447 protein-coding genes, 3 tRNA genes and 1 pseudogene (2 of these 451 cut by a window edge) are annotated in these 449,707 nt (G+C 67.5%); 210 read left to right on the top strand and 241 right to left on the bottom strand.

The window, feature by feature from the left end; translation table 11 throughout:
* Positions 1–280: the end of a hypothetical protein gene (locus WG902_RS14165; RefSeq protein ID WP_340060742.1), read on the top strand. 599 nt of this gene lie to the left of the window's left edge; the window shows 280 of its 879 coding nt (coding positions 600–879); its start codon lies beyond the left edge, outside the window; its stop codon occupies positions 278–280.
* A 31-nt stretch (positions 281–311) separates the two neighbouring features.
* Here the strand turns inward: WG902_RS14165 and WG902_RS14160 are convergent, their stop codons facing one another.
* Positions 312–1,157, bottom strand: a complete 846-nt coding sequence (locus WG902_RS14160; protein WP_340060740.1) for an NYN domain-containing protein — start codon at positions 1,155–1,157, stop codon at positions 312–314.
* Positions 1,158–1,170: 13 nt separating this feature from the next.
* The gene (locus tag WG902_RS14155; RefSeq protein WP_445263694.1) at positions 1,171–2,034 is read right to left on the bottom strand and encodes a restriction endonuclease; all 864 of its coding nucleotides are present in this window, start codon (positions 2,032–2,034) and stop codon (positions 1,171–1,173) included.
* Between the two features lie 186 nt (positions 2,035–2,220).
* Here WG902_RS14155 and WG902_RS14150 point away from each other — a divergent pair, with 186 nt between their 5' ends.
* Positions 2,221–2,556 (top strand): MTH1187 family thiamine-binding protein, encoded by a 336-nt coding sequence (locus WG902_RS14150; protein ID WP_340060737.1) that lies wholly within the window; start codon positions 2,221–2,223, stop codon positions 2,554–2,556.
* 11 nt (positions 2,557–2,567) lie between these two features.
* Entirely contained in the window at positions 2,568–3,143 is a 576-nt protein-coding gene (locus WG902_RS14145; RefSeq protein WP_340060735.1) for a hypothetical protein, read from the top strand.
* 27 nt (positions 3,144–3,170) lie between these two features.
* Here WG902_RS14145 and WG902_RS14140 read toward each other — a convergent pair whose 3' ends face one another.
* On the bottom strand, positions 3,171–4,322 hold the full coding sequence (locus WG902_RS14140) for an aminotransferase class V-fold PLP-dependent enzyme (RefSeq protein ID WP_340060734.1): 1,152 nt from the start codon (positions 4,320–4,322) through the stop codon (positions 3,171–3,173).
* A gap of 115 nt (positions 4,323–4,437) precedes the next feature.
* On the opposite strand from WG902_RS14140, the gene WG902_RS14135 reads away from it, so the two are divergent.
* Positions 4,438–4,584: a hypothetical protein gene (locus tag WG902_RS14135; protein ID WP_332824083.1), complete on the top strand. Its 147-nt coding sequence runs from the start codon at positions 4,438–4,440 to the stop codon at positions 4,582–4,584.
* A 30-nt stretch (positions 4,585–4,614) separates the two neighbouring features.
* On the opposite strand, the gene WG902_RS14130 is transcribed toward WG902_RS14135, so the two are convergent.
* Both WG902_RS14130 and WG902_RS14125 read right to left on the bottom strand, forming a co-directional pair.
* Positions 4,615–4,998: a hypothetical protein gene (locus WG902_RS14130; RefSeq protein ID WP_340060732.1), complete on the bottom strand. Its 384-nt coding sequence runs from the start codon at positions 4,996–4,998 to the stop codon at positions 4,615–4,617.
* A gap of 136 nt (positions 4,999–5,134) precedes the next feature.
* A complete protein-coding gene (locus WG902_RS14125) occupies positions 5,135–7,564 on the bottom strand; it encodes a PAS domain-containing protein (RefSeq protein ID WP_340060730.1) in 2,430 nt (809 codons plus the stop codon).
* A 115-nt stretch (positions 7,565–7,679) separates the two neighbouring features.
* Here WG902_RS14125 and WG902_RS14120 point away from each other — a divergent pair, with 115 nt between their 5' ends.
* The 9 genes from WG902_RS14120 to WG902_RS14080 all read left to right on the top strand — a co-directional run bounded on the left by WG902_RS14120 (position 7,680) and on the right by WG902_RS14080 (position 15,254).
* Entirely contained in the window at positions 7,680–7,898 is a 219-nt protein-coding gene (locus WG902_RS14120; RefSeq protein ID WP_340060729.1) for a hypothetical protein, read from the top strand.
* Positions 7,899–7,906: 8 nt separating this feature from the next.
* Positions 7,907–8,578, top strand: a complete 672-nt coding sequence (locus tag WG902_RS14115) for a hypothetical protein (protein WP_340060727.1) — start codon at positions 7,907–7,909, stop codon at positions 8,576–8,578.
* A 58-nt stretch (positions 8,579–8,636) separates the two neighbouring features.
* On the top strand, positions 8,637–9,014 hold the full coding sequence (locus tag WG902_RS14110; RefSeq protein ID WP_340060726.1) for a hypothetical protein: 378 nt from the start codon (positions 8,637–8,639) through the stop codon (positions 9,012–9,014).
* 5 nt (positions 9,015–9,019) lie between these two features.
* On the top strand, positions 9,020–9,925 hold the full coding sequence (locus WG902_RS14105) for an EamA/RhaT family transporter (RefSeq protein WP_340060902.1): 906 nt from the start codon (positions 9,020–9,022) through the stop codon (positions 9,923–9,925).
* 54 nt (positions 9,926–9,979) lie between these two features.
* Positions 9,980–11,371: an ATP-dependent RNA helicase DbpA gene (gene dbpA, locus WG902_RS14100; protein WP_340060724.1), complete on the top strand. Its 1,392-nt coding sequence runs from the start codon at positions 9,980–9,982 to the stop codon at positions 11,369–11,371.
* A gap of 147 nt (positions 11,372–11,518) precedes the next feature.
* The gene (locus WG902_RS14095; RefSeq protein ID WP_340060723.1) at positions 11,519–11,833 is read left to right on the top strand and encodes a hypothetical protein; all 315 of its coding nucleotides are present in this window, start codon (positions 11,519–11,521) and stop codon (positions 11,831–11,833) included.
* Between the two features lie 31 nt (positions 11,834–11,864).
* The gene (locus WG902_RS14090) at positions 11,865–13,136 is read left to right on the top strand and encodes a putative DNA modification/repair radical SAM protein (protein ID WP_340060722.1); all 1,272 of its coding nucleotides are present in this window, start codon (positions 11,865–11,867) and stop codon (positions 13,134–13,136) included.
* Entirely contained in the window at positions 13,136–14,551 is a 1,416-nt protein-coding gene (locus tag WG902_RS14085; protein ID WP_340060721.1) for a UdgX family uracil-DNA binding protein, read from the top strand. Before WG902_RS14090 ends, WG902_RS14085 begins: the two co-directional genes overlap by 1 nt.
* A 118-nt stretch (positions 14,552–14,669) precedes the next feature.
* Positions 14,670–15,254, top strand: a complete 585-nt coding sequence (locus tag WG902_RS14080) for an RcnB family protein (protein WP_340060720.1) — start codon at positions 14,670–14,672, stop codon at positions 15,252–15,254.
* Here the strand turns inward: WG902_RS14080 and WG902_RS14075 are convergent.
* A complete protein-coding gene (locus WG902_RS14075) occupies positions 15,251–16,171 on the bottom strand; it encodes an SDR family NAD(P)-dependent oxidoreductase (RefSeq protein WP_340060719.1) in 921 nt (306 codons plus the stop codon). The genes WG902_RS14080 and WG902_RS14075 overlap by 4 nt on opposite strands.
* 155 nt (positions 16,172–16,326) lie before the next feature.
* On the opposite strand from WG902_RS14075, the gene WG902_RS14070 reads away from it, so the two are divergent.
* Positions 16,327–16,977: a hypothetical protein gene (locus tag WG902_RS14070; protein WP_340060718.1), complete on the top strand. Its 651-nt coding sequence runs from the start codon at positions 16,327–16,329 to the stop codon at positions 16,975–16,977.
* Positions 16,940–20,125, top strand: a complete 3,186-nt coding sequence (locus WG902_RS14065; protein ID WP_340060717.1) for a response regulator — start codon at positions 16,940–16,942, stop codon at positions 20,123–20,125. Before WG902_RS14070 ends, WG902_RS14065 begins: the two co-directional genes overlap by 38 nt.
* Positions 20,126–20,138: 13 nt before the next feature.
* Here WG902_RS14065 and infA read toward each other — a convergent pair whose 3' ends face one another.
* The 5 genes from infA to WG902_RS14040 all read right to left on the bottom strand — a co-directional run bounded on the left by infA (position 20,139) and on the right by WG902_RS14040 (position 24,133).
* Positions 20,139–20,405, bottom strand: a complete 267-nt coding sequence (infA, locus tag WG902_RS14060) for a translation initiation factor IF-1 (protein WP_340060716.1) — start codon at positions 20,403–20,405, stop codon at positions 20,139–20,141.
* Between the two features lie 119 nt (positions 20,406–20,524).
* Entirely contained in the window at positions 20,525–20,986 is a 462-nt protein-coding gene (locus WG902_RS14055) for a hypothetical protein (RefSeq protein WP_340060715.1), read from the bottom strand.
* A gap of 21 nt (positions 20,987–21,007) precedes the next feature.
* Complete coding sequence (gene gshA / locus WG902_RS14050) at positions 21,008–22,561, bottom strand: glutamate--cysteine ligase (RefSeq protein WP_340060713.1); 1,554 nt, start codon at positions 22,559–22,561, stop codon at positions 21,008–21,010.
* A 223-nt stretch (positions 22,562–22,784) separates the two neighbouring features.
* Positions 22,785–23,384, bottom strand: a complete 600-nt coding sequence (locus WG902_RS14045) for a YidB family protein (RefSeq protein WP_340060712.1) — start codon at positions 23,382–23,384, stop codon at positions 22,785–22,787.
* 83 nt (positions 23,385–23,467) lie between these two features.
* Positions 23,468–24,133: an alpha/beta hydrolase gene (locus tag WG902_RS14040; protein WP_340060711.1), complete on the bottom strand. Its 666-nt coding sequence runs from the start codon at positions 24,131–24,133 to the stop codon at positions 23,468–23,470.
* 126 nt (positions 24,134–24,259) lie between these two features.
* On the opposite strand from WG902_RS14040, the gene WG902_RS14035 reads away from it, so the two are divergent.
* A complete protein-coding gene (locus WG902_RS14035; RefSeq protein ID WP_340060710.1) occupies positions 24,260–24,649 on the top strand; it encodes an HPF/RaiA family ribosome-associated protein in 390 nt (129 codons plus the stop codon).
* 1 nt (position 24,650) lies between these two features.
* Here WG902_RS14035 and WG902_RS14030 read toward each other — a convergent pair whose 3' ends face one another.
* Complete coding sequence (locus tag WG902_RS14030; protein WP_340060709.1) at positions 24,651–25,550, bottom strand: aminotransferase class IV; 900 nt, start codon at positions 25,548–25,550, stop codon at positions 24,651–24,653.
* Positions 25,551–25,739: 189 nt separating this feature from the next.
* Here WG902_RS14030 and WG902_RS14025 point away from each other — a divergent pair, with 189 nt between their 5' ends.
* Together WG902_RS14025 and WG902_RS14020 are read left to right on the top strand one after the other, a co-directional pair.
* Complete coding sequence (locus tag WG902_RS14025) at positions 25,740–26,099, top strand: PA2779 family protein (RefSeq protein ID WP_340060708.1); 360 nt, start codon at positions 25,740–25,742, stop codon at positions 26,097–26,099.
* Positions 26,100–26,104: 5 nt separating this feature from the next.
* Positions 26,105–27,082, top strand: coding sequence for a PA2778 family cysteine peptidase (locus WG902_RS14020; protein ID WP_340060707.1), 978 nt, complete (start codon positions 26,105–26,107; stop codon positions 27,080–27,082).
* A 40-nt stretch (positions 27,083–27,122) separates the two neighbouring features.
* Here the strand turns inward: WG902_RS14020 and WG902_RS14015 are convergent, their stop codons facing one another.
* Complete coding sequence (locus tag WG902_RS14015) at positions 27,123–28,172, bottom strand: serine hydrolase domain-containing protein (protein ID WP_340060706.1); 1,050 nt, start codon at positions 28,170–28,172, stop codon at positions 27,123–27,125.
* A 28-nt stretch (positions 28,173–28,200) separates the two neighbouring features.
* Between WG902_RS14015 and WG902_RS14010 the strand changes: the two genes are divergently transcribed.
* From WG902_RS14010 to WG902_RS14000, 3 genes are all read left to right on the top strand, one after another.
* Positions 28,201–29,070: an NUDIX hydrolase gene (locus tag WG902_RS14010; RefSeq protein ID WP_340060705.1), complete on the top strand. Its 870-nt coding sequence runs from the start codon at positions 28,201–28,203 to the stop codon at positions 29,068–29,070.
* 369 nt (positions 29,071–29,439) lie between these two features.
* A complete protein-coding gene (locus tag WG902_RS14005; protein ID WP_340060704.1) occupies positions 29,440–29,580 on the top strand; it encodes a hypothetical protein in 141 nt (46 codons plus the stop codon).
* Positions 29,568–30,098, top strand: a complete 531-nt coding sequence (locus tag WG902_RS14000) for a DUF4864 domain-containing protein (RefSeq protein WP_340060703.1) — start codon at positions 29,568–29,570, stop codon at positions 30,096–30,098. The genes WG902_RS14005 and WG902_RS14000 overlap by 13 nt, the downstream gene beginning before the upstream one ends.
* A 57-nt stretch (positions 30,099–30,155) precedes the next feature.
* On the opposite strand, the gene WG902_RS13995 is transcribed toward WG902_RS14000, so the two are convergent.
* From WG902_RS13995 to WG902_RS13970, 6 genes are all read right to left on the bottom strand, one after another.
* Entirely contained in the window at positions 30,156–30,530 is a 375-nt protein-coding gene (locus tag WG902_RS13995; RefSeq protein ID WP_340060702.1) for a hypothetical protein, read from the bottom strand.
* 149 nt (positions 30,531–30,679) lie between these two features.
* Complete coding sequence (locus WG902_RS13990) at positions 30,680–31,321, bottom strand: L,D-transpeptidase (protein ID WP_340060701.1); 642 nt, start codon at positions 31,319–31,321, stop codon at positions 30,680–30,682.
* 98 nt (positions 31,322–31,419) lie between these two features.
* On the bottom strand, positions 31,420–32,301 hold the full coding sequence (locus tag WG902_RS13985; RefSeq protein ID WP_340060700.1) for a hypothetical protein: 882 nt from the start codon (positions 32,299–32,301) through the stop codon (positions 31,420–31,422).
* A 16-nt stretch (positions 32,302–32,317) separates the two neighbouring features.
* A complete protein-coding gene (locus WG902_RS13980) occupies positions 32,318–32,482 on the bottom strand; it encodes a hypothetical protein (protein ID WP_340060699.1) in 165 nt (54 codons plus the stop codon).
* Positions 32,483–32,602: 120 nt separating this feature from the next.
* Positions 32,603–33,517 (bottom strand): DUF808 domain-containing protein, encoded by a 915-nt coding sequence (locus WG902_RS13975; protein WP_340060698.1) that lies wholly within the window; start codon positions 33,515–33,517, stop codon positions 32,603–32,605.
* A gap of 104 nt (positions 33,518–33,621) precedes the next feature.
* Entirely contained in the window at positions 33,622–33,807 is a 186-nt protein-coding gene (locus WG902_RS13970; RefSeq protein ID WP_340060697.1) for a hypothetical protein, read from the bottom strand.
* 114 nt (positions 33,808–33,921) lie between these two features.
* Here WG902_RS13970 and WG902_RS13965 point away from each other — a divergent pair, with 114 nt between their 5' ends.
* The 3 genes from WG902_RS13965 to WG902_RS13955 are packed head-to-tail and all read left to right on the top strand — an operon-like array spanning position 33,922 to position 36,469.
* A complete protein-coding gene (locus WG902_RS13965; RefSeq protein WP_340060696.1) occupies positions 33,922–34,704 on the top strand; it encodes a c-type cytochrome in 783 nt (260 codons plus the stop codon).
* Positions 34,701–35,978, top strand: coding sequence for a c-type cytochrome (locus WG902_RS13960; protein WP_340060695.1), 1,278 nt, complete (start codon positions 34,701–34,703; stop codon positions 35,976–35,978). The genes WG902_RS13965 and WG902_RS13960 overlap by 4 nt, the downstream gene beginning before the upstream one ends.
* Positions 35,979–35,992: 14 nt before the next feature.
* The gene (locus tag WG902_RS13955; protein WP_340060694.1) at positions 35,993–36,469 is read left to right on the top strand and encodes a protein-tyrosine phosphatase family protein; all 477 of its coding nucleotides are present in this window, start codon (positions 35,993–35,995) and stop codon (positions 36,467–36,469) included.
* A 53-nt stretch (positions 36,470–36,522) separates the two neighbouring features.
* Here the strand turns inward: WG902_RS13955 and atpE are convergent, their stop codons facing one another.
* The 6 genes from atpE to WG902_RS13925 all read right to left on the bottom strand — a co-directional run bounded on the left by atpE (position 36,523) and on the right by WG902_RS13925 (position 41,399).
* Entirely contained in the window at positions 36,523–36,762 is a 240-nt protein-coding gene (atpE, locus tag WG902_RS13950) for a F0F1 ATP synthase subunit C (RefSeq protein WP_340060693.1), read from the bottom strand.
* Positions 36,763–36,832: 70 nt separating this feature from the next.
* Entirely contained in the window at positions 36,833–37,294 is a 462-nt protein-coding gene (gene folK / locus WG902_RS13945) for a 2-amino-4-hydroxy-6-hydroxymethyldihydropteridine diphosphokinase (RefSeq protein WP_340060692.1), read from the bottom strand.
* A gap of 17 nt (positions 37,295–37,311) precedes the next feature.
* Entirely contained in the window at positions 37,312–38,940 is a 1,629-nt protein-coding gene (gene pcnB / locus WG902_RS13940; protein ID WP_340060691.1) for a polynucleotide adenylyltransferase PcnB, read from the bottom strand.
* A gap of 18 nt (positions 38,941–38,958) precedes the next feature.
* Positions 38,959–39,645, bottom strand: a complete 687-nt coding sequence (locus tag WG902_RS13935; protein WP_340060690.1) for an HAD family hydrolase — start codon at positions 39,643–39,645, stop codon at positions 38,959–38,961.
* Positions 39,642–40,316, bottom strand: a complete 675-nt coding sequence (hda, locus tag WG902_RS13930) for a DnaA regulatory inactivator Hda (protein ID WP_340060689.1) — start codon at positions 40,314–40,316, stop codon at positions 39,642–39,644. The genes WG902_RS13935 and hda overlap by 4 nt, the downstream gene beginning before the upstream one ends.
* 12 nt (positions 40,317–40,328) lie before the next feature.
* Complete coding sequence (locus WG902_RS13925; RefSeq protein ID WP_340060688.1) at positions 40,329–41,399, bottom strand: AI-2E family transporter; 1,071 nt, start codon at positions 41,397–41,399, stop codon at positions 40,329–40,331.
* Positions 41,400–41,493: 94 nt separating this feature from the next.
* Here WG902_RS13925 and purM point away from each other — a divergent pair, with 94 nt between their 5' ends.
* The 3 genes from purM to WG902_RS13910 all read left to right on the top strand — a co-directional run bounded on the left by purM (position 41,494) and on the right by WG902_RS13910 (position 44,587).
* The gene (purM, locus tag WG902_RS13920; RefSeq protein ID WP_340060687.1) at positions 41,494–42,531 is read left to right on the top strand and encodes a phosphoribosylformylglycinamidine cyclo-ligase; all 1,038 of its coding nucleotides are present in this window, start codon (positions 41,494–41,496) and stop codon (positions 42,529–42,531) included.
* Between the two features lie 8 nt (positions 42,532–42,539).
* The gene (locus WG902_RS13915; RefSeq protein WP_340060685.1) at positions 42,540–43,727 is read left to right on the top strand and encodes an MFS transporter; all 1,188 of its coding nucleotides are present in this window, start codon (positions 42,540–42,542) and stop codon (positions 43,725–43,727) included.
* Positions 43,728–43,846: 119 nt separating this feature from the next.
* Positions 43,847–44,587 (top strand): ParA family protein, encoded by a 741-nt coding sequence (locus tag WG902_RS13910; RefSeq protein ID WP_340060684.1) that lies wholly within the window; start codon positions 43,847–43,849, stop codon positions 44,585–44,587.
* Positions 44,588–44,595: 8 nt separating this feature from the next.
* Here the strand turns inward: WG902_RS13910 and WG902_RS13905 are convergent, their stop codons facing one another.
* Positions 44,596–45,447 carry a SirB1 family protein gene (locus WG902_RS13905; protein ID WP_340060683.1) on the bottom strand — a complete coding sequence of 284 codons (852 nt, stop codon included), beginning with the start codon at positions 45,445–45,447 and terminating at the stop codon, positions 44,596–44,598.
* Between the two features lie 66 nt (positions 45,448–45,513).
* Complete coding sequence (murJ, locus tag WG902_RS13900) at positions 45,514–47,079, bottom strand: murein biosynthesis integral membrane protein MurJ (RefSeq protein WP_340060682.1); 1,566 nt, start codon at positions 47,077–47,079, stop codon at positions 45,514–45,516.
* 104 nt (positions 47,080–47,183) lie between these two features.
* Here murJ and rpsT point away from each other — a divergent pair, with 104 nt between their 5' ends.
* On the top strand, positions 47,184–47,492 hold the full coding sequence (gene rpsT / locus WG902_RS13895; RefSeq protein WP_340060681.1) for a 30S ribosomal protein S20: 309 nt from the start codon (positions 47,184–47,186) through the stop codon (positions 47,490–47,492).
* A 7-nt stretch (positions 47,493–47,499) separates the two neighbouring features.
* Here rpsT and WG902_RS13890 read toward each other — a convergent pair whose 3' ends face one another.
* Positions 47,500–47,643, bottom strand: coding sequence for a hypothetical protein (locus tag WG902_RS13890; RefSeq protein ID WP_340060680.1), 144 nt, complete (start codon positions 47,641–47,643; stop codon positions 47,500–47,502).
* Between the two features lie 105 nt (positions 47,644–47,748).
* On the opposite strand from WG902_RS13890, the gene WG902_RS13885 reads away from it, so the two are divergent.
* The 3 genes from WG902_RS13885 to WG902_RS13875 are packed head-to-tail and all read left to right on the top strand — an operon-like array spanning position 47,749 to position 51,039.
* Positions 47,749–48,663 carry a DUF6502 family protein gene (locus WG902_RS13885; RefSeq protein WP_340060679.1) on the top strand — a complete coding sequence of 305 codons (915 nt, stop codon included), beginning with the start codon at positions 47,749–47,751 and terminating at the stop codon, positions 48,661–48,663.
* A complete protein-coding gene (locus tag WG902_RS13880) occupies positions 48,663–49,880 on the top strand; it encodes a DUF5666 domain-containing protein (RefSeq protein ID WP_340060678.1) in 1,218 nt (405 codons plus the stop codon). Before WG902_RS13885 ends, WG902_RS13880 begins: the two co-directional genes overlap by 1 nt.
* Positions 49,881–49,932: 52 nt before the next feature.
* Positions 49,933–51,039 (top strand): calcium-binding protein, encoded by a 1,107-nt coding sequence (locus WG902_RS13875; protein ID WP_340060677.1) that lies wholly within the window; start codon positions 49,933–49,935, stop codon positions 51,037–51,039.
* Between the two features lie 45 nt (positions 51,040–51,084).
* On the opposite strand, the gene WG902_RS13870 is transcribed toward WG902_RS13875, so the two are convergent.
* Positions 51,085–51,387: a DUF3579 domain-containing protein gene (locus tag WG902_RS13870; protein WP_340060676.1), complete on the bottom strand. Its 303-nt coding sequence runs from the start codon at positions 51,385–51,387 to the stop codon at positions 51,085–51,087.
* 226 nt (positions 51,388–51,613) lie between these two features.
* Between WG902_RS13870 and WG902_RS13865 the strand changes: the two genes are divergently transcribed.
* A complete protein-coding gene (locus WG902_RS13865) occupies positions 51,614–52,807 on the top strand; it encodes an aspartate aminotransferase family protein (protein ID WP_340060675.1) in 1,194 nt (397 codons plus the stop codon).
* Positions 52,804–53,733 carry an ornithine carbamoyltransferase gene (argF, locus tag WG902_RS13860; RefSeq protein WP_340060674.1) on the top strand — a complete coding sequence of 310 codons (930 nt, stop codon included), beginning with the start codon at positions 52,804–52,806 and terminating at the stop codon, positions 53,731–53,733. Before WG902_RS13865 ends, argF begins: the two co-directional genes overlap by 4 nt.
* Positions 53,734–53,832: 99 nt before the next feature.
* On the opposite strand, the gene WG902_RS13855 is transcribed toward argF, so the two are convergent.
* Positions 53,833–54,207 (bottom strand): hypothetical protein, encoded by a 375-nt coding sequence (locus WG902_RS13855; protein WP_340060673.1) that lies wholly within the window; start codon positions 54,205–54,207, stop codon positions 53,833–53,835.
* A 202-nt stretch (positions 54,208–54,409) separates the two neighbouring features.
* Between WG902_RS13855 and kynB the strand changes: the two genes are divergently transcribed.
* Genes kynB through kynA form a run of 3 tightly spaced genes read left to right on the top strand, consistent with a single transcriptional unit; the run spans position 54,410 to position 57,148 of the window.
* Positions 54,410–55,039, top strand: coding sequence for an arylformamidase (gene kynB / locus WG902_RS13850; protein WP_340060672.1), 630 nt, complete (start codon positions 54,410–54,412; stop codon positions 55,037–55,039).
* Entirely contained in the window at positions 55,036–56,298 is a 1,263-nt protein-coding gene (gene kynU, locus WG902_RS13845) for a kynureninase (protein ID WP_340060671.1), read from the top strand. The genes kynB and kynU overlap by 4 nt, the downstream gene beginning before the upstream one ends.
* A 1-nt stretch (position 56,299) precedes the next feature.
* Positions 56,300–57,148, top strand: coding sequence for a tryptophan 2,3-dioxygenase (kynA, locus tag WG902_RS13840; RefSeq protein WP_340060670.1), 849 nt, complete (start codon positions 56,300–56,302; stop codon positions 57,146–57,148).
* A 178-nt stretch (positions 57,149–57,326) separates the two neighbouring features.
* Here kynA and WG902_RS13835 read toward each other — a convergent pair whose 3' ends face one another.
* The 5 genes from WG902_RS13835 to WG902_RS13815 all read right to left on the bottom strand — a co-directional run bounded on the left by WG902_RS13835 (position 57,327) and on the right by WG902_RS13815 (position 64,177).
* Entirely contained in the window at positions 57,327–58,505 is a 1,179-nt protein-coding gene (locus WG902_RS13835; RefSeq protein ID WP_340060669.1) for an FAD-dependent oxidoreductase, read from the bottom strand.
* Entirely contained in the window at positions 58,502–61,384 is a 2,883-nt protein-coding gene (locus WG902_RS13830) for an aconitate hydratase (RefSeq protein ID WP_340060668.1), read from the bottom strand. Before WG902_RS13830 ends, WG902_RS13835 begins: the two co-directional genes overlap by 4 nt.
* Before the next feature lie 85 nt (positions 61,385–61,469).
* On the bottom strand, positions 61,470–62,654 hold the full coding sequence (locus WG902_RS13825; protein WP_340060667.1) for a phosphoglycerate dehydrogenase: 1,185 nt from the start codon (positions 62,652–62,654) through the stop codon (positions 61,470–61,472).
* Positions 62,647–63,729: a 3-phosphoserine/phosphohydroxythreonine transaminase gene (gene serC / locus WG902_RS13820; protein ID WP_340060666.1), complete on the bottom strand. Its 1,083-nt coding sequence runs from the start codon at positions 63,727–63,729 to the stop codon at positions 62,647–62,649. Before serC ends, WG902_RS13825 begins: the two co-directional genes overlap by 8 nt.
* Before the next feature lie 46 nt (positions 63,730–63,775).
* On the bottom strand, positions 63,776–64,177 hold the full coding sequence (locus WG902_RS13815; protein WP_340060665.1) for a hypothetical protein: 402 nt from the start codon (positions 64,175–64,177) through the stop codon (positions 63,776–63,778).
* Positions 64,178–64,289: 112 nt separating this feature from the next.
* Here WG902_RS13815 and WG902_RS13810 point away from each other — a divergent pair, with 112 nt between their 5' ends.
* A complete protein-coding gene (locus WG902_RS13810) occupies positions 64,290–65,123 on the top strand; it encodes a helix-turn-helix domain-containing protein (RefSeq protein WP_340060664.1) in 834 nt (277 codons plus the stop codon).
* Here the strand turns inward: WG902_RS13810 and sbmA are convergent.
* Positions 65,113–66,129: a peptide antibiotic transporter SbmA gene (sbmA, locus tag WG902_RS13805; protein WP_340060663.1), complete on the bottom strand. Its 1,017-nt coding sequence runs from the start codon at positions 66,127–66,129 to the stop codon at positions 65,113–65,115. The genes WG902_RS13810 and sbmA overlap by 11 nt on opposite strands.
* A 238-nt stretch (positions 66,130–66,367) precedes the next feature.
* On the opposite strand from sbmA, the gene WG902_RS13800 reads away from it, so the two are divergent.
* Positions 66,368–66,718 carry a hypothetical protein gene (locus WG902_RS13800; RefSeq protein ID WP_340060662.1) on the top strand — a complete coding sequence of 117 codons (351 nt, stop codon included), beginning with the start codon at positions 66,368–66,370 and terminating at the stop codon, positions 66,716–66,718.
* A gap of 46 nt (positions 66,719–66,764) precedes the next feature.
* Here WG902_RS13800 and WG902_RS13795 read toward each other — a convergent pair whose 3' ends face one another.
* The 4 genes from WG902_RS13795 to WG902_RS13780 are packed head-to-tail and all read right to left on the bottom strand — an operon-like array spanning position 66,765 to position 71,952.
* Positions 66,765–69,356: a bifunctional aconitate hydratase 2/2-methylisocitrate dehydratase gene (locus tag WG902_RS13795; protein WP_340060661.1), complete on the bottom strand. Its 2,592-nt coding sequence runs from the start codon at positions 69,354–69,356 to the stop codon at positions 66,765–66,767.
* Positions 69,357–69,386: 30 nt separating this feature from the next.
* Positions 69,387–69,956, bottom strand: coding sequence for a hypothetical protein (locus tag WG902_RS13790; RefSeq protein WP_340060660.1), 570 nt, complete (start codon positions 69,954–69,956; stop codon positions 69,387–69,389).
* Complete coding sequence (locus WG902_RS13785; RefSeq protein ID WP_340060659.1) at positions 69,953–70,966, bottom strand: HpcH/HpaI aldolase/citrate lyase family protein; 1,014 nt, start codon at positions 70,964–70,966, stop codon at positions 69,953–69,955. The genes WG902_RS13790 and WG902_RS13785 overlap by 4 nt, the downstream gene beginning before the upstream one ends.
* Positions 70,966–71,952: a malate dehydrogenase gene (locus tag WG902_RS13780; protein WP_340060658.1), complete on the bottom strand. Its 987-nt coding sequence runs from the start codon at positions 71,950–71,952 to the stop codon at positions 70,966–70,968. Before WG902_RS13780 ends, WG902_RS13785 begins: the two co-directional genes overlap by 1 nt.
* A gap of 180 nt (positions 71,953–72,132) precedes the next feature.
* On the opposite strand from WG902_RS13780, the gene WG902_RS13775 reads away from it, so the two are divergent.
* From WG902_RS13775 to gltA, 7 genes are all read left to right on the top strand, one after another.
* Positions 72,133–72,912, top strand: coding sequence for a GntR family transcriptional regulator (locus WG902_RS13775; protein ID WP_340060657.1), 780 nt, complete (start codon positions 72,133–72,135; stop codon positions 72,910–72,912).
* A gap of 111 nt (positions 72,913–73,023) precedes the next feature.
* The gene (gene sdhC, locus WG902_RS13770; RefSeq protein WP_340060656.1) at positions 73,024–73,449 is read left to right on the top strand and encodes a succinate dehydrogenase, cytochrome b556 subunit; all 426 of its coding nucleotides are present in this window, start codon (positions 73,024–73,026) and stop codon (positions 73,447–73,449) included.
* Between the two features lie 53 nt (positions 73,450–73,502).
* Entirely contained in the window at positions 73,503–73,868 is a 366-nt protein-coding gene (gene sdhD / locus WG902_RS13765) for a succinate dehydrogenase, hydrophobic membrane anchor protein (RefSeq protein ID WP_340060655.1), read from the top strand.
* Between the two features lie 5 nt (positions 73,869–73,873).
* Positions 73,874–75,685, top strand: a complete 1,812-nt coding sequence (gene sdhA, locus WG902_RS13760) for a succinate dehydrogenase flavoprotein subunit (RefSeq protein ID WP_340060654.1) — start codon at positions 73,874–73,876, stop codon at positions 75,683–75,685.
* 54 nt (positions 75,686–75,739) lie between these two features.
* Positions 75,740–76,447 carry a succinate dehydrogenase iron-sulfur subunit gene (locus WG902_RS13755; RefSeq protein ID WP_340060653.1) on the top strand — a complete coding sequence of 236 codons (708 nt, stop codon included), beginning with the start codon at positions 75,740–75,742 and terminating at the stop codon, positions 76,445–76,447.
* Between the two features lie 5 nt (positions 76,448–76,452).
* Positions 76,453–76,746 carry an FAD assembly factor SdhE gene (locus WG902_RS13750; RefSeq protein ID WP_340060652.1) on the top strand — a complete coding sequence of 98 codons (294 nt, stop codon included), beginning with the start codon at positions 76,453–76,455 and terminating at the stop codon, positions 76,744–76,746.
* A 19-nt stretch (positions 76,747–76,765) separates the two neighbouring features.
* On the top strand, positions 76,766–78,076 hold the full coding sequence (gltA, locus tag WG902_RS13745; RefSeq protein WP_340060651.1) for a citrate synthase: 1,311 nt from the start codon (positions 76,766–76,768) through the stop codon (positions 78,074–78,076).
* A 91-nt stretch (positions 78,077–78,167) separates the two neighbouring features.
* Here gltA and WG902_RS13740 read toward each other — a convergent pair whose 3' ends face one another.
* Genes WG902_RS13740 through WG902_RS13710 form a run of 7 tightly spaced genes read right to left on the bottom strand, consistent with a single transcriptional unit; the run spans position 78,168 to position 83,847 of the window.
* On the bottom strand, positions 78,168–78,977 hold the full coding sequence (locus WG902_RS13740; RefSeq protein WP_340060650.1) for a c-type cytochrome: 810 nt from the start codon (positions 78,975–78,977) through the stop codon (positions 78,168–78,170).
* Positions 78,974–80,593, bottom strand: coding sequence for a cbb3-type cytochrome c oxidase subunit I (locus WG902_RS13735; protein WP_340060649.1), 1,620 nt, complete (start codon positions 80,591–80,593; stop codon positions 78,974–78,976). The genes WG902_RS13740 and WG902_RS13735 overlap by 4 nt, the downstream gene beginning before the upstream one ends.
* A complete protein-coding gene (locus tag WG902_RS13730; protein WP_340060648.1) occupies positions 80,580–81,143 on the bottom strand; it encodes a cytochrome C oxidase subunit II in 564 nt (187 codons plus the stop codon). Before WG902_RS13730 ends, WG902_RS13735 begins: the two co-directional genes overlap by 14 nt.
* Positions 81,140–81,301: a hypothetical protein gene (locus WG902_RS13725; RefSeq protein ID WP_340060647.1), complete on the bottom strand. Its 162-nt coding sequence runs from the start codon at positions 81,299–81,301 to the stop codon at positions 81,140–81,142. Before WG902_RS13725 ends, WG902_RS13730 begins: the two co-directional genes overlap by 4 nt.
* 2 nt (positions 81,302–81,303) lie before the next feature.
* The gene (locus WG902_RS13720; protein WP_340060646.1) at positions 81,304–82,590 is read right to left on the bottom strand and encodes a c-type cytochrome; all 1,287 of its coding nucleotides are present in this window, start codon (positions 82,588–82,590) and stop codon (positions 81,304–81,306) included.
* On the bottom strand, positions 82,587–83,327 hold the full coding sequence (locus WG902_RS13715; RefSeq protein ID WP_445263688.1) for a c-type cytochrome: 741 nt from the start codon (positions 83,325–83,327) through the stop codon (positions 82,587–82,589). The genes WG902_RS13720 and WG902_RS13715 overlap by 4 nt, the downstream gene beginning before the upstream one ends.
* 49 nt (positions 83,328–83,376) lie before the next feature.
* On the bottom strand, positions 83,377–83,847 hold the full coding sequence (locus WG902_RS13710) for a BON domain-containing protein (RefSeq protein ID WP_340060645.1): 471 nt from the start codon (positions 83,845–83,847) through the stop codon (positions 83,377–83,379).
* 97 nt (positions 83,848–83,944) lie between these two features.
* Here WG902_RS13710 and WG902_RS13705 point away from each other — a divergent pair, with 97 nt between their 5' ends.
* From WG902_RS13705 to accD, 12 genes are all read left to right on the top strand, one after another.
* Positions 83,945–85,030 carry a Kelch repeat-containing protein gene (locus WG902_RS13705; protein WP_340060644.1) on the top strand — a complete coding sequence of 362 codons (1,086 nt, stop codon included), beginning with the start codon at positions 83,945–83,947 and terminating at the stop codon, positions 85,028–85,030.
* A 102-nt stretch (positions 85,031–85,132) separates the two neighbouring features.
* Positions 85,133–86,077: a LysR family transcriptional regulator gene (locus WG902_RS13700; RefSeq protein ID WP_340060643.1), complete on the top strand. Its 945-nt coding sequence runs from the start codon at positions 85,133–85,135 to the stop codon at positions 86,075–86,077.
* A gap of 26 nt (positions 86,078–86,103) precedes the next feature.
* Positions 86,104–87,525 (top strand): 3-isopropylmalate dehydratase large subunit, encoded by a 1,422-nt coding sequence (leuC, locus tag WG902_RS13695; protein WP_340060642.1) that lies wholly within the window; start codon positions 86,104–86,106, stop codon positions 87,523–87,525.
* Between the two features lie 17 nt (positions 87,526–87,542).
* Positions 87,543–88,187: a 3-isopropylmalate dehydratase small subunit gene (leuD, locus tag WG902_RS13690; RefSeq protein ID WP_340060641.1), complete on the top strand. Its 645-nt coding sequence runs from the start codon at positions 87,543–87,545 to the stop codon at positions 88,185–88,187.
* Positions 88,188–88,339: 152 nt separating this feature from the next.
* Positions 88,340–89,428 carry a 3-isopropylmalate dehydrogenase gene (gene leuB / locus WG902_RS13685; RefSeq protein ID WP_340060640.1) on the top strand — a complete coding sequence of 363 codons (1,089 nt, stop codon included), beginning with the start codon at positions 88,340–88,342 and terminating at the stop codon, positions 89,426–89,428.
* Between the two features lie 75 nt (positions 89,429–89,503).
* Positions 89,504–90,652 (top strand): aspartate-semialdehyde dehydrogenase, encoded by a 1,149-nt coding sequence (asd, locus tag WG902_RS13680; protein ID WP_340060639.1) that lies wholly within the window; start codon positions 89,504–89,506, stop codon positions 90,650–90,652.
* A gap of 258 nt (positions 90,653–90,910) precedes the next feature.
* A complete protein-coding gene (locus WG902_RS13675; RefSeq protein ID WP_340060638.1) occupies positions 90,911–93,907 on the top strand; it encodes a FimV/HubP family polar landmark protein in 2,997 nt (998 codons plus the stop codon).
* Between the two features lie 97 nt (positions 93,908–94,004).
* Positions 94,005–94,787, top strand: coding sequence for a tRNA pseudouridine(38-40) synthase TruA (gene truA / locus WG902_RS13670; RefSeq protein WP_340060637.1), 783 nt, complete (start codon positions 94,005–94,007; stop codon positions 94,785–94,787).
* Positions 94,784–95,497 (top strand): phosphoribosylanthranilate isomerase, encoded by a 714-nt coding sequence (locus WG902_RS13665; protein WP_340060636.1) that lies wholly within the window; start codon positions 94,784–94,786, stop codon positions 95,495–95,497. The genes truA and WG902_RS13665 overlap by 4 nt, the downstream gene beginning before the upstream one ends.
* On the top strand, positions 95,475–96,722 hold the full coding sequence (gene trpB / locus WG902_RS13660) for a tryptophan synthase subunit beta (protein ID WP_340060635.1): 1,248 nt from the start codon (positions 95,475–95,477) through the stop codon (positions 96,720–96,722). Before WG902_RS13665 ends, trpB begins: the two co-directional genes overlap by 23 nt.
* On the top strand, positions 96,719–97,534 hold the full coding sequence (trpA, locus tag WG902_RS13655; RefSeq protein ID WP_340060634.1) for a tryptophan synthase subunit alpha: 816 nt from the start codon (positions 96,719–96,721) through the stop codon (positions 97,532–97,534). Before trpB ends, trpA begins: the two co-directional genes overlap by 4 nt.
* A gap of 16 nt (positions 97,535–97,550) precedes the next feature.
* Entirely contained in the window at positions 97,551–98,423 is an 873-nt protein-coding gene (accD, locus tag WG902_RS13650; protein ID WP_340060633.1) for an acetyl-CoA carboxylase, carboxyltransferase subunit beta, read from the top strand.
* 142 nt (positions 98,424–98,565) lie between these two features.
* On the opposite strand, the gene WG902_RS13645 is transcribed toward accD, so the two are convergent.
* The gene (locus tag WG902_RS13645) at positions 98,566–99,114 is read right to left on the bottom strand and encodes a YggT family protein (RefSeq protein ID WP_340060632.1); all 549 of its coding nucleotides are present in this window, start codon (positions 99,112–99,114) and stop codon (positions 98,566–98,568) included.
* A 20-nt stretch (positions 99,115–99,134) separates the two neighbouring features.
* On the opposite strand from WG902_RS13645, the gene WG902_RS13640 reads away from it, so the two are divergent.
* The 3 genes from WG902_RS13640 (at position 99,135) to WG902_RS13630 (ending at position 102,660) form a co-directional block, all read left to right on the top strand.
* The gene (locus WG902_RS13640) at positions 99,135–99,794 is read left to right on the top strand and encodes an LON peptidase substrate-binding domain-containing protein (RefSeq protein WP_340060631.1); all 660 of its coding nucleotides are present in this window, start codon (positions 99,135–99,137) and stop codon (positions 99,792–99,794) included.
* Between the two features lie 83 nt (positions 99,795–99,877).
* Positions 99,878–101,401: a lysine--tRNA ligase gene (gene lysS / locus WG902_RS13635; protein WP_340060630.1), complete on the top strand. Its 1,524-nt coding sequence runs from the start codon at positions 99,878–99,880 to the stop codon at positions 101,399–101,401.
* Positions 101,401–102,660 (top strand): Hsp70 family protein, encoded by a 1,260-nt coding sequence (locus WG902_RS13630; RefSeq protein WP_340060629.1) that lies wholly within the window; start codon positions 101,401–101,403, stop codon positions 102,658–102,660. Before lysS ends, WG902_RS13630 begins: the two co-directional genes overlap by 1 nt.
* 105 nt (positions 102,661–102,765) lie before the next feature.
* On the opposite strand, the gene nagZ is transcribed toward WG902_RS13630, so the two are convergent.
* From nagZ to WG902_RS13520, 22 genes are all read right to left on the bottom strand, one after another.
* Entirely contained in the window at positions 102,766–103,854 is a 1,089-nt protein-coding gene (gene nagZ / locus WG902_RS13625; RefSeq protein ID WP_340060628.1) for a beta-N-acetylhexosaminidase, read from the bottom strand.
* Positions 103,851–104,255 (bottom strand): holo-ACP synthase, encoded by a 405-nt coding sequence (gene acpS, locus WG902_RS13620; RefSeq protein ID WP_340060627.1) that lies wholly within the window; start codon positions 104,253–104,255, stop codon positions 103,851–103,853. Before acpS ends, nagZ begins: the two co-directional genes overlap by 4 nt.
* Positions 104,252–105,001, bottom strand: coding sequence for a pyridoxine 5'-phosphate synthase (locus WG902_RS13615; protein ID WP_340060626.1), 750 nt, complete (start codon positions 104,999–105,001; stop codon positions 104,252–104,254). The genes acpS and WG902_RS13615 overlap by 4 nt, the downstream gene beginning before the upstream one ends.
* Positions 104,998–105,747, bottom strand: a complete 750-nt coding sequence (gene recO, locus WG902_RS13610; RefSeq protein ID WP_340060625.1) for a DNA repair protein RecO — start codon at positions 105,745–105,747, stop codon at positions 104,998–105,000. The genes WG902_RS13615 and recO overlap by 4 nt, the downstream gene beginning before the upstream one ends.
* A 14-nt stretch (positions 105,748–105,761) precedes the next feature.
* Positions 105,762–106,712, bottom strand: coding sequence for a GTPase Era (era, locus tag WG902_RS13605; protein ID WP_340060624.1), 951 nt, complete (start codon positions 106,710–106,712; stop codon positions 105,762–105,764).
* Positions 106,709–107,392 (bottom strand): ribonuclease III, encoded by a 684-nt coding sequence (gene rnc / locus WG902_RS13600; protein WP_340060623.1) that lies wholly within the window; start codon positions 107,390–107,392, stop codon positions 106,709–106,711. Before rnc ends, era begins: the two co-directional genes overlap by 4 nt.
* 4 nt (positions 107,393–107,396) lie before the next feature.
* Positions 107,397–107,753, bottom strand: a complete 357-nt coding sequence (locus tag WG902_RS13595; RefSeq protein WP_340060622.1) for a DUF4845 domain-containing protein — start codon at positions 107,751–107,753, stop codon at positions 107,397–107,399.
* 20 nt (positions 107,754–107,773) lie between these two features.
* Positions 107,774–108,739, bottom strand: coding sequence for a signal peptidase I (lepB, locus tag WG902_RS13590; protein ID WP_340060900.1), 966 nt, complete (start codon positions 108,737–108,739; stop codon positions 107,774–107,776).
* 7 nt (positions 108,740–108,746) lie between these two features.
* Complete coding sequence (gene lepA, locus WG902_RS13585) at positions 108,747–110,558, bottom strand: translation elongation factor 4 (protein ID WP_340060621.1); 1,812 nt, start codon at positions 110,556–110,558, stop codon at positions 108,747–108,749.
* A 514-nt stretch (positions 110,559–111,072) separates the two neighbouring features.
* Positions 111,073–112,596 (bottom strand): DegQ family serine endoprotease, encoded by a 1,524-nt coding sequence (locus WG902_RS13580; protein ID WP_340060620.1) that lies wholly within the window; start codon positions 112,594–112,596, stop codon positions 111,073–111,075.
* Between the two features lie 131 nt (positions 112,597–112,727).
* Positions 112,728–113,756 carry a MucB/RseB C-terminal domain-containing protein gene (locus tag WG902_RS13575; protein ID WP_340060619.1) on the bottom strand — a complete coding sequence of 343 codons (1,029 nt, stop codon included), beginning with the start codon at positions 113,754–113,756 and terminating at the stop codon, positions 112,728–112,730.
* A 9-nt stretch (positions 113,757–113,765) separates the two neighbouring features.
* On the bottom strand, positions 113,766–114,335 hold the full coding sequence (locus tag WG902_RS13570; protein WP_340060618.1) for an RseA family anti-sigma factor: 570 nt from the start codon (positions 114,333–114,335) through the stop codon (positions 113,766–113,768).
* Positions 114,336–114,364: 29 nt separating this feature from the next.
* Positions 114,365–115,000 (bottom strand): RNA polymerase sigma factor RpoE, encoded by a 636-nt coding sequence (rpoE, locus tag WG902_RS13565; RefSeq protein WP_340060617.1) that lies wholly within the window; start codon positions 114,998–115,000, stop codon positions 114,365–114,367.
* A gap of 2 nt (positions 115,001–115,002) precedes the next feature.
* On the bottom strand, positions 115,003–115,428 hold the full coding sequence (locus WG902_RS13560; protein WP_340060616.1) for a hypothetical protein: 426 nt from the start codon (positions 115,426–115,428) through the stop codon (positions 115,003–115,005).
* Between the two features lie 24 nt (positions 115,429–115,452).
* On the bottom strand, positions 115,453–116,694 hold the full coding sequence (gene fabF / locus WG902_RS13555) for a beta-ketoacyl-ACP synthase II (RefSeq protein WP_340060615.1): 1,242 nt from the start codon (positions 116,692–116,694) through the stop codon (positions 115,453–115,455).
* A gap of 6 nt (positions 116,695–116,700) precedes the next feature.
* Complete coding sequence (gene acpP / locus WG902_RS13550) at positions 116,701–116,940, bottom strand: acyl carrier protein (protein WP_332827374.1); 240 nt, start codon at positions 116,938–116,940, stop codon at positions 116,701–116,703.
* Positions 116,941–117,116: 176 nt separating this feature from the next.
* Positions 117,117–117,866 (bottom strand): 3-oxoacyl-ACP reductase FabG, encoded by a 750-nt coding sequence (fabG, locus tag WG902_RS13545; protein ID WP_340060614.1) that lies wholly within the window; start codon positions 117,864–117,866, stop codon positions 117,117–117,119.
* Positions 117,863–118,813 (bottom strand): ACP S-malonyltransferase, encoded by a 951-nt coding sequence (gene fabD, locus WG902_RS13540; RefSeq protein ID WP_340060613.1) that lies wholly within the window; start codon positions 118,811–118,813, stop codon positions 117,863–117,865. The genes fabG and fabD overlap by 4 nt, the downstream gene beginning before the upstream one ends.
* A 41-nt stretch (positions 118,814–118,854) precedes the next feature.
* The gene (locus WG902_RS13535; protein ID WP_340060612.1) at positions 118,855–119,832 is read right to left on the bottom strand and encodes a beta-ketoacyl-ACP synthase III; all 978 of its coding nucleotides are present in this window, start codon (positions 119,830–119,832) and stop codon (positions 118,855–118,857) included.
* A gap of 2 nt (positions 119,833–119,834) precedes the next feature.
* Positions 119,835–120,887 (bottom strand): phosphate acyltransferase PlsX, encoded by a 1,053-nt coding sequence (gene plsX, locus WG902_RS13530; RefSeq protein ID WP_340060611.1) that lies wholly within the window; start codon positions 120,885–120,887, stop codon positions 119,835–119,837.
* Positions 120,888–120,992: 105 nt separating this feature from the next.
* Positions 120,993–121,175: a 50S ribosomal protein L32 gene (gene rpmF, locus WG902_RS13525; protein ID WP_332827369.1), complete on the bottom strand. Its 183-nt coding sequence runs from the start codon at positions 121,173–121,175 to the stop codon at positions 120,993–120,995.
* A gap of 156 nt (positions 121,176–121,331) precedes the next feature.
* On the bottom strand, positions 121,332–121,874 hold the full coding sequence (locus WG902_RS13520; RefSeq protein ID WP_340060610.1) for a YceD family protein: 543 nt from the start codon (positions 121,872–121,874) through the stop codon (positions 121,332–121,334).
* A gap of 25 nt (positions 121,875–121,899) precedes the next feature.
* Between WG902_RS13520 and WG902_RS13515 the strand changes: the two genes are divergently transcribed.
* Both WG902_RS13515 and WG902_RS13510 read left to right on the top strand, forming a co-directional pair.
* A complete protein-coding gene (locus WG902_RS13515; RefSeq protein WP_340060609.1) occupies positions 121,900–122,508 on the top strand; it encodes a Maf family nucleotide pyrophosphatase in 609 nt (202 codons plus the stop codon).
* A complete protein-coding gene (locus WG902_RS13510; protein ID WP_340060608.1) occupies positions 122,505–123,263 on the top strand; it encodes an SAM-dependent methyltransferase in 759 nt (252 codons plus the stop codon). Before WG902_RS13515 ends, WG902_RS13510 begins: the two co-directional genes overlap by 4 nt.
* Positions 123,264–123,408: 145 nt before the next feature.
* Here WG902_RS13510 and WG902_RS13505 read toward each other — a convergent pair whose 3' ends face one another.
* From WG902_RS13505 to WG902_RS13490, 4 genes are read right to left on the bottom strand one after another with little or no spacing between them, the layout of a single operon-like run.
* Positions 123,409–124,380: a S49 family peptidase gene (locus WG902_RS13505; RefSeq protein ID WP_340060607.1), complete on the bottom strand. Its 972-nt coding sequence runs from the start codon at positions 124,378–124,380 to the stop codon at positions 123,409–123,411.
* Position 124,381: 1 nt separating this feature from the next.
* Entirely contained in the window at positions 124,382–124,753 is a 372-nt protein-coding gene (locus tag WG902_RS13500) for a Rieske (2Fe-2S) protein (RefSeq protein WP_340060606.1), read from the bottom strand.
* A gap of 1 nt (position 124,754) precedes the next feature.
* Positions 124,755–125,423: an HAD family hydrolase gene (locus WG902_RS13495; protein ID WP_340060605.1), complete on the bottom strand. Its 669-nt coding sequence runs from the start codon at positions 125,421–125,423 to the stop codon at positions 124,755–124,757.
* Entirely contained in the window at positions 125,395–126,384 is a 990-nt protein-coding gene (locus WG902_RS13490; RefSeq protein ID WP_340060604.1) for an RluA family pseudouridine synthase, read from the bottom strand. Before WG902_RS13490 ends, WG902_RS13495 begins: the two co-directional genes overlap by 29 nt.
* Before the next feature lie 502 nt (positions 126,385–126,886).
* Here WG902_RS13490 and WG902_RS13485 point away from each other — a divergent pair.
* Positions 126,887–130,216 (top strand): Rne/Rng family ribonuclease, encoded by a 3,330-nt coding sequence (locus WG902_RS13485; protein WP_340060603.1) that lies wholly within the window; start codon positions 126,887–126,889, stop codon positions 130,214–130,216.
* A 152-nt stretch (positions 130,217–130,368) separates the two neighbouring features.
* On the opposite strand, the gene WG902_RS13480 is transcribed toward WG902_RS13485, so the two are convergent.
* Genes WG902_RS13480 through hemC form a run of 4 tightly spaced genes read right to left on the bottom strand, consistent with a single transcriptional unit; the run spans position 130,369 to position 134,352 of the window.
* On the bottom strand, positions 130,369–131,622 hold the full coding sequence (locus tag WG902_RS13480) for a heme biosynthesis protein HemY (protein ID WP_340060602.1): 1,254 nt from the start codon (positions 131,620–131,622) through the stop codon (positions 130,369–130,371).
* A gap of 2 nt (positions 131,623–131,624) precedes the next feature.
* Positions 131,625–132,689 carry a uroporphyrinogen-III C-methyltransferase gene (locus WG902_RS13475; protein WP_340060601.1) on the bottom strand — a complete coding sequence of 355 codons (1,065 nt, stop codon included), beginning with the start codon at positions 132,687–132,689 and terminating at the stop codon, positions 131,625–131,627.
* Positions 132,686–133,441 carry a uroporphyrinogen-III synthase gene (locus tag WG902_RS13470; protein ID WP_340060600.1) on the bottom strand — a complete coding sequence of 252 codons (756 nt, stop codon included), beginning with the start codon at positions 133,439–133,441 and terminating at the stop codon, positions 132,686–132,688. Before WG902_RS13470 ends, WG902_RS13475 begins: the two co-directional genes overlap by 4 nt.
* A gap of 8 nt (positions 133,442–133,449) precedes the next feature.
* Positions 133,450–134,352, bottom strand: a complete 903-nt coding sequence (gene hemC, locus WG902_RS13465; RefSeq protein WP_340060599.1) for a hydroxymethylbilane synthase — start codon at positions 134,350–134,352, stop codon at positions 133,450–133,452.
* A 73-nt stretch (positions 134,353–134,425) separates the two neighbouring features.
* On the opposite strand from hemC, the gene ppc reads away from it, so the two are divergent.
* On the top strand, positions 134,426–137,230 hold the full coding sequence (gene ppc, locus WG902_RS13460; RefSeq protein ID WP_340060598.1) for a phosphoenolpyruvate carboxylase: 2,805 nt from the start codon (positions 134,426–134,428) through the stop codon (positions 137,228–137,230).
* Between the two features lie 195 nt (positions 137,231–137,425).
* Positions 137,426–137,629, top strand: a complete 204-nt coding sequence (locus WG902_RS13455; RefSeq protein WP_340060597.1) for a hypothetical protein — start codon at positions 137,426–137,428, stop codon at positions 137,627–137,629.
* A 28-nt stretch (positions 137,630–137,657) separates the two neighbouring features.
* On the opposite strand, the gene WG902_RS13450 is transcribed toward WG902_RS13455, so the two are convergent.
* The 4 genes from WG902_RS13450 to WG902_RS13435 are packed head-to-tail and all read right to left on the bottom strand — an operon-like array spanning position 137,658 to position 140,940.
* Complete coding sequence (locus WG902_RS13450; protein ID WP_340060596.1) at positions 137,658–137,906, bottom strand: DUF3297 family protein; 249 nt, start codon at positions 137,904–137,906, stop codon at positions 137,658–137,660.
* An 11-nt stretch (positions 137,907–137,917) separates the two neighbouring features.
* Positions 137,918–139,096: an AI-2E family transporter gene (locus tag WG902_RS13445; RefSeq protein ID WP_340060595.1), complete on the bottom strand. Its 1,179-nt coding sequence runs from the start codon at positions 139,094–139,096 to the stop codon at positions 137,918–137,920.
* A 43-nt stretch (positions 139,097–139,139) separates the two neighbouring features.
* Positions 139,140–139,877: a LytR/AlgR family response regulator transcription factor gene (locus tag WG902_RS13440; protein WP_340060594.1), complete on the bottom strand. Its 738-nt coding sequence runs from the start codon at positions 139,875–139,877 to the stop codon at positions 139,140–139,142.
* A 19-nt stretch (positions 139,878–139,896) separates the two neighbouring features.
* Positions 139,897–140,940 carry a sensor histidine kinase gene (locus tag WG902_RS13435; RefSeq protein ID WP_340060593.1) on the bottom strand — a complete coding sequence of 348 codons (1,044 nt, stop codon included), beginning with the start codon at positions 140,938–140,940 and terminating at the stop codon, positions 139,897–139,899.
* A gap of 103 nt (positions 140,941–141,043) precedes the next feature.
* On the opposite strand from WG902_RS13435, the gene argH reads away from it, so the two are divergent.
* The 4 genes from argH (at position 141,044) to WG902_RS13415 (ending at position 145,371) form a co-directional block, all read left to right on the top strand.
* A complete protein-coding gene (argH, locus tag WG902_RS13430; protein WP_340060592.1) occupies positions 141,044–142,438 on the top strand; it encodes an argininosuccinate lyase in 1,395 nt (464 codons plus the stop codon).
* A gap of 25 nt (positions 142,439–142,463) precedes the next feature.
* Entirely contained in the window at positions 142,464–143,612 is a 1,149-nt protein-coding gene (locus WG902_RS13425; protein WP_340060591.1) for an alpha-hydroxy acid oxidase, read from the top strand.
* Between the two features lie 197 nt (positions 143,613–143,809).
* Complete coding sequence (locus WG902_RS13420) at positions 143,810–145,015, top strand: Y-family DNA polymerase (RefSeq protein ID WP_340060590.1); 1,206 nt, start codon at positions 143,810–143,812, stop codon at positions 145,013–145,015.
* A gap of 92 nt (positions 145,016–145,107) precedes the next feature.
* On the top strand, positions 145,108–145,371 hold the full coding sequence (locus WG902_RS13415) for a hypothetical protein (RefSeq protein ID WP_340060589.1): 264 nt from the start codon (positions 145,108–145,110) through the stop codon (positions 145,369–145,371).
* 1 nt (position 145,372) lies between these two features.
* On the opposite strand, the gene queF is transcribed toward WG902_RS13415, so the two are convergent.
* From queF to WG902_RS13400, 3 genes are read right to left on the bottom strand one after another with little or no spacing between them, the layout of a single operon-like run.
* The gene (queF, locus tag WG902_RS13410; protein ID WP_340060588.1) at positions 145,373–146,218 is read right to left on the bottom strand and encodes an NADPH-dependent 7-cyano-7-deazaguanine reductase QueF; all 846 of its coding nucleotides are present in this window, start codon (positions 146,216–146,218) and stop codon (positions 145,373–145,375) included.
* A 4-nt stretch (positions 146,219–146,222) separates the two neighbouring features.
* The gene (locus tag WG902_RS13405; RefSeq protein WP_340060587.1) at positions 146,223–147,086 is read right to left on the bottom strand and encodes a 2OG-Fe(II) oxygenase; all 864 of its coding nucleotides are present in this window, start codon (positions 147,084–147,086) and stop codon (positions 146,223–146,225) included.
* A 60-nt stretch (positions 147,087–147,146) separates the two neighbouring features.
* Positions 147,147–147,422 carry a hypothetical protein gene (locus tag WG902_RS13400; protein ID WP_340060586.1) on the bottom strand — a complete coding sequence of 92 codons (276 nt, stop codon included), beginning with the start codon at positions 147,420–147,422 and terminating at the stop codon, positions 147,147–147,149.
* A 78-nt stretch (positions 147,423–147,500) separates the two neighbouring features.
* Between WG902_RS13400 and hemA the strand changes: the two genes are divergently transcribed.
* The 5 genes from hemA to WG902_RS13375 all read left to right on the top strand — a co-directional run bounded on the left by hemA (position 147,501) and on the right by WG902_RS13375 (position 152,343).
* Positions 147,501–148,772, top strand: coding sequence for a glutamyl-tRNA reductase (gene hemA, locus WG902_RS13395; protein WP_340060585.1), 1,272 nt, complete (start codon positions 147,501–147,503; stop codon positions 148,770–148,772).
* 136 nt (positions 148,773–148,908) lie between these two features.
* Positions 148,909–150,006 carry a peptide chain release factor 1 gene (gene prfA, locus WG902_RS13390; RefSeq protein WP_340060584.1) on the top strand — a complete coding sequence of 366 codons (1,098 nt, stop codon included), beginning with the start codon at positions 148,909–148,911 and terminating at the stop codon, positions 150,004–150,006.
* Positions 150,003–150,827: a peptide chain release factor N(5)-glutamine methyltransferase gene (gene prmC / locus WG902_RS13385; protein ID WP_340060583.1), complete on the top strand. Its 825-nt coding sequence runs from the start codon at positions 150,003–150,005 to the stop codon at positions 150,825–150,827. Before prfA ends, prmC begins: the two co-directional genes overlap by 4 nt.
* A gap of 45 nt (positions 150,828–150,872) precedes the next feature.
* Positions 150,873–151,199 carry a Grx4 family monothiol glutaredoxin gene (gene grxD, locus WG902_RS13380; RefSeq protein ID WP_340060582.1) on the top strand — a complete coding sequence of 109 codons (327 nt, stop codon included), beginning with the start codon at positions 150,873–150,875 and terminating at the stop codon, positions 151,197–151,199.
* A gap of 145 nt (positions 151,200–151,344) precedes the next feature.
* The gene (locus WG902_RS13375; RefSeq protein WP_340060581.1) at positions 151,345–152,343 is read left to right on the top strand and encodes an AAA family ATPase; all 999 of its coding nucleotides are present in this window, start codon (positions 151,345–151,347) and stop codon (positions 152,341–152,343) included.
* A gap of 90 nt (positions 152,344–152,433) precedes the next feature.
* Here the strand turns inward: WG902_RS13375 and WG902_RS13370 are convergent, their stop codons facing one another.
* Together WG902_RS13370 and WG902_RS13365 are read right to left on the bottom strand one after the other, a co-directional pair.
* Entirely contained in the window at positions 152,434–153,108 is a 675-nt protein-coding gene (locus WG902_RS13370) for a lytic transglycosylase domain-containing protein (protein ID WP_340060580.1), read from the bottom strand.
* The gene (locus WG902_RS13365) at positions 153,108–154,853 is read right to left on the bottom strand and encodes a proline--tRNA ligase (RefSeq protein ID WP_340060579.1); all 1,746 of its coding nucleotides are present in this window, start codon (positions 154,851–154,853) and stop codon (positions 153,108–153,110) included. Before WG902_RS13365 ends, WG902_RS13370 begins: the two co-directional genes overlap by 1 nt.
* Positions 154,854–154,945: 92 nt before the next feature.
* On the opposite strand from WG902_RS13365, the gene WG902_RS13360 reads away from it, so the two are divergent.
* Complete coding sequence (locus WG902_RS13360; RefSeq protein WP_340060578.1) at positions 154,946–155,590, top strand: RNA pyrophosphohydrolase; 645 nt, start codon at positions 154,946–154,948, stop codon at positions 155,588–155,590.
* The gene (locus tag WG902_RS13355; RefSeq protein WP_340060577.1) at positions 155,580–156,086 is read left to right on the top strand and encodes a CNP1-like family protein; all 507 of its coding nucleotides are present in this window, start codon (positions 155,580–155,582) and stop codon (positions 156,084–156,086) included. The genes WG902_RS13360 and WG902_RS13355 overlap by 11 nt, the downstream gene beginning before the upstream one ends.
* Here the strand turns inward: WG902_RS13355 and proB are convergent.
* The 4 genes from proB to rplU form a co-directional block, all read right to left on the bottom strand.
* On the bottom strand, positions 156,083–157,210 hold the full coding sequence (gene proB / locus WG902_RS13350) for a glutamate 5-kinase (RefSeq protein ID WP_340060899.1): 1,128 nt from the start codon (positions 157,208–157,210) through the stop codon (positions 156,083–156,085). The two genes, WG902_RS13355 and proB, sit on opposite strands and share 4 nt — an antisense overlap.
* 5 nt (positions 157,211–157,215) lie before the next feature.
* Complete coding sequence (cgtA, locus tag WG902_RS13345) at positions 157,216–158,292, bottom strand: Obg family GTPase CgtA (protein ID WP_340060576.1); 1,077 nt, start codon at positions 158,290–158,292, stop codon at positions 157,216–157,218.
* Positions 158,293–158,599: 307 nt separating this feature from the next.
* Positions 158,600–158,860 (bottom strand): 50S ribosomal protein L27, encoded by a 261-nt coding sequence (rpmA, locus tag WG902_RS13340; protein WP_340060575.1) that lies wholly within the window; start codon positions 158,858–158,860, stop codon positions 158,600–158,602.
* A 12-nt stretch (positions 158,861–158,872) separates the two neighbouring features.
* A complete protein-coding gene (gene rplU / locus WG902_RS13335; protein WP_340060574.1) occupies positions 158,873–159,184 on the bottom strand; it encodes a 50S ribosomal protein L21 in 312 nt (103 codons plus the stop codon).
* Between the two features lie 171 nt (positions 159,185–159,355).
* Between rplU and WG902_RS13330 the strand changes: the two genes are divergently transcribed.
* The 8 genes from WG902_RS13330 (at position 159,356) to WG902_RS13295 (ending at position 166,117) form a co-directional block, all read left to right on the top strand.
* The gene (locus WG902_RS13330) at positions 159,356–160,339 is read left to right on the top strand and encodes a polyprenyl synthetase family protein (protein WP_340060573.1); all 984 of its coding nucleotides are present in this window, start codon (positions 159,356–159,358) and stop codon (positions 160,337–160,339) included.
* A gap of 45 nt (positions 160,340–160,384) precedes the next feature.
* Positions 160,385–160,461 (top strand) — tRNA-Pro (locus tag WG902_RS13325).
* Between the two features lie 224 nt (positions 160,462–160,685).
* A complete protein-coding gene (gene pilB / locus WG902_RS13320) occupies positions 160,686–162,416 on the top strand; it encodes a type IV-A pilus assembly ATPase PilB (RefSeq protein ID WP_340060572.1) in 1,731 nt (576 codons plus the stop codon).
* A 28-nt stretch (positions 162,417–162,444) separates the two neighbouring features.
* Positions 162,445–163,659 (top strand): type II secretion system F family protein, encoded by a 1,215-nt coding sequence (locus tag WG902_RS13315; RefSeq protein WP_340060571.1) that lies wholly within the window; start codon positions 162,445–162,447, stop codon positions 163,657–163,659.
* Positions 163,659–164,522 (top strand): prepilin peptidase, encoded by an 864-nt coding sequence (locus WG902_RS13310; RefSeq protein WP_340060570.1) that lies wholly within the window; start codon positions 163,659–163,661, stop codon positions 164,520–164,522. Before WG902_RS13315 ends, WG902_RS13310 begins: the two co-directional genes overlap by 1 nt.
* Positions 164,523–164,530: 8 nt before the next feature.
* Positions 164,531–165,139, top strand: coding sequence for a dephospho-CoA kinase (gene coaE / locus WG902_RS13305; RefSeq protein ID WP_445263687.1), 609 nt, complete (start codon positions 164,531–164,533; stop codon positions 165,137–165,139).
* A gap of 10 nt (positions 165,140–165,149) precedes the next feature.
* Positions 165,150–165,902 (top strand): cell division protein ZapD, encoded by a 753-nt coding sequence (gene zapD, locus WG902_RS13300; protein WP_340060568.1) that lies wholly within the window; start codon positions 165,150–165,152, stop codon positions 165,900–165,902.
* An 8-nt stretch (positions 165,903–165,910) separates the two neighbouring features.
* Positions 165,911–166,117 (top strand): DNA gyrase inhibitor YacG, encoded by a 207-nt coding sequence (locus WG902_RS13295; protein ID WP_340060567.1) that lies wholly within the window; start codon positions 165,911–165,913, stop codon positions 166,115–166,117.
* Positions 166,118–166,242: 125 nt separating this feature from the next.
* Here the strand turns inward: WG902_RS13295 and WG902_RS13290 are convergent, their stop codons facing one another.
* From WG902_RS13290 to WG902_RS13275, 4 genes are read right to left on the bottom strand one after another with little or no spacing between them, the layout of a single operon-like run.
* Positions 166,243–166,698, bottom strand: coding sequence for an NUDIX domain-containing protein (locus WG902_RS13290; protein WP_340060898.1), 456 nt, complete (start codon positions 166,696–166,698; stop codon positions 166,243–166,245).
* A gap of 5 nt (positions 166,699–166,703) precedes the next feature.
* A complete protein-coding gene (locus WG902_RS13285; protein ID WP_340060566.1) occupies positions 166,704–167,576 on the bottom strand; it encodes an ATP-binding protein in 873 nt (290 codons plus the stop codon).
* On the bottom strand, positions 167,573–168,799 hold the full coding sequence (gene argJ / locus WG902_RS13280; RefSeq protein ID WP_340060565.1) for a bifunctional glutamate N-acetyltransferase/amino-acid acetyltransferase ArgJ: 1,227 nt from the start codon (positions 168,797–168,799) through the stop codon (positions 167,573–167,575). The genes WG902_RS13285 and argJ overlap by 4 nt, the downstream gene beginning before the upstream one ends.
* Before the next feature lie 37 nt (positions 168,800–168,836).
* Positions 168,837–169,271, bottom strand: a complete 435-nt coding sequence (locus tag WG902_RS13275; protein ID WP_340060564.1) for a rhodanese-like domain-containing protein — start codon at positions 169,269–169,271, stop codon at positions 168,837–168,839.
* Positions 169,272–169,460: 189 nt separating this feature from the next.
* Between WG902_RS13275 and WG902_RS13270 the strand changes: the two genes are divergently transcribed.
* The 4 genes from WG902_RS13270 (at position 169,461) to icmF (ending at position 176,695) form a co-directional block, all read left to right on the top strand.
* Positions 169,461–170,582 carry a TRAP transporter substrate-binding protein gene (locus WG902_RS13270; RefSeq protein ID WP_340060563.1) on the top strand — a complete coding sequence of 374 codons (1,122 nt, stop codon included), beginning with the start codon at positions 169,461–169,463 and terminating at the stop codon, positions 170,580–170,582.
* Between the two features lie 86 nt (positions 170,583–170,668).
* Positions 170,669–171,322, top strand: coding sequence for a TRAP transporter small permease subunit (locus WG902_RS13265; RefSeq protein ID WP_340060562.1), 654 nt, complete (start codon positions 170,669–170,671; stop codon positions 171,320–171,322).
* Positions 171,323–173,293 (top strand): TRAP transporter large permease, encoded by a 1,971-nt coding sequence (locus tag WG902_RS13260; RefSeq protein ID WP_340060561.1) that lies wholly within the window; start codon positions 171,323–171,325, stop codon positions 173,291–173,293. It abuts the gene before it with no gap.
* A 108-nt stretch (positions 173,294–173,401) separates the two neighbouring features.
* Positions 173,402–176,695, top strand: a complete 3,294-nt coding sequence (gene icmF / locus WG902_RS13255; RefSeq protein WP_340060560.1) for a fused isobutyryl-CoA mutase/GTPase IcmF — start codon at positions 173,402–173,404, stop codon at positions 176,693–176,695.
* Positions 176,696–176,836: 141 nt separating this feature from the next.
* Here the strand turns inward: icmF and WG902_RS13250 are convergent, their stop codons facing one another.
* A complete protein-coding gene (locus WG902_RS13250) occupies positions 176,837–177,937 on the bottom strand; it encodes a 3-deoxy-7-phosphoheptulonate synthase (protein ID WP_340060559.1) in 1,101 nt (366 codons plus the stop codon).
* Positions 177,938–177,972: 35 nt separating this feature from the next.
* Between WG902_RS13250 and WG902_RS13245 the strand changes: the two genes are divergently transcribed.
* Positions 177,973–178,764, top strand: a complete 792-nt coding sequence (locus WG902_RS13245) for an alpha/beta fold hydrolase (protein ID WP_340060558.1) — start codon at positions 177,973–177,975, stop codon at positions 178,762–178,764.
* On the opposite strand, the gene WG902_RS13240 is transcribed toward WG902_RS13245, so the two are convergent.
* On the bottom strand, positions 178,727–179,110 hold the full coding sequence (locus tag WG902_RS13240) for a DUF192 domain-containing protein (RefSeq protein ID WP_340060557.1): 384 nt from the start codon (positions 179,108–179,110) through the stop codon (positions 178,727–178,729). The two genes, WG902_RS13245 and WG902_RS13240, sit on opposite strands and share 38 nt — an antisense overlap.
* 167 nt (positions 179,111–179,277) lie before the next feature.
* Between WG902_RS13240 and WG902_RS13235 the strand changes: the two genes are divergently transcribed.
* Both WG902_RS13235 and WG902_RS13230 read left to right on the top strand, forming a co-directional pair.
* A complete protein-coding gene (locus WG902_RS13235) occupies positions 179,278–180,438 on the top strand; it encodes an MFS transporter (protein WP_340060897.1) in 1,161 nt (386 codons plus the stop codon).
* 22 nt (positions 180,439–180,460) lie between these two features.
* A complete protein-coding gene (locus WG902_RS13230) occupies positions 180,461–181,246 on the top strand; it encodes an SDR family oxidoreductase (protein WP_340060556.1) in 786 nt (261 codons plus the stop codon).
* A gap of 28 nt (positions 181,247–181,274) precedes the next feature.
* Here the strand turns inward: WG902_RS13230 and WG902_RS13225 are convergent, their stop codons facing one another.
* From WG902_RS13225 to WG902_RS13215, 3 genes are all read right to left on the bottom strand, one after another.
* Positions 181,275–182,999 carry a methyl-accepting chemotaxis protein gene (locus WG902_RS13225; protein WP_340060555.1) on the bottom strand — a complete coding sequence of 575 codons (1,725 nt, stop codon included), beginning with the start codon at positions 182,997–182,999 and terminating at the stop codon, positions 181,275–181,277.
* An 88-nt stretch (positions 183,000–183,087) separates the two neighbouring features.
* The gene (locus WG902_RS13220) at positions 183,088–183,558 is read right to left on the bottom strand and encodes a cache domain-containing protein (protein WP_340060554.1); all 471 of its coding nucleotides are present in this window, start codon (positions 183,556–183,558) and stop codon (positions 183,088–183,090) included.
* Between the two features lie 217 nt (positions 183,559–183,775).
* Complete coding sequence (locus WG902_RS13215; protein ID WP_340060553.1) at positions 183,776–184,240, bottom strand: hypothetical protein; 465 nt, start codon at positions 184,238–184,240, stop codon at positions 183,776–183,778.
* A 235-nt stretch (positions 184,241–184,475) separates the two neighbouring features.
* Between WG902_RS13215 and WG902_RS13210 the strand changes: the two genes are divergently transcribed.
* A complete protein-coding gene (locus tag WG902_RS13210; RefSeq protein ID WP_340060552.1) occupies positions 184,476–184,730 on the top strand; it encodes a DUF6139 family protein in 255 nt (84 codons plus the stop codon).
* A 21-nt stretch (positions 184,731–184,751) separates the two neighbouring features.
* Here the strand turns inward: WG902_RS13210 and WG902_RS13205 are convergent, their stop codons facing one another.
* Genes WG902_RS13205 through WG902_RS13195 form a run of 3 tightly spaced genes read right to left on the bottom strand, consistent with a single transcriptional unit; the run spans position 184,752 to position 190,524 of the window.
* Positions 184,752–186,134: an efflux transporter outer membrane subunit gene (locus tag WG902_RS13205; RefSeq protein ID WP_340060551.1), complete on the bottom strand. Its 1,383-nt coding sequence runs from the start codon at positions 186,132–186,134 to the stop codon at positions 184,752–184,754.
* Positions 186,135–186,142: 8 nt separating this feature from the next.
* The gene (locus WG902_RS13200; protein WP_340060550.1) at positions 186,143–189,313 is read right to left on the bottom strand and encodes an efflux RND transporter permease subunit; all 3,171 of its coding nucleotides are present in this window, start codon (positions 189,311–189,313) and stop codon (positions 186,143–186,145) included.
* An 11-nt stretch (positions 189,314–189,324) separates the two neighbouring features.
* Positions 189,325–190,524 carry an efflux RND transporter periplasmic adaptor subunit gene (locus tag WG902_RS13195; RefSeq protein WP_340060549.1) on the bottom strand — a complete coding sequence of 400 codons (1,200 nt, stop codon included), beginning with the start codon at positions 190,522–190,524 and terminating at the stop codon, positions 189,325–189,327.
* A gap of 102 nt (positions 190,525–190,626) precedes the next feature.
* Between WG902_RS13195 and WG902_RS13190 the strand changes: the two genes are divergently transcribed.
* Complete coding sequence (locus tag WG902_RS13190) at positions 190,627–191,244, top strand: TetR family transcriptional regulator (RefSeq protein ID WP_340060548.1); 618 nt, start codon at positions 190,627–190,629, stop codon at positions 191,242–191,244.
* Positions 191,245–191,263: 19 nt separating this feature from the next.
* Here WG902_RS13190 and WG902_RS13185 read toward each other — a convergent pair whose 3' ends face one another.
* The gene (locus tag WG902_RS13185) at positions 191,264–191,758 is read right to left on the bottom strand and encodes a hypothetical protein (RefSeq protein ID WP_340060547.1); all 495 of its coding nucleotides are present in this window, start codon (positions 191,756–191,758) and stop codon (positions 191,264–191,266) included.
* A gap of 132 nt (positions 191,759–191,890) precedes the next feature.
* Here WG902_RS13185 and WG902_RS13180 point away from each other — a divergent pair, with 132 nt between their 5' ends.
* Entirely contained in the window at positions 191,891–192,070 is a 180-nt protein-coding gene (locus WG902_RS13180) for a hypothetical protein (protein WP_340060546.1), read from the top strand.
* Between the two features lie 99 nt (positions 192,071–192,169).
* Positions 192,170–192,685 carry a cupin domain-containing protein gene (locus WG902_RS13175; protein ID WP_340060545.1) on the top strand — a complete coding sequence of 172 codons (516 nt, stop codon included), beginning with the start codon at positions 192,170–192,172 and terminating at the stop codon, positions 192,683–192,685.
* 16 nt (positions 192,686–192,701) lie between these two features.
* On the opposite strand, the gene WG902_RS13170 is transcribed toward WG902_RS13175, so the two are convergent.
* The 13 genes from WG902_RS13170 to WG902_RS13110 form a co-directional block, all read right to left on the bottom strand.
* Positions 192,702–193,331: a GDSL-type esterase/lipase family protein gene (locus WG902_RS13170; RefSeq protein ID WP_340060896.1), complete on the bottom strand. Its 630-nt coding sequence runs from the start codon at positions 193,329–193,331 to the stop codon at positions 192,702–192,704.
* The gene (locus tag WG902_RS13165; protein ID WP_340060544.1) at positions 193,331–194,299 is read right to left on the bottom strand and encodes a Bug family tripartite tricarboxylate transporter substrate binding protein; all 969 of its coding nucleotides are present in this window, start codon (positions 194,297–194,299) and stop codon (positions 193,331–193,333) included. The genes WG902_RS13170 and WG902_RS13165 overlap by 1 nt, the downstream gene beginning before the upstream one ends.
* A 50-nt stretch (positions 194,300–194,349) precedes the next feature.
* Positions 194,350–194,973 (bottom strand): papain-like cysteine protease family protein, encoded by a 624-nt coding sequence (locus WG902_RS13160; protein ID WP_340060543.1) that lies wholly within the window; start codon positions 194,971–194,973, stop codon positions 194,350–194,352.
* 119 nt (positions 194,974–195,092) lie between these two features.
* Entirely contained in the window at positions 195,093–195,365 is a 273-nt protein-coding gene (locus tag WG902_RS13155; RefSeq protein WP_340060542.1) for a YkvA family protein, read from the bottom strand.
* A gap of 410 nt (positions 195,366–195,775) precedes the next feature.
* Positions 195,776–196,093: an AtuA-related protein gene (locus WG902_RS13150; protein ID WP_340060541.1), complete on the bottom strand. Its 318-nt coding sequence runs from the start codon at positions 196,091–196,093 to the stop codon at positions 195,776–195,778.
* Between the two features lie 11 nt (positions 196,094–196,104).
* Complete coding sequence (locus WG902_RS13145) at positions 196,105–197,445, bottom strand: acyclic terpene utilization AtuA family protein (protein WP_340060540.1); 1,341 nt, start codon at positions 197,443–197,445, stop codon at positions 196,105–196,107.
* A 16-nt stretch (positions 197,446–197,461) separates the two neighbouring features.
* Positions 197,462–198,439, bottom strand: a complete 978-nt coding sequence (locus tag WG902_RS13140) for a Bug family tripartite tricarboxylate transporter substrate binding protein (RefSeq protein ID WP_340060539.1) — start codon at positions 198,437–198,439, stop codon at positions 197,462–197,464.
* Between the two features lie 47 nt (positions 198,440–198,486).
* Positions 198,487–199,938 (bottom strand): amidase, encoded by a 1,452-nt coding sequence (locus WG902_RS13135; protein ID WP_340060538.1) that lies wholly within the window; start codon positions 199,936–199,938, stop codon positions 198,487–198,489.
* Positions 199,935–201,500: an acyl-CoA synthetase gene (locus tag WG902_RS13130; RefSeq protein WP_340060537.1), complete on the bottom strand. Its 1,566-nt coding sequence runs from the start codon at positions 201,498–201,500 to the stop codon at positions 199,935–199,937. Before WG902_RS13130 ends, WG902_RS13135 begins: the two co-directional genes overlap by 4 nt.
* 84 nt (positions 201,501–201,584) lie before the next feature.
* Entirely contained in the window at positions 201,585–202,013 is a 429-nt protein-coding gene (locus tag WG902_RS13125) for a universal stress protein (RefSeq protein WP_340060536.1), read from the bottom strand.
* A 10-nt stretch (positions 202,014–202,023) separates the two neighbouring features.
* Positions 202,024–202,722: a TerC family protein gene (locus tag WG902_RS13120; protein WP_340060535.1), complete on the bottom strand. Its 699-nt coding sequence runs from the start codon at positions 202,720–202,722 to the stop codon at positions 202,024–202,026.
* Between the two features lie 114 nt (positions 202,723–202,836).
* On the bottom strand, positions 202,837–204,252 hold the full coding sequence (locus WG902_RS13115) for a sensor histidine kinase N-terminal domain-containing protein (RefSeq protein ID WP_340060534.1): 1,416 nt from the start codon (positions 204,250–204,252) through the stop codon (positions 202,837–202,839).
* Positions 204,239–204,913, bottom strand: a complete 675-nt coding sequence (locus tag WG902_RS13110; protein ID WP_340060533.1) for a response regulator transcription factor — start codon at positions 204,911–204,913, stop codon at positions 204,239–204,241. The genes WG902_RS13115 and WG902_RS13110 overlap by 14 nt, the downstream gene beginning before the upstream one ends.
* A gap of 89 nt (positions 204,914–205,002) precedes the next feature.
* Here WG902_RS13110 and hppD point away from each other — a divergent pair, with 89 nt between their 5' ends.
* From hppD to WG902_RS13090, 4 genes are all read left to right on the top strand, one after another.
* Positions 205,003–206,085, top strand: coding sequence for a 4-hydroxyphenylpyruvate dioxygenase (gene hppD / locus WG902_RS13105; RefSeq protein WP_340060532.1), 1,083 nt, complete (start codon positions 205,003–205,005; stop codon positions 206,083–206,085).
* A 137-nt stretch (positions 206,086–206,222) separates the two neighbouring features.
* Entirely contained in the window at positions 206,223–206,531 is a 309-nt protein-coding gene (locus WG902_RS13100) for a hypothetical protein (protein WP_340060531.1), read from the top strand.
* Between the two features lie 99 nt (positions 206,532–206,630).
* Complete coding sequence (locus WG902_RS13095) at positions 206,631–207,305, top strand: response regulator transcription factor (protein ID WP_340060530.1); 675 nt, start codon at positions 206,631–206,633, stop codon at positions 207,303–207,305.
* Between the two features lie 100 nt (positions 207,306–207,405).
* A complete protein-coding gene (locus WG902_RS13090) occupies positions 207,406–207,711 on the top strand; it encodes a hypothetical protein (RefSeq protein WP_340060529.1) in 306 nt (101 codons plus the stop codon).
* A 124-nt stretch (positions 207,712–207,835) separates the two neighbouring features.
* On the opposite strand, the gene WG902_RS13085 is transcribed toward WG902_RS13090, so the two are convergent.
* Together WG902_RS13085 and WG902_RS13080 are read right to left on the bottom strand one after the other, a co-directional pair.
* The gene (locus WG902_RS13085) at positions 207,836–208,585 is read right to left on the bottom strand and encodes a SapC family protein (RefSeq protein ID WP_340060528.1); all 750 of its coding nucleotides are present in this window, start codon (positions 208,583–208,585) and stop codon (positions 207,836–207,838) included.
* Positions 208,586–208,608: 23 nt separating this feature from the next.
* Complete coding sequence (locus WG902_RS13080; RefSeq protein WP_340060527.1) at positions 208,609–209,916, bottom strand: hemolysin family protein; 1,308 nt, start codon at positions 209,914–209,916, stop codon at positions 208,609–208,611.
* A 53-nt stretch (positions 209,917–209,969) separates the two neighbouring features.
* Between WG902_RS13080 and WG902_RS13075 the strand changes: the two genes are divergently transcribed.
* Entirely contained in the window at positions 209,970–210,800 is an 831-nt protein-coding gene (locus WG902_RS13075) for a symmetrical bis(5'-nucleosyl)-tetraphosphatase (RefSeq protein WP_340060526.1), read from the top strand.
* A 126-nt stretch (positions 210,801–210,926) separates the two neighbouring features.
* Here the strand turns inward: WG902_RS13075 and WG902_RS13070 are convergent, their stop codons facing one another.
* On the bottom strand, positions 210,927–212,354 hold the full coding sequence (locus WG902_RS13070) for a DEAD/DEAH box helicase (protein ID WP_340060525.1): 1,428 nt from the start codon (positions 212,352–212,354) through the stop codon (positions 210,927–210,929).
* A gap of 187 nt (positions 212,355–212,541) precedes the next feature.
* The gene (gene ypfJ, locus WG902_RS13065) at positions 212,542–213,426 is read right to left on the bottom strand and encodes a KPN_02809 family neutral zinc metallopeptidase (protein WP_340060524.1); all 885 of its coding nucleotides are present in this window, start codon (positions 213,424–213,426) and stop codon (positions 212,542–212,544) included.
* A gap of 28 nt (positions 213,427–213,454) precedes the next feature.
* Here ypfJ and pcp point away from each other — a divergent pair, with 28 nt between their 5' ends.
* On the top strand, positions 213,455–214,123 hold the full coding sequence (pcp, locus tag WG902_RS13060; RefSeq protein WP_340060523.1) for a pyroglutamyl-peptidase I: 669 nt from the start codon (positions 213,455–213,457) through the stop codon (positions 214,121–214,123).
* 33 nt (positions 214,124–214,156) lie between these two features.
* Here the strand turns inward: pcp and WG902_RS13055 are convergent, their stop codons facing one another.
* Both WG902_RS13055 and WG902_RS13050 read right to left on the bottom strand, forming a co-directional pair.
* Positions 214,157–216,448: a beta strand repeat-containing protein gene (locus tag WG902_RS13055; RefSeq protein WP_340060522.1), complete on the bottom strand. Its 2,292-nt coding sequence runs from the start codon at positions 216,446–216,448 to the stop codon at positions 214,157–214,159.
* A 139-nt stretch (positions 216,449–216,587) separates the two neighbouring features.
* Entirely contained in the window at positions 216,588–217,259 is a 672-nt protein-coding gene (locus WG902_RS13050; RefSeq protein WP_340060521.1) for a glutathione S-transferase family protein, read from the bottom strand.
* Positions 217,260–217,353: 94 nt separating this feature from the next.
* Here WG902_RS13050 and WG902_RS13045 point away from each other — a divergent pair, with 94 nt between their 5' ends.
* The 6 genes from WG902_RS13045 (at position 217,354) to WG902_RS13020 (ending at position 222,410) form a co-directional block, all read left to right on the top strand.
* On the top strand, positions 217,354–218,205 hold the full coding sequence (locus WG902_RS13045; RefSeq protein WP_340060520.1) for a 3',5'-nucleoside bisphosphate phosphatase: 852 nt from the start codon (positions 217,354–217,356) through the stop codon (positions 218,203–218,205).
* Positions 218,175–219,101, top strand: coding sequence for a DMT family transporter (locus tag WG902_RS13040; RefSeq protein WP_445263686.1), 927 nt, complete (start codon positions 218,175–218,177; stop codon positions 219,099–219,101). The genes WG902_RS13045 and WG902_RS13040 overlap by 31 nt, the downstream gene beginning before the upstream one ends.
* Before the next feature lie 4 nt (positions 219,102–219,105).
* A complete protein-coding gene (locus tag WG902_RS13035; protein WP_340060518.1) occupies positions 219,106–219,741 on the top strand; it encodes an L-threonylcarbamoyladenylate synthase in 636 nt (211 codons plus the stop codon).
* Positions 219,742–219,775: 34 nt separating this feature from the next.
* Positions 219,776–220,447, top strand: coding sequence for a site-2 protease family protein (locus WG902_RS13030; RefSeq protein WP_340060517.1), 672 nt, complete (start codon positions 219,776–219,778; stop codon positions 220,445–220,447).
* Between the two features lie 3 nt (positions 220,448–220,450).
* On the top strand, positions 220,451–221,737 hold the full coding sequence (locus tag WG902_RS13025; protein WP_340060516.1) for a tryptophan--tRNA ligase: 1,287 nt from the start codon (positions 220,451–220,453) through the stop codon (positions 221,735–221,737).
* 79 nt (positions 221,738–221,816) lie between these two features.
* Complete coding sequence (locus tag WG902_RS13020) at positions 221,817–222,410, top strand: response regulator transcription factor (RefSeq protein ID WP_340060895.1); 594 nt, start codon at positions 221,817–221,819, stop codon at positions 222,408–222,410.
* Here WG902_RS13020 and WG902_RS13015 read toward each other — a convergent pair.
* Positions 222,400–223,836, bottom strand: coding sequence for a sensor histidine kinase (locus WG902_RS13015; protein WP_340060515.1), 1,437 nt, complete (start codon positions 223,834–223,836; stop codon positions 222,400–222,402). The genes WG902_RS13020 and WG902_RS13015 overlap by 11 nt on opposite strands.
* A gap of 209 nt (positions 223,837–224,045) precedes the next feature.
* Between WG902_RS13015 and WG902_RS13010 the strand changes: the two genes are divergently transcribed.
* The 6 genes from WG902_RS13010 (at position 224,046) to WG902_RS12985 (ending at position 228,277) form a co-directional block, all read left to right on the top strand.
* Positions 224,046–224,264, top strand: coding sequence for a KGG domain-containing protein (locus WG902_RS13010; protein ID WP_340060514.1), 219 nt, complete (start codon positions 224,046–224,048; stop codon positions 224,262–224,264).
* An 83-nt stretch (positions 224,265–224,347) separates the two neighbouring features.
* Positions 224,348–224,689, top strand: a complete 342-nt coding sequence (locus WG902_RS13005; RefSeq protein ID WP_340060513.1) for a hypothetical protein — start codon at positions 224,348–224,350, stop codon at positions 224,687–224,689.
* A gap of 133 nt (positions 224,690–224,822) precedes the next feature.
* Entirely contained in the window at positions 224,823–225,800 is a 978-nt protein-coding gene (ku, locus tag WG902_RS13000; protein WP_340060512.1) for a non-homologous end joining protein Ku, read from the top strand.
* 37 nt (positions 225,801–225,837) lie between these two features.
* Positions 225,838–226,299: a BON domain-containing protein gene (locus tag WG902_RS12995; RefSeq protein WP_340060511.1), complete on the top strand. Its 462-nt coding sequence runs from the start codon at positions 225,838–225,840 to the stop codon at positions 226,297–226,299.
* Between the two features lie 80 nt (positions 226,300–226,379).
* The gene (locus tag WG902_RS12990) at positions 226,380–226,697 is read left to right on the top strand and encodes a hypothetical protein (protein ID WP_340060510.1); all 318 of its coding nucleotides are present in this window, start codon (positions 226,380–226,382) and stop codon (positions 226,695–226,697) included.
* Positions 226,698–226,825: 128 nt separating this feature from the next.
* Complete coding sequence (locus WG902_RS12985; protein WP_340060509.1) at positions 226,826–228,277, top strand: hypothetical protein; 1,452 nt, start codon at positions 226,826–226,828, stop codon at positions 228,275–228,277.
* A gap of 338 nt (positions 228,278–228,615) precedes the next feature.
* Here WG902_RS12985 and WG902_RS12980 read toward each other — a convergent pair whose 3' ends face one another.
* Positions 228,616–230,532 carry an FAD-binding monooxygenase gene (locus WG902_RS12980; RefSeq protein ID WP_340060508.1) on the bottom strand — a complete coding sequence of 639 codons (1,917 nt, stop codon included), beginning with the start codon at positions 230,530–230,532 and terminating at the stop codon, positions 228,616–228,618.
* Between the two features lie 160 nt (positions 230,533–230,692).
* On the opposite strand from WG902_RS12980, the gene WG902_RS12975 reads away from it, so the two are divergent.
* Positions 230,693–231,196, top strand: a complete 504-nt coding sequence (locus WG902_RS12975) for a hypothetical protein (protein ID WP_340060507.1) — start codon at positions 230,693–230,695, stop codon at positions 231,194–231,196.
* A 20-nt stretch (positions 231,197–231,216) separates the two neighbouring features.
* On the opposite strand, the gene WG902_RS12970 is transcribed toward WG902_RS12975, so the two are convergent.
* The gene (locus WG902_RS12970) at positions 231,217–233,139 is read right to left on the bottom strand and encodes a hybrid sensor histidine kinase/response regulator (protein ID WP_340060506.1); all 1,923 of its coding nucleotides are present in this window, start codon (positions 233,137–233,139) and stop codon (positions 231,217–231,219) included.
* A gap of 361 nt (positions 233,140–233,500) precedes the next feature.
* Between WG902_RS12970 and WG902_RS12965 the strand changes: the two genes are divergently transcribed.
* The 3 genes from WG902_RS12965 (at position 233,501) to WG902_RS12955 (ending at position 235,690) form a co-directional block, all read left to right on the top strand.
* Positions 233,501–234,736, top strand: a complete 1,236-nt coding sequence (locus tag WG902_RS12965) for a hypothetical protein (protein ID WP_340060505.1) — start codon at positions 233,501–233,503, stop codon at positions 234,734–234,736.
* A gap of 133 nt (positions 234,737–234,869) precedes the next feature.
* The gene (locus WG902_RS12960) at positions 234,870–235,295 is read left to right on the top strand and encodes a hypothetical protein (protein WP_340060504.1); all 426 of its coding nucleotides are present in this window, start codon (positions 234,870–234,872) and stop codon (positions 235,293–235,295) included.
* Entirely contained in the window at positions 235,292–235,690 is a 399-nt protein-coding gene (locus WG902_RS12955) for a septal ring lytic transglycosylase RlpA family protein (protein ID WP_445263693.1), read from the top strand. Before WG902_RS12960 ends, WG902_RS12955 begins: the two co-directional genes overlap by 4 nt.
* A 7-nt stretch (positions 235,691–235,697) precedes the next feature.
* Here the strand turns inward: WG902_RS12955 and WG902_RS12950 are convergent, their stop codons facing one another.
* From WG902_RS12950 to WG902_RS12930, 5 genes are read right to left on the bottom strand one after another with little or no spacing between them, the layout of a single operon-like run.
* The gene (locus tag WG902_RS12950; protein ID WP_340060503.1) at positions 235,698–236,480 is read right to left on the bottom strand and encodes a class II aldolase/adducin family protein; all 783 of its coding nucleotides are present in this window, start codon (positions 236,478–236,480) and stop codon (positions 235,698–235,700) included.
* A complete protein-coding gene (gene ltaE / locus WG902_RS12945) occupies positions 236,480–237,490 on the bottom strand; it encodes a low-specificity L-threonine aldolase (protein ID WP_340060501.1) in 1,011 nt (336 codons plus the stop codon). Before ltaE ends, WG902_RS12950 begins: the two co-directional genes overlap by 1 nt.
* 6 nt (positions 237,491–237,496) lie before the next feature.
* Entirely contained in the window at positions 237,497–238,471 is a 975-nt protein-coding gene (locus tag WG902_RS12940) for a Bug family tripartite tricarboxylate transporter substrate binding protein (RefSeq protein WP_340060500.1), read from the bottom strand.
* 52 nt (positions 238,472–238,523) lie between these two features.
* Positions 238,524–239,501 (bottom strand): D-2-hydroxyacid dehydrogenase, encoded by a 978-nt coding sequence (locus tag WG902_RS12935; RefSeq protein ID WP_340060499.1) that lies wholly within the window; start codon positions 239,499–239,501, stop codon positions 238,524–238,526.
* Positions 239,502–239,519: 18 nt separating this feature from the next.
* Positions 239,520–239,870, bottom strand: a complete 351-nt coding sequence (locus tag WG902_RS12930) for a RidA family protein (RefSeq protein ID WP_340060498.1) — start codon at positions 239,868–239,870, stop codon at positions 239,520–239,522.
* A 173-nt stretch (positions 239,871–240,043) separates the two neighbouring features.
* Here WG902_RS12930 and WG902_RS12925 point away from each other — a divergent pair, with 173 nt between their 5' ends.
* The 11 genes from WG902_RS12925 to WG902_RS12875 all read left to right on the top strand — a co-directional run bounded on the left by WG902_RS12925 (position 240,044) and on the right by WG902_RS12875 (position 252,032).
* On the top strand, positions 240,044–241,021 hold the full coding sequence (locus WG902_RS12925; protein WP_340060497.1) for a TauD/TfdA dioxygenase family protein: 978 nt from the start codon (positions 240,044–240,046) through the stop codon (positions 241,019–241,021).
* A 98-nt stretch (positions 241,022–241,119) separates the two neighbouring features.
* Entirely contained in the window at positions 241,120–242,106 is a 987-nt protein-coding gene (locus tag WG902_RS12920) for a tripartite tricarboxylate transporter substrate binding protein (protein ID WP_340060496.1), read from the top strand.
* A 4-nt stretch (positions 242,107–242,110) separates the two neighbouring features.
* Positions 242,111–243,097: an amidohydrolase family protein gene (locus WG902_RS12915; RefSeq protein ID WP_340060495.1), complete on the top strand. Its 987-nt coding sequence runs from the start codon at positions 242,111–242,113 to the stop codon at positions 243,095–243,097.
* 41 nt (positions 243,098–243,138) lie between these two features.
* On the top strand, positions 243,139–244,077 hold the full coding sequence (gene pcaQ, locus WG902_RS12910; protein ID WP_340060494.1) for a pca operon transcription factor PcaQ: 939 nt from the start codon (positions 243,139–243,141) through the stop codon (positions 244,075–244,077).
* A 38-nt stretch (positions 244,078–244,115) separates the two neighbouring features.
* On the top strand, positions 244,116–245,744 hold the full coding sequence (locus WG902_RS12905; protein WP_340060493.1) for an FAD-dependent monooxygenase: 1,629 nt from the start codon (positions 244,116–244,118) through the stop codon (positions 245,742–245,744).
* A gap of 30 nt (positions 245,745–245,774) precedes the next feature.
* The gene (locus WG902_RS12900; RefSeq protein WP_340060492.1) at positions 245,775–246,782 is read left to right on the top strand and encodes a Bug family tripartite tricarboxylate transporter substrate binding protein; all 1,008 of its coding nucleotides are present in this window, start codon (positions 245,775–245,777) and stop codon (positions 246,780–246,782) included.
* Positions 246,779–247,630, top strand: coding sequence for an alpha/beta hydrolase (locus WG902_RS12895; protein WP_340060491.1), 852 nt, complete (start codon positions 246,779–246,781; stop codon positions 247,628–247,630). Before WG902_RS12900 ends, WG902_RS12895 begins: the two co-directional genes overlap by 4 nt.
* A 19-nt stretch (positions 247,631–247,649) precedes the next feature.
* Positions 247,650–248,636, top strand: a complete 987-nt coding sequence (locus tag WG902_RS12890; protein ID WP_340060490.1) for an NADPH:quinone reductase — start codon at positions 247,650–247,652, stop codon at positions 248,634–248,636.
* A 66-nt stretch (positions 248,637–248,702) separates the two neighbouring features.
* Positions 248,703–250,646, top strand: coding sequence for an ATP-binding protein (locus tag WG902_RS12885; protein WP_340060489.1), 1,944 nt, complete (start codon positions 248,703–248,705; stop codon positions 250,644–250,646).
* A gap of 83 nt (positions 250,647–250,729) precedes the next feature.
* Entirely contained in the window at positions 250,730–251,377 is a 648-nt protein-coding gene (locus WG902_RS12880) for a CoA transferase subunit A (RefSeq protein ID WP_340060488.1), read from the top strand.
* A 4-nt stretch (positions 251,378–251,381) separates the two neighbouring features.
* Entirely contained in the window at positions 251,382–252,032 is a 651-nt protein-coding gene (locus WG902_RS12875; protein ID WP_340060487.1) for a 3-oxoacid CoA-transferase subunit B, read from the top strand.
* Positions 252,033–252,049: 17 nt separating this feature from the next.
* On the opposite strand, the gene WG902_RS12870 is transcribed toward WG902_RS12875, so the two are convergent.
* From WG902_RS12870 to WG902_RS12855, 4 genes are all read right to left on the bottom strand, one after another.
* The gene (locus WG902_RS12870) at positions 252,050–253,639 is read right to left on the bottom strand and encodes an aspartate:alanine exchanger family transporter (protein ID WP_340060486.1); all 1,590 of its coding nucleotides are present in this window, start codon (positions 253,637–253,639) and stop codon (positions 252,050–252,052) included.
* 24 nt (positions 253,640–253,663) lie between these two features.
* Positions 253,664–254,521, bottom strand: coding sequence for a pyruvate formate-lyase-activating protein (gene pflA / locus WG902_RS12865; protein WP_340060485.1), 858 nt, complete (start codon positions 254,519–254,521; stop codon positions 253,664–253,666).
* A gap of 8 nt (positions 254,522–254,529) precedes the next feature.
* Entirely contained in the window at positions 254,530–256,782 is a 2,253-nt protein-coding gene (gene pflB / locus WG902_RS12860) for a formate C-acetyltransferase (protein ID WP_340060484.1), read from the bottom strand.
* Between the two features lie 135 nt (positions 256,783–256,917).
* Positions 256,918–257,538 carry a GNAT family N-acetyltransferase gene (locus tag WG902_RS12855; RefSeq protein WP_340060483.1) on the bottom strand — a complete coding sequence of 207 codons (621 nt, stop codon included), beginning with the start codon at positions 257,536–257,538 and terminating at the stop codon, positions 256,918–256,920.
* A gap of 101 nt (positions 257,539–257,639) precedes the next feature.
* On the opposite strand from WG902_RS12855, the gene WG902_RS12850 reads away from it, so the two are divergent.
* Positions 257,640–259,226 carry an aspartate:alanine exchanger family transporter gene (locus WG902_RS12850; RefSeq protein ID WP_340060482.1) on the top strand — a complete coding sequence of 529 codons (1,587 nt, stop codon included), beginning with the start codon at positions 257,640–257,642 and terminating at the stop codon, positions 259,224–259,226.
* A gap of 4 nt (positions 259,227–259,230) precedes the next feature.
* On the opposite strand, the gene WG902_RS12845 is transcribed toward WG902_RS12850, so the two are convergent.
* The gene (locus WG902_RS12845; protein WP_340060481.1) at positions 259,231–260,817 is read right to left on the bottom strand and encodes an aspartate:alanine exchanger family transporter; all 1,587 of its coding nucleotides are present in this window, start codon (positions 260,815–260,817) and stop codon (positions 259,231–259,233) included.
* 238 nt (positions 260,818–261,055) lie between these two features.
* Between WG902_RS12845 and WG902_RS12840 the strand changes: the two genes are divergently transcribed.
* A complete protein-coding gene (locus tag WG902_RS12840; protein WP_340060480.1) occupies positions 261,056–261,715 on the top strand; it encodes an RraA family protein in 660 nt (219 codons plus the stop codon).
* Positions 261,716–261,777: 62 nt separating this feature from the next.
* On the opposite strand, the gene WG902_RS12835 is transcribed toward WG902_RS12840, so the two are convergent.
* The 3 genes from WG902_RS12835 to WG902_RS12825 are packed head-to-tail and all read right to left on the bottom strand — an operon-like array spanning position 261,778 to position 266,287.
* On the bottom strand, positions 261,778–262,710 hold the full coding sequence (locus WG902_RS12835) for a dimethyl sulfoxide reductase anchor subunit family protein (RefSeq protein ID WP_340060479.1): 933 nt from the start codon (positions 262,708–262,710) through the stop codon (positions 261,778–261,780).
* On the bottom strand, positions 262,707–263,381 hold the full coding sequence (locus tag WG902_RS12830; protein ID WP_340060478.1) for a 4Fe-4S dicluster domain-containing protein: 675 nt from the start codon (positions 263,379–263,381) through the stop codon (positions 262,707–262,709). The genes WG902_RS12835 and WG902_RS12830 overlap by 4 nt, the downstream gene beginning before the upstream one ends.
* Positions 263,378–266,287: a molybdopterin oxidoreductase family protein gene (locus WG902_RS12825; protein ID WP_340060477.1), complete on the bottom strand. Its 2,910-nt coding sequence runs from the start codon at positions 266,285–266,287 to the stop codon at positions 263,378–263,380. The genes WG902_RS12830 and WG902_RS12825 overlap by 4 nt, the downstream gene beginning before the upstream one ends.
* 52 nt (positions 266,288–266,339) lie before the next feature.
* Here WG902_RS12825 and WG902_RS12820 point away from each other — a divergent pair, with 52 nt between their 5' ends.
* The 3 genes from WG902_RS12820 to WG902_RS12810 are packed head-to-tail and all read left to right on the top strand — an operon-like array spanning position 266,340 to position 269,167.
* On the top strand, positions 266,340–267,236 hold the full coding sequence (locus WG902_RS12820) for a LysR family transcriptional regulator (protein WP_340060476.1): 897 nt from the start codon (positions 266,340–266,342) through the stop codon (positions 267,234–267,236).
* Between the two features lie 42 nt (positions 267,237–267,278).
* On the top strand, positions 267,279–268,448 hold the full coding sequence (locus WG902_RS12815; RefSeq protein WP_340060475.1) for a CaiB/BaiF CoA transferase family protein: 1,170 nt from the start codon (positions 267,279–267,281) through the stop codon (positions 268,446–268,448).
* Positions 268,445–269,167: an enoyl-CoA hydratase/isomerase family protein gene (locus WG902_RS12810; RefSeq protein ID WP_340060474.1), complete on the top strand. Its 723-nt coding sequence runs from the start codon at positions 268,445–268,447 to the stop codon at positions 269,165–269,167. The genes WG902_RS12815 and WG902_RS12810 overlap by 4 nt, the downstream gene beginning before the upstream one ends.
* A gap of 17 nt (positions 269,168–269,184) precedes the next feature.
* On the opposite strand, the gene WG902_RS12805 is transcribed toward WG902_RS12810, so the two are convergent.
* The 6 genes from WG902_RS12805 to WG902_RS12780 form a co-directional block, all read right to left on the bottom strand.
* Entirely contained in the window at positions 269,185–269,949 is a 765-nt protein-coding gene (locus tag WG902_RS12805; RefSeq protein ID WP_340060473.1) for an MBL fold metallo-hydrolase, read from the bottom strand.
* Complete coding sequence (locus WG902_RS12800; protein ID WP_340060472.1) at positions 269,946–270,932, bottom strand: Bug family tripartite tricarboxylate transporter substrate binding protein; 987 nt, start codon at positions 270,930–270,932, stop codon at positions 269,946–269,948. Before WG902_RS12800 ends, WG902_RS12805 begins: the two co-directional genes overlap by 4 nt.
* Positions 270,933–271,057: 125 nt before the next feature.
* Entirely contained in the window at positions 271,058–273,358 is a 2,301-nt protein-coding gene (locus tag WG902_RS12795; protein ID WP_340060471.1) for a molybdopterin-dependent oxidoreductase, read from the bottom strand.
* The gene (locus WG902_RS12790) at positions 273,355–274,353 is read right to left on the bottom strand and encodes a Bug family tripartite tricarboxylate transporter substrate binding protein (RefSeq protein ID WP_340060470.1); all 999 of its coding nucleotides are present in this window, start codon (positions 274,351–274,353) and stop codon (positions 273,355–273,357) included. Before WG902_RS12790 ends, WG902_RS12795 begins: the two co-directional genes overlap by 4 nt.
* A gap of 44 nt (positions 274,354–274,397) precedes the next feature.
* Positions 274,398–275,411 carry a M14 family metallopeptidase gene (locus WG902_RS12785; RefSeq protein ID WP_340060469.1) on the bottom strand — a complete coding sequence of 338 codons (1,014 nt, stop codon included), beginning with the start codon at positions 275,409–275,411 and terminating at the stop codon, positions 274,398–274,400.
* 78 nt (positions 275,412–275,489) lie between these two features.
* The gene (locus WG902_RS12780; protein ID WP_340060468.1) at positions 275,490–276,365 is read right to left on the bottom strand and encodes a LysR substrate-binding domain-containing protein; all 876 of its coding nucleotides are present in this window, start codon (positions 276,363–276,365) and stop codon (positions 275,490–275,492) included.
* Between the two features lie 105 nt (positions 276,366–276,470).
* On the opposite strand from WG902_RS12780, the gene WG902_RS12775 reads away from it, so the two are divergent.
* From WG902_RS12775 to WG902_RS12760, 4 genes are all read left to right on the top strand, one after another.
* Entirely contained in the window at positions 276,471–277,055 is a 585-nt protein-coding gene (locus tag WG902_RS12775) for a cysteine dioxygenase family protein (RefSeq protein WP_340060467.1), read from the top strand.
* A gap of 8 nt (positions 277,056–277,063) precedes the next feature.
* The gene (locus WG902_RS12770) at positions 277,064–278,671 is read left to right on the top strand and encodes a rhodanese-like domain-containing protein (protein WP_340060466.1); all 1,608 of its coding nucleotides are present in this window, start codon (positions 277,064–277,066) and stop codon (positions 278,669–278,671) included.
* Entirely contained in the window at positions 278,661–279,854 is a 1,194-nt protein-coding gene (gene metC, locus WG902_RS12765; protein WP_340060465.1) for a cystathionine beta-lyase, read from the top strand. Before WG902_RS12770 ends, metC begins: the two co-directional genes overlap by 11 nt.
* Positions 279,855–279,915: 61 nt before the next feature.
* Positions 279,916–280,902 (top strand): Bug family tripartite tricarboxylate transporter substrate binding protein, encoded by a 987-nt coding sequence (locus WG902_RS12760; protein WP_445263685.1) that lies wholly within the window; start codon positions 279,916–279,918, stop codon positions 280,900–280,902.
* Positions 280,903–280,933: 31 nt separating this feature from the next.
* On the opposite strand, the gene WG902_RS12755 is transcribed toward WG902_RS12760, so the two are convergent.
* The 9 genes from WG902_RS12755 to WG902_RS12715 form a co-directional block, all read right to left on the bottom strand.
* The gene (locus WG902_RS12755) at positions 280,934–281,356 is read right to left on the bottom strand and encodes a DUF1810 domain-containing protein (RefSeq protein WP_340060464.1); all 423 of its coding nucleotides are present in this window, start codon (positions 281,354–281,356) and stop codon (positions 280,934–280,936) included.
* Positions 281,357–281,545: 189 nt separating this feature from the next.
* The gene (locus WG902_RS12750) at positions 281,546–282,241 is read right to left on the bottom strand and encodes an ABC transporter ATP-binding protein (RefSeq protein ID WP_340060463.1); all 696 of its coding nucleotides are present in this window, start codon (positions 282,239–282,241) and stop codon (positions 281,546–281,548) included.
* Positions 282,213–283,019 carry an ABC transporter ATP-binding protein gene (locus WG902_RS12745; RefSeq protein WP_340060462.1) on the bottom strand — a complete coding sequence of 269 codons (807 nt, stop codon included), beginning with the start codon at positions 283,017–283,019 and terminating at the stop codon, positions 282,213–282,215. Before WG902_RS12745 ends, WG902_RS12750 begins: the two co-directional genes overlap by 29 nt.
* A complete protein-coding gene (locus WG902_RS12740; RefSeq protein ID WP_340060461.1) occupies positions 283,016–283,876 on the bottom strand; it encodes a branched-chain amino acid ABC transporter permease in 861 nt (286 codons plus the stop codon). Before WG902_RS12740 ends, WG902_RS12745 begins: the two co-directional genes overlap by 4 nt.
* A gap of 13 nt (positions 283,877–283,889) precedes the next feature.
* Positions 283,890–284,777, bottom strand: a complete 888-nt coding sequence (locus WG902_RS12735; protein ID WP_340060460.1) for a branched-chain amino acid ABC transporter permease — start codon at positions 284,775–284,777, stop codon at positions 283,890–283,892.
* A 4-nt stretch (positions 284,778–284,781) separates the two neighbouring features.
* Positions 284,782–285,930: an ABC transporter substrate-binding protein gene (locus WG902_RS12730; RefSeq protein ID WP_340060459.1), complete on the bottom strand. Its 1,149-nt coding sequence runs from the start codon at positions 285,928–285,930 to the stop codon at positions 284,782–284,784.
* 55 nt (positions 285,931–285,985) lie between these two features.
* The gene (locus WG902_RS12725) at positions 285,986–286,882 is read right to left on the bottom strand and encodes an isocitrate lyase/PEP mutase family protein (protein WP_340060458.1); all 897 of its coding nucleotides are present in this window, start codon (positions 286,880–286,882) and stop codon (positions 285,986–285,988) included.
* Positions 286,883–286,908: 26 nt separating this feature from the next.
* Positions 286,909–287,445, bottom strand: a complete 537-nt coding sequence (locus tag WG902_RS12720) for a 3-isopropylmalate dehydratase (RefSeq protein WP_340060457.1) — start codon at positions 287,443–287,445, stop codon at positions 286,909–286,911.
* Positions 287,442–288,737: a 3-isopropylmalate dehydratase large subunit gene (locus tag WG902_RS12715; RefSeq protein WP_340060456.1), complete on the bottom strand. Its 1,296-nt coding sequence runs from the start codon at positions 288,735–288,737 to the stop codon at positions 287,442–287,444. The genes WG902_RS12720 and WG902_RS12715 overlap by 4 nt, the downstream gene beginning before the upstream one ends.
* A 172-nt stretch (positions 288,738–288,909) precedes the next feature.
* Here WG902_RS12715 and WG902_RS12710 point away from each other — a divergent pair, with 172 nt between their 5' ends.
* On the top strand, positions 288,910–289,704 hold the full coding sequence (locus WG902_RS12710) for an IclR family transcriptional regulator (RefSeq protein ID WP_340060455.1): 795 nt from the start codon (positions 288,910–288,912) through the stop codon (positions 289,702–289,704).
* Positions 289,705–290,192: 488 nt separating this feature from the next.
* On the opposite strand, the gene WG902_RS12705 is transcribed toward WG902_RS12710, so the two are convergent.
* Positions 290,193–290,417: a DUF6494 family protein gene (locus tag WG902_RS12705; RefSeq protein WP_340060454.1), complete on the bottom strand. Its 225-nt coding sequence runs from the start codon at positions 290,415–290,417 to the stop codon at positions 290,193–290,195.
* 272 nt (positions 290,418–290,689) lie between these two features.
* On the opposite strand from WG902_RS12705, the gene WG902_RS12700 reads away from it, so the two are divergent.
* Genes WG902_RS12700 through WG902_RS12690 form a run of 3 tightly spaced genes read left to right on the top strand, consistent with a single transcriptional unit; the run spans position 290,690 to position 293,342 of the window.
* A complete protein-coding gene (locus WG902_RS12700) occupies positions 290,690–291,436 on the top strand; it encodes an SDR family oxidoreductase (RefSeq protein WP_340060453.1) in 747 nt (248 codons plus the stop codon).
* Between the two features lie 7 nt (positions 291,437–291,443).
* The gene (locus WG902_RS12695; RefSeq protein ID WP_340060452.1) at positions 291,444–292,451 is read left to right on the top strand and encodes a bestrophin family protein; all 1,008 of its coding nucleotides are present in this window, start codon (positions 291,444–291,446) and stop codon (positions 292,449–292,451) included.
* A gap of 6 nt (positions 292,452–292,457) precedes the next feature.
* The gene (locus WG902_RS12690) at positions 292,458–293,342 is read left to right on the top strand and encodes an RNA polymerase sigma-70 factor (RefSeq protein ID WP_340060451.1); all 885 of its coding nucleotides are present in this window, start codon (positions 292,458–292,460) and stop codon (positions 293,340–293,342) included.
* Between the two features lie 185 nt (positions 293,343–293,527).
* Here the strand turns inward: WG902_RS12690 and WG902_RS12685 are convergent.
* Both WG902_RS12685 and serS read right to left on the bottom strand, forming a co-directional pair.
* Positions 293,528–293,617: transfer RNA gene (locus WG902_RS12685), tRNA-Ser, on the bottom strand.
* 87 nt (positions 293,618–293,704) lie between these two features.
* The gene (gene serS / locus WG902_RS12680; protein WP_340060450.1) at positions 293,705–295,015 is read right to left on the bottom strand and encodes a serine--tRNA ligase; all 1,311 of its coding nucleotides are present in this window, start codon (positions 295,013–295,015) and stop codon (positions 293,705–293,707) included.
* Between the two features lie 56 nt (positions 295,016–295,071).
* Here serS and WG902_RS12675 point away from each other — a divergent pair, with 56 nt between their 5' ends.
* Positions 295,072–295,485 carry a VOC family protein gene (locus WG902_RS12675; protein WP_340060449.1) on the top strand — a complete coding sequence of 138 codons (414 nt, stop codon included), beginning with the start codon at positions 295,072–295,074 and terminating at the stop codon, positions 295,483–295,485.
* Here WG902_RS12675 and WG902_RS12670 read toward each other — a convergent pair whose 3' ends face one another.
* From WG902_RS12670 to WG902_RS12660, 3 genes are all read right to left on the bottom strand, one after another.
* Positions 295,486–296,427 (bottom strand): threonine/serine dehydratase, encoded by a 942-nt coding sequence (locus WG902_RS12670; RefSeq protein WP_340060448.1) that lies wholly within the window; start codon positions 296,425–296,427, stop codon positions 295,486–295,488.
* An 88-nt stretch (positions 296,428–296,515) separates the two neighbouring features.
* Positions 296,516–297,448 carry a 4-hydroxy-3-methylbut-2-enyl diphosphate reductase gene (ispH, locus tag WG902_RS12665; RefSeq protein WP_340060447.1) on the bottom strand — a complete coding sequence of 311 codons (933 nt, stop codon included), beginning with the start codon at positions 297,446–297,448 and terminating at the stop codon, positions 296,516–296,518.
* Entirely contained in the window at positions 297,448–297,924 is a 477-nt protein-coding gene (locus WG902_RS12660; protein ID WP_340060446.1) for an FKBP-type peptidyl-prolyl cis-trans isomerase, read from the bottom strand. The genes ispH and WG902_RS12660 overlap by 1 nt, the downstream gene beginning before the upstream one ends.
* A gap of 56 nt (positions 297,925–297,980) precedes the next feature.
* Between WG902_RS12660 and radC the strand changes: the two genes are divergently transcribed.
* Both radC and WG902_RS12650 read left to right on the top strand, forming a co-directional pair.
* Positions 297,981–298,658, top strand: a complete 678-nt coding sequence (gene radC / locus WG902_RS12655; protein ID WP_340060445.1) for a RadC family protein — start codon at positions 297,981–297,983, stop codon at positions 298,656–298,658.
* The gene (locus WG902_RS12650) at positions 298,655–299,290 is read left to right on the top strand and encodes a Smr/MutS family protein (protein ID WP_340060444.1); all 636 of its coding nucleotides are present in this window, start codon (positions 298,655–298,657) and stop codon (positions 299,288–299,290) included. The genes radC and WG902_RS12650 overlap by 4 nt, the downstream gene beginning before the upstream one ends.
* 95 nt (positions 299,291–299,385) lie before the next feature.
* Here the strand turns inward: WG902_RS12650 and WG902_RS12645 are convergent, their stop codons facing one another.
* The 14 genes from WG902_RS12645 to WG902_RS12580 form a co-directional block, all read right to left on the bottom strand.
* Entirely contained in the window at positions 299,386–299,790 is a 405-nt protein-coding gene (locus WG902_RS12645; protein ID WP_340060443.1) for a group II truncated hemoglobin, read from the bottom strand.
* 289 nt (positions 299,791–300,079) lie between these two features.
* Positions 300,080–302,605 carry an ABC transporter permease gene (locus WG902_RS12640; protein WP_340060442.1) on the bottom strand — a complete coding sequence of 842 codons (2,526 nt, stop codon included), beginning with the start codon at positions 302,603–302,605 and terminating at the stop codon, positions 300,080–300,082.
* A 1-nt stretch (position 302,606) separates the two neighbouring features.
* On the bottom strand, positions 302,607–304,046 hold the full coding sequence (locus WG902_RS12635; RefSeq protein ID WP_340060441.1) for a C13 family peptidase: 1,440 nt from the start codon (positions 304,044–304,046) through the stop codon (positions 302,607–302,609).
* Positions 304,047–304,077: 31 nt separating this feature from the next.
* On the bottom strand, positions 304,078–304,938 hold the full coding sequence (locus WG902_RS12630; RefSeq protein WP_340060440.1) for a formate dehydrogenase accessory sulfurtransferase FdhD: 861 nt from the start codon (positions 304,936–304,938) through the stop codon (positions 304,078–304,080).
* 71 nt (positions 304,939–305,009) lie between these two features.
* Complete coding sequence (locus WG902_RS12625; RefSeq protein WP_340060439.1) at positions 305,010–305,603, bottom strand: hypothetical protein; 594 nt, start codon at positions 305,601–305,603, stop codon at positions 305,010–305,012.
* Positions 305,604–305,616: 13 nt separating this feature from the next.
* The gene (locus tag WG902_RS12620; protein ID WP_340060438.1) at positions 305,617–306,858 is read right to left on the bottom strand and encodes a formate dehydrogenase subunit gamma; all 1,242 of its coding nucleotides are present in this window, start codon (positions 306,856–306,858) and stop codon (positions 305,617–305,619) included.
* Positions 306,842–307,075: a hypothetical protein gene (locus tag WG902_RS12615; RefSeq protein WP_340060437.1), complete on the bottom strand. Its 234-nt coding sequence runs from the start codon at positions 307,073–307,075 to the stop codon at positions 306,842–306,844. Before WG902_RS12615 ends, WG902_RS12620 begins: the two co-directional genes overlap by 17 nt.
* A complete protein-coding gene (gene fdh3B / locus WG902_RS12610; protein ID WP_340060436.1) occupies positions 307,072–307,689 on the bottom strand; it encodes a formate dehydrogenase FDH3 subunit beta in 618 nt (205 codons plus the stop codon). The genes WG902_RS12615 and fdh3B overlap by 4 nt, the downstream gene beginning before the upstream one ends.
* Before the next feature lie 21 nt (positions 307,690–307,710).
* Positions 307,711–310,680 carry a formate dehydrogenase subunit alpha gene (locus WG902_RS12605; protein ID WP_340060435.1) on the bottom strand — a complete coding sequence of 990 codons (2,970 nt, stop codon included), beginning with the start codon at positions 310,678–310,680 and terminating at the stop codon, positions 307,711–307,713.
* Positions 310,681–310,695: 15 nt separating this feature from the next.
* Positions 310,696–310,905, bottom strand: a complete 210-nt coding sequence (locus WG902_RS12600) for a twin-arginine translocation signal domain-containing protein (RefSeq protein WP_340060434.1) — start codon at positions 310,903–310,905, stop codon at positions 310,696–310,698.
* A gap of 185 nt (positions 310,906–311,090) precedes the next feature.
* Complete coding sequence (locus WG902_RS12595; protein WP_340060433.1) at positions 311,091–311,708, bottom strand: TorD/DmsD family molecular chaperone; 618 nt, start codon at positions 311,706–311,708, stop codon at positions 311,091–311,093.
* Between the two features lie 56 nt (positions 311,709–311,764).
* Positions 311,765–313,852, bottom strand: coding sequence for a 4Fe-4S binding protein (locus WG902_RS12590; protein WP_340060432.1), 2,088 nt, complete (start codon positions 313,850–313,852; stop codon positions 311,765–311,767).
* Positions 313,779–314,438, bottom strand: coding sequence for a DUF3306 domain-containing protein (locus WG902_RS12585; protein WP_340060430.1), 660 nt, complete (start codon positions 314,436–314,438; stop codon positions 313,779–313,781). The genes WG902_RS12590 and WG902_RS12585 overlap by 74 nt, the downstream gene beginning before the upstream one ends.
* On the bottom strand, positions 314,431–314,985 hold the full coding sequence (locus WG902_RS12580) for a DUF3305 domain-containing protein (protein WP_340060429.1): 555 nt from the start codon (positions 314,983–314,985) through the stop codon (positions 314,431–314,433). The genes WG902_RS12585 and WG902_RS12580 overlap by 8 nt, the downstream gene beginning before the upstream one ends.
* Positions 314,986–315,071: 86 nt before the next feature.
* Between WG902_RS12580 and WG902_RS12575 the strand changes: the two genes are divergently transcribed.
* Positions 315,072–315,473: a hypothetical protein gene (locus WG902_RS12575; RefSeq protein WP_340060428.1), complete on the top strand. Its 402-nt coding sequence runs from the start codon at positions 315,072–315,074 to the stop codon at positions 315,471–315,473.
* A gap of 20 nt (positions 315,474–315,493) precedes the next feature.
* Here the strand turns inward: WG902_RS12575 and apbC are convergent, their stop codons facing one another.
* Positions 315,494–316,582, bottom strand: coding sequence for an iron-sulfur cluster carrier protein ApbC (gene apbC, locus WG902_RS12570; protein ID WP_340060427.1), 1,089 nt, complete (start codon positions 316,580–316,582; stop codon positions 315,494–315,496).
* 77 nt (positions 316,583–316,659) lie between these two features.
* On the opposite strand from apbC, the gene metG reads away from it, so the two are divergent.
* The 10 genes from metG to WG902_RS12520 all read left to right on the top strand — a co-directional run bounded on the left by metG (position 316,660) and on the right by WG902_RS12520 (position 327,552).
* The gene (gene metG / locus WG902_RS12565; RefSeq protein WP_340060426.1) at positions 316,660–318,741 is read left to right on the top strand and encodes a methionine--tRNA ligase; all 2,082 of its coding nucleotides are present in this window, start codon (positions 316,660–316,662) and stop codon (positions 318,739–318,741) included.
* Positions 318,742–318,788: 47 nt separating this feature from the next.
* Positions 318,789–318,989: a hypothetical protein gene (locus WG902_RS12560; RefSeq protein WP_340060425.1), complete on the top strand. Its 201-nt coding sequence runs from the start codon at positions 318,789–318,791 to the stop codon at positions 318,987–318,989.
* 25 nt (positions 318,990–319,014) lie between these two features.
* On the top strand, positions 319,015–320,640 hold the full coding sequence (locus WG902_RS12555) for a SulP family inorganic anion transporter (protein ID WP_340060424.1): 1,626 nt from the start codon (positions 319,015–319,017) through the stop codon (positions 320,638–320,640).
* A 51-nt stretch (positions 320,641–320,691) separates the two neighbouring features.
* A complete protein-coding gene (locus WG902_RS12550) occupies positions 320,692–320,922 on the top strand; it encodes a DUF3460 family protein (RefSeq protein ID WP_340060423.1) in 231 nt (76 codons plus the stop codon).
* Between the two features lie 13 nt (positions 320,923–320,935).
* The gene (locus tag WG902_RS12545) at positions 320,936–321,790 is read left to right on the top strand and encodes a segregation and condensation protein A (protein ID WP_340060422.1); all 855 of its coding nucleotides are present in this window, start codon (positions 320,936–320,938) and stop codon (positions 321,788–321,790) included.
* Between the two features lie 22 nt (positions 321,791–321,812).
* The gene (gene nadB, locus WG902_RS12540; RefSeq protein ID WP_340060421.1) at positions 321,813–323,393 is read left to right on the top strand and encodes an L-aspartate oxidase; all 1,581 of its coding nucleotides are present in this window, start codon (positions 321,813–321,815) and stop codon (positions 323,391–323,393) included.
* Positions 323,394–323,543: 150 nt separating this feature from the next.
* Positions 323,544–324,668 (top strand): hypothetical protein, encoded by a 1,125-nt coding sequence (locus WG902_RS12535; protein ID WP_340060420.1) that lies wholly within the window; start codon positions 323,544–323,546, stop codon positions 324,666–324,668.
* A 10-nt stretch (positions 324,669–324,678) separates the two neighbouring features.
* On the top strand, positions 324,679–325,101 hold the full coding sequence (locus WG902_RS12530) for a hypothetical protein (RefSeq protein WP_340060419.1): 423 nt from the start codon (positions 324,679–324,681) through the stop codon (positions 325,099–325,101).
* Positions 325,098–326,705 carry a methyl-accepting chemotaxis protein gene (locus WG902_RS12525; RefSeq protein WP_340060418.1) on the top strand — a complete coding sequence of 536 codons (1,608 nt, stop codon included), beginning with the start codon at positions 325,098–325,100 and terminating at the stop codon, positions 326,703–326,705. Before WG902_RS12530 ends, WG902_RS12525 begins: the two co-directional genes overlap by 4 nt.
* A gap of 157 nt (positions 326,706–326,862) precedes the next feature.
* The gene (locus WG902_RS12520; protein ID WP_340060417.1) at positions 326,863–327,552 is read left to right on the top strand and encodes a hypothetical protein; all 690 of its coding nucleotides are present in this window, start codon (positions 326,863–326,865) and stop codon (positions 327,550–327,552) included.
* A 37-nt stretch (positions 327,553–327,589) separates the two neighbouring features.
* Here WG902_RS12520 and nadA read toward each other — a convergent pair whose 3' ends face one another.
* On the bottom strand, positions 327,590–328,708 hold the full coding sequence (gene nadA / locus WG902_RS12515) for a quinolinate synthase NadA (RefSeq protein ID WP_340060416.1): 1,119 nt from the start codon (positions 328,706–328,708) through the stop codon (positions 327,590–327,592).
* Positions 328,708–329,568 carry a carboxylating nicotinate-nucleotide diphosphorylase gene (nadC, locus tag WG902_RS12510; protein ID WP_340060415.1) on the bottom strand — a complete coding sequence of 287 codons (861 nt, stop codon included), beginning with the start codon at positions 329,566–329,568 and terminating at the stop codon, positions 328,708–328,710. The genes nadA and nadC overlap by 1 nt, the downstream gene beginning before the upstream one ends.
* An 84-nt stretch (positions 329,569–329,652) precedes the next feature.
* On the opposite strand from nadC, the gene WG902_RS12505 reads away from it, so the two are divergent.
* Both WG902_RS12505 and WG902_RS12500 read left to right on the top strand, forming a co-directional pair.
* The gene (locus WG902_RS12505; RefSeq protein ID WP_340060414.1) at positions 329,653–330,051 is read left to right on the top strand and encodes a PaaI family thioesterase; all 399 of its coding nucleotides are present in this window, start codon (positions 329,653–329,655) and stop codon (positions 330,049–330,051) included.
* A 71-nt stretch (positions 330,052–330,122) separates the two neighbouring features.
* Positions 330,123–330,440, top strand: coding sequence for a thioredoxin family protein (locus WG902_RS12500; RefSeq protein ID WP_340060413.1), 318 nt, complete (start codon positions 330,123–330,125; stop codon positions 330,438–330,440).
* A gap of 104 nt (positions 330,441–330,544) precedes the next feature.
* Here the strand turns inward: WG902_RS12500 and WG902_RS12495 are convergent, their stop codons facing one another.
* From WG902_RS12495 to WG902_RS12475, 5 genes are all read right to left on the bottom strand, one after another.
* Positions 330,545–331,198, bottom strand: a complete 654-nt coding sequence (locus WG902_RS12495; RefSeq protein WP_340060412.1) for a hypothetical protein — start codon at positions 331,196–331,198, stop codon at positions 330,545–330,547.
* 79 nt (positions 331,199–331,277) lie between these two features.
* Complete coding sequence (locus tag WG902_RS12490; protein WP_340060411.1) at positions 331,278–332,282, bottom strand: NAD(P)H-dependent glycerol-3-phosphate dehydrogenase; 1,005 nt, start codon at positions 332,280–332,282, stop codon at positions 331,278–331,280.
* Positions 332,283–332,303: 21 nt separating this feature from the next.
* Complete coding sequence (secB, locus tag WG902_RS12485) at positions 332,304–332,765, bottom strand: protein-export chaperone SecB (RefSeq protein WP_340060410.1); 462 nt, start codon at positions 332,763–332,765, stop codon at positions 332,304–332,306.
* 79 nt (positions 332,766–332,844) lie between these two features.
* Positions 332,845–333,108, bottom strand: coding sequence for a glutaredoxin 3 (gene grxC, locus WG902_RS12480; RefSeq protein WP_340060409.1), 264 nt, complete (start codon positions 333,106–333,108; stop codon positions 332,845–332,847).
* Positions 333,109–333,128: 20 nt separating this feature from the next.
* Positions 333,129–333,539, bottom strand: a complete 411-nt coding sequence (locus WG902_RS12475) for a rhodanese-like domain-containing protein (RefSeq protein ID WP_340060893.1) — start codon at positions 333,537–333,539, stop codon at positions 333,129–333,131.
* 94 nt (positions 333,540–333,633) lie between these two features.
* Here WG902_RS12475 and gpmA point away from each other — a divergent pair, with 94 nt between their 5' ends.
* The 3 genes from gpmA to WG902_RS12460 all read left to right on the top strand — a co-directional run bounded on the left by gpmA (position 333,634) and on the right by WG902_RS12460 (position 336,912).
* Positions 333,634–334,377: a 2,3-diphosphoglycerate-dependent phosphoglycerate mutase gene (gpmA, locus tag WG902_RS12470; protein ID WP_340060408.1), complete on the top strand. Its 744-nt coding sequence runs from the start codon at positions 333,634–333,636 to the stop codon at positions 334,375–334,377.
* Between the two features lie 143 nt (positions 334,378–334,520).
* On the top strand, positions 334,521–335,960 hold the full coding sequence (locus WG902_RS12465; protein WP_340060407.1) for a S41 family peptidase: 1,440 nt from the start codon (positions 334,521–334,523) through the stop codon (positions 335,958–335,960).
* A gap of 196 nt (positions 335,961–336,156) precedes the next feature.
* Entirely contained in the window at positions 336,157–336,912 is a 756-nt protein-coding gene (locus tag WG902_RS12460; RefSeq protein ID WP_340060406.1) for a HesA/MoeB/ThiF family protein, read from the top strand.
* A 3-nt stretch (positions 336,913–336,915) separates the two neighbouring features.
* Here WG902_RS12460 and WG902_RS12455 read toward each other — a convergent pair whose 3' ends face one another.
* Positions 336,916–337,083 (bottom strand): hypothetical protein, encoded by a 168-nt coding sequence (locus WG902_RS12455; RefSeq protein WP_340060405.1) that lies wholly within the window; start codon positions 337,081–337,083, stop codon positions 336,916–336,918.
* 204 nt (positions 337,084–337,287) lie between these two features.
* Between WG902_RS12455 and WG902_RS12450 the strand changes: the two genes are divergently transcribed.
* Positions 337,288–337,668 carry a response regulator gene (locus WG902_RS12450; RefSeq protein WP_340060404.1) on the top strand — a complete coding sequence of 127 codons (381 nt, stop codon included), beginning with the start codon at positions 337,288–337,290 and terminating at the stop codon, positions 337,666–337,668.
* Between the two features lie 42 nt (positions 337,669–337,710).
* Here WG902_RS12450 and WG902_RS12445 read toward each other — a convergent pair whose 3' ends face one another.
* Positions 337,711–338,343 carry a response regulator transcription factor gene (locus WG902_RS12445; protein ID WP_332826241.1) on the bottom strand — a complete coding sequence of 211 codons (633 nt, stop codon included), beginning with the start codon at positions 338,341–338,343 and terminating at the stop codon, positions 337,711–337,713.
* 182 nt (positions 338,344–338,525) lie between these two features.
* Here WG902_RS12445 and WG902_RS12440 point away from each other — a divergent pair, with 182 nt between their 5' ends.
* The 6 genes from WG902_RS12440 (at position 338,526) to WG902_RS12415 (ending at position 342,815) form a co-directional block, all read left to right on the top strand.
* The gene (locus WG902_RS12440; RefSeq protein ID WP_340060403.1) at positions 338,526–339,815 is read left to right on the top strand and encodes a CHASE3 domain-containing protein; all 1,290 of its coding nucleotides are present in this window, start codon (positions 338,526–338,528) and stop codon (positions 339,813–339,815) included.
* A 188-nt stretch (positions 339,816–340,003) separates the two neighbouring features.
* Complete coding sequence (locus WG902_RS12435; RefSeq protein WP_340060402.1) at positions 340,004–340,309, top strand: hypothetical protein; 306 nt, start codon at positions 340,004–340,006, stop codon at positions 340,307–340,309.
* Between the two features lie 13 nt (positions 340,310–340,322).
* On the top strand, positions 340,323–340,697 hold the full coding sequence (locus tag WG902_RS12430; protein WP_340060401.1) for a hypothetical protein: 375 nt from the start codon (positions 340,323–340,325) through the stop codon (positions 340,695–340,697).
* Between the two features lie 16 nt (positions 340,698–340,713).
* Complete coding sequence (locus WG902_RS12425; protein ID WP_340060400.1) at positions 340,714–341,172, top strand: hypothetical protein; 459 nt, start codon at positions 340,714–340,716, stop codon at positions 341,170–341,172.
* Positions 341,173–341,263: 91 nt separating this feature from the next.
* The gene (locus WG902_RS12420; protein ID WP_340060399.1) at positions 341,264–341,578 is read left to right on the top strand and encodes a BON domain-containing protein; all 315 of its coding nucleotides are present in this window, start codon (positions 341,264–341,266) and stop codon (positions 341,576–341,578) included.
* Positions 341,579–341,675: 97 nt separating this feature from the next.
* The gene (locus WG902_RS12415; RefSeq protein ID WP_340060398.1) at positions 341,676–342,815 is read left to right on the top strand and encodes a zinc-binding metallopeptidase family protein; all 1,140 of its coding nucleotides are present in this window, start codon (positions 341,676–341,678) and stop codon (positions 342,813–342,815) included.
* Positions 342,816–342,849: 34 nt separating this feature from the next.
* On the opposite strand, the gene WG902_RS12410 is transcribed toward WG902_RS12415, so the two are convergent.
* Together WG902_RS12410 and WG902_RS12405 are read right to left on the bottom strand one after the other, a co-directional pair.
* Entirely contained in the window at positions 342,850–343,296 is a 447-nt protein-coding gene (locus WG902_RS12410; protein WP_340060397.1) for a BON domain-containing protein, read from the bottom strand.
* Positions 343,297–343,442: 146 nt separating this feature from the next.
* A complete protein-coding gene (locus WG902_RS12405) occupies positions 343,443–345,932 on the bottom strand; it encodes a ligase-associated DNA damage response DEXH box helicase (RefSeq protein ID WP_340060396.1) in 2,490 nt (829 codons plus the stop codon).
* Positions 345,933–345,992: 60 nt separating this feature from the next.
* Here WG902_RS12405 and WG902_RS12400 point away from each other — a divergent pair, with 60 nt between their 5' ends.
* On the top strand, positions 345,993–347,327 hold the full coding sequence (locus WG902_RS12400; RefSeq protein ID WP_340060395.1) for a sulfatase family protein: 1,335 nt from the start codon (positions 345,993–345,995) through the stop codon (positions 347,325–347,327).
* A gap of 9 nt (positions 347,328–347,336) precedes the next feature.
* Positions 347,337–348,989 carry a SulP family inorganic anion transporter gene (locus WG902_RS12395; RefSeq protein WP_340060394.1) on the top strand — a complete coding sequence of 551 codons (1,653 nt, stop codon included), beginning with the start codon at positions 347,337–347,339 and terminating at the stop codon, positions 348,987–348,989.
* Positions 348,990–348,995: 6 nt separating this feature from the next.
* Here the strand turns inward: WG902_RS12395 and WG902_RS12390 are convergent, their stop codons facing one another.
* Complete coding sequence (locus tag WG902_RS12390; RefSeq protein ID WP_340060393.1) at positions 348,996–350,096, bottom strand: flavodoxin family protein; 1,101 nt, start codon at positions 350,094–350,096, stop codon at positions 348,996–348,998.
* A gap of 85 nt (positions 350,097–350,181) precedes the next feature.
* Between WG902_RS12390 and WG902_RS12385 the strand changes: the two genes are divergently transcribed.
* The gene (locus WG902_RS12385) at positions 350,182–351,699 is read left to right on the top strand and encodes a class I adenylate-forming enzyme family protein (protein WP_340060392.1); all 1,518 of its coding nucleotides are present in this window, start codon (positions 350,182–350,184) and stop codon (positions 351,697–351,699) included.
* On the opposite strand, the gene WG902_RS12380 is transcribed toward WG902_RS12385, so the two are convergent.
* The 22 genes and pseudogenes from WG902_RS12380 to WG902_RS12275 form a co-directional block, all read right to left on the bottom strand.
* Positions 351,689–352,498 (bottom strand): DUF429 domain-containing protein, encoded by an 810-nt coding sequence (locus tag WG902_RS12380; protein ID WP_340060391.1) that lies wholly within the window; start codon positions 352,496–352,498, stop codon positions 351,689–351,691. The two genes, WG902_RS12385 and WG902_RS12380, sit on opposite strands and share 11 nt — an antisense overlap.
* Positions 352,499–352,502: 4 nt before the next feature.
* On the bottom strand, positions 352,503–353,384 hold the full coding sequence (locus WG902_RS12375) for a DMT family transporter (protein WP_340060390.1): 882 nt from the start codon (positions 353,382–353,384) through the stop codon (positions 352,503–352,505).
* A 13-nt stretch (positions 353,385–353,397) separates the two neighbouring features.
* On the bottom strand, positions 353,398–353,820 hold the full coding sequence (locus WG902_RS12370; RefSeq protein WP_340060389.1) for a BLUF domain-containing protein: 423 nt from the start codon (positions 353,818–353,820) through the stop codon (positions 353,398–353,400).
* Position 353,821: 1 nt separating this feature from the next.
* Positions 353,822–354,553 (bottom strand): GTP cyclohydrolase I, encoded by a 732-nt coding sequence (gene folE / locus WG902_RS12365; RefSeq protein WP_445263684.1) that lies wholly within the window; start codon positions 354,551–354,553, stop codon positions 353,822–353,824.
* Between the two features lie 171 nt (positions 354,554–354,724).
* The gene (locus tag WG902_RS12360) at positions 354,725–356,449 is read right to left on the bottom strand and encodes an ATP-dependent DNA ligase (RefSeq protein ID WP_340060388.1); all 1,725 of its coding nucleotides are present in this window, start codon (positions 356,447–356,449) and stop codon (positions 354,725–354,727) included.
* On the bottom strand, positions 356,446–357,471 hold the full coding sequence (locus WG902_RS12355) for a ligase-associated DNA damage response exonuclease (RefSeq protein ID WP_340060387.1): 1,026 nt from the start codon (positions 357,469–357,471) through the stop codon (positions 356,446–356,448). The genes WG902_RS12360 and WG902_RS12355 overlap by 4 nt, the downstream gene beginning before the upstream one ends.
* Complete coding sequence (clsB, locus tag WG902_RS12350) at positions 357,468–358,688, bottom strand: cardiolipin synthase ClsB (protein WP_340060386.1); 1,221 nt, start codon at positions 358,686–358,688, stop codon at positions 357,468–357,470. The genes WG902_RS12355 and clsB overlap by 4 nt, the downstream gene beginning before the upstream one ends.
* A 7-nt stretch (positions 358,689–358,695) precedes the next feature.
* Positions 358,696–359,424: an endonuclease/exonuclease/phosphatase family protein gene (locus WG902_RS12345; protein ID WP_340060385.1), complete on the bottom strand. Its 729-nt coding sequence runs from the start codon at positions 359,422–359,424 to the stop codon at positions 358,696–358,698.
* Positions 359,425–359,874 (bottom strand): dihydroneopterin triphosphate diphosphatase, encoded by a 450-nt coding sequence (nudB, locus tag WG902_RS12340; protein ID WP_340060384.1) that lies wholly within the window; start codon positions 359,872–359,874, stop codon positions 359,425–359,427. It lies immediately after the preceding gene.
* A 248-nt stretch (positions 359,875–360,122) separates the two neighbouring features.
* Positions 360,123–361,922, bottom strand: a complete 1,800-nt coding sequence (aspS, locus tag WG902_RS12335) for an aspartate--tRNA ligase (protein WP_340060383.1) — start codon at positions 361,920–361,922, stop codon at positions 360,123–360,125.
* A 30-nt stretch (positions 361,923–361,952) separates the two neighbouring features.
* Complete coding sequence (locus tag WG902_RS12330; RefSeq protein ID WP_340060382.1) at positions 361,953–362,588, bottom strand: DUF502 domain-containing protein; 636 nt, start codon at positions 362,586–362,588, stop codon at positions 361,953–361,955.
* 4 nt (positions 362,589–362,592) lie between these two features.
* Positions 362,593–362,958: an FmdB family zinc ribbon protein gene (locus WG902_RS12325; RefSeq protein ID WP_340060381.1), complete on the bottom strand. Its 366-nt coding sequence runs from the start codon at positions 362,956–362,958 to the stop codon at positions 362,593–362,595.
* A gap of 270 nt (positions 362,959–363,228) precedes the next feature.
* The gene (locus WG902_RS12320; protein WP_340060380.1) at positions 363,229–364,689 is read right to left on the bottom strand and encodes a sodium:solute symporter family protein; all 1,461 of its coding nucleotides are present in this window, start codon (positions 364,687–364,689) and stop codon (positions 363,229–363,231) included.
* Positions 364,690–364,745: 56 nt separating this feature from the next.
* On the bottom strand, positions 364,746–366,320 hold the full coding sequence (gene ubiB / locus WG902_RS12315; protein WP_340060379.1) for a ubiquinone biosynthesis regulatory protein kinase UbiB: 1,575 nt from the start codon (positions 366,318–366,320) through the stop codon (positions 364,746–364,748).
* Complete coding sequence (locus WG902_RS12310; protein ID WP_445263683.1) at positions 366,317–366,892, bottom strand: ubiquinone biosynthesis accessory factor UbiJ; 576 nt, start codon at positions 366,890–366,892, stop codon at positions 366,317–366,319. The genes ubiB and WG902_RS12310 overlap by 4 nt, the downstream gene beginning before the upstream one ends.
* A 26-nt stretch (positions 366,893–366,918) precedes the next feature.
* Positions 366,919–367,548: pseudogene (locus WG902_RS12305) on the bottom strand (Tim44 domain-containing protein); the annotation flags it as partial.
* Between the two features lie 57 nt (positions 367,549–367,605).
* Positions 367,606–368,337, bottom strand: coding sequence for a bifunctional demethylmenaquinone methyltransferase/2-methoxy-6-polyprenyl-1,4-benzoquinol methylase UbiE (gene ubiE / locus WG902_RS12300; RefSeq protein WP_340060377.1), 732 nt, complete (start codon positions 368,335–368,337; stop codon positions 367,606–367,608).
* A gap of 10 nt (positions 368,338–368,347) precedes the next feature.
* The gene (locus WG902_RS12295; RefSeq protein ID WP_340060376.1) at positions 368,348–368,773 is read right to left on the bottom strand and encodes a DUF971 domain-containing protein; all 426 of its coding nucleotides are present in this window, start codon (positions 368,771–368,773) and stop codon (positions 368,348–368,350) included.
* 35 nt (positions 368,774–368,808) lie between these two features.
* Positions 368,809–370,464, bottom strand: coding sequence for a ShlB/FhaC/HecB family hemolysin secretion/activation protein (locus WG902_RS12290; protein ID WP_340060375.1), 1,656 nt, complete (start codon positions 370,462–370,464; stop codon positions 368,809–368,811).
* 178 nt (positions 370,465–370,642) lie between these two features.
* On the bottom strand, positions 370,643–372,010 hold the full coding sequence (locus WG902_RS12285; RefSeq protein WP_340060374.1) for a FecR family protein: 1,368 nt from the start codon (positions 372,008–372,010) through the stop codon (positions 370,643–370,645).
* Positions 372,011–372,142: 132 nt separating this feature from the next.
* Positions 372,143–372,574: an HIT family protein gene (locus tag WG902_RS12280; RefSeq protein WP_340060373.1), complete on the bottom strand. Its 432-nt coding sequence runs from the start codon at positions 372,572–372,574 to the stop codon at positions 372,143–372,145.
* A complete protein-coding gene (locus tag WG902_RS12275) occupies positions 372,571–376,464 on the bottom strand; it encodes an FAD/FMN-binding oxidoreductase (protein ID WP_340060371.1) in 3,894 nt (1,297 codons plus the stop codon). Before WG902_RS12275 ends, WG902_RS12280 begins: the two co-directional genes overlap by 4 nt.
* Before the next feature lie 191 nt (positions 376,465–376,655).
* Here WG902_RS12275 and ugpB point away from each other — a divergent pair, with 191 nt between their 5' ends.
* From ugpB to ugpQ, 5 genes are all read left to right on the top strand, one after another.
* Positions 376,656–377,966, top strand: a complete 1,311-nt coding sequence (gene ugpB, locus WG902_RS12270) for a sn-glycerol-3-phosphate ABC transporter substrate-binding protein UgpB (RefSeq protein ID WP_340060370.1) — start codon at positions 376,656–376,658, stop codon at positions 377,964–377,966.
* A gap of 165 nt (positions 377,967–378,131) precedes the next feature.
* The gene (gene ugpA / locus WG902_RS12265; RefSeq protein WP_340060369.1) at positions 378,132–379,013 is read left to right on the top strand and encodes a sn-glycerol-3-phosphate ABC transporter permease UgpA; all 882 of its coding nucleotides are present in this window, start codon (positions 378,132–378,134) and stop codon (positions 379,011–379,013) included.
* Between the two features lie 42 nt (positions 379,014–379,055).
* Positions 379,056–379,910, top strand: a complete 855-nt coding sequence (gene ugpE, locus WG902_RS12260; protein WP_340060368.1) for a sn-glycerol-3-phosphate ABC transporter permease UgpE — start codon at positions 379,056–379,058, stop codon at positions 379,908–379,910.
* 6 nt (positions 379,911–379,916) lie between these two features.
* On the top strand, positions 379,917–380,927 hold the full coding sequence (locus WG902_RS12255; RefSeq protein ID WP_340060367.1) for a sn-glycerol-3-phosphate import ATP-binding protein UgpC: 1,011 nt from the start codon (positions 379,917–379,919) through the stop codon (positions 380,925–380,927).
* Positions 380,924–381,658, top strand: a complete 735-nt coding sequence (gene ugpQ / locus WG902_RS12250) for a glycerophosphodiester phosphodiesterase (protein WP_340060366.1) — start codon at positions 380,924–380,926, stop codon at positions 381,656–381,658. The genes WG902_RS12255 and ugpQ overlap by 4 nt, the downstream gene beginning before the upstream one ends.
* A 256-nt stretch (positions 381,659–381,914) precedes the next feature.
* On the opposite strand, the gene WG902_RS12245 is transcribed toward ugpQ, so the two are convergent.
* The 4 genes from WG902_RS12245 to WG902_RS12230 form a co-directional block, all read right to left on the bottom strand.
* Positions 381,915–382,661: a hypothetical protein gene (locus tag WG902_RS12245; RefSeq protein WP_340060365.1), complete on the bottom strand. Its 747-nt coding sequence runs from the start codon at positions 382,659–382,661 to the stop codon at positions 381,915–381,917.
* A gap of 13 nt (positions 382,662–382,674) precedes the next feature.
* Positions 382,675–383,265: a DUF3501 family protein gene (locus WG902_RS12240; protein ID WP_340060364.1), complete on the bottom strand. Its 591-nt coding sequence runs from the start codon at positions 383,263–383,265 to the stop codon at positions 382,675–382,677.
* A gap of 39 nt (positions 383,266–383,304) precedes the next feature.
* Complete coding sequence (locus tag WG902_RS12235; protein WP_340060363.1) at positions 383,305–384,651, bottom strand: heterodisulfide reductase-related iron-sulfur binding cluster; 1,347 nt, start codon at positions 384,649–384,651, stop codon at positions 383,305–383,307.
* Between the two features lie 69 nt (positions 384,652–384,720).
* Complete coding sequence (locus tag WG902_RS12230) at positions 384,721–385,143, bottom strand: rubrerythrin family protein (protein ID WP_340060362.1); 423 nt, start codon at positions 385,141–385,143, stop codon at positions 384,721–384,723.
* A gap of 231 nt (positions 385,144–385,374) precedes the next feature.
* On the opposite strand from WG902_RS12230, the gene WG902_RS12225 reads away from it, so the two are divergent.
* The 4 genes from WG902_RS12225 (at position 385,375) to WG902_RS12210 (ending at position 391,020) form a co-directional block, all read left to right on the top strand.
* A complete protein-coding gene (locus tag WG902_RS12225) occupies positions 385,375–385,992 on the top strand; it encodes a VOC family protein (protein ID WP_340060361.1) in 618 nt (205 codons plus the stop codon).
* 52 nt (positions 385,993–386,044) lie between these two features.
* Entirely contained in the window at positions 386,045–387,766 is a 1,722-nt protein-coding gene (locus WG902_RS12220) for an FAD-dependent oxidoreductase (RefSeq protein WP_340060360.1), read from the top strand.
* Complete coding sequence (locus WG902_RS12215) at positions 387,763–387,951, top strand: DUF2783 domain-containing protein (protein ID WP_340060359.1); 189 nt, start codon at positions 387,763–387,765, stop codon at positions 387,949–387,951. The genes WG902_RS12220 and WG902_RS12215 overlap by 4 nt, the downstream gene beginning before the upstream one ends.
* A gap of 252 nt (positions 387,952–388,203) precedes the next feature.
* Positions 388,204–391,020, top strand: coding sequence for a valine--tRNA ligase (locus tag WG902_RS12210; protein ID WP_340060358.1), 2,817 nt, complete (start codon positions 388,204–388,206; stop codon positions 391,018–391,020).
* Between the two features lie 243 nt (positions 391,021–391,263).
* Here the strand turns inward: WG902_RS12210 and WG902_RS12205 are convergent, their stop codons facing one another.
* A complete protein-coding gene (locus WG902_RS12205; protein WP_340060357.1) occupies positions 391,264–392,253 on the bottom strand; it encodes an NAD(P)-dependent oxidoreductase in 990 nt (329 codons plus the stop codon).
* Between the two features lie 103 nt (positions 392,254–392,356).
* Between WG902_RS12205 and galU the strand changes: the two genes are divergently transcribed.
* The gene (gene galU / locus WG902_RS12200) at positions 392,357–393,247 is read left to right on the top strand and encodes a UTP--glucose-1-phosphate uridylyltransferase GalU (RefSeq protein ID WP_340060356.1); all 891 of its coding nucleotides are present in this window, start codon (positions 392,357–392,359) and stop codon (positions 393,245–393,247) included.
* A 102-nt stretch (positions 393,248–393,349) separates the two neighbouring features.
* On the opposite strand, the gene WG902_RS12195 is transcribed toward galU, so the two are convergent.
* Entirely contained in the window at positions 393,350–394,180 is an 831-nt protein-coding gene (locus WG902_RS12195) for a D-hexose-6-phosphate mutarotase (protein WP_340060355.1), read from the bottom strand.
* A gap of 11 nt (positions 394,181–394,191) precedes the next feature.
* Positions 394,192–394,419 (bottom strand): sulfurtransferase TusA family protein, encoded by a 228-nt coding sequence (locus WG902_RS12190; RefSeq protein ID WP_340060354.1) that lies wholly within the window; start codon positions 394,417–394,419, stop codon positions 394,192–394,194.
* A gap of 139 nt (positions 394,420–394,558) precedes the next feature.
* On the opposite strand from WG902_RS12190, the gene gmd reads away from it, so the two are divergent.
* Complete coding sequence (gene gmd / locus WG902_RS12185; RefSeq protein WP_340060353.1) at positions 394,559–395,683, top strand: GDP-mannose 4,6-dehydratase; 1,125 nt, start codon at positions 394,559–394,561, stop codon at positions 395,681–395,683.
* Positions 395,683–396,642 carry a GDP-L-fucose synthase gene (gene fcl, locus WG902_RS12180; protein ID WP_340060352.1) on the top strand — a complete coding sequence of 320 codons (960 nt, stop codon included), beginning with the start codon at positions 395,683–395,685 and terminating at the stop codon, positions 396,640–396,642. Before gmd ends, fcl begins: the two co-directional genes overlap by 1 nt.
* Before the next feature lie 110 nt (positions 396,643–396,752).
* Here the strand turns inward: fcl and WG902_RS12175 are convergent, their stop codons facing one another.
* Both WG902_RS12175 and cysM read right to left on the bottom strand, forming a co-directional pair.
* Positions 396,753–397,280, bottom strand: a complete 528-nt coding sequence (locus WG902_RS12175) for an NUDIX hydrolase (RefSeq protein WP_340060351.1) — start codon at positions 397,278–397,280, stop codon at positions 396,753–396,755.
* Complete coding sequence (cysM, locus tag WG902_RS12170) at positions 397,277–398,179, bottom strand: cysteine synthase CysM (RefSeq protein ID WP_340060350.1); 903 nt, start codon at positions 398,177–398,179, stop codon at positions 397,277–397,279. The genes WG902_RS12175 and cysM overlap by 4 nt, the downstream gene beginning before the upstream one ends.
* 39 nt (positions 398,180–398,218) lie before the next feature.
* Here cysM and WG902_RS12165 point away from each other — a divergent pair.
* The 3 genes from WG902_RS12165 to WG902_RS12155 all read left to right on the top strand — a co-directional run bounded on the left by WG902_RS12165 (position 398,219) and on the right by WG902_RS12155 (position 399,715).
* Positions 398,219–398,305 (top strand) — tRNA-Leu (locus tag WG902_RS12165).
* Positions 398,265–399,323, top strand: coding sequence for an acyltransferase family protein (locus WG902_RS12160; RefSeq protein ID WP_340060349.1), 1,059 nt, complete (start codon positions 398,265–398,267; stop codon positions 399,321–399,323). Before WG902_RS12165 ends, WG902_RS12160 begins: the two co-directional genes overlap by 41 nt.
* 8 nt (positions 399,324–399,331) lie before the next feature.
* On the top strand, positions 399,332–399,715 hold the full coding sequence (locus WG902_RS12155; protein ID WP_340060348.1) for a VanZ family protein: 384 nt from the start codon (positions 399,332–399,334) through the stop codon (positions 399,713–399,715).
* 84 nt (positions 399,716–399,799) lie between these two features.
* Here WG902_RS12155 and WG902_RS12150 read toward each other — a convergent pair whose 3' ends face one another.
* Complete coding sequence (locus tag WG902_RS12150; protein WP_340060347.1) at positions 399,800–400,387, bottom strand: hypothetical protein; 588 nt, start codon at positions 400,385–400,387, stop codon at positions 399,800–399,802.
* Positions 400,388–400,542: 155 nt separating this feature from the next.
* Here WG902_RS12150 and WG902_RS12145 point away from each other — a divergent pair, with 155 nt between their 5' ends.
* The 4 genes from WG902_RS12145 (at position 400,543) to WG902_RS12130 (ending at position 406,706) form a co-directional block, all read left to right on the top strand.
* Positions 400,543–402,732 carry a YjbH domain-containing protein gene (locus WG902_RS12145; protein ID WP_340060346.1) on the top strand — a complete coding sequence of 730 codons (2,190 nt, stop codon included), beginning with the start codon at positions 400,543–400,545 and terminating at the stop codon, positions 402,730–402,732.
* A 128-nt stretch (positions 402,733–402,860) separates the two neighbouring features.
* A complete protein-coding gene (locus tag WG902_RS12140; RefSeq protein WP_340060345.1) occupies positions 402,861–404,024 on the top strand; it encodes a polysaccharide biosynthesis/export family protein in 1,164 nt (387 codons plus the stop codon).
* Positions 404,025–404,026: 2 nt separating this feature from the next.
* Positions 404,027–404,449, top strand: a complete 423-nt coding sequence (locus WG902_RS12135; protein ID WP_340060344.1) for a low molecular weight protein-tyrosine-phosphatase — start codon at positions 404,027–404,029, stop codon at positions 404,447–404,449.
* A 10-nt stretch (positions 404,450–404,459) separates the two neighbouring features.
* Positions 404,460–406,706, top strand: coding sequence for a polysaccharide biosynthesis tyrosine autokinase (locus tag WG902_RS12130; RefSeq protein ID WP_340060343.1), 2,247 nt, complete (start codon positions 404,460–404,462; stop codon positions 406,704–406,706).
* Between the two features lie 39 nt (positions 406,707–406,745).
* Here the strand turns inward: WG902_RS12130 and WG902_RS12125 are convergent, their stop codons facing one another.
* On the bottom strand, positions 406,746–407,444 hold the full coding sequence (locus WG902_RS12125; protein WP_340060342.1) for a sugar transferase: 699 nt from the start codon (positions 407,442–407,444) through the stop codon (positions 406,746–406,748).
* A 205-nt stretch (positions 407,445–407,649) separates the two neighbouring features.
* Positions 407,650–407,970 carry an H-NS histone family protein gene (locus WG902_RS12120; RefSeq protein WP_340060341.1) on the bottom strand — a complete coding sequence of 107 codons (321 nt, stop codon included), beginning with the start codon at positions 407,968–407,970 and terminating at the stop codon, positions 407,650–407,652.
* A 142-nt stretch (positions 407,971–408,112) separates the two neighbouring features.
* Here WG902_RS12120 and WG902_RS12115 point away from each other — a divergent pair, with 142 nt between their 5' ends.
* From WG902_RS12115 to WG902_RS12105, 3 genes are all read left to right on the top strand, one after another.
* The gene (locus tag WG902_RS12115; RefSeq protein ID WP_340060340.1) at positions 408,113–409,129 is read left to right on the top strand and encodes a S1C family serine protease; all 1,017 of its coding nucleotides are present in this window, start codon (positions 408,113–408,115) and stop codon (positions 409,127–409,129) included.
* A gap of 332 nt (positions 409,130–409,461) precedes the next feature.
* On the top strand, positions 409,462–411,555 hold the full coding sequence (locus tag WG902_RS12110) for a hypothetical protein (RefSeq protein WP_340060339.1): 2,094 nt from the start codon (positions 409,462–409,464) through the stop codon (positions 411,553–411,555).
* 266 nt (positions 411,556–411,821) lie between these two features.
* Entirely contained in the window at positions 411,822–412,625 is an 804-nt protein-coding gene (locus tag WG902_RS12105; RefSeq protein WP_340060338.1) for an FkbM family methyltransferase, read from the top strand.
* Positions 412,626–412,946: 321 nt separating this feature from the next.
* On the opposite strand, the gene WG902_RS12100 is transcribed toward WG902_RS12105, so the two are convergent.
* Together WG902_RS12100 and WG902_RS12095 are read right to left on the bottom strand one after the other, a co-directional pair.
* Entirely contained in the window at positions 412,947–413,753 is an 807-nt protein-coding gene (locus WG902_RS12100; protein WP_340060337.1) for a GH12 family glycosyl hydrolase domain-containing protein, read from the bottom strand.
* Positions 413,754–413,926: 173 nt separating this feature from the next.
* A complete protein-coding gene (locus WG902_RS12095) occupies positions 413,927–414,850 on the bottom strand; it encodes an SDR family oxidoreductase (protein WP_340060336.1) in 924 nt (307 codons plus the stop codon).
* Positions 414,851–414,894: 44 nt separating this feature from the next.
* Here WG902_RS12095 and WG902_RS12090 point away from each other — a divergent pair, with 44 nt between their 5' ends.
* Positions 414,895–415,944 carry a CDP-6-deoxy-delta-3,4-glucoseen reductase gene (locus WG902_RS12090; protein ID WP_340060335.1) on the top strand — a complete coding sequence of 350 codons (1,050 nt, stop codon included), beginning with the start codon at positions 414,895–414,897 and terminating at the stop codon, positions 415,942–415,944.
* A gap of 7 nt (positions 415,945–415,951) precedes the next feature.
* Here the strand turns inward: WG902_RS12090 and WG902_RS12085 are convergent, their stop codons facing one another.
* Positions 415,952–416,149, bottom strand: coding sequence for a hypothetical protein (locus tag WG902_RS12085; RefSeq protein WP_340060334.1), 198 nt, complete (start codon positions 416,147–416,149; stop codon positions 415,952–415,954).
* A 188-nt stretch (positions 416,150–416,337) separates the two neighbouring features.
* On the opposite strand from WG902_RS12085, the gene WG902_RS12080 reads away from it, so the two are divergent.
* Entirely contained in the window at positions 416,338–417,315 is a 978-nt protein-coding gene (locus WG902_RS12080; RefSeq protein WP_340060333.1) for a Bug family tripartite tricarboxylate transporter substrate binding protein, read from the top strand.
* A gap of 104 nt (positions 417,316–417,419) precedes the next feature.
* A complete protein-coding gene (locus tag WG902_RS12075) occupies positions 417,420–417,974 on the top strand; it encodes a hypothetical protein (RefSeq protein ID WP_340060332.1) in 555 nt (184 codons plus the stop codon).
* An 81-nt stretch (positions 417,975–418,055) separates the two neighbouring features.
* Here the strand turns inward: WG902_RS12075 and WG902_RS12070 are convergent, their stop codons facing one another.
* The 9 genes from WG902_RS12070 to WG902_RS12030 form a co-directional block, all read right to left on the bottom strand.
* Positions 418,056–418,826, bottom strand: a complete 771-nt coding sequence (locus tag WG902_RS12070) for a WecB/TagA/CpsF family glycosyltransferase (protein ID WP_340060331.1) — start codon at positions 418,824–418,826, stop codon at positions 418,056–418,058.
* The gene (locus tag WG902_RS12065) at positions 418,810–419,949 is read right to left on the bottom strand and encodes a glycosyltransferase family 4 protein (RefSeq protein WP_340060330.1); all 1,140 of its coding nucleotides are present in this window, start codon (positions 419,947–419,949) and stop codon (positions 418,810–418,812) included. Before WG902_RS12065 ends, WG902_RS12070 begins: the two co-directional genes overlap by 17 nt.
* A gap of 113 nt (positions 419,950–420,062) precedes the next feature.
* Positions 420,063–421,268: a hypothetical protein gene (locus WG902_RS12060; RefSeq protein WP_340060329.1), complete on the bottom strand. Its 1,206-nt coding sequence runs from the start codon at positions 421,266–421,268 to the stop codon at positions 420,063–420,065.
* A 22-nt stretch (positions 421,269–421,290) separates the two neighbouring features.
* Complete coding sequence (locus tag WG902_RS12055) at positions 421,291–422,715, bottom strand: lipopolysaccharide biosynthesis protein (protein ID WP_340060328.1); 1,425 nt, start codon at positions 422,713–422,715, stop codon at positions 421,291–421,293.
* Positions 422,715–423,677, bottom strand: coding sequence for a glycosyltransferase family 4 protein (locus WG902_RS12050; RefSeq protein ID WP_340060327.1), 963 nt, complete (start codon positions 423,675–423,677; stop codon positions 422,715–422,717). Before WG902_RS12050 ends, WG902_RS12055 begins: the two co-directional genes overlap by 1 nt.
* 214 nt (positions 423,678–423,891) lie before the next feature.
* Positions 423,892–424,608 (bottom strand): ABC transporter ATP-binding protein, encoded by a 717-nt coding sequence (locus WG902_RS12045; RefSeq protein WP_340060326.1) that lies wholly within the window; start codon positions 424,606–424,608, stop codon positions 423,892–423,894.
* Positions 424,605–425,423 (bottom strand): ABC transporter ATP-binding protein, encoded by an 819-nt coding sequence (locus WG902_RS12040; RefSeq protein ID WP_340060325.1) that lies wholly within the window; start codon positions 425,421–425,423, stop codon positions 424,605–424,607. The genes WG902_RS12045 and WG902_RS12040 overlap by 4 nt, the downstream gene beginning before the upstream one ends.
* A 13-nt stretch (positions 425,424–425,436) precedes the next feature.
* A complete protein-coding gene (locus WG902_RS12035; protein WP_340060324.1) occupies positions 425,437–426,561 on the bottom strand; it encodes an ABC transporter permease subunit in 1,125 nt (374 codons plus the stop codon).
* A 12-nt stretch (positions 426,562–426,573) separates the two neighbouring features.
* On the bottom strand, positions 426,574–427,503 hold the full coding sequence (locus WG902_RS12030; protein WP_340060323.1) for a branched-chain amino acid ABC transporter permease: 930 nt from the start codon (positions 427,501–427,503) through the stop codon (positions 426,574–426,576).
* Between the two features lie 292 nt (positions 427,504–427,795).
* Between WG902_RS12030 and WG902_RS12025 the strand changes: the two genes are divergently transcribed.
* The 3 genes from WG902_RS12025 (at position 427,796) to WG902_RS12015 (ending at position 430,135) form a co-directional block, all read left to right on the top strand.
* On the top strand, positions 427,796–429,094 hold the full coding sequence (locus WG902_RS12025; RefSeq protein WP_340060322.1) for a replication-associated recombination protein A: 1,299 nt from the start codon (positions 427,796–427,798) through the stop codon (positions 429,092–429,094).
* Positions 429,095–429,232: 138 nt separating this feature from the next.
* A complete protein-coding gene (locus WG902_RS12020) occupies positions 429,233–429,598 on the top strand; it encodes a DUF4148 domain-containing protein (protein WP_340060321.1) in 366 nt (121 codons plus the stop codon).
* A 165-nt stretch (positions 429,599–429,763) separates the two neighbouring features.
* On the top strand, positions 429,764–430,135 hold the full coding sequence (locus WG902_RS12015) for a hypothetical protein (RefSeq protein ID WP_340060320.1): 372 nt from the start codon (positions 429,764–429,766) through the stop codon (positions 430,133–430,135).
* A 132-nt stretch (positions 430,136–430,267) separates the two neighbouring features.
* On the opposite strand, the gene lolA is transcribed toward WG902_RS12015, so the two are convergent.
* Together lolA and WG902_RS12005 are read right to left on the bottom strand one after the other, a co-directional pair.
* Positions 430,268–430,903, bottom strand: a complete 636-nt coding sequence (gene lolA, locus WG902_RS12010; protein ID WP_340060319.1) for an outer membrane lipoprotein chaperone LolA — start codon at positions 430,901–430,903, stop codon at positions 430,268–430,270.
* A gap of 57 nt (positions 430,904–430,960) precedes the next feature.
* Positions 430,961–433,297 carry a DNA translocase FtsK gene (locus WG902_RS12005; protein WP_340060318.1) on the bottom strand — a complete coding sequence of 779 codons (2,337 nt, stop codon included), beginning with the start codon at positions 433,295–433,297 and terminating at the stop codon, positions 430,961–430,963.
* Positions 433,298–433,646: 349 nt separating this feature from the next.
* On the opposite strand from WG902_RS12005, the gene WG902_RS12000 reads away from it, so the two are divergent.
* Positions 433,647–433,973, top strand: coding sequence for a GIY-YIG nuclease family protein (locus WG902_RS12000; RefSeq protein ID WP_340060317.1), 327 nt, complete (start codon positions 433,647–433,649; stop codon positions 433,971–433,973).
* 7 nt (positions 433,974–433,980) lie between these two features.
* Here the strand turns inward: WG902_RS12000 and WG902_RS11995 are convergent, their stop codons facing one another.
* Positions 433,981–434,655, bottom strand: a complete 675-nt coding sequence (locus tag WG902_RS11995; RefSeq protein WP_332827146.1) for a Crp/Fnr family transcriptional regulator — start codon at positions 434,653–434,655, stop codon at positions 433,981–433,983.
* Positions 434,656–434,809: 154 nt separating this feature from the next.
* On the opposite strand from WG902_RS11995, the gene trxB reads away from it, so the two are divergent.
* The 5 genes from trxB (at position 434,810) to WG902_RS11970 (ending at position 438,304) form a co-directional block, all read left to right on the top strand.
* The gene (trxB, locus tag WG902_RS11990; protein ID WP_445263682.1) at positions 434,810–435,760 is read left to right on the top strand and encodes a thioredoxin-disulfide reductase; all 951 of its coding nucleotides are present in this window, start codon (positions 434,810–434,812) and stop codon (positions 435,758–435,760) included.
* 252 nt (positions 435,761–436,012) lie between these two features.
* Positions 436,013–436,246, top strand: coding sequence for a 50S ribosomal protein L28 (gene rpmB, locus WG902_RS11985; protein WP_340060316.1), 234 nt, complete (start codon positions 436,013–436,015; stop codon positions 436,244–436,246).
* A 12-nt stretch (positions 436,247–436,258) separates the two neighbouring features.
* Positions 436,259–436,429 (top strand): 50S ribosomal protein L33, encoded by a 171-nt coding sequence (gene rpmG, locus WG902_RS11980; protein ID WP_340060315.1) that lies wholly within the window; start codon positions 436,259–436,261, stop codon positions 436,427–436,429.
* Positions 436,430–436,620: 191 nt separating this feature from the next.
* Complete coding sequence (locus WG902_RS11975) at positions 436,621–437,073, top strand: DUF3597 domain-containing protein (RefSeq protein ID WP_340060314.1); 453 nt, start codon at positions 436,621–436,623, stop codon at positions 437,071–437,073.
* A gap of 97 nt (positions 437,074–437,170) precedes the next feature.
* Positions 437,171–438,304 carry a nucleotidyltransferase domain-containing protein gene (locus tag WG902_RS11970; RefSeq protein ID WP_340060313.1) on the top strand — a complete coding sequence of 378 codons (1,134 nt, stop codon included), beginning with the start codon at positions 437,171–437,173 and terminating at the stop codon, positions 438,302–438,304.
* A gap of 54 nt (positions 438,305–438,358) precedes the next feature.
* Here the strand turns inward: WG902_RS11970 and WG902_RS11965 are convergent, their stop codons facing one another.
* The 3 genes from WG902_RS11965 to purN form a co-directional block, all read right to left on the bottom strand.
* Positions 438,359–439,573 (bottom strand): DesA family fatty acid desaturase, encoded by a 1,215-nt coding sequence (locus tag WG902_RS11965; protein WP_340060312.1) that lies wholly within the window; start codon positions 439,571–439,573, stop codon positions 438,359–438,361.
* Positions 439,574–439,694: 121 nt separating this feature from the next.
* Positions 439,695–440,960: an RsmB/NOP family class I SAM-dependent RNA methyltransferase gene (locus WG902_RS11960; protein ID WP_340060311.1), complete on the bottom strand. Its 1,266-nt coding sequence runs from the start codon at positions 440,958–440,960 to the stop codon at positions 439,695–439,697.
* Between the two features lie 5 nt (positions 440,961–440,965).
* On the bottom strand, positions 440,966–441,547 hold the full coding sequence (gene purN / locus WG902_RS11955; protein WP_340060310.1) for a phosphoribosylglycinamide formyltransferase: 582 nt from the start codon (positions 441,545–441,547) through the stop codon (positions 440,966–440,968).
* Between the two features lie 90 nt (positions 441,548–441,637).
* On the opposite strand from purN, the gene WG902_RS11950 reads away from it, so the two are divergent.
* The 4 genes from WG902_RS11950 to WG902_RS11935 all read left to right on the top strand — a co-directional run bounded on the left by WG902_RS11950 (position 441,638) and on the right by WG902_RS11935 (position 446,229).
* Positions 441,638–442,321, top strand: coding sequence for a YceH family protein (locus tag WG902_RS11950; protein ID WP_340060309.1), 684 nt, complete (start codon positions 441,638–441,640; stop codon positions 442,319–442,321).
* A gap of 233 nt (positions 442,322–442,554) precedes the next feature.
* Positions 442,555–443,733: an acyl-CoA dehydrogenase family protein gene (locus WG902_RS11945; RefSeq protein WP_340060308.1), complete on the top strand. Its 1,179-nt coding sequence runs from the start codon at positions 442,555–442,557 to the stop codon at positions 443,731–443,733.
* A gap of 10 nt (positions 443,734–443,743) precedes the next feature.
* On the top strand, positions 443,744–444,859 hold the full coding sequence (locus WG902_RS11940; protein WP_340060307.1) for an acyl-CoA dehydrogenase family protein: 1,116 nt from the start codon (positions 443,744–443,746) through the stop codon (positions 444,857–444,859).
* A complete protein-coding gene (locus WG902_RS11935; protein ID WP_340060306.1) occupies positions 444,856–446,229 on the top strand; it encodes an alpha/beta fold hydrolase in 1,374 nt (457 codons plus the stop codon). The genes WG902_RS11940 and WG902_RS11935 overlap by 4 nt, the downstream gene beginning before the upstream one ends.
* Positions 446,230–446,247: 18 nt before the next feature.
* Here the strand turns inward: WG902_RS11935 and copM are convergent, their stop codons facing one another.
* Both copM and WG902_RS11925 read right to left on the bottom strand, forming a co-directional pair.
* Positions 446,248–447,657 (bottom strand): CopM family metallochaperone, encoded by a 1,410-nt coding sequence (copM, locus tag WG902_RS11930; protein WP_340060305.1) that lies wholly within the window; start codon positions 447,655–447,657, stop codon positions 446,248–446,250.
* A 7-nt stretch (positions 447,658–447,664) separates the two neighbouring features.
* Positions 447,665–448,225, bottom strand: coding sequence for an HNH endonuclease (locus tag WG902_RS11925; protein ID WP_340060304.1), 561 nt, complete (start codon positions 448,223–448,225; stop codon positions 447,665–447,667).
* A 165-nt stretch (positions 448,226–448,390) separates the two neighbouring features.
* On the opposite strand from WG902_RS11925, the gene WG902_RS11920 reads away from it, so the two are divergent.
* Both WG902_RS11920 and ileS read left to right on the top strand, forming a co-directional pair.
* Positions 448,391–449,401: a bifunctional riboflavin kinase/FAD synthetase gene (locus tag WG902_RS11920; protein ID WP_340060303.1), complete on the top strand. Its 1,011-nt coding sequence runs from the start codon at positions 448,391–448,393 to the stop codon at positions 449,399–449,401.
* A gap of 98 nt (positions 449,402–449,499) precedes the next feature.
* On the top strand, positions 449,500–449,707 hold the 5' end (the start) of the coding sequence (ileS, locus tag WG902_RS11915) for an isoleucine--tRNA ligase (protein ID WP_340060302.1). 2,678 nt of this gene lie beyond the right edge of the window; 208 of the gene's 2,886 nt are visible here — the first part of the coding sequence; it begins with the start codon at positions 449,500–449,502; its stop codon lies beyond the right edge, outside the window.

Here is a 449,707-nt window from a genome sequence, read left to right as displayed (position 1 = left end):
GTCCAGGGCCTACATCAAGAACGGCATCCCTTCGTCGCTCTGGCAAGACGTGACACGGCGCATCTTCATCGACGTGGAGGCTGCGGTCACGGGATGGACGAAGGTGGACGGGCGCGACAACCTGTTCGTCGTGCCCACCAGCGCCGTCGACCTGGAGCTCGCCGATCCGCAGAGCACCGGCAGCAGCGGTGACTGGCAGAACGAGATCCACCCCAACACGGGCGGGTGGAACAAGCTGGCGAAGGTTTGGATGGAGGAGATACGGAAGGTAGTGCCTTGACCGGGATGTGTTGGTGGCACTCGCGATCAGTTCACGCCCGACGGACGTGGAACGCTTCGGGCGACTGCCCCGCTGAATTGGGGTCAGCTGAATCGGGGTCAAATTCCAATTTCGGGCCGGACTCCGACTTCGCGAGTGCATTGGAATTTCCGTTCGGCCGCCGTCGCACAAACAAATGCATATGTGCGCTTCCCTCGCTGACCGGTACTTCCTTCACTTCCAGATACGTCTGCTTCCGCATCAGTTCACCCATCTTCGTGCACTCGTAGTTCCGCGGATCAAAGGCAGGATGGTTTCGGGTCAATTGACCGCCGAGCGCCGAAAGCAGTGCCCAGCCATCCTCTCTCGCAGTGGCTTCGAGTGCCGTTAGCAACATGGGCTTCAGCTTCGGCAACACGGACGGTTCGGGTGGTCTTTGTTCCTCCGGCTGATTCCGAAGGATCTCTGTGTAGACGAACTTATCGCAGGCAGCTACGAACGGCGCAGGCGTCTTCTTCTCACCGAATCCGTACACGACCAGGCCGGACTCACGAATCCGAGTTGCCAGCCTGGTGAAGTCGCTGTCGGAGGACACCAGGCAGAAACCATCGACTGCCTTGGAATGCAGAACGTCCATCGCATCGATGATCAGCGCCGAGTCGGTGGCATTCTTGCCCGTCGTATAGCGGAACTGCTGCACCGGTTGAACGGCCATTCGATGCAGCACCTCCTTCCAACCTTGCAGATTCTGCGTCGTCCAATCACCGTACGCTCGCTTGATCGTGGCGGAGCCGTACCGCGACACCTCGGCCAACAATTCTTCGATGACGCTCGCCTGCGCGTTGTCCGCGTCGATGAGCACTGCCAGCCGGCCTTGGCCTTTCTCAGGGGAAACCATCGGATCCGTCCTCCTAGCGTGTTCCCCGGCAACGGGGAAACGTCGAACAACCCCAGAACTGCGATCCGGCCCTGGGGCCGTTCTTCGCCACCCGCCGAACCATGGAAGCACTGCACACTGGACAGGCAGTGGAGTGTTCAGTGGGCTGGCTGCCTACGGGTGCTTCGGGCTGCCCAGGTCCTTGAGTGGCAGTCCTGCCGGCCGTGGATGTCTTGGCCTGTTTCAAGAAGCCGTACAGATTCTTGCCGTCCATCAATTTCACGTTGCGCCCCTGCGCAAACTCAATCGCGTCCTTCGTGAAACTGCCGGATGTGACCACGAATCCACCGGCTGCGCCCCTTGCCGCCATGACTCCGTATAGCTCCCGGACGATCCCGACATCGACTTTGAAAGCTTTCCACTGCTTGCATTGCACGATGTAGGTCTCATCGCCTTTTCGAACGGTCAGGTCCACACCGCCGTCCGGGCCGCTGCCACCGTTGTCAACCACCGCATAGCCTTGCATACGAAACCCTTCGCCGACGAGCATCTCGAACTCACGCCAGCTCATTCCATTCAGCACGTCGGCCGACGGGGAGCGAGTTACCGAGCTGACGAGGCCTGTTCGTGTTCTTCGGCCCCACCACGAAATGAATGCCGCCACGGCGCATAGCGTCGGCACCAGGTACTGAAGCACGCCGCTAAGCGTGGGCACGACTATGCTCGTGAGGCTGCCGACTACTGCGCGGCGAGCCAGGCCCGCCGTGTCCGGCTGCACCATGGCAAGACGGTGGAACAGCAGCCATGTGGCGGCGCCCGCGCCAAGCGCGACCCACCACGGCAACTTCGCCATCACGGTTACGAAATCCTCGCCCGGACCTGTTCTTCTCCGACCCATCTTTTTGCCCTCGCTGGTGAATGGTGAAGCCAGCAAGCAGAAAGCGGAAGCCCTGGATTCCCGCCTTCGCGGGAATGACGGGGGAGAGTGATCGTTTCGTGGGATGTGCCCCACACCCTTCCTTGCTCACGTAGGCGGCGCCACCCCCGCGAACGACACGAAACCCGGGCTGAGGCAAGATGCAGCTTGTCGTCCACCCCCACGGAGCACAAGATGGTCTTGCTGGAATTCGCGATGGCGCCCTCGGGCGAAGGCGAAAGCGTCAGCCGGCAGGTGGCCCGCATCCTGGACATCGTCGACCGCAGCGGCGTGACCTACCAGCTCACGGCGATGGGCACCATCCTCGAAGGCGACTGGGACCAGGTGATGGGCGTGGTCGGCGAATGCTTTCGCGCGCTGCAGGTGGACTGCAAGCGCATCAGCCTGAACCTGAAGATGGACTACCGCGCCGGCACCGAGTCGCGCCTGCGCAGCAAGGTGGATGCCGTCGAAGGGCACGTGGGTCGCAAGCTGCGCACCTGACACCACCGTCGTTGGCCCTCTTCACCGCAACCCCTGCCCGCCGCCGCGCGGCGATGATCGCCCTGCTCTCGCTGGCGAGCGCCGGCGCGGTGATCCGCGTGCTTGCGCCCAATCCCTCGACGCTGCGTGACATCGGCACGCTGCTGCTGGTGTTGTGGCTGCCGGCGGTGGGGAACCTCGTGGCGTGGTTCGCCCGCCGGATACCACGGAAGGTTCCGCCCGCGACTCAGTTCGCGCCGGGCGCTGCGTTCGCGCCGCAGTGGAAGGTGAGGTTGGAGGACCAGGCGTTGCCGATGCCGGAGGCAGCCAGCGTTCTCATCGTGGTCGGCCGCAATGGCTTCGTCGGACGTATGGGCCCGATGGGCGACGGGCAAGACACCATGCTGGAGTTGCTGCACCCACAGAGCGCACTGCCGCACCTCGGAACCGGCACGCAGTTCCACGTGCTGGTCCGGGAGGTGGCGGTTGCCAAAGGCAGGGTGCTGGAAGCCCTGGGTCCCCGCCTTCGCGGGGATGACGGGGGAGAGAGTGGGGATGAGGGGGGAGAGGGTGCCGGGAGCCCTGGGTCCCCGCCTTCGCGGGGATGACGAAGGAGGGAGCGGGGACGACGTCGGTTAAGCCGCCTTCTTCTGAGCCACCACGCCGATCCGATCCAGGGCATCCGCCAGGGACTTCACCGTGCTGTCCACGTGGTGCCACTTGTCCAGGCCGAACAGGCCCAGGCGGAAGGTCTTGAAGTCGGGGCCTTCGTCGCACTGCAGCGGCACGCCTGCCGCGGTCTGCAGGCCTTCGGCCAGGAATTTCTTGGAGGACTGGATGTCGGGGTCGGTGGTGTAGCTCACCACGACGCCGGGCGCCTTGTAGCCCTCGGCCGCCACGCTGGCGAAACCGCGGCTTTCGAACAGGGCGCGCACCTTGCGGCCCAGGTCTTCCTGCTCCGCCTTCACCTTGGCAAAGCCATACGCCTGCGTTTCCTTCATGGTGGCGCGCAGGCGCGTCAGGGCGTCGGTGGGCATGGTGGAGTGGTACATGTGGGCACCGCCCTCGTACGTCTCCATGATCTGCAGCCACTTCTTCAGGTCCATGCTGAAGCTGGTGCTGGTGGTGCCGTCGATGGCCTTGCGCGCACGCTCGCTCAGGCAGACCATCGCGCAGCAAGGCGAGCTGCTCCACCCCTTTTGCGGCGCGGAGATCAGCACGTCGACGCCGCATGCCTTCATGTCGACCCACATCGCGCCGGACGCGATGCAATCCAGCACGAACAGGCCGCCGTGCTCGTGCACCGCATCGGCCACGGCGCGCATGTAGTCGTCCGGCAGGATGATGCCGGCGGCCGTTTCCACGTGCGGGGCGAACACCACCGCCGGCTTCTTTTCGCGAATGGTCGCGGTCACTTCGGCGATGGGCGCGGGCGCATAGGGCGCGGTGGGACCGCTGCCCTGCTTGCGGGCCTTCAGCACCGTGGAAGACGCGGGGATGTTCCCCATGTCGAAGATCTGCGTCCAGCGGTAGCTGAACCAGCCATTGCGCAGCACCAGCACGTCCTTGCCGGTGGCGAACTGCCGCGCGACCGATTCCATGCCGAAGGTTCCGCTGCCGGGCACCAGCGCCGTGGCATGCGCCTTGTAGACGTCCTTGAGGATGGAGGAGATGTCCTTCATCACGCCCTGGAAGCTGCGCGACATGTGGTTCAGGGCGCGGTCCGTGTACACCACGGAGAATTCGAGGAGGCCGTCGGGGTCGACGTTGGGCAGCAATCCGGGCATGGCTTCTTGTCTCGCAAAGTCCAAAAAGGGCAGCTTAGCACCCGGGGCTGACGCCCGTTGGCGGCGGGCGGAGGCCGCTGCTAAAGTGCGGCTATTCCAATGAGAGGAGCTTTCCATGCCCAAAGGCGAACAACGCAACAACAAGATGGCCAAGAAGCCGAAGAAGGACACCTCGCTTCCCAAGGAAGGCACGTCCGACCGGCCCATGCCGCCGATGACCACCGTGCTGCCCAAGGGCAAGCTGAAGAACAAGGCGCCCTGAGCGCGCGCCGCGTACCCGGGCGGCGGCCCGTCAGCAGCCGACTTCCCGATACCGCTTCTGGTTGCGCACCAGCGGCATCTCGTCCTCGATCGTGACCGCGTCGCCCCGCGCCTTCAGCTGGGCCCGCTGGTCGCGCATCGTCTTGTCGAGGGCCTGGCACTCCCGCTTCTCATCGGCCGACAGCGGGGCCCGGCGCGCCAGGGTGGCGCGGTCCTGCGGCGGCGGCACCGACTTGTCGGTCACGCGGCGGGCGGCCGGGCTCATGTCGCGGCCTCCACCTCCAGGGCACGGCACCTGCGAATAGGTCACCCCGGAGCTGGTCATGCACTTGAAAGGCGAGGCGCTCGCGGACCCATGGGCCAGCCCCATCAGCGCCACGCCGGCAACCAGGCTTAGCGGCATCCATCGCACCATGCATCCTCCTGTGACAACACGGCGATGCTAGGAGCATCGCCCGCGTGCGCACCACTACAAGACGTTTCGGCGATGCGCGCAGCCCACACGCCGACCGCTCATGCACCCGGGCCGGCCGCTCGTCACCGCTCGGGCTTCAGGCCGGGGGCAGCGTGAAATAGAAGGTCGCGCCTTCGCCGGGCGCCGAGTGCGCCCACACCCGCCCACCCTGGCGCGTGATGGCGCGCGCCACCGTGGCCAGGCCGATGCCCGTACCCGGGAATTCGTCTTCGCCGTGCAGGCGCTGGAAGGTGCCGAACAACCGGTCCACGTAGGCCATGTCGAAGCCGACGCCCGTGTCGCGCACGAAATACTCGCCGCGTTCGGCCGACGAACCGACGACGATGGACGCCTCGGCCTTGCCGGAAGTGAACTTCCATGCATTGCCGATCAGGTTTTCCAGCACGGAGCGCACCAACCGCGCGTCCGCCTGCACGGCCAGGCCCGGTTGCACCTGCCACTGCACGCGCCGGTGCGGCTGCTCGGACTGCAGGCGGAACAGGATCTCCGCGGCCAGCTCGCTCAGGTTCACGGGAGCGCGGATCAGCTCCACCTCGGAGACGTGCGCCAGCGCCAGCAGCCCCTCGATCAACTGCGTCATCGTGTCGGCATTGGCCAGGATGCGGTCCAGGTAGTGCTGCGCGCGGTTGTCGGCCGCAGCGGGCAATTCCTGCTGCAGCAGCCTTGCATAGGCGCCCACGCGTTGCAGCGGCGACTGCAGGTCGTGCGACACCGAATACGAAAAGGCCTCCAGCTGCTTGTTGGCCAGCAGCAGCGCGGCCTCGTTGGCGCTGAGCTGCGCGGTGCGCTCGGCGATGCGTTCTTCCAGGCTTGCGTTGAGCCTGCGGATCTCTTCCATCATCAGCATGCGCAGGGTGATGTCCTGTTGCGCGCCCTGGATCGCCACCACGCGGCCGGTCGCGTCGCGAATCGGCTCGCCCACCGAACGCACCCACACCCGTCGGCCGGCGGCGGAGATCATCCCCAGCTCCACGTCGAAGGACTCGCCCTGCTCGATGCAACGGGTCAGCGCCTCCGTGGCGGCCGGCAGCGACTGCGGATCCAGCATGGCAAACACTTCCTGCAGCGTCGGCTGGACGTCAGGCGCGAGGTCCAGCACGGCGCACACTTCCTCGGACATCGCCATGCGCTGGGTCTGCAGGTCCGCGCGCCAGCTGCCCATGCGCGTGAGGCGGGTGGCGATGCCCAGTTGCTCGGCCTGCCGGCGCAGGGTGTCCTGCGCTTCCTTCAGCCTGTCGATGTCCGTGGCGGTGCCGAACCACGACGGCGGTGCGCCCTCCCCGATGGGCACGGGCAGCACCCGCAGCAGTTGCCAGCGATACGTTCCGCTGCCGGAGCGCAGCCGCAGTTCCAGCTGCAGTTCCTTGCCTTCCTTCAGCCTCGCGGCCAGCTGCTCCACCAGCATCGGCAGGTCGTCCGGATGCACCGCGTTGCGCCAGCCGGCGCCCATGGCCTGCTCTCTCGGATAGCCCGTGACCTCCGTCCACCGCTGGTTGACGAATTCCATCCCGCCCTCCTGGTCGGCGATGAAGACGATCTGCGGCATGGCCTGCGCAAGCTGCCAGAAACTCTGCCGGGTCTCGTGGCTGCGCCGAGAGTGGCGGCGCAATTGCAACGTCAGGGCGACTGCAGCGATCACGGCGGCAGTCCACAGCAGGGCCGCCAGCGCCGCGAACTTGCGCCATGGCGCCAGCAGCTCATCGAAGCCCGTGCCCACCGCAACCAGCAGGTCGGGAAAACCGGGCAAGCTGCGGTACGCCACGACGCGCCGCACGCCGTCGATCGTGCTCTCGCGGATGAAGGTGCCTTCCGGCGCCCGCGGCAGGTACTCGCGGAACAGAGCAAGTTGCGAGAAGTCCTGCCCCATCACCCGCTCGTCCCCGGGGCTGCGCACCATCAGCCGGCCATCGCGCCGGTACAGCACCACGGCGCCGGTGGCGCCCAGGTCGATGCCGCGCCACGACTGCTCGAAGTAGCGCGGGTCGATCGCGGCCACCATCACCTCGCGCACCTTGCCGCCCTCGCGCACCGCCCGCGCCAGCAGCATCTGCCATTGACCGGTCTCGTCGCGCTGCACCGTGCCGACATGCAGGTCGGGCGCCGGAACCGCGCTCCAGGCCTCGGCGGGCGGCATGCCGGCAACGATGCGGCCGACATGCTGCGGCCGCGATGCCATCGCCACGCGACCTTGTGCGTCCGTCACCCACAGGTCCCGGATGAAGGGCGCATCGCGCGATTCGGCCTGCAGGATGGTGGCTGCGGCAGCGGTATCCGGCGCTCCGGCGCGCCGCAGTGCGTCGAGCCGGGCCGCGGCCAGCCGCAGGGCCTGGTCTGCCGACTGCAGGGTGCGCGCGGTCTGTTCGGCGATCACCAGCGACAGTGAATCGGTCAGCTCCTCGCCGCTGCGCAAAGTGGTTTCGCGCATGTGCAGCAGGGCGTACGCCAGCAGCGCGCCCGAAAGCAGCGCGGCCCCCAGCACCGCCAACACGTCCCTCGATCTCCCCATGGACCTATTGTCCACAGGAACGCGTGTCCGGCACGGACACGCGCCATCCGCTGACAACCCTGCCCCGAGCGGCCCCGCCAAACTGATGCGTGCTCATGTCAGAGGAGATCGACCCATGTCCCAGCAAGCCATGATCCGCGGCGAAGTGTGTTTCCGCGTCGGCGACGGCGTGCTCCAGCCCATCCCGGACGGGCCGGTGTCGATCGACCTCGCCGACGACAGCGTCACCCTGGGATGGGAGGACGAGCCCGGCAACGCCATGTCCGCTGCCCTCACGCGCGATGAATTCGATCGCTACGTGGAGGAAGGCAAGATCCGTCTCGCCAGCCAGTAGCACCCGTCGTGTCGCGTCTCGCCGCTGAAACGATCCTGCTCGCGCTGGCCTGGGGGGCAGTGCTCCTGGTGCGCCCCTGGCGCTTGTTGCGCCCGTACGAAGGCAAGGTGCCGCTGGTCACCCCGCTGCTCGCCAGCCTGGTGATCGTGCCCTGGCTCTGGTCATGGCCCGGACTGACCGCGTTGTCGTTGCCCTTGCAGTGGTCGGCCGCGCCGCTGGCGGTGCTGATGCTCGGCTGGCCGCTTGCCATCCCGGTGGTGACGTTGGCGGGCCTGAGCACCATGGTGAGCACGGGTGCGTCGATGGGCGAGGCCATGTCGCTCACCGTCTGGTCCGGCGTGTTGCCGGCCACGATCGTGCTGGTGCTGGGCTACGGCGTGCGCAAGGCGTTCGGCCTCCATCCGGTGGCCTACATGGTGGGCCGTGCATTCTTCGTGCCGATGCTGGCCCTGGCTTCCTGCGGCCTCGCGGCAGCCCTGATGAGCAACGGCCTAGCCGGTCCCACGGGCGACCTGCAGCGCGTGGCCATCGCATTGCTCGCCATGGGCGAGGCGTCGTGGACCTGTGCCATCGTCAGCCTGCTCGTGGCCTACCGTCCGCAATGGTTGGCCACCTGGTCCGACGAGGCCTACCTCGGCAAGGCCGTCCGCGCCAAGCAAGCCATAAGACCCCGCCGCTGAGCCACGTTTCCGGCTGGGTTTGCGTTCCCCGGGCGAAGCCCGTGTTAACTTTCGCGCCATGTCGTATCGGACCTCTTCCGCAGCCTTGGCTGCGCTCCTTTTTGCGGCGGGCCTCCCGCTCGCCGCGCAAGCCAGCAGTGGCCTGCCGATGAAAGTCGGCGGCCTGTGGTGCGGCGTCGGCCTGCTGCACGAATTCCGGCTCGAGCTGGCGCAGCAGTTCAACCTGCTCGAAGCGCGGCTGGTGCGCAAGAACCGCGTGCGCCAGATCACCGGACGGATCGAAGGCAACACCGTGCTGACCGACCCGCAGCGCAACCACACGCTGGAACTGCAGGCGCTGGGCAACGAGTTGCGGGTGACCGCCGGCACCGGGCCATTGGCCATCCTGAAGGGCCAGGCCTTCACGCGCGCCATCGCGGACAGCTGCACGCGTTGAGCCACCTGCCCTGGCTCTGGGTCCCCATCGTCATCTGGGCGGCCCTGGCCCAGACCGCGCGCAATGCGGCGCAGCGGTCCCTGGTGGCGCAGGCTGGCACGCTCGGCGCCACCCTCTCGCGTTTTCTCTACGGCATCCCTTTTGCCGCCGCGTGGGTGGTGCTGCTGCACGTGATGCCGGGCACCGCCTCTCCGCTGCCCCGGTTCCAGCCCACGTACTTCGGCTGGCTGGTGCTCGGCGCGCTGGGGCAGCTGGGCGCAACCGCTTTCATGCTCGCGGCCATGAAGGAACGCAATTTCGTCGTCGGCGTGGCGTATTCCAAGACCGACGCGTTGCAGGTTGCGCTGCTCGGCGCGGTGTTCCTGCGCGAACTGCCCGGCCCGTTGACCCTGCTGGCGATCGCGTTGGCCACCGCCGGCGTCGTGCTGCTCTCCCTGCCGCAAAAGACACCCGTGGACGGCAGCGCCTGGACCGGGCGGGCCGCATGGTTCGGGCTGGCTTCCGGCGCCGGGTTCGCGCTTTCGGCGGTCGGTTATCGCGGGGCGGCCTTGCAGATTCCCGACACCTCTCCCTGGCTCGCGGGTGCGTGGGGCGTGCTGCTGGCGCAAAGCATCCAGACGCTGCTGCTCGGAGGGTGGCTCGCCTGGCGCGCGCGCCCTGCGCTCAGGGCGACAGTGACGGCCTGGCGCATCTCGGTCATCGCCGGCGGAACGGGCGCACTCGCCTCCATCGGCTGGTTCACCGCGTTCGCGCTCACGACCGCCGCCAACGTGCGAACGCTGGGCATGGTGGAAGTGGTGTTCAGCTACCTGGTGTCGCGTCGCCTGATGCGCGAGAAGCTCGTGCGCATGGAGCAGGCCGGGCTGGCGCTGGTGCTCGTCGGTCTGCTGGTGCTGGGGATGCAGCTTTAGGAGTTTCGCCGGCAGCCCTTGCCGGCACCGGGCACCAGGCGAGGAGAATGGGGGATGACCGACACCGACCGCAGCTTCGCCAGCCTTCGCCTTTCCGCGCCCATGCTCCAGAACCTCCAGCGGCTGGAGTACGTCGAGATGACCCCCGTGCAGGCCGCGAGCCTGCCCCTTGCATTGTCCGGCCGCGACGTGATCGCGCAGGCCAAGACCGGCAGCGGCAAGACCGCCGCCTTCGCGCTGGCGCTGCTCGCGAAGCTCGACGCCCGGCGCTTCGACGTGCAGGCCCTGGTGCTCTGCCCGACCCGTGAGCTCGCCGACCAGGTGACGATGGAGATCCGGCGGCTGGCGCGCGCCGAGGAAAACGTCAAGGTGCTGACGCTCTCGGGCGGGGTTCCGTTGCGCGGCCAGCTGGCGTCGCTCGAGAACGGCGCGCACGTGGTCGTCGGCACGCCCGGGCGGGTGCTGGACCACCTGGGTCGCGGCACGCTGGTGCTGGACAAGCTGAACACGCTGGTGCTCGACGAGGCGGACCGCATGCTGGACATGGGCTTCCTGGACGACATGGTGCAAGTGGCGAGCCGGTGCCCCAAGGATCGGCAGACCCTGCTGTTCTCCGCGACCTACCCGGAAGGCATCGCCAAGCTTGCCGCCCAGTTCATGCGCGACCCGCAGACGGTGAAGGTGGAGGCGCAGCATGCCAGCACGGTGATCGAGCAGCGCTGGTTCCAGGTGACGGAAAGCGAGCGGCTGCCCACGGTGCTGCGGCTGCTGGACCACTTCCGCCCGCCCAGCAGCATCGCCTTCTGCAACACCCGCGCGCGCTGCACGGCGCTGGCTGCGCTGCTGCAGGCGCAAGGCATCAGCGCGCTGGCGCTGCACGGGGACCTGGAGCAGCGCGATCGCGACCAGGTGCTGGTGCGGTTCGCCAACCGCAGCTGTTCCGTGCTGGTGGCCACCGATGTCGCCGCGCGCGGGCTGGACATCGCCGCGCTGGCGGCGGTGATCAGCGTCGACATTCCGCCGGACGCCGAGGTGCACGTGCACCGCATCGGCCGCACCGGTCGCGCGGGCGAGCCGGGGCTGGCCCTGAACCTGGCGAGCCTGGACGAGATGGGCGCGGTCGGCCGCATCGAAGTCGTGCAGGCCGCCGCGACGCAGTGGTCCCCGCTGGACACGCTGAAGCCGTCCGGTCAGGGGCCGCTGGTGCCGCCGATGTCCACCGTGCATATCCAGGGCGGCCGCAAGGAAAAGATCCGGGCCGGCGACGTTCTGGGTGCGCTCACCGCGGACCTGGGATACAGCCGCGAGCAGGTCGGCAAGATCGACGTCAACGAATTCGCCACCTACGTCGCCATCGAGCGTTCGGTGGCCGCGCAGGCGGCGGAGCGCCTGAACGGCGGCCGCATCAAGGGCAAGACGGTGAAGGCGCGCCTGCTGCTGGACTGACGGCGCGCGCACGGGAACGGTGCACACGACACGGGTTGGATACGTGATTTGCTTCCTGCGACGGCGGGTCGCCTACACGCAATCAGCATGGACACGCACGGCCCTTGGGGCTACAAGGGTTGCACCATCGCCTGCATGAGGTCGGACATGACTTTCGGCACCCTGCTGTACCGCTACTTCTTCTTCGGCTGGCTGTTCAAGGACGTGAACCAGGGCAACGTGTTCGAGCGTTCCGCCGCGCTGCGCCACAACCGCGACATGGCGCGCTGGCTGCCCACGTACATGCGCCGCTGGCTGTGGAGCGGCCTGTTCTTCTACGGGCTGGGCAGCATCGCGGAATGGGCGCTGCACGCGCCGGGTTTCTCGGTGCTGTTCTACGTGCCCAGCGCCTTGAGCGTGCCGGTCAATGCCGTCATCGGCGCGGCGTGGCTGGGCTTGAAAGTGTTACCCGCGCAGTTCTGAGTTCTTCCAGGTTTCACTGTATGCTTATACAGTGGACCTGAACGCCAAGCTCGCCATCCTCGCCGACGCCGCCAAGTACGACGCCTCCTGCGCGTCGAGTGGCGGCGTCCGGCGTGACTCGGTCAAAGGCCGCGGCCTGGGCTCCAACGAAGGAGCCGGCATCTGCCACAGCTACGCGCCGGACGGCCGCTGCATCTCCCTGCTGAAGATCCTGCTGACCAACTACTGCCAGTACGACTGCCTGTACTGCGTCAATCGCGTCAGCAGCAACGTGCCGCGCGCGCGTTTTGCCATCGACGAGGTCGTGCAGCTGACGCTGGACTTCTACCGGCGCAACTGCATCGAGGGGCTGTTCCTCTCCAGCGGCATCATCCGCAGCCCCGACTACACGATGGAGCAGGTGGTGGAGGTGGCGCGGCGCCTGCGCGAGGAGCACGACTTTCGCGGCTACATCCACCTGAAGACGATCCCCGACGCCGCGCCCGAATTGCTGGAACGCGCCGGCCGCTATGCGGATCGCCTGTCCATCAACATCGAGCTGCCCACCGAAGGCAGCCTGCTGACGCTGGCGCCGGAAAAGGACGTGTCCGCCATCAAGCGCTCGATGGCGCGCCTGCGGGTGCACATCGACGACGCCAAGGCGGAAGCACGCGATCACCAGCGTGTGGAAGTGATTTCGCTGCCCCGGTCCACGCCCGCCCGGGCCAGGCCGAAGACCTTTGCCGCGGCCGGCCAGAGCACGCAGATGATCGTCGGCGCGGACACCACCGACGACGCCACCATCCTGGCCACCAGCGCGCAGCTGTATGGCGCCTATCGCCTCAAGCGCGTGTACTACTCCGCGTTCAGCCCGATCCCGGACGCCTCGTCTTCCCTTCCCTTGCAGGCGCCCCCGCTGGTGCGCGAGCACCGCCTGTACCAGGCCGACTGGCTGATGCGGTTCTACGGCTTTGCCGCCGACGAGATCGCGTCGCCGCGCAGTGGCGGCATGCTGCAGCTGGAGGTGGATCCCAAGCTGGCGTGGGCCCTCGCGCATCCGGAGCAGTTTCCGGTCGACCTGGACCGCGCGCCGCGCGAACTGCTCCTGCGTGTGCCCGGACTCGGGGTCAAGGCCGTCGACCGCCTGCTGCTGTCGCGGCGCGTTCGCCGCCTGCGCACCGAAGACCTCAAGCGGCTGCGCGTGCCGGTGCAGAAGGTGCTGCCCTTCGTGGTGGTGGCCGGCCATCGGCCGTCACAGGTCCCGGATGCGCAGAAGATGCTGGCCACGGCCAGGCCCGTTGCGTTGCAGGCTGCGCTGTTCTGATGCTGGTGCGCCTGGCCAACGAGACGGACCTCGCCGGTTTCCGGCAGGAGGCGCGCAAGCTGCTGGCTCGCCGCGTGCCGCCGGACGAGGTGCACTGGTCCGCCGGCCCGTACCACGACGACCTGTTCGGCGGCACGCAAGCGCCTGCCGGGGAGCCGCCACCGGATGGCGGCATCAACGTTCCACCCGCGTTCCTGGAGTTGTGCCACACCGTGGTGCTGCACAGCGCGCCGCAGCGCTTTGCCCTGCTGTATCGCCTGCTCTGGCGCCTGGCCCACGAACCCTCGCTGCGGCACGACCCGCTGGATGCGGACATGCTGCAGGCACGGGAGATGGCCAAGTCGGTCCAGCGCGACATCCACAAGATGCACGCCTTCGTGCGCTTCCGGCAGGTGCAGGACGGCCAGGATCCGCTGGACCCCCTGCATGTGGCTTGGTTCGAGCCGGACCACTACATCGTCGAAGCGAATGCGCCGTGGTTCCGCCGCCGCTTCGCCAACATGCGCTGGGCCATTCTGACGCCGCAGCGCTGCGTCGAATGGGACCGCAAGGAACTGCATTTGCGCGCCGGCGCCCAGCGCAGCGAGGCGCCGCCGCCCGACGCGGGCGAGCAGCTCTGGCTGACTTACTACGAGAACATCTTCAATCCGGCGCGGCTGAAGCTGAAGATGATGCAAAAGGAGATGCCGCGCAAGTACTGGCGCAACCTGCCGGAGGCTCAGCTGATCTCGCCCCTCGCCGCGCAGGCGCAGGAACGCAGCGGCGTGATGATCGAGCAGCCGCCCACGGCCACCCTGCGGCGCATCCCGCGTTTTCCCGATCGGCCGCCTGCCATCGGCCATCCCGATGCGCTGGCCGCGCTGAATGCGCGCACGCAGCAATGCCGCGAATGCCCCATCGGCGCCTGCGCCACGCAAGCCGTGTGCGGGGAAGGCCCCCTGAAGCCGGCGCTGATGTTCGTGGGCGAGCAGCCTGGCGACCAGGAAGACCTGCGCGGCCGCCCGTTCGTGGGGCCTGCCGGCCAGCTGTTCGAGCGCGCCTTGTCGCAGGCGGGCGTTGCGCGTGACACCGCGTACGTGACGAACGCGGTGCGCCACTTCAAGTTCGAACTGCGCGGCAAGCGCCGCATCCACAAGACGCCCTCGCAGGAGGAGGCGCTGGCCTGCCGCCGCTGGCTCGATGACGAAATCGGCATCGTGCAGCCGCGCGCGCTGGTGGCGCTGGGCGCCACGGCGGCCCGTTCGCTCCTGGGCCGCGCGGTGGCCGTGCTGTCGGAGCGCGGCCAATGGTTCGACCGGGCCGACGGCGTGCGCGTGCTGGTCACGGTGCATCCGTCCTCGGTGTTGCGCATGGACCCAGCGCAGCAACCCCAGGCCTTCGCCGCCTTCGTGGGCGACCTGCGCAAGCTCCTGTAGGCCCGCAGGCCGCCGGCGCACAACTCTTCACGCAGCTTTGCACGAACTCGGCGCCGGCTTCGTGGCGCAGACATGTGCGCGCCGCAAGATGCTCCCATCGACCCAAGGAGCCCTACCCATGAAAACATCGACCATTCTGTGCACCGCCATCGCCGCGACGATGGGGTTCAGCACCCTGGCTTCGGCACAGGTCCACCGCAACGACCGCAATGAAGCGCGCCAGGAACGGCGCGAGGACGCGCGCGAACGTGTCGAGGACCGCCGCGAACGCGTCGAGGACCGTCGCGAAGTGCGCGAGGACCGCCGCGAACGCGTCGAAGACCGCGCGGAGCGCCGCGAAGATGTTCGCGACGGCCAGCGCCGCTGGGCCAACCCGCCCGCGCACAACGCGCCGAACCGCAACAACTACGGCTACAACAACCGTGTCTATCACCACGGGTACAACAACTACAGCAACCACGGGTACGCCAACGGCTACAACCGCGGCTATGCGCCGAGCTATTACGCCAACACGGCACCGCGCTTCTACCGCGGCGGCTACCTGCCGCATAACTATCGCCACTCCTCGTACTACGTCTCCAACTGGAATACGTACCCGGCCCTGTATGCGCCGCCGTATGGCTACCAGTGGGTGCACGTGGGCAACGAGTTCCTGCTGGTCGCCGTGACCACCGGCCTGATCGCCAACTTGCTGACGTTCTAGGCGATGCCCTGCCCGCGGCCCGCACGGGCGAGCCGCATCTCGTTGGCTCCCTGCCCGGCGCCGCTTTCCGGGACCGTCTCGCCAGAGCGGTCCCGCACCGCGTCCAGGCGGGCCTGCAAGGTTTCGGGCACCTGCGGCCCGCTTCCCAGGTGCAGGCCCTGTGTCAAGGTGACGTGGGCGGCTGCGAACGTCCCCGCGCCGGCGCACAGCGTCGTGCGCGTGGGCGCGTCGACGCCGGCCAGCACCAGCATCGCCGGCACCACGGCCTCCGGCCCGAAGGCCTCCAGCATGTCGGGCGGGAACAGCGCTTCGGTCATGCGGGTGGCGGCGGTGGGCGCGAGGCAGTTCACCCGGATGTCGTGCTTCATGCCTTCGATGGCCAGCGTCTGCATCAGCCCCACCAGCGCCATCTTGGCCGCCCCGTAATTGGCCTGCCCGAAATTGCCGTACAGGCCCGAGGACGACGTGGTCAACACGACCCGTCCATATTTCTGCTGCGTCATCACGGGCCACAAGGCCTTGCAGCAATGCACGGCGCCCATGAGATGGACGTCCAGCACCAGCCGGAAGTCGGCCAGGTCCATCTTCGCGAAGCTCTTGTCGCGCAGGATGCCTGCATTGCTCACCAGCACGTCGACGCGGCCCCACGTATCCACCGCCTGCTGCACCATCGCCTGGACCGCGGGAAAGTCGGTGACCGAAGCGCCGTTGGCAGCGGCTTCGCCCCCGGCGGCGCGGATCTCGTCGACGACGCGCTGCGCCGCCGTCGCCGATCCGCCCGAACCGTCGACGCCGGCCCCCAGGTCGTTCACCAGCACCCTGGCGCCGCGGGCCGCCAGCGCCAGCGCGTGCTGCCGCCCCAGGCCGCCGCCGGCGCCGGTGACGATGGCCACGCGGCCATGGAAATCCAGGGACATGCACTCTCTCCCAAAGCTGTTTTCGGACGACCGGCGACTGTAGCGCAACACTTTCCTGCCGGCTTTCGGGCTTTTTTGACCAAATCCGACTCCCCAAGGTCGAGCAAGGCCAGAATTCGACCAGCAAGCAAAGCCGCCGCGGCGGGGAGAACGACATGGGGATGCTGGATCTGCTGCTCGGGAAGAAAAGCGCTGGCGCGAAGGCGGCCAAGCGCCCGGTTCCGGCTGCCAGCACCCAGTTCGCCCCTTCGCAGTCGACGCAGGCCACCAGCTCGCCGCACCAGGTGCGCAAGGACGTGCTCAAGCTCGTGCTGCGCGAGCTGCTGATGCGCAACGGCATCCCGAATGCCTGGCTCAGCGCTGACCTGCTGCGCACCACCAACTCCAAGCGCGAGCAAGGCATCCATGTGCGCTTCCTCATGCGCCACTTCGAGCCGCGCCTGTTGCAGCACGCCCCGGCGCTGGAGCAGGAGTTCGTCCAGCGGCTGATGCTGCTGGACCCGCTGGCCGCCGACTGGCTGATGGGTTTCTCCTGGCAGTTCACCCTCGACGACATCAGCAAGTGCCCGCCGCTGCCGAATGCCGGCGCCTGGACGGCGCCCCCGCAGGAGCCGGCCGCAGAGCCGGTTGCAGCCGCGCCGGAAGAACATTCGGGCGACGTGATCGCCGGGCCGGTGTTCATTCCCAAGCCTGTCGACGAAGTGCGTTCCGACCTCGAGCGGCTGCTGTCCTTGCGCGACGAGGACATGAAGCGCCACAGCAAGGCCGGTGACAACTTCGCACCCACCCGGCCTGCCAAGCTCTGAGCCTGCGCAGCGCTGCCTGCGGGCGGCCTGGCGTGCCTGTGCGCGCGCCCTGCTCGTTGTTGCCTGCTTCCTGCCAGTCACCGCGCTCGCACAGGCGAACGCCGCCGTGGCCGGCGTGCTCGACCTGTCCCGCCTGGGCGCAACTTCCAGCGTGCATTCGCTGCGCGGGGACTGGCTGTTCGACTGGCAGGCCTTCACCAATCCGGCTTTCGACAAGGTCCCGCTCACCGAGGTGGCGCCCGTGCCTTCGGAGTGGAACGACGTCACGGCCGGCCGCAAGGCGCCCGGTCCCGACGGCCACGGCAGCTACACCCTGGTGGTGAAGTGCCCGGCGGGCGAGCAGCTTGCCCTGTCGGTCCCCGCGCAGCGCACCGCCATGCGCCTGTTCGTCAACGGCCGGCTGGTGGCCGCGCAGGGCGTCCCCGGCGCTACTCCTGGATCCGCCCGCCCGGCGATCGGCCGCCGCGCCGTGCTGACCGAACCTTTCCCCTGTCCGCTGCGCATCACCGTCCATATCTCCAACTACTCGCATCGCTCCGGGGGCTTCATCCGCACCCCCGTGGCGGGGCCGATCGACGAGCTTGCACCGCGGCACCAGCAGCGCCTGGCGCTCGACACCATCCTGCTGGGCGCCTACCTGGTGCTCAGCATCTCCGGTTTCATCTTCTTCCTGGCGCGGCGCAAGGAGCGGTTGCCGATGTACTTCGGCCTGCTGGCCACCGCCCTCACCGTGTACACCGACATGAACGGGGACCGCCTGCTGCTGCAGCTGGGCGGGCCCGAGACCGACTGGGAAACCTACCTGCGCATCGAGTACTTCTCGTGGTTCGCCTCGATGGCGCTGTTCGTGACGGTGGTCGACCAGCTGTTCCCCCGCACCTTGCGGCCAGGGGTCGTGCGCATGTTCACCGCGGCCTGCGCGCTGGCGGTGGTGGTGGTTGCCTTCACGCCCGGCCGCATCTACAGCCACCTGGTCTGGTATGGCCAGGCCCTGGGCGTCGCGATCGGCGTCTACATCACCGTGGCGATCTCGCGCGCCGCGCGGCAAGGCCGCAAGGACGCGGGCGTGATCCTCGTGGGCATGGCCTTCCTCGCGCTGGCCCTGGCCCTCAACGCGCTGGAGTCCTTCGATGCCGGCCGCACGCAGAGCAGCATCACCGCCTTCAGCCTGCTGGCCTTCATGTTGTCCCCCGCGATGGTGCTGCTGCGGCGGCTGGCGCGCGCGCTCAACACCGAGGAGCAGCGCAGCGCCGAACAGCGCGAGAAGGTGGACCTGCTGGTGCGCGCCACGCAGGCCGGCATCCTGGACTGGGACTACACGCGCAACCTCGCCCGCTATTCGGCGCGGCTGCTCGAGATCATGGGTCATCCCCCGGACACCGATACGGCGAACTGGGGACCGATCTTCGAGCACATCCATCCGGCCGACCGCGACATGGTGCGCGACGCGTACATGAACCAGCTGCGCGACCGCTCGGTGCGCGCCGGCGAGATGCGGCACGAGCCCCTGGAGTACCGGCTGCTGCGGCGCGACGGCGACGCGGTGTGGGTGCATGCGGAGGCGATCAGCCTGCGCGACCGCGACGGCCGGGTGCTGCGCTACATCTGCTCCTACCTCGACATCACCGACCACCGCGCGCTGGCCGACGGCCTGCAGCGCCAGAACGCGGCGCTGGCCGAGAACGCGCGGCTGCGCGAGGACGTGGAGCGCATGTCGCGGCACGACCTGAAGACGCCGCTGAACAGCATCATCGGCGTGGCGCGCCTGCTGCGCGAGGACGCGGCGGTCCAGCCGGAGCACGGCGAGCTGCTGGCCATCGCCGAGCGCGCGGGCTACCGCATGCTGGAGATGGTCAACCTGTCGCTCGACCTCGCGCGCATGGAGATGGGCACCTACGCGTTCCGGCCGCAGGCGGTGAACCTGGTGGACGTGATCCGGCGCGTGCTGCTCGACCTGCGGGGCCAGGCCGATGCCGGCCGGGTGCAGGTGCGGATGGAGCCCGAGTTCGCGCAGCCGGTGTACGCGCGGGCCGAGGAACTGCTTTGCTATTCGCTGCTTGGCAACGTGGTGAAGAACGCCATCGAGGCCACGCCGGCAGGGGGCGTGGTGCGCGTCACCCTCGATCCTGGCGAGCGCGTGCGGGTGCGCGTGCGCAACCCGTCAACGGTGGACCCGCAGGTCGCGCCCCGCTTCTTCGACAAGTACGTCACCGCGGGCAAGAGCGGCGGCACCGGCCTGGGCACGTACTCCGCGCGACTGATGGCGCGCGTGCAGGAAGGCGAGCTCGAGATGGAGACCGGCGAGGCGATGACCGTGATCACGCTCACCCTGCGCGCGCTGGGCAACGAACAGCTGCCGCTGCCCGCGCCAGCCGATGCGTCCACCGCGCCCGCGCCGATGTGGGCCGCACTGGCGCCGCGGCGGGTGCTGGTCGTGGACGACGACGAATACAACCGCGTGCTGCTGCTGCGCTACCTGCCGTCGCCGCCGTTCACCATCGAGACCGCCGAGCACGGCCAGGCCGCCGTGGACGCAGTGGCCCGCCAGTGGCCCGACATCATCGTGATGGACATGGAGATGCCGGGCATGAACGGGCTGGAAGCGGTGGCCCGGATCCGGCAGCGCGAGGAAGCGGAAGGCCGCAGGCCGTGCGTGATCATCATGATGTCGTCGAACGACGATTCCTTTTCGATCCGGCGCGGACTGGCTGCCGGCAGCAACCGCTTCCTGACCAAGCCGTTCACGCGCGAGACGCTGGTGGCCACGTTCCAGGAGCTGGATGCGGGCGGCGGGCTGCTGCCGATGCAGGTGCCACTGGACCTGCAGGACCCCGCCGCTGCGCCGGCGGAACCCGCGGCCGGCGTGAGCGTGCGGGTGGACCCGCACCTGCTGCGCGAGATCCCGGCCTTCCTGGAGTCACGGCGGCGGATGGTGGAGGTGATGAGGAATGCGCTGGCCCAGGGCGACCGGCAGGAACTGCGCGCGGTTTCGCATCGGGCAGCGGGCGGGCTGGCCTTGTTCGGGTTCCATTGGGCGGCCTGGCAAAGTCGCCGGATCTCGGCACGGGCCGCGGAGGGCGACGCGCCCTCGCTGTCGGAGGAGATCGATCGGCTGCGGCAGCACCTCCATGGCGTGGAGGTGTCGTGAGACGCCTCGAGCGTCAGCGCCGGCGGTGTTGCGGGGGCGGCATCCCCGCCGGGTTGCGGTTGGGCAGGTGGCGGAACATGATGCGGCCCTTGGTCAGGTCGTAGGGCGACAGCTCCAGGCTCACCAGGTCGCCGGCGATGATGCGGATGTGGTTCTTGCGCATCTTCCCGCCGGTATAGGCCACCAGTTCATGGCCATTCTCCAGGACCACGCGGTAGCGCGAGTCCGGCAGGATCTCGGCCACCCGGCCGTTCATCTCGATCAGTTCTTCCTTGGGCAAAAAGACGCTCCTTGCTGGGAACAGCCGGTGGCGCCTCGCGAGCAGCATCGCACCCCTCGCGGAGGGCAGCACCGGCAGTCAGATGAGCTGGATTGTAAGCGTTTGGCGTCGCGCCGGCATCAGCGGACGGTGACCTGGATGGTGATGGCGTCCACCACCATCCGCGAGCCGGCGGCGATCAGCAGGATGTCGCCGCCATAGGCGATGTACTGGTGGCCCGGGGGCAGCCTGGGCAGCAAGGCGAGGACGTCCTGCGGCACCGGGGCCGGGGCCGCGTCGCGCGGCATGGGCTCGCCGATCTGCCACTTCTTCGCCTGGCCGGGCGGCAAGCAGCCGTTGTTCTTCCTGGCCAGGCCCGGCGGGCATTGCTTGCCCTTGGCGTAGTACTCGCGCACGCCTTTGCGGGCCTGCTCGTTGAAGTACGCGCCGGGCTTGAGCGGCTGGGTGGCCAGCTGCGAGCCCTTGCCCACCTCGGGGTTCCGGGCTCGCGGGTCGACGCCGTCCTTTTCCTTGCGCTCCGGCGGCGCGGCGACCGCGGCGGTGCCGATGCACGCAGCCAGCAGCAGGGTCGCAAAGCGCATGGGGGTATTCCTTTGCCGCGGTCAGACGGTGGCGAGGGCCGGCGCGATCGCCGCCTTGCCCTTGCCCAGGCGCTCGGGCGAAATGTACTGCTGCCGGTATTGCTCGAAGGGCATGGTGTCGGCCGCCTCGACGGTCGCCTGGTCTTCGAGCGACTGGCGGGCCAGCCCCTCCAGCCGGGCATGCAACCCGCCGGCGTACGGCAGCTTGAGCAGCTTGTCCTTGGCTTGCTGCGACTGCGACAGCGTGAACGCGGCAAAGCTGTTCCAGTGGTCGCGCGCCATGGCGGCCAGCACGCGGGCCGACGGCAGCATGTCCGGATTCTGCAGCAGCGCCTCGGCGGAGCGCAGCGCGTCGCCGTAGTCGCTGGTTCCGTGCACCGAGTCGAGCATGGCGGCGATCGGGCCGCATTGCTCGACGATTTCGCCGCCCCATTGGGTCAGCTTCACTTCGCCGCCATCGCGCTCGAGCTTCAGGCCCGGCTCGCGCCCGTAGGCGGCGGTGCGGTGCTGGTTGCGGCCCAGCGCGGCGATCTCCTGCGGCGTGTCCTCCGGGCTGCCGGACAGCAGGCAATGCAGCAGGAACACGTCCAGGAACCGGATCGTCTGGGCCTTGATGCCGATCGGCACGAACGGGTCGAGGTCCATCAGGCGCACCTCGACGTACTCCACGCCCCGCTCGCGCAGCGCATGCAGCGGACGCTCGCCGGGGCGGATCACGCGCTTGGGCCGGATGGTTCCGTAGAACTCGTTCTCGATCTGCAGCAGGCTGGTGGCCAGCTGGTTGTATTCGCCGCCCGGATTGACGATGCCGATTGCCTCGTAAGCCGGGTACGGCTTGGTCAGCGCTTCGTGCAACGACGCGGCGTAGCCCTCGAGGCCGTTGTAGCTGACGGCCAGGCTGGACTGCGCGGCACTCTGGTAACCCAGGCGGCCCATGCGCAAGGACGTGCCGTGCGGCATGTACACCGTGCCCGGCGTCAGCGTCTGCAGCTCGTGCTGGCGGGCATTGACGAAGCTCGAACACGCGGCCGGCGATGCGCCGAACAGGTACAGCAGCAGGAAAGCATGGCGGCGGAAATTGCGGATCAGCCCGAAGTAGTCCGCATCGCTCACGCCCGGCAGCGACCAGTTGTAGTGGATGCCGGAGATGGTCTGCATGCGCCGGCCGTACCGGTGGGCCAGGCCCATGCGGTACACGCTCTTGGCGCGCCCCACGTTCGAGCCGCCGTAGCGGCCGATCGGGATGGTTTCGTCGGGCGGCAGCACGCAAGGCATGCTGCCGACCCACATCAATTCGTCGCCGAGCGCGCGGTACGTGAACTGGTGGACCTGGGTCAGCTCCTCCAGGCACTGCTCGACGCTGCCGTGCACGCCCGTGATCAGCTCCAGCTGTGACTCGCTGTAGTCGGTCGTGATGTTCGGGTGCGTCAGCGCCGAGCCGAGGGCGCCCGGGTGCGGTGTCAGCGCCAGCGCGCCGGCACGGGAGGCCCGCAGGCTCTCCTTTTCGATGCCGCGCCGGATGCCTTGCAGCCGCGAGGGCGCCAGCGTGCTCAAGGCCTGTTGCAGGATGCTCATGGAATCGGTCGTCTCGCCCTGGTTGCTTTTCGCGTGCGAAGTTAACACCTTTGGGCAAAACCTGCTGGCGGCGGGGGCGACAGCCTGGACGCCCGAATACGGCGCCGGACCAGAAGGCGCAGAAGTACCGCAGAAGATGCAGAAGGTACCTGCAAAGTGTTTTCTGCGTCTTCTGCGTGCGCAGCTTCTGCGACTTCTGCGTCCGGATGTCCGGATGTCCGGATTAGCGTTGGTTCGACGAAACCTCGCGGAACTGCACGTCCTCGATTTCCTTTTCCAGCGTCCGCGCGCCTTCGTCCAGCACGTCGTCGGCCTCGCGCGGCAACCGCCCTTCAGGCGACAGCTTGTCGACCATCTCCGGCATGATTTCGGCGAAGGCCTGGGCCACCTCATGTTCCGGCACGCCCAGGCGCTGCGCCATCGCGCTCAGTTCCTCGCGGCCGACGACCTCCTCGACCGCCTTCTCGTCGACCCCATCGTTGTCGCCAGTGGCAAGCCACGACTTGGCCTGGCGGTCGAAGCCCTTCTGCTTGAACTTGTCAAGCACCGCGCCGACGCCGCCATTGCGCTGGACCCAGCGCATCGCCAGCGGCAGCAGCATCATCAACACTGCCGCCTGACTGCCGCCGCCGCTGCGGGGCCCCGGCACGCCCATGGGGCTGCGTCCACCGCGCATCAGGCCGCCGAGCACGCTGCCCAGCGCGATGCCGCCAAGGCCGCCGCCGAGGCCGCCCATTCCGCCCATGGCGCCGCCGCGGCGCCGCATCATGGCCTGGCCGAAGAGGCCGCCGAGCACCTGGCCCAGCAATGGATTCCTGTTCATCGAAAGCTCCTGAATTTTTCGGATGCTTCCAGCCTAGCGGGCCTGCGCGCCTCGTGTGTAGGCGCACAGGCTGTGCACAACCGTCAGGACGCGGACAGCACGCGCAACAGCCAGTCGTTCAGTTCGGCGATTTCCAGCGGTGTCACCGCGTGGCCCATGACGTACTCGTGCCACTCCACCGGGTAGCCCAGCGCCCGCAGCGCGTCCCGGGAGGCCTCGCCACGCTCCAATGCAACGACCTCGTCGTGGGTGCCGTGGGCCAGGAAGATCGGCGTCGACTGGTTGGCGGGGCTGCGTTCGGCCGCCGTCTTGTCGGCCAGCGGCAGGTAGCCGGAGAGCCCGGCGATGCCGGCCAGTCGTTCGCCATGGCGCACCCCGGCCAGCAGCGACATGGCGCAGCCTTGCGAGAAACCGGCCAGCACGATGCGGTCCGACGGAACGCCGCGCTCGTTCTCGCGCTTGAGCAGCGCCTGCACCATCGCCATCGAGCGGCGCAGGCCCGCCTCGTCCTGCGGCGCAGCGGCGTCGAAGCCGATGATGTCGTACCAGGCGCGCATGCGGTGGCCACCATTGATGGTCACCGGCAACACGGGTGCGTGGGGGAAGATGAAGCGCACCGGCCCGACCGCGTCGAGGTCGAGCTCCTGCGCCACCGGCACGAAATCGTTGCCGTCGGCGCCCAGGCCGTGGAGGATGATGAGGGTGGCGACGGGGTTGTCGCCGGTTTCGGCTTCGATGATGTCCAGCATGCTTGCTCCTTGGCCGAAGCATAAACGCGCTGCGCCAGCCGTGTCCCACAAGCCAATGCACCGCGTGCCCCTTGCCGGCCAGCGCGGCCGTCCGCAGCATGAAGACTGACCGAAAGGAAACCGAAGATGATGAAAGTGCAAGTGAACACCAGCAACGGCGTCGAGAACAAGGACGCCCTGGAAAGCTGGGCCACCGATTACGTCAACGAACACCTCGGGCGCTTCGAGCAGGACATCACGAGCATCGAAGTGCAGATGACGGACGAGAACCATTCCGGCAAGGGCGGCGGCAACGACAAGCGCTGCATGATGGAAGCGCGCGTGAACGGCCGGGCGCCGATCGCCGTGACCAGCTTTGCCGCCGACCAGAACGTGGCTTTTCGCGGCGCGGCCGACAAGCTCATCCATGCGCTGGAGCACGCGTTCGGCAAGAAGGACCGCAGGGAGCACCGCGAACGCGACACCATCCGCCGCGACCCGGAGGTGCTGGACGAGGTGGTGCCGCCGCAGTCCTGATTCAGTAGGCGACCGGCGTGCTGTACCGCGGGTCGCGGTGCCACGCCCAGTACGTTTCCTGCAAGCGCTGGGTGACGGCGCCAGCCCGGCCGCTGCCCACGGCGCGTCCATCGACCTTCGTCACCGCGAGAACGCCGCCACCCGACGTGCTGAGGAAGGCTTCGTCGGCCGTCCGCAGTTCGTCCGCGGGCAATGCGCGCAGGTCCACCGGGATCCCCAGCGCTCCCGCCATCTCGATCACGGTGCGCCGGGTGATGCCTTCCAGCACGCCTTCGCGCGGGGTGACCAGGCGGCCCCGCCGCACTGCAAAGACGTTGAAGCCCGGGCCTTCGACGACGTTGCCATGCGCATCCGTCAGCAGCACCGAGTCGCCGCCGGCATCGAGCGCCCCGAGCAGGCCCATCGTCAGGTCGTTCCAGTGATAGTTCTTCGCGGTCGGGTCCACGCTGGACGGCGGAATCCGCTGCACGTCGCTGACGATCACGTTCAGTCCGCGCGCCCGCTGCTCTTCGTTGGCGATCCACACGTAAGGCACCGCGAAGGCGAAGAACTGGTTGACCGCCTGGCGCGGGTCGCGTGATCCCCATGGGGGCTGGCCGCGCGTGCACAGCATCTCCACATAGGCGTTGCGCAAGCCGGCCAGCCGCACGCACTGCGCCAGGATGTCCGTGATCTCCCCTGGCGTGCGCCCCGGGTCGAGCCGGAAGCGCGCGCAACTGCGCGCGAAGCGTTCGAGGTGCGCGTCGAGCCGGAAGAACGCCCCGTCCCAGACCGTCACGACGTCATAGGTCGCGTCCGAGCGCAGGAAGCCCCAGTCCGTCAGCGGCACGCTGGCGTTGGCGATGGGCACGAAAGCGCCGCGCTGCCACGCGGCACCGGCGGAAAAATCGGTCGGGTTCATGGGCGCATTCTGTGCGTACACGTGCCGCCGCCTGCGCTTTTCGCGCAGTGGGCGCTGGCGGAAACACTTGTACCAACGTGTTTCCCCTTGGTGAAGCGCCACACCTCGCCTTCAGCCCCCATGCGTAAATGGACGCTCCGGTCGAGGCGTTCCGTCCGACGCGGGCCCATGCAACAAGGAGCGTATTCCATGAACCTCGGCTTGAAGAAAACGACCTGCCGCGCGCTGGTCATCTCGGTTCTCGCGTTGTCGTTCCAGTCGGCCAACGCCGGAATGATCGGTGCCGAGCAGGCGGCCGGCGGCACGATGAGCGCCGAGCGCGCCATGGTGCTCGGGACGCTCGACCGCGCTGAAGTGGTTGCGCAGATGCAGCTTGCCGGCGTCGACCCGATTGCCGCTCGCGAACGCGTGAAGACGATGTCGGAAGCGGAAGTGCAGACCCTGGCGCAGGACATCCAGGCCGCTCCCGCCGGCGCCTCCAGTGGCTGGGCCATCGTTGCCGTCATCCTGATCGCGGCGCTGATCTGGTACTACGTGATCCGCAAGTAGGCCGCATGCAGGCGCGACCACCGAACGTCCCGCGCCTGGCACGGTGGCTCACCTTGTGGGCCACCGTGCTCCTTTGCGTTTCCGGCTGCTCGACGCTGATCCCGCAAACCACCGCTCTGCGCACCGGATGGCCGGCGACCGTCTCCCGGCAGGTGGAGCTGGCACAGGTTCCCTTCTTTCCCCAGGATGAATACCAGTGCGGCCCCGCCGCGCTGGCCATGGCCATGAACAACAGCGGGGCACGCGTGACGCCCGCGGCGCTGGTCCCCGAAGTCTGGTTGCCCGCCCGCAAAGGCAGCCTGCAGCTGGAAATGCTGGCGACACCACGGCGCCACGGGCTGGTGAGCTACCGGCTCGAACCGAAGTACGCCGACATGCTGCGGGAGATCGCCGCCGGCAATCCAGTGCTCGTGCTGCAGGACGTCGGCATGCTGTGGCCCCGATGGCACTACGCCGTGGTCAACGGCTTCGACTACGAAACGGGCACGCTGTTCCTGCGTTCCGGACTTCAGAAGCGGCAGGAAATGCCTTTCAGCTTCTTCGAGCGCACGTGGGAGCCCGGCGGCCACTGGTCGATGGTCGTCACCCCCCCGGACCGCATTCCCGTCACGGCCACCGAACCGCGGTGGCTCGAAGCCCTGCTCGGACTCGCGCGCGGCGGCAACATGGATGCGACGGTCAGCGCTTACCGCGCGGCGCTCGCGCGCTGGCCGGACAGCCTGCCTGCCGCGGTGGGACTCGCGAACCACCTGCACGCCCAGGGCTCGCTCGCAGACGCCGCGGGCGTGTTGCGAACGGCGCTGCAGAAGAATCCGCAATCGGCGATCCTGAAGAACAACCTGGCGCAGACCTTGTCCGACCAGGGCAAGCACCGCGAAGCGCTGGCGTTGATCGACGGCGCGGCGGATTCCCAGAGCCCCTTCGCCTCCGAGATCCGCGCGACGCGGCAGTTGATCGAAGAGCGGTTGCGCACGGGGGGATGAACCCCATCACCGGGGTTCGGCTTCGCGCGCACCCACCGGCCTACGCCAGCGCGCGCGTGACGCGGCTCACGAAGCCCGGCGAGCGCGCCGGGTCCAGCCAGCGCACCACCACCACGGCGTGCTGCGCCGGGTTCATCCACACATAGTGGCCGCCCGCGCCCACCATGAACCAGCTGTCGTGCGGCGCGTCGGCGAACATGGCGCCGCCCCGGTTCAGCCAGACCAGCCAGCCGTAGAACGGCGCGATCGCGCACGGCTGCTGCATCCGCGTGATCCAGTCGCGGGGCACGATCTGGCGGCCGCCATGGGCGCCGCCATCCAGCAGCAACTGGCCGACGCGCGCCTGGTCGCGTGCGCTGATGCTGACGCCGGCGCCCCAGTGCGTGCCGCCGGGCACCGACTGCATGCGCTGGCCCCCGATGTCGACCCACGCATCGTCATAGCCGACCCAGCGGAAGTTGTCACCGCCGCCCAGCGGGGCCAGCACCTCTTCACGAAACACCTCCGGCAGCGGCCGGCCGAACAGGTGCAGCAGCGCCAGCGACAGCTGGTTGATGCGCACGTCGTTGTATTCCCAATACGTCCCCGGCGGCTGCAGCACGCGCGCTTCCCCCTTGCGCCCCTGCGGCGGCTTGGGATCGTGCGAGACGCGGCGGTTGTGCTCCACCTGGTCGGGCATGCCCAGGCAGGTGCCGTGCCATTCACTGGTCTGCTCCAGCATGTGCGCCCATGTCACCTGGCGGTTGTGTGCATCGTCGAAGCCGATGCCCGGCAACGTCTCGTGGATGCGATCCTGCGGCTGCAACAGGCCGCGCGCCTGCGCGATGCCGGCCAGCAAGGCCAGGAACGTCTTGGCCACGCTGTAGGTCAGGTCCGCCCGATCCGGCTCGCCCCAGGCCGCGACTTCTTCGCCACGCACGCGGATGACGCCGGACACGCCGCCGCGGGGATGCACCGGGCCGCGCAAACGGTTGAACGGCGGCGGGTCCTCGTGGTGGACGCCCCAGCGTGCGGGGTCGGCCTGCGGGTCGCGCGGCCAGCCGACCTCGTGGGCCTGGGCATAGGCAATGGCTTCGGTGAAATCAGTCATGCCGGCAGCATAAGGTACGCTGTCCGCCATGGAGCTGAACACCGTCTTCAACGAGGGTCCGGCCGCCCCTTCCGCCACGGTCGTCCTGTTACGGGATGCGCCGGACGACGTGGAGGTTTTCCTGTTGCGGCGGCACGGGCAGTCCGAGGTGCTCGGCGGCGCCTACGTCTTTCCCGGCGGCAAGGTCGATGCCGAAGACGTGGAGTGGGCGGACCGCCTGGATGCGACGCCGCGGGACCTGCATGCGCGACTGGGCGAACCGGACCTGGCACCCGAGGCTGCGGCGGGGCTGTTCGTCACCGCGATCCGCGAGCTGTTCGAGGAAACCGGCGTCCTGCTCGCCGACGTGACGCCGCAGCAGGCCAGCGCGGCCTGGGCCGCGCTGCGCACCGGCCCCGGCTTCGACGAATTGCTCGCGCCGACCGGCGTGCGGCTATCGGCCGGCACGCTGCACCCGTGGTCGCGCTGGATCACGCCCACCCTCAGCAGCGTGACGCGCAAGCGCTTCGACACCCGCTTCTTCGTCGCCACCGTGCCGGCCGGCCAGGTGCCCGGGCACGACACGCATGAGGCCACTGCGAGCGTCTGGCTGTCACCGCGCGAAGCGCTGCGCCGCTACTGGGACGGCCAGATCGAACTGGCGCCGCCACAGATCATGAGCCTGGCGCACCTGGCGCGCCACCGCAGCGCCGCCGGCGTGCTGCAGGCGGCGCGCTCCGGTGCGCCGCCCTGCATTCGTCCCGAGCCGCGTGACGTCGAGGGCGTCCGCGTGCTGTGCTACCCCGGGGACCCCGGGCATTCGCAGCAACGACAGGTGCTGCCCGGACCCACGCGCCTGACCTGGCGCAACCAGCGCTTCGAGCCGGACGCCGGCCTGCCCATCCTGCTGGGCGACTGATCCGCGCGGCATGGCCGCCCTTCAAGGGTCCCACAGGCCGCGCTGACGCGTGCCTACAGCCGCTCGCGGGCGGCGCCTGCGCGGCCGCAACGGCGCGCGCATTCCAATCACACAAAGCCGGCCGGACTCCGCGCTACAACGACAGGTATCGGACTCTTCGCTTCCGCACGCGATCAGCGAGAACATTGCCCAGCGGGCCGGCCGGCTTCCATCGCGGAGCACCTCGCGGCCGCGCCTCCGGCGCACCGGCATCAGCGAGATGGAGGCTCCCACGCGCCGCTGCGCCGTTCACCTACAGGTCGCATCCCCACGGCGGACCTACCCTGAAGGCAGGTCACGACACCACAACAAAACGCCAGGGAGAATCCGATGAGTCCGCTGATGATGCGCTTCTTCACATTGGTGGGCATCGCCCTTGCGGCGGCCAGCATGCAGATGCGGGTACGTGCCGAGACCGTCACCGCCCCGGACCACCAGCAGGTGCGCTCCATCGACCAGTGCTCCACCTGAGGATGCCCGTGCCGTACCAACCTTCCCCCCAGGATTTCAGCCTGCCCGCTCGCTCGCGCCAGCGCGCGCGCAGTAAGGCAGCGGTGGCGTGGTCCCTGCTGTTCACCGCGGTGCTGCTTGGCGGCGTGTTCGCTTCGGACCTGCCCCAGGCGGCAGCGCCCAGAAGCGTGACGCCGCAGGTCGTGCAGCGCGTGGTGGAGCAGCAGCTCAATGCGCTGGCCAGCGAGGACGCCGCCAGCGCCTTTGCACTCGCCGATCCCGGCATGCGCACGCAGTTCGGCAACGCGGAAACCTTCCTCGCCACCGTCCGCGAGAAGTACCCGATGCTGGTGCGGCCGGCCAGCGTGCTGTTCCTGAAGGCCGAGACCGACGGCACGATCGCGATGCAGAAGGTGCGCGTCACCGATGTCAATGGCGCAGCGTGGTCGCTGACCTACCTGCTCAACCGCCAGCAGGACGACCAGTGGCGCATCAGCGGCTGCGTCGTCACCTCGGAAGGCAAGCGCATCCTGGCCTGATCCACACCCAATGAAAAAGCGCGGCACATGCCGCGCTTTTTCATGGGCGACGCAGATTTAGTTGCGGTCGGCCTTGGCGGTACGGGTGGAGCGCGAGGAGCTGTTGCTCGCCATGCTGCCCGATCCCGTGGAGCTCGAGCTCGCGGAGTCCGACGAACCGCTGCTGCTCGGCGTGCTGGAAGCGCTGGAGCCCGAGCTCATCGTGCCGGAAGAGCCGGCGGTGGACGCCGAGCCGCTGCCGCTGGTCGAGCCTTGCGCAGCTGCGCCGGAACCGGCGCCCGGCGTGCCGGTCGAGCCCATCGGCGTGTTCTGCGTGCTGCGCTGGCCGGCGCCCGTGGCGGGGTCGCTGGCGGGCTTCGGCGGCGTGCCCTGGGCAAAGGCGAGGCTGAAGGTGGCGGCCGTGACGGCTGCGATGACGATCTTGAACGACATGTTTGACTCCTTGGTCTGCTTGGATTTGGATCTTCCCCGGCGAGAGCGCCGGGTACCCCAGAGTAGGCTTGCCCCCATGAGGCGTCGTCGGTCCCCGGCGCAGCAATTTGTCGGACGAAAGCTTGCAGATCGCCCGCGAAATGGAGTCTTCAGTTGGACTCGAGATCGTTGAACACCGCGCGAAGCGGGCGGGATTCCGGCAGCACATAGACGATGCTGCGCGAGCGTCCGAGCACCGGCTCGACCACCTTCAGGTAGAAGGCTTCCGGCACCACCACGCAACCCCAGGACACGCGCCGGTCCTGCACGACGTCGTTGCCAAGCCGATCCGCACGGGCCTTGAAAGAGAAGCCCGGGCGCAGGCGATGGATCGCGAACGCGCTTTCGTAGTCCACCCACACCACGTGTTCACCGGATGTGTTGACACCGGGAGAAGCCTCGAAGCGCCCGGCCGGCGTGGTGCGTTCCTGCGGTGGCACGTGGCCTGTCTGCGCGCGCAGGCCCACGCCGGGGACCGTGTGGTCGCCCGGCGCGCTGCCCAGGAGCACCGCGGATTGGCCGGCCAGCCGGCCGGCGGCATCGAAGACGTAGATCCGGGCGGCGCGCTTGTCGACCACGGCGAACGGGCTGCCGCCGGCGTCGCGGCTGCCGCGCACCCATTCGAGCACGCTGCCGGCATCGCGGCTGACCGCCATCTTCCAGGTATCGGGTGCCGCGAGCGCCAACGGCGTCGCGGCCATCCATGCGGTACACACGGCTGCGCTGCGCAGCCACCGGCGGAAGTCCAGCATCCGAGTCCCCCGTGTTGCCGAGCCATGGTTGGCTCAACAAGGGAAGATGCTAGCAAGCGCGACAGTGCGCGGGATGATTTGTAAAGGTAACAGCCGCGCTACGAGGCCTGCATTGCGACCTTCTGCACGCCGTTGGATCTGGCGGGGCCCTTCACGGCCTGCAGTGCGAGGCCCTTTTTCCAGGCCGCCACCTGCGCCGGGTCCCGCACGTCGAAAGAGCCGAAGACCTGTTGCGGCGTCTTGACATCGGGCAGCACGTACACCACGGCGCCGTACTTCTGCACGGCGGGACTCAGCACTTCCTCGTAGAAGGTCACCGGCAGGTTGATGCAGCCGAACGAGATGCGGTTGTCCTCGACCACCCGCGACGCCAGGCGCTCCAGCCGCCTTTCCGCCGCCACGTTCGGCCTGATCCGGTGCATCGAGACGGCGGCGTCGTAGTCGACCCAGACGATGTCTTCATTGTTGGTGTTGCGCCCGGGTTCGGCGATGAAGCGCCCGGCAGGCGTCGTTTTTTCTTCCGGCCGGACCTGGTTCAGGGGCTTGTCACCGATGCCGGGAAAGGAGTCGTCGCCGCGGGCGGCACCCAGCAGCGCCGGCGCGCTTTCCTTGAGCTTGCCATCCGGGGCGAACACGTAGACCCGCGCATCCTTCTTGTCGACGATGACGAAAGCGTGACGGCCGTGGTTGCTGGTGAAAACGGCCCAGTTCGCCACGTGGCGTGCCGCAGCGGACGGTCGTTCGCCGGCGAAGTTGGCCATGCGCAGGGAAGGTTCGACGGGCGCCTCGACGCGGGCGCGCGGCGCGGCAGGCGCTTGCGTGACGGCAGGCGGCGGTTGCGGCGGCGCCTTGGCCGCCTGGTACATGCGCAGGGGCGGAACGATGAGCACGAGCAGCACGGCTCCGATCAGCAACCCCTTCTTCAGGGAATCGGTGAATTCGGAACCAGTGCGCTCCTCGCCGGCTCGAGGCTCTTTCATGCCGCTGCGCCGCCTCTCACTCGGCGGAGGACGCCCGCGAGAGCTGCTGCCACTGCTCGATCTGCAGCGACGGGTCGGCGCATTCGCAGCCGAGCGCGTAGTCGAAATCGTCGGACGTGCTGCTGGACAGGTCCATCATCACCGGCGTGGCGGCGGACTGCGCGGGCTGCATATCGGTCATGTGGATCTCCCTCGTGTGAAGATTCATTCTTGGCTGCGGCCGCGCTGGCCGTTATCCGACGATCGCCCAATGCCACGTAGGCGAACGCCTACGCATGAGCTTGGTGAGCGGCCGCCCGGACTATGCCGGCAACGCCGATTTGCCGCGCACCTTGCGAACGGCAGCGTACGCGGCCACGAGCACCGACCCTGCCACGATGCCGACCACTGCGTCGATCAGCATTCCCGCCGGCACGCGCCAGGCCCCGGCGCGCTCGGTCAGGTCGGCCGCCAGGTGGTGCAGGGGCGGCAGCCCGTGCTCCAGGATGCTGCCGCCGACCAGGAACATCGCCGCGGTGCCGGCCACGGACAGGAATTTCATCAGCCAGGGCGCCGTCCACAGGATGCCCCTGCCGACCGCGCGCGCCGCGGCCCCGGCCTTCCGACTGAGGTACAGGCCCAGGTCATCGAGCTTGACGATGCCTGCCACCAGGCCATAGACACCCACGGTCATGATCAGCGCGATGCCGACGAGGACGGCCAGGCGGGTGACGAAGTCCTGCCCGGTCAGCGTGCCCAGCGAGATGACGATGATCTCGGCGGAGAGGATGAAGTCGGTGCGGATGGCGCCCTTGATCTTCTCCTTCTCGAAGGCGACCATGTCCACCTTGTTGAGTGCGGCCTCGCGCAGTTCCCGGCGGTGCGCATCGTCCTCCTCGCGCGAATGCAGCAGCCGGTGCGCCAGCTTCTCCGCCGCCTCGAAGCACAGGAACGCGCCCCCGACCATCAGCAACGGCGTGACGGCCCAGGGCGCCACGGCACTGATGGCCAGGGCGGCCGGCACCAGGATGGCCTTGTTGACCAGGGAGCCTTGCGCCACTTTCCAGACCACGGGCAGCTCGCGGTCCGCGACCACGCCGCTCACCTGCTGGGCATTCAGCGCGAGGTCGTCGCCCAGCACGCCTGCCGTCTTCTTGGCGGCGACCTTGGTGAGGACGGAGACGTCGTCGAGCAGCGACGCGATGTCGTCAAGCAGTGCGAGAAGGCTGGTGGCCATGGAGGGTTCGTTGTCGTTGTCGGCCCATTATCACGAGCCGATCGCCAAAAAGGGGCCGGCCTGGCGCGTGCCGGTGCACGACCAGGAGCGCTGCCCTCGTCGACTCAGTAATTGCCGGTGCGGTACGGGCTGCGGGGCACGTACTTGTGCTCGCCGTCCGGGATCGGCTCGGCCTTGGGATCCGGGCGGTGCTGGACCGCGTTGGTCCCGTCCTCGCCGGGCGGGCGCCGCCGGCTGCGCGCGGCGTCCGCCTCCGGCTTGGGCTTGCTGGAACGTCGGTACAGGTTCATGCATGCACATTAGGTTTGGCCCCGCGGCGCGCATGTAGGACGCCGACCCTGCGCGTGTCCGCCGCATGCCGACTCGATGGGTCGGCGCCGGCAACGATGGCATAGTCGCAGGCGATGCTCCGCCTGATCCTCGTCTTCCTTGCCTGCTGGAGCGCCGTCAGCGCGCCTGCCGCGCCGCCGTCCTTCCAGGACTCCATGGCGCAGCGCACGCTCGCCTGCACCAGCTGCCACGGCAAGGAAGGGCGCGCCGGCCCCGACGGCTATTACCCGCGCATCGCCGGCAAGCCTGCCGGTTATCTCTACAACCAGCTGCTCCATTTCCGCGAAGGCCGCCGGCATTACGGATTGATGGCGGGGCTGGTGGAAACGCTGTCCGACGAGTACCTGTACGAAATCGCGCTGCACTTCTCGAAACTGGACGTGCCGTACCCCCCTCCCCAGCCCGCCACGGCGGCCCCGGAGGTGCTGCAGCGCGGCCGCGCACTGGCATTGCAGGGCGATGCGGAGCGCCGCCTGCCCGCGTGCGCCAGTTGCCATGGACAGTCCCTCACCGGCGTCCAGCCGACGACGCCCGGCCTGCTCGGGCTGTCGCGCGATTACCTGAACGCCCAGCTCGGCGCCTGGCGCACCGGCCAGCGACGCGCCGTCCTGCCCGATTGCATGGCGGAAATCGCACGCCGGCTCGCCCCCGAGGACCTGTCCGCGGTGACTGCGTGGCTGGCCTCCGAAGCGCCGCCGCGCGACAGCCGGCCGACAGCGGCCGTGGTGCCCGCCGCCGCGCAGCCCACGCCGGCACGCCGCAAGGGCCGCAAGCCGGCGCCGGTGGCGCAAGCACCCGAGCCCCCGCCCATGCGCTGCGGATCGGCGCAGCTTCCGGTTGCCGGGACGTCGCGATGAAGCGCGCGCTGCTGGTCCTCGCGGGCCTGGTGGGGGGCCTCTTCCTGCTGGTGTGGATGTCCGCTTTCTGGGGTGGCCAGAGCATCAACGAAACCGCGCCCACGATGCCGCCGTCCAGTGACCAGGTCGCGCGCGGCGCGTACCTTGCGCGCGCAGGCAATTGCATGTTGTGCCATACCGAGCGCGGCGCGGCCACCTATGCCGGCGGCCGTCCGCTGGCGACGCCGTTCGGCACCGTGTACTCGAGCAACCTGACGCCCGACGCGGAAACGGGGATCGGGCGCTGGTCCGCAGCGCACTTTCGCCGCGCGCTGCATGAAGGCCGTTCGCGCGACGGCCGCCTGTTGTACCCCGCGTTCCCCTACACGCACACCACGCGGGTGAGCGGCGCCGATGCCGACGCCCTGTTCGACTTCCTGCGCAGCCTGCCGCCGGTGCACCGGCCGAACCTGCAGCATCGCCTGCGCTGGCCGTACAGCACGCAGGCGGCGCTGGCGGTCTGGCGCGCCATCTACTTCCGCGCCGGGACCTTCGTCGAGGATCCGGCGCGCGGGCGCGAATGGAATCGCGGCGCCTACCTCGTGCAGGGGCTGGGCCATTGCGGCGCCTGCCACACGTCGCGCGATGCGCTGGGCGGCCTGCGCGACGCCATGGACCTGTCGGGCGGGCTGATCCCGATGCAGAACTGGTATGCGCCGTCGCTGACGGCCGCCGGCGAGGCGGGCGTGGCCGAGTGGTCGCTCGAGGACATCCAGACGCTGCTGCAGACCGGCAACTCCCCGCGCGGGACGGTGCAGGGCCCGATGGCCGGCGTCGTGCTGCACAGCACCCAGTTCCTCGAACCCGGCGACCTCCGTGCGATGGCCGTCTACCTCAAGAGCCTGCCGCCGACACCGGCGGACACCAATCCGCTCGAAGTGCCGAAAGCCGCCGGCGCGGTGCTTGCAAGAGGCGGGAAGCTCTATGAGCAGCACTGCGCTGCCTGCCACGGCGACAAGGGCGAAGGGGTGCGCGGCGCCTACCCGGCCCTGGCGGGCAACCGGGCGGTGACGATGCCTGTGACAGCCAACCTGGTCCAGGTCGTGCTGCACGGCGGCTTCGCGCCGGCCACGCGCGGCAACCCGCGTCCCTATGGCATGCCGCCCTTCGCGACGACGCTGTCCGACGCCGACGTGGCCTCCGTCCTGAGCTACTTGCGTGCGTCGTGGGGCAACGCGGCGGCGCCGGTCAGCGAACTGGCGGTTTCGCAGCAGCGGTCCAGCCAGCGCGAGTGAGGATGCAACCGGTCATGTCGCTGCGACGCGTGCGCCTTCCCGCCGACCTGCCGGGCCAGCTCTGGTTGGGCCCGATGCCCGGACGTTTCAACAGCTGGGCCGACTTCGAGGCGGAGGCACAGCGCGCCGGCCTGGCGCTGGTGGTGTGCCTGACGCCGCGCGCCGAACTGGCCGAGCTATCGCCCGACTACCACGCGGCGGTCGTCGCCGGGCGCCTCGGCTTTCGCTGGCTGCACCTGCCGATGCGCAATTTCGGCGTGCCGGAAGACCCCGCCGGATTCCGGCGCGAGGTCCACGAGATGGCAGGCGCCATCCGGCGCGGCGACGCCGTGCTGCTGCACTGCGCAGCCGGGATCGGGCGCACCGGGACCACCGCGGCGTGCGTGCTCAAGGCGCTGGGACTGGGCGCGCAAGAGTCGCTGCAGCGCGTCCGCGAGGCGGGGTCGAACCCGCAGAATGCGGAGCAGTCGGGGCTGGTGGACTGGTTCTAGCGGAGCCTGGGGTCGCCTTGTCACCGGGGTTCGCCTTCGGGCTCACCGCCGGCCTACGCGAAGGGGTTGGCGAAGACGAACATCATCGCCACGCCCACCCCGATCAGGAAGTTGGCGTCGATCAGGCCGGCGACCAGGAACATCTTGACCTGCAGCGGCTCCATCATCTCCGGCTGGCGCACGGCGCCTTCGAGAAAACGCCCGGCCATGGCGCCGATGCCCAGGCAGGCGCCGATCGCCCCCAACCCGATGATGAGACCGCACGCCAGTGCGATGAGACCTGTGTCTGTCATGGTGACCTCCGTTTGTGGAACCTGTCCGCATGGTGCAGGCGCGACGTCATCCTGGCGATGACGTGGGAGGTCATGGGGTGATGCGCTGGCCGGCCACCGCGGCCAGGTCCGCGTCGCTGACCAGCGCCGGCGCCAGCTCGCGCAGCGGCAGCAGCACGAAGGCGCGCTCGCGCAGGCGCGGATGCGGCACGGTCAGCCGCGCGCTGTCGATGCGGGCGCTGCCATAAAGCAGCAAGTCGAGGTCGAGCGTGCGCGGCGCATGGTGGTACGGCCGCTCGCGGCCGGCCGCCTGTTCGATGGCCTGCAGGTGCCGCAGCAGTCCGGGCGCGTCGAGGGCGGTCTCCAGTTGGGCCACCGCATTGAAGTAGTCCGGCCCGCTGGCGTCGACCGGAGCGCTTCGATAGATGCGTGACGACTGCACCACCCGGGTGGAGGGCAATTGCCCCAAGGCAGCGATTGCATCCTGCAAGGCCTGCGGCGCGTCGCCGAGATTGGCGCCCAGGCCGACAAAAGCCACGACCGCTTCGCGCATCCGGGACCCCGGGGCTGTCAGTCGCCGTCGCCGCCCGACGCCGTGGCCTGCGCGTCGCCGCCGCCCTGGCCGGAGGGCTTGCGGCGGCGCCGCCGACGCTTGCGTGGCGGTTCGCCGCTCGCGCTGCTCTCGCCTTCTCCGTCGGCGTGCGCGACTTCGTCGACGGGCCCGGCCGCGCTTGCCGGCTTTTTCGCCGCGACCGGCGCGGGCGCCGTGTCACGCGGCGCGTCGCGCGGGCCCCCGTCCTCGTCACCGGACTTCGGCACGCGCTTGACCTTGCGTTGTTGCTTGTGCTGCTCGTCGCGCAGCGCCGCCACCAGGTCCTCGCGCACGGTGTCGCTGGCCTGGCTGAAGTCCTGCCACCAGTCGGCCAGCACGTCGTCCACCTCGCCGATGTCGGCGCGCAGCCGCATGAAGTCGAAGGCGGCGCGAAAGCGCGGCTGCTCGGCCAGGCTGAACGGCGTGTTGCCGGTGCGCTTCTCGAAGCGCGGCTGCATCATCCAGATCTCGCGCATGTCCGCGCCCAGCTTGCCGCGGCCGGAGATGTCGCCGATGCGCGATTCGAAGACCTCGTCGATCGCTTCCTGCAACGCGGGGAAGGGATGCTGCCTGCGGTTCAGCCGGCTCTGCCAGCCGTCGCGCACTTCCGCCCACAGCACGCACGCGAGCAGGAAGCTGGGGGCGACCGGCTTGTTCTCGCCGACACGGCGATCGGTGTCCTGCAGCGCGGCGCGCACGAAAGGCTGGTCGGCGCGCTCGACGATCAGGTCCAGCAGCGGATAGATGCCGCGCGCCAGCCCCTGGGCCTTGAGCTGCTCGATGGTGGCGATCGAATGCCCCGTCTGCAGCAGCTTGAGCATCTCGTCGAACAGGCGGCTTTGCGGCACTTCCTGCAGCAGCGGCAGGCTCGGCACGATGGGCGCCTTCGTCTTGGGCTCGATCTTGAAGCCGAGGCCCGCCAGCTTGGCGGCGAAACGCACCGCGCGGATGATGCGCACCGGGTCTTCGCGATAGCGCGCGGCCGGGTCGCCGATCATCCGCAGGAGTTTCTTCTTGGCGTCGGCGATGCCGCCGTGGTAGTCCACCACGACGCGCCGCTCGGGGTCGTAATACATCGCGTTGATGGTGAAGTCGCGGCGCGCCGCGTCTTCTTCCTGCGGACCCCAGACGTTGTCGCGCAGCACCCGGCCCGACGAGTCGACCGCGTGCTTCATGCCCGCGAGCTCGCTCTTGCTGGTGCGCTCGTTGCCGCTCACCGCTTCGGCGTCAGCGCTCTCCAGGTACGCGCGGAACGTGGAGACCTCGATCACCTCGTGCTCGCGCCCGCGGCCGAACACCACGTGCACGATGCGAAAGCGCCGGCCGATGATGAAGGCGCGGCGGAACAGCGCCTTCACCTGCTCGGGCGTCGCGGTCGTGGCCACGTCGAAGTCCTTGGGACGCAGGCCGAGGAGCAGGTCGCGCACCGCGCCGCCGACGATGAACGCCTCGTGCCCGCCCTCCTTGAGGGTGCGAACGACGCTCAGTGCGCGTTCGTCCACCAGGGTGGGATCGATGCCGTGGACTTCAGGCCCGACTTCCTGGCGCTTGCCGAATTTGGGCTTGCGGCCGCTGCCGAGCAGCCTGTCGATGAATTTCTTGATCATGGGGAAAAAGCAGGGCTCTCAGGCCCTCTCGAAGAGGTCGAGTATGCGCCAGCCCCGCTCCTGGGCCAGGCTGCGCAGTTTCGGGTCCGGGTTGGTCGCGACCGGGTGGTCCACGCGCTCTAGGAGCGGCAGGTCGTTCATGGAATCGGAATAGAAGGTGGTTTCGACGCCGTCCCAGTCGAGGCCGCGGCGCCGCAGCCACTGTTCGACGCGGACCACCTTGCCGCCCCGCATGGAGGGCACGCCGGCGATTTCGCCGGTGATCCAGCCGGCCGCATCCCGCTCCAGTTCGACGGCGATCAGCTCGGCCACGCCGAACGCGGCTGCGATCGGCCGCGTGACGAGCTCGTTGGTCGCCGTGACGATGGCCACGGCGTCGCCCGCCCGCTGGTGCTGGCGCACCAGCTCCAGCGCCTGCGGCCGCAGCGCCGGGGTGATCCACTCGCGCATGAAGCGCTCATGCGCCTGCACATAGGCCTGGTGGCCGCGCAGCCGCACCGCCTCCACGGCGAAGCGCACATAGTCGTGCACGTCCAGCGTGCCGGCGATGTAGTGGGCATAGAACGTGTCGTTGCGGCGCTTGAAGTCGACCGGATCGGTCCAGCCGATCTGCTGCGTGAACTCGCCCCACGAATGGTCCGAGTCGATCGGCAAAAGCGTGTGGTCGAGGTCGAAAAGCGTGACCCGCGTTCGCTGTGCAGTCAATCGTTCTCCAGCATGGACTTGATGAGGGGAATGGTGATGGCACGCTGCGCCTGCAGCGCGTACGCGTCCAGGTGATCGAGCAGTTGCATGAGGCTGCCGAGGTCGCGCGAGAAGCGGTGCAGGATGAAATCCATCACCTCGTCGCTCAGGAACACGCCGCGCGCATCCGCCTCCTGGCGCAGCACGGCGCGCCGCTCGGTCTCGCTGAGCACATGCAGTTCGAAGACGTGGCCCCAGCCCAGGCGCGTGCGCAAGTCCTCGCGCAGCTTGAGGTCCGCGGGGGGGAACAGGCCGGCGGCCAGCACGCCGCGCTGCAGCGCCTGCGCCTGCACGAACCAGGAGAACGCGGCGTGCTGCTGCACGGCCGAATACTGGTGCACGTCGTCCATGACGACGACCGCCCAGTTTTCGTCGAAGGCCGGCGGCTCCGCCAGCGACGGGTCGAGCCAACCGACCAGCGCACCGAGCTCGCGCAGCGCGGCCTGCACCGCCTGCAACAGGTGCGTCTTGCCGCTGCCGGCCGGCCCCCACAGGTAGGTGGGCACCGGGGAGCGCGTCGGGCTGCCTGCCCACAGCTGCAGGTGCTTCCACGCGGCCTCGCTGGGCCCGGCCATGAAGCTGGCAAGGCTCGGTCCCCGGGCCAGGCCGATGTCGAGCGTGAGCTGCTTCATTCGCTCCACGCCTTATCCCTGGTACAGGCGGCTGGACAGGTAGCCGGCCCGGATGCGCCGGATCGCCACCAGCAGCAGCGCACTGGCAGGCAGTGCGATCAGGACGCCGACGAATCCGAACAGCTGGCCGAAGGCGAGCAGCGCGAAGATCACGGCGAGCGGGTGCAGGCCGATGCGCTCACCCACCAGCCGCGGGGTGAGGTAGAAGCCCTCGAACACCTGCCCCAGCCCGTAGACCGAGCCCACCATCACCAGCGCCTTGATCGATGCGAATTCCAGCACGCCGGCGACGATGGCCAGGACCAGGCCGATGCCGAAACCCACGTAGGGAACGAACATGGCCAGGCCAGTGAACACACCGATCGGCACCGCCAGGTCCAGCCCGAACAGCGCCAGCCCCGTGCTGTAGAAGACGGCCATCGTGGCCATCACCAGCAACTGGCCGCGCAGGTACTGCCCCAGCACGAGGTCGGCCTCGTGGGTGAACGAATCGACGCCCGGGCGCACGCGCGGCGGCACGAGCTCCAGCGCGCGGGCGACCACCTGCTTCCAGTCCAGCAACAGGTAGAACAAGGCCACCGGGATCAGCACCGTGTAGCCCACCACGGTGAACAGCACGCTGCCGCCGAGCTTGAGGGACGACCATAGGGATCCGAAGCTGTCGCCCCAGTTGGCGTTCAGGTACCCGACCAGCAGTTCGCGCAGGCTGGCCAGGTCCAGCGCGATGCGGATGCCGAACTGCGCCAGCCACGGGGACAGCGTGATGTGCAGCCTGTCCAGCAGCAACGGCAGCTGCTCGCGGATCAGCGGGATCTCCTTGAGCAGCACCGGGATGATCAGCAGGACCAGGCAGAACATCGCCAGCAGGAACAGCAATTGGACGATGACCACCGCCAGCACGCGGGGCATGCGGCCGCCCCAGAGGGCGTCGAGCCGGTCGACCAGGGGCGTGAGCGCATAGGCCAGCACCGCCGCCACGATGAAGGGCGTGAGCACGGGCCCCAGCGCGCGCATGGCGAACAGGGCCAGCACGGCGATCGCCAGCCAGGCCGCGGCCTGCTTCTGCGTGGGGGTGAATTGCATCCGGGGGAGTGGACCGGCTCCGCGACGGGCCGGCAAGTAAAATCGAAGACAAATTCTATCGGCCGGCGCTCGCGCCCCGGTCCAGCCCACCTCCATGAACCCTTCCCCCCTCTCGTACAAGGATGCCGGCGTCGACATCGACGCCGGCGACGCACTGGTCGAACGGATCAAGCCGCTGGCGAAAAGGACCATGCGCGAGGGTGTGCTGGCGGGCATCGGCGGCTTCGGCGCCCTGTTCGAGGTGCCCAAGCGCTACAAGGAGCCGGTGCTGGTGAGCGGCACCGACGGCGTCGGCACCAAGCTGAAGCTCGCGTTCGAGTGGGGCATGCATGACACCGTGGGCATCGACCTGGTGGCCATGAGCGTGAACGACGTGCTGGTGCAAGGCGCCGAGCCACTGTTCTTCCTGGACTACTTCGCCTGCGGCAAGCTCGAGGTGGACACCGCGGCAGCGGTCATCGGCGGCATCGCCCGCGGCTGCGAGCTGGCCGGCTGCGCCCTGATCGGCGGCGAGACGGCGGAGATGCCGGGCATGTATCCGTCCGGGGAGTACGACCTGGCCGGCTTCGCCGTCGGCGCCGTCGAAAAGTCGAAGATCCTGGCGGGGCAGGACGTGCGGGACGGCGACGTCGTGCTGGGGCTGGCCTCCAGCGGCGTCCATTCCAACGGCTTTTCCCTGGTGCGCAAGTGCATCGAGCGAGCCGGTGCGGCGCGATTGCCCGCGACGCTGGACGGCAAGCCGTTCCGCCAGGCCGTGATGGAGCCCACGCGCATCTACGTCAAGCCGGTGCTGGCGGCGCTGGCGGCGCACCCGGGCATCAAGGCCCTGGCCCACATCACCGGCGGTGGCCTGCTGGAGAACATCCCCCGCGTGCTGCCCGACGGACTGGCTGCGCACCTGAAGGCCAACAGCTGGCCGCGCACCGAGTTGTTCGCCTGGCTGCAGGCCACCGCGGCCATCGACGACCACGAGATGAACCGCACCTTCAACAATGGCATCGGCATGGTGGTCGTGGTCGCCCCGGCCGACGCCGCCGCCGTGGCGGCGACGCTGCATCGCCAGGGCGAGCAGGTGCACGAGATCGGCCGCATCGGCCCGCGCGGCGCGGGTGCGCCCGTGACGGTCGGCTGACACTGCGCATGCAAGGCCCCGCGCCGGGCCGGCTGCCCGCGGGCATCTGGGCGCTGGGCTTCGTCAGCCTGCTCATGGATGTCTCCTCGGAGATGATCCACAGCCTGCTGCCCATCTTCCTGGTGACCGGCCTGGGCGCCAGCATGCTGGTGGTCGGGCTGCTCGAGGGGGTGGCCGAGGCGACGGCGTTGATCGTGAAAGTGTTCTCCGGCGCCTGGAGCGACTGGCTCGGGCGCCGCAAGCCGCTGGCGGTGCTGGGCTACGGCCTCGGGGCCGCTTCCAAGCCTCTCTTCGCATTGGCCGACTCCGCCGGCCTGGTGCTCGGCGCGCGGCTGATCGACCGCGTCGGCAAGGGCATCCGCGGCGCGCCGCGTGACGCGCTGGTCGCGGACATCGCGCATCCGTCCCAGCGCGGCGCCGCCTACGGCTTGCGGCAGTCGCTGGACACGGTCGGTGCTTTCCTCGGACCGGTCATCGCCATCGGCCTGATGCTGCTGTGGGCCAATGATTTCCGCGCCGTCTTCTGGCTGGCGGCGATCCCCGCCGTGCTCTCGGTGCTGCTGCTCGTCGTGGGCGTGCGCGAGCCGGCCCGGCCGGCCGGCGCCGTGCGCACCAACCCGATCCGGCGCGACAGCCTGCGGCAGCTGTCGCGTGCCTATTGGTGGGTGGTGGCCATCGGCGCGCTGTTCACGCTGGCGCGCTTCAGCGAAGCCTTCCTGGTGCTGCGGGCGCAGCAAGGCGGCCTGGCCATCGCGTGGGCGCCGCTGGTGCTGATCGCCATGAACGTCGTGTACTCCGGGCTGGCCTATCCGTTTGGCAAGCTGGCGGATCGGGTGTCCCATCGCACGCTGCTGGCCGTGGGACTCGCGGTGCTGATGGCCGCGGACCTGGCGCTGGCCGCTGCGGACAGCGGCCCGCTGCTGTGGGCCGGCATCGGCCTGTGGGGCGTGCACATGGCGCTCACCCAGGGCCTGCTGGCCACGATGGTCGCCGCAGCCGCGCCGCAGGCCTTGCGCGGCACCGCATTCGGCGTGTTCAACCTGGCCAGCGGGATCGCGATGCTGGTGGCCAGCGGCCTGGCCGGCCTGCTGTGGGACCGCCTCGGCGGCGCCAGCCCCTTCATGGCCGGGGCGGCGATCAGCGCCTTGGCACTTGGGGCGCTCGCATGGAAGGCGCCGACGGCGGACGGCGGCTAGCGGGCGACAGGCGGCGGCGGACGTTGCGCAGCTACAAAAGCCGGAGCAAGCGGCGTTGCGCCAGGCTGGACTTGCCGCATTTCCTGGCGGAAACTGCCGCTTCATCCCGAGGAGCAGTCATGCCGGTCGTCGCGGTCGTCAACCGCAAGGGAGGGAGCGGAAAGAGCACCTTCGCCGCCCACGTGGCCGCCTGGTGCGCCCGTGAACGCCTGGCCGTGATGCTGGGCGACATCGACCGCCAGCAATCCAGCCGCGGCTGGCTGCGCCGGCGCGATGCGGCGCTGCCGGCCATCGCCCCCTGGACCATCGACCAGAAGAACGTGCTGCGGGTGCCCACCGGCATCACGCACGTCGTGCTGGACACACCCGGCGGCCTGCACGGCTTCGAACTCGCGCGCATCGTGATGTTCGCCGACGCCATCGTCCTGCCGGTGTGCCCCTCGATGTTCGACCGTGAATCGGCGGCCGCCTGCATTGCCGAACTGATGACGCTGCCGCGCATCGCCAAGGGCCAGTGCCGCCTGGCGACGGTGGGCATGCGGGTGGACGGCCGCACCAATGCCGCCGACATGCTGCGCGCCTGGTCCGCCGAGCAGAAGGTGGAGATGGTGGGCATGCTGCGCGAGACGCAGCTGTACGTGCGCAGCCTGGAACGCGGCCTGACCATGTTCGACCTGCCGGACGACAAGGCCGCGGTGGACCTGGCCCAATGGGTGCCCATCCTGGACTGGCTGCGGCCGGTGCTCAAGCCGCTGCCCGCGGCGGAGGCGCGCACGCGCGAAAGCGTGCTGGCGTCCGTCCATCGGGGTTCGGTGCTCCGGGGTGCGCGGCCGTTGAATCCGCTGGTGCGGGCGGCCTAACCCCGCCGCTACTGCTTGGCGCGGCGCAGGTCGGCCACGCGGTCGGCGATGGCGTCGATGTCCAGCGCGTCCTGCGCGTGCACCAGGTAGGTTTCCAGGTCTTCGACGGCACGCTGCGAATGGCCTTGTTCGGCATGGGCCAGCCCGCGATCCCGGAATTCCGCCCAAGCGTCGGGCAGCAGGATCAGCAGCCGGTTCTGCACGGCGATCACGCGTTGCCAGTCTTCCTGCGCGCGATGGATCTCCTTGAGGTTGCGCAGCATGCGCGCGACGATGTCGCGCGGCGGCGCCGCCTGCAGGTACAGGCCCAGGGGCACCTCGAATTCATCCACCAGTCCGCTGCGCCGCTTGTACGGCTCCAGCCGCTCGGAGAGTTCCTCGCGGGACAGCGACTGGCCGGTGAAAGGATCGATCACCACCTGGCCTTTCGGCAGGTTGACCTTGACCATGAAGTGGCCCGGGAAGCACACGCCGCGGGCATGCAGCCCGATGCCCTGCGCCAGCTCGATCCACAGGACCGCCAGCGAGATCTGGATGCCGCGCCGGGTGCGCAGCACCACGTTGAGGTAGCTGTTGTCGGGGTCGCAGTAGTCGTTGACGTTGCCGCCGAAGCTGAGGTCGCGGAAGAAGAACTGGTTCAGCGTGCGCAGCCGCTGCAGCGCCGCGGCGTCCACCGGGATGCGGCGCTTCAGGCGCGCCAGCAGCTGGTCGACGTCGCCCAGGACCACTTGCAGGTCCAGGTCGGGGTATTCGTCCTGCGCCAGGCTGGCCGCCGCCTCGAGCAGCGGGAACTGTTCGTCGCTTTGCACCAGCATCCGGAAATACTCCAGCGGCGTGGGAGCAGTGAATTGCAGCGACATGTGCTCGTTGTAATGGACGGGCCAGGAGGCGTCAAGCCACCGTGGCTGGTTCGCGTCGCTCGCGGATCATCGCGTGACAAACTGACGCAGCTTCAAGCCCGTCAGCGCGAGCGAGAGGAAGTAGATCGCAGCGCACGCGGCCAGCATCCCGGCCATCGCGCCGGCCCGCAGCCACGCCTGCGTGCGCCATTGCATCCACGGGAACGCCTGGTTCGACCACAGCAGGAAAGCACCGAGCACGATGGTCGCGACGATGACCTGGAGCAGGAACACGCCCCACCCGGGACGCGGGCGATACCGCCCGCGCCGCAGCAGGATCGCCAGCAGCACGCCCGCGTTCACCAGGGCCCCGATGCCGATGGACAGCGCCAGCCCCGCATGCCGCAGGTAGGGCACGAGCGCGATGTTGCACAGCTGGGTGACCGCCAGCGCCGCCAGCGCGATCTTCATCGGGGTCTTCATGTCATGGCTGGCGTAGAAGCCGGGCGCCAGCACCTTGATCGCGACGATCCCGAGCAGCCCCGTGCCGTAGCCGGCCAGCGCGATGGCGACCTGCCGCACGTCCGCGTCGGTGAACGCACCATAGTGGAACAGCGTGGCCACCAGCGGCACCCCGAACAGCAGCAGGGCGACGGAACTCGGCACGGCCAGCAGGACGACCAGCCGCAGGCCCCAGTCCAGCATCCCGGAATAGCGCTCCTCGTCCTGGCTCGCCCGCGCGGCGGCCAGCTGCGGCATGAGCACCACGCCCAACGCCACACCCAGCAAGGCCGTGGGAAACTCCATCAGCCGGTCTGCATTGTTGAGCCAGCTGACGCTGCCGGCCGCGAGATAGGACGCGATCTGGGTGTTGATCAGCAGCGAGATCTGCGCCCCGCTCACCCCCAGCAGCGCCGGCAGCATCAGGCCGAGGATCTTGCGGGTGGCCGGGTCGCTCCAGGACTCCCGCAGGCCCGACCAGGCCAGCCCGAAACGCGGCCACATCCCGATGCGGCGCAGCGCGGGCACCTGGATGGCCAGTTGCAGAACGCCGCCCAGCATCACCCCGATGCACTGCGAGTAGATCGGTTCGATCCCGTGCCGCTGGAACCAGGGCGCCACCAGCACGATGGATGCGATCAGCATCACGTTCAGCAGCACGGGCGATGCCGCGGGAACCGCGAATTTTTTCCAGGTGTTCAGGATCCCGCCCGCGAGCGCGACCAGCGACATGAAGCCGATGTAGGGGAACATGTAGCGCGTCATGACCACCGCCGCGTCGTAGGCTGCGGGATCCTTGCGCAGCCCGCTGGCCAGGGCCCAGACCAGCAAGGGCGCCCCGACCACGCCGACGATGCACAGCAGGACCAGCGTCCACAGCAGCACGGTGGCAACGTGGTCCACCAGCCGCCGGGCGCCTTCGTCGCCCCCTTCGGTGCGGGTGGCCGCGAGCACGGGCACGAAGGCCTGGCTGAACGCGCCTTCCCCGAAGATCCGGCGGAACATGTTGGGGATGCGGAACGCCACGTAGAACGCGTCGGTCAGGGCGCTGACACCGAAGAAGGCGGCGAACAGGACGTCGCGGGCGAGGCCGGTGATGCGCGACGCGAGGGTCAGGGCCGAAACGGTCGAGGCGGCTTTGAACAGGCTCAAGCGGGCGAGTGTAGCCGGGGGTCCCCCACGCGTGGCGGGGGCATGCCCGCGGGCTATAATGGTGGGCTTTGCTGGCATCATCCTCAGACACCTAAGGAACACACATGGCCTCTGCCAAACCCAAGAAGAAGAACCCGCGCCTGGCGTCGGGACGCAAGCGCGTCCGCCAGGACATGAAGCTGAACGCAGCCAACACGTCGCTGCGTTCCAAGTACCGCACCGCGGTGAAGAACGTCGAGAAGGCCGTCGCCGCCGGCGACAAGGCCAAGGCGACCGAACTCTTCGCCAAGGCCCAGTCGATCGTGGACACGGTTGCCGACAAGGGCATCTTCCACAAGAACAAGGCGTCTCGCGACAAGAGCCGCCTCTCCGCCAAGGTCAAGGGCCTCCAGCCCGCCGCCGCGGCCGCCTGATCACCCATCAGGTCAGCCCGTGAAGCGAAAGCTTCGCGCCGTTTGAACCGGGTGCGCTGCCAGCAAAGCAAAGTGAAGAACCGCCTCCGGGCGGTTTTTTCATTTCCGTGCAGGCGTGAAGCCAGGAGCCCTCTTCGGAGGGCTTTTTCATGCCCGGAAGGTAACTCGGTTGTTACACATAAAATGTGAAACTTGCACATTTCCCATTGACTGTGCAATCCGCACATTTACACTTCGATCAACTTACGGCTCATCCATGACCCAACGCGACGCTCCATTCCCACCTGACACGGCAGTCACCGCCGCGTCGGCCGGGCACTCGCCGGGCGAACAACGGGCCTTGCTGCGGGCCTGCCGCGCCGTGCTGGCGCCGCTGGCCCGGCTGGCGGTCGGCCACGGTCTCACGTTCTCGGCCGTCACCGAAGTGCTGAAGCAGGGTTTTGTGCAAGCCGCGCGGGCCGCCCATCCCGGCGCCGCCGCGCACCGCGCCGTCAGCCGCATCAGCACCACGACGGGACTGAACCGCCGCGAAGTCACGCGGCTGATGCAGCGCGCCGACGGCGACGTGCCGGTGGCGCCCTCGCCCGCGACGCAGGCATTCACCCGCTGGCTGACCGACCCTGCCTTTCGCGGCGCCGACGGCGCGCCGATGGCGCTGCGCGTGCAGGGCCCCGCACCCAGCTTCGAAAGCCTGGCGAACTCGATCACCCGCGACGTGCACCCCCGCACGCTGCTGGAAGAGCTCTCGCGCCTGGGCCTGGCGCGTGCGGACACCGAAGGGAGCGTGCGCCTGCTGCACAACGCGTTCGTTCCGCGCGCGGACCGCGAGCGCATGCTGGCCTTCCTGGGCGCCAACGTCGGCGACCACCTGGCAGCCGCCGTGAGCAACGTGCTCGATGACGGTCGCCGTCACTTCGAGCAGGCGCTCTTCGCGGACGAACTCTCGGCCGAGTCGATGGCGCAAGCCAAGGTCCTGATCACGGAGCAATGGCAGGGGCTGCTGCATACGCTGGCCCCGGCGTTGCAGGCCCTGATCGACGCCGACAAGGCGGCCGGCCGCCCCGCCGACCAGCGCCTGCGCATCGGCCTGTTTGCATTCACCGAAGCCATGCACCCGGCCGAGGCCATGGCCCCCCCATCCCCGACCCAATCCCCATCGAAGGAGTCCTGATGTCCAAACTCTCCGCATCTTCCGCCGCCCCGCTCCTGCAGCGCAGGCGTCTGCTGGTCACCTTGCTGGCCGGCGCCGGCGTCATCGTCCTGCCTGCGTGCGGCGGCGGCGGCGGCGGGGTCGCCGGCGTCGATACCGGCGGCACGGGCTCCTTTTCCGCGGGCCGCATCAGCGGCTTCGGCACCGGCTCGGTCATCGTCAACGGCGTCCGCTACCAGGACGGTGCGGCGCGGATCACCAACGCGGACGACGCAACCGCGCTGCAGCCGCGGGACCTGAAGCTGGGAATGGTGGTGCGCATCCGTGCCGGCGCCACGAGCGCAGGCGGCGCCGGCAACCCGCCGACGGCCACGGCCACCGAGATCACGGTCGAGACCCAGGTGAAGGGGCCGGTCGCATCGAAGACCGCACCCGACACGCTGGTGGTGCTGGGGCAGACGGTGAAGGTGGATGCGGCCACGGTGTTCGCCGGCACGACCTTCGCGGCCATCGCGGTCGGCGACCTGCTGGAGGTGTCCGGCTTTGCCAACGCGGCCGGCGTGATCACCGCATCGCGCATCGAAAGCGAGGACGCCACAAGCGAGTTCCGTGTGCGCGGCGCCATCAGCAATCTGGACACCGCGGCCAAGACCTTCACCGTCGGGACCGCCAGCTTCGACTACTCCGGCGCGGGTGTGCGGCTGCCCTCCACCGCGCTGGCGAATGGGTTGTTCGTGCGCGTGCGGACGCGGCCCGCCCAAAACGCCGACGGCGCATGGATCGTGACCCGGATCGACTTGCGCGAGAACGAGGTGGAAGACAGCGACGAAGCCAAGGTCGAGGGCATTCTCGTGCAGAACGGCTCCGTCCTCTCGGTCAACGGAATCCGGATCGATACCTCGCGGCTTCCGGCGGGCACTGCGCTCCCGGTCGGCCTGCAGGTGGAGGTGGAAGGCGAGATCGTGGACGGCGTGCTGTTCGCCAACGCGATCGAAGTCGAGGACGAGGACGAGGAAGCCGAGGTCGACGTGCGCGGCGAAGTGTCCGCCCTGGACACCGGCGCCCGGACCTTCGTCGTGCGCGACGTGACCTTCCACTACACGCCGGGCGCCACCGAGGAAAAGGACGGCACGTTCGCGGCCGACCTGCGCAACGGCGCGACGGTGCGCGTGCGGGGCACGCTGCCCGCCGGCGGCGCCGGCAACGTCGAAGCGTCGGAAGTGGATTTCAGGATCTGACGATGCCGCAGGGCATCCATTTGCGTAGCCAACCATTCACAAGGAGAACACCATGACGACATTGACCATCACCCATGCGGATTGGGAATTGCTGGAAGACGTGGAGGCGGACGCGGTCAGCGTCCTCGAAGTCACCGACGGCCTGATCCGGGCGGCGGTGGACCTGGGAGACGGCCGTTTCTCCAACTTCTTCATCACGGGCGCATGGACCGGGGTTTCCGGCCTGGACCTCACCGGCCTGGAGGGCATGGTGACCGGCATCTCCATGGACATCGATGGCGTCATGCAGTTCGACGCCACGGGACTTGCTGTCGACGTGGAGGAAGTGGGCGAAGACATGCTCGACGACGTGGATGACGTGATCGAGCTCGCGCTGGGCGATCAAGTCGACGTGATCGGCTCCGACGACGATGACGACATCGCCTGCACCGACGGCGACGACACCGCCGACGGCGAAGATGGCGACGACGACATCCACGGCGAAGGCGGCGACGATCACCTGTCCGGTGGCCGCGGCCGCGACCACCTGTACGGCGGCGACGGCATGGACAGCCTCGAGGGCGGCTCGCACCACGACACGCTCAGCGGCGGCATGGGCGACGACAGCATGGACGGCGGCGGCGGCGACGACAACGTCACGTGCGGCAGCGGCTCCGATTCCGTGAGCGGCGGCGACGGCATGGACAGCGTCAGGGGTGGCAACGGGCACGACGAGCTGCACGGCGGCCGCGGCAACGACGATCTTGGCGGCCACAACGGTGAAGACCGGCTGGCGGGCGGCTCGGGCGCCGACCTGCTGGAAGGCGGCCGCGGCCACGACGTGCTGGCCGGGGGCCAGGGCGCGGACGACTTCCGCTTCGACGGCCTGTCCGACGTGGACAGCGACCGGATCCGCGACTTCTCGACCGTCGAGGACACGATCTCGCTGGAGACCTCGGTGTTCACCGCGTTCGGCGGTGCGACGGGTGCGGTCGGCGCGGACAACTTCGTCGCCAATGCACGCGGCATGGCCCGGGACGCCGACGACTTCCTGGTGTACGAAACGGACACCGGCAAGCTGTTCTACGATGCCGACGGCAGCGGCGACGGCACGGCGGTGGAGATCGCGGTGCTGGGCACGGACCTGGGCCTCGCGAGCGCGCACTTCCTGCTGGTCTGAGCCGCCACCAACTCCCCTGCCTTCGTCGGACACGAAGGCAGGGAGTCACTTCTCGAACCGGCCTTCGCTCACCTTCAACGCGTTGTCCTTGGCGAAGTTCATGACGAAGTCCCAGGCCATCGGTTCGTGGTTGCGCAGTTCGCGGTTGACGATGACGCACTTGACCTCGTCGATCACGGTCGGGATGCACCACGGGGAATAGCTCAGGTGGCTGCCCGGCTGGGCGCCGCCGGGGCGGAACGAGCTCATCACGCCCGCCAGGCGCTCCGCCCAGTCGCTGGGACGGAAGGTGCGTCCGTCCCGGGTGACGCCCTGGATGATCACTTCGGCGGGATTGCTGGGAACCATGGGTGCGGGTCTGGGCGCTGCGCAAGCGGTATTGCTGCAGCGCACAAAGTATTCTATCTTCTATAAGACTGGAGCCGGGTTCGACGGGGGAAGGCGGCCTGCGCGCTGCATCGCAGTGATGCGGAATTCTCAACCAGGGCAGGCAAGGCGTGTGCCTACAATCGCGCTCCAACGGCTCACGATTCGTTGAGCCGCTCTCATTTCTGGAAGCAAGAGGAAGCGCGCAATGGCACAGATCGAGGCGTCGTCGCCCCACACCATGAACACCTACGGCCGGCTGCCCCTGGCGCTGGAGCGAGGCGAAGGCGTGTATGTGTGGGACGTGAACGGCAAGCGCTACCTCGACGCCCTGGCCGGCATCGCGGTCAACACGCTGGGCCACAACCACCCCAAGCTGGTGCCCGCGCTGCAGGACCAGATCTCGAAGATCATCCACAGCTCCAACTACTACCACGTGCCCAACCAGGAGAAGCTGGCGGCCAAGCTGGTGCAGTTGTCGGGCATGACGAACGTGTTCTTCGGCTCGACCGGCCTGGAAGCCAACGAGGGCGCGCTGAAGCTGGCGCGCAAGTTCGGGCACGACCGCGGCATCGAGCGGCCGGAGATCGTGGTGTACGACAAGGCTTTCCACGGCCGCAGCATCGCGACCCTGTCCGCCACCGGCAACGAAAAGGTGCAGAAGGGTTTCGGGCCCCTGGTGGAAGGCTTCATCCGCGTGCCGCTCAACGACATCGACGCGCTGCGCAAGGCCACCGACGGCAATCGCAACGTGGTCGCCGTGTTCTTCGAGACGATCCAGGGCGAAGGCGGCATCAACCAGATGCGCATCGACTACCTGCAGAAAGTGCGCGAGATGTGCGACCAGCGCAACTGGCTGCTGATGATCGACGAGGTGCAGTGCGGCATGGGCCGCACCGGCAAGTGGTTCGCGCACCAGTGGGCCGGCATCGTGCCGGACGTGATGCCGCTGGCCAAGGGCCTGGGCTCCGGCGTGCCGATCGGCGCGGTCGTGGCCGGCCCGCGCGCCGCCGACATCTTCCAGCCTGGCAACCACGGCACCACCTTCGGCGGCAATCCGCTGGCCATGCGTGCCGGCGTGGAGACGCTGCGCATCATGGAAGAGGACGGCCTGCTGGAAAACGCGTCCCGTGTCGGCGCGCACCTGAAGGGCGCATTGGCGCGTGAGCTCGGCGGACTCAAGGGCGTGGTGGAGATCCGCGGCCAGGGCCTGATGCTCGGCGTGGAACTGGCGCGCCCCTGCGGCGTGCTGACGCAGCGCGCCGCCGACGCCGGCCTGTTGATCAGCGTGACGGCCGACACCGTGGTCCGGCTGTTGCCCGCGCTGATCATGACCGAGTCGCAGGCCGACGAAGTCGTCGCCATCCTGGCGCCCCTGGTCAAATCCTTCCTGGCGGAATGAGTGCCATGGGGTTGCGCCACTTCCTCCAGTTCAGCGATTTCAGCACCGACGAGCACGAGTGGATCTTCCAGCGGGCGGCGGAGATCAAGCGCAAGTTCAAGAATTACGAGAAGTACCACCCGCTGGCCGACCGCACGCTGGCGATGATCTTCGAGAAGGCGTCCACGCGCACGCGCGTCAGCTTCGAGGCGGGCATGTACCAGCTGGGCGGATCCGTGGTGCACCTCACCACCGGCGACAGCCAGCTCGGTCGCGCTGAGCCGATCGAGGACAGCGCCAAGGTGATCAGCCGGATGGTGGACCTGGTGATGATCCGCACCTACGGGCAGGACAAGATCGAACGGTTTGCCGCGCACTCGCGCGTGCCGGTGATCAACGGTCTCACCAACGAGTTCCATCCCTGCCAGATCCTCGCGGACATCTTCACGTACATCGAGCACCGCGGGTCGATCCGGGGGCGCGTGGTGGCCTGGGTGGGCGACGGCAACAACATGGCCAACACCTGGCTGCAGGCGGCCGAGCTGCTGGGCTTCACCGTGCACGTGAGCACGCCCACCGGCTACGAGGTGGACCAGGCCATCGCCGGCATCCGCAGCAGCGAAAGCTACAAGGTCTTCAAGAACCCGATGGAAGCGTGCCGGGGCGCGGACCTGGTGACGACCGACGTGTGGACCAGCATGGGCTTCGAAGCGGAGAACGACGAGCGCCGCAAGGCCTTCGCGGACTGGTGCGTGGACACCGACATGATGCGCATGGCCAAGCCGGACGCGCTGTTCATGCACTGCCTGCCGGCGCACCGCGGCGAGGAGGTGGAGGCGGACGTCATCGACGGGCCGCAGTCCGTGGTGTGGGACGAGGCCGAGAACCGCATGCACGTGCAGAAGTCGCTGATGGAGTTCCTGCTGCTGGGGAAGGTGGCGGGGTAGACGCCAACCGCGCAGCCGGGGTCGCTTTGCGAACCCGGCCTACGGTGCCGGCGGGATCCCGTAGGGCGGGTTGCGCGCAGCGCACCCCGCCGTTCCCCCTCAATTCACCGGCGCTGCCGCCGTGAACCGCCCGCCGCCCGCCGGCGCGGCAACCTTGCCGATCTTGATGAGGCGCTGCTCCACCGCGAAGGCGGTGCGGCCCAGTTCCTGCGCGACCTGCTTGACGGGGATGCCGGCGTCGAAAGCGGTCTCCAGCGCCGAGTCGTCCGCCGCCGACCACGGCTTGCCGGCATTCGGCACGCGGCGCGAACCTGCCGCAGGCGGCTCGCCTTCGAGCGCGCGGGCCACGGTGTGGAGCGCACGGATGACCGGGGGCGCGTTGTACGGGCTGTCGTCCGGCATCGCTTCACCGGTGACGGGATGGATGCCCTGCGCCAGCGTGTCGATGATCTGGCGAGCGATCTGCAGTTCCATGAAAGCCTCCTGAAGGAAGTGGTGGGTTGGCTGTATTTCCATACAGCTCTCCCCGCAACGTGCCCGCCGTTGCTTGCGTTGACGCCCGTCGATCCGGGATTCCCGACGCCCCTCCGATCGGGGGACGGAGGCGGGCCGGATGGCTTGACAGCCGACGTACCGCGGCTCGACCCGCGGGCGCTTTAGGCGGCACACTCGCCCCATGACACGCCTCTGGGACATCTCTCCACCGGTGGATGCGGGCGCGCCGGTCTTTCCCGGTGACACCCCCTACCGCCAGCAATGGGCGGCCTCCATCGGCCCCGGTTGCCCGGTCAACGTCAGCACCATCACGCTGTCGCCCCACGTGGGGGCGCACGCCGACGCGCCGCTGCACTACGACCCGCAAGGCGCATCGATCGGTGCGATCGCGCTCGAGCCCTATCTCGGGCGCTGCCGCGTGATCCACGCCATCGACTGCGGGCCGCTGGTGCTGTGGGAGCACGTGGCGCATGCCCTGCAGGACCTGCCTGCACGCGTGCTGTTGCGCACCTACGCGCGCGCCCCCGTCGACCGGTGGGATCCGCACCTCGCGGCTTTCGCGCCGCAGGTGATCGAGCGGTTCGCGGACGCGGGCGTGCGGCTGGTGGGCATCGACACCGCGAGCATCGACCCGGCGGACAGCAAGACGCTCGACAGCCACCAGGTGATCCGCCGGCGCGGCCTGCGCGTGCTGGAGAACCTGGTGCTCGACGACGTCGCCGAAGGCGACTACGAACTGATCGCGCTGCCGCTGAAGCTGATGGCCGCAGATGCTTCGCCGGTGCGCGCTGTGCTGAGGGAACTGGCATGACCACCTTGCAGGATTGCATCGCGCTGGACGTACAAGACCCGTTGCGCCACCTGCGCGACCTCTTTTCGCTGCCCGAAGGCGTGATCTACCTGGATGGCAATTCGCTCGGCCCGCTGCCGAAAGCGGCGCCGGAGCGCATCGCCCGCGCCGTGCGGCAGGAATGGGGCGAAGGGCTGATCCGCTCCTGGAACACGGCCGGCTGGTTCGAACTGCCGCAGCGCCTGGGCAACCGGATCGCAACGCTGGTCGGTGCGCTCCCGGGCGAGGTGGTCGCGACGGACAGCACCTCCATCAACCTGTTCAAGGTGCTGAGCGCGGCGCTCTCCATCGCGCACGCCGACAAGCTTTCCCGCCGCACCCTCGTCAGCGAGCGCAGCAACTTCCCCACCGACCTGTACATTGCCGAGGCCCTGTGCAAGGAACGCGGGATGACGCTGCGCCTGGTGGAGCCTGACGGGATCGCGCGCGCGCTCGACACCGACACGGCGGTGCTGATGCTCACGCACGTGAACTACCGCACGGGCGCCATGCACGACCTGCGCGCCGTCACCGCGGCGGCGCACGCGGTGGGCGCGCTGGTGGTGTGGGACCTCGCGCACAGCGCCGGCGCCGTGGAGGTGGACCTGCATGGCGCCGACGCCGACTTCGCCGTCGGCTGCGGCTACAAGTACCTCAATGGCGGCCCCGGGGCGCCGGCCTTCGTGTGGGCGCACCCGCGCCATGCGGACCGCTTCTGGCAGCCGCTGGCCGGCTGGTGGGGCCATGCGGCGCCGTTCGCCTTCACGCCGGACTATCGCCCGGCGGCGGGCATCACCCGCTACATGTGCGGCACGCAGCCGATCCTGAGCATGACGGCGCTGGAATGCGGACTCGACACGCTGCTGGCGGCCGAGCCCCTCGGTGGCATGACAGCGCTGCGGCGCAAGTCGCTCGCGCTCACCGATCTGTTCATCGCCCTGGTGGAAGAGCGCTGTGGCGGCCGGGGACTGGGCCTCGCGACGCCGCGCGAGCACGCCCGCCGCGGATCGCAGGTCTGCCTCACGCGGGACGAGGGCGCTCACGCGATCGTGCAGGCGCTGATAGCGCGGGGCGTCATCGGCGACTTCCGTGCCGGCCGGCCCGATATCCTGCGCTTCGGCTTCACGCCGCTGTACCTGCGCTTCGCCGACGTGTGGAACGCTGCGGAGCACTTGCGCGAGGTGCTGGACAGCGGGGAGTGGCGCCGCGACGAATTCAACCGACAGCAAGCGGTGACCTGACATGACCCAGCCCCCGAGACCCGAAGACATCGTGCATGCGGAACGTGCGCAGCTCGATTTCAGCCGCGACATGAGCTACGGCGACTACCTGCAGCTCGACGCCATCCTGGAGGCCCAGAAGCCGCTTTCGCCCGACCACAACGAGATGCTGTTCATCGTGCAGCACCAGACCAGCGAGCTGTGGATGAAGCTCATGCTGCACGAACTGAACGCGGCCATCGCGGCCGTCGCGCAGGATCGGCTGCCCTCGGCGTTCAAGATGCTGGCGCGCGTGTCCCGCATCATGGAGCAGCTGGTGCACGCCTGGGACGTGCTGGCCACGATGACGCCGCCCGAGTACAGCGCGATTCGCCCTTACCTGTCCAACTCCAGCGGCTTCCAGAGCTGGCAGTACCGCTGCATCGAATTCCGCCTGGGCAACAAGAATCCGGCGATGCTCAAGCCGCACGAACACCACGAGGCGCGCCTGGCCGTGGTGCGCGCCGCGCACGATGCGCCGTCCCTGTACGACGAAGCGTTGCGCTTGCTGGCTCGCCGTGGACTGCCGGTTCCGGCGTCGCATGTGGAGAGGGACTGGACCAAGCCGTACGAGGCGAGCAAGCAGGTGGAGCAGGCGTGGCTGGTCGTGTACCGCGCGCCGGACACGCACTGGGACCTGTACCAGCTCGGCGAGGAGCTCACCGACCTGGAGGACGCGTTCCGCCTCTGGCGCTTCCGCCATGTGACCACCGTGGAGCGCGTGATCGGCTTCAAGCGCGGCACCGGCGGGACCGGAGGCGTGAGCTACCTGCGCAAGATGCTCGACGTGGTGCTGTTCCCGGAGATCTGGCAGTTGCGAACCGAGTTGTGAAATCGGGTGGCGGGGTCGCTTCGCGAACCCGCCCTACGAAATGGGATCATGTACGGCCGGTCACGTACGGCGGGTCACGTACGGCGGGTCATGTATGGCGGGTCATGTCCGGCGGGTCACGTACGGCGGGTCATTCCGGCGGGTCATGTAGGGCGGGTTCGCGGCAGCGACCCCGCCATCACTTGTACAACCAAGGCTGATCCAGCAGCCTCTGCCCCAACACCCGCATCGCCGCATTCCGCGCCATCCGCAACGGCCCGCTCGCATGGAAGATCGTTCCATTGCGGATCGACCGCTCCTGCACGCGGGCGACGCGCTGCCAGCGGTTCAGCGCATAGCGGCGAAAGGCCGTCGGCACGTCGACGATGCGATCGTCGGCGATGGCCAGCACGCGCTGCATCTCCCGCGCATCTTCGATCGCCATGCCGGCGCCCTGCGCCAGGTAGGGACGCATCGGATGCGCCGCATCGCCCAGCAATGCCACGCGGCCGCGCGCCATCTCGTCGGCCGACCCGACCGGCGGCCGCGCATGCAGCACCCAGAGGCTCCATTGCGGGACGGACGCGACGCGCTCGCGCACCGCGGCGCACACCGGTCCCAGCGCTGCATCCAGCTGCGCCCGCGACGCAGCCAGGTCCCAGTCGCGCGGGTCGCCCGGCTGCGTTCCCTCGACCACGCACACGGCGTTGAGCCAATCGCCGCCGCGCACCGGATACGTCACCAGGTGCATGCGCGGCGCCAGCCACACCGTCACCTCATCGCTGCGCAGCGCCTGCGGCAAGTCCTGTTGCCGCACGAGGCCGCGGTAGGCGAGCTGGCCCGTGCGCTGCGTGGGCGCATCGCCCGCCACCTCCACGCGCAAACTGCTCCACACACCATCCGCTGCGACGAGCGCCTCGGCTTCGACCAAGCGCGCTTCGCCCGTGCGTGCTGTGACGACCTTGCCCTGCTCCTCGACGCCACCCAGCCGGCTGCCCGAGTGCAGCCGCACGCCGCTGGACTGCGCCGCGCGCAGCAGGGCGGCCTGCAGGTCCGCCCGGTGCACGGTGAGATAGGGGGCGCCATAGCGCTGGCGCATCGCGCCGCCAAGTTCCAGCACGCCGAGATCCGCGCCATCCACCCCGTCGCGCGCGCGCAAGCGGGACGGCGCGACGACCAGCTGCTCCAGCTCGCCTTGCAGCAGATCCCATTCGTGCAGGATGCGCGTGGCGTTGGGGCCGAGCTGGATGCCGGCGCCGACTTCCGAAAAGGCCGCGGCCTGCTCGAACACGCGAGCCTCCCAGCCCGCGCGCCGCGCGGCCACGGCCGCGGCCAGGCCGCCGATGCCGCCGCCCGCGACCAGCAGTTCCCTCGTCACGCCGCCAGCAGTTGCCGCAGGACGTAAGGCAGGATGCCGCCGTGCCGGTAGTAGTCCACCTCGATCGGTGTGTCGATGCGCAGCGTGAGCTTCACTTCCTGCCGCGTGCCGTCGGCGCGCCGGATGACCATCTCCGCCTGGCTCTGGGGCCGCAGCTGCGCGTCCGGGATGATGTCGATGAACTCCTCGCCCGTGAGCCCCAGCGCCTGCCAGCTCATGTCGCCCTGGAACTGCAGGGGCAGCACGCCCATCCCCACCAGGTTGCTGCGATGGATGCGCTCGAAGCTGCGCGCCACCACCGCCTTGATCCCCAGCAGCTGCGTGCCCTTGGCCGCCCAGTCGCGCGACGAGCCCGTGCCGTACTCTTCGCCGGCGAAGATCACCGTGGCGCGGCCCTGCGCCATGTACTTCATCGCGGCGTCATAGATGAACATCTTCTCCGCGCTGCCCTGCGCATCGCGGTACAGCGTGAGCCCGCCCTCCTCGCGCGAGCCGTCCGGCCCCATCGGCAACATCAGGTTGCGGATGCGCACGTTGGCGAAGGTGCCGCGCATCATCACTTCGTGGTTGCCGCGCCGTGAGCCATAGCTGTTGAAGTCGGTCTTGGCGACGCCATGCTCCTTCAGCCAGCGGCCAGCCGGCGAGGTGTCCTTGATCGAGCCGGCCGGCGAGATGTGGTCCGTGGTGATCGAGTCACCGAACAGGCCGATGATCCGCGCCTCCCGGATGGCTTCGGAACCGGCGTTCGCCGCAGACGCGGCCGGCAGGGCCGACGGCCCTTCCAGCGTGAAGCCGTCGAAGAACGGCGGCTCGGCGATGTAGGTGCTGGTGGGCCAGCTGTAGGTGTCGCCGGCATCGCCCGCGATGGCCTGCCACAGCTCGCCGGGCGCTTCGTTGACCTTGCCGTAGCTGTCGCGATAACCTTTCGGATTCATCGCATGCTTCATCAGCTTGTGGATCTCGTCGCTGGAAGGCCAGATGTCGCCGAGCCACACGTCCTTGCCGTCGGCGCCCTTTCCCACCGGCTCCGTCATCAGGTCCTTCAGCACCGTGCCCGCGATGGCGTACGCCACCACCAGCGGCGGGCTGGCCAGGAAGTTGGCCTTGATGTTCGGGTGGATGCGGGCCTCGAAGTTGCGGTTGCCCGAAAGCACCGCGGCGCACACGAGGTCGCTCTTGCCGATCGCCTCGTTGATTTCCGGTGTGAGGTCGCCCGAGTTGCCGATGCAGGTCATGCAGCCGTAGCCGGCCAGGGAAAATCCGAGCTGCTCCAGGTAGGGCAACACCTTGGCGTCGCGCAAATATTCCGTGACCATGCGCGAGCCCGGCGACAGCGAGGTCTTGATGTGCGGCTGGACCTTCAGCCCGCGCTCCACCGCCTTCTTGGCCAGCAGGCCGGCGGCGAGCATCACCCCGGGATTGGAGGTGTTGGTGCAACTGGTGATCGCCGCGATCAGCACGTCGCCGTTGCCGATCGTGATGTCGCCGCCCTCCACCGGCGGCACGGACATCGCCTTCGCGGCGCGCAACGTCGGCTTGTTCGCCTCCATCTCCTGCACGTTGCGCGGCGCGGCCAGCGGGGTGGGTGGATTGGCGGGGATCGGCGCCACCTTCTGCAGCTCGCTCTCCACCTGGTGCCGCGTCAGCAGCACTTCGGCCTGCTGGTTGAAGCCGTTCTCGGCAATGGGTTTGGAGAACAGGGACCGGAACGTGCCGGCCACCTTGCCGAGCTCGATGCGGTCCTGCGGGCGCTTCGGGCCCGACAGGCTGGGCGTCACGTCGCCCAGGTCCAGCGTCACCACCGCGGAGTAGTCCACCTCCCCGGGCATGGGCACGCCGAACATTTCCTGCGCCCGGAAGTACCCCTCGAGGAACTTGACCTGGTCCTTGGTGCGGCCGGTGCCCTCGAAGTAGTCGATGGTGCGCTCGTCCACCGGGAAGAAGCCCATCGTGGCGCCGTATTCGGGCGCCATGTTGCCGATGGTGGCGCGGTCCGGCACGGCCAGGCTGCGCGTGCCCTCGCCGAAGAACTCGACGAACTTGCCCACCACCTTGTGCTTGCGCAGCAGCTCGGTGACGCTGAGCACCAGGTCGGTGGCGGTGCAGCCTTCGCGCAGCTTGCCGGTCATCTCGAACCCCACCACGTCCGGCGTGAGGAAGTAGACCGGTTGCCCGAGCATCGCCGCCTCGCCCTCGATGCCGCCGACGCCCCAGCCCACCACGCCCACGCCGTTGATCATGGTCGTGTGGCTGTCGGTGCCGACCAGCGAGTCGAAGTAGCAGACCCCATCGGAGCGCTGGTGGATCCCGCGCGCCAGGTATTCCAGGTTCACCTGGTGGACGATGCCGAAGCCGGGCGGGACGACCTTGAACGTGTCGAAGGCCTGCATGCCCCACTTCATGAACTGGTAGCGCTCCTGGTTGCGGCGGAATTCCAGCTTCATGTTCAGGTCGATGGCGTCGGGCTTGCCGTAGTGGTCGACCATGATCGAGTGGTCCACCACCAGGTCGACCGGCACCAGCGGCTCGATGCGGCCGACGTCCTTGCCCAGGCGCTGAGCGGCGCTGCGCATGGCCGCCAGGTCTGCCAGCAGCGGCACCCCGGTGAAGTCCTGCAGCACCACGCGTGCCACCACGAACGGGATCTCGGTGGTGCGCGAAGCGGTGGGCGACCAGTTCGCCACCTGCTCCACGTGTTCAGCGGTGATCTTGCGGCCGTCGCAGTTGCGCAGCACGGACTCCAGCACCACGCGCATGCTCAGGGGCAGGCGCTTGACGTTGGGGTAGCGCTTGGCGAGCTCCGGCAGGGAATAGAACTGCCCGGTGCGGCCGAGGCCGGCCTTGAAGGACTGGAGGGTGTGGGCGAAGGCGTTGGGCATTGCGCGTTCTCTCGTTGTTGCTTTGCGTCATTTTGCAGCGAGACGCGCCACCCGTGCGGCTCTGCCGCACCTCTTCGCCCACCGCTCAGCCGATGGGCAGGTAACGCACCGCCAGCACCCCTTCGATGCGGCGCAAGGTGGCCAATACGTCCTCGCCGACCGCGCTGTCCACGTCCACCAGCGTATAGGCCATGTCGCCCCGTGACTTGTTGACCATGTTGTGGATGTTCAGGCCCGCGTGCGCCATGGCGGTGGACATCTGGCCCAGCATGTTGGGCACGTTGGCATTGGCAATGGCGACGCGCCAGTCCGTGCCGCGGCTCATGTGGACATTGGGGAAGTTGACGGCATTGCGGACGTTCCCGTGCTCGAGGAAGTCGCGCAGCTGGTCCGCCACCATCGCGGCGCAGTTGTCCTCGGCTTCCCGGGTCGATGCGCCGAGGTGCGGCAAGGCGATCACTTGCGGGTGGCGCAGCAGGCCGGCATGCGGGAAATCACAGACGTAACGGCCGAGCTGGCCGGCCCCGAGCGCTGCCACCACCGCGGTGTCATCCACCACGCCATCGCGCGAGAAATTCAGCAGCACGGCCTCCGGCCCCATCAGCTGCACATTCTCCGCATGCACCAGGTGCCGCGTCGCCGGGACGAGGGGCACGTGCAGGCTGACCAGCCGGGCGTGCTTCAGGACGTCGTCCACGCTGGCGGCGCGCTGCACCTGCGACGGCAGGCTCCAGGCGGCGTCGACCGTGATCTCGGGGTCGTAGCCCATCACGTGCATGCCCAGCTTGATGGCCGCGTCGGCCACCAGCGCGCCGACCTTGCCGAGGCCGATGACCCCCAGGGTCTGTCCGGACAGCTCGAAACCGGCGAAGGCCTTCTTGCCCTCTTCGATGGCCTGCTCCAGGCCCGGCGCCGCGGGGTCGAGCCCTTGCACGAAGCGCTGCGCATCCGGCAGGTGGCGCGCGGCCATCAGCATGCCGGCCAGCACCAGCTCTTTCACCGCGTTCGCGTTGCCGCCCGGCGCGTTGAAGACCGGGATGCCGCGCGCGCTCAGCGCCTGGACCGGGATGTTGTTGGTGCCGGCGCCGGCGCGACCGATCGCGCGCACCGAAGCGGGAATGTCCATGCCATGCATGTCGGCGGAGCGCACCAGCACCGCGTCGGGCGCGGCGATGTCCTTGCCCGTGCGATAGCGGCCCGCAGGCAGCCGCTCGAGGCCAGCCTTCGAGATCTGGTTGAGGATCCGGATCCCGAACACGGCGTCAGCCATGGCTGCGCTCGAATTCCTTCATGTACTGCACGAGCGCCTGCACGCCTTCGATGGGCATGGCGTTGTAGATCGAGGCGCGCATGCCGCCGACCGAACGGTGGCCCTTGAGCTGCACCATGCCGCGCGCCTGCGCGCCCTTGAGGAATTCGGCGTCCAGCGCCTCGTCCTTCAGCCAGAAGGGCACGTTCATGATGGAACGGTCCTCCCTGGCGATGGGGTTGCGGAAGAAGCTGCTGCCGTCGAGGAAGTCGTACAGCAACTTCGCCTTGGCCATGTTGTGCTGCGCCATCGCTTCCATGCCGCCGAGCGCCTTGACGTGCTTGAGGACCAGGCCCGCGATGTAGATCGCGTACGTGGGCGGCGTGTTGTACATGGAGTCGGACTCGGCCTGCGTCTGGTAGTTGAAGGCGGAAGGCGTGATGGGCAGCGCATGGCCCATCAAGTCCTTGCGCACCACCACGATGGTCAGGCCGGACGGGCCGATGTTCTTCTGCGCGCCGGCATAGATCAGGCCGTATTTCGCCACGTCGATGGGGCGCGACAGGATGTCGGACGACATGTCCGCCACCAGCGGCACCTTGCCCGTGTCCGGCGTCCAGTGGAACTGCACGCCGCCGATGGTCTCGTTCGAACAGATGTGGACGTACGAGGCGCCGGCATCGAGCTTCCATTCGGACTGCTTCGGGATGGCGGAGAACTTCGAAGCATCGGCCGTCACCGCGATATTGACGGTGCCGTACGTCTTCGCTTCCTTGGCGGACTTCTTCGACCAGTCCCCCGTGATGACATAGTCCGCGCGGCCCGTGGCACCCATCAGGTTCATCGGGACGATGGCGTTCTCGCCGATCGCTCCGCCTTGCATGAACAGCACCTGGTAGCCCGAGGGGATGCGCATCAGCTCCTGCAGCAGCTCCTCGGTCTCGGCGTGGATGGACATGAACTCCTTGCCACGATGGCTCATCTCCATCACCGACATGCCGCTGCCGCGCCAGTCGAGCATTTCGTCCGCCGCCTGGCGCAGCACCGCCTCCGGCAGCGTGGCGGGACCGGGGCTGAAATTGAAAACACGGGTCATCGGCGCAGCATACAAGAAGCCCGACGACCCGCTGGCCCGGGGTCTCCTAGGCCCAGGCGGCGGCAGGGGCGCGACGCAGGCCCATCCACTCCAGCTCGGCCACCACTCCGACGAACAGCGCCTGCACGACGAGGAAGGCCTGACCCAGCATGGTCAGCGTGCTGCCGGTGAGCAGCAGTTCCACGCACCCCAGCACCCAGGCCGCATTGGCGGCGACCAGCACGTACACGGCGGCACGGGGGATCGGCCGGGCGTGCGCCGACCATGCCGCCAACGCTGCGAAGGCGAAAAGGGCGACCCCAGAGGCGGATAGCAATGCGGCGGGCACGCCGAGCCAGCCGGCAAGGAGCGAGGCGGCGCCGACTTGCAGCAAACCACTGCCCGCCGCGGACACGGCGTCGATCCACAGCACGGTGGGCAGGAAACGGGGCGAAGACACGAGTTTCATGAGAGCTCCTTGGGAGGGAAGTGGGAAGCCGCACTGTCTGCGCGGCAACGCGGCAGGTCCATGACCCCGCAGGTCATGGAAACCCGGCCCGGCCGCGACTACCATCCCGGCCATGGACCTCGCCCCCGCCCCCGCTTCCGCGTCGCAAGCCCGCAGCTTCGGCGAGCACCTGCGGCACTGGCGGCAGCACCGGCGCATGAGCCAGCTGGACCTGGCGGGCGAAGCCGAGATTTCGACGCGACACCTGAGCTTCGTGGAAACGGGCCGCTCCCTTCCCAGCCGCGAGATGGTGCTGCGACTCGCCGAACGCCTGGACATCCCGTTGCGCGAGCGCAATGCGCTGCTGGTCGCGGCCGGATTTGCACCGATGTACCGCGAGCGGCCACTGGACGACGCCGCGCTGGCGCCGGCACGCGAAGCGGTGCAACTGATCCTGAAAAGCCACGAGCCCTACCCCGCCCTGGCGGTGGACCGCCACTGGAACCTGCTGGCGCACAACGCCATGGTGCCGCACCTGATGGACCGCGCCGACCCCGCGCTGCTGCAGGGCCCGATCAACGTGCTTCGGCTGAGCCTGCATCCGAACGGATTGGCGCCGCACATCGTGAACCTCGGCCAGTGGCGGCACCACCTGTTCGAGCGCCTGCGCCAGCAGATCCAGGCCACGGGCGACCGCCAGTTGCAGGCGCTGGAGGAAGAACTGCGGTCCTATCCCACGCCCGCGGATGCGGACGCGCACCGGCTCGACGGCGAGGTGCTGGGCATCGCGATGCCGCTGCGCTTTCGCACCCGCGAGGGCGCGGTGCTGAACTTCATCAGCACGACCACCATCTTCGGCACGCCGGTGGACGTGACGCTGCAGGAGCTGGCGCTGGAGACGTTCTTCCCGGCGGATGCGTTCACGGGGAACGCCCTGCGCTCCCTCGCGTCGTCGCTCACGGATTGAGGGGCACCAGGCCGTCGTCCGGTGGCGCCGCGTCCGGCGCGTGGATCCGCGCCTCGAAGGCGCGCAGCCGCTTGTAGACCGAGATCAATTCGATGATCGTGCTCCAGCTCAATACGAGGTACTGGAACGATTCGGTCACCTTGTCGAACGCCCGCGCGATCTGCTGGAATACGCCGAGGGTGAAGACGCCGGCGATGACGGTCGGGCCCATGGCCACCAGCGGCACCAGCACGCTCGCCTGCAGGTAGGACCACTTCACGACGTCGAAGTACAGGTAGTGAAAATACAGCCTGAAGTAGTTGCGCCGCACCTGTTCGAACAGTGAGCCGGCCACCGGCGGCGAAGCCCGTGAGGGGTCGTCCTCGCCGTACACCAGCTCCTTGCGGTACGCAGCCTCCACGCGCTGGTTCTGGAACTCCAGCCCCGGCAGCAGGATGCCGGTGACGGCCAGCAGCACCGTGCCGAACAAGGCCCAGCCGATGGAGATCCACACCAGCGAATGCGGAATGGCCCCGATGATCGGCACGCTAGTGATCTTGTCCGACAGCCCCCAGAGGATCGGCAGGAACGCCGCCAGCGTCATCAGGCTGCGCATCAGCTCGACGCCCAGGCCTTCCACGATGCGGGCGAACCGCATCGTGTCCTCCTGCACGCGCTGCGCGGCGCCTTCCACCACGCGCAGCTTCTGCCAGTGCGCCATGTAGTAGGTGTTCATCGCCTGCCGCCAGCGGAACACGTAGTGGCGCGTGAAGAAGTCGATGAACACCGCCACCGTGATGTAGATCATCGCGATGGAGAAGAAGGTCATGATCTGCTGCCAGTACTGCGGCGCCGTGATGCTGCCGGGCGCGGACAGCGCCTTTTGCACCAGGTCGTAGAAGCTGCCGAACCACTCGTTGATCTGCACGTCCAGCTGCACGCGATACCAGGTCGCCAGCAGGATCAGGGCGGTGCCGAACACCGACCATGGCAGCCATCGGCGGGAGAGAAAAAAGGAACGGAACATGCGCGCGGGCTCCTGGCTAAGCGGTGCGCGGATGCTAGCGGCTTTCCCGCGAACCGTGCGCAAGCTCAGGCGAGAACTCGCGCGGCGCACACCGGGCTCAGCCGAACTCGGGCACGTCGTCCCGGTGCGCACGCCGCGTGGCGGCCTTCTCGCACATCGCCCCCGTGCACACGCCGACGATGCACGCGCGCCGCTGCTTCGAACATGGTCCTGCAGTTCATTTCAAAGGAGACACATCATGAACAAGTGCGGCATGGCGAAGATGCGCGTGGCCCTGGTTGCGGTGGCCATGATGAGCGCGTTGGGCGTGGCTTCGGCCAAGGGCGGCGGTGGCGGCGGGGGCGGCGCGGGCTGCGGTGACGGCGGCAGCGCCGGTGGCGGTGGCGGCACGAGTGCCGGCACGAGTGCGGGCAGCGGAGACAGCGCAAGCGCCGGCAGCAGCGGCATCGCCGACGGAACCTGGCTCAGGCGCACCCGGCGCACGCCGACGTTCGCGGCCACGCCGGCGCCCGCGACACAGGGCACCGTGGCCATCGGCACCCAGGCGGCCCCCGACGGGACCAGCGACGCGACCCGCCTGCCCCAATGAAAAAACGGCCCTCGCGGGCCGTTTTCACGTTGCGCCGATCAGGCGCTCAGACCGTCACGGACTGCGCCGTTTCCGCGTACTCGGCGATCTGGTCGAAGTTCATGTAGCGGTAGACCTTGTCGCCCTGCTGGTTGATCACGCCCATGTCGGCGTGGTACTCGGACACCGTCGGCAGCCGGCCCAGCTTGGACGCGATGGCCGCCAGCTCCGCCGAGGCGAGGAACACGTTGGTGTTCTTGCCCAGGCGGTTGGGGAAGTTGCGGGTGGAAGTGGACACCACGGTGGCGCCCTCCTTCACCTGCGCCTGGTTGCCCATGCACAGGCTGCAGCCGGGTGACTCGGTGCGGGCGCCGGCGCCGCCGAAGTTGGCGTAGTGGCCTTCCAGGGTCAGCTGCTCGGCGTCCATCTTGGTCGGCGGCGCGACCCACAGCTTCACCGGGATGTCGCGCTTGCCTTCCAGCAGCGCGGACGCCGCGCGGAAGTGGCCGATGTTGGTCATGCACGAGCCGATGAAGGCCTCGTCGATCTTCGTGTTCTGCACTTCCGACAGCGGCTTCACATCGTCGGGATCGTTCGGGCAGCACAGCAGCGGCTCGGTGATCGTGTTCATGTCGATCTCGATGACTTCGGCGTATTCCGCGTCGCGGTCCGCCTCCAGCAGGCTGGGCTTCGCCAGCCAGGCCTCCACCGCGCGGATGCGGCGCTCCAGCGAACGCTTGTCCGCGTAGCCCTGCGCGATCATGTTCTTCATCAGCACGACGTTGGACTGCAGGTACTCGCGGATCGGCGCTTCGTTGAGCTTGACGGTGCAACCGGCCGCGGAGCGCTCGGCCGACGCGTCGGACAGTTCGAACGCCTGCTCCACTTTCAGGTTCGGCAAGCCCTCGATCTCGAGGACGCGGCCCGAGAACGCGTTGACCTTGCCTTGCTTGGCGACGGTCAGCAGGCCCTGCTTCATCGCGAAGTAGGGAATGGCGTGCACCAGGTCGCGCAGGGTGATGCCAGGCTGCATCTCGCCCTTGAAGCGCACCAGCACCGACTCGGGCATGTCCAGCGGCATCACGCCGGTGGCCGCCGCGAAGGCGACCAGGCCGGACCCGGCCGGAAAGCTGATGCCGATGGGGAAGCGGGTGTGGCTGTCGCCTCCCGTACCCACCGTGTCGGGCAACAGCAGGCGGTTCAGCCAGCTGTGGATCACGCCGTCCCCCGGGCGCAGCGAGACGCCGCCGCGGTTGCTGATGAAGGCCGGCAGTTCGCGGTGGGTCTTGACGTCCACCGGCTTCGGGTACGCCGAGGTATGGCAGAACGACTGCATCACCATGTCGGCGGAGAAGCCCAGGCAGGCCAGGTCCTTCAATTCGTCGCGGGTCATCGGGCCGGTGGTGTCCTGGCTGCCGACGGTGGTCATGCGCGGTTCGCAGTAGGTGCCGGGACGCACGCCCTTGCCTTCCGGCAGGCCGACGGCGCGGCCGACCATCTTCTGCGCCAGCGTGAAGCCCTTGCCGGAATCGACCGGCGGCTTCGGCAGGCGGAATACGGTGGAGGCGGGCAGGCCGAGGAACTCGCGCGCCTTGGCGGTCAGCGAGCGGCCGATGATCAGGTTGATGCGGCCGCCGGCGCGCACTTCGTCCAGCAGCACGTCGTTCTTCAGCGTGAAACGCTCGAAGACCTTGCCGTCCTTCTCGATCGTGCCTTCGTACGGGTAGATGTCGATGACGTCGCCCATCTGCAGCCTGGACACGTCCACCTCGATCGGCAGCGCGCCGGAGTCCTCCTGCGTGTTCAGGAAGATCGGGGCGATCTTGCCGCCCAGGGTGACGCCGCCGAAGCGCTTGTTCGGCACGAAGGGAATGTCCTGGCCCGTCGCCCAGATGACGCTGTTGGTGGCGGACTTGCGCGACGACCCGGTGCCCACCACGTCGCCGACATAGGCGATCTGGTGGCCCTTGGCCTTGAGTTCCTCGATGAACTTCATCGGGCCGCGCTTGCCCTCTTCTTCCGGCGTGAACGCGGCGCCGGGGCGGCTGTTCTTGAGCATCGCCAGCGTGTGCAGCGGGATGTCCGGCCGCGACCAGGCGTCGGGCGCCGGGGACAGGTCGTCGGTATTGGTTTCACCGGGCACCTTGAACACGGTGACGGTGACCTTCTGCGCCAGTTCGGGACGGCTGGTGAACCACTCGGCGTCGGCCCAGCTGCGGACCACGTCTTTCGCGTAGGCGTTGCCGGCCCGGGCCTTCTCCGCCACGTCGTGGAAGAAGTCGAACATCAGCAGCGTCTTCTTCAAGCCTTCGGCCGCCACGCCGGCGACCTGGGGATCGTCCAGCAGGTCGATCAGCGGCTTGACGTTGTAGCCGCCGACCATGGTGCCGAGCAACTCGGTCGCCTTGGCCTTGCTGATGGCGGGAACGGAGAGGTCCCCATGCGCGACGGCGGCGAGAAAACTCGCCTTCACCTTGGCCGCGTCGTCCACGCCCGGCGGCACCCGGTGCGTCAGCAGGTCCAGCAGGAAGCCTTCTTCCTTGGCCGGGGCCGACTTGATCAGCTCGATCACGTCGGCGGTCTGCTTGGCGGACAGCGGGAGCGGGGGGATGCCGAGCGCAGCGCGTTCGGCAACGTGTTCAACGTAGGCTTGCAACATGGGGGGTCTCTCTCCGTTCAGTCAAAGGCGCTATCGCGCCGGCGGGGTTGTGGCAACGGCGGGGGTGGCTTCGAGGATGTTGACCGCCGGGCGGCTCTTCATGTCCTCGGCGAACTTCGCCTGCTCGGGGCTCATGCACTCGTCGGCAAGGCGCTTGCCTTCCTTCTGGTTCATCAGCATCGACTTGTTGGCGATCTGCAGGAACAGGGCGCCCCGCTGCGGATCTTCCAGGCGGATGGCGCCGGTGCGGCTTTCCACCGGATGCATGACGAAGCGGTTGATGCCGTGCGTGACCAGGAAATACCCCTCGCGCATGCGCGGCTTGATGACCACCTTGGCACCGAGCTCGCACTTGATCTCGCCCGTATAAACAGTCTTGGCGATGGCCAGTTCCGCGGGCGTCAACTTGTCGGACGGGTCGTTCTCCTCCAGCGGCGTCGACACCTCGATGTCGCGCTTGGACTGGGGCTTGGCCGCCACCTTGGCGGGCGCGGCCTTCGCGGCCGGCTTGGCCGCGGGCTTGGCGGCAGGTGCCGTGGTCTGGGCCTGGGCGGCGACGGACAGCGAGGCGATGGCAATCGAGACGAGCAGCAACTTCATGACGTTCTCCTTTGGACTTTCATGGACGCGGGAGCGGCGAACCAATCCCGCGCTGTATCGGGCAGCTGCCTCCCGGTCCCGTGTGCCCTCTCCAGCACTTGCCAGTAATAGCGGTAGCTCGCCCTGTCCTCGAGTTTGCCGTCGAAGCTGATCGGCGCCCAGTTCGCCGCTTCCGCGCCACGAAGAATCTGTGACGCCTTGTGAATTTCGTCAGCGCTGGGAGCGAACACTTCCACGATGGACCTGATCTGGTCAGGGTGGATGCTCCACATGCGGGTGTAACCGAATTCGTTGGCTGCACGCGACGCCGCGGCCCGAAAAGCGGCCTGGTCGCGGAATTCGGTGACCACGCCGTGCGATGGGACCTTGCCATGGGCATGGCAAGCCGACGATATTTCAAGCTTGGCACGCACCACCAGCGGGTGCGTGAACTGGCCTTGCACCCCCATGCCGTCGGAGGGGATGGCGCCGCCATGGGCCGAGACGAAGTCCATCAGCCCGAAGCTCAGGGACTGCATGCGCGGATGGCCCGCGATGTCGAAAGCCCGGTGCACCGCAGCCGGCGATTCGATCAGCCCCTGCAAAGCGAGACCCTTCGCACCGGCGGCGTCGAGCGCGCGGCTGGCCCGCTCGACGTCTTCCACCCGTTCCACTTTCGGCAGCATGACATGCACCAGCCGATGCCCCGCCTTGCCGACGATGGCCTCGATGTCGCTCTCGAACGCAGGGTGGTCCACCGGGTGCACGCGCACCGCGACCCGCGCGCCGGGCATGGCACCGAGCGCCAGCTCGGTCACCAGCGCCGCGTGCTCCTTTTCGCCACCGACCGGCGCCCCGTCCTCGCAATCGAGCGTGACGTCGAACACGCACGCGCCGAACTCCTGCGTCATCTCCTCCTGGAGCTGCAGGCTCTTGCGCATGCGCGCCTCGACGCCGCTGTAGTGGTCGCACACCGGCAGCGTGCCGGTGCGCGCCTGCGCGCCAAGGAGGACGTCTCGCGGATGGGCCATCAGAGCAGGTGCGCCACGCCTTGCTGCTCGTCCTGCAGTTCCTTCAGCGTCGCGTTGATGCGTTCCTGCGAGAACTTGTCGATCTCCAGGCCTTCCACGACCTTGTACTCGCCGTTCTGCGTGGTCACCGGGAACCCGAACATCGTGTCCTTGGGGATGCCGTACTGGCCGTCAGACGGGACACCCATGGTGACCCACTTGCCGTTGCTGCCCAGCGCCCAGTCGCGCATGTGGTCGATGGCGGCGTTCGCAGCCGACGCGGCGGACGACAGGCCGCGCGCCTCGATGATGGCGGCGCCACGCTTGCCCACGGTCGGCAGGAAGGTGTGGGCGTTCCACTCCTGGTCGTTGATCAGGTCCTTGACCGACTTGCCGTTGACCGTGGCGAAGCGGTAATCGGCGTACATCGTGGGCGAGTGGTTGCCCCACACGGTCAGCTTCTCGATGTCGGCCACCTTGGTGCCGGTCTTCGCGGCAACCTGCGACAGCGCGCGGTTGTGGTCCAGGCGGAGCATGGCGGTGAAGTTCTTGCGCGGCAGGCTCGGCGCGCTCTTCATCGCGATGTACGCGTTGGTGTTGGCCGGGTTGCCGACCACCAGCACCTTGACGTTGCGCGAGGCCACCTTGTCCAGGGCCTGGCCCTGGCCGATGAAGATCTTGCCGTTGATGGACAGCAGCTCCGAGCGCTCCATGCCCGCCTTGCGCGGCATGGAGCCGACCAGCAGCGCGTAGTCCGTGTCCTTGAACGCGGTCATCGGGTCGCCATGCGCCTCCATGCCGGCCAGCAGCGGGAAAGCGCAGTCTTCCAGCTCCATCATCACGCCCTTGAGCGCCTTCTGCGGCCCTTCCGCCGGCACTTCCAGCAGCTGCAGGATCACGGGCTGGTCCTTGCCCAGCATCTCTCCGGAGGCGATGCGGAACAGCAGGGCGTAACCGATCTGGCCGGCGGCGCCGGTGACGGCGACGCGGACGGGCTTCTTGCTCATGGGAATCTCCGAAGGAAGGTAGGGGCGTACGGGAGCCGGGAGGGACACGGGCGCGAGGGCCGGCCCCTGCGGGACAGCCCGGTATTTTACGCGGACAAAACCCTGAGGGTCAACGTGTCTTATGTCTTATATAAGATAGGATGGAGCTCCATCCAGGGCGCTTGCCGCGCCTTTCGCGCCATGGCCGCCACCACCACCTCCTCCGCCGACCCGCCGACTGCCGAAGCGGCGCTTCCGGCCACTCCCGCGTTCAGCCCGCTGTACCAGCAGATCAAGGGCCTGATCCTGCAAAGCCTGGAAACCGGCGAATGGAAGCCGGGCGAGGCCATCCCGAGCGAGATGGACCTGGCCGCGCGCTTCCGGGTGAGCCAGGGCACCGTGCGCAAGGCCATCGACGAACTCGCCGCCGAAAACCTGGTGGTGCGCCGCCAGGGCAAGGGCACCTTCGTGGCCACCCACAGCGAGCAGCAGGTGCGCTATCGCTTCCTCAAGCTGGTGCCGGACAGCGGGGAGCGCGAGGGGCCCGCCCAGCGCTCGATCCTGGAATGCCGGCGGCAGCGCGCCAGCGCCGAAGTGGCGCGCTCCCTCGCCCTGCGCACCGGCGACGCGGTGGTCCAGGTGCGCCGCGTGCTTTCCTTTGCGGGCGTGCCGACCATCCTGGAAGACCTCTGGCTGCCGGGCACCACCTTCAAGGGCCTCACCGCCGACCAGCTGGCCGCGCACCAGGGGCCGACCTACGCCTTGTTCGAGCTCGAATTCGGCGTGCGCATGGTGCGCGCCGAGGAAAAGATCCGCGCCGTCGCGGCCGATGCGCAGCAGGCCGTGCTGCTGGCTTGCGAGCCCGCGGCGCCGCTGCTGTCGGTGGAGCGACTCTCCTTTACGTACAACGATGTGCCGATGGAATTGCGGCGCGGCCTCTATCGCACGGACACCCATCACTACCGCAACGACCTGAGCTGAAACGGCGCGGCCCCCGTGCGAATATTGCAACCTTCGTGTCAGGCTGTTGCGTTGCAATAGAATTTAGGGTTGCCCCCTATACGCACGCCAGCCTCCCTGAAAGAAACCCCCATGCCAGAGCTCGCCAAGAAGCGGCCGGAATTCCGCAACATCCACGCCTTCAAGGACCTGCCGACCTATCGGCTGCCCGCCGCGGGCTGGGTGTCCATCCTGCACCGCGTCAGCGGCGTCCTGATGTTCGTGCTGCTGCCGCTGATCATCTGGATGTTCGACACCTCGGTGTCCTCGGAAATCTCGTTCGCCCGCTTTCGCAACGCCTTCGAGAACGGCCCGGGCGGCGTGCTGCTCAAGCTGATCGCCCTGTCGCTGATCTGGGCTTACCTGCACCACTTCATCGCCGGCGTGCGGCACGTCTGGATGGATGTCAGCCACAAGGCGGTGAGCAAGGCCTTCGGCTTCAGCTCGGCGAGGTTCACGCTGATCGCCAGCCTGGTGCTGACCGTGGTCCTCGGCGCCAAGCTGTTCGGCCTTTATTAATCCTGCGGGACAGATCTTCAGCCCTGTTCCCAACTGACGAGGACAACAAGCAAATGGCAGTCAACTACGGTTCGCAGCGCACGGTCGTCGGCGCGCACTACGGCACCCGCGACTGGCTGGCGCAGCGCGTCACCGCCGTCCTGATGGCGCTGTTCACCCTGGCGGTGCTGGCGCAGGTGCTGTTCTCCAGCGGCCCCATCGGGTACGACAAGTGGGCCGGCATCTACCACCCGCAGTGGATGAAGGCCCTGACCTTCGCCACCATCGTCGCCCTGATCTATCACGTGTGGGTCGGCATGCGCGACGTGCTGATGGATTACGTCAAGCCCGTGGGCATCCGCCTCGTGCTGCAGATCCTGGTCATCGTGTGGCTGGTGGGCTGCGCGGGCTGGGCGATCCAGGTCCTCTGGCGAGTTTGAAGAACATGGCTTCCTACACCAACAACAACATCACCACCCGCAAGTTCGACGTCGTCATCGTCGGCGCCGGCGGCTCCGGCATGCGCGCGTCGCTGCAGCTTTCCCTGGCGGGGCTGAACGTCGCCGTTCTCTCCAAGGTGTTCCCCACCCGCTCCCACACGGTGGCGGCGCAAGGCGGCATCGGCGCCTCGCTGGGCAACATGTCGGAAGACAACTGGCACTACCACTTCTACGACACGGTCAAGGGCTCCGACTGGCTGGGCGACCAGGACGCCATCGAGTTCATGTGCCGCGAAGCGCCCAAGGTCGTGTACGAGCTCGAGCACTTCGGCATGCCCTTCGACCGCAACCCGGACGGCACGATCTACCAGCGCCCGTTCGGCGGCCACACCGCCAACTACGGCGAAAAGCCGGTGCAGCGCGCCTGCGCCGCGGCCGACCGCACCGGCCACGCCATGCTGCACACGCTGTACCAGCAGAACGTGAAGGCGCGCACCAGCTTCTTCGTCGAGTGGATGGCGCTGGACCTGATCCGCGACGCCGAGGGCGACGTGGTCGGCGTGACGGCGCTCGAAATGGAAACCGGCGACCTGCACGTGCTGCACGCCAAGACCGTGCTGCTGGCCACCGGCGGCGCGGGCCGCATCTACCAGGCCTCCACCAACGCCTTCATCAACACCGGTGACGGTCTCGGCATGGCGGCACGCGCCGGCATCCCGCTGGAGGACATGGAGTTCTGGCAATTCCACCCGACCGGCGTGGCCGGCGCGGGCGTGCTGCTCACCGAAGGCTGCCGGGGCGAAGGCGCGATCCTGTTGAACAGCAACGGCGAGCGCTTCATGGAGCGCTACGCGCCCACGCTGAAGGACCTGGCCCCGCGCGACTTCGTGTCCCGCTCCATGGACCAGGAGATCAAGGAAGGGCGCGGCTGCGGTCCCAACAAGGACTATGTGCTGCTCAAGCTCGACCACCTCGGCGCGGAAACCATCCACAAGCGCCTGCCCTCGGTGTACGAGATCGGCGTGAACTTCGCCAACGTGGACATCACGCGGGAGCCGATCCCGGTCGTGCCCACCATCCACTACCAGATGGGCGGCATCCCGACCAACATCCACGGCCAGGTGGTGCTGCAGAAGAACGGCGACGACAACAGCCCGCTCAATGGCCTGTACGCCGTGGGCGAATGCTCCTGCGTCAGCGTGCACGGCGCCAACCGCCTGGGCACCAACTCGCTGCTGGACCTGCTGGTGTTCGGCAAGGCCGCGGGCAACCACATCGTCGACTTCGCCAGCCGTTCCAAGTCGCACAAGCCGCTGCCGGCGGATGCGGCGGACCGCTCGCTGGAGCGCCTGAACCGGCTGGACAACACCCGGTCCGGCGAATACGCGCAGGACGTGGCCAACGACATCCGTGCCTCGATGCAGAAGCACGCCGGCGTGTTCCGCACCCAGGCGTCCATGGACGAAGGCGTGCGCAAGATCGCGGCGCTGCGCGAGCGCGTCGGCGGCATCGAGCTGCGCGACAAGTCGCGGGTGTTCAACACCGCCCGCATCGAGGCGCTGGAGGTCGAGAACCTGATCGAGGCCGCGCAGGCCACCATCGTCTCGGCCGCCGCCCGCAAGGAATGCCGCGGCGCGCACACGGTGAGCGACTACGAGCGCCCCGCCGACGACCCGGTGGCGCCGGTCGGCCGCGACGACACCAACTGGATGAAGCACTCCCTCTGGCACAGCGAGGGCAACCGCCTCGCGTACAAGCCGGTGAAGCTCAAGCCGCTGTCTGTCGACTCCGTGCCGCCGAAAATCCGGACGTTTTGATTACGTAGTTCTGCGCACGCCATTCCCGCCTAGATTCAGGATACGGATACTTTCATGCACAAGCGCACTTTCCACATCTACCGCTACGACCCCGACAAGGACGCCAAGCCGTACATGCAGACGGTCGAGATCGAGCTGGACGGCAGCGAGCGGATGTTGCTCGACGCCCTGATGAAGCTCAAGGCCCAGGACCCCACCATCACCTTCCGCAAGTCCTGCCGCGAAGGCGTGTGCGGCTCGGACGCGATGAACATCAACGGCAAGAACGGCCTGGCCTGCCTGACCAACCTGCTGCAGCTGGGTGACAAGCCGATCGTGCTGAAGCCGCTGCCCGGCCTGCCCGTCATCCGCGACCTGGTCGTGGACATGACGCAGTTCTTCAAGCAGTACCACTCGATCAAGCCGTACCTGGTCAACGACCAGATCCCGCCGGAAAAGGAGCGCCTGCAGTCGCCCGAAGAGCGCGACGAGCTCAATGGCCTGTACGAGTGCATCCTGTGCGCGAGCTGCTCGACCAGCTGCCCCAGCTTCTGGTGGAACCCGGACAAGTTCGTCGGCCCCGCCGGCCTGCTGCAGGCATACCGCTTCATCGCCGACAGCCGCGACGAGGCCACCAACGAGCGGCTGGACAACCTGGAAGATCCGTACCGCCTGTTCCGCTGCCACACGATCATGAACTGCGTGGACGTGTGCCCGAAGGGACTGAACCCGACCATGGCGATCGGCAAGATCAAGGAATTGCTGGTCCGCCGCGCGGTCTGAAAACAATGTCGGAACCACTGCTCGACGAACGCGGATTGAGCAAGCTGCGCTGGCGCTGCCGGCGCGGCCTGCTCGAGAACGACCTTCTCATCGAGCGGTTCTTCGACAGGTACGCGGCCGGACTGGCGGTTCGCCAGGCCGAGGCGCTGGGGGAGTTGATGGACTTGGCCGACAATGACCTGCTGGACTTGCTGCTGCGCCGCAAGGATCCGGACGGCGCGTTGGCCGGGCCCGACGTGAAGGAAGTACTGGAGATGCTGCGCATGCCGCCGGCAGCATCACCGGGACGTGGGCATTGAAATTCGTACAGGAACAATCATGAAACTCGCTGACAACAAGGCCACGCTGTCCTTCAGCAACGGCAGTCCCAGCGTCGAGATGCCGGTCTACCACGGCACCATCGGCCCGGACGTGATCGACATCCGCAAGCTGTATGCCCAGACCGGCATGTTCACGTACGACCCGGGCTTCATGTCGACGGCGTCGTGCCAGTCCACGATCACCTACATCGACGGCGACAAGGGCGAGCTGCTGTACCGCGGCTACCCCATCGAGCAGCTGGCGACGCAGTGCGACTACCTCGAGACGTGCTACCTGCTGCTGTACGGCGAGCTGCCCAACCCGACGCAGAAGACGGACTTCGTCTCGCGCGTGACCAACCACACGATGGTCAACGAGCAGATGCAGTTCTTCCTGCGCGGATTCCGGCGCGACGCCCATCCGATGGCGGTGATGACCGGCCTGGTCGGCGCGCTGTCGGCTTTCTATCACGACAGCACGGACATCACCAATCCCGAGCACCGCGAGATCTCCGCGATCCGCCTGATCGCCAAGATGCCCACGCTGGTGGCCATGGCGTACAAGTACACCATCGGCCAGCCGTACATCTACCCGAAGAACTCGCTGTCGTACACCGAGAACCTCATGCACATGATGTTCGCGACGCCGTGCGAGGACTACAAGCCCAACGACGTGCTGGTGCGCGCGATGGACCGCATCTTCATCCTGCATGCCGACCACGAGCAGAATGCCTCCACCTCCACCGTGCGGCTGTGCGGCTCGTCGGGCACCAACCCGTTCGCCGCCATCGCGGCCGGCGTGGCTTGCCTGTGGGGCCCGGCGCACGGCGGCGCCAACGAAGCGGCGCTCAACATGCTGGGCGACATCCAGAAGATGGGCGGCGTGGCCAAGATCGGCGAGTTCGTGGCCAAGGTCAAGGACAAGAACTCCAACGTCAAGCTGATGGGCTTCGGCCACCGCGTGTACAAGAATTACGACCCGCGCGCCAAGCTGATGCGCGAGACCTGCCACGAAGTGCTGGCCGAACTCGGCCTGCAGAACGACCCGCTGTTCAAGCTGGCGATGGCCCTGGAAAAGGTGGCGCTGGAAGACGAGTACTTCGTCTCGCGCAAGCTGTACCCGAACGTGGACTTCTATTCGGGCATCGTGCAGCGCGCCATCGGCATCCCGGTGAGCCTGTTCACCGCGATCTTCGCGCTGGCCCGCACGGTCGGCTGGATCGCGCAGCTCAACGAAATGATCGGCGACCCGGAGTACAAGATCGGCCGCCCCCGCCAGCTGTACACCGGCTCGGTGCGCCGGGACGTGAAGTCGCTCGAGCAGCGTTGAACGCATGAGCGCGTGAAGAAAGTCATCCGGGGTCGAGCCCCGCGATGACAAGTCCTTCGAGAGCCCGCACCCGCGGGCTTTTTCACGTCTGCTACCTTGCGGGCTCAGCCGCCGGACGCACGCCCTCGATCGTCCGGCTCGCGTAGTACCGCGCCGTCGCCTCGATCTCTTCGGGCTTCATCTGCCGCGCGATGTTGCGCATGACGCCGTGGCCGTCGTTGCGCCTTTCACCGGCGGCGAACGCCTTGAGTTGCCCGGCAAGATAAGCGTGCGGCATGCCTTCCAGCCAGGGGCTGCCGGGCTTCTGGTCGATGCCGCCATGGCAGGACGCGCAAGGCGCCACGTTGCGCATCGGGTCGCCCACGTTGACCAGCGCGGGCACCGGGGTGGCCGCCAGGGCCGGCGAAGGCCGCGGCAACTGCGCGTAGAAGGCCGCCAGGTCCCGGATGTCCTGATCTTCCAGGCCCTGCGCCAGGGCCTGCATCAGCGTATGCCGCCGCTGGCCGTTCTTGTAGTCGACCAGCTGCTTGTACGTCACTTCCGAATACTGGCCGGCGAGGTTCGGCACGTCCGACGCGCTGACGCCGCGCGCGCCGTGGCACATGGTGCAGCGCTGCGCCAGCGTGCCGCCCTTGCCGACGTCGCCACCGGCGGAGCCGGTGAGCGCCGGCACCATGGCCACGCGGCTCGCTCCCGCGTCCGTGCTTGCGAGCGGCGCGGACCAGCTCGCCGGCACGCCGGCGGCCCGGCAGATCGCGTCCCAGAGGCCGCCCTGCGCAAAGTCGGGCTTCACCATCGGCAGCCAGAGGAAGCCGACCAAGACGGAAAGCACCAGCAATACGGCCAGCGCGGCCAGCGCCAGCCGCACGGGCCCCGTCAGCAGCTTCGGCGGCACGGTCATCGCGCGCCCCCGACCGGGATCACCGGCACCGAGGTTCCCGGCATCAGCGCCAGCTGCACGATGGGAAATCCGTAGTTCACCACCGTCAGGCCGACCATCAGGGCGATCCACAGCGCGAAGCTGTTGAGGGCCGCGGGCACGGGGCCGTCGTGCACCGGCGTGCTGAAAGTGTAGACAGTCGGCTCCGGGGCGCCGCGGCGCGCGGTGGCCAGGATCCAGATGAACAGCAGGCCGGAGACCACCAGCAGCAGGCCCCCGATCGACGAGATGGTCACCGTGAGCGCCTGCGGCTGCAGCGCCGGATGCGTGTAGTCGAAGTACGCCATGCGGCGCGGCGCGCCGAGCAGCCCGGCGAAGTGCCAGGGGATCGTGGTGACCATCATGCCGACGAACCAGAGCCACAGCTGCCAACGCATCAGGCGCTCGTTCAGCGGCGCGCAGCGCAGCAGGTGCGGCCACAGGTCATAGGCGATCACGAAGTACATGATCACGATCGCGCCGGCGAAGATCAGGTGGAAATGGCCCGTGACCCACTGGGTGTTGTGGATGGTTTCGTTGAGCTGGTAGCTCATGTTGATGATGCCGCCCGCGCCGCCGAACCCCAGCATGATGAAGCTGAAGGTCACCGCCAGCATGTAGGGGTTGGACCAGGGCAGGGCCTTCACCCAGCCGAAGGCGCCGCGGCCTCCCCGCAGGCGCCCCGCGATCTCCGCCGAGGCGCAGATGGTGAACACCGTCAGCAGCGTCGGCACGGACACCATGGCCGTGAACACCGCGTGCACGAACTTGAACCCGGCCCCCACCTGCGGATCCGCGAAGAGGTGATGGATGCCGATCGGCATCGAGAACACCAGGAACAGCACGAAGGCCACGCGTCCCATCGTGTCGCTGTACAGGCGGCCGCCGATGGCGCGCGGGATGATCGTGTAGAACGCGATGTAGGCCGGCATCAGCCAGAAGTAGACGATGGCGTGCAGCGTCCAGGAAAACAGCACGCGCGACAGGCCGGCGTCGATGGTGTCGCGCCAGCCGAAGGCGGCCGGCAGGATCAGCAGCAGGATCTCGGACGCCGCGCCGACCGAGGTCCAGGCCCACAGGTAGGCGCCCGCCGCATTGCCGAACATCGCCAGCGGAATCTTTTCGCCGGGGTGGTCCTTCTTCCAGCGGTGCACGTTCCAGGACGTGAGGCCCACCCACACCCAGGAGCCCACCACCACCAGCACGATGCCCAGGTAGTAGAAGACGTTGGCGAGCATCGGAGGGTAGAAGGTGTACAGCACCGATGCCTTGCCCAGCGCCACGGGGGTCGCCGCCATCACCGTGCCCGCCACCACCATCCAGAAGCTCGCCCAGGCCCAGCGCAGGCCCAGGAGCGGCCGTTTCAGGGCGAGCTCCGTCAGCGCATAGCCGAAACCCATGGCTACCAGCGTGGGCAGCACGTAGCCCATGACGGTGCCGTGCGCCGTGACGGACCGGTAGTACAGCTCCGGGTTGCCCACCCAGGGATGCATCGGGCTGCGCACCACCATCTGCCATTCGCCCAGCACCAGGGCGACCGCGAAGGCGATGAAGGCCACCCAGAAGTGGGCCAGGACGAGTCGTCTAGCGAGGAACACAGCTCATCGCCTTTCCTGGCTTCACTTTCTGCAGGAACTCCACCGCATCGATGACCTGCACCCGGGCCCACATGCCTTCGTGGCCGGTGCCGCAGTACTCGTGGCAAGGCATCAGCTGTTCCCCGGCTTTCGGGAAGCGGGTGGTGAAGGTGGAGACGAAGCCCGGGATCAGCATCACGTTGGCGTTCGTCCTGCCCACGACGAAGCCATGGACCGCATCGCTGGCCGTGCCGCGGAAGGTGACCGGGGTGCCGGCCGGTACCACGATGCACTGCGGCGTGAACGAGTACTGCTGCGCGACCAGCCGCACGACCACCTTGCCGTCCTCCTCGACCCGGGTGCCCAGGTTGTCCTCCACGAACTCGCCGGCCATGTGCAGGGTGCGGGGATCGATCGGTTCCACGCGGGACGGCGGCATCGCGGCCCAGTGCACGCCCGTGAAGACCATCATCGCGACCAGCACGAAGATGATGGCCGCCACGACCCAGGCCCAGCGGCGTTCCGCCCGCTCGGCAACGTCGCCGCCTGCGGCAGGCGCGACGGCGCTCATTCCATCACCCCCCGTGGCAGGTAGGCCAGGAAGTAGAACAGCACGTACACGAGCAGCACGATGAAGGTGGCTACGCCGGCCACGGCCCACGTGCCCGAGGGGCCTTGCCGCACGATCTCGTCCACCGCCTTGTCCTCCTCTCCGTGTTCGTCGTGCATGGCTACTCCTGCGTCACGGAACGAAGCGCGTTGGCTTGCGCCGGCGTCACGGGGGTGCCGCCGTTGCCCCAGGCCACGCGCACGTAGGTGGCGACTGCGGCGATCTCTTCGTCATTGAGCAGGTGGGCGAATGGCGGCATGCCGTAAGGCCGCGGATTCCTGTGCGTTGCCGGCGCGTAGCCGCCATTGAGGATCATGCGCACCGCGTTCACCGGGGAGGCCATTTCGATCGACTGGTTGTTGGCCAGCGGCGGGAAAGCCGGCGGATAGCCCTTGCCCTCGTCGCCGTGGCACATCGCGCACTGTTTGGCATAGATGCGCCGGCCCGATTCCATGGTCCCCGGCGCCACCATCTGCGCCTGCGGCGTCGGCAGCGGCTCGTTCTTGGGCGGCAGCGACTTCAGGTACACCGCCATCGCCCGGGCGTCCTCGTCGTTGATGTACTGCAGGCTGTGGAAAGTGACTTCCGCCATCGGCCCGTAGACGGTGGCGCGCTTGGAGGCGCCGGCCTGCAGCAGGTCGGTGATGTCCTTGATGTCCCATTCGCCCAGGCCCGCCTCGCGGTTGGAAGTCAGCGATGGCGCGTACCAGTTCTGGTTGGGGATCATCCCGCCGCTGAAGGCCTGCTGGTCCCGCGACCCGCCCAGCGCGGAGACTGCCGTGTGGCACATGGAACAGTGGCCCAGGCCCTGCACCAGGTAGGCGCCCCGGTTCCACTCCTTGCTTTGCTTCGTGTCGGCCTCGTACACGCCTTGCTTGAAGTACAGCGTGCGCCAGCCGACCAGCAGCTCGCGCTGGTTGAAGGGGAAGCGCAGCTCGTGCGGCCGGTTCGGCTGCTTCACCGGCGGCACCGACATCAGGTAGGCGTAGATGGCGTCCGAGTCCTCGCGCGTCACCTTGGTGTAGTTGGCGTAAGGCATCGCCGGGTACAGGACCTCGCCCTTCTTGGAGCGGCCCGTGTGCATCATCCGGTAGAAGTCGTCGGCGGTCCAGGTGCCGATGCCGGTCTCGTCGTCGGGCGTGACGTTGGGAGCGTAGATGCTGCCGAAGGGCGTGGCCATCTGCCGCAGCCCGGCGAACTCGCGGCCGCCCGGCGCGGTGTGGCAGGCCACGCAATCGCCGACGCGCGCCAGGTACTCGCCGCGCGAGATGACGTCGTTGCGCGGGGCGGCGCTGGGAGCGGCCACCTGCAGCTTGTTCCAGGGCTGGTAGTCCCACAGCAGCGCCGCGCCGCCGGCCACGACGCCCAGAGCGCCAAGCCCCAACAGGATCCGGGTGCCGCGCCTCATCGCTGGCTCCCGCAGGCAAGCGGCATCCGCACGGTGTCTCGCGCATCCGGCGCCGGGTCGCGCGGCGCCGCTTGCGCGGCCAGCCAGGCCGCCACGGCCGCGATTTCCGGATCGTTCAACCGCGTCGCGATGCGGTGCATGCAGTCGGGTGCGGCGGCCTTGCGCTCGCCGGCGCGCCAACGCGTGAGCTGGGCGGAGATGTAGTTGGGACGCAGGCCGACCAGCCCCGGGATGCCCGGCACCATGCCGGTGAGGCGCGTGCCATGGCAGCCGACACAAGCCGGGATTTGCCGCGAAGCGTCGCCGTTCTGGACCAGCGTGCGGCCGCGCTCCAGCGCTTCGGCCGGCAGGCTGGCGGGTGTCGGCGGGGCGAACGGCGGCCGCAGGCCGGAGAAGTACTCCGCGATCTCCTTGAGGTAGTCGTCGGTCATGTACGCGATGAGGTAGTTCATCGGCGCATAGCGGCGGCTGCCGTCGTGGAAGGCGCGCAACTGGTTGTGCAGGTAGCCCGCGGGCTTGCCGGCGATGCGCGGGAAGTAGTCGTTGTTGGTGCCCTGCCCCTGCTGGCCATGGCAGGTGACGCAGCCCTGGACGCGCGCTTCCATCGAGTCGAGGCTGCGAAAGGCGGGAATGGTGGCGGCATCCTCGCCCGCCGCGCCGGCGGCGGCGGCAGCGACCATGAACGACAGGCCGAGCAGGAACCGGACCGGCTCTTGCGTTCTGGAGGTCTTGGTCATCACACCCATGAGTTCCTGCGCGGATGATGACCTATCCCGGTTGGCGACGCTAGTACTTCGGCTTTTCCCGGGTCCCGACCATCAGGTGGTTCACCACCCCCATCACGTCGTCGACCAGCCGGACCGATTGCTCCATCTGCTCGGCCTGCTCCCTGGTCTTCACGCAGCCCATCAACGTGACCAGCCTGCGCTCGCCCAGGATCCAGACCGAGGTGTCGTCGAAGCGGCCGTCCATGCGGATGTACTGCTGGACGCGGGGAATGATCTCCTTGTCGTAGAGATAGGAGTTCGGCAGCCGGCAGCGCCCGGACCGGTAGCAGCTGTTGCCGTGCTGGGCGCGCACGTGCGCCTCTTTGCGCACCTCTTCCTCGGTGAAGCCGGGCGGCCGCGGGACCGGGCATCCGGGCAGGGACGAGGTCACCTGGAGGAACGGATCGTCGAAGGCATTGCGCCGCTCCTGCGCGCCCGCGGTCGCGGCAAACCAGCAGACGGCGAGCAGCAGGGCTGCATGGCGTGGCATCGAAATCCTTTCGGGCACGGCCGCGTTGTACCGCATGCGGTGCGGGTGACACCAGCCACGGGCGCGTCTATGCTGCACGGCCGAAGCAGGAGCCCGCATGCAACTGTCCCGCCGCACCCTCGTCCTCGCCGGTCCCGCCGCCTTGGTGGCCTGTGCCCAACCGGCGCGGCGAGCGTCGCATGCCGATCACGGCCCGATGTACGAGCGACTCGCGGCGCCCGGCCGCATCGACCGGCCGCAGCAGGCCGCGCAGCAGAACGTCTTCGACAGCCCGGCGCCCAAGGCCACCCGGCCCGGCCGCTGGGTGGCGCGCGCGCCGCTGCCGCTGCCGCGCAGCGAGATGGCGTGGGCGGTCGCGATGCAGGGGCGCATGCACCTGGTCGGCGGCTACGGCGAGCAGCGCGTCGACCGCCCCTACCACCAGGTGTACGACCCGAAGGCCGACGCCTGGAGCGAAGCCGCGTCCCTGCCGCTCGGCGCCAACCACGTCGGCGTCGCCGTCCTGGGCGACCGGCTCTATGCGATCGGCGGATTCGTCGAGCAAAATCGCAAGCCGCACGCGGAATGCTTCGCCTGGACGGCGGCGGACAATCGCTGGTCCCGCGTGGCGCCGCTGCCGCAGCCCTGCGGCTCGGTGGCTTGCGTGGCCATCGGCGGACGCCTGCACGGCATCGGCGGCGCCGTCGGCGACACCTTCGACGCCAAGCGGTCGCTCGACTGGCACCTGCTGTACGACCCGGGGGCGGACCGCTGGACCCGGGCGGCGCCGCTGCCTACCGCCCGCGACCACGTCGGTGCCGTGGTGGCCAACGGACTGGTCCACGTCATCGGCGGACGCGTCGACAGCTTCCACACCAACAGCAACCTGCACCACACCTGGGACCCCAGCGCGGACAAGTGGACCGCGCGCAACCCGCTGCCGACCGCTCGCTCCGGCCATGGCGCGGTGCTGGTGGGTACCCGAATCTTCGTGATGGGCGGCGAGGGCACCAACCGGGTGTTCGGCCAGAACGAGGCCTACGACATCGCTGGGGACCGCTGGGAACAGTTCGCCCCCATGGCGACGCCCCGGCACGGGCTCGGTGCTGCTGCCCTGGGAGATGCGATCCACGTTGCCGGCGGCGGCCCGGTCATGGGCGGCGGCATCCAGAGCGCCGTGCACGAAGCCTTCCTGCCCGGCTGATTCGCCCACTCCGGAAAGGCGGTCATCGCGTATCGCGATGGCTGGCGCCGCGTTTCTTTGGGAAAATGCCCGTACGCCATCGCCGCCGGCGATGACTGGACCATGCGCCCCACCGAACGCTCCTTTGCCCGCCGGATCGACCTGACCTCGCTGCAGCTGTTTGTCGCTGTGTGCGAGCTGGGGTCCATCGGGCGCGCGGCCGAGCGTGAATTCATCGCCGCGTCGGCCGTCAGCAAGCGGCTGTCCGACCTGGAAGCCACGCTCGAGACGCCGCTGCTGTATCGCCACACCCGCGGCGTGAAGCTCACCCCGGCCGGGGAGAGCCTGCTGCACCACGCGCGCAGCGTCCTGTTCAGCCTGGAGAAGATGCAGGCCGAACTGTCCGAATACGCCGACGGCGTGCGCGGCCACGTCCGCATCCACGCCAACATCTCCGCCATCGTGCAGTTCCTGCCGGAAGATCTCGGGGCGTTCAGCAGCGAACACCCGCAGGTGAAGATCGACCTGGAGGAGCACCTCAGCACCGAGGTGCTGCGTGCCGTGCACGAAGGCGCGGCGGACCTGGGCATCTGCAACATCTCCGCGGCGACCGGCCACGAACTGCAGACGCTGCCGTACCGGCAGGACGAGCTGGTCCTGATCGTGCCCCGGGGTCACGCGCTGTCGCGCCGCAAGGCGATCGCGTTCGAGGACACGCTCGACTGCGACCACGTCGGCCTGCATTCCAACAGCTCGATCCACCTGGCGATGCGCGAGGCCGCAGCGGCGGTGGGCCGTCCGATCCGCCTGCGCATCCACGTCACCGGCCTCGACGCCATGTGCCGCATGATCCACAACGGCCTCGGCGTCGGCGTCATGCCCCACCGCGCGTTCACGCTGATGCACGGCGTGGGCGACCTGGAATGCGTGGGCCTCACGGATGCCTGGACGCGACGCGACATCCGCCTGGTCGCGCGCGACTTCTCCACCCTGCCCCTCACCGCGCGCCTGCTCGTCGACCATCTCCGCGAGCGCGCGGAGACGGGAGCCGCCGCGCTCGCCGCATAGAATTTTTCGAGACCAAAGGAAGCCCCATGGGACGCACCCTGTACGACAAGATCTGGGACGAACACGTCGTCCACACCGAGGAGGACGGCACCTCCATCCTCTACATCGACCGCCACCTGGTGCACGAGGTGACGAGCCCGCAGGCCTACGAAGGGCTGCGCGTCGCCAACCGCAAGGTCTGGCGCATCAGCTCCGTGGTGGCCACCGCGGACCACAACACGCCCACGACCGGCTGGGAGCTGGGCTACGACGGCATCACGGACCCCATCTCCAAGGAGCAGGTCACCACGCTGGACAAGAACATCGCGGAGTTCGGCTCGGCGGCGTACTTCCCGTTCCTGTCCAAGCGCCAGGGCATCGTGCACGTGATCGGCCCGGAGTCGGGCGCGACGCTGCCCGGCATGACGGTGGTCTGCGGCGATTCGCACACCTCGACGCACGGGGCGTTCGGCGCGCTGGCGCACGGCATCGGCACCTCCGAGGTCGAGCACGTGCTGGCCACGCAGACCCTGCTGGCGAAGAAGGCCAGGAACCTGCTGGTGCAGGTGGACGGCAAGCTGGCCCGGGGCGTGACCGCCAAGGACGTCGTGCTGGCCATCATCGGAAAGATCGGCACCGCCGGCGGCACCGGCTACACGATCGAATTCGCGGGAAGCACGATCCGGGCGCTGAGCATGGAAGGCCGCATGACGGTGTGCAACATGGCGATCGAAGCCGGCGCCCGTGCCGGCCTGGTGGCCGTCGACGAGAAGACCATCGAGTACGTCCGCGGCCGGCTGCTGGCGCCGACCGGCGTGGAGTGGGACATGGCCGTCGCGTACTGGCGCACGCTGCAGTCCGACCCGGACGCGAAGTTCGACGCCGTCGTCAAGCTCGACGCCGCGCAGATCCTGCCGCAGGTCACCTGGGGCACCTCTCCCGAGATGGTGACCGGCATCGACGGCCGCACGCCGGATCCCGAGAAGGAGAAGGACCCGAACAAGCGCGACGCCATCGAGCGCGCGCTGAAGTACATGGGCCTGCAGCCGGGCAAGCCGATGAACGACGTGTTCGTGGACAAGGTGTTCATCGGCTCCTGCACCAACAGCCGCATCGAGGACATGCGCGAAGCCGCCGCGCTGGTGAAGAAGCTGGGCATGAAGGTCGCGTCCAGCATCAAGGTGGCGATGGTGGTGCCGGGCTCCGGCGTGGTGAAGGAACAGGCCGAGCGCGAAGGGCTGGACAAGATCTTCCGGGCCGCCGGTTTCGAATGGCGCGAGCCGGGCTGCTCCATGTGCCTGGCGATGAACGCGGACCGGCTGGAGCCGGGCGAGCGCTGCGCCTCCACCAGCAACCGCAACTTCGAAGGCCGGCAAGGCGCGGGCGGCCGCACGCACCTCGTGAGCCCCGCCATGGCCGCGGCCGCGGCGGTGCACGGTCATTTCGTCGACGTGCGCCAGTTCGCCTGAACACCGAAAGACACGACATGGACAAGTTCACCATCCACAAGGGCATCGTCGCCCCCATCGACCGCGAGAACGTCGACACCGACGCGATCATTCCCAAGCAGTTCCTCAAGTCGATCCGCAAGACGGGCTTCGGCCCGAACCTGTTCGACGAGTGGCGCTACCTCGATCCGGGCGAGCCGGGCGAGGACATCACCAAACGCAAGCCGAATCCGGATTTCATCCTGAACCAGCCGCGCTACAAGAATGCGTCGGTGCTGCTGGCGCGCAAGAATTTCGGCTGCGGTTCGTCACGTGAGCACGCGCCGTGGGCCATCCAGCAGTACGGCTTCCGTGCGCTGATCGCGCCGAGCTTCGCCGACATCTTCTTCAACAACTGCTTCAAGAACGGCCTGCTGCCGATCGTGCTGCCGGAGGCCACCGTGGCGAAGCTTTTCGACGAGGTGTTCGCGTTCCCCGGCTACGAACTGACCGTGGACCTGGACCGCCAGGTCGTGGTGAAGCCGCAGGGCGAGGAGATTCCGTTCGAAGTGCAGGGCTTCCGCAAGTTCTGCCTGATGAATGGTTTCGACGACATCGGCCTGACCCTGCGCCAGTCCGACAAGATCCGTGCCTTCGAAGCGCAGCGTCTCGCAACCAAGCCTTGGTTGGCGCGCACCCTCTAAACCCAACTGCCGGACGCAGAAAACGCAGAAGTTACGCAGAAGTCGCAGAACGACTTCCAAGAAAAATCTTCTTGCATCCCTTTTGCGACTTCTGCGTAACTTCTGCGCCTTCTGCGTCCGGATGCTGGCTTTTCCCATGAGAGAGAACACCAATGAAAATAGCCATCCTCCCCGGTGACGGCATCGGCACCGAGATCGTCGCCGAGGCCGTCAAGGTCCTGAACGTCCTCGACCTGAAGTTCGAGATGGAGACCGCCGACGTCGGCGGCGTCGCCTACGACAGGCATGGGCACCCGTTGCCCGAGGCGACGCTCAAGCTCGCCAAGGAAGCCGACGCCGTGCTGTTCGGCGCGGTGGGCGACTGGAAGTACGACAAGCTCGAACGCCAGTTCCGCCCCGAGCAGGCCATCCTCGGCCTGCGCAAGAACCTCGGCCTGTTCGCCAATTTCCGCCCGGCGATCTGCTACGAACAGCTCACCCACGCGTCGAGCCTGAAGCCCGAGCTGGTGTCGGGCCTCGACATCCTGATCATCCGCGAGCTCACCGGCGACATCTACTTCGGCCAGCCCCGCGGCCGCAGGACGTCCCCCGACGGCAACTTCCCCGGCGCCGAGGAAGCCTTCGACACCATGCGCTACACGCGCCCGGAAATCGAACGCATCGCGCACGTCGCTTTCCAGGCGGCCCGCAAGCGTGGCAAGAAGGTGACGAGCGTCGACAAGGCCAACGTGCTGGAAACCTTCCAGTTCTGGAAGGACGTGGTCACCGAGGTAGGCCAGCAATATCCCGACGTGAAGCTGGACCACATGTACGTGGACAACGCCGCCATGCAACTGGTCAAGCAGCCCAAGAGCTTCGACGTGATGGTCACCGGCAACATGTTCGGCGACATCCTGTCCGATGCGGCCGCCATGCTGACCGGATCCATCGGCATGCTCCCCTCCGCCAGCCTGAACGCCAGCAACCAGGGCCTGTATGAGCCGTCCCACGGCAGCGCCCCCGACATCGCCGGCAAGGGGATTGCGAATCCTTTGGCTACAATATTGTCAGCCGCCATGATGCTCCGCTTCTCCCTCAACCAGCCCCAAGCCGCCGACCGCATCGAGTCCGCGGTGAAGGACGTGCTGTCCCAGGGCCTGCGGACGGCGGACATTTTCTCTGATGGCACCCGCAAGGTCGGCACCCGCGAAATGGGCGATGCGGTCGTGGCTGCCATCACCAAGAAGACCCCCAAGGGCTAGCAAGCTCCGGTTCGTCGCGCCCTCCCCAGGCCGAACGAGCCGGGGGACACAGGATTCAACTGAAAGGGCGCCGCGATGAAACTCACGAACGGACAACAACCGCTGGTCGGCCTCGTCGGCTGGCGCGGCATGGTCGGGTCGGTCCTCATGGACCGCATGCAGGCCGAAGGCGACTTCGGCCTGATCGAGCCGGTCTTCTTCTCCACTTCCAACGCCGGCGGCAAGGCGCCCGCGCAGGCGAAGAACGAGAAGACGCTGAAGGACGCGTTCGACATCGACGCACTGAGAAAGTGCGACATCGTCATCACCGCCCAGGGCGGCGACTACACCACCGAGGTCTTCCCCAAGCTGCGCGCGGCCGGCTGGAGCGGCCACTGGATCGATGCGGCGTCGACGCTGCGCATGAAGGATGACGCGATCATCATCCTGGACCCGGTGAACCTGCCGGTGATCCGCAACGCCCTGGGAAAGGGCGGCCGCAACTGGATCGGCGGCAACTGCACCGTCAGCTGCATGCTGATGGGCGTGGGCGCGCTGTACAAGGCGGGGCTGGTCGAGTGGATGACCAGCATGACCTACCAGGCTGCCTCCGGCGGCGGCGCGCAGCACATGCGCGAGCTGCTCACGCAGTTCGGCGCATTGAATGCGGAAGTACGCAATCTGCTCGATGACCCCAAGTCCGCCATCCTCGAGATCGACCGCAAGGTGCTGGCCCGCCAGCAGTCCATGACCGGCGAAGAGACCACCAATTTCGGCGTGCCGCTGGGTGGTTCGCTGATCCCGTGGATCGACAAGGACCTGGGGGGCGGGGTGTCGCGTGAAGAATGGAAGGCCGGCGCCGAGACCAACAAGATCCTGGGCCAGGGGCCGGGCTTCGGCAGCGACGCCGTCCCCGTCGATGGCTTTTGCGTGCGAGTGGGAGCGATGCGCTGCCACAGCCAGGCCCTGACCTTCAAGTTGAAGAAGGACGTGCCCGTGGCGGACATCGAAGCGCTGATCGCCGCCGACAGCCCCTGGGCCAAGGTCGTGCCGAACACCCGCGAGGCGACGCTGCAGGGGCTGACTCCCGTGGCCGTCACCGGGACGATGGACATCCCCGTCGGCCGCATCCGCAAGCTGGCGATGGGTCCGGAGTACGTGGGCGCGTTCACCATCGGCGACCAGCTGTTGTGGGGGGCCGCGGAGCCGCTGCGCCGCATGCTGCGCATCCTGATCGAAGCCTGACAAAACGGGGGCCTTGCGCGCCCCTTCTCGCATCCCGCAGCCGTGAGCTGCGGGATCGCGCACGTTGTGACGCGACAACAAGAGCACCCGAGACAAGGTGTGAGTTTGCGTCGCGCCGACGTTAAGAGGTGTCTCAGCTTGTCAGCCTATGTCGTTGCTGTTATGGTCCTTTTTCGATTTAGCCTCCAGGCGATGGGCCGCATGAAGAGAACAAGACTGCCTTCGAAACGAGCAGTAGGGACGACGAAATCGGAAGGCTTGCCGAAGCTGCGTCTGTCCACGCTGGCTCTTGCGGCGGCTGTCACTTTCGGGTTCGCCAGTCCCGACGCGCTCGCCCTTGCACTCGGTCGCGTGACGGTGCAATCGGCGCTCGGCGAACCGCTGCGCGCCGAGATCGACGTTCCCCAGATCACTCCCGAGGAAGTGTCGTCGCTGCGCGCCAACATCGCGGAACCTTCGGTGTTCCGGGACAAGGGTCTCGAATTCAGCCAGGGGCTCAGCGGCGTGACGATCACGTTGCAGCGGCGCCCCAACGGCAGCTACTACCTGCAGATGGCCAGCGACCGGCCCGTGAACGACCCGTTCGTGGACGTGATCCTGGACGCCGTCTGGCAGTCGGGCCGCGTCCAGCGCGACTTCACCATGCTGTTCGACCCGCCGGTCGCGGCACGGCAGCCGGCGCCGTCCGCGCCGATCGCCGCGCAAGTCACGCCCCCGGCACCGTCGCAACGCACCACCCCCACACCAGCACCAGCACCCGCGGCCGCCGCTCCCGCCAGCCGCCCGGCCACCGCTGCGTCCTCCGAGGGCACCGCCACCGCCCGTGCGCCTGCTGCTGCCGCACCGGCGCCGGCGCGCGCACCATCTCCGTCCCCCGCACCGGCCGGGGACGCGAGTGGCAAGCGAGTCACCGTGCAGAGCGGGGATACCGCCGGCAAGCTCGCGGCCGCCGCCAAGCCGGCCAGCGTGTCGCTGGACCAGATGCTGGTGGCGATGCTGCGCGGCAGCCCCGATGCCTTCGTCGACGGCAACGTCAACCGGTTGAAGACCGGGGCGGTGGTCGACATTCCTTCAGGCGACCAGGCCAGCAGCGTGCCGCCCGAAGAAGCGCGCCAGACCATCGTGGCCCAGAGCCGCGACTTCAACGAATACCGCCGTCGACTGGCCGAAGGCCTGCCCCCCGCGACGGTCGCGAGCGCCAGCCGCCAGGCCTCCGGCACGGTGCAGGCCCGGGTGGAAGACAAGAAGCCCGCCACGGCCAGCCCGGACAAGCTGACGCTGTCCAAGGGCGCGGTGCAGGGCAAGCCGTCCACCGCGGACCAGATCGCACGCGAACGCGCGAACAAGGACTCGTCGACCCGCGTGGCGGAGTTGAACAAGAACATCGCGGACCTGAACAAGCTGACCGGCACTCCCCCTGGCGCCGGCTCGGGCAGCGGCACCGGCAGCGGCACTGGCACGCGCCCCGCGCCTGGCCTCGCGGCGCCCCCAGGCGTGTCGGCACCCGCCGCGACGGCGCCCGCGGGCACCTCGGCCCGCGCCGCGTCGGCGGCCGTGCCGGCTGCTACGACGGCGGCTCCGGCTGCCAGGCCCGCATCGGCCGTACCGGCCACGACGCCGGCTCCGGCTGCGACCCGGCCCGTCCCGGCCGCGACGCCGGCTCCGGCTGCGGCAACTCCCGCACCTGCTCCGACGCCCGCACCTGCAACTGCGCGCGCACCCACTGCCAGTCCGGCCCCGGCACCCGCACCCGCTGCTGCTGCGCCCACTCCCGCGCCTGCTCCGGTGGTCGCGGCAACGCCGGCTCCCACACCTGCACCGGCACCCGCCGCCGCGGCCCCTGCACCGGCCCCCACGCCCGCCACCGGCACGAGCACCACGCCGGCCGCAGCACCGCAAGGCGCTGCTTCCGCTGCGATTGCCGCCACGCCGGGCGCCACAGCCGCCCAGGCCGGCGCGAGCGCGCCGATCGCCGCTGCCACGCCGGCCCGCACGCCGACGCCTGCCTCCGCCGCGCCGCCGCCGGAGCCGAGCCTGCTGGACGACGTGCTCGCCAATCCGCTGATCCCTGCGCTGGCCGTCGGCCTGCTCGCGGTGCTGCTCGGATTCGGCTTCTACAAGATGCGCCAGAAGCGCAAGACGGCTTCCGTCGACAGCTCGTTCCTCGAAAGCCGCCTGCAGCCGGACTCCTTCTTCGGCGCCAGCGGCGGCCAGCGCATCGACACGGCCGAGACGAACAATCCGACCGGCTCCTCCATGGTCTATTCGCCCAGCCAGCTGGATGCCGCGGGCGACGTGGATCCGGTGGCCGAGGCGGACGTGTACCTGGCTTATGGCCGCGACCTGCAGGCCGAGGAAATCCTCAAGGAAGCCCTGCGCATCAACCCGCAGCGCGTGGCCATCCACGGCAAGCTGCTGGAGATCTATGCCAAGCGGCGCGACGCCAAGGCGTTCGAGGTGGTGGCGGCCGAGGCCTACAACCTGACGCAGGGCAGCGGCCCGGAGTGGGACCATATCTGCGAGCTGGGCCGCGAACTGGACGCCTCCAACCCGATGTACCGCCCTGGCGGGCAACCGGGCGCCGGCGCCGTTGCCGCGGCGGCGGTGGCCAGCCCCACCAGCTTCAACGCGACCCGTCCCATCCCGGCGCAGGCGGCTCCCGCGGCGGCCGACATCGACCTGGACCTCGACTTCTCGCTCGGTGACGAGCCCGAGCCCGCCGCACCGGTCCGTACGCCCGTCGCTGCTGCGCCGGCACGCGCGGCGCCGGCGCCGGCGAAGGCGGAGTTGCCGACGATGCACGAGAAGACGCAACCCGTGCGCCTGGAAACGCCGGACCTGACGCTCGACGAGAACAGCCTCAACTTCGACCTGCCCTCGCCGGCCCAGGCCGCGCCGGTCGCCGCTCCTGCCGCCGCCAAGGGCGAGATGCTCGAATTCGACCTCGGCGGCCTGTCCCTGGACCTGCCGCCGAGCGCGCCTGCTCCCGCTCCCGCCCCGGCTCCCGCGCCCAGTCCCGCCCCCGTTGCGGCGGCGCCCGCCATGCGCATGGACCCGCTGCCGGCAGTCGGTGGTGCGGAGACCGGCCTGGCCGACGGCGGTGACAGCCCGCTGGCCACCAAGCTGTCGCTGGCCGAGGAATTCAATGCCATCGGCGATACCGACGGCGCGCGCAGCCTGGCCGAGGAAGTGCTGGCCGAAGCGTCGGGCGACCTGAAGTCGCGCGCCCAGCGCCTGCTGGCAGAGATCGGCTGAGGCTCCCCGTAGGCTGGGGTGACGACAGGAACCCCGGCCGGCAGAGCGCCGGGGTTCGTTTCACTCACCACCCGCCTGCGAATCCCGGGCCATCGTCGTGAGACTTGCCCTCGGTGTCAGCTACAACGGACAAGCCTATGACGGCTGGCAGAGCCAGCCATCGGGCCGCACCGTGCAAGACCATCTGCAGGCCGCGCTGGCGCGCTTTGCAGCGCAGCCCGTCACCACCGTCTGCGCCGGCCGCACCGATGCGGGAGTGCATGGACTGATGCAGGTGGTGCACCTGGACACCCCGGTGCAGCGCGAAGACTTCTCCTGGGTGCGCGGCACCAACACCTTCCTGCCGCCCGACATCGCCGTGCAATGGGCGATGCCCGTGCCGGACGCCTTTCACGCCCGCAACAGCGCGAAGGCCCGCCGCTACGCCTACGTGCTGCTGGAGTCGCCGGTGCGGCCCAGCGTCGATGCAGGCCGGGTCGGCTGGGTGTTCCGTCCGCTCGACGAGGCGGCGATGCGCGAAGCGGCGTCGTACCTGGTCGGCGAACACGACTTCACCTCCTTTCGCGCCTCCTCGTGCCAGTCGCCCACGCCGGTGAAGACGCTGGAGCCGGTGCGCATCAGCCGCCGTGGCGGCTACTGGCGCTTCGAGTTCCAGGCCAACGCCTTCCTGCACCACATGATCCGCAACCTCATGGGGTGCCTGGTCGCCGTCGGCCAGGGGTCGCATCCGCCGCAATGGATGCACGAGGTGCTGCAGGCCCGCAGCCGTGACGCGGCCGCCCCGACCTTTTCGCCGGACGGCCTGTATTTCCTGGGCCCGCTGTACGAGCCGCACTGGGGCTTGCCGAGCCAGGTGCCTGCGTATGATTGGCTGCCATGAGCGCAGCGCAGCCCCTGCCCCATCGCACGCGGATCAAGATCTGCGGGCTGACACGCGAGCAGGACGTCCAGGCAGCCGTCGAGGCCGGTGCAGACGCGGTCGGCTTCGTGCTGTACGCGAAGAGCCCGCGCTCCGTCAGCGCCGAACGCGCTGCGCAACTGGCCCGCACGCTGCCCCCGTTCGTCACCCCGGTGCTCCTGTTCGTGAACGAACCGCCGGCGTCGGTGCGCGCAGCCAGCGCGCTGGTGCCCACGGCGATGCTGCAATTCCATGGGGACGAGACGCCCGCGCAGTGCCAGCAGGCCGCGGCGGGGCGGCCTTACCTGCGGGCGGCCCGGATCCCGCTGGACGACGCCACCCCGTTCGACTTGCTAAAATTCGCCTCCGAGCATTCCCACGCGGCGGCCCTGCTCCTCGACGCCCACGTCGAGGGCTACGGCGGCGCCGGCCAGGCATTCCATTGGTCACGTCTTCCACCAAGCGTCAGCTGTCACGCCGTTTTGTCTGGTGGGCTCACTCCTGCAAGCGTGGGCGATGGCATCGTGCAAGTGCGGCCGCGTTTCCGGACGCTGGCCGTTGATGTGAGTTCCGGCGTCGAGAGTGCCAAGGGCATCAAGGACGCCGGGAAGATCAATCAGTTCGTCGCGGCCGTGCGCGCCGCGGACCAACTTCTTGCAAGGTCCCCGAATGTCTTCCTATCAGCAACCTGACGCCACCGGCCACTTCGGCATCTACGGCGGCAGCTTCGTCAGCGAGACGCTGACCCATGCGATCAGCGAACTGCGCGACGCCTACGCGCGTTACCAGAACGACCCGGAATTCCTGCGCGAATTCCACTACGAGCTCAAGCACTTCGTCGGGCGGCCCTCGCCGGTCTACCACGCCGAGCGCATGAGCCGTGAGCAGGGCGGCGCGCAGATCTACCTGAAGCGCGAAGACCTCAACCACACCGGCGCGCACAAGATCAACAACGTGATCGGCCAGGCCATGCTGGCGCGGCGCATGGGCAAGCCGCGCGTGATCGCCGAGACGGGAGCCGGCCAGCACGGCGTGGCCACGGCCACGATCTGCGCGCGCTACGGCCTGGAATGCGTGGTGTACATGGGCGTCAACGACGTCAAGCGCCAGAGCCCCAACGTGTACCGCATGAACCTGCTGGGCGCCCGCGTGGTGCCGGTGGAGTCCGGCAGCAAGACGCTGAAGGATGCGCTGAACGAGGCGATGCGCGACTGGGTCACCAACGTCGAGAACACCTTCTACATCATCGGCACGGTGGCGGGCCCGCACCCCTACCCGATGATGGTGCGCGACTTCCAGAGCGTGATCGGCAAGGAGTGCATCGAGCAGATGCCGCAGCTGGCCGGCCGGCAGCCGGACGTGGTGGTGGCCTGTGTCGGCGGCGGCAGCAACGCCATGGGCATCTTCCACCCCTACATCGGCTTCGAGCAGACGCGGCTGGTCGGCGTGGAGGCCGCAGGCGAAGGGCTGGAGAGCGGCAAGCATTCCGCATCGCTGCAGCGCGGCAGCCCCGGCGTGCTGCACGGCAACCGCACCTACATCCTGCAGGATCCCAACGGGCAGATCATCGAGACGCACAGCGTGAGCGCCGGACTCGACTACCCGGGCGTCGGCCCCGAACACGCCTGGCTGAAGGACAGCGGCCGCGCCGAATACGTCGGCATCACCGACGCCGAAGCGCTGGAAGCCTTCCACTACCTGTGCCGCACCGAAGGCATCATCCCGGCGCTGGAATCGAGCCATGCGATCGCCTACGCGATGAAACTGGCCAAGACGATGAAGAAGGACCAGCACATCCTGGTCAACCTGTCCGGACGTGGCGACAAGGACATCGGCACCGTCGCCGACCTCGCCGGCGTCGACTTCTACGACCGGCCTTCGATGCGCGGCTTCACCCTCAAGGGGAGCAAGCCATGAGCCGGATCGCGACAACCTTCGCGCGACTGGCCAAGGACAAGCGCAAGGCGCTCATCCCGTACATCACCGCCGGATTCCCGTTTGCCGACATCACGCCGCAGCTGATGCATGCGATGGTGCAAGCGGGTTCGGACGTGATCGAACTGGGCGTGCCCTTCTCGGACCCCATGGCCGACGGGCCGGTCATCCAGAAGGCCGGCGAGAAGGCGCTCGCTGCCGGCGTGGGTCTGGCGCAGGTGCTGCAGATGGTGCGCAGCTTTCGCGACCAGGATGCCGCCACGCCGGTGGTGCTGATGGGTTATGCCAACCCGGTCGAGCGCTACGAGCTCACGAACGGCAAGACCAGCTTTGCGCGCGATGCGGCCGCCGCCGGCGTTGACGGCGTGCTGATCGTCGATTACCCCCCGGAAGAGTGCGAAGCCTTTGCCGCGCAACTCAGGGCCAACGGCCTGGACCTGATCTTCCTGCTGGCACCCACCAGCACGGACCAGCGCATCCAGCAGGTCGCCCGCATCGCCACCGGTTACGTGTACTACGTCTCGCTCAAAGGCGTCACCGGCGCCGGCCACCTGGACACCGCGGCGGTGGAAGAAGCGCTGCCGAGGATCCGCAAGCACGTGAAGATCCCCGTGGGCGTGGGCTTCGGCATCCGCGACGCGGTGACGGCCAAGGCGGTCGGCCGCGTGGCCGATGCCGTCGTGATCGGCACCAAGGTGATCCAGGTCGTGGAGGACCAGCCGCGTGACAACGTGTTACCGGCACTGTCGACCTTCCTGCGCGGCATCCGGGCCGCGCTAGACTCGCGGGAATAAAGAAGAGGTGCCAGAGATGAGCTGGTTGGAAAAACTGCTGCCCCCGAAGATCCAGCCGACGGACCCGGCCGAGCGCCGCAGCGTGCCGGAAGGCCTGTGGATCAAGTGCCCGAGCTGCGAGACGGTGCTGTACAAGACCGACCTGGAGCAGAACCAGAACGTCTGCCCGACGTGCAGCCACCACCACCGCATCGGCGCACGGGCCCGGCTGAACGCCTTCCTCGATCCGGAAGGCCGCTACGAGATCGGCCAGGAAGTGCTGCCGGTCGACCCGCTGAAGTTCCAGGACAGCCGCAAGTACCCGCAGCGGCTGAAGGAAGCGCTGGAGAACACCGGCGAGACCGACGCGCTGATCGTCATGGGCGGCGCGGTCCACAGCATCAGCCTGGTGGCGGCGTGCTTCGAATTCGACTTCATGGGCGGTTCCATGGGCAGCGTGGTCGGCGAGCGCTTCGTGCGCGGCGTCGAGACGGCCATCGAGCAGAAAGTGCCGTTCCTCTGTTTCACCGCCACCGGCGGCGCGCGCATGCAGGAGGGCTTGCTGTCGCTGATGCAGATGGCCAAGACCAATGCCTCGCTGACGCGGCTGGCGAAGAAGGGCCTGCCCTACATCAGCGTGCTGACCGATCCAACCATGGGCGGCGTGAGCGCGGGCTTCGCGTTCATGGGCGACCTGGTGATCGCCGAGCCGAAAGCGCTGATCGGCTTCGCCGGCCCGCGCGTGATCGAGTCGACTGTGCGGGTGACCTTGCCGGAAGGCTTCCAGCGCGCCGAATTCCTGCAGACCAAGGGCGCCGTCGACCTGATCTGCGACCGCCGCGAACTGCGCAAGACAGTTGCGAACGTGCTGGCGATGCTGCAGCGGCAGCCGGCGGATGCGGTGGAGTAGTACCGGATACGGGTACCGGACGCAGAAGGCGCAGAAGTTACGCAGAAGTCGCGGAAGGACATCCAAAAAAATTGGACTTGGTTTCTTTTGCGTCTTCTGCGTAGTTTCTGCGTCTTCTGCGTCCGGCTGTCCGCTCCCGCATTCAGCGAATCAGCGAATCCTGCACATTCGCCACGATGATCGCCGCCACCTGCAGCAGCACCAGCAACGCCAGCGGCGACAGGTCGAAGCCGCCTACCAGCGGGATCATCCGCCGAAAGGGCCGCAGCATCGGCGCGGTCAGCTTGTCGATCACGTCGACGATCGGTGAGTCAGCCCTTACCCACGACAGGATCGCATAGACGATCACCAGCCCGATCGCCCCGGAAATCACCAGTCGCACCAGCCCGAACAGCGCCAGCATCGGCACCAGCCCGGCGCCGCTGGTGCGGCCCAGGAGCAGCCACAGGATGCCGTACTGCGCCAGCTGGAACAGGTAGGCGGCGATCAGGCTCGCGAAGTCCCACCGCTTGTAGCCCGGCAACAGCTTGCGCAAGGGCAGCACGATCCAGTTGGTGAGCGCGAAGATGAACTGGCCGACCGGGTTGCCGAAAGGGATGCGCTGCACCTGCATGTAAAGCCGCAGCAGGCAGGCACCGCCCAGCAGGCCCGCGGCCACGTCCAGCAGGAAGGATGTGATCTGGAGGAACATGGAGTGGGTGGAGTCGTGGGATGATAGCGGCAGCCATCGGACCCACCGTGCCCGCCGCCCTTACCCTGCAGTCCCTGCCCCTGTTTCCGCTGACGGCGGTGCTGTTCCCGGACGGCTTGCTCTCGCTGCGCGTGTTCGAGGTGCGCTACCTCGACATGATCTCCAAGTGCCGCAAGACCGGCGCTCCCTTCGGCGTCGTTTCGCTCACGCAAGGCAACGAGGTGCGGCAGCCGGGCGGCACGGAGGCCTTCTCGCAGGTCGGCACGCTGGCCACCATCCACGATTTCGAAAGCCCCCAGCCCGGCCTGATGCTGGTGCGGGCCACGGGCACGCAACGTTTCCGCATCACCGCCAGCGACCAGCTCAAGCACGGCCTGTGGGTGGCCGACGTGGTGCGGGTGCCGGCCGACATGGTCGTGCCCGTGCCGGACGACCTGCGGCCGACCGCGGATGCGTTGCAGCGCCTGATCCAGTCACTCCAGTTGCAAGCCGACCAGCCGGGGCCCATGCCGCTGATGCCGCCGTGGAAGCTGGACGACTGCGGCTGGGTGGCCAACCGCTGGTGCGAACTGCTGCCGCTGCCGGTGGCGCTGAAGCAGCGCCTGATGGAACTGGACAACCCGCTGGTGCGGCTCGAACTGGTCAGCGACGTCCTGACGCGCACCGGCATCACCATCTGACTTCCGGCTCCCCGGAGCGCTTCCAGGCAAAAAATTAGAATGGAGGGTTTCGCCTTCCCGCCAGGGCTGCCCGCCCCCCATCCATGTCCGAACAGACCACCCCGCCCATCGACGAGAACCAGCTGATCGCGGAGCGCCGCGACAAGCTCAAGGCCCTGCGGGAAGCCCACCGCCAGGGGGCCGGCCCCGCCTTCCCCAACGACTTCAAGCCCGCGCACAACGCGCTGGGGCTGCACGGCGCGCATGGCGACAAGACCGCGGAGCAGCTGGAAGCCGAGGGCGGCACCGCGCGCATCGCCGGCCGGATGATGCTCAAGCGCGTGATGGGCAAGGCCAGCTTCGCGACGCTGCAGGACCAGACCGGCCGCATCCAGATCTACGTCACGCGCGACGCGGTCGGCGAGGAGGCGTATGCCGCCTTCAAGCACTGGGACCTGGGCGACATCGTCGGCGCGGAGGGAAAGCTGTTCAAGACGCGCACCGGCGAGCTGTCCCTGCACACCACCAGCATCCGCATGCTGACCAAGAGCCTGCGCCCGATGCCGGACAAGTTCCACGGCGTCGCCGACCAGGAGGTGAAGTACCGCCAGCGCTACATCGACCTGATGATGGACGAAGAAGCCCGCAAGCGCTTCGTCGCGCGCAGCAAGGCGATGTCGGGCATCCGCGACTTCATGGTGCAACACGGCTTCCTGGAAGTGGAGACGCCGATGCTCCACCCCATCCCCGGCGGCGCCAACGCCAAGCCCTTCACGACGCACCACAACGCGCTGGACCAGGAGATGTTCCTGCGCATCGCGCCCGAGCTGTACCTCAAGCGCCTGCTGGTCGGCGGCTTCGAGCGCGTCTTCGAGATCAACCGGAACTTCCGCAACGAAGGCATCTCGGTGCGGCACAACCCCGAGTTCACGATGATGGAGTTCTACGCGGCGTACTGGAACTACCGCGACCTGATGGACTTCACCGAGGCACTCCTGCGCGACGCCGCGCAGAAGGCCACCGGCAAGCTGCAGCTCACCTATGCGGGCAAGGAGGTCGACCTCGCCAAGCCCTTCGAGCGCCTCACGATCCCGGAAGCGATCGTTCGCCACAGCGATGCGGCCGACAACGTCGGCAACCGCGACTGGCTGGTCGGCCAGCTGAGGAAGCTGGGCAAGACCGAAGAAAAGGAACGCCTCTCCACCCGCTCGGTGGCGTCGCTGCAGGTCATGTACTTCGAGGAGAAGGTGGAAGACAAGCTGTGGCACCCCACCTTCATCATGGAACACCCGACCGAAATCTCGCCGCTGGCGCGCGCCAACGACGAGCGCCCGGAAGTCACGGAACGCTTCGAGCTGTACATCACCGGCCGCGAAATGGCCAACGGCTTCTCCGAACTGAACGACGCCGAAGACCAGGCTGCGCGCTTCCAGGCGCAGGTGAGCGCCAAGGACGCGGGTGACGACGAAGCCATGTTCTACGACCACGACTTCGTGCGCGCGCTCGAATACGGCATGCCGCCGGCCGGCGGCTGCGGCATCGGCATCGACCGCGTGATGATGCTGTTGACGGACAGCCCCAGCATCCGCGACATCATCCTGTTCCCGGCGCTGCGGCGCGAGGGTTGATGCGGCCGGAGGCGCCGGCCCTCGGCATCGACTTCGGCACTTCGAACTCGGCGGTCTCGTTCACGGGCCCGGACGGGGTATCCCGGCTGGTTCCGCTCGAAGGGGCGGCCACGACGATCCCGACCGCCGTGTTCTTCAACGCGGAGGACCACCGCGCCTCGTTCGGGCGGGAGGCCATCGCGCACTATCTGGCCCGCACCGAGGGCCGGCTGATGCGCTCGCTCAAGAGCCTGCTGGGAAGCAGCCTGCTGGAGGAGGAAACGGCCGTCGGCGGCACGATGCTGAGCTTCCAGGCGATCATCGCGCGCTTCCTGTCGGAGCTGCGCGCGCGCGCCGGCCGGCACCTGGGCACGGAGCCACGCCGCGCCGTCATCGGCCGCCCGGTGCACTTCGTGGACGGCGATCCCGGGCGCGACCGCCGCGCGCAGGCCGCGCTGGCGCAAGCCGCGCACAGCGCCGGCTTCGAGCACGTGTCGTTCGAGCTGGAGCCGATCGCGGCCGCCCTCGACTACGAGCGCCGGATCACGCGCGAGTCCCTGGTGCTGGTCGTCGACATCGGCGGCGGCACTTCGGACTTCACCCTGGTGCGCCTCGGGCCGGACCGCATGCGGCAGGCCGACCGCTCCGGCGACATCCTTGCCACGGCGGGCATCCACATCGGCGGCACCGACTACGACCAGAAGCTGAACCTGCGGCAGGTGATGCCCCTGCTCGGCTTCCGCCACATCGGGCCGACGGGCCGCGAGGTGCCGAGTCCGCCCTTCCTGGACCTTTCCAGCTGGCACCTGATCCACTGGATGACCACGCCGAAGATGGTGCGCCATGTGCGCACGCTGCGCAGCGACTACACCGACACCCGTTTGCACGATCGATTGATGACGGTGCTGGAGCAGCACCTGGGACACCTGGTCGCCAGCGAGGTGGAGCAGGCGAAGATCCGGAGTTCGGTGTCGGGCGGGACCGCGACGATCGACCTGTCGGCCGTCGAAGCCGGCCTGCATGCGGACATGGGACCGCAGGAGATGGCGCAGGACCTGGCGCTCCTGCTGGAGCAGGTGGTGGATTGCGCCGCATCCTGCATCCATCGCGCCGGGTTGGCGTCACAGGCGATGGATGCGATCTACCTCACCGGCGGATCGTCCGCGCTGCGGCCGTTCCAGCAGTTGCTGCGCAAGCGCTTTCCCGGCACGGAGATCGTCGAGGGAGACCTGTTCGGCGGCGTGGCGACGGGCTTGTCGTATTCGGCGGGTCGCGCGTAGAAGTCGGGGTGCGCTGCGCGCAACCCGACCTACGGGATGCTACGAGGCCCCACGGGATGCGCGTCACTCGCGTAGGCCGGGTTGCCGCAGGCACCCCGGCATCGGTCACGGAAGCAGCTGCAACGCCCGCATGTACCGCGGCTCCGTCATGAGGTGATCCCACGACGGCGCCGGGCCGCAAGGCAGCAAGGCCAGGCGGCGCTGCTCGCTGGCCTCGTTCGCCTGCCATTCACGCCGGTCCCGCGCCTGGGCGAGCCCCTCCAGCAATTCGTCGATCGCGCGGCCTCCTTCGCTGTTCACCGACTCGTTGCACAGCAGCACCATGTCGCAGCCGGCCTGCAGGGCGACCACTGCGGCCTGCGTGTACGTCACTTCGCGGCCGTCGATCCTGCGCGCGCCGGCCATGCTCAGGTCGTCGCTGAAGATCGCGCCCTGGAACTGCAGCTTTTCGCGCAGGACGTCATTCAGCCACTTCGGCGAGAAGCCGGCGGGTAGCTTGTCCACCTTCGGGTAGATCACGTGCGCGGGCATCACGCTGGCCAGCGCCGTCCCCAGCCATTCGTATGGCACCGCGTCGTCCTCCAGGATGGTCTTCAGCGCACGGTCGTCGACGGGGATCTCCAGGTGCGAGTCCGCCTTCACGTAACCGTGCCCCGGGAAATGCTTGCCGCAGTTCGCCACGCCGGCCTGCAGCAGGCCCTGCATGAGCGCGCGCGCCAGCAGGGTGACGATGCGCGGGTCGCGATGGAACGAGCGGTCGCCAATCACCGAGCTGGCGCCGAAGTCCAGGTCCAGCACCGGCGTGAAACTCAGGTCCACGCCGCAGGCGCGCAGCTCCGCCCCGAGCACGTAGCCCGCAGCGGTGGCTGCCGCCATGGCGCGCATCGCCCCGCTGCCTTCCCGGCCCCTGGCATCCTTCATCCACATCTCGCCGAAGCGCCGCATCGGCGGCAGGTGGGTGAAGCCGTCGGTGCGGAAACGCTGCACCCGCCCACCCTCGTGGTCCACGGAGATGAGCAGGTCGTCGCGCACCTGCTTGACCTCCGCGCACAGGGCCGCCACCTGCTCGCGGCTTTCCCAGTTGCGGCCGAACAGGATCATGCCGCCCACCAGCGGATCGGAGAGGCGGCGGCGGTCGTCCGCCGTGAGGCGGGTGCCGGCGACGTCGATGATCACCGGGGCATGGTCACTCATGGTGGGCTTTCCTTTTGTTCGATCACGACGAAGCTCGCCGCGTAGTCCGATTCGTCGGTGACCGTCACCTGCGCGGCCAGGCCGCGGCTCTCGCACCAGGCCTTCAGCGCGCCATGCAGCACGATGGTGGGCTTGCCGCTGGGCAGGTTGGCGATCTCGCAGCTGCGCCAGGTCATCGGCATGCGCATGCCCATGCCGACGGCCTTGCTGAAGGCCTCCTTGGCCGAGAAGCGCGTGGCCAGGTAGCGCACGCCGCGCTCGGGCCAGCGCGCGCTTCGCGCCTTCCAGACGTCGAACTCCGCGTCGCTGAGCACCTTGTGGGCAAAGCGGTCCCCGTGCCGCTCGATCGACTCGCGGATGCGGCGCACGTCGCAGATGTCGGTGCCGATGCCGTAGATCACGGGACCGCCAGGGCTTCCAGGTACGCGCGAACGGTCGCCGCGTACCCCATCTCCAGCGCATCGGCCACCAGGGCGTGGCCGATCGACACTTCGCTGACGCCGGGAACCCGCTGCACGAACGCAGCGAGGTTGTCACGGTTCAGGTCGTGTCCTGCATTCACGCCGAGCCCCGCATCCAGCGCGGCCTGGCCGGCGGCCGCAAAGCGGCGCAACTGCTCCTCCTGGCGCGCCGTGCCCCAGGCGGCGGCATACGGCTCGGTGTACAGCTCGATGCGGTCCGCCCCCAGCGCCCTGGCCAGCGGCATGGCCGACGGATCGGCATCCATGAACAGGCTGACGCGCACACCGAGCGACCTGGCTTGCGCGATCAGCGGCTTGACGCGTTCGCCGTCGGTGCGCAGGTCCCACCCGTGGTCGCTGGTGAACTGGCCTTCGCTGTCCGGCACGAAGGTGCACTGCTGCGGGCGCAGCTCGCGCACGAACTCCATCAGGTTGTGGAACGGGTTGCCCTCGATGTTGAACTCCGCCCGCGGCCAGTCGCGCTGGAGCAGCGCATGCAGCTCGCGCACGTCCTGCGGCCGGATGTGGCGCTCGTCGGGGCGCGGGTGCACCGTGATGCCGTGGGCGCCCGCCTGCAGGCACAGCGTGGCCGCGCGCGTGACGCTGGGGATGCCGAGGTGGCGCGTGTTGCGCAACAAGGCAACCTTGTTCACGTTCACCGACAGCAGCGTGCGGGGAGATTTCATAGGGCCTGGAGGTCGATCATCAGCTGGCGCGTGCGCAAGGTCGTCACGCCGCAATGGTAGTGCAGCAGCGCGCGCAGCTGCGTCTTCAGTTCGCCCAGGGTCGCCACCGTCCGCAAGGTGGCGTGGAAGGGCGCCGGGTCGTCCAGCGCCGCCTGGACCGCGAGCCACTGGGTGCCCGTCAGGCTGCCCCGGCCCTCCGGATCGTGCGCTTCCACCAGTCCGCCTTCGGGTCGCAGGCTGTAGCGCTGGTCGCTGCCCAGCGGCGCCAGCGTGCCGGTCTGCAGGTCCAGCGAGGGCAGGAAGCCGACTTCGCGCAGCAGCAGCAGCTCGAACGCCCGCAAGGCGGGCTGGAGCGTGTGCGGATCGTCCATGGCCAGCACGCGCACCGCGGACGCATAGACGTCGAACAGGCCCGGATGCGGATCGTCGCGCGCCAGCAGCCGCATCATCAGTTCGTTCAGGTAGTAGCCGGCCAGCAGGGCGTCGCCGGTGGGCATGACCTGGCCCCCCACCCATTCGGCCGACTTCAGCGTGCGGATCTCGGCGTCGCCGCCGAAGGCCACCTGCAGCGGCTGCAGCGGCAGCAGGACGGGGCGGAAGTTGGAGCTGGGCTTCTTGGCGCCCTTGGCGACGACGGCGATGCGCCCGAAGTGGCGCGTCAACAGCTCCAGGATCAGGCTGGACTCGCTCCAGTCGTAGCGGTGCAGGACGAACGCCGGTTCGTCGGCGATGCGCTTGGCAGGCACGGCCGCCTCAGGCGCTATTCATAGCCGAAGCTGCGCACGCGCGCTTCGTCGTCGGCCCAGCCCGAGCGCACCTTCACGAACATCTGCAGGAACACCTTGGCGTCGAACAGCCGCTCCAGCTCCGTGCGGGCCTCGGTGCCGATGCGCTTGAGCTTCTCGCCGCCCTCCCCGATCACCATCGCCTTGTGGCTGTCGCGTTCGACGATGATCGTGGCGGCGATGCGCACCATGCGCTTGAACTTCGGGCTGGGTTCCTCCTTGAACTCCTCGATCACGACCGTGGACGTGTAGGGCAGCTCGTCGCCGGTGAGGCGGAACAGCTTCTCGCGCACCATTTCGCCGGCCATGAAGCGCTCGCTCCTGTCGGTCAGTTCATCCTCGGCGTAGAACCAGGGCTGCTGCGGCAGGTACTTCTCGCACACCGGGAGCACGCGTTCGATGTCCTTGGCGTTCTTCGCGGAGATCGGCATGAACTCGGCGAACGGGTGGCGCTCCTGCATGTCGCGCAGCCAGGGTGCGAGGTCCCCGCGCCGATGCAGCACGTCCAGCTTGTTGGCCACCAGGATCGCGGGGATGTCCGGCTTCAGCAGCGACAGCACCTTCGCGTCGCCCAGCGTGAAGTTGCCCGCCTCCACCACGAACAGCACCACGTCGACATCGCTGATCGCGCCGGTCACCGCCCGGTTCAGCGAGCGGTTCAGCGCGGAGCCGTGGCGCGTCTGGAAGCCGGGCGTGTCGACGAACACGAACTGCGTGGCGCCTTGCGTGCGCACGCCGGTGATGCGGTGGCGCGTGGTCTGCGCCTTGCTGGAGGTGATGCTGATCTTCTGGCCGACCAGCGCGTTCAGCAGCGTGGACTTGCCGACGTTGGGTTTGCCCACGATGGCGACGAGTCCGCAACGTTGCGCCGGGCTTCCTCCTTCCCCCTCTGGGGGAAGGCCGGGATGGGGGCTGGGCGAATTCATTTCAATTTCGATTTGAGCATGATCAGCATAGCCGCTGCAGCGGCCTGCTCGCCGGCCCGGCGCGACGCACCGATGCCACGCTCGACGATGCCGAGCTCAGCCACTTCGCACTCCACGTCGAAGGTCTGCTTGTGGGCTGCGCCCACGGTGCCGACCACCCGGTACAGGGGCACGCTCATCCTGCGCCCCTGCAGCAGCTCCTGCAGCTCCGTCTTGGGGTCCTTGGCGGCGGCGGACATGTGCGGGGTGATCTCGACCTGGGAGAACAGCCGGTGCACCAGCGCCTCCGCCGCGATGTAGCCCGCGTCCAGGTGGACGGCCCCGATGACCGCCTCCAGCGCGTCGGCCAGGATCGAGGGCCGCTTGTGGCCGCCGGAGCGCGCCTCGCCCTCGCCCAGCTGGACGAGCCCCGACAGGCCGAGCTCCACGGCCACCTTGTGCAACGTGTCCTGCTTGACGAGGTTGGCGCGCACGCGCGACAGGTCGCCCTCCGGCAGGTCGGCCAGGCGCTGGTAGAGCAGCGCGGCGACCGCCAGGTTGAGCACGGCGTCGCCGAGGAATTCCAGCCGCTCGTTGTGCTCGGCGGACGAACTGCGGTGCGTCAGCGCCCGGGCCAGCAGCTTGGGGTCCTGGAAGCGGTGCTGCAGCCTCGACTGCAGCGCCGCGAGCGCATCGGTCACGACACTAGCGGCCGGGATTCGAGGTCCCGGCGTACTTGAGGAGCAGCCAGGCCGGGCCGAACAGGTGAAATTCCCTCTGGTAATTGAACGCCACCACGACTTGCTCGCCGTTCTTGGTGACTTCCAGGTCCTTGCCGCGAATCGAGGTGATGTCGTCCACCTGGGCGTAGCGGTCGAAGGACGCCCGCACGGCGGCCACGGTGGCCTCGCTCTTGGCCTTGTTGATCGCCTTGAGGGCCGCCTGGTACTCCAGGAAGGACGGCAAGGTCTGCATCACCACCGCGCCGGCGCCGCCGAGCACCGCCAGGATGAAAACCAGCGTGAGAAAAGAAATGCCGCGCTGCCGCGATTTGCCTGCCATTGAAACCCCTCCGTCCAAGCCTATTCGAATGACCCGATGCGCTTCAGGTTGCCGAAATTCATCCAGATCAGGAACGCCTTGCCGACGATGTTCCGATCCGGAACGAAGCCCCAGTAGCGCGAATCGAGCGAATTGTCACGGTTGTCGCCCATCATGAAATAGTGCCCCTCCGGCACCTTGCAGACGACCCCCTCCACACTGTAGCGGCAATTCTGCCGAAACGGAAAGTCCTCGACCCCGGGAACAAAGGCCGGGCGCTCGTCGTCGTTCAGGATACGGTGCGCTCCGTCGCCGAATCTTTCCTCGAAGTGCTTGAAGTAGCGCATCGCGTCGGCTTCGAAGAAGTCCTGCAGCTGCTTGACTTCCACCGGCTTGCCGTTGATGGTGAGGCGCTTGTTCAGGTAGGCCACCTCGTCGCCGGGAACGCCGACCACCCGCTTGATGTAGTCGAGGCTGGGTTTGGGCGGGTAGCGAAAAACCATCACATCGCCGCGCTGGGGCCGCGTGCCCTCGGTCAGGCGCGTGTTCAGCACCGGCACCCGCAGGCCGTACGTGAACTTGTTCACGAGGATGAGGTCGCCGACCAGCAGCGTCGGGATCATCGAGCCGGAAGGAATCTTGAACGGCTCGAACAGGAAGGAACGCAGGACGAAGACCGCCACGATCACCGGGAACAGTCCCGCGGTCCAGTCCAGCCACCACGGCTGCGCCAGCATCCGGTGCTTGGCTTCCTCCAACTCCGCGTCGACCGGGGCGATTCCCTGGGCCGACAGCCGCTGGTTGCGGCGCGCGGCGTGGGCCTCCAGCGCAGCGGCGGCGCGGCGGCGGCGCGGCAGGTACCAGAGGCGCTCGGCCACCCAGTACACGCCGGTCACGATGGTGGCCAGGAACAGCAGCAGGGCGAAGTTGCCCTCGACGTATTCGAAGTACCAGGCGCCGGCGTAGCCGACGAAGGCCGCGAGGACCGCGGCCGTGAGGAAAGGCATCATCGTTCTAGTCTTCTACCTGGAGGATGGCGAGGAACGCTTCCTGGGGCACCTCGACGGAGCCGATCTGCTTCATGCGTTTCTTGCCAGCTTTTTGTTTTTCGAGCAGCTTCTTCTTGCGGGTGATGTCGCCGCCGTAGCATTTTGCCAGCACGTTCTTGCGCAGCGCCTTGACCGTCTCCCGGGCGATCACATTGGCCCCGATCGCCGCCTGGATGGCCACGTCGAACATCTGCCGGCTGATGATTTCGCGCATCTTGGAGACGACGGCGCGGCCGCGGTACAGCGACTGGCTCCGGTGCACGATGATCGACAGCGCGTCCACCTTTTCGCCGTTCAGCAGGATGTCGACCTTGACGACGTCCGAGGCGCGGTACTCCTTGAACGTGTAGTCCATGGAGGCGTAGCCGCGGCTGACCGACTTCAGCTTGTCGAAGAAGTCCAGCACGATCTCGCCGAGCGGGAGGTCGTAGGTGAGCATCACCTGGCGCCCGTGGTAGGCCATGTTGATCTGCACCCCCCGCTTCTGGTTGGCCAGCGTCATCACCGCGCCGACGTATTCCTGCGGCATGTACAGGTGGACGGTGACGATGGGTTCGCGGATTTCCTGGATGCGGCCGACATCGGGCATCTTGGCCGGGTTCTCGACCATGAGCACTTCGCCGTCGCCCCTGAGGACCTGGTACACCACGCTGGGCGCGGTGGTGATCAGGTCCTGGTCGAACTCGCGCTCCAGCCGCTCCTGCACGATCTCCATGTGCAGCAGCCCGAGGAAGCCGCAGCGGAAGCCGAAGCCGAGCGCCTGGCTCACTTCCGGTTCGTAGTGCAGCGAAGAGTCGTTGAGCTTGAGCTTCTCGAGGCTGTCGCGCAGCGAGTCGTACTGGTTGGCTTCCACCGGGTACAGGCCGGCGAACACCTGCGGCTGCACCTCCTTGAAGCCCGGCAACGCCTCGGTGGCGGTGAAGGAAGCGCCGCCGGTGCCCGGCTTGATCAGGGTGACGGTGTCGCCCACCTTGGCGGCCTGCAGTTCCTTGATGCCGGCGATGATGAAACCCACTTCCCCGGCCTCGAGCGCCTCGCGCGGCGAGGTGGACGGCGTGAACACGCCGAGGCTGTTCGCCTCGTAGGTGGCTTCGGTCGCCATCAGCTTGATGCGGTCACCCCGGGTCACGCGGCCGTCGACGACGCGCACCAGCATCACGACCCCGACGTAGGTGTCGAACCAGCTGTCGACGATCATGGCCCGCAGGGGCGCGTCGACCTTGCCGCGCGGCGGCGGAATGCGCGCGACGATCGCCTCCAGGATGTCGTCGATGCCCATGCCGGTCTTGGCCGAGCACGGGATCGCATCGGTCGCGTCGATGCCGATCACGTCCTCGATCTCCAGCTTCGCGTTCTCCGGGTCGGCCTGCGGCAGGTCCATCTTGTTCAGCACCGGCACCACCTCGACGCCGAGGTCGAGGGCGGTGTAGCAGTTCGCGACGGTCTGCGCCTCGACGCCCTGGCTCGCGTCCACCACCAGCAGCGCGCCTTCGCATGCCGAAAGCGAGCGGCTCACTTCATAGGAGAAGTCGACGTGGCCCGGCGTGTCGATCAGATTGAGGTTGTAGACCTGTCCGTCGCGGGCCTTGTACGAGAGCGCCGCGGTCTGCGCCTTGATGGTTATCCCACGCTCCCTTTCGAGATCCATCGAGTCCAGTACTTGCTCTTCCATCTCGCGATCGGAGAGTCCGCCGCAGCGCTGAATCAGGCGGTCAGCGAGTGTCGATTTGCCGTGGTCGATGTGCGCGATGATCGAAAAGTTTCTGATGTGATTCATCAACGGGGACAGATAAGTGATTGATTCAAAAGCCGCGCACAAAGAAAAAAGGGCGCGCCCTGAAGGTGACGCGCCCTGAACCAACAATCTATGGCAACTGCGATAGTTGGAGCTTCATTGTAGGCAAAACGCGCCGGGCGTACAGCCTCGGGGTCTCGCCCACTCAGCCGTTGCGGGTCTGCAACTCGCATGTTATCCACAGGTTTTCAACATTTCTGAACGAGGTTCGGGGGGACAACATGTGGGCCGCCTGTGGATCGGCGGTGCACGTCCAGTTGAGCATCCCGCATGGTGGTTCTGGAACCGGTCCATATGCCGGGAAGGCACGCTCGGGGACCCGAATTCTAACCAATCCCGTCCATAGACCGCTCAATAAGTTAGCGGGTACAAACTAAAAAGACCGTTGGGGTCGGAAAGTAAACCTCTCATCCCCCCTGTCTTTTTTTGACGATGCCGAAAAAAAGGCCCCAGGCCCGCGCGGGGCTTGGGGCCTTTTGCCGGGGGCTGCCAGTTCTCAGCGCGTGGGCCGGATCAGCAGGTAGCTCGCGAGCTCGCCTCGGCGCACGAGCACCGGAATGGGCTTTGCCTTGTCGGCCTTGGCCACCACCGCATCGAACTCCTTGACGGATGCGATCTCGGTATTGGCGATCGCAACGATCACGTCACCCTCGCGGATACCGGCGCGCTGCGCTGCTTCGGTCACCGCCTCGACGCGCACACCACCCTTGGCAAGCTTGGCCTCCTTGCGCTGCGCCGCCGTGAGTTCAGCGACCACCAGGCCAAGCGATTGCGCTGCGGGCGACGACGACTTGGGCCGGTCGTCGGGCGCCTGCGGCGGCTTTGGCGTGGCCTTGGCGACCTCCTGCTCGAACTCGGCGACCGTGACCGCCAGCTCCTTGGCGCTGCCGCGACGGAACACCGTCAGGGCCGCGCGGGTGCCCGGCTTCATGTTGCCCACCATGCGCGGCAGGTCGGAAGCACGTTCAATCGGCTGGCCGTTGAAGCGCGTGATGATGTCGCCGGCCTCGACGCCCGCCTTGTCCGCAGGCGAGCCGCTCTCGACGCTGCGCACCAGCGCGCCTTGCGGCCGGCCCAGGCCGATCGATTCCGCGACGTCGCGCGTCACCTGGTCGATCTGCACGCCGATGCGGCCACGCTGCACGCGGCCGCTCACGCGCAGCTGGTCGGCCACGCGGATGGCCTCGTCGATCGGGATGGCGAACGAGATTCCCATGAAACCGCCCGAGCGCGAATAGATCTGGCTGTTGATGCCGATCACCTCGCCGCGCATGTTGATCAGCGGGCCGCCCGAGTTGCCGGGGTTGATCGCCACGTCGGTCTGGATGAAGGGCAGGTAGTCGCCGGTGTCGCGCCCCTTGGCGCTGATGATCCCGGCGGTGACGGTGTTCTCCAGGCCGAACGGCGAACCGATCGCCATCACCCATTCGCCGACCTTGAGCTTGGCGACGTCACCGACGCGCACGAAGGGCAGGCCTGTGGCCTCGATCTTGATGACAGCCACGTCGGAGCGCTTGTCGGGCGTGCCGATGACCTTGGCCTTGAACTCGCGCTTGTCCGGCAGGGTCACGATCACTTCGTCCGCGCCATCGACCACGTGCGCGTTGGTCATGACGAAACCGTCGGCCGTGAGGATGAAGCCGGAACCGACGCCGCGCGGCGTTTCTTCTTCGCCGCCGCCGCGCGGGTTGGGCCGCGGCTGGCGCGGCGTGTTCGGCGCGTTGGGCATCGGCACGCCGAAGAAGCGCCGGAAGAATTCCTGCATCTCCTCATCCTGGCTGCTGCCGCCCTCGCGGCCGCCGCCGGCGCTGCCAGCGACGCGCGAGCGCTCGAGGGTGCGGATGTTGACGACCGCCGGACCCACCTGGTCCACCAGGTCGGTGAAATCGGGCAGCGACCGCGGTTGCGGCGCCGATTGCGCATGCGCCGGGGGAACCGGCGTGAACGCCGCGGCGCCGGCAATGGCCAGGGCCACCACCAGTCCACGGCTGCACACGTTCTTGCTAGCCAGGGGAAACATACGGATCTCTCCAGAAGGGTCGACCAAACTCAATAGCTGAGAATACGTCCAAGCGCAAAGGTTCTGCGTCAGCGGGCGACGCATGGCCCTTTACATGCGGGGGCCAAGGCCCGGCTGTCCAGATGGGGGCGTTACCGGCGCCGCTCAAGGCTGATCGCAAAAGCCTTCAGGGTCGGCGACGGGACTTCTCCCACCGCCGTGACCCACCAGTCCTGCCCGACGCGACGCGTCAGGGTGTTGGTGGCGCCGCTGGAAAACACGCCCTCCTGGGTATGCCGCTTCGCGTCGTAGGCCTCGACGAACAAGGACACCGACGCCAGCCCATCAGAGAACGTCCACTGCAGTGCACCTTCGCTGGGCCGCTTGTACGAGGTCATCGGCTTGAAGCCCGGCACGGCTGCCTTGAGGGCCCAGCCCTCGGCGGCGGCGGTGGTCTTGACCTCGTCGGTCTTCTCGACGCGCCAGCCCTCGGGCACGGCCATCATCTGGGCCAGCCGCTCCATGCGCACCGGCGCGTCGAGCTGCAATTCGGAAAAGGCCGCCTGCTCCAGCACCTTGCCGCCGTCTTCCACCGTCTGCATCTTCACCACGAGGCCGCTCTTCTTCTCGGACCAGATGCGGTAGCCGAAGCGCAGGGGGTCCCTGGGCGTCAACTGCACGATGTCCGCCTCGAAACCGGCGACGCGGTCGCCGCCGATGCGCTGCGCCGTGTAGTACTCGGCGATGGCCGACTCCTCCGGCCGCATCAGCTCGGGGAACGGCCCCAGCGACTCGCGCCGCTCGCTGCGCACGGTGCGCGTTTCCGGCAGGAAGGTGAGCACTTCGTCGTCCCGGCGGAAGGTGGACCGCGGCGTGCCCGACAGCGACTCGACCCGTTCCACCTGTCGCTGGCCGTCGCAGGCATGCCAGATGCGCGCGCTGGACATCGAGCCGTTGCTCGACGACACCACGAACGTGCCGATGTAATTGCGCTGGCGCGAGGCGTCGTGCATGCGCGCCAGCCACTCGTTCACGCCGAGCTCGCCCTTCACGCCGGCCCGGGCATCCGCCCGGCCGCCTGCCGCTGCAGCCGCGGCGAAGCTCATGGCGGCGACCGCCGACAAGGCGAGGACACCGTTGGCAAGTCGCCTTCCGGCGACGGCTGGGATCGGCCGCGTCATGCTGGGCCCTCAGCGGGCCGGCCCTTCGAAAGTGGCGTTGCGCAGGAAACCGGAGGACGTCTGCAGCGCGGTGGCGCCGCCATGCTGGCGGTGGGCCGCCAGCAGGCGGTCAAGCTGCGGGTCCCGGATCATGGAGGCGGGCTGCACCGCGGCGGCCGTCACACCTGCGGCCGGGGCCGCGGCGAGCTGCGGCTGCGCGCTGGACGGCATGCCGGTGCCCGCCATGTTCCAGCCGATGGCGGCGACCGCCGCGACCGAAGCCACGCCAGCGGCGATCTTCCAGCGCCAGTCGTTGGCCGCGGCACGCTCGCTGCCCCGCACCACGATTTCAGGAAACACGGTGGCGGCCGCCCTCGGCGCGGGCTCGGCCTGCAGGCGGCCGCGCAGCTGGGCGAGGAAGGCCTCCGGCGCTGCGCCCACCGGCGCCCGGCCGGTGCGCAGCACCTCGCCGACCAGGTGATAGGCACACCAGGCCTCGCGCGAGGGCGCGTCCGCTGCCGCGGCCTGCACGGCGCGGACCAGCGCGTCACCGCGCAACTGGCCGTCGGCGAGCGCCGAAATCATTTCCCGGTTGTCCATCTGTTCCATCTCTTATTGATCCCGCGCCTTTACCAGCGCTTGCCCGACTGGTTCTCCAGCATGGGCTTCACTTTCGCCGAAATCGCCTCGCGCGCCCGGAAGATGCGCGAGCGCACCGTGCCGATCGGGCAATTCATCACTTCCGCGATCTCCTCGTAGCTCAGGCCCTCGATCTCGCGCAGCGTCACCGCCTGCCGCAATTCCTCGGGGAGCGCCTCCATGGCCGAGTTGACCGTGGCGGCGATTTCCTTGGCCGCGAGCACCGTTTCCGGCGTTTCCGCGGTGGTTAGTTCGTTCTCCATGCCGGAAGTTTCTTCCTCATCATCGTTTCCGCGCAGCGCGCTTTCGGAAACGACGGGATCGCGCTTGAGGTCGACCAGGGCTTTTTTCGCGGTATTCACCGCAATCCGGTACAGCCACGTATAGAACTGCGCCTCGCCGCGGAACTGGGCGAGGGCGCGGTAGGCGCGGATGAAGGTTTCCTGGGCGATGTCCTCGATCAGGTCGGTGTCGCGCACCATCCGGCCGATCAGGCGCTCGATGCGCCGCTGGTACTTCAGTACCAGCAGTTCGAAGGCCTTCTGGTCGCCCGCCACCGTCCGCTCCACCAGCATCAGGTCGGTGTCGCCGGGCGATGGGGGTGCGGCAGGAGGCGTCTTGGTCATTGTTAGGCCGCGGAAGCGCGCGAATATACCGCACGCCGCAGCGCGTCCCAGTGGGACGGGGCCGACGTTCGCTCGAGCCAGAGCCAGCGCACCGCGCTGGCTTCGGAGCGCCATCGCAACAGCAGCCGGGACTGCAGGTCCAGGGCGATTTCAGGCGCGCCCGAGCCCATGGCCGCGCCTTCTTCCCACTGCCAGCCGACGCCGTCCCAGTGCAGCACCCCGCGCGCCGATCGCGCCCAGGCAGTGCCGGCCAGCAGTCCGGCAACCGCCAGCGCGACCCAGGCAGCCGCCTGCCGCCAGCCGAAGCCATCGGATTGCAGGGTGAACGCGATCGCCGCGGCCAGGCCGGCCGCGCCGGGCAGCCCCAGCAGCACGCCGGCGAACGCGCTGCGCCCCACCGGATAACTCACCGATGGAGCGGCATGCATGGGGTGGGAGGCAGGCGAAAGCGCTCAGATGCGCTTGAAGACCAGCGAGCCGTTGGTGCCGCCGAAGCCGAAGTTGTTCTTCAGCGCCACCTCGATCTTCATGTCCCGCGCCTCGTTGGCGCAGTAATCCAGGTCGCACTCCGGGTCCTGGTTGAAGATGTTGATCGTCGGCGGGCTCTTCTGGTGGTGCAACGCCAGCACCGTGAACACCGACTCGATCCCGCCGGCGCCGCCGAGCAGGTGGCCCGTCATCGACTTGGTGGAGTTCACCACCGCCTTCTTGGCGTGATCGCCCAGCGTGTTCTTGATGGCGTTGGTCTCATTCACGTCGCCCAGGGGCGTGGAGGTGCCGTGGGCGTTGAGGTACTGCACCTGGTCGGGGTTGACCCCCGCATTCTTGAGCGCCGCGACCATCGAGCGGCGCGGGCCGTCCACGTTCGGCGCGGTCATGTGGTACGCGTCCGCGCTCATGCCGAAGCCGGCAAGCTCGGCGTAGATCCTCGCTCCGCGCTTCTTCGCGTGCTCGTACTCCTCCAGCACCATCACGCCGCCGCCCTCGCCCAGCACGAAGCCGTCGCGGTCCTTGTCCCAGGGACGGGAGGCCGTCTTCGGGTCGTCGTTGCGGGTGGACAGGGCCCGGGCCGCGGCGAAACCGCCGATGCCGAGCGGAGATACGCAGGATTCGGCGCCGCCGGCCACCATGACGTCGGCGTCACCGCTTTCGATCATCCGCGCCGACACGCCGATCGCGTGCAGGCCGGTGGTGCAGGCCGTGACGATCGCGATGTTCGGGCCCTGGAAGCCGTAGCGGATGGACACATGGCCGGAGATCATGTTGATGATCGACGCCGGCACGAAGAACGGGGAAATCCGGCGCGGACCGCGATTGACCATCTCGGTGTGGGTGACCTCGATCATCGGCAGCCCGCCGATGCCCGAGCCGATGTTCACGCCGATGCGCGTCGCCAGTTCCGGGTCGAGGGCGTCACCCGTGGGCAGGCCGGCATCCGCCACCGCCTGGCTGGCCGCGGCCAGCCCGAGGTGGATGAAGCGGTCCATGTGCCGGGCTTCCTTCTCCGGCATGTAGTCGGTGACGTTGAAGCCCTTGACCTCGCCCGCGAACTTCACGGACAGGCTGCCCGTGTCGAACGACTGCACCATGTCGATGCCGCTTCGGCCCGCCAGCAGGTTGGCCCAGGATTCGGCGACGGTATTGCCCACCGGGCACACGCAGCCCAGTCCCGTCACGACGACGCGCCGACGCATCTGGGCTCAGGCCTTCTGGTGGGCGCTGGCGTAGTCGACGGCGTTCTGCACCGTCGTGATCTTCTCGGCGTCTTCGTCCGGGATCTCGATGCCGAACTCATCCTCGAGGGCCATGACCAGTTCCACCGTGTCCAGCGAGTCCGCGCCGAGGTCCGCCACGAAGGCTTTTTCATTGGTGACCTGGGACTCTTCCACGCCGAGTTGCTCGGCGATGATTTTTTTGACACGTGCTTCGATATCGCTCATGGTTCCCTCTGGGGGTTGTGTTTGAATCGCCGATTTTAGCCGGGCCGCCGATCACTCTGAATTCGCTTCGCGAATTCAGAGTGGCCTGGTCAGTGGGAAGGGGCCCGGCAAAGCCGGATCCCCTTCCCAGGGGAGACCGGGCATCGCGATGCGCTGCCCGGTCCGTGGAATCAGGACTATGTCATGTACATGCCGCCATTGACGTGGATTTCCTGGCCCGTCACGTAGCCGGCCTGGGGGGAGGAAAGCCACGCCACCGCATGCGCGATGTCGGCGGGTTTGCCCAGGTGGCCCAGCGGGATCTGGCCCAGCAGTGCCTTCTGCTGGTCTTCCGGCAGGGCCGCCGTCATGTCCGTCTCGATGAAGCCGGGCGCCACGCAGTTCACCGTGATGCCGCGGCTGCCAAGCTCGCGCGCCAGCGCGCGGGTCATGCCGGCCACCCCGGCTTTCGCCGCGGCGTAGTTCGCCTGCCCGGGGTTGCCCGAAGCGCCCACCACGCTGGTGATGCTGACGATGCGGCCGTAGCGCTGCTTCATCATCGTGCGCATCACGGCGCGGCTCATCCGGAAGACGGCCTTCAGGTTGGTGTCCAGCACCGCGTCCCACTCGTCGTCCTTCATGCGCATCGACAGGTTGTCGCGCGTGATGCCGGCGTTGTTCACCAGCACGTGCAGCGCGCCGTGCTCCTTGGTGATGGCGGCAATCAAGCCTTCGGCGGCCGCGGCGTCGTTCACATCGAGCTTCTCGCCCTTGCAGCCGGCATGCTGCGCCAGGCCGGCGCTGATCTTCGCGGCGCCGTCGTCGGTGGTGGCCGTGCCGATCACCTTCATGCCACGGGCGGCGAGTTCATGGGCGATCGCTGCGCCGATGCCGCGCGAGGCGCCGGTGACGAGGGCGACCTGGCCCTGCAGCGTGGTGGTGGTCATGCGAGCAGTCCCTTGGCTTCGGCCAGGCTGGCCGGATCGTGGATGCTGGCGGAAACCAGCGTCGGGTCGATGCGCTTGACCAGGCCGGCCAGCACCTTGCCGGGGCCGCATTCGACGATGGTGGTGATGCCCCGCGACTGGATCGCGCGCACGCATTCGACCCAGCGGACCGGACCGAACGCCTGTTCGTAGAGGGCGCCGCGGATGCGATCCGGGTCGGTCTCGACCTTCACTTCGATGTTGTTCACCACCGGGATGCGCGGCGCGACGAGCGTGGTCGCCGCCAGCCGCTCCTTCAGACGCTCCGCCGCCGGCTTCATCAGGCTGGAATGGAAAGGCGCCGACACCGGCAGCGGCAGCGCGCGCTTGGCGCCCATGGACTTGAGCAGTTCGCAGGCCTTGTCGACGGCCGCCTTGCTGCCGGCGATGACGGTCTGCGCCGGATCGTTGAAGTTGGCGGCCTCCACCGTCTCGCCGCTGTTCGGGCCGAAGCTGCGCAGGGCCTCCGCGCACCCCTCGATCACCCGCTGCGCGTCCATGCCGAGGATGGCGGCCATCGCCCCGGTGCCCACGGGCACCGCCTCCTGCATGGCTTGCGCCCGGAACCGCACCAGCGGCGCGGCGTCCGCCAGCGTAAGCGCGCCGGCGGCGACCAGCGCCGTGTATTCGCCCAGCGAGTGGCCGGCCACCACGGCAGGCTGTGCGCCGCTCTCGGCCAGCCACGCACGGTAGGCGGCGAGGCCGGCCACCAGCATCACGGGCTGCGTGTTCGAGGTCAGCGCCAGCGCTTCCTTCGGCCCTTCCCGGATCAGCCGGCCGACGTCCTCGCCGAGGGCCTCCGATGCTTCCTGCAGCGTCTTGCGAACTTCCGGATGGTCGCCCCAGGCGTCGAGCATGCCGACGGACTGCGAGCCCTGCCCGGGAAAGACGAAAGCGAACGATTTCATGTCTCCACCTGCTTTGTCGTTGTACGAGCCGCTGTCCCGGCTCAGAAGTCCAGCAGCACCGCACCCCAGGTGAAGCCGCCACCCACGCCCTCGAGCATGAGCGTGTCGCCCTTCTTGACCTGGCCCTTGCGCACCGCGGCGTCCAGCGCCAGCGGGATCGACGCGGCGGACGTGTTGCCGTGCTGGTCCACCGTCACCACCAGCTTGTCCATCGGCAGCTTCAGCTTCTTCGCCGTGCCCTGCATGATGCGGATGTTGGCCTGGTGCGGAATCAGCCAGTCGATGTCGGCTTCGGTGCGGCCCGCCTTCTGGAGGGTGGCGCGCGCGGATTCCTCCAGCACGCCCACGGCGAGCTTGAACACCGCCTGCCCGTCCATCTTCAGCAGCGGGTCGCCGAGCACCTTGCCGCCGGACACGTTGCCGGGCACGCACAGGATGCCCACGTACTTGCCGTCGGCATGCAGGTCGGTGGCCAGGATGCCGGGCGTATCCGACGCTTCGAGCACCACCGCGCCGGCGCCGTCGCCAAAGAGGACGCAGGTCGTGCGGTCCTTGAAGTCGAGGATGCGGGAGAACACCTCGGCGCCGATCACGAGCGCCTTGCTGGCGCTGCCGGTGCGGATCATCGCGTCGGCGACGGTCAGCGCATAGACGAAGCCGCTGCACACCGCCTGCACGTCGAACGCCGGGCAGCCGGCGATGCCCAGCTTGTGCTGCAGGATCGCGGCGGACGAGGGAAACACCATGTCCGGCGTCGATGTGGCGACGATGATCAGGTCGATGTCGGAGGGCTGGCGTCCCGCGGCTTCCAGCGCGCTGCGCGCCGCGTGCAAGCCCAGGTCGCTGCTGGTCACGTCGGCTTCGGCGAAGTGGCGCGCGCGGATGCCGGTGCGCTCGACGATCCACTGGTCGGAGGTTTCGACACCGTCGGCTGCGAGTTGCGCCGCCAGCTCCGCATTGGTCACGCGCTTCGGCGGCAGGTAACTGCCCGTGCCCGTGATCCGGGAATACTTGGTCATTCTCAGGTGGTGGCCGTTTCCACGGGCGCGGCGTCGGCATCCGACCCGACCAGCAGCGGTCGGGCGTGCGCTATCCGGGCCTGGACGCGGTCGAGCAGGTTGTTGCGGGCCGCATCATAAGCCCGGTTGAGCGCCTGCTCGAACGAGAATTCGTCGGCGGAGCCGTGGCTCTTGAACACCAGGCCGCGCAGGCCCAGCAGGGCCGCGCCGTTGTAGCGGCGGTGGTCCACGCGCTTCTTCAGCGCGGTCAGGACCGGATACGCGGCCAGTGCGGCCAGCTTGGTCAGCGGGCTGCGGGTGAATTCCTCCTTGAGGAATCCGCTGATCAGCGAGGCGACGCCCTCCCCGGTCTTGAGCATGACATTGCCGACGAAGCCGTCGCAGACCACGATGTCGGTGGTGCCCTTAAAGATGTCGTTGCCCTCAACGTTGCCGAAGAAGTTGATGTCGCCGGCGGCGCCCGCGGATCGCAGCAGTTCGCCCGCCTTCTTGATGACTTCGCTGCCCTTGATCACTTCTTCGCCGATGTTCAGCAGGCCCACGGTCGGCATGTTGTTGCCGGTCAGCGCCGCGACCAGCGCCGAACCCATCACGGCGAACTGCAGCAGGTGCTGCTCCGTGCAGTCCACGTTGGCGCCGAGGTCCAGCACGGTGGTGGCCTGGCCCTTGGCGTTGGGGAGCTGGGTGGCGATGGCGGGCCGGTCGATGCCGTCCACCGTCTTGAGCAGGTAGCGCGCCAGCGCCATCAGCGCGCCGGTGTTGCCGGCGGACACGGCGGCTTGCGCGTTGCCGTCCTTCACCTGCTGGATGGCCACGCGCATCGAAGAGTCCTTCTTCCGGCGCAAGGCCACCTCGATGGCGTCGTCCATCGTCACCACCTCGGTGGCGGGCACGATGCGCGCGCGGGGATGCTCCAGGGATGCGAGCGCGGCCGGGGCGCCGACGAGCAGCAACTGCGCCTCGGGATGCGCGTGCAGGAAATGGCGGCACGCCGTGAGCGTGACGCGCGGCCCATGGTCGCCGCCCATGCAATCGACAGCCAGGATGGTCGTCATGGCATCAACTGTAGGGGCAAACCGGCGGATTGCGAGCGCAGAAGAGACAAGGGCCCGGCTGCACCGCGCGGCGCAGCCGGGCCCCGGGATCCCGTGACTGCAGGATCAGGCGTCGTTCTTGGTCTTCACGACCTTGCGGCCGCGATAGAACCCGGTCGGGCTGATGTGGTGGCGCAGGTGCGTCTCGCCCGTGGTGGGCTCCACCGCGATGCCCGGCGTGACCAGGGCATTGTGCGAACGGTGCATGCCGCGCTTGGAAGGCGACTTCTTGTTTTGCTGGACAGCCATGACGGGCTCCTGGAATCTGGGCGCCGCGCGCAGCGATGCACGCGCTCGGCAGGTTGATGGGTTGGACGGGTCGCGAAGGTCGGCGCACGCCCCATGGCCATGCCGCTGCCCTTTTGGCGCGAAGCCCGCGATTATAGACCAACTCGGCTGCCCCGCCTACTTGCCGGCCTTGATGCGCCCCAGGACGGCGAACGGGTTCTCGCGCTGGCCGCCGGCGGTGTCGAAATCGTCATCCACCGCGGACATCTTCACGGGTTGGGGGCACACCTCGTGCATCGGGGCGACCGGCACCTCCATCAGGAGTTCGTCCTCCACCAGTTCGAGCAGGTCGAAGCTGTGGCTCAGCGCCAGCAAGTCCTCCTCGGCCGCGTCGTCCTCGGCCGCGGCCGTGGCCTCGTCCGGCACGAACCGGAAGGAGCGGCGCACCGCCAGCGGCATCTCCACCGGGGCCAGGCAACGCTGGCAGACCAGCGGCAGGTTGGCGGCGACATCGAGGTGCAGCCAGACCTGCGGATGCACGTGCCGCGGGTTGAGCAGCTCGCCGCGAGCCTGCCAGGTGACCGGGCGGTCCGGCGCGCCACCCTGGGTCTCGGCGGAAAGCCGGTGGTAGCGGCGCAGCCCGTCTTCGCCCGTGAGCTCGGCTCCTTCCTCGGCGAAGCGGCGCACGTCGAGACGGTGCGGGTCGTAGTCCTTGGCCATCCGGCCAGTGTAAGAGAATCACCGGATGCCGCCGTCCACTGAAGCCCCCGCCGCGCGCCCGCTGGTGCTGGGTTCCACCTCCCTCTACCGCCGCGAGCTGCTGGCACGGCTGAGGCTGGCGTTCAGCGTCGTGCCGCCGGACGTGGACGAAACGCCCCGGGCCGGGGAAACGCCTGCGCTCCTGGCGCGGCGACTGGCCGCCGCCAAGGCCGAAGCCGTGGCGCGCCTGCATCCGGGTGCGGTGGTGATCGGCTCGGACCAGGTGGCGGACCTGGATGGTGAGCCGCTGGGCAAGCCGGGCAACCATGCCAACGCCCTGGCGCAGTTGCGCAAGATGAGCGGCCGCACCGTGATCTTCCAGACAGCGGTGACGGTGATGTGCGCGGACAGCGGCTTCACGCAGCACGACCTGGCGCCGGTGCGCGTGCGCTTTCGCGAACTGGCGTTGCCCGAGATCGAGGCTTACCTCCAGGCCGAGCAGCCTTATGACTGCGCGGGCAGCGCCAAGAGCGAGGGTCTGGGCATCGCGTTGCTGGACGCCATCGACAGCGACGACCCGACCGCGCTGGTCGGACTGCCCTTGATCCGCACCTGCCGGATGCTGCGCGCGGCCGGCATCCGCGTGCCGGGATGAAGGGCCGGCTCTACCTCGTCCCGACGCCGCTGGATTTCGGCTGCGCTGCGGTGGCGCCGCTGGCGGACGTGCTGCCGGCCGGCACCATCGCCGTCGCCGCGGGCCTCACGCACTGGATCTGCGAGAACGCCAAGTCGGCGCGCGCCTTCCTCAAGCGGGTCGGCGAGGTGCAGGCACTGGCCGCCACCGTGCAGTTGCAGCAGATCCAGGAACTGCCACGCGCCGTGCACAAGAAGGGTGACCACGCGCCTGCGTCGTTCGACGCGCGGGGCCTGCTGCAGCCGGCGCTCGATGGCCATGACATCGGCCTGGTGAGCGAAGCCGGCATGCCGGCGATCGCCGATCCTGGCTCGTCGGTGGTGCGGGCCGCGCATGACCTGGGAATCGAAGTGGTGCCGCTCGTGGGCCCGGTGTCGCTGCTGCTGGCGCTGGCGGCCAGCGGCCTGAACGGCCAGAACTTCGCTTTCGTGGGCTACCTGCCGCAGGAAGGCGCCGCGCGCCAGCAGCGCTTGCGCGAGCTGGAAGCGCTGGCCCTGCGCACGGGACAGTCGCAGCTGTTCATCGAGACGCCGTATCGCAACGTGGCGCTGTGGCAGGCGATGCTGCAGTCGCTCAAGCCCACGACACGCATTGCGATGGCTTCAGCATTGACGCTGCCGACCGCGCGATGCCGCAGTGGACTCGTTGCGGAGTGGAAGAGGCTTGCGGAACCGGTGACGAACGACGTGCCCAGCGTGTTTGCCCTTGGCGCATAGTCGGACTCGCTGCGGATTTCAACGCAGAAGACGCAAAAGAAAGACAAAAGACGCAGAAAAAACCAATTGGGTTTCTTTTGCGTCTTTGGCTGTTCTTCTGCGTCTTCTGCGTTAATTTCGCAGCGCGACGGGCTCTCTTCGGAGACTACCGAAGGGGCTGCATCGTCCGCAACGCCTTCACCGCGCCCTCGCCGATCGATGCACCAAAACGCTTGGCCAGCTTCTCGGCGACGTTCTCGTGGCGGGTGTAGTCCACCAGTTCCTCCGCCTTGATCACTTCGCGGGCGACGTAATCGAGGTTGCCGAGCTGGTCCGCCAGGCCCAGTTCGATGGCTTGCTGGCCGGTCCAGAACAGGCCGCTGAACAGCTCGGGCACTTCCTTCAGGCGCTTGCCGCGGCCGGTGCGCACCACGTCGATGAACTGCTTGTGCACGTGGTTCAGCATCTCCTGCGCATGTTCGCGCTGGCGCTCGGTCTGCGGGCTGAACGGGTCGAGGAAGCCCTTGTTCTCGCCGGCCGTCATGAGCCGGCGCTCGATGCCCAGCTTCTCCATCAGGCCGGTGAAGCCGAAGCCTTCCATCAGCACGCCGATGCTGCCCACCATGCTGGCCTTGTCGACGAAGATGCGATCGGCCGAGACGGCGATGTAATACGCGGCCGAAGCACAAGACTCCTCGACCACGGCGTACAGGGGCTTCTTGTATTTCGCCTTCAGGCGGCGCAATTCGTCGTTGATGATGCCGGCCTGCACCGGGCTGCCGCCCGGCGAGTTGATCAACAGAACGACGCCCTGCGCGCCGGCATCTTCGAAGGCCGCCTTGGCGGCGGCGACCACGAATTCGGCGCTGGCCTCGTTGCCCGAACCGATCTCCCCGTCGATCTCGATCACGGCGGTGTGCGGCGTCAGCTTGTCGGCGCCCGTGCTGCCGCGCGACGACAGCGTCCAGAACAGGAAGATGAAGAACGCCAGCCAGGCCAGCCGCACGAACGTGCGCCAGCGGCGCTGCGCCCTCTGCTCCTTCAAGGTCGCGAACAGCAGGCGCTCCATGGTGCCGCGCTCCCATCCGGTTGCGGGCGCGGGGGCCGGGCTTTCCGGCGGGGTGGTGGGATCGTTCATGTCAGAAGGAAACCGGTTGCAGGTTGTAGTCAGTATGCCAGTGCACGACGCCATCCCTCTCCGTGAGGGCAATGCGCACCAGCGCGCCCCGGCAGGGCCCGCCAGCGCAGGCGCCGGTGTCGGGCTGGTAGGCAGCGCCGTGCGTGCTGCACAGCAGCCAGCGGCCGGTGTCGTCGAAGAACTGGTTGGGCTGCCAATCCATTTCCATCGCCACGTGCGTGCATCGGTTCAGGTAGGCGTGCACACCGCCCTGCCAGCGGATGGCGAAGGCGCGGCAGGTCTGGCCGGCATACACCACGTCGAACGGTACGGCGACCCCGCCGTCCACGAGGTCGCGGCCGTTGCAAAGGGGGACCTGCTGCGCCTGGCTCACGTCACGCGTGCTCCAGCAGCCACTCGTGCAGCTCCGCGACCGAATGCACCACCACCTGCGGCCCCAACGCCGCGAACCCGTGTGTGTCGTGGGCGCCGTAGCTCACCGCGACGCTGGGGCAGCCCGCATTCAGCGCCATCTGCAGGTCGTGGGTGGTGTCCCCGATCATCAGCGTGCGCCGCGGCTCGGTCCCGAACTCGGTCATCAGCTCATGCAGCATGCGCGGATCGGGCTTGCCCGCGGTCTCGTCCGCCGTGCGCGAGCCGTCGAACACCCCGTGCAGCTGCTCGCTGCGCAGGACGTCGTCGAGCCCACGGCGCGACTTGCCGGTGGCCACCGCCAGCCAGTGGTTGCGCTTGCGCAGGGCCGCCAGCATCGGCAGCACGCCGGGGAACAGGCTCAGGTCGTCCTGCCGCGCCATGTAGTGGCGGCGGTAATGCGCGCCCAGCTCCGCATAGCGCTCGCGCGGCACGTCCGGCGCGGCGTGCGCCAGTGCCTCCATCAACCCCATGCCGATCACGTAGGCGGCGTCGCTGTCCGACGGCACCGCGCCGCCGACATCGCCCACGGCCTGCTGGATGCAGCGCACGATGATCTGCGTGGAGTCGAAGAGGGTGCCGTCCCAATCGAAGGCGATCAGGTCAAACCGGCGCGGTCGGGAGGCGGGCATGGTCGATGAAATTCTGCAGCTCCAGGGGTAGCGGCGCGAGCAATGCGACGCGTTCCGCCGTGGCCGGGTGATCGAACTGTAACCGCCACGCATGCAGGAACATGCGCTTGAGGCCCTGCTTGCCCAGCACCTTGTTCAGCTCGAAGTCCCCGTACTTGTCGTCGCCCGCGATCGGGTGGCCGGCGCTGGCCAGGTGCACGCGGATCTGGTGCGTGCGGCCGGTCTTGATGGTGACTTCGAGGAGCGTGAAGCCCTGCAATTTCTCCTGCACCTTCACCACGCTGATCGCCCGCATCCCGTCCGGATCATCTTTCGCCACCACCTTCACCCGCCGCTCGCCGTCGGCCTGCAGGTACTTGTGCAGCGGCTGGTCGATGACCTTCTTGCTGGCCGGCCAGGCGCCGGTGACGAGCGCCAGGTAGGTCTTGCCGGTTTCGCGGTCGCGGAACTGCTCCTGCAGCTTCGTCAGGGCCGATCGCTTCTTGGCCACCAGCAGGATGCCGGAGGTCTCGCGGTCCAGCCGGTGCACGAGCTCCAGCAGCTTGGCCGCCGGCCGGGCCTGGCGCAGCTGCTCGATCACCCCGAAGCTGACGCCGCTGCCCCCGTGCACCGCCACGCCCGCGGGCTTGTCGATGGCCAGCACGTGGTCGTCCTCCAGCAGGATGGGGAACTCGCGCGGCGGCGCCGGTTTGTCCGCCTTGGCCGCCACGCTGTCGGCGATGCGCACCGGCGGTACCCGCACGACGTCGCCCTCCTCCACCCGGGTGTCGGCCCCCGCCCGGCCCTTGTTCACCCGCACTTCGCCCGACCGGATGATCCGGTAGACATGGGTTTTCGGCACGCCCTTGAGGACCCGGATGAGGAAATTGTCGAGGCGCTGGCCTGCGGATTCCTCCCCGACGACAAGAAACCGCACCTCGGCGCTTGCAGGGGGCGGCCGGCCCCCTATAATCTGTTTCACCAGGGTTACGCTGTAAGTGGTTGATTTAGCGGGCAGTTTAGTCCACCCCTCCCACCTGCATCGCCCCTGGCTGGTCGATGCCACCGGCATCGTGCCGCGCAGATTCCGGGCCTGAGCCCGTCATGGCGCGGCCGGTGCCGGCAGGGGCCGGCTCTTTGAAACACTGATACGGAATACGAGTCCGCAAGCCTCCGGCTTGCGGACGGATCAAAGCGAGACAACGGTGCTGATGGTTCTCCTCCTGGCTTTCTGGCGCTGGCTGCTGCCGGCGCCTGCCATGCAGGCCCCTTGGCTTCTCGACGGCGCCCATTCCACCGCTGCATTTGCGGTGCAGCGCCGTCGCTCCCTCGCCCCCATCCCTGTGCCTTTGCGACGGTTGCTGAGCTAGACAGCTCGGGCAGCCGCGTCGCACTCCGGCAATTCCATTCGTTTCGAAGCGCCTGTTCGCATCGTGGGGCCTCCGCAGGGAGGCCGGCATGTTTGACGAGAAAAAGGTGACGCGATGAAGCGGATGCTGATCAACGCCACGCAGGCGGAGGAACGCCGGCTGGCGATCGTTGACGGGCAGAAACTGCTCGACTACGAAATCGAGATCGAGGGGCGCGAACAGCGCAAGGGCAACATCTACAAGGCGGTCGTGACGCGGGTCGAGCCTTCGCTCGAAGCCTGCTTCGTGGACTACGGCGAAGACCGCCACGGCTTCCTGCCGTTCAAGGAGATCTCCAAGCAGTACTTCGCCCAGGGCGTATCGGTCTCGCAGGCGCGCATCAGCGACGCCATCCGGGAAGGGCAGGAGCTGCTGGTCCAGGTGGAAAAAGAAGAACGCGGCAACAAGGGCGCGGCGCTCACCACGTTCATCTCGCTGGCCGGCCGCTACGTGGTGCTGATGCCCAACAACCCGCGCGGCGGCGGCGTCTCGCGCCGCATCGAGGGCGACGACCGGGCGGAATTGAAGGAGAACATGGACCAGTTGGAGTATCCCAACGGCATGTCCATCATTGCCCGCACCGCAGGCATCGGCCGCAGCGCGCCCGAACTGCAGTGGGACCTGAACTACCTGCTCAAGCTGTGGACCGCCATCGAAGGCGCTTCCAAGGGCGGCAAGGGCGCCTACCTGATCTACCAGGAGTCGAGCCTGGTCATCCGCGCGATCCGTGACTACTTCAATCACGACATCGGCGACATCCTGATCGACACGGACGACATCTACGACCAGGCGCACCAGTTCATGGCGCACGTGATGCCGGAGCACGCGGCCCGCGTGAAGCGCTACCGCGACGACGCGCCGCTGTTCGCCCGCTTCCAGATCGAACACCAGATCGAGTCGGCATATGCCCGCGAAGTGAAGCTGCCGTCGGGCGGCGTGGTGGTCATCGACCATACCGAAGCGCTGGTGTCGATCGACGTCAACTCGGCGCGCGCCATCAAGGGCGGCGACATCGAGGAAACCGCAACGCGCACCAACCTGGAAGCGGCAGACGAAGTGGCGCGCCAGATGCGGCTGCGCGACCTGGGCGGCCTGATCGTCATCGACTTCATCGACATGGAAGAGTCGAAGAACCGGCGCGAGGTCGAGAACCGCCTGCGCGACGCGCTGCGGCAGGACCGCGCCCGGGTGCAGTTCGGCTCGATCAGCAAGTTCGGCCTGATGGAGATGAGCCGCCAGCGACTGCGCCCGGCCCTGTCCGAAGGCGCATCGATCCCCTGCCCGCGTTGCAGCGGCCACGGCCACATCCGCGACACCGAAAGCTCGGCCCTGCAGATCCTGCGGATCATCCAGGAAGAGTCGATGAAGGACGGCACGGCCGCCGTGCACGTCCAGGTGCCGGTGGAAGTCGCTTCGTTCCTGCTGAACGAGAAGCGCCCCGAGATCGCCAAGATCGAGATGAAGCAGCGCATCAACGTGCTGATGGTGCCGAACAAGACGCTGGAGACGCCGAACTACCGGCTCGAGCGCCTGAAGCACGACGATCCGCGCCTGGACAGCCTGCGCGCCAGCTACCACATGGCCGAGGAGATCGAAGACCCGACCGCCGTGACGCGCCGCTCGCACGAGCGCACCAACAAGCAGGAGCCCCTGATCAAGGGCGTGCTGCCGGACGCGCCGGCGCCGATGCCCGTGGCGAAGCCGCCCGTGCAGGAGCCAGTGGCCAGGGTGGCTCCCGCCCCCGCTGCGGCACCCGTACCCACCGCGGCTCCCGTGCAAGCGGCGCAGGCCCCGGCGGAGAAGGGATTCTTCTCGTGGTTCAAGAACGTGCTGGGCCTGGCCCCGACGGACGCCGCTCCCGCAGCGCCAGTCGCAGTGCCCGCTTCGACACCGACGGCCGGCAAGGACGAAAAGCGCGAGCCGCGCGCCGATGGCCGCACTGACGGCCGCGGCGATGGCCGCAGCGATCGCGGCGATGGCCGCAGTAACAGCCGTCGTGGCGGACGCGACCGGGGCCGCGACAGCCGCGGCAGCGACAACCGTGGTGGCGACAACCGTGGTGGCGACAGCCGCCGTGGCAACGACAGTCGCCGCGAGGGCGAGAAGCGCGAACCCATTGCCGCCGAAGGCGAGCAGGCCGGTCAGAAGCCCGAAGGCCAGCGCGATTCGCAGCGCAACGACGGTCGCGGCAGTCGCAATGACCGCAGCCGCGGCGGCGACAGCCGCCAACGCGACCAGCGCGAGCCGCGCGAGGCCACCGACCAGCGTGCGCCGCGTGAAGCCAACGACAGCCGCGGGGAGCAGCGCGAGCCTCAGTCGCGCGACAGCCGCGAGCCGCGCGAGGCGCGGGACAGCCGCGAGCCGCGTGAAGCCCGGGACAGCCGCGAGCCGCGCGACAACCGCGAGCCGCGGCAGGCCCGGGACAGCCGCGAACCGCAGCAGCCCCAGCAGCCGCAGCAGCCGCAACAGCCGCGCGAGACCCGCGAAGGGCAGCCGCCGCGCGAAACCCGCGACAATCGCGAGCCGCCGGAAAGCCGCGAGCGCTACGAGGCGCGCCAGCGCCGCGAGGCCGAGCGCTCCGACCGCGAGCGCGAGGAGCTGCTGCAGCGCAATGCCGCGGGCGAAGGCGTCGCCATGGATGCGCCGGAGGCCGGCAACGAAGGCGGCGCCGCGCAGCAGCCACGCCAGGAGTCACGCGGTGACCGTGGCGAGCGTGGCGACAGCCGCGGTCGGGACCGTGGAGAGCGCCGCGACAACCGCTTGCCGCGCGATTCCTCGCCAGAAGGTGAAGCCCTGGCCGGGGCGGCCGGCTCGGTCGGCGCGGTGACCGAATCGCCGATGGCGGAGCGTCCGCCGATGGCCAACGCCGTGCTGGAGTCGCATACGCACTTCGACGAAACGCGGCCGGTGGAAGCCGGCAACGACGAAAGCCGGCGCGGCCGCTCGCGCGATCGCTACGGCCGTGACCGCCGCGAGCGCGGAGAGCGCGCCGACCGCCCGGAGCAGGCGGCCGACGTGGCCACCGGCGCCGAAGTGTCGCCGGCGGAACAGGAAGTGTTCGCCGGCCATGCGCCGATGCCGCGAGAGCGCCATGCCGGCAACGGCGCGGGACGCGTGCAGCAGCCGGTGGCTGCGGCGGCCGCACCGGCCACGGGACGCGTGATGCCGCGTGTCCAGGCCTTCAACCTGCCGATCGACGACCTGAAGCACGTGGCGGAAGGTTCGGGCCTGCAATGGGTTCTGTCGGACGCGGAGAAGATCGCCGCCGCGCAAGCAGCGATGGCGGCCGAACCCAAGCCGGCGCACGTGCCGCGCGAGCGTCCTGCCGTGCAGGTGGCCGATGAAGGGCCGCTGGTGCTGGTGGAAACGAAGCGCGACCTGCGCAACCTCAACGTGCCGTTCTAAGCTGACGTTCGATGAGAAAGGGCGCCTTCGGGCGCCCTTTGCATTGGTCGCTTCCGACGCCGGGGGCCGCTTCGCGGAACCCGGCCAACGAAGCCCTCACCTCCACCGTCGGCCGGGTTCGGCAAAGCCGACCCCGGCAGCTGCAGACGAGATCACTCCCCCGCTGCCCGCTTCCACGCCAGCGCCGCGGCCGTTGCATCTTCGCGTTGCTCCGCCAGCTCGGCGAGCGCGCGCCAGGCATTGCGGTGCAGGGTTGCGTCCTGCAGGCCGAGCGCGGCCTGCGTGAGCAACTGCTGCGCCTTGCCCCAGAGCTGCCGCCGCATGCAGGCCATGCCGGCCAGGTACTGCAGCGTGGCGTCGCGCGGATTGGCCTTCTGCGCGGCCTCGATGCGCGCCAGCCAGCCACCGTCCAGCGAGTCGAATCCCTCTTCCAGCGCGCCCACCAGCTTGACGCGCAGGCTGGCGGAGAGGCTGGCCTGCCGCTCCCACACTGGCAGCAGCCAGTCGCGCGCCAGCTGCGCGTCGCCGCGCAAGGCCATGAGCCGCTGCGCCGCGTGAATGGCCACCTCCGGCACCAGGCGCTCCGCCGGCTCGAGCGAAGCCCAGGCCCGCTGCAACTGCGCGACGTCGTAGGCGCCGTTCAACAAGTCGATCGCCAGGCCGCGCACGATGCTGATCGCCGCGACGTCGGAGAACGCGTGGTGCTTGGCCAGCAGGCGCGCGGTCTCCAGCGCTTCCATGGGCTGGCCGGCCTGGCGCGAGGCGCGCAGCCGCGTGCGCAGCGCCACGGTGCGGCGGGCCGCACCCTGCGGCAGGCTCTTGAGCAACTCCATGGCGGCGTCCGGCTCGCGGTCTTCCAGGGCCCAGCGCGCCGCGCGCAGGACGGCGCCGTCGCGGGTTCCCTGGGCATCGCGCGCCGAGGCCTGCTCCAGCGCACCCTTGAGGTGTTCCTCGCGGGCGCTGCGATCCTGCAGGGCCTGCGCGCTCTCGGCGGCGAGGATGTGCGCGATGGCGCGCAGTTGCGCGCTGTTGGCGGGCTCCTGCGCGGACGCGGTGAGGGAAGCCTCCTGCGCCAGCACCGCCTCGGCGGACTTGCGCGCGCGGATGTAGCGGCCCGCGAGCAGGTGCGAAATCGCATCCAGCAGCAAGCCGTGCATCGCCCGCTCCTTTTGCTGGGTGCGCCAGCGCAGCGCCTGCCGCGGCAGGTCGAACAGCGCGGACAGCGCGCGCATGACGGCGTGCACGAAGAAGAAGGACGCCGCCAGCAGCAGCAGCACCAGGTTCAGCGACAGGTCGATGCGGTAGGGCGGCCAGAACAGCGTGACGGAGCCCTGGTTGTTGCCGGCGAACAGTGCCACGGCCGCGGCAATGCCGAACAGCACCAGGAGCCACAGCGCGGAACCCACGGCTACTTCCCGGCCGACAGCGTGGCGATGGCCGCCAGCGTGTCGTTGACCCGCGGCACTTCCACCGATCGCACCTGGGCCTGCACCTGCTGCAGCTGCGTCGCCACGGCCTGCGTGCGGCGCGACGCGGGATCGAAGTACTTGTTCAGCGCGGCGATCGCGGCGGTGAGGTCGGCACGCGCCGTGTCGGTCTGGCGGGCCAGCAGCGACAGGCGCACGTTCAGCAGCTTCAGCTTGAGGTTCTCGCGCAGGAAGGTGGCCTGCTCGGGCGCCAGCAGCACGGCGTCGGGCTGGTCGATGCGGCTGACCCGCACCAGGCCCCGCGCCTCCTCCAGCAACGTGTCGCGCGCGCGCTCCCACCACACGCCGCCCTGCGCAGACGTCTTGCGCACCGGCTCACTGATGGCCCGCGCCGGCACGGCATTGGCCACCGGCAGGTCATCCACCTGCCGCACGACCTCGTCCAGCCGCGCCAGCAGCGCCGGGACGTCGGTGACGCTGGTGGAGCGGATTCTTTCGATGTCGCGGGCGATCGAAGCCCGCACGCGCGCCATCCGCGGCTGCGCGGCGCGCGCCAGGCGCTGCTCGGACATGCGCAGCTCCGCCAGCAGGGGCTCCGCGCTGCCGGTGAGCTGGGTTTGCTGCTGCGCCAGGCGCAGGGCCGAATCGATGTCGACCAGCAGGTTCTCGTCGCGCGACCGGGACAGGCTCTGGATCAGGTCCTCCAGCTGGGTGCGCTGCAGCGCCACCTCCGACAACCGCGCCTCGAGCACCGACTGGCGCGCCGCGGCGTCGCGCGCGATTTCCTGCGCCTGGCGCGCGAGCGCGCGCGCCTCGATCGCATTCGCGCCGCTGTCGGCCGACTGGCGCGCAAGTTGTTCCTGGATGGAAGACAGCCGCTGCCAGAGCATCACGCTGGACAGCAGGCCTGCGCCGGCGAGCAACCCGAGCACCAGCAGGACCCCGCGCAAGGCGCTGCGGCGCAGCGCGAAGGCCCCCGGGGCCGCGGCGGTCGGCGCCAACGCCGGCAGCGGCTCGGGCGCAGGGGACGGAGGCAGGGAACTCATCCGCCGGATTCTATCGACGCCACGACATCCTCGAAGGCGGGACGGGATGCCAGCACGGTCGCGAAGCCGAGCGCACGGACCGATTGCACGATGCGCGGATGGGTCGCCACGGCGCGCGCGCGCGACCAGTCCTGCCGCGGCAGCAGCGTGGCGAGGTTGCGTGCGGCCTCCGAGCTGCTGAAGAGCCACCAGGACCCATCCGCTGCGGCGCGGATGCCCTGCTGCACGTCCGCGTCGCTCCACGTCGGGAGTTCGCGCCGGTACGCCGCCACGTGCGCGACCCGGGCGCCCGCCGCCGCGGCTTGCTGCGCAAGCCATTCGCGGCCCTGGCTGCGGCCCTCGGTGTCCGCGCCGCGCACCACCAGCAGCCGGTCGCCAGGGCGCAACTGGCCCGCCACCTGCTGCCAGAGCGACTCCGAATCGAACTGGCCGGCATCGTGCGCCGGGGCGTCGATTCGCGCGGATGCGACGCCGGCGGCCAGCAGGGCCTCGCGCGTCGCCGGGCCGGGCGCCCAGGCCCGCCCCTTCGAGAAGGCGGGCGCGGCTGCGAAGAAGCCCTGCACCGCGTGCGCACTCACGAACATCACGGCCGCGTGTTCGTCGGCTTGCGCGGCCACCTTGCGCAGTGCCTGCAGGTCGGGCGCGGGGCCGATGGCGATGAGGGGCAGCACCACCGGATCGAAGCCGCGCTCGCGCAACTGCGCGGCCCAGCGCAACGCGTCCTGCGCCGGCCGGGTGACGACCACCGGCATGGGACGGGTCAGCGGGCGCCGCCGGCGCGCAGGCGCGCCGCGACGGCCTCGCCCAGCGCCGCGGCCTGGCCGAGGTCCGCCACCACGTCGGCGGAACGGGCGCGCACCAGCGCGCCGGGCTGGTCCGGGTCGCCCCAGGCCGCCGACAGCTGCAGGTATTCGCCGTCGAACGTTGCATAGGCCGCCAGCGGCATGGAGCAGCTGCCGCCCATGGCGCGGCTGACCGCGCGTTCGGCGGCGACGCAAAGCCACGTGGTCTGGTGCACCAGCGGCGCCAGCGCGGCGGCCACGTCGGCGCGCTGCGTTCGCACCTCGATGCCCAGGGCACCTTGCCCCGCGGCCGGCAGCATCTCCGCCGGATCGAACAGCTGGCGGATGCGCGAGCCCAGGCCGAGCCGCTTCAGGCCCGCGGCGGCCAGCACGATGGCGTCGAACTGCCCGTCGTCCAGCTTGCGCAGCCGCGTGTCGAGGTTGCCGCGCACCGGCTCGATCTTCAAATCCGGCCGCAAGGCGCGCAGCAGCACCAGGCGGCGCAGGCTGGAAGTGCCGACCAGAGCGCCTTGCGGCAGGTCGGAAAGCCGCTCGAAGCGATTGGAGACGAGCGCATCGCGCGGATCCTCGCGCTCCATGACGCAGGCGAGCACGAAGCCTGCCGGCAGCTCCATCGGCACGTCCTTGAGGGAATGCACCGCGAGATCCGCCCGGCCCTCCTCGAGCGCGACTTCCAGTTCCTTGACGAACAGCCCCTTGCCGCCGACCTTGCTGAGGGTGCGGTCGAGGATCTGGTCGCCCTTGGTGGACATGCCAAGCAGCGACACCGCGTGGCCATGCTGCGCGAGCAAGGCCCGCACATGCTCGGCCTGCCAGAGGGCCAGCCGGCTTTCCCGCGTGGCGATGGTGAACTGGCTCACTTCGTAACCCGCATGTCATCCTTCGAGGGGAAGGTCGATGCTAGCATCCCCTCGCCCCCCTACGGAACACCGCATGCCGCCCACCGAGCAGGCTCCCGCGCGCCGCGCGAAGGACAACGAACGCCCCCTGCTGGAGGACATCCGGCTGCTGGGGCGCATCCTGGGCGACGCGATCCGCGAGCAGGAAGGAGCGGAAACCTTCGAGCTGGTCGAGCGCATCCGCAAGCTGTCCGTGGCGTTCCGCCGCGACGCCGACCATGAAGCGGACCGGGCGCTGAAGTCGCTGCTGAAGTCGCTGTCGGGGGACGCGGCGGTGCGCGTGATCCGCGCCTTCACCTACTTCAGCCACCTGGCCAACCTGGCCGAGGACCGCCACCACATCCGCCGGCGCGAGGTACACGAGCGCGCCGGCGACCAGCAGGAAGGCAGCATCGAGGTGGCGCTGGCGCGGCTGCGCTGGGCCGGCATCAATGCACGCGCGGTGTCGCAGGCCTTGGCCCACGCCTACCTGTCGCCGGTGCTCACCGCGCATCCCACCGAAGTGCAGCGCAAGAGCATCCTGGACGCCGAGCGCGACATCGCGCGGCTGCTCACCGAGCGCGACGAGATCCGCGCGCGTGCGCAGCCGCGCGACGCGCTCGCGCCCAAGGAGCTCGCCGCCAACGAGGCGATGATCCGCGCGCGCGTGCAGCAGCTCTGGCAGACGCGGCTGCTGCGCTTCACCAAGCTGACGGTGGCCGACGAGATCGAGACGTCCCTCAGCTACTACGAAGCCACTTTCCTGCGGCAGATCCCCAAGCTGTATGGCCAGCTCGAACAGGAGCTCGGGCAGCAGCCGGTGGCGAGCTTCCTGCGCATGGGGCAGTGGATCGGCGGCGACCGCGACGGCAACCCGAACGTGACGGCGCAGACGCTGGAATATGCGCTGCGCCGGCAGTGCGAGGTGGCCCTGCGCCACTATCTGACGGAGCTGTTCTGGCTGGGGAGCGACCTCTCCATCTCCGCGATGCTGGTGAAGGTGACGCCCGCGATGCAGGCCCTGGCGGACGCTTCGCCGGACCGCGGCGAACACCGGCAGGACGAGCCCTACCGGCGCGCGGTGACCGGCATGTACGCGCGGCTGGCGGCCACGCTGAAGGAGTTCACCGGCGGCGACGCGGCGCGCCACGCGGTGCCACCGCAGAACGCCTACCTGCGCGCCGAAGACCTGCTGGCCGACCTGCGGACACTGCGCGACTCGCTGCTCGCCCACCACGGCGCGGCGATGGCGCAGCAGCGCCTGAAGCCCCTGATCCGCGCGGTGGAGGTGTTCGGTTTCCACCTGGCCACCGTGGACTTGCGGCAGAACTCGGAGCAGCACGAGGAAGTCGTCGCCGAATTGCTGGCCGTCGCGCGGATCGAAGCCGGATACCGCGAGCTCGACGAAGCAGGCAAGCGCGCGGTGCTGCTGCGGCTGCTCTCCGATGCCCGACCCTTGCGCGTGCTGGGCCACGACTACTCGGAGCACGCGCGCAAGGAACTGGCGATCTTCGAGGCGGCGAAGCGGATGCGCGCCCGCTACGGCGCCCAGGCCATCCGCCACTACATCATCAGCCACACCGAGGCGGTGAGCGACCTGCTGGAGGTCATGCTGCTGCAAAAGGAAGTCGGCCTGTTGCACGGCAGGCTGGATGCCGACGCCACCAACGACCTGATCGTGGTGCCACTGTTCGAGACCATCGAGGACCTGCGCCAGGCCGCGCCGATCATGCGCGAGTTCTATGCGCTGCCGGGCGTGGCGAAGATGGTGCAGCGCTCCGGCGCCGAGCAGGACATCATGCTGGGCTACAGCGACAGCAACAAGGACGGCGGCATCTTCACCAGCAACTGGGAGCTGTACCGGGCCGAGATCGCGCTGGTGGACCTGTTCGACCAGCTCGCCAACGCGTTCGACATCCAGCTGCGCCTGTTCCACGGCCGCGGCGGCACCGTGGGACGCGGCGGCGGTCCGAGCTACCAGGCGATCCTCGCGCAGCCGCCCGGCACCGTGCGCGGCCAGATCCGGCTGACCGAACAGGGGGAGGTGATCGCCTCGAAGTACGCCAACCCGGAGATCGGCCGGCGCAACCTGGAGACGCTCGTGGCCGCGACGCTGGAGGCCACCCTGCTGCAGCCGACCAAACCGGCCACCAAGGCCTTCCTGCAGGCGGCCGAGGTGTTGTCGACGGCCAGCATGCGTGCGTATCGCGCACTGGTCTACGACACCCCGGGCTTCGCCGACTTCTTCTTCGCCGCCACGCCGATCCGCGAGATCTCCGAGCTGAACATCGGCTCGCGTCCGGCGTCGCGCAAGTCGGCGCAGAGCATCGAGGACCTGCGCGCCGTGCCCTGGAGCTTCAGCTGGGCCCAGTCGCGCATGACGCTCAATGGCTGGTTCGGCTTCGGTTCCGCGGTCGAAGCCTTCCTGGGCGCGCCGGGCGCGCAGCGCAAGGAGGCCCTGGCCCTGCTGCAGAAGATGTACCGCCATTGGCCGTTCTTCCGCGCACTGCTGTCGAACATGGACATGGTGCTGGCCAAGAGCGACCTGGCGCTGGCATCGCGCTATTCGGAGCTGGTGCCCGATGCGCGCCTGCGCCGGCGCATCTTCGGCGCGATCGAGGCCGAGTGGCAACGGACCGTGGACGCGCTCGTGCTGATCAGCGGGGACAAGCACCGCCTCGCCAGCAATGCGGCGCTGGCCCGCTCGATCCGCCACCGCTTCCCCTACATCGACCCCCTGCACCACCTGCAGGTGGAACTGGTGCGGCGCTGGCGACAGGGCCAGGCCGACGAACGCGCCCGGCGGGGCATCCACCTGGCCATCAACGGGATCGCGGCGGGACTGCGGAATACGGGGTAAGCGGCCGCTCGGCCGTTGCCGGCCTACAGCGCTTGTCCGTCATCGCATAGGACAGCTCCTATGCCTCATCGGCCGCCGCCCGCCCTGCGCGTCGGTTGCGGCCGAGGCTGCAACGCACCCTTGGCTGATCGCAAGGCGCCGCGCCGTCGCCCATATTGGAACCAAGCCAGCAGGCCCAACCATCGGGAGTCGCAAATGATGCAATCCACCGCCAGCCAGTTCCAGCTTTGCTTCCGCTCGCTGTTCCACGAGGGCCGCGGGTTCGCCTTCCCCTGCGATCCGAAGGGCCAGGTGGACCTGGACGGCATGAGCGAGCGCGCCCGCAACAACTACTTCTATGCGCGCGCCATGGTTGGGCGGGAGCTGTCCGTCCCAGCGGTCGAGAACCCGCTGCACTGAGCCACGCGGCGCGCCGCGCCGGGGCCGCTCAACGGTAGAACGGCTCCACCTTCCCCTTCAGCTTGATCATCAGCGGCTGGCCCTTGCGGTCGACCGTCTTGCCCGCCGGGACGCGGATCCAGCCCTCGCTGATGCAGTACTCCTCCACATCGACGCGTTCTTGGCCGTTGAAGCGGATGCCGACGTCGTGTTCGAAGAGGGCGGCCACGTGGTGCGGGCTGCGCGGGTCGATCGAGAGGCGGTCCGGCAGCGGGGGCAAGGAAGTGGGATCGGTCATGTCCCGTATTGTCACGTCCCCAGGAGTTCGCCCACCGGCTTGAGGTCGTCCACCCGGTCGCACACCGCCTTGACCGCCATGAGGATGGGGATGCCCAGCAGCAGTCCCCAGACCCCCCACAGCCAGCCCCAGGCCAGCACGCCGATGAACACCGCCACCGGGTTCATGCTGCTCGCCTTGCTCGTAGCCCACGGGACCAGCAGGTAGCCTTCGATGGTGTTGATCAGCAGGGAGATCCCCGCCACCAGCAATGCCATGTTGGTGGTGCCGAATTGCAGGAAAGCCACCAGCCCGGCCCCGGCGGTGACAGCCACGGACCCGACATAGGGAACCAGGTTCAGGATGCCCGCCGCCACGCCCCACACCGCGGCGTACTCGAGTCCGAACAGGGCAAAGGCAATGCCGGTGGCCAGGCCGACGCCGACGCTCGCCAGCAGTTGCACCAGCATGTAGCGCTGCATCTGGGAGTTGATCTCGTCCAGCGCCTGCACCGTCAACTTCTTCTCGGCCAGGCCCGGCCCGGCGATCTTTACCAGCTTGCGCCGGAAGGTGTCGCCCGAGATCAGCATGAAATAGGTGAGGAAAGTGACCATGATGGTCTGGCCGATGCCGCTGACCAGGCCCAGGGTCCCCTGCCAGAGGTGGTCCCGCAGGTCAAACCGGGGCTTTTCCACGATGACCCGGGAGACGCCGCGGGTTGCGGGGACATTGGTGCCTCCGGCTTCGTCGGCCGCCTTCTGCAGTTCGGCGGCCGCCTTCTGCACCGTTTCCAGCGTGGTTTCGGACTTCTTGGCGGTGCGTTCGCGATTGAGGGAGTCGCGCAACTTGCGCGCGGCCTCGGGCAGCGAGGTGACCAGCTCGTTGGCGTCGTCGGCCAGCGAGTACATGGCGGCCCCCATGCCGCCGAGGATGCCGAGGATCAGCACGGCGGCGCTCAGGCTGCGCGGCACCTTGTGCCGGTACAGCCAGTCCACCAGCGGCGACAGCGCATAGCTGAAGACGAGGCCGACCATGAGCGGGATGAAAAAGCCGCTGGCCCAGCGCAGGACGGCCAGCATCGCCAGCACCGTCAGCACCACCAGGGTCGTGCTGCGCGCCGCGTTCGGCAGGTGCAACAGCGTGTGCGGCGGCGCGCGGGGATCGACCGGCGTGCGCGGCAGGTCGTCTATTTCGGATGGGTCCGGACTCACTGGTGTGTTCATTCCTTCGCGAGCCCTGTGGTTCTCGGTGTCTTCAGCTGGCCAGTGCCTCCCGCACCGCGCTCAGTTGCCGGCGCGACACGGCCAGCGACTCGTCCAGCCCGTTCAGGCGCACCGCCCAGCCTTCGCCTTCCTCGGCGTCGAAATGCTTTTCCAGCGCCCGCACCGCGCGCCGCGAAACCAGCGCATTGCGGTGCACGCGCAGGAACTGCGTGCCGTGGCGCTCCTCGAGCTCACTGAGCGAGCCGTCCAGAATATAGCTCCTGGCCGCCGTACGCACCGTGATGTACTTCAGTTCGGCCTTGAAATAGAGCACTTCGACCACCGGGACGCGCTCGGTGCGGCCGCGGTCCTGGATCACCAGCACTTCCTGTTCCGTCTCGCCGGCGCCGAGCCGGCCCAGGCGGGACCTCTCGATGCGCGCCAGCGCGGTCTGCAGCCGATCCAGCCGCACCGGCTTGGTCAGGTAGTCGACGGCCTCCAGCTCGAAGGCGGCCACGGCGTGTTCGGCGTAGGCAGTCACGAACACCACGGGCGGCGGCTCCGGCAGGGTGCGCAGCACCTGCGCCAGCGCCAGTCCGTCGGCGCCCGGCATGTGGATGTCCAGCAACACTCCGTCGAAAGCCTGTCGTCGCAGGTGCTCCATCGCCTGGGCGGCGTTGGCCGCTTCCGCCGCGATTTCCGCGGCGGGCTCGGTGCAGTCCGCCAGGAGCGTGCGCACGCGCGAGCGCGCAAGCGGCTCGTCATCGACCACCAGCATCTTCAGGCCCATCGCTATCCTCCGTCCGTTGTCATGCGGGTACTTCCATCCGCACCTGGTACAGCCCGTCGATCAATGCCGTCTGGAACTGTGCCTGTACGTCGTGCAGCAGCCGCAACCGGTCCCGCACGTTGTCTTGCGCCACGCCGTGCCCGGGCCGCCCCTGGCCCGATGGCACCGTGTTGGTGACCTTGATCACCACCACGCTCCCTCTCTTCTGGGTGGAGACCTTCACGTCCGCGCCGGTCGGACTGGGTTCCACTCCATGCTTGACCGCATTTTCCACCAACGGCTGCAAAAACAAAGCAGGCACTTTCGCACTGCCTGTTCGAGGGTCGATCGCCCACTCGACGCGCAGCCTTTCCCCGAAGCGGACCTGCTCGATCGCCAGGTAGTGGCGTGCAAGCTGCACTTCCTCGCCCAAGGTGACGGATTCGTCCTTGCTCACGAGCGCATGCCGGAACAGCTCGCTCAGGTCCTCCAGCAGCGCCTCGGCGCGGCGCGGGTCCTCCCGCACCAGGGCGATGGCGCTATTGAGGCTGTTGAACAGGAAATGGGGGCGGATGCGCGCCTGCAGCTCCGCCAGCCGCGCCACCGTTTCGGCCGGCAGCCGGCCCTTGGAACGCAGCACCAGGGCGGCGACAAGGACGGCGGACAACAGGGCGCCGGCGGCGGCCGACGCGAGCCAGGGCGCCTGCGTGGTGCCGGCGACGAGGGCAATCAGGCCGCAGCCATAGATGCCGGCCACGGCGCCGAGGGCGACGCCCACGGCCTGCTGCGCGGGGGCCGGCAGGCGCGCCAGCAGCCGCTTGCAGCTGCAGGTGATCACCAGCCACCCCAGGGTTGCGGGCAGCGCGGCCCCCGAAAGATAGGCCAGCCGCTCCACCCATCCCATCACCCCGCCGGCGCCGAACAGGGCCCCGACCGCCATCACCGTCTCCACGAACAGCACCGCGCGCAGCACCACTCCGAGCTGGCAGGCATCGAACAGCAGGTGGCCGGCGCGCGGCTTGGCCACGCGCGGCGTGTCGCGGGACAGCTCCTGGAACGCGGATAATAGTTGTTCGTCGTTCATCGGGCAGGGGTTGGCGCAGGCCGCAGAACGGGCCTCCTCGGGCCCCATTATTGGTGAATCGCCGCGTTTGCCTAGTCTCTTTCCCGCATCGTGTGCACCCCCTATGAGCCAACTCGATCAGAAATCCCAGGCCTGGTCCGCCCTTTTCAGCGAGCCCATGAGCGACCTGGTCAAGCGCTATACCGCCAGCGTCTTCTTCGACAAGAGGCTGGCGCAGGCCGACATCGCGGGCTCGCTGGCGCACGCGGCGATGCTCCAGCGCCAGGGCGTGATCTCCGCCGGCGACCTGGCGGACATCCGCCGCGGCATGGCGCAGATCCTGGCGGAAGTCGAATCCGGCGGCTTCGAGTGGAAGCTTGACCTGGAGGACGTGCACCTGAACATCGAGGCCCGCCTCACGCAGCTGGTGGGGGATGCGGGCAAGCGCCTGCACACTGGGCGCAGCCGCAACGACCAGGTCGCGACCGACGTGCGCCTGTGGCTGCGCGGCGAAATCGACTTGATAGCCGACCTGCTCACCGCGCTGCAGAAAGCGCTGCTCGGGCTGGCCGAAAAGAACGCCGACGTCGTGATGCCCGGCTTCACCCACCTGCAGGTCGCGCAGCCCGTGAGCTTCGGCCACCACATGCTGGCCTACGTGGAGATGTTCTCCCGCGACCATGAGCGCATGCTGGACGTGCGCAAGCGCGTCAACCGCCTGCCGCTGGGCGCGGCCGCGCTCGCGGGCACCACCTATCCCCTGGACCGCGAGTCGGTGGCGGCGGAGCTGGGCATGGAGGGCGTGTGCCAGAACTCGCTGGACGCCGTCAGCGACCGCGACTTCGCCATCGAGTTCGCGGCCGCGGCCAGCCTGGTGATGGTGCACGTCAGCCGGTTCTCGGAAGAACTGATCCTGTGGATGTCGCAGAACTTCAGCTTCATCCGCATCGCCGACCGCTTCACCACCGGTTCGTCGATCATGCCGCAGAAGAAGAACCCGGACGTGCCGGAACTGGCCCGCGGCAAGACCGGCCGCGTCGTGGGGCACCTCATGGGCCTGATCACGCTGATGAAGGGCCAGCCCCTGGCCTACAACAAGGACAACCAGGAGGACAAGGAGCCCTTGTTCGACACGGTGGACACGCTCAAGGACACGCTGCGCATCTTCGCCGAGATGGCCGAAGGCATCACGGTGCAGCCGCAGGCGATGGAGCAGGCCGCGCTGAAGGGCTACGCCACCGCCACCGACCTGGCCGATTACCTGGTGAAGAAGGGGCTGCCCTTCCGCGATGCGCACGAAACCGTCGCGCACGCCGTCAAGGCCGCCGTGTCGCACAACTGCGACCTGGGCGAGCTGCCGCTGGCCGTGCTGCAACAGTTCAACCCGTCGATCGAGAAGGACGTGTACGACGCCCTGTCGCTGCGCGGCTCGCTGAACGCCCGCAACACCCTGGGCGGCACCGCGCCGGCCCAGGTGCGCGCGCAGATCCAGCGCCACCGGGCCCGGCTGGGCACCTGAGATTCAAGGAAAGAGGAGACGCGACTTGCCCGTGATCACCAACATCGAGGACCTGCGCGTCCTCGCGCAAAAGCGCGTGCCGCGCATGTTCTACGACTACGCCGATTCCGGCTCGTGGACCGAGAGCACCTACCGCGCCAACGAGGCCGACTTCGAGCGCATCCTGCTGCGCCAGCGGGTGGCGGTGAACATGGAAAGCCGCAGCCTGCGCACCACCATGGTGGGCCAGGACGTCGCCATGCCGGTGGCCATCGCGCCCACCGGGCTGACCGGCATGCAGCATGCCGACGGCGAGATTCTCGCGGCCAAGGCCGCGAAGAAGATGGGCATCCCCTTCACGCTGTCGACCATGAGCATCTGCTCCATCGAGGACGTGGCCGAGGCGACCGGGCGCCACCCGTTCTGGTTCCAGCTGTACGTGATGCGGGACCGCAGCTTCATCGAGGCCCTGATCGACCGCGCCAAGGCGGCTGGCTGCTCCGCGCTCGTGGTGACGCTGGACCTGCAGATCCTGGGCCAGCGTCACAAGGACCTGAAGAACGGGTTGTCGGCGCCGCCCAAGATGACCATCGGCAACCTGCTGAACATGGCCGGCAAGCCGCGCTGGTGCCTGGGCATGCTGGGCACGCAGCGGCGCCAGTTCGGCAACATCGTCGGCCACGTCAAGGGCGTGGAGAACATGGGCTCGCTGTCGGAGTGGACGGCCAAGCAGTTCGACCCGCGCCTGTCCTGGGCCGACGTGGAGTGGATCAAGCGGCGCTGGGGCGGCAAGCTGATCCTCAAGGGCGTGCAGGACGTGGAAGACGCGCGGCTGGCGGCCGACTCGGGCGCGGATGCGGTGATCGTCTCCAACCACGGCGGCCGGCAGCTCGATGGCGCGCCCTCCTCCATCTCGGCGCTGCCCGCCATCGTGGAGGCGGTGGGCCACCGCATGGAGGTGCACATGGACGGCGGCATCCGCTCCGGCCAGCACGTGCTCAAGGCCATCGCGCTCGGGGCCAAGGGCACCTACATCGGCCGCGCGATGCTGTATGGCCTGGGCGCCATGGGCCAGGAGGGCGTGGAGCGCGCGCTGGAGATCATCCGCAACGAGCTGGACCTGTCGATGGCCTTCTGCGGCCGAACCGACATCCGCGATGTCGACAAGGGCATTCTGCTGCCCGGGACTTTTTGAGGAAGGACAACCGGACGCAGAAGGCGCAAAAGTTACGCAGAAGGCGCAGAAGGACATCCGGGATTCTCAAGAAAATCTCCTGGTTTTCTTTTGCGTCTTCTGCGTAATTTCTGCGCCTTCTGCGTCCGGCTGCCCGCATTCCCCATGAGCGGCACAATCACAGTGTGAGTGTCCAGCGACGAATAGCCCACCTCGACATGGACGCATTCTTCGCGTCCGTCGAACTCCTGCGCTACCCGCAGCTCAAGGGCCTGCCGATCGTGATCGGCGGCGGCCGCCGCAGGGTGGACGAACTGCTGCTGCAACGCCATGCGGGCCGCGAGCTGCGGCACATCCCGGTGGAGGACTTCCCGCTGCTCAAGGACTATGTCGGCCGCGGCGTGATCACCACCGCCACCTATCCGGCGCGCCAGTTTGGCGTGGGCTCCGCGATGGGCATGATGAAAGCGGCCAAGCTGTGCCCGCAGGCCATCGTGCTGCCGGTGGACTTCGACGAGGTCAAGCGCTTCTCCCGCAGCTTCAAGAACATCATCCGGGACATTGCGCCCGTGGTGGAGGACCGCGGCATCGACGAGGTCTACATCGATTTCACCGACGTTCCGGGCGGGCAACGGGAAGGCGGGCGGGTGCTGGCGCGGCTGATCCAGAAAGCCATCGTCGATGCGACCGGGCTCACCTGCTCGATCGGGGTCGCGCCGAACAAGCTGATCGCCAAGATGGCCAGCGAATTCCAGAAACCCAACGGCATCTCGATCGTGTGGCCGGAGGACGTGCAGACGAAGATCTGGCCGCTGGCGGTGCGCAAGATCAACGGCATCGGCCCGAAGGCGGAGGTCAAGCTGCACAAGCTGCACCTGCGCACCATCGGCGACATCGCGCAGCAGTCGCGCGACTGGTTGATCGACAATTTCGGCCAGGCCTACGGCGCCTGGATGCACGACGCGGCCTGGGGCCGCGACGACCGTCCAGTGGTCACCGAAAGCGAGCCTGTGTCCATGAGCCGCGAGACCACGTTCGACCGCGACCTGCACGCGGTGCGCGACCGCGCCGAACTCGGCGCGATCTTCACCGACCTGTGCGCGCGCGTCGCAGAGGACCTGCGGCGCAAGGGCTACGTGGGCAAGACCATCGGCATCAAGCTGCGCTACGACGACTTTCGCATCGCCACGCGCGACCAGACGCTGGAGGCGTACACGGCCGACGCAGCAACCATCCGCAAGACCGCGGGCCAATGTCTCAAACGTGTCGACCTGTCACGGCGCCTGCGGCTGATCGGGGTGCGGGTGGGCAAGCTCGCCAAGGCAGACGCCATCCCCGCGCCTGCGCCGGTGGAGCCGGCGGGCCCCCCGCATGTGGCGGAGTTCACGCCTGACCTCTTTCACCCGGCGCGGGACGTTGGCTGACGCGCCGTACGCCCAGAGGCTGATTGAAGTCCGCCGCTGGCGAACTAGAGTGACTTCAAGCCCCCAGCCGGAGGGAGGCGCCGGAGCACAACATGGACCTGGACGCATTGCAGCGCATCAAGAAGTGGCACGTGGCGCACCAGAAAGAACACCCTGTCGAATACCACACCTGGGACGCGATGCTGATGCTGTGGGTGATGGGATGGGTGGGCTGGCTGCCCGCCTTCACTTTCGGAGCCTGGTGGGCCGTCCCGATGCTCGCCGCGGCGATGTCCGCGCCCACGCTGTACGTGGCCTGGCGGGTCAAGGCCCACCGCCAGCGGCGCCTGCGCTGCGACTGGCTCGCGGCGCGTTGAATCACTGCCGCGCGGTGCGCACGTTGGCAGGCAAGGCCATGGGATGGCTGGTGCGCAGCGGGTTGATGTCCAGGCCGCCGCGGCGCGTATAGCGCGCGTACACCGCCAGTTTCGTCGGCTTGCAGCGGCGCCAGATGTCCATGAACAGGCGTTCGACGCACTGCTCGTGGAATTCGTTGTGGTTGCGAAAGCTGACCAGGTAGCGCAGCAGCCCGCCCTGCTCGATCTGCGGGCCCGTGTAGCGGATCTGCACGCTGCCCCAGTCCGGCTGCCCGGTCACCAGGCAATTGCTCTTGAGCAGGTTGCTGGTGAGCGTTTCCTCCACGGGCTGCTCGTCCTGCGCCGCGCGCAGCAGGTGCGGCGCCGGGGTGTAGTCGGCGCACTCGATGTCCAGGCGGTCGAGGCTGAGGCCGTCCAGTTCATGCAGCGGCTCCCGGTCGAAGAGTTCCGGCAACAGCAGCCGGACGCCGACCGTGCCCGGCGCCGACGCGCCGCGCCAGACCGCCTCGCTCAGATCCGCCCGGATGCGGTCCCGCACCTGGTCCGCGCTATCGAACGGCTCGCTGTTGAAGCTGCCCAGGTACAGCTTGAGCGACTTGCTCTCGATGATGTTCGGCGTTTCGCAGGGAATGGTGAACTGGCCGATGGCCACTTGCGGCTTGCCGCGCCGATTCAGCCAGCTCAGCTCGAACGCAGTCCACAGGTCGGCGCCGAAGAAGGGCAGCGCCCCCGCGAGCCCCAGCTCGTCGCGCTTGGGACCGCGGGCCAGCGGGTACAACAGGCTGGCGTCGTAACGGTCCGCATAGGTGACCGGCTTGCCCAGTCGGGACTGGTCGGGCGAATTCATCGAGCTATTCGAAGCGGCGCTCGCGCAGCCACTTGGTGGCGATCCACTTCTCGCCCGCCAGCACCGGCGAGCCGCCGTGCAAGGTGCGCGTGGAGGGATGGGGCCGCTCGTAGCTGAAGAAAACGGCATTGCCACGCTTGGGCGCCACCTCGAGGAGCACGTCGGGAAACACCGTGCCGCCGCCCTTGTCCGGCTCGGCCAGGTAGATGACGATGGTGGCGACACGCTGGCCGCCGCGCTTGAGGATGGTGGGCGTTCCCGGCTCGGTGGGGTCGAAGTAATCGTAGTGCGGCTTGTACTCGGCGCCGGGCCCGTACTGCAGGATCTGCAGGCCCTCCCCGTTTTCCTCCGGCCAGTTCACCAGCACGGCCAGGCGCCGCTCGATGCGGCGCACCAGCTCGGTTTCGGCACGCTGGAAGAACATGCCGTTGCTGGTGCGGTCGGCGTTCACTTCCTCGCCGCCGGTGCGGGTGGCCACCGTGAGCGAGCGCGCCAGGCGCGGGCGCGCCAGCGCAATCAGCTGCTCGCATTCCTCGTCGGACAGCACGCCGCCGAACACCACCACCCGCGGATCGGCCATGGTCTGGAGCACGGCCACCCGGCGATCGCCGGTGTCGATGTAAAGGGGGGACTCCCCCAGCTGCGGCTCGGGCACCCGCACCGCCGGCGGCAGGCCCTTCGCCACGACCTGGCTCTCCACGTGGACGCGCAGGGTTTCCTCCATCGCGTCCACGGCGACGTCTTCGTTCCAGCCGGAGGCGATCATGGCCTTCAGCACGGATTCCGCACTGTGGCCGGCCTGCGCCTGTTCCACGATCCATTGCCGCAATTGCGGCGTCACCTGCTGCGTCGTTCCTGTCGTGCTCATGGTCTTGTCCTTGGCCTGAACGCCAGCGTCACTGCCCGCTTCATGATGGCATACGGCGGGTCAGTCGCGCCAGGCGCGCCCCACCAGCCATTGGGCTGTTGCAACCGCCACGACGAGGGCGGCATAAGTCGCCATTTTGCCGTCGCGGCCGAACCACCAGAGGCCGGCGACCAGCACCAGGACCCCGGTCACGGAGTTGGCCAGCAACGAGGCCCACCACCCCGGGCGGCGGGCCCCCGGCATCACGAGGCGCGCGCCCAGGGCGACCAGGACGGCGACGGCCAGCGCCGGGGCGGCGAAGCTGAGCAGGTGGACCAGGAAATCGAGGGGGTTCAATGGGGGCTTGATCCAGCGCAAACGGGGATTGTGAAACTCTTGGGTGCCTGGTCTCGATCGAATTTTATAATCGGCGGCATGGCAGTCTGGGCATTGGGCATCAACCACACGACCGCCCCGCTGGATTTGCGGGGCCGGTTCGCGTTCGCGCTCGACCAGATCGCCCCCACTTTGCACTCGCTGCGCACCGACGTGGGCAACCGGCTGGGCCGGCAGCCCGAGGCCGCCATCCTGTCCACCTGCAACCGCACGGAGATCTACTGCGCCGGCGCGCAGCACGAGATCGACACCACCGTGGAGTGGCTGGCGCAGGCCGGCCACGTCAACCCGGCGGTGCTGCGCAGCCATTCCTATGCGCTGCAGGATGCCGGCGTGGCGCGGCATGCCTTTCGCGTCGCCAGCGGGCTGGACTCGATGGTGCTGGGCGAGCCGCAGATCCTGGGCCAGCTGAAGGACGCCGTGCGGGTGGCGGAGGAGGCGGGCGCGCTCGGCTCCACCCTGAACCAGTTGTTCCAGCGCTCCTTCGCGGTGGCCAAGGAAGTGCGCACCTCCACCGAGATCGGCGCGCACTCGATCAGCATGTCCGCCGCGGCGGTGCGGCTGGCGGCGCAGCTGTTCGAGGACCTGTCGCGCGTGAAGGTGCTGTTCGTCGGCGCCGGCGAGATGATCGAACTGGCGGCGACGCACTTCGCCGCCCGCAGCCCCCGGGGGATCGCCATCGCCAACCGCACGCTGGAGCGTGGCGAGAAGGTCGCCGGGCGCTTCGGCGCCGAGCTGATGCGCCTGGCGGACCTGCCGACGCGGTTGCACGAATTCGACATCGTGGTCAGTTCGACGGCCAGCCAGCTGCCCATCATCGGCCTGGGCGCCGTCGAGCGCGCGCTCAAGGCCCGCAAGCACCGCCCGATGTTCATGGTGGACCTGGCCGTGCCGCGCGACATCGAGCCGGAGGTCAAGGAGCTGGAGGACGTGTACCTGTACACGGTGGACGACCTCGCGCACGTCGTGCAGGGCGGCCAGGCCCACCGGCAGGCCGCCGTCGCGCAGGCCGAGGCGATCATCGATGCCGGCGTGCAGAGCTTCGTGCACTGGCTGGACCAGCGCGCGGCCGTGCCGCTGATCCAGCAATTGCAGCAACAGACCGAAGAGTGGCGCGCCGTCGAACTGGCGCGTGCCCGCCGGATGCTGGCCAAGGGCGAAGACGTGGAGGCGGTGCTCGAAGCGCTGTCGCGCGGGCTCACCCAGAAGATGCTGCACGGCCCCATGGCCGAACTGCGCACCGGCGACGCCGAGTCGCGCCAGCGCGCGACCGCTGCCATCGAGCATTTCTTCCTGCGCAAAGAGCGTTAGCGACGCTGACGGATCTGCGTGCCACCGTCTTCAACGCAGAAGACGCAAAAGTACGCAGAAGACGCAAAAGGAATACCGGATTTCTTTTGCGACTTTTGACTTCCTTCTGCGTCTTCTGCGTTCAATTCCTTCGCCCGTGAAACCCTTTTTAAGACAACAACTGGAACGTTTCCCCGTCCGCCTGCAGGAACTCGACTTTTTCCTGGCGCAGCCGGACGTGGTGAACGACATGGAGCGCTACCGCGAGATCACGCGCGAGCACGCGGAGGTGAGCCATGTGAACGGCGTGTTCCAGCGCTTCCGCCAAGGCGAAAGCGCCCTCGCCCAGGCGCGCGAGATGATGGAGGACCCCGAGATGGCCGACATGGCGCGCGAGGAAATCGCCGCGCTGGAGGCCGAACTGCCCGCGCTGGAGGCCCAGCTGCAGGCCCTGCTGCTGCCCAGGGATCCCGACGACGCCCGCAACACCTTCCTGGAAATCCGCGCGGGCACCGGCGGCGACGAATCGGCGCTGTTCGCCGGCGACCTGCTGCGCATGTACACGCGCTACGCCGAACGCCAGGGCTGGCGCACCGAGATCGTCAGCGAGAGCCTCGGCGAAGTCGGCGGCTACAAGGAGGTGGTGCTGCGGGTGGTCGGCGACAACGTCTACGGCAGGCTCAAGTTCGAATCCGGCGGCCACCGCGTGCAGCGCGTGCCGGCCACCGAAAGCCAGGGCCGCATCCACACCAGCGCCTGCACGGTCGCGGCGCTGGCGGAGCCGGACGAAACGGCCGCGGTGCAGATCAATCCATCGGACCTGCGCATCGACACCTACCGGGCCTCCGGCGCGGGCGGCCAGCACGTCAACAAGACCGACTCCGCGGTCCGCATCACGCACATCCCGACGGGCATCGTGGCGGAATGCCAGGACGACCGCTCGCAGCACCGCAACAAGGCCAAGGCGATGCAGGTGCTGGTGGCACGGATCCAGGAGAAGGAACGCTCCGAACGCGCCGCGAAGGAGGCCGCCACCCGCAAGGGCCTGATCGGCAGCGGCGACCGCTCCGACCGCATCCGCACCTACAACTTCCCGCAGGGCCGCATGACGGACCACCGCATCAACCTGACGCTGTACAAGCTGGCCAGCGTGATGGAAGGGGATTTCGACGAAGTGGTGCAGGCCTTGCTGCTGGCGCGCCGGGCCGAGCAGCTGGAGGAACTCGAGGTCGGCATGGGGGCCGCGCGCGCGTGACGCTGCGGCAAGCGCTGGCGCAGGCGGCCACGCTGGGCGTGGCGCGGCTGGATGCGCAACTGCTGCTGCTGCACGTGCTGGGCCGCCCGGCGGTCGACCGCGCCTGGCTGATCGCGCACGACGAGGACGTGCTGGCGGACCCGCAACTGCGGCAATTCGAGGGCCTGTGTCGCCGCCGCGGGGACGGCGAGCCCGTCGCCTATCTCACCGGCGAAAAGGAATTCTTCGGGCTGCAACTCGCCGTCGATGCGCGGGTGCTCGTCCCCCGGCCCGACACCGAGACGCTGGTGGAGTGGGCGCTCGACGTGGTGCGCGACCTGGCCGCGCCCCGCATCGTGGACCTGGGCACCGGCAGCGGCGCCATCGCCCTGGCGATCCAGGCCGCGCGGCCGGACGCTCAGCTGGAAGGCGTGGACCGCAGCGCCGACTCCCTGGCCGTCGCCGCCGGCAATGCGCGCCGGCTCGGGCTGCCGGTCGCCTTTCGCCACGGCGACTGGCTGGCAGGCGCCGGCACCTACGACCTGGTGGTCAGCAACCCGCCGTACGTGGCGGCGGCAGACCCGCACCTGCAGAGCCTGCGCCACGAGCCGTTGTCCGCGCTGGCGGCCGGCCCTGACGGGCTGGACGACCTGCGCGCCATCGTCGCCGCGGCGCCGGCCCACCTGCGGCCCGGCGGCTGGCTGTTGCTGGAGCACGGCCACGACCAGGCGGACGCCGTGCGGGGGCTGCTGGCGGCAGCAGGCTTCGCGGCGGTGGCCAGCCGGGACGACCTGGCGGGCATCGCCCGCTGTTCCGGCGGGCGCCGGCTTGAACTGGGATAATCCACCGCAACGTGAGGGCAGGAACAGCCTGTCCAGGAGAACACCATGAGCGACGACCAGCAACGCATCGACGACCTCGTCAAGAACAGCGAGATCCTGCTGTTCATGAAGGGCAACGCGAGCTTTCCCATGTGCGGCTTTTCGGGCCGGGCCATCCAGATCCTGAAGGCCTGCGGCGTCGACCCCAAGCAGCTGAAGACGGTCAATGTGCTCGAGGACGACGGGATTCGCCAGGGCATCAAGGAATACAGCAACTGGCCGACGATCCCGCAGCTCTACGTGCGCGGCGAATTCGTCGGTGGCTCGGACATCATGATGGAGATGTACCAGAGCGGCGAGCTGCAGCAGGTGCTGGGAAGCAACGCGGCTTAGCACTCCCGGCCTCAGGCTGCCAAAGCAGCCTTCCTCTCTCCTTCACTGTCGACTCCTGCCGACAGGCGCGTGCGCCAGCGCAGCCATTCGTTGCCCGCTGGCACGGCCTATGCTGGAATGCACAAAAGTCGTTGAAGGAGCGCAGATGCAATCGTCACGCAGCCTCGTACCGCATGGCCCCGGCCTGAAACTGCCGATCGCCAACCTGCGCAGCGTCTTTCGCCCGCACGACGTCGAGCGCAAGCTGGCCAAGCTGGCCGCGCGCGAACACGAAAACCTTCGCGCCACCTACGAGCGCATGCTCGAGCGCGGGCCGGAGCGCTTCCAGGTCAAGCCGAGCGGCGTGCCCGAAATGGCCGACCTGTACGAGCAGTTGCCCAACTTCACCGACGCCCTGGACGACGTGAAGCGCCACGTGGCGCTCTCGCAAGACTCCGGCGACGGCATCGAGATCACCCCGATGCTGCTGCTGGGGCCGCCCGGCATCGGCAAGACGCACTTCGCGCGGCAGCTCGCCGAGTTGCTGGGTACCGGCATGAGCCTGGTTCCCATGAGCTCCATGACCGCAGGCTGGCTGCTCTCGGGCGCCTCGTCGCAATGGAAAGGCGCCAAGCCCGGCAAGGTGTTCGAGGCGCTGGTGGACGGCCAGTACGCCAACCCGGTGCTGGTGGTCGACGAGATCGACAAGGCCAGCGCCGACGCGCAGTACGACCCGCTGGGCTCCCTCTACAGCCTGCTCGAACACGACACCGCACAGACCTTCATGGACGAATTCGCCGAAGTGGCCATCGACGCCAGCCAGGTGATCTGGATCATGACGGCCAACGACGAACGCTGCATCCCCGAGCCGATCCTGAACCGCATGAACGTGTTCGAGATCGATGCGCCCTCGCTGGACCAGGCGCGCACGATCGCCCGCAACCTCTATGCGTCCATCCGCGGCGAGCACGGCTGGGGCGGGCGTTTCGACACCGAGCCGGCCGACGACGTGCTGGATTGCCTGGCCGAACTGGCGCCCCGCGAAATGCGCCGCGCGCTCATGACCGGCTTCGGCAACGCGCGCCTGGCGCACCGCGGGACGCTGCAGGCCGAAGACCTGCCGAAGTGCGGCGGCAGCAAGACGAAGATGGGGTTCGTGCAGTAGATGCGTGGTGGGGTGCGCTGCGCGCAACCCACCCTACGAACAGCGGGTCATCCGGTAGGGCGGGTTTCGCGAACGCGAACCCCGCCGTTCCTATCCCCCCGGCACGCGCTCCGGCGGCACGCCGGGGATCGGCGAGACCGGCACCGGCCCGGTCTCCTTCCACTCCCACACCTTCGCGGCGGCGAATACCGCATTCGGATATTGCGGCCGGCCGCGGCTGCCGTTGTAGCGGCCCAGCGCCATGTACAAGTCGCCGCGCTCGCGGTCGATGTAGTGGCGCAGGATCACGCAGCCGAAGCGCAGGTTCGTCTGCATGTGGAACAGGCTGGACGGATCGCCGTTGCCGATGACGCGCGTCCAGAACGGCATCACCTGCATGTAGCCGCGCGCACCCACCGGGCTCACCGCGAACTTGCGGAAAGCGCTTTCGACCTGGATGAGTCCCAGCACCAGCCCCATGTCCAGCCCGGCCCGCTTGCTCTCGTACCAGACGGTCTGCAGGAATTCCTTGCGCTCGGTCCAGTCGACCTTGCGCCGCTGCAGGCGGTTGCTCATGGCGCCCAGCCAGCGCAGGTACCTCAGCCGCACGTCGATGTCCGCGAAGTCCGGGATCGGCGGAGCGCTGTTGGCGATGGCGGAGGTGAGCGCGGTGCGCACCGAGTCCGCCAGCGGCTCCTCGAGCTGGCCGCCGGCTTGCGCCGGCGCGGGCACCATCCAGGACACCGGCCCCGCGAGCGCCGGCAGCAGGACGGAACGGCGGCGCATCACGCTGCGAGCTTCCCTTTCAGGAAGGCCGCGATGTCGCCGGCGGCCACCTTGGTGGCGCCAGCGTCGCGGCGATGCTGGTATTCCAGCTGCCCTTCCTTCAGGCCGCGGTCCGAGATCACCACCCGGTGCGGCACGCCAATCAGCTCCCAGTCGGCAAACATGGCGCCGGGGCGCTCGCCACGGTCGTCCAGCATCGCGTCCACGCCGGCTGCGCACAGCTCGTCGTGCAATTGCTGCGCGGCCGATTTCACGTCGGCGCTGCGGTCCATGCCGATCGGGCAGATCACGACCGTGAAAGGCGCGATGGCGTCGGGCCAGATGATGCCGCGCTCGTCATGGTTCTGCTCGATCGCGGCGGCGGGCAGCCGCGTGATGCCGATGCCGTAGCAGCCCATCTCGAACACCTTGGGCTTGCCGTCCTCGTCCAGGAAGGTGGCGTTCATCGGCACGCTGTACTTGGTGCCGAGATAGAAGATGTGGCCCACTTCGATGCCGCGCTCGATGGCCAGCTTGCCCTTGCCGTCCGGCGAAGGGTCGCCTTCGACCACGTTGCGCAGGTCGGCCACCGCGTCCGGCTCCGGCAGGTCGCGGCCCCAGTTGACGCCGGTGAGGTGGAAGCCCTCCTCGTTGGCGCCGCAGATCCAGTCGGCCATCAGCGCGACCTCGCGGTCGGCGACCACCTTCACCGGCTGCTTCAAGGCAATGGGACCGAGATGGCCGGGCTTGGTGCCGAAATGCGCCTCGATCTCGGGGACGGTGGCGAAGCGGAAGCCCGCGTCGAGCCCCGGGACCTTGGACACCTTGATCTCGTTCATGTCGTGGTCGCCGCGAACCAGCAACAGCCACACCTGGGTCTTCACCGGCTGGCCCTTGTCGTCCACCACGTCGGTGGCCAGCACCAGCGACTTCACGGTGGTCGCGAGCGGCACGGACAGCAGCGCCGCGACGTCCGCGCACGTGCTCTTGCCGGGCGTCGGCGTCTTCTCCATGCGCCGGCCGGCCGCCGCACGCGGCCCTTTCGGGGCCAGCGCCTCGGCCTTCTCCATGTTGGCCGCGTAGTCGCCTTCGGGGCTGTAGACGATCGCGTCCTCGCCCGTTGCGGCGATCACCTGGAATTCCTCCGAGAGGTCCCCGCCGATCGCGCCGCTGTCGGCGGCGACTGCGCGGTAGCGCAAACCGAAGCGGTCGAAGATGCGCCGGTAGGCCTGCGCCATGTTGTCGTAGCTTTTCTTCGCGCCGTCCTGGTCGCGATCGAAGCTGTACGCGTCCTTCATGATGAATTCGCGCCCACGCATCAGGCCGAAGCGCGGACGGCGTTCGTCCCTGAACTTGGTCTGCACCTGGTAAAGGTTCTTCGGCAGCTGCTTGTAGCTGCGCAGCTCCTGGCGGGCGATGTCGGTGACCACCTCTTCGCTGGTCGGCTGCACCACGAAGTCACGGTCGTGGCGGTCCTTGATGCGCAGCAGCTCGGGGCCCATCTTCTCGAAGCGGCCGGTTTCCTGCCAGAGCTCCGCGGGCTGCACCACCGGCATCGCGCATTCGACGGCGCCGGCCCGGTTCATTTCCTCGCGCACGATGGCCTCGATCTTGCGGATCACCCGCAGGCCCATCGGCATGTACGTGTAAATGCCGGCGCCCAGCTTCTTGATCATGCCGGCGCGCGTCATGAGCCGGTGGCTCGCCACCTCGGCGTCCGCGGGGGCTTCTTTCAGGGTGGAAATCAGGAACTGCGAAGCTCTCATGGAACAGGAAGGAAAGGAGGGGAAACCGAGCCCTTCCTGCACCCTTTACCGCCGTGCATAATGAACTCAGTTCAAAGATTTGAGGTTTGATTATGCTGGACCGGGACGGCTTCAGGCCCAACGTCGGCATCATCCTGCTCAACCAGAAAAACCAGGTGTTCTGGGGCAAGCGCATCCGGACACACAGCTGGCAGTTCCCGCAGGGCGGCATCGACCGCGGCGAAAGCCCCGAGCAGGCCATGTTCCGGGAACTCCACGAGGAAGTCGGGTTGATGCCGGAACACGTGCGCATCATCGCGCGCACGCGCGACTGGCTGCGCTACGAAGTGCCGGAGCGCTACATCCGGCGCGACGCGCGCGGCCACTACAAGGGACAGAAGCAGATCTGGTTCCTGCTGCAGCTGACCGGCCACGACTGGAACTTGAACCTGCGCGCCACCAACCACCCGGAATTCGACGCCTGGCGCTGGAACGACTACTGGGTCCCGCTGGACGTGGTGGTCGAATTCAAGCGCGGCGTCTACGAGATGGCGTTGCGCGAACTGGCGCGCTACCTTCCCCGCAACGACCACCGCAATCGCTACCTGCGCAGCGGCATGCGCACGCGTGACGGCGAGCAGGGCCCGCACGAGGCCATGCCCGGCCAGGGCATGGAGCTGCCGCCGGGCGCCACCTTCGAGCCCAACCCGCAAGGCCGGGCGCAGCCCGATGCCGCCAAGGGAAAACATGCTTCGTAGGATCCTTGCGCTGGGGTTCGCCTGCGCCGCGGCCTCGTCTTTCGGCCAGCTGCTCACCGACATCGACCCGAACTGGAAGGAAGTGGACGCGCCGCCTCCGCCGGCCGTGCGCACGCAGGGGCTGATCCCGCTGGAAACGTCGGCGAGCATCGCGCTGCGTTTCGGGGTGGACCCCGCATCGGTGAGCGTCGGCGCCGACGGCGTCGTGCGCTACGTGGTGGTCGCGTCCAGCGCCAGCGGCACCGTCAATGCCATGTATGAAGGCCTGCGCTGCAACACGGCGGAGGTGAAGGTGTACGCGCGCCACAACCCGGACAGCGGCTGGGTGCCGGTGCGCGGCGCGGAATGGCAGCCGCTGCAAGACCGTCCCAATTCGCGCCACAGCCTGGTCGTGGCGCGCACCGGCGCCTGCATGGGACGCGGCATCAGCGGCACCGCTTCGGACATCGTGCGCGCATTGCGCTCGCCCGCCGAAGCGCGTTTCGACCGGCGCTAGCGCGTCACCACCAGGTTGGTGCGGTGGATCATCTCCGGCTCCGCCATGTAGCCCAGGAGCTTCTCGATGTCCGCCGAAGGCTTGCGGCACAGGATGCGCGCCTCGCCTGAGGCGTAGTTCGCCAGACCGCGCGCGATCTCCTGCCCCGCCGGATCCCGCACCGCGATGACGTCGCCGCGGGCGAAGTCGCCTTCCACCGCGACCATGCCGATCGGCAGCAGGCTCTTGCCTTCCGTGCGCACCTTGCCGGCCGCGCCGGCGTCCACCGTGACGGCACCGCGCAACTGCAAGTGGTCCGACATCCAGCGCTTGCGCGCCTGGCTTTTCTGCGTGGGCGCGACCAGCAGGGTGCCGACGATCTCGCCGCGCGCGAGGCGCAACAGGCAGTCCGGCTCGCGGCCCCAGGCGATGGCGGTGGAGGCGCCGGAGCCGGCCGCGCGCTTGGCCGCCAGCACCTTGGTGATCATCCCGCCCTTGCCGATGCTGGAGCCGGCGCCGCCCGCCATCTTCTCCAGCGCCGGATCGCCCGCGGCGGCTTCCTCGATGAAGCGCGCTGCGGGGTCCTTGCGCGGGTCGGCGCTGTACAGGCCCTTCTGGTCGGTCAGGATCACCAGCAGGTCGGCCTCGACCAGGTTGGCGACCAGCGCACCCAGCGTGTCGTTGTCGCCGAACTTGATCTCGTCGTTGACGACCGTGTCGTTCTCGTTGATCACCGGCAGCACGCGCAGCCGCAGCAAGGTGAGCAGCGTGGAGCGCGCATTCAGGTAGCGCTCGCGGTCGGCCAGGTCCGCGTGCGTGAGCAGCACTTGCGCCGACGCCAGGCCGTGCTGGCGCAGCTTGGTCTCGTACATCTGGGCCAGGCCCATCTGGCCCACGGCGGCGGCGGCCTGCAGTTCATTGAGTTCATGGGGACGCGTGGTCCAGCCCAGGCGCTTCATCCCCTCGGCGATCGCGCCACTGGACACCATGATCACTTCGCGGCCGTCGGCCGCCAGCATGGCGAGCTGCCGGCACCATTCGCCGATGGCGCCTTCGTCCAGCCCGCGGCCCTCGTTCGTGACCAGGCTGGAACCGACCTTGACGACGATGCGCCGCGCATCGCGCAGCGTCGCCGACGCCTTCATATCGCTCATGAAGCCGGATTGTCGCTGCCCGAGAAGCGGGGGTCGACTTCCACCGGCGCGTTCTCGGCGATCTGCAGCGACTGGATGTGCTTCCAGATGGCCTTGACCAGGGGCTCGCAGCCCTCGCGGGTGAGCGCGCTGATCTCGAACACCGGCCCCTTGTGCCTGAAGCGCTTGACGAAGTCCTGCACGCGGGCGGCGCGTTCGTCCGCCGGCACCATGTCCAGCTTGTTCAGCACCAGCCACCGCGGCTTGTCGAACAGCTTCTTGTCGTATTTCTTCAGCTCCTGCACGATCGCCTTGGCCTGCTGCACCGGGTCGACCGCGTCGTCGAAGGGCGCAAGGTCCACCACGTGCAGCAGCAGGCGGGTGCGCTGGAGATGGCGCAGGAACTGGTGGCCGAGACCCGCCCCTTCGGAGGCGCCCTCGATCAGGCCCGGCACGTCCGCGAGGACGAAGCTCTGTTCCGGCCCGACGCGCACCACGCCCAGGTTCGGGTGCAGCGTGGTGAAGGGGTAGTCGGCGATCTTCGGCCGCGCGTTCGAGACGGCCGAAATCAGGGTGGACTTGCCGGCGTTGGGCATGCCGAGCAGGCCGACGTCGGCCAGCACCTTCAGCTCGAGCTTCAGGTTCTTCTTCTCGCCCGGCCAGCCCGGGGTCTTCTGCCGCGGTGCCCGGTTGATCGAGCTCTTGAACCGCATGTTGCCGAAGCCGCCGTCGCCGCCCTTGGCGATCATGATCTTCTCGCCCGGCTGCAGCAGTTCGTACAGCACCTCGCCGGTTTCCGCGTCGGTGATGATGGTGCCCACCGGCATCTTCAACACGATGTCGTCGCCCATGGCGCCGAACATGTCCGAGCCCATGCCGTGCTCGCCGCCGCGCGCGTGGTGCCGGCGCGAGAAGCGGTAGTCCACCAGCGTGTTGAGGTTCGGGTCCGCCAGGGCCCACACGTGGCCGCCCCGGCCGCCGTCGCCACCGTTGGGCCCGCCGAATTCCTTGTACTTCTCGTGGCGGAACGAGACGCAGCCGTTCCCCCCATCGCCCGCGGCGATGTCGATGAAAGCTTCATCAACGAATTTCATAATCCTTAACTTTGAAAAGTCGCCTGCGGCGACTTTTCAAAGTTGCCAATCAGTGTGAAGAGGACCGGCAAAGCCGGTTCCTCTTCACAGGCGGGACCGCGCTGCATGTTATTCCGCGCGGTCCTCACCGTGTACCCAGACCGGACGGCGCATCGCGCCGTCCGGTCTCCCTTGCGGAGAGGATCCGGCTTTGCCGGTCCTCTTCGCACTGGTCAGACCACTTCAGAGTTGCCGAAGGCGAATCTGAAGTGAACAAAAGACGAAGCCCCGACAAGTCGGGGCTTCTTGTCCGTGGTTTGAGCTTAGCTCAAGCCACCGGGGTCACGTTGACCGTGTGCTTGTTCAGCGAACCCTTGACCTGGAAGTTCACGTGGCCGTCCACCAGGGCGAACAGCGTGTGGTCCTTGCCCAGGCCGACGTTGACGCCGGGATGGAACTTGGTGCCGCGCTGGCGCACGATGATGGAGCCGGCGCTGATGAGTTCGCCGCCGAAGGCCTTGACGCCCAGCATCTTCGGCTGGGAATCACGCCCGTTTCGCGTCGAGCCGCCGCCTTTTTTCTGTGCCATTTCCCGCTCTCCTTAGCTGGCAATCACGCCGATTTGCAGTTCGGTGTACTGCTGGCGGTGACCCTGGTGCTTCTGGTAGTGCTTGCGGCGACGCATCTTGAAGATACGCACCTTCTCGTGCTTGCCGTGCGCCAGGATGGTGGCTTTGACCGTGGCACCGGATACCAGGGGGACGCCGATCTTCAGGTCGCCGCCGTTTCCGACTGCGAGCACCTGGTCGATCGTGATTTCCTGGCCGATGTCCGCAGCAATCTGTTCTACTTTGATCTTATCGCCGGAAGCAACGCGATACTGCTTGCCACCGGTTTTTATGACCGCGTACATGGTTTGACCTCACAAATGGATGGCCCTTCGGGGGCCGTCGATCCCTGCCGGACGGATTTCCGCAGAGCCCAAGACTATAGCATTGTTTGCGGTCACTCACAAGCCGCGGGCCGCCACCGGCAGCAGCCGGAGGGGGGCTTTCTATAATCGGCCCATTCGCCGGACCCCTCCTTGACCGATCCCTCCCCCAGCGCCGCCTCTGTCCTGAGCCTCATCGCCGATGACATGGGCGAAGTCGACGCCGTGATCGCCGGGCGGCTCGCCTCGAGCGTTCCGCTCGTGGGCCAGGTGTCGCGCTACATCATCTCTTCCGGCGGCAAGCGCCTGCGCCCTGCCCTGCTGCTGCTGGTGTGCGGCGCGCTCGGCTACCGGGGCGAGCAGCGGCACAACCTCGCCGCGGTGGTGGAGTTCATCCACACGGCCACCCTGCTGCACGACGACGTGGTCGACGAGTCCACCTTGCGCCGCGGCCGAGCCACCGCCAACGAAAGCTTCGGCAACCCCGCCAGCGTCCTGGTGGGCGACTTCCTCTACTCCCGGGCCTTCCAGATGATGCTGGACGCGCACGACGTGCGCGTGATGGAGATCCTGGCCGAGGCAACCAACATCATCGCCGAGGGCGAGGTCATGCAGCTGATGAACATGCACGACCCCGAGCTCGACGAAGCCGCCTACATGCAGGTCATCCGCTCCAAGACCGCGAAGCTGTTCGAAGCCAGTGCGCGGCTGGGAGCCGTGCTGGCGAAGGCGCCGCCGGCGATCGAACGGGCCTGCGCCGACTACGGGCAGGCGCTCGGCACGGCCTTCCAGGTGATCGACGACGTGCTGGATTACGCCGGCGCGCCCGAGGAGATGGGCAAGAACCTCGGTGACGACCTGCGCGAAGGCAAGGTCACGCTGCCCCTGATCGCCGCCATGCGCCGGGGCCGGCCGGAGCAGCGCGCGCTGATCCGGCATGCCATCGAGACCGGCGCGCTGGAGGAACTGGACCGCATCAGCGCCATCGTGCGCGAAACCGGCGCCCTCGAGGTGGCGCAGGAGGCCGCCGCCGCCGAAGCGCGACGCGCGATGTCAGCCGCTGCACAGCTGCCGGTGAATCCGCATGCTCAGGCTTTGGTACAATTGGCGGCTTCGCTGCTGCAACGTCGCAACTGAGGCCGGTTCACCGGTCGAGGCATCGCGGCGCACCGCAAGCACCATCGGGGTGTAGCTTAGCCTGGTAGAGCGCTACGTTCGGGACGTAGAGGCCGGAGGTTCGAATCCTCTCACCCCGACCAGGATTCCATCGTCGCATGACACCTGAAGCCCCTTCACCGGGGCTTTTTCGTTTCCGCCCCGACATACCGCTCGTGCCCCGAGAGTGACCGTCTGCGCACGGTCGTGACTTCCTACCAACTGCCCGGCCCCCGCGGGGGCGCGGATCATTTACAGGAACTCAGCTTTTGGTGATGATGGCAGCAGCCCGCAAAGGGCATGGAGTAGTACTTGCTGATCGGAATCCATGGCTGCCGTCGATCCCGCCGTTGAAGCGTCCGCCCTGCCGGGGCTGGGCCGCGCGCTGGTGTCGGCGGGCAAACTGGGCCAGAAATCCGCCGACGACATCTACCGGAAGGCGCAATCCAACCGGACGAGCTTCATTGCGGAACTGACCGGTTCGGGGGCGGTGTCGCCGTCCGACCTGGCCCACACCATGTCGTCGGCCTTCGGCGCGCCGCTGCTGGACCTGGACGTGGTCGACCTGCAGCGGCTGCCGCGCGGCCTGCTGGACACCAAGATCTGCCAGGCCTACCGCGTGGTGGTGCTGTCCAAGCGCAACAACCGGCTGATCGTCGCCACGGCGGACCCGTCCGACCAGCAGGCGGCCGAAAAGATCAAGTTCGCCACGCAGATGGGCGTGGACTGGGTCATCGCCGAATACGACAAGCTGTCCAAGACGGTGGAGCTGCACGCCACCACGGCCACCGAGGCCATGGACAGCATCATCGGCGACGACTTCGAATTCGACGAGTCGACGATCGACACCGGCGCGGCGGACGACGACGACAAGGGCGCCACGTCGGACGTCGAGGACGCCCCGGTCGTCAAGTTCCTGCACAAGATGCTGCTCGACGCCATTGGCGCCCGCGCATCGGACCTGCACTTCGAGCCTTTCGAGCACACCTACCGCGTGCGCTTCCGCGTCGACGGCGAACTGCGCGAGATCGCCTCGCCGCCGGTGGCCATCAAGGACAAGCTGGCCTCCCGCATCAAGGTGATCTCCCGCATGGACATCTCCGAGAAGCGGGTGCCGCAGGACGGCCGGATGAAGCTGAAGATCAGCGCCGACCGCGTGATCGACTTCCGGGTCTCGACGCTGCCCACCCTGTTCGGCGAGAAGATCGTGATCCGTATCCTGGATCCGAGCAGCGCCCGCCTGGGCATCGACGCCCTCGGCTACGAGCCCGAGGAAAAGGCGCGCCTGCTCAAGGCCATCGAGCGCCCCTACGGCATGATCCTGGTGACCGGCCCCACCGGCTCGGGCAAGACGGTGTCGCTGTACACCTGCCTGAACCTGCTGAACAAGCCCGGCGTGAACATCTCCACCGCGGAAGATCCGGCGGAAATCAACTTGCCCGGCGTCAACCAGGTCAACGTGAACGACAAGGCCGGCCTCACCTTCGGCGTCGCGCTCAAGGCCTTCCTGCGGCAGGACCCGGACATCATCATGGTCGGCGAAATCCGCGACCTGGAAACCGCCGACATCGCCATCAAGGCCGCCCAAACGGGCCACCTGGTGATGTCGACCCTGCACACCAACGACGCGCCGACCACGCTCACGCGGATGCGCAACATGGGCATCGCGCCTTTCAACATCGCGTCCTCGGTGATCCTGATCACGGCGCAGCGCCTGGCGCGGCGCCTCTGCGGCCAGTGCAAGCAGCCTTTCGACATCCCGTACGAAACGCTGATCGAAGCCGGCTACCAGGAAGCGGACGTCGACGGCAGCTGGACGCCCTACCAGCCGGTGGGCTGCTCGGCGTGCAACAACGGCTACAAGGGCCGCGTCGGCATCTACCAGGTGATGCCCATCAGCGAGGACATGCAGCGCATCATCCTGGCCGACGGCAGCGCGCTCGAGATCGCCAAGCAGGCCAAGGTGGAAGGCGTGCGAAGCCTGCGTGAATCGGGTTTGCACAAGGTGAAGCTGGGCCTGACTTCCCTCGAGGAAGTACTGGCCGTCACCAACGAATAAGCGCAGGGAAGCAGAAGAGGACCCCCCAATGGCCACAGCAGCAACCAAGGTCTCCGAGTTCGTCTTCGAATGGGAAGGCAAGGACCGCAACGGCAAGCAGGTGCGCGGCGAGACGCGCGCCGCCGGCGAGAACCAGGTGATGGCCTCGCTGCGGCGGCAGGGCGTCAATCCGACCAAGATCAAGAAGCGGCGCATGCGCGGCGGCCAGAAGATCAAGCCGAAGGACATCGCCATCTTCACCCGCCAGCTGGCGACCATGATGAAGGCCGGCGTGCCGCTGCTGCAGTCGTTCGACATCGTCGGCCGCGGCAACGCCAACGCCAGCGTGACGAAGCTGCTCAACGACGTCCGCCAGGACGTCGAGACCGGCACCTCGCTGTCGGCCGCCTTCCGCAAGTACCCGCTGTACTTCGACAACCTGTACTGCAACCTGGTGGAAGCGGGTGAAGCCGCGGGTATCCTGGAAAGCCTGCTGGACCGGCTGGCCACCTACATGGAGAAGACCGAGGCGATCAAGTCCAAGATCAAGTCGGCCCTGATGTACCCCATCTCGGTGGTCGTGGTGGCCTTCGTGGTGGTGACGGTGATCATGATCTTCGTGATCCCGGCGTTCGAGGAAGTGTTCAAGTCCTTCGGCGCCGACCTGCCGGCGCCGACGCTGTTCGTGATCGCCATGAGCAAGTTCTTCGTCGCCTACTGGTGGCTCATCTTCGGCGCCCTCGGGGGCGGTTTCTATTTCTTCATGCAGGCCTGGAAGCGCAGCGAGAAGGTGCAGATGTTCATGGACCGCCTGATGCTCAAGCTGCCGCTGTTCGGCAGCCTGGTCTACAAGTCGGTGATCGCGCGCTGGACGCGAACGCTCGCCACCATGTTCGCTGCCGGCGTTCCGCTGGTGGAAGCGCTCGACTCCGTCGGCGGCGCCTCCGGCAACTCGGTGTACGAAGCCGCGACCATGAAGATCCAGCAGGAGGTGTCCACCGGCACCAGCCTGACGGCGGCGATGATCAATACCAACGTGTTCCCGTCGATGGTGCTGCAGATGTGCGCGATCGGCGAGGAGTCCGGCTCCATCGACCACATGCTGGGCAAGGCCGCGGACTTCTACGAGGCCGAGGTCGACGACATGGTGGCCGGCCTGTCCAGCCTGATGGAGCCGATGATCATCGTGTTCCTGGGCGGCCTGATCGGCGGCATCGTCGTGGCGATGTACCTGCCCATCTTCAAGCTGGGTTCCGTCGTCTGATGGGCGCGGACTGGGCCATGGACGCGGCGGTCGCCGGCGTCCTTGGACTGCTGTTCGGCAGTTTCCTGAACGTGGTGATCCACCGCCTCCCGAAGATGCTGGAGCGGCAGTGGGCCGCCGAGTGCGCGGAATTCGCCGGTCAGGAGCCGAAGCCGGAGGACCCCTTCAACCTGGTCGTGCCGGCTTCGCGTTGCCCCCACTGCGGCCACCGCATCCGCTGGTACGAGAACATCCCGGTGGTGAGCTGGCTCGCGCTGCGGGGCAAGTGCTCCGGTTGCCACACCTCGATCAGCATGCGCTACCCGGTGGTGGAGCTGGTCACGGCCGCCTTCTTTGCGCTGTGCGGCGCCCGCTTCGGCCTGACCTTGCAGGCGGCCGCGTGGGCCGCCTTCGCGGCGCTGCTGATCTGCCTGTTCCTGATCGACATGGACACGCAGATCCTGCCCGACGACCTGAACTACACCCTGCTCTGGCTCGGCCTGCTGGTGTCGGCGGTCGGCTGGAGCATCCCGCTGAAGTCCGCCGTGTGGGGTGCCGCGCTCGGCTACCTGGTGTTCTGGTCGATCTTCCAGCTGTTCAAGCTGGCGACCGGCAAGGAAGGGATGGGCTACGGCGACTTCAAGCTGCTGGCGGCGCTGGGCGCCTGGCTGGGCGTGGAGTACCTGCTGGCCATCATCCTGCTGTCCTCCGTCGTCGGTGCGGTGATCGGCATCATCCTGCTGCTCGTCGGCAAGCTGGCGAACAAGGACATCCCCATGCCCTTCGGCCCGTACCTCGCGGGCGCCGGGCTGCTCACGCTGGTGCTCAGCCCGGCTGCCGTGCCGGCGCTGCTGCCTTTCGCCTTCCCCTTCGGGGCGCGCTGACGGGAGCGATGGTGGCCGCCGCCCGCATCGGCCTCACCGGAGGCATCGGCAGCGGCAAGAGCACCGTGCTGGAAATGTTGCGCGAGCTGGGCGCGGTGCCCATCGACGCCGACGCCATCTCGCGAGCGACCACCGCTGCGGGTGGCGCGGCCATTGCGGCGATCGCGCAGAAATTCGGCGCCGACTTCATCACGCCTGCCGGTGCGCTGGACCGCGATCGCATGCGCGAACGCGCCTATGCGCAGCCCGACGCCCGCCGCGAGCTCGAGCAGATCATCCACCCGCTGGTCGGCGCGGAAATCGAGCGCCAGGTCGGGGCCGCGGTTGCCGCCGGCGCGCGCTGCATCGTGTTCGACATCCCGCTGCTGGTGGAGTCCGGCCGCTGGCGGTCGCAGGTCGATCGGGTGCTGGTGGTCGACTGCGAGCCCGAAACGCAGGTGGCCCGCGTCACGGCGCGCAGCGGCCTGGCGCCGGACGCCGTGCGGGCCATCATCGCCGCCCAGGCGCCGCGCGCGTTGCGGCTGGCGGCCGCGGATGTAGTGATCTGCAACGAGGGGTTGACGCTGGGCCAGCTGCGCAACGAAGTGGAACAGGTGGCGCGATCCTTCGGGCTATGATGGCGCCCGCGTGATCCTCTACGAATACCCTTTCAACGAACGCATCCGCACGTACCTGCGGCTCGAACACCTCTTCCGCCGCCTCGGGGAGCTCATTCCGCGCAGCCATCCGCTGGACCACCACTACGCGCTTTCCACCATCTTCGAAGTGATGGACGTCGCCGCGCGGGCGGACCTGAAGTCGGACGTGCTGAAGGACCTGGAGCGGCAGAAGCAGCAGCTCAATTCCTACCGCGGCAATCCCGGCGTCGAGGAATCGGTGCTCGACGAGGTCGTCGGCAGGATCGAGTCGTGCTTCCACAGCGTCAACAGCACGGCCGGCCGGGCCGGCAACTCGCTGACCGAGAACGAGTGGCTGATGAGCATCCGCAGCCGCGCGGGCATCCCGGGTGGGACGTGCGAGTTCGACCTGCCCGCCTACTATGCGTGGCAGCACCATCCCGCCGATGACCGCCGTGCCGACCTGGAGCGCTGGGCCGGCACGCTGGCGCCGCTGGCGGAATCGGTCCACGTGCTGCTCAAGCTGTTCCGCGATTCGGGCGCGCCGCAGAAGGTGATGGCCAGCGGCGGCCAGCTGCAGCAGAACCTGCCGCAGGGCCGCACCTTCCAGCTGCTGCGCCTGCGCATCGATCCCACGCTGGGCCTCGTGCCCGAGATCAGCGGCAACCGCCTGATCGTCTCCGTGCGCCTGATGCGGCAGGAGGCCGACCGGCTGGTGCCGAGCACCGACAACACCACCTTCGAACTCACCCTCTGCGCCTGAGGTCTCCCATGGCCACCCGTGCCGACAAGCCCCGCATCGTGCGCTGCCCGGCCTGCAGCGGCGACAGCATTTACGCGCCCAGCAATCCGTATCGGCCTTTCTGCAGCGAGCGCTGCAAGAACATGGACCTGGGGGCGTGGGCGAGCGAGTCTTTCCGCGTTCCCGACGAATCGCCGCCGGATGATCTGCCTTTTGGGGATCCGAAGGAGCAGTAATTCGGGACAGCCGGACGCAGAAGGCGCAGAAGTTACGCAGAAGACGCGGAAAAGAAAACATTCTTTTGGAAGTCCTTCGGCGACTTCTGCGTAACTTCTGCGCCTTCTGCGTCCGGTTGTTGGGTTTAGAAGGTCGCGCCCCCGAACCCTCGTTCCTCCGCAAACCACTTCAAGACGGGCACAGTCCCCGGCAACACCGGTTGCACCGTGACGGGAAGCTGCTGCCACGCGAACTGCTGGCCTTCATGCATGTGCAGCTCTCCGGTCCAGTCGTGGACCTTGCAGAAGTTCAGGCACACCAGCGCGTGGGGATAGTCGACGCGTTCGACGCGCCAGGGGTGCACGGCGCCGATCAGGACGCCGATTTCTTCCTGCAACTCGCGGCGTAGCGCCTCCTCCACGCTTTCGCCGGGTTCGACCTTGCCGCCCGGGAACTCCCAATAGCCTTCGTACACCTTTCCGGGCGGACGCGACGTCAACAGGAAAGCACCGTCAGGGCGCAGCAGCACGCCAACCGCGACTTCGACTTCCTTGCGGTCCGGCCCGCCTTCGCGCGGACGGTCACCGTCGGCGACGAGCAGCGGACTCACGCGTGATGCCGGCCCGCGTAATCGCGCGCGAACTGGTAGGCCACGCGGCCGCTGCGCGATGCGCGCTCCAGCGCCCACACCAGCGCCTCCGGCCGCGCCGCTTCGACGTCCTTGGGCGGCACGCCGAAGTGCGCCAGCCACGTCGCCGTGATGTGCAGGTATTCATCCTGGCTGAAGGGATAGAAGCTCACCCACAGGCCGAAGCGCTCGGACAGCGAGATCTTCTCTTCCACCACCTCGCCCGGATGCACCTCGCCGTCCTCGGTGTGCGTGTACGTGAGGTTCTCCTTCATGTACTCGGGCAGCAGGTGGCGGCGGTTGCTGGTGGCGTAGATCAGCACGTTGGGCGTGGCGGCGGCGACGGAACCGTCGAGGATGGACTTCAGCGCCTTGTAGCCGGGCTCGCCCTCCTCGAAGCTCAGGTCGTCGCAGAAGATCATGAACTTCTCGGGCCGCCCGGCGACCACCTCCACGATGTCGGGCAGGTCCACCATGTCGGCCTTGTCCACCTCGATCAGCCGCAAGCCCTGCTTCGCGTACGCATTCAGGCAGGCCTTGATCAGCGAGGATTTGCCCGTGCCGCGCGAGCCCGTGAGCAGCACGTTGTTGGCCGGATGCCCTTGCACGAACTGCTCGGTGTTGCGCTGGATCTTCTCCTTCTGCGGGTCGATCTCCTTCAGGTCGTCCAGCGAGATGGGCGCCACGTGTTTCACCGGCTCCATCACGCCATGCCCGCTGGAGCGCTTGCGGTAGCGCCAGGCGATCGCCGCGTTCCAGTCGGGCGCGGTCAGGGGCTGCGGCAGGATCGCCTCGATGCGGTCCAGCAGCTGGGTGGCACGCGCGATGAGCGCGTCGAAATTCGATGTCATGAGCGGTAGTCGGCGTTGATGGTCACGTACTCGTGGCTGAAATCGCAGGTCCACACCTGGTCGGCGGCCGTGCCGCGGCCGAGGCCGACGCGGACCGTGATCTCCTGCTGCTTCATCACGCGCTGCCCGTCCTCCTCGCGGTACGACGGGTTGCGGCCGCCGCGCGTGGCGACGTGGACGTCATCCAGGAACAGCTCGATGCCGGCCTGGTCCAGGTCGTCGATGCCGGCGTAACCCACCGCCGCCAGGATGCGGCCCAGGTTCGGATCACTGGCGAAGAACGCGGTCTTCACCAGCGGCGAATGCGCGATGGCGTAGGCCACCTTGCGGCACTCGGCCGCGTCCTTGCCGCCTTCCACGCGCACGGTGATGAACTTGGTGGCGCCCTCGCCGTCGCGCACGATTGCCTGCGCGAGCAGGCGGGACACCTCCAGCATCGCGTCCTCCAACACACGCCCGGCCGGCGAATCGAAGGACGTGATGGGCGGATGCTTCGCCTGCTGCGTGGCGATGACGATGAAGGAGTCGTTGGTGGACGTGTCGCCATCCACGGTGACGCGGTTGAACGAACCCTCAGCCAGGTCGAATGCAAGTTTCGGCAACAGCGCCGCATCCACCTTGGCGTCCGTGGCCAGGAACCCCAGCATCGTCGCCATGTTGGGGCGGATCATTCCGGCGCCCTTGCTGATGCCGGTCACGGTGACGGTGGCGCCATCGATCTTCACCTGCCGGCTGAACGCCTTGGCCAGGGTGTCGGTGGTCATGATGCCCTCCGCGGCCTTGAGCCAGTGCCCCGGCTGCGCATCGGCGATGGCGGCCGGCAGGCCACGCTCGATGCGGTCCACGGGCAGCGGCTCCATGATCACGCCGGTGGAGAACGGCAGCACCTGCTCGGGCGCCAGGTTGAGCGCCTGGGCCGCCGCGATGCACGTCGTGCGCGCACGCACGAGGCCGTCCTGGCCGGTGCCCGCGTTCGCATTTCCGGTGTTGATCACCATCGCGCGGATGTCGCCGCCGGACAGGTGCTCGCGGCACACCTGCACCGGCGCGGCGCAGAAGCGGTTCTTCGTGAACACGCCGGCCACCGCCGCGCCCGCATCGAGCAGGAACACCGTGAGGTCCTTGCGATTGGCCTTGCGGATGCCGGCCTCCACCACGCCGATGCGCACGCCGGAAACCGGGTGCAGCGAGTCCGCGCGCGGGGCGCCGAGATTGACTGCCATGGATGGAACCTTGTCTTCGTTGATGAAAGCGCCGGGCTCAGCCCTGGCGCCAGGGCAGGCCGCGCATGCGCCATCCGCCCTTCTTGTTGCGGTGGCCCTGCTCGTCCGGATCGCCCTCGAAGCCTTCGAGGATGTTGTACGCCTCGATGCCGACCTCGGTGGCGCGCCTGGCAGCGGCGATGGATCGCACGCCGCTGCGACACATCAGCACCGCCTTCTTGCCGGCGGGCACCATCGCCTTGAGCTTCTCGCCGAAGCCGGGATCGATCTCCATGCCGGGCCAATGCTTCCACTCGAGCGCCAGGGCGCCCGGGATGAAACCCACCCAGTCGCGCTCGGCGTCCGTGCGGATGTCCACCAGCACGGCGTCACCCGCCTGCCACCAGCGGCAGGCCAGCTCCGGAGACACGTCGCCGGCGTAGCCTTGGGCAGGCCGGGGTTGGTCGCCGGTTGAGGACGGGACAGCATTCATGCGGGCGATTTTGCCAGCGTACCGTACGAGTCCCGGAACAGAGTGACGAGGGCGCTGCTCAGGTGCAGACAGCCAGACGTCAGGAAACGAGCGCCTTCCGCGGCGCCGCTCCGCGTAAACCCTATTACCGGTTCACCAACCGGAATCAAAGATAGCTTGCTAACCATTCCAACGTCAAGGAGACCCCCCATGTCCGATCCCAAGACCCCGCGCCGCCGCAGTTTGCTCAAGGGCGCCGCAGTTGCCGCGGGCGCGATGTCCGCTCCCATGGTCGCTGTCGCACAGACCACGTCGCTTCGCTTCCAGAGCACGTGGCCTGCCAAGGACATCTTCCATGAGTACGCCAACGACTTCGCGAAGAAGGTCAACGACATGGCGGGTGGCCGCCTGAAGATCGAGGTGCTGCCCTCCGGCGCCGTCGTGCCCGCCTTCCAGCTGCTGGAAGCGGTGAACAAGGGCACGCTCGACGGCGGCCACGGCGTGGTGGCCTACCACTACGGCAAGAACTCCGCGCTGGCGCTCTGGGGTTCGGGCCCGGCGTACGGCATGGATCCCAACATGGTCCTGTCCTGGCACTATTACGGCGGCGGCAAGGCGCTGCTCGACGAGATCTACAAGTCCATCAACATGGACGTGGTCTCCTACCTGTACGGCCCGATGCCCACGCAGCCGCTGGGCTGGTTCAAGAAGCCGGTGTCCAACGTGGCGCAGATCAAGGGACTGAAGTTCCGCACCGTGGGCCTGTCCGTGGACATCTTCACCGAACTGGGCGCGGCGGTGAACCCGCTGCCCGGTGGCGAGATCGTGCCGGCGCTGGATCGTGGCCTGATCGACGCGGCGGAATTCAACAACGCATCTTCCGACCGCGCCCTGGGCTTCCAGGACGTGTCGAAGAACTGCATGCTGCAAAGCTTCCACCAGTCCGGCGAGCAGTTCGAGATCCTGTTCAACAAGACCAAGTACAACGCCCTGCCGGCGGAGCTCAAGGCCATCATCGACTACGCCGTGCAGGCCGCCAGCGCCGACATGAGCTGGAAGGCGATCGACCGCAACTCCAAGGACTACATCGAACTGAAGACCAAGGACAAGGTCAACTTCTACAAGACGCCCGACTCCATCCTGCGCGCGCAGCTCGACGCCTGGGACAAGGTCATCGCCAAGAAGCAGACCGACAACCCGCACTTCAAGAAGGTGCTGGACTCGCAGAAGGCCTTCGCCGAGCGCGCCGGCCAGTGGCAGAACGACTACATGGTCGACTTCAAGATGGCCTGGAACCGCTACTTCGCCAAGGCCCAGCCCAAGAAGGCCTGACCGGACCTCGCGTCCGCCAGCCGGCCAGCGGGGGAACCCTCCCCCCGCTGGCCGTTTTTGCAACCGGAGGGGACGCGAATCGAACGATGACAACCGAGAAACTGCTGCAGGGCGTGGACGCATTCAGCACCTGGATCGGCAAGGCCTTCGCCTGGCTGATCGTGGCGCTGATGCTGCTGGTGTGCGTGGAGGTGTTCAAGCGCTACATCCTGAACATGCCGACGGCCTGGGTCTTCGACGTCAGCAACATGCTGTACGGAACGCTCTTCATGATGACCGGCGCCTACACCCTGGCGCACGACGGCCACGTGCGCGGCGACTTCCTGTACGGCAGCATGCCGCCGCGCCGGCAGGCCGCGATCGACCTCGCGCTGTACATCGTGTTCTTCCTGCCCGGAATCCTTGCCCTCACGTGGGCCGGCTGGATCTACTTCGGCGACTCGCTGCGCATGCACGAGACCACCTTCAACGCGACGCCGCTGCCGATCTACCCCTTCAAGTTCTTCATCCCGCTCGCCGGCGCCGTCGTGCTGGTGCAGGGCATCTCGGAGATCGTCCGCTGCATCGTGTGCCTTCGCACCGGCGCATGGACGCCCCGGCTGAAGGACGCGCAGGAGATCGACGTGGTGGAGCAGCAGCTCGCCAGCAGCACGTACGTGGACGAGGCCGCCAAGAGGGACGCGATCGCCCGCTCCAGGAACATCGACGAAATGGCGCGCCAGCGCATGGAGCAGGAGTAAATGAGCGCGCTCTTTCCCTTCATCAGCGAGTCGGCCCTGGGGCTGACCATGCTGATCCTGATCATCGTGGTGATCATGATGGGCTTCCCCACCGCGTTCACGCTCATGGGGCTGGGCATCATGTTCGGATGGGTCGCCTTCTACGACCCGAACGTCCACTTCTGGGACAACCGGGTGTTCGACCTGATGGTGCAGCGCGCCTTCGGGGCGATGAACAACGACACGCTGATCTCCATCCCGCTGTTCGTGCTCATGGGATACGTGATGGAGCGCGGCGCGCTGGTGGACAAGATGTTCCACAGCGTGCAGCTCGCCTTCCGCAGCCTGCCCGGCTCGCTGGCGGTCACCACGCTGATCATCTGCACCTTCTGGGGCATCGCGTCGGGCCTGGTCGGCGCCGTCGTCGTGCTGATGGGCGTGATCGCCATGCGGCCCATGCTCAATGCGGGTTACGACACGCGACTGGCAGCCGGCGTGATCACGGCCGGCGGCACGCTCGGCATCCTGATCCCGCCCTCGGTCATGATCATCGTGTACGCGGCGGTGGCCGGGCAGTCGGTGGTCAAGCTGTACGCGGCCGCGATGTTCCCCGGCTTCTTCCTGGCGCTGCTGTACCTGATCTACGTGATCGGCTGGGTGATGATCAACCCGAAGATCGCGCCGAAGCTGCCGCCGGAGCAGCAGCGGGTGCCGATCCCCGGCTGGCTGGACCAGCTCTCGGCGACTTACTCCCGCCGCGTGCTGCCTTCCCTGATGCGGGCGATCGCCGTGCCGCGCCGCGCCCTCGTCGGCGACGGCGGGCGGCCGGTGCGCCGCGGGGCGCTGCTGGGCTCGCTCGTCACCGCGTTTGTCCCGCTGATCCTCATGCTGGTCATTCTCGGCACCGTCTGGTGGTACGTGGTGATCTACTCGCAGAAGACGGAGCCGCCGCCGATGGTGGACGCGCCGGCGGTCACGTCGGCAGCGCCCGCGGCCACCGGGGGGGTCCAGGAACCGCCCGCGTCGGCCGGCCTGCAGGAGCCGCCGGCTGCCGGTGGCCTGCAGGAACCGCCGGCGGAATCGTCCGCCCTGCGGGAGCCTCCCGGCGACACCGATGCGCTCAAGGAGCCCCCGGGCGCCCAGTCGGACAACGGGGTCCGGGAACCGCCGGGCTCGGGCGACGGTGCGCGCAGCCTGAACACGGTGACGGACGACGGCCCGCCGCCGGTGCCCCAGGCTTTCTACACGGGCTTCTGGATCGCCTGCGCGCTGGCCGCGGCGCTCCTGGCCTGGTACTACCGGCGCTTCGACGCGGAGCAGTTCGAGATCCTGCGGATGCTGACCTCCTCCGTGATGCCGCTGGCCATCCTGACCTTCGTGGTGCTGGCCGTCATCCTGTTCGGAATCACCACCGCCACGGAGTCGGCGGCCGTCGGCGCCGCGGGCGCGTTCCTGATGGCGTGGCAGGCCCGCACGCTGACCTGGCAGAAGATCAAGGAGGCCGTGTTCCTCACGGCCAAGACGACGTCGATGGTGTGCTGGCTGTTCGTCGGCTCCGCGATCTTCTCCGCGGTGTTCGCCATCCTGGGCGGCCAGGCCCTGGTCGAGCGCTGGGTGCTGAGCCTCGACCTGTCACCCATCCAGTTCATGCTGCTGTCCCAGGCGATCATCTTCGTGCTGGGCTGGCCGCTGGAGTGGACCGAGATCATCGTGATCTTCGTGCCGATCTTCCTGCCGCTGCTGCAGCACTTCCAGATCGATCCCATGCTCTGGGGCGTGCTGGTCTTCGTGAACCTCCAGGCCGCGTTCCTGTCGCCGCCCGTGGCCATGTCGGCCTTCTACCTGAAGGGCGTGTCGCCGGCGCACGTGACGATCAACCAGATCTTCGCGGGGATGATGCCGTACATGTTCATCGTGATCATCTGCATGGTGCTGATGTACATCTGGCCGCAGCTCACCCTGTGGCTGCCGAACTACCTCTACGGCAAGTAAGGGCCGGGCCGGCGGGAAGAAGGGCGGCCGCGGCCGCCCTTTTGCCGGGTTCAAGTTGACGTTGACGTAAACGTCAATTAGGCTCCGGTCTCCCCGGAGACAATTCCCATGACCGACCTGTCCGCCGAATTCAAGGCGCTCGCCAGCTATCGCCCCACGCACAAGGTGCGCTTCGTCACCGCTGCCAGCCTGTTCGACGGCCACGACGCGGCCATCAACATCATGCGGCGCATCCTGCAGGGCATGGGCGCGGAGGTCGTCCACCTCGGCCACAACCGCAGCGTCGACGACGTCGTCACCGCGGCGCTGCAGGAGGATGTGCAGGGCATCGCCATCAGCTCCTACCAGGGCGGCCATGTGGAGTACTTCCAGTACATGGTGGACCTGCTGCGCGAACGCGGCGGCGCGCACATCCAGGTGTTCGGCGGCGGCGGCGGCGTGATCGTGCCCTCCGAGATCCAGCAGCTGCAGGACTACGGCGTCGCCCGCATCTACAGCCCAGAAGACGGGCAGCGCATGGGCCTGGCCGGAATGATCGGCGAGATGGTGATGCGCTGCGACCGCGATCTTTCGCCGCACGCACCGACGACGCTGCAGGCCATCCAGGGCCAAACGCAGGAGGCATGGCGCTCGCTGGCCCAGCTGATCACCGCCGTCGAGGCCGGAACCGCCGACGCCTCGCTGATGCAGGCATTGCGCATGCAGGCCGACACGGCGAAGGTGCCCGTGCTGGGCGTCACCGGAACCGGCGGCGCCGGCAAGTCGTCCCTCACCGACGAACTCATCCGCCGCCTGCGCCTGGACCAGGACGACAACCTGCGCGTGGCCATCATCTCCATCGATCCTTCCCGTCGCAAGACGGGAGGCGCGCTGCTGGGCGACCGCATCCGCATGAACGCCATAGCGCCCTGGCAGCAAGGTCCCAGGGTCTTCATGCGATCGCTCGCCACGCGTGAATTCGGCAGCGAGATCTCCGCGGCGCTGCCCGACGTGATCGCCGCCTGCAAGGCCGCCGGCTTCGACCTGGTGGTGGTGGAAACCTCCGGCATCGGCCAGGGCGATGCGGCCATCGTGCCGCACGTGGACGTGCCGATGTACGTGATGACGCCCGAATTCGGCGCGGCCAGCCAGCTCGAGAAGATCGACATGCTGGACTTCGCGGAGTTCGTTGCCATCAACAAGTTCGACCGCAAGGGCGCCGCCGACGCACTGCGCGACGTCGCCAAGCAGGTGCAGCGCAACCGCGAGGCCTGGGGCAAGCGGCCCGACGAGATGCCGGTGTTCGGCACCATGGCGGCGCGCTTCAACGACGACGGCGTGACCGCGCTGTACCAGGCGGTGAAGCCGCGACTCGCAGAACTGGGCCTGCCTGTGCGCGAGGGTCGGCTGCCGGCGGTGGCCGTACGCCACAGCACCAACCAGACGCCGGTGGTGCCCGCCGCACGCACGCGCTACCTGGCGGAGATCTCGGACACCGTGCGCGGCTACAAGCAGCGCGTACGCGCGCAGGTGACGCTGGCGCGCGAGGTGCAGCAACTCAAGGAAGCGGCGCGCATGCTCAAGGAGGAGAAGCCGAACCGGGCTCCCGCCGCCGAAGCTTCCCTCGACCTGGCCGGCCAGCGCCTGTCGCGCATGGACAAGGACGCGCTGCACCTGCTCAAGCAGTGGCCCGACATGCAGAAGGCGTATGCAGGCGACGAGTACGTGGTGAAGATCCGCGATCGCGAGATCCGCACCAAGCTCACCTGGCAGTCGCTCTCCGGCACCACCGTGCGCAAGGTCAGCCTGCCGCAGTACGAGGACCATGGCGAGATCCTCAAGTGGCTGATGCTGGAGAACGTGCCCGGCAGCTTCCCCTACACCGCGGGCACCTTCGCCTTCAAGCGCGAGAACGAGGACCCGACGCGCATGTTCGCGGGCGAAGGCGACGCCTTCCGCACCAACACCCGCTTCAAGCTGCTGTCGGCCGGCATGCCGGCCAAGCGGCTGTCGACGGCCTTCGATTCGGTCACGCTGTACGGCAACGACCCCGATCCGCGGCCGGACATCTACGGCAAGGTCGGCAACTCCGGCGTCTCGATCGCCACGCTGGACGACATGAAGGTGCTGTACTCCGGCTTCGACCTGTGCGACCCCGCGACCTCCGTGTCGATGACGATCAACGGCCCCGCGCCGACGATCCTGGCGATGTTCATGAACACCGCCATCGACCAGAACCTGGAGAAGTTCCGCGCCGACAACGGCCGCGAGCCGACCGACACCGAGGCCGCGAAGATCCGCGAATGGGTACTGGCCAACGTGCGCGGCACGGTGCAGGCCGACATCCTGAAAGAGGACCAGGGCCAGAACACCTGCATCTTCTCCACCGAGTTCTCGCTCAAGGTGATGGGCGACATCGCCCAGTACTTCGTGCACCATGACGTGCGCAACTTCTACTCGGTGTCGATCTCGGGCTATCACATCGCCGAGGCCGGCGCCAATCCGATCTCGCAACTGGCCTTCACGCTGTCCAACGGCTTCACCTTCGTGGAGGCCTATCTCGCGCGCGGGATGCACGTCGACGATTTCGCGCCCAACCTGTCGTTCTTCTTCAGCAACGGCATGGACCCGGAATACACGGTGCTGGGCCGGGTGGCGCGGCGCATCTGGGCGGTGGCGATGAAGGACAAGTACGGCGCCAACGAGCGCAGCCAGAAGCTGAAGTACCACGTCCAGACATCGGGGCGCAGCCTGCACGCGCAGGAGATCCAGTTCAACGACATCCGCACCACGCTGCAGGCGCTGATCGCGATCTACGACAACTGCAATTCGCTGCACACCAATGCCTTCGACGAGGCGATCACCACGCCGACGGAAGACAGCGTGCGCCGGGCGATGGCGATCCAGCTGATCATCAACCGCGAGTGGGGCCTGGCGAAGAACGAGAACCCGAGCCAGGGCGCCTTCATCATCGACGAGCTCACCGAGCTGGTGGAAGAGGCCGTGCTGGCGGAATTCGAGCGCATCGCCGAGCGCGGCGGCGTGCTCGGCGCGATGGAGACGGGCTACCAGCGCGGGCGCATCCAGGACGAGAGCATGGCCTACGAGATGCTCAAGCACACCGGCGAGCTGCCGATCATCGGCGTGAACACCTTCCGCAATCCGCACGGCGATGCCGTCGCGCAGAAGCTGGAGCTCGCGCGTTCCACCGAGGAAGAAAAGCAGGGCCAGTTGAAGCGGCTGCACGACTTCCACACCCGCAACGCGGCGCAGGCGCCGGCCATGCTGAAGAAGTTGCAGCAGGCGGTGATGGACAACGGCAACGTGTTCGAAGTGCTGATGGACGCGGTGCGCGTGTGTTCGCTGGGGCAGATCACCAGCGCCCTGTTCGAGGTGGGCGGGCAGTATCGGCGCAACATGTGAGTTGAATCCGGATACCGGACGCAGAAGACGCAGAAACTACGCAGAAGACGCAGAAAAAACCAAAGAGGGTTTTGGATGTCCTTCTGCGACTTCTGCGTAACTTTTGTGACTTCTGCGTCCGGCTGTCCGCTCCCGTAACCCTCAAATGCTCCGGCGCTTGCGTGAGGCTGCCGCCAGCTCGCGCAGCACTTCCTCCGTTTCGTCCCACCCAATGCAGCCATCAGTGATGGATACGCCGGGCGCCAACGGAACACCGGGCTTCAGGTCCTGCTTGCCCGCCTGCAGGTGGCTCTCGATCATCACGCCCAGGATCCGCTCCTCGCCGGCGGCGACCTGCCGCGCGATGTCGCGCGCCACCTCCGGCTGGCGCCGCCAGTCCTTGGCGGAGTTGGCGTGGGAGCAGTCCACCATCACACGCTCGAGCACGCTGGCCTTGCGCAGGATCGCAGCGGCGGCGGCGACATCGGCTGCCCGGTAGTTCGGCCCCGGGGTGCCGCCGCGCAGGATGATGTGGCAGTCGCCATTGCCCGCGGTCTCGAAGATCGCGACCTGGCCCATCTTGGTCATGCCCATGAACGCATGCGAAGCGCTGCACGCCACCAGCGCGTCGGCGGCCATCTGCACGCCGCCGTCCGTGCCGTTCTTGAAGCCGATCGGGCAGCTCAGGCCGGAGGCGAGCTGGCGGTGGCTCGGGCTCTCCGTGGTGCGCGCGCCGATGGCGCCCCAGCTGATCAGGTCGGCGATGTACTGCGGGCTGAGCAGGTCCAGGAATTCGGTGGCCGCCGGCAGCCCCATGCGTGCGATGTCCAGCAGCAGGCCGCGCGCCAGGCGCAGGCCCTCGTTGATTCGGAACGTGCCGTCCAGCCGCGGGTCGTTGATGTAGCCCTTCCAGCCCACCGTCGTGCGCGGCTTCTCGAAGTACACGCGCATCACCAGCAGCAGGTCGTCGCGCAGCGTGTCCGCCAGGGTATGCAGGCGTTGCGCGTATTCCAGCGCCTGGCCCGCGTCGTGGATGGAACACGGCCCGACGATGGCCAGCAGGCGGCGATCGCGGCCGTGCACGACATCCGCCACCTGCGCGCGGCTCGATTCGACGAACGCCTGCACCTGGTCGTCGGCCGGCTGCTCGTACTGCAGCAGCGCGGGCGAGATCAGCGGCCGCACTTCGCGGATGCGGACATCGTCCAGGCGAGTGGCCTGCGGCATCTCTTCGGCGCCCTCGGGGGGTGCGGGGTGGGTCATGGTGGGCTCCTGAGCCTGCACTATATTGGCAGCCCATGGCCTTCGCTTCCCTCATCGCCGCCGGCCGGCCGCTGCGCATCGAGTACGAATGGGTGGGCCACGCGCCCGGCCCGGCCCCGCTGCTGGTCTTCCTGCACGAGGGCCTGGGCTCCGTGGCCATGTGGCGCGACTTCCCGCAGCAGCTGTGCGCCGCCGTCGGCGCGCGCGGCCTCGTGTATTCGCGGCCCGGCTACGGCCGCTCCACGCCCAGGCCGGCCGACGAGCACTGGTCGCCGGACTTCATGCATGTGCAGGCCCGCGAAGTGCTGCCGGCGCTCCTGGATGCGCTGGGCGTGAACGAGCGGCCCTGGCTGTTCGGGCACAGCGACGGTGGCAGCATCGCATTGCTGCATGCGGCGGCCTTCCCCGAGGCCGTGCAAGGCCTCGTCGTGCTGGCGCCGCACATCTTCGTGGAGGAGGTGTCCATCAGGAGCATCGGCAAGGCACGCGACGCTTACCGGCACACGGACTTGCGGCAACGCCTGGCGCGCTACCACGACGATCCCGATTCCGCCTTCCATGGCTGGAACGACGTGTGGCTCGATGCCGCCTTCCGCGGCTGGAACATCGAGGACGCGCTCGGCACGATCCGCTGCCCGCTGCTGGCCATCCAGGGGCTCGATGACGAGTACGGCACGCTGGAGCAGATCAGGGGGATCGCGCGGCGCGTGCCGCACGCGCAACTGCTGGAACTGCCGGCGTGCGGCCACTCACCGCATCGGGACCAGCCGGAGGCGGTGATCGCCGCCGTCAGCCGTTGCCTGCAGGCAGGAACACCGGCCCGGTGATGCGGCGGCCGGGCGCGATGCCGCGCTCGTCGAACCAGCCCTGGTTGACTTCCAGCACGTAGCGCACGGGGTGGTCCGAGGACTCGCCGTCCAGGTCGTGGGGCTGCAGGTCGGCGATCTTCAGGATGGTGCCGTCGTTGTCGAGGAACGCGATGGACAGCGGCAGCGGCGTGTCCTTCATCCAGAACTTCTGCACCGCGCATTCGTCGCAGATGAAAAGCATGCCTTCGTCCTCGGGCATCTCGCGGCGGTGCATCAGGCCGAGCGCCCGTTCTTCCTCGGTACGGGCGACGTAGACCTGCATCGTGTGGTCGTCGGCGGTGAGCAGGACGCGCGGAAGGTTCATGGTGCGTGGGCGGTTTCGTTGCCGTCATGGTCGCCCGGCCACGCTGGCCGATCCGTAGGAGGAGGCCGATGCCTGCATGCGGCGATGTACGATTCCCCGTGCCCTCTGCTCTCTCCCCCGCTCCCCCCACCGCAACCGCCTCACCCGCCGCCATCCGCGCGGCGATCATGCTGCTGTCGCTGGCTTCCTTCTTCAGCGGCGCCGCGCTGCGCATCTGCGACGGCCTGCTGCCTCGCCTGGCGGCGGACTTCGGCGTCACGCCGGGCACCGCGGGCCGGGTGGTCCTGACCTTCTCGATCGCCTACGGCGTGGCGCAACTCGGCTTCGGTCCGCTGGGGGATCGGTACGGCAAAGCCAGGCTCGTGTGCGGCGCGATGCTGGGGTCCGCGATCGGCGCGACGGCGTGCGCCCTGGCGGGCGGCTTCGATGCGCTCGTGTGGCTGCGCGTGTTGTGGGGCCTGAGCGCTGCCGGCGTCATTCCGCTCGGGATGGCCTGGGTCGGCGACGCCGTGCCGTACGAGCAGCGGCAGGCCACGCTGGCGCGGCTGTTGATGGGAACCCTGTCGGGGATGATGGCCGGCCAGCTCGCTGGCGGCCTGTTCGCGGATTCCAGCTATGGCTGGCGCGGCGCTTTCGCGTCGCTGGCCATCGGCTACGTGGCGATCGGGACGCTGCTGCTGGTGCGGCTTCGCCGCATTCCTGCCGCGCCGCCGGTGCGCACCGTGGGCCGCTTCGGCTTCGCACGGCAGCTCGCCGCGGTGGTCGCGGTGCCATGGGCGCGGGTGGTGCTCGCCTCGGCGCTGGCGGAAGGCATTTTCCTGATCGGCCCCCTGGCCTTCCTGCCGGCGTACCTGCACCACCGTTTCGGCCTGGCGCTGTCCAGCGCTTCCGCGATGATCGCGCTGTATGCGGTCGGTGGCCTGCTGTATGCGATGTCCGCGCGGCACATCGTGCGCCGGTTCGGCGAACAACGCATGGTGTGGGCCGGCGGCGCCGGGATGGGCGCGGCGTTCGTCGCCTTCTACCTGATGCCGGCCGGATGGATCGCGGCGCCGGTGGCGCTGGCCATGGGATTCGCCACCTACCTGTTCCATAACACGCTGCAGACGAACGCCACGCAGATGGTGCCGGCCGCGCGCGGCAGCGCCATGGCCGTGTTCGCTTCGTGCCTGTTCACCGGCCAGGCCATCGGCGTCACGCTGGCCGGCTTCGCCTTCGACCATGCGGGCCCCGCGGCACTGCTGCTGGTGCCTGCCGTGGCGATGTCGCTGGCGGGCGCCGGATTCGCCATGGCGCTGCGCCGGCGCGCCAGCCTGGTCGTACGCTGACGGCAACCCTGAGGAGATTTCCATGGACCTGCAACTTCAAGGCAAGCACGTTCTCGTCACTGGCGGCAGCCGCGGCATCGGACTCGCCTGCGCACGCGACTTCCTGGCCGAAGGCTGCCGCGTCAGCCTGGTGGGCCGCAACCCGCAGCACATGGAGCACGCGCTCGCTTCCTTGCGCGGACAGGGTGAGGTCGCAGGGGCCTGCGCAGACCTGGCGGACGCGGCCGAGGCCATGCGCGCCGTCGAAGGTGCCGAGGCCCGGTTCGGCCCCATCGACGTCCTGGTGAATTCCGCCGGCGCGGCCAGGCGCACTCCTTACGATGAACTGCAGCCCCAGGCGTGGCACGACGCGATGCAGGCCAAGTTCTTCACCTACATCCACGTGATGGACCCGGTGGTCAAGCGCATGGGCCAGCGCGGCGCGGGGGTGATCGTCAATGTGATCGGCATGGGCGGCAAGGTCGCCACCACCACCCACCTCGCCGGTGGAGCGGCAAACGCCGCGTTGATGCTCGCAACCGCGGGCCTGGCCGCCGCGTGGGCACCGCATGGCGTGCGTGTGAACGCCGTCAACCCGACCCTCACGCTGACGGACCGGCTGTCCGAAGGCTTCGCAGTCGATGCGCGCCTGCGGCAGGTGAGCGTGGAAGATGTCAGGCGCCAGGCGGAATCGAAGCTGCCTCTCGGCCGGATGGCGACGCCCGAGGAAGTGTCGTCGGTGATCCTGTTCCTCGCCTCGCCCCGCGCCTCGTACGTTTCTGGAGCGATCGTCTCGGTGGACGGGGCCAACAGCCCGCTGGTGGTCTAGGAGGCTGCGCGGCGCAGCGGCCGCGCGCTCAGAACTGCTTCCAGCTCCCGTTCGCACTGCGCGGCGTGTTCGCGTGGGCAGTGGCGAGGACCCCCGCATACGCGGGCGGCAGTTGCACGGCGGCGGGCCGCACGTTGATGCGTTCCGGCGCCGCGTGGGTCATGTGCGCCTTGGGAGGCTGGCTGGCTTCGGCGGCCGCCTGCTCCTTGCCGTCCTGCTGCAGCCGGAAGCGCGACACGCTTTGCAGCAGCGATCCCGCCTGCTCGCGCATCGACTCGGTGGCCGCGGTCGCTTCCTCGACCAGCGATGCGTTCTGCTGCACCACCTGGTCCATCTGCGTCACGGCGGTGTTCACCTGCTCGATGCCGGCGCTCTGCTCCTGGCTCGCGGCGGCGATCTCGGCAATGATGTCGCTGACCTTGCGCACCGACTGCACGATCTCGTCCATGGTGCTGCCGGCGTTGCCCACGAGCCGCGTGCCGGCGTCCACCTTGCTCACCGAGTCGGCGATCAGCCCCTTGATTTCCTTGGCGGCCGTGGCGCTGCGCTGCGCAAGGCTGCGAACCTCGGCTGCAACCACCGCGAAGCCGCGGCCCTGCTCCCCGGCACGGGCTGCTTCGACGGCGGCATTCAGGGCGAGGATGTTGGTCTGGAATGCGATCCCGTCGATCACGCTGATGATGTCGGCGATCTTCCGCGACGAGTCCGAGATGCCGCTCATGGTGTCGACCACCTGGCCCACCACCGTGCCGCCCTTGCGGGCCACGTCCGCGGCGTCGGCCGCCATCTGGCTGGCCTGGCGGGCGTTGTCGGCGTTCTGCGTCACCGTCGACGTCAGCTCCTCCATCTGGCTGGCCGTTTCCTCCAGCGTCGAGGCCTGCTCCTCGGTGCGCTGCGACAGGTCCAGGTTGCCCTGGGCGATCTGCGCGCTGGTGTCGGCCACGGCGTGGGCGCTGCCCGACACCTCGCCGACCAGCCGGCGCAGGTTCTGGGTCATGACTTCCAACGCGCGCAGCAGGTCCGCCGTTTCGTCGGTGCCCTTGCCCGACGCCACCTCGGTGGTCAGGTCGCCGGCCGCGATGCGCTTGGCCGCCCGGATGGCCTCGTCGAGGCGCGCCACGATGGCGCGGCTCATGACCAGCGCCACGGCCACGGAGACCACCGTTGCGGCCAGCAGCAAGGCCGCAAGGAGCATCAGCAGGCGGCGGGATTGCGCCGCGGCGGCCGTGTAGCTGTCCTGGGCCAGTTGCTTCTCGATCGCCACCAGCCGGTCCAGCTCCTTGAGCATGGCCTGGAAGTGGTAATCGGCGCCCTGCATCGCCATGGCGCCCATCGCCACCTCGATCGAGCTGATGTCGATGGCGTCATCCGCCAGCTTGCGGTACTTCGCCACCATGGGAAGCACGGCGTCGAGCGCCTTGCGCTCCTCGCCGGTCACGTGCGGCTGCGCGCGGTACTTCGCCAGGGAAGCCGCCACGCCGTCGATCTTCTGCCTCTGCGTGGTGACGGCCTGCTTGATCTTGTCTTCGCTCAGGTTGGCGATCCACGTGAACAGGCGATACACGTTGGAGTGCACCTCGCTCATGTCCTGCGCGGCATCTCCCACCGTCGTGACGCCGACCATCCGGCGGTTGGTGAGGTCCTCCAGGACCCGGTTCTGCTCAGCCACGGCCGTGTACGCGATGCCCCCGAACGCCAGCAGGAAGGTGATGGCGATGCCAGGGGCGATCAGGATCTTGTGCCAGGTTTTCATGGACGACTCACTTCTGGGGAATGCTGTTGGCGCCGGTCTGTCGCCGGGGTCCGGAATCGAAGAGGCGGGCCGGAGCCCGCCCCTGGTCTTACACCGGCTTGTAGATGCCGCCGCAGACGATCAACGCGTCCGCCTTCTCGCAGTACATCTGCTTCGGCTCGATCTTCTTGTTCACCGGGTTCAGGAAGGTGAAGTCCTGCCAGAAGACCGACTTGGTCTTGGCCAGCTCCATCCGCTCGCGGATGTGCTCCTTGCCGTTGGCATCGCGCAGGTCGATCATGTTCTTGCCGACGAACTTGGCGTTGGCGCCATGGGCCAGCGCGGTGCCATCCATCTGGTAGACGGTGATGTAGAGCTCGCGGTCGACCCAGGCGCCCTTCGGGTCGGTCATGTCCGCCAGCACCTTGTCGCGCGGACCGGCCTTGATGGCCATCACGCCCTTCTTGACCATCGTTTCCGCTTCCTTGGGCGTCACACGCTTTTCCTCGGCCATTGCGACCGAAGCGCCGAGTGCAGTGCCGAGCACCAGGGCGGCTGCCGCCGCAATCGTCTTGTTCACGTTCATCTCCTCATGCTTGCCGGATGGGCCGGCGCCCTTGCCCCTGCGGGCGAACTATTTGCTGACGAGCATGCCAGCGGTTCGAAGCTGTTGCAATCGTGAAGATTGGTAACTGGTCGGTTTCCGCGCAATTTCTGCTCCGGGAGGCCGCGCCGATCCGCTCGTCGTCCTTGCGCTACCGCCTGGTTCGCTAATCGCGTCGTACTTCCCCCACAACTCAATTGGCCTTGACGTTCTTGACGGCGGTGGCGCGCACTGCGGCCGCGGCGCTGCGTGGCTTGGAAGGCTGCATGACGGTCAGCGGGAAGTCCGGCATGGCGCGGGCGGTCGTGGTGCTGTTGCGCACTAGCGTGTTCCATTGGTCGAGATCCGAGGGCATGACGTCCCACTGCTTGCCGTACAGCACGGGGCCGTAGGCATGCAGGAACAAGGTGATCCGCGCGGAATCGACGTCGCCCCTCTTGGCCAGGGCCATGAACTGCCCGAAGGCGACGGACGTTCGGCCGGCCCGGAAGGTCTGGACGGCCTCGGCATATTCGAGCTCCGCCAGGGTCGCCGCGGGACCGGCCGTGGCCGGCATCGACCGGCCGCCCACCACGGCGACGAAGGCCACGGCCATCGCGACGCGCCACGGGCTGCGCATGAAGTTGGACGGGATCCGGGCTGCGTAGAGGTTCGCCATGTCGGTCTCTTTGTGAGAAGTGTTGCAAGAAGTATCGAGGTCTGGCTGACCTGCCAGCAACACCGCTGGGACCCCGCGTCCGCACCGTTCATCCCGGGTTTTGACGCATCCGTGCAACTTCCGACATGGGCGCGGCGTTTTCCGGGCCGCGCGCCGCCCGGGTCGGACCCGGTCGCGTCCTACGGCAGGCAAGGCGGCCGCCTACCAGAATGGCCGGACCAACTGGAGACAACGCATGCACGTGGACATCTACCGGCGGCCCGAAGCGCAGAACAAGTTCAGCTACCTCATCGTGCCCGCCGGGCAGCCGATCCCCGAGGAGGCCACCAACGTGGACTGGCAAGCGCGCCAGCAGGGGGTGAACGTCGACGAGTCGCAGGAGCACCTGCATCCCTACGAGATCGACAACCCGCGCCGGCAGATCGACGAGAAGGGTTACGCCATCACCGGTGTCATGCACCAGGTCGCCGCGGGGGACAACGCTCCCTGACGCCTTGCGGCCGTGCCGTCGCTACTGGGCTGGAACCGCGTCGCTCCAGCCCCCACCCAGCGAGCGGTACAACTGCACCTGGTTCTGCAACCGCGCGAGCCGCGCCTGCACCAGCGCCTGCTGGGTGATGAACAGCGAACGCTGTGCATCCAGCAGGTCCAGGTAGTTCGCGATCCCGTTTTCGTAACGCAACCGCGAGAGCCGGAAGCGCGCGGCCTCCGCCTCCACCTGGCGCGCTTGCGCGGCGACCTGGTCGCCGAACGTGGCGCGGCCTGCCAGCGCATCGGAGACGTCGCGAAAGGCCTGCTGGATCGCGCGCTCGTATTGCGCGAGCGCGATGTCGCGCAAGGCCTGCGCCGACGCGAGCCCGGCGCGATTGCGTCCCGAATCGAAGATCGGCTGCAGCAGGGACGGCGCGATCGTGTAGCCCCAGGCGCCCCCCGAGAACAACCCCGAGAGCTCGTTGCTCGCCGTGCCGATGCCCGCCGTCAGCGAGATGCGCGGAAAGAAGGCCGCGCGCGCCGCGCCGATGTTGGCGTTCGCGGCGATCAATTGCTGCTCGGCCTGGCGCACGTCCGGCCGCCGCACCAGCACCTCCGACGGCAAGCCTGCCGGCACGTCGGGCAGGTGCACGCCTTCCGTGGTGATGCCGACCTGGAATTCAGGTGACACGCCCTCCCCCAGCAACAACGCCAGCGCGTTGAGATCGAGCGCGCGCTGCCGCTGCAGCTGCGCCAGCGTCGCGCGCGCGCCTTCCGCCAGGGACCGCGCCAGGCTGACGTCGATTTCGGACGACGCCCCGGCCTCGAAGCGCAGGCGCGTGAGGCGCAATGATTCCTCCCGCGTCGCCAGCGTCTCGCGCGTCAGGGTCAGCAGTTCCTCGTCGGCCGCCAGGCTCAGCCAGGTGTTGGCGACACTGGCGATCAGCGCAATCTGCGCTGCCTTGCGGCCCTCCTCGGTGGCCAGGTACTGGGCCAGGGCGGCCTGGCTGAGGCTGGCGATGCGGCCGAAGAAGTCGATCTCCCACGCGCTGATGCCCAGGTTCACGGACAGCGTCGTGGCCTGCTGGCCAGTCAGTGGATTGGGCGCGCGGGAGGCGGTGGCGCCCACGCCCAGGGTTGGAAACCGGTCGGCGTCGCGGATGTCGTATTGCGCGCGCGCCTGCGCGATGTTCAGCACCGCCACGCGCAGGTCGCGGTTGTTGCGCAGCGCCCGCTCGATCAGCGCGCGCGGGGTGGGGTCGGTGAAGAACTGGTCCCAGCCCAGGTCGGTGGCGGGAATGCCGTCCGTGGCGCTCGGGTAGGGAAAGGCTTGCGGCACCGGCGCCTCGGGACGCTCGTACGTCGGCATCATGGAACAGCCCGCGGCCAGCAGCGCCGCGGCCAGGGAAGTGAGGAGCCTCATGCGGTATCTCATGTCGGATCTCCGGCCGTCGCGCCGGATGGCATCTCGTGGTGGTGGTGGGATTGCGCCTGCAGCTTGCGCTGCCGCTCGCTGCCCTTGAAATAGCCTCGCACCACGACGAAGAAGATGGGAACGAAGAAGATGGCCAGGCCGGTGCCCGTCAGCATGCCGCCGATCACGCCGGTGCCGATGGCGCGCTGGCTGGCGGAGCCGGCGCCGGTGGCGATGGCCAGCGGCAGCACGCCCAGGCCGAAGGCCATCGACGTCATGATGATCGGGCGGAAGCGCAGGTGCGCCGCGGCCAGCGCCGACTCGATCACGCCCTTGCCCTGCGCCTGCAGGTCCTTGGCGAATTCGATGATCAGGATGGCGTTCTTCGCCGACAGGCCGATGATGGTGATCAGCCCCACCTGGAAGTACACGTCGTTGGCGTAGCCGCGCAACAGCGTCGCCAGCAGCACGCCCAGCACGCCCAGCGGAACCACCAGGATCACCGCCAGCGGGATCGACCAGCTTTCATACAACGCCGCCAGGCACAGGAACACGGCCAGGATGGCGAAGCCGTAGAGGATCAGCGCCTGCGCGCCGGCGAGCTTCTCCTCGCGCGACTGCCCGGTCCATTCGTAGCCGAAGCCCTGCGGCAGCTGCCCTGCCAGCCGCTCCATCTCCGCCATGGCCGCACCCGTGCTGAAGCCGGGTGCGGGCGCGCCGGAGATGCGCATCGCCGGATAGCCGTTGTAGCGCACCGTCTGCATGGCGCCATTGACCCAGCGCGTGGTGGCGAACGACGACAGCGGCACCGGCTTGCCCTGGTTGCTCAGCGTGTTCAGCCGCAGCAGGTCCTCCGGTTGCATGCGTGCCGGCGCGTCGGCCTGCACCACCACCCGCTGCAGGCGGCCGCGGTTGGGAAAATCGTTCACGTAGGAGGATCCGAGCGCGGTGGACAGGGTGGCGTTGATCGCGTCGAATCCGACGCCCAGCGCCTGCGCCTTGTCGCGGTCGATGTCCAGCTGCAGCTGCGGCGCGTCTTCCAGCCCGTCGGGGCGCACTTGCGTCAGCACCTTGCTCTGCGCCGCCAGCCCCAGCAGCTGGTTGCGCGCCGCGATCAATGCCTCACGGCCGTTGCCGCCGCGGTCCTGCAGCCGGAACGTGACTCCGGAAGCCGTGCCCAGTTCAGGGATCGGGGGCGGGCTGAGCGGGAAGATGAACGCATCCCGGATGCCGGACAGCGCGCCGAACGCGCGGCCGGCCAGTGACTGCGCCGATTGCGCCTCGTCCTCGCGCTGGTCCCAGTCCTTCAGCGTGACAAAGGCGAGTGCCGCGTTCTGGCCCTGGCCCGAGAAGGAAAAGCCGAGCACGCTCACCATGCTCTGCACCTCGGGCTGCTTGAGCACCCATGCTTCCACCTGCTCCATCACCTTGCTGGTGCGCTCCACGGTGGCGCCCGGCGGCAGCTGGATGTTCACCAGCATGTTGCCCTGGTCCTCCTGCGGCAGGAAGGACGTCGGCAGCCGCGTGTAGATCAGCGCCGCGACGCCGGCGATCACGCCGTACAGGATCAGGTAGCGCGGCGCGCGCCGCAGCATCCGCGCGACCAGGCCCTCGTAGCCCTTCGCCGTGCGGCGGAAGCCGCGGTTGAAGGCGCCGAAGAAGCCGCGCTTCTCGTGGTGGCCGGCGTCCACCGGCTTGAGCAGCGTCGCGCACAGCGCCGGCGTCAGCGACAGCGCCATGAAGGCGGAGAAACCGATGGATGCCACCATCACCGCGGCGAACTGGCGGTAGATGTTGCCGGTGGAACCGGCGAAGAACGCCAGCGGCACGAACACCGAGATCAGCACCACGGTCACGCCGATGATGGCCCCGGAGATCTGCCCCATCGCCTTGCGCGTGGCCTCGCGCGGCGGCAAGCCTTCCTCGGTCATGATCCGCTCGACGTTCTCCACCACCACGATGGCGTCGTCCACCACGATGCCGATGACCAGCACCATCCCGAACATCGTCAGCACGTTGATCGAGAAACCCAGCGCCAGCAGCGCCGCGAAGGTGCCGAGCAGCGCCACCGGCACGACGAGCGTGGGAATGATCGTGTAGCGCCAGTTCTGCAGGAACAGGAACATCACCAGGAACACCAGCGCCACGGCTTCGAGCAGCGTCACCACCACCTGCGAGATGGAGATGCGCACGAAGCGCGAGCTGTCGTACGGAATCTCCCACTTCACGCCGGCGGGAAAGTACGGGGCCAGCTCGCCCATGCGCTTGCGGATGGCCGTGGCCGTCTCCAGCGCGTTGCCGCCGGGGGCGAGCTGCACGCCGATGCCGGTGGACGGCCTGCCGTTCAGGCGCGCCGCGGTCGCGTAGTTCTGCGCGTTCAATTCGACCCGCGCCACGTCGCGCAGGCGCACGGTGGAGCCGTCGGGGCTGGCGCGCAGCACCACGTTCTGGAACTGTTCCACCGTGGCGAGCTGGCCGTTCACCACCACCGTCGCGGCGATGCCCTGCCCAGCGACGTTCGGCTGCTCACCGATGGAGCCGGAGGAGACTTGCGCGTTCTGCGCGCGGATGGCCGCGGTCACCTCCGCCGCCGACATGTTGTAGCCGACCAGCTTTTCCGGATCGATCCACACGCGCATGGCCGCTTCGGTGCCGAACAGCTGCGCCTGGCCCACGCCGGGCACGCGCTGGATCTCCGGCAGCACGCTGCGCGAGGCGTAGTCGCCCAGGTCCACCGGCGTGATCTTCGGATCGTCGGAAGAAAGGATGGTGAACAGCAGGAAGTTGGAACGGGACTTGTCGACCCGCACGCCTTGTTGCGTGACGGCGGCCGGCAGGCGCGGCGACGCCCGGGAGAGGCGGTTCTGCACGTCCACTTGCGCCAGGTCGGCGTTGGTGCCGGGCTGGAAGCTCAGCGTGATCTGGCCGCTGCCGTTGGCCTGCGTCACGGACTCCATGTAGATGAGGCCGGGCGATCCGTTCATCTCCTGCTCGATGACGCTGATGACGCTTTCCTCCAGCGTGCGGGCGGAAGCGCCGGGATAGGCGGCGGACACCACGATCGCGGGCGGCGCCACCGGCGGATATTGGGAGATGGGCAACTGGGTGATCGCCACGGCGCCCAGCACGATGATGAACAACGCGATCACCCACGCGAAGATGGGTCGGTCGATGAAGAACTTGGCCATGCGTCAGCGCCTCAGCTCTTCGCCTGGGATGACGCGCTCGCCGGTGCGGCGGGCGTGGCCGACCAGGGCACCGCCTTGACCGGCGCCCCGGGACGCAGCTTCTGGAAGCCGTCCACCATCACCTGCTCGCCCGGCTGCAGGCCGCCGAGCACCACCCATTTGCCGTTCTGCGAACCACCCACCTTGATGGGCCGCGGCGCCACCTTGCCATCGCTCGCCACCACCATCACCGTGTCGCCTTGCGGCGAGCGCGTCACCGCCTGTTGCGGCAGCAGCATGGCGTTCGACGCCTTGGCCTGCTCCAGCCGCACCCGCACGTACATGCCGGGCAGCAGCATCGCCTTCGGGTTCGGGACTTCGGCGCGCAGCGTCACCTGGCCGGTGGCCTGGTCGACGCTGAGGTCGGCGAAGAGCAGCTTGCCTGGCTGCGGGTGCTCGGTGCCGTCCTCCAGGATGACGCGCACCTGCGCACCGTCCCTGCCGGCGCGTTGCAGGCGGCCCTGCTCGAGCGAGCGGCGCAGGTTCATCACCTCGCCGACCGGTTGCGTGAAGTTCACGTACAGCGGGTCGATCTGCTGCACCAGGGCCAGCGGCGTCGCTTCGCCCTGCCCCACCAGGGCGCCTTCGGTGACGAGCGAGCGCCCGATGCGGCCGGAAATCGGGGCCGTCACCGAGGCATAGCCCAGGTTGATCTCGGACGTACGCACCGCCGCGCGGGCAGCGGCGACGTCCGCCTCGGCCTGCTTCTGCCCAGCCACTGCGTTGGCGTATTCCTGCTTGCTGATGGCGTTGGCTTCCACCAGCGGCCCGTAGCGCTGCGCCAGCGCGGTGGCGGCGACGACGTTGGCCTGCGCGCGCGCCAGCTGGGCCAGCGCACTCGCATTGGCCGCCGCGTAGGGTGCGGCATCGATGCGGTAGAGCGGCTGCCCGGCGCGCACGTCGCTGCCCTCCTGGAACAGGCGCTGTTGCACGATGCCCGCGGCCCGCGCGCGCACCTGCGCCACGCGGGAGGGCTCCAGGCGGCCGGGCAGTTCGGTCACGAGCCCGACGTCACCGGTCGCGACCGTGACGACCCCGACTTCCGGGGGAGGCGGCGCGGCGGCGGTCTGGGCCGGCGTCGTGCCGGAACCCTTTCCGCAAGCAGCCAGGACGGCGCAAAGCAGGATGGAAGCAACAGTCCATGCAGGAACGTGCGGCATGCGAGCAGCCATGGAATTTGGTCGTTTGAAGGTGGGTAGGCGGGCCCCGGAGCCGGCGGACCGCGGAAGACCCGCAGTATATACATACAACAGTGAATGTATACTGATGGGGTCATGGTCCGCCGCTCCAAGGAAGACGCCCTCGCCACGCGACAGCAGCTGCTGGACGCGGCGGAGCATGTGTTCCTGGCCCAGGGCGTGGCCGGGACCTCGCTGAACGACATCGCCGTGGCCGCGGGCACGACCCGAGGCGCCATCTACTGGCACTTCAAGGACAAGGCCGACCTCTTCAACGCCATGATGGACCGGGTCGCGCTGCCGCTGCAGCAGGCGCTGGCGCTGGTGGAGGGCGCGCATGACGAGGACCCGCTGCCCGGCCTGAAGAAGGCGCTGCGCTCCGCATTGCGGCAGACCGTCACCGATCCCCAGACCCGCCGGGTCTTCGAAGTCGCGACGCACATGGTCGAATACGTGGACAGCCTGTGCGCGGTGCGCGAACGCCACCTGCAGATGCGCGAACTGTGGACGCAGCGCTTCCGGCAGGTGCTGCTCAGGAGCGCCGCCGCGCGCGGAGTGCGGCTGGCCATCCCCTCGTCGGCGGCCGCGCACGGCCTGCATGCGCTGGTGGACGGCCTGGTGCAGAACTGGCTGCTGGAGCCCGGGGCCTTCGACCTGGAAGCCACCGGCATCAAAGCCGTGGACGCCTTCCTGCGCGGTGTCGGTCTGGAGTAGGCAAGCCGCCTGGTCGAATCTAGGGCTTTGCCTTGTCGAGTCCCGCCTTCCGCTCGGCCGCCGCTTCCCTTTCCGCCGCGCGCATGCTGTCGACTTTCTCCACCTTCGCCAGGCGGATGGCCGCCTCGCGCGCGGACTTGGCGGTGTTGACACAGCGGTCCTTGGTGCCGCCCTTGAGGTCGTTGCACTTCTCCCGGGCCACGTCGTATTCGGCATGCGCCTTGACGTTGCGCGCCTCCTGCACGCTGTCCGGGCTGGGCTCGTAGTCCGCTTCCAGCTCCGCTTTCGCGATCTTCTCGCGCGCCTTCGCCTCCTTGGCGCAGAGCTCCGCTGCGCGTCCTTTGTGGGTTTCGCATGCCTTGCGCTCGCTGCGGGCGGCGGCCGCGATCTTCGCTTCGGCGGCCTTGAAAGCCTGCTTGCTCATCGCGGGCGCCTCGGCCGCTCCCCAGGCGGGGCTGGCCAGGAGCGTGATCGCTGCGAGGCGGGCGAGCTGACGTCGGAGGCGGTGGGTCATGGGTGGAGTGTAGTAATGCACGAAAAGGGTTCGTATGCGAGACAAGCGGTCATGGAACGGTGCCCGGCCGGTGTTGTAACTACAAGTATCCGGAAACACACTTCCTGACACACCTTCCCTGAGGAGCGAACGATGACCAGTCACTTCAAAACCGATGCCTGTCAGATGCGCGCTGCTTACCTGCGCTCCCTGCTGGACGCCTGGTTCCAGTCTGCCGTTCGCGGGGCGAATGCCCTGCGCGCTTGCTTCAAGGCACCCATGGAGCCGATGGGACAGCGCCGCATCGCCGCAAGTTCCTGGGGCAAGCTGTAATTTGAAGTGCGGCCTCCAGGGGCCGCAGACGCCTCCATCGGCCACTGCGCCCGGCGTTCCTGGCGCACTGCAAGCGCGCAACGGGTGTACGCTGGCGTCATGAGCCACGAGCCGCACGACCACGGTCGACACCACGAACACGACCCCGCCAACGAGGCAAAGTGGAAGCACGATGGCGTGCGGGTCATTGCCGCCAACCAGCTTGACCCCAACACGGCGCAAACACCCGGCATGGACCGCAAGGCCGCCATCAATTTCGCGCGCGTCGGGGCGCAGAAGCTGTGGGCCGGCACCGTCACCATCCATGCCAACGCGAAAACGGGCGCCCACCACCATGGGCACCTCGAGAGCGTCATCTACGTGGTCAAGGGACGGGCGCGCATGCGCTGGGGCGAGCAGCTCGAGTTCACCGCGGAGGCAGGGCCCGGGGACTTCATCTACGTGCCGCCCTATGTGCCGCACCAGGAGATCAACGCCAGCGCCACCGAGGTGCTGGAGTGCGTGCTGTGCCGAAGCGACGGGCAGGCTGTCGCCGTGAACCTGGACATCGAGCCGATCGAAAAGCCGGAACAGGTGCTGTGGGTCGATCCCACGCATCCGCACGGCGGCGTCTGAGACCCCAGCGTCGGCCTCAGCCCGCCAACAGTCCCAGTTCACGCAGCCGCTGCGCCAGCCCCGTCGCAAAGGCCTCGTAGCCCTGCGCGTTGGCATGGATGGCATCGGAGCGCAGGGCGGGGTCGCTCAGCACCCTGGACCAGCCGCCCGCATGCAGCGGCAGCTTCAGCTCCGCAGCCAGCTCCTCGTACATCGCGTGGTCGCCCAGCGAGCGAGCGGCGGCGGCAAGCGCGCTGGCTTCCGGAATGCCGACCAGCAGGACCTGCGCGCCCGCCTCGCGTGCCTGCTTGCAGATGCTGCGGATGTTGGCGCGCGTGCTGTCGGGCGGCATGCGGCGCAGGAAGTCGTTGCCACCGATGCTGACCAGCACGAGGGCCGGGCTGTGCTGTTGCAGCAATTCCGGCAGGCGCGCCAGTGCCGCGGCGGACGTGTCGCCCGGTACGCCGGCATTGACCACGTTCCAGCCGGTCAGCCCGGCGAGCACGGCCGGATAACTGCCTTGCGGCGATGCGCCGGTCCCGAAGGTGATGGAGTCGCCGAGCGCCAGCACGGTGGCGCCGGCGGGCAGGGATGCCAACCGGGCCTTGCGGCTGCAGGCAGGCAGCGCGGCGGCAAGCGCTGCGGCCAGGAAGCCGCGGCGCAGCATCACTGCGGTTCGATCTTCGCGTCCTTGATCGCCTTGGCCCACTTGGCCGTTTCGAGCCGGGTGCGCTGGGCCAGCGACTCCGGCGTGCCGGGTTCGACGGTGAAGCCGATCGGCGCGAACTTCTCCTGCAGTTCCTTGCTGCTGGCCGCGGTGTTCACGGCCTGGTTCAGCTTCGCCACCATCTCCGGCGGCGTGCCGGCCGGCGCGAAGACCGCGAAGTAGGCGATCAGTTCGTAGTCCTTGATGCCCAGCGCTTCGTTCACCGTGGGCAGTTCCGGGATCGCCGGCGAACGCTGCGTGGACGTGACCGCCAGCCCACGGATCTTGCCGCCCTTGACCTGCGGCAGCATCACCGCGAAGTCCGCGGTGAACATCATCACCTGGCCGCCGATCAGGTCGGTCATCGCCGCCGGGCCGCTCTTGTACGGCACGTTGGTCATCTGGATGCCGGCCATGCTGGCGAGCATCTCGGACGACACCAGCTGCGAAGTGCTGGCGCTGGCGAACGTCACGTTGCCGGGCTTGGCCTTGGCCAGCGCCACGAACTCGCGCAGGTTCTTCGCCGGCACGTCGTTGTTCACGGCCACGATCAGCGGAACCGAGCCCATGTACGCCACCGGCGCGAACGCCGTGTCCTGGTTGTAGGGCAGCTGCTTCATCAGGCTTTTCAGCGCGGCGTTCGTGCTGTTGGTGCCGATGAGGATGGTGTATCCGTCGGGCGTGGCCTTCGCCACATCCGCTGCGCCGAGCATGCCGTTCACGCCGGGCTTGTTCTCGATGATGATGGGCTGGCCGAGGGTCTTGGCCATTTCATTGGCGAAGGCGCGGCCGATCTGGTCGGTGGCGCTGCCGGGCGCAAACGGCACGATCGCCTTGATCGGCTTGTTCGGATAGGCCTGCGCGAAGGCGGGCGAGGACAACAGGGATGCGGCCGCGACGACGGCCAGTGACAGGAAGGTACGGCGCAAGATGGTCTCCAGGGTTTCGGCCCGGATTGTAGGGCGGCCCCGCAGACCCCCTAGCGCCACGCCACCGGCATCACCTCGACGCTGGCCAGCAAGGCCACGTCGAGCTCGTCGCCGGCCAGTGGACGCAGGCCGACGCCCGGGCTGGGGTCGATCACGGTTGCCCCCTTGATGCGCAGCCAGGGACCACGCTCCTCATAGGCGATGCCGACCACCACCACCGCGTGCCCGTTGCTGGAGAGAATCAGCGGATGCTCCCGGGCCAGGCTGGAGATCAGCAGAGTCGCGCTGGCCGGAAGGGTCGCGCCGGGGTCCGCCACCTGGTGGCGGATGGAGGCCCGCAACAGCTCGCCGTTGCTGGACCAGTCGCGCTGGAGGGCGGCCAGCAGTTGGTGCGTCGGCATGCCGCGGTTCGCAAGCTCGCCATGGGTCTGGGCCACGATCTGCTCCTGCGGCAGTGCATGGCCGTAGCGTGCGAACACCATGGAAACGGCGGCAGCCCAGCACCAGCGCGAACGCTCCTGTGTCTGCAGCATGCGCCGCGTCAGCGGCTGCGCGATCGCTGCACGGCATTCCCGCCAGCCGGACGCCACGGGCTCGGTGCAGTGCACTTCGGCACGCGCGCTGCCGGCGCTTGCCAGGCAAAGCAAGAGGACAAGGCGCAGTGCGTTCTGCATGGAGCGCAGGTTAAGCCTCGCCTCGCACGTCAACGTAGGACAACTGCTCAGCTTGCGCGCGTTCGTCGGATGGCCGCCGGCACGGCCGAGCAGCGACGGTCAGCGACGGTCAGCGACGGTCAGCGACGGCGCGTGGCCGTAGCCGCCGCGACGTGCGGCGGCAGCCGCTTGAGCATCCAGCGGATGGCCAGCGGCACCAGCACGATGTCGTCGAGCGCGCCGATGAAGGGCAGGAAGTCCGGCACCAGGTCGATCGGCGACAGCACGTACAGGGCCAGCAGTCCGGTGCCCAGCTTCAGCCAGCCGGGTGACCCCGGGTGGCGCAGGGCCGCCCACAGTTGCCGCGCATCGCCTCGCACCACCGTCCACAGCAGGGTCACACGCTTGAGCATCGCGGCATTCCTCCGACAGCGCCCCCGGGATGGGGTGCAGCGCGGTACATGGGACCGGCGCGGCGCCCTGCAAGAGCCAGCGCGCCGGCGTTACATTGCGCGGTCGCTCACGAGCCGAACAACGGTGAAATTCCACGTCCGAAAGCGCGCTGCCGCGATGGCCTTGCTGCTGATGGCCTTCTGCCTGCTGGCGTTCGCGTCCGCTCGCGCTGGGCCTGGCTGCGCAGCGGGTGGCCCGAGCTGGTGTTCGAGGGCGAATGCGACAACGTCGACGCCCGCTGGCTCGGACCGCGCCGCCTGGTGATCGAATGCGAGCTGCGTTCGGGCGAGCCGCGGCTGTTGCAGCCGCTGCTGCGCGACGTGATGATCGAGCTGGTGGTGCAGCGCCGCTTCGCCGGGCAGCCGCTGCCTCAGTCGCGCCGCACCGTCATCGCCAGCAAGTGGAACGACAGCGCCTTGCCGTGGGCGTCGAGGTTGAGCGAATCGTTGACGCCACCGTCGAGCACGTCGTCCAGCACGAAATTCATGGCGCCGAGTTTCGGCAACACGTAGCGCTGCACGCCCGACGGGTTGCGATGCGCGAAGTGCCGCGCGACCGCCTGCGCCGTCACCTGCTCCACCAGCAGCGCGAAGTCTTCCGCGCGATACGCGATCAGGCTGATGTTGATGCGGTTGCCCTTGTCGCCGGTGCGCGCGTGCGCGAGGTCGTAAAGGGGAATCTCTGGCATGGGCGGCGTCCTCAGACGAGTTCGAAACGCGCCGGCGCCAGCTCGCGCGGCAGCAGGCAGGAGCGGCTGGACAGGCGCTGTCGCTTGCTGCCGCGCGCGCCGCCGCCGCCGGCCGGCCCGCAAGTCCACAATGCCGTCACCTCGCGCAGCAGGCGATCGATCGCGGCCTGCGATGCGTCCCGTGCGGCCACGCGCAGGCGCACGTCGGTGGCCGCCCCGCGCGCATGCGCAGCGAGCAGGCGGTTGCCGTCGTCGCCGAGGATGCTGGTGACGCCGATCAGGTCGCAGCGCAACGCCAGCCCGCCGCCCAGCCGCTTGCGCAGCACGTCCAGCGCCAGCCGCGCGCGCGCTTCGGCGTTCGGTCCTGCATACGAGATCTCCGCTTCGCCCAGCCAGCCGCCGTCGAAGAAGGCCAGCGCCTTGAGCGTCGGCGTGCGCGGGTGGCCCTTCACGCCGGCCAGCCGGACGCGGTCGGGACCCACCTGCGTGACGCTGGCCTGCGTGATGTCAGCCACGACGTCGGGCGTCAGGTAGCCGGCGGGGTCGTGCACTTCGTACAGCAGCTGTTCCTTGACCGTGCGGCAGTCGACCACGCCGCCGGTACCTCCGGCCTTGGTGACCACGCAACTGCCATCGGCGTCGATCTCCGCGATCGGAAAGCCGACGTCCTCCAGCCCCGGCACGTCCTTGCGGCCCGGATCGGCGAAATAACCGCCGGTGACCTGCGCGCCACATTCCAGCAGGTGGCCCGCCATGGTGCCGCCGGCGAGCGCGTCCCAGTCGTCCGCGGCCCAGCCGTGGTGCGCCAGCGCGGGCCCGAGCACCAGCGATGGGTCCGCGACACGGCCGGTCACCACCACTTGCGCGCCGGCGCGGATCGCCGCGGCGATCTCCATCGCGCCCTGGTACGCGTTGGCGCAGACGAAGCGCTCCGCATCGAAGCCGCCGTCGAGGTGCGCGCGCATCAGCGCCTGGCCGCGCTCGTCGGAAAGATCGTCGCCCTCCACCACCGCGACGCGCGGCACCGGCAGCTTCAGCCGGACTGCCAGGCGGCGGACCACGTCCGCCGCGCCGCGCGGATTGGCGGCGCCGAAGTTGCCGACGATGGTGATGCCATGCCGCAGGCAATCGGCCAGCACCGGCTCGAGTTCCTGCACCAGCGCGGGCTCGTAGCCCAGTTGCGGATCGGCGCGGCGCGCCAGGTGTTGCAGCGCCAGCGTGCGCTCGGCCAGGTTCTCGAAGATCAGCGCCGCCGGGCCGCCGCGCTCCACCAGCGTGCGCACCACCGGTGCGGCGGCGTCCACGCGGTCACCCGAAAAACCGGCGCCGCAACCTATCGCTATCGCTGCCATGGGAACCGCGCCCGGCTCACTCGTTGGTGATCTTGCGCTCGCGCACGATGGTGCCCCACTTGGTCGACTCCTTGGTCATGAAGTCGGTGAGTTCGGCGCGCGTCGTCGGGTGCGGCGTCAGGCCCAGCTTGGTGAGGGCATCACGCACCTCCGCGTCCCGCAGCACTTTGACGATCTCCTGGTTCCAGCGGTCGAGGATCGGCCCGGGCGTCTTGGCCGAGGCGACGAAGGCATACCAGTTCAGCGCCTCGAAGCCGGGGTAGCCCGACTCGGCCACCGTCGGGATGTTCGGCATGTACGACGGCCGCGCCAGCCCCGTGGTCGCCAGCGGCGTCAGCTTGCCGCTCTCGATGTGCGGCAGCGCCGTCGGCGGCGCCGCGAAGTAGCCGGTGAAGCGATTGGCCAGCAGGTCCTGCATGGCTGGTGCGCCGCCCTTGTAGGGCACGTGCAGCATGTCGGCCTTGATCTGCAGCGCGAACAGTTCGCCGGTGAGATGCGATGCCGAGCCGGAGCCGGTGGAGGCGAAGCTCACGGCATCCTTGCCCTTGCGGGCGGCGGCCACGAAGTCCGCCAGCGACTTGATGCCGGAGCCGGCGTTGACGACCAGCACGTTGGGAAAGTGCACGCCGCCCGACAGGGGCGCCAGGTCCTTGAACGGGTCGTAGCCCACCTTCATCATGTGCGGCGCAATCGTCAGCGGGCCGATCGAGCCCAGCAGGATCGTCGAGCCGTCCGTGGGCCCATTGGCGACCAGCTGGTGCGCGATGTTGCCGCCCGCGCCCGCCTTGTTGTCGACCACGACGGTCTGGCCGATGTTGTCGCCCAGCTTCTTGGCGATCAGGCGGGCGGCCGCATCGGCGGCGCCGCCGGGCGCGAAGCCCACCACCATGGTCACGGCCTTTTTCGGCGGGAAGTCCTGCGCCAGGACGGGGGCGGCAGCAAGGGTGGCGGCGGCTCCCACCAGCGCCAGGCGCAGCCAGTATCGTTTGTTCATCTTGTTGTCTCCTGCCGATGCGAATCCGTCATTGTGACGCGAGTTGCTCACAAGCGGTCCAGCGCCGGCGGGCGCCGATGCGCCCACGGCGCGATGGCTTCGAACGCGCGCGCCAGAGCCAGCACCGGCATGTCGGCGCGGGCCGGTCCGGCGATCTGCAGGCCCATCGGCAGGCCCCGGGCATCGAAGCCGACCGGGACGCTCACCACCGGCAGGCCCGCCAGGGTGAAGGGCGCCACGATCTCCATCCAGCGATGATAGGTGTCCATCGCGACGCCGGCGATCGACTGCGGCCAGCGCAGCTGCGCGTCGAACGGGAAGACCTGGGCGCTCGGAGCGGCGACATAGTCGAAGCGATCGAAGAGGCGCACGAACGCCTGGTAGACGGCGGAGCGCTGCGCCGAGGCTTCATACAGCTGCGCCCCGGTGAGCTGCAAGCCCTGCTCGACTTCCCACTGCGCTTCCGGCTTCATGCGCCGGCGCAGTTCCGGTTGTGCGTACAAGGCGCGCAGCTTGCCACCGGTCAGCATCTGCCGCAGGCGCAGCCATGCCGTCCAGGCCGCATCGCGCGGCACGTCGAGGGTGCACGGTTCGACCGCGTAACCCGCGTGCTGCAGCGCGCGCAAGCCGGCCTCGCACAGCTCGCGGATGCCGGGTTCCAGCGGCAAGTCGGGCCACACGCTGCCGAGCCAGCCGATGCGCTTGCCCGGCAGCACGCCGATGGGGTCCGCCGCTGCCGCATCCGGCAAGGCATCGGCCAGCGACAAGGGTGCGCGCGCATCCCAGCCCCCCATCGTGCACAGCAGCCGGGCGACATCCTCCGTCGTGCGGGCCATCGGCCCCTCGGTGCCCAGCTGCGCGTAGAACACATCTTCGGCCGGCACCGCGGGCACGCGCCCGCGCGAAGGCCGAAGGCCCACGACGTTGTTGAAGGCGGCCGGATTGCGCAGCGATCCCATGAAGTCGCTGCCGTCGGCTACCGGCACCATGCCCAGCGCCAGGGCGACCGCGGCACCGCCGCTGCTGCCACCGGCGGACTTGTCCGGCTGCCACGCATTGCGCGTGAGGCCGAACACGTCGTTGAAGGTGTGGGAGCCCAGGCCGAATTCCGGCGTGTTGGTCTTGCCGATGACGATGGCCCCGGCGCGCTTCATGCGCTGCACGAACAGTGCATCGGAGCGGGCGACGCGCGGCCCGACCGCCGCCGAGCCCTGCGTCGTGGGCAGGCCCTCGGCGTCGCTCAGGTCCTTCACCGCGATGGGGAAGCCGTGCATCCATCCCATGGATTCGCCTCGGGCCAGCGCGACGTCGCGCGCGTCCGCGTCCCGCAGCAGCGCATCGGCGTCACGCAGGGACACGATCGCGTTGTGCAGCGGATTGAGCGCGGAGATGCGGTCCAGCGAAGCCCGCATCAGCTCGCGGCACAACACTTCGCGCGCCGCGATGCGCCGTGACAGGGCGCCGGCGTCGAGGGCCAGCAGTTCGGCGGTGGCCGTCATGCGGCGTTGAACCGATCCTGGTGGCGCTGGCGCAATTCGCGCTTGAGCAGCTTTCCGCTCGGGTTCTTGGGCAGTGTGTCCGTGAACACCACGGCCTTGGGTGCCTTGAAGCCGGCGAGGTGCTGCTGGCAGTGCGCCAGCACCATCGCCTCGGTCAGCTCGTGCCCTGCCTTCGGCACGATGACCGCGATCACCGCTTCCACCCAGCGCGGGTGCGGCACGCCGACCACTGCCACCTCGGAGACCTGCGGCAACCGGTAGACCATCTCTTCCACTTCGCGGCTGGCGACGTTCTCGCCGCCGGTCTTGATCATGTCCTTCTTGCGGTCGACGACGGTGATGAAGCCCTCGTCGTCGATGGTCGCCAGGTCGCCGGAATGGAACCAGCCGCCTTCGAAGGCGGCGCGGGTGCGCTCGTCGTCGTGGAAGTAGCCCAGCATCAGGTGCGGGGAGCGGTGCACGATCTCGCCCACTTCGCCGGGCTGCACGTCGCGCATCGCGTCGTCCACCACCCGGGTCTCCACGTTCAGCACGGCGCGGCCGCAGGATCCCGGCTTGCGCAGCTGGTCCTGAGGCCCGAGCATGGTGGCCAGCGGCGCGATCTCGGTCTGGCCATAGAGGTTCCAGAAGCCCACGTCCGGCAGCCGCCGCGCCAGCTCGCGCAGCACCTCCACCGGCATGATCGAGGCGCCGTAGTAGCCCTTGCGCAGGGACGACAGGTCCGTCGCGTCGAACAGCGGCGAGCGCAGCAGCGAGATCCACACGGTGGGCGGCGCGAAGAAGGAGCTGATGCGGTGCTGCGCGATCAGCGGCAGCAGGTTGTCCGGCGTCGGCTTGGCCGTGACGATGCTGGTGCCGCCGACATACACCATCGGGCCGAGGAACACGTCGAGCTGCGCGCAGTGGTACAGGGGAAGCGCATGCAGCATCACGTCCGACGCCGCGATGCTCGCATCCACCGCGCAGCTGGCGTACTGCCAGATCACCGCATCGTGCGTGAGCATCGCGCCCTTGGGGCTGGACTCGGTGCCGCTGGTGTAGACGATCTGCGCGAGGTCGTCCCCCTGCAGGTCCACCGGCGGCGGCGCGTCGCGCCGATCCACCAGCTCGTCGAAGGTGGTCATGCCCGCGGCGGGTTGCGTCACTTCCTCCGATGGCAGCCAGACGAACTGGCGCACCTGCGTGTCCAGCGCGGCAGCGGCGCGTGCGAGCTCCGCGAGCCCCGAATCGGTGGCGAGCATGCCGGCGCCGGCATGCCGCAGGATGTACGCCACTTCCTCGGCCTTGAGCATGAAGTTGATGGGCACCAGCACCGCCCCGAGGCGCGCCAGCGCGAACCGCAGCGCCGCGAAGGCATGCGAATTGCGCGACAGCACGGCGATGCGCGCGCCCTTCTCGACGCCCATGCGCGCCAGGCCGGCCGCCAGCCGGTCCGTCACGTCGTCGAATTCGCGGAACGTCCAGCGGGTGTCGCCGCACAGGATCGCGGTCTTCTCCGGCGCGCGCTTGGCGCTGCGGCGCAGCAGGTCGGCCAGGGTCTGGCGGCGAATGGCGGTGTCCACGGTGTCTCCTGGAGTGCGGGCGCTATCTTGCCCCAACCCCAGGACGCGGGCGATGCGGGCGACGGGCTCCCGCCCGACGCCCCCTCAGGAGCCCAGGACCTGGGCCTCGGTCGGGTCCAGCAGGTGACGCACCTGGCCGGCCAGCGAGCCGAACACCTTGGTGGCCAGCCCCGTGGGCTCCTCGCCGAACACGATCCGGTCGCAGCCGAATTCGCGCGCGGCCTTGGCGATGGTCTCGGCGCTGCGCCCCACCATCACGGTGCAGGTGAAAGGGACGCCCGCCGCGGTGAGCAGTCCCTGCGCGAACTGCAGGTCCTCGGCGCCCGACTGGGCCTGCAGCTGGTGCAGCTCGCTCGGGGCGAAGAACATCGACACGTGGTTGGTCAGCCGGGGCAGCACCCTCAGCAGCCGCACGCCGATGGGCTCCTGCCGGTGCAGGCCGACCACTTCGGCGATGGCCGAGCGCGTGCGCGCCTCGTTGGAAGGATCGATGGGTACCAGGACTTGTCTCATGGTGTCGTCCTCAGGCTGCAGGCTGGTTGGCGGCGGCAGGTTCGCTCGCGCGCCGGGCCAGCCACTTGCCGACGACCACGACCGTGACGGCGCCGAGTGCGGGCAGGATGTTGTGCAGGTAGTGGTGCTTCTCGACGAAGTCGTGGATCGCCGGGTCGGTCAAGGTCATTTCGCCCGCGACCCAGCCCAGCAGCCCGGCGCCGATGGTGATGATGATCGGGAAGCGGTTCATCAGCTTGAGGATGAGGGTGCTGCCGAAGATGATCAGCGGAATGCTGATGACCAGGCCGAACACCAGCAGCGGCACGTTGCCCTTGGCCGCTGCGGCGACGCCGATCACGTTGTCCAGGCTCATCACCAGGTCGGCGACCACGATGGTCTTGATCGCCGCGGCCAGGTTGGAGTGGCCTTCCATTTCCTCCTCGCCGTCATCGCCCTTGAGCAGGCCGACGCCGATCCAGAGCAGCAGCGCCGCGCCGATCAGTTTCAGGTAAGGCTGCGAGAGCAGGAACACCGCGAAGAATGTGAGGATCACCCGGAGCACGATGGCGCCGACGCTGCCGAACAGGATGGCCTTCTTCTGCTGCTGCGGGGGCAGCGAGCGGCACGCGAGCGCGATGACGACCGCGTTGTCGCCCGACAGGACGATGTTGATCAGGATGATCTGGGAAAGCGCAAGCCAGAACTCCGGACTGGAGAGAAAATCCATGGTGTCTCCTCGTGATGGGGTGGTGGGACCGGTCCGGTCCCGACCTTCACGAGGCTAGGCGGCTGCGCTGACACCTTCATGGTGCCCAGCTGTCGTCTGGTTGAACTCCAGCTTTCAGCCAGCTGACAGCTGCTCGTCTGCCGCTGGCTGGAAGAACACGCTGAAGGTGTTCCCCACCCCATCGACGTCCTCCTCCAGCGTGATGCGCGCGCCGTGCAGCGTGGCGATCTCGCTGACGATCGCCAGGCCGAGGCCGCTGCCGTCCTCGCGGGTTCCGAGCCAGCGGTGGAAGCGCTCGAAGATGCGCTGGCGCTCCTCCACCGGGATGCTGGGGCCGTCGTCGCTGATCGCCAGTTTGCGGTGCCCGTCGGGCGTGATGCCGGCCTGCACGGTGACCCGGCCGCCGGACTCGCTGTAGCGGATGGCGTTGTCGATCAAGTTGTTGATCAACTCGCGCAGGCGATCGCGGTCCGCGTCGATCATCAGCCGCTGCTCCACCCCTTCGAAACCGAGATCGATCCCGCGCTTGATGGCGTGCGGCACCCATTCCATGCTCACCTCCAGCGCAAAGGCGTTCAGGTCCAGGGGCTGGAGTTCGACCGTGTCCAGCGCGCCCGGTTCGTTGCGGGCGAGCGAGAGCAGCTGGCGCACCAGCCGGGACAGCCGGTCGGCGCTGATGTACAGCTGCGCGAGCGAGTGGCGCACGCGCTCCGGGTCGTGCTCGCGCAGCGCAAGCTCGATCTGCGCCTTCAGGCCGCTCACCGGCGTCTTCAACTGGTGCGCCGCATCGGCGACGAAGCGGTTCTGGAAGTCGAAGGTCTTGCCCAGGCGCGCCATCAGCTGGTTCACTTCATCGACCAGCGGCCGCACTTCGCCGGGCACGTCGTGCGTGTCGATCGGGCTCAGGTCCAGGTGCGAGCGGTCGGACACCGCACGGCGCAGCCGCTGCAGCGGCTGCAGCCCGCGGGAGACACCGAACCAGACGACCACCGTGGCCATGAAGATCAGCAGCAGCTGCGGCAACACGACGTTGGCCATCATCTCCCACGCCAGCCGGGAGCGCTTGTGCAGGGTCTCGGCCACCTGCACGTGCACCACCGGCGCACCGGCCGTCTCGTTGATCGGCATGCGCGCGGCGACCAGCCGTACCGGCTCCCCGCGCAGGGCGCCCTCGTAGAAGCGCGGCTCGCCATGGCTGCGCGTGCGCGCCGGCGGTGGCGGCAGTTGCGCGTCACCACCCAGCATGGCGCCGTCGGCGTCGTCGACCCGGAAGAACAGGCGATCCTGCGCATCGGTCAGGAGGATGTTGGCCGCCGTGTCCGACAGCTCCAGCCGCGGCCGCGGCGCGCCGGGCTTCACGTGCATGACGATCTCGCGCGCGATCTCGTGCAGCGCGCGGTCGTACGCAAGGTTGACGAAGCGGTGCGAAGACCAGTAGGCGGCGATCGTGTCCAGCACCAGCAGCAGCAGCAGGGGGCCGAGCAGCCAGGCGAGGAGCTTGCGTTGCAGCCGGGGCTCAGCCTTGCTCATCGCCGCGTTCCATCAGGTACCCCATGCCGCGCACGGTGCGGATCTCGCAGCCCAGCGGCTCCAGCTTCTTGCGCAACCGGTACACGTAGACTTCGATGGCGTTGGCGCCGACCTCGTCACCCCAGCCGTACAGGTGGTTGACCATCTGCTCCTTGCTGACCACCCGGCCCTCGCGCATCAGCAGCAGCTCCAGCACGGCCAGCTCGCGCGGGGACAGGTCCAGGGGCTTGCGATCGTAAAAGACGCGGCGGCCCACCGTGTCGAAGCGCAGCAGGCCGTGGTCCAGGTACGGCGTGGAGTTGGTGCCGCGGCGCAGCAGTGCGCGCACCCGGGCCTCCAGCTCGGGCAGGTCGAACGGCTTGGCGAGGTAGTCGTCCGCGCCAAGGTCGAGCCCGCGCACGCGGTCCTCGAGCGTGTCGAAGGCAGTGAGCATCAGCACCGGCAGGGTCATCTTGCGGGCGCGGATGCGCTGCAACACGTCCAGCCCGGACAGGCCCGGCAAGCCGATGTCGAGGATGGCCAGGTCGTAGCCGGTCACCGCCAGCGCCTGGTCGGCCTCCTCGCCCGTGGAGACGCTGTCCACCGCATGGGCAGACTGCACCAGCACGCGCGAGAGCGCGTCGGCGAGCACCTTGTCGTCTTCAACCAGCAGGATCCTCATGCGTTGCGCATGCTACCCGCAGTTGCGGCCAGCCCCTTCTGCACTGACAATGGGCTCCCTGTGCCTCGCTTTTTTCCATCGACTTCCGCATGACTGATCTGTTCGAGAACCCCATGGGCCTCATGGGGTTCGAATTCGTCGAATTCGCCTCCCCCGTCCCGAACCAGCTGGAAACGCTGTTTCCGAAGATGGGGTTCACGCTGGTGGCGCGCCATCGGTCCAAGGACGTGCTGCTCTACCGCCAGGGCGACATCAACTTCATCGTGAACCGTGAGCCCAAGAGCCTCGCCTTCTACTTCGCGGCCGAGCACGGGCCGTCGGCCTGCGGGCTCGCCTTCCGCGTGAAGGACGCTCACAAGGCCTATGCGCGCGCGCTCGAACTCGGCGCGCAGCCGATCGAGATTCCGACCGGCCCGATGGAGCTGCGCCTGCCCGCCATCAAGGGCATCGGCGGCGCCGCGCTGTACCTCATCGACCGCTTCGAGGACGGCAAGTCGATCTACGACATCGACTTCGAATTCCTCGACGGCGTCGACCGCCACCCGCGCGGGGTGGGGCTGAAGGTGGTGGACCACCTGACGCACAACGTCTACCGGGGCCGCATGGCGCACTGGGCGGCCTTCTACGAGAGGCTGTTCAACTTCCGCGAGATGCGCTACTTCGACATCAAGGGCGAATACACCGGGCTCACCTCGAAGGCCATGACGGCTCCGGATGGCAAGATCCGCATCCCGCTGAACGAGGAGTCGTCGCGCGGCTCCGGGCAGATCGAGGAATTCCTCATGAAGTTCAGCGGCGAGGGCATCCAGCACGTCGCGCTCCTGACCGACGATCTCCGGCAGACCGTGGACCACCTGCAGATGGCCGGCATCCCGCTGATGACGGCGCCCAACGACGTGTACTACGAGATGCTGGAAGAGCGGCTGCCCGGCCACGGCCAGCCCGTGCCGGAGTTGCAGGCGCGCGGCATCCTGCTGGACGGCACCGTCGAGGACGGCCGCAAGCGCCTGCTGCTGCAGATCTTTTCCGAAACCGTGCTCGGGCCGGTGTTCTTCGAATTCATCCAGCGCGAGGGCGACGACGGCTTCGGCGAGGGCAACTTCAAGGCCCTGTTCGAGTCGCTCGAACGCGACCAGATTCGCCGCGGCGCACTCGCCGTCGAAAACACGTAGAAATGCCGGACGAGGCGCGCGCCGCCTCTCCTACAGCGCCCGCCGCGCTAGGGCCGCACGATCTCTCCATTGGCGCACAACTCCAGACCTCCGACCGGTCGCCTGCAGAAGCGCTCAATCCCCGTCTGGAGACCGTGATGAAAGCCTTCGTACTCTGCGCAGTCCTCGCCACCTCTGCCGTGGCGCCTGCGTTCGCCCAGGAACTGGTGGCCCGGCAAGGCGACGATTCCGTGCGCCTGTCCGACTCGGCGTGCAAGAGCGAGCTCGTGCTCGCCCGCCTCGAACCCGCCGTGGCCAGGCAGTACCGCTCCGCGTCCGCCACGTTCCAGGGCCAGCGCTTCCAGGCCTGCTGGCGCCTGGTCGGCAACGCCGCCCACCTGGTGTACGAGGATGGCGACCAGGGCATCATCCCCACCACCGAGCTCAAGCCGGACATGACGGCCTGACACACATTTGTCTTCAGACACGGGCGCGATGCGCCCCGCCTGGCCCGCTTTCGCGGATGGGTCATGCACAATGCCCGGCAAGGAGCAGTTCGACCGCGCATGACCCGTATCCTGATCGTCGAGGATGATCCCACCACGTCGGCCATGCTGGTGGGCCTGGTGCGGCGACAACAGTGGGATTGCGATGCGAGCGACACGCTGGCGGCGGCCTGGACGCACCTGCGCGCGCGGGCCTTCGACGTCCTGTTGCTCGACCTGAACCTGCCCGATGGCGAAGGCACCGACCTGCTGCAGAAGGTCCGCCGCTGCGCCGCTGGTGAACTCCCCGATCCCAAGATCCCGGTGCTGGTCATCTCCGCGCGGTCGCAACTGCGCTCGCGGCTGACCGCGCTGGACCTCGGCGCGGACGGCTACGTGATCAAGCCGGTGCACCTGGACGAAGTCGCCGCCGTGATCCGCGCCCTGCTGCGACGACGCACCACCCTGTCGGCCGGCCAGATCTCCTGGCGTGACCTCGTGATGGATCCGAACAGCCGCCTGGTGCAGCGCGCCGGTGCGACGATCGAACTCACGGAACAGGAATTCGCCGTCCTGCTGGCGTTGCTGGAAGACCGGCCCCGGCCGCTGAGCCGCGCGGACATCCAGGCCCGCTCCGGCAACCGCGTGGGCGACGGCGGCGCCGTGGAGGTGCATGTTCATCACCTGCGGCGCAAGCTGGGCGACGACGTGATCGAAACGGTCCGCGGGGTCGGTTACCGTGTGCCGCCTGCCTGAGCGTGTCCTCACTTCCTAAGCAAACGTCTTAGTTGCGCCGCGCCGCTTTCCCTAGCGAAGGCTGCTCATCCGCGGCGAGACTATGTGCATGCTTACATGGATGCTTGAATTGCTGAGAAGGGCCTTCGTGCAACGCGGCGACGGCTCGTTCGTCGCATCCGCCCTGGGATCGCATCTCATCTTCCGCATGAAGGCGTGGCCGAGCCTGCCCGCCGCCGGCCGGACTGCCGAGGTCTACCGCATGCTGTCGGTCATGAGCAGCCGGCCCGTCAGCCGGAAGTGGCTGCTGTCGCACTGCACCATGACGCCCCGCGAGCTCGATGCGCTGCTGCGCAAGCTGACGGCCGAAGGCGCGGTCGAAGTGATCGACCCTTCAGGTTTCTCGCCCAGCCACAGTCCGGCGTAGGCGGGGGTACGCGGGGGTAGGCCGGGGGTAGGCCGGGGGTAGGCCGGGGGTAGGCCGGGGGTAGGCCGGGGTAAGCGCGCAGCCGCACCCCGGTGATGCGCGGTGATGCGCGGTGATGCGCCCCTCAGCTCCCCGGCCCCGGGGCCGCGGGCACCTTGCGCTGCGCCAGCCGGTCCACCAGCTGCTGCATGTTGGACAGCGACAGCAGGTGCATGGACACCAGGTGCAGCTCGCCACTGCGGAACATCGCCTGCACCGTGGCGTCCGGCAAGGCCATCAGCCTCTTCTCGTCGACAACCAGCAGGCCGTGCACGCTGAAGGTCCGGCCGTCCACCAGGTCGGCTCGCGCGTTCATCTCGGTCAGCAAGCCGGCCTGGTCGAGCCGCTGGCAGAACGCTTCCGTGCGCAGCGATTCGCGCTGGCAGGCCGCCAGGAAGTCGAGCGCATTGCGCAGGAAGGGCGTGTCCTGGCCGCCGGCATCGAACAGCGGTTCGCCGTCGACGTCGTTCACGCCGGGATACGACTCGTCGATGCAGACGGCAAGCGAGGCCTGCCCCGGCAGCTCCGCCAGCACGAAGGGGTAGCGCCGCACGAACGCCGGAATGTAGCGGCCGCGCCAGCCGCCCGCGTCGTCCACGCAGAGGTTCTCGCGCGCGCGCAAGCCGAGCATCACCACCGGGATCACCCGGCCGCTGGCGCCGCGCGTGAAGACGATCGCGTATTCCTTGCAGGCCTCGGCGAATTCGGCGCCCGCGAGATACAGCGAGTTGGACTTGCGCGCAAAGGCAAAGCTGGCGCCGGGGCGGATGCGGCGGCGGCGGTGCTTCTCGCGGTCCAGCATCACCGGCTTCTCGTAGTACACCAGGTCCGACATCGCGCCCTCTTCCAGGTCGGCGGTCAGCCGTGCGCCGCCACCGCGGCCGGCTGCGGCACGGCTTGCGCCAGCACCTTGTCGATGCGCCGGCCGTCGAGGTCCACCACCTCGAACACCCAATCGCCGACGTCGATGCGTTCGCCCACGTCGGGCAGCCGCCCCGACACCGACATCATCAGCCCCGCCAGGGTGTTGTAGCGGCCCTTGTCCTCCTCGGGCAGCTCGCGGATCTCCAGGCGGGCCTTGAGCTCCGAGACCGGCATCATTCCATCGAGCAGCCACGAACCGTCCGGCCGCTGCGTGGCCCAGGCTTCCTCTTCGCCGCCCGGCTGCAGCTCCCCGGTGATCGCCTCCAGCAGGTCGTGCGGCGTGATCAGACCCTGCACCACGCCGTATTCGTCCACCACGAACACCAGCCGCGCGGACTGGATGCGGAACTGCTCGAGCAGCTCCATGCCGGACAGCGTCTCGGGCACGAACACGGCGGGAACGGCATGCGGCGCGATCGGCCCTTCGTGGTCGGGCCCCAGCGAGATCAGGCGCGACACGCTGATCAGGCCGACGACGTCGTCGAGCGAGCTGCGGCACACCGGGTACCAGGAATGCGCCTCGGACGCGCCAGCCCGCTTGAGCGCCTCGCGCACGCTGGTGCCGGCATCGATCCACTGGATGTCGGTGCGCGGCACCATCATCGAAGACAGCGCGCGGTCGTCCAGGTGGAACACGTTGCGCACCATCTGGTGCTCGTGCTGCTCGATCACGCCGGCATCGACGCCCTCTTCCAGGCTGTGCGCGATCTCTTCTTCGGTCATGCCGCGCGGCGTCGTCGTGTCGATGGACAGCAGCTTCAGGATGGCCAGGGTGGAAGCCGAAAGCAGCCGCACGAACGGACCGGCGGCGCGCGACAGCCAGCGCATCGGCCGCGCCGTGAAGCGCGACACCTGCTCCGGATAGAGCTGGCCGATGCGCTTGGGCACCAGCTCGCCGAAGATGATGGTGATGTAGGTGATGATGGCCACGACGATCGCCGTGGCGACTCCGCCGGCGAAGCGTGGCGGAACGCGGTATTCCACCAGCACCTGCGCCAGCGCGGCGCTGAACGCCGCCTCGCCGATGATGCCGTTGATGACACCGATGGACGTGATGCCGACCTGGACGGTGGACAGGAAGTTGGTCGGCTCGTCCATCAGCCTGAGCGCCGCTTCCGCCCCGCCGTCCCCGGCCTCGGCGAGGGCCGCGAGCCGCGCCCGCCGGCTGGACGCGAGCGCCATTTCGGACATCGCGAACAGGCCATTGAGCAGCGTCAGGAACGCGATCAGCAGGAAATCCATGAATCAGGACAGAATCGAGGAATCCCACTTTACTTCACCGGCTCGACAACTCCTTGGCGCATTACCTGATCGGCGACATCCAGGGCTGCGACGCGCCGCTGGGGCGCCTGCTGGAGAGGATCGCTTTCTCCCCGAGCCGCGACACGCTGTACGTGCTGGGCGACCTGGTCAACCGCGGGCCGGCCTCGGCCGCGGTGCTGCGGCGGCTCTCGGCCTGCGGCGACAGCGCGCACTGCCTGCTGGGCAACCACGACCTGAGCCTGCTGGCGGTTGCCCATGGCCAGCGGGCGCAGCACCGCAACGACACCATGGACGACATCCTCGCCGCGCCCGACCGGCAGGCGATGCTGGACTGGCTGCGGCACCGTTCGATGGCGCTGCACGCGCAGGGGATCCTCATGGTGCATGGCGGCGTGCTGCCGCAGTGGACGCTGCAACAGGCGCTGCAGCTCGCGGGGGAGGTGGAGGCGGTGCTGCGCGGGCCTTCGCTGTCCGGCTTCCTCGCGCGGATGTACGGCAACCAGCCGGACCGTTGGGACGACGAACTCGCGGGTGCGGACCGGCTGCGGGTGATCGTCAATGCGCTGACGCGCCTGCGTTTCTGCACGCCGGACGGGGTGATGGATTTGCGTGCATCCGGCGGCCTGCACGAGGCGCCGGCAGGCTTGCTGCCCTGGTTCGACGTGCCGGGCCGCCGGACCGCGGGCGTGCCGATCGCTTTCGGCCACTGGTCGACACTGGGATTGATGCAGCGGCCGGACCTGCTGTCGCTGGACACCGGGTGTGTGTGGGGTGGTTGCCTGACGGCGCTGCGGCTGGGCGCCAGCGGTGCTCATGAGGCGATCCAGGTGCCTTGCGAGCAGGCCCAGGCACCCGGAGATTAATACCAACAGCCAGACGCAGAAGGCGCAAAAGTTACGCAGAAGTCGCGGAAGGACATCCAAAACCTTCTTGGGTTTTTTTTCTGCGTCTTCTGCGCAGTTTCTGCGTCCGGCTGTCCGCCCCCGGCTTTACTCGCCCTTGAACAGCGCCGCCACCTTGCGCTTGGTCTTGATGTTGGCCGACACGCGGCTGGCCGGCCTGGCGCTGGCTTCCCACGCAGGAGCCTGCTCGCCCGCCCGCGGCTCGTAGGGCTGGTCGAAAAACGGGTCCTTCTGGACCGACGGCGGACGCGGCTCGCGGCGGCGATCCTGCGAGGGGGCAACGGGCTCGATGCGCTCGCGCCGCTCTTCCTCCTCGCCCTGCCCGCGCCAGGCACGGCGGCCGTCGTTGATGCGGCCGCGCGGTCGATCCTCGTCGAACTCCAGCGGCTCGATCTCGATCTTGCGCTTGAGCAGCTTCTCGATGTCGGCCACCAGCCGCAGGTCGCTCGGCGCCACCAGCGTCACGGCCAGGCCGGAAGCGCCGGCGCGTCCCGTGCGGCCGACGCGGTGGATGTAGTCCTCGGCGTTGAACGGCACGTCGAAGTTGAACACCGCCGGCACGTCCTTGATGTCGAGGCCCCGCGCCGCGACGTCGGTGGCTACCAGCAGGTCGACTTCGCCTTTCTTGAACGCCTCGAGCGCCTTCAGGCGCTCGTCCTGGCTCTTGTCGCCGTGCAGCGCGGTGGTCTTCATCCCCTCGCGTTCGAGCGAGCGCGCCAGCCGCGCGCAGCCCAGCTTGCTGTTGACGAACACGAAGGCCTGCGTGATGCCGCGCTGGCGCACGATCTGCCGGATGGCGTGCCGCTTCTCTTCGTCGGGCACGTTGTAGAAATGCTGTTCGACGGTGGAGGCTTCGGTGTTCGGCCGCGAGACCTCGATGGTCACCGGGTCCTGCAGGTAGCTGGAGGCCAGGCGCTTGATCTCGGGCGAGAACGTCGCGGAGAACAGCAGCGTGGTGCGCTGCTTGGGCAGGAACGACAGGATGCGCTGCAGGTCGGGCAGGAAGCCGATGTCCAGCATGCGGTCGGCCTCGTCGAGCACCACGTACTCCACCTGGTTCAGCACCGCGTTCTTGGCTTCGATGTGGTCCAGCAACCGGCCGGGGGTGGCGACCAGCACTTCCACGCCGCGCTTGAGTTCAGCCGTCTGCGGCTTCATGTCCATGCCGCCGAACACAACCGTGCTGCGCAGGTTGGTGTACTTGGCATACAGCTTCACCTGCTGGGCCACCTGGTCGGCCAGTTCCCGCGTAGGCAGCAGCACCAGCGCGCGCACCGGGTGCCGCGCCGGAGACGTGGACGCGTTTTCGTGCTTCAGCAGCCGTTGCAGCAGCGGCAGCGAGAACGCGGCTGTCTTGCCGGTGCCCGTCTGGGCCGCGCCCATCACGTCCTTGCCGGTGAGCACCACCGGGATGGCCTGCGCCTGGATGGGCGTCATCGACTCGTAACCCATCTCGGCAACAGCGCGCGCCAGGGGTTCGGCCAGGGAAAGTTTGGAGAAGGCAGATTCGGACATCAACCTCGGATTATCGCATCGAGGGCAAAAGCGCGCCGGAAGCGGACAACCGGACGCAGAAGGCGCAAAAGTACGCAGAAGACGCAAAAGACATCCAAAACCCTTTCCGGTTTTTTCTGCGCCTTCTGCGTAACTTCTGCGCCTTCTGCGTCCGCTGTTCGGCTGTTCGGCTGTTCGGCTGTTCGCCTTAGAGGCTCCGCGCCTTGAACGTGTCGCAGGCCTGCACGCTGCCGGTCTTCAGGCCGGTGGCGAACCATCGCTGCCGCTGCGCGCTGGTGCCGTGCGTGAAGCTCTCCGGCACCACGGCCCGGCCCGCGCTGGCCTGCAGCGCGTCGTCGCCGATCTTCTGGGCGGCGTTCATCGCTTCTTCCACATCTCCCTGTTCCAGGACGCTGCGGGCTTTCTGGGCGTGATGGGCCCACAAGCCGGCATAGCAATCGGCCTGCAGCTCGATGCGCACACTGACCTGATTGGCCTGGGCCGGCGACATCCGCGCGCGGGACTGCTCCGCCTGCTCGCTGATGCCCAGTTCGTTCTGGACGTGGTGCGCCACTTCGTGGGCGATCACGTAAGCCTGGGCGAAATCGCCGGGTGCGCCCATCCGGGTCTTCATCGTCTCGTAGAAGCTCAGGTCGATGTAGACCTTGCGGTCGGCCGGGCAGTAGAACGGCCCCATCGCCGCCTGGCCCGCGCCGCATGCGGTGCGCACCGCGCCACGGAACAGCACCAGCTTGGGCGGGTTGTAAGTGGCCCCGCCCTGCTTGAACAGCTGCGTCCACACGTCTTCGGTGTCGGCCAGCACGGTGGACACGAAGCGCGCGGCCTGGTCATTGGCCGGCGGCGCGGGCGCCGGGCCGCGTTGCTGCTGCACCTGCGGCGCGCCCTCGCCGCCGCCCGTGAGGATGCCCAGGATGGTGAGCGGATTGACGCCGAGCACGGCGCCGCCGATGAGCGCCACCACGATGGTGCCGATCCCGATGGCGCCGCCGCCGATGCCGAAGCCACCCCCGCCGCCGCCGCCGGAGCGCGCGTCCTCGACGTTCGATGATTCACGATTGCCTTCCCAGCGCATGACCTTCTCCTGCGGTAGAGTGAAAACCATGGTAGCCCGCCCAAGCACGGCCGTGCGTAGTCCTTTGTCCGTACTCGTGACCGGTTTCGACCCGTTCGGCGGAAGCGCCGTCAATCCCAGCTGGGACGCGGTCCACGCCCTGGACGGCCGCGAGATCCACGGCCACCGCATCATCGGCGGCGAAATCCCCACCGTCTTCGGCGCTTCCCTGCTGCGCCTGGAAGCGCTGCTGGAGGAGCACCAGCCGCGCCTGGTCATCCTCACCGGCCAGGCCGGCGGCCGCGGCGCCATTTCGCTGGAACGCGTGGCGATCAACGTCAACGATGCGCGCATTCCCGACAACATCGGCGCCAAGCCCATCGACCTGCCCATCGTGCCCGATGGGCCCGCGGCGTACTTCACCAAGTTGCCGATCAAGGCCATGCTGCAGGCCCTGCTGGACGCCGGGGTGCGGGCGGAGGTGTCGCAGACCGCGGGCACCTTCGTGTGCAACCAGACTTTCTACGGGCTGATGCACCTGCTGGCGAAGCCGCGCTGGCAGGACGTGCGCGGCGGCTTGATCCACGTGCCATGGCTGCCGGAGCAGGGCCAGCCTTCGATGCGGCTGGACGAACTGGTGCGCGGGCTGGAGCTGGCCATCGGCTGCGCCCTCGACACGCACCAGGACATCCGCAAGGAAGCCGGTGCGATCAGCTAGCAGCCGGCGAGGCGGGTCCGTCGTTGCACCGGGTCACAGCGCGATGTCGGCCGCCACGAGGTTGATGGTGCCGGTCAGCGCGATCACGAAGTCCGCCGCGCCATCGCCATTGGTGTCCCCTTCGATGAATGTCCTGCCGCCCTGCTGGAGGTAGTGCAACTGGCGGGCCACCCCGGTGAACGCGCCATTGCCGATCCACACGAACGCCTGGTTGCCCCCGGCATTGACGTTGGCGTCGACCGCGGCGAGATGGATCCGGTCGCTCGATGCCTGGGTGAAATCGGTGACCACGTCCGCCAGCGGCCGCAGTGCCGCGAGGTCACCATCGCGAAACCGGAACACGTCGCGGTCAGCGCCGCCCGTCAGCGTGTCCTTGCCGGCGCCGCCGGTGATCTGGTCCTCGTGCTCGCCGCCCGACAGGCTGTCGTTGCCGCCGCCGCCGTCGAGCGTGTCATTGCCGGAACCGGTCTGGATCGTGTTGGCCCCGCTGGTGCCGGTGATGCCGTCGTTCCCGGCGCCGGTGACGAGTTTCTCGAAGTGGACGAAGCTTTCGTTGATGAAGTTCGTGGCGCCCGTCGCCATGTCGATGACATAGTCGCCACCCCAGCTCGTCGTGTCGAGCGTATCGATTCCCGTGCCGCCGTCGAGCAATTCGACCAGATCGCTGCTCAGTCCTGCGAAGACCATGTCGTCGCCGCCGTCGCCGAAATAGCTGCCCTCGCCGCTGGAGTGGAGCGTGTCGTTGCCGCCCATGCCGTGCACCGTCTGGTCCACGTTCTCGGCGCCGCGCAGGGTATCCGCCTCCGCCTTGCCGGACAGCGTGATGGTGCCCGGCGCCACCGTGCCGAGCGCCCCGAAGCCGCCCGTGCCCACGTCGTCGCCCGCGTTGTCGACCTGCGCGGAGAGCGAGGCGGCTGAAATCGTTCCATCCGTATGGAACAGGTTGTCCCCGGCCACGAGGCTCAGCGCCCCGGTCACCGTCACGCCGGCCCCCACCCGGATGTCCGTGCCGCTGCGCAGCGTCAGGTTCTGGATGCTGGCCGGGGTCACCGCCGACACCACGCTCAACGGCCCGCCGGTGAGCGAGCCGACGGTGAGCGACGGCGTGAAGATGCGGTCGAGCTCCGCGTCGGACAGTTCGAGCGCGAAGGCGCTGTCGGTCCCGCTGCCGAGATCCACCGCCCAGCCCTGGGTGACCGGACGCAGCGTGACCGTCCCGTTGTTGGCGGTGATTCCAGCAGTTCCCGCCAGCACCAGGTGATCGGCGTTGACCGTGACATTGCCTGAACTCGAGAACAGCGTCGCCGCGCTCGTCGCGAGCAGCAGGAGGAACCCGTCGGCCCCGGTGGTCAGGGTGGCGGAGCCGCCCGCCGAACCTTCCGCGCCGATGCTCCCGTCGGTGCCCGTCACGTTGAGCACCTTGATGTCGCGCCCGGCATCGACCACGACGTCACCGCCGCTGCCAGTCCCATAGCCGTCGGAAGCCAGGTCGGCAAAGCCGTCGACGATCACGTCGCGCCCGGCGCCGATGGTCAGGCCGTCGCGCGCGCGGACATCGTTGTCGAAGTTGGCCCCCCCGGTGCCCAGGGAGACGTCGCGCCCGGCGGTCAGCGTCACGCTGCCGCCCGCTGCGGCGATCGCGTCCTGGTCGACGCTCGAGGTGATGTCCGAATTGGCGCCCCTGGCAATGAGCGTGACGTTTCCGGAGGTGCTGCCGCCATGGACGGATTCGAGCGCACCCGGACTTTCTTCGGCGAGCGTGATGCTGCCGACGTTGGTCAGTCTCAGGTTGCCCGAGGTCTCGACGTCGAGACCGCCCACGTCGTCCGTCAGGCCGCCGATCGCCAGCGCGCCGGTGTTGGCCAGGTTGATGCCGCCGGTGGTGGTCTCCGCTTCCAGCGTGGCAACCTGGGTCTCGAGCGCGTTGCCGCCGGCGCCGACCCCGGTTGCCGCGCTGAGGACCAGGCTGTTCGCGGTGATGTCGGCGGCGGCATCCGATCCGAATTCGGTGATCGCCCCGTTCGAAGCCAGGACGACATCGCCGGCGCCGCGGATCGCGTTGACGGTGATGGAGTCCGGGTTCTCGGCGGCGTTCGTCAGGCTGCCGACCGTGATGTCCGCGCTGCCGAACGATTCCGTCAGGTTGATGACGAGGTCCTGCCCGGCCGATGCCGTCACGGTGAGGAATTCGGTCGGAATGCTGAACGGAATCACGCTGCCGTCGGGTCCGCGCAGCTGGGCGATGCCGTTGTTCGGGATGCCGTCGTCCTCGATGTGATAGGTGCCGGGGTCAAAAGCGCTGAGAAAAATCAGAGTCGAGGACATGAATCGCTCCTGTTGGCTGTCAACGCGGACGGGGCGGGCAGCGTACTCCTGCCGAGGCAAGTTCGCAACGATGGCAAGGGCGCGGCGCCTGCGCCCCGGACGGGCGGCAGGACGCCGGCAAGGAGGCAGGCGCGATCGGCTAGCCGATGATGCTGAAAGGTCCGCCCCGCTCCAGCGCCCGCTGGTAGGCCGGCCGCGAATGGATCCGATGCAGCCAGCCGACCAGCCTGGGCCGCGACGCGTCCAGCCCGCCGCGCGCCTGGGCGGCCTCCAGCGGAAAGCTCAGTTGCACGTCGGCGGCGGAGAATGCCGGGCCGGCGAACCAGTCGCGGTCCTGCAGCTCGGCCTCCAGGAAATCGAGGTGGGTGCGGATGTTCGGCGTGATGTACGCCGCGCTCACCTTGTGGGCGATGCCGCGCGCGATGGGCTTGGCGAAGAACGGCATGCGCGCACCCTCCACGCGGTCGAAGATCAGCTTCATCAGCAACGGGGGCATCAGCGATCCCTCCGCGTAATGCATCCAGTAGCTGTACTTCAGCCGCTCGGGCGAGGCCGGCAGGGGCGCCAGCCGGCCGGCGCCATGACGGTCCGCCAGGTACTCCAGGATGGCGCCCGACTCCGCCAGCGTGAGCTGCCCGTCCGTGATCACCGGCGACTTGCCCAACGGATGCACCGCCCGCAATTCCGGCGGCGCCAGCATCGTCTTCGGATCCCGCCGGTACAGCTTGAGCTCGTAGGGCAGGCCGAGTTCCTCCAGCAACCAGAGCACGCGCTGCGATCGCGAATTTTCGAGGTGGTGCACGACGACCATGGCAGCTCCGTTGCGTTGGGGTGCCGCATGGTAGTCCGTGAGGACTTCCGCGACGCGCGAAGCAACGCGCGGGTCCGCGCCCTAGAATCGAGCCGTGCCCATCCAGAACGCCGACCTGCATTGCCATTCCATCGTGTCCGACGGCACGCTGACCCCCGAGGAACTGGCGGCCCGGGCGGCGGCCAACGGCGTCGAGCTGTGGGCCCTGACGGACCACGACGAGATCGGCGGGCAGGAGCGCGCCGCCGCCGCGGCCCATGCGCTGGGCATGAAGTACCTCACCGGCGTGGAGATCTCGGTCACCTTCGCCGATGAAACCGTGCACGTGATCGGCCTGGGCTTCGACGACCGGGACGCGCAACTGCGCGCGGGCCTGGCTGCCACCCGCGGCGGGCGCGGCGAGCGCGCCCGCGACATCGCCGCCGGGCTTGCCGCGGTCGGCATCCCAGGCGCCTACGAAGGCGCGGTCCAGTACGCGCGCAACCAGGAACTGATTTCGCGCACCCACTTCGCCCGCTTCCTGGTCGAGACAGGGGTGTGCAGGGACACGGGTGAAGTGTTCCGCCGCTTCCTCGTCGAAGGCAAACCGGGCTTCGTGCCCCATCGCTGGGCCACCCTGAAGGATGCGGTGCGCTGGATCACCGAGGCCGGCGGCGTGGCCGTCATCGCCCACCCCGCGCGGTATCGGCTGAGCGCCAACGAGGAATATGCCTTGTTCACCGACTTCAAGGCGCACGGCGGCCGCGGCGTCGAGGTGGTGACCGGCAGCCACACGCCCTCCGAGTACGTGACCTACGCCGAGACCGCGCGCGAGTTCGGGCTGGCCGCCTCGCGCGGCAGCGACTTCCACAGCCCCGGCGAGAGCCACACCGACCTGGGCCAGCTGCCCTTCCTGCACGGCGCGCTGACGCCCGTATGGGACCTGGTGGCCGATCGCGTCCGGTGACCGGCGCCGCCAGCCGGCCCCAGGCGCTGGCCGGCATCCTGCTGGTCGTCGCGGCCAGCGCCTGTTTCGCCGCGCTCGACACCACCACCAAGTGGGTGAGCGCGGGCGTACCGCTGCTGATGGCGCTGTGGTTCCGCTACGCCTTCCAGGCCGTCGCCACCACCCTGATCGCGGTGCCGCTGCGCGGCCGCGACGTCTGGCGCACGCGGCACCTCGGCTGGCAACTGGTGCGCGGCGTGCTGCTGCTGGCCAGCAGCTTCCTGGCGTTCGTCAGCCTGCGCGTCATGCCGGTCGGCGAATTCACCGCCATCGTGATGATCACGCCGCTGGTGATCACCCTGCTGGCGGCGACCCTGCTCAAGGAGCGTGTGTCCGCCGCCCGCTGGGCCCTGGTGGCCGGCGGCTTCATCGGCACGCTGATGATCATCCAGCCGGGCGGCAGCAGCTTCGGCCTGACCAGCCTGCTGCCGTTGGCGCTGGTGGCCTGCAATTCCTGGTTCCAGGTGTTGACCAGCAAGATGGCGCGCACCGAGGACCCCGTGACCATGCACCTGTACACCGGCTGGACCGGCACGCTGGTCGCCTCGCTGGCCCTGCCCTTCGTCTGGACGGCGGTGGCCGACCCCTGGCTATGGGCCGCGATGTGCTTCATGGGCTTCATGGGCGCGGTGGGCCACTTCTTCCTGATCATGGCGTACACCCGGGCCCCGGCCGGGACGTTGACGCCGTACCTCTACGCCCAGATCGCCTTCGCCATGCTCGGCGGCGTCATCGTCTTTTCGCACGTTCCCGACCACCTTTCGCTCGCCGGGATCGTCATGATCGCGGTCTGCGGCGCCGCGGGCGCCTGGCTGACCGTGCGCGAGCGCCGGGAGCCGGCGGCGAACGCGGCATGACACCATGGCCCAGTACTTCGAACTGCATCCCGACAACCCGCAGCCGCGCCTGCTCAAGCAGGCGGTGGCCATCATCGCGACCGGCGGCGTGGTGGCTGTGCCCACGGATTCGAGCTACGCCATCGCCTGCCACCTCGACGACAAGGCAGCCGCGGACCGCCTGCGCCAGATCCGCCGCGTCGACGACAAGCACCACCTCACGCTGCTGTGCCGCGACCTGAGCGAGCTGGCCAACTACGCGCGCGTGGACAACCGGCAATACCGCCTGTTGAAGTCGGCGACGCCGGGACCGTACACCTTCATCCTGGACGCCACCCGCGAAGTGCCGCGCCGCGTCAGCCACCCGCAGCGCAAGACCATCGGCCTGCGCGTGCCGCAGCACAAGGTGCTGCAGGAGCTGCTGGCCCAGCACGGCGCTCCGCTGCTGGCCACCACGCTGATGGCGTCGGACGAAACCGAACCGATGAACGACCCCGACGTGATCCGCGACCGCTTCCAGAAACTGCTGGACGCGGTGATCGGCGCCGGCCCCTGCCCGGACCAGCCGACCACGGTGGTGGACCTCACTCCCATGGCCACCGGCGGCGACGCGGTGCTGTTGCGGCAGGGCCGCGGCGACGCCGCCGTGCTGGGGCTGTGAAGGGCGCCGCCGCGCCCTCTGAGAGAATGGCCGGGTGGACTTCAACAACCTGATCCAGAACATAGCGATCTACGCCCTGCCGGTGCTCTTCGCGATCACCATCCACGAGGCCGCCCACGGCTACGTGGCCCGCCACTTCGGCGACAGCACGGCCTACATGCTGGGTCGCATGACCCTCAACCCGCTCAAGCACATCGACCCGTTCGGCACGATCGCCATGCCGCTGCTGCTGCTGTTCACCACTGCCGCGATCCCGGGCGGTCCCTTCGTGCTGGGTTATGCGAAGCCCGTTCCGGTGAATTTCGCCAATCTGCGCAACCCCAAGCGCGACATGATCTGGGTTGCCGCGGCCGGGCCGGTGTCGAACTTCATCCAGGCCATCCTCTGGGCCCTGTTGCTCGTGGCGCTGGTCGCGACCGACGTCCACGAAAGGTACTTCCTGGCGGTTGCGCAGGCGGGCATCGTCGTCAACCTGGTGCTCGCCGTGTTCAACCTCTTTCCGGTGCCCCCGCTGGACGGCGGCCGTGTCCTGGTGGGCCTGCTTCCGCGCGGTGCGGCCTACCAGTTGGCGCGCGTCGAACCTTTCGGATTCTTCATCGTGCTGGCGCTCCTGATCCCGGGCATCCTCGGCGCGTGGTGGATCTCGCCCCTCGTGCGCGCCAGCTACACCGTCCTGATCGCACCGCTGCTCTCGCTTGTCCGCTGACGCATGACCATCCGCTACCTCACCGGCATCACCACCACCGGCACCCCGCACCTGGGCAACTACGTCGGCGCCATCCGCCCGTCCGTGGAGGCCAGCCGGCGCGCGGACACCGAGAACTTCTATTTCCTGGCGGATTACCACGCGCTGATCAAGTGCGACGAGCCGGCGCGCATCCAGCGTTCCACGCTGGAGATCGCTGCCTGCTGGCTGGCCGCCGGGCTCGACCCGCAACAGGTGTTCTTCTACCGCCAATCCGACATCCCGGAAATTCCCGAGCTGACGTGGCTGCTCACCTGCGTGACCGGCAAAGGCGTCCTGAACCGGGCGCATGCGTACAAGGCGCAGGTCGACAAGAACAGCGCCGCGGGCGTCGACGCGGACACCGACGTCACCGCCGGCCTGTTCATGTATCCGGTGCTCATGGCCGCCGACATCCTGATGTTCAAGGCGCACAGGATTCCGGTGGGCCGCGACCAGGTGCAGCACATCGAGATGGCGCGCGACATGGCGCAGAGCTTCAACCACCTGTATGGCGAGCACCTGGTGCTGCCCGAGGCGGCGGTCGATGAATCGGTGGCGCTGCTTCCCGGCCTGGACGGCCGCAAGATGAGCAAGAGCTACGACAACGTGATAGGCCTGTTCAGCCCGCGCGAGCAGGTGCGCAAGCAGATCTTCTCCATGGTCACCGACTCGCGCGCGCCCGGCGAGCCCAAGCAAGCCGAAGGCTCGGCGCTGTTCCAGGTCTACCAGGCCTTTGCTTCCGCCGACGAAACGCACAAGCTGCGCCAGGCCTATGCGGACGGCATCTCGTGGGCGGACGCCAAGCAACTGCTGTTCGAACGCATCGATCGCGAAATCGCGCCCATGCGCGAGCGCTACGAGCATCTGGTGAGCCACCCCGCCGAGCTGGAGCAGATCCTGCAAGCGGGCGCCGCCAAGGCCCGCGCCCGCGCCACGCCGCTCATGCGCGAACTGCGCGAGGCCGTGGGCCTGCGCAACCTGGCTTCGAGCAGTGCCACCGGGCGCAAGGACAAGGCGAAGGCAGCCCTGCCCAGCTTCAAGCAATACCGCGAAGCCGACGGCCGCTTCCACTTCAAGTTCGTCGACGCGCAGGGCCGGTTGCTGCTGCAGAGCGCCGGCTTCGCGTCGCCCAGGGAAGCGGGGCAATGCATCGCCGCGATGAAGCAATCGCAGGCGCTGCCGTCCGCGGCTGAGGCAGCGCTGGCGCCGGGCGTGGATGTGCCAGCGGTTCAAGCCGCGCTGAAGACCCTCGCGGACAGCGAAAACTAAGGCATTAGCACGGACGTACGCAGGTCCCAGCGGCTATCCTTGCGGATTGGATTCCGCTGGAAAAATCTTGACGAACCCCATGACCATGTACGTGGTCGACGACCACCCGCTGATGCGGGAGGCCATCGTGATGCTGCTGCGCCGCCTGCGGCCCGGCGCGAAGGTCGTCGAACTGGACCGCCTCGGCGGCATCGAAGCCGCGGTCGCGCAGCACGGCAACCCCGACCTGATCACGCTCGACCTGAAGCTGCCGGACACCACCGGCGCATCCGGCGTGCACGAACTGAAGAAGCGCTTTCCCGCAACGCCGCTGGCAGTGCTGTCGGCCTCGCCGGCGGCCGACGCCGAGGAGCAGTGCATCGAGGCCGGCGCCGACATCTACATCGAGAAATCCTCCGGCGCGCTCGAGATCGGCAATTCGCTGCGCGCGCTGCTCTCCGCCGACGGCAGGTTCGAGGAACTCGCCCCGACCGACAGCAAGCTGTCGAAGCGGCAGGCGCAGTTGATCGTGATGCTCGATCGCGGCCTGTCCAACCGCGAGATCGCCGACGAACTCGGGATCAGCGAGCACACGGTCAAGGTGCACCTGTGGCGGCTGTTCCGCCGCCTGGGCGTCAAGAGCCGCACGCAGACGATCCACTTCGCCCGCACCCACGGCCTGCTCACGACCTGACCGGGGCGCCGGCGCGCGGCGGCAGCAGCGTCGCCAGCGATGATTTCGCGCGCTCCGCGGCCTGCCCCGCGTCCGTGGGCTGCAGCACCAGGCGAAAGACGGTGCCGCGGCCCGGCCGCGACGACAGGCTCAGCGCGTGCCCGAGGATGTGCGTCAGGCGCGCCACGATGTACAGCCCCAGGCCGAAGCCTTCGTCGGTGCCGGCGTGCGTGGGCACCTTGTAGAACTCGCGGAAGATCTCGCGCTGGTGCGCGGGCGCGATGCCCACCCCGGTGTCCCAGATCTCGATGCGCAGGCCTTCGCGCCCCGGGCGGGCCGCCACCAGCAGGCCTCCGCGCTGCGTGTACTTGACGGCGTTGGCGATCAGGTTGCCGAGCACGCGCTGCAGCAGGATCGGGTCCGACATGGCGGTGCCGGGCCGCACGTGCAACCGGAAGTGCAGGCCCTTGGCCTCGCACAGCGGCCGATACTGCAGTTCCAGGTCGCGCAGCAGCTTGCCCACGTCCACCGGCTCGATGGTCAGGCGGATCTTGCCGGAGTCCAGCCGCGCGAGGTCGAACAGCGAATCGAACAGCTGGTTGACGGCCTTGGTGGCGTTGACGATTTTCGGCGCGAGTTCGTGCACCAGTTCGGGCTCGCTTCCCAGCCAGTCCGCATAGAGGCCCAGCGCATGCACCGGCTGCCGGATGTCGTGCGCCGCGCTGGCGAGGAAGCGGTTCTTGATCTCCACGGCATCCAGCGCCGCCTGCGTCTGGCGCGTGAGCGAGTCGATCAGCTGCGCGTTGCGGAACTGCAGCTCGAAGTTGCGGCGGTGCGTCTCGTGCAGGCGCTCGCCTGCCAGCCGCAGCACCTGCCAGAACAACATCAGCAATCCGACCAGCCACCAGTGGTAGGCCGGGCCCTGCAGGCGCAGCTCCGCCACCATCCGCCACAGGATCACCGCCAGCGCGGTCGCCCCCAGCGTGTCGAGGTAGGCGCGCATGGTGCGGCGCTCGCTGGACAGGCTGTGGATCGAATACATGGCCAGCCCCGCCATGATCAACCAGCAGATGAACTGGTCGGCCAGCGACGAGCGGTCGAAATACAGGACGGTCGTGAGGCCCCAGACCAGGGCGGACAGCGGCCACACCAGGCGGTAGCGGGCGAAGAAGGCAAGCAGTTCGCTCGTGCCGCGACGCACCACGTCCCGGTCGTAGCGGCGCAGCACCCAGAAGCGGGCCGCCGTGGATGCCAGCCCCAGCACCACCCAGGCGAAGGTGGCCCCGGTGGAGGCGTCGCCCCAGAGGACGCCGAGAATCACCGCCGTCAGGAGCAATGCCACCCATTGCGCGTTGCTCTGGGTCCGCATCAGGCTGCGTATCAGTTCCCCTTCCACCCAGTGCGCCTCGTCGGACGGCGTGGGCGGCGGCAGGGGGTCGGATTGCATGCGCCAGTCTAGAACAAGCGTTCCGAAGGACCCCGGGCGGCCGAAGGAGCGCGCCGACACAGCTATGGGTTTCGTCCTACATGAGTGAGCAGTGAACACGCAGAGACTCTGCCGTTGCGTTGACCCGAAACCTCCAGCAGGCAGCGCACCAACCCCCTGGACAGCGGCCCTGCCACCTGTTCGCAGACCAACCTGGAAAAGAGGACCCCATGGATTCCCAGACCGACAACATCAATCCCACCGCCAAGAAGTCCCTGCGCGGATTTGCCGCCATGGATCCGCAGCGCCAGCGCGAAATCGCCAGCCTCGGCGGCCGCGCCGCCCACCAGAGCGGCCACGCCCACGAATTCACCAGCGAGGAGGCCCGCGCCGCCGGCAAGAAGCGCCACGCCCGCGCCTCGTCCTCCAACGACGCTCCCCGCGCCTGATGCGCCGGACGTAGGACGCGCCGGTCCGCTCCCGGTCCCCGGCTCCGACAGCCGGGCCCGCAGGCGGCTCCGAGAATGTCGCGATGCCATCGAGCGACGCCGCGTCCACGCCCTCCTCTCCCGCCACCGCGCCGGTGCCGGCTTGTGCCGCACCGGCGTTTGCTTTGGCGCAGGCCAGCCGCGCGCTGTGGAGCGCGACGCTGGGGCTGATGACGGCCTTCATGCACACGCCCGCGCCCGCCCATCGCTACCTGCTGGCACGCCGCATCGGCCGCAATTTCGAGACGCTGTCCGGCCAGGAATGCTTCGACGCCCGCAGCCGGGCCAGCTTCGAACGACTGGCGAGCCGCTGGCTCGCGCGCTCCGAAGAGTTCGCGCCTGAACCGGCTCGCCCGCGCGGCGGCCTGCTGCGCCTGCTGTCCTGAGCACCGGGTCGCCGTCGGGCGACCCAACTCTGGCGTTCTGGACCGAAGCCTACAGGACCGGCGGCGCGTGTCCGACAGGGCGCAGCCCGAGCGGTTCGCACACTGCAGGAAACATCCGCACGCACACTTTTCAATGGCGCAAACCAAAGGCATGGCCAAGACGTCGACCCGTTCCTTGTGGAAGGGCGCGATCACGTTCGGCCTGGTGCACATCCCCATCGGCCTGTACTCGGCCACCCAGGAAACGGACGTCGATTTCGACTGGCTCGACCGCCGCACCATGGATCCCGTGGGCTACAAGCGCATCAACAAGCGCACCGGCCGGGAGATCGACAAGGAAGACGTGGTCAAGGGCGTGGAACATGGCAAGGGCAACTACGTGGTGCTCACGCCCGAGGAAATCGCCGAGGCCTATCCGCGCACCACGCAAACCATCGAGATCGAGGCCTTCATCGACGTCGATGCGGTGCCCTTCGTGTATCTCGAGAAGCCCTACTTCACCGCGCCCATCAACAAGGGCGAGAAGGTCTACGCGCTGCTGCGCGAGGCCTTGAAGGACACCGGCAAGGCGGGCCTGGCGCGCGTGGTCATCCACAGCAAGCAGCACCTGGCCGTGGTGCTGCCCTGCGGCCCGGCGCTGGTGCTGAACCTGCTGCGCTGGGGCGGCGAGATCCGCTCCTGGGAGGACCTGCCGTTGCCGGCCGCCGGCAAGGCCGGCATCAAGGACGCCGAGCTGAAGATGGCCAAGCACCTGATCGAGGACATGACCGGCGAGTGGAACGCTGCCGAACTGCGCGACCAGTTCCACGACGCGATCATGAAACTGGTGGAAGCCAAGGCCAAGGCCGGCGACACCGAAACGGTGCAACCGCTGGAGGATGCGCCCGAAGCCCAGGACAGCAATGTGGTGGACCTGACCGAGCTGCTGCGCCGCAGCCTCGGCGGCGGCCACAAGGCCGCGGCGCCGAACAAGGACACCGGCAAGGCGAGCGCGAAAACCCCCGCGAAGACTGCGAAGGCGCCGGCCAGGCATGCACCGCGCAAGCGTGCAACGCCCGCCGGTGCCAAGCGGCCAGCCGCCAAGAGCCCCCGCGCGCGACGCGCCGCCTGAAGGCTGCCATGCAACGCCAACGATTCGGAAACGCCCCATGAAACACCCTCTCGGCACCCTCGGTGCCTTCCTAGCCGGAGCTCTCGCCATGTATTACCTCGACCCCGAACTCGGCGAACGCCGCCGTGCACTGCTTGCCGAACTGGTGAAGAGCGGCCTGCCCGGCGAGCGCCGCCCGCGCGGCCGCATCGTGCGCCGCAGCTATCACCGCGTCACCCAGGCGGACCCGCGCTCCGACGCCGAACTGCGCGCCCGCGTGCAGGACTTGCTGGGCCGCGCCGCCAGCTTTCCGGGGGCCATCCAGGTGGACGTGGAAAACGGGGTGGTCCGCCTGTCCGGCCGCGTCCTGGCCCAGGAGCGCGACGCGCTGCTGCACCAGGTCCTGCAGACGCCGGGGCTGCAAAAGCTGGTGAACGCGATGACGTCGCACGATCGGGCGCAGCAGCTGGCCGGCCGCAAGTCCGACTCGGCGGCGACCACCTCGCCGGCCAGCGCCTGAGGATCGAAGGCGGTAGTGCAAACGGGGCTTGCACCTCGCGTGCATCGGACTAGGATGCGGCGTCTGCACGACGTAAGCCCATGACCCGCAACGCCCGAATGATCGCCGCCGTCGCCATCGCCTGCGTGGTGCTGGTGGCCGTGTCGCTGTACCTGAAGTCCTGGGGCGGCGTTGCGCTGGTGGTCATGGGTGCGGCGGGCTTTGCCTGGTATCGCATCCAGGTGATGCGCGGAGAAGAAGCCACCGAGCGTTTCTTCGACGATGCGGGAGAGGACACCCGGCTCACGAGTTTCCAGGGAACGACCGGTTTCCAGCACGCGTCGCCCAGCGAGATGCCGGTGGACCTGCCCCACCGGGCGCCGCCCACCGCACCCAAGCCTCCGGCCGATCCCCGCTGATCGGCCCGCCAGCCCATCGGGCGGCGCGCGAGCGCTCCGACGCCTGGCCACTGGCGTTGCCTACAGTGCGGTCCAGTTGACCGCTCTAGCTTGGTGTCATTCCTGAATCCCGAGGTGACCCCATGCTCATGAAACTACGCCCTACGGCGGCCGCGCTGATGCTGGCATTGGCCCCGATGACCGGCAGCCTCATGGCGCCGGCGGCGAGCGCCGCCCCGGCTGCGGCGCAGCCCGCGATCGCCAACATCTCCGTCAATTCGGACGCCGGCTTGTCCCCGGGCGCCACCATCCGGCTGCAGCTCGCCACCGCGCCGAACGCCGGCCAAGCCACCGTGACGCTGGGGGACAGCGGCGTTGTCGTGACGATGAGCCAGAAGGGTGCGGGCAACTTCACCGGCAGCCATGTCGTGCGCCGCAATGACCGCATCGATCCCGCCCAGCTCATGACGGCGCGCGTCGTGGTCGACGGCCGCACGGTCTCCCGCCAGTTCCACTATCCACCTTCGTTCCAGGCCCTGGCCATGGGGGCGACGACGGCCCCGGCGTCGGTCCAGGCCCAGGCCCCCGCACCGGCCCAGGTCCAGGTGCAGCCACCGCTCGCGCCGCAGCCCCAGGTCCAGGCGCAGGCGCCGGTCCCGCCGCCCGTCCAGGTGCAAACGTCCCCCGGTCCGCGGATGGTCATCGAGCGCTTCTTCATCCGCTCGTCCGGGCCGGTCGAAGCCGGTCGCGAGCTGAGGTTCCGGTTGCTCGCCTCTCCGGGCGGCGACGCCTGGCTGGACATCCCCGGCGTGATCCAGGGCGTGGACCTGCGCGAAACCCGGCCCGGTGAATACGAGGGCGCCTATACCGTGCGCCAGCGCGACAACCCGGACGCGTTCCGCACTGCCGTCGCCTCGCTGCGGCGCGGCGACGACCGCGTGACGGCGCAGCTGCAATTCAACCTGCCGCCGCAGATCACCGACCTGCAGCCGGCCAATGGCGACCGGATCGTGGGCCGCGGCCGCACCCATATCGGCGCGCGCATCACGGACGAAGGTGGCGGCGTGGATCCGTCGCGCGTGCGCCTGCGCTTGAACGGACGCGACGTCACGGGCGAAGCCCGGATCACGCCGGACGAGGTGCACCTGCGCGCGGACCTGGACCCGGGCCGCTATGCGGTGGAACTGACGGCGCGCGACACCGCGGGCAACATGACCACCAAGACCTGGATGTTCGAGGTGGTGCCCGAACGGCAAGCCGCCAGGGTGGGCGGCGACCTGCCGCTGCAGTTGACGAGCCATCGCAATGAAACGCCCGTCGACGCCGACGGCAACTTGCTGATCCAGGGCCGAACGGTCCCCCATGCGACCGTGCGCGTGCAGGTGGAACAGACGTCCGTGGTCGGTCGTCGCGCGGGCGTATCCAGGGACGTCTTCGACGAAACGATCCAGGCCGACCGCAACGGCCTGTTCAGCGCCGCCGTGCCTCCGCGCGGGCGGGCCGGCACGTTGCCGGGCACGCGCTTCGAGGTGCGGGTGACGGCGTCCAGTGGCAACCAGGCTGCGGAAGAACGCATCACCTTGATCCAGCGCGACGGCTGAAGCCGCCCGGCACCGCTGCCAGCCCCCGCCCCGGCGGGGGTGTTTCATGGGGCGGGCCGACGCCAGCGACTTTTGTCACGAACCGAAGCTCGCGGCAGGACGAGCGGCGCTGCGCGCCTACCGGGCGGGCTGGTCCCTGGACGCGTCATCCCGGATACTTCTTGAAACATCTACGAGGGGGCGCACAGCGCCAAGGGAGAGGCAGGGGAAAAGAGTGAGCTCGTTTCGTGCGGCACCGGGGGGTTGTCCGCACGGTGAACGTCGCTGGGGGTGGGACTTCGTTGCAAGCGGGGTCCCTCATCTGGCCCCGCCCAGGCGGGGCCTTTTTTTTGCCTGCTTCACCCCTGGCGCATGAAGCCGGCCAGGAAATCCGCCAGCGCTCCGTGCGCCGCCAGCGGCAGCACATGGGCCACGTACTGGTCCGGTCGCACCACGACCAAGGCTCCCTGCACCCGGTCGACCCCGCGCAGATCGAAGACGTCAGCGCCCGGCTTCGCCGAGAAGACCTTCTCGTAGTCGCGCAAGCCGTAACGGCCTTTGGGCGGCAGCAGCAACACGGGCAGGGACTCGATCGCCACCTGCTGGTGGGGCTGCTGGAAAACGACGCGCACGTCGAACACCGCGTCGATGTCCTGGCCCGCGGGCGTGTACCTGCGCACCGGCGAATCCGGTGAGGCCTCGAGAAAGCGGCAAAGCGCCCGCACGCCCGTGTGCGCGTCGTCGAGGTCCCCTGCGGCGGCGAAGGCGTACAGCCGCCAGCGGCCGTCGGCCTTGCCGGCGTGTCCCAGGTGCACCGGCTTCGCGTCGGCCACACGGACCACCGGCGCGGAGTGAAAACGGGTCCCGATCACGAAGCCGGTAGCAAGGTGCTGGTGCGCGGCATCTCCGGTGATCAGGGATGGGCCGTACTGCGTGCCGAGGCCGGCAGTGAAGCGTCCGTGCCGTTCGAAATAGCGCTGGAACTCCTTCGGGTCCACACCCTCGGCGGCGCCGGCCAGCGCCTGCCTCGGGCGGTCGCTGAACATCTTCGCCCACTCGCGGTCGAAATCGATCAGCTCCTGCGCCACGACCTGGCGCTCCAGCGAGTAGGTGTGCAGCAGCCGCGGGGCGGCCTGTCCGCGCAGCACCGCAGCCAGCTTCCACCCGAGGTTGAAGGTGTCCTGCATCGAGAAGTTCATGCCCTGCCCGGCCTTCGGGCTGTGCGTGTGGCACGCATCGCCCGCTATGAACACACGCGGTATGCGCGACCCGTCGTCACCCGCGGGGACGTCGTCGTACTTGTCGCAGATGCGCTGGCCGATCTCGTACACCGACCACCAGGGCACCTCCTTCACCTCCAGCGTGTAGGGATGCAGGATGCGCTGCGCCGCCTCGATCAGTTTCTCGATGGTGATGCCGCGATGGGCCACCCGCTCTTCGTCGCCGAGCTTGTCCATCTCCACGTACAGGCGCACCAGGTAGCCGCCCTCGCGCGGAATCACGAGCAGGTTGCCCTGCGCGGACTGGACGGCTGCCTTGCAGCGGATGTCGGGGAAGTCGGTGACGGCCAGCACGTCCATCACGCCCCACGCCTGGTTGGCCGAGTCGCCGGCGAGCTGGCGGCCGATGGACTTGCGCACCGCGCTGCGGGCGCCATCGCAGCCCACGACGTAGCGCGCCCTCACGGTTTCGGCCTGGCCGGCGTGGGCATCGTCCGTGCGTTCCAGCCGCACGGTGACGGGATAGTCGGTTGCGTCGGGGTCGATGGCGAGGTCGACGAAGCGGTGCGCGTAATGCGGCTGCAGGCGGCTCGGCGCGTTGCGCATCACGTCCAGGTAGAAATCGTGCACCCGCGCCTGGTTGAGCACCACGTGTGGAAACTCCGACAGGCCATCCTCCGTGTCCTGCACGCGCCCGTGCCGCACGATGCGCCCGGCATCCGTCTCGTCCGGTTTCCAGAAGGTGACCTCGTTGACCCAGCACGCCTCCTTCAGGACCCGCTCGCTGAATCCGAACGCCTCGAACATTTCCATCGTCCGGCATGCGATGCCATCGGCCTGCCCCAGTTGCAGCGGGCCGTCCTTCTGCTCGACGATGCAGGTGCGGATGTCGCCAAAGCCCGCGAGCTGCGCGGCCAGGGTCAGGCCGGCCGGCCCGCTGCCGACGACGAGCACATCGACGTGTCGGGGAACCGCGTCGACGAACGGCATCGCGCCATCGGCAGGCTCCGTGACATGAGGGTCGCCGGGGCGGAAACCATCCAGGTGGAACTGCATGTGCTTTCGAACTTGGTGGGCGACCACTTTACTGTCAATGGCATGCTCGGTATTACCCCGTAGAACGAATGGATCATTCCGGCGCAAATTAGGCAATTGGCTGGGTCGCCGCGTTCGGATCGCCTACAACGCGAGCCGCTGAGCGTTCTATCTTGAGGGCATGTACAAGCCGCAGCAACAGATCCGCAGAAAGCTGCATGCGATGGCTGTCACGGCGCTGGCGGCCAGCCTGCTGTGCGTCGTGGCTGGCGAAGCGGCAGCCGGTGCGGAAGCGGCGCAGGGAGCGCTGCACGTGAGCGCGGTGGTGCGGCGGCACGCCTCGGTCCGCATGAACGCGCCGCAGTCCCTGACCATCTCCGAGAGCGACGTCCAGCGTGGCTACGTGGACGTGGCGTCTCCCATGGAAGTGACCGTGCGCAGCAACGTACCGGAAGGCTACATCCTGGCGTTGCAGAACCAGGGCGAGCAGGTGCGCGAGGCGGTGGTGCATGGACTGGCCGCGCCGATGGTCGTCAACGCCGGTGGCGGCTCGCTGGCTCGGCCCGCGCCGCGCAACGGCCTCTGGACCGACACGCTCGAACTGCGCGTGCGGTTCCAGCTGTCACCCACCGCGCGGCCTGGCATCCATGCGTGGCCGCTGACGGTGTCGATGATGGGGATGTGAGGTTCTCGCCGCCGGCTGCGTCACGCGGCCGGAATGTCGGCAAGCACGGCCGCCAGCACCCGTGGATCCAGTGGCTTGACGAGATGGTGGTGGAACCCCGCCTGCCGGGAGCGCTCGCGGTCCCGCTCCTGCCCATAGCCGGTGAGCGCGATGAAGGTAGCAGCGCCGGCTTGCGCGCGCAGCTGGTCCGCCAGCTGGTACCCGTCGACGCCCGGCAGGCCGATGTCGAGGATGTAGGCGTCGGCAAGGAAATCCGGAGCGAGCGCGAGCGCGGCCGCGGCATCGCCCGCCGTGCGCACGCGGTGGCCCTGCAACTCCAGCAATGCGGCCAGCGTTTCGAGCGCATCCGCGTTGTCGTCCACGACCATGATGCGCAACCCTTCTGCCGGGTCCTGCGCGGCAGCTTCGGGAATGCGCGCAGGATCACGGATGGCAGCGACACCCATCGGCAACGTGACGGTGAAGGAACTCCCCCTGCCCAGCCCGGGACTCTCGACCTTCACATCGCCACCATGCAGTTCGACCAGGCTCCTGACCAGCGCCAGCCCGATGCCGAGCCCGCCCTGCGAGCGGTCGGCGGTGCGCTGCGCCTGGGTGAAGAGCTCGAACACATGCGGCTGGAACGCCGGGTCGATGCCGATGCCCTGGTCGCGCACGGTGATGCGCACCGACGGCCCTTGCGGATCGACCTGCAGTGCAATGGGACTGCCCGGGGGGCTGTACTTGATGGCGTTGTTCAACAGGTTGGCGAGGACCTGCACCAGCCGGATGCGGTCGCCGCGCAGGGCGATGCGCTCCAGGCCGCCAGGCTGCGCAACGGTGCGGCCGGACGCCTGCAGCAGCGGCTGCATCTGCTCCACTGCATCCGCAACCACGCCCTGCAAGTCCAGCTCCTCCATCTGCAGGGTGATCAGGCCGCGGGTGACCCGTGAGACGTCCAGCAGGTCGTCCACGAGCTTCGTCATGTGCCGGACCTGGCGCTCGATCACTTCGGCGGCGCGAATCGCCCGCGGCCCGTCCGTGCCCGGATGCCGCAGCAGCTGCGCGGCGGTGCCGATCGGCGCCAGCGGGTTGCGCAATTCGTGCGCCAGCATGGCGAGGAATTCATCCTTGCGCCGCTCTCCCTCCCTGCGCGCCTCTTCGGCTTCGTGCAGCGGCGAGACGTCGGTGTTGGTGCCGAACCATTGGACGACCTGGCCGGCCTCGTCCTTCAGCGGAGCGACGAGCGTGAAGAAGGGCCGAAGCTTGCCGTCGCCGCCGCGCAGCGGGATGGTCATCCGGAACGGCTCACCCGTCGCGATGGAATGGCTCCACCGCTCCAGCACCTGCGGCAACACGCGCGGATCCGGCACGCCTTGCCAGCCCCGTATGTCGCCCGGCGTGGTGCCCGTGTACTCGTACCACCGGTCGTTGAACCACTCCACCGAGCCCTTGGCATCCGCGATCCACGCCAGCTGCGGGATGGTGTTGGCCAGCTGCTTCAGGCGCAGTTCGCTGGCACGCAGCGCGCGCTCCGCCAGCAGGCGCTCGGTCACGTCCTCGTGGATCAGCATGACCTCGGTCACCGTGCCGTCGGCCGCCTTGATCGGTCGCGCCGTGGCCTCGACCCAGCGGGCCCTGCCGGGCTTGCCGATCTCGGCGGGATCGTAGTACGCCGCCGGGAGACGTACCGCCTCGCCGGCAAACGCCCGCCGCAGGTGGGCCGTCACCCCCTTGGCCTCGAGCTGCGGGTCGTCGAGCATCCGGTACTCGGTCAGCACGTACTCGAGCAGCGGGTCGCCGTCCTGCGTCCCCCACAGGTCCTTCCAGGCCTGGTTCACCTTCAGCGTGCGACCATCCGCTGATAGCAGTTGCACGCTGAACGGTGACTGGTCGAACAAGGTTTCGAAGCGCTGCTCGGAGGCGGCCCCGGCGCTCGGCGCCGGCGAGTGGGAGTGGGTCACTGGCGGATTGTGCCGGGCCTCTTCCGGCGTCGGACAACAAATACGTCCTGATTTCCCAGGCTTGTTGCAACTGTGACCTGGCCCAGCAGGCGCCTCACGCCGCACCCTCCAGTAAAATCCGGGCTCGCAGGGCGCCTTGGGTCATCAGGACCGGTGGCGCGTTCTTCGATGCGCGGGACCGACCTTGGTCCCATCCTGGCAACCTGATCGGCAGCCGCGGACAACGCAGCTGCGCAATGCCCTCTCCATGATTGCTCTCCCGTACCGGCGCCCGGCGCCAGCCTTGCTTTTTGTGGTCGCCCTTCTGCTGTCAGCCTGTGGCGGCGGCGACCCTTCTCCTGCAGAACCCGGCACCGCTGCCATGCAGGCCGAAGCTCCGGCCGAGGCCCAGCCTGAGCCGCAAGCCGAAGTCCAGCCAGAGCCGCAAGCCGAAGCCCAGCCACAGCCGCAGCCCGACGCTCCGCGCGAAGTGCAGGTCGCCGGCGTCGACGCGAAGCCTGAAGCGCAGGCGTCGATGGAATCCACCGCTGAGGCAGCGCCCATCGGGGGACCCGTGGCCGCAGCCGCCCGGCTGCCGGTTCGCAACCTGTTCAGCGACGACCTGCCCGCGGCAGGCTACGCCGGCGGCGCCACGGTACCGGCCGAAGCGCGAACCGAGGACGTCTCCCGTCCCACCACCGTGATCGGCACCGGTACGGCCCAGAGCTGCACCAGCGCGGCCGTCGTCCGCGCGGTCGCGCGCGGCGGCGTGATCACCTTCAACTGCGGGCAGGAGCCGGTGACCATCGTCATGGCCGCCACGGCCAAGGTCGTGAACGATCGCCGCCGGAAGATCGTCATCGACGGCGGCGGCAAGGTGACGCTGTCGGGCGGGGGCCAGCGGCGGATCCTCTACATGAACACCTGCGACCCGGCCCAGGTCTGGACCTCGCCCACTTGCCAGGACCAGGAATTCCCGCAACTCACGCTGCAGAACCTGACCTTCGTCGATGGCATGGCCAGCGGCACCGGTGCGGCGGAAACGTACGGCGGCGGCGCCGTGTTCGCGCGCGGCGGCCGCCTGAAGATCGTCAGCAGCCGCTTCTTCCGCAACCAGTGCGACCCCAACGGCCCGGATGTCGGCGGTGGCGCGGTGCGCGCCCTCGACCAGTACCATGACCTGCCCTTGTACGTGGTCAACTCCACCTTCGGCGGCCGCGCAGGACAGGGCAACGTCTGCAGCAACGGCGCCGCGCTGTCCTCCATCGGCGTGAGTTACTCCGTGATCAACTCGCTGTTCACGCACAACCGCGCCATCGGCTACGGCGCCAACCCGGCCCGCCCGAACACGCCCGGCGGCGGCAGCGGCGGCGCGATCTACAACGACGGCAACACCTTCCACCTGAGCGTCAGCGGCAGCAGGATCACGAACAACACTGCCAGGGAAGGCGGCGGCGCGATCTTCTTCGTCAGCAACGACCTGACGGGCACGCTGCGCATTTCGAACTCGCTGCTCAAGTTGAACCCGAGCGCGGGATTCGAGACCGCCGGGTTGCCCGGCATCTTCTATCTCGGCAGCGGCGCTGCGCAGGTCGCAGCGTCGACGCTGCTGCCGTGACGCAAGGCGGATCGATCCGGTTGCGTAGTCTTTCTCCCACATCGGGCTGGTGTCTGCGCCGACGGCTGAGACGCCGCCCAGGGCGTTTGCTAGAGGTACAACTTCCGTACAACTCCGTCAAAAGGCAAACACCATGAAAAAACACCTGATCGCGTTCTCCGTTGCGCTGTGCGCCTCCTTCGCCGGCGGTGCCTACGCCGCGGACGGCATGGCCAAGGACGCCTACAAGTCCGCCAAGGACAAGATCGAGGCGCAGGCCAAGAGCGACAAGAAGGCGTGCGAGGGCATGAAGGACAACGCCAAGGACATCTGCCAGGCCGAAGCGAAGGCGAAGGAAAAGATCGCCAAGGCCGAACTCGATGCGCAGAACCATCCCGGCGCCCGCGCCGACGAAAAGGTCCGCCTGATGAAGGCCGAGGGCGAGTACGAAGTCGCCAAGGAAAAGTGCGAGGACGTCAAGGGCACCGCTGCGGCCTGCAAGAAGGACGCCAAGACCGCGTACGACAAGGCGAAGGCTGACGCCAAGCAGGCCAAGACCGCCGAGGCGAAGAAGTCCTGAGGCGCAACATAACGCCCCTGAAGTCGGCGCTCACCGCTGCCCTCGCGCTCTCCTGCACCGTCGTCGCGGCGCAGGAGGACGGGCAGCGTGAAGTCGGCCGTGGCCTGGCCTCGTGGTACGGGCCGGGCTTCCACGGCCGGCCCACCGCGAGCGGCGAGAAATTCGACATGCACCAGTTGACTGCGGCGCATCGCACCCTGCCCTTCGGCACGATCGTGCGGGTTCAGAGCCTGGTCAACGGCCGCACCGTGGACGTGCGCATCAACGACCGCGGTCCGCACATCGGCAAGCGCGTGATCGACCTGAGCCGCGCGGCGGCCCATGCACTCGGCCTCATCGAAGCCCGCACGGGCATCAAGCAGGTGGTGATCAGCGTGCCGAAGAAGAAGGATTGACCGGCGCCTAGCAACGGTAGTCGCTGGCGTCCCGGTCGATCAGGCGCAGCAACGCCGTCCACTCGCGGTCCAGGTGCACGGTGTCCAGGTACGCGTAGTCGTCGTGCTGCCTGGCAGCGTGCTCGCACACGGCCGCTGACGGCAGGATGTACGGCTGCCCCATGCCCAGCGTCTTCACCTGGATCTCGCACGCCCGGTTCAGGTAGAACATGCGCGTGAAGGCCTCGGCGACCGATCGACCGGTGGTCAACAGCCCGTGGTTGCGCAGGATCATGTAATGCTTGTCGCCCATCGACTGCACGATGCGCGTTCGCTCGTCCAGGTCGAGCGAGATGCCTTCGTAATCGTGGTAGCTGACGCGGTTGTAGAACTGCATGCTGATCTGGTTGAGCGGCAGCAGCCCGCATTGCAGGGCCGCCACGGCCATGCCCGCGTCGGTGTGCAGGTGCACCACGCAGTCGACATCCTCGCGGCTCTGGTGCAGCGCGCTGTGGATGGTGAAACCGGCCGCGTTCACCTCGAAGCGGCCGTCGTCCACCGGGCGGCCTTCCACGTCGATCTTCACCAGCGAGGAAGCCGTGATCTCGTCGAAGAACCAGCCGTGGGGGTTGATCAGGAACTGTTCGTGTCGCCCGGGCACGCGCGCCGAGAGATGCGTGTAGATCAGGTCGGTCAACTGGAATTTGGCGGCCAGCCGGTAGGCTGCCGCCAGCTGCACGCGCACGGCCCACTCGTCGTCGGGAATGTCGCGAGGCTGGCGGTTCTTGTGGGGATCGGTGGTCGAGATCATCAGGTTTTCCGATAGGCCTTCAGCGCTTCGACCACCGCGAGCACGTCGGCGCGCGACACGTCCAGGTGCAGCACCACGCGCATGCGCGGCGTGACGCGCATGCGGATGCCGCGGGTCTTCAAGTAGTCGTCGAGCGGCATGCATTCCTCGGGCTGCAGGTTCGCATAGAAGATATTCGTCTGCGGGTGGGAAACGTGGAAGCCCATCTGCTCCATCTCGCGCGCCAGCAGGGCCGCGTTGGCGTGGTCCTCTTCCAGTCGTTCGAAGTTGTGCTCGAACGCGTACAAGCCCGCGGCGGCCAGGACGCCGGCCTGCCGCATCTGGCCCCCGAGCATCTTGCGCCAGCGGGTCGCCTCGGCAATGAAGCCCGCGCTGCCGCACAGCACCGAGCCGACCGGCGCGCCCAGCCCTTTCGACAGGCAGACGGAGACACTGTCGAAGCCACGGGCGAGTTCGGCGGGCGTCGCGCGCTGCTTCACCGCGGCATTGCAGATGCGCGCGCCGTCCAGGTGGGTGGCCAGGCCCCTGCTCCCGGCCAGTGCCAGGACGTCCCGCACATAAGCCTGGGCCAGCACGCGGCCGCTGATCGTGTTCTCCAGCGCAATCAGCCGGGTGCGGGCGAAATGCTTGTCGACGGGCTTGATCGCCGCCTCGATGGCCGCCAGGGAAATGCTGCCGTCCGCCTCGTTCGGCAACGGCTGCGGCTGGATGCTGCCCAGCACGGCGGCGCCGCCGCCCTCGAACTTGTACGCATGCGCCTCCTGGCCGGCGATGTATTCGTCGCCGCGCTGGCAGTGCGTCATCAGCGCAACCAGGTTGCCCTGCGTGCCTGAAGGCACGAAGAGACCCGCCTCGAACCCCAAGCGTTCGGCCACCGTGGCTTGCAGGCGCTGGACCGTCGGGTCTTCGCCGTAGTCGTCGTCGCCCACCACCGCCGCATGCATCGCGTCGCGCATGGCGCGCCCCGGAGCGGTGACCGTGTCGCTCCTCAGGTCGATGGTGCGGGCCATGCCGGCTTACTCGCCCTTGATGTTCGCCACCTGGGCGACCCTGGCCCACTTGGCCGTTTCGAAGGCGATGTACTTCTCGAACTCCTCCGCCGACCCGCCCGCGACTTCGGAGCCGGTCTTGGCGAGCGATTCGCGCACGTCCGGCATCTTCAGGATGCGGTTGATCTCGGCATTCAATTTGGCGATCACCGGCCGCGGGGTTCCCGCCGGGACGAGCACGCCGCCCCAGGACACGGCTTCGAAGCCCGGTTGGCCCAGTTCGGACACGGTGGGCACGTTGGGCAGGTGCGGCAGGCGCGTGGTCGTGCCGACAGCCAAGACCTTCAGGCGCCCCGCCTGGACATGTTGCAGCGAAGAGGCGCCGGTGGTGAACATGGCCTGGATGTGGCCGCCGATCATGTCGTTGAGCGCCAGGCCGTCGCCCTTGTAGCTGATGCGCTCCATCTTGATGCCCGCGTTCATCATGAACAGCTCCATCGCGAAGTGGCCCGCGGTGCCCGTCCCTCCCGTGCCGTAGGAGAACTTGGCAGGATTGGCCTTGGCCTTGGCGACGAGTTCCTCGACGCTGTTGACGCCTGCATTGGCGTTGACCACCAGCATCAAGGGCACCAGGTTGGTCAGGACGACCGGCGCCAGCTCCTTGGCCGGGTCGATCGGCATCTTGTAGATGCTGGCATTGATCGCATTCGGGCCCACGTTGCCCATCAGCAGGGTGTGGCCGTCCGCCGGCGCCTTGGCGACGTGCTGCATGGCGATGATGCCGTTGGCGCCGGCGCGGTTCTCGATCACCACGGACTGCTTCCAGGCATCGCCGAGTTTCTGCCCCAGCACCCGGGCGACCACGTCCGAAGCGCCACCCGGCGGGTACATGACGACGAACTGGATCGGCTTGCTGGGGTACTCCTGGGCGACGGCGGGCGCGAGAGGCCCGAAGGACAGTGTCAACGCGCCGATGGCGCAGAGCAGGGATCGCATTTGCATGATGGTTCCTCGGCGCAACGCGCCAGCTACGACATGGGGGTAGAAAAACGTTCTAGACGAATTCGTTCTTCAGCTGGCTTTCACCTCGCAAGAGGCGTTCCATGTTCTCGACCAGCAGGTCGATCACGTTGTCCTCGTACTTCTGGGTTTCGCCGGCCGAATGCGGCGTGATGAAGACGTTGGGCGTCGTCCAGAGGGGCGACGCGGCGGGCAGCGGTTCCTCCCACACGCAGTCCAGCGCCGCGCCGGCGATGGTGCCCGCTTTCAGCGCCTCGATCAGCGCCGGCTCGTTGACCACCTTGCCGCGCGCCACGTTGACCAGGTAGGCCGAGCGCTTCATCGCGGCCAGGGCCTGCGCGTCGATGATGTTTTCCGTCGTCGGGTTCAGGTTGCAGGTGAGCGCGACGAAGTCCGCCTGCGGCAGGACGGACTTCAGCTCCTGCGTGGCCACCACCTGGTCGGCCGCGCCGGCCCCCTTGGACGGATCCCGCTTGACGCCGATCACCTTCATGTCGAAGGCCTTGGCCAGCTTGGCCAGCCGGGAGCCGATGCGCCCCATGCCGACGATCACCAGCGTCTTGCCACCGAGCTCGTCCTCGCGCAGCGGAATCTCGGAGATGAGGCCGCGCCACTTGCCGGCTGCCTGGTTGTCGCGTGCCATCGGCAGCTTGCGCGCCATCGCGAGGATGAGCGCGATGGCGTGCTCCGACACTGCGCGTTCATTGACGCCTTGCGCGCTCGCGACGCGAATGCCTGCCGCCCCCAGTTGCTCTTTCGAATACTGGTCGGTGCCTGCGCTGATCGACTGGATCAGGGCGAGCCGGCCGGCCGACGGGATGAATTCGTTGCGCCAGAAACCCGAGACCGACAGGACATCGGCTTCGCCGATGCGCGCCTTGAGTTCGTCCAGCGATCGCACTTCGAACGATTCGATGCCCGTGTTGCGCAACAGGAAGCGCTCGCGCATGCGGTAGGCCGGATGCGCGAAGCAGATGGTGATCTTGTCTTTTGGCGGGAGCTTGCGTGTCATGGATGGGTCGTGTGTGGTTTATTGCGCGGCGGTGACAATCAACTCGACGCGGACGCGCGGGTCGTGCATGGCCACCTTCGCACAGGCGCGCGTGGGCGACTCGCCCTTGACGATCCAGCCGTCCCAGACTTCGTTGAAGCCGTCGTAGTCCGCCATGTCGCCCAGCCAGATCGTGACGCTGAGCACGCGGGTCTTGTCCGAACCCGCCTGCGCCAGCATGTCGTCGACCTTGGCGAAGGCTTCACGCGCCTGCTGCCGGATGTCACCCGACAGGTCATTGGCGGTCTGGCCGGCCAGGAAGACGAGCCCGTTGTGGACGATGCCGCGGCTGCGGCGCTGGTTCTGGTCGATGCGTTGGATGTCTGTCATGGAGGGCTGCCTGGAAGGCGGCCATCGTAATCCAACCGCCGGCACTGCCCGACCGCCAGGGCCATAACCGGATGGCATAGGCTCGCTCCCACAAATTCAATTTCCCTGGCCTGCATCACACCCTACAGTCCCGTGTTTGCCGCCACGGCGGCCATGCCAGCAGGAGTCAGTACATGGAACTCGCAACGAAGGAAGCGCGGCCGCAGGCCGGCGCCAGCAACCCGACGATCCGCCGGGTCGGCGTCTTCCTGGGTGCGGTGGTCACGGACATCGACCTGTCCAGGCCGCTGGACCCGCCGGCCATCGAAGCGCTGAAGCAGGCGCACGCCGAACACGGCGTCCTGGTTTTCCCGGATCAAGTGATCTCGTCCGAGGACCTCAAGCGCTTCGGCCGGTACTTCGGGCAACTGAGCGTGCACCCTTTTTCCACCAGCACCGCCGACGCCCCCGAGCTGATCGTCTACGACAACAAGGAAGGCAACCCGCCCGCGCCCACCGACATCTGGCACACGGACGAGACCTTTCGCGAGGCGCCTCCGATGGGCACGGCCCTGTGCTCGAAGATCGTTCCCGAGGTCGGCGGCAATACCGCGTTCGCCAGCATGACGGCCGTCTACGAGGGCCTGTCCGACCGCTGGCAACGGTTTCTCTCCGGCCTGGAAGCCGTCCACGACTTCAAGCCGTTCCGCAGCCTGTTCCCCAACGACCGCGCGGGCATCGAGAAGATGCGCAAGTTCGAGGACATCTACCCGTCCGTGACGCACCCGGTGGTCACCGTGCACCCGATCACGGGCCGCAAGGTGATCTTCGTGAACCCGCAGTTCACGCTCCACATCAAGGGCATGGCCGAGGACGAGAGCCGCATGATCCTCGAGATGCTGTACCGCAAGACGCTGATCCACGAGTACCAGTACCGGCATCGCTGGGAGGCGAACATGCTGGTGTTCTGGGACAACCGCAACGTCCAGCACTCGGCCTTGCACGACTACTACCCGCAGCGCCGCCTGATGGAGCGCGTCACCATCGCCGGCACGCGGCCGATCCCGGCCGATCCGCCCGCGGACGAGAGCGATCTGCGCCGCTACCTCATGCCGCCGCTGTCGAAGTTCCGGAACGCGGGCACGGTCCAGAAGCGGCAGTTGGACCTCTGATCGCATCCGGCAAGATCCACCGTCCAAACGAACAGGGCGCGCGCTCCGCAAGGGGCGCTGCGCCTGAAGTCATTTCAGGCTACAGGAGACAATCCACCATGCAACCGATCTCACGCCGCACCTTCACCCGCACCCTCGCCGCTGCCGTGGCAGCCGCCGGCCCCCTCGGCGTCTTCGCCCAAGGCGCCTACCCGGACAAGACCATCCGGCTGGTCGTACCCTACCCGCCCGGCGGTTTCACCGACATCCTCGGCCGGCTGATCGCCACGAAGCTGCAACCCGCCCTCGGACAGTCCGTCATCGTCGACAACAAGGGGGGCGGCGGCAGCTCCATCGGCACCGCGTTCGTGGCCCGCGCCCCCGCGGACGGCTACACGCTGCTGCTGGTCGCCCCCGACTTCGCCATCAACGAAAGCCTGATGGAGTCGCGCCTGGGCTATGACGCGCGCAAGGACTTCGCGCCCGTCATCCGGGCCGCCTGGTCGCCGATGGTGCTGGTCACGAACCCTTCCGTGGCCGCGAAGAACGTGGCGGAACTGATCGCGGTCGCCAAGGCCAGTCCCGGCAGACTCAGCTTCGCATCGGGCGGCACCGGCACCGGCTCGCATCTGGCGCTGGAACTGTTCAAGACGCGGGCCGGCATCGATCTCGTGCACGTGCCGTACAAGGGCAATGGACCGGCGACCTCCGACTTGCTGGGTGGCCAGGTTGCGGGAATGTTCCTGCAATACGCCGTCGCGAAGCCTCATATCGACAGCGGCAAGCTCAGGGTGCTGGCGACCCCCAGTGGCAAGCGCTCCCCGGCGATGCCGGATGTGCCCACGATCGCCGAGACCGGCCTGCCCGGCTTCGACGTGGAGCCCTGGTTCGGCATCGTGGCACCGGCGGGCACTCCGGCACCCATCGTCAACCGCCTGAACGCGGAGATCGCGAAGGTCATGCAGCAGGCGGACGTGAAGGAGAAACTCGCTGCCGGCGGCGCGGTGCCGTCGATCTCGTCCCCGCAGGAATTCGGGCGCTTCATCGACACCGAGGTCGTGCGCTGGGCCCAGGTGGTGAAGGCGTCGGGCGCCAAGGCCGAATAGCCGCATGGCGATCGACCTGCACGCGCACTGGGTGCCGCGCGAGCTGGCACGCGCCCTGCGCGAACGCAGCGACGCCGTGCCGCGCATCGAACCTGGGCCGGCGGGTGGCGAGCGGCTGGTGATGCCGATCGGAACGCTGGCCTTCCATCCGGGCTACGTCGAGCCTGCCGGGCGCCTGGCATTCATGGACCGCGTGGGCGTGCGAAGGCAGTTGCTTTCCCTCCCGGGCCTGTTCGGTGTCGACAGTCTTCCCGTCGCCGAGTCGGCGCCGCTGGTGCGCGGCTTCAACGACGCGCTGGCGGCGCTGTGCCGAACGCACCCGCTGCGTTTTGCCGGCCTCGCGGCGCTGCCGCTGGCGGACACGGATGCGGCCGTCGCCGAACTGCGGCGGGCGAGACAAGACCTCGGCCTGCTGGGCGCCATCCTTCCGGTGGATGCCTTTCTTTGCGAAGCCGACGCTGCGCGGATCGCGCCGATCTTCGCCGCCGGAGATGAACTGGGCGCGCATTTCTTCGTGCACCCGGGACGCATGCCGGGCAACCGGCCGCTGCCGCCCGCCCCGCGCGATCACGAACTCGCCCGGCGGGCGCTCGCCGTGCAGCACGAGGTGGGCGAAGCCATGGTCACGCTGCTGCTGTCGGAGTTCCTGCAGCCCTGGAGCAATGTCACCGTGCACGTGGCGAACCTCGGGGGCACGTTTCCTGCCGTGGTCGAGCGCATGGATCACATGGTGCAGCTGCGCGACCCCGCGCGCTCCCTTCCGTCCAGCCGCGCGCACCGCGTATGGGTCGACTGCGCCTCCCTGGGCGCGGGCGCACTCCAGCAGGCGGTGCGCGTGTTCGGCGCCGACAAAGTGGTGCTGGGGACGGATTGCCCGATCTTCGACACGGAGCGCACCCTGGCGGCCGTGCGCGAGGCCGGGCTGTCTGCGCCCGACCAGCAGCGCATCCTGACAGGCAACGCCGACGCGCTGCTGGCGCGACTGGCCTGAATCACAAGCCAAGCGGACGGGCGTCTGGTTATCCTCCTCGCATGTCCATGATGGATCGATTGAAGATCCGCCACCTGCGGGCGCTGGTGGCGGTGGCGGAACAGGGCACGCTCGTGCGTGCGGCCGACGTGCTGTCCATCACACAGCCGGCCGTCTCCAAGACACTGGCGGAACTGGAAGGCATCGTCGGCCGCCAGCTGTTGGAGCGGACCTCCAAAGGCGCCACGCTGACCGCGGCCGGCCGGGTGCTGCTGCGCCATGCCGGCGCAAGCCTGCGCGCCCTGAACGAAGGCCTGGACAGCCTCGCCACAGGACAGGAGGGCGAGGCGCCCACGTTGCTCATCGGCGCGCTGCCCAACGTAGCGGCCACCGTGCTGCCCCCGGCCCTGTTGCGCTTCGCCGAAACCGATCCGCGCGTGCGCATCAGCGTGCGCACCGGCAGCAACGCCCAGCTGATCGCCGCGCTGCGCCAAGGCGTGCTGGACCTGCTGATCGGCCGCCTGGCCGAACCTGCCGACATGCAGGGCTTGAGCTTCGAGCAGCTCTACACGGAGTCCCTGGTGCTGGTCGTGCGTCCGCAGCACCCGCTCGCCGGCTGCAGGAACATCGATCCGGAGCTGCTGCGCAAGCACCGGCTGGTGCTGCCCGATGCGGGCACGCGGGTGCGGGAGGCGGCGGACCGCTTCTTCGTCTCGAGCGCCCTGGGACTGCCGGTGCAGACCATAGAAACCATCGACATCGCGTTCGGGCGCAGTTACGTGCTGCAGTCCGATGCGGTCTGGTTCGTACCACTGGGAGCGATCGAGAACGACCTGCGCCAGGGCACCTTCGTGCGCCTGCCGATCGACACGCGGATCACCGAGGGGCCCGTCGGGCTTACCCGTCGCGTGGACCGGGTCCCGTCGGACGCACTCGACCAGCTGATGGAGGAGATCCGGCAGAGCGCGAGCGAGTGGTTGAACCGCGCTGCTCTACCGTGAGGCATCAAGGTATCGTCCCAACAACCGATTGAAAGCAGATGAGCAAGACTGAAACGGCGACGGCGTCGCCGGACGCGGACGTGATCGTGGTGGGTGGCGGGCCCGTGGGCATGGGACTGGCCATCGAGCTGGGACAGCGCGGCATCCGCTGCATGGTCGTCGAGCGCTACGCGCAGCCGCAACCCATTCCCAAGGGGCAGAACCTCACGCAGCGCACGATGGAGCACTTCCATTTCTGGGGCGCGGAAAAGCAATTGCGCGCCGCGCGCACGATCCCGCCCGAATACGGCATCGGCGGCCTGACCGCCTACGGCAGCTTGCTGGGACCGTACTCCTACGACTGGCTGCAGCGCGACCTGGTCCGGCCCTATTACTACACCGCGAACGAACGGCTTCCCCAGTACGCCACCGAAGCGGTGCTGCGCGCCCGCGCGGCCGAACTGCCATCCATCGAGACGCTCTACGGCTGGGAGGTGGAGTCCGTGCAGCAGGACGAGGACAGCGTCACCGTGACGGTGCGCGAGCGCAAGGGCGAGGCCCGGCGCGTGCTCCGCGCGGCCTATGCGGTGGGCTGCGACGGCGCGCGCTCGACCGTGCGTGAGCAGGCGAACATCTCGCAGACGCGCACCGACCACGACCGCGTGATGGTGTTGCTGGTGTTCCGTTCCAGGCAGTTGCACGAACTACTGCAGCGCTACCCCGGCAAGTCTTACTACAACGTGCTGCAGCCCCAGCTGCAGGGCTACTGGAAGTTCCTGGGCCGCGTGGACCTGGGCAACACGTGGTTCTTCCACGCGCCCGTGCCGGCCGGCACCACCGCGGACAACTTCGATTTCAAGGCGTTCCTGCACGAGGCCGTGGGCGCCGAATTCGAAATCGAATTCGAGCACATCGGGTTCTGGGACTTGCGATTCGCGATCGCCGACCGTTACCGCGCCGGCCGCGTCTTCATCGCCGGCGATGCGGCGCACAGCCATCCGCCCTATGGCGGCTACGGCGTCAACTCGGGGCTGGAGGATGCGCGCAACCTGGGCTGGAAGCTCGCTGCCGCCCTGCAGGGCTGGGGCGGCGAGGCGCTGCTGGACACCTACGACGCGGAACGGCGGCCGGTGTTCGCCTCCACCATCGATGACTTCATCGCGCGATCCATCTCCGAGGACCGCGCTTTCCTGGAGACCCACGACCCGGCGCGTGACCGCGCGGGCTTCGAGGCGGCATGGCAGGCGCGCGCCGCGGGAGCGGTGGGCGAGGTGCACGCGTTCGAACCGAATTACGAAGGCTCGCCGGTGGTTCTGCCGGGCGCTGGCGCAGGCAGGGCATCCAGCGCCAAGGGCTCGCACCGCTTCGAGGCGCGCGCCGGCCATCACCTCGCCCCCGCGGCGCTTGCCGGCGGCCAGAATGTGTACGAGGCGCTGGGCGCCGGCTTCACGCTGCTTGCATTGGATGCCGATGCGAACGGCGTGGCCGCCTTTCGCGAGGCCGCGACGCGGCTGAAGCTGCCGCTCGCCGTCATCGAAGCCCCGGCGCAAGGCGAGGCCCGGCGCTACGCGGCCCGCTGGGTGCTAGTGCGGCCCGACCAGTTCGTGGCCTGGGCCAGCGAGGACGCATTCGCCAGCCCGGAGACGGCGCTGCGCGTGCTGTCGCTGGTGCAGGGTCGCCCTGCCTGAACATTCACTGCAAACACCAGGAGTTCCACCATGCATCGACAGTTCTTCCCCGCGCGGCGCACCGCGCTGCGCGTCGCCACGGCGTTCGGCGCCGCCACGCTGCTGGCCGCTTCCCTGGCGCCAGTGATGGCCCAGGACAAGTACCCTTCGTCCGCCGTCAAGCTGGTCGTGCCGTTCGGCCCGGCCACCGGCCCCGACATCCTGGGCCGCACGCTGGGACAGAAGCTGTCGGAGAAGTGGGGGCAGCCCGTCGTCGTCGACAACAAGAACGGCGCCAGTTCCGCCATCGGCACGCAGTTCGTCGCCGCCGCGGCGGCGGATGGCCAGACGCTGATGGTCACGGCCAACACGCTGGTGCTGAACAAGGCGCTGCGCCCCGGCGCGGCCTACGACCCGGTGAAGGACCTGCAACCGATCGCGCCGCTGGCGATCGGGCGGCTCAGCCTGGTCGCGCACCCCAGCCTGGGCGTCAAGACGGTCCAGCAGCTCGTGGCGCTCGCCAAGTCCAAGCCGGGTGAAATCAATTACGCCTCTCCCGGCAACGGCACGCCGCACCACCTGGCAATGGAGCTGTTCGTGCAGGGCACGGGGACCAACCTCACGCACATTCCCTACAGCAGCACGCCGGCCGCGGTGAAGGACGTGCTGGGTGGCGAGGTCAAGCTGATGTTCCTGCCGATTCATGTGGCGCAGGCGCAGGTGAAGGCGGGCAAGCTGCTGATGCTGGCCTCCGGCGGCAAGCAGCGCGCCGAGGCCACGCCGGACGTGCCCTCGGTGGCCGAGGCCAGCGGCGTGAAGGACTTCGACGCCGACATCTGGTACGGCATGTACGCGCCGGCGGGTACGCCGCCCGCCGTGGTGGCGCAATTGAACCGGGACGTCAATGCGCTTCTCACGTCGCCGGAGATCAAGGCCGTCTTCGCCCAGCAGGGCATGTCGACGCTTCCCGGCACGCCGCAGGACCTGGCGAACCTCACGCGCAACGACCTGGCCCGGTGGACCAAGGTGGTGCAGACCGCCAACATCAAGGCGGATTGAGCATGCAGCCGGTGGCGATCGAGACCGTCCTGACGGAGGACAACGTCACGCTGCAAGTTGCCTGGATCGCGCCGCGCGATGCGACCAGGCCGGTCTTGCTGGCCACGCACGGCGTGGGCAACAGCTTCACGCTCTCGGGCCTGTGGCGCGCACTGCAGGTGCTGGCCGCCAGGGACGGCTGGGGCGTGGCGATGATGAACAACCGCGGGCACGACTGGGTGGCCATGAACGCGGGCGACCGCCGCTGGATCGGCGCGGCTTACGAAAAGATCGAAGACAGCGTGCTCGACTTCCAGGCGGGCCAGCGCTGGTTGCGCGAGCGCGGACACCGCCGGATCGTGATGGCCGGACACAGCCTGGGCGGTTTGAAGGCCTGCTACACGCAGGCGCACCATCCCGTCGACGACGTCGTTGCGCTGGCGATGTTTTCCTCGCCCCGCCTGCCCGACGACAAGGTGTGGGACTGGGCCGCCCACCAGCAACTGATGGCGCGCTGCGAGGACATGGTGGCCCGAGGCCGAGGCCAGGAGCTGATGCATGTCGACATGCCCACCAACACGCCCGCGATGAAGGGCCTCATGTGTTACGCCACCTACATCAACAAGTACGGCCCGGACGCAGCCACCACCGCGCTGCGCTACGCCGATCGCATCCGTGTTCCGGCGTTCCTGCTGGCCGGCGACCATGAGAAGCCCCAGCTTTCGTTCTCCATCGACATGGAAGCAGCGCTGGTGAACGCCCCATCGGTGCGGCGGGTGGCCGTCGAAGACTGCGACCACATCTACACCAACCGCATCGAGCAAGTGGCGAGCGCCACGAACGAATGGCTGCACGGGCTGTGCCGGTGAGGTCGATGAAAGGGAGGACATGAAGGCCGCTTATTACGAGAAACAGGGTCCGGCGACTGAAGTCCTGCGCATCGGTGACCTGCCCACGCCGCAACCCGGGCCGGGCGAAGTGCGAGTGAAGCTGCGCTGTTCCGGCGTGAACCCATCGGACTGGAAAACGCGCAAGGGCGGCGGTAACCGCAAGCTGATCGCGCCCCTGATCGTGCCGCACAGCGATGGCACGGGCGTGATCGACGCGGTGGGCGAAGGCGTGCCCGCCAGCCGCGTGGGCGAGCGCGTGTGGCTGTGGAACGGCCAGTGGAAGCGGGCCTTCGGCACGGCCGCCGAGTCCATCGCGTTGCCGGCGGTGCAGGCCGTGCCCCTGCCGCCGGGGACGAGCGACGTCGAAGGGGCGTGCCTGGGCATTCCTGCCTTCACCGCGATGCAAGCGGTCCGGCTGGCCGAACTCGGCCCGGGCAAGACCGTCCTGGTCCAGGCTGGCGCGGGCTCCGTGGGCCGCTACGCGATCCAGATGGCCAAGGCGCGCGGCGCGACGGTGCTGGCCACGGTGAGCAGCGAGGGCAAGGCCGCGCACGCCCGGTCCGCCGGGGCCGACCACGTCATCGACTACAAGCGCGAGGACGTCGCGGCACGCGTGCGCGAGATCACCGGTGGCGCGGGCGTGGACGAGGTGATCGAGATGAACCTCACGCGCAACGCTGCCGCCTACCCCGGCATGATCCGGCCGCACGGCCGCGTGATCGTTTACGGCGTGGAGGGGGCCGACGCAAGCCTGCCCGCGCTCTGGCTGATGCAGAACAGCATCGCGCTGAAATTCTTCCTGGTCTACGAACTCCCGGCGGAGGATCGCCGGGCCGCGCTGGCCGAACTGGACGCGCTGCTGCGCGCGGGCAGGCTGACGCACGTGATTGCGATGGAACTGCCGCTGGCCGAGGTGGCGCGCGCGCACGACCTGGTCGAAAGCGGGGCCGTCACGGGGAACGTGGTACTGCGCGTGGCGGACTGAAGCAGCAGGCGACCTTTGCCCTTTCGGGCAGTTGCCCCCGCGCCCGGCAGGGCAAAGAATCGCCGCATGGACCGTACCGCGGAAAACCATCCGGGCAACGTCCGTTGGCACCTGCCCGCGGCCGCCGCAGGCGTGGCCGCCATCTACTACGCCGGGGCCAAGCTGGGTCTTGCGCTCACTTCCGCCCCCCTGCCGATCTCGGTGCTCTGGCCGCCCAACGCACTGCTGCTGGCTGCGCTGCTGCTTTCTCCCCGCCGCTGGTGGTGGGGCCTGATCGCCGCGGTTTTCCCCGCCCACCTGCTGGCGCAGGCGCAAGGTGACGTGCCGATGGTCATGGCCCTGTGCTGGTACGTCAGCAACGTCTGCGAAGCCCTGATCGGAGCCGGGCTCATGGCGTGGCTGGGCGGGCCCGGGCCGGTGCTGCGCAGCGCCCGTTCCGTCCTCATCTTTCTCTGCGTCGCCGTCGCCGCTCCTTTTCTCAGTTCGTTCCTCGATGCCGCTTTCGTCGTGGCGGTCGGCTGGGGCGATGTTCCTTACGCGACCCTTTGGGAAGTGCGGTTCTTTTCCAACATGCTGTCGGTCCTCATCTTCGTTCCGGCACTGGTGACCTGCGTGCAGGCGCCTGCCGGCGAGTTTCCCCGCCTGTCACGCTCCCGCGCGCCGGAGGCCGCCCTGCTGGCCGCGGGCCTGCTGACAGCCTGCACCATCGCCTTCAATTTCGGCTCGATCCAGCCCGCGGCGCTCAGCCTGCTGTGCCTGCTGGTGCCGTTCCTCCTCTGGGCGGCCTTCCGGTTCGGTCCCTCCTTCATCAGCACCGCCTATGCCGGTGTCGCCGTGCTGGTCATCGTGTCCACCTCGCAGGGCCACGGGCCGTTCGTGCAGGACGCCAGCATGGATGCCGTCCTGCCGATCCAGCTGTTCCTGATCGCCATGGCGCTGCCCTTGCTGCTGCTGGCTGGGTTGAACCAGGACCTGCGGGCCGCGCAGGGCAGGCTGCGCGAGGCGCGGGGACTGGTCGAGGCGGTGTTTCGCCACAGCCCCGACGCGCTGGCGGTCACCCGGCAGTCGGACGGCCACGTGCTGCAGGCCAATGCCGGCTGGTGGAACCTGCCGCCGGGCCAGTCCGGGCGAATGCCCGACGAAAGCGAGTTGACGTTCGGTGATGCCGACGGCCAGGAGAGGGTGGTGCTGGTGTGCACCACCGGCGTCGACGTGGATGGTGAAGCCTGTGACATCCGCATGGCGCGCGACGTCACCGCGCAGCGGCGGGCCGAGGCCGACGCCAGGGAGCAGGACCGGCAGCTCAAGCACCTGGCGCGCGTGGCCTCGCTCACCGATTTCTCGGGCACCCTCGCCCACGAACTGAACCAGCCGTTGGCCGCGATCCTGAGCAACGCCCAGGCCGCACTTCGCATGCTCGACCACACGACGCCCAATGTCACGGAAATCCGGGCCATCCTGCGGGACATCGCCGAAGCGGACAAGCGGGCGGGCGTGCTGATCCACCACCTGCGCCTGCTGATGAAGAACAGCGACGAGGCCTTTGCCCCGCTCGACACCAACCACATGGTGGAGGAGGTCCTGGCGCTGGTGCACGGCGAATTCATCTCGCGCAAGGTCGAACTCAAGACCAGCTTCTGCGGGGACCTTCCGCAGGTTCGCGGGGACCGGGTGCAATTGCAGCAACTGGTGCTGAACCTCGTGCTGAATGCCTGCGAAGCCATGGAGCAAGGCGGCCGGCCGGAACGCGTGCTGAGCGTCGGCACGCACCATGGCGCGGACGGCACGGTGCAGATCCTGGTGACGGATACCGGCCCCGGCATCCAGCCGGACCTGATGCCGGGGATCTTCAAACCGTTCTACACCACCAAGACGAACGGGCTCGGGCTGGGCCTGTCGATCTGCCGCAAGATCGCGGCCAACCACGGCGGTTCCCTGTCCGTGCGCAGCAGCCCGGGCGAGGGCGCGAATTTCCGCGTCGTCCTGCCGTCCGCGCACGCCGCCCGTTAGGGCTGTGCCATTGCCCTAAAGGCCCATATGCCCCAGGGCCCACGGTGCTTACATTGACCCGTGGGCCACCCCAAGGAAGCACGATGCGAACACTCCCCCTTGCCGATGCTGTCGCCCTGATCCCCGACGGCGCCAGCCTGATGATCGGCGGTTTCATGGGCGTCGGCACGCCGGAAGGTGTGGTGGACGAACTGGTGCGGCAGGGAAAGCGCAACCTGACCGTCATCGCCAACGACACCGCCTTGCCTGGCACGGGCATCGGCAAGCTGGTCCGGGCCAGGCTGGTGAAAAAGGCGATCGTCAGCCACATCGGGACGAACCCCGAGACCCAGGCGCAGATGATCGCCGGCGAAATGGAAGTCGACCTGGTGCCGCAGGGCACGCTGATCGAGCGCATCCGCGCCGGTGGCTTCGGGCTTGGCGGCATCCTCACCGCGACCGGCGTGGGCACCGAGGTCGAGGAGGGCAAGCAGAAGATCACGGTGGCCGGCAAGCAATACCTGGTGGAACCCGCATTGCGGGCCGACTTCGCATTGGTCCTTGCCTTCCTCGCGGACTACCTCGGCAATCTCTCCTATGCGCTGACGGCACGCAACTTCAACCCGGTGATCGCGATGGCGGCGGACACCGTGATCGCATCGGCCGACAACATCGTGCCGGTGGGCGTGATCTCGCCGGACCAGGTCATCACGCCCGCCCCGCTCGTCGACTACCTCGTTGCACAGGCCTGACACCATGGACGCCCAGACCATCATCGCCAAGCGCATCGCCCTCGAACTGCAGAACGGCACGCTCGTCAACCTCGGCATCGGCATTCCGACGCGGGTCGCCAATTTCGTGCCGCCCGGCGTCAAGGTGTATTTCCAGTCCGAAAACGGATTGATCGGCACCGGCGCGGTGCCCGAGGAAGGCATGCATCACCGCATGCTCACCGACGCCGGCGGCCGGCCCGTCTCCGCGCTGCCCGGCGCCTGCGTGTTCGACAGCGCCATGTCGTTCGGCCTCATCCGCGGCGGCCACCTCGCCATGACCGTGCTCGGCGGCCTGCAGGTCGACCAGGGCGGCCGCCTGGCCAACTGGAAGATCCCGGGCAAGATGGTTCCGGGAATGGGCGGAGCGATGGACCTCGCCTCGGGCGCCAAGCGCGTGGTGATCGCCATGCAGCACAGCGCCAAGGGCAAATCGAAGCTCGTGAAGACCTGCACGCTGCCGCTGACGTCGGCGCGGCCGATCGACCTGCTGGTGACGGAACTGGCCGTGATCGCATTCCCGGATGGGAAGGCGACGTTGATGGAAACCGCGCCGGGAGTGTCCGTCCAGCAGGTGCTGGCCGCCACCGAGGCGGAGCTGGTGGTGCCTGACAGGGTGCCGGAGATGGCGATCTAGCAGCCGGGGCGGCAGCGTCACCGCCAGAGCGCGGGAACGATGTCGACGAACAGGATCTTCACGATCGTCATCCCGGGAAAGATCATGGCGTAGGCCAGGTCGGGCCGATCGGTCGGCGTGAGCTTGTTCGAATAGGCCAGCACCGCCGGATTGCCGCAGGCCCCGGACACGATGCCCGCCACTTCGTCGTAGGGCAGCTTGAACACCAGCAGGCCCAGCACCATGATCGGGATGATCAGGGCGGCGAGCACGATCGCGCCCAGCACCAGCATCTGCAGTCCGTTGCCGGCCACCGTCGCGGCAAACTTCGGCCCCGAGGACATACCCACCTGCGCCAGGAACAGCGTGAGCCCGAGATTGCGCAACACGAGATTGGCCGACAGCGGAATGGTCCAGTTCAAGCCGCCGGTCCGCCGCAGGTTGCCCAGGATCAACGCCATGACCAGGACGCCGGCGAGCCCGATGGAAAGCTTGCCGACGCCCGGCAGCGGAAACTGGATGGCGCCCAGCACGAAGCCGAGCGCCATGCCCAGGCCGATCGAGATGTAGCTGAATTCCGCGGTTCCCTTGATCGAGTCGCCGAAATAATGGCGCAGCGCGGCGAAGTCGTTGCGATGGGCCAGCATGCCGACGCGGTCACCAAACTCCAGCACCATGTCCGGGCGCGGCAGGATGTTGGTATCGCCCCGGCGGACCTGCGCGATCACGACCGCCCTGTCGCCAGGCAGAATCAGGTCGCCGATCGGTTTGCCCACCACGTTCGCCCTGGAGGCGAACACGCGGATGTAGTCGAGGTCGCTGCGGTCCTTCAGCAGGCGACCGGGTGCGGCCTCGCCCAGGCCCTGCCTGGCCATCTCGAGCGACTCCTTGCGGGGCGCGACCAGCAGCACCACATCGTTTTCCGCGACGAAGTGCCCATGCGCGGCCGGCTCGTTGTGGTGCCCGGTTCGCAGCGCCACGATCTTCACTTCGGGCGGCAAGGTGCTCATCACCTCCCCCAGAGTCCGGCCGAAATGGTCCTGGTTGCGGATGGCGACCTCCAGCATCTCCATGCCGCTGCCAGCCGAGGTGTCGATCTTCGGCTTGAGGAACAGGAACGTGAAGTACAGCAGCAGGATGGGGCCCGCCACGCCGAAGGGATAGGACACCGAGTAGCCCACCGCCGGGTCGTCGTTGCCCATCGTGGCGAGGGCGGCCTGCAGCGCCGGCGTGCTGGTGCTGGAGCCGGCAAACAGGCCGATGGCATAGCCCAGCTCCAGGTCGGCCATGCGGGCGATCAGCAGGCTCGCCACGCCCGCCATCGCCACGCCGGCCAACGCGATCAGGTTGGCTTTCTGCCCGGCCGAGCTGGTGAGGCCCTGGAAGAACTGCTTTCCGTACTGGACGCCGACCGCGTAGAGGAAGAGCGCCAGGCCGAGGGTGCCCACCATCGGTGCGGGCACCGCCTTCGGCGCGAACCAGCCGATGGCCAGGGCGACGAACAGCACGGCGCCCACGCCGAGCGAGAATCCCTTGATGTTGATCTCCCCGACCAGGTAGCCGATGGCCACGGTCAGGAACAGCGTCATCAGGGGCTGCTGCTCGAGCAGCTCCTTCATCCAATCCATGGCGAGGCTCCTGCGGCGGCCGCCTCAGTAGACGGTCAGGCCCTTGCTTCGAAACTGGTTGCGGACACGCTCGCTGAGTTCAGCGCTGGGCGTCTCGACGTCCTCCAGCGGGTACGTCAAGCCCAGCTCGTGCCACTTGTCGCGGCCCATCTGGTGGAAGCGCAGGATTTCCACGCGCTCGATGTTGGCCAGGCCGGCGCAGAACTCCGCCACTTTCTCGACGTTGTCGTAGGCGTCGCTCAGGCCCGGCACGAGCACATAGCGCACCCACATCGGCCGGCCCAGGTCGGAAAGGCGCCGGGCGTAGTCGAGCGTGGGTTGCAGCGGCTGGTGGGTGATGGTCTTGTAGGTGTCCGGGTCACCCGACTTGATGTCGAGCAGATGCAGGTCGACGTTCATGATCTCCGCGTCCGTCATCCTGGCGCCGAGCCGGCCCGAGGTGTCGAGGCAAGTGTGCAAGCCGAGTTCCTTGCAGCGGCGGAACATCTCGCGCACGAAAGGCCGCTGCACCATCGGTTCGCCGCCGGACAGCGTGATGCCACCGCCGCTGATCTTCAGCACCTTCGCGTATTTGCCGACCACTTCCATCGCCCGGGCCACCGTCACCTGGTGGCCATTCTTCTTGTGCCAGGTGTCGGGGTTATGGCAGTACTGGCAGCGCAGCAGGCAGCCGCTGAGGAAGGCGACGAAGCGCAGGCCAGGCCCGTCCACGGTGCTGCCGACCTCGTACGAATGAACGTAGCCGACGAGATCGTCCTGGCCGTCGATTTCCTCTTCGTCGGCCGCATGCACGGCGTAGTAGTCGCCCTGCGCCTTGACGCTCTTGAGCCCCTCGCTGTCGATGAGGAATTCGTATCGGCTGCCCGTGCGCGGTTCGGTCATGGCCCTCCCTACACGCTGGCATGGAAGGTGCGGTTGATCACGTCCATCTGCTGTTCCTTGGTGAGGCGCACGAAGTTGACGGCGTAGCCGGACACCCGGATGGTGAGCTGCGGGTACTTCTCGGGGTGCTTCATCGCGTCCTGCAGCGTCTCCCGGTCGAGCACGTTGACGTTCACATGGAAGCCGCCGCTGGCGAAATAGGCGTCGAGCGCGCCGACACCCCGGGTCACCCGGTCATCCGGCTTGCCCAACGCGGAAGGCACCACGGACAGCGTGAGGGAGATCCCGTCCTCGGAGTCGTCATACGGGATCTTGGCGACCGACAGCATCGCGGCCAGCGCGCCGTGCGTATCGCGGCCGTTCGAAGGGTTGGCACCGGGCGCGAAAGCTTCACCCGAGCGGCGGCCGTCCGGCATGTTGCCCGTCTTCTTGCCATAGACCACGTTCGACGTGATCGTGAGCACTGACTGGGTATGGACCGCGTCGCGATAGGTCGGGTACATGCGCACCTTGTTCATCATCTTGGACACCAGCATCTTGGCCAGGTCGTCGGCGCGGTCGTCGTTGTTGCCGAAGCACGGGAAATCGCCCTTGGTGTCGAAGTCGACGATGAGGCCCCGCGCGTCACGCTTGGGCACCACCTTCGCGTACTTGATCGCCGACAGGCTGTCGGCGGTGTGCGAGAGCCCGGCGATGCCGCAGGCAAGCGTGCGCAGGACGTCGCGGTCGTGCAGTGCCATCTCCACCGACTCGTACGCATACTTGTCGTGCATGTAGTGGATGATGTTCAGCGCGTTGACGTAGGTCTTGGCCAGCCAGTCCAGCATGGCGTCGAAGCGCTGCATCACCTGGTCGTAGTCCAGCACGTCGCCGGTCAGGGGCGCGAGCACCGGGCCGATCTGCTCGCCCGTGTTCTCGTCGCGCCCCCCGTTCAGTGCGTAGAGCAGCGCCTTGGCCAGGTTGACGCGCGCGCCGAAGAACTGCATCTGCTTGCCCACGCGCATGGCCGAGACGCAGCAGGCTATCGCGCTGTCGTCGCCCCACTTGGGCCGCATGAGGTCGTCGGACTCGTACTGGATCGAGCTGGTGTCGATCGACACCTTGGTCGCGAAGCGCTTGAACCCGTCCGGCAGGCTCGGCGACCAGAAGACGGTGAGGTTGGGTTCCGGTGCCGGGCCCAGGTTGTACAGCGTGTGCAGCGTGCGGAAGGCGGACTTGGTGACCAGCGTGCGCCCATCCTCGCCCTGCCCGCCCACCACTTCGGTCACCCACACGGGGTCGCCCGAAAACAGCTCGTTGTACTCGGGCGCCCGCAGGAAGCGCACGATGCGCCACTTGATCACCACGTCGTCGATGATCTCCTGCGCCTGCGACTCGGTGAGCTTTCCTTCCTTCAGGTCGCGTTCGAAGTACACGTCCCAGAACGTGGAGAGCCGACCGGCCGACATCGCCGCGCCGTTTTGCTGCTTGATGGCCGCCAGGTAGCCGAAATAAGTCCACTGCACGGCCTCGCGCGCATTGGCGGCGGGCACGGAGATGTCGGAGCCGTAGTTGGCCGCCATCGTCTTGAGTTCCTTCAGCGAGCGGATCTGGTCGGCCAGTTCCTCGCGCAGGCGGATCACTTCCTCGGTAGAGTGGCGGTCGTCGAGTTCGGTCTTCTCGCGGTCCTTGTCGGCCAGCAGGAAGTCGACGCCGTACAGCGCCACGCGCCGGTAGTCGCCGATGATGCGGCCACGGCCATAGGCATCCGGCAGGCCGGTCACCAGCCCGGACGATCGGGCCTTGCGAATGTCGGCCGTGTAGGCGTCGAAGACCCCGTCGTTGTGGGTGCGGCGGTACTTGGTGAAGATCTCGCCGACCCGCTCATCGGGCTTGTAGCCATACGACTCGAGGCTGTTGGCGACCACGCGCCAGCCGCCGAAGGGCATGATCGCGCGCTTCAGGGGCGCGTCGGTCTGCAGCCCCACGATGATCTCGTTGGCCTTGTCGATGTAGCCGGGATCGTGCGCCAGGATGCCCGAGGGGACTTGCGAGACATCGAGGATGCCCTTCTCGCGCTCCTTCGCCAGCAGCGGCTGCAGGGTCTTCCAGATGCCCTTGGTCCGCGCGGTGGCGGGCTGCAGGAAGGCGCCGTCGCCTTCGTAGGGGGTGTAGTTGCGCTGGATGAAGTCGCGCACGTCGACGCTTTCCTGCCAGGCGCCAGGGCGGAAGCCACGCCAGGCTGTCTTGACGCGATCACCCGCGGAATCCGAATTGGCCATGTTTGTCTCCTCGATCGTCCGGCAGGACACCCCGGCGGCCGCCCGGGCGCTTCCCATTCCAGAGGTCGGAGAAGTTTGAAACCGCCGCCCGTCAGGGGATATGGGACCAAAGGGCAACAGGCAGTCCTGCGCGCGTCATGCGGGCCCGGTGGGCGTGATCTCTTCGTCCAGCGATTTCCTGCAGATGCGCACCGACGCATCGTCGGGGTCGTAGCTCGCGCTGAAGCCGAGCCGGCGGGCCAGGCGGAGCATGGGCTGGTTCTGCGACAGCACGAATCCTTCCATCTCCTGCATGCCGCGCCGCCGCGCCTCTGCCATCAGCAGGCGCATCAGGGCGCTGGCCAGCCCCGCACCGGCGTAGCCCGCATCGACTGCGGTCGCGAATTCGCAGCTCGGACGGTCCTTGGCGAAGACGGCGAGGGCGGAGCCGACGATGTCGATGCCGTCGGCTGCCGGCACCGTGGCCACCAGGCCGATGCCGGCTTGCGGCAAGGATGCGAGCAAGCTGCGGGCGTACTCCATGTTCGGCGTGCGCACCACCCTCATCAGCCGCATGTAGCGGTCGTTCTCGCTCATGCGGCCGAATTTCTGCAGCAACTCCGCCTCGTCGGCCAGCGAGCTGTCGCGGACGTGCAGGACGCGCCCGTCACGCAGTGTGATGTCACGGCTGATCATGGTCTTCCAGGCGTTGGATGCGCAGCCATTGGAGACCCGCGGGTCGGCGGCCTGCCATTGGACCTTGGTCCAATGATTCACCCCAGGCAACGCGACCAGAATGACTGGCACAACGGGGAGAACACCCGGCCGCGTCGTACAGCTCCCGCATCGTCGACTAGGAAGAAAGAAAGAGACAAATCATGGACGCCCTCCGGTCACTCCTGGAATCCCAACTGCTTTTGACCATGTTCCTGACGATCGGGCTGGGGTACCTGGTTGGCGAGATCAACATCAAGGGCTTTTCGCTCGGTGCCGGCGCGGTGCTCTTCGTCGGCCTGGCCATCGGCGGACTGGCGCCGAAGTCGGCCCCCCCGGCCCTGGTGGGAACCCTTGGCCTGGTGCTGTTCCTCTACGGCGTGGGCATCCAGTACGGCGCGCAGTTCTTCAAGGGGCTCACCAGCGCCGAAGGCCTGAAGGCCAACGCGGCGGCGACCGCCGCCGTCGTCCTCGCGGGCCTGGTGTCCCTCGCCCTGGTTCCCCTGTTCGGCGTCAAGGCCGACGAGGCCCTGGGCATCTTCGCGGGCGCGGGCACCAGCACGGCCACCTTGCAGGCGATCATCGCCTCGCTCAAGAGCGACGGCGCCGCGGTCGGCTACGGCGTGGCCTACCCGTTCGGGGTTGCCATTCCCATCCTTTCCATCCACCTGTTGAATGTCTGGATGAAGCCGAAGTTCGATACGGCCGCGAAGAACGTGGAAGCAGCCGAAATCGCCTTGCGCAACCCGGACCTCGTCGGCCTCACGCTGGCCGACCTGCGTTCGCGGCTGCCCGCCGGTGTGGGCGTGATTGCCGTGCGGCGCGAGCACCAGAACCAGCTTCCGGATGACGCCCTGGTGCTCCGGTCGGACGACGTGGTGATGGCGACCGCCTCCGCTCCCGATGCGCTCGCGGCCGCGGTGACCTTGATCGGCGAACTGCATCGGGGACGCATGGTGGGCCACAGCGCGGATCTCGGCTATCTGCGCGTCTTCGCCTCCGCCGGCACCGTGGTCGGGCAGTCGCTGGGCAGCCTGCGCTTTCCCGACGGTGTTGCCGCTTCGATCGCGCACGTCCGCCGCGGCGACGCCGACATGATGCCGCACCCCGACCTCATTCTCGAAGTCGGCGACCGCGTCGGCCTGCTGGCCAGCCGGAGCCACACCAAGGCGCTGCGCAAGTTCTTCGGGGATTCGATCAAGGGCACGGCCGACCTCAGCTTCATTGCCATGGGGATCGGTGTCGCGCTCGGCCTGCTGCTGGGGTTGGTCCCGCTGCCCATCCCGGGCGTCGGCAAGCTGACGCTCGGCCTCGCCGGCATGCTGCTGTTCGCCCTTTGGCTGGGCAAGATGCGCCGCACGGGCCCCTTCGTGTGGTCCATGCCCTTCTCCGCGAACCTGGTGCTGCGCAACTTCGGCCTGACGGTTTTCCTCGCGCAGGTCGGACTCGCCTCCGGCCCCAAGTTCTTCAACACGGTTGGCGCCACGGGGGTGACCTACCTGGTCTACGCCATCGTGGTCACCTTCATCCTGGTGCTGGTCACCGCCGTGCTGTGCCTCTGGATCTTCAGGATGCCCTTCGACACGTCCATCGGCGTGGTCGCCGGTGCAACGGGCAATCCGGCCATCGCGGCCTTCGCGAGCAAGACCGCGCCGACGGACCGGCCCGATGTCGGCTACGCGATGATCTTCCCGTCGATGACCATCGCGAAGATCCTGTTCGTGCAGATCGCGGCCGTCATGCTGGTTTGAAACGTCACCGCAGCAGCGCCGGCACGATGCTCACGAAAAGAATTTTCGCGATCGTCGCCGCCGGATAGATCATGGCGAAGGCGACATCCGGGCGGTCGGTGGGCGCGACCTTGTTCGCGTAAGCGAGGACGGCGGATCCGCAGGTGCCGGAGACGATGCCCGCAACCTCGTCATAGGGCATCCGGAACAGCACCCGGCCGATGACGAAGACAGGCAAGACGAGGGCCACCACCACCACGGCGCCGAGGCCGAACATCTGCAAGCCGGACCCCGTGACCGCCGCGGCGAATTTGGGTCCCGACGCCATCCCCACCTGCGCGAGAAACAGGGTCAGCCCGAGGTTGCGCAACACGAGATTGGCCGACAAGGGAATGGTCCAGTTCAACCTGCCGGTGCGGCGCAGGTTGCCCAGGACCAGCGCGACGATCAAGACACCCGACAGGCCCACCGACAGGTTACCGGCGCCGGGCAGCGGAATCCGCAGGGCGCCAACGAGCAAGCCCAGCGCCATGCCCAGGCCGATGGAGACGTAGCTGAACTCCGCCGTGCCCTTGATCGAGTCCCCGAAGAACTGGCGCAGCACAGGGAAGTCGCCCCGGTGGGCGAGCAGCCCGACGCGGTCGCCGAACTCGAGCACGAGGTCGGGCCGGGGCAGGATGTTGGTGTCGCCACGGCGAACCTGTGCGACCGCCACGGCCTTGTGGCCCGGCAGCGCGAGGTCGCCGACCGCGCAACCCACCACGGCCGGCCGCGAGACGAACAAGCGCAGGTAGTCCAGGTCGCTGCGGTCCTTGGCGAAGCGGCCGGCGGCCGACTCACCCAGGCTTTTGCGCACCCGCTCGAGCACCTCCCGGTCCGGCGCCATCACGAGCAGGACGTCGCCTTCCGCCAGGACGTGCCCGTCGGCCGCCGGCTGGTTGTGGTGCCCGGTCCGCAGGGCCACCACCTGCACCTGGTGCGGCAAGCTGCCCACGACTTCGCCGAGTGTGCGGCCGAAGTGTTCCGGGTTGCGCAGTGCGATCTCCTGCGCCGCCAGCCCGCGGGCCGGGCCGACATCGACCTTCGGCTTCCAGATGCGCGACGCCAGGTAGAGCAGCAGGATCGGCCCGGCCACCCCGAAGGGATAGGCGACCGAGTAGCCGACGGCCGCGTCGTCATTTCCGAGCGTCGCGATGGCGGCCTGCAAGGTCGGCGTGCTGGTCCCCGCCCCGGCGAACAGGCCCAGCGCGAGATCGAGTGGAAGGCCCGCCACGCGTGCCACCAGCAGGCTCATGAGGCCGGCCGACAGCACGCCGGCCAGCGCCAGCAGGTTGGCCCTTCGGCCGTTGGCGCTTTTCAGGCCGAGGAAGAACTGCTTGCCGTACTGGATGCCCACGGCATAGAGGAAGAAGGCCAGACCGATCGTGCCCAGCGTCGCCGCCGGAACCGCCTTGGGTGCGAACCAGCCCATCGCCAGCGCGACGAACAGGACGGCACCCACGCCCAGCGAGAACCCCTTGACGTTGATCTCTCCGACGAGATAGCCAATGGCAATGGTGAGGAACAGGGCCAGCAGCGGCTGCTGCTCCAGCAGCGTCCTGACGTCGTCCATGTCTTCGTCCTTAGTCCAGACACGCGGGCCAAGACCGCCCTGGCGGCGCGAGCCATTGTGCCGAGAACCCCAGGCGAAGGACATGGCACCAAAGGTCGATGCCCAAACCACGATCGGGTACCTCCCCAAGGGGCAGGTGCATACGAAGGACACCTTCCATATCCTCAGCTCAGGCGTAGCTTTCATCCCTGAAGCCACTGCTTGCGCCTCCCCAACCCAGATGCCGGAAGGAAATTCGATGAGACCGATCGACCTGACCCAACTGCGCGGCCTGAGCGCTGCCATCCTGTCCGACGTGATGGACAGCCTGGGCCTGACGCGGCGCGCCATGAAGCCGTTCGTGCGACCGCTGGATGACGAACTGGTGCTGGTCGGGCGCGCGCGCACCGGGCTGTACATGTCGGCCTTTTCGCTGCGCGACGGCGAGAACCCCTACGAGGTGGAGATTGCGCTGGTGGACGACCTCAGGCCTGGCGAAGTGGTGGTGCTGGCCTGCAACGGCCCGACCGATCGCATCGCGCCCTGGGGCGAACTGCTTTCCACCGCATCGGTGGCACGCAATGCGGCTGGTTGCGTGACCGACGGCCTGGTGCGCGATGTCAAGCAGATCCGCGCCATGCAGTTCCCGGTGTTCCACGGCGGCATCGGACCGCTGGACACCAAGGGGCGCGCGCGCATGGTGGATCGCGACGTGCGCGTGGAGTGTGGCGGCGTGTCGATCGATCCGGGTGACATTGTCTTCGGTGACGTCGACGGCGTGGTGGTCATCCCGCGCTCGCACGAAGCCCTGGTGATCGAGAAGGCCAGCGAAAAGGTCATGGGCGAGAACCAGACGCGCGACGCATTGCGCAAGGGCGAGCCACTGGCCGCCGTGTTCAAGCGGCTCGGCATTCTCTGACCGCCTGCGCAGTGACCTGCCCACTGCAGGCGGCTCTCACGCGAGGATCCGGACGGGTTCCATCAGGACACCACCTGGTAGTAGAGGTTCTGCGGGTGCTGCGCTTGCGCGAAGAAGAACCAGCGTTCGGCCAGCAGTCCGGCCGCCTGCGACGCCAGCGCCAGCAGCCAGGCCCAACCCGAGCCCGAGGTCCATGCCCAGGCCAGCAGCAGCATCGGAACCGCGAATGCCAGCACCTGGAAGCCGACCTTCGTCATGCGCACCGCGCGAGCCGATGCGCCGTGGAAGAACTCGCGCGTGTTGAACGATCCGCCGGTCATGCCCATGGACTTCTGGACCACGCGCGCCGCCTGGATGCCGGTCGCCGACTGGATGGTGGACTTGGGCTTGAGCCTCGCGTTGCGGCGCAGGGAGAGCGTGCGGGTGAACCAGGCGAGCATCGTCGCGGCCAGCGCCCAGCCGGCCATGGCCCGCGCGAATTCGCCGGCACCGGCCAGCACCGCCAGCGCGCCGGTGGTGACCGCGCCTGAAGCAAGTCCCAGGGTGGTGTAGTTCACGATCGTCAGCGGGTGCGCCCACTCCTGGATGAAGCGGATACACGCATAGATCATGGCCGTGCAATACCAGAGCAGGAACGCGCCCACGAGTGCCACAACGGCCAACCACGGCGCGGCGACCGCTTCGGGCCGGGCCACGCTGGCCAGCAAGGCCCAGCCGCCCACGAGGGCGATGAACACCGGCAGCGCGATGACTTCGCGCGACATCCACGAGGTGCGCCACATCAGCACGGCGCGCCAGGCCCGCATCGGATGCCCGAGGTGGAAGAAGGAGGCGAGCAGCGCCACCATCAGCATGACCGTCGCCGTCCACAGCATGGGCCCCAGCGCCGCGACCGGCGCGGTTCCGGCCAGCGAAGCCAGTGCCAGCACCACCACCATGCCTTGGGCCGCGCCTGCGATGGTGGTGAACAGGATGATCGAGAGCGCCGGTTTCATGCGGGGTCCACCAACTTGCTCTTGGTGACCTGGCGCGGCAGGTACTGGTTGGCCGGCTGCGTGCCCCACTCCGGCATCAACTGGTAGCCCCCTCGCTCGCGGATCGCCTGGGACACTTCGGAGTCCGGGTCCTTCACATCCCCGAACAGGCGCGCGCCGGTCGGGCAGGCCTTGACGCACGCGGGCTTGCGGTCCTGCGGCGGCAGCAGCTCGTCATAGATGCGGTCCACGCACAGCGTGCACTTCGTCATCACCTTGCGCTCCTCGTCGAACTCGCGCGCGCCGTACGGACAGGCCCAACTGCAGTACTTGCAGCCGATGCACTTGTCGTAGTCCACCAGCACGATGCCGTCTTCCTTGCGCTTGTAGCTCGCACCCGTGGGACAGACCGGAACGCACGGCGGGTCCTCGCAGTGCAGGCAGCTCTTGGGGAAGTGGATCGTCTGCGTGTTCGGGAAGCTGTCGGCTTCGAAGGTCTGCACGCGGTTGAAGAATGTCCCGTTGGGGCGTTCGCCATAGGCGTTCAGGTCCGCCAGCGGGCCGGCCGCACCGGAGGTATTCCACTCCTTGCACGATGTGACGCAGGCGTGGCAGCCCACGCAGACGTTCAGGTCGATGACCAGCGCGAGTTGCTTGGCCAGGGTTTCCGGGACTTCTTGGACTTGGCTCATGGCTTGGTGGGGGCGAAATAGGCGACGACCTTGCGCGCCGTTCCGAGCACGCCAGGCGTGCGGGGCATGGTCATCACCTGCGGTGACGATTCGTGGGGCTCGTCCGGCAGCGCCGGCCGCAGGTTGACACGCACGTCGTACCAGCCTGCCTGGCCCGTGACCGGGTCCGAGTTGCTGATATGGCCACCGGCGAAAGGCAGTTCCTCGGTGATGAGATGGTTCAGCAGGAATCCCTTGCGCGACTCGTCCGCGCCCGGCGCCAGCTGCCACGCGCCGGAGGCCTTGCCGATCGCGTTCCAGGTCCAGACGGTGCCAGGTTCCACCGCGTCGCTGTAGCGCACCATGCAGCGCAGCTCGCCCCAGGCGCTGCTGACCCACGCCCAACCGCCATCGGGGACGCCGGCAGCCTGCGCGGTGACCGGATTCACATGCAGGTAGTTGTGGCTGTGGATCTGGCGCAGCCAGGCGTTCTGCGAGTCCCAGGAGTGGTACATCGCCATGGGCCGCTGCGTGATCGCCGCCAGCGGGAACCGCTCAATGTCCACGCACGCGTTCTCCAGCGGTTCGTACCAGAAGGGCAAGGGATCGAAGTAAGTGGCGATGCGCTCGCGCAGGTGGTCCGGCGGCTGCCTGCCGCGGCTCTTGCCCTGCGCGGCCAGCCGGAAGGCCTGCAGCGTGTCGGAATAGATGGCCAGCTGCACCGGGTCGTTCCTCTGGCGCCAGCCCTTGTCCTTGGCGAAATCCAGGTAGGGCTGGTTCCAGTTGCGCATGTACTGCTGGTCCAGCGGCATGTGGTACTGGAAGACGCAGTTGTTCTTCGCGTACATCTCCCATTGCTTCGGGTTGGGCTCGCCGCGCAGGTGCTCGGTGCCGTCCTTGCCGCGCCATCCCATGAGGAAGCCGACGCCAGGCTGGGCCTGGAAGTTGACGACGAAGTCCGGATAGTCCTTGAACTTGCGCGTGCCGTCCTCGCGCGTGAAGGCCGGAAACTTCAGGCGCGATGCCAGCTCGATCAGCACTTCCTGGAATGGCTTGCAGTCGCCGGTGGGCTCCACCACCGGGACGCGCACGGAATCCACCGGGCCGTCGAACTCTGAGATGGGCCGGTCCAGCATGCTCATGACGTCATGCCGTTCGAGATAGGTCGTGTCGGGCAGCACCAGGTCCGCGAACGCGACCGTCTCGCTCTGGAAGGCGTCGCACACCACCAGGAACGGAATGCGGTACTCGCCGTCTTCGCCGCGCGCATTGAGCTTCTTGCGCACCTCCATGGTGTTCATGGTGGAGTTCCACGCCATGTTCGCCATGAAGATCATCAGCGTGTCGATGTCGTAGGGATCGCCCCGCACCGCATTGGTGATGACGTTGTGCATCATGCCGTGGGCGGAGAGCGGGTGCTCCCAGGAGAAGGCGTGATCGATGCGCAGTGGCGTGCCGTCCTCGTGCACCGCCAGCTCCTCCGGGCTTGCCGGAAAGCCCAGGGGCGCTGCGTTCAGCGGGGTGTTCGGCTTGATCATGCCCGGATCGTTGAAGGCACGGTAGTTCGGCACGATGTGGCGCGGATACGGCGCCTTGTGGCGAAAGCCGCCGGGCGCGTCGATGGTGCCCAGCACGCTCATGAGCACGGCCAGCGCACGCACGGTCTGGAAGCCGTTGGAGTGCGCCGCCAGTCCGCGCATCGCATGGAAAGCCACCGGCCGCCCCTGCGTGCTGGGGTGACGCTTGCCCCAGGCGTCCGTCCATGGGATGGGCAGCTCGAACGCCTGGTGCAGTGCAGTCTCTCCCAGCTCGCGCGCCAGCTGGCGGATGCGTTCGGCCGGGATGCCGGTGATCTGCTCGGCCCATTCCGGCGTGTTGTCGGCCACGCGATCACGCAGCAGCTGGAACGCCGGCGCCACGCGGGTGCCGTCGGCCAGCGTGTAGTGGCCCTCCAGTGCGAGCATCCGGCCGTCTTCCACGCCCTCGGGGTAGGCCTGGACCACGCGGCCGCTCGCGCTGTCCCAAGCCAGCTTGTTGTGGGGGTTGCGGCCGTCCCCCGGCGGGCCGGCGGCGGGATCGAAGGCGAACAGCCCTTCGCGCTCGCCCTCGTCCAGCACCACCAGCTGCGGCGCATTCGTGAATCGCTGCAGGAAAGGCCGGTCCACCAGGCCGTGCGCCAGCAGCTCGTGCAGCAGCGCCATGAACAGCGCGCCGTCGGTCCCCGGCCGAATCGGGATCCACTCGTCCGCGATCGCGGAGTACCCCGTGCGCACCGGGTTGATGGAGATGAAGCGGCCGCCGGCGCGCTTGAACTTGCCCAACGCCATCTTCATCGGATTGCTGTGGTGGTCCTCCGCCGTGCCGATCATCACGAAGACCTTCGCGTGGTCCAGGTCGGGGCCGCCGAATTCCCAGAAGCTGCCCCCGATCGAATAGATCATGCCGGCGGCCATGTTCACCGAGCAGAAGCCGCCGTGCGCGGCGTAGTTCGGCGTTCCGAACTGCCGCGCGAACAGGCCCGTCAGCGCCTGCATCTGGTCGCGCCCGGTGAACAGCGCGAACTTCTTCGGGTCGGTCGAGCGCAGGCGCCCGAGGCGCTCGGTCAGGATCTCGAACGCGCGCTCCCAGGAGATCGGCTCGAACTCGCCGTCGCCGCGTTGGCTGCCCGCCTTGCGCAGCAGCGGCTGCGTCAGCCGCGCCGGCGACACCTGCTTCATGATCCCGGCACTGCCCTTGGCGCAGATCACTCCCTTGTTGATGGGGTGGTCCGGATTGCCATCGATGTAGCGCACCTCCCCCTCGCGCAGGTGCACCCGGATGCCGCAGCGGCAGGCGCACATGTAGCACGTCGTCGTCTTGACCTCCGTGCCGGCAACGCTGCTCGCCGTGGGGTCGTGCAAAGGCTCGCTGGAGAGGAACTTGAACATAAGCTCATGCTAAAGACGATCTAATGAGCCGTGCCCCATAATTCGCCTCGCCGTGACCCGAAAAATCGATCAGCGACTCAAGCTCACGCTACGCCAGCTCGAAGTGTTCGCCGCCGTCGCGCGTGGCGGAACCACGCGCGCAGCCGCCGATGAGATCTCGCGCTCGCAGTCGGCCGCCAGCAATGCCCTGGGCGAGCTGGAGTCGGTGCTGGGCGCGCAGCTGTTCGATCGCGTGGGCAAGAAGCTGGTGATCAACGGGAACGGCCGTGCGTTGCTCCCGCGCGCGGCAGCGCTGATCGAACAGGCGGTGGACACCGAGACGCTCTTCAAGGCCGCCCATGCGGCGCCCCTGCGGCTGGCGTCCAGCTACACCATCGGTGAGTACATGCTGCCGGAATTGATCGTTGCCTGGAAAGTGGAGCATCCCCGCAGCCACGTGCTGCTGGACATCGTCAACACGCATGACGTGTTCGAGCGGTTGGCTTCTTTCCGCGCGGACATCGGCTTCATCGAGGGAATGCACAGCCACCCTGAACTCAGCGTGCGCAAATGGAGCAGCGACGAAATCGTCGTGGTCGCGGCGGCCGGCCACCCGATGGCAGGCCGCCGGATCGGCGCGCGCCAGCTGAACCAGGCGAGCTGGGTCTTGCGGGAGCCCGGCTCCGGCACGCGCGAGGCGTCCGACCGCTGGCTCATCCCGCATCTTTCCAGGATGGAGGTCGAGCTCGAGCTCGGAAGCAACGAGGCCGTCAAGCGGGTGGTCCGCGCCGGACTGGGCCTCGGCTGTCTCTCGAGGCTGGCGGTGCAGGAGGCCATCGCCGAGGGCTGGCTGGTGGAACTGGACACCACCCTCCCCCCCATGCACCGCACCTTGTCGATCGTGCTGCACCGGGCCAAGAAGCTGGGCGGCGCAGCCGAAGACTTCCTGCGCCACTGCGGAGGGGACTAGGATTCGCCTGGTCTGGACCCAACCCTGAAAGAGAAACCGCCCATGGCATCCGTGCCCCTGCCGCTCCAAGGCGTTCGTGTGATCGAGGTCTGCAACGTCGCAGCCGGTCCTTTTTGCGGCATGCTGCTTGCCGACCTCGGCGCCGACGTGGTGAAGGTGGAGCACCCGGAAGGCGGCGACACGCTGCGCAGCTGGCCTCCGATCAACCAGGGCTACAGCGAGAACTTCGCCTCCCTCAACCGCAACAAGCGATCGGTCACCCTCAACCTGAAGGACCCGGCGGACCTGGAAGATTTCCGCCGTCTTGCACAGGGTGCGCAAGTGGTGATCGAAAACAACCGGCCCGGGGTGATGGACCGGCTCGGCATCGGTTACGAAGCGCTGCGCGAACGCAACCCTGCGCTCGTGTATTGCTCCATCTCCGCTTACGGACAGAGCGGGCCGCGCTCGCAGGAGGGCGGCTTCGACCTGACGATCCAGGCGATGAGCGGAATCATGAGCGTGACTGGAGAGCCGGGCCAGCCGCCCGTGAAGTGCGGCGTGCCGCTGGCGGATTTCTCGGCCGGCCTGTATGCCGCGTTCGGCATCACCGCTGCGCTGCGGCATGCTTCAGCCACGGGGGAGGGAACGCACCTCGACGTCCCCATGCTGGGCGCGACGCTGGGCATCGCCGCGCTGCAGACGTCCGAGTTCTTCGGCAGCGGCCGCGACCCGGTGCGGCTGGGATCCGCGCACCCCCGCAACGCGCCGTACCGCGTGTTCCGCAGCCAGGACGGCTATTTCGGGATGGCGGCCGGCAACAATGCGCTGTGGAAATCGGTGTGCGACGTGCTGGGCCGCGCCGACCTGCTGGCCGACGAACGCTTCGCGTCGCCAACGCTGCGTGCCAGGCACCAGGACGCGCTGCTCGTCATCCTGGAAGAGGAATTCACGCAAGCCGGCACGGCAACCTGGCTGCAGCGGTTCCGCGATGCCGGCGTCCCCTGCGCGCCCATCAACAACTACTCGGAAGTGCTGTCGGATCCACAGGTCGAGCACATGGAGTGGGTGCAGCCCCTGGAGTTGCCCAATGGCGTTCGCACGAAGACCTTCGCTTCGCCGCTGCGCTTTTCGGGGCGTGGCCTGCCCGTGTTGCGCCGTCCGCCCGGCCTGGGCGAGCACAACGAAGAGGTGCTGGGACCGCTGCGCGCGGACGCGGGGGCAGCGGAATGACCGGCCCGGTCACCGTGCAGCGTGACGGCGAGGCATGGACGCTGTCGCTCGCGCGCCCCGACAAGCGCAACGCGCTGTCGTCCGAACTCGTCGAGGAATTGATCGATCTCGTGCACAAGGCCCCTGCCGAAGGCGCCCGGGTGCTGGTGTTCCGCGGTCAAGGCAAGAACTTCAGCGCCGGCTTCGACTTCTCGGACCTGGAGCAGCAAAGCGAGGGCGACCTCGTCCTGCGCTTCGTGCGGGTGGAGATGCTGCTGCAAGCCGTGGCTGCGTCGCCATGCCTGACGGTGGCGCTGGTCCACGGCCGCACCTTCGGCGCCGGGGTGGACCTGGTGGCGTCGTGCCGCCAGCGCTACGCCACGGCCGACAGCAGCTTTCGCATGCCGGGACTGAAGTTCGGCCTGGTGTTGGGGACCCGGCGGTTCGGCGCCATCGTCGGCCGGGACAACGCCGCCGCGCTGCAGGAAGAGGCGGCCACCTTCGACGCTGCACGTGGGCAGCAACTCGGCTTCCTGCACGGCATCTCCGAGCAGGCGGAGTGGCCGGCCCTCGTGGAGCGGGCGCGCGCCAAGGCATCCTCCTTGCCGGAATGGAGCCGCAACGCACTGTACGAAGTGCTGTCCGCGCCGGACGCGGAGGCAGACCTCGCCTGGCTGGTGCGGTCGGCGGCGCGGCCAGGACTAAAGCAGCGGATCGCCGAGTACCTGCGCGCCGGATAAGGGACAGCCGACAGGGCTCAGAACTCGACCACCAGCCCGTCGCTCGCGGTTTCGTACGGGAGCCCGGGCACGCGTAGCAGCATCTCGTCGCTCATGTGGGTGAGCACCAGGCGCTTGGGCTGGATGCGCGGCAGGTGATCCAGCAGCGTCGCCAGATCGAGGTGCAGCTTGACCTTCTTGTCGTAGAAATACGCCTCGGCGACGAACAGGTCGACGCCCTGGGCCGCGTCGACCAGCTGCTCGGTCCACTCCGTATCCCCCGTGTATGCGACGGTGCGACCTTCGGCGGCCAGCCGATACGAGAAGAACGGCCCGCCGGGATTGCCGTGATGGGCCTGGAAGGCACGCACCGTGACCCCCGCGACCTGCACCTCGTCGCCCGGGTCGAGCTCCTGCAGGTGCAAGGCGAATTTGGGCAGCGTCTTCGAGGAGCCCGGAAACGAAGTCTCCATGACGCGCTCGTACCACTCCCGCAGCCCGCGCGGCCCGACGATGGTCAGGGGCTCGGTGCGGCGGGAGAAGAACTGTGCATCCAGCATGAAGAATGGGATGCCGCCGAAGTGATCCGCATGGAAATGCGTGATGAAGATGGCCTGGATGGCGTTGCGGTCCACCGCGCGTGCCTTCAGCCCGATCAACGACGACGCCCCGCAATCGATGAGGAAGTTCACGTTCTCGCCTTGCACATGGAAGCAGGTGTTCAGCCGGCCTCCGCTGCCGAAAGCGTCGCCGCTGCCGATGAACGTGAGTCGCATCGCCGGGGGAGAGGCCTGGCCGCTCACTGCGCCTTCATGTTGGCTTCGCGCGCGACAGTCTGCCAGAGCTGCAATTCGCTGGCGACCACCTTGTCCAGCTCCTCGGCGGAACTTCCTACCGCCACCGCGCCCTGCTCCAGCAAGGCCTGCTTGATGGCGGGCTGACGCGTCACGTCCATCACCGCGCGTTCGAGTCGCTTGATGATCTGCGGCGGCGTCCCGGCCGGCACGAAAATGGCGTTCCACGCGTCCACGCGGAAGCCCGGGATGAGTTCCGCGACCGTCGGCACGTCCGGCAGCGTCGGCGCGCGCTCCAGGGTGGAGACGGCCAGCGCCTTGAGCTTGCCGGCCTTGACGTGCTGGGCGACGGACGGCAAGGAGACCCACAACAGGGGAATCTCGCCGCCCAGGACGGCGATGGTGGCCGGGCCGCCGCCACGGTAGGGAACGTGCGTGAACTTCGTGTTGCTCTTCATCCGCATCAACTCACCGGCGATGTGTCCAGGAGAGCCCACGCCTGCGGAGCCGTAGGAGATGGGCGTGCCGCTGGCGCGGGCCGTGGCCAGCAGCTCGGTGAGCGACGACGCCGGGAAGGCAGGGTTCGCCACCAGCACCTGCGGCGTGGACGCGACCAGGGACACCGGCACGAAATCCTTGCTGGTGTCGAACGGCAGCTTGTCGTAGATCCAGGGATTGATCGTGTGCGAGGAAAGCGTCATCAGCAGCGTGTAGCCGTCCGGGCGCGCCTTGGCGACGACGGCGGTCGCAATCGTGCCTCCGGCCCCGCCCTTGTTGTCGACGACCACCTGTTGCCCCAGTTCCTTCGACAGCGGTCCTTGCAGGATCCGCGCCGTCACGTCCACGCTGCCGCCGGCCGGGTACGAGACGAGCAGCGTCACGGGCTTTTGCGGATAGGCCTCCTGCGCGGCGACGCCAGCGGCACCGCATGCGGCGAGGAGGGCGACGGCGACGTGCGCCCATCGGGAAAGCCTGGGACTCGACTGGATCATGAAGATCTCCGTTCTGTGGACACTGGTGGCAAAGGCGAGTGTCGCACGGTGGACGAAGCCCTCCACAGTGTCAATCGGGATTGAACCCGCGTCATCCTTTTCGGTTGCGCGCCGCGGCGCCTGGCTCAGCCTGCGGGTGCGGTGTACGCGCGAATCGGTGGCAGCGCGCCGTGCCATGGCTCCACCTGCACGGTGCTCAGTTGCCCGGTGCATCCCTGCGCCAGGCGCGACGTGCCGAAATCGCGGGTCACCGCGTTCGGGTTGCCGTGGGCGCAGAACAGGCGCCCCTGCGCATCCCGCACCGGCTCATACCAGGCGCCCGTAGGCAGTTGCATGACGCCGCGGGCGATCTCGTCCGAAATGCGCACAGCGGCCAGACAGGCGCCGACCTCGTTGAACACGCGCACCACGCTGCCATCGGCGATGCCGCGCGCCGCCGCGTCGTCGGCATGCATGGTGCAGACTTCGCGGCCATGGCGCTTGAAGGACTGGCTGTAAGCCGCGAAATCCAGCTGGCTGTGCAGCTTGTTGTGCGGCTGGTTGGCCACCAGCCAGAGCGGATGCCGTGCGTCCGGTGCGTAGCGCTTGGGCAGCCAGGCGGGATGGCCGGGACAGTCCGGGTAGCCGAAGCTGGCGACCACCGGTGAGCTGACCTGCACCTTGCCGCTCGGCGTGGGCAGGGGCGCTGCGTCCGGGTCCTTGCGGAAGGCGCGGAGGATCCCGCCGTCGTCTTCGCTCTGCGGCAGTTCCAGTTCGCCACGCCGCCAGAACGCATCGAAGTCGGGCGCCGCAAGGCCCATGCGCTCCATGCCGTCGCGCGTGCGCTCGTACAAGTGCGCCAGCCACTCGCGCGTGCTGCGGCCTTCGGAGAAAGCGTCCAGGCAGCCGAGGCGCCGCGACAGCTCGCAGAAGATGTCGAAGTCGTCGCGTGCCTGCCCGTGCGGGGCGGCCACGCGATGCATGGCGACCATCAAGGGGTCGTTCGACGTGGCGCCGATGTCCTCGCGCTCGAGGGTCAGGGTGGCCGGCAGCACGATGTCGGCGTGTCGCGCCGTGGACGTCCACACGCTTTCGTGCACGACGAAGGTGTCCAGGGTGGCGAAGGCGCGCGCCAGCCTTTCCAGGTCCTGGTGGTGGTGGAACGGATTGCCGCCGGCCCAGTACGCCAGCCGCACATGCGGATAGGCGAGCCGCTGGCCGTTGTAGTCGAACGGCTCGCCCGGGTGCAGCAGCATGTCGCTGATGCGCGCGCAGGGGATGAAGGCCTCCACGCCGTTGCGGCCCTGCGGCATGGCGGCGACCGGGACCGCGTTGTCGCGCCGTCCATAGTGCGACAGCGTCCCCAGCGCGTAGTTGTAGCCGCCGCCCGGCAGGCCGAGTTGTCCCAGGGCCGCGGCCAGCACGGCACCCATCCAGACCGGTTGCTCGCCGTGCTCCGAGCGCTGCAGGGAATGCGATACGACGACGAGCACGCGCTTGCCGGGCAACGAGGCTGCGAGCTCGCGGATCGACTGCTCCGACAGGCCGCACAGCGCCGCCGCCCAGGCACACGACTTCGGCGTGCCATCGCTGCGGCCCAGCACATAGTCCTCGAAGGGCTGCCAGCCATCGCAGAAACGGGCGACGAAATCCTGGTCGTGGCGCGAGGTGGTGACGAGTTCGTGCACCAGCGCCAGCATCAGCGCCACGTCGGTGCCGGGCGTGACGGGTAGCCACTGCGCGCCCGTTTCCGGCGGCAGGTCACTGCGCAAGGGCGAGATGCAGACGAAGCGGCAGCCTCGCTGCGCCGCCCGCAGCATCGCGCCGCGCTCGACGTGGCGGCTGACCCCGCCGGAGGCGACCCGCGAATTCTTCAGCGCCATCCCGCCGAAGGCGAGCACGACGTCGCTGTGGGCCTCGATCTGTTCCCAGGTGACGTTCTGCTTGGCCACGCGGTCCAGGGGTCCGATCACATGCGGCAGCATCGGCATCGCGGCGCCGGCGCTGTAGTTGTTGACGGACCGGACATAGCCGCCGAGCGCGACGTTCAGGAAGCGGTGGACCTGGCTCTGGGCATGATGGAAGCGCCCTGCGCTCGACCAGCCGTAGGAGCCGCCGAACACGCCCGGCGCTCCGTGCAGCGTCTTGACGCGCAGCAGTTCCGCGGCCAGCAGGTCCAGCACGGCGTCCCATTCCATCGGGACGAACTCGTCCTGTCCGCGGCGCGCGTCCGGGCCGGGGCCGTCGTCGAGCCAGCCCTTGCGCACCATCGGCCGCGTGACCCGCGCCGGGTGGCGCAAGGCATCTTCGAAGTTGCCGAGCAGCGGGTTGGGATCCGGATCGTCCGCATGCGGGCGCGTCTGCACCCGTCCCTGCGCGTCACTGCGCGCGTGGAAGGCTCCCCAATGTGCGCTGTGGGGAACCCAGCCCGCTTCGCTTTCGCTCACTCCGCCTTGATCCCCGCCTTGGCGATCAGCGCCGCCCACTTGCGGCGCTCGCCCGCCACGTGGTCGCCGAACTCCTTGGGCGTCGTGGAGATCGCTTCCATGCCGGCGGCCTCCAGCGACTGGCGCACCTCCGGCTGCACCATCACCTTGCGGATGGCGGCATTGAGCTTGTTCACGACCTCCGGCGGCGTGCCCTCCGGCGCCACCAGGCCATACCAATTGGACAGGTCGTAGCCCGGCACGCCGGATTCAGCCATCGTCGGCGTGTTGGGGAACAGGCGGGAACGCTTGGCGCTGGTCACCGCCAGCAGGCGCAGCTTGCCGCCGTCGACCAGCGATTTTGCCGACGGATCCGAGAAGGTGATCGGGACCACCCCGCCCACCACATCGGTGATCAGTGGCGCGGTTCCCTTGTACGGCACGTGCTTGAGCTGCACGTGGGCCAGTTCATTGAGCTGCTCCGCCGCGATCTGCCCGATCGTGCCGACGCCGCCGGAGCCGTAGTTGATGTTCGCTCCCGGCGCCCTGGCCGCAGCCAGCAGGCCGGCCACGTCCTTGTAGGGCGAGTTGGCCGTGGTGACCAGCAGGTTGGGCATCGTCACCAGGTTGCTCACGAACACGAAGTCCTTGGCCGGGTCGTAGTTCAGCTTGCGCAACGTGGGCCAGATGGTGAAGGACCCCGGCGTTGCGATGTACAGCGTGTAGCCGTCCGGCGTCGCACGGGCGACCTGCTCCGTGGCGGTGAGTCCACCTGCGCCGGGACGGTTCTCGACGATCACGGTGCCCGCCAGTTCCTTGGCCAGGGGCTGCGCGATCGCCCGCGCGAGGGCGTCGGCGCCGCCGCCCGGCGGGAAGCCCACGACGATGCGCACGGGCCGCGACGCTTCGGGCCACTGCTGCGCGAAGGCGGGCGTAACGCCTGATGCCAGCGCCAGGGTTGCGGCGGCCAGGCAGGAGATCCGCAAGGCGACGCGGCGGCGGGAGATGCTGTTCATGACGACTCCAGGATGCTGTGAAGAACTCGAAGGGGAAAGAGGGATCAGGCGATGGGGAGGCGGTCCGCCCATTCCCACGCCACGAAGGCAAGCCGCTCGCCGGTGTGCACCACCGGGTCGCCGCGCAAGCCGATCAGGATGCCGTCGCGCGTGAACGGCGGCACCGGTGTCACGCTGCCGTCCATGCCGTAGACATCGCCGAGCGATTCACCCGAGCGCACCAGCGCCCCGGCGCGCACGCGGGGCACGAACATGCCGCCTTCCTCGGCGGTGATCCAGCCGCGGCGGCTCACCGTGCGAAGCGCAACGCCGGTGGCACGCGGTGATCCTTCGACGATGCCCAGGTGCTGCGCAAGACCGCGGAAGCCGTTTTCGGCCAGGGCGACGTTCTCCGGCTGGAATGCATTGCCGCGCCCCAGTTCCACCATGAACGCGCTGATGCCGGCCGCCAGGCACTGGTAATCCAGCGCGCCGGCGATGTTCCCCGGCAGCTCGCCCTTGCCGCCCACGTCCTGCCGGCACGCGAGCGTGGGACGGAAGTGGGCGATGGCGCCCAGCACGTCGGCCTCGGAGACAGGGCTGTCGGGATGCACCTTGTAGACGGCGTACGGCGGCGCGTCGAACAGCGGATTCATCGTGTGCAGACTGACCACCATGCTGGCGACGCCACGCATCTCGCTGAACATCGCATGCGCGAGGCGTTCGGTCGGCAGCCCCTGCGCCGAGCCGGGATAGCTCTGGTCCAGATCGAGCTCGTCGTAGGGATTGCGCTTGCGGCGCGCGTCGAGCGCCTGCGGGTTGCCCGTGGGCGTGACCACCACGTTGCCCGCCATGGCATCGGCGTCGAGGCCGCGCAGGAAGCGCAGGCTGGCGACGATGCCGTTGATTTCGTCGCCGTGCACCTGGCCGTGCAGCCAGAGCGTGCGACCGGGTCGCGCTCCGCGCACCGCGAGCCACGGCAGATTCAGCGGTGCACCGGACGCCATCGAGCCCACGCGCAGCGTGCCCGAAGTCCGCGCCGCGCCTTTACCCGCCAGCCAATCACCGATCGTGCCCATGCGTGCCACCTTCCTTGTGCTGGCAACATGCTAGGCCGCGCGCACGCAGAATCCAATGCGCTCGCCGATGAAAACCGATTAGAGCTGCTTAAGTGAAGAAGTGTCGGGCTGCATCCTGGTGCGCAGGTACTCGAAGACTTCGCGCGTCACGTTGTTGGCCACGTGACGCCGGACGTACAGCGAATAGACCAGGTGCGGCAGCGGAGGCATGCCCTCGTTCGGCCCCAGCACGCGCAGGCTGGCGTCGAGCTGCTCGACGCCGCGGGCCGTGACGCCCAGGCCGGCACGCAAGGCCGCGCGGATGCCGATGAGGCTGGTGGACGTATAGCGCAGCGAATAGGCGATGCCGGCGGCCTCCAGGGCCTCCTGCCCGAGCTTGCGAAAGATGCTGGGCCCGTCGACCATCACCAGGGGAATCGCCTTGCCGCGGTCGTGCAGGTAATCGGCGGCGCACAGCCAGACGGTGGGCGAGCTGCGCAATGCCAGGCCTTCGAACTCCGTCTCCGCCCGGTTGCTGATGGCCATGTCGATTTCGCCGCGTCGCAGCGCGTCGGTCAGGAAGGGGCTGCGGCCCACCTGGATGCTGACCTGGAGCATGGGCCAATTGCGCACCACCTCCGACAGCAGCGGCGGCAGCACGGTATCGGCGACGTCGTGCGGCGCACCGATGCGCAGGTGTCCCTGCAGGTCCCCCTGCTGGAGTACGCGCAGGGCCTCGTCATGGATCGCCATCAGCTGGCGTGCATAGGTCAGCAGCCGCTGGCCATGGTCGGTCAGGCGCTTGCCGCGGCCCTGCTTTTCGAACAGGGGATGCCCCACGAGCTCTTCGAGCCGTTGCATCTGCTGGGTGACGGCCGACTGGGTGCGGCCGAGTTCCACTGCCGCGGCGCCGAAACTGTCGGATGACGCGATGGCGCACAAGGTCCGCAACAGCTCCAGGTCCAGTGTCGTCATACTTCAATTTTACTGATGGATTCCTTCGCACGCCTGCATTGATCGCTTCCCGGGCCACCCCTAAAGTGGAGGGCTCCCCTTTGAAGAACTTGCAGGAGCTCCCCCATGTCCACACTTGCAGAAACACGCGCCGAGGCCGTGCAGGCCGCGATCGGCCAGATGAAGTCCATCCTGAAGCAGGGCGAGCTCGATCGCGGCAAGCTGCAGCAGGTGCTCGTCGCCCTGCAAGGGCTCGCGGCTCGCCGCGAGCTGTGGGCCGACTTCGCCGCACCGCCAGTGGGAGAGCACCAGAACCGCTACCTGATCGCGGAAGACCCGGACCAGAGCTATGCGCTGTACCTGAACGTGATGCGCCCAGGCAAGAAGATCGTGCCCCATGACCACACGACCTGGGCCTGCATCGCGGCGGTGGAAGGCACCGAACACAATCGCGTCTACGAGCGGCTGGACGACGGTTCCGTGCCGGGCGCCGCCCGGCTGCGGGAAAGCAAGTGCGTCGTCGTCGCTCCCGGCACCGGCATCGCGCTCATGCCCGACGACATCCACTCGGTGGAGATCCAGGGCGACCAGGTGATCCGCCACCTGCACATGTACGGTCGCGCCCTGGAGACGCTGGACCGCCGCACCGCCTTCGACCTCGCGAACCATACCTCCAAGACGATGGACATCGGCGTCCAGACGCGCCGCTGAAGGTCCGCATGGAAAACAAGGTATCGGCAAGCGTCTCGCCCCAGCTCCTGAAGGACTGGCTGCACGACGGCGGCGAGATCGCACTGCTCGACGTACGCGAGCACGGCCAATTCGGCGAATCGCATCTCTTCTACGGGGTGCCCCTGCCCTTCAGCAGGCTCGAGCTCGACATCGCACGGCTCGTGCCGCGCCGTGGCACGCGCTGTGTCGTGTACGACTGCGGCAGTCCCGCCAGTCACGACGTGGCCCGGCGCGCCGCCACGCAGCTCGCGAAACTCGGCTGGAGCAACGTGTCCGTGCTGGAAGGCGGCACCCGCGCCTGGAAGGCGGCTGGCTACGCCCTGTTCGCCGGAGTGAACCTGCCCTCCAAGACTTTCGGCGAGCTCGCCGAACACGCCTACGGCACGCCGCGCATTTCTGCCGACGACCTCGCCCAGTGCATCGGGCGCGGCGAGCGCGTGGTGGTGCTCGACGGCCGACCGGTCAGCGAGTTCCGCAAGATGAACATCCCGACGGCGCTGTGCTGCCCCAACGGGGAGCTGCCCTACCGGGTGAAGTCCATCGTTCCCGACGACACCACGCCCATCGTGGTGAACTGCGCCGGCCGCACGCGCAGCATCATCGGCGCCCAGACGCTCATCAACCTGGGAGTGCGCAATCCGGTCTACGCCCTGGAAAACGGCACGCAGGGCTGGTACTTGGGCGACCACCGGCTGGAACATGGCGGCACGCGTGCCTATGCGCCCGACAGCGGCTCGACGGCGCTACGCGACAACGCGCACCAGCTTGCTGCGCGCTTCGGCGCGGAGGTGGTCGATGCCGCAACGGTGCGTCAGTGGGCGGGGCAGCAGGACCGGACGCTGTACCTCTGTGACGTGCGGACTGCCGAGGAGTTCGCGCAGGGCAGCCTGCCGGGTGCGCAGCACACGCCCGGCGGCCAGTTGATGCAGGCCTTCGACCAATACGTCGGCACCCGCGGCGCCCGCCTGGTGCTGGTGGACAGCGACGGCGTGCGAGCCCCTACCGTGGCCAGCTGGTTGCGGCAGATGGGCCATGAAGCGTACGTGTTGAAGGATGGCTGCGCCAGCGGACTGTCGCTCGAACCTTCGGCCGCGCTGCAGGCGCCGGCGCTGGCACCCGTCGGCGCCGCCGAAGTGGCGAGGCTCGTTGCCGGCAAGGCTGCCTTGCTGATCGACCTGCGCGGCAGCATGGAATTCCGCAAGCTGCACATCGCCGGCGCGCGCTGGTCCATCCGCCCGCGCTTGCGCCACGACCTGCAGGACGCGCGCGGCGCGGTGGTCGTGATCGCGGACGACGCCACCGCCGCGGCGTGGGCCGTGGAGACGGAATGGCCGGCGCGGCTGGAGCGCCCGCGCCTGCTGGAAGGCAACGTCGCCGCATGGCGCGATGCCGGCCTGGACGTGGCGTCCTCCGCGGACACCCCGCCCGACGCTGACTGCATCGACTTCCTGTTCTTCGTGCACGACCGCCATGACGGCAACAAGGAAGCGGCGCGCCGCTACCTCGCATGGGAGACGGGCCTGGTGGCGCAGCTCGACGAGAAGGAGATCGCCGCTTTCCACCTGCCGGCCCCGGAGCACGCCCATGGCGAATGAAGCGGGCAGCAAGCGGGCCGCAGGCCTGCAGACGCGGCTGGTGCAGGCCGGCAAGAACACGCAGGCGCCCGGCGGCCAGGCGGTGAATCCGCCGCTGGTGCGCGCGAGCACCGTCCTGTTCAAGGACACGGCCGAACAGCGCGAGATGCGCGCGCGCCGCGGCAGCGAACGCATCTTCACTTATGGCGCCCGCGGCACGCCCACCACGTTCGCGCTGGAAGACGCAGTGAGCGAACTGGAAGGCGCCTATCGCACCCGGCTGTTCCCGAGCGGGCTGGCGGCCATCGGGTTCACCCTGCTGGCGTACCTGAAGCCCGGTGACCACGTGCTGATGTCCGACAGCGTGTACGAGCCCGTGCGCGCGCTTGCCGAAACCTTCCTGCAGCCCTACGGCATTCGCGTCACCTTCTTTGCCGCCGACGGCTCCGACCTGGAACAGCGCTGGGAAGAAGGCACGCGGATGGTTTACGCGGAATGCCCGGGGTCGCTCGTCTACGAGATGTGCGACCTGCCCGCGATCGCGCGCTTCGCGCACGCACGCGGCGCACTGGTGGCGGCGGACAACACCTGGGGCTGTGGCGTGCTCTACCGCCCGCTCGCACTGGGCGCGGACATCTCGGTGACGGCCGCGACGAAGTACTTGTCGGGCCACTCCGACGTGATGATGGGCACCGTGTCGACCACCGAGGCCGTGTGGCAGCCGCTGCAGCAGCGCTGCGAAGCCTTCGGCATGACGGCCAGCCCCGACGACGCCTGGCTGGTGCTGCGCGGCATGCGTTCGCTTGCCGCGCGGCTGCGGATGCATGAGCAGCATGCGCTGCAGGTGGCACAGTGGCTGGGGGAGCGCCAGGAAGTGCGCACCGTGTTCTGCCCCGCGCTGCCGTCCGATCCCGGCCATGCCCTGTGGAAGCGCGACTGCACCGGCACCAACGGCCTGCTCTCCTTCGAGCTGCCGCCGGGCACCGCCAGCGCCAGCGTCGATCGCCTGATCGACGGACTCTCGCTGTTCGGCCTGGGCGCCTCCTGGGGCGGCTATGAGAGCCTGGTGACCGCTGCCAACATGCAGCGCGCACGGTCGGTGACCGACTGGGGCGCCCGCGGCCCGGTGGTTCGCCTGCACGTAGGGCTGGAAGATCCGGCTGACCTGATCGCCGATCTCGGCCGGGGCATGGCCCTGCTCTGAGCCCGCCGCACGATACGAAACAACAACCCTTGCAACGGAGACCTTCTTGTCCGATTCACGCTTGACCAATCGCCGCGAATTCAACGCCCTCGTCAGCGGCGCCCTCGCCTGGCTCGCCCTGCCGTCGCAGGCCGCGGTGCTGCCCCTCGTCGGTGACTATCCGAACCAGCCGATCCGGTTCGTGTCGCCGTTCCCCGCCGGTGGCGGCAACGACTTCCACATGCGCCTCGTGACGAACGAACTGGCCACGATCACCGGGCAACCGGCGATCGCGGAGAACCGCGGCGGAGCTGGCGGCAACATCGGCACCAAGCTTGTGGCCGATGCGAAACCCGATGGCTACACAGTGCTGACTTCGCAGGTATCGATCATGGCCGTCAACCCCACGCTGTACAAGGCGGCGGGATTCGATCCGGTCAAGAACTTCCTGCCCATCACCCAGATCAATGCGGCACCCCTGGCCATCGTGGTGGCCGCGGATTCTCCGCTCAAGACCATGGCGGACCTGCGCGCGGCGTCCAGGAACGGCTCGATCAACTACGCAACGCCCGGCAACGGCACGCTGTCCCATTTGCTGGGCGTGGTCCTGGAAAAGGACGGGGGCATCGCCCTGACGCACGTGCCGTACCGCGGCGCCGCGCCGGCGCTCGTCGACGTCATGGGTGGGCAGGTGACCATGATGATCACTTCCACGTCGTCCGTCGCGGGACACGTGACCCAGGGCAAGCTGCGCGCCCTGGCGGTCAGCAGCCCGCGCCGGGTGGGCGTGTTCAAGAACGTGCCGACGCTGGAGGAGCAGGGCTTCAAGGACATGAGCTACGACGACTGGTACGGCTTCTTCGTGCCGGCCGGCACGCCGCCGGATCGCGTGGCCTACCTGCATCGCGCGATCACGACCGTGCTCAAGAGCCCCGCGACCAGCCAGAAGATCGTGGACGCCGGCGGCGAAGTGGTGGCAAGCACGCCGCAGCAACTGGCCGTGCAGCTGCAGCAGGACGTCGCGCGCTGGAGCCGGGTCGTGAAGCTGTCGGGGGCGACGCTCGACTGAGCGACGCCTGGCACGTCTGGCGATAGATGGCTCAGCCGGCAAGCAACTCCGCCGTGAGCTGGTCACCCTCGCCAGCGAAGTAACGATCCAGGCATGACTTGAAAATCGTCCTGTCCGGGGACACGGTTGCGAACAATGTCAGACACGACCGCAATTTCATCGCGTCGACCTCGCCGAACACGGCGTTCGCTGGGACGCCTTGCGCCGCCAACAGCAGGTCGCAGCATTCGATCAGGCGCGGTCCGAGGAGGGGGTGTTCGAGGTACGCCCCGGCCTCATCGGCTCCGCTGATCCCGTAGCGCTTCGCGGTGCCGCTGCGCCCGAGGGCCGCAAGCTGCGGAAAGATGAACCACATCCAGTGCGTGCGCTTCCTGGCGTGGCCAAGCTCCGCTCGCACGTCCTCCCACACTGTCGCCTGTGCATCGACAAAGCGCTGGAGGTTGAAAGGGTCCATCTCGCCAGCATACGTCCGCTTTCGACCCAAAGCGGTCAGCGTCTCGAAAGGATGCCGGGTCGTCCCAATTTTTGCTTTGGCTTGCGGACGACCCTACAAAGCCTCGATAGGGAACGGAAACATTTCTCGTATCGCACTGCATACATCATCAATACGCGCGGAAACCTGATCGGGGTCGAACAGAGCTTCCTAGCCCAGATACGCTTCCATCACCTCGGGCGAGTTGCGCAGGTCGGCGGGCTTGCCTTCCAGCACGATGCTGCCCCGCTTCATGAAGTACGCGTATTCGACCACCTCCAGCGCGATCGAAGCGTTCTGCTCCACCAGCAACAACGACTGGCCCTGCTTGTGCAGGTCCACGATGGCCTCGAAAACGAGGTCGACGATCGATGGCGCCAGGCCCATCGACGGTTCGTCCAGCACCAGCATCTCGGGGCCGGTCATCAACGCGCGGCCGATGGCCAGCATCTGCTGTTCACCGCCGCTCATGAGGCCGGAGATCTGGCGCCGGCGTTCCTTCAGGCGCGGGAACAGCTGGAACACGCGCTCCAGGTGTTCGGCATGGCGCCCGCGGCCCGCGTGCGATGACAGCCGCAGGTTCTCTTCGACGGTGAGCGGGGCGACGACCATGCGGCCTTCCGGCACGAATCCCATGCCCAGCCGCACGATCTGGTGCAGCGCCAGGCGCGAGACATCGCCGCCGTTGAGCGTCACCGTGCCGCGGATCGGCCGGTGCAGGCCGACGATGCTGCGCAGCGTCGTCGACTTGCCTGCGCCATTGGAGCCGAGGATGGCAACGAAGGCGCCGGCCGGCACCTGCAGGCTGACCTTGTCGACGGCGCGGATCGCGCCGTAGCTAGCCGAGAGCTCGGAGACCGTCAGCATGATGTCGCTTGCCAAAGTAGGCGTCCTGGACGTCGGAGTTCTTGATGCATTCCTGCGGTGTGCCTTCGGCAATCAGGCGGCCGAAGTTGACGACGACGACGCTGTCGCAGAAGTCGACCACCAGCTTCATGTTGTGTTCCACCATCACGATGGTCAACCCTTCGTCGCGCAGCCGGTGCACCAGCCGGCCGATCTCGGTCGACTCGGCGGTGTTCATGCCGGCGGTGGGCTCATCGAGCAACAGCAGGACGGGGTCGGCGCCGAGCGCCCGCGCGATCTCGACCCGCCGCTGCTCGCCGTAAGACAGGGTCTCGGCCAGCACGTGGGCCGAACCGGCCATGCCCACGCGCTCCAGCAGGTGCATGGCCTTGTCGCTGACCGCGCGCATGCGCCGGCGCGCCGCCGGCGTATGTAGCAGGCTCGCCATGAAGGACGTCTCGCGCTTCAGGAAGGAACCGGCGATCACCTGCTCCAGCACTGTGAGCCCGGAGATCAGCCGCACGTTCTGGTACGTGCGCGCCAGGCCCAGCGCGCCGATCTCATGCGGCTTGGACTGCGAGATCTCGGTGCCGTTCAGGCGGATGCTGCCCGCATCGCAGTGCAGCAATCCGCTCACGAGGTTGATGACGGTGGTCTTGCCTGCCCCGTTGGGCCCCATCAGGCCGGTCACGCGGCCGCGCGGCGCGCTGAACGTGAGCTGGTCGACGGCGGAAACGCCGCCGAAGGTCTTCGTCGCGCCCTGCAGTTCCAGCAGCGCGGTCATTGCAGGGCTGCTCATGCCGGCTTGTGGCGCGAGGCCTGCCGCATCCGGAACGCGCGCGGGTCGATCAGCCCACGGGGCAGGAAGATCATGATCAACAGCAGCACCACGCCGTTGGCGACGTCCTGCACCTGGGGCACCGCGGCCTGCATCACGATGGGCAGCGCCGTGTAGACGACGGCGCCGACGACGGGACCGAACCAGTGGTACGAGCCGCCCAGCACGGTCGCCGCGATCATCGTGAAGGCGATGCCGAGGAAGAAGGTGTCCGGCGAAATGAATTGCAGCAGCAGCGCCATCGCCACGCCACCCAGCCCGCCGACCGCACCGCTGATGGCGAAAGCAATCAGCTGCACCTTGCGCAAGTCCACGCCCATGCAGGCGGCGACCGCCGGGTCTTCGCGCAGGACACGCGACGCGATGCCGAACCAGGAATGGTGCAACGCATAGAAACCGATCACGACGACCACCAGCACGCCGGTGAGCCAGTCCATGGGCAGCGGGATCGGCAGGCTCAGGCCGTTGACGCCGCCAGTCAGCACCGGGGCGTTCAGCACCACCACGCGCGTGATCAGCACCAGCGCCAGGCTGGCCAGCGCCATCCAGTGGCTGTTCAGGCGCAGGAAGACGGCGGCGACGATCAGCGACATCCCCAGCCCACCCAGCGCCGCCGCCAGAAAGGCCAGCGGCAGCCCGTATCCGTGCACGACCAGTTGCGCGCCCAGGAAGCCGCCAACAGCGGCGAACACCACCGTGCTGAAGCTCAGGAAGCCAGCCGCCAGCACGACATAAGTGCTCAGCGCGAACAGGGTGTTGACCATGGCGAAGGCCACCGTGCTTCGGTGCGTGGCCCAGAGGTCGCTCAGAGTTTCCATGGAATCGATTCCATCAGGCGCGGGTGAAGCTGCGGCTGCCGAACAGGCCTTGCGGCCGCACCAGCAGGAAAATCAGCAGCAGCGAATAAGTGAAGCCGTCGCGCAGCGCGGTCGAGATGTACTGGCCGACGAAGACCTCCAGCACCCCCAGGATGATGCCGGCGATGGCCGTGCCCCGCACGTCGGTGTAGCCGCCGACAACCACCGCCGCGAAGCCCTTGAGCATCAGGCTTTGCCCGAGCGAGTACGACACGTTGGAAGTGAGGATGCCACCCAGCGAGCCGGCAATGCCCGAGATCGCGCCCGCCAGCGCCGCCGTGAGCAGGATGATGTTGCGGCTATTGACGCCGCCCAGCGCGGCAGCCACCGGATTCCAGCCGACCGCGCGGATCGCCGAGCCCAGGCTGGTGTGCGCCAGTAGCCAGTGCATGCCGGCGGCCACCACCACCAGCGCCACGATGGTGATGAGCTGCATCGCAGGCAAGGGCACGGGCGCAGTCAGCAGCATCTGTGACGGGTAGCTCGTGACGGGGAAACTCAGGCTCTGCTGCCCGGTCGCGAAGCCGGCCAGGCTGTCCAGGATCATCCAGAACGCGATGCTCGTGATCAGCGCCCCCAGCATGTCGGTGCCGCGCTTGCGCAGCGGCTGGAAGCCGATCTGGTCGACGCCAATCGCGACGATGGCCCCTGCGGCCACCCCGGCAAGCATGACCAGGGGGAACGGCAGCTTCAGGTGTTCTGCGGTTGCCAGCCCGATGATCGCGGCCCAGCTCGCATAGCAGCCCTGGGCGGCATTGAGGATACCCATCGTCGCGAAGACGAGCCCGAAACCGATGCCGAACAGCGCATACAGCGAACCGAGCGACAGGCCGTTCAGCAACTGGGACGCGAACAGCTCCATGGCGTCAGGGCTTCCAGGGGACGACCTTGCCGTCGGCGGACCAGTTCAGGAACAGGATCTGCTTGCTCTCGACCTGGCCGTTGACCACGTTGACGCCGCCGTAGACGTCGTTCGGGATCACGGTGACCTTTGCCAGCGCTTCGCCAAGCTGTTCGCGCGTCGGCTTCCCCGACAGCGACCTCAGGCCCTGCGCAATGAACTGCATCGCCATGAATCCCTGCGCGGAATAGACGTCGGGCTCGGCGTCGAACTTCTTCTTGTAGGAGGCGACGAAGGCCTTGCCTGCAGCTGCGTCGGTGAGATCCGGCGAGAAGTTGACCGGGAACGGCACGCCGGCCAGCGCCGGCCCGATCTTCTTGAACACGCCCGCGGTCGACACCGCATCGTTGGCGGCCATGCGGCCGGTCCAGCCGCGGGCGCGCACGGCGGCAATGAAGCTGGCCGCCGGGGTCTGCGTCACATAGACCATGATCAGGTCGGGCTTCAGCGCGATGACCTGCGTGGCCTGAGCCGTGAAGTCGGTGTCCGCACCCAGCGCGGTGACAACGCCGGCGGTCTTGGCGCCGGCCGCTTCAAGGACAGCCTGGCTGGCCTTGAAGCGGGCCTGGAAGGCGTCGTTGTCCGACAGCACGAAGTAGGCCACCGTCTTGGGCTTGAGCGTTTCGGCGAGGTGCTTGGACATCGCCACCTCCTGCGGACCCGGCAGGCCGGTGACGTTGTAGACCCAGGGCGGCGCCGGCAGGCCCGGCGCCGTGGCGCCGTAGAACACCAGCGGGACCTTGTTGGTCGTGGCGATCGGCTTGAGCGCACCGGCGATCGCCGAGAAGATGCAACAGCTGGTGGCGATCACGCCTCGGTCTGCGATCAGCTGGTTGTAGCCCTGGATGCTCTTGGCCGCGTCGCTGCTGCCTTCGCGCTCGGTCAGCTCGAGCTTTGCGCCCGCACCAAGGCTGCCGCCGGCATTGATCTGCTCGATGGCCAGCTCGGCGCCGCGGGCGTATGACACGCCGGCGAAGGCGGCGGGGCCGGTGCGGTCGGCAATGAAACCGATCTTGTAGGTTCCGGCATCGACGGCCCATGCGGCGGAGCCGACGCCCAGCAACGGCACGCACGTCAGTCCTAACCGGACCAGATTCTTCAAATGATTGACCATGTTGTCTCCTGTTGAAAGTGTTGAATGGCTGAAAGTGTTGATTGGCCGCCAGTGTTCAGGCGGCGCGCTTGAGCGGCGCGGCGCCGAGCTCGTAGTAGGCCTGGCGCTCCTCGATCGCTTTCCAGCCGATCACTTGCTTGAAATCCGGCATCGTGGTCTGCCCGCAGGGCAGGCCGTCAACGTCCCCGTTGCGCCGCGCGGCCAGCACGCGCAGGTTTTCCTGCAGTGCGTGCGTGATGGTCATCAGCGACACGACCGGATAGGTGGCGAAAGCGGCGACCGATTCGATCTGCTCGCGGCTGAGTTTTGCCATCCATGTTCCCTGCATGAGTTGTAGCGACAGGCGCCGCCCCGAAACTGCCTTGAGCTTCACCAGGTCGTCGTAGCCCTTGAAGGTGCGGGAGATGGGCTGGACCAGGTCGGCGCCCGCCTCCGCATATTGCGCAGCGCGATCCAGCGCCTCCGAGGGATCAACCGCGTCCGTGCGCGCGACAATCATGAAGTCCGGGTCCTGGCGCGCATCCACGGCGGCACGGATTTTCGCGACGGCATCGCGCACCGGAATCACCGACATCGAAGTGGCAGCCGCGGGACAGCGCTTGGGACTGAACTGGTCTTCCAGCGTGATCGCCGCCACCCCGGTCTTCTCGAATTCGCGCACGGTGCGCGCGACGTTGATCACGTTGCCATAGCCTGTGTCGGCATCGGAAACGATCGGCTTCTTCACGATGTTGGAGATCCGGTTCACCACGCCGAGATTCTCCGTGAGCGTGTAGAGCTCCACGTCCGGCTGCCCCAGGAGCGAGGCTGCGATGCCAAAGCCGGTCGTGAATACGCCGTCGAAGTCGGACTGGTCGACAAGCAGGGCGGACAGCGCGTCTTGCGCACCGGCCATGAAGAAAGTGGGTCCCGAGTTGATCCGGGTGCGCATGATCTTGCGAAGCTCAGTCATGGAGATTCCTTGGTGGTGGATAGAGATCAGGCTCTCGCCGGTGTGGCTTGGTCCTGTTTTGCCAGGCGCGCCTTGAGATAGGGGATGAAGCCCCCTGCCATCAGCGTGCCGCGCTCGATCGACGACAGCGCTTCGAAAGGCAGCTGCTTGCCGCTGCCGAGGTTGGTGACGGTCAGTGCGTCCCAGTCGACCTTCAGTTCATCCCAGCGCGTGGTGATCGCCCGGATGCCCGGGCAGGTGATGAGCGGAAAGCCCATGCTGATTTCGCCGCGAAAGAAGCCGGGCGAGAAAGACTCGGCGATCACGCCGGCCACGCCGAGGTGGCGCATGGCGCGCATCGCCGGATAGTGCGGGTGCCCATAACCGAAGTTGTGGCCGCCCACCAGCAGGTCGCCCTTCTTCACCAACCTGGCGAAGTCGGGGTCGTAGGTGGTCATGGTGACCGCTGCGAGTTCCTGCAGGTCTGACAGCTTGATGTTCTTGATCCCGATGATCAGGTCGATGTCGAAATCGTCTTCCTTGAAGATCCAGGCCGCGCGGCCCTGCAGGTTGGGCAGGCTCATGCGACGCTCCCTTCGATGGCGGCGGGGGCGGCGGCGGCCAGGTACGGGCGCGGATCCGCAATGCAGCCCTCGATCGCCGAAGCGGCGACCACCGCCGCATTGCAGATGAAGATTTCCGAGTCGGCGCTGCCCATCCGGCCGGGCGTGTTCAGCGTGCCGGTCGAGACCGCGCGCTGTCCGTCGCTCATCGTGGCGATGCGCCCATAGCAATAATCGCAGCTGGAGGAACTGATGAATGCGCCCGCGTCCACCAGGGTGGAGATCAGGCCTTCCCGGGCGGCCTGGGACATGATCGCCTGCGACGTCGGCACCACGTGCAGCTGGAAGCCGGGCTTGATCTTGCGGCCGCGCAGCACGTCGGCAGCCACCCGCAGGTCTTCCAGGCGGCCGCTGGCGCAGGAGCCCAGGTAGCCGGTGTGGACCTCGAGCCCGACATAGTCGGTGAGGTCGCGCGTGTTGGCGGGGCTGGGCGGCGCCACAACGATCGGGGTCAGGTCGGTGACGTCGATCGTCACTTCCCGGTCGTACACCGCATCGACGTCGGGATAGACTGCATCGAGCTCGATCTTGCTGCGGCCCTTCGCATGGGCCAGCGTCTTGGCGTCGGGCGCAATCAGCATCGTCGTGGCGCCGAGGAACATGGCCTGGCCGCAGATGGTCTGCCGGCCTTCGATGCTCATCGCATCGATCACCGGGCCACCCAGCTCCACCACCTTGAAGCGACAGGACGACGGCCCGAGCACGCGCACCATGTGATGGAACACGTCACGCGCCATCACGCCGGGCTGCAACGAGCCCGTGATCGTGATCTTGACCGTGCCGGGAACCACCAGGGCCATCCGCTCGCTGACGAAGGCCTCGATCACGCCCTTGCGCACGCCCATGGCAAGGGTGCCGAAGGCGCCGAGCTGGCTCACATGGCCGTCGAAATGCACCGCGAAGGCGCCGGGTGTCGCATAGCCCAGTTCGGCCGAGACCTGGTGGCCGATGCCTTCACGCTCGTGCACCGGAACGCCCTGGGCCTTGCCCCAGGCGCGCGTCACCTTGTGCATCTCCTCTTCCTTGGGCGCGGTCGCCGGCACCATGTGGTCGATAAAGAGCACGAAGCGTTCGGGGCCCGGCACCTTGTCAACGCCGAAGTCTTCCTTGGCTTCCTTGAAGAACACGTCGGTGTAGCCCGGGAAGTCGTAAGCGATGACGAAGTCGGGTCGCGCCATCAATTCTTCCCCCGGCCGCACGCTCTCGCGGCCGCTGGCGCGGGCCAGGATCTTTTCGGTCATCGTCTGGGGCATCGAGGCCTCCTAAAAAACCACATCGTGGATTTCGTGTGTTTCAAATGCGGGGACCAAATTACAGAGTTTGTCGGCTCTGCCGACGCAGGAGGTAAACCCCTATTTATCCACAATGTGGATTTAATTTAGAGTCGGACGCCGTCGTGCTTGCAGGAGAAGTCAAATCGCCAAAGTGCAGACCCCACCCGAAGGCAGCTCCAGAACCGGCACCCAGAGCATCGAGCGCGTTGTCGGCATGCTTCGCGTGGTCGCATCGCGCGGGCGCGGCGGCATGCGGATCGCCGAGGTCGCCGTCACCAGCGGCTTGCCGCAATCGACCTGCTTTCGCATGCTGCAGCGGCTCGAGATGGAAGGTCTGGTCAGCAGGGAGGCGCACACCCGCAAATACTTCCTGGGGCCACTCCTGCATGAATTGGGCCTGCTGGCGCGGCCGCGCTATCGCCTGAGCGAACTTTGCGACGGCGCGCTGCACCGTCTTGCGGACGTGACGCAGGACACGGTCTACCTGAGCGAGCGCAGCGGCATGGAGGCCGTGTGCACCAACCGGGCATTGGGCGACTACCCGATCAAGGCCATGGCGCTGGACATCGGCATCCGCCGCCCGCTGGGCGTCGGCGCCGGCGGGCTCGCCATCCTCTGCCGGATGCACGAGGCGGAAGCCGAGGCGATCATCGCCGCCAACGGCCATCGCTATGAGAAGTTCGCCGGATTCACGGCCGATTTCCTGCGTGACGCCGTTGCGCGCGGCAGGACGCAGGGTTACTCCTTCCTCGACAGCGCATTGACGCCTGGCACCGCCGCCGTGGGCATGGCGTTCCCGGCAGGGAACCCGGTCGGCGCCTTCAGCATCGCGGCCATCTCGTCGCGCCTCACGGTCGACCGGCGCGCCGAGATAGCCCGTGAACTGGCGCAGCAAGTGCGCAAGATCGAGGGCGCAATGAGCAGCGCCGGCGGCATTGCGGGATAGCCTCCGGAGCCGGATGCAGCCAGCCCCGCGCCGCTTCCTGGCACCATGCATCTGTCCCGACGCACTTTCCTGCTCGCCCTTGCAGCCGCCCGCCGTCGATTTGCCGCGCCACTCCAGCGTGCCGGGCGGAATCTCCCCGGTCCTGCTGGGAGCTCACGCTGTACTGCTCTTGAGCGAAACCAGCGTGCGCCCCGGCGATGCGCTGCGCGCCGGCGAGCCCTTCGTTGCGCAATGGACGTGGACCAGGCCGATCCGCCACTCCCTCGCGCCGTAGACCGCGCGTTTCTTCGCTCATTCCGGCTTGATGCCCTTTTCTTTGATCAGCCGGGTCCAGCGTGCCGTCTCGGCCGAGATCAACGAACCGAATTCTTCGGGAGTGCCGCCGCCGACCACATTGCCCGGCGTCGTGATGCGTTGCGCAAGGTCCGGCTCCTGCAGCGCGCGATTGATCGCCTGATCCAGCTTGTCAATGATCGGCTTGGAGCACTTCAGGACGCGGGGCCAGACGCCTCCAGCCTGATTTCTCCATCGAATGGGGTTTTCAGTCCCAGCCCGGCGATCTCCAGCGTCATCCGGGCTGGAAAGGTTTCCGTGCCCGAAATCGCGCCTTCCTGCACCGCTCGCGCAACGGCGTGCTCGATCTCGCGCTGCGAATTGACGCCCACCATCTTCAGGAACTTGCGGATGCTGATGTTCAGCTCTTCCTCATTCATGGCTGTCTCCTTGTGAGACGCCATGATGCGCCGACTGCCGGTCCGACATCATCGACCGCTGGGCGAGTCAAGAGGCCGTCGACTCTCACGCCGGCAATTCGCATGTGGCCGAAGTGAATGGAGCCAATCCGATGGGTCGAACTCATCGATTTGCCTAGTTTTTCTGGCCCGCGCTGTCACAAGCGCCCTTCCCCGAACGTCTAGCAAGGGTGGCGGGGCTTTTCTTGGTCTCGCTTTGCGGCGCGTCCACTTACCGTTATCGAAAGAACTCCATGAAGATCGTCGTCATCGGCGGAACCGGCTTGATTGGTTCGAGGCTCGTCCAACGCCTTCGCACCAGCGGCCACGAGGCCGTGGCCGCCTCACCCAACACGGGCGTCAACACGCTTACCGGGGAAGGGCTCGACGCCGCACTGGCAGGTGCTGACGTCGTGGTGGACGTTGCCAACTCACCCAGTTTCGAGGACAACGCCGTACTGTCCTTTTTTCAAAAGTCGGGCAGCAACCTTCTGGCCGCCGAGACGCGCGCCGGCGTACGCCACCACGTCGCCTTGTCGGTGGTGGGCACCGCTCGCCTGCAGCAAAGCGGCTACTTCCGCGCCAAGCAGGTGCAGGAAGACCTGATTCGAGCCGGGGGCATCCCCTACTCCATCCTTCAGGCGACCCAGTTCTTCGAATTCGTCGCTGCGATCGCCCAGTCGGTCGGCGACGGACCGGTGGTGCGAGCTTCATCGGCATCCATCCAGCCGATTGCCGCCGACGATGTGGCCGACGCAATGCGCGACATCGCACTGGGCTTGCCGCTGAATGGCACAGTGGAGATCGCTGGGCCCGAGCGAATGACAATGAGCGAACTGGTCCGCCGGTTTTTCCGCGCCAAGGGAGATGACCGCGAAGTGATCGCGGATCCGGCCGCGCCGTATTTCGGTGCCGTACTGGAACCTGGCACGCTGGTCCCGGCCGGCGGCGCGCGCTTGGGCGCCGCAAGACTCGACCCGTGGCTGGCGAGCGCAACGTGAGCGCGCATTGAACGTCGGCAAGTCATATCGGTTGCCGGAATTCTTGCGGTGGACGCGCCGCAAGCTGTATCTACTGGTCGCGCTGTCGTCGTTGCCGGTCTTGCTGGTTGAATACGCCGGCTGGCAGGGGCTCGCCATACCCTGGGTGGCAGTGGCCGTGCTCGGTACCGCCACTTCGTTCATCGTTGGATTCAAGAATGCGCAGACCTACCAGCGCACCGTGGAAGCTCAGCAAGTGTGGACATCCATCGCCGCCTCCAGCCGGTATTGGGGATTGATCTGCCGGGATTTCCCTGTACACGGGGACCAGGCGCGGGCTTTGACGCTGCGCCATCTGGCGTGGCTGACGGCGCTGCGCTATCAGTTGCGCAGTCCACGGCCGTGGGAGACAGCTCGCAGCGCATCGAACGCCGAATACGGCAAAACGCTGATCGTCGCCGAAAGGCAAACGCCGCTTTCCACAGCATTGCGGCCATATCTGAGCGATGAGGAGTTGGCAGAAATAACGGATGCGCCCGGCAAGGCGACAAGGCTGCTGTCGCTCCAGAGCGAAGCCATCCGCGCGCTTTACACGCAGCAGCAGATCGTCGTGCTGCACCACACCGAAATGCAGAAGACGATCAAGGATCTGCTGGACCAACAGTCGCGCGCAGAGCGGATCAAGAACTTTCCTTACCCGCGCCAATACGCCATCGTCAACAGCATCTTTGTCTGGAGCTTTGCGGCTTTGCTGCCGTTCGGGCTGGCGGCGGAATTTGCCCGTGCCGCCAGCAGTTTCCCCGCAATTTCCTCATTGCTGGTCACTTGCCTCGCGATCCCGTTCAGCGTGCTGATTTCCTGGCTGTATGTCGCGCTCGACCAGGTGGGCGAGAGCACGGAAAATCCGTTTGAAGGCGCGGCGAATGACGTCCCGATCACTCAAATCTGCCTGTTGCTGGAGAATGAGCTGCGAACCATGCTGGGCGAGGTGCAAACGACCCGGCTGACGCGTCCGGTCAACCACATCATCCTTTAAGGCCTTATGCACGATGCAGCGCAGGTGTTCGAATCGTCCCGGCGCAAGCTGCAAGGCATCGCGTACCGGATGCTCGGCTCGGTGCCGGACGCCGAAGAGGTCGTTCAAGACGCCTGGTTGCGCTGGAGCGAAATTGAAGATCCCGGCGGTCTTGAAAGCGTGGAGGCCTGGCTCGTCACAGCCACCAGCCGGCTCGCGCTTGACCGTCTGCGGGCGGCCAAGGTGCGCCGGCAGCACTATCCTGGCTTGTGGCTGCCCGAGCCCGTTCTTTCAATGTCGCCGCCCACGCCGGAAGAATTGCTGGAGCGGGCCGACGACATTTCGGTGGCGTTCCTCGTATTGCTGGAGAAGCTTGCTCCGGAAGCACGTGCAGCCTACCTCATGCGTGAGGTGTTCGACGTCGACTACCCGCAAGTCGCGGAGGTCATCGGAAAGAGCGAAGCAACCTGTCGCCAGCTGGTCCACCGCGCCAAAGAGCAGCTGCGTGACGGCCAGCCACGCTTTCGCGTTTCGAAGGACGTCCACCACCAGCTTCTCAGCCGCTTCGCCGCGGCGGCCACACAGGGGGACTTCGCCTCGCTCAAGTCGCTGTTGGACGAGGATGCCGAGCTGATAGGCGACGGTGGCGGCAAGGTCAACAGCTTCGCCCAGCCGCTGCGCGGCGGCCAGCGGATTGCACAACTGTTCTACGCGGCGCACCTTCGCTATGGGAACGGACTGCGAATGCAGCTCGCCATGATCAATGGCCACTGGGGATTGCTGCGCTTCATGGACGGGCAGCTGGAGTCAGTACAGTCGATGGAATTCGACGGGCAACGGATCGTCCGTGTCCATGTGCAGCGCAACCCCGACAAGCTGGTGCAGGCCATGGCGATGCTCGGGGCAGGATGAGTTGTACTTGGATTTGAATGCACCCTGGCCGGGACGCGACGCGGAGCGCCGAAGTCGATGAACGCACCATGCGGTATCCGTGAATGCTTCGCCAGGGCAGGCGCTCGCGGGAGGGCAACAAGCCCGCCACAGGAAAATGAAAAAGGCCTGGCGCTATGTGTTCGATAGCGGCAGGCCTATGTCTATGGCGGAGAGGGTGGGATTCGAACCCACGGTAGGGTCGCCCCTACGCCTGATTTCGAGTCAGGTACATTCGACCACTCTGCCACCTCTCCTGAATTCGGTTCGCGTGGTGCGAAGGCAGCTATTGTAGCGGGTGCCGGGAGCCCGACGGCGGGGTGCGGCTTCCGCCGCAACCCGCCCTACGCAGCCAGCCGCTCCAAGCCTCCCAGATACGGCCGCAGCACCTCCGGCACCGTCACGCTCCCATCCGCATTCTGGTAATTCTCCAGCACCGCCACCAGCGTGCGGCCCACGGCCAGGCCCGAACCGTTGAGCGTGTGGACCAGTTCGTTCTTGCCCTGCGCCGTCTTGAAGCGCGCCTGCAGGCGCCGCGCCTGGAAGGCCTCGCAGTTCGACACGGAGCTGATCTCGCGGTACGTGTCCTGCGCGGGCAACCACACCTCCAGGTCGTAAGTCTTGGCGGCGCCGAAGCCCATGTCGCCGCTGCACAGCAGCATCACGCGGTAGGGCAGCTTCAGCTTCTGCAGGACGGCTTCGGCGTTGCGCGTCATTTCCTCCAGCGCCTCGTAGCTCTTGTCCGGATGCACGACCTGCACCATCTCGACCTTGTCGAACTGGTGCTGGCGGATCATGCCGCGCGTGTCGCGCCCGGCGCTGCCCGCTTCGGAGCGAAAGCAGGGCGTGTGCGCGGTCAGCTTCATGGGCAGCTGCGACTCCGCCAGGATCTCGTCGCGCACGAAGTTCGTCAGCGTCACCTCGCTGGTGGGGATCAGGTACAGCGACTGCTGGTCCTCGTCGCCCAGGCCCTCCTGGCCGCCCTTGCTGACCGCGAACAGGTCGGCCTCGAACTTCGGCAGCTGGCCGGTGCCGCGCAACGTGGCCTCGTTGACGATGTAGGGCGTGTAGCACTCGGTATAGCCGTGCTCCTGCGTCTGCACGTCCAGCATGAATTGCGCGAGCGCGCGATGCAGCCGCGCGATGGGTCCCTTCATCACGGTAAAGCGCGACCCGCTGAGCTTCACCCCGGCGGCGAAGTCCAGTCCGAGCGGCTCGCCGATGTCCACGTGGTCCTTGGCTTGGAAGCCGAACTTCGCGGGCGTGCCCCACTTGCGCACTTCGACGTTGGCCTTCTCGTCCGCACCGACCGGCACGCTCTCGTGCGGCAGGTTGGGCACGGCCAGCAGCAGCGCCTGCATCTCGGGCTGGATCTGCTCCAGGCGCGCGGCCGACTGCTCCAGCTCCACCTTGGCCTGCGCCACTTCGGCCATCACGGCGTCGGCGGACTCGCCCTTCGCCTTCAACTGGCCGATCTGCCTGGAAAGCTGGTTGCGGCGCGCCTGCAGCTCTTCCGTGCGCGTCTGGATGGTCTTGCGCTCGGCTTCCAGGCCCTGGAAGGCCGCGACGTCCAGGAAGGCCTGGGGAGACTTGCGGGCCTCCAGCCGTGCCACCACGGAAGGAAGGTCTTTTCGTAACAGGTTGACGTCGAGCATCGGATGATTTTATTCCGCCGCCTGAGTACGATGATCGACCCACCCTGGAGGACGCCATGACCATGCAATTGGATTGCTACCTGAGCTTCGCGGGGAACTGCGAAGAGGCCCTGAATTTCTACGCTCGCTGCCTGGGCGGGAAGATCTCCACGCTGATGCGCTACGAAGGATCGCCGATGGACAAGGATCTGCCCGCCAACTGGAAGCAGAAGGTGATGCACGCCACGCTGGAAGCCGAAGGCGCGCAGATCATGGGCAGCGACTTGCCGCCGGGCATGGCACTCAATGGCTACAACGGCTTCACCGTTTCCGTCTACATCAAGCAGGATGTGGAGCGTGCGCGCAAGGTGTTCGACGCGCTGGCGGACGGCGGCCAGGTGCGGATGCCGTTCGCGCCGCCGTTCTGGGGCGGGCACTTCGGCATGGTGCAGGACAAGTTCGGCGTGCCGTGGATGGTGAGTTGCGAGTGATCAGGCCAACGTCGCCGGATCCACGTTCGCCCCGCAGATGATCAGCGCCACAACTTCCCCCGACGCCGGCACATAGGCGCGGGTCTGCAGCGCCGCCAGCGGCAATGCGGCCGCGGGTTCGACGGCCAGCTTGAATTCCTTCCAGAGCGTGAGCTGCGCGGCACGAATCGCGGCGTCCGGCAGCAGCAGCGCATCGGCCACATGCCGTTGCGTGATCTCCCACGCGATCGCGCCGATGCGCCGGGCGCCCAGGGAGTCGGCAGCGATGCCGCTGACGGCGACGTCGACGGGCACGCCCGCTTCGCGGGCGCGGTACAGCGTCGGGGCCAGCTCGGGCTCCAGCGCGATCACGCGGCTGGCGCCTTCGAACCAGGCCGCGACGCCGGCAATCAAGCCGCCGCCTCCCACGCTGACCAGCACGCTGTCCGGCGCATCGCCGCCCTGTTCCTGGATCTCCATCGCCAGCGTGCCTGCGCCGGCCACCACTTCGGGCTGGTCGTAGGCATGCGTGAGCAACGCGCCGGTCTCCCCCTGGCGCGCGAGGCACGCGTGCAGCGCGTCGGCATAAGCGGCGCCGGTCACCACCACCTGCGCGCCCAGCTCACGCAACTTGGCCTGCTTGGCCGCGCTGCTGACGGTGGGGACGAACACTTCGCAGCGCACGCCGAGCGCGCGCGCAGCCGCAGCGGTGGCGATGCCCGCGTTGCCGCCGGACGCGACGATCACGCCGCTGGCGGGGATGCGGTTGGCCAGCAGCCGGTTGTACATGCCGCGCGCCTTGAAGCTGCCGCCTACCTGCAGGTGCTCCAGCTTCAGCCACACCTCGCCGCCGGCGACGCCGAGCTCGGCGGCGGGCAGCTTCCACAGCGGCGTGCGGCGCACGAAGCCGCGGCCGTCGCTGGCGAAACGTGCCGCGGCGGCAAGGATGTCGGATGGGGTCATTGGTTCGGGGGAGGGAGCCCTGGGTCCCCGCCTGCGCGGGGATGACGGAGAGTGGCGGGGATGACGGAGAGTGGCGGGGATGACAGGCTTACAGCCTCAATCCCTTGGGCATCGGGAACTTCACCGTTTCCTGGATGCCGTCCATCTTGCGCACGGAGACTGCGCCCAGCGCCTTGATGCGGTCGATCACCTCCTGCACCACCACCTCGGGGGCCGAGGCGCCCGCGGTCAGGCCGACCCGGGTCTTGCCATGCAGCCATTCGGCCTTCAGCTCCGAGGGGTGGTCGACCATGTAGCTGTCCACCCCGAGCTTGCGCGCCAGTTCGGCCAGCCGGTTGCTGTTGGAACTGGTCGGGCTGCCCACGACGATCATCACGTCGACGTCGCGCGACATCACCTTCACCGCGTCCTGCCGGTTCTGCGTGGCATAGCAGATGTCCTGCTGCTTGGGCTCACGGATCATCGGGAAGCGGCGCTTGATCGCCGCACTGATCTCCGCCGCATCGTCCACCGACAAGGTGGTCTGGGTGACCACGGCCAGGCGCTCGGTCTGCAAGGGCTGCACGCCGGCCACGTCCGCCACGTCTTCGACCAGGTGGATGCCGTGGTCCAGCTGGCCCATCGTGCCTTCCACTTCCGGATGGCCCTTGTGGCCGATCATGATGAATTCGTAGCCTTCCTTCGCCAGCTTGGCCACTTCGATGTGCACCTTGGACACCAGCGGGCAGGTGGCGTCGAACACATGAAAGCCGCGTTGCTGCGCCTCCGCCTGCACCGCCTTGCTGACGCCGTGCGCGGAGAACACCAGCGTGGCGCCGGGCGGCACGTCCGCCAGGTCCTCGATGAAGATGGCGCCCTTGGCCTTGAGGTCGTTGACGACGAAGGTGTTGTGCACGATCTCGTGGCGCACGTAGATGGGCGCGCCGAATTTCTCGATGGCGCGCTCCACGATGTCGATGGCGCGGTCCACGCCGGCGCAAAAGCCGCGCGGCTCGGCCAGCAGGATTTCCTGGGCGGCCATCAGAGCACCCCGATCACCTGCACCTCGAAGGTGACAGGCTGGCCCGCGAGCGGATGGTTGAAGTCGAACAGCACGGCATCGGGCTTGCCGTCGCCGTCGCGGTCCTCGCCGATCTGCCGCACGGAGCCCGCGTACTGGCCCTGGCCGTCCGGCGTCGGGAACGTGACGACGTCACCGATGCCGTAGCTTTCGTCCGGGTCCCCCATCTGGACGAGGAGCTTGCGGGCAACCCACTGCACCATGTCGGGGTTGCGATCGCCGAAGGCCAGGCCCGCGGGCAGGTCGAAAGAAGCGCGTGCGCCCTCTTCCAGGCCGAGCAGCCGCTCTTCCAGGGCGGGCGACAGCGCACCGGTGCCCAGCGACAGCGTGGAGGGCTTGCCTTCGAAGGTGTTGATGATGTCTCCTGCCGGGCCGCGCAGGCGGTAATGCAGCGTGAGGAAGGAGCCAGGTTGCACCCGGAGAGCAGAGGAGGCCATGGAAAGTGTTCGATAAACTTGCCCCATTGTAAAAGTCAGGGGCGGAAGGCACCGAGATGATGCTCAAAGACCTGCCTGCCGACGCCCGGCCACGCGAAAAACTGCTGGCACGGGGTCCGTCCGCCCTCAGCGACACGGAGCTGCTGGCCCTGCTGCTGCGCACCGGCACCCGCGGGCGCGGCGTGTTCCAGATGGCCGACGAGGTGCTGGGCAAATTCCGCGGACTGGCCGGGTTGCTGCACGCCAGCGGTGACGAGCTGAAAACCGTGCACGGCCTGGGCGGCACGGCCAAGCGCTCGGAGCTGATCGCGGTGCTGGAGCTGGCGCGCCGCGCCGTAGCCGAGCAATTGAAGGCCCGCGAGGTGTTCGGCTCCCCGGACGCCGTGAAGAATTACCTGCAGCTGCACCTGGCCCACCGTCCCCACGAGGTGTTCGCTTCGCTCTTCCTGGACGCGCAGAACCGGCTGATCGCGATGGAAGAACTGTTCCGCGGCACCTTGACCCAGACCAGCGTGTATCCGCGCGAAGTGGTCCTCAAGGCCCTGCACCATCACGCCGCTGCGGTGGTGTTGGCCCACAATCACCCCAGCGGCACCGTGCAACCCTCGCGCGCGGACGAAGCGCTGACGCAGACGCTGAAGGCCGCGCTGGCGCTGGTGGACGTGCGTGTGCTGGACCACGTCATCGTCGCACCCGGGCAGGCGCTGTCGATGGCGGAGAAAGGGCTCCTTTGAAGGCGAAGTCGTTGCAGGACCTGGCGGCCATGCGCACGCACCTGGCGGAGCGCGAGCGTGCCGAACGCGAGCTGGCCGCCGCGCGCGCCGAAGCCAGGCGCAAGGCGGATGCCGAGCGCGACCTGTTCCAGCGCGCTGCCGGCGTCGTCAAGCAGTTGCCGCACCACGGCCGCGTGCATCACGTGCCGGAGCCGCCGGCGCCCATCCCCGCGCAGCGCCAGTTGGACGACCAGCGGGTGCTGCACGAGTCGATCAGCGACGAGTTCGATGCGTCGACGCTGCTGGAGGTGGACGATGCGATGAGCTTTCGCCGCCCGGGCATCGGCATCGATGTCGCCCGCAAGTTGCGCCGGGGACATTGGAGCATCCAGGCCGAGATCGACCTGCATGGCCTGCGCCGCGAGGACGCGCGCGAGGCCTTGTCGGCGTTCCTGCGCGACGCGGTCACGCGCGGCGTGCGTTGCGTGCGGGTGGTGCACGGCAAGGGCCTCGGTTCACCCGGCAAGACGCCGGTGCTCAAGGGCAAGGTGCACGGCTGGCTGGTGCAGAAGAACGAGGTGCTCGCGTTCGTGCAGGCGCGGGCGGATGAAGGCGGGGCGGGGGCGGTGGTGGTGTTGTTGAAGCCGGCGTAAAGGCGCGCGGCGGGCGATGTCGGGGTCGCTGCGCGAACCCGACCTACGGTGTTCGAAGGGTTCGTAGGTCGGGTTGCCGAAGGCACCCCGACGTTTCACCCCGGCGCGTTGCGCATCCAGTCGGCCGTCTGCATGAACGACTCCCGCAAACGCGCACGCAGCTTCTCATCGACCCCTACTTCACCCATCGCCTGGTCCATGGCCGCCACCCACTGGTCGCGCTCCTTGATGCCGATCTTGAAGGGCATGTGGCGCATGCGCAGCCTGGGGTGGCCGAAGCGATCGGTGTAGTGCTGCGGGCCGCCGAGCCAGCCGCAGAGGAACCAGAAGAGGTTGTCGCGGGCGCGGTGCAATTCAGTGCCATGCGCTGCGCGCAGCTCCGCGAAGTCCGGCTCCAGGTCCATCAGGTCGTAGAACCGGTCGACCAGCGCCCGGACTTTCTCTTCGCCGCCGATCCACTCGAACGGCGTCTCTTTCGGGGGCTTTTCCTGGATCTGCATTCCTGCATTTTCGCAGGTGGAGCCTGCGCGGCAGGGCAACGGGCCTGCGTTGGGTCGAGAAGGGGGCGCAGGCTAGGCGCGGGGGCGGGTCAAGCCTGGCCGGCTTGACCCGTGACCGCAACGACGCATGCGCCCCCTTATCGGCCCAACCCTTCGGGCCGCTACCTGCAAGAGCGCCAGGCGTTGTTGCGGCCTCCTTGTGTACGTAAAGTACACGGCCTCGGCCGCGCCTAGCCTGACGCTCTTGCAGATAGCGGCGCAGGCCCGTTGCCCTGCCGCGCAGGCTCCACTATTCAGCCGCCCTGCGCAAGGTTTCCACCACCGGCCGGTTCAGCACTTCGCGCAAGCCCCACCAGCCCGCGGCCAGCGCCAGCACCGCGCCCGCCAGGGCACCCGCCAGGGGCACCAGCGGCGACGCGGTCCACGTGAAGTCGAAGGCGTATTTCGCCAGTCCCCAGCCGACGACCGATGCCACCATGCTGGCCAGGAAGCCGGCGAGCAGGCCCACGCCGATGAGCTCGGCGCGCTGCACCTGCCGCAGCAGGCTGGAGCGCGCGCCCACCGCACGCATGATCGCGAATTCGCGCGCGCGCTCCTCGCGCGTCGCGCTGACGGCGGCGAACAGCACCACCAGTCCCGCGGCCAGCGTGAAGCCGAACAGGAATTCCACCGCGCGGATCACCTTGTCCAGCACGCCCTGCACCTGCGTGATGGTGGCCGTCATGTCCACGTTGGTCACGTTGGGGAAGGCGCGCACCAGCGCATTGTCGAACCCGCGCCGCTCCGGCGCACGGTACGCGCCCATGTAGGTGACCGGAACGTCCGGCAGGCGGCTGACCGGGTACATGACGAAGAAGTTCGCCCGCATCGAGCTCCAGTCCACCTTGCGCAGCGACGTGATCTTCGCTTCGCTCTGCGTCCCGGCGATGTCGAAGCGCAGCGTGTCGCCCAGCTTCAGCCCCAGCGTGGTGGCAATGCCTTCTTCGACGCTGATCGCGCCTGCCTCCTCGGGCTGCCAGCGACCGGCGACCACCTGGTTGTGGTCCGGCTGCTGCGCGGCGAACGACAAGTTGAATTCCCGATCCACCAGCCGCCGCGCGCGGTCTTCCGTGAAGTCGTCGGGCGTGATGGCGCGGCCGTTCACGCCCACCAGGCGGCCGCGGAACATCGGGAACCAGTCCATCCGCTTCACGCCAGCCGTGCGCAGCGCAGCGACGAAGGCCTCGCTTTGATCGGGCTGCACGTTGATCACGAAACGGTTCGGCGCATCCGGCGGCGTGGCCTGGCGCCAGCTCGCAATGAGGTCGGTGCGCAGCAGCACCAGCAGCACCAGCGCCAGCAGGCCCACGGCGAGCGCGCTGGTCTGCACCACCGTGTAGGCCGGCCGCGCGCTGATCTGCCGGGTGGCCAGCACCAGCCAGCGCGGCGCGGTGGCTTCGTTCACCACGCGCCGAAGCAGCTTGACGGCCACCCAGCTCAGGCCGGCGAAGACGAGCACCGCACCGGCGAAGCCGCCGACGGCGATGCCTCCCAGCTTCAAGTCGCTGCTCGCGGCCAGCAGCAGCGCGGCGAAGCCGGCAATGCCGACCGCCAGCACGGCCAGCGACGCCGGCTTCAGGTTGCCGACGTCGCGGCGGATCACGCGCAGCGGCGGTACCTGCGCCAGCTGCAGCACCGGCGGCAAGCCGAAGGCGAACAGCAGCGTCAACCCCATGCCGAGGCCGAACGCCAGCGGCCACCCACCCGCCGCGGGCAACGCGGTTTCCACCAGGCCACCGAGCAGCGCGACGAAGACGAAGTGCACGGCAAAGCCGACCGCCACGCCGAGCAGGCTGGCGAACACGCCGATCAGCGCGAACTCGAACGCATAGCTCATGGCGATGGTGCGCTGGCTCTGGCCCAGCACGCGCAGCATGGCGCAGTCGTCCAGGTGCCGGCTGGCAAAGCCGCGCGCGGCCAGCGCCACCGCCACCGCGCTCAGCAGGGCGGCGAGCAGTGCGACCAGGTTGAGGAATTTCTCGGCGCGGTCCAGCGTCTGGCGCATCTCCGGCCGCCCGCCTTCGAGCGACTCGACGCGCACGCCGCGCACCTCGGGTTTCGCCGCCTCCGCCACCGCCCACGCGGAGAAGCGGGCGACGGCGGCATCCGGGCCGGCGACGGCGAAGCGATAGCCGACGCGGCTGGCCGGCTGCACCAGCCGCGTGGCCGGCAGGTCGTCGACGTGGATCATCACGCGCGGCGCGAAATTCAGGAAGCCGCTGCCGCGATCCGGCTCCACGGTGATGATGCGCGCGACGCGCAACTGCGCATCCCCCAGCAGCACCGGGTCGCCGATGCGCACGCCCAACGACTCCAGCACCGCCGCATCGACCCAGGCCTCGCCGCGCGCGGGCACGTCGCGCGTCGCCTGTCCGGCGGCGTCCGCATTGGCGGACGTCTGCAGGTTGCCGCGCAGCGGATAACCGGCCGGCACGGCCTTCAACGCGACCAGCCGCGCACCGCCGCCCTGCGCATCGGTCGCCCGCGCCATCGAGGGGAAGACCAGCGTGGTCAGGCTTTGCAGCCCCGCGGCGCGCGCCTGCGCGATGAAGTTCGCCGGCGTCGGCGCATCGCTCACGACGACGGCATCGCCACCCAGCAACTGGCGGGCGTCGCGCGCCAGGCCGCCCTTGAGCCGGTCGGCGAAGAAGCCGACGGCGGTGAGCGCGGCAACGGCCAGCGTGACCGCGACGATCAGCAGGCGCAGTTCGCCGGCGCGCAGGTCGCGCCACAGCGTGCGCCAGCCGAGCGAAAAGGCGGACGAGGTTCGGGTCATGTCAGGGCCGCGACGCCGCGGGCAGCCCATCCAGCCGCTTTTCCAGCTCGGCCAGCAGCGGGCGCACGCGTTCCCCTATGCTGATCTGCGGGTTGGAAAAGCCGTCCTGCTTGCCCGCTTCGTTCTCGCGCCGGCGGATCAGCGGCACGGCGGCGGCGAATGCGCGCTCGAACGAATGGGTCTTGCGCAACTGTTCATCGAACAGCGCGCGGCCGAAGAAGGTGAGGTCGGACAGCTTGCCGCAGCCGTAGGACGTGTGGTCCGCGTCGGCCGCGGTCATCACCAGCGTGCTCTCGCTCGCCAGCGGCCCGACCCAGCCGCCGGAAAAGCAGGCCGAGATCGCGATCACCCGGTTGCGGATGCCGGCTTCGTCCAGTGCCGCCCGCAGTTCCCCAGGGCTGACGGTGTCCACCTGCAGCGGCGGGTTGGATGCGGCCAGCTGGAAGTCGCCCGCGCCGTGCGACGTCAGGTACACCACCAGCAAGTCGCGCTCGCGGTCCATCCGCTTGGCGACCGCCGCGATGGCGCGCTTCAGGTTCAGCGGCGTGGCCCACGGCAGCGTCTCCGCCGTGTCGACGTGGTTCACCAGTTGCAGCACGCGGCCCTGGGCGTCGAAGCGTTGCGCCAGCACGCCGGCCACCATGGCGCTTTCGCGGCGGAACACGTCCTCCTCGCCGTAGGGCGCGAACACGATGCCGTAGACGTCCGTCACGCCGGGGCGCTCCGCCGCCACCTGGTCCAGCGCACGCTGCAGCACGACCTGCTGGGTCTCGATGGTTTCCTGCGACAGCGTCAGTCCGGGCGGTGGCTCCGGCGCCTGCGCGATCGGCTCCCAGGGGCGGTCCGTGAATTGCCAGGCGGTGAGGCCGAAGATCACCAGGAGCCCGGCGAACAACGACGCAAGCCCGCGCGCGTGCACGCCGAAGGCGGACGCCAGGCGCACCGCGATGGCGAGAGTCCACGTCAGCAGTGTCACGTAGGCCAGCCAGGCGAAGGCGCCGGAGTCGGCCAGCACGCCGGGCAGCAGGTCGCGCGCATGCAGCGCGCCGAGCACCTGGGACACCAGCCCCGGCACCAGCGACGCCACCAGCCACAACGCGAGCCAGCTTGCCAGCCCGGAGGGGCGATCCGCCTCGCGCCGCGGCAGCAGCGCCCACAGCAGGAACACCAGGCCGGACACCGTCCACCACGATCCCAGCCAGGCGCGCACGTTGAACTGCGCCGGCCCCGGCACTTCGAGCCGCCCCAGGGCCAGCTCGATCGTGACGGCAATGAGGGTCAGCACGAACAGCTCGTGCACGCGCGGCGACGCGCCGGCCACGCCCTTGGGGCGCAACAGCACGGCGGCGCGCAGGCCTTCGCGCAGCCAGGCGCCCACGCCCAGCGCGGCGTCGCGCGCAGCAGCCGGCGGTGCAGCCTCGCCGTGGACGGTGTCGTTCATACCGGGATCATGCCACCCTGCGTCGCGCGCTTCAGGAGGCGGAACGCAGGCGCTGGCCGGCCAGTTCGGGCTGCAGCACCAGCCGCTGCGCCGCGGTGTAGCAGATGAAGTGCCGGCCCGTCGCCCGGCCCACGGTGCACAGGCCGACGCGCTCGGCGATCTCGTATCCCATCTGCGTGGTGCCGCTGCGCGAAACGACGATGGCCACGCCCATCTGCGCCGCCTTGATCACCATCTCGCTGGTCAGGCGCCCGGTGGTGTAGAACACCAGCGGCTGGTCGGGCGTCGCTGCCGCGGGCTGGTCGGATTCGCGCAGCCACATCCAGCCCGCGATCGTGTCCACCGCGTTGTGACGGCCCACGTCCTCGATGAACAGCAGCATCTCCTCGCCCTGGAACAGCGCGCAGCCATGCACCGAACCGGCCGACTTGTATGTGCTCTCCTGCAGCCGGATCGCGTTGACGATCGCGTACAGCTGTGCCTGCGCCAGGCGCGCTTCGGGCAGCCGCAGGCTGTCCACTTCCTCCATGAGGCCGCCGAACACGCTGCCCTGCCCGCACCCGGTGGTGACCACGCGCCTGGACGTGCGCTCCTCGATGCGATCGATGCCCTTGTGCGTCTTCACCGCGGCGGAACCGACCTCCCAGTCCACGGTGACCGATTCCACCTCGTCGATGGATTGCACCAGGCGCTGGTTGCGCAGGTAGCCCAGCACCAGCCATTCGGGCCGGGCGCCCAGCGTCATCAAGGTGACCAGCTCGCGCTTGTCCACGTAGACGGTCAGGGGCCGCTCGGCGGGAATCGAAATGGTCTCGGCCTCGCCGTGCTGGTTGACGACGGGCACGCTGCGAGTCAGCGGGGCGCGGGCTTCGGTGAGCCGGGGGCGGGGCATGGCCAGAGGCTAACGCAAATGACAAGGCCAGCCCGGGAGGCTGGCCTTGGGATGGGAAGGAAACGCGGGAACTACTTCTTCGGCGTCGTCGCGCCGGTGACAGCCGGGCCGGGCGAGGACACGCTGGGCTTGGAAGGCGCCATCTCGGCGGAATTCGAGCGCACGCTCGGCGGGCTCGCGGCCGTGGCAGTGGGGGAATGCGCGCCGGAGCTTTCCAGCGGCTTCTGCGCAGGCGCCGTCGGCGCGGCCACATAAGTGAAGGGCCCGGGCTCCACGCACGTGGGAATGGCCATCGGCGCGGCTGCGGTCGCCACCCCCGCCACCGGCGTGCTGCCGCCCTGCGAGGCAGTGGCCGCGGTCGGCGTGGGCGCCGCCGCGGCGGTGGCCGCCGGTGCGGCAGCGGGCGCGGCTGCCGCGGCAGGCGCACCTGGAGCAGCCGGCGCGGCCATGGCGGGCCTGGAGCCGCGGGTCGCCTTGTATTGGGCAGCCACCCGGTCCTGTGCCTTGCACAGCTGGTAGGAATCGACCTTGGCCTGCCACGCCGTCTTGGCCGCGGCTTCGGCCGCCTTGGCCTTGGCCGCCTCGTCCAGCACCGGCGGCGGGATCTTGGCGAAGGCTGCGCCGGAAACGGCCAGTGCGGCCACGGTGAGCATGAAGCTTTTCATCTGCGTCCTCTCGTCAGGCCGGCCGCGCGCGGTCGGCAGGGTCGTCCACCATCACCAGCGGCTTGCTGCGCTGCGCCGGGATCTTGCCGGACTGGATGTCCTCGTACCAATAGGCGTGGTGCTCGCGCGCCCACTCGTCGTCGACATAGCCTTCGCGCATGCCGCGGTAGGCGCCGCGCATGCCGATCGTGCCCATGTAGATGTGCGCCATCAGCATCACCATCATCAGCACCGCGGCGATGGCGTGCACCATGTGCGCCACCTGCATCTGGCCGCGCTCGTAGACCAGGTTGGGGATGAGCTTGTCCAGCACCAGGCCGGAACCGATGACGATGGCCCCGAGCAGCAGGTTGCCGATCCAGAACATCCCCTTCTCGCCCGCATTGAAGCGGTGCGAGGGCGCGTGGCCCTTGCCCAGGATGCCGCCCAGGCGCATCAGCCACGCCACGTCGCCGCGCTGCGGCAGGTTGTCCTTGATGAAGGTGAGGATCACGATCACCAGCGACACCACGAACAGCGGCCCGACGAAGTTGTGCAGGTTCTTCAGCAGGTAGGTGAAGTAGCCGAACAGGGTCTGGCCGATCACCGGAAGCAGGAAGAACTTGCCGAAGGCCATGACGATCCCGGAGATCGCGAGCGTCACGAAAGCGATGGCATTGGCCCAGTGCGCGGCGCGCTCGAACGGGGTGAAGCGCTCGATGCGGCGGCCGCCGCGACCGTCCGCCTTGCCCATGGGTCCCTTGGCGAAATAGAAGATGCCGATCGCGAGGGCCACGATCAGCAGCAGCGAGCCGCCATAAGGCAGGATCCAGCTGTTGCGCACCTGCCGCCACGCTTCGCCCGCGGTGATCATGCGCGTGCCGGGGTATTGCACCGGGGCCTGGATCAGCACGCCCGCTTCGGGCGCCTGGCTCCTGGGCAGGCTGCTGTAACCCTCGACGCCACGGAAGACGTCGCGCCACATCGGCGCGTTGTTGCCGGGCTGGACGCGGTTGCGCTGGCCGTTGCTCTGCTCCATGTAGCCGGGTTCGGAGGAAGCGTCGCGCTTCACCTCGGGCTTCACTTCGAAGATGTTCTGGCCCTGGATGCCGCCGGCGCCTTGGCCGGGCACCGGGTCGTCCGGCAGCTGCCGGGCCGGAGCCGTGGTGGTGGACGAACCGCCCGCCGGCGCGGCGCCGGTGGACTGGGCGAACGCGGGGCCGCCCAGGGCCACCGCCGTCAATGCGGCAGCGAGGAACTCAAGGAACCTTGGCATAGTCGTTCTGGCCCTGCACGGTGCGGACTTTCAACTGCTGTTCCCAGGCGGCGCGGTCACCCTGCTTCCAGCCCGCCGCCATGTACGGCGGCTGCTTGCTGGTGCCGCTGAAGGGGCTGGTGTCGGCCTTGATGCCACTGGCCGTCTGCTCGCGGTCGGCGCAACCGGCGACGGCGAACGCCGCCGCGGCCAGTGAGAGGACGATCAGGCTTTTCATGACTTGGCTCCACCCGGCTGGCCGGCTTGCTTGGAACCGTAGGCGGTGCCCCAGCCCCAGACTTCGGCGCCCTTGCCGCGCTTGAGCACGCGGTTGCGGAAGATGTCCGCCACCACGTCGCCGTCGCCCGCGAGCAGCGCCTTGGTCGAGCACATCTCCGCGCAGGCCGGCAGCTTGCCTTCGGCCAGGCGGTTGCGGCCGTACTTCTCGAACTCGGCCTGCGAGCCGTTGGCCTCGGGGCCGCCGGCGCAGAAGGTGCACTTGTCCATCTTGCCGCGCACGCCGAAGGTGCCGGCCGACGGGAACTGCGGCGCGCCGAACGGGCAGGCGTAGCTGCAGTAGCCGCAGCCGATGCAGGTGTCCTTGTCGTGCAGCACCACGCCCTCTTCCGTGCGGTAGAAGGTGTTGGTGGGGCAGACCGCCATGCAGGGCGCGTCGGAGCAGTGCATGCAGGCCACCGAGATCGACTTCTCGCCCGGCACGCCGTCGTTGAGGGTCACGACGCGCCGGCGGTTCACGCCCCACGGCACTTCGTGCTCGTTCTTGCAGGCCGTGACGCAGCCGTTGCATTCGATGCAACGCTCCGAATCACAGATGAATTTCATTCTTGCCATGTCTGTCTCCGGTGCAGGTCTTTAGGCCGCGCGTTCAATGTTGCAGATCGTCGTCTTGGTCTCTTGCATCATGGTGACGCTGTCATACCCGTAGGTCGTGGCGGTGTTGACCGCTTCGCCGCGCACCACCGGCGCCGCGCCGTTGGGGTAGTACGGCAGCATGTCCGCGCCCTGCCAGCGGCCGGAGAAGTGGAACGGCATCCACACCGTGTCCTCGCCGACGCGCTCGGTCACCAGCGCCTGCACGTTCAGCTGCGCGCCGGTGGGCGAGCGCAGCCAGACGCGGTCGCCGTTCTTGATCTGCCGGGTGGCCGCCGTCTTCGGGTTGATCTCCACGAAGGCTTCCTGCTGCAGTTCGGCCAGCCAGGGGTTGGAGCGCGTTTCCTCCCCGCCGCCTTCGTATTCGACCAGCCGGCCGGACGTGAGGATCAGCGGGAACTTCTCGTGCACCTTGTCCTGGATGTTCTTGTCCTGCAAGGTCTTGTACAGCGTGGGCGCGCGCCAGAACGCCTTCTTGTCCTCGTGCGTCGGGTACTTGGCCACCAGGTCGGGCCGCGTGCTGTAGATCGGCTCGCGGTGCTGCGGGATCGGGTCCGGGAAGTTCCACACCACCGCGCGCGCCTTGGCGTTGCCGAAACAGTGGATGCCGTGGTTCTTCATGGCCACGCGGATCAGGCCGCCGGAGTTGTCGGTCTTCCAGTTCTTGCCCTGGGCGGCCGCCTGCTCGGTGGGCGTGAGCTCGTCCCACCAGCCCAGCTTCTTGATCAGCAGGTGGTCGACTTCCGGGTAGCCGGTGGTGATCTCGGAGCCCAGCGAGTGGGAGCCGTCCTCGGCCAGCAGGTTGATGCCTTCCTTCTCCACGCCGAAGTTCGCGCGGAAGCAGCCGCCGCCATCCATCACGTGCTTGCTGTTGTCGTACAGGTTGGGCGAGCCGGGGTGCTTGAGCTCCGGCGTGCCATAGCACGGCCAGGGCAGGCCGAAGTAGTCGCCCTGGATGTCGTAGCCGGTCTCCTTGTCCTTGACGCTGGTCTTGGCCTTGAGCGTCTTGACGTCGAAGTGGCCCATGAGGCGCATGTGCGCCTTCAGCCGCTCGGGGCTCTGCCCCGTGTAGCCGATGGTCCACATGCACTTGTTGATCTCGCGCAGGATGTCCTCGGGCACCGGCTCGTCCAGTCCCTTGATCTTCTGCATCTTGTAGTTCTTGACCAGTTCCTTGCCGAAGCCGAGCTTGTCGGCCAGCTGGTACATGATCATGTGGTCGCTGCGGCTTTCCCACAGCGGCTCGATCACCATCTCGCGCCACTGCAGCGAGCGGTTGGAGGCCGTGGCGGAGCCGCTGGTTTCGAACTGCGTGGCGGCCGGCAGCAGGTACACCGCGCGGTTCGGGTTCAGGTCCTTCGGGTCGCCCGGCATCGCCGCCATGGCCGCCGTGGCGGAGGGATACGGGTCCACCACCACCAGCAGGTCCAGCTTGTCCATGGCCCGCTTCATCTCCAGGCCGCGGGTCTGCGAGTTGGGCGCATGGCCCCAGTAGAAGACGGCGCGCAGGTTGGGGTCCTGGTCGAGCATCTCGTTCTTCTCGAGGACGCCGTCGATCCAGCGGGACACCGTCATGCCGGGCTTGGTCATCATGCCGGCGTTCTGGAATCTCCCCTTCATCCACTCGTAGTCGACGCCCCAGGCGGTGGCGAAGTGGCGCCAGGCACCGTCGGCGACGCCGTAGTAGCCGGGCAGCGAGTCGGGGTTGGGGCCGATGTCGGTGGCGCCCTGCACGTTGTCGTGGCCGCGGAAGATGTTGGCGCCGCCGCCGGACACGCCGACGTTGCCCAGCGCCAGCTGCACGATGCAGGAAGCGCGGACCATCGCGTTGCCGATGGAGTGCTGCGTCTGGCCCATGCACCACACGATGGTGGAGGGACGGTTCTTGGCCATCGTCTCGGCGGCCTTGAAGACTTCGGCTTCCGGCACGCCGCACGCTTCGAACACCTTGTCCGGCGTCCACTTGGCCAGCACGTCCTCGCGCACCTTGTCCATGCCGTACACGCGGTCGGCGATGTACTTCTTGTCTTCCCAGCCGTTCTTGAAGATGTGGTACAGGATGCCGAACAGCAGCGGAATGTCGCCGCCGGAGCGGAAGCGGATGTACTGGTCCGCCTTGGCGGCCGTGCGCGTGAAGCGCGGGTCGCACACGATCATCTTGGTGCCGGTTTCCTTGGCGTGCAGCATGTGCAGCATGGACACCGGGTGCGCCTCGGCGGCATTCGAACCGATATACAGGGCAGCCTTGCTGTTCTGCATGTCGTTGTAGGAGTTCGTCATCGCGCCGTAGCCCCACGTGTTCGCGACGCCGGCGACGGTGGTGGAGTGGCAGATGCGGGCCTGGTGGTCGCAGTTGTTGCTGCCCCACATGCTGACGAACTTGCGCATCAGGTAGGACTGCTCGTTCGAATGCTTGGACGAGCCGATCCAGAACACCGACTCCGGCCCGCTGGCCTTGCGCAGGTCGTTCAGGCGCGCGGCGATCTCGTTGAGCGCCGTGTCCCAGCTGATGCGCTCGTACTTGCCGTTCACCAGCTTCATCGGGTAGCGCAGGCGGAATTCGCCGTGGCCGTGCTCGCGAATCGCCGCGCCCTTGGCGCAGTGCGCGCCCAGGTTGATCGGCGAATCGAACACCGGCTCCTGCCGCACCCACACGCCGTTCTCCACCACCGCGTCGATGGCGCAGCCCACCGAGCAGTGCGTGCAGACCGTGCGCTTGACCTCGATGCGGCCTTCGCCGATGGCCGGGCCCTTGCCGTCCGCCGCCCTGGCCTTCTTGACCAGCATCAGCGAGGAGGCGGCGATGCCGACCCCTACCCCCAGGCCGGAGCGGCGCAGGAAGGCGCGGCGGTCCATGGTGGGGAGCGCGGAGGAGAGGCCTCGCTGCAGGGAGTGGACGAAAGGCGAGCGTGCGTTGGCCTGCGCGGCCCCCGGCTTCTTCGTGAGCAACATGGATGTCTCCCGCTGTTAGACGAGCGTGGTCTTGTAATAGCGCTTGATGTGTTCCGACAGGTGATAGCCGCCGCCGCCCTCGGGCGCCGGCCGCTTTTCCGTGACGGGAGCCTCGGCGGGCTCGGACAAGGGAAGCGTCACCACGGCGGCGGTGGCAGCACCGGCGGCTGCGGCTCCCAACATGAACCCGCGGCGCGAGGGCCGGGGCTTGAGGCTTTCGGGCATGTTCGTCTCCTGGAGCTCTTGTGAACTACTCTTCATACTGTAGTGGAGGGAAAACTTCACGGCAATCGTTAGCATGCCTATTCGCCTAGGGGAAACGCGAAGCTGCAAGCCACTCGACAGGAATTCGTCTCAGATTGCGACACCGCATGACGGAATTTCCGTAAGGCAGGGAATAAAGGGCGGGCTCACGCCAGCATGTCGAAGCCTTGCGCTTCGACGCTGACGAAGGCGCGCGTGAAGGCGGCCAGCACCGCATAGAACTGCGCTTTCGGGTGCGCGGTTATTGCATCGCACAATGCGTTCACCCAGGGCAGCAGGTGCGTGGCGAAGAATTCGGACTGGCGCGTGAGGTTGGCTACCGCGACGTCGTCGCCGGCGATCAGGTAGCGCATCACCTCGCAGACATAGGCGATGTGGTCCTCGGTTTCCGGCATCGTGTCGTCGCGCCCGAGTCCCAGCCCGGCGAGCGTTTCGCGCAGGCGCGCCAGCGGCTTTTCGTTGAGGAAACCACTCATGTAGTGCGACCCGAACAGGTACACCTCGGGTTTGCCCACGCCGCCGAACAGCGCGTCGAATTCGCGGGCGATGGTGGCCTGGTCGAATTCGCGCGCCGCGCCCACGAGGGCGCGCCACGGCTCCTCCAGGAAAGCCCCTTGCGCCGGCGCATCGGTGGCAGCCACGCGCAAGGCCGAGAGCAGTTCCTCCGGCGGCGGCTGGTAATAGAGTTGCGCCAGCAGCCCGTAGATTTCCGCCCGCGCGGTTTCCTCGTCCAGGGCGCTGGTGGTCGGCAGGGGTTCGAGCATTCAGTAAACCTCCATGCTACGCATTGCGGTATTCGCCTTGGGGCGGCCCGGCGGCTTCATAGATCGTTGATGCGCGACTCGTTCGGATTGGTGTGCAGGTCGATCACCCGGCAGTCGCCGCACATCTTCAGGCGCTCCAGCGCGGCGCCCTGGAACATCGAATGGCCCGACAGCTTGGTGAGCATGGTCTCGATGGCCTTGAGCGTGCCGAAAGGCTTGGCGCAGCGCACGCAGGCGAACGGCCTGGCTTCGTTGAGCACGCGCGACTGCTTGCGCTCGGGGGTGAGCAGCAGGCGCGGCTGCAGCGCGATGGCCTGCTCGGGGCAGGTGGTGGCGCAAAGACCGCACTGCACGCAGTTCTTCTCGACGAAGCGCAGCTGCGGCGCGGTCTGGTTGTCCTGCAGGGCGCTCGACGGGCAGGCGCCGACGCAGCTCATGCACAGCGTGCACTTGTCCTTGTCGACCGTGATGCCGCCGAACAGCGACCCGGGTTGGAGGGCGATGACTTCCGGCTGCTTGCCGGCGTGCTCGACCAGGTGGTCCAGCGCCAGGTCCACCGTCGTGCGCTTCTCGGCGGAAACGTTGAAGCGGGCACGCGCCTTCGGCGTGGCGCCGCGCCGGCGGGTGACGAGTTGCAGGTGCTGGTCCAGGTCCGCCGCGTCGCGCGCGCGCACCATGCTGAAGTGGCTGCCTTCGTAGCCCAGGCCTTCCAGCACGGCCTGCGCCACCTGCATCTGGCTTTCCAGCGCGTCGACGTACTGGGGCGCCTCCTCGCTCGTGACCACCACGGCGATGTGGGCTGCTCCCTGGGCGACTGCCGAGAGCCAGAGGTCGATGCCGACGCTGGCCACGTGCCAGACGGCCAGCGGGATCACGTTGGCGGGCACGCCCTGCGTCGCACCGATGCGTGCGCCGCGGCCGACGTCCTCGACCAGCCGCTGGCCGAGCTCCTGGCTGTGGAGCAGCAGCACGGGAGCGCTGCCGCCGGCCTGCTCGTACGTGGACAGCATGGTGCGGATCTTGAGACCTTGCTCCCCCGCGCGCGGGTAGGCGTAGGAGATCGCGCCGGTGGGGCAGACGGTGGTGCAGGCGCCGCAGCCGACGCACAGGTTGGGATTGACCTTGATCTGCTGGCGCGATTTCTCGCTGGAGATCGCCTCGGCCGAGCAGACCTCGATGCACGCGTTGCAGCCGACTTGCTCGTTGCGGCTGTGCGCGCACAGCTTCTGCTTGTAGGTGAAGAACTTCGGCTTCTCGAACTCGCCGACCAGGTCGCGCAGCTTGAGCACCGTGTCCAGCGCCTTGGCGCCGGTGGCGTCCTCGGGCTTGAGGTGGAAGTAGCCTTGCGGCGGCGCGTGCTGCAGGAAGGCGGGCTGCTGCCGCAGGTCCAGCACCAGGTCGAAGCTCTCGGTGTGGGGCACCGGCTCGCGGGTGAAGTCGATCGCGCCGGCCACGTCGCACACCTTCACGCAGGAGCGATGGCTCTTGCAGGCGAGCATGTTGACCTGGTAGTCCAGGCCGATGGCTTGTTCCGGGCACGCGGCCACGCAGGCATTGCAGCGCGTGCACAAGTCCAGGTCGATCGGGTTGTCCTGCGCCCACTCCAGCGAGAAGGCGCCGAGCCATCCCGAGAGCTTGACGATGCGGCCGCCCACGATCGGGAAGCGGCGCTCCTGCGCGCCGCTGCCGCCGCGCGAGAAGATGGTGATGTCCAGGGCGCCGCCGGCGACCGCGGCGAAGCGCTCGGCTTCCTGCAGCGGCCCGATCACGAGCAGGCGGCCGGCGCTCTTGTAGGTGACGGTGGGGACGGGTTCCGGCTCGGGCAGTTTCGCGGAGGCCAGCAGCGCGGCCAGCTTGGGCATGGCGCTTTTCGCGTCGCGGCTCCAGCCGCCGGTCTCGCGGATGTTGACGAAGCGGATCGGCGAGATGGCGCCTTCGGTCTGCTGCCCGAGCTCGCCGAACAGGCGCTTTTCCTGGGTGCAGGCCACGACCACGTCGTCGCCGGTTTTCACTGCCTGCTGGAACGCGCCGGCTTCGCGGCGGCACAGCGTGGAGTGCAGCGTCAGGTTTTCATCGAGAGCCCGCCCCAGGGCCTTCGGGTCCAGGGGCATCGTCTTGTTGCAGTCGCAAATCAGGGTCGGCATGGTCTTCCGCCGGCGGTAAGGCGTGCTCGGTCGGGGTGCTGGACTGTGCCACGGTTTCGACGGGTCCCGCATCAGCGGCTTCCCTCACCGCAGGGCCTTTGTCGGTTACCTCGTCCGCAGCACCCTCCTCCTCTTCCTTCTCCTCGAAGAGGTTCAGGAATTTGGCGCTGGCCAGCTGGCGCAACCATTCCGGCGGAATCGGATCGGGCTTGCCGTAGTCCCCGATGTAGATGTCCAGGCCATCCATCACGTTGAAGTGGGGATCGGCCCACAGCTTCTTCATCGCGGCGTTGCGTACCTCGGGCGCAACGTCGGGCTGGACGTAGCGGCGAAAGTCGGAGGCGGGGGTGAGGGATTCGGCGTCGGCGAGGGTTGGGGGGGGCGGGGGCTCGTCCCGCTGCCCCTCACCCCGGCCCTCTCCCCGGGAGGGAGAGGGGGCTTCAAGACTCCCTTTCCCGCTTGCGGGAGAGGGCTGGGGTGAGGGTTGGAGCGCGTCAACACCCTTCACCGGTTCCGCCGGCACCGCCTCCCCCTGCCGCACGGCCTCCTTGCGCTTGGCCCAGCGGCCCAGGAATCCGTCAGCCACGGCCTTCGCCTCCGCCGTACTTCTTGCCGGTGCTCACCGAGGCCGGTTGGCCGAAACGGTCCGACAGGGACTTGAAGCTTTCCGGGCGCTTGCGCTTCTTCTTCTGCTCCGGCTCGTAATGCGCCTGGGCGAACTCGCCCATCCAGTCGACGATGTGCGGCGGCGCCGGAACGTTCTCCACCGTCTCCTGGGCGTCCAGCCAGCGGGCGGCTTCGTTGTAGCTCAGCGTCACGATCAGCGGCCGCGGAATGGGCTCGGGCGCGATGCTGGGCTCGTCCTCCATGCGCCACAGGACGAACCAGGCCGGCGCAGGCGTGGTGACATTCAGGTAGTAGCCCTCCGCTTCGTCGCGGAACAGTTCCGCGCGAAAGCCCGGGTGCAGCCAGCGCTCGCCGTCAGCGTCCTGGTGAAGGAGCCGGGGCTCCGTCCCGAAGGCTTGTTCGTCGGCCACCACTTCGGCGAGCTCCCATCGCCACGGCTGCCAGTGACTGGCCGTGCGCACCTTGCGCATGATCACGGCGACGTCGACGGCGGGACGGGTTGTCATGGGGATCATTGTGCAGCAGCAACACAAAGGGCTCTCAGCGCGTCCGCCTACAGACAAGGCTTTAGCTCAAGCGCACTCTCGCGCTCATGAACACCTGCTCCACCGCCGCTCCCCTCCTCGCGCCGAAGCGCACTGGCCTCGCCAGGCACTCCCTGGCCCGGGCCATGCTGGCGGTGGGTGGAGCGTTCTGCGTCGCAGCCGCCGGCCTCGCCCTGTGGCCCGAGCAGGCAGCGGCCGCGGCGCCGGCGGAAGTCGCCACGCCGTACCAGCGTGCGGCGGCCCCGGTTCGCCACCGCTGCGACACCTGCGGCGTGATCGAGAACATCCGCCACAGCGAAAGCAAGGACGGAACCGCGGCCTACTACGAGTTCGACGTGCGCCTGCCCAATGGATCCCTGCGCCAGAGCCGGGACACGCAAGCCGGCATCTGGCAAGTGGGCGAGCGCATGCAGCTGCTGGGCGGCGAACGCACCTGGAGCGCCCAGTAAGGGCCGGCTCCCGGCAGCCGTCAGGTGTTCTTGGACACCGAGATCGTCGGGAATTTCGAGGAGAAATCCTTGGCCCTGGAAGCGATCTTGATCGCGACCTGGCGCGCGATGCTCTTGTACATGCGCGCCGCTTCGCTGTCCGGGTCCGCCACCACCGTGGGCTTGCCGCTGTCCGCCTGCTGGCGGATGTGCATCGCCAGCGGCAGCGCGCCCAGGTACTCGATGCCCTTCTCCTGCGCGTAGCGCTTGCCGCCACCCTCGCCGAAGATGTGCTCGGCGTGGCCGCAGCTGCTGCAGATGTGCACCGCCATGTTCTCGATCACGCCCAGGATCGGGACGCCGACCTTCTCGAACATCGTGACGGCCTTGCGCGCATCGATCAGCGCGATGTCCTGCGGCGTGGTGACGATCACCGCGCCGGTCATCGGCACGCGCTGTGACAGCGTGAGCTGGATGTCGCCGGTGCCCGGCGGCATGTCGACGATCAGGTAATCGAGGTCAGCCCAGTTGGTCTGCCGCAGCAGCTGCTCCAGTGCCTGGGTGGCCATCGGGCCGCGCCAGATCATGGCTTCGTCCTGGTTCACCAGGAAGCCGATGGACATGACCTGCACGCCGTGGTTTTCCAGCGGCTCCATGGTCTGGCCATCATCGCTTTCGGGACGGCGGTCGATGCCCAGCATCATCGGCTGGCTGGGGCCGTAGATGTCGGCGTCCAGCACGCCCACCTTGGCGCCCTCGGCCGCCAACGCCAGCGCCAGGTTGGCGGCGGTGGTGCTCTTGCCCACCCCGCCCTTGCCCGAGGCGACGGCGATGATGTTCTTGACGTTGGGCATCAACTGCACGCCGCGCTGCACGGCGTGCGCCGTCACCTTGGTGGTGATGTTCACCGACACGTTCTCGACGCCCGGCACGGACTTGGCCGCTGCCACGAGCGCCTTGCGCATCGCCGGCACCTGGCTCTTGGCCGGGTAGCCCAGTTCGACGTCGAACGAAACCTCCCCGCCTTCGACCTGCACGTTCTTCACGGCCTTGGTGCTGACGAAATCCTTGCCCGTGTTCGGGTCGTTCACGCCCGCCAATGCGGCGAGCAACTGTTCCTGGGTGGCCATTGAGCTTGTCTCTCTCTAGTTCCGGCAAGTGTACCGGCGCTGTCTAAAATGGCCGGTTCCGCCTCCGAAAAGCCCCCATGTCCCAGCGCAAGCTCTTCGTCACCACCGCCCTGCCGTACGCCAACGGCAAGTTCCACATCGGCCACATCATGGAATACATCCAGGCCGACATCTGGGTGCGGCACCAGCGGATGCAGGGGAGCATGGTGCACTTCGTGGGGGCCGACGACGCGCACGGTGCGCCGATCATGATCGCCGCCGAGAAGGCGGGGAAGTCGCCGCAACAGTTCGTGGGCGAGATCGCGGCCGGCCGCAAGGAATACCTCGACGGCTTCCACATCCGCTTCGACAACTGGCATTCCACCGACAGCAAGGAAAATACCGAGCTGGCGCAGCAGATCTACCGGGACCTCAAGGCCAACGGCCTGATCGCCAGCAAGACCATCGAGCAGTTCTTCGACCCGGCAAAGCAGATGTTCCTGCCGGACCGGTTCATCAAGGGCGAGTGCCCCAACTGCCACGCGAAGGACCAGTACGGCGACAACTGCGAGGTGTGCAGCAAGGTCTATTCGCCCACCGACCTGATCAACCCGTACTCGGCGCTGTCCGGGGCGAAGCCGGAGCTGAAAAGCTCCGAGCACTTCTTCTTCAAGCTGTCCGACCCGCGGAGCATGGACTTCCTGAAGAAGTGGACGGCCAGCGGCACCGTGCAGCCGGAGGTGCTGAACAAGATCAGCGAATGGCTGGTGCCGGACGCGGACGGCAAGACCGCGCTGGGCGACTGGGACATCAGCCGCGACGCCCCTTACTTCGGCATCGAGATCCCGGATGCACCCGGCAAGTACTTCTATGTCTGGCTCGACGCGCCCGTGGGCTACCTCGCGTCGCTCAAGAACTACTTCGACAAGGGTGGGGCCAGGGCGGCGGGCGAGAGCCGCTCGTACGAGGACTTCATCGCCGACCCCGCGACCGAGCAGTACCACTTCATCGGCAAGGACATCATCACCTTCCACACGCTGTTCTGGCCGGCGATGCTGCACTTCAGCGGTCGCAAGACGCCCAACGCCATCTTCGTGCACGGCTTCCTGACCGTGAACAACGGCGAGAAGATGAGCAAGAGCCGCGGCACCGGCCTCGACCCGCTGAAGTACCTGTCGCTCGGAATGAACCCCGAGTGGCTGCGCTACTACCTGGCCGCCAAGCTGAATGGGCGCAACGAAGACATCGACTTCAATGCCGAGGACTTCATGGCGCGGGTCAACAGCGACCTCGTGGGCAAGTACGTCAACATCGCCAGCCGCGCGGTCCGGTTCGTTCCGGGGGGCAAGCTCGTCGCCGGGGAACCCTTGGCCGCCATCGATCCGGCGGCCCTGGTGGGGGCGGTGCGCGGACTGTACGAATCACGCGATTACGCCAGGGCGCTGCGCGAGGTCATGGCCGTGGCGGACCACGTCAACACGGCATTCGACGCCGCTGCGCCCTGGAAGCTGGCCAAGGAAGGACAGGGCGGCGAGGCGGCGGCCGTGGGCAGCTGGTGCCTGCAGATGTTCCGCCTGCTCACGGCCTGCCTGCGGCCCGTGCTGCCGCAGCTCGCAGGCCAGGCCGAAGCCTTCCTGCAATGCGATGCGCTGGACTGGACCAACGCGGCGCAGCCGCTGCCGGCCGGCCACGTGGTGGGCGGCTACAAGCACCTGATGCAGCGGGTGGAGGAAAAGCAGCTGGATGCGTTGTTCGAGGTGCCGGCTGGCGAAGAGCCCTCGCCCCAGCCCTCTCCCGCAGGCGGGACAGGGAGTGATCCGGGGGGCGAGCCTGTCGCCCCCAGCATCACGATCGATGACTTCCTGAAAGTCGACATGCGCATCGCGAAGATCGTCGAGTGCAAGGCGGTGGAAGGCTCGACGAAGTTGCTGCAGCTGTCGCTGGACGTCGGCGAAGGCCGCCTGCGCAACGTGTTCTCCGGCATCGCATCGGCCTACAAGCCTGAAGACCTGGTGGGAAAGTTCACCGTGGTCGTCGCCAACCTGGCGCCGCGCAAGATGAAGTTCGGCGTCAGCGAAGGCATGGTGTTGTCGGCCAGCCATGCGGACGGCAAGGCGCAGCCCGGGATCTACGTGCTCACGGCCTGGCCCGGCGCGCAGCCGGGCATGCGGGTCCGCTGAGATGTAAAGGCCCGCTCCGGCGCAGGCCGCTGCGTTAAGCTCGTGCGATGCATTACCTCATCCGCGCGGCCCTTGCGGCCACCGTCGCGGCCACCCTGAGTGGCTGTGCCGTCATCGGTGTCGCCGGCCTGGCCGTGACGGCCGGCTCGCTCGCCGTCGATGCGGCGGTCGGCACCGTCAAGATCACCGGCAAGGCGGTCGGCATGGCGGCGGGCGCGGTGCTGCCGTCAGGCGATTCCGGCAAGTAGCTCAGCGGGCGTAGACTGCCCGCCATTGAAACTGCCCTTCGTCTTCCGCCCGCGCCTGCTGGATGACCTGCGCGGCTACGACCGGACCCGCTTCGCCCGGGACCTCGGCGCCGGCGTCAGCGTCGGCATCGTGGCCCTGCCGCTGGCGATGGCCTTCGCCATCGCGTCGGGACTCAAGCCGGAGGCCGGGCTGTGGACCGCGATCATCGCGGGCCTGCTGATCTCCGTCTTCGGCGGCTCCAGCGTGCAGATCGGCGGGCCGGCGGGCGCGTTCATCGTCATCGTCTACGGCATCCTCGAGCGCTACGGACTGGCCAACCTGATGATCGCCACCTCTTGCGCCGGCGTGCTGCTGTTCCTGCTTGGGGTGCTGCGGCTCGGGCGCATGGTGCGCTACGTTCCGGTCAGCATCGTGATCGGCTTCACCAACGGCATCGCGGTGCTGATCGCCGCCTCGCAGGTGAAGGACTTGCTGGGCCTGGCCATTCCCAGGATGCCGGCCGACTTCTTCACGCAATTGAAGACGATCGCCGCGCACATCGGCACCTCCAATCCCTTTGCCTTCGTACTGGGCGCCGCCTGCCTGCTGGGCCTGTTCGTGTGGCCGCGCCTGTGGCAGGCACGCTCGCCCATGCGCGCGGCCTGGGACATCCCCGGCATGCGCCAGGCCAGCGAAGTGGGGGCGCGCGTTCCCGGGCCGGTGGTCGCGCTCGTCACCCTGACGCTGGCCGCGTGGTATTTCGCATTGCCGGTCGAAACCATCGGCAGCCGCTTCGGCGGCATTCCCAGCGGGCTGCCGGCCTTCGTGCTGCCGGAATTCAGCTGGGAGACGGTCAAGCTGCTGGTCACGCCCACCCTGACCATCGCCCTGCTGGGCGCCGTCGAGTCGCTGCTGTGCGCCCGCGTGGCGGACCAGCTCTCGCCCACGCCACGGCACGATCCCAACCAGGAGCTGATGGCCCAGGGCATCGCCAACTTCGTGGTGCCGTTCTTCGGCGGCATGCCGGCCACGGGCACCATCGCCCGTACCGTCACCAACATCCGCTCCGGCGGCACCACGCCGGTGGCGGGTATCGTGCACGCCGGCACGCTGGCCTTGGTGGTCCTGCTCGCGGCCCCATTGGCGCTGCTGGTGCCGCTGTCCGTGCTGGCCGGCATCCTGCTGTTCGTGGCCTGGAACATGGGAGAGTGGAAAGAGTTCGCCCACTTGCGACGGTACAGCACGCACTACCGGTTGCTGATGCTGGGCACCTTCGTGCTGACCGTGGTGTTCGACCTCACCGTGGCGGTGCAGGTGGGGCTGGTCGCTGCATGCGTGCTGTTCATCCAGAGGATGGGTTCCCTCTTCAGCGTGGAGCGCGTGGCCGACGACGCCGCGCTGCTGCGCTACAAGCTGTACGGCTCGCTGTTCTTCGGCGCGGCCGCCAAGATCGACCCCGTGGTGCAGGCCGTGGAGACCGGCCCGGAGCGGCCCGAGGTGGTGCTGGATGCCCTGCACCTGGTCCACCTGGACACCTCGGGGCTCGATGCGCTGCGGCAGTTGCACAAGGCGGTGCAGCTGCGCGAAGGGACGCTGCGCATCGAGAACCTGCAGCAGCAGCCGCGCGAGGTGATCGAGCGCGGCGGGCTGGTCAGGGAGCTGGAAGGCTAGCCCCACCCCGGACCTCCTCCGGAGGGGGAGGAGCAAGACGTAAAATGGCGCATGGCCAGTTTCCTCCAGCGTATCTTCCGGCGCCCCGACTACCGCTCCGACATCACCCAGTTCATCGAGCAGCTCAAGACCGAGCGGCCCGACCTGGAGGCGCAGCAGCGCGCCGGCCGCTCGATCTGGTGGGACAAGAACCTGGACCGCGACGCCATCGCCGACTGGAAACAGGCCGGCGTGCCGCAGAAGGCGTACGTGTACGGCGACGACCCGCGCCAGCGCCGCTGAAGCGGCCTGCGCCATGGACAGCACCAGCACGACCGTCCTGCCCGAGCCGCCGGCCGACGAGGTGACCGGCATGCCAGGCGTGGTCGACCAGGTGGCGCTCGCGCGCCTGTACGGCGAACCGCTGTTCGCCATGCCGCACGACCTGTACATCCCGCCGGACGCGCTGGAGATCTTCCTCGAGGCCTTCGAGGGACCGCTCGACCTGCTGCTGTACCTGATCCGCAAGCAGAACTTCAACATCCTCGACATCCCGATGGCGGCGGTGACCCGCCAGTACCTGACGTACGTCGACGAGATCCGCGAGCGCAACCTCGAACTGGCCGCCGAGTACCTGCTGATGGCGGCGATGCTGATCGAGATCAAGTCGCGCATGCTGCTGCCGCCGCGCAAGACGGCCGAGGGCCAGGAAGCCGAGGACCCGCGGGCCGAGCTGGTGCGCCGCCTGCTGGAATACGAGCAGATGAAGGCCGCGGCCTTTCGCATCAACGAGATCCCGCAGCTGGGCCGCGACGTGCTGCGCGCGCAGGTGTACATCGAGCAGTCGCTGCAGCCCCGCTTCCCCGACGTGAACGCGGCGGACCTGCAGGAAGCCTGGCGCGACATCCTGCGGCGCGCCAAGCTGGTCCAGCACCACAAGATCACCCGCGAGGAGCTCTCGGTGCGCGAGCACATGAGCATGCTGCTGAAGGCGCTGCAGGGTCGCAAGTTCGTGGAGTTCGAGCACCTGTTCGACGCGGCCAAGGGCGTGCCGGTTCTGATCGTGACCTTCATCGCCATGCTGGAGCTGGCCAAGGAAACGCTGATCGAGTTGACGCAAGCCGAGGCCTACGCGCCGATCTACGTTCGCCTCTCGTACCAGCCCGCATGAAAAACACCGACAAAGGGTCGCCTTGAGCCAAGCCATTTCCCACGACTTCGACGTCCTCATCGTGGGCAGCGGCCTGGCCGGCCTGTCCGCCGCGCTGCACCTCGCGGCGACGCACCGCGTGGCCATCCTCACAAAGCGGTCCATGAACGACGGCTCCAGCGGCTGGGCGCAAGGCGGCATCGCCGCGGTGATGGACAAGGGCGACAGCTTCGACGCGCACGTCGACGACACCTTGATCGCGGGCGCGGGCCTGTCCGATCCTGCCGCCACCCGGTTCGTCGTCGAACACGCGCCCGAAAGCATCCGCTGGCTGCAAAGCCTGGGCGTGCCGTTCACCGAGGACGACGGCCACCTGCACCTCACGCGCGAAGGCGGGCATAGCGCGCGCCGCATCGTCCACGTGACCGACGCCACCGGCGCCGCCGTGCAGCAGACGCTGATCCAGCGCGTCAAGCAGACGCCCAACATCACGCTGCTGGAACACCACATGCTGGTGGACCTGATCATCGCGTCCAAGCTAGGCCACCAGCCCGAGCGCTGCCTGGGGCTGTACGCGCTGGACGAAACCACGGACGAAGTGCTCACCTTCCGCGCGCCGCACACCATCCTGGCCACCGGCGGCGCGGGCAAGGTCTACCTGTACACGACGAACCCGGACACATCCACCGGCGACGGCATCGCGGCCGCGTGGCGCGCCGGCTGCCGGGTGACGAACATGGAGTTCATCCAGTTCCATCCCACCTGCCTGTATCACCCGCACGTCAAGAACTTCCTGATCTCCGAAGCCGTGCGTGGCGAGGGCGGCCGGCTGATGCTGCCGGACGGCACCCGCTTCATGCCCAGCCACGATCCGCGCCTGGAACTCGCTCCGCGCGACGTGGTGGCGCGCGCGATCGACTTCGAGATGAAGAAGCACGGGCTGGACTGCGTGCAGCTCGACATCTCCCACCAACCGCCGGAATTCGTGAAGGAGCACTTCCCGAACATCTACGCGCGCTGCCTGGATCTCGGCATCGACATCACGAAAGAGCCCATCCCCGTGGTGCCCGCGGCGCATTACACCTGCGGCGGCATCCACACGGACCTCTCCGGCCGCACCGACCTGCCGGGCCTGCACGCGATCGGCGAGACCGCGTACACCGGCCTGCACGGCGCCAACCGGCTGGCCAGCAACTCGCTGGTGGAGTGCATGGTGTTCGCCCGCTCCGCCGCCACCGACATCCTGGCCACGCAACTGCCGCAGCCGCCCGCCGTGGCGCCCTGGGACGACAGCCGCGTGACGGACGCCGACGAAGCGGTCGTGATCTCGCACAATTGGGACGAGCTGCGCCGCTTCATGTGGGACTACGTGGGCATCGTGCGCACCAACAAGCGGCTGGACCGCGCGGCGCACCGCATCAAGCTGCTGCAGGAAGAGATCCAGGAGTTCTACAGCGCCTTCCATGTCACGCGCGACCTGCTGGAGCTGCGCAACCTGGTGACGGTGGCGGAGCTGATCGTGCGCTCCGCGCAGGCGCGGCACGAAAGCCGCGGCCTGCATTTCAGCCGCGACTACCCGGGGTTGGCAAAGCAAGCCGTGCCGACCATCCTGTCGCCGGCCTGAGGCCGCGCATTGGCGCGCCCGCGCCGCAACCCGGCGACCGGGCGTCGGTCGGTTGCATCCGGCCATCCGGACACGCACGCTTCCGGTCGCTCTCTCTTGGCGCGCACCAGCGCCTGAGCTAAGGTCGGCAAGTAACCTTTTGTTACTTGCATGAAAAAACTCCAACGAATCGCAGCGACATTGCTCGCGGCATGCGCCGCGGCCCCGACAAGCGCAGTGGAGCTGGACCTGTCCGGCTTCGGCTCCGCAGTGGCCGGCCGAACTTTCGGACAGTGCACGGCCAACGCGGTGGCGAGCGCGTTCAGCAGCTCCTGCACGCGCTTCGTCGCGGACTGGGGGCACGGAGGCGTTTACGACGAGAAGTGGAGCGCGGAGCCGGAAAGTCGCCTGGGCGTCCAGGGCACGGTCCGGGTCAACCCGCAGCTTTCCTTCACCGCCCAGGTCGTCGCCCGCGCGGTCCACGACCCGCTGGCCGAACTGGAGTGGGCGTACATGACGATCGCGCCCGCGCCCGGCTGGACGCTGCAGCTCGGACGCAAGCGGGTGCCGCTGTTCTTCTATTCCGATTTCCAGGACGTCGGCTTTGCCTACCCCTGGGTGCGTGTGCCGCCCGACGTCTACGGCTGGGACGTCGTCAACTACAACGGCGCCAACCTCACGTACAACGCGAGCGTCTCGGGCTGGGCGCTGCGTTCCAGCGCGTTCGCCGGCTCGGAGAACAGCCGCAAGAACGGCTACTCCCGCATCCTCTACGACGAGCCGAAGGACGTGAAGTGGTCCGGCATCGCCGGGGCCGACCTGGAGTTCGCGAAGGACTGGTTCACCGGCCGCGTCGTGTACATGCGTTCGGGCTTCCAGCAGATCGATCGCCAGACCGGCATGGCGGACGTGCAGATCAACGGCGCCATCCGCGACCACCACCAGGCCTACGGCGGCTCCGTCAACATCGACTACGGCAATTTCCTGCTGCGATCCGAAGTCAGCGTGTTCGACCGCAGCCGGTACGCGTACAAGGCGACGTCGTGGTTCGTGTCAGGCGGCTACCGCTTCGGCAACTTCACGCCGATGCTCACCTTGAGCGACTACAAGGAAACCTCGCGCTTCCCGCTGGCCGATTACGAGCCGGCGCGCTGGAGCACCGTCGCCGCGTCGCTGCGCTATGACCTCGGCGCCTCGAGCGCGCTGAAGGTGCAGCTCGAGCGCATCCGCGACCGCCAGGCGCCGTTCGTGGGCAATGCGACCTTGCTGTCCATGTCTTACGACTTCGTCTTCTGAGGGGCGCCGCATGAACATGCTTCGCCGCTTCGCTGCTGTCACGCTGCTCGCGCTGTCAGGCCCGCTGTACGCCGAGGTCGTGGTCATCGTCCACCGCAACAACGCCGTGGCCTCGATGACGCCCGACCAGGTGGCGCAGGTCTTCATGGGGGCGAGCACCACGTTCCCCACAAGTGCCACCGCGACGCCCATCGACCAGCCTGAAGGCAGCCCCACGCGGGATGAATTCCTGGCGAAGGTGCTGGACAAGACCCCCGCGCAGTTCAAGGCCGTATGGTCCCGCCTGATCTTCAGCGGCAAGGGCACGCGGCCGAAGACGCTGGCCGGCAGCGCGGAAGTGCGAAGCGCCGTCGCCGCGGATCCGGCCGCCATCGGCTTCGTGGACCGCGCCAGCGTCGATGCCACCGTCAAGGTGGTGCTGAGCGTCAAATGAAAAACGCCACCGCTTCGCTGCGATTCCGCCATCGCATGTGGCTGGTGCCCGTGCTTGCCATGGCCGCGTTCGCGATGGTGGTGGCCGCCACGGTGAGCTCCAATCGGACCGCCTCGGCCCTGGTCTCGGTGGACGAGCCGTACCTGGAACAAGCCAGCGAATTCGCGCGCGCCCTCGAAGACACCCGGCTGGCGCTGCAGGCCGCCACGCAGGAAGGCGACAAGCGCGGCATCGCGCAGGCAGAGCGGCATGTGGACCGGGCCCGGGTCGCCGTGGTGCGCATGCGGGCCATCGCCGGCAAGCAGGCCACCGCCACTGCGTTGGACACGACGCTCGACGCGTACTGGGCGGCCGCGGCAGCGGCGAGCCGGTTGATGCTGGGTGAAGGCGGCGGCGATGTCGATGCGGCCGTTCGCACGATGCAGGCAGCGCAGAAATCGGTGGAGCACGCCTCGGCGTCGGCACTCTCGGATGCGCGCGATCGCTTCCGCGCTTCACTGGCGGCCACCGCGACTGCCGTGGACCGGGGCACCATGCTGTCGGCGGGGCTGGCCCTCGCCGTGGCACTGGGCCTGAGCCTGCTGTCGTGGCTGATCATCCGCGGGGTCGGCGCGCAGCTCGGCGGCGAGCCGGAAGCCGCGGCGCGGCTCGTCAACCGCGCGGCCTCGGGCGACCTCAGCGCCGCGGGCCAGGCAGGCAGCGCCACCGGCCTGCTGGCCGATCTCGACCGGATGCAGGTCGCGCTCGTGGCGATGCTGCAAGTGGTGCGCGACTCGTCGGACCAGTTGCTGCATGCGGCCGCCGACATCGCGCACGGCAGCGAGCACCTGTCGGGCCGCACCGAGCAGCAGGCGACTTCTCTCGAAGAAACCGCCGCTTCGCTGGAGCAGATCACCGCCACCGTGCAGCAGACGGCGGCCCATGCGGAACACCTGGACAAGCTGGCCCGCGACACGGCAGCCTTCAGCCAGGACGGCGACCGCGTGATGGGCGAAGTGATCGGCACCATGGACCGCATCAAGGGCGACTCCGGGCGCATCACGGAAATCGTCGCCGTGATCGACGGGATCGCGTTCCAGACCAACATCCTCGCGCTGAACGCCGCCGTCGAAGCCGCGCGGGCGGGCGAGAAAGGCCGCGGCTTCGCCGTCGTGGCGCAGGAGGTGCGCTCGCTGGCCCTGCGTTCCGCCACTTCGGCCACCCAGGTCAAGGCGCTGCTGCAGTCCTCCGCCGCCAACGTGGACGAAGGCGTGGCCCGCGTGCGCCAGGCGGCCGGCAGCATGGCGGCCATCCAGGCTGCCATCGACAAGGTGGTGGGCATCATTTCGGAGATCGCCGTCGCATCGCGTGAGCAGACCGCGGGCCTGGCCGGCATCAACCGCGCCGTCGCGGAGATGGAGACCCTGACGGGGCAAAACGCGCAGCTGGCGCAGCACTCAGTCGCCGCGGCGCGCGACGTGAAGGACCGGGCCGAGCACCTGGCGGACGCCGTCAGCCAGTTCCGGCTGCCGGAAGAGGCGCCCGCGATCGCGGAGCTGCCGGAGCAGCCCCGCCTCTCCGCCCCGGCGCCGCTGGGGGATTGGGAGCGCGCGGACGTTCGCTAGCGTTCCATCACCGATGCGGTGACCGCTCGCCGTCGGGACTCGCCCACTTGTCAAGTGAAACCCCTGCGGCGGCGCCGGCGCGCAAGGCACGCTGGCCGCCACGGCTGAGCCTTGCTATAACGAGATGCCTTGCGTGTTGCCGAGGAGGGACCGTCGCATGCACCGCTGCCTGACCCTGCTGCTGTTCGCCGCCGCGCTGGCGCCGTGCACCGTGCCCGCCATGGACTTCCGCCAGGCTGGAGGCACGCTGGTGATGTCGGGGCCGGTGGACGACCTGGATCTCGTGCGGCTGCGCAACCACCTCGCCGTGCACCGGCCCACCCTCGTCGTGTTGCACGAAAGCCCCGGCGGCGACCTGTGGAACGGCTACCAGGTGGGCAACCGCATCCGCGACGAGAAGCTGCCGACGGCGGTCTCGGGCAAGTGCGAGTCGGCGTGCGCGCTGATCTTCCTCAGCGGCACGGAGCGATCCTTCACCGATGGGCGGCCCGTCGCCGTCACGATGGTGGGCCTGCATGGCGCGCATTCCGTGGAGAGCAAGCAGCCCCTGACCGAACTGTCGCCGCGCATGGCGTACATGATCCGCACGATGACGGGCAGCAAGTACCCGCCCGACCTGCTGCACCGCACCGTGTACCCGCGCAACGCCGAGGACATGGTGTATGCCTTCCACCCCGCGCGCTATGCCGCCACCGCCGCCGGTCGCGGCATCGTCGAATGCCTGAAGCAGCCGGACGTGAGCTTCAAGTGCGCGATGGTCGACGGGCTGGATGCGCTGGGAATCGGGGTGATCACCAAGCCGGAGATCCTGGAGCTGCCGGACGAGGTGAAGGCGGCGCTTCCGTAGCTGGCTTCCTCCCTCTCCCCTCCGGGGAGAGGGCGCCTCAAGCAGCCCCGATGTTCGGCACCAGCGCCCCCGCCGGCTTCCCCGCCTTCAACGCCGCCGTGAACGCCAGCATCCGGTCGATCGGCACCTTCGCGCGCAGGCCCAGGGCGGGGTCGATGAACACCTCGTTGGCGCCGGTCTCCAGCACGTGCGCCAGCCCCGCCAGGCCGTTCATGGCCATCCACGGACAGTGCGCGCAGCTCTTGCACGTCGCGCTGTTGCCGGCGGTGGGCGCCTCGATGAACAGCTTGCCTGGATTCAGCGTGCGCAGCTTGTGCATCATCCCGTTGTCGGTGGCGACGATGAATTCGCGCGCGTCCATCTCGCTGGCGGCCCGCAGGATGGCCGAGGTGGAGCCCACCGCATCCGCCAGCGCCACGACGTCGGCCGGTGACTCGGGGTGCACCAGCACCTTGGCCAGCGGGTATTGCTTCTTCAGGTCCTCGAGCTCGAAGGCCTTGAACTCGTCGTGCACGATGCACGAGCCGTTCCAGAACACCATGTCGGCGCCGGTCTCGCGCTGGATGTAGCCGCCCAGGTGCTTGTCCGGCGCCCACAGGATCTTGTGGCCCTTGGCCTTGAGCGCGCCGACGATGTCGAGCGCGCAGCTGGACGTGACCATCCAGTCCGTGCGCGCCTTCACCGCCGCGCTGGTGTTGGCATACACGACGACGGTGCGGTCCGGATGCTGGTTGCAGAAGGCGTCGAACTCGTCGGCCGGGCAGCCCAGGTCCAGCGAGCAGGTCGCATCCAGGTCCGGCATCAGCACGCGCTTTTCGGGCGACAGGATCTTGGCCGTCTCGCCCATGAACTTGACGCCGGACACCACCAGCGTCTGCGCGGCGTGGTCGCGGCCGAAGCGCGCCATCTCCAGCGAGTCGCTGACGATGCCGCCGGTCTCCTCGGCCAGGTCCTGCAGGTCCGGGTGCACGTAGTAGTGCGACACCATCACCGCGTTGCGCTCCTTGAGCAGGCGCTTGATCTTGTCCTTGAGCGCGGCGCGTTCGGCCGGCGCCGGCTCCGCCGGGATGCGGGCCCAGGCGAACTTGGTGTCGCACGTGTTCCCCGGCAGCGGGTGCTCGTATTCCACTTCCTTGATCGGGATCACAGCGCTCATCACAGTTCCTTCAGGCGCATGGAGAAGTCCGTGGCCTTCACGTCTTTTGTCAGTCCACCGATGGAGATGCGGTCGACGCCGGTTTCCGCAAGGGCGCGCAGCCGCTCCAGCGTGACGCCGCCCGAGATCTCCAGGATCGCGCGGCCGGCGTTGATGCGCACCGCTTCGCGCAGGGTGTCCATCTCCATGTTGTCCAGCAGCACCATCTTCGCGCCGGCATCCAGCGCCTCGCGCAGCTGGGCCAGCGTCTCCACCTCGATCTCCACGAACGATGCGCCCGCGGCCACGCGCTGCGCCGCCTGCAGCACGGGCCTCACGCCGCCGGCGGCGGCGATGTGGTTTTCCTTGATGAGGACGGCGTCGTACAGGCCGATGCGGTGGTTGACGCCGCCGCCGGTGCGCACGGCATATTTCTGCGCGAGGCGCAGGCCGGGCAAGGTCTTGCGCGTGTCCACGATCTGGGCGCGCGTCCCGCGCACCGCATCCACGTAGGTGGCCGTCTTGGTGGCGACGGCGCTGAGCAACTGCAGGAAATTCAGCATCGTGCGTTCGGCCGTCAGCAGCCCCCGGGCCGTTCCATCCACTTGCAGGACCACCTGGTCGGCGGCACAGCGCTGGCCTTCGCCCACCAGCCACTCGATGCGGGCGCCGGGCTCCACCTGCCGCAGGGCGGCTTCCACCCACGGCGCGCCGCAGATCACCGCTGCTTCGCGCGCGAGCACCCGCGCCTGCGCCCGCCGCGCCGGGTCGACCAGGCCAGCGGTCAGGTCGCCGGAACCCACGTCCTCGGCCAGGGCGCGCGCCGCGTCGGCCTGGGCCAGCTGCGCGATCGCACGGGAAGAGAAATCGAAAGCCGTCATGGGCCAAGCATAGCGGCTGCGGGGCAGCACGGGTTCCGCCGGGGGCATCCCGGCGCTACAGTGGCGCGGACGAAGGGAAGCCCCATGGACATCGACGATCTCCACCAGCGCATGCAGCACCTCTTCCCGGGCCTGATGGGCGTGCAGCTGACCGAGCTGGCGCCGCAGCGCGTGGTGGCCACCCTGCGCGTGCGCCCCGACCTGTGCACCGCGGGCGGCATCCTGCATGGAGGCGCCCACATGGCGTTTGCCGACACGCTCGGCGCCATCGGCACCCTGCTCAACCTGCCGCAGGGCAAGCGGACCACCACCACCGACTCCAGCACCAAGTTCATCGGGGGCGCCAAGGTGGACACGGTCGTGACCGGTGAAAGCGTGGCGCTGCACCGCGGCCGCACGACCATGGTGTGGCAGACCAGCATCCGCAATGCCGAGGGCAAGCTCTGCTCGGTGGTGACGCAGACCCAGCTGGTGCTCGACTAGCGGGGCGACGCCGACAGCCACTGGCGGGCGGCGCTGACGCACGTATGTCCGCGCCACGCGACAATCCAGGCATGGACACGACGAATGCCACGAAGGAGCCCTCGCGCGCCGAGGTGGATGCACTGGCGGGGCCGACGGTGATCGAGTTCGGCACCAGCTGGTGCGGCTGGTGCCGGGGCGCGCAGCCCCTGATCGCGGGCGCACTCGAAGGACAGGCCGGCGTGCGGCACCTGAAGGTGGAGGACGGCCCCGGTCGGCCCCTGGGACGCAGCTACCGCGTGAAGCTGTGGCCGACGCTGGTGTTCCTGAAGGACGGCCAGGAAGTCGCGCGCGTCACGCGGCCGTCGAGCCAGGCGGAGTTGACGGACGCGCTGGCGAAGATCTCGTGATGGATGCCGGGGTGCGGCGTTGCCGCAACCCGGCCTGCGGGTTCACGAGCTTTCTTGTAGGCCGGGGTGAGCGCGCAGCCGAACCCCGGTGACCTGCCGCTTCCTCAATTCGCCGCGAAGCAGTACAGCAGCCCGGCCCCGCCGGTGGCCCTGAGCGCGTCCATCCCGCAGGCGCGCGTGCCGTGCGAGGAGTTCCACGACTTCGCGGGCGGGTTCTCGTCCAGGCCCATGCGGTCGTGGTGGCCCACGATGGCCGAGCCCTCGCCGCTCTTCGTCCAGTTGCCGCAAGTCGTGTCGTTGGTCGCGGTGGAAGCGCGGCCGTCCGGTGTGGAGCCGGTCAGCACGTCGTGCATGTTGACGGGGTCGCCCCGGCCGCTGACGACGGCGCCGCGCTCCGTGAGCGCGGTCTGCTTGGCCAGCCCATTGGTGCCGTGCAGCTCGTCGACGTTCGACGCGATGCGTTCACCCTTCACGTTGTACCAGGGGCCGGAGCCGATGCGGTCGCGCGCGTTGACGCCGCCGGCGCCGGTGGTGCTGAGATAGGCGCGCCACGTGCGCGACGGCAGGCCGGCGGCCGAAGCCAGCGCCCGGCAATGCGCGTCCGCCCCGGCGAGGCCGCCGAAGTCCGCGCCGCGGCCCGGGTTGGTGCTGGTCACGAAGAAACTCGGGCTGTTGCTGCTGCTGGTCATGGACTGCCAGGCGGCGCAGCCGCCAAGGGTTGCCGCCGCGAGGACGGCGAGAAAGCAAGCACGGCGCATGGAAAGCTCCTGGGAATGGGGGTGCGCAAGGCTACCCTGCGGCGGCGCGAAGAACCCCTGGGAAGGTCCCAACGTAACTTCAGGAATATTCCGACGCGGGGTCCCGGCCCATGAGCAGGGCGACTGCTTCCGAAGCCGTGAGCCGCCCATCCAGCAACTCCACCACCGCCTGGGCGATCGGCATCTCCACGCCGACGCGGCGTGCGCGCTCGACCACCGTCCGCGCGCTGTAGACGCCCTCCGCCACGTGACCGAGCGACTGCACCGCCTCCTGCAGGCTGCGGCCCTGCGCCAGCAACAGGCCGACGCGGCGATTGCGGCTCAGGTCGCCGGTGGCGGTGAGCACCAGGTCGCCCAGCCCGGACAGGCCCATGAAAGTCTCGCCCCGGGCGCCGAGCGCCACGCCCAGCCGCATCATCTCCGCCAGGCCGCGCGTCACCAGGGCGGCCCGTGCATTCAGGCCCAGCGCGAGCCCGTCGCACAGGCCGGTGGCGATCGCCAGCACGTTCTTCACCGCGCCGCCGACCTCCACGCCCGGCACGTCCTCGTTGCCGTACACGCGCATCGTGCTGCCATGGAAAGCCGCCACCAGCGCATCGCGCACGGCAGCGGACTCGCTGGCCGCCACCAGCGCCGTCGGCTGGCCGTTGGCGACCTCCTGGGCAAAGCTGGGCCCGCTGAGCACCCCCGCCAGCAGCCCGGGGGCCACCTCGGCGCGGATCTCGTGCCCGAGCAAGCCGAACGGCTGCGCGACCGGCGCCTCGAAGCCCTTGCACAGCCAGGCCACCGGTTGCGCGCATCCGCGCAAGGCGGCGAGCATCTCCCGCAGGCCGGCCATGGGCGTGGCGATGATGACCAGCGCATGCCGGCGCGCCAGGGCCTGCAACTCAACGGCCGGCGTCGACACCGCCTGTACGCCCGGCGGCAGGCGAACCCCCGGAAGGTAGTGAACGTTCTCGCGCAGCGACGCCAGCGCGGCAGCCTGCGTTGCATCGCGCGCCCACAGCGTCACCGCATGGCGCGAGCCGGCGCTGGCCGCCAGCGCCGTCCCCCAGGCACCTGCGCCGAGCACGAGGATGTCCATGGGGGTGGGCGCGCCGTGGCGTCAGGCGGTGGTGATGATGCTGGAGGCCTGGGGCTGCTGGGCCGCCTGCTGCTGTTCGTACATCGCCTGGAAGTTGATCTCGGCCAGGTGCACCGGCGGGAAGCCGGCGCGCGTGATCACGTCGGACACGTTGGCGCGCAGGTACGGGTACACGATCTGCGGGCAGGCGATGCCCATCACCGCCTGCATCTGCTCCTGCGGCACGTTGCGGATCTCGAAGATGCCGGCCTGCTTGACCTCCACCAGGAACACGGTCTTGTCCTTGATCTTGGTGGTGACGGTGGCGGTGACGCACACTTCGAACAGGCCGTCGGCGGCCTGCTGCGCTTCCACGCCCAGCTGGATGTCCACGGTGGGTTGCTCCTGCTCCAGCAGGATGGCGGGGGAATTCGGCTGCTCCAGCGAAGCCTCTTTCATGTAGACGCGCTGGATCTGGAACACGGGGTTGTCGTTGTCGGCCATGACTGTCTTTCGATGCGAATGAGAAACGCCCGCCGGAAACGCTCCGGGCGGGCGCGATGCGGGTGGGGTGCGGATTATCTCAGGCGCTGGCGTTGAGCAGCGGCAGCAGGCCACCGCGGCCGTCGAGCGCGACCAGGTCGTCGCAGCCGCCGACGTGCGTGTCGCCGATGAAGATCTGCGGCACCGTGCGGCGCCCGGTGATCTCCATCATCTTCATGCGCTCTTCGGGCTGCATGTCGATGCGGATTTCCTCGATGGCCTCGACGCCCTTGGACTTGAGGATCTGCTTGGCGCGAATGCAGTAGGGGCAGACGGCCGTGGTGTACATCTTGACGGGTTGCATGGGCTGATTTTCAGGCGGGTTCAGGATTTTTCGACCGGCAGGTTAGCCTCTTTCCACGCCCGAAGGCCGCCCCCCAGGACGACAGCCTTGTCGTACCCCAGGGTTTTTGCCGTCTTCAGGCAGCGGCCGGCGCGGGCGCCGCTGGGGCACACCAGGATGAGCGGCACGGTCTTGTTCTTCACCACTTCGGGCAGGCGCTGCTCGAAGCTCGCCACCGGGATGTTGCGCGAACCGGTGATGTGCCCTGCCGCGAACTCTTCGGCTTCGCTGACGTCGACGACCACGGCCTTCTCACGGTTGATCAGCAGCACGGCGCCGCTGGGCGTCAGGCCGCCCGAGCGAAGCCCCTGCAGCAGGCCAGGGGCGAGCAGCAACGTGCCGGACACCACGGCGATGAGCACCAGCGCCCAGTTACTCATCAAAAACGGCAACGGATCCATTCCAACCTTTCTTCAAGGCCCGGACGGTGCCGGGCAACCCGCGATTCTAGAATGCCGGGTTCACCCCTCCTTCTCCATTCCTTTCATGCACAAGCTCGTCCTGATCCGCCACGGCGAATCGACCTGGAACCTGGAAAACCGTTTCACCGGCTGGACCGACGTCGACCTGACGCCGGTGGGCCTGCAGCAGGCGGTGCAGGCGGGACGGCTGCTCAAGGCCGAGGGCTACGACTTCGACCTCTGCTACACCAGCGTGCTCAAGCGGGCCACGCGAACGCTGTGGCACGTGCTCGACGAGATGGATCGCACGTGGCTGCCGGTGGTGCATTCCTGGCGCCTGAACGAGCGCCACTATGGTGCATTGCAGGGACTGAACAAGGCCGACATGGCCAAGAAGTTCGGTGACGCCCAGGTGCTGGTCTGGCGGCGCAGCTACGACACGCCGCCGCCGGCGCTGGAGCCGGCCGACCCCCGCAGCGAGCGGGGCGACATCCGCTACGCCCGGCTGCAGCCGGGCCAGGTGCCGCTGACCGAATGCCTGAAGGACACCGTAGACCGCGTGCTGCCGTTCTGGAACGAAGCCATGGCCCCCGCCATCCGCGCCGGCAAGCGGGTGGTGGTGGCGGCGCACGGCAACTCCATCCGGGCGCTGGTGAAGTACCTCGACGGCGTGTCCGACCAGGACATCGTCGGCCTGAACATTCCCAATGGCATTCCGCTGGTTTACGAGCTCGATGCAGACCTGCAACCGCTTCGCCACTACTATCTCGGTGACGCCGAAGCGGCAGCCCGCGCCGCGGCCGCGGTGGCCAGCCAGGGCAAGGCGTAGGGAATCCTGCCTGTAGGACGATTCCTGCGAAAAACGCGTTTATTTCACATCGCGGACGGCCGCCGCTGGGAACCCCTGATTCCGGGGAGCGTCAGAGATGTTCCTCAGGTGTATATTGAAGTCGACAGGACCAAGACGTTTCCATGAGCCACAAACTGAAGATTGCCGGCTGGATCTCCGTAGGCGCCCTTGCCGGAGCGCTGACCACGGTTTCCCTGCAAACCGTCGCCCGTGGCTCCCTCGCGCCGCTTCCGCTGGAGGAACTGCAGCAGCTGGCAGCGGTCTTCAGCATGGTCAAGACCGACTACGTCGAGCCGGTCGACGAGAAGAAGCTCATCACCGACGCCATCTCCGGCATGGTGGCCAGCCTCGACCCCCATTCGCAGTACTTCGACAAGAAGTCCTTCAAGGAATTCCGTGAAGGCACGTCGGGCCGCTTCGTCGGCGTCGGCATCGAGATTTCACAGGAAGACGGCCTGGTCAAGGTGGTCTCGCCCATCGAAGGTTCCCCCGCCTTCCGCGCCGGCCTCAAGAGCGGCGACCTGATCACCAAGATCGACGACACCGCCGTCAAGGGCCTGTCGCTGTCCGACGCCGTCAAGCGCATGCGCGGCGAGCCCAACACCAAGGTCAGCCTCACGATCTACCGCAAGGACGAGAACCGTTCGTTCCCGGTGACGATCACCCGCGAGGAGATCAGGACCCAGTCCGTCAAGGGCAAGGTGATCGAGCCGGGCTACGGCTGGATCCGCCTGTCCCAGTTCCAGGAACGCACCGTCGACGACTTCGCCCGCAAGGTCGAGGAACTGTACAAGCAGGAGCCCAACATGCGCGGGCTGGTGCTGGACCTGCGCAACGATCCGGGCGGCCTGCTGGATGCGGCCGTCGCGATCTCCGCCGCCTTCCTGCCGGAGAACGTCACCGTGACGTCCACCAACGGCCAGCTGCCGGAGAGCAAGTTCATCTACAAGGCCGCGCCGGAGTTCTACCAGCGCCGCGCCGGTGCAGACCCGCTGCGGCGCCTGCCGCCCCAGCTGAAGTCGGTGCCGCTCGTGGTGCTGGTCAACGAGGGTTCCGCTTCCGCTTCCGAGATCGTGGCCGGCGCGCTGCAGGACCACAAGCGCGCCGCGGTGCTTGGCAGCCAGACCTTCGGCAAGGGCTCCGTGCAGACGGTGCGTCCCCTCGGTCCCGACACCGGCCTGAAGCTGACCACGGCGCGTTACTACACGCCGAGCGGCAAGTCGATCCAGGCCAAGGGCATCGTGCCGGACGTGATGGTGGACGAGACCGAAGAAGGCAACATCTTCTCCGTGCTGCGCACCCGTGAAGCGGACCTGGACAAGCACCTGGGCACGGGCCAGGGCCCGGAGTCCAAGGACGCCGGCCGCGAGAAGGCGCGTGAAGACGCGCGCAAGCGCGCCGAGGAAGAAGCCAAGAAGGGCCCGAACGATCGCAAGACCCAGCCCGAATTCGGCTCCGACAAGGACTTCCAGCTCGTGCAGGCCCTGAACCACCTCAAGGGCCGCCCGGTGGCCGTCTCCAAGACGCAAGTCGTGGAGAACAAGGAAGAGAAGACGAACTGATCGTCTCGCTCCGAGAGAAAAGCGGCCTTCGGGCCGCTTTTTTAATGCGGGTAGCCGGACGCAGAAGGCGCAGAAGTTACGCAGAAGACGCAAAAGGACATCCAAAACCTTTATTGGTTTTTTCTGCGTCTTCTGCGTAGTTTCTGCGTCTTCTGCGTCCGGCTGTCCGTATTCCGTGGCGATGCACAATCCGGAAATGACCGACGACCAGCTCCTTCGCTACTCCCGCCACATCCTGCTGGATGAAGTGGGCGTGGAAGGGCAGCAGAAATTGCTGGCCTCGCACGCGCTGGTCATCGGCGCCGGCGGGCTGGGCTCGCCGGTGGCGCTGTACCTGGGCACCGCGGGTGTCGGGCGCATCACGCTGGTCGACCACGACGCGGTGGACCTCACCAACCTGCAGCGCCAGATCGCGCACAACCTCGAACGCGTGGGCCGCCCCAAGGCCGAATCGGCGCGCGACGCCATTGCGGCCATCAACCCCGACGTGCTGGTGCAGCCGCTGGTGCTGAAGGCGGACGCGCAGGGGCTGGATGAACTGGTGCCAGGCGCCGACGTCGTGATCGACTGCAGCGACAACTTCGCCACGCGCCACATGATCAATGCAGCCTGCGTCGCGCACCGCAAGCCGCTGGTGTCGGGCGCCGCGATCCGCTTCGACGGGCAGGTCAGCGTGTTCGACACGCGCGGCGCGCAGGCGCCCTGCTATGCCTGCGTGTTCCCGCCGGACCAGGACCTGGAGGAGACGCGCTGCGCCACCATGGGCGTGTTCGCGCCGCTGGTGGGCATCATCGGGGCCATGCAGGCATCCGAGGCACTGCGCCTGCTTGCCGGAGTGGGGAGTTCCCTTGCGGGCCGCCTGCAGATGCTGGACGGCCGCACCATGGAATGGAGCGAGGTGCGCGTGAAGCGCGACCCCGCCTGCCGCGTGTGCGGCCCGCTGCGCGGGTGAACCTCAGTCGTCCAGGCCGAGCAGGCTGACCACGATCGCGTCGGCCTGCGGAGCCTGCACCATCTGGATCTCGGCCATCGCGGGCTCACCCAGCGCCACGAGCGCCGCGGCCAGCAGGGTGCCGAAGAAAACCATCGAGGATTGGACGAACAGCTTCATGGGGTACTTCATTCGCGGGGATGATTCCCCGCCATCACGAACAGTGTCGCCCGGCCCCCGCTGCTCCACAGTCGTCCCGGTGCGGCAGGGGGTGTCATCACGTGCAACTTGGGCCGTAGGCACATTCCTACCCATCCTTCGATGGGTCACTGGCACAATGCGCCCGGTCATCGAGGGGACCCGGGCGCGCCCGCGCGGCCCGCACCGTGCTGCATCGTGGAACTGAAAACATTCATCGTCGAAGACAACGCGACCATCCGCGAAAACCTGATCGGCACCCTGGAGGAACTGGCGTCCGTCGTGTCCCTTGGATGGGCCGAGGGGCAGGAGGAGGCCTGCGCGTGGTTCGCGCATCACCCGGGCGAATGGGACCTCGCCATCGTGGACCTGTTCCTCAAGCAAGGCAGCGGCCTGGGCGTGCTGGAGCAATGCCAGCAACGCGGCCGCGACCAGAGGTTGATCGTCCTGAGCAACTACGCCACCGAGGACATGCGCAAGCGCTGTGCGGACCTCGGCGCCGATGCCGTGTTCGACAAGTCGAACGAGATCGACGCGCTGGTGGATTACTGCCTGGCGCTGGGTGAGCGCACCCGGTAGGTCGGGCTGGCCGCAGGCCACCCCGACACCTTCGCAAGCGGATCAGTCGATCAGCTTGTTCTTCAGCGCGTAGTACGTGAGGTCGCTGTTGGAGGAGAGGTTCATCTTCTCCATCAGGCGCGTGCGGTAAGTGCTCACCGTCTTCACCGACAGCGACAGCGCCTTGGCGATGTCACCGGCCGTTTCGCCCTTGGCGAGCTTCAGGAACACCTGGAACTCACGCTCGGACAACTGCTCGTGCGGCGCCCCGCCCTCCTTGCGGTTGAGCTGCTGTGCCAGCAGTTCCGCCACGGCCGGAGAGATGTACCGCCGGCCCAGCGCGATGGTGCGGATCGCGTTGACGATCTCCATCGGCTCGCATTCCTTGTTCAGGTAGCCGCTGGCGCCCTGCCGGATCAGGTTCATCGCGTAGTGCTCTTCCGGATAACCGGAGAGGATGAGGATGCCGACATCCGGCGCCTTGGCCCGGATCATGCCCAGCGCGTCGATGCCGCTCTGTCCCGGCATGGACAGGTCCATGACGAGGACATCCATTTCGGTCACGCGCACGAGGTCGATGGCCTCGCGTCCGCTCGAAGCCTCGCCCACCACGCGCAGGTCGACCTGCTCAGAAAAGAACTGTTTGAGCCCCGACCGCACGATGGCGTGGTCGTCGACAATGCCCACTTTGATCATGCTTCACCTTCCACGTCAACCTGTTTCATTGTGCCCCACTTCCGGATGGAAATGGCCTACCCTTGAGTCATGACGTGCGCGGAGTTTAATCACAACAGTGAGTCCTTAGGGTGAAACGGACGTCATCTTTCGCCTTGCCTCGCGTAGGCATCAGTCTGATCCTTGCAGTCCTGGCGGCTGTCGTGCTCATCGGTATCAACGAAACCGGGCACCTCCAGTCCACCCGCGCCCTCACCCAGATCGAAGAGCACACCCGGGCCCGGCACGCGGTGAACAGGCTGTTGCAGCACATGCTGGACGCCGAAACCGGGTCCCGCGGTTACCTGCTCACCGGCGATCCGCGCTACCTGGATCCGTACAACACGGCGCTGGCCGAAATCAACCAGACCCTGGACCAGCTGCGCCAGTTCTACCGGCCGGGTGCGCCCGAGTTCGCCACGCTGGCCCAGCTCACCCTGAACGTGCACCGCAAGCTGACCGAAATGGAACTGTCGGTGCGGATGCGCAAGGACGGCAACGAGGACGCCTGGAAATTCGTCCTGCGCACCGACTACGGCAAGGAGCACATGGATGCCATCCGCGCGCACGCCGGCAGGCTGATCCAGAGTGCGACGCAGGGCGTGGTCGATGAGCAGCACCAGGTCCAGCAGTCCCTGGAGTTCGCCCGGGTGGGCATCGCCCTGGTGACCATCGCGGCGCTGTCGGCCTTCTATCTCTACCTGCGCCAGAGCACCCGGCTCAAGCGCGCCGGCGAGCAGCAGCAGGCGGCCCTGCAGCAGGAGCGGGACCAGCTGGAGGCGCAGGTCCGGGAGCGCACCGCGTCGCTGGCGCAGCTGGCCACCCACCTGCAGCAGGTGCGCGAGGAAGAGCGGGGCCACCTGGCCCGCGAACTGCACGACGAACTCGGGGCCTTGCTCACCGCCGCCAAGCTGGATGTGGCCCGGCTGAAGTCGAAGCTGGGCGTGCCGCCGCCCGAAATCGGCGAGCGCCTGCAGCACCTGACCGAAAGCCTGAACAGCGGCATCGCGCTCAAGCGCAGGATCATCGAGGACCTGCGGCCCTCGTCGCTGGCGAACCTGGGGTTGACGGCCGCGCTGGAGATCCTGGCGCGCGAATTCTCCGAACACTCCGGCATCGAGGTGGCCCTGAGCCTGGAAGACGCGGAACTGGACGAACCGCGCCAGCTCACCGTCTATCGGCTCGTCCAGGAGTCCCTGACCAACGTGGGCAAGTACGCGGAGGCCCGGCAGGTGGAGATCACCCTGCGCGACTACAGCAACCACCTCGAGGTGGAGGTCCGCGACGACGGCAAGGGCTTCGACGCGGCGCAGGGCAAGCCCTCCACGCACGGCCTGGCCGGCATGCGGCACCGCGTGGAGGCCGCCGGCGGTCGGCTGTCGGTCGAGTCCCAACCCGGCGCCGGCACCCGCATCCAGGCGATCATGCCCAAGGCGGCAGTCGCCACCGCATAGCAAACGGCGGGCCCTGCGCGGCTGTAAGCAGCGTCCTACAGTACAGCCCCCGCGCCGACTACACGGGTTCACGCCCGCCCCTGATCATGGCGTCAGCCGATATGCCTAAGCTTGCCGCAGGCACGACTGCCGACGTGCCGGAGTGCGCCGGCAGGCGCACCCATACCATTAACGAAGAGGAACCCCCCATGAACGACCTGCATCCCCTGGACAGCACCCGCAAGCTCGCCTCCGACGCACTGGAGCGCGCCAGCAGCAGCATGAAGGATTTGCGCACCGGCGTGCAGGGCGCGGCCAGCCGCAGCCTCGGCGCGGTCTCGGACCGGGCCTCCGCCGCCCAGCGCTACGTCGGCGAATACGCCAGCGTCGGCACGCGCTACGTTGCGGACCATCCCATGAAGTCCGCGCTGATCGCCGCCGCCGTGGGCGCCGTGGTGGCCGGCGTGATCCTGGCCATGCGCCATCGCCGCGACATCCAGGACAGGTACTTCTGAAAGAAGGCGCGCCATGGTGCATCCGATCTTCTCGGTGCTGATCTCCAAGCCCGAGCTGGTGATGGAACACGTCTCCGGTTACTTCGCGCTGGTGCGTGACGAAGCGTCGTCCGCCGGCGTGCAGGTCGCCAGGCGCGCCATCGCCTGGAGCGTGACGCTGATCTCGCTGCTGCTGTTCCTGATCCTGGCCGGTGTGGCCGTGATGCTGGGCGCCGTGAACGACCGGTTCCACTGGGCGCTGGTGCTGGTGCCGGGCATCGCGCTGGCCGCTGCCGTCGCCGCCTTCATGGTGGCGCGCAAGCCGCTGCCGGACAAGGCCTTCGGTGAACTCAAGGCACAGATCGATGCCGACGCGCAGGTGCTGCGCTCGATCGGCGCACGCTCATGACGGAGGGCGCCATCCGATGAGCGAAGCCAGCGACAAGCTCGCACGCAGCCGCCAGGCCATCCTGGAGCACGTGGCCAAGCGGCACCGCCGTCACGATCCGCACATGGAGACGGCAGCAGGCTTTGCCGATCCGGACCAGTCGCCGCGCCCGGACGACGACGACCCGCCGGACCCCGGCAGCGGGTGGTTCGGTCACATGAAGCATGCCCTGGGCACCTGGTGGCGCTACCACCCGGCGCACATGGCCGTGGAGCTGGTCACGCCCCTGATGCGCGGCTATGCCCGGCGCAAGCCGGTGCAGCTGCTGGGGATTTCGCTGGCCGCCGGCGCGGTGCTGATGTTCGCGCGGCCGTGGAAGCTGATTTCCGCGGGGACGATCATCGTCGCGCTGTTGAAGTCGGGACAGCTGTCCCACCTGATCACGGCGGCAATGTCCGCGTCCGATTACCGCAAGGACAACAACCGGCCCGAATGATTACCGGCAAACCGGGCAGGTGGTGCGGCTGCCCGGCGCGCCTTTCGTGAAAGTACCGCACCAGCAGAAGCATCCTCAAAGGGAGTTGAACATGAAACAAACACGCGCAATCGCCTTCGCCATCCTGACCGGCGTCACCATCGTTTCCTCCGGCTGCGCCATGTGGCGCGGCCAGGTGGACGGAGCCACCTACGTGGATGACCGCGCGATCACCACCAGCGTCAAGGCCAAGCTGATCGAGGACAAGAGCACCGGCGGCCTGTCCATCAACGTCGACACCATGAACGGCACCGTCGCCCTGTCCGGCTTCGCCAAGTCGCAGCAGGAAAAGGACGCCGCCGGCCGCATCGCCTCCACGACCAAGGGTGTGCGCGAAGTGCGCAACAACCTCGTCGTGCGTCCCTGATCCGGGCGCTTGACATGGGGCGACCTGGCCGCCCATGTGGGGCAGGCGGGCCCGCAGCGCGCCTGCCCTCGTTTTTTTCGCAGCCAGAACAGCAGCCATGAAAACCTTCCATTGCCAATACTGCGGCCATCCGCTGTTCTTCGAGAACGTGGAATGCCTGAAGTGCAACAGCGCCCTCGCCTTCCTGCCGGACCGCCTGCACATGACGGCGGTCGAGGAAGTCGCAGGCGAAGAGGGCCTGTGGCGGCCGCGCAGCGCGGGCAAGCGGCAGTCGCCGAAGCGCTACCGCCTTTGCGTCAACCACACCATGCAGAACGCCTGCAACTTCGCGGTGCCGGCGACCGACCCCAATCCCCTGTGCGTGTCCTGCCGCCTCACGCGCATCCTGCCCGACCTGTCGCAGCCGGAAAATCCGCCGCGCTGGTACCGGCTCGAAGTCGCCAAGCGGCGCCTGTTCTATACGCTCGGCAAGCTGGGCCTGGTGGCCACCACGCCGCCGGACGGCGCGGCCGACGGCCCGATCTTCGAATTCCTGGCCGACATGCCGGGCCAGCCGGTGATGACCGGCCACTCGGAAGGCGTCATCACGATCAACGTCGCCGAGGCGGACGAGGAAGAGCGCACCCGGCGGCGGGTGGCGATGCACGAGCCCTATCGCACGCTGCTCGGCCACTTCCGGCATGAATCCGGCCACTATTACTGGGACCGCCTCATCGCGGAAGGCGGCCGCGTCGAGGCGTTTCGCGCCGTGTTCGGCGACGAGTCGCAGGACTACCAGCAGGCGCTGCAAGACCACTACGGGCGCGGCGGCAGCGTGCCGGACTGGCAGGAGAGCTTCGTCAGCGAGTACGCCACCTCGCACCCCTGGGAGGACTTTGCGGAGACCTGGGCGCACTACCTGCACATGGTGGACCTGCTGGAAACGGCGGCTTCGTACAACACGCGCATGAGCATCCCCGGCAGCGACGAGCACGACGTCGAGGAGGTCGTGAATCCGCTGGAAACCGGTTACCCCGATTTCAACCTGCTGGTCGAGCAGTGGGTGCCGCTGACGCTGCTGGTGAACAGCCTGAACCGCAGCCTGGGACAGAACGACGCGTATCCGTTCGCGTTGTCGGTGGGTGCGCTGCAGAAGCTGCGCTATGTGCACGACGTCATCTGCGAGACCCGCTCGCAGGTGGCCGGCAAGGGCGCGACGCCCAAGCAGCACACGGCCAAGGCCACCTCGACAGCCTGACGAACGTCCTCCCGCGCAGGCGGGAGCGACGGCGTCAACCCAGCGTCAACTGGTTCTCCACCGACTTCACGTCCTTGACTCCCCGCGCGACCTGGTCGGCGCGGTCACGCGCCGCCGGGTCGGCCGCCCGCCCATGCAGCGTGACCAGCCCGTCCTGGCTGCTGACGTCGATGCCCATGCCGGACAGCGCCGCATCGCGCTGCAGCGCCTGCTTGACCTCGGTGGCGATGCGCGCATCGAGCGCCACGCCGCCTTCGGGCGCGCCGTTGCCCACGCCGCCCATGATCGCGGTCGCCCCGCGGTGCGTTTCCGCGCCGGCGAGGTCGCCCGCCCCCTTCATGCCGTGCCGATTGATCTCCACGCTCGGCTGGTCGCGTTGCGTCATCTCGTTGGGGTCGCCGCGGTCGCTGCAGGCGCCGAGCGCCAACAATGCCGCAAGCACGGGTACGGCCAGTGCGGCGCGATGGATTTTCTTGTGCATGACTGCTCCCACGATGTGTATGTCAGGCGACTCTAGGGCTGGACGAATGGTGAGACGGTCGGGGTACGGAGGGTGAAGGTGTAGGAGAGGGCGGCGATGCCCTACCGGGGTTCGGCTGCGCGCTCACCGCCGGCCTACCCGCCGGCCTACCCGCCGGCCTGCGCGGTGTCGTCGGCCTCCATGTCGCGCAGGATGCGGTCGAGCCGCTGCGAGATCTGTTCGGTCGACAGTTTTTCGCGAAAGCGCGCCACCATCAGCGGAAGGCTCATCGGGCTGGGGTGCCGCAGCTGCACGAACGCGACCTGCTTCTCGCGCATCGATCGCAGCGCGCCGCCGAGCCGGGAGATCTCCAGTTCCTGGCTCAACACTTCGTTTTCCGCCTGCGACAGCAGCAGGTTGCCGGCGTCGTACTTGCGGAAGACCTCGAAGAACAACGCGCTGGAGGCCTGCAGCTGGCGCGTGCTTTTCGGCTGGCCCGGATAGCCGGTGGAGATGAGGCCGGCCACGCGCGCGATCTCGCGAAACCGCCGCTGCGCCAGCTCGCTCGAATTCAGCGAGTCCAGCACGTCCTGCATCAGGTTGTCGGCGCTGAACACGCGCTGGCTGGTGACCGGCTCCGCATCGAAGGGCTCGGCGCTCACCAGCTCGAAGCCGTAGTCGTCGATGGAGATGCTGAAGGTGTTCGGATGCTCGCGCGCCAGCCGCCAGGCGATCAGGCTCGCCAGGCCGAGGTGGACGTTGCGTCCCGCGAACGGGTAGATGTACAGGTGGTGGCCTTCGCGGGACTCGAAGGCCTCCACCAGCAGCATGCCCGGCGTCGGGATCTTCGACAGGCGCTGCTGCGTCAGCAGCATGGGCTTCGCCGCCTCGAGCTCGGGCCCGACGAACTCGCCCCGCTCGGCGGCCTGCATCATCTCGAGCACGGCATCGCTCAATTCGGTGGACAGCGCCATCTTGCTGCCCATCCAGGTGGGCACCGTGCCCTTGTGGCGCGTGGCCTTGCGCACGTACGCGGCCATGTCACGCACGCGCACGAACTCCAGCAGCCGGCCGGCAAAGAAGAAGTGGTCGCCGGGCTTCAGACGCGCGATGAAGCCCTCCTCCATCGTCCCGAGATTGGCGCCGGTGAGGTACTTCACCTGCACCGTCGCGTCGCTGACGATGGTGCCCACGCCCAGCCGGTGCCGCCGGGCCACGCCGGTGTCCTTGACCCGGTAGACGCCGTCGTCGCCGCGCACGATGCGGTGGTACTCCGGGTACGCGCCCAGGCTTTCACCGCCGCGCTCGCAAAAGGCGATGGCCCAGTCGAACTCGGCCCGCGTGAGCCCGCGGTACGACCACGCGCCCACCACCTCCCGGTACAAGGCATCGACGGTGAAGCCACCCCCGAGCGCCACGCTCACGATGTGCTGCACCAGCACGTCGAGCGGCTTGTCCGGCGGATTGCGCTGTTCGACCCGGCCGGCCTGCGCGGCCCAGCGCGCGGCCGCTGCCTCGATGATCTCCATGGTGTTGGTCGGCACCAGCGTCACGCGGCTGGGCCGCCCGGGCGCATGGCCGCTGCGGCCGGCCCGCTGCATCATGCGCGCCACCCCCTTGGCGGAGCCGACCTGCAGCACGCGCTCGACCGGCAGGAAGTCGACGCCCAGGTCGAGGGACGACGTGGCGACGACCGCGCGCAGCGTGCCCTCCTTCAGGCCCTCCTCGACCCAGGTGCGCGTCGCCTTGTCCAGCGAGCCGTGGTGCAGGGCGATATGGCCGGCCCACTCCGGCCGCGCCTCCAGCAGCAGCTGGTACCAGATCTCCGCTTGCGATCGCACGTTGGTGAACACCAGCGTGGTGCCGGAACGCTCGATCTCCTCGACCACCGGCAATTGCATGCGTGCGCCCAGGTGGCCGGCCCACGAATACTTGCCGGGGTCGGGCGGGATCAGCGTGTCGATGACCAGCGTCTTGTCGATCTTGCCGCGCACCAGTTTCGGTGCGGGCGTCGGGCTCGGCCCGCACAGCACCTGCATGGCCTGCTCCAGGTTGCCGAGGGTGGCGCTCAGGCCCCAGGTGACCAGGCCGGGGTGGAAGCCGCGCAGGCGCGCCACGGCCAGCTGCGCCTGGACGCCGCGCTTGCTGCCGATCAGCTCGTGCCATTCGTCGATGACGACGTACTCCACGCCTTCCAGCTCGGCGCGGGCGTGCTCGCGCGTGAGCATCAGCGTCAGGGACTCGGGCGTGGTGACCAGCACGGTCGGCATGCGACGGTCCTGGCGCGCCCGCTCCGCACTCGGCGTGTCGCCTGTGCGCAGGCCGATCGTCCAGTTCGGCGCCAGGTCGCGCAGCGGCGCGGCCAGCGCCTTCGCCGTGTCGGAGGCGAGCGCGCGCATCGGCGTCAGCCAGATCACGCGCAGGGGCTCGGCGCCGCGGCCGTGCGGGTGCCGCTGCAGCAAGGCGTCCAGCATCCCCAGCCACACCGCATACGTCTTGCCGGATCCGGTGGTGGCGTGCAGCATGCCGCTGCGGCCCTCGGCCACGGCCTGCCATACCTCCGACTGGAAGGCGAAGGCCTGCCAGTCGCGACCCGCCATCCAGCCCTCGACGTGGCGGCCCACCTTGGCCGGCGCGGACGGGGACGGGTCAGTCATGCAGGGGTCGCGGGATATGATCGATGCAACGTTTCGATTGTGCGGCACCCCGACGAACCGATGGCCCAGCGACCCAACATCCTCTTCATCGTTGCCGACGACCTCGGTTTCGCCGACCTCGGCTGCTATGGCGGACGCCAGGCAGAGTTCGGCGCGGTGTCGCCACAGCTCGACGCGCTGGCCGCGCAAGGCATCCGCTTCACCCAGGGCTATTCGAACTCGCCGGTCTGTTCGCCCACGCGCTTCGCGCTGATGACGGCGCGCTACCAGTACCGCCTGCGCGGCGCGGCGGAAGAGCCCATCAACAGCAAGAGCCGCGGCAGCACCACGCTGGGCCTGCCGGTGGACCATCCCACCCTGCCCTCGCTGCTGAAGAAGGCGGGCTATCGCACGGCCCTGATCGGCAAGTGGCACCTCGGCTACCCGCCCGCCTTCGGGCCGCTGCGCTCCGGCTATGACGAATTCTTCGGGCCGATGTCCGGCGGCGTCGACTACTTCACCCACTGCAGCTCCGGCGGCCAGCACGACCTGTGGTTGGGGGAAGAGGAGCGCGCCGAAGAGGGCTACCTCACCGATCTGCTGTCGCATCGCGCCGTCGACTTCGTCGAGCGGATGGCGGCGCGCAACGCCGGCGAAGGCGACGCGCCGTTCTTCCTGAGCCTGCACTACACCGCGCCGCACTGGCCGTGGGAGACGCGCGACGACGAGGCGCTGGCGCAGGAGGTCAAGGGCAACCTGTTCCACCTGCACGGCGGCAACATCCACACCTACCGCCGCATGATCCACCACATGGACGAAGGCATCGGCTGGGTGATGCAGGCGCTGCGCAAGCACGGCATGGAGCGCGACACGCTGGTGGTCTTCACCAGCGACAACGGCGGCGAACGCTTCTCGGACAGCTGGCCGCTGGTGGGCGGCAAGATGGACCTCACCGAAGGCGGCATCCGCGTGCCGTGGATCGCGCACTGGCCCGCCGTGATCCCGGCCGGACAGGTGAGCGCGCAGCACTGCATGACGATGGACTGGTCCACCACGCTCATCGAGGCTGGCGGCGCCCAGGCCGATCCGGCCTACCCGCTCGACGGCGTGTCCCTGCTGCCCGTGCTGCAGGATGCACGCCGGATCTTCGCCCGGCCGCTGCACTGGCGCATGAACCACCGCGGCCAGCGGGCGTTGCGCGACGGCAAGTGGAAGTACCTGCGCGTGGACGGCCACGACTACCTGTTCGACATCCCGGCGGATGAACGCGAGCGCGCCAACCTGGCCAGCCGGGACCCCGCGCGGCTGGCTGCGCTGCGCGACGCATGGGAAAGCTGGAACGAAACGATGCCCCCGATTCCCGACGATGCGACGGTCAGCCTCGGCTACTCCGTGAAGGACATGCCGCAGCGTTAAGCTCGGCGGATGCCCAAGCTGTCCCGCTGGTTGCCCTTCCTGCATTGGCCGCGTCCCGACGCGCGGCTGCTGCGCGGCGAAGCGGTCGCGGCCGTCACGGTGGCGGTGGTGATGATCCCGCAGTCGGTGGCCTACGCGGGCCTCGCAGGCATGCCGCTGGTGACCGGCCTGTACGCCGCCTTCCTGCCATTGCTGCTGTCGGTGCTGTTCAGCGCATCGACCCGGCTGGCCACGGGCCCTTCGGCCCTGAGCAGCGTGCTGGTGGGCGCCTCGCTGGCCGGGATGGCCGTGCCCGCCAGCGCGAACTGGGTCGCACTGGCCGTGTGGCTGGCGCTGCTCGCCGGCCTGTTGCAGCTCATGGTGGGCCTGACGCGTTCGGCCTGGGCCCTGAACCTCGTGAGCTCCCCCGTGCTGGCGGGCTTCACCCAGGCCGCGGCGCTGCTGATCATGGCGTCGCAGCTGCCGGCGCTGATCGGCCTGCAGGGGCCGCTGCCCGGCTTGCTGCACGGCGCGGAGATCGACTACGAGGCGTTGGCCTATGGCGTGGGCAGCCTCGCGGTGCTGGTCGCCGCCAAGCGGCTGGCGCCGCGGCTGCCGATCATCCTGATGGCCGTGGTGATCGCTGGCGCCGTCAGCTACTTCAGTGGCTACTCGCAGCACGGCGCGGTGGTCGGGCAGCTGCCGCAAGGGCTGCCCGCCTTCTACTGGCCCCAGTGGCCGGGCTGGGACCAGTTCTCCAGCCTGCTCGCGCCGGCGCTGGTGCTGGCCCTCGTCAGTTCCCTCGAGATGGCCTCCAGCGCCAAGATCGAAAGCCAGCGCGACGGCAAGCGCTGGGATGCCAGCCAGGACCTGGTGGGCCAGGGCGTCGGCAAGCTCGCGGGAGCTTTCTCCGGCACGTTCGCCACCAGCGCCTCTTTTTCGCGCGCGGCGCTCACGCTCTATGCGGGTGCACGCACGGGCTGGACTGCCGTCATCGCTGCGGGCTTCGTGGTGCTCGTGCTCCTGTTCCTGACGGAGGCGCTCTCCCACGTGCCGAAGGCCGTGCTGGCAGCGGTGGTGATCGCGGCGGTGTCCAGCCTGTTCAAGCCGCGGACGTTCCGGGCCCTTTGGCGGATCGATCGCGTGGAGGCCCTCACGGCCCTTGCCACGTTCGCCGTCACGCTGCTCTCGTCCCCGCGCATCTATTGGGGCGTGCTGACCGGCGTGGTCATCGGGCTGGCGCACTTCCTTTACCTGCGCCTGCATCCGCGCATCATCGAGGTGGGCCTGCACCCGGACGGCAGCCTGCGCGACCGCCATGCCTGGGACCTGCCGCCGCTGGCGCCGCAACTGTATGCGCTGCGCATGGATGCGGCGCTGGACTTCGCCTCCGCCAGCGCGATGGAGAGCGCCGTCGTGGAACACCTCGCTGCCCGTCCCGACGTGCAGCACGTCTGCCTGTTCGCGCAGCCGATCAACCGCATCGACGCCACGGGCGTGGAGATGTTCGTCCAGCTGCGCAAGCTGTTGCTGGAGCGCGGCATCATGCTGCACATCAGCGGCCTGAAGCTGCCGGTGGAGCGCGTGCTGGAGAAAGCAGGGGCGCTCGCACCCGACCGCTTGCTCAAGACCTACCGCACCGACACCGATGCGCTGCTGGCGTTCGGGCGGCTCAGCCCGTAAGGCTCGTCACTTCGGCCGCGGCCGGGCGAGCGTGCGCCCCGGGTCGCTCAGGCGCCCCTGCCGCAATTCGCCCACGGCTTCGGCCAGCACGCGGGCCACGTTGCGGACTTCGTCCTGCACCGCTTCGTCGCGGTCCAGCGCGTCGTGGCTGGTGGCGTAGGGCTCGTAGTAGCCGATATAACGGTCCAGGCGACCGAGCGCGCCCGCGTCCACCAGGCCGATCCAGTCCAACCAGTCACACAGCATGCGCCGCGTGCCTTCGATGCCGGCGACGTCGCCGTGCACCACCACGCCGTAGGCGCGGCCGGCCAGGTGCTTGGGATAAGGCCAGCCCTCGAGCTCCAGCTGCTTCGCCTTGGCCGGATCCTTGCCGCCGGTGGCCGTGGGATCGGGGTTGCCGCCGTCCGCGCACACCAGCCGGTCCATCATCAGCTTGACCGGGCTGGTCACGGTGTACCAGTGCGTCGGCAGGACCAGCAACACGCCGTGCGCGGAGACCCAGCGCTCGTAGATCTCGTTCATCCAGTCGTTGACCTGGTGCGTGGCGTGGTTCGGGTAGCAGCTGCACGGCCAGTGGCACAAGGGCATGGCGGTCGACACGCAGCCCTTGCAGGGATGGATGTGCCGGTCGTAGTCCGACGTCAGCTGGCTCAGGTCCAGCAGGTCCACTTCGACACCGACCGATTGCAGCGTCTCCTGCGCCAGGCGGGCCAGGCGGAAGGTCTTGGAGATCTCGCCGGGACAGGTGCCGTCATTGCGCGGCGAGCCCACGACGACGAGCACGCGCGAGCGCGTGGCCGGTTGCTCCCAGCGCGCCTGGGCGGCGATCAGCCGATTGCGCGCCTCGTACCACTCCACCGACAGGTCGTACTCCGGGTCCTTGAATTCGGGGCCCGCCTTGCGTGTGACCGGCGCCTTGCGGCCGTCCATGTACGCCTTCCACGCGATCTCCTCGAGACGGGAGATCGCCTCGTCCTCGGCGCGGAACGCCGGATCGAAGAAGTGGGTGCGAAACCGTTCGCGGAACACGTCGCGCGGATGCATGCCTGCCCATTGGCCCTTGCGGACCTCGGGCGGCGTCACGTCGGAAGGCTTGAACTCGCTCATGGCAACTCCTCGTGGCAGCATCACAGCCTAGCCGACCGGCGCGGAAATTGGGGGCGACAATGCGGCTCATCCACGGAACCGACCGATGAACCTGGCAAACACATTGCGCCGCATCGCCCTGGCCGAGCCCGGCCGGCCGGCACTGTACGAGGGCGACCAGCTGCGCCACGACTACGGCGCGCTGGCTGCCCGCGTCGCATGCCTGGCCGGTGCCTTGCGGTCGCAAGGCCTGGCCCCCGGTGACCGGGTCGTGCTGTTCATGCGCAATCACCCGGCCTACCTCGAACTGATGTACGGCTGCTGGTGGGCGGGCCTCGCCGTGGTGCCGGTGAATGCCAAGCTGCACTTGCGCGAGGCGCAGTGGATCGTGGAGCACTCGCAGGCCCGCTGGGCCTTCATCACCACCGACGTCGGCACGGGCCTGCAGCTGCCGGGTCGCTGCATCGATGTCGAAGGCCCCGAGTACGCCGCACTGTGCACCGGCGGCCAGGCGCCGCTGGAAGCGCGTGGCACGGATGACCTGGCCTGGGTGTTCTACACCAGTGGCACCACCGGCCGCCCCAAGGGCGTGATGCTCACCCATCGCAACCTGATGACGATGGGCCTGACCTACTTCGTCGACGTCGACTCGATCGCGCCCACGGACGCCATCGTCTACGCCGCGCCCATGTCGCACGGCGCCGGCATCTACGCCATCCCGCACGTCATGGCCGGTGCGCGCCACGTGGTGCCCGCCTCCGGCGGCTTCGATCCGGCGGAGCTGTTCGCCCTCGGCCGGGGCATCGGCCCGCTGTCGATGTTCGCCGCGCCCACCATCGTCAAGCGCCTGGTGGACCATGCCGAGGCACACGGCCTCGACGGCGCGGCTTTCAAGACCATCGTGTACGGCGGCGCGCCGATGTACGTGGAAGACATCAAGCACGCCCTGCGCGTGCTGGGCCCGCGCTTCGTGCAGATCTACGGCCAGGGTGAAACGCCGATGGTGGCGACGGCGCTGTCGCGGGCCGCCCTCATGGACAGCGCGCACCCGCGCCATGCCGAACGGCTGGCCTCGGTCGGCGTGGCGCAGACGCCGGTGGAAGTGCGCGTGGCCGACGCCGAAGGCCGCGCCCTGCCCACCGGCGAAGTGGGCGAAGTGCTGGTGCGCGGTGACACCGTGATGGCGGGCTATTGGCGCGACGCCGAGGCAACCGCGGCTGCCGTGCGCGATGGCTGGCTGTTCACCGGGGACTTGGGCAGCATGGACGCGGACGGCTTCCTCACGCTGAAGGACCGCAGCAAGGACCTGGTGATCAGCGGCGGCTCCAACATCTATCCGCGCGAAGTGGAGGAAGTGCTGCTGCTGGCGCCCGGCGTGGCGGAGGTGTCGGTGGTCGGCGCGCCGGATCCCGAATGGGGCGAGGTGGTGGTGGCCTTCGTCGTGCCGCAGCCGGGACGGGTGGTGGACACCGGGGAGCTGGATGCCGTGTGCCTGGAGCACATCGCGCGCTTCAAGCGGCCCAAGCGCTATGTCATGGTGGAAGCACTGCCCAAGAACAACTACGGCAAGGTGCTCAAGACCGAGCTGCGCCAGCGCCTGAAAGACGAAGCGCTCAAGCGCTGACGATCCAGCCTTCCAGCGGGTCGAGGTCGGCGGGCAGCCCGTAGGCTGGGGCGCCATGGCGCGCGGCCCAGGCCGCCTGCACCAGGCAGAGCACCGCATCGAGCCGGTCGCCGCTGGCGTCCTCCACCAGCGCGTCGTGCTGCGCGTGCGTCACTTTCAGCCGCAGCCCCAGGCGTGTGCGGCCCTGCTCGAGCGCGGTGATCACATCCTTGCGCGCGATCAGGCGATCGGCATCCTGTTTGGCCTTGTCGTCGCTCTTGTAGCTGCGCCGGCCGATCAGCTCGCGCGCCAGCAGGCCCGGGTACGCCTCCAGCGCGATGCGCTGCCGGTCGCCGTCGTGCAGGCCGGGAATGTGCACGCCCGCTTCGAGCAGCAAGGGGACCGCCGCATGCAGCATGTAGGCCACGGGCGGGTTGACCCACTTCATCGACGGGCTGGAGCCCGCGAGCTTGTCGAAGCGACGGTGCGCGAACTTGCCACCCACAGGACGCGCCGCGGTGTAGGCCGCGAAGGTTTCGCGGATCTGCGGCCGCGTGAGGCTGGCGTAGTGCTGCATGCACTCACGCCATGTCGTCGGCCAGCCCAGGTGCTCCACCAGCTCGCGCGGCAGGCCGAAGGGAAAGTCGAAGCCGGCGATCCAGGCCTGCGGCTGGCGCAGCCAGTCACCGAAGGCAGCCAGCGTCTCGATGTTCTCGATGCGCGTGAGCTGCACGCGATTGCCGGCGGCGACGCCGATCGCCAGCACGATCGGCTTGCGCCGCGTCGGCGAGCTGGAGAAATCGCATCCGACGAGGATCATCGTGTCAGCCCACTGCGAGGGCCATCACGCCCGCGGCGATGCAGGCCGCGCCCACCAGCCGCAGCCAGCGATCGCCCTCGCCCAGCAGCTGCCCGCCGATCAACGCGGCGAACAGCATCGACACTTCGCGCGCGGGCGCGACGTGCGACAGCGGCGCGGACTGCATCGCATAGAGCACCAGCACGTAGGAGACCGGGCTCACGATGGCGACGAACAGCGCGTACTTCCATTGCACCCGCCAATGGCTGCGGGCCGTCGGCAGATCGCGCGCCACCGAGGGCGCCAGCACGAAGATTCGCAGCACCGCGCCCATGTAGTCGACCAGGATGGGCGAGATCAGCACGATCTTCACCGCGTAGCCATCGACCACGGTGTACGCGGCGATGAAGGCCCCGGTGAGCAAGCCGTACACCATGCCCTTGCGCAGGCGGCGGCGCGCTTCCGGTTCATGGCTGCGGTGCCACAGCGCCGGCCCGCCCGCCACCAGGAAGACTCCGCCCACGACACCGGCGATGCCGAACGCACCGAGCGCGGAGATCTGTTCGCCCAGCAGCAGGACTGCCGCCATCGACGACAACAACGGACCTGACCCGCGCGCGAGCGGATAGACGACGGTCAGGTCGGCCTTGCGGTAGCCGCGCAGCAGGAAGAGGTAATAGCCGCAATGCAGCAGGGCGCTGGCCGCCACCAATGTCCACTCGGTGGCGCCCCAGCCCGGGACGTGGCGCCATGCCAGCCACAGCCCGAGCGGACCCCAGGCCACGATGACGATCGCGGTCGTGAAAAAGGCGAAACGGATGTCGCCGCCCGCCTTCTTGGCCGCGATGTTCCAGCAGGCGTGGATCAGGCCGGCGAGCAGCACCAGGGCCAGCGCGCCGGCAGGCATGCGGCGGCGGGCTTCAGCTGCGGCCGCAGATGGCGGCGGTGGCCGCCAGGTCTTCCAGCAGCGACAGCGAAACCTTGCCGGGGATCGCGTAGGGGTCGAGCTCGGCCTTCTCGGAGTACTTCAACAGCACCGAGTGGTTCAGCTTGGTGATGTTGACCTGGCCCATGCTCCAGCCGCCGAAGCGCCGCTCGAGGATCTCCTCGAAGTACAGCAGCGCGACGTCCTTGTGCCGCGGGTCCTTCTGGATGCTGCCGAACAGGTCGCTCACCTGCATGCGGCCGCCTTCGATGCACTGCAGGAAGATGCCGCCGCCGTAGCACAGGATGCCGGTGATGCCGGAGACCGGGTTGTGCTGGCGCGATTGCGACAGGATCGATTCGATCGCCTCGGGGGAGGTGTCCACCGAACGGCTGCAATAAAGGAGGCGGACCAACATCTCAATCCTTCTGGGGGAGCAGCGCGAGGAACTCGCGGCGCAGGTCGGAGTTCTTCAGGAACGCGCCGCGCATCACCGAGTTGATCATCTTGCTGTCCAGGTCCTTCACGCCGCGCCAGGCCATGCAGTAGTGGCGCGCTTCCATCACGATGGCCAGGCCATCGGGCTGGGTCTTTTCCATGATCAGGTCGGCCAGCTGCACGACGGCCTCTTCCTGGATCTGCGGGCGGCCCATGATCCATTCGGCCAGGCGCGCGTACTTGGACAGGCCGATCACGTTGGTGTGCTCGTTGGGCATGACGCCGATCCACAGCTTGCCGATGACGGGGCAGAGGTGGTGGCTGCAGGCGGAGCGCACGGTGATCGGGCCGACGATCATCAGCTCGTTGAGGTGCTCCGCATTCGGGAACTCGGTGATCGTGGGCGGCTTGACGTAGCGGCCGCGGAACACCTCGTTGAGGTACATCTTGGCCACACGCCGGGCGGTGTCGCCGGTGTTGTGGTCGTTGGTGGTGTCGATGACCATGCTGTCCAGCACGGCCTGCATCTTGGTTTCGACTTCGTCGAGCAGCGCTTCCATGTCGCCGGGTTCGATGAAATCGGCGATGTTGTCATTGGAATGAAACCGCTTGCGCGCAGCGAGGACGCGCTCGCGGATCTTCACGGACATCGGCTTTCCCTCGTCGGGAAGGGCAGGCGTCAGCTGGCTGGACGGGTCGGCTTTCATGAGCATTTGGGACTGTAACACTGGGGGGAAAACGGGGTCAGGGAGCGGGGAAAGGACGCAGAAGACGCAGAAGTTACGCAGAAGACGCAAAAGGACATCCAAAACCCTTTTTGGCTTTTTCTGCGAACTTCTGCGTAACTTCTGCGCCTTCTGCGTCCGGCTGTCCGTTTTCCAACCTCAGAGCTTGAGCAACGTCTCCAACTGCTCCAGCGAATCCGCCTCATGAACCGGCTTGTCGTGACGGATGCGCAACATCCGGGGGAAGCGCACCGCGATGCCGCTCTTGTGACGCGGGCTGCGGTTGATGCCTTCGAAGCCCAGCTCGAACACCAGGCTCGGCTTGACGCTGCGCACCGGCCCGAACTTCTCGATGGTGTTCTTGCGGATGATCGCATCGACCTGCCGGAACTCCTCGTCGGTCAGGCCTGAATAGGCCTTGGCGAAAGCCACCAGCTGCAACGCCCCCGGCTGCGCCGGCTCCTTGCGCGCAATGGCGGCCAGCACGGCGTCGGCCTCTTCCTTGCTCTCGGGCGGCCGGCTCCAGACCGCGAAGGTGTAGTCGGTGTAGACCGAAGACCGACGCCCATGCCCCGCCTGCGCATAGACCAGCACGCAGTCCACCGTCATCGGCTCGATCTTCCACTTCCACCACAAGCCTTCCGCCTTGGTACGCCCGGTGCCATACGCCGCGTCCTGCCGCTTGAGCATGAAGCCCTCGACGCCGCGGTCGCGCGACTGCGCGCGGCGCTGTGCGAATTCGCGCCACGACGTCGCCGTCTCGACCGGCGAAATGCGAAAACGCGTGCCCGCCAGCAGCGCCTCCAGCCGCGCGCGGCGTTCGCGCTGCGACAGGCCGCGCACGTCCTCGCCGCCCTGCTCCAGCAGGTCGTACGCCATGAAGCTCACCGGCGCCTCGGCCAGGATCTTCTTCGTCAGGTTCTTGCGGCCGATGCGCTGCTGCAGCAACGCGAAAGGCGCGGGCCGGCCGGCGATCTCGCCGGTCCCGGGATCGGGCGTGTCCTTCCACACCAGGATCTCGCCGTCGATGACGGTGCCATCCGGCAGCTCCTGCGCCAGCGCCACGATCTCGGGAAAGCGCTCGGTCACCAGCTCCTCGCCGCGCGACCAGACCCACACCTTGCCGTGCCGCCGGACCACCTGGCCGCGGATGCCGTCGTACTTCCATTCCACCAGCCAGTCCGTGACGGGTCCGAGGCGGGGCGTGAACAGCTCCGGGGGCAAGTCGAGCTGGTGCGCCAGGAAGAAGGGATAGGGCTGCCCTTCGTCGCGCTGTTCCGGCACGCCCTCTTCCGCTTTCGCGATCAGCGCCTCGTAGCGCTCCGGCGACGGCAGCGCCTTGCCATCGGTGTAACCCATCATCCGCTGCGCGACGCGCTTGGCGTCGATGCCCGCGTGCGTGGCCAGGGCCCGCTGCACCAGCAGCTTGCTCACGCCGACGCGAAAACCGCCGCCCACCAGCTTGATCAGCAGGAAGCGGCCCAGCGTGTCCAGCTCCTGCCAGTAGCCGGCCACGCGTTGCGCGACCACGTCTTCCGGCAGGCCGCGCAAGGGCAGCAGGCGCTCTTCCACCCACGCAGCCAGCCCCACGTCGGACGGTTCGTCACCGCGCGGCAGCACCAGTGCGATGGTCTCGGCCATGTCCCCGACCTGCTGGTAGCACTCGTCGAACAGCCAGTCCTCGATCTGCGCCATGTGGCAGGCCAGCGCGACGAGGGATGCGGTCTTCACCACCTGGCGCGGCTTGCCGCCGGCGAGAAAGTACACGGCCCACGCGGCGTCGCGCGGCGGCGCTTCGTCGAAGTAGCGGGTGAGCGCCTCCACCTTCTCGTTGGTGGAAGTCGTCGCGTCGAGCTCGCTGAACAAGCGGGCGAAGCGCTTCACGCCGCGCCCTCCTGCCCGGCCTGCAGGTCCGCCTCCACCGCGTCATCGCCGTACTCGGTTTCGAAAGACGCCGCCTGCAGTCCGCGGTCGCACAGGTAGCGCACCATGGAGTCGGAGCTGCCGTGCGTGACGATCACGCGCTGCGCGCCGGTGGCGTCGATCGCCTGCAGCAGCCCGGGCCAGTCGGCGTGGTCGGACAGCACGAAGCCGCGGTCGTAGCCGCCGCGGCGGCGGTTGCCCCGCACCTGCATCCAGCCGCTGGCGAACGCGGTTTGCGCATCACCGAAGCGTCGCAGCCAGGGACTGGCGGCCGCGCCGGGCGGGCACACCACAAGGCAGCGGCGCAGGTCTGCCTTGTCCTGCACTTCGGTCACCATCCGCGTCTCGGGCAGTGCCACGCCGGCGGCGCGGTAGGCCTCGTTCAGCGGCCGCACGGCGCCATGCACGATGATCGGACCGATCGATGGATCGACGCCGCTCAGCACCCGCTGGGCCTTGCCGAAGCTGTAGCAGCACAGCACGCTGGCGCGGCCGTGGGCGACGTTGCGCGCCCACCAGTTGTTGATGTCGGCGAACAGTTCCTCGTCCGGGCACCAGCGGTAGATCGGCAGGCCGAAGGTCGACTCGGTGATGAAGACGTCGCAGCGCACCGGCTCGAAGGGGTCGCAGGTGGGGTCCGGCGCCACCTTGTAGTCGCCGCTGGCCACCCAGACCTGGCCGCCGTGTTCCAGCCGCACCTGCGCCGAGCCGAGCACGTGGCCGGCCGGATGCAGCGACAGGGTGACGCCGTGGTGCTGGATGCGCTCGCCATACGGCAAGGTCTGCAGGTCGATCTCGCCCAGCCGCGTGCGCAGCACGCCTTCGGCCGGCGCGGATGCCAGGTAGTGGCCGCTGCCGTAGCGGGCATGGTCGGAGTGCGCGTGCGTGATCACCGCGCGCGCCACCGGCCGCCACGGGTCGATGTAGAAATCGCCGGGCGGGCAGTACAGGCCCTCGGGCCGCTGCACGATCAGGTCACTCAAAGGTATTTCTTCCCCTGGATCGCCAGCGCCAGGCGCACCACCACAAGCGCCAGCCGTTCCTTCGCGCGGGTGGCGCGCGAGCGGCTCTCGTACGCCTTCGCCTCCATGCGGCTGCCGTCGTGCTCCACTGCATGCATCAGGCGATCGCGCAGCCGCCGCGCGAACGCCTTGTCTTCCACGACCAGGTTGGCCTCGCGCGCCAGCAGCAGCGACAGCGGATCCAGGTTGGACGAACCCACGGTCGCCCACTGGCCGTCGACCACGGCGACCTTGGCGTGCAGGAAGCTGGGCTCGTACTCCGTGATCTCCACGCCTGCCCGCAACAGGGCGCCGAACACCGGCCGCGAGGCGTAGTACTGCATGAAGTATTCATAGCGTCCCTGCAGCAGCAGGTGCACCCGCACGCCGCGCCGGGCCGCCATCTCCAGGGCACGCCGCATGCGCCCGCCGGGCACGAAGTAGGCGTTGGCGATGATGATCTCGTCGCGCGCCCGGCCGATGGCGCGCAGGTAGGCGCGCTCGATGTCCGTGCGGTTGCGAAAGTTGTCCCGCAGGAGCAGGGCGGCCCTGGCGCGCGGCAGGCCATGGCTCGACACCTTGGGCGGCGGCATCGCAGCGCGGGTGCCCGACGCCCGCAATGAAACGAGCCCGCCGGCCAGGTGCGCCGACCGCAGGTGCCGCACGGCCTCGATGCGCCGCCACAGCTTCTCCATGGTCTCCTGCATGCCTGTCACCAGCGGCCCGGTGACGCGCACGGCGAAGTCGAAGCGGGGCGCTTGCAGCGCGCCATGGTTGGGATCGTGCAAGTCGTCCAGGATGTTGATGCCGCCGCAGTAGCCCACCGCGCCGTCCACCACGCACAGCTTGCGGTGCAGGCGACGCCACTGGCCCGGCCACAGCAGCCCCAGCGGCCCGGGGGGCGAGTACACATGCCAGTGCACGCCGGCCAGTCTCAGGCGCTGCACCGACGCCGGCGGCAGGTCGTCGGAGCCGACGCCGTCCACCACGACCTGCACCGTGACGCCGCGGCGGGCCGCCCGCTCCAGCGCATAGGCCACCTCGACGCCGCTGCCGTGGAAGTCGAAGATGTACGTTTCCATCCGCACCTCGCGCAGCGCCCCGTCGATCGTGGACACCATGGAGGGGAACAGCTCGCCGCTTCCCTCCAGCAGCTGCAAGTGGTGACCGCCGCGCAGTGGTGGGATGCGGTGCGCCATCGGGACTTCAGATCTTGAACTGCGCGATCAGCGGGAGGTGGTCCGACATGCGCCACCAGATGCGTCCGCGCGGAACCTCCAGGCCGGACGGCTTGAGGCCGCGGGCGTAGACGTAGTCCAGTTGCGTCAGCGGCAGCCGCGACGGATACGTGTTCGCGCGCGCACCCACGAAGTCCTCCAGCCCCAGCTTGTTCATGGCCGGCCGCAGCTTGGCGCCCCAGTCGTTGAAGTCGCCCGCCACCACCACGGGCGCCGTGCGCGGAATCTCGCGCTGGATGTACGAGCCGACCTGCTCGATCTGGCGCAGCCGGCTGGAGGCGATCAGGCCCAGGTGGAGGACGAGGACATGGACGGTGCGGCGACCCACCTGCACCTGCACGTGCAGCAAGCCGCGCTGCTCGAAGCGGTGGTCCGACATGTCCTCGTGGCCTTGCGACACGATCGGCCAGCGCGAGAGCAAGGCGTTGCCGTGCTCGCCGTGCTTGGTCTTCGCATTGGTCTGGTAGACGGGGAAGTAGCCCTCGGGGCACAGGAACTCGGCCTGCGGCAGCTCGGGCCAGCGGGTGAAGTAACGCTCCTCGCGGCGGTGCAGCTTGCGCACCTCCTGCAGGCACACGATGTCCGCATCCAGCTGCTCCACCGCATGGCCGAGGTTGTGGATCTCCAGCCGGCGCACCGGCCCCAGGCCTTGCACGCCCTTGTGGATGTTGTAGGTTGCGATGCGAAGCAGGGGCATTTACTTGAATTTTGGCAGCATCAGGATCGCCTCGGCGTTGGAGGGCGAGAAGCATGCCTCCGCGGCCTGCCGGTAAGGCAACCACTGGTAAGCCGTGTGTTCGCGCGGGTTCAGCGTGACCGGCGCGCCGGCAGGCACCTCCAGGCCGAACACGTGCTCGCGGTTGCGCAGGATGCCCGGTGCGTAGCGGTGCAGGTAGTGCGGGTAGATGTCGTAGACGTTCTCGAGGTTCCAGTCGGCCAGCCGCCCGCTGGCGCAGTCGATGCCGGTTTCCTCCATCACTTCGCGCGCCGCCGTCTCCTCGAACGGCTCGTCCTCGCGGTCCTTCGACCCCGTCACCGATTGCCAGTGTCCGGGGGTGTCGGCCCGGTTGATCAGCAACACGTCCAGTGCGGGCGTGTGGATGACGACGAGGACGGAGAGGGGGATCTTGAAAGGGCGCTGGAGCATTGGCTGCCAGCTTATCGCCATTCCGCGCTGCTGCCCGTAGGCCGGGTTCCGCAGCAGGCGGACCCCGGCGATCGGGGCATGCCGGGGTCGGCGTCGCCGAACCCGGCCTACGGTTCCCGGGTCATCTCGCTTCAAGAATGACCCGTCATTCCCGCGCAGGCGGGAACCCAGGGCTCCCGCATTGAAAAAAGCGGCCGCGGCCGCTTTCTTTGGGAGCCCTGGGTCCCCGCCTCCGCGGGGATGACAAATCAAACCGCCGTCGGATTCCGCAACCGGATATGCAGTTCCCGCAACTGCTTCTCGTCCACCGGCCCCGGCGCCTGGGTCAGCAGGTCCTGCGCGCGCTGGGTCTTGGGGAAGGCGATCACGTCGCGCAGGGACTCCGCGCCCGTCATCAGCATGACGAAGCGGTCCAGGCCGATGGCGATGCCGCCGTGCGGGGGCGCGCCGTACTGCAGGGCGTCCAGCAGGAAGCCGAACTTCAGCTTGGCCTCTTCCTCGTCGATCTTCAGAGCGCGGAACACCTTGCTCTGCACTTCCTCGCGATGGATCCGCACCGAGCCGCCACCGAGCTCGATGCCGTTGAGCACCGCGTCATAGGCCTTGGCCAGGCAGCGGCCCGGATCCGTCTCCAGCCAGTCTTCGTGGCCATCCTTGGGCGAGGTGAACGGGTGGTGCACCGCGTTCCAGCGCTGGCCCTCCTCGTCGAACTCGAACATCGGGAAGTCCACCACCCACAGCGGCTTCCACTGCCCTTCCAGCAGGCCGTTGGCCTTGCCGAACGGGCTGTGCCCCACCTTCACGCGCAGCGCGCCGATGGCGTCGTTCACCACCTTGGCCTTGTCGGCGCCGAAGAAGATGAGGTCGCCGTTCTGCGCACCGGTGCGCTTGAGGATTTCCGCGATCGCCGCATCGTGGATGTTCTTCACGATCGGCGACTGCAGGCCCTCGCGTCCCGCCGCCACGTCGTTGACCTTCACCCACGCCAGCCCCTTGGCGCCGTAGATCTTGACGAACTCGGTGTAGCCGTCGATCTCGCCCCGGCTCATGCCGCTGCCCGCGGGCACGCGCAGCCCGACCACGCGGCCGTCTTCGGCGTTGGCGGGGGCCGAGAACACCTTGAAGTCCACATCCTTCATCACGTCGGTGAGGTCCGTGAATTCCAGCTTCACCCGCAGGTCCGGCTTGTCGGAGCCGTACAGGCGCATGGCCTCGGCGTGCTTCATCACCGGGAAGGGCGGCAGCTCGGTGCCGATCACGTTCTTGAAGGTGGTGCGGATCATCCCCTCGAACATCGTGCGGATCTCCTCCTCGGTCAGGAAGGAGGTCTCGACGTCGATCTGGGTGAATTCGGGCTGGCGGTCGGCGCGCAGGTCTTCGTCACGGAAGCACTTGGTGATCTGGTAGTAACGGTCGAAGCCGGACACCATCAGCAGCTGCTTGAACAATTGTGGCGACTGCGGCAGGGCGAAGAACATGCCGTCGTGCACGCGCGAAGGCACCAGGTAGTCGCGCGCGCCTTCCGGCGTGGACTTGGTGAGCATCGGCGTCTCGATGTCGATGAAGCCGTTGGCGTCGAGGAACTTGCGCACCTCCATCGTCACCTTGTAGCGCAGCATCAGGTTGTTCTGCATGTACGGCCGGCGCAGGTCCAGCACGCGGTGCATCAGGCGCGTGGTCTCCGACAGGTTGTCGTCGTCCAGCTGGAACGGGGGCGTCACGGAAGGGTTCAGCACCACCAGTTCGTGGCACAGCACTTCGACCTTGCCGCTCTTCAGGTTGTCGTTGGTCGTGCCTTCGGGGCGCGCGCGCACCAGTCCCTTGACCTGCACGCAGAACTCGTTGCGCAGGCCTTCGGCCACCTTGAACATCTCGGCGCGGTCGGGGTCGCAGACCACCTGCACGTAGCCTTCGCGGTCACGCAGGTCGACGAAGATCACGCCGCCATGGTCGCGCCGGCGGTTGACCCACCCGCACAGGGAAACGGTCTGGCCCATCAGGGCTTCGGTGACAAGACCGCAATAGGTCGTGCGCATTTGCTGGGACATGGGAAAACCTTCGGGGGAAAACGCGCGCCTTCAGCGCGCGATCGTCTTGGGGGGAGGCACGCCCGTCTTCTGGGGAGAGACGACGCCCATCGAGACGACGTACTTGAGCGCGTCGTCCACGCTCATCCTGAGTTCGATGCAGTCGCGCTTGCGCAGCATCACGAAGTAGCCGCCCGTGGGGTTGGGCGTGGTTGGCACATAGACGCTGACGTAGTCCTCGCCGTGCAGGTGGTTCACGACGTCGCCGCCGGGCGTGCCGGTGACGAAGGCGATGGTCCAGACGTCGGGGCGCGGCCACTGCACCAGCACCGCGGTGCGGAAGGCATTGCCGCTCTCGGAGAAGATGGTGTCGGACACCTGCTTGACGCTGGAGTAGATGGACCGCACCACCGGGATGCGCGAGACGATGCGGTCACCCAGGCCCACCAGCTTCTTGCCGACGAAGTTGCTGGCGACGGCGCCGACGATCAACAGGATGGCCAGCGTGAGCAGCACGCCGAAGCCGGGGATGTGGAAGCCGATCAACCGGTCCGGTTGCCAGGCCTCGGGCAGGATCAGCAGCGTCTGGTCCAGGGTGTCGATGATCCAGCGCAGGACGGCCATCGTGATGGCCACCGGCACGATGACGAGCAGCCCCGCCAGCAACCATTTGCGCAGGGCATGCATGGGGTCAGGCGCCGGAGGATGCGCTCGGCGCGTCGGTCTTCTTGGCCGCGGGTGCGGGCTCGGACTTGGCCGACTCGGTCTTGGCGGATTCGGTCTTGGCGGGCTCAGTCTTCGCAGGTTCACCCTTGGCCGGTTCGGTCTTGCCGCCTTCGGCCTTGTCGGCGGCGGGTGCGCTGCCGGCGTTGTTGCCGCTCTTGAAATCGGTCACGTACCAGCCCGAGCCCTTGAGCTGGAAGCCGGCCGCGGTCAGCTGCTTGGTAAAGCTCTCGGCGCCACAGGCGGGGCATACCGACAGGGGGGTGTCGGAGATTTTCTGCAGGACGTCCTTGGCATGGCCACAGGAGCCGCACTTGTATGCGTAGATGGGCATGGCAGTGTCAGGAGGTCGGGGGGTGCAAGGCCCTCGATGAGGGTGCAAAGCCTTCAATTATAGGCGGGCAGGTACTTCCCACGGATGGCGGGGTCGCTGGCGCGAACCCGCCCTACGGGGTCCGGGGCCTCGGCGCAGGGCGGGTCCGGGGCCCCGGCGTAGGGCGGGTCCGGGGCCCCGGCGTAGGGCGGGTCCGGGGCCTCCGCGTAGGGCGGGTCCGGGGCCCCGGCGTAGGGCGGGTTCGCGAAGCGACCCCGCCATTGCGGAGCCTTACCGCGCCCCGGCGAGGTGGTGTGCAGGCTCGTGGCGGTTGCGCAGCTTCTGCGGCAGCAGCGAGCCGACCACCATGCCGGCCAGAGCCGCCAGCAGCCCGGCCAGCTGGCCGGGGAACAGCTTGCCCCAGGTCTCGGCGTTCACCAGGAACAGGATCCACACCGCGATGCCCGCCGCCACGGAGAAGATGGCGCCCTGCGTGGTGGAACGCTTCCAGTAAAGGCCCATCACCAGCGGGACGAACGCTCCCACCAGCGTCACCTGGTAGGCGGTGGACACCAGCTCGTAGATCGACGTGCCTTTCATCTTGATGGCATAGGCCAGCACCAGGCCGGCAAAGACGACGATGGTGGCGCGCATGGCAAACAGCTGCTGCTTGTCCGTCATGCGCGGGCGCAGGTTCTTCAGGATGTTCTCGACGAAGCTGGTCGATGGCGCCAGCAGCGTGGCCGACGACGTGCTCTTGATGGCCGACAGCAGCGCGCCGAAGAAGATGATCTGCATGACCAGCGGCATCTTGGTCATCACGAACGTGGGCAGCAGCCGCTGGTAGTCGTTCTTGGCCATGTCCAGGGCGCTGTCGCCCATCACCACCACCGCGCTGAGCACGATGAACATGGGAACGAAGGCGAAGAGGATGTACGACACGCCACCGATCACGGCGCCATTGCGGGCCGTCTTCTCGTCGCGCGCCGACATCACGCGCTGGAACACGTCCTGCTGCGGGATGCTTCCCAGCATCATCGTCAGCGCCGCCGCGATGAAGAAGGCGATGTCGGTGAAGCCGGGCGCCGGAAAGAGGTTCCACAGCTCCTTGGTGGAGGCCAGCGCCATCACCTTGTCGGAACCGCCGGCCAGGTCCGCCGCGAACACCGCGATGATCGCCAGCCCCACCACCAGCACGATCATCTGGATGAAGTCGGTCCAGGCCACGGCCAGGAAGCCGCCGATCACCACGTAGACCAGCACGGCCAGCGTGCCGATGATCATCCCGGTGGTCTCGGACATCGCGCCGTTGGTGAGCACCGAAAAGACCAGGCCCAGCGCCGTGATCTGCGCGGCCACCCAACCGAGGTAGCTCAGGATGATCGCGCAGGAGCAGAACACCTCGATGCCGCGGCCGAAGCGCTGGCGGTAGAAGTCGCCGATGGTCAGCAGGTTCAGCCGGTACAGCTTGGCGGCGAAGAAGATGCCCACCAGGATCAGGCAGGTGCCGGCCCCGAACGGGTCTTCGACCACCGCGCCCAGGCCGCCCTGGGCGAAGCGCGCCGGGATGCCCATCACCGTTTCGGCGCCGAACCAGGTGGCAAAGGTGGTGGTCACCACCATCACCAGCGGCAGGCTGCGGCCCGCGATGGCGAAGTCCGTGGTGTTGTGGATCCGCGTGCCGGCCCACACCCCGACGGCCAGGGTGCCGACCAGGTACAGGACGACGAAAGCAACCAGCGTGTAATTCAAGGCCGTTCCCCTGCCCCTCCTGAGGCAGCGGCATTATGCCCAACGGGAGGCGATTCCTAGAAGAAGAAACGCATGCGCAAGTGCACCAGCACCTGCACCGCGATCAGCCCCAACGCAAAACCGATGCCAAGGTAGGCAAAGACCTGCAGCAGCCGGTTGGTGCGCTTCTGTTCGGCGATCAGTTCCTGCAGCTGGCGGTCGTCCCGCTGCTGGCCGCGCTGCAGGTAGGCGTGCAGCAGGCGCGGCAGCTCCGGAAGGATCTTGGCGTAGCGCGGCGCCTGGTCGCGCAGCTCCTGCAACAACTTCTGCGGGCCGATCTGGTCCAGCATCCAGCGCTCCAGGAACGGCTTGGCGGTGTTCCAGAGATCGAGCTCGGGGTCCAGTTGGCGGCCCAGGCCCTCGATGTTCAACAGCGTCTTTTGCAACAGCACCAGTTGGGGCTGGATGTCCACGTTGAACCGGCGCGACATCTGGAACAGGCGCATGAGCACCATGCCCAGCGAGATCTCGCGCAGCGGCCGGTCGAAGTACGGCTCGCACACGGTGCGCACCGCCCCTTCGAGTTCGTCCACCCGCGTGCCGGGCGGGACCCAGCCGGACTCGATGTGCAGTTCGGCCACCCGCTTGTAGTCACGCCGGAAAAAGGCCGTGAAGTTCTGCGCCAGGTAGTCCTTGTCGTGCTCGGTGAGCGTACCGATGATGCCGAAGTCCAGCGAGATGTAGCGGCCGAAGGTGCCGGGCGCCAGGCTCACCTGGATGTTGCCCGGGTGCATGTCGGCATGGAAGAAGCCGTCGCGAAACACCTGCGTGAAGAAGATGGTGACGCCGTCGCGCGCCAGCTGCGGCAGGTCGACGCCGGCCTCGCGCAGGCGCTCCGTCTGGCTGATCGGAACGCCGGTCATGCGCTCCATCACGATGACTTCCGGGTGCACGAAATCCCAGTACATCTCCGGGATCAGCACCATGTGCAGGTTGGCCATGTTGCGGCGCAGTTGCGCGGCGTTGGCCGCCTCGCGCACCAGGTCCAGCTCGTCGTGCAGGTACTTGTCGAACTCGGCGACCACCTCGCGCGGCTTCAGGCGCCGCGCATCGGCCGACGCGCTTTCCACCCAGCCCGCCATCAGCCGCATCAGGTCCAGGTCCTTCTCGATCACCGGCAGCATGCCGGGGCGCAGCACCTTCACCGCCACGTCGCGCAACTGGCCGTCGCGCAAGCGGATGGTGGCGAAGTGCACCTGCGCGATCGACGCGCTGGCGATCGGCTCCAGGTCGAAGCTCTCGAACACCGCGGCCAGCGGCCGCCGGAACGCGCGCTCGATCGTGGCCACCGCCACTTCCGACGGGAACGGCGGCACCTGGTCCTGCAGCATGGCCAGTTCGTCGGCGATGTCCGGCGGCAGCAGGTCGCGCCGGGTCGACAGCACCTGGCCGAACTTGACGAAGATCGGCCCCAGGTGCTCCAGTGCCTGGCGCAGGCGCATCCCGCGCGGGTCGCCCAGGTGGCGCCGACGGCCGAAAGTGATGACGCGCGCCAGCCCGTGCAGCGGCCGGAAGCCGGAGAGCGCCAGCTCGTCCAGCCCGTAGCGCAGGATCACCCAGAGGATGAAGGCAGCGCGAAAGTAACGCGTCATCCGCCGGCCTGCCCGGGTGCGGAAGGCGCCGCGGGCGTGGTCGCGGACGGCGGGGTGCCAGGCCCGCGGGCGACGAACTGCCGCACGCCGTCGGCCATGCGGCGCACCGCCTGCCCGATCGTGTGCGCGGGCGCGTCGCCGATGACGCGCGACATGTCCTCCTCGAGGTCCCAGCGCACGTGGTCGACCAGCCACTGCACCTCGGCGGCGAGCTGCACGTCGCCGGCGATGCGCACGGCGGGCTTTTCACCGCGCAGCGCGGACTGGGCCAGCGTGAACGGCGATTCGTCGGTGAGGGTGAGCTGAAGGTCCGGCAGTTGCGTCACGGGCGCGAGGTCCAGCAAGCCGGCGGGCGTGGCCAGCAGGCGGACGTTGAAATTGCGCCAGTGCGCCTCCACCACCCGGCCGCTCTGCCTCTTCAGGCGGGCCTGCGCTTCCGGTTCCTGCTGCAGCACGTGGTTGAGCATGAGCACCAGGCGACGCTGCATTTCCTCGACCACCCAGCCGGGCGGCGTCAGGGCGTGGCCGAAACGGTCGAAGATCTGGTCGAGAAAAGAGGCGGGCGTGGACATAGCCCGCAATTATGCGGGCGTGCTGCTTATTGCAGCGCCTGGACGCCCGCCACCAGCCAGCCCGCCGATCCATCCTTGGGCTTGACCATGTTCCACACCTCGCGGAACGGGCTGGGGCCGGCGGACGGCTCCTCGCGGATCATCCCGGAGAACTCCACGCTGGCCATGTAGACGGTGCCGAGGTCCTCGATGCCGAGCAGTTGCGCCTCGAGCATCTCCACTTCCGTCCGATCCGCCGCGGCGCCGCTGCCCGGGTTGTCGCGGTCGGTGAGCTGGGCGCTGATCTGCGCGAGCATGTCGTCGGTCATCATGGCGCGCAAGGTGGCCTCGTCGGAGCGATCCCAGGCATCCTGCAGCGTCACGAAGTGGCCCTTGGCGGCGATCAGGAAGCCGTGGGTGTCGAAGCCAGGCGGCACACCCCAGTTCGCACTGAGCGTGTCCTGCACCGGAATCGTCTCGTCCTCCCACGGCCGTGCCGACGCGTCGTTGCCCACCTTCATGGGGTTGTAGTGGCGCGGGGTGGCAGGCCATTCGGCGCTGGAGCCGGCGAAGCCGGTGTAGCCGCTGTGGCCGCCGGCGGCGGTCGCCGGCTGGCGGCGGGAGCGGAACACGGCCACCGCCCCGAGCACCACCAGGCCCACGAGCGCGATCACCAGGATGGCGATCAGTACGGTCCAGGTCTCCATGGGTAGATACTTCCTTGCCCAGCGGGCTCAGCACTTGATGGCGACGTGCAGGGCAGCCACCCCGGCGGTCAGGTTGTGATAGTCCACGTGGCCGAAGCCGCTTTTCTTCATCATGGCCTTGAGTTCTTCCTGGCCGGGATGCATGCGGATCGACTCCGCCAGGTAGCGGTAGCTGGTCTCGTCGCCGGCCACCAGCCGGCCCAGCCGCGGCAGCACGTTGAACGAATACCAGTCGTATGCCTTTTCCAGCGGCCGCGCCACCTTGGAAAACTCCAGCACCAGCAGCTTGCCGCCCGGCTTGAGCACCCGGCACATCTCCGCCAGCGCCTTGTCCTTGTGCGTCATGTTGCGCAGGCCGAAGCCAACGCTGACGCGGTCGAAACTGTCGCGGGCAAAAGGCAGCTTCTCCGCGTCACACGCCACGGTGGGCAGGACCAGGCCGGCATCCAGCAGCCGGTCGCGTCCAACCCGCAGCATGGACGTGTTGATGTCGGTATGAACCACCAGGCCGGTGGTGCCGACCTTGCGCGCGAACGCCTGGGCCAGGTCGCCCGTGCCGCCGGCGAGGTCCAGCACGCGGTGGCCGGGCCGCAGGTCGGCGCGCAGCAGGGTGAAGGCCTTCCAGGCGCGATGCAGACCCATCGACATGAGGTCGTTCATCATGTCGTAGCGCGGCGCCACCGAGTCGAACACGCCGCGCACCCGGCGCGCCTTTTCCTGCTCGTCGACGGATTCGTAGCCGAAGTGGGTCTTGCTCATGGCCGGCGGGTCAGTGGCTGCAGCCGTGCCCGTGCACGTGGCCGCCGCCCGCAGCCGCCATCGGCGCGTCCCGGTCGACGCCCGCTTCCTTCAGGCGGCGCTCGTAGTCCTGCCACAGCTCGGCCTGCTGCGAGCCAAGGAAGTACAGGTACTCCCAGGTGAAGATGCCGGTCGTGTGGCCGTCCGTGAACACCGGCTTGACGCCGTAGTTGCCGATCGGCTCGAGCTCGACGACGCCGACCTCGCGCTTGCCGGTCTGCAGCACCTCCTGCCCGGGGCCGTGCCCCTGCACCTCGGCGGAGGGGGAGTGCACGCGCATCAGCTCGAAGGGGATGCGGAAGAGGGAACCATCGGCGAAGCCGATCTCCAGCACGCGGGATTGCCCGTGCAGGACGATGGATTCAGGAGCAGGTGTTTCAGTGCGCAGGCCGGCCATGCGCCCAGTTTACGCGCAGGCCCCCGCGGCGCGTCTCAGAACCGCACCGCAACCCCGACGTAAAGCCGGTCATCGCCGCTTTTTGGAGACGCCGAGTTCAGGCTGCGCGGGACATGGCTGCCCAGGACGATGCGGCCGTAGTCGAGGGTGGCGGCGAATTTGCCGACCACCCAGCGGGCGCCGAGCCCCACGCTGGCCAGGCGGTCGGTCGCCGGCTTGGCGGCGTTCGGTTCGTTGTTGGCGGTCAGGCCGGCGTCGAGGAAGCCGAAGAAGCGCAGCCCCTGCGCCACTTCCGGAGTTGTCACCTCGAACGTGGCCGAGATGCCCGAGTCGCCGGAGATCGGCCGCTCCACGTCAGTGCCGCGCACCGAAAACTGGCCCCCCAGGCCGAACTGCTCGCCGGAGATCAGCACCTTGGGGCTGAACTGCCCGAGCGCCCGCACCGACCAGGCCCAGTTCTGCGCGAAGGGCGCGCTGTAATTGGCGCTGCCGCGCACCGCCCACCAGTGCACGTCCTCGATACGCGGATCCTCGCTGCGATACGACTCCAGGTTGTTGTTGGCGCCGCTGCCGGTGTTGGCGGCCAGTTCCGCGCCGTAGCCCCAGACCGCCGTGTCGGTTTCCATGCGGGCGGCATAACCCAGCGTGATCGGCCGGCTGCGGCGGTCCGACGCGCCGGCCAGGGTGGCGTCGTTGATCCGGGAGGCGTCGAACACCTTGTCGTCCAGGGCCAGCGTCACGTAGCTGCGCAGCCCCCCCTGGGGTGCGAGGTAGATGGTGTAGTTGATGCCGAACGTTTCGCCGGCGCCCGTGCTGTTGAAGGTGCCGAAGTTGCCGACGATGTCCGAGTTCGTATAGGAAAAGCCGAGCACTCCACCCTGCGCGTACAGCGGGACCTTGTACGCCAGGCCGACCTGCCGGACGTCCTGGGTGCGCTCCACCGCGGTGGTGTACGCGCCCACGAACTGGTGGTCCAGGTTCCACAAGTTGGAATGCGACCCCGTGATCGTCAGGCGGTCTTCGCCGGTCGCATCCGTTCCCGAATTGTTGGCCGACAGCGCGATGTTCCAGGGCTTGAGCTCCTTGACCGAAATCGTGGCGTCGATCTTGTCCGGCTCCTCCGACTCGCGCAGCCCCACCTGCACCACCTTGTTGGCGTTTTCATTGGCGATGGCGGTCTGGATGGCCAGCGTCTTGAAGTTGGGGCTCTCGCCTTCGCGCAGCTCGGGCACCGTCAGGCGCACGTTCTGCTCGTCGTAGATCTTTGCGCCTTCGATGCTGACCTTGCCGACGACGAACTTGACGACCGTCAGCCGCACGGTGGTGCCCAGCTCCTGCGGCGGCAGCGCCACGCGGTGCAGGCCGAAGCCCTGGTCGCGCAGCACTTTCTCGAGTGCGGCGGTGGCCTGCTGCAAGGTCTCGAGCGTGGCGTCGGGCCGCACGTACGGTTGCAGCACGGCCAAGGCTTCGGCGTCGCCGAGCGGGTTGTCCCCTTCGACGCGAAAGCCGCGGATCGGAAACACCGCGACGGGGGCCGCCGTCGCCATCGGCGGCTGCGCGCGCTGCACGGGGGCGGGCGCGGGAGCCGGGGCCGGTGCGGTGGGCTGGGCGTTGATGGCGCCGGTGGCTGCGGCAAGCAGCACGACCAGGGCACGCCGCGGATGCCGCGACGAAGCAAGGCCTCGGTTCATGTTTCTTCCCCGCTCTCTCGTTCTTCTGGGTCAGCCATTGTGGCCATCGACGAACAAATTGTCACGCCGTGTGACTACTGTCGGGGTGCGGCTACGCGCGCAACCCGACCTACGACACCAGCCGACCTACTCCATCCCGTAGGCCGGGTTGCGCGAAGCGCACCCCGGCGTTCAATCACTACCGGCAAACCTCGGTATTGCGCAGGCCCGACTCGCCCATGATGCTGGCCAGCAGCGGGTTTCGGGAGGTCGGCAGGGGGATCTTGTCGAAGTCCAGGAACTTGGGGATCCGATCGGGGCGCGTAGTGTCGCCCTCGTTGCTCGCGAACCCCGCCTCGCCCTTGCCAAGCTGCAGGATCTCCTTGGCGCTGACGATCTCGATGTGGCCGTCGCGCACGAAGACGAACAGGCCTTCCGCCGCATCCGACACGTCGCCCTTGCCGAACAGCTTGGGCGGCACGGTGACCTGGTCGGGGCGCGGGCCCTCCGAGGCCGGCTCGTTGGCGACGGGCCGGATGCCGCCGGGCGAAATGAACAGGCCCTGCCCGGCTTGCAGCACCTGCAGCGCGGTCTGCCCGCTTTGCGTGACGTCGATCGAGCCCAGCCACGTCCACAACGTCAGGCCGCTGTCCGGGTCGCCCGGCTCGCCCGCGCACGGGCCGGTGCACATGACGTCGAAGCCGGTGCCGCGGATGCCGATGGTGGCCGTGGCGGTGCTGAACCCCACGTTGCGGTTGTTCGACTTGGCGATCAGGCCCGTGAGCGCGCGGACCGAGCCGCGCAGGATGGACGCCAGGAACCGGCCGTCACCGGCGTTGGTGTCGTCGTAGACGAAGTTGTCCAGGCGAAAGCGCGTCTGCGAGCCGAGCGTCACGCGCGTGTCGTCGCGAAAGGCCAGCACCGCCTGGGCGCCCCGCGCCGTTTCCACCACGTCGCCGGGATAGACACCGCCGCCCTCGACGATGCGGCGGCGTTGCCCCGCGCCGTCCACCGCGAACACGTCACCCTGCACGCCGACCAGTTTGGCGCTGGCTTGCACCGCATTGGGGCGCGCAGCGTCCGGGATGGCGGCGGATTCGGCGCCGCATTCGCGCACGCAGACCCGGGCGTCGAAGTCGGTGCCGCGGATGCCGATGGTGGCCGTGCTGGTCTGCACCCGGGCCGCGTTGGGGGAGTTCTTGGCGATGGCGCCGGTGACGGCCCGGAAGCCGCCTCGCACCAGCTGCATCAGGAAGCTGTTGTCGCCCGCGTTCTCGCGAAACTGGTATTGCTGCAGCACGAGCTCGGAGTTCGGGCGCACCGTCATGCGGGTGCCGTCGTGCAGCTTGACGATGGCGCTGGCGCCTTCGGAGGTGGTGAGCCGGTCGCCTTCCTTCAGCGCCAGGCCCTTGCCCAGCGTGCGGGGACCTTCGCCGGGAGACTGGGCGAAGCCGACGCCGCGGGAGAACTCCACTTCACCGGCCTGGCCCCAGGCGAGGGCGGGGAGCAGCATGGCCACGGCGGCAAGCGACGCAAGCCATGGGATGCGATGTTGTACGGCCAGCATGACGAACCTCCGGTAACCGGTGTTTCAACCGGAATCCCCACTGGCGGGTTATACACGCTTGCCGCTGAGTAACGCGAGTGCTTTCGGGGGCGTAGCCGGCCCCCGTGCCCGATTTCACGAAGGCGTCCGTTTTCAGGCGGGACGCAGGCTGGCCAGCAGTTCCTCTTCGAGCGCCGGCAGGCGCGCGGACACTTCCGCCATGCGCCGCTCGTCGGCAGCGCGCTGCGGCGCGGCCCACACCGCGCCGGGGAAATGCGGGTCCCAGGCGAAGCGGGCGATCACGTGCCAGTGCAGGTGCGGCACCCCGTTGCCAAGCGTTGCCAGGTTCACCTTGTCCGGCTGCAGGTGGCGCAACAGCGCCTGTTCCACCGCCACCAGGATGTCGACGCAGGTGGTGCGGTCGGCGGCGGCGAGCTGGGAGAACTCCTTGACGTGCTCCTGCCAGACGAGCCGGTAGAAGGCAGGCAATCCCGGCTCGCTCGCGTGAATGAGGCGCCAGCGCGGCCCCTGTACCACCACCCGGCCACCCGCCTCGTCGCACAACGGACAGCCCACCACCTTCATACCAGCACCCGCTCGATGCCGCCGTCGTTGGCGGCGCGCACGTACTGCTTCATCCAGTCCTCGCCCAGGATCTTGCGCGCCATCTCGACGACGATGTAGTCGGCCTCCAGCAGGCCGTTCTGCAGGTCGTGGTTGTAGCGCGTCAGGCCCTGCAGGCAGCTCGGGCAGCTGGTGAGGATCTTGACGTTGCCCTTTTCGCCGGCCAGGCCCTCGGTGCGCAGCGCGGCCTCGTCCTTGCGCAGTTCTTCTTCCTTGCGAAAGCGCACCTGCGTGGCGATGTCGGGACGGGTGACGCCGAAGGTGCCGGACTCGCCGCAGCAACGCTCGGACTTGCGCACGTTGTCGCCCACCAGCGCCTTCACCGTCTTCATCGGCTCCTGCAGCTTCATCGGCGTGTGGCAGGGGTCGTGGTACAGGTAGGAGTCCGTGCCTTCCAGCTTGATGCCCTTTTCGAGCAGGTACTCGTGGATGTCGATGATCCGGCAGCCGGGGAAGATCTTGTCGAACTCGTAGCCCTGCAGCTGGTCGTAGCAGGTGCCGCAGGAGACCACCACCGTCTTGATGTCCAGGTAGTTCAGCGTGTTGGCCACGCGGTGGAACAACACCCGGTTGTCGGTGATCATCTTCTCGGCCTTGTCGAACTGGCCGGAGCCGCGCTGCGGATAGCCGCAGCAGAGATAACCGGGCGGCAGCACCGTCTGCACGCCGGCGTGCCACAGCATCGCCTGCGTGGCCAGGCCGACTTGCGAGAACAGCCGCTCGGAGCCGCACCCCGGGAAGTAGAAGACGGCCTCGCTCTCGGCGCTCATCTTCGGGTCGCGGATGATCGGGACGTAGTCCTTGTCCTCGATGTCCAGCAGAGCCCGCGCCGTCTTGTTCGGCAGCCCCGAGGGGAGCTTCTTGTTGATGAAGTGGATCACCTGCTCCTTGATCGGAGCGGCGAAGTGCGTGTCCGGCGGGCGCGTCACCTGCAGGTGGGCGAAGCCGCGCAGCAGGTTGTTGGCCATCCGTTGCGCCTTGAAGGCCACGCCCACCATGGCCCCGCGAACCAGCTTGATCGTCTCCGGGTTGGTGGCGTTGAGCATGAACATCGCCGCCGCATTGCCGGGGCGGAAGCTCTTCTGCCCCATCTTGCGCAGCAGGTTGCGCATGTTCATCGAAACGTCGCCGAAGTCGATGTCCACCGGGCACGGGTTCAGGCACTTGTGGCACACCGTGCAGTGGTCGGAGATGTCCTCGAACTCCTCCCAGTGCTTGATGGAGACGCCGCGGCGCGTCTGCTCCTCGTACAGGAAGGCCTCGACCAGCAGCGACGTCGCCAGGATCTTGTTGCGCGGGCTGTACAGCAGGTTGGCGCGCGGCACGTGCGTGGCGCACACCGGCTTGCACTTGCCGCAGCGCAGGCAGTCCTTGATGGAGTCGGCGATGGCGCCGATGTCCGACTGCTGCATGATGATCGACTCGTGCCCCATCAGGCCGAACGACGGCGTGTAGGCATTGGTCAGGTCGGCGTACACCGAGGTGTCCGCATCCACGTGCCCCACCTCGGCGGCGCGCAGCAATTTGCCCTTGTTGAAGCGGCCATGCGGATCGACGCGCCGCTTGTAGTCGGCGAACGGCGCGATCTCCTCGTCCGTCAAGAATTCCAGCTTGGTGATGCCGATGCCGTGCTCGCCCGAGATCACGCCGTTGAGCGAACGCGCCAGCACCATGATGCGCTTCACGGCCTCGTGGGCCGACTGCAGCATCGCGTAGTCGTCGCTGTTGACCGGGATGTTGGTGTGCACGTTGCCGTCGCCGGCGTGCATGTGCAGCGCAATCCACACGCGGCCCTTGAGCACGCGCTGGTGGATGGCGTTCACCTCGGCCAGGATCTGCACGAACGCGTCCCCGGCGAAGATCGCGGCCAGCGGCGCGCGGATCTGCGTCTTCCAGCTGGCGCGCAGCGTGTGGTCCTGCAGTTGCGGGAACAGCGGCTCGACGTCGTCCAGCCACCCCTGCCACTGCGCGCGCACTTCGCGCACCAGCGCGATGGCTTGCTGCACGCGGTCTTCCAGCAGTTCCGCCGAGGGGATCTCGCTGGCGTCGTCCTGCTTGCCCAGGGGCAGGCGGCCGCGGGTGAAGAACAGCTCCAGCTCGTTGGCCAGCTCGATCTTGTTGCGCAGCGACAGCTCGATGTTGATGCGCTCGATGCCATCGGTGTACTCCGCCATCCGCGGCAGCGGGATCACCACGTCCTCGTTGATCTTGAAGGCGTTGGTGTGCCTGCTGATCGCCGCGGTGCGCTTGCGGTCCAGCCAGAACTTCTTGCGCGCCTCGGGGCTGACGGCCACGAAGCCCTCGCCACTGCGCGAGTTGGCCAGCCGCACCACCTCGGAGGTGGCGCGCGCCACCGCGTCCGGGTCGTCGCCCGCGATGTCGCCCACCAGCACCATCTTGGGCAGGCCACCGCGCTTGGACTTGGTGGCGTAGCCCACCGCCTTCAGGTAGCGGTCGTCCAGGTGCTCCAGCCCGGCCAGCACCACGCCGCTGCGCTTCTGCTCGGCGAACATGAAGTCCTTGATCTCGACGATGCTGGGCACGGCGTCGCGGGCGTTGCCGAAGAATTCCATGCACACCGTGCGGGTGTGCTGCGGCATCCGGTGCACCACCCAGCGGGCGCTGGTGATCAGGCCGTCGGTGCCTTCCTTCTGGATGCCCGGCAGGCCGGAGAGGAACTTGTCGGTGACGTCCTTGCCCAGGCCCTCCTTGCGAAAGCGCGAGCCGGGGATTTCCAGCCGCTCGGTGCGTGCGGGCTTGCTCCAGTCGATCTTGCTGGACGCCTCGAAGTAGCGCAGCTCGAAGGTGGCAACGGGTGCGTCGTGGATCTTGCCGAGGTTGTGGTCCAGGCGCACCACCTCCAGCCACTCGGCGTCCGGCGTCACCATGCGCCAGGACACCAGGTTGTCCAGCGCCGTGCCCCACAGCACGGCTTTCTTGCCGCCGGCGTTCATGGCGATGTTGCCGCCGATGCAGGAGGCCTCCGCCGACGTCGGGTCGACCGCGAAGACGAAACCGGCGCGCTCGGCCGCGTCGGCCACGCGCTGCGTCACCACGCCGGCCTCGGTCCAGATGGTCGGCACCGGCTCGTCGTGGCCGCCGATGGAGACTTTCTCCATCTCGGTCATCGCCTCGAGCTTCTCGGTGTTGATGACCGCGCTCTTCCACGTCAGCGGGATGGCGCCGCCGGTGTAGCCGGTGCCGCCGCCGCGCGGGATGATCGTCAGGCCCAGCTCGATGCAGCCCTTCACCAGGCCCGCCATCTCGGCCTCGGTGTCGGGCGTGAGCACCACGAACGGGTATTCCACGCGCCAGTCCGTCGCGTCCGTCACGTGCGAGACACGGGACATGCCGTCGAACTTGATGTTGTCCTTCGCCGTCAAGCGGCGCAGCACGCGCTGGGTGCGGCTGCGCAGCTGCGCGGTTTCTGCAAAGGCGGCGTCGAACTTGCGCACGGCAGCTTGCGCTGCCTCGAGCAACTCGCCGACCAGCCCATCGCGCTGCACGTCGCCGCCGGGATCGCGCCGCTTTTCGATCTCGCCCAGCCGGTGCTGCAAGGCCTCCACCAGCTGCTTGCGGCGCTTGGGGTTGTCAAGCAGGTCGTCCTGCAGGTACGGATTGCGCTGCACCACCCAGATGTCGCCCAGCACCTCGTACAGCATGCGGGCGGAGCGGCCGGTGCGGCGCTCCTCGCGCAGCCGGTTCAACAGTTCCCAGGCGTGCGCGCCCAGCACCCGGATCACGATCTCGCGATCGGAGAACGAGGTGTAGTTGTAGGGGATCTCTCGCAGCCGCGGCGTGTCGCCATCGACCGCAGCCATGAGTTGTTCGATTGTCGTGGGCGCGTTCATTCGGGGAGGGAGATGTCAGCCAAATGGATGCAACGCGGCTGAGAGAAGATGTTACCGCAGTGCAGCACGGCGTTCTGTAGGCGGTCATGGGAAACCCGCTTGTGGCCGCGAGACCCGGATTGTCTAATCCCCGTCACGAATCAATCGTAGAGTTACGCCCTTTCGGGCAACGCACTCCAAGGAGCATTTGAATGAAATTGAAGCTTTCCGCATTGGCCCTGACGGCCGCCATGTTCGCGGCGGCGCCGGTACAGGCGCAAACGGAAGTCCAGTGGTGGCACTCCATGGGCGGCGCCCTGGGCGAATGGGTCAACGACCTCGCCAAGGACTTCAATGCCAGCCAGAAGGATTACAAGGTCACCCCCACCTTCAAGGGCAGCTACGCGGAGTCGATGACCGCCGGCATCGCCGCCTACCGCGGCGGCAACGCCCCCCACATGATCCAGGTGTTCGAAGTGGGCACCGCCACCATGATGGCCGCCAAGGGCGCGATCGTGCCGGTCGCCAAGGTGATGACCGACGCCGGCCTGAAGTTCGACCCGAGCATCTACGTGCCGGCGGTGGCGGGCTACTACACCGCGCCCAACGGCCAGATGCTGAGCTACCCGTTCAACAGCTCCACGCCGGTCTTCCACTACAACAAGGATGCGTTCAAGGCCGCGGGCCTCGACCCGGAAAAGCCGCCGACCACCTGGCCGGAGGTGGCTTTGGCCTCTGCCAAGCTCAAGGCGTCCGGCCACAAGTGCCCGTTCACCACCAGCTGGATCAGCTGGACGCAACTGGAAAGCTTCTCGGCCTGGCACAACGTGCTGTATTCGACCAAGAACAACGGCTTCGGCGGCCTGGACACGCGCCTGGCGTTCAACACGCCGCTGCACGTGCGGCATATCGAGAACCTGGCCAACATGGCCAAGAGCGGCCTGTTCGTCTACAAGGGTCGCGAGAACAAGGCCGATGCCACCTTCGTCTCGGGTGAATGCGCCATGATCACCGGCTCTTCGGCCCTGGCCGGCGGCGTCAAGCGCAACGGCAAGTTCGGCTACGGCATCGGCACCCTGCCCTACTACCCGGACGTGCCGGGCGCACCGCAGAACACCGTGATCGGCGGCGCCAGCATCTGGGTGATGGCCGGCAAGAAGCCGGAGGAATACAAGGCGGTGGCCGCGTTCCTGAACTACCTGTCCAAGCCGGAAGTCGCCGCGGCGAGCCACCAGCGCACGGGCTACCTGCCAGTGACCAAGGCCTCGTTCGAGCTGACGGAGAAGTCAGGCTTCTACAAGCAGAACCCCGGCTACGACGTGTCCGTCAACCAGATGGTGCGCAAGACCACCGACAAGTCGCGTGGCGTGCGCCTGGGCAACTTCGTGCAGATCCGCACCATCATCGACGAGGAACTCGAGGGCGTGTGGCAAGGCACCAAGGGCGCGAAGGAAGCGCTGGACAACGCGGTGAAGCGCGGCAACGAGCAGCTCGAGCGGTTCCAGCAGGCGAACAAGGGCTGATCCGATCTGTCATTCCCGCGCAGGCGGGAACCCAGAGCTCCCGCATCGAGAACCCCGCACCCGCGGGGTTTTTTCTGGAAGCCCTGGCTCCCCGCCTGAGCCTGCCCTCGCGCAGGCGGGGGCGGGGATGACGGAAAGCACAACAATTCAACGACAATCGCCGCCATGGAGAAGAGGGTCCTTTTCAAGTCGGCATGGCTGCCCTGGGTGCTCATTGCGCCCCAGATGGCCATCATCCTGGTGTTTTTCTTCTGGCCTGCCGGCCGGGCGCTGTACCAGAGCGTGCTGCAGGAGGACGCCTTCGGCTCCCGCAGTGAATTCGTCGGCATGGCGAACTTCCAGCGCCTGTTCTCCGACCCCGGCTACCTCGCTTCCTTCCGCACCACCGCCATCTTCTCCGTGCTGGTGGCGTTCGGCGGCCTGGCCATCTCGCTGCTGCTGGCGGTCATGGCCAACCGCGTGATCCGCGCCGCGGGCATCTACAAGACGCTGCTGATCTGGCCCTACGCCGTGGCCCCGGTGGTCGCCGGCGTGCTGTGGCTGATGATGTTCGCCTCGCCCTATGGCGTGATCCGCTACGCGCTCATCGAAATGGGGTTCGAGTGGAACCACGTGCTGAACGGCAACCACGCCATGGCGCTGATCGTCATGGCCGCCATCTGGAAGCACATCTCGTACAACTTCCTGTTCTTCCTGGCCGGCCTGCAGTCCATCCCGACCTCGTTGATCGAGGCCGCAACCATCGACGGCGCCAGCCCGTGGCGGCGCTTCTGGACCATCGTGTGGCCGCTGCTGTCGCCCACCACCTTCTTCCTCGCGGTGATCAACATCGTCTACGCGTTCTTCGAAACCTTCGCCATCGTCGACGCCGCCACCAACGGCGGCCCCGGCAAGGACACCTCGATCCTGGTCTACAAGGTCTATTACGACGGCTTCAAGGCCATGGACATCAACGGCTCGGCGGCGCAGTCCGTGGTGCTGATGGTCATCGTGGTGGCGCTGACCGTGGTGCAGTTCAAGTTCGTCGAGAAAAAGGTCCATTACTAGACTTGCGGGACAGATCTTTGGCTCTGTCCCCAACTGATTCATATGATCCAGCGCAATCCCATCCTGGACTTCTTCGCCCACCTCATCCTCATCCTCGGGGTGATCGTGGTGTTCTTCCCGATCTACGTCACCTTCATCGGCTCGACGCAGACGGCGGAGCAGATCATGTCCAGCAACCCGATCTCGCTGCTGCCGGGCAACAACATCGTGGAGAGCTATCGCTTCGCGCTGTTCGGCGGCAAGACGGAAGCGGGAGCCTCGGTGTCGCCCGCATTGCCGATGATGGGCATCAGCCTGGCCAGCGCATTGATCATCGCCATCGGCAAGATCGCCATCTCCATCCTGTCGGCCTTCGCGATCGTCTACTTCCGCTTCCCGGCCAAGAACCTGGTGTTCTGGATGGTGTTCGTCACGCTGATGCTGCCGGTGGAGGTGCGCATCGGCCCGACGTACGAAGTGATCTCCGATCTGCGGATGCTCAACTCCATGGCGGGCCTGACGGTGCCGCTGATAGCCTCGGCCACCGCCACCTTCCTGTTCCGCCAGTTCTTCATGACGGTGCCCGACGAACTGGTGGAAGCCGCGCGCATGGATGGCGCCGGCCCGATGCGCTTCTTCAAGGACGTGCTGCTGCCGCTGTCCAAGACGTCGATGGCCGCCCTGTTCGTCATCCAGTTCATCTACGGCTGGAACCAGTACCTTTGGCCGCTGCTGGTGACCACCGACGAAAAGATGTACCCCATCGTCATGGGCATCAAGCGCCTGATCTTCGGCGAGGTCTACATCGAGTGGAACGTGGTGATGGCCACCGCCATCCTGGCGATGCTGCCGCCGGCGGTGGTCGTCATCCTGATGCAGAAGTGGTTCGTCAAGGGCCTCGTCGACACCGAGAAGTAAATCCAAATGGCATCCATCTCCTTAAGAAACGTCGTCAAGAAGTACGGCAAGGGCAAGCAGGAACTGCAGGTGATCCACGGCGTGAACGCCGAGGTGGCAGACCACGAGTTCATCGTCATCGTCGGGCCTTCGGGCTGCGGCAAGTCCACGCTGCTGCGCATGGTGGCGGGGCTGGAGGAAATCAGCGGCGGCGAGATCGACATCGGCGGCCGGGTGGTCAACAACCTCGAGCCGGCCGAGCGCGACATCGCGATGGTGTTCCAGAACTACGCGCTGTACCCGCACATGAGCGTGTTCGACAACATGGCGTACGGGCTGAAGATCAAGAAGATGCCGATCGCCGAGATCAAGCAGCGCGTCGACAAGGCCGCGGGCATCCTGGAGCTGGGCCACCTGCTCGATCGCAAGCCGCGCCAGCTGTCCGGCGGCCAGCGCCAGCGCGTGGCCATGGGACGCGCCATCGTGCGGCAGCCGCAGGTCTTCCTGTTCGACGAGCCGCTGTCCAACCTGGACGCCAAGCTGCGCGCGCAGACCCGGCTGGAGATCCAGAAGCTGCACCGCGAGCTGGGCATCACCTCGCTGTTCGTGACGCACGACCAGGTGGAGGCGATGACCCTGGCGCAGCGCATGATCGTCATGAACGCCGGCCGCATGGAGCAGTTCGGCACGCCGGAAGAGGTGTACCACCACCCGGCCTCCACCTTCGTCGCCAGCTTCATCGGCTCGCCGCCCATGAACCTGCTGAAGGCGGCGCAGGGCGGCCGCGCCGGCACCATCACCGGCATCCGCCCCGAGCACCTGGACGTGGGCAGCAGCGGCTGGGAAGTGCGCACCGAAACCGTGGAACTGCTGGGCGCTGAGCGCCTGATCTATGGACGCGTCAACGGCGAGCAGATCATCGTGCGCATCGAAGAGGGCCAGCGCGCACCGGTAGCCGACGAAGTGATCCATGTGAAGCCGCGCGAAGACCGGCTGCACCGGTTCGACGCGGAGTCGGGCAAGCGGATCGCGCCGTGAAGGATTGGCCGTACCCGCGATGGATAGCGCATCGCGGCGCCGGCAAGCTGGCGCCCGAGAACACGCTGGCGGCGTTCCGCCTCGGCGCCTCGCACGGCTACCGCATGTTCGAATGCGACGTGAAGCTGTCCGCCGACGGCGTGCCTTTCCTGATGCACGACGCGGAGCTGGAGCGCACCACCAACGGCATCGGCCTGGGTGGCGACCAGCCCTGGGACCAGCTGGCGCGGCTGGATGCCGGCAGCTGGCATTCGCGCGCGCATGCGGGCGAGCCGCTGCCCACCTTCGAGAACATCGCGCGCTTCTGCCTGGCCAACGGGCATTTCCTGAACATCGAGATCAAGCCGACGCCGGGGCACGAGGCGAAAACCGGTGAAGTGGTCGCGCACCACGCCGCGCGCTTGTGGGCCGGGCAGCCCGTGCCGCCGCTGTTGACATCGTTTCGTCCCGAGTCGCTGCAGGCCGCGCAAGCCGCGCAGCCCGCCTTGCCGCGCGGACTGCTGCTCGACACGCTTTGGAAGGGCTGGCTGGAAACGGCGCTGACGCTCGAGTGCGTGGCGATCGTGTGCAACCACGCGCTGTGGGACCGCAGCACCGTCACGCAGGTGCAGGGCGCCGGCATGCGTTGCTTGAGCTACACGGTCAACGACGAGTGGGCGGCGCAGCGGCTGATCGACTTGGGCACGGACGGGATCATCACGGATCGCGTGGATTTGTTTTCACCGGCTTGATGTCGGGGTTCGGCTTCGCGCTCACCACCGACCTACGACGACAACGGGGTCGCTGGGGTTCGCCGGCGCTCACCACCAGCCTACGAGGACAAGGAGATTGCTGGGGTTCGCTGCGCTCACCACCAGCCTACGAGATGCCGGTATCCGTAGGCTGGTGGTGAGCGCAGCGAACCCCAGCTCCCATTGGCGCTTCCCATCCTCGTAGGCCGGCGGTGAGGGCGAAGCCGAACCCCGGTGGCAGCGCGCCTCGATGCCCTCACCCCAACCCTCTCCCGGAGGGAGAGGGAGCAAGAGAAAAATCCTCGGCCTGCACGCGGCAGTCCATGCGCATGCGGCTGGCCCGCAGCGCGATCGTGCGCACCGGAATGCCCGCGAACGCCAGGGCATAGCGAAGGAAGGTCTCCGAATGCAGCGGACGCTTCGTCCGCTCGCAGAAATTGTCGGCCAACAGGATCCTCCCACCGTACGCCTTGAACGCGCGCGCCCCCGCGATGGCGAAGCGGTCGTTGCAGCCGCCCCAGGATTCATAGCCCGGCAACATCACCACATCCGGCTGCTGCAACGCGTATTGCAGGTCGGCCGGGTCCAGGGGGTCGTGGTACAGCATGTCCGGCCGCGCGAACACCACCACGTCGGGCTGCGCGGTGGCCACGCGCTGCGTCACTTCATACAGCGCCTGCAACTGAAACACCAGGTTGCCCAGCGCCACGAAGCCGTCCTGCCAGGCGTCGCCGTGCACCATGGCCCTTTGCAGGAGGGGATGCGGACTGTCCGGCCGCGGCACGATTGACCCTTCGAAGCCCGCGAAGGGCTCGTAGTTGTCCTCGGGCACGGCCTGGTCCTCGCCGGTGCGCGGATTGAAGATGCGCTCCTGCCGCCAAAGGTGCTGCCAGATGCGCAGCTCGCCCGCGGCGCGCAGCGGCGCCAGCAAGTTGCTCTCGATCGAGGGGAAGGCGATGGCGGAGCAGCGTGGCAGGCCGAAGAACGCGAGAGCGATCTTCATGCCGGCCTGCCGCCTACCGGAGGTCGCCCGCCAGCGACGCCAGCGTCTCCGCGCCGATGCTCATATGCGCCGGGTAATTCGTGTGGTCGCAGCCGATCTTCACCCCCGCCCCCGCCTTGACGGCCTGCTTCATCACCGGCGTGAACTCGAAACGCAGGAAGTGCACCGCCGAGGTCTTCTCCTCGTTGTCGCGCTCCAGGTCTTCATCGGCGATCGCATACACGCGCGCATGGCCTTCGACCTCGACGAACATGCGGTCCTGCACGCCGATCAAACGCGCCAGCTCGCGGCGGCGCTCGGTGACGTCGGGGTATTCGAGCAGCAGCGTCGCCTTCCAGTTGCTGCCGTCCGGCACCAGCGGCGCGTACGACTCCACCTCGGACTGGATGCCCTCTTCCTCGAAGATCTTCTCCACGCGCAGCATTTCCTGGATCTGGTAGCGCATGGTCAGTTCGCTTTCGAACTGCACGCGCATGTTCTCGCCCAGCTGCACGCTGCGCAGCTTGCGGTGCGCGATGACGTCGCCCTTGTGCTGCTTGCGCCACTTGGCATAAGCCTCCAGCGTCATCAGGCTGTCGGCGGTGATCTTTCCGGTCAGCTGCATAGTCAGAGGGGACAGAGCTAAAGATCTGTCCCCAAGTATCTAATCTAGTCCGTACGCAATCCGCAGCAACGACAGCGGATGCTCCAGGCGCGGCGCGCCCAGGCTGTTGCGGTCGAAGCCCTGGTCGATGTGGTGGCCGCCCAGTGGGCAGTCCGAGCTGATGTAGTCGGGCAGGCCGCCATCGGGGTGGTCCGCCATGCGCTTGAACAGCGGCTTGCCGATCTTCATGGCGACCTCGTGGTACGGCTTCTTCACGCCGAAGGTGCCGGCGTGGCCGGAGCAGCGCTCGTTGGTGTGCACCGACGTGCCCGGCACCATCTTCAGCAGCTCCTCGGTCTTGCGGCCGATGTTCTGCACGCGGCTATGGCAAGGCACCTGGTAACTCACCTTGCCCAGCGGCTGCGGAAACTCCGTCTTCAGCAGGCCGTCGCGCCTGCGCGCGGCGAAGTATTCGAAGGGGTCCCACATCGCCGCCTTCACCGCCTGCACGTCCGCGTCCTCGGGGTACATCAGCGGGATCTCCTGCTTGAACATCAGCGTGCAGCTCGGCACGGCCGACAGGATGGCGTAGCCCTCCTGCGCGTACTTCACCAGCACCGGGATGTTGGCCCGCTTGCTCTCGTCGACCGCGTCCAGGTCACCCAGCTCCAGCTTGGGCATGCCGCAGCACTTTTCCTTGTGCACCAGCAGGTAGGGGATCTCGTTGTGCGCAAGGACCTTCAGCAGGTCCAGGCCGATGCCGGGCTCGTTGTAGTTGACGTAGCAGGTGGCGAAGACGGCCACCTTGCCGGGCGAGCGCTCGCCGTCCTGCACGGGATGCTCCGTCGACTTGGGCGCGGCGCTGCGGAACTTGCGCGTGGCCAGCGCCGGCAGCCAGGCGTTGCGGTCCACGTGCAGCGTGCTTTCCATCAGCGCGCGCACCGGCTTGGTCTGGTTCACCGCGTTGGCCGCCTGCGTCACGATCGGGATGCCGGCGAACTGCCCGTGCACGTCGGTGGACGACAGGAACCTGGAGCCGAAGTCCACACCGCCCTGCTTGAACTTGATCGCCTTGGCCCGCAGCATGGTGTGCGGGAAGTCCACGTTCCACTCGTGCGGCGGAACGTACGGACACTTGGTCATGTAGCAGAGGTCGCACAGGTAGCACTGGTCGACCACCTTCCAGTAATCCTTCTTCTCCACCGCGTCGACTTCGCCCGACGTGCCTTCATCGACCAGGTCGAACAGCGTGGGGAACGCGCCGCACAGGCTGACGCAGCGCCGGCAGCCGTGGCAGATGTCGAAGATGCGCTCCATCTCCTTGAAGGTGGCGCCCTCGTCGTAGTACTCGGGTGCCCTCCAGGCGATGGGGTGACGGGTCGGTGCTTCGAGGTTGCCTTCGGCCATGCGGTTTCCAAAAGTGGTCATTCCCGCGGAGGCGGGAATGACGGAGGACACGCCTGCGCAACGAGGACGTTAATCAGCCAGTTCGTTCAGCGCCCTGGTGTACCGATTCGCATGCGAACGCTCCGCCTTGGCCAGCGTCTCGAACCAGTCGGCGATCTCGTCATGGCCTTCTTCGCGCGCGGTGCGGGCCATGCCGGGGTACATGTCGGTGTACTCGTGCGTCTCGCCGGCCACTGCGGCCTTCAGGTTGTCGCGCGTCGGGCCGATCGGCAGGCCGGTGGCGGGGTCGCCGCACTGCTCCAGCCATTCCAGGTGCCCGTGTGCATGGCCCGTCTCGCCTTCGGCCGTGGAGCGGAACAGCGCCGCCACGTCGTTCTGGCCTTCCACGTCCGCCTTGTTCGCGAAGTAAAGGTAGCGCCGGTTGGCCTGCGACTCGCCTGCGAATGCGGCCTTCAGGTTCTCTTCCGTCTTGGATCCCTTAAGTGCTGGCATGGTGCTTCTCCTGGTGTGGATGGATGGGCTTCGGCATGCACCGAAGACGGTGCAAGGGTAGTGAGCCTGAAGGCCCACGTCTAATAGCCAGACTCTATACATCTGATGCCGCATGGCTATTGGGGTCAACCAGCCGATAACCCTTCGTAATGGGCACCGGCTCCGGCGCTGGACTCTGCTCGGCGTTACGGTACAGTAAACGCATTACGCAATGTTGAATCCAGGAGACCCATGGCCGCCATCCTGAAGGACCCCCGCGCGCTGCCCGCGCCCGCGCCCATCCAGCAGCTGCACCACTTCGCCTACCGCGCGCGGGATGCGGAGGAAACGCGGCACTTCTACGAGGACATCCTCGGCCTGCCGCTGTACCACATCATCCAGAGCGACGTGGTGCCCAGCACCGGCGAGCACTGCCCGTACACGCACTTCTTCTTCCGTCTGCAGGACGGCTCGTTCATCGCCTTCTTCGACCTGGGCGACGACCAGGCGTCCGAGCCGTCGCCGAACACGCCGGACTGGGTGAACCACGTGTCCTTTCGCGTCGATTCCATGCAGGCGCTGCTCGACATGAAGGCGCGGCTGGAGGCGCACGGCGTGGAGGTGCTCGGCGTCACGGACCACCACATCTTCCACAGCATCTACTTCTTCGACCCCAATGGCGTGCGGCTGGAGCTGTCGGCGCAGCTGGCCGACGAGTTCCAGATGCTGGAGGAAAGCAAGACGGCGCACGCCCGCCTGAATGAGTGGACGGCGCTCAAGGAGCAGTGGCGCAAGGAGCGCGCCGCAGGAAAAACCACCGCGCCGTTGAAACCGCAGCAGAATGACCGCCCGGAGCTCGTGAAGAAATGACGGCCAAGCCGTCATTCCGGCCCTGAGCCGGGATCCAGTACAGGAGACGACGATGGCGGAGCGCTATGCCGAGGTGGGCTTCACCAATGGCTACCAATTCACGCAGGGCAGCGGCTACGAGCTGCCGGAGTACCCGTTCCGCCCGCCGCCGGAGATCGCCTCCGGCGAGACCAGCCACCACCCCATCGTCATCGTCGGCGGCGGCATCACGGGCCTGACGCTGGCCTGCGCGCTGGCGCACTACGGGATCCAGGCGGTGCTGCTGGACGAGGACAACACCGTCGGCGTCAAGGGCGCTTCCTCGCGCGGCATCTGCTACACGCAGAAGTCGCTGGAGATCTTCGAGCGGCTCGGCGTGTACGCGCCCATCGCCGCCAAGGGCATCCAGTGGAGCGTGGGCCGCACCTTCGCCGGCAGCGACGAGGTGTACTCGTTCGACCTGCGCCAGCAGAGCGCCTACAACCTGTCCACGCAGCCGCCCTTCATCAACATCCAGCAGTTCTACATCGAGGCCTACCTGGTCGACCGGATCTACGAACTGGGCAACGTGCAGATTCGCTGGAAGAACCGCGTGACCGGGTTCCGGCAGGACAAGGAGTGCGCCACCCTCACGGTGGAGACGCCCGCCGGCAGCTATGCGCTGCGCGCCGACTACGTGATCGACGCCACCGGCTCGCACAGCCCCTTCCGCGAGTGGGTGGGCGCATCGGTCACCGCGAAGAAGGGCGACGACCGCTGGTGCATCGCGGACGTGCGCTTCACCAAGACGCCGCCGGTGGAACGCCACACGTGGATCGAGGCGCCCTTCAACGAGAACCGCGCGGTGTGGCAGCACCTGATGGGCGACAACGTCTGGCGCATCGACTACCAGATGGCGCCCGACAGCGACCCGGCCGAAGTGAGCCGCGAAGAGGTGGTGCGCGAACGCCTGGTGCGGCAGTTCGGCGCCGACGCCGGCATCGAGATCGTGTGGGTGGGCCCGTATGCGTATCGCAGCGAATGCGTCGATGCGATGCGGCACGGGCGCGTCTTCTTCATGGGCGATTCGGCCAAGGTGGTCAGCCCCTTCGGCGCACGCGGCGGGAACACCGGCATCGCGGACGCCGACAACCTGGCGTGGAAGCTGGCGGCGGTGATGAAGGGCCGGGCCGCGCCTGCGCTGCTGGAGAGCTATCACGAGGAGCGTCACGAAGCGGCGCGCCAGAACGTGCTGGTGACCAACCGCACGGCGCGCTTCCTGCGGCCGGCCACCCCGGTCGAAAAGATGTTCCGCACGGCCGCGCTCGGCCTGGCGCGGCAGCACTTGTTCGCGCGCCAGTTCGTCAACACCGGCCGGATGGCAGTGGCCAATCCGTATACGCGGTCGAGTGCTTGCCACTTCGGCGGCGGGCAGTCGGTGCAGAACGTGTCGTTCCAGTGGGCCGACGGCAGCACCGGCAAGGTCAACGACCTGCTGCGCTGGGCCGACGGCCGCCTGCTGGTGCTGGTGTTCGGCAGCCATTCGGCCGCTTCCCTGACGCGGTTGGCAGACCTTGCCGCCAGTGCGCCGGTGCGCTGCGTGCAGGTGCTGGGCACCGACGACGATCCGGGCGCGGTGGAGCATGTCCGCGACCCCAAGGGTCACCTGCAAGGCGCCTGCCATGTCTTCGGCCATGCGTGGGCGCTGGTGCGGCCCGACAGCTATGTGGCGGCGACAGGCGAGTCGGTGGACGCGTCGCTGGTGCATGCCGTGGGCCAGGCGCTGGGCGCTGCGCTGGAGGAGGAGGCCGCATGAAGACCTCGCTGAATCTGCAGGATGCGGATGGCTTCTATGAGCAGTTGCTGGATGCGCACCAGGGCTTGAGCGAGGAGCAGTCGGCATTGTTGAATGCGCGGTTGATCCTGTTGCTGGCGAACCAGGTGGGGGATGCGAAGGTGTTGAAGGCGTGCGTGGAGGCGGCGAAGGTGGTGGCGAAGTGATGTGTCGGGGTCGCTGACGCGAACCCGACCTACGAAGCCCTCGTCAGCCCCGCGAAGCCGCGTAGGCCGGGGTGAGGAACGAACCCCGGTGAACGGGCCTTACCGGGGTTCGGCTTCGCGCTTACCGCCGGCCTACGGGCCCTGCCGCACGAGATCCGAACGACCTCCCCGTAGGTCGGGTTGGCGAAGCCACCCCGACACCGATCCCCCTCCCACCCCGACACCCTCTCCCCCGCCCCGTAAAATCCCCCGGTGAGCAACGAACAACCTGGGCTGGACAGCCTCTCCAAGTCTTTCGAACCCGCGGCGATCGAGGCCAAGTGGGGGCCGCTGTGGGAACAGCGCGGCTACGCGCGCGCGGGCTACCGCGGCACGGGCGAGCCGAACCTGGCCGAGCCCTCCTTCTCCATCCAGCTGCCGCCGCCGAACGTCACGGGCACCCTGCACATGGGGCACGCGTTCAACCAGACCATCATGGACAGCCTGACGCGCTACCACCGGATGCGCGGCTTCAACACGCTGTGGGTCCCGGGGACGGACCACGCCGGCATCGCAACGCAGATCGTCGTGGAGCGCCAGCTGCAGGAGCAAGGCACCAGCCGCCACGACCTCGGCCGCGAGAACTTCGTCAAGAAGGTCTGGGAGTGGAAAGAGAAGTCCGGCAACACCATCACCACGCAGATGCGCCGCATGGGCGACAGCGTGGACTGGTCGCACGAGTACTTCACGATGGACGACAAGCTGTCGAAGATCGTGACCGAGACCTTCGTGCAGCTGTACCAGCAAGGCCTGATCTACCGCGGCAAGCGGCTGGTGAACTGGGACCCGGAGCTCAAGACCGCCGTGTCCGACCTGGAAGTGGAAAGCGAAGAGGAAGACGGCTTCCTCTGGCACATCCGCTATCCGCTGGCCGACGGGAACGGCCACCTCACCGTCGCCACCACCCGCCCCGAGACCATGCTCGGCGACGTCGCCGTCATGGTCCACCCGGAAGACGAGCGCTACCAGCACCTGGTCGGCAAGAAGGTCAAGCTGCCGCTGACCGACCGCGAGATCCCCGTGATCGCCGACGAATACGTCGACCGCGCCTTCGGCACCGGCGTCGTCAAGGTCACGCCCGCCCACGACGCCAACGACTACGCCGTCGGCCAGCGCCACAAGCTGCCCATCGTCGGCGTGCTGACGCTGGATGCCAGGATCAACGACAACGCGCCGGCGGCATACCGCGGCATGGACCGCTTCGTCGCCCGCAAGCAAGTGGTTGCCGACCTCGAGCAGCAAGGCCTGCTCGCAGAGACCAAGAAGCACAAGCTGATGGTTCCGCGCTGCGGCCGCACCGGCCAGGTGGTGGAGCCGATGCTCACCGACCAATGGTGGGTGGCCATGAGCAAGGTGAGCGACAAGGACCCCACCGGCAAGTCGATCGCGCAGAAGGCCATCGACGCGGTGGAGACCGGCGCGGTGCGCTTCGTGCCCGAGAACTGGGTCAACACCTACAACCAGTGGATGAACAACATCCAGGACTGGTGCGTCTCGCGCCAGCTCTGGTGGGGCCACCAGATCCCGGCCTGGTACGACGAGCAGGGCAACGTCTACGTCGCGCGCGACGAGGCCGACGCGCAGAAGCTGGCACCCGGAAAGAAGCTCACGCGCGATCCCGACGTGCTGGACACCTGGTACTCCTCGGCGCTCGTGCCCTTCTCCACCATGGGCTGGCCGCAGAAGACGCAGGACATGGACTTGTACCTGCCCTCCACCGTGCTGGTCACCGGCTACGACATCATCTTCTTCTGGGTCGCCCGGATGATCATGATGACGACGCACTTCACCGGCCAGGTGCCCTTCAAGGACGTCTACATCCACGGCCTGGTGCGCGACTCGCACGGCAAGAAGATGAGCAAGTCCGAAGGCAACGTGCTCGACCCGGTGGACCTGATCGACGGCATCGCGCTGCCGCCCCTGCTGGAAAAGCGCACCACCGGCTTGCGCAAACCCGAGACGGCGCCCGCGGTGCGCAAGAACACGGAGAAGGAATTTCCCGAGGGCATTCCGCCGTATGGCGCGGACGCTCTGCGCTTTACCTTCGCCACGCTGGCCAGCCTGGGCCGCTCCATCAACTTCGATCCCAAGCGCTGCGAGGGTTACCGCAACTTCTGCAACAAGCTCTGGAACGCCACGCGTTTCGTGCTGATGAACTGCGAGGGCAAGGACCTGGCGGAGCAGGACGCGACGCAGACGCAGGCCGATCGCTGGATCATCTCGCTGCTGCAGAAGGCCGAGGCCGACGTCGGGAAGGGCTTCGCCGAGTACCGCCTGGACAACGTCGCCAACACCGTCTACCAGTTCGTGTGGGACGAGTACTGCGACTGGTACCTGGAGATCGCCAAGGTGCAGATCCAGACCGGCGACGCGGCGCAGCAGCGCGGCACCCGCCGCACGCTGATCCGCGTGCTGGAGGCGACGCTGCGCCTGGCGCACCCCGTCATCCCCTTCATCACCGAGGAGCTGTGGCAGAAGGTGGCGCCGGTGGCCGGCAAGACGGGCGATTCGATCAGCGTCGCGCCCTACCCGTCGCCGAACCAGGCCAACGTCAACCCGGAAGCCGAAGCGTGGATGACGCGCCTGAAATCCGTGGTCGATGCCTGCCGCAATCTGCGCGGCGAGATGAACGTGCCGCCCAGCACGCGCCTGCCGGCTTACGTGCTGGGGGATGCGGCTTTCATGCGCGAAGCCGCGCCCGCGCTGCAGGCGTTGGCGAAGTTGAGCGAAGTGAAGGTATTCGAGGACGAGGCGGCCTGGTCCGCCGCCGCCCAGGCCGCGCCCGTCGCGGTGCTGGGCAACACGCGGTTGTGCCTGTTCATGGAGATCGATGTGGCCGCGGAGAAGGCGCGCCTGTCGAAGGAAGTCGCGCGCTTGCAGGGCGAGATTGCCAAGGCGAATGGCAAGTTGTCGAACGAGGCGTTCGTTGCCAAGGCGCCGCCGGCGGTGATCGAGCAGGAGCGCAAGCGGATTGCGGACTTCTCGGCGACGCTGGAGAAGATGCAGGGGCAGTTGCAGCGGTTAGTTTGATCGCGCGGGGTTGTCGGGGTTCGCGTTGCGAAACCCGACCTACGGCGTACGGGCGTACGGGCGTACGGGCGTACGGGCGTACGGGCGTACGGGCGTACGGTGACGGGCGTACGGGCGTACGGTGACGGTGGTACGGGCGTACGGTGACGGGGGTACGGGCGTACGGTGACGGGGGTACGGGCGTACGGTGCGGGTCGCCGTTCCTCGTAGGTCGGGTTGGCGAAGCCACCCCGACACCCTCAATCACCGCGGCGCGAAATCCGAATCCCCCAACCCCATCGGCGCGCTCAACAACTGATCGAACCCGCTGTTCGGCGGCGGGCTGGTCAACGTCTCGTGCAGGCGCTGCACCACATACCAACTGGCGCGCACGCGCGACTCGCGCGTCATCGCACCCAGCCGCGGCGTGATGTGCAAATTGCGCGCATCGTGCAGCGGCGTGCCACGGCTTGCGAAGCCGACATCCGTGCCATCCAGCACCGCCGCCTCGATGCGCCCATCGCTCAACGCCGCCGCAAACGCATTCGGCTCGATCAGGTCCGACCGGCTGATGCCCACCCACAGCTGCCCGGGCCGGCAATGCGCCAGCACCTTGTCGTTGATGAAGTGCTGGTAGCGCGAGCCGTACAGCACCTGCACCGACACCGCATCGGACCATGCCAGCAAGTCCTGCAACGACACCGCCTGGATGCCCAGCCGCTCCCAGATCGGCGCGGTGTGGTGGACTGCGGGGTCGTATCCGATCAACTTGGCGCCCAGCGGCTCCAGCATGCCGGCCAGCGTGTGCGCAGTGGGCGCGATGCCGAGCAGCCCGATGGTGGCGCCGTGCATTTCGCGGCCCATGGTGGCCTGGGCCTGCCGGTCGCCGTTGAGCGACGCAGCGATGCCGCGGCGAAACAGCAGCATCAGGCTGGCCAGCAGGAATTCGGCATTGGAGCGCACGTGCGCGCTGACGGCCTGCACCACGCGCACCTTGTGCTCGCGGCAGGCTTCCAGGTCGGTGTTGTCGGTGCCGGCATGCAGGCGCGCGGCCACGCGCAGGACGGGGGCAAAGTCCAGGAATTCGCGCGTGATGGGCAACTTGCGCGGCAGCACAATGCCCTGCACGTTGTAGAGCACCTTGCGCAACGCCGCGGGGTCCTGCCCCAGCTCCGGCCGTACCTCGACATGGTGGCGGGCTTCCAGCCAGGCCTGCGCCTCCGGAACCAGCCGCTCTAAGAGAAGGATTTCCAAGACAACGTTCCTGTTGAGGCCACGGCGCCCTCATTTGTCTTCAAAATGCTGCAGTGCCGCGCCTTTGCTGAGCACACTCTAGCTACTACCCCTGAGAACGTCGATGAAAAAGTTCACAAATGTTAACAAAGCGGTGTTCCCTGTTGCGGGCTTGGGCACACGTTTCCTGCCCGCCACCAAGGCGCAGCCCAAGGAAATGTTGCCGGTCGTCGACAAGCCCCTGATCCAGTACGCGGTGGAGGAGGCCTACGACGCCGGCATCCGCCACATGATCTTCGTGACCGGCCGGAACAAGCGCGCCATCGAAGACCACTTCGACACGGCGTACGAGCTGGAAACGGAGCTGGAGGCCAGCGGCAAGAAGGAGCTGCTGGACCTGGTGCGCTCCCTGTCGCCCGCCGACATGGACTGCTCCTATGTGCGCCAGCCCCGCTCCCTGGGCCTGGGCCATGCCGTGCTGTGCGCCCGCCACATCGTCAACGACGAACCTTTTGCGGTGCTGCTGGCGGACGACCTGATGTGTGGCCCCGACAACGGTCCGGGCGTCCTAACCCAAATGGTAGAGGTCTTCAAGGAAGTGCAGACCTCGGTGCTGGCGGTGCAGGAGGTGCCGGCCGACCACGTCAAGCGCTATGGCATCGTGGCCGGCGACAAGGTGGGTGACCGGCTGGTGAAGATCAAGCAGATGGTGGAAAAGCCATCGCCCGACAAGGCGCCCTCGCGCCTGGGCGTGGCGGGCCGCTATGTGCTGACGCCGGAAGTGTTCGACCGCATCGCCAACCAGACGCGCGGCAGCGGCGGCGAGATCCAGCTCACCGATGGCATCGCGCAGTTGATTGGCACCGAAGGCGTGCACGCGTACATGTACGAAGGCAAGCGCTATGACTGCGGCAGCAAGGACGGCTTCCTGGAAGCGTCCGTCGCCTTCGCGCTGAAGCATCCGGAGGTGGGGCCGGCATTCAGGGAGTATTTGCGCGGGTTGAAAATCTCCTGACCCTGTACTGACCCCGTACTGGACCCCGTAGGCCGGGGTGACGCCAGGAACCCCGGTAATCGATGCGCGGCACCGGGGTTCGGCTTCGCGCTCACCGCCGGCCTACGAAATCGGCCCCAATTCCACGCGCTGCATCCCCCGCCACGTCTTCCCGGGTGCCAAGGTCACTGGACTTCCCACCACTCCAGCCTCCACGCACACCATCCGCGTCCAATCCGCCGCCGGCATGTCGCCCAACGCGGTCGCTTTCATCGGCCCGGGATTCCACACCACCGTATCCCCAAACCCCTCCTGCACGATCCGCCTGCGCGGCATCCCTCCCCCCACCAGATCCACCTCCGCCGGCGCCCCGAGATAGATGCGATCCACCTCGCCGTCGAACCTGACTTCAGAGGCAGCGTCCTCCTTCACCACCCCACCCCCCGCCGAATCCTCATACCGCAGCCCCTTCAACCCGCGCACGTTCGCGTCGCGCACATCGTCGACCGCAAAGTACGTGTGAATCGCCCCGGTGAACTCGAAGGCCTGCCGCCCGGTGTTGGCCGCTTGCAGGTGCAGCTCCAGCCACGCCGGCCCGAGCTTCACCACCAGCACCAGGCAGAACGGGTGCTCCCAGCCCGAAGCGACCATCGTGGAATCGAGCTGAAACGTCGCCTCGCTCACGGAACCGACTGAAGGCCCCGTCACCAACTCCCACCGACTGGTCCGCGCGAACCCGTGTTTCGCCAACGGCCCGCGTTGCGCGAACTGCGGAAAGCAGATCGGCGCCCCGCCGCGCAAGGCCTTGCCCGCGGTGGGCTGGGTGGTGGGACTGGTGTAGATCTGCTCCCGCTCACCGGCGGGCCGCCAGGACAGGAGATGGCCGCCGTGCAGGCTGACAGCCGCTTCGCTGCCGTCGGCGCTGCGCAGCGTGACGATCGTGCCGTCGTCCACAGGGCGGCGAATCAGCGCCGGCGCAGCACGTGGATGAACTCGTCGCCCACGGTCTGCTGCTCGACCAGCTCGTTGCCGGTCTGCTTGGAGAACGCCTGGAAGTCGCGCAGCGACCCGCCGTCGGTGGAGACCACCTTCAGCAGCTGGCCGGTGACCATGTCCGTCAGCGCCTTCTTGGCCTTCAGGATGGGCAGCGGGCAGTTCAGTCCGCGGGTGTCGATTTCCTTGTCGATCTGCATGGGGGGCCTCAAGAGCGGCAGGTGCATTCTAAGTACAACGGGGACCCCTGCTGCACGTGCGATTCTCCCGCGGCGGGCCGAACGACGGATGGGCATGGAAGTTGATTGCTGATAATCTGATCCATTCCCAAGACAGACCATGACGAAACGCGCTCTTATTACCGGTATCACAGGCCAGGACGGCTCCTATCTCGCCGAGCTCCTGCTGGAAAAGGGCTACGAGGTTCACGGCATCAAGCGCCGCGCCTCCATGTTCAATACCGCGCGCATCGACCACATCTACGAAGACCCGCACGTCGACAACCGCAAGCTCGTCCTGCACTACGGCGACCTGAGCGACACCTCCAACCTCACGCGCATCCTGCAGCAGGTGCAGCCGGACGAGGTGTACAACCTGGGCGCCCAGTCGCACGTGGCAGTGAGCTTCGAGGCCCCTGAATACACCGCCGACGTGGACGCTGTCGGCACCCTGCGCCTGCTGGAAGCCATCCGCCTGCTGGGCCTGGACAAGAAAACCCGCTTCTACCAAGCCTCGACTTCGGAGCTGTATGGACTGGTCCGGGAAGTGCCGCAGAAGGAAACCACGCCCTTCCACCCCCGTTCGCCCTATGCGGTGGCCAAGCTGTACGCGTACTGGATCACGGTGAACTACCGCGAGTCGTACGGCATGTATGCCTGCAACGGCATCCTGTTCAACCACGAGTCACCGCGCCGCGGCGAGACCTTCGTCACCCGCAAGATCACGCGAGGGCTGTGCAACATCGCCCAAGGCCTGGAGAAGTGCCTGTACATGGGCAACATCGATGCGATGCGCGACTGGGGCCACGCCAAGGATTACGTGCGCATGCAGTGGATGATGCTGCAACAGGACAAGCCGCAGGACTACGTCATCGCCACCGGCAAGCAGATTTCCGTGCGGGACTTCATCCGCCTGACGGCCAAGAACCTGGGCATCGGCCTTCATTTCGAGGGCAAGGGCCTGGACGAACAGGGCATCGTCGCCTCCATCGAGGGAGACCACGCCCCTGCGCTGAAAGTGGGCGATGTCATCGTCCGCGGAGACCGGCGCTACCACCGGCCCGCCGAAGTGGAGACGCTGCTCGGCGATCCGAGCCTGGCGAAGAAGGAACTGGGTTGGATGCCCGAGATCACCGTGGAACAGATGTGCGCGGAGATGGTGGCCTGTGACTTGTCCGACGCCAAGCAGCACGCGCTGCTCAAGTCGCACGGCTACCCGGTCATCCGGCCGAGGGAAGACCGCTGATGGGCGCCATCTTCGTCGCGGGCCATCGCGGCATGGTGGGCTCCGCCATCGTGCGCAAGCTGCAGGCGCTGGGCCGCACGAACATCCTCACCGCCGGTCGCAACGAGGTAGACCTCGCGCGGCAGGAGCAGGTGGAGGCCTTCTTCCGCAAGCACGACATCGAGCAGGTGTACCTGGCCGCGGCCAAGGTGGGCGGCATCCACGCCAACAACACCTACCCCGCGCAGTTCATCTACGAAAACCTGATGATCGAATGCAACGTCATCCACTCCGCGCACGTGGCCGGAGTCCAGAAGTTGCTGCTGCTCGGATCGTCCTGCATCTATCCGCGCGCCGTGGCGCAGCCGATGCGAGAGGATGCGTTGCTCACCGGCGTGCTGGAAGCAACCAACGAGCCCTATGCGGTGGCCAAGATCGCCGGCATCAAGCTGTGCGAGAGCTACAACCGTGAGTACGGCCGCGACTATCGCGGCGTGATGCCCACCAACCTGTACGGGCCCAACGACAACTTCCACCCCGAGAACAGCCACGTCATCCCGGCCATGATCCGCCGGTTCCATGAGGCCGTGCAATCGGGGCAGAAGGTCGTCACCGTCTGGGGAACCGGCAAGCCGATGCGCGAGTTCCTGCACGTGGACGACATGGCGGCGGCGTCCGTGCACGTGATGGACCTGCCGGCCGAGGTGTACAGCGGCGTCACGCAGCCGATGCTGTCGCACATCAACGTCGGCACGGGCGTGGACTGCACCATCCGCGAACTGGCGGAGACCATCGGCGAGGTGACAGGCTACAAGGGCGACATCGCCTTCGACGCCACCAAGCCGGATGGCACGGCGCGCAAGTTGATGGATGTGAGCAAGCTGGAGCGGCTTGGCTGGAAGGCCAGCATCAGCTTGAAGGATGGCCTGCGGCAGGCGTACGAGTGGTTCCTGGCGAACGAGAAAAACGCCCGACTCTAGGCTGACGCGCTCTTTCGTAGGCTGGTGGTGACGTCAGGAACCCCAGCTCTCCGCGAGTGGCTGGGGTTCGGCTCCGCGCTCACCCCCAGCCTACGTTCGCCACCACCACGTTACGGAGGCGGCATCTCCATCCACTGCGGCTCGATGCCCTTGCTCCGCAGCCAATCCGCCAACGCAAATCCCGTCCCACGCGGCCAGCACTTCAGCTTGTCGTACTCCATCAGCTTGTAGTCGACAAGCTCCGGCGACAGCTTCACATCCCCCGTGCAAACCGCGTGATACGCAATGATCACCTGGTTCATCCGCAGGAACTCGTAAGCGCCGATCAGCGTCAGCTGCTGCGCATCGAGGTTGGTCTCTTCCTTGATCTCGCGCTTGATACCGTCCTGCGGCGACTCCCCCGCTTCCATGAAGCCGGTGATCAGCGCGTACATCTTGTGGGTCCACGCGGCGTTGCGCGCCAGCAGGATCTTGTCCTCGTACTGCACGATCGCAGCCAGCACGGGCGTTGGGTTGTTCCAGTGCGTCCATTGGCAAGCGGGGCAGCGCAGTCGCTGCTTCTCGCCGCCGTCTTCCATCTGGGCGATCGACTCCAACGCAGTCGCGCATTGCGGACAGAACTTGAAGTCACCGGTCATGCAGGAAACACCCCGGTCGACAGATACCGATCCCCGCGATCGCAAACGACAAAGACGATCGTCGCGTTCTCCACCTTCTCCGCCACCTGCAACGCCACCCACAGCGCCCCCGCAGCCGAGATCCCGGCAAAGATGCCCTCTTCGCGCGCCAGCCTGCGGCACATCTCTTCCGCTTCGTCCTGGCTCACGTACACCAGTTCATCCACCGTCTTCGGGTCGTAGATCTTCGGCAGGTACTCCTCCGGCCACTTGCGGATGCCCGGAATGCGTGACCCCTCCTGCGGCTGCGCCCCGACGATCCGCACTTCCTTGTTCTTCTCCTTCAGGAAGTGCGACACGCCGGTGATGGTGCCCGTGGTGCCCATGGCGCTGACGAAGTGCGTGATGCGCCCTTTGGTCTGCTCCCACAGCTCGGGTCCGGTGGTCTCGTAGTGGATGCGCGGGTTGTCGGCGTTGGCGAACTGGTCGAGCACGCGGCCCTTGCCTTCACGCTGCATGTTCTCCGCCAGGTCGCGCGCATATTCCATGCCGCCGCTCTTGGGCGTGAGCACCAATTCGGCGCCGAACGCCTTCATCGTCTGCGCCCGCTCGATGGACAAGTCCTCCGGCATGATCAAGACCATGCGGTAGCCCTTGATGGCCGCAGCCATCGCCAGCGCGATGCCGGTGTTGCCGGACGTGGCCTCGATCAACGTGTCGCCTGGCTTGATCTCGCCGCGTTCTTCCGCGCGCTTGATCATCGACACGGCCGGCCTGTCCTTCACGGAACCTGCGGGGTTGTTGCCTTCCAGCTTTCCCAGGATGACATTGCCGCGCTTGGCATTCTCGGCAGCGCCGATGCGCTGCAGCGCCACCAGCGGCGTGTGGCCGATGGCGTCCTCTATCGTCGGGTAGTGCATTGCATCACTGTGCCATAATTTGAAACCCCTTCTACCCGTGCCGGAGTGGCGAAATCGGTAGACGCAGCAGACTCAAAATCTGCCGATGGCAACATCGTGCCGGTTCGATTCCGGCCTCCGGCACCAAGGCTTCCAGTTGAACGACCGAGAGTCCTTCATCTCAGTGCAGTACCTGCGCGCCGTGGCGGCGCTGCTCGTTGTGCTGCACCATGCGCGCAATCGCCGCGACTGGCTGTTCAACCCCCTGGAGGATTTCTACGGCGGTACCACCGGCGTGGACATCTTCTTCGTCGTCAGCGGATTCATCATGTTCACCGCCGCCAGGGGTGAGCAGGTCGGCACGTTCGTGTGGCGCAGGCTGGTTCGCGTGGCACCGCTCTACTGGATGGCAACCCTCCTCATGTTGACCCTGGCGGTGTCTGGCGGTGAGGTCCAGACTGCCGATCGACTGGTGTCGCTGGTCAAGTCACTCCTGTTCTTCCCGCACTTCAGCGTGGATTTCCCTGACCAGGTCTGGCCGTACTTCATCCCCGGCTGGACGCTCAATTACGAGATGTTCTTCTATGCGCTGTTCGCAGTGGGCATCGCTGTCGGCCGGCCGCTGGTGGCCACCAGCTGCATCATCGTCAGCCTGGTCGCGGTCGGCTTGGCGGTCGAGCCGGAGGAAGCCATCGGCCTGACTTACACCAACCTGCTCCTGCTGGAATTCCTGGCCGGCATGTGGATCGGGTACGTGCAAGCGAAGCACGGCTTTCGATCGCTGCTTGGCGTGCTGCTGCCGATCGGGTTCGTGCTGATCTTCCTGGTGGGCGAGAACGTGCTGCTTCGGGGGCTCTGCGCCGCTGCGATCCTGGTGGGTGCGCTCTCACTGGAGTCCGTGATGCCCAAGCTGAACCTGCTGAAGGCGTTAGGGGATGCGAGTTACGCGATCTATCTGTTCCACGTACCCGCGCTTTTCGTGGCGGCCGCCGCCGTGAAGCGGCTGGCGCTGCCGCAGGGTTGGTTGCAATTCGGAGTGATGATCGCAGCGTGCATGTTGGCTTCGATGGCAGTGGGGTTGGTCATCCGGCGCTTTGTGGAGCAGCCCCTGCTGCGCAGCTTGCGAACCCCGCCGAACTTGCTTTCGAGTCGCATGACGAACTGAATGAGTCCTTGAAACGACAAATCTCGAAGCGGACAGCCTGGACCGTCTTCATCGTTCTCGTGCTATTGCTGGTCGCAGGCACGACGATGCCCAACGCGTTGAAGGCGGAGATCGAGGGTCGCATGTGGCGTGAGCTGCCATGGTCGGCACTGGCTCACTACACGCTCTTCACGCTGATCGGGTTATGCCCGGTTTATGGCACAGGCCGAACCGCCATGTGGCGAAGCATCGCCGTAGCCGGTTTACTCGCCGTGCTTACGGAACTGTTGCAGTCACTGGTACCCGGACGACACCCTCAGCTACGGGACGTCTTGATCGACCTGAGTGGCACGGCAACGGCGATGTTCCTGCACAAGCTGATGCCGGGACTTCCGGCCATCGCCCCAAAATGAAAAAAGCCCGCGGGTTGCGGGCTTTGATCGGACAAAGGCCCGCGATCGCGTGCCTTCGTGTCCAGGAGCCGTGGTTGGGAAAGGCTAGGCGCCCCCCGTGGTGCCAGTGATCGGGCGCACCTTGCACTCACCGAAGAGCACGCTGTTGATAAGGATGGTGCCATTCGCGGCAATCCGGACGTTCACGAGTTTCGTAACGGACCTTCCGCGCAGCGTCACGGTAATGGGCAGTCTTTTTACCGTTCCGTCCGCAAGCGCCCCTGCCGTATTCAGCCGGATGCGGCAATCCCTCACCCTCTTGAACGTCCCTACCACCAGCCTCGACGGATAGTTGGATCCCGTGATCCGGAAGATGCAGGATCCGAACTCCAGCGAGCCCGTGGCCTCGTTTCCATCCGAAGAGATCCGGAACCCCAAGCCTTCCGCATTGGCGGGGGCATCCACGATGTCCACTTGGGTGGCGGTGGTCGTTTCGAAATCCGGCACCCCGTTGTCGTAAGTGAACGACTCGCCCACCAGGGCTTTGAACAGCTTCGCGCCGTTCGTGGCGTCGACCGAGGCCTCGAAATTCTCGGCCGCCACCATCGTCGAATCCTCGCCGCCGCCGCCGCCGCAGGAGACAAGGAAGGTTGCACTGCTCAAAATGGCAGCGAGCAATAGCACTCTTTTCATGGGGAACCTCGCAAGTTTCAAAGTACGACCGTAAATTCGGTTTGCAGGAAGCGTACCCGAAATGAAACGGGAGGTAAATATGGATGTGCATCAACCGGATGGTCTAGTCAACCGTCTGCGAGAGCAGGCTCCCCCACCCTTACCATCCGCCACCCATGCCGAGATTCCTCCTGCCTTCCACGCTCTTCGCAGGTGCAGCCCTGTGCACCGTTTCGGCGTTTGCGGCTGAAAACACCATGACCGCCGCGGGATTTTCAGGACTCGGGGTAACCCCGAATGCCCACCTGCTCGGATGGGGCCGGGTCGAGTTGGCGTACGACAACCAGTTGCCCGGCGTGGTGCGCGATCCGACAGGTCACAACTTCGTGATGGGGTTCGGGCTGCTGCCCAACCTGGAAGTCGCTGGTCGTCTCGCCACCAATTCGCTCGACACGAAGTGCTTCTTCGAGGAATGCGGTGCCCGCGACTTGTCAGCTTCCGCCAAGTTCGGGATCGGCCTGGACAGCGCCAACCGCTTTCGCATTGCGGCCGGCGTGACGGACTTGGGAGGCAGCGTCACCTACTTCCGCACGTACTACGGCGTACTGACGTACAACGAAGGCCCATGGGAAGCCAGTGGCGGATGGGCCCAGCGTAGCGGCGAGGGAATCAACGGCTCCCAGTCTCCTTTACACGGCCCCTTCGCCGCAGCCGCATGGCAACCCCTTCCCTGGGTCCGCGGGCACCTGGAATACACCGACGGCAACGCGTGGGCAGGACTCCGGCTGTTCGCGCCGAAGGAGTGGTTGCCGGAGGGCTGGTCTGCCCACATCGGCGCCAATGCCCGCCTGACCGACACGAACCTCACCAGCCGATCCTGGTTCAGCGCAGGCGTCTCGATCCCGCTGTACAAGGTTCCATCGCTGCCTTCCTCGGCCCGTCGCGGCCCCCTGCCGGAGCTTGCCGGGACGCAGCAGCCCCTGCCTGCGTACGAAGCCAGGAACCTTCCGCCTGCGCCCCCGGCAGCAACTGGACCGACCACGACGCCTGCGCCTCGCGCTGTCAATCAAGTGGCGCAGGACGAGCAGTTGGTTCAACTGGCCACGCTGCTCCGGGCGCGCGGCCTGGAAGACATCTCCATCGGGCGAGCTCCGGACGGGTCCATCGCCATCCGAGCGAACAACGCCACCTACAACTGGAACACTGCAGACGCCATCGGCGCCGCACTGGGCGCCATTGCCAACGGCCTGGGCGATACCCGATCCGTGTACCGGCTGATCGTGACCCAGAGGCAGATCCCCATCGTGGCCGTCACGGGCTCGTCGGACTGTCTGCGCCAGTGGATCGCCGGCGAGAACCAGGCCTGTACGGCCGGCGAGCTTTCCACGCCGGGCACCTCCAACCTGGAGGCACTGCACACCGGCGTGCAATGGGTCGTGACCAATGCGCAACCCAGCTGGAAGACGATGCGCTTTGCGCTCAGCCCGGTACTGCGCACCACTGTGGGAACCGAATTCGGCGCTTTCGACTATTCCGCCGGTGCCAGCGTGGCCATCGTCCAGCCGCTGTGGGCGGGCGCCAGTGCGGAATTGCGAATCATCCAGGAGCTCGCGCGTTCCGAAGACTTCCAAACCGGGGGCGTGTTCTACGGCCGCCGCGTTCGCAATGGCGTCGATCGGCTGGCTTTCACGCAAACCTGGCGTGTGCCGATGGAGCAGTGGCTAGGCCAAGTCGACCCGCTGGCCATTGGCCGTTGGGGGCTGACTGCCGTCACGGCGGAAGGTACCATCGGCCGCTTCGGCGGCGGCTTCGACGGCGGCCTGGCTTCCCTGCGCTGGGAGCCGGGCGAAGGAAAGCACCGCCTGAACCTGCAGCTAGGCCGCTTTCGCAACGCGAATTTTGGCGAACCCGGGGCAGGCCCCGAGAACGGAACGCCCATTCTGGGCAGCTACCGCTATAACGTGGCGGCCACTCGGACTTACCTGGAAGCCATTGCGGGGCGGTTCATGTTCGACGACCTGGGTTTCCAGGTCGGCTTGCGCCAGTGGTTCACCGACTTTTCTCTCGGCCTTTACTACCGCCGCACCCGGTTCGACGACAGATCGGCGCAGATCGCAGGCATCGAACTGTCCGTACCGATCGGCCCCCGCAAGGACATGAACCCAAATTTCTTCCAGGTCACGGGTACGCCACGCTTCTCCCACGGCATCGCAACCAGCCTGGGGGAATCTGGGGGTAATACCTTGCGCCCCGGCTTCGGCATCCAGCCGCCTACCCCCACGCTGGACGCGACGTTTAATTCTGACCGGGCCAGCCTTATTTATTTCGAGGACAACATCCGCAGGATTCGCGACGCCGCTCGCTGACCTACGGTTGTGTTCCTTTATCACGCTTAGGCGCGGAACCCCCGTCCCTCCCAATGACACTGACGGGAAAGTGCGTAGCTCCTACGTTACAGTCTGTCATCCATTGGATGGTTGAAAGAAGACGAACGATGTTCAAGGCGGCTTTTGCGCCCGTCCGCCGCTGCCTGTTGCTGGCAGCGGCACTGCTGCTGCATGGGTGCGCCGTGGTGACAGCACCCGGCTTTGATTATGCGGACCCCAAACTGCGTACCAGCGTGACGCTGGGTCAATACGTTCCGGGCGACGTCGACGCACCGCCCCAGGGCGTGGTGATTCCGATCACTCCCGCATTGGTGCAAACGGAAGTACGGGCGCGTCCACGCGAAATCGCGCCCGAAGTCCGACGGTTGTTCGGTACACCCAAGCCATACACCATCGGTCCCGGTGACGTCATCGTCATCGTCATTTATGACCACCCCGAATTGCTGCCGAATGCTGGAGCCGTGATCAGCCAGCAGGCGGACCCCACGGGCATCAGCGCTGCCCCAGGTTTCATCGTCGGGGCTGACGGGCAGATCAGCTTTCCCTTCATCGGGCGCGTGCGTGTGGCCGGCCTGACCGAGATCGAAGCGTCAGAATTGATCCAGCGGCAAATTGCCAAGTACATAAAGGACCCGCAAGTCGCGGTGCGGATCAATTCCTTCCGCAGCCGCCGCGCGTACGTGGACGGGGAGGTTCGGACGCCCGGCACCGTCATCTTCACGGACGTCCCAATGACCCTACCGGAGGCGATCAATCGTGCCGGCGGCATCACCGTCAACGGCGACCGCTCCTCCGTGCTGCTGACGCGCAACAACCAGACAACGCTGGTGAACCTGATGCAGTTGCAGGAGCTGGGCGTCAACCCCAACCAGATCTTGCTGGAAAGCAACGACATGGTGACCGTGCGCAACCGCGACGAAAGCAAGGTTTTCGTCATGGGTGAAATCCTGAGACCTTCCGCCTTGTTGATGCGTAATGGCAAGCTGACGTTGAACGAAGCATTGGGTGAGGCGGGCGGGCCCAATCTGCAGACTGCGAACACCAGCCAGATCTACGTGATCCGAAACACGGCGCAGGAAGGCGCGCCCGCCATCTACCATCTGAACGCAGCCAACCCGGCTGCGCTTGCGCTGGCAGAGACCTTCGCGTTGCAGCCCCGCGACGTGGTGTACCTCGATCCGGTGCCGCTGGTGAACTGGAACCGCATCATTTCGCTGATCCTTCCGTCTGCACAGACACTTGGCTTGGCGCGGAATGCGCTGGTCCCGTGACCATGAAGAACATCCTGGTCCTCTGCGAAGGCAACATCTGCCGCAGCCCGATGGCCGCAGCGCTGCTAGCAGCCGCTGCGCCAGACTTGCACGTGACATCCGCAGGCCTGGGTGCACTGGTCGGACACCCGGCAGATCCGCTTGCCACGCGGCTCATGGCCGAACGCGGAGTGGACATCAAAAGTCATCGCGCCGTCCAGGTCACACGACCTTTGTGCGTTGCGGCGGATGTGATCCTGGTGATGGAGAACGCACAACGCAAGCGGGTGGAAGACCTTTACCCTGAGACGCGTGGCCGGGTTTTTCGGCTGGACGAAAACGACGTTCCTGATCCTTACCGAAAGCCGGAAGCGGCTTTCCGTCTTGCGCTCGCCGGAATCAGTACCGGTGTCCAAAGCTGGACGCGTAAATTGAAGCAGATTTGACCGAGTTCGCATGAACGCTCCCCCCAACTACCAGGCGCAGCTGGCCATGAGTCAGCCCTCCGCGCAACCCGTGCCAGAAGACGATGGCATCGACCTCGCCGAATACTGGGACATCTTGGTCGACAACCGTTGGTTGATCGCCGGCATTACGGCACTTGCCATCGGGGCGGGTGGTGCGTATGCGTTTCTCAAGTCGCCGGTCTATGAATCCAACCTCCTGATTCAGGTAGAAGACTCGAGCGCGGCTAAATCCCTTCTTGGGGACGCAGCAGATTTATTCGCTACGAAGACTGCCGCGAGTGCAGAAATGGAAATACTGCGCTCCCGCATGGTGCTTGGTCAGGCAGTTGACAACACACTGGCGTACATTGACGCGCGCCCGCGGTATCTCCCGCTACTTGGCAAAATACTTTCTCGCGGCGCCACTGAACTTTCAGAACCTGGTTTTCTTGGCTTCGGTGGCTACGTGACGGGAGCGGAGAAAATCTCCATAGCCGCGATGGATGTTCCCAAAGAACTTGAAGGTACAAAGTTCGTGTTGACAGCCTTGGGAGGCGGCAAGTTTCAACTACAGCATCCCGAACTGCCCAACGTTCTGACTGCAACTGTCGGTGCGATGAGCGAGTTTTCAACGCCGCTCGGTTCTCTGAAAATCCACGTTGGGGTCCTCGATGGGAAACCAGGGGCGGAGTTCGCCGTGATACGCCAATCTCGGCTGGCGACGATCATCGATCTCCAGGAAGAACTCAAAATCATCGAGAAGGGGCGCCAATCCGGCGTGATCGAAACGACACTGCAAAGCACGGATGCAACCAAACTCACTTTGCTGCTCGACGAGATCGGCCGCCAGTATGTCCGTCAGAACGTAGAGCGTCGCTCTGCTGAGGCCCAGAAGAGCCTTCAATTTCTGGATGTGCAGCTGCCGCAGGCCAAACGCCAACTTGACCAGGCAGAAGCGGCTTACAACCAGTACCGCAATCGCCAGGGTACCGTTGCGTTGGACGAGGAAGCAAAGCTTATCTTGAACCGTGCGGTAGATCTGCAATCGAAACTGCTGGAGGCTCAGCAACGCCGTCGGGAATTGCAGTCGCGTTTTACGTCTGACCATCCCAGCGTACGTACCCTGGATGACCAGATTCGCGCATGGAATACCGAGATCGCTAGCTTGAATACGCGGGTACGTGGGATGCCGGCGATACAACAGGACGCGCTCCGGTTGGAGCGCGACGTCAAGGTAAACAACGAGTTGTACTCACAGCTTCGCAATAGCTCCCTACAACTCCAGTTGGTCAAGGAGGGACGGATCGGCACCGTGCGGCTTATTGACACTGCTGCATCACCGGAAGAGCCGGTTAAACCGCGGAAGGCGCTAGTGCTTGCGTTGGCCGCACTTCTTGGTCTATTCGGTGGAGTGCTGACCGCCATCGCGCGGGCGTCTTTCTTCAGAGCCATTCGAAATCCGCAAGAGATCGAGGAGCGGACAGGCTTGAATGTGTACAGCACCATCCCGCTATCGACCACGCAGGAAAACCTTGCGCGCAAGGTCGCAAGCAAGGAACCGGGGTTGCACATCCTTGTTGCCACGGATCCCAACGACGCCGCTGTGGAAAGCCTGCGCAGTCTCCGTACCTCGCTGCAATTCGCCATGCTGGAAGCAGCCAACAACCGCATCCTGATCACCGGCGCAACGCCCGGGGTGGGCAAGAGCTTCGTCTCGAGCAACCTGGCTGCCGTGTTGGCTTCGACGGGCAAGCGCGTCGTGCTGGTGGATGCCGACCTCCGCAAGGGCCACTTGAATCAATACTTTGGCCTGCCCAGGGCGCGGGGCCTTTCGGAATTGATCGCTGGCAGCCTGAAAATGGCGGAAGCAGCTCGCCCTTCCGGCGTCCCCAACCTGGACCTCATTACCACGGGGGCCATTCCACCCAATCCCGCAGAACTGCTGTTGAGCGGTTCCTTCGCGCAACTGCTGGATCAGCTCTCGGCGAACTACGACATCGTCCTCGTGGACTCTGCGCCCGTGCTTGCCGCGTCCGATACGTTGGGCATTGCCACGCACATTGCGACGCTGCTCCTGGTGGCGCGCGCGGGGGAAACACAGTTGGGTGAGCTGCAAGAAAGCAGCAAGCGGCTACTGCACGCCGGCAAGCCGGTGACTGGCGTGCTGTACAACGCTCTGGATGTCACCCGCCGCCACTACGGCAGCTACGGGTACGGCGGGTACCGGTACAAGAACTACAGCTACGGGGAAAAGTGAGGGAAGCGGCGCACGCCGCTTCAGAAGCTAGCTTTCAAGCTAGCGCGAACCGTGGCCCGTGAGGACGACCAGGACTGTCTTGGCCAGGATCTTCAGGTCCCACAGCAGGCTCCAGTTTTGCACGTACTTGGAGTCCAATTGCACGCGCTGCTGGTACGTCAGCGCATTCCGTCCGCTAACCTGCCACAGACCCGTGATGCCTGGCTTCACTGCGCAATAAGCGCCCCAGTGCGGACCATACAGGTCCCTCTGTTCGAGCATACAGGGGCGCGGCCCCACCAGGCTCATGTCGCCCTTCAAGACATTCCAGAACTGGGGGAGCTCGTCCAAGCTGGTTTTCCGCAGGATTTGCCCAACCCAAGTGATCCGCGGGTCTCGATGGAGTTTTTGGTACGTCTCCCACTCCGACCGGGCGCCGTCGTCAGTGTCGAGGAAAGAGCTAAGGGCCTCTTCCGAATTTTCGACCATCGAACGAAATTTGTAGAAGCTGAAGCTGCGCCCGTTCTGGCCCACGCGCATCTGTTCGAAGAAGACAGGGCCCCTGGACGTCAGCCTCACGCTCAGCGCCACTGTCGCGTAGAGCGGCAGGAACAACGTGAAAAAGGTCAAGGCACCGGCTACGTCCACGGCGCGCTTGAGGCGCGCTTGGGCGAGCGGGAGCCCTTTCCCCTGGACTCCCGGTACGTAAGCGCGTGCCGCGCCCGCAGCATCCATTACTTCTTGCTCGGCTCGATACATCTCCCGCCCCGCTCTTGTTACCGTTACTGTCGGCGTGATACGAATAGACACAGCCGGCCATAGTACACAGGACAAGCTCAGGAGGAAAGCCCCCAAAGGCCGTATACCCAATGGGCGGACGAGCGATTCACGCAGTTACGGACAACGGTGTCGCGCGCTTGCTGCACTTAAGGGTTAAGAGCGAAGCTGATCGATCCTTTCGGTATCACCTGGGCTTCACAGCAAATTCCTCAAGGCTTCTGCCTTCCTTCAGCGCTTTCGTTACCCACTGCGGTTTGCGTCCTCGGCCTCCTGACCAGGCCTCGCCATTCGGCCCCCGGTACTTGATCACTGCCTGCGCACTCTTTCCCTTGCTAGCACGACCCGGGCCAGACGGCGCCAACCCCAAGTCCTGGGCTGTCAATCCATACAGGCGGATCTTTTCCTTGATATCGGAAATCGCGTCCCCGATTTCCTTTTCCCGCATGCTTTCCGCTTCCGCCAGCAGCTTTTCGGCTTGCGCTTTCAATTCCAGATAGGTCGCCACGGAATCTCCTCGTCGAATGAATTAGGGGGGCCGATTATGCAAAAGCAATTGGGTCTGCCGAGCACAGGGCGGAATATTCCACTCAGTTGCAGGTCCGCCCGGTTTGTCGCATCCTGCAAGCACCAACTCTCGGGGACCCGCCATGGGATTCACCACCGCTCTACGTTCCGCAGCAGCGTCAGCGCTCTATCTGTTTGTGTTCGTCGCGGCCGCAGCCACTGGTCCACAGCAGGAGATGATCGACGCCCTGCAACGCGCCAACCAGGCGGTCGTGGGCGTGCAGGTGGGCGCCGCTGAGGGCGCACGCTCCGCAGAGACATTGGGTCGCCAACGCGAAGGCTCCGGCGTGGTGATCGGCCCCGACGGACTGATCCTGACCATCGGCTACCTGATGCTCGAAGCAGACGCCATCCAGGTGGTCACGCATGACGGCCGCACGCTGCCCGCACGCGCTGTGGCCTATGACCTGGCCACCGGGTTCGGCCTGCTCCGCCCGCTGTTGCCGCTGCGTGGCATCGCGCCCGTCCCACTGGGCAGCACGAGCGAGTTGGCGACAGGCACTCCCCTGATGGCCAGCACCGGTGGCGACAGCGGTGAAGTCGCATTGACGCAGTTGGTGAGCAAACGCGCCTTCTCCGGCTATTGGGAATACCACATCGAGAGCGCGCTGTTCACCAGCCCGCCGCTGCGTAACCACAGTGGCGCGCCTCTGTTCAACCAACGCGGCGAGCTCCTGGGCATCGGCAGCCTGTTCGTGAACAATGCGATGGGCGACAACAGCGCGCTGCCCGGCAACATGTATGTTCCGGTGGACCTGCTCAAGCCGGTACTGGCGGAGATGCAGCAGACTGGCAGCACGCGCATCAGCCGGCGCCCCTGGCTCGGACTGAGCTCCACCGAGCAAGGGGGCCGCGTTCAGATCGTCCGCGTCAACAAAGACAGCCCCGCGCAGGAGGCCGGCCTGGCCGCTGGCGACGTGGTGCTGGCCATCGAGGGCCAGCGGGTGAGCACGCTGGAAGCCTTCTACAAGAAGCTGTGGTCCGCGCCGGACCCCGACGGCGAAGTGCACCTGACCGTGCTGCAAGGCGCGGACATCCGCCAGATCACCGTGAAGGCGGTCGACCGCATGAAGACTATGCGCCGTCCCGCCGGAATTTGACGGAAAGCGTAACTTTGACAGCTCCGTCCGACACTCCGTACGGATAAAACCTGACGCCCCGGCGGGTCCCAGTCCTTAGCCTTAACCTCAGCTGTCACGAGGGGGAGTTTGTCGATGGAGTCTCCGGCATCCGTAGGGCGGGTTCGCGAAGCGACCCCGCCAAACTTGCGTCCCCACGCTGAATGGCGCGCTTGGATCCCAGTGATCGCGTGCGCCCTGCTCCTGCTGGCGCTCTCCGAAGCGCTGTGGCTTTGGCAAACCTGGCCGGTGCGTGAACTGCTGCAGGCCGCGCCCAGCACCTCCCGCTCGACGGTTCCGCAATGACTGCCCTGTTGCAGCGCCTGGGGGCCTTGCGCCGCCTGCGCCTGATCCATCTGGCCTGGTTGCTGCTCGGCATCTGGGGCTTCGGCATCCTGGTGGCCGCCTGGCAACTGGGGAGCTGGCGGCAGGAGCTGTCACGCACGCTGCTGCAGATGAATGCAGACGCTCATTTTCTCGCCCGCGTGCAGGGCCGCGACGGGGTGGACCCGGAGTGGTACCGGCGCAAGGCGATGACGCTGCTGTCGGCCACGCAGAAGCTGCAGCGCGATGCCACCTGGACGGCTTTCATGCCCGGCTCCTGGCGTGGCGTCGACAACCTCGAAGAGCAGTTGCAGGCGCGGCTGGCCCGCGAGTTCAGCGACATCGTTGTGGAGACGGTGCGTCGTGAACTCTATGCACGCGCGGCCAAGCTGACCGGCGTACCGCTGGCTCGCGCCACCGGCGACCTGAATCCCTCCAACGACTGTCGATCGCCGGTGCCGGAAAACCCTGAGCGCAAGCTCACGTCCGGCACCGAAGACCTGACCGAGTTCGTGGCCGTGCGCGACTACGTGGTGGCGGTGGAGAAGCTGGACGCAGCGGTGCAATCCTTCCTGTCCCTGCATTACAGCGCCGGCCACCCGGATCAATTGCGCCAACTGGTGGCCTACACGCTGGACAAGGAATTGCCCGGCGCACTGGAGCACAGCGTGCGCATGTTCCAGGGCGGTGACGAGGTGAACATCGAGCAGGCGCTGATGCAGTCTCGCCTGCAATGGGCCACCCGTTGCTCACTGGCCAAGGCCATGAGCGCCTTGCACACCCGACTGCTGAACACCAATGACCTGTTCGCACTGGAGCAGGACCTGGCTGCGCGCAGCGCCGGCCTGTTCGAGCCCGTCGTGCGGCCAGCGGCCTTCGACCGCACACTGGAACGCTACCGCGCCGTGCACAAGCTGCTGGAAGACCAGCACGCATTCTTGAGCCGAGGCAGCAATGAATGGATGCGGGAAGGCACGCTAAAACTGGGACCGGCCTACCAGGACATGCTGCAACGCATCGAGCGCACCCACCTGCTGGGGCCCGAGGTCGTGCAGCAGTTACGCAACCAGTCGGGCGCAGCGTTTGCGGAGTTCCGCCGCCAGTTCGAGCAGACCTTCGGCAGCCAGGGTGCGCCGGGCATTGTGTGGATCGCGTCCGAGCAACGCTTCGGGTTGTCGGCGGAGCGTGCGGCAATACGCAATGGACTGGGCGGGCTGTTAAAGGCTTCGTTCATGAGCGAAGAACCTGCGCCCGCCAAGGGAGCGCGAGAGACCACTTCACTGCCGAAGATCCTGGAAGAAGCTCGCAAGCTGGCCGCAGAGCGCGCCCGCGTGCAGGCTGAGGTGGTGCCCGTCTTCCCGGAGGCTGCGCGGCCCGTCGTCACGCGCGTCGTCGACCTTCGGGTTTCGGAGATGATTTATCAGAAGGCCTATCGCACGCTCAAGGCCAACCTGCCGGAGGATGCGCAGGCACCGCTGGACCCCGCCACCTTCCGCGCGCAACGCGATCAGGTGCTCGCCCTGCAGGCCGTGCTGAAGGAAACCGGGGGCCGGTGGTTCGGCGACCGCCTCGTCGCCACTGTGGATGGCGAGGTGTTGCGCCGGCTGGCATTGCTGCAGGAGGACATGCGCCAGTTGCCGCTGCAAGACGCAAGGCTGGACAACTTTGGGTGGTGGCAGGGCGAGCCGATTGGCATTGCGCAGGTTGCGGGTGCTGAAGGTGCGGGTCAACCGTCGCTTGGCAAGTCAGCCATGCGACTGGCCTCGCTGGTACAGAAGGCGCGAGGCTTGCAAACCTTGGGCAGCCTTGCACTCGCTTCGGATCCGGCGGCCATGAAGTGGCAACAGTTGCAGTCGGAGCTGGAGCGCTACAACGCACGGTCGTCCGACAGCAGCTTGTTGCGCATGGAGCGGTATCTCGCTGCGCTCGGCACGGACTTGCGGCGGGAGAATTGCACGGAGCGGTTGTCGGCCGCTATGGTGCCGCCCGCGCATGAGGATGTCATTTCGCAGCGGCAGGTGCAGGTGCATCAGGCTTTGAGCGGCCGGTGCACGGAGCTGGGTGGGGCGGGCCTGGCTCAATAAGTGTTAACGCTTGCGCGGAGGCTTTTCGGGTCCCGCGGAGGCGGGAATCCAGCAACTGTTTTGACCGTCAAGCGGCCACCACCCGGAAGGGTAGCCGTCGACCGCCTGGCAGTCCTGGTTGTGTTCGAGGGCGGCTCGCGTACCGACTTCAGGCTGTCGGAATTTCAAAGACCCCGTGGTGTAGCCACTCTGTAGAGAGCCTTCTTGGGTACCCTTGCCGCGGCGTGTTGGGCCCGCGCCTAAAATGCCGAGGCGGAGGGAAACTCATGAAAGCAGTAAAGCAGGCGCTCCGGGCCGTCGCCCAAAAAGTCGCGCCTGATGTCATGCATCGGCGCGCCATTGACTGGGCGGCTGCCCGAGAGGCAGAGTTGCGACTGCTACCGTTCCTGTGTCGGCCCGGCACCATCGCGGTAGATGTCGGCGCCAACATTGGCCTCTACCTCGAGCACCTGCTGCCGCTCGCCGGCCACGTGATGGCCTTCGAGCCCAATCCAACAATGGCGGAAGTGGTGCGCAGGTTTTACCCGCAGGCGCAACTCGAACCAGTGGCACTTGCGGACAAAGAGGGGCGCGCCGAATTTCGCATGCCGGCGGGGAACGCGTCATGGGGCACGCTGGCCACAACAAACCAGCTGGAGATGGCGCAGGTGCCGATAGAGAGCTTTGCCGTTCCGATGCGAACGCTAGATAGCTATGGGCTGCACGGCCTCGGGTTCGTCAAGATCGACGTCGAAGGTTTTGAGGAGGCGGTTGTGGCCGGCGCCGTGCAGACGCTGCAGCGCGAACGACCGAACCTGTTGATCGAAATCGAGGAGCGTCACAACCCCGGGTCGGTGCACCGCATGGCGGACACGCTGGGTGGCCTTGGCTACTCGGCCTTTTTCCTAAGCGACGGCGAGCTGCAGCCGTTTGCACGGTTCGATCTGACCCGCGATCAACCCAAAGCAAATGTAGGCCTGGGCGGCAAGCAGGGGCGGTACATCAATAACTTCATGTTCGTTCCGGCGTTCCGCGCCGTCGAATTCACCGAAGCCCTCCAGCCGCGCACTGATCACCGCCTGGTAAAATAGCGCGCATCCGCACGGCGTCACCAACTGGCGCCCCTCGTACGAGCGCCGCGGTGCGCCCGAGGGGACCATTCAGCGCTGAATCGTGCTGGTGGGCAACGCCTCCTACTCGATCTACGTGACCGCAGGTTCGTGGCGGGACCCGTTAAGCGGTTGTGGGCCGGCGCATTCCACGGCCGCTATCCGCTACTGATGATCTTGGCCATCGTGGTTGGCTCAATCGCCCTCGTCCGGCGTCCTATCGCTAGGTGTAGCAACCGGTGCTGCCGCTCAAGTGGCGTCGTGGTCTGCAGCTGCCCAGTCGACGCCAAGTCCGCATAGGGCCTAGCGGCCGTTCGTAATTTCGAACTTGTGGAGCGTGGTCGCGCCTTCGCCGAACCCGATCTCATTGCCGAACGAGATCCCATTGATGATCTCGTCCCCGCGCAGCAGAGATCGCCGCAGCATCAGTTCGAAGAACGGCCCGAGGGATATTGACCCGCGGAGCATTGGCTGCTTGGCCACGAACGAAACCACCTTCCACTTGCCGTAGCTCGTTTCGTCGACGTACAGGTCGAACTTCCGACCATCAATGGTGACCGTGTCTTGGCGTTTTCGCGGGATGTCCCACTCGTGCTTGTCCAGCCAGATCATCACTTCGTGCGTGAGCTGGGTTCGCGGCTCCTTCGGGTGCTGCTCCCGCGACATCCAGATGTCCAATGCCAAGTTGTGCGTTCCCGATCCCCGCGATGTGACTGCGAAGTCGGCAGCCAGTTTGCCCGACGCGGTGGCGAGCATCGGCAACGGGCTACCGGCGGAATACTGACCGTCCCAATCCCACCCGACAGTAACGTGCGGGTACGACTTCACGCGCCCCTTCCCTCGTTGGAAGTTGGACCACTCCCACTTAATGGTGTCGCCGTCAACGCTGATGCACTGGCGGTAACCCTTGACTGGGTCGCCTTTCTCGGACGTGCCCCAGACGTTGTTGAAGACATTCACGGCGGCGCGCCGGAAGACCGCCTGGTCGTCGCAGGACACGGAAGGTTCTGCCGCTCCGACGCAAAGGGGCAACAATGCAGCAGCGATTGCGGCGGTGATCGTGCACATGCCAGGCGGCTTCGGCAGGCGGGCGGAGCGGCGGATTTCCATGGCGTAGCTTTCAGCGTAACTTCAAGGCTTGGCAGCACAGCTTCCCAATCGGAGCCGCCGCGCCATCATCAGGCTGCACGAGCCTTGCCAACAAACTTAGGTGCAAACATTCAAGGGCTCCCATGCAACCGGATTCAGGAAAGCCTGGATTCTCGCCGCCGCGGGAGTGACGATTATCGCAACCCCTCTGCCACCGTCGGATACCAGAGCTTCACCCGCAGCTCATTCTTGAGGCGGTCGTTCCTCAGCCTCCGCGACTCACTCATGAAACTCAGCAGCATCAGTGACAGCTGCTCCTGCGCCGTCCACCTCGCCACTCGCGGCGGCCTGGGCAACCCATACAAATCCGCAGCCACGTCGAAGTAATCCCCCATCTTCAACTCGGTGTCATCACTCGCGTTGTAGACGCGTTGCGGCGCGCCGCGCCACAACGCCGCGAACACCGCCCGCGCGAGATCGTTCGCATGGATGTGATTCGTGTAGACGTCGTCCTGCGCCTGCAGCACCGGCGTGCCTTTGATCAGGCGATCTCGCGGGGTACCGCCAGCGCGATCGGGCGCGTAGATCCCGGGAATCCGCAGCACACTCACGCGCGCACCGGTGCCCCGCCCAAAGAAGCGAACCTGCCGTTCCGCATCCACGCGCCTCTGCGCGCGAGGGGTGCGAGGATCCACCGGGCGAGACTCGGACACCCACCCGCCCTGGCAGTCTCCGTACACGCCGCTGGTGGAGCCATACACCAGTGCAGCTGGAGGCGTGCGCAAACGAAGCACCCGCAGCAATGCTTGTGTACGCACGTCACGCCACCATTCCTGCCGCGGCTCGCCGGGTGGTGGCGCCAGGTGCACCACGCGGTCCGCGATGCCCGCAAGCCGCGCCAGCGTGCTGGGCGCATCCAGGTCACCTTGCAACGGAACAATGCCGCGCTGGCGCAATTCAGGCACGCGCGCCGGACTGGACGTAAGCGCGAGCACGCGAACGCCAGGCGCCAAGGCCTGGGCAACACGCACGCCGACGTCGCCACAGCCGACGATCAGCACGCGGGTTCGGCGAAAACGGCTGGGCAATGCGCCGAGGGGGGTCTGGTTTGAGGGCAAAATCAGAGTCGAACTAGACCGAGCGCTCTCAGGATACCTAAAGCATGACCGCCACCCCGGCCGCCGGCCCCTTCCAAGTCACGGTGCAACCCAGCGGCCGTACCTTCAGCGTGGACGGCGGCGAAGCCATCCTGCCCGCGGCCATCCGCCAAGGCATCGGCATGCCCTACGGCTGCAAGGACGGGGCATGTGGTTCCTGCAAATGCAAGAAGCTCGAAGGCACGGTCATCCACGGTCCCCATCAAACGAAGGCGCTCTCACCGGAAGAAGAAGCCAAGGGCCTGGTGCTGACCTGCTGCGCGGTGCCGCAGTCCGACATCGTGCTGGAGTCCCGCCAGGTCACCGACGAAAGCGCTTTCCCCATCCGCAAGATGCCCTCGCGCGTGACGTCGCTGGAGAAGGTGTCGCACGACGTGATGATCGTCAAGCTGCAACTGCCGGCCAACGACACGATGCGTTATCACGCGGGGCAGTACGTGGAGTTCATCCTGCGCGATGGCGCCCGGCGGAGTTACTCCATGGCGAATGCACCCCACAACGGCCCGGGCGTGGAACTGCACATCCGGCACATGCCGGGCGGCAAGTTCACCGACCACGTGTTCACCGCGATGAAGGAAAAGGAAATCCTGCGGGTGGAAGGCCCCTTCGGCAGCTTCTTCCTGCGAGAGGACTCCGAAAAGCCGATGGTGCTGCTGGCCTCCGGCACCGGTTTCGCGCCGATCAAGGCGTTGATCGAGCACCTGCACATGAAGGGCAGTCAACGGCCGGCCACGCTGTACTGGGGTGGCCGGCGGCCGTCGGACCTGTACATGGATGCTTGGGTGAAGGAGAAGCTGGCGGAGATGCCGACGCTCAACTACGTGCCGGTCATTTCGAACGCAATGCCCGAGGACAACTGGACGGGCCGCACGGGCTTTGTCCACAAGGCGGTGATGGAGGATTTTCCGGATCTGTCCGGACACCAGGTCTATGCCTGCGGGGCGCCGATCGTGGTGGATTCAGCCCGCGCCGAGTATTCAGCGCATTGCAGGCTGCCGCCCGAAGAGTTCTATGCCGACGCCTTCACCACGGAGGCGGACAAGCACGGAGGCTGATCAGCGATTAGCTGGTCAGCGCCCAAGCCAGCGCGGTCCACACGCCGAGCGACAACAAGCCGCCGAGCCAGAACGACGGGCTGACCAGCAGGCCCGGGCCTTCATCGGCGACATAAGACGATTCCCGGACCTCCTGGCCCGCAAGGATCAGCCTCTCGACGCGCCAGCCAGCGCGAGGCATGGTTTCGGTGCTGAAATTGGCCATGTGTCTCCTTTGTTCGCGCCTTCCATCAGAACGCCCTGGTTGCAAGGGTCCTGTAAGAAAGCACGCACGCGGAGCGTAGGCGATGTTTGTCAGTGCTGACCTACCGGACGGGATGAACGGTTGAGCTCACGGGGTGATTGGGGCTCCTTGTGATGCGCATTCGCCACGATTGGCGACAATCACGCCCCATGACTACCCGCCGACACCTCCTTCTTTCCTCCCTCGGATCCGCCGCTGCACTGGCCGCGCCCGCCGTCCTGGCCCAAGCCAACCGCCCCATCCGGCTGATCGTCCCCTACGCCGCCGGCGGCCCGATCGACGTCACCGCGCGTGTGCTGGCCGAGCGCGTCAAAGACAGCCTGGGCACCGTGATCATCGAAAACCGCCCGGGCGGCGGCGGCAACATCGGGGCGGATGCCGTTGCCAAGGCCGCGCCCGACGGCACCACGATCGGGATCTCCGCGGTGGCCACGCATGCCATCAATCCGTGGCTGTTCTCCAAGATGCCGTACGACGCGGTGAAAGACTTTGCTGCCATCACCCAGATGGTGCGCGTGCCCAACGTGCTGGTGATGAACGCGGACACGGCCGCGCGCCTGAAGATCAACTCCTTGCGTGACCTGATCGCGTACGCCAAGGCCAACCCGGCGAAGTTGAACTACGGCAGCGGCGGCAATGGCAGTGCGGGCCACCTGGCAGGCGAGATGTTCAAGCGAGACGCAGGTATCTTTGCCGTCCACATCCCGTACAACGGCGGCAATCCGGCGCAACTGGCCCTGCTCTCGGGGCAGGTGGACTTCAACTTCGATAACCTGGCCACCGCGGCACCGAACATCCGCGGCGGCAAGCTGAAGGCGCTGGCCGTGACCACGCTGAACCGTTCGCCGAACTTGCCGGACGTTCCGCCAGTGGCGGAAACCCTCAAGGGCTTTGCGATCGACACCTGGTGGGGCCTGGTGGCGCCGGCAGGCACGCCTCGCGACGTGGTGGAGAAATTGAACCAGGCTTTCGTGGCGGCGCTGAACTCGCCGGAAGCGAAGACTCGCTTTGCAGGGTTGATGGCGGAGCCTGTACCGACCACGCCGGAGGAGTTCGCCAGTTTCATGCGTGGTGAACTCACCAAATACGAAAAAGTCGTGAAGGCATCGGGCGCAAAGGTCGATTGATAGCTGAGCCGCGGCTCCTACGTCGCTTGTGAGATTTGTCTGACACGGCCCGGATGAGCCGGGTTGCACATTGAAACCCAAGCACAACGGTGAGGGAGCCCGCCATGTGGACACAGCGCACACTCTTGGGGTTGGTCATCGGGTCGATGGTGGCGTTCGCTGGCGCGGCCGACACGGGCTCGCTGCGCTGGCGCGGTGAGGGGAGTTCATCCCTCGGCCTGCGCGCGGGAGCCGCTGACTTTCGCGTGCCTTGCGGGTCCGTGGCGGTCCCATGTGAAGGCGGCAGCACCTCCACCCTCCTCTACTCGAGCGCCAGCGCGCCTCGTTCCATCAGCATGCAGGTGGGCAACCTGGATGCGGGCTTCACGCCGCGCATGGCGCGCCCCCAAGGCATGAACATCAGCTTGGTCGGCAAGACCGGCGTCGCACCGGACCTCGGGGTGTATGGGCGCGTGGGGACGTTCTTCGGAAAGTCCGGTCCGTCCTTGACGCCTTCCAGCCACGGCGAAGGCTCGGGCCTGTCGTACGGAATGGGCGTGAGCTTCGAGTTGTCGCGGAGGGCATCGGCGAGCGTCGGGGTGGACAGCTATGACTTTCGGACTGCGACGGGGGAGTCGCAGGTGAGGGCGGCGAGTCTTGGGTTGCAGTGGCGCTACTAGCGCCAGAGCCACAGAACGGCCGGCTCACAGCTGATGGCGATACTGCTCCCCCTTAAGAGGTGCGGCTCAACCTGCGTTCCACTACTGGCCATGCCGGCGCACCAACTGACGAATTGCCCCACAGATGAACAATGTGTTGGTTACCAAGTACCTTCGCCAGAGCCGTCTAGGCTCGCTTCCTAGGCGGTGAAGCCATTCAAGTCCGGCATCTTGCATCCAGTGCGGTGCTCGCTTGATTCGACCCGCGTGATAGTCGAAGGCCGCGCCCACCCCCACCATCACTGCATTGACTGCATGTTTGTGCTCGTGCATCCAGGTTTCTTGCTTTGGACAACCCAAGCCGACCCACACAACTCCTGCTCCTGACTTATTTATTTGATCACTGATTGCCCGATCCTCCTCTTGCGAAAGAGCTCGGAAGGGCGGAGATATCGCGCCGGCTATTGACAAGTTTGGATACCATCTTCTTAGATTTTCTTGGAGAAGCTCAAGGGTTTCCAGTTCCGCGCCGTAAAGGAATACTGAGACACCCGCCTCCGCTGCAGACTCGCAGACTTTTAGCATCAAATCCGGCCCATTTATGCGTAGCTGATCGGTATACCCTTGGCGCCTGAGCATCCACGCAACTGGCGCGCCGTCTGGCGTTGCAAAATCCGCGTTGTCCAAGATTTCGTGGAACCTCTGATCGTGAGCGGCTGTCACGACTGAATGAGCGTTGCAAATACAGACGTAGCGACTCTCCCGACGGTTCGCCCAAGTCAATATTTGAGCGATGACCTCGTTCCACGTGCATGCATCTATTCGAGTGGACAACACCGGCAAACGGCGCCGCGAATTAACCAGCAAATCCATAAGTATTCTCCACCACCTTTGCCCAAGTCTGCTCCGCCGCATACAAGCGGGCGCTCCGTGAAAGACTCGCTCGCGCATCAGGGTCCAACAGCAACTGCTCGATTGTCGAGGCAAGTTTCAACTCGTCGTTAGCCGGGACCAACTGACCGGTAACACCTGGAATGAGGGCGTCCGAAACTCCGCCCAGATCCGTGCCGACAGAGGGCAAGCCAAACGACGCCGCCTCCAAGTAAACAAGTCCGAACCCTTCAACTTCGCCCTTGAACCCCGGCTGCGCTGCCAAGCAGAACAAATCAGCGGCCGTAAACGCAGCATCTATCACTCTGCGAGGCACAGCCCCCATCCACCGCGCTTGAACATAAGACCCCACGCTCGCCTGGCGAACCTGCTCAACATAGTGAGGATCGTCCGCGGGCCCACATATCAGCCACGTAATCCTTTTCGCAAGAGAGGGGTCGAGCGAGGATAGAGCACGAGCTAAATGGTGATGCCCTTTGCGCGGCACCACTCGTCCAACCGTCAAAACGATCAAGTCGCAGCCCTCCATACCGAGTTCTGCCCTCGCTAATGTTTGATTTTCGATCCGAGGGGGCGTAACCACACCAAGGGGCACAGTTCTGAGGTCTAACCTAGCGGACTCAGGAAAAGATTTCGTGAGCAAGGCAGTGGTATAGCGACTGTTGGTAACTGGGGTCAGCCAAGTTCTCCAAAAGCCCGAAATGTCTAGTGCAAGACGCCGCGGCCGCCGCCGCATGAAGTTCACTTCGGTACCGTGAAAGGTCGCGAAGCACTTTGCTCGGTTGCGGAAGGGAGACAACGCAAGCGGAATATAGAAGGGCCAATCTACAGCATGCACTATGTCAGCGTCCCGATGTTCCATCCAAACACGCCACATCAGCATCAGTTTCAAAGCCGCGGCGGCAGCACTATGCCGCCCACCGCCAAATCTGCGGATTTCAAATGAATAATTCGCGTCCTCAGGATGTTGCGCAGTCCCATAGTCGGGCGCAACAAGGATGACGCGATGACCAGCCTTAGCGGCAGCTGACGCGATGGCCAGTGCATAAGCGCCTATCCCACCGTGCACGGGCGGAAACTCACTAGTAGCCAGAACGATTTTCATAACGACTACCGCTTTGCCTCCGCCCCCAAGCTCGTCGAACTGGCCTGTGCCAGAGACTGGCCAATGTCGTTGCTCATACCCGCAACCGGCATCTCACGACGATTAACCACGGCTTAAACCCTCCGCGTAAGCGCGCCAGCCTGAACTGGGTATGTGATCAACATCAACAGCACCCATGTAAGTAGCATAGTTTTGCCGCCCAAACCCTGAGACCCTGATATCCCTATGATGAAAAAAAATACCAGGTACTTGTGAGGGACAGGATTGCGCGACAATATCTTGAAGAGCAGCGAAAAAAGTGCATATGTCGCGAGGATCGTCCAGACGACGCCGAAGCTTAAAATCCAAGCGATCCACGTCACTTCGATTCCGAAATTGGTATCAAAGAGCTCCATAAGCTCGACCCTCCTGGTAGCATTGATACCCCACAGCCATTCAGATGGTGCCAGCGTGGTCAACAAGGCAAACGCAGCCAGCCGGGACTCCGTACTTGCGGCCGCACCTTGGCCACCAAGAAATCGATCGATTGTGGACTGCGAAAAGTCTGCCGTCGCTAACAACCAAGTAGAGGCCACAAGTACAACCAAGATCAGGATGCGCCGCACTGTGGTGGAACCCGATTTACTAGTGCCGCGTGGGCCGAACAAAATTATCCATACTGCGAAAAATGCAGTAATCACAATTACTAGTCGACTTCCGAAGGCAATTAACGCTGCGAGGTGAATTAGCAACTCGCCGGTAATGAGCGTGCGACTCCGGACGTTCAAGGCCACGGAATAGAGCACGCGATATAGCAAATACAGGGCAGTTAGCCCTGCGAGCATCGATGAAGGTAAGGCATGACCGACGATGCCTATCGCCCGCTGCTCGGTCTCAATCAAGATGCCGCCGGCCACACGAGGTAACATAGTGCTGCCGTCCAAAATTTCGTAAATGCCGACTACTGAGTTGGCCAATACGAGCAATCTAAGGGTCCGATACAGCAGTCGCATTGCTTTACCCGGCAAGCGTTGGGCCACGTGGAGCGCGAGCAAGGGGGTAAGCAGTGACACGGCCACCACCGATACAGAGTAGCGCATCGCGAGACAATACACACACAGTCCGACACCGCCGGCAATGCAGTTACGTAGAGCGCGATTTGAGACAAAGTGCGCGCGATTTTTCAGACGGAACAGTACTGCACCCATGAAAATGGCTGCGTAAAAATACGTGGCTGGGTGGACTTTTAGAAATTGGGATCCCTCAGACTCGCTATACCCAATTCCCAAGGCGAATAGAAGATTTGGTGAAATGATAAAGCTCGCGATGGTCGCAAGCAAGAATAACGAGCCAACAATCATCTCAACCCTTCGGCGGCCTCCTCATCGCGTTGCGAACTGCACGCCTGCCTTCTGGACTTAGCCATGTAGCGAAAAGAAGGTACGCGAATGAGGAGGCAGTGATTTGAAAAAGTACCCCGCCTAACGTCGCTGCTTGCCCCACCAGCCAGGTTCCACCCGCACTCAACCCTGCGACAGCTGCCAAGACAGTAATTCGCAACAATGGAAGCGAAAAACCGAAACTCTGGTGCGCAAGGATTGCCATGACCATCAGCACGGCACTGCAGGCCACAACTGGTCCGACTAGCAGTGCCGAATACCCATACGGCATTAGTGCAAGTGCCAAGGCAATACTTGCAGCCGCTTCAATGAGACCTGCTACCGCAAGCGAGCCGGTTTTCTTCGCGAGAAGAAACGCTTGATCGACGGTGTGCGAGCGAAGGAACTTAACTGCAGCCAAGGCCAACGCAAGAGGAAAGACCCGATCAAGCACGCCAGCGTATTGACCAGGCAGCACGAAAGACAGGGCTGTGGCTCCAAAAGTCCCGAGAATACACAGCGCCGGCAACAAGAAGAACATCAAAAGGAGTGCGTTCTTCGAGAGCTGCAGCATGCCCGCGGCAAGTCCTCCAGTATTTGCTTCACGCACCGCGATAGGGAACGCACCGGCTGTGACTACCATGACCACCACACTCATCATCCGAATTCCTAACGAGAGTGACAACGAGAAAAAGCCGGTAAAGGCAATGCCCCACAAAGCCTCGCTCACAAATCTCTGGAAGTTGAGAGTGACAAAAGTCAAGCCGGCGCTGGCTGCCGCGGGCACTCCATAGACTGCGGCCAGTCGAAGCGTGGTAAGTGCTGACCCTTCTTTGGCTTGAGACACATTAGGACGCGCTCCATAGCGGGAAGCCGCTCCCGTAAAAAGCAGATTCCCAACTGCCAACCCCAGTAACGTAGCGTCTACTGTTCCTGCGAAGTGTGCTCCAATAGCTCCCAACGCGACCCCTGCGCCGCTTCCGCCAATCTGCACCGACGAGTAATTCCAAGGGTCTGATAACGCCCGGAATCGTTCTGAACTATAGACCTGATAAGACCGCGCCAGTGCATACAGACCCGCACTAAGCAGATTCAAACCAGATGCTAGCGGGAACATAATCGTCATTAACAGCAGCGCCGCGGTTAATTGCGCCACCAAGCAACCGACTAGTACCCGGACCTCAGCCTTCCCCAAATGCTCTGCATCGGAACTGATAGAGCGCAACACATACTGGGCCCACCACAGAACAAACGCGCAGTACGTGCCCTCCTGTATCGCGAAGATGATAGTTATTTCTCCCACCTGAGCCGGCGTGAGGACGCGTGCCCATAGAAAGAGCGCTATCAGTTGTATGGCCGGCGCAGCCAGTTGTGCCGGCACATACGATGCTGTAGTGCGCATCAGCATCAGAAAGTACCACAGTACGCTGCCGACAAGATTTTTTGTGCCGTTCCCTCCGAAAATTCGGAACGAGCTTTCCGCCGCAATTCCTCGGATACGCGGACCCAATCGCCAGACATCCAAATGCTCTCAATCACAGCCGCGTAGGCGTCTGGCGACCAGTCTCTGACGATAAGGCTTGAATTGCCAAGCACCTCTTCGTTGAAGCCAAAATTAGACGCCACCGGTACAACGCCAGCGGCCATGGCTTCATTCAAAGCATTTGAATGGCCTTCACGAGGTTCTCGCGTAGGAAACAGGAAAAAATGCTGATGCGACAGCAACTCTTGTAGCGCCGGCCGATCCGCTGGAGGCAGCACGCGAACTCTGCCGCCTAGTTGCGAGGTTGCGATCAATCCGCGCACATGCGCAATGTAGTCGGGCGACCCCGAACCGATTATATCGCAGGTGAAATCAACATTAAGTCGAGTGCAGATCTCAAGTATGAACTCAATGTTTTTCGCAGCGCTAATTCGTCCGAAATAGATGAGCCTCAGTGGGGGGCGAGGTAAGCCCTGCTCCGCTCGCTGAATGAACTCGGAGTTCAGCAAGAAATTGGGGTAATGATAGATTTTTGCATGCGGAATCAATTTTCTTAGAAAGTCGAGGTATCGACTACCTTGGACAAGCACGGAATGCGCACGCGAAACAGCAAAGCGGAAGACCGCGCGGTAAATCCAATGACCTTGCTGATAAAACTCAACGACTCCGCCGGCGCGAAGCTCCAGCACGGTTTGTCGCCGCAAGCAAAGAGCCGCCGCAACATAGACGGCTTCCAGATAGATTGAATTTCCATAGAAGCTGGTTACGTGAAGTCGGCTACCCCTCTCGCGAAGCAAACCCGCAACGCAATTAAGGAGCACTCTCCCGTTTCCAGAAACATAGCGAATCCAACCGCCAAAGCCAGCTTTCCGGAGCACTTTAGGCATGCGGCGCACCTCGTATCCGATACCGGCTAACGTTTGAAGTGTCCGCTCGTTTCCCGATTCACCTCCACCCACCGTAGTTCGACCATCCTTAAGTGGTCCGTAGAAGAAAACGATCTGAGGCATGGTTCGCAAAATTAATTCAACATGCCAAGGTTGCACAGGACCGTCGTACTAGTTTCGATAGATTGAATGTCCCGAAACGTCGTGAGTAGGACTACTCCCCCAAATAAGCCGCCCGCACCTTCGGATCATTCAACATCTCCTTCGCATCCCCGCTCATGCTGATGACGCCCGACTCCATCACATAGGCGCGATCGGCGATCTCCAGGGCCCGGCTGGCGTTCTGCTCCACCAGCAGGATGGTCACGCCCTGCGCATGCACGTCGCGTACCACTTCGAAGATCTTGTCCACCATGATGGGTGACAGGCCCATGGACGGTTCGTCCATCAGCAGCACCTTGGGGCGGCTCATGAGGGCGCGGCCCATGGCCAGCATCTGTTGCTCGCCGCCGGACATGGTGCCCGCTAGCTGGTCCTTCCGCTCCTTCAGGCGCGGGAAGATCGTGAACACCTTTTCCATGTCGTGCGCAATTCCCGCTTTGTCCCTGCGGATGTGCGCACCCATCTGCAGGTTCTCGGTGATGGTCATGCGGGTGAAGACGCCGCGGCCCTCCGGCACCATGGCCAGGCCTTCCTTGACCAGCTCCCAGGGGCCGCGGCCCTTGATGCTGTTGCCCAGGTACTGGATGTCGCCATCCTTCAGCGGCAGCAGGCCGGTGATGGCCTTCATGGTGGTGGTCTTGCCGGCGCCATTGGAGCCGATCAGCGTGACCAGCTCGCCCTCTCGCACCTCGAATTCCACGCCCTTCACTGCCTGGATGCCGCCGTAAGCGACCTTCAGCCCGCTGACTTTCAGGAGCGTCTGGCTCATTGCTGTTCTCCGGTCGCCACGGCGGCCGGCGCGCCGTCGTTGGTGGCCTTGTGGCTGTGGCCCAGGTAGGCCTCGATGACCTTCGGGTCGCGCTGCACTTCGTAGGGCGAGCCCTCGGCGATCTGCTTGCCGTAATCCAGCACGGTGACGCGATCGCACAGGCCCATCACCAGCTTCACGTCGTGCTCGATCAGCAGGATGGTGCGGCCGTCCTTGCGGATGCGGTCGATCAGCTCGCGCAGCACCACCTTTTCGGTTGTGTTCATGCCGGCCGCGGGTTCGTCCAGTGCGATCAGCTGTGGGTCCGTCGCCAGCGCGCGGGCGATCTCCAGCCGGCGCTGGTCTCCATACGACAGCGTGCGGGCCTTGTACTCGGTGAATTTGCCGATGCCCACGTAATCCAGCAGTTCCTGCGCGCGGGTGGCGATGGCCCGCTCTTCCGCCACGAAGGTCTTGGTGCGCAGCATGGCGCCCATCAAGCCGGACTTGGTGCGGATGTGACGGCCGACCATCACGTTTTCCAGCGCGGTCATGTCGGCGAACAGGCGGATGTTCTGGAACGTGCGGGCGATGCCGGCCTTCGCCACCTCGTGCACCGCGCTGGGGACGTAGGGCTGGCCGGCCAGCTCGAAACTGCCGCTGTCCGGCGTGTACAGGCCGGTGATGACGTTGAAGAAGGTGGTCTTGCCGGCGCCGTTGGGGCCGATCAAGCCATAGACCTGGCCACGCTCGATGGTGAGGCCCACGTCCTGCAGGGCCTGCAGGCCGCCGAAGCGCTTGGAGATGCCGGCGACGCGGAGAACGACTTCTGCCATGTGTCCGCTCCCCTTACTTGCCGTTTTCGGTGCGCAGCACCTTGCCGTGCTCCGCCGTCGGCCACAGGCCGCGCGGGCGCATCAGCATGACGATGATCATGGCCAGGGCGATGAGCAGCTGGCGCAGGATGGACGCGTCCAGCCGGCCACCGGTGAGCGACTGCAGGTCCAGCACGCCCGACACCCAGCGCAGCACTTCCGGCAGCGCCGACAGCAGCACCGCCCCCAGGATGACACCGGGCAGGTGCCCGATGCCGCCCAGCACCACCATGGCGACGATCATCACCGACTCCATCAGGCTGAACGACTCCGGCGAGACGAAGCCCTGGAAGGCCGCGAACATGGTGCCGGACACGCCGCCGAAGGTGGCGCCCATGCCGAAGGCCAGCAGCTTCAGGTTGCGGGTGTTGATGCCCATGGCCTTGGCCGCGATCTCGTCTTCGCGGATGGCCATCCAGGCGCGGCCGATGCGCGAGACCTCGAGGCGGTGCGAGATGATGACGCTGACCACCACCAACGCCAGGAACAGGTAGTAGTAGAGCGTGACCGAGTTGATGGTGTACGTCTCGGTCACGTCCAGCGGCCGACCGAGGTTCAGGCCGGGGATGCCCAGGATGTCCCACTTGCCCAGGGTGATCGAATCGATCTGGCTCACGCCCTTGGGCCCGTTGGTCAGGTTGACCGGGTGGTCCAGGTTGTTCAGGAACACCCGGATGATTTCGCCGAAGCCGAGCGTGACGATGGCCAGGTAGTCGCCGCGCAACTTGAGGGTGGGCGCGCCCAGCAGGATGCCGAAGAACCCCGCCACCCCTGCCGCCAAGGGAATGGTCAGCCAGATGGAGGTGTGCAGGCCGTTGGGGAACATCTGCGCGAACCACGGGAAGTTCTCGGACAGGTGCGGCGACGCCATCAAGGCGTACAGGTAGGCGCCGATGGCGAAGAAGGCGACGAAGCCCAGGTCCAGCAGGCCGGCGTAGCCCACCACGATGTTCAGGCCGATGGCCAGCAGGATGTACAGCAGCGCCGTGTCTGCGATGCGCACCCAGAAATTGCCGGCCGACTGCAGCAGCAACGGCAGGATGCACAGCGCCAGCGCGGCCAGCACGTAGACGACGGTCTTGTTCTGCTTGGTGATCATGGCTTGCCTCCGTCAGGCGCGGTCGGCGACGCGTTCGCCCAGCAGGCCGGAAGGCCGCAGCGTCAGCACCACGATCAGCACGATGAAGGCGAAGATGTCGGAGTAGTGGCTGCCCAGCACGCCGCCGGTGAGCGCGCCCAGGTAGCCGGAGCCGATGGATTCGATCAGCCCCAGCAAGACGCCGCCGAGCACGGCGCCGCCCAGGTTGCCGATGCCGCCGAATACCGCTGCGGTGAAGGCTTTCAGGCCGGGCAGGAAGCCCATGGTGTGCTGCACCGTGCCGTAGTTGGAGGCGTACATCACCCCGGCGATGGTGGCCAGCACGGCGCCGATGATGAAGGTGGCGGAGATGACGGTGTCGGGCTTCACGCCCATGAGGGCGGCGACGCGCGGGTTCTCGGAGGTGGCGCGCATCGCGCGGCCCAGGCGGGTGTAGTTCACCAGGTACATCAGCACGGCCAGCGAGATGGCGGTGACGCCCAGGATCATGATCTGCGTGGGCGTGATCACCGCGCCGGCCACGTTGATGGGGGCGGCCGGCAGCAGCGTCGGGTACGGCTTGTAGTTCGGCTTGAAGATGATCATGGCCAGCGTCTGCAGCAGGATCGACATGCCGATGGCGGTGATCAATGGCGCCAGCTTGGGGCTGTTGCGCAGCGGCCGGTAGGCGACCTTCTCGATGACGAAGTTCAGGGTGGCGGCAACCACGCAGGATATGAGGGTGGCCAGCAGCAGGATCATCCACCCGGGGACGCCGGGCATGGCCTCTCGCGCGGTGCCGATGATCGCCCAGCTGGTGAGCGCGCCCACCATCAGCACCTCGCCGTGGGCGAAGTTGATCAGGTTGATGATGCCGTACACCATGGTGTAGCCCAGGGCTACCAGTGCGTACATGCTGCCCAGGACCAGACCGTTGATGATCTGCTGAAGCAGGATCTCCATAGAGGTTTTCTCCAGTTTCTTTGCGCGTTGCGTGGCGGTTCTTGCGTCCGCCTTCGTGGGGCGTTCCACCATCTAGCAAAAAACCCGCCAAGCGCGATCCACAGGCGGGTTGTACGGGGCGGATTGTAATGGCCGAGGCTGGCGGGGCCCACATGGCGGACTAGGGGTTTGTCCCTTTTCAAATGACGCTTCGCAATGGGATGTCGATGGCGCTCACCGGGGTTCGCCTGCGGGCTCACCGCCGGCCTACGGGTTCCGGCTCCTTTTACTCCGAGACATACTTACGCCCGGAATGGACCTCTTCACCACCTCGCCGAAGCCGCCCCTGGCCGAGCTGATCCGGCCCAAGACCATCGACGAGGTGGTGGGGCAGCGACACCTGCTCGGCCCCGGCAAGCCCCTGCGGCTGGCCTACGAGGCCGGGAAGCTGCACTCGTTCATCCTCTGGGGACCTCCGGGAGTCGGCAAGACGACCCTCGGCCGGCTGGCCGCCTCCGCGACCAACAGCAATTTCATCTCCGTGTCCGCCGTCCTGGCCGGGGTCAAGGACATCCGCGCGGCGATCGAGGATGCGCAGGCATCGCTCGACCGCGACGGCAAGAGCACGGTGCTGTTCGTCGACGAAATCCACCGCTTCAACAAGGCGCAGCAGGACGCCCTGCTCCCGCATGTGGAGTCCGGCCTGCTGACGCTGGTGGGTGGAACGACCGAGCATCCCGGCATCGAGGTCAACAACGCGCTGCTGTCCAGGGCGCAGGTCTACACGCTCACGCCGTTTTCCAGCGAGGAACTGCAGCAGCTGTATGACCGCGCGCTGCCTCACCTGCAAGGCGTCACGCTCTCGGCCGATGCACTGGACCTCCTGAAAGGTTTCGCGGACGGCGACGGCCGCCGCTTCCTGAACCTGCTGGAGCAGGTGTCCGCGGCCGCTGCGGGCGCGGGGCTGACGGAGGCGGATCTCGAATTCACCAAGAACTCGACGAGTCCATCGCTGCGTCGCTTCGACAAGGGCGGCGACGCCCACTACGAGCTGATCTCGGCACTGCACAAGTCGGTGCGCGGCTCCAATGTCGATGCGTCCTTGTACTGGCTGGCACGCATGCTGGAAGGCGGCGCGGACGGCCGCTATCTCGCGCGCCGCCTCGTGCGCATGGCCATCGAGGACATCGGGCTGGCCGATCCCCGCGCCATGCAGGTGACGCTGGAGGCCGCGCAGGTGTACGACCGGCTCGGCTCCCCCGAAGGCGAGCTGGCGCTGGCGGAAGCGGCGGTCTACCTGTGCATCGCGCCCAAGAGCAACGCCGTCTACAACGCGTGGAACGCGGTGCAGGCCTTCATCAAGAAGGACGGCTCGCGCGAGGTGCCCGTGCACCTGCGCAATGCGCCCACCAAGCTGATGAAGCAGATGGGGTATGGCAAGGCCTACCGGTACGCCCACGACGAACCGCATGCCTATGCGGCGGGCGAGGACTACCTGCCCGAAGGCATGCCGCCGCAAAAGTGGTACGAGCCCACGGACCGCGGGCTGGAGCAGAAGATCGCGGAGAAGCTCGCCTTCCTGCGGTCGCTGGATGACGAAGCGGGGAAGTAGCGCCCTCATTCAGGGCTAAGAGAACGCTAAGGGTCGGCTAACGCCGGTTGCCTACATTGGCTTCACCGGCGGCGCACACAGCATGCAAGCGCTGCCGGGCCAACCAACCCTTGTTCTCACACCCGATAGGAAATCATCATGAACCGCAAGTCTTTCACCATCGCCTCCGTCGTCCTGGCCTCCGCTTTCACGGCATCCGCCTTCGCCGAGACGCCCACCATCGTGACGGAGCCCTTCGTCAGCACCAAGACCCGCGTCGAAGTGCAGGCCGAACTGGCCGCGTACAAGCAAGCCGGCGTGAACCCCTGGTCCACGCAGTACAACCCGCTGCGCGGCTTCCGCAGCGCGACCACGCGCGACGCGGTGACCGCCGACTATGTGGCCTCGCGCGACGCGGTGCGCGCACTGGGCAGCGAAGACAGCGGCTCGGCGTACCTGGCGCAACAGCGTTCGAACGCGCTGGAGTCCAGCACGCTGGCGGGGCAGCCGCGCAACGCGCAGTAACTGCCCGGATGTCATTCCCGCGGAGGCGGGAACCCTGACCGTCATTCCCGCGAAGGCGGGAACCCAGGGCTTCCATGCACCCGAATGCGGGAGCCCTGGGTCCCCGCCTTCGCGGGGATGACGGAGGGAGGGCGGGGATGACGAGGCGGTTTATATTCCGCCACCATGGACCCGTCCCTCTGGACCGCGCTCTCCGCCCTGCTCGGCGCCATTGTCGGCGGCGGCATCAGCTACTTGTTGAACCGCCAGCAGCTTGCCAACCAGCTGCGCGTGCAGCAGGAGACGAACAAGGTGGAGTTCATGGCGGAAACCACCGCGCGGCACTTCCTCGAGCACAAGAGTTTTACCGATCGTTCGTTCGAGACCCTGCGCAATCACCTCGGTGGATTCACCGACGACGAGCTCCGGCGGATTCTGGTCCGCGCCGGGGCTATTCGCGTTTATCGCGCGGATGGGTCGGAGTGGTGGCGTTTGTTGTCGCGGATGGAGGAGTTCATCGAGCGGAAACAGCTCGATGAGATTGCGCGGGAGATTTGAGGTTTGCGGGAACCGGGGTTCGGGCTTCGCCGCTCACCGCCGGCCTACCAATACCCCGGTGCCCCACGAATACGCCGAACTGCGTTCTTCGTAGGTCGGGGTGAGCCCGAAGGCGAACCCCGACGCCCCGCGTCACGGCGCCTGAACCACATCCGCCCCCTTCGGCGGGGTGAACGTGAACGCCGCGGTGTTCACCGCACCATTCACCTGCAAATTCGCGAATGTCAACACCGACCGCTGGCCAAAGCTGTCCTGGATGTCCAGCGCCGCCAGTTGATCACCACGGAAGCCCACCTTCATGCTCGTGAGCTGGCCTTCCTTCTGCTTCGGCGTCGCCTGAACCCACTGCAGGCCATCGCGGTCCGGCAGCGCCTGGAACTCGAATTCGCGCTTCAACGCCTCGAGGTCGGGCGACGAGGCGATCAGCGCGGCCGGCGTGGAGCCCAGCACACTGGCCTGCTTGCGCTGACTCACCTGGTTCAGGTCCTTGTCGTGCAGCCACAGCGTCTGGCCGTCGGCCACGATGCTCTGCTCGAAAGGCTTGCGGTATTCGAAGCGGAAACGATTCGGCCGCTGGAATTCGAAAGTGCCGCTGGACGTCTTGGTGCGCGCCGCCTGGCCATCCTTCGACGGGGCCGTGATCACCTGCGTGAAATCGGCGCGGCCGGTCTTCGCGGTGCGGATGAAATTCTCCAGGCTTTCCATCGCGCCCGCGTGGGCCGCCACGGCCAGTGCCGACAGGGCGAAGCCCGTTAACAGTTTCTTCATGAAGTTCTCCAACACGACATTGTCGGTTGGGTCGGCCCAGCGCGTGGAAGTTCGTTACTAACCGTTATCCACTCGGCCGAGGATCTCGCGCTGGCCGCGACCGTTCATCGCGCTGACCAGTCCCGCCTTCTCCATCGCTTCCAGCAGGTTGGCCGCCTTGTTGTAGCCGATGGCCAGGTGACGCTGCACCAGCGAGATGCTGGCCTTCTGGTTCTTCAACACCACTTCCACGGCACGGTCGTACAGCGGATCGGCCTCGCCGCCGCCGCCTTCGCCGAGCAGGCCGCCCAGGCCGTCTTCGCCGTCGACGGTGCCGCCTTCGAGCACGCCCTCGATGTAGTTCGGCTCGCCGCCTTGCTCCTTCAGATACGCCACCACCCGATGCACTTCTTCGTCACTGACGAAGGCGCCGTGCACGCGGATCGGCAGGCCGGTGCCGCTGGGCATGTAGAGCATGTCGCCCATGCCCAGCAACGCCTCGGCGCCCATCTGGTCCAGGATGGTCCGGCTGTCGATCTTGCTCGACACCTGGAAGGAGATGCGCGTGGGGATGTTGGCCTTGATCAGGCCGGTGATCACGTCGACGCTGGGGCGTTGCGTGGCGAGGATCAGGTGGATGCCGGCAGCGCGCGCCTTCTGCGCCAGGCGCGCGATGAGCTCTTCGATCTTCTTGCCCACCACCATCATCAGGTCGGCGAGTTCGTCGATCACCACCACGATGTAGGGTAGACGCTCCAGCGGCTCCGGGCTTTCCGGGGTCAGGCTGAAGGGGTTGTAGAGGAACTGCTCCTTCGCCTTGGCTTCGTCGATCTTGTGGTTGTAGCCGGCCAGGTTGCGCACGCCCAGCTTGGACATCAGCTTGTAGCGCCGCTCCATCTCCGCCACGCACCACGTCAGGCCGTTGGCGGCCTGGCGCATGTCGGTGACGACGGGGCACAGCAGGTGCGGGATGCCTTCGTACACCGACATCTCCAGCATCTTCGGGTCGATCATCAGCAGGCGCACGTCGCGCGCTTCGGCCTTGTACAGCAGGCTCAGGATCATCGAGTTGATGCCCACCGACTTGCCTGATCCCGTGGTGCCGGCCACCAGCACGTGCGGCATCTTCGCGAGGTCCGCCACCACCGGGTTGCCGATGATGTCCTTGCCCAGGCCCAGCGTGAGTTGCGACTTGCCTTCGTTGTACGCGGCCGAGCCCAGGATCTCCGACAACCGGATCGACTGCCGCTTGGCGTTGGGCAGCTCCAGCGCCATGTAGTTCTTGCCGGGAATCGTCTCGACCACGCGGATCGACACCAGCGACAGCGAGCGCGCCAGGTCCTTGGCCAGGCCGACGATCTGCGAGCCCTTCACGCCGGTGGCGGGCTCGATTTCGTAGCGGGTGATCACGGGGCCGGGGGATGCCAGCACCACGCGCACCTCGACGCCGAAGTCCTTGAGCTTCTTCTCGATGAGCCGCGAGGTCATCTCCAGCGTGTCGGGGGAAACGGTTTCCTGTCGGCCGGCGGACGCGTCGAGCAGGTCCACTTGCGGCAGCTTGCTGTCCGGCAGCTCGGTGAACAGCGGCTTCTGGCGTTCCTTGGCGACACGCTCGCTCTTGGGCACGTCCGGGATCACGGGCTCGATCAGCACCGGCACCGGGTGGTGTTCTTCGATCTCGATGCGCTCGACCTGCACCGTCTCCTCGCGTTCGCGCGCGGCCAGCTGGCCCAGGGCCAGGTCTTCGGCCACTTCGCGCTTGTTGCGGCGGGACTCGACGAAGCCGTCGATGGCAGCGCCGATGCGCTCGGCCACGTGGCTCCAGGAGAAGCCGAACACGATGGCCGCGCCCAGCACCAGCAGCGCGATGAAGACGAGGCCGGAGCCGGCGAACCCGAGCCAGTTGACGCCGAGCGGACCCACCAGGTAACCGAGGGCGCCGCCGGCGTGGTCCGGCAGGCGCGCCTCCAGCCGATACAGGCGGGACCATTCCAGGGCCGAGCTCGCCGCCAGCAGCACCGCCAGCGCGATCCAGAAGGCCAGGCGGTTGTGCAGCCAGGGGTGGGCGGGCGGCGGCGGCTCCGGTTCGTGCGCGCGCATCCAGCGCGCCAGCGAGGCGAGCCAGGCGCGTACGCCGGCGGCAACGCCCCACCAGGCGGAATAGCCGAAAAGGAAGTAGCAGGCGTCGGCCAGCCATGCGCCGAGCCGGCCGCCCCAGTTGTTGACGGGCCCGCCGTCACCGGAGGTGGAAAAGGCGGCGTCCAGGGAGGAGTGGCTGATCATGGCCGCCAGCCAGAAGACCAGTGCCACCGCGGTCAGCACCAGCGCCGTTTCGTGCGCGAAGCGGGCAAGCCCCGCACGGGGACCGGACGACGCGCGGGAGGCGTCGTTCAGGGTGTTGAGGGAGTACGTCATGGAGCCAGCCGAGAGCTTAGCTCAGGGGGCGGGGTGAGCGAAGGGGATGTTGTTTCCCTCCGTCATTCCCTCTTCCGTCATTCCCGCTCTCTCGCTCTGCGTCATTCCCGCGAAGGCGGGAACCCAGGGCTCCCGAATTCGGGTGCTTGGAAGCCCTGGGTCCCCGCCTCCGCGGGGATGACGGGGGTCCCCGCCTCCGCGGGATGACGGGGGTCCCCGCCTCCGCGGGGATGACGGGGGGGAGACGTCCTTTCGAGAGATCCGGGAACGGTACGAAGTCACGCGTTCCCGGTTAACCCGTCATTCCCGCGAAGGCGGGAACCCAGGGCTCCCGCACTAGATTCATGGCGTGGACGACAAGCTGCCCTGCGTTTACATCCTGGCCAGTCAAAGGAACGGCACGATCTACGTCGGCGTGACCAGTGACCTGGCTGCACGCGTGTGGCAGCACCTGCAGGACGCCACAGGCTTCACCGCCCGCTATGGCGTGCACATCCTGGTTTTCTACGAATTTCACGGCGACATGGAACATGCCATCCAGCGCGAGAAGCGGCTGAAAAAGTGGAATCGCGCCTGGAAGTTGAGGTTGATCGAGGAAGGCAATCCGGAATGGCGCGATCTCTGGCCGGAGATCCTGGGGGATGGACGCCCTGGGTCCCCGCCTTCGCGGGGATGACGGAGAGCTACCCCAGCGTCGTCAACCGATCCTTCACCAGCATCGACCCATCCTCGCGGGTCTCGATGAAGCCGCGATCCTCCAGGTCCTTCATCACCCGGCTGACCATTTCGCGCGAGGCGCCGACCATCTTGGCGATGTCCTGGCGCGAGATGCGCTCGCGGATCGTCATCAGGCCCTCGCGATCGGGCTGGGCGAATTCCAGCAGCGCGCGGGCCACGCGGCCGTAGACGTCCATCAGCGCCAGCGACTCGATCTTGCGGTCCGCCTGGCGCAGGCGCTGCACCAGGCCCTTCATGATGGCGTACGACATGGAGCTGTTCTCCGGCAGGCAGCGCGCGAACTCGGCGCGGCCCAGCGTCAGCATGTCGGTCTGCACTTCGGCGCGGCAGGTGGCCGAGTGCGGCTCGTTGTCGATGAGGCTCATCTCGCCGATGTAGTCGCCGGGGTTGAGCGTGGCCAGGATCACCTCACGGCCGCGCTTGTCGGACGTGACGACGCGCACGCGGCCCGTGAGGATGATGAACAGGGTGTTGGTCTTCTCGCCCTGCTCCACGATGGTCTCGCCGCGCTTGAAGCGGCGCTTGATCACGGCATCCGCGACTGATTCAGCCTGGGTGGAGGTCAACAGGGCAAACAGGGGCACCCGGCGGATCAGCTCCAGGTTGGACAGCATCGACATTCAAATCCCTCCTGCGCGGCAGACGTTGATGGGTTCTTACAATCGGAGTGATTGAGACCCCGCAAGCATTTGGCCTGCCTAAGTGCTTGATACTTCTCGAACCGGCCAGAAATGTACACCGACCTGTCGCGTTTAACACACAGGTTTTTTCATCATGACGAACAAGCACGCCAAAGTATTGATCCTGGGCTCCGGCCCCGCCGGCTACACCGCGGCCGTTTATGCGGCCCGCGCCAACCTGCACCCCCTGTTGATCACGGGCATCGCGCAGGGCGGCCAGCTGATGACCACCACCGACGTGGACAACTGGCCGGCCGACGTCCACGGCGTTCAGGGTCCCGAGCTGATGCAGCGCTTCCTGGAGCATGCCGAGCGCTTCAAGACCGAGATCGTGTTTGACCACATCAACAAGGTCGACTTCTCCAAGCGCCCGTTCACCCTGATGGGGGATAGCGGGACCTACACCGCCGACACCCTGATCATCGCCACCGGCGCCTCGGCCCAGTACCTGGGCCTGCCGTCGGAGACCGAGTTCATGGGCAAGGGCGTGAGCGCCTGCGCCACCTGCGACGGGTTCTTCTACCGCGACCAGGTCACCGCCGTCATCGGCGGCGGCAACACCGCGGTCGAGGAGGCGCTGTACCTGTCGAACATCGCCAAGAAGGTGTACCTGGTGCACCGCCGCGACAAGTTTCGCGCCGAGCCGATCCTGGTGGACAAGGTCAAGCAGAAGGTCGCAGAGGGCAAGATCGAGCTGAAGCTGTTCAAGACGCTCGACGAGGTGCTGGGCGACAAGACCGGCGTGACCGGCGTGCGCCTGAAGGACACGCAGACGGGCGCCACCGAAGACGTCCACCTGCAAGGCTGCTTCATCGCCATCGGCCACCGGCCGAACACGGAGATCTTCCAGGGTCAGCTGGAGATGAAGGACGGGTACATCCTCACCAAGTCGGGGCTGCAGGGCTTCGCCACGATGACGACGGTGCCGGGCGTGTTCGCGGCGGGGGATGTGCAGGACCACGTCTACCGGCAGGCGATCACGAGTGCGGGGACGGGGTGCATGGCGGCGCTGGACGCGCAGCGGTTCCTGGAGCAGCAGGAGTAACGGCGGTGTCGGGGTTCGCTGCGCGAAACCCGACCTACGAGGCGGGTCCGATGTCGGGGTTCGCTGCGCGAAACCCGACCTACGAGGCTCGAGCCTACGAGGCCGTTCTATCCGTAGGCCGGGTTGCGCGAAGCGCACCCCGGCGCCCCGCGCTATAATCGCGGGCTTCGCCGGATTTCCGGCCGGTTACCGCCCCCGTCAGGGCGAGGTGAGCCCCTCACGGGAGTGACGGGCGGCTTTTGAGGAGTGCCCATGGCACGCGTCTGCGAAGTAACGGGCAAAGGCCCGATGGTGGGGAACAACGTCTCCCACGCCAACAACAAGACCAAGCGCCGGTTCCTGCCGAACCTGCAATATCGCCGTTTCTGGGTCGAGAACGAGAACCGCTGGGTTCGCCTGCGCGTTTCCAACGCCGCCGTTCGCCTGATCGACAAGAACGGTATCGAAGCTGTGCTGGCGGACATGCGTGCCCGCGGCCAAGCCTAAGGAGCACTGAACATGGCTAGCAAAGGCGGACGCGAAAAGATCAAGCTGGAGTCCAGTGCGGGCACCGGCCACTTCTACACGACGAGCAAGAACAAGAAGACGATGCCTGAAAAGATGTCGATCATGAAGTTCGACCCCAAGGCTCGCAAGCATGTCGAGTACAAAGAGACGAAGCTGAAGTAATTCAGCCGGCTCCCGAAAAAGCCCCGCACTGCGGGGCTTTTTTATTGCTGCCGAATCGCTCCACTGCGCAGTAGTGCTCCGGCTTGCAGGCCAATATGCCAACAGGCATGGGCCACCGTCCGACAAGCCCTTCCATGGCGGCATCCCAAGATGCTCTGGAGGCAATCCTGCCCCCTTCATGGAGAACATCAATGAGCATCCTCGGCAAGATCTTCGGCCGCATTTTCCCCAAGGCGAACGCCGGTCAGCCGCCAGCCGCCACGACCACCACGCAACAGCCCGGCCAGCAGCAGCCCGGCGCGCAAGCCCGCCCCGGCACGCAGCCCCAGGCAGCCCCGCAAAACACTTCCACGGCGGGCCAGGCCGCCCCCGCTGCCACCATGGAGCGCGTCGACATCGAGCAGGTGCTCGATGGCCTGGCCGCCAAGAACCCGCAGAAACTGAACTGGCGCACCTCCATCGTCGACCTGATGAAGCTGGTGGGCATGGACAGCACGCTGCAGGAACGCAAGGAACTGGCCGACGAACTGGGCTACACCGGCGACAAGGGCGACAGCGCCGCCATGAACATCTGGCTGCACAAGCAGGTGATGAAGCGAATGGAAGAGAACGGCGGCAAGGTGCCGGCGAACTTGAAGGATTGACTGGAAGCGCGCCGTTATACTGCCGGGAAACCATTCTGCAGTATAACCGGTGAGTCCGCGTTATACTGCGGTGACTCATGGTCGCAGTATAACTTCCGTGCCCAACCCAGCCAACCTCTTCACCGACCTTTCGGCTTCCGCGCAAACCAATTTTGCGGAGCTTTTCGAGCAGGTCCAGGCTGCTGCCTTCGATCGGTCGGTCCGCGATCTCCCGGGCTCCTTCAACAAGAAGGTCGTCAAGGGCAGGGAGTACTGGTACTGGCAGGTCCGCGACCTGCAAGGCATCAATCGGCAGGTCTACCTCGGCCCTGACGACGAGCGCGTGCAAAAGCTCGTGAAGATGCATCGCGATGGGTCGCCACCGCAAACCGCCGACCTGGCGTCGCTCGTCGGTGCCTGCGCAGCCCTTGGTTGCGCCACGGTGCTGCCCCAGCACTTCGAAGTGATCAACCGCATGGCGGAGCACGGGTTCTTCCGCGCGGGCGGGGTCCTGATCGGAACGCACGCCTTCATCGCCAGCGGCAACATGCTCGGAGTGCGCTGGATCGGCGGCTTGCGCACCAACGACGTGGACGTGGCACACGCAGGCAAGAACGTCTCGCTGGCGCTGGCGGAGCACGCCAAGGCCGACATGCACGACGCCATCACCTCCCTGGAGATGGGCCTGTTGCCGCAGCAGTCGCTCGCCTCCGGATCGGGCGCCACCTACATCACGGCCAGGAAGGACATCCGCCTGGACCTCCTCACGGCGGCGGGCCGGAAGAACGACGCTTACCTGTACGAGCCGCTGAACGTGCGGCTGCAACCTCTGAAGTTCATGGAGTTCTCACTGGAGCACACCACGCAGACTGCGCTGCTGTCCGGTGAACGGGCGGTGCTGGTCAACATCCCGTCCCCCATGCGCTATGCCCTGCACAAGCTCGTGATCATGGGTGAGAGGGAAGAGGCCTTTCGCACCAAGATCCAGAAGGACGCGGGACAGGTCGCGGCATTGGTCGAATACGGGCTGCAGCGGTCGCGAAGCTCCCTTCAGGCGGCGGCCGAGGACCTGATGTCGCGCGGGCCGGATTGGCGGAAGCGGGCAGTGCAGGGGGTGAAGTACGTTGCGGAATACAACCCGCGGATTGCGAAGCTGCTGGAAGAGATTCTTGACCGTCATGCGCGCGGAGGCGGGAATCCAGGGCTTCCAAAAGAAAGAGGGAGCCCTGGGCCCCCGCCTCCGCGGGGGTGACGTAGAAATGAAAAGGCCCGCATCAGCGGGCCTTTTCGTTGGTGCGTATCGCCGTCAGGCGTGAGCAGCGCGCAGCTTCAACGAGAACTGCCGCAGCGCGTCGATCCCGCTTTCCTCGGCCCGCCGGCACCAGGCCTGCAGGTCGGCGGTGAGCTGTTCGCGCGTCTGGTTGGTGCTCATCCACATCTGGCGCAGCTCTTCGCGCATGGTCACCATCTTGTCCAGCACGGGGTGCGCGGCACGGGCCTGCGCAAGGTGCGGGCGCATGGGCGCCGGCACCTTGTCGTCGTCGCGGTGCAGCCAGCGCCTGGCGGCTTCCAGCTTCGACAGGTCATGGCCCTTGGCGCGCAGCGAAGCGATCTCCGCGGTGCACGCACGACGCATTTCGCGGGCGTAGCCGGCCATCACTTCGTAGCGGTTGGCGATCACCGCCTCCAGCGTCTTTTCGTCGGCCACCGGCTTGATCGCGCCCAGCACCAGCTTCGGCGGAATCTTCTTGACCGTGGCCCAGCCGATCTTCTGCATCAGGCTGATGTAGACCCAGCCCATGTCGAACTCGTACTTCTTGACCGAGAACTTGGCCGACGTCGGGTAGGTGTGGTGGTTGTTGTGCAGCTCTTCGCCACCGATGATCACGCCCCAGGGCGAGATGTTGGTGCTGGCGTCCGGCGCCTCGAAGTTGCGGTAGCCCCAGTAGTGGCCGATGCCGTTGATGATGCCCGCCGCGGTGATCGGGATCCACAGCATCTGCACGGCCCACACGGCCAGGCCGGCCATGCCGAACAGCGCCACGTTCAGGATCAGCATCAGGCCCACGCCTTGCCAGCTGTAGCGGGCGTACAGGTTGCGCTCGAGCCAGTCGTCCGGCGTGCCGTGGCCGAACTTGGCCATGGTTTCCTTGTTCTTGGACTCGGCGCGATACAGCTCGGCGCCCTTCCAGAACACGGTCTCGATGCCGCGCGTCTGCGGGCTGTGCGGGTCTTCGGCGGTCTCGCACTTGGCGTGGTGCTTGCGGTGGATGGCGACCCATTCCTTGGTGACCATGCCCGTGCCCAGCCAGAGCCAGAAGCGGAAGAAGTGCGAGGGGATCGCGTGCAGATCCATCGCCCGGTGCGCTTGCGCACGGTGCAGGAAGATGGTGACGGCGGCGATGGTGATGTGCGTGGTCGCAAGCGTGTACAGGACGACCTGCCACCAGGCCAGGTTCCACAGACCATTACCGAGCCAATCGATGGCCGCGTTCAGAACAGCCCAGTCAGGGAGCAACATGGATGGAAAATCTCTTTCGCTTGCAACGGAACACCCGCAGGAAGCCTCCTGCGTACGAGTAGGACGGATTCTACGGGTTAGGGTTCCCCCGAGTTAGTGTTTTTGCCCTAAGTACCGGTCATCACTGGACTTTTTCCCAGGCCGCCGCGTAAAAACCGTCCGTCCCATGCCTGTGGGGCCAAAGCCGCAGGTCCTGCCCGTCCGCACTGCAGAGGCTGGCAGCCGCAGCGATCTTGTGCCCTTCCAGCAGCTCCTGCACGGATAAACGCCTGAAATCGCGGTGTGCGGCCGTGAACGCGGCCGCGATGTCCTCGTTTTCGGCGCGCAACAGGCTGCACGTGGCATAGACGATACGGCCGCCCGGCTTCAACAGCCGCGCGGCGCTTTCCAGGATCGCCGCCTGCAGTTTCGTCACCTCCGCCAGCGTTTGCGGCGCCTGGCGCCACTTCAGGTCCGGATTGCGCCGCAGGGTCCCGAGTCCGGAGCACGGCGCATCCACGATCACTCGATCGATCTTGCCGGCCAGCCGCTTGATGCGGTCGTCGCGCTCGTGGGCGATGGCGGCCGGATGCACGTTGGACAACTTGCTGCGCGCCAGGCGTGGCTTGAGGTTGTCCAGGCGGTGGCCCGACGTGTCGAAGGCGTACAGCCGCCCGGTGTTGCGCATCGCGGCGCCCAGCGCGAGCGTCTTGCCCCCCGCGCCGGCGCAGAAATCCACCACCATCTGGCCGCGCCGCGCATCGGTGAGCAGTGCCAGCAGCTGCGAGCCTTCGTCCTGCACTTCCACTGCGCCGCGCGCGAAGGCGTCCACCTTGGCCAGCGACGGCTTGCCGTCCAGGCGCAGCCCCCAGGGGGAATAAGGCGTCGGCTTGGCGGGGATGCCGGCAAGCGCGAGCTCCTGCAGCACGTCGTCTCGCTTGTCCGTCAACGCGTTGACGCGCAGGTCCAGCGGCGCAAGCTCGCCCAGGCTTTGCACCAGCGGCCAGAAGTCATCGCCCACTTGCTCTTTCAGCGCGGTGGCCAGCCACTCGGGCAGGTTGTGGCGGTGCCGCTCCAGCAACGTGGCGGGGTCCACTGCATCGCAGGCGTCGAGCCACGCTTTTTCCTGCTCCGTCAGCGCGCTTTTCAGGAAGTCGCGCGGCGCGGCGAAGCCCAGGATCGCCAGCCGGCGCTCGCGCGCGCCGCTGCCGGAGCCGGCCAGGTGCTCGTACAGCAGCTTGCGGCGCACCACCGCATACACCGTGTCGGTCAGCGTGGCGCGCTCGCGCGGGCCGAGCGAGCGGTGCTCGCGGAAAAAGCGCGCCACCGTGGCGTCGGCGGGGTGGTCGAATTTCAACACCTGCGCGACGAGGTCCGCGCATGCGTCCAGCAAGGCTTTGGGATGCATGGCGGCTACAAGGTGGGGAGCAGGTCGGCGATGGCGCGGGGATAGATGATGTGCTCCTGCGTCAGCACGCGCGCAGCCAGGGACTCCGGCGTATCGCCCGCGAGCACCGGCACCGCCGCCTGCGCGAGGATCGGCCCGTGATCGAGTTCGGCCGTCACCTGGTGCACGGTGGCGCCGGCGATGCGGCAACCGGCCTGGAGCGCGCGCTGGTGCGTGTGCAGGCCGGGGAAGGCCGGCAGCAGCGAGGGGTGGATGTTCAGCATGCGGCCGGTGTAACGCGCCACGAAGCCCGGCGTGAGGATGCGCATGAAGCCGGCCAGCACCAGCAGCGCGGGCTGGTGGCGGTCGATCGCGGCAGCCAGCGCGTCGTCGAAGGCCTCGCGGCTGGCGAAGGCCTTGTGGTCCACCACTTCGGCGGCGATGCCCTGCTCGCGCGCCAGCGCCAGGCCGCCGGCATCGGCGCGGTTGCTGATCACCGCGGTAATCTCCGCTCCGTAGAGCTTGCGCCATTGGTCCCGCTGCGCGGCGCGTACGATCGCCGCCATGTTGGAGCCTCCGCCGGAGATCAGAATCACGATGTTCTTCATGTCGACCGCGATTATCCTGCGCCCCGCACGGCCGCCCGAAGGGGCGCACCGCGCCGGAGTGCTTGCACGCAGGCGCTATTCTGATTCAACATGATCCATGCCCCCCTCACCCCGGCCGAGGCGCGAGTGCTCGGCACCTTGATGGAGAAGGCCCGCACCGTGCCGGACAGCTACCCCATGACGCTGAACGGGCTGGTGGCGGGCTGCAACCAGAAAAGCAGCCGCGACCCGATCACCAACCTCACGGAGTCGCAGGTGCAGGAAGCGCTGGACGGGTTGAAGCGCCGCTCGCTCGCGTTCACCGCGCGCGGCAGCCGCGTCGACCGCTGGGAGCACAACCTGCAGCGCGCGCTGGTGGTGCCGGAACAATCGGCCGTGCTGCTCGGCCTGCTGATGCTGCGCGGGCCGCAGACGGCGGGCGAGCTGCGCATCCACAGCGAGCGCTGGTACCGCTTCGCCGACATTTCATCGGTCGAGGGATTCCTCGAGGAGATGCGCGACCGCTCCGAGGAAAAGGGCGGCCCGCTGGCGGTGCAGTTGCCGCGCGGCAGCGGCACACGCGAGACGCGCTGGGCGCACCTTCTGTGCGGGCCGGTGGACATGACCGAGGAAGCCGCGCCCGAGCCCGCCGCCGTACCCCAGGTCATCGGCCTCGCCGGCCGGGTGAGCGTGCTGGAAGAAGAGGTCGCCTTCCTGCGCGCTGCCGTCGAGGACCTGAGGAGCCAGCTCGGTTTGTCGCAACCTGGACACCCCGAACCGAACGACCGTGCTTAAATTGCGACGACCGCACGAATGCCGGGGTCGGCTTGTTGCCGAACCGGGCCTACGATTGCGGCGACCACACGAATGCCGGGGTCGGCTTGTCGCCGAACCCGGCCTACGATTGCGGCGGACCGCACGAATGCCGGGGTCGGCTAGTCGCCGAACCCGGCCTACGAACTGTGGCCGACTCGGCTCGTAGGCCGGGTTCCGCGTAGCGGACCCCGGCGCATCACCGGAGACATCACATGGATCTAGCCTTCACCCCCGAAGAACAGCAGTTCCGCGAGGACGTCCGCGCCTGGGTGCGCAGCAACCTGCCGGAAGAGATCGCGCACAAGGTGCACAACGCGCTGCACCTGACGCGCGACGACATGCAGCGCTGGGCCAAGATCCTCGGCAAGAAGGGCTGGCTGGGCTACGGCTGGCCCAAGCAATTCGGCGGCCCCGGCTGGACGGCCGTGCAGAAGCACCTGTTCGAGGAAGAAACCGCGCTGGCCGGCGCGCCGCGCATCGTGCCCTTCGGCCCGGTGATGGTGGCGCCGGTGATCATGGCCTTCGGCTCGCCCGAGCAGCAACAGCGCTTCCTGCCGGGCATCGCCAGCGGCGAGGTGTGGTGGAGCCAGGGCTACAGCGAGCCGGGCTCGGGCTCCGACCTGGCCTCGCTGAAGACGCGCGCCGAGCGCAAGGGCGACAAGTACATCGTCAACGGCCAGAAGACCTGGACCACGCTGGCGCAGTACGGCGAATGGATCTTCTGCCTGGTGCGCACGTCGACCGAGGGCAAGCCGCAGACCGGCATCTCCTTCCTGCTGATCGACATGAAGTCGCCCGGCGTCACGGTGCGTCCCATCACCATGCTGGACGGCGGCCACGAAGTCAACGAAGTGTTCTTCGACAACGTCGAAGTGCCGGCCAACAACCTGATCGGCGAAGAGAACAAGGGCTGGACCTACGCCAAGCACCTGCTTTCGCACGAGCGCACCAACATCGCCGACGTCAACCGCGCCAAGCGCGAGCTGGAACGCCTGAAGCGCATCGCCAAGAGCGAGGGCGTGTACACCGACACGCGCTTCCGCGACGAGATCGCGCGGCTGGAAGTGGACGTGGTGGCACTGGAAATGCTGGTGCTGCGCGTGCTGTCGGCCGAGAAGTCCGGCAAGAATCCGCTGGACATCGCCGGGCTGCTGAAGATCAAGGGCAGCGAGATCCAGCAGCGCTACAGCGAGCTGATGATGCTGGCCGCCGGCCCCTTCGCCATCCCCTTCATCAAGGAAGCGATGGAAGCGGGCTACCAGGGCGACTTCGTCGGAGCTGCGCACGTCGCGCCGCTGGCCGCGACCTACCTGAACATGCGCAAGACCACCATCTACGGCGGTTCCAACGAAGTGCAACGGAACATCGTTGCGCAAACGGTGCTGGGCTGAGGAGACAACCATGGACTTCAATTTCTCGGACGAGCAGGAACAGTTGCGCGACGCCGTGCGCAAGTGGGTGGATCGCAGCTACGGCTTCGAGCGCCGGCAGGGCATCACCAAGGCGGGCGGCTTCGATCGCGCGGCCTACAACGAACTGGCGGAGCTGGGCCTGACGGGCCTGTACACCTCCGAAGAACACGGCGGCATGGGCATGGGCCCGGTCGAGGCGATGGTGGTGCTGGAAGAACTGGGCCGCGGCAACGTGATGGAGCCGCTCGGGCAGACGCTGGTGGCCAGCGGCATGCTGGGCGGCTATGCGCCGGACGCGCTGCGTGCGCAATGGCTGCCGAAGATTTCCAGCGGCGAGGCGCTGGTGGTGCTGGCGCACCAGGAGCGCAAGGGCCGCTACCGCCTGGACCAGTGCGAGACGCAGGCCACGCAGTCGGGTAGCAGCTGGAAAGTCAGCGGCGAGAAGAGCGTCGTGCCCGCGGGCGACCATGCCGACGCCTTCCTGGTGCCGGCGCGCGCCAAGGGCAAGATCGCGCTGTTCCTGGTGGAGCGGCAGGCGCAAGGCGTCACCACCCGCGGCTATCCCGCGCTGGACGGCAGCCGCGCCGCCGAAGTCACCCTGCGCGATGCGGCCGCCACGCTGGTGACCGAAGACGGCCTGACCGCGCTGGAGCATGGCGTGGACATCGGCATCGCATGCACCTGCGCCGAGGCTGTGGGCGTGATCGACAGGACGATGATCCTGACCGCCGAATACATGAACACCCGCAAGCAGTTCGGCACGACGCTGGCCACCTTCCAGGCCCTGCGCCATCGCATGGCCGACATGAAGATGCAGCAGGAGCTGGCGCGCTCCATGAGCTACTACGCGTCGTTGAAGCTCAACGCGCCGGCGGACGAGCGTCGCCGCGCGATGTCGCGCGCCAAGTACCAGCTGGGGGTGGCGATGCGCTTCGTCGGCCAGAATTCGGTACAACTGCACGGCGGCATCGGCGTGACCGATGAATACGTGGGCAGCCACTTCTTCAAGAAGCTCACGCAGCTGGAGATGGTCTACGGCGACACGCTGCACCACCTGGGCGAAGTGTCGGAGCGCATGCAGGACACCGCGGGCGTGTTTGCATGACGACACGCCGAGCGTTCCTCGCCGCCTCCGGCGCGTTCGCCCTCACGGCCTGCGCGACCAACCCGTTCAAGAACGGATACCCGCCCATCGTCTTCGTGCATGGCAACGGGGACTCGGCCTCGATCTGGCAGAGCACTCTCTGGCGCTTCGAGTCGAACGAATGGCCACGTGAACGGCTGTATGCGATCGACCTGCCGTACCCGCTGGCGCGCGACGTCGATGCGAATCCGCAGCCGGGCCGCACATCCACCGCCGAACACATGGCGTTCCTGAAGGCCGAAGTCGAGAAAGTGCTCCGGGCCACCGGTGCGAGCCAGGTCGTGCTGATGGCCAACTCCCGCGGCGGCTACGCGGTGCGCAACTACATCCAGAACGGCGGCGGCGCGACCACGGTCAGTCACGCGATCCTCGGCGGGACGCCGAACCACGGCGTCTGGCATTCTGTCGCGGGCTTGCCGAACGGGAGCGAGTTCGCGGGGGCCGGCCCCTTCCTCACGATGCTCAACGCGCCGAAGAACGCCAATGGCGACGAGGTCGCCGGGCCGGTGAAATGGCTGACGATCCGCTCCGACGACAACGACAAGTTCGCCCAGCCGGACGGCACGTGGATCGGCAAGCGCGGCACCCCGACGGGCGTCACCTTCGACGGCCCGCAGCTCAAGGGCGCGACCAACGTGGTGCTGCCGCAGGTGGACCATCGCGAGACGGCATTTTCGGCGGGCGCCTTCGACGCCGCCTATCGCTTCATCGCCGGCGAGCCGCCGAAGCTGCTGGTCGTCAAGCCGGAGCAGCGCGTCGTCCTGAACGGCAAGATCACGGGCCTGGGCCTGTCGTCCACCGACCCGGACAGCGGCAACTTCTCCAACAACCTGCCGTTGCCGGGCGCCCGGCTGGAAGTCTTTGCCATCGACCCTGCCACGGGCCAGCGGCGCGGCGGCCCGGTGCACACGCGGGTGGTGGATGCCTCCGGCCTGTGGGGTCCCTTCACCACGGATCCGATGACGTTTCACGAATTCGTGATCACCGCGGCCGGCTACGCCACCACGCACATCTATCGCAGCCCCTTCCAGCGCGGCAGCAACCTGGTGCACATGAGGCCGGAGCGCATCCCGGCGGCGGACCAGGCGGGGCCGTCGCTGGTGATCATGAACCGGCCGCGCGGCTACCTGGACCCCCATCGCGACTGGATGTCCTTCGACGGCCTCACGCCGCCGCCGGGCGCGGTGCCGGGAGCCGGCGTCTCCGCCTCGCGCATCAAGCCCAGCGGCGCGCCGCGCGCCGTGGTGGCGGAGTTCAACGGCGAGCGGGTGATCGGCCGGACGTGGCCGACGGCGAACAACGAGGTGACGGTGCTCGAGTTGACGTTCTGAGGTCGTCACCCCGGGGAACTACGAGCCCCCGCTCCGCTTCAACCAGGCCTGCATCTCGTCGATCTCCCGCTGCTGCGTGGCGATGATCGACTGGGCCAGCTGCCGCTGCTGCGCATCCTTGCCGTGTTGCAACTGGATCTGCGCCATCTCGATGGCCGCGCGGTGGTGCGCGATCATTCCCCGCACGAAGGCCTGGTCCGCATCGGCATTCTTCACGCCCGCTTCCATGTCGGCGTGCATGCGCTGCATGCTGGCCAGGTAGGCGGCCTGGGCCGTGCCGCCGGCGGCCGCCGGCGCCCCATGCCCATGACCACCCGCGGACGGCGCCGCTGGCGTCGCAGCGGGCGCCCCGTGCGGCCGCTCCGGGTCCGGCGCGTGCGTGCTGCGTGAGTTGTTCGACGACGCCACGCCCGATTGCCCGTCCACGCCATACAGCAGGTGATGCAGGCCCCAATAGGTGAAGGCGAAGGCGGCCATGGTGGCGACCAGCGTCGCCGGAATCGCCACCAGCGTGCGTCGCAGGGCGAAGCGCACCTGGGGCGTCGGGTCGGCGAAGATGATGACGATCACGGCCATGATCAGCGCGTGGCCCACCAGGTCGAGCCGCCCGAACGGGTAGACGGCCGCGTTGAAGATGACGAACAGCGCGATCGCCGAGAGCCGGCGGATCAGCGCCGTCCACAGCAGGCCGAACCCCATGGTGAACTCGGCGACGCCGGCCATGGGAATGAACACGTCGCGCGGCATCCCGAAGGTGAGGAACGGTCTTTCTTCCACCAGCGGGTAGAACCAGTCCGGATAGGCGAACTTCTCCAGGCTGGACCACATCAGAGCGATGGCCACGCCCCAGCGCAGCACGGCGAAGCGGTACTTGTTCCACTCCGGATTGTTCGACGCAGCCAGCACCAGGTACGCCGCCACGCCGACGCCCAGCGCCAGGTAGTCGAGCAGGTGGAAGAACTCGTACTGCGTCAGCGCCATCAGCCACAGGCCGATGATGCCGGCCGCCGCCAACGGCATGGTCCGGCGCGAGAACACCAGGCCCGCGATCACCAGCTGCATCCACGACACCCACTCGTAGGGCGATTTCAGGTCGGGCGTGAGGTACACGCCGCCCACCGCGAAGATCGCCACGAAGAAGGCGGCGATCACGAAGCGCATGAAGTCGTCGCCGCGCGCCCACAGCGGGCCGCTGACCTTGTCGAAGCCGGCCAGAATGGTCGTGCCGACGCGCGTCTTCTCGATGGCGCGGGTGGCGAGGAAGAACGCCAGCACCATCAGGATCCCGATCCAGAACCAGCGGTCCGTGAGCGTTTCCGCGATGCGTTGCGGCGGCGCTTCGACGATGTAAGGCGCGAACCACTTGACGTGCGCCTGCGCCAGCAGGGGCGCGGCGGCCAGGGCCACGGCAATGGCTAGGCGCCGCATGGAAGGATCAGCAATCGTGCAATCGTGAATTCCTGGGCAGGTGCTGCATCAGGAATTCCATCTGGTCCGCCAGGATGCGGCGGTTGCGCAGGATGAAGTCTTCCCACAGGCTGGGCACGTAGGGCGCATACAGCAGCGTCATGCCGGCCTGGTCCGGCGTGCGGCTGCCCTTGCGGTGGTTGCAGGCGCGGCAGGCCGTCACCACGTTCATCCAGTGGTCCTTGCCGTTCTGCGCGAAGGGGATGATGTGCTCGCGGGTGAGCTCTTCCTCGTCGTGCAGGTCGCCGCAGTAGGCGCAGACGTTGCGGTCGCGGGCGAACAGCTTGCCGTTGGTGAGGCCCGGCTTCAGGTCGAAGGGGTTGATGTTCGGCACGCCCTTGGTGCCGATGATGCTGTTGACGGTGATCAGGGACTGGTGGCCGCTGGCGGCATTGATCCCGCCGCGAAACCGGGCAACATCGGCCCCGGCCTCCCAGCGAACCTGGTCGGCGGCATAGTGCAGGACCGCTTGCTCCAGCGAAATCCATGACTGGGGCAACCCCTGCGCGGACAGCTTCAAGACCTTCAAGCAACGCCTCCCATGGGACACGAAACTACTGCGCCACCACGCCGCATTGCCGGGCGGCAGCGTAAGAGACAATATACCGTGTTTTCGTGATACGCCTGTTGCAGGCCATGCGTGCGTCGGCCTTTTGCCACGCCGCGGCCTGCTATCAAAAAGATACCAGTTGCGATGCAGATCCTGCGAGGCTTCCACCACCCCACGGTCGCGAAGGCGTGCGCCGTCACCATCGGCAACTTCGACGGCGTGCACCGCGGCCACCAGGCCATGCTGGCCTTGCTGAACAGCGAGGCGCGGCACCGCGGCGTGCCCAGCTGCGTGCTCACGTTCGAGCCGCACCCGCGCGACTACTTCGCCGCGCTGCACCGCAAGCCCGAGCTGGCGCCGGCCCGCGTGGCGACGCTGCGCGACAAGCTGACCGAGCTGGCCAAGTGCGGCGTGGACCAGTGCGTGATCCTGAAGTTCGATGCGCGGCTGTCCGGGCAGCAGCCGGAAGCCTTCATCGCCGACGTGCTGGTCCGCGGCCTGGGCGCGAAATATGTCCTGGTCGGGGACGACTTCCGCTTCGGGTCCAAGCGCGCCGGCGACTACGCGATGCTGGATTCCGCCGGCAGCCGCCACGGCTTCGACGTGGCGCGGATGAACAGCTACGAGGTGCACGGACTGCGCGTGTCCAGCTCGGCGGTGCGCGAGGCGCTGGCGCGTGGCGACATGGCCGGCGCGGGCGCGCTGCTCGGGCGGCCGTACAGCATCAGCGGGCACGTGGTGCACGGCCGCAAGCTCGGGCGCGAGCTCGGATTCCGCACGCTCAACCTGCGCTTTGCCCACTGGAAACCGGCGGCCAGCGGGATCTTCGCGGTGCGGGTGCACGGACTGAGCGACCAGCCGCTGGAGGGCGTGGCCAACCTGGGGATCCGGCCCTCGCTGGACCCGCGCGACGTGAACGGCGGGCGGGTGTTGCTGGAGACCCATTGCCTGCAATGGCCGGCCCATCTGGGCGGCGAAGGGGCCTACGGTAAAATCATCCGCGTGGACCTGCTGCACAAACTGCACGACGAACTGCGTTACGACAGTCTCGATGCCCTGAAGACGGGCATCGCGCGGGACTGCGACGCGGCGCGGGCGTTCTTCGCCTCCACGCACGCCGAAACCCGGCGGCAGACCACGCGCGACCGAATTTGATTCGTCGTTGCGGCGCCTTCCGGCCGCAACCCACGGCTCCCCGCTCATCACGCTGGATTCCGGCCCCGAGGCCGGAATGACGAATCCAAGGCATTTCCATGACCGACAAGACCGATTACCGCGCCACCCTCAACCTGCCCGACACGCCCTTCCCCATGCGCGGGGACCTGCCCAAGCGCGAGCCCGGCTGGGTGCAGGAGTGGGAGGAACAAGGCCTCTACAAGCGCCTGCGCGTGGCACGGCGGGGGCGGCAGAAATTCGTCCTGCACGACGGCCCGCCGTACGCCAACGGCCAGATCCACATGG

Source organism: Ramlibacter sp. PS3R-8, from assembly GCF_037572435.1.
In the GTDB taxonomy this organism is placed as follows: domain Bacteria; phylum Pseudomonadota; class Gammaproteobacteria; order Burkholderiales; family Burkholderiaceae_C; genus Ramlibacter.
This window is presented reverse-complemented; position numbering and strand designations above follow the sequence as displayed.

Coding starts and splice junctions, on each gene's coding strand:
- WG902_RS14160 (WP_340060740.1), bottom strand. CDS start 1,157: ATGGTTTCCCCTGAGAAAGGCCAAGGCCGGCTGGCAGTGCTCATCGAC.
- WG902_RS14155 (WP_445263694.1), bottom strand. CDS start 2,034: ATGGGTCGGAGAAGAACAGGTCCGGGCGAGGATTTCGTAACCGTGATG.
- WG902_RS14140 (WP_340060734.1), bottom strand. CDS start 4,322: ATGCCCGGATTGCTGCCCAACGTCGACCCCGACGGCCTCCTCGAATTC.
- WG902_RS14135 (WP_332824083.1), top strand. CDS start 4,438: ATGCCCAAAGGCGAACAACGCAACAACAAGATGGCCAAGAAGCCGAAG.
- WG902_RS14130 (WP_340060732.1), bottom strand. CDS start 4,998: ATGGTGCGATGGATGCCGCTAAGCCTGGTTGCCGGCGTGGCGCTGATG.
- WG902_RS14125 (WP_340060730.1), bottom strand. CDS start 7,564: ATGGGGAGATCGAGGGACGTGTTGGCGGTGCTGGGGGCCGCGCTGCTT.
- WG902_RS14120 (WP_340060729.1), top strand. CDS start 7,680: ATGTCCCAGCAAGCCATGATCCGCGGCGAAGTGTGTTTCCGCGTCGGC.
- WG902_RS14110 (WP_340060726.1), top strand. CDS start 8,637: ATGTCGTATCGGACCTCTTCCGCAGCCTTGGCTGCGCTCCTTTTTGCG.
- dbpA (WP_340060724.1), top strand. CDS start 9,980: ATGACCGACACCGACCGCAGCTTCGCCAGCCTTCGCCTTTCCGCGCCC.
- WG902_RS14095 (WP_340060723.1), top strand. CDS start 11,519: ATGACTTTCGGCACCCTGCTGTACCGCTACTTCTTCTTCGGCTGGCTG.
- WG902_RS14085 (WP_340060721.1), top strand. CDS start 13,136: ATGCTGGTGCGCCTGGCCAACGAGACGGACCTCGCCGGTTTCCGGCAG.
- WG902_RS14080 (WP_340060720.1), top strand. CDS start 14,670: ATGAAAACATCGACCATTCTGTGCACCGCCATCGCCGCGACGATGGGG.
- WG902_RS14075 (WP_340060719.1), bottom strand. CDS start 16,171: ATGTCCCTGGATTTCCATGGCCGCGTGGCCATCGTCACCGGCGCCGGC.
- WG902_RS14070 (WP_340060718.1), top strand. CDS start 16,327: ATGGGGATGCTGGATCTGCTGCTCGGGAAGAAAAGCGCTGGCGCGAAG.
- WG902_RS14055 (WP_340060715.1), bottom strand. CDS start 20,986: ATGCGCTTTGCGACCCTGCTGCTGGCTGCGTGCATCGGCACCGCCGCG.
- gshA (WP_340060713.1), bottom strand. CDS start 22,561: ATGAGCATCCTGCAACAGGCCTTGAGCACGCTGGCGCCCTCGCGGCTG.
- WG902_RS14045 (WP_340060712.1), bottom strand. CDS start 23,384: ATGAACAGGAATCCATTGCTGGGCCAGGTGCTCGGCGGCCTCTTCGGC.
- WG902_RS14040 (WP_340060711.1), bottom strand. CDS start 24,133: ATGCTGGACATCATCGAAGCCGAAACCGGCGACAACCCCGTCGCCACC.
- WG902_RS14035 (WP_340060710.1), top strand. CDS start 24,260: ATGATGAAAGTGCAAGTGAACACCAGCAACGGCGTCGAGAACAAGGAC.
- WG902_RS14030 (WP_340060709.1), bottom strand. CDS start 25,550: ATGAACCCGACCGATTTTTCCGCCGGTGCCGCGTGGCAGCGCGGCGCT.
- WG902_RS14025 (WP_340060708.1), top strand. CDS start 25,740: ATGAACCTCGGCTTGAAGAAAACGACCTGCCGCGCGCTGGTCATCTCG.
- WG902_RS14020 (WP_340060707.1), top strand. CDS start 26,105: ATGCAGGCGCGACCACCGAACGTCCCGCGCCTGGCACGGTGGCTCACC.
- WG902_RS14015 (WP_340060706.1), bottom strand. CDS start 28,172: ATGACTGATTTCACCGAAGCCATTGCCTATGCCCAGGCCCACGAGGTC.
- WG902_RS14010 (WP_340060705.1), top strand. CDS start 28,201: ATGGAGCTGAACACCGTCTTCAACGAGGGTCCGGCCGCCCCTTCCGCC.
- WG902_RS14005 (WP_340060704.1), top strand. CDS start 29,440: ATGAGTCCGCTGATGATGCGCTTCTTCACATTGGTGGGCATCGCCCTT.
- WG902_RS13995 (WP_340060702.1), bottom strand. CDS start 30,530: ATGTCGTTCAAGATCGTCATCGCAGCCGTCACGGCCGCCACCTTCAGC.
- WG902_RS13990 (WP_340060701.1), bottom strand. CDS start 31,321: ATGCTGGACTTCCGCCGGTGGCTGCGCAGCGCAGCCGTGTGTACCGCA.
- WG902_RS13985 (WP_340060700.1), bottom strand. CDS start 32,301: ATGAAAGAGCCTCGAGCCGGCGAGGAGCGCACTGGTTCCGAATTCACC.
- WG902_RS13980 (WP_340060699.1), bottom strand. CDS start 32,482: ATGACCGATATGCAGCCCGCGCAGTCCGCCGCCACGCCGGTGATGATG.
- WG902_RS13975 (WP_340060698.1), bottom strand. CDS start 33,517: ATGGCCACCAGCCTTCTCGCACTGCTTGACGACATCGCGTCGCTGCTC.
- WG902_RS13970 (WP_340060697.1), bottom strand. CDS start 33,807: ATGAACCTGTACCGACGTTCCAGCAAGCCCAAGCCGGAGGCGGACGCC.
- WG902_RS13965 (WP_340060696.1), top strand. CDS start 33,922: ATGCTCCGCCTGATCCTCGTCTTCCTTGCCTGCTGGAGCGCCGTCAGC.
- WG902_RS13960 (WP_340060695.1), top strand. CDS start 34,701: ATGAAGCGCGCGCTGCTGGTCCTCGCGGGCCTGGTGGGGGGCCTCTTC.
- WG902_RS13955 (WP_340060694.1), top strand. CDS start 35,993: ATGTCGCTGCGACGCGTGCGCCTTCCCGCCGACCTGCCGGGCCAGCTC.
- atpE (WP_340060693.1), bottom strand. CDS start 36,762: ATGACAGACACAGGTCTCATCGCACTGGCGTGCGGTCTCATCATCGGG.
- folK (WP_340060692.1), bottom strand. CDS start 37,294: ATGCGCGAAGCGGTCGTGGCTTTTGTCGGCCTGGGCGCCAATCTCGGC.
- pcnB (WP_340060691.1), bottom strand. CDS start 38,940: ATGATCAAGAAATTCATCGACAGGCTGCTCGGCAGCGGCCGCAAGCCC.
- hda (WP_340060689.1), bottom strand. CDS start 40,316: ATGAAGCAGCTCACGCTCGACATCGGCCTGGCCCGGGGACCGAGCCTT.
- WG902_RS13925 (WP_340060688.1), bottom strand. CDS start 41,399: ATGCAATTCACCCCCACGCAGAAGCAGGCCGCGGCCTGGCTGGCGATC.
- purM (WP_340060687.1), top strand. CDS start 41,494: ATGAACCCTTCCCCCCTCTCGTACAAGGATGCCGGCGTCGACATCGAC.
- WG902_RS13915 (WP_340060685.1), top strand. CDS start 42,540: ATGCAAGGCCCCGCGCCGGGCCGGCTGCCCGCGGGCATCTGGGCGCTG.
- WG902_RS13910 (WP_340060684.1), top strand. CDS start 43,847: ATGCCGGTCGTCGCGGTCGTCAACCGCAAGGGAGGGAGCGGAAAGAGC.
- WG902_RS13905 (WP_340060683.1), bottom strand. CDS start 45,447: ATGTCGCTGCAATTCACTGCTCCCACGCCGCTGGAGTATTTCCGGATG.
- rpsT (WP_340060681.1), top strand. CDS start 47,184: ATGGCCTCTGCCAAACCCAAGAAGAAGAACCCGCGCCTGGCGTCGGGA.
- WG902_RS13890 (WP_340060680.1), bottom strand. CDS start 47,643: ATGAAAAAGCCCTCCGAAGAGGGCTCCTGGCTTCACGCCTGCACGGAA.
- WG902_RS13885 (WP_340060679.1), top strand. CDS start 47,749: ATGACCCAACGCGACGCTCCATTCCCACCTGACACGGCAGTCACCGCC.
- WG902_RS13880 (WP_340060678.1), top strand. CDS start 48,663: ATGTCCAAACTCTCCGCATCTTCCGCCGCCCCGCTCCTGCAGCGCAGG.
- WG902_RS13875 (WP_340060677.1), top strand. CDS start 49,933: ATGACGACATTGACCATCACCCATGCGGATTGGGAATTGCTGGAAGAC.
- WG902_RS13870 (WP_340060676.1), bottom strand. CDS start 51,387: ATGGTTCCCAGCAATCCCGCCGAAGTGATCATCCAGGGCGTCACCCGG.
- WG902_RS13865 (WP_340060675.1), top strand. CDS start 51,614: ATGGCACAGATCGAGGCGTCGTCGCCCCACACCATGAACACCTACGGC.
- argF (WP_340060674.1), top strand. CDS start 52,804: ATGAGTGCCATGGGGTTGCGCCACTTCCTCCAGTTCAGCGATTTCAGC.
- WG902_RS13855 (WP_340060673.1), bottom strand. CDS start 54,207: ATGGAACTGCAGATCGCTCGCCAGATCATCGACACGCTGGCGCAGGGC.
- kynB (WP_340060672.1), top strand. CDS start 54,410: ATGACACGCCTCTGGGACATCTCTCCACCGGTGGATGCGGGCGCGCCG.
- kynU (WP_340060671.1), top strand. CDS start 55,036: ATGACCACCTTGCAGGATTGCATCGCGCTGGACGTACAAGACCCGTTG.
- kynA (WP_340060670.1), top strand. CDS start 56,300: ATGACCCAGCCCCCGAGACCCGAAGACATCGTGCATGCGGAACGTGCG.
- WG902_RS13830 (WP_340060668.1), bottom strand. CDS start 61,384: ATGCCCAACGCCTTCGCCCACACCCTCCAGTCCTTCAAGGCCGGCCTC.
- WG902_RS13825 (WP_340060667.1), bottom strand. CDS start 62,654: ATGGCTGACGCCGTGTTCGGGATCCGGATCCTCAACCAGATCTCGAAG.
- serC (WP_340060666.1), bottom strand. CDS start 63,729: ATGACCCGTGTTTTCAATTTCAGCCCCGGTCCCGCCACGCTGCCGGAG.
- WG902_RS13815 (WP_340060665.1), bottom strand. CDS start 64,177: ATGAAACTCGTGTCTTCGCCCCGTTTCCTGCCCACCGTGCTGTGGATC.
- WG902_RS13810 (WP_340060664.1), top strand. CDS start 64,290: ATGGACCTCGCCCCCGCCCCCGCTTCCGCGTCGCAAGCCCGCAGCTTC.
- sbmA (WP_340060663.1), bottom strand. CDS start 66,129: ATGTTCCGTTCCTTTTTTCTCTCCCGCCGATGGCTGCCATGGTCGGTG.
- WG902_RS13800 (WP_340060662.1), top strand. CDS start 66,368: ATGAACAAGTGCGGCATGGCGAAGATGCGCGTGGCCCTGGTTGCGGTG.
- WG902_RS13795 (WP_340060661.1), bottom strand. CDS start 69,356: ATGTTGCAAGCCTACGTTGAACACGTTGCCGAACGCGCTGCGCTCGGC.
- WG902_RS13790 (WP_340060660.1), bottom strand. CDS start 69,956: ATGAAGTTGCTGCTCGTCTCGATTGCCATCGCCTCGCTGTCCGTCGCC.
- WG902_RS13785 (WP_340060659.1), bottom strand. CDS start 70,966: ATGGCCCATCCGCGAGACGTCCTCCTTGGCGCGCAGGCGCGCACCGGC.
- WG902_RS13780 (WP_340060658.1), bottom strand. CDS start 71,952: ATGAGCAAGAAGCCCGTCCGCGTCGCCGTCACCGGCGCCGCCGGCCAG.
- WG902_RS13775 (WP_340060657.1), top strand. CDS start 72,133: ATGGCCGCCACCACCACCTCCTCCGCCGACCCGCCGACTGCCGAAGCG.
- sdhC (WP_340060656.1), top strand. CDS start 73,024: ATGCCAGAGCTCGCCAAGAAGCGGCCGGAATTCCGCAACATCCACGCC.
- sdhD (WP_340060655.1), top strand. CDS start 73,503: ATGGCAGTCAACTACGGTTCGCAGCGCACGGTCGTCGGCGCGCACTAC.
- sdhA (WP_340060654.1), top strand. CDS start 73,874: ATGGCTTCCTACACCAACAACAACATCACCACCCGCAAGTTCGACGTC.
- WG902_RS13755 (WP_340060653.1), top strand. CDS start 75,740: ATGCACAAGCGCACTTTCCACATCTACCGCTACGACCCCGACAAGGAC.
- WG902_RS13750 (WP_340060652.1), top strand. CDS start 76,453: ATGTCGGAACCACTGCTCGACGAACGCGGATTGAGCAAGCTGCGCTGG.
- gltA (WP_340060651.1), top strand. CDS start 76,766: ATGAAACTCGCTGACAACAAGGCCACGCTGTCCTTCAGCAACGGCAGT.
- WG902_RS13740 (WP_340060650.1), bottom strand. CDS start 78,977: ATGACCGTGCCGCCGAAGCTGCTGACGGGGCCCGTGCGGCTGGCGCTG.
- WG902_RS13730 (WP_340060648.1), bottom strand. CDS start 81,143: ATGAGCGCCGTCGCGCCTGCCGCAGGCGGCGACGTTGCCGAGCGGGCG.
- WG902_RS13725 (WP_340060647.1), bottom strand. CDS start 81,301: ATGCACGACGAACACGGAGAGGAGGACAAGGCGGTGGACGAGATCGTG.
- WG902_RS13720 (WP_340060646.1), bottom strand. CDS start 82,590: ATGAGGCGCGGCACCCGGATCCTGTTGGGGCTTGGCGCTCTGGGCGTC.
- WG902_RS13715 (WP_445263688.1), bottom strand. CDS start 83,327: ATGACCAAGACCTCCAGAACGCAAGAGCCGGTCCGGTTCCTGCTCGGC.
- WG902_RS13710 (WP_340060645.1), bottom strand. CDS start 83,847: ATGCCACGCCATGCAGCCCTGCTGCTCGCCGTCTGCTGGTTTGCCGCG.
- WG902_RS13705 (WP_340060644.1), top strand. CDS start 83,945: ATGCAACTGTCCCGCCGCACCCTCGTCCTCGCCGGTCCCGCCGCCTTG.
- WG902_RS13700 (WP_340060643.1), top strand. CDS start 85,133: ATGCGCCCCACCGAACGCTCCTTTGCCCGCCGGATCGACCTGACCTCG.
- leuC (WP_340060642.1), top strand. CDS start 86,104: ATGGGACGCACCCTGTACGACAAGATCTGGGACGAACACGTCGTCCAC.
- leuD (WP_340060641.1), top strand. CDS start 87,543: ATGGACAAGTTCACCATCCACAAGGGCATCGTCGCCCCCATCGACCGC.
- leuB (WP_340060640.1), top strand. CDS start 88,340: ATGAAAATAGCCATCCTCCCCGGTGACGGCATCGGCACCGAGATCGTC.
- asd (WP_340060639.1), top strand. CDS start 89,504: ATGAAACTCACGAACGGACAACAACCGCTGGTCGGCCTCGTCGGCTGG.
- WG902_RS13665 (WP_340060636.1), top strand. CDS start 94,784: ATGAGCGCAGCGCAGCCCCTGCCCCATCGCACGCGGATCAAGATCTGC.
- trpB (WP_340060635.1), top strand. CDS start 95,475: ATGTCTTCCTATCAGCAACCTGACGCCACCGGCCACTTCGGCATCTAC.
- trpA (WP_340060634.1), top strand. CDS start 96,719: ATGAGCCGGATCGCGACAACCTTCGCGCGACTGGCCAAGGACAAGCGC.
- accD (WP_340060633.1), top strand. CDS start 97,551: ATGAGCTGGTTGGAAAAACTGCTGCCCCCGAAGATCCAGCCGACGGAC.
- WG902_RS13645 (WP_340060632.1), bottom strand. CDS start 99,114: ATGTTCCTCCAGATCACATCCTTCCTGCTGGACGTGGCCGCGGGCCTG.
- WG902_RS13640 (WP_340060631.1), top strand. CDS start 99,135: ATGATAGCGGCAGCCATCGGACCCACCGTGCCCGCCGCCCTTACCCTG.
- lysS (WP_340060630.1), top strand. CDS start 99,878: ATGTCCGAACAGACCACCCCGCCCATCGACGAGAACCAGCTGATCGCG.
- WG902_RS13630 (WP_340060629.1), top strand. CDS start 101,401: ATGCGGCCGGAGGCGCCGGCCCTCGGCATCGACTTCGGCACTTCGAAC.
- nagZ (WP_340060628.1), bottom strand. CDS start 103,854: ATGAGTGACCATGCCCCGGTGATCATCGACGTCGCCGGCACCCGCCTC.
- WG902_RS13615 (WP_340060626.1), bottom strand. CDS start 105,001: ATGAAATCTCCCCGCACGCTGCTGTCGGTGAACGTGAACAAGGTTGCC.
- era (WP_340060624.1), bottom strand. CDS start 106,712: ATGAATTCGCCCAGCCCCCATCCCGGCCTTCCCCCAGAGGGGGAAGGA.
- WG902_RS13595 (WP_340060622.1), bottom strand. CDS start 107,753: ATGGCAGGCAAATCGCGGCAGCGCGGCATTTCTTTTCTCACGCTGGTT.
- lepB (WP_340060900.1), bottom strand. CDS start 108,739: ATGCCTTTCCTCACGGCCGCGGTCCTCGCGGCCTTCGTCGGCTACGCC.
- lepA (WP_340060621.1), bottom strand. CDS start 110,558: ATGAATCACATCAGAAACTTTTCGATCATCGCGCACATCGACCACGGC.
- WG902_RS13580 (WP_340060620.1), bottom strand. CDS start 112,596: ATGTTTCCCCTGGCTAGCAAGAACGTGTGCAGCCGTGGACTGGTGGTG.
- WG902_RS13575 (WP_340060619.1), bottom strand. CDS start 113,756: ATGACGCGGCCGATCCCAGCCGTCGCCGGAAGGCGACTTGCCAACGGT.
- WG902_RS13570 (WP_340060618.1), bottom strand. CDS start 114,335: ATGGACAACCGGGAAATGATTTCGGCGCTCGCCGACGGCCAGTTGCGC.
- rpoE (WP_340060617.1), bottom strand. CDS start 115,000: ATGACCAAGACGCCTCCTGCCGCACCCCCATCGCCCGGCGACACCGAC.
- WG902_RS13560 (WP_340060616.1), bottom strand. CDS start 115,428: ATGCATGCCGCTCCATCGGTGAGTTATCCGGTGGGGCGCAGCGCGTTC.
- fabF (WP_340060615.1), bottom strand. CDS start 116,694: ATGCGTCGGCGCGTCGTCGTGACGGGACTGGGCTGCGTGTGCCCGGTG.
- acpP (WP_332827374.1), bottom strand. CDS start 116,940: ATGAGCGATATCGAAGCACGTGTCAAAAAAATCATCGCCGAGCAACTC.
- fabG (WP_340060614.1), bottom strand. CDS start 117,866: ATGACCACCACCACGCTGCAGGGCCAGGTCGCCCTCGTCACCGGCGCC.
- fabD (WP_340060613.1), bottom strand. CDS start 118,813: ATGAAATCGTTCGCTTTCGTCTTTCCCGGGCAGGGCTCGCAGTCCGTC.
- WG902_RS13535 (WP_340060612.1), bottom strand. CDS start 119,832: ATGACCAAGTATTCCCGGATCACGGGCACGGGCAGTTACCTGCCGCCG.
- plsX (WP_340060611.1), bottom strand. CDS start 120,887: ATGACGACCATCCTGGCTGTCGATTGCATGGGCGGCGACCATGGGCCG.
- rpmF (WP_332827369.1), bottom strand. CDS start 121,175: ATGGCTGTCCAGCAAAACAAGAAGTCGCCTTCCAAGCGCGGCATGCAC.
- WG902_RS13520 (WP_340060610.1), bottom strand. CDS start 121,874: ATGGCCAAGGACTACGACCCGCACCGTCTCGACGTGCGCCGCTTCGCC.
- WG902_RS13515 (WP_340060609.1), top strand. CDS start 121,900: ATGCCGCCGTCCACTGAAGCCCCCGCCGCGCGCCCGCTGGTGCTGGGT.
- WG902_RS13510 (WP_340060608.1), top strand. CDS start 122,505: ATGAAGGGCCGGCTCTACCTCGTCCCGACGCCGCTGGATTTCGGCTGC.
- WG902_RS13505 (WP_340060607.1), bottom strand. CDS start 124,380: ATGAACGATCCCACCACCCCGCCGGAAAGCCCGGCCCCCGCGCCCGCA.
- WG902_RS13495 (WP_340060605.1), bottom strand. CDS start 125,423: ATGCCCGCCTCCCGACCGCGCCGGTTTGACCTGATCGCCTTCGATTGG.
- WG902_RS13485 (WP_340060603.1), top strand. CDS start 126,887: ATGAAGCGGATGCTGATCAACGCCACGCAGGCGGAGGAACGCCGGCTG.
- WG902_RS13475 (WP_340060601.1), bottom strand. CDS start 132,689: ATGAGTTCCCTGCCTCCGTCCCCTGCGCCCGAGCCGCTGCCGGCGTTG.
- WG902_RS13470 (WP_340060600.1), bottom strand. CDS start 133,441: ATGCCGGTGGTCGTCACCCGGCCGGCGCAGGACGCGTTGCGCTGGGCC.
- ppc (WP_340060598.1), top strand. CDS start 134,426: ATGCCGCCCACCGAGCAGGCTCCCGCGCGCCGCGCGAAGGACAACGAA.
- WG902_RS13455 (WP_340060597.1), top strand. CDS start 137,426: ATGATGCAATCCACCGCCAGCCAGTTCCAGCTTTGCTTCCGCTCGCTG.
- WG902_RS13450 (WP_340060596.1), bottom strand. CDS start 137,906: ATGACCGATCCCACTTCCTTGCCCCCGCTGCCGGACCGCCTCTCGATC.
- WG902_RS13440 (WP_340060594.1), bottom strand. CDS start 139,877: ATGGGCCTGAAGATGCTGGTGGTCGATGACGAGCCGCTTGCGCGCTCG.
- WG902_RS13435 (WP_340060593.1), bottom strand. CDS start 140,940: ATGAACGACGAACAACTATTATCCGCGTTCCAGGAGCTGTCCCGCGAC.
- argH (WP_340060592.1), top strand. CDS start 141,044: ATGAGCCAACTCGATCAGAAATCCCAGGCCTGGTCCGCCCTTTTCAGC.
- WG902_RS13420 (WP_340060590.1), top strand. CDS start 143,810: ATGGACGCATTCTTCGCGTCCGTCGAACTCCTGCGCTACCCGCAGCTC.
- WG902_RS13415 (WP_340060589.1), top strand. CDS start 145,108: ATGGACCTGGACGCATTGCAGCGCATCAAGAAGTGGCACGTGGCGCAC.
- queF (WP_340060588.1), bottom strand. CDS start 146,218: ATGAATTCGCCCGACCAGTCCCGACTGGGCAAGCCGGTCACCTATGCG.
- WG902_RS13405 (WP_340060587.1), bottom strand. CDS start 147,086: ATGAGCACGACAGGAACGACGCAGCAGGTGACGCCGCAATTGCGGCAA.
- hemA (WP_340060585.1), top strand. CDS start 147,501: ATGGCAGTCTGGGCATTGGGCATCAACCACACGACCGCCCCGCTGGAT.
- grxD (WP_340060582.1), top strand. CDS start 150,873: ATGAGCGACGACCAGCAACGCATCGACGACCTCGTCAAGAACAGCGAG.
- WG902_RS13375 (WP_340060581.1), top strand. CDS start 151,345: ATGCAATCGTCACGCAGCCTCGTACCGCATGGCCCCGGCCTGAAACTG.
- WG902_RS13370 (WP_340060580.1), bottom strand. CDS start 153,108: ATGCGCCGCCGTTCCGTCCTGCTGCCGGCGCTCGCGGGGCCGGTGTCC.
- WG902_RS13365 (WP_340060579.1), bottom strand. CDS start 154,853: ATGAGAGCTTCGCAGTTCCTGATTTCCACCCTGAAAGAAGCCCCCGCG.
- WG902_RS13360 (WP_340060578.1), top strand. CDS start 154,946: ATGCTGGACCGGGACGGCTTCAGGCCCAACGTCGGCATCATCCTGCTC.
- WG902_RS13355 (WP_340060577.1), top strand. CDS start 155,580: ATGCTTCGTAGGATCCTTGCGCTGGGGTTCGCCTGCGCCGCGGCCTCG.
- proB (WP_340060899.1), bottom strand. CDS start 157,210: ATGAAGGCGTCGGCGACGCTGCGCGATGCGCGGCGCATCGTCGTCAAG.
- cgtA (WP_340060576.1), bottom strand. CDS start 158,292: ATGAAATTCGTTGATGAAGCTTTCATCGACATCGCCGCGGGCGATGGG.
- rpmA (WP_340060575.1), bottom strand. CDS start 158,860: ATGGCACAGAAAAAAGGCGGCGGCTCGACGCGAAACGGGCGTGATTCC.
- rplU (WP_340060574.1), bottom strand. CDS start 159,184: ATGTACGCGGTCATAAAAACCGGTGGCAAGCAGTATCGCGTTGCTTCC.
- pilB (WP_340060572.1), top strand. CDS start 160,686: ATGGCTGCCGTCGATCCCGCCGTTGAAGCGTCCGCCCTGCCGGGGCTG.
- WG902_RS13315 (WP_340060571.1), top strand. CDS start 162,445: ATGGCCACAGCAGCAACCAAGGTCTCCGAGTTCGTCTTCGAATGGGAA.
- WG902_RS13310 (WP_340060570.1), top strand. CDS start 163,659: ATGGGCGCGGACTGGGCCATGGACGCGGCGGTCGCCGGCGTCCTTGGA.
- coaE (WP_445263687.1), top strand. CDS start 164,531: ATGGTGGCCGCCGCCCGCATCGGCCTCACCGGAGGCATCGGCAGCGGC.
- WG902_RS13295 (WP_340060567.1), top strand. CDS start 165,911: ATGGCCACCCGTGCCGACAAGCCCCGCATCGTGCGCTGCCCGGCCTGC.
- WG902_RS13285 (WP_340060566.1), bottom strand. CDS start 167,576: ATGACATCGAATTTCGACGCGCTCATCGCGCGTGCCACCCAGCTGCTG.
- argJ (WP_340060565.1), bottom strand. CDS start 168,799: ATGGCAGTCAATCTCGGCGCCCCGCGCGCGGACTCGCTGCACCCGGTT.
- WG902_RS13275 (WP_340060564.1), bottom strand. CDS start 169,271: ATGAATGCTGTCCCGTCCTCAACCGGCGACCAACCCCGGCCTGCCCAA.
- WG902_RS13270 (WP_340060563.1), top strand. CDS start 169,461: ATGTCCGATCCCAAGACCCCGCGCCGCCGCAGTTTGCTCAAGGGCGCC.
- WG902_RS13265 (WP_340060562.1), top strand. CDS start 170,669: ATGACAACCGAGAAACTGCTGCAGGGCGTGGACGCATTCAGCACCTGG.
- WG902_RS13260 (WP_340060561.1), top strand. CDS start 171,323: ATGAGCGCGCTCTTTCCCTTCATCAGCGAGTCGGCCCTGGGGCTGACC.
- icmF (WP_340060560.1), top strand. CDS start 173,402: ATGACCGACCTGTCCGCCGAATTCAAGGCGCTCGCCAGCTATCGCCCC.
- WG902_RS13250 (WP_340060559.1), bottom strand. CDS start 177,937: ATGACCCACCCCGCACCCCCCGAGGGCGCCGAAGAGATGCCGCAGGCC.
- WG902_RS13245 (WP_340060558.1), top strand. CDS start 177,973: ATGGCCTTCGCTTCCCTCATCGCCGCCGGCCGGCCGCTGCGCATCGAG.
- WG902_RS13240 (WP_340060557.1), bottom strand. CDS start 179,110: ATGAACCTTCCGCGCGTCCTGCTCACCGCCGACGACCACACGATGCAG.
- WG902_RS13235 (WP_340060897.1), top strand. CDS start 179,278: ATGCTGCTGTCGCTGGCTTCCTTCTTCAGCGGCGCCGCGCTGCGCATC.
- WG902_RS13230 (WP_340060556.1), top strand. CDS start 180,461: ATGGACCTGCAACTTCAAGGCAAGCACGTTCTCGTCACTGGCGGCAGC.
- WG902_RS13225 (WP_340060555.1), bottom strand. CDS start 182,999: ATGAAAACCTGGCACAAGATCCTGATCGCCCCTGGCATCGCCATCACC.
- WG902_RS13215 (WP_340060553.1), bottom strand. CDS start 184,240: ATGGCGAACCTCTACGCAGCCCGGATCCCGTCCAACTTCATGCGCAGC.
- WG902_RS13210 (WP_340060552.1), top strand. CDS start 184,476: ATGCACGTGGACATCTACCGGCGGCCCGAAGCGCAGAACAAGTTCAGC.
- WG902_RS13205 (WP_340060551.1), bottom strand. CDS start 186,134: ATGAGGCTCCTCACTTCCCTGGCCGCGGCGCTGCTGGCCGCGGGCTGT.
- WG902_RS13200 (WP_340060550.1), bottom strand. CDS start 189,313: ATGGCCAAGTTCTTCATCGACCGACCCATCTTCGCGTGGGTGATCGCG.
- WG902_RS13195 (WP_340060549.1), bottom strand. CDS start 190,524: ATGGCTGCTCGCATGCCGCACGTTCCTGCATGGACTGTTGCTTCCATC.
- WG902_RS13190 (WP_340060548.1), top strand. CDS start 190,627: ATGGTCCGCCGCTCCAAGGAAGACGCCCTCGCCACGCGACAGCAGCTG.
- WG902_RS13185 (WP_340060547.1), bottom strand. CDS start 191,758: ATGACCCACCGCCTCCGACGTCAGCTCGCCCGCCTCGCAGCGATCACG.
- WG902_RS13180 (WP_340060546.1), top strand. CDS start 191,891: ATGACCAGTCACTTCAAAACCGATGCCTGTCAGATGCGCGCTGCTTAC.
- WG902_RS13175 (WP_340060545.1), top strand. CDS start 192,170: ATGAGCCACGAGCCGCACGACCACGGTCGACACCACGAACACGACCCC.
- WG902_RS13170 (WP_340060896.1), bottom strand. CDS start 193,331: ATGCTGCGCCGCGGCTTCCTGGCCGCAGCGCTTGCCGCCGCGCTGCCT.
- WG902_RS13160 (WP_340060543.1), bottom strand. CDS start 194,973: ATGCAGAACGCACTGCGCCTTGTCCTCTTGCTTTGCCTGGCAAGCGCC.
- WG902_RS13155 (WP_340060542.1), bottom strand. CDS start 195,365: ATGCTCAAGCGTGTGACCCTGCTGTGGACGGTGGTGCGAGGCGATGCG.
- WG902_RS13150 (WP_340060541.1), bottom strand. CDS start 196,093: ATGCCAGAGATTCCCCTTTACGACCTCGCGCACGCGCGCACCGGCGAC.
- WG902_RS13145 (WP_340060540.1), bottom strand. CDS start 197,445: ATGGCAGCGATAGCGATAGGTTGCGGCGCCGGTTTTTCGGGTGACCGC.
- WG902_RS13140 (WP_340060539.1), bottom strand. CDS start 198,439: ATGAACAAACGATACTGGCTGCGCCTGGCGCTGGTGGGAGCCGCCGCC.
- WG902_RS13135 (WP_340060538.1), bottom strand. CDS start 199,938: ATGACGGCCACCGCCGAACTGCTGGCCCTCGACGCCGGCGCCCTGTCA.
- WG902_RS13125 (WP_340060536.1), bottom strand. CDS start 202,013: ATGAGACAAGTCCTGGTACCCATCGATCCTTCCAACGAGGCGCGCACG.
- WG902_RS13120 (WP_340060535.1), bottom strand. CDS start 202,722: ATGGATTTTCTCTCCAGTCCGGAGTTCTGGCTTGCGCTTTCCCAGATC.
- WG902_RS13115 (WP_340060534.1), bottom strand. CDS start 204,252: ATGAGCAAGGCTGAGCCCCGGCTGCAACGCAAGCTCCTCGCCTGGCTG.
- WG902_RS13110 (WP_340060533.1), bottom strand. CDS start 204,913: ATGAGGATCCTGCTGGTTGAAGACGACAAGGTGCTCGCCGACGCGCTC.
- hppD (WP_340060532.1), top strand. CDS start 205,003: ATGACTGATCTGTTCGAGAACCCCATGGGCCTCATGGGGTTCGAATTC.
- WG902_RS13100 (WP_340060531.1), top strand. CDS start 206,223: ATGAAAGCCTTCGTACTCTGCGCAGTCCTCGCCACCTCTGCCGTGGCG.
- WG902_RS13095 (WP_340060530.1), top strand. CDS start 206,631: ATGACCCGTATCCTGATCGTCGAGGATGATCCCACCACGTCGGCCATG.
- WG902_RS13090 (WP_340060529.1), top strand. CDS start 207,406: ATGCTTGAATTGCTGAGAAGGGCCTTCGTGCAACGCGGCGACGGCTCG.
- WG902_RS13085 (WP_340060528.1), bottom strand. CDS start 208,585: ATGTCGGACCTGGTGTACTACGAGAAGCCGGTGATGCTGGACCGCGAG.
- WG902_RS13080 (WP_340060527.1), bottom strand. CDS start 209,916: ATGGATTTCCTGCTGATCGCGTTCCTGACGCTGCTCAATGGCCTGTTC.
- WG902_RS13070 (WP_340060525.1), bottom strand. CDS start 212,354: ATGTCCGAATCTGCCTTCTCCAAACTTTCCCTGGCCGAACCCCTGGCG.
- ypfJ (WP_340060524.1), bottom strand. CDS start 213,426: ATGCGCTGGGAAGGCAATCGTGAATCATCGAACGTCGAGGACGCGCGC.
- pcp (WP_340060523.1), top strand. CDS start 213,455: ATGGTAGCCCGCCCAAGCACGGCCGTGCGTAGTCCTTTGTCCGTACTC.
- WG902_RS13055 (WP_340060522.1), bottom strand. CDS start 216,448: ATGTCCTCGACTCTGATTTTTCTCAGCGCTTTTGACCCCGGCACCTAT.
- WG902_RS13050 (WP_340060521.1), bottom strand. CDS start 217,259: ATGGTCGTCGTGCACCACCTCGAAAATTCGCGATCGCAGCGCGTGCTC.
- WG902_RS13040 (WP_445263686.1), top strand. CDS start 218,175: ATGGGACCTGGTGGCCGATCGCGTCCGGTGACCGGCGCCGCCAGCCGG.
- WG902_RS13035 (WP_340060518.1), top strand. CDS start 219,106: ATGGCCCAGTACTTCGAACTGCATCCCGACAACCCGCAGCCGCGCCTG.
- WG902_RS13025 (WP_340060516.1), top strand. CDS start 220,451: ATGACCATCCGCTACCTCACCGGCATCACCACCACCGGCACCCCGCAC.
- WG902_RS13020 (WP_340060895.1), top strand. CDS start 221,817: ATGACCATGTACGTGGTCGACGACCACCCGCTGATGCGGGAGGCCATC.
- WG902_RS13015 (WP_340060515.1), bottom strand. CDS start 223,836: ATGCAATCCGACCCCCTGCCGCCGCCCACGCCGTCCGACGAGGCGCAC.
- WG902_RS13010 (WP_340060514.1), top strand. CDS start 224,046: ATGGATTCCCAGACCGACAACATCAATCCCACCGCCAAGAAGTCCCTG.
- WG902_RS13005 (WP_340060513.1), top strand. CDS start 224,348: ATGCCATCGAGCGACGCCGCGTCCACGCCCTCCTCTCCCGCCACCGCG.
- ku (WP_340060512.1), top strand. CDS start 224,823: ATGGCGCAAACCAAAGGCATGGCCAAGACGTCGACCCGTTCCTTGTGG.
- WG902_RS12995 (WP_340060511.1), top strand. CDS start 225,838: ATGAAACACCCTCTCGGCACCCTCGGTGCCTTCCTAGCCGGAGCTCTC.
- WG902_RS12990 (WP_340060510.1), top strand. CDS start 226,380: ATGACCCGCAACGCCCGAATGATCGCCGCCGTCGCCATCGCCTGCGTG.
- WG902_RS12985 (WP_340060509.1), top strand. CDS start 226,826: ATGAAACTACGCCCTACGGCGGCCGCGCTGATGCTGGCATTGGCCCCG.
- WG902_RS12980 (WP_340060508.1), bottom strand. CDS start 230,532: ATGCAGTTCCACCTGGATGGTTTCCGCCCCGGCGACCCTCATGTCACG.
- WG902_RS12975 (WP_340060507.1), top strand. CDS start 230,693: ATGTACAAGCCGCAGCAACAGATCCGCAGAAAGCTGCATGCGATGGCT.
- WG902_RS12965 (WP_340060505.1), top strand. CDS start 233,501: ATGCAGGCCGAAGCTCCGGCCGAGGCCCAGCCTGAGCCGCAAGCCGAA.
- WG902_RS12960 (WP_340060504.1), top strand. CDS start 234,870: ATGAAAAAACACCTGATCGCGTTCTCCGTTGCGCTGTGCGCCTCCTTC.
- WG902_RS12950 (WP_340060503.1), bottom strand. CDS start 236,480: ATGATCTCGACCACCGATCCCCACAAGAACCGCCAGCCTCGCGACATT.
- ltaE (WP_340060501.1), bottom strand. CDS start 237,490: ATGGCCCGCACCATCGACCTGAGGAGCGACACGGTCACCGCTCCGGGG.
- WG902_RS12940 (WP_340060500.1), bottom strand. CDS start 238,471: ATGCAAATGCGATCCCTGCTCTGCGCCATCGGCGCGTTGACACTGTCC.
- WG902_RS12935 (WP_340060499.1), bottom strand. CDS start 239,501: ATGACACGCAAGCTCCCGCCAAAAGACAAGATCACCATCTGCTTCGCG.
- WG902_RS12930 (WP_340060498.1), bottom strand. CDS start 239,870: ATGACAGACATCCAACGCATCGACCAGAACCAGCGCCGCAGCCGCGGC.
- WG902_RS12925 (WP_340060497.1), top strand. CDS start 240,044: ATGGAACTCGCAACGAAGGAAGCGCGGCCGCAGGCCGGCGCCAGCAAC.
- WG902_RS12920 (WP_340060496.1), top strand. CDS start 241,120: ATGCAACCGATCTCACGCCGCACCTTCACCCGCACCCTCGCCGCTGCC.
- WG902_RS12915 (WP_340060495.1), top strand. CDS start 242,111: ATGGCGATCGACCTGCACGCGCACTGGGTGCCGCGCGAGCTGGCACGC.
- pcaQ (WP_340060494.1), top strand. CDS start 243,139: ATGTCCATGATGGATCGATTGAAGATCCGCCACCTGCGGGCGCTGGTG.
- WG902_RS12905 (WP_340060493.1), top strand. CDS start 244,116: ATGAGCAAGACTGAAACGGCGACGGCGTCGCCGGACGCGGACGTGATC.
- WG902_RS12900 (WP_340060492.1), top strand. CDS start 245,775: ATGCATCGACAGTTCTTCCCCGCGCGGCGCACCGCGCTGCGCGTCGCC.
- WG902_RS12890 (WP_340060490.1), top strand. CDS start 247,650: ATGAAGGCCGCTTATTACGAGAAACAGGGTCCGGCGACTGAAGTCCTG.
- WG902_RS12885 (WP_340060489.1), top strand. CDS start 248,703: ATGGACCGTACCGCGGAAAACCATCCGGGCAACGTCCGTTGGCACCTG.
- WG902_RS12880 (WP_340060488.1), top strand. CDS start 250,730: ATGCGAACACTCCCCCTTGCCGATGCTGTCGCCCTGATCCCCGACGGC.
- WG902_RS12875 (WP_340060487.1), top strand. CDS start 251,382: ATGGACGCCCAGACCATCATCGCCAAGCGCATCGCCCTCGAACTGCAG.
- WG902_RS12870 (WP_340060486.1), bottom strand. CDS start 253,639: ATGGATTGGATGAAGGAGCTGCTCGAGCAGCAGCCCCTGATGACGCTG.
- pflA (WP_340060485.1), bottom strand. CDS start 254,521: ATGACCGAACCGCGCACGGGCAGCCGATACGAATTCCTCATCGACAGC.
- pflB (WP_340060484.1), bottom strand. CDS start 256,782: ATGGCCAATTCGGATTCCGCGGGTGATCGCGTCAAGACAGCCTGGCGT.
- WG902_RS12850 (WP_340060482.1), top strand. CDS start 257,640: ATGGACGCCCTCCGGTCACTCCTGGAATCCCAACTGCTTTTGACCATG.
- WG902_RS12845 (WP_340060481.1), bottom strand. CDS start 260,817: ATGGACGACGTCAGGACGCTGCTGGAGCAGCAGCCGCTGCTGGCCCTG.
- WG902_RS12840 (WP_340060480.1), top strand. CDS start 261,056: ATGAGACCGATCGACCTGACCCAACTGCGCGGCCTGAGCGCTGCCATC.
- WG902_RS12835 (WP_340060479.1), bottom strand. CDS start 262,710: ATGAAACCGGCGCTCTCGATCATCCTGTTCACCACCATCGCAGGCGCG.
- WG902_RS12830 (WP_340060478.1), bottom strand. CDS start 263,381: ATGAGCCAAGTCCAAGAAGTCCCGGAAACCCTGGCCAAGCAACTCGCG.
- WG902_RS12825 (WP_340060477.1), bottom strand. CDS start 266,287: ATGTTCAAGTTCCTCTCCAGCGAGCCTTTGCACGACCCCACGGCGAGC.
- WG902_RS12815 (WP_340060475.1), top strand. CDS start 267,279: ATGGCATCCGTGCCCCTGCCGCTCCAAGGCGTTCGTGTGATCGAGGTC.
- WG902_RS12810 (WP_340060474.1), top strand. CDS start 268,445: ATGACCGGCCCGGTCACCGTGCAGCGTGACGGCGAGGCATGGACGCTG.
- WG902_RS12800 (WP_340060472.1), bottom strand. CDS start 270,932: ATGATCCAGTCGAGTCCCAGGCTTTCCCGATGGGCGCACGTCGCCGTC.
- WG902_RS12790 (WP_340060470.1), bottom strand. CDS start 274,353: ATGAACAGCATCTCCCGCCGCCGCGTCGCCTTGCGGATCTCCTGCCTG.
- WG902_RS12785 (WP_340060469.1), bottom strand. CDS start 275,411: ATGGGCACGATCGGTGATTGGCTGGCGGGTAAAGGCGCGGCGCGGACT.
- WG902_RS12780 (WP_340060468.1), bottom strand. CDS start 276,365: ATGACGACACTGGACCTGGAGCTGTTGCGGACCTTGTGCGCCATCGCG.
- WG902_RS12775 (WP_340060467.1), top strand. CDS start 276,471: ATGTCCACACTTGCAGAAACACGCGCCGAGGCCGTGCAGGCCGCGATC.
- WG902_RS12770 (WP_340060466.1), top strand. CDS start 277,064: ATGGAAAACAAGGTATCGGCAAGCGTCTCGCCCCAGCTCCTGAAGGAC.
- metC (WP_340060465.1), top strand. CDS start 278,661: ATGGCGAATGAAGCGGGCAGCAAGCGGGCCGCAGGCCTGCAGACGCGG.
- WG902_RS12755 (WP_340060464.1), bottom strand. CDS start 281,356: ATGGACCCTTTCAACCTCCAGCGCTTTGTCGATGCACAGGCGACAGTG.
- WG902_RS12750 (WP_340060463.1), bottom strand. CDS start 282,241: ATGCTGACGGTCTCCGAGCTCTCGGCTAGCTACGGCGCGATCCGCGCC.
- WG902_RS12745 (WP_340060462.1), bottom strand. CDS start 283,019: ATGAGCAGCCCTGCAATGACCGCGCTGCTGGAACTGCAGGGCGCGACG.
- WG902_RS12740 (WP_340060461.1), bottom strand. CDS start 283,876: ATGGAAACTCTGAGCGACCTCTGGGCCACGCACCGAAGCACGGTGGCC.
- WG902_RS12735 (WP_340060460.1), bottom strand. CDS start 284,777: ATGGAGCTGTTCGCGTCCCAGTTGCTGAACGGCCTGTCGCTCGGTTCG.
- WG902_RS12730 (WP_340060459.1), bottom strand. CDS start 285,930: ATGGTCAATCATTTGAAGAATCTGGTCCGGTTAGGACTGACGTGCGTG.
- WG902_RS12725 (WP_340060458.1), bottom strand. CDS start 286,882: ATGACTGAGCTTCGCAAGATCATGCGCACCCGGATCAACTCGGGACCC.
- WG902_RS12720 (WP_340060457.1), bottom strand. CDS start 287,445: ATGAGCCTGCCCAACCTGCAGGGCCGCGCGGCCTGGATCTTCAAGGAA.
- WG902_RS12715 (WP_340060456.1), bottom strand. CDS start 288,737: ATGCCCCAGACGATGACCGAAAAGATCCTGGCCCGCGCCAGCGGCCGC.
- WG902_RS12705 (WP_340060454.1), bottom strand. CDS start 290,417: ATGAATGAGGAAGAGCTGAACATCAGCATCCGCAAGTTCCTGAAGATG.
- WG902_RS12700 (WP_340060453.1), top strand. CDS start 290,690: ATGAAGATCGTCGTCATCGGCGGAACCGGCTTGATTGGTTCGAGGCTC.
- WG902_RS12690 (WP_340060451.1), top strand. CDS start 292,458: ATGCACGATGCAGCGCAGGTGTTCGAATCGTCCCGGCGCAAGCTGCAA.
- serS (WP_340060450.1), bottom strand. CDS start 295,015: ATGCTCGACGTCAACCTGTTACGAAAAGACCTTCCTTCCGTGGTGGCA.
- WG902_RS12675 (WP_340060449.1), top strand. CDS start 295,072: ATGACCATGCAATTGGATTGCTACCTGAGCTTCGCGGGGAACTGCGAA.
- WG902_RS12670 (WP_340060448.1), bottom strand. CDS start 296,427: ATGACCCCATCCGACATCCTTGCCGCCGCGGCACGTTTCGCCAGCGAC.
- ispH (WP_340060447.1), bottom strand. CDS start 297,448: ATGGCCGCCCAGGAAATCCTGCTGGCCGAGCCGCGCGGCTTTTGCGCC.
- WG902_RS12660 (WP_340060446.1), bottom strand. CDS start 297,924: ATGGCCTCCTCTGCTCTCCGGGTGCAACCTGGCTCCTTCCTCACGCTG.
- radC (WP_340060445.1), top strand. CDS start 297,981: ATGATGCTCAAAGACCTGCCTGCCGACGCCCGGCCACGCGAAAAACTG.
- WG902_RS12645 (WP_340060443.1), bottom strand. CDS start 299,790: ATGCAGATCCAGGAAAAGCCCCCGAAAGAGACGCCGTTCGAGTGGATC.
- WG902_RS12640 (WP_340060442.1), bottom strand. CDS start 302,605: ATGACCCGAACCTCGTCCGCCTTTTCGCTCGGCTGGCGCACGCTGTGG.
- WG902_RS12635 (WP_340060441.1), bottom strand. CDS start 304,046: ATGAACGACACCGTCCACGGCGAGGCTGCACCGCCGGCTGCTGCGCGC.
- WG902_RS12630 (WP_340060440.1), bottom strand. CDS start 304,938: ATGCCCCGCCCCCGGCTCACCGAAGCCCGCGCCCCGCTGACTCGCAGC.
- WG902_RS12625 (WP_340060439.1), bottom strand. CDS start 305,603: ATGAAAAGCTTCATGCTCACCGTGGCCGCACTGGCCGTTTCCGGCGCA.
- WG902_RS12620 (WP_340060438.1), bottom strand. CDS start 306,858: ATGCCAAGGTTCCTTGAGTTCCTCGCTGCCGCATTGACGGCGGTGGCC.
- WG902_RS12615 (WP_340060437.1), bottom strand. CDS start 307,075: ATGAAAAGCCTGATCGTCCTCTCACTGGCCGCGGCGGCGTTCGCCGTC.
- fdh3B (WP_340060436.1), bottom strand. CDS start 307,689: ATGGCAAGAATGAAATTCATCTGTGATTCGGAGCGTTGCATCGAATGC.
- WG902_RS12605 (WP_340060435.1), bottom strand. CDS start 310,680: ATGTTGCTCACGAAGAAGCCGGGGGCCGCGCAGGCCAACGCACGCTCG.
- WG902_RS12600 (WP_340060434.1), bottom strand. CDS start 310,905: ATGCCCGAAAGCCTCAAGCCCCGGCCCTCGCGCCGCGGGTTCATGTTG.
- WG902_RS12595 (WP_340060433.1), bottom strand. CDS start 311,708: ATGCTCGAACCCCTGCCGACCACCAGCGCCCTGGACGAGGAAACCGCG.
- WG902_RS12590 (WP_340060432.1), bottom strand. CDS start 313,852: ATGCCGACCCTGATTTGCGACTGCAACAAGACGATGCCCCTGGACCCG.
- WG902_RS12580 (WP_340060429.1), bottom strand. CDS start 314,985: ATGACAACCCGTCCCGCCGTCGACGTCGCCGTGATCATGCGCAAGGTG.
- WG902_RS12575 (WP_340060428.1), top strand. CDS start 315,072: ATGAACACCTGCTCCACCGCCGCTCCCCTCCTCGCGCCGAAGCGCACT.
- apbC (WP_340060427.1), bottom strand. CDS start 316,582: ATGGCCACCCAGGAACAGTTGCTCGCCGCATTGGCGGGCGTGAACGAC.
- metG (WP_340060426.1), top strand. CDS start 316,660: ATGTCCCAGCGCAAGCTCTTCGTCACCACCGCCCTGCCGTACGCCAAC.
- WG902_RS12560 (WP_340060425.1), top strand. CDS start 318,789: ATGCATTACCTCATCCGCGCGGCCCTTGCGGCCACCGTCGCGGCCACC.
- WG902_RS12550 (WP_340060423.1), top strand. CDS start 320,692: ATGGCCAGTTTCCTCCAGCGTATCTTCCGGCGCCCCGACTACCGCTCC.
- WG902_RS12545 (WP_340060422.1), top strand. CDS start 320,936: ATGGACAGCACCAGCACGACCGTCCTGCCCGAGCCGCCGGCCGACGAG.
- WG902_RS12535 (WP_340060420.1), top strand. CDS start 323,544: ATGAAAAAACTCCAACGAATCGCAGCGACATTGCTCGCGGCATGCGCC.
- WG902_RS12530 (WP_340060419.1), top strand. CDS start 324,679: ATGAACATGCTTCGCCGCTTCGCTGCTGTCACGCTGCTCGCGCTGTCA.
- WG902_RS12525 (WP_340060418.1), top strand. CDS start 325,098: ATGAAAAACGCCACCGCTTCGCTGCGATTCCGCCATCGCATGTGGCTG.
- WG902_RS12520 (WP_340060417.1), top strand. CDS start 326,863: ATGCACCGCTGCCTGACCCTGCTGCTGTTCGCCGCCGCGCTGGCGCCG.
- nadA (WP_340060416.1), bottom strand. CDS start 328,708: ATGAGCGCTGTGATCCCGATCAAGGAAGTGGAATACGAGCACCCGCTG.
- nadC (WP_340060415.1), bottom strand. CDS start 329,568: ATGACGGCTTTCGATTTCTCTTCCCGTGCGATCGCGCAGCTGGCCCAG.
- WG902_RS12505 (WP_340060414.1), top strand. CDS start 329,653: ATGGACATCGACGATCTCCACCAGCGCATGCAGCACCTCTTCCCGGGC.
- WG902_RS12500 (WP_340060413.1), top strand. CDS start 330,123: ATGGACACGACGAATGCCACGAAGGAGCCCTCGCGCGCCGAGGTGGAT.
- WG902_RS12495 (WP_340060412.1), bottom strand. CDS start 331,198: ATGCGCCGTGCTTGCTTTCTCGCCGTCCTCGCGGCGGCAACCCTTGGC.
- WG902_RS12490 (WP_340060411.1), bottom strand. CDS start 332,282: ATGGACATCCTCGTGCTCGGCGCAGGTGCCTGGGGGACGGCGCTGGCG.
- secB (WP_340060410.1), bottom strand. CDS start 332,765: ATGGCCGACAACGACAACCCCGTGTTCCAGATCCAGCGCGTCTACATG.
- grxC (WP_340060409.1), bottom strand. CDS start 333,108: ATGCAACCCGTCAAGATGTACACCACGGCCGTCTGCCCCTACTGCATT.
- gpmA (WP_340060408.1), top strand. CDS start 333,634: ATGCACAAGCTCGTCCTGATCCGCCACGGCGAATCGACCTGGAACCTG.
- WG902_RS12465 (WP_340060407.1), top strand. CDS start 334,521: ATGAGCCACAAACTGAAGATTGCCGGCTGGATCTCCGTAGGCGCCCTT.
- WG902_RS12460 (WP_340060406.1), top strand. CDS start 336,157: ATGACCGACGACCAGCTCCTTCGCTACTCCCGCCACATCCTGCTGGAT.
- WG902_RS12455 (WP_340060405.1), bottom strand. CDS start 337,083: ATGAAGTACCCCATGAAGCTGTTCGTCCAATCCTCGATGGTTTTCTTC.
- WG902_RS12445 (WP_332826241.1), bottom strand. CDS start 338,343: ATGATCAAAGTGGGCATTGTCGACGACCACGCCATCGTGCGGTCGGGG.
- WG902_RS12435 (WP_340060402.1), top strand. CDS start 340,004: ATGAACGACCTGCATCCCCTGGACAGCACCCGCAAGCTCGCCTCCGAC.
- WG902_RS12430 (WP_340060401.1), top strand. CDS start 340,323: ATGGTGCATCCGATCTTCTCGGTGCTGATCTCCAAGCCCGAGCTGGTG.
- WG902_RS12425 (WP_340060400.1), top strand. CDS start 340,714: ATGAGCGAAGCCAGCGACAAGCTCGCACGCAGCCGCCAGGCCATCCTG.
- WG902_RS12420 (WP_340060399.1), top strand. CDS start 341,264: ATGAAACAAACACGCGCAATCGCCTTCGCCATCCTGACCGGCGTCACC.
- WG902_RS12415 (WP_340060398.1), top strand. CDS start 341,676: ATGAAAACCTTCCATTGCCAATACTGCGGCCATCCGCTGTTCTTCGAG.
- WG902_RS12410 (WP_340060397.1), bottom strand. CDS start 343,296: ATGCACAAGAAAATCCATCGCGCCGCACTGGCCGTACCCGTGCTTGCG.
- WG902_RS12405 (WP_340060396.1), bottom strand. CDS start 345,932: ATGACTGACCCGTCCCCGTCCGCGCCGGCCAAGGTGGGCCGCCACGTC.
- WG902_RS12400 (WP_340060395.1), top strand. CDS start 345,993: ATGGCCCAGCGACCCAACATCCTCTTCATCGTTGCCGACGACCTCGGT.
- WG902_RS12395 (WP_340060394.1), top strand. CDS start 347,337: ATGCCCAAGCTGTCCCGCTGGTTGCCCTTCCTGCATTGGCCGCGTCCC.
- WG902_RS12390 (WP_340060393.1), bottom strand. CDS start 350,096: ATGAGCGAGTTCAAGCCTTCCGACGTGACGCCGCCCGAGGTCCGCAAG.
- WG902_RS12385 (WP_340060392.1), top strand. CDS start 350,182: ATGAACCTGGCAAACACATTGCGCCGCATCGCCCTGGCCGAGCCCGGC.
- WG902_RS12380 (WP_340060391.1), bottom strand. CDS start 352,498: ATGATCCTCGTCGGATGCGATTTCTCCAGCTCGCCGACGCGGCGCAAG.
- WG902_RS12375 (WP_340060390.1), bottom strand. CDS start 353,384: ATGCCTGCCGGCGCGCTGGCCCTGGTGCTGCTCGCCGGCCTGATCCAC.
- WG902_RS12370 (WP_340060389.1), bottom strand. CDS start 353,820: ATGTTGGTCCGCCTCCTTTATTGCAGCCGTTCGGTGGACACCTCCCCC.
- folE (WP_445263684.1), bottom strand. CDS start 354,553: ATGCTCATGAAAGCCGACCCGTCCAGCCAGCTGACGCCTGCCCTTCCC.
- clsB (WP_340060386.1), bottom strand. CDS start 358,688: ATGGCGCACCGCATCCCACCACTGCGCGGCGGTCACCACTTGCAGCTG.
- WG902_RS12345 (WP_340060385.1), bottom strand. CDS start 359,424: ATGCCCCTGCTTCGCATCGCAACCTACAACATCCACAAGGGCGTGCAA.
- nudB (WP_340060384.1), bottom strand. CDS start 359,874: ATGCTCCAGCGCCCTTTCAAGATCCCCCTCTCCGTCCTCGTCGTCATC.
- aspS (WP_340060383.1), bottom strand. CDS start 361,922: ATGTCCCAGCAAATGCGCACGACCTATTGCGGTCTTGTCACCGAAGCC.
- WG902_RS12330 (WP_340060382.1), bottom strand. CDS start 362,588: ATGCATGCCCTGCGCAAATGGTTGCTGGCGGGGCTGCTCGTCATCGTG.
- WG902_RS12325 (WP_340060381.1), bottom strand. CDS start 362,958: ATGCCCATCTACGCATACAAGTGCGGCTCCTGTGGCCATGCCAAGGAC.
- ubiB (WP_340060379.1), bottom strand. CDS start 366,320: ATGACGCGTTACTTTCGCGCTGCCTTCATCCTCTGGGTGATCCTGCGC.
- WG902_RS12310 (WP_445263683.1), bottom strand. CDS start 366,892: ATGTCCACGCCCGCCTCTTTTCTCGACCAGATCTTCGACCGTTTCGGC.
- ubiE (WP_340060377.1), bottom strand. CDS start 368,337: ATGAGCAAGACCCACTTCGGCTACGAATCCGTCGACGAGCAGGAAAAG.
- WG902_RS12295 (WP_340060376.1), bottom strand. CDS start 368,773: ATGGCCGGCCTGCGCACTGAAACACCTGCTCCTGAATCCATCGTCCTG.
- WG902_RS12290 (WP_340060375.1), bottom strand. CDS start 370,464: ATGAACCGAGGCCTTGCTTCGTCGCGGCATCCGCGGCGTGCCCTGGTC.
- WG902_RS12285 (WP_340060374.1), bottom strand. CDS start 372,010: ATGCTGGCCGTACAACATCGCATCCCATGGCTTGCGTCGCTTGCCGCC.
- WG902_RS12280 (WP_340060373.1), bottom strand. CDS start 372,574: ATGAAGGTGGTGGGCTGTCCGTTGTGCGACGAGGCGGGTGGCCGGGTG.
- WG902_RS12275 (WP_340060371.1), bottom strand. CDS start 376,464: ATGAACGCGCCCACGACAATCGAACAACTCATGGCTGCGGTCGATGGC.
- ugpB (WP_340060370.1), top strand. CDS start 376,656: ATGAAATTGAAGCTTTCCGCATTGGCCCTGACGGCCGCCATGTTCGCG.
- ugpA (WP_340060369.1), top strand. CDS start 378,132: ATGGAGAAGAGGGTCCTTTTCAAGTCGGCATGGCTGCCCTGGGTGCTC.
- ugpE (WP_340060368.1), top strand. CDS start 379,056: ATGATCCAGCGCAATCCCATCCTGGACTTCTTCGCCCACCTCATCCTC.
- WG902_RS12255 (WP_340060367.1), top strand. CDS start 379,917: ATGGCATCCATCTCCTTAAGAAACGTCGTCAAGAAGTACGGCAAGGGC.
- WG902_RS12245 (WP_340060365.1), bottom strand. CDS start 382,661: ATGAAGATCGCTCTCGCGTTCTTCGGCCTGCCACGCTGCTCCGCCATC.
- WG902_RS12240 (WP_340060364.1), bottom strand. CDS start 383,265: ATGCAGCTGACCGGAAAGATCACCGCCGACAGCCTGATGACGCTGGAG.
- WG902_RS12235 (WP_340060363.1), bottom strand. CDS start 384,651: ATGGCCGAAGGCAACCTCGAAGCACCGACCCGTCACCCCATCGCCTGG.
- WG902_RS12230 (WP_340060362.1), bottom strand. CDS start 385,143: ATGCCAGCACTTAAGGGATCCAAGACGGAAGAGAACCTGAAGGCCGCA.
- WG902_RS12225 (WP_340060361.1), top strand. CDS start 385,375: ATGGCCGCCATCCTGAAGGACCCCCGCGCGCTGCCCGCGCCCGCGCCC.
- WG902_RS12220 (WP_340060360.1), top strand. CDS start 386,045: ATGGCGGAGCGCTATGCCGAGGTGGGCTTCACCAATGGCTACCAATTC.
- WG902_RS12215 (WP_340060359.1), top strand. CDS start 387,763: ATGAAGACCTCGCTGAATCTGCAGGATGCGGATGGCTTCTATGAGCAG.
- galU (WP_340060356.1), top strand. CDS start 392,357: ATGAAAAAGTTCACAAATGTTAACAAAGCGGTGTTCCCTGTTGCGGGC.
- WG902_RS12190 (WP_340060354.1), bottom strand. CDS start 394,419: ATGCAGATCGACAAGGAAATCGACACCCGCGGACTGAACTGCCCGCTG.
- gmd (WP_340060353.1), top strand. CDS start 394,559: ATGACGAAACGCGCTCTTATTACCGGTATCACAGGCCAGGACGGCTCC.
- fcl (WP_340060352.1), top strand. CDS start 395,683: ATGGGCGCCATCTTCGTCGCGGGCCATCGCGGCATGGTGGGCTCCGCC.
- WG902_RS12175 (WP_340060351.1), bottom strand. CDS start 397,280: ATGACCGGTGACTTCAAGTTCTGTCCGCAATGCGCGACTGCGTTGGAG.
- cysM (WP_340060350.1), bottom strand. CDS start 398,179: ATGCACTACCCGACGATAGAGGACGCCATCGGCCACACGCCGCTGGTG.
- WG902_RS12160 (WP_340060349.1), top strand. CDS start 398,265: ATGGCAACATCGTGCCGGTTCGATTCCGGCCTCCGGCACCAAGGCTTC.
- WG902_RS12150 (WP_340060347.1), bottom strand. CDS start 400,387: ATGAAAAGAGTGCTATTGCTCGCTGCCATTTTGAGCAGTGCAACCTTC.
- WG902_RS12145 (WP_340060346.1), top strand. CDS start 400,543: ATGCCGAGATTCCTCCTGCCTTCCACGCTCTTCGCAGGTGCAGCCCTG.
- WG902_RS12140 (WP_340060345.1), top strand. CDS start 402,861: ATGTTCAAGGCGGCTTTTGCGCCCGTCCGCCGCTGCCTGTTGCTGGCA.
- WG902_RS12135 (WP_340060344.1), top strand. CDS start 404,027: ATGAAGAACATCCTGGTCCTCTGCGAAGGCAACATCTGCCGCAGCCCG.
- WG902_RS12130 (WP_340060343.1), top strand. CDS start 404,460: ATGAACGCTCCCCCCAACTACCAGGCGCAGCTGGCCATGAGTCAGCCC.
- WG902_RS12125 (WP_340060342.1), bottom strand. CDS start 407,444: ATGTATCGAGCCGAGCAAGAAGTAATGGATGCTGCGGGCGCGGCACGC.
- WG902_RS12115 (WP_340060340.1), top strand. CDS start 408,113: ATGGGATTCACCACCGCTCTACGTTCCGCAGCAGCGTCAGCGCTCTAT.
- WG902_RS12105 (WP_340060338.1), top strand. CDS start 411,822: ATGAAAGCAGTAAAGCAGGCGCTCCGGGCCGTCGCCCAAAAAGTCGCG.
- WG902_RS12100 (WP_340060337.1), bottom strand. CDS start 413,753: ATGGAAATCCGCCGCTCCGCCCGCCTGCCGAAGCCGCCTGGCATGTGC.
- WG902_RS12090 (WP_340060335.1), top strand. CDS start 414,895: ATGACCGCCACCCCGGCCGCCGGCCCCTTCCAAGTCACGGTGCAACCC.
- WG902_RS12085 (WP_340060334.1), bottom strand. CDS start 416,149: ATGGCCAATTTCAGCACCGAAACCATGCCTCGCGCTGGCTGGCGCGTC.
- WG902_RS12080 (WP_340060333.1), top strand. CDS start 416,338: ATGACTACCCGCCGACACCTCCTTCTTTCCTCCCTCGGATCCGCCGCT.
- WG902_RS12075 (WP_340060332.1), top strand. CDS start 417,420: ATGTGGACACAGCGCACACTCTTGGGGTTGGTCATCGGGTCGATGGTG.
- WG902_RS12070 (WP_340060331.1), bottom strand. CDS start 418,826: ATGGATTTGCTGGTTAATTCGCGGCGCCGTTTGCCGGTGTTGTCCACT.
- WG902_RS12065 (WP_340060330.1), bottom strand. CDS start 419,949: ATGAAAATCGTTCTGGCTACTAGTGAGTTTCCGCCCGTGCACGGTGGG.
- WG902_RS12055 (WP_340060328.1), bottom strand. CDS start 422,715: ATGCTGATGCGCACTACAGCATCGTATGTGCCGGCACAACTGGCTGCG.
- WG902_RS12050 (WP_340060327.1), bottom strand. CDS start 423,677: ATGCCTAAAGTGCTCCGGAAAGCTGGCTTTGGCGGTTGGATTCGCTAT.
- WG902_RS12045 (WP_340060326.1), bottom strand. CDS start 424,608: ATGAGCCAGACGCTCCTGAAAGTCAGCGGGCTGAAGGTCGCTTACGGC.
- WG902_RS12040 (WP_340060325.1), bottom strand. CDS start 425,423: ATGGCAGAAGTCGTTCTCCGCGTCGCCGGCATCTCCAAGCGCTTCGGC.
- WG902_RS12035 (WP_340060324.1), bottom strand. CDS start 426,561: ATGATCACCAAGCAGAACAAGACCGTCGTCTACGTGCTGGCCGCGCTG.
- WG902_RS12030 (WP_340060323.1), bottom strand. CDS start 427,503: ATGGAGATCCTGCTTCAGCAGATCATCAACGGTCTGGTCCTGGGCAGC.
- WG902_RS12025 (WP_340060322.1), top strand. CDS start 427,796: ATGGACCTCTTCACCACCTCGCCGAAGCCGCCCCTGGCCGAGCTGATC.
- WG902_RS12020 (WP_340060321.1), top strand. CDS start 429,233: ATGAACCGCAAGTCTTTCACCATCGCCTCCGTCGTCCTGGCCTCCGCT.
- WG902_RS12015 (WP_340060320.1), top strand. CDS start 429,764: ATGGACCCGTCCCTCTGGACCGCGCTCTCCGCCCTGCTCGGCGCCATT.
- lolA (WP_340060319.1), bottom strand. CDS start 430,903: ATGAAGAAACTGTTAACGGGCTTCGCCCTGTCGGCACTGGCCGTGGCG.
- WG902_RS12005 (WP_340060318.1), bottom strand. CDS start 433,297: ATGACGTACTCCCTCAACACCCTGAACGACGCCTCCCGCGCGTCGTCC.
- WG902_RS11995 (WP_332827146.1), bottom strand. CDS start 434,655: ATGTCGATGCTGTCCAACCTGGAGCTGATCCGCCGGGTGCCCCTGTTT.
- trxB (WP_445263682.1), top strand. CDS start 434,810: ATGACGAACAAGCACGCCAAAGTATTGATCCTGGGCTCCGGCCCCGCC.
- rpmB (WP_340060316.1), top strand. CDS start 436,013: ATGGCACGCGTCTGCGAAGTAACGGGCAAAGGCCCGATGGTGGGGAAC.
- rpmG (WP_340060315.1), top strand. CDS start 436,259: ATGGCTAGCAAAGGCGGACGCGAAAAGATCAAGCTGGAGTCCAGTGCG.
- WG902_RS11975 (WP_340060314.1), top strand. CDS start 436,621: ATGAGCATCCTCGGCAAGATCTTCGGCCGCATTTTCCCCAAGGCGAAC.
- WG902_RS11965 (WP_340060312.1), bottom strand. CDS start 439,573: ATGTTGCTCCCTGACTGGGCTGTTCTGAACGCGGCCATCGATTGGCTC.
- WG902_RS11960 (WP_340060311.1), bottom strand. CDS start 440,960: ATGCATCCCAAAGCCTTGCTGGACGCATGCGCGGACCTCGTCGCGCAG.
- purN (WP_340060310.1), bottom strand. CDS start 441,547: ATGAAGAACATCGTGATTCTGATCTCCGGCGGAGGCTCCAACATGGCG.
- WG902_RS11950 (WP_340060309.1), top strand. CDS start 441,638: ATGATCCATGCCCCCCTCACCCCGGCCGAGGCGCGAGTGCTCGGCACC.
- WG902_RS11945 (WP_340060308.1), top strand. CDS start 442,555: ATGGATCTAGCCTTCACCCCCGAAGAACAGCAGTTCCGCGAGGACGTC.
- WG902_RS11940 (WP_340060307.1), top strand. CDS start 443,744: ATGGACTTCAATTTCTCGGACGAGCAGGAACAGTTGCGCGACGCCGTG.
- WG902_RS11935 (WP_340060306.1), top strand. CDS start 444,856: ATGACGACACGCCGAGCGTTCCTCGCCGCCTCCGGCGCGTTCGCCCTC.
- copM (WP_340060305.1), bottom strand. CDS start 447,657: ATGCGGCGCCTAGCCATTGCCGTGGCCCTGGCCGCCGCGCCCCTGCTG.
- WG902_RS11920 (WP_340060303.1), top strand. CDS start 448,391: ATGCAGATCCTGCGAGGCTTCCACCACCCCACGGTCGCGAAGGCGTGC.